Genomic DNA, 458732 nt, shown 5'->3' on the forward strand with positions numbered 1-458732 from the left:
TGCGCCGAGCGGGATGCGCGCCAGGGCCTCGTAGAACAAGCCGTTCATGACGGCAAGGGCCACGCCGAACAGCACCACCGTCATCCAGTCGCCGCGGCTGCGGCCACGCAGCGACGGCCGCGCGATGGCGAGGAGGATGAGGGCGGAGAAGGTGAGCCGCAGCGCGACCATGCCGAGCGCGCCGACGCTGGGGAACAGCAGCACGGCGAACGCCGCGCCCACCTCCTGGCACGCCAGCCCTGCGACGACGAGCCCCGCCGCTCCGACGGGGCCGCCGAGACGGGCACGGCTCATTCGTCGAGAAGGACCTTGCCCGGGTTGAAGTGGCGACCGGGATCGACAGCTCCGAAGAGACCGCGCATGATCTTGACGCCCTCGGTCGAGATGTCCTGCTCCATCCAGGGAGCGTGCTCGAGACCGACGCCGTGGTGGTGCGACAGCGTTCCGCCGGCATCGATGAAGGCCTGCTGGATCGCACCCTTCACGACGTCGTAGTTGGGGATCGCATCGCCCGTGTCGAGGTAGGCGAACGTGAAGTACAGGCAGGCGCCCGACGTGTAGGAGTGCGACAGGTGAGCCATGATCCAGCCCTTGACGCCGATCTCGTCGAACGCGTGGTTGGCGCTGGCGATCACGTTGCGGTAGAGCTCGGGCAGCTTGGCCCAGGGCGCGGCCGTCTCCGAGACGTCGGCCGATCCGCCCCAGTCGAGGAACCAGTCGCGGATGTACGGGGTGTCGAACTTCTTCTGGTCGTAGAGAACGCCGGGGCCCTTGCCCACGGTGATGCCGCCGTGCTTCTTGACGATGCCGGCGATGATCTTCTGGTTCGTCGCCACGAGCTCTTCGCCGCCCTCATTGCCGACGAACGACAGGCACATCTTCTCGGTGTCCCAGCCCTTCGCCTTCAAGACGACGCCGAGGCCCTTGGTGGCGAGCGCAGAGAAGCCCTTGCTCTTCTTCGAGGTGGCGAACGAGAACAGCGTCTCGTTGCCGTCGGAGACGCGGGTGATGGAGGGCGTCGCGTCGCTCTCGGAGATCTCGCGCATGGCGGCGAGTCCGGCGTCCCATGTGGGGTAGAGATAGGCGAGGATCTCGCGCTTGGCCGGGATGCGGTGGATCTGCACGGTGACCTCGGTGATGACGCCGAGGCGGCCCTCGCTGCCGAGGATCATCTCGCGCACGCTGGGCCCGGTCGACGTGCTGGGCAGGGCGCGCAGAACGAGCACGCCGCCGGGGCGAACGACGCGCAGCCCCTTGGCGATGTCGGCGATGTCGCCGAACTTGTCGCTCTGCATGCCCGAGGAGCGCGTCGCCACCCAGCCGCCCACCGTGGAGTGCGTGAAGCTGTCGGGGAAGTGTCCGAGGGTCCAGCCGGCCGCGTTGAGCTCGGCCTCGAGGTCGGGCCCCTGGGCGCCGCCCTGGATGCGGGCGAGGCTCGACTCGGCGTCGACCTCGATGACCCGATTGAGCCGGCCGAGGTCGAGAGAGACGACAGTGCGTTCTTCGTTCGCGAGGGGCTCGAGGCTGCCGGCGATGTTGCTGCCGCCGCCGAACGGGATGAGCACGGCGTCGGCAGCGACGACCGCATCGACGATCAGGCGGACCTCGGCCTCGTTGGCCGGGTAGACGACGACGTCGACAGCGCGCGGGAACGCGCTGGTGCGAACACGGATGAGATCGCGGATGCTCTTGCCGAACGTGTGCACCACTCGGGACATGTCATCGGTTTCGACGTGGTCGTCACCGACGATGCCGGCGAGCAGCAGAACGAACGACTCCGCCGCACGGCTGAACGGAACATCGATGTCCGCGAATGTCGGCGGCTCGCCCTTGGTCTTGGTGAGGTCGAGTCCCAGATTCTTCTTCACGAACGGCGCGAAGCCCGGCTTGTTCTCGTGGTGGAATGCGACGCCGTCGACGCCCCAGCCCCACCATTTCATGTGCTTGACATCGCTCATTGCAGGGCTCCTCTAGATCGTGGGGACTGGCCAAGGATAGTCGCGGAATGCAGCTCGCGCAGGCGCAGGATCTCCTGCTTGGTGCGCTCGGCGAAGTGGCCCGGGGTCTCCCCCGCGATGGGCCGCAGCGGCTCGCCGAAGACGACGCCGACCGGGTAGCGGCCCCGACGGGGCCAGTTCGCGCCGCGCGGGTGGGCGACGTGAGCGCCGATGAGTGCCATCGGAATGGTGGGAACGTCGCACGAGGCCGCGAGCGCAGCGGCTCCCGGCTTGAAGTTGCCGACTTCCCCGTCTTTCGACCGGGTTCCCTCGGGAAAGATCAGGATCGGAATGCCGCGTGACAGCAGCGAGCGGGCACTGATCGACTTCGCCTTCGATTCCATGCGCTTCACGGGGAAGGCGTTGAAGAACAGGGCGGTGAGGCCGCGCCTCCACCACACCGCGAAGAAGTAGTCGGCTGCGGCGCCGGTGGCCAGATATCGTGCGAGCCGGCGGGGAAGGGAGCCGACGATGAGGGGCGCATCGAGGTGACTGGAGTGGTTGGCGACGACCACGAAGCCGCCGGACAGGTCTTTGAGCTTCTCCCTGCCGATCACCGTGACGCGGGTGAGCGACCAGATCAGGGGCTTCAGGAGGCCGCGTTGCACCACGAAACGGGCGGCCGCGACGCCGGGAGAGTTGAAACGATCCCGTGCGCCGGGGGCGACGCTGACCGGCCCTGCTGGGGCGTCTTCTTCTGCAGCCATCTAGGTGACCGGCTTCTTTCGACTCGAGGAAATCGACCCGGAGACTGCGCGTATCGCACTCCTCGGTGCGTGGCGAGCCAACCAGATGAGGGTTCGGTACCGAACAGTCGGTATGGAGATTACCCTGCCCCGGTCGACGTCGCGCAAGCATGCCGTGACAAGTTGTTCGGCGTCGAGCCACAAGAAGTTTGGAATGCTCGACGCCTTGATTCCGGCGCGCTCGTGAAACTCGGTGTGCACCCAGCCCGGGCAGAGCGCCGTCACGCCGATACCCGTGCCGCTCAATTCGACGGCCAGGCCCTCGGTGAACGACGTGACCCACGCCTTCAGCGCCGAGTAGGCGCCCATGGTCACGAAACCCGCGGTGCTCGAGACGTTGACGATCTTGCCCGTGCCGCGCGGCAGCATCCCCCGCGCCGCGGCGCCGGAGAGCACCAGCACGGCGCGACACATGACCTCGAACGCGCGATCGTGCGCCGAGACGTCGGAGTCGATCAACGACGTGTGCACGCCGAATCCGGCGTTGTTCACCAGCATGTCGATCGGTCTCGACGGGTCTTCGAGACGCTCGGCGACGCGTGCCACGTCGGCACGGTCGGCGAGGTCGGCCGGAAAGATCTCGACCGATCGACCCAGCGCGCGGATCTCGTCGGCCATCTCCTCCAGTCTCGGAACGCTTCGAGCGACGAGAACAAGGTCATATCCCTGCGCAGCGAGGGACCGGGAGAACGCAGCACCTATGCCAGACGTTCCTCCCGTAACGAGAGCTACAGCCATGGGGTTAGGTTAGTCTGCTCTTCACGGCGTCGTTTACGCACGCAGGTTTTCGACCAGTCGGCAGGGCTCTCATGACATCCACAGACGCAGCTTCTCGTGCGCGCTTCGACGTGCGGGCTTTCGCCACAACGGCTCGCGGCACTCTGCGCCCCGAGCTCCAGCTCGAGGCCTACGAGGCCTCGCAGCTCTCTCCCGACGCGGTTCATCTGCTCCGCTACCTTGGTCGCCTCGAGAGCGCCACCATGGAGCAGCTGCGCAACCTCCTCGTGACCGCTACGCACAAAGACGCCCGAGTCACCGCCTTTCTCGTCACCTGGGCCTTCGAGAAGTTCTGGATCGCAGACGCGATCGACCAGATCCTCGTGGCGAACGGCAGCGTCGGGGCTCAGGTCGGCGACGAGGGCGCGGCTCGGGCCGATCGCTCCGAGTCCGCCGAGCGCCGCGGGCCGATCCGACGCGCGATCCTCGCCATGGGCCAGGGCGTGCCGCTCACCGGTGTGCACATGACGGCCGGCCTCATCGACGAATGGGTCATGGACACGGCCTACGAACGGCTCGATGCTCTGGCCGCACACCCCACCCTCAGCGTGACGCTCGGCACGATTCGCAGCATCAAGAGCCGGCACGAGTCGTTCTTCGCCGAAGAGGCGCGACGACGTCTCGCAGAGTCGCCCAAGACCGTGAAGCAGGCGACCAGCCAACTCGCTCACGCCGCCTGGCCGATCGGAGCGGTTGATCGCTCCGACACAGATCGAACCTTCTTCGAACAGACCGTCTTCGGCGGTGCCGACGGACTTCAGCGCGCAACCACGATCGGACACAGAGTGGCAGAACTTCCCGGCCTGACCCCGCAGACCGGCGACGCCGTCGCCCGGAAGCTTCGATCGTGAGCGACGCGGTGGACACCACCGTGAACGACGCGCTGTCCTGGACGGCGTCCTCCGATCTCGGCGACGCCCACGTCTTCATCACGGGCGGAACCGGCTTTGTGGGCCAGGCCATCGTCGAACGGCTGCTCTCGTCGCATCCGGCGACCACGATCTCACTGCTCATCCGCACCAAAGGCAGCACCACCGCCGACGACCGTCTGCGCACGCTGCTGCGCAAGCCCGTGTTCGGTCCGTGGCGCGAGCGCGTCGGCGAAGACGAGGTCGAACGCGCGATGCGCGAGCGACTGCGTGTCGTCGAGGGCGACCTCGCCAACGTTCCCCCGCTGCCGGCCGACCTCGACGTCGTCATCCACAGCGCATCGACCGTGTCGTTCGACCCGCCCATCGACCAGGCCTTCGAGACGAACCTCGGCGGCGCGATCGCCCTCTACACGGCTCTGGCCGAATCCGGCGGTGACCCCCACGTCGTGCACGTCTCGACCGCTTATGTGGGCGGCCTGCGCAAGGGCATCGTGCCCGAGGGTCGACTCAAGCACGAGGTCGATTGGCGCGCAGAGCTCACCGCCGCTCGGGATGCCCGGGTGCGGGTGGAGATGGCATCGCGTCAACCCGAGACGCTGCGCACGTTCATGAACGACGCCCGCGCGGTGCACGGCAAGGAAGGCCCGCAGGCGGTTGCCACCGCAGCCGAGACCGGACGCGTGGAGTGGGTGCGCGAGCGGCTCGTCGACTACGGCCGGAGCCGAGCGCAGAGCCTGGGCTGGACCGACGTCTACACACTCACCAAGTCGTTCGCCGAGCGGGCGGCGGAAGAGCTGTGGCGCGAGACCGGTCACCGTCTGTCGGTCGTGCGCCCGGCCATCATCGAGAGCGCTCTGCGACACCCGTATCCCGGTTGGATCGACGGCTTCAAGGTGGCCGATCCCCTGGTTCTCGCCTACGCCCGCGGCAACCTCACCCAGTTCCCCGCCCTGCCAGACACGGTGCTCGACGTGATCCCGGTCGACTACGTGGTCAACGTCATCCTCGCCGTCGCTGCGAACCCGCCTTCGGCAGAGTCCGAGGTCGACGCCGCGTATTATCACGTGAGCTCCGGCGCCCGAAACCCGCTGCCGATCCACCGCATGTTCACGAACATGAACGAGTTCTTCACCGCCACGCCCCTGCCGCACGAGAGCGACGGCCACATCGAGGTTCCGTACTGGACCTTCCCCGGCACCCGCAAGGTCGATCGCGTGCTCCACAACCAGGAGGTCTGGAACGCACGCCTCGAGCGGGCACTCGAGCGCCTGCCCTCGACCGAACGCAGTCGCGTGCACGTGAAGAAGGCTCTCAAGCGTCGTGACGACCTCGAGAACCTCCGCACCTTCGTCGAGCTCTACCGCGCCTATGTGCAGACCGAGATCATCTTCGACGACCGCAATACACGAGCGCTGCACAACGCCCTGCCCGCCGAGCTGCGCGACGACATCGGCTTCGATGTCACGGCCATCGACTGGGAGGACTACCTGCAGAAGGTGCACTTCCCGTCGATCACTGCTCTGACACGCGCCTTCGCGCTGCGCCCGGCGGCATCCGAGCGGGTGGCGAAGGCCCTTCCGACGCGCAGCGATGTCCTCGCCGTGTTCGACTTCGAGGGCACGGTCGTCGACTCCAACATCGTCGAGCAGTACCTCTGGGTGCGCTCGGCGGGCTTCCGCAAGGCCGCGTGGCCCAGCGAGGTCGCGAGCCTGCTCACCTCGCTCCCCGGATATCTGAAGGCCGAACACCGCGACCGCGGCGAGTTCATCCGCGCGTTCCTTCGCCGCTACAGCGGCATGCCCGCGAAGCGCCTCGAGAAGGTCGTGTCGGGCGGCTACCGCGAGACGCTGCTGCGGCACACGATGCCCTCGGCGATCGCGCGTATCGAAGAACACCGCGCCGCCGGCCACCGCACGGTACTGGTCACCGGATCCATCGGCATCCTGGCCTCGCCGCTCGCCGCGCTGTTCGACGACGTCGTAGCGGGATCGATGCATGAGCGCGACGGCATCCTGACCGGCTACCTCGCGCAGCCACCTCTGGTAGACGAGGCGCGCGCAGCGTGGCTGCGTCGCTACGCCGAGACGCACGGCATGGATCTGTCGAAGTCCTACGGCTACGGCGACAGCCACTCCGACCTGGTCTGGCTTCAGCTGCTCGGCAACCCCACAGCCATCAACCCCGACACCAATCTTTCTCGCGAGGCGCTCCGAAGAAGATGGAGCATTCACAACTGGAAACGCGGCACCCGCGGAGCATCCGCACTGCCGCAATTCGCGAAGGGAACCGGAGAGTAAGCTCTCCTCACACCATGGCATTCGACGTAGACAAATACACGGCCACCTCGGTCAGCGTGAACTGGGACGATCTCGACCTCGAGCGCTTCCGTGAACACCCCCTCCCCGAGGGCTCTCTGCGCACCCTCCGTTATATGGCCGATGTGGAATACCACACGGTCTGCTACACCCGCGACCTGCTCACCACGCCCTCTCACAAAGAGGCGGAGATGGGCGCGTTCATGACCATGTGGAACCGCGAGGAGTTCTGGCACGGCGAGGCCCTCGCCACGGTGCTGGGAATCCACGGCATCAACGTCGATTTCGACGAGCTCAAGGCCAAGCGGCTCAAGCTCGGCTGGCGCGACAAGTTCGACCCGATCAAGCAGTCCGTGATCGGCAAGGTCGTCGGAGCCGACTTCGTGGCCGTGCACATGGCCTGGGGCGCCGCCAACGAGTGGTCGGCGATCACCGCGTACAACCGCATGGCCGCGCTAGAGCAAGACCCGGTGCTCGCCGAGCTGCTGAAGCGCATCGCGAAGCAAGAGGCGCGTCACGTGGCCTTCTACACGTCGCAGGCGCGCGAACGACTCGCGAAGAGCACCAAGGCGCAGAAGTTCGCACGCTTCGCCCTGAGCAACTTCTGGGCCCCCGTCGGCTCCAGCATCATGGAGAAGAACGAGGTGAAGCACGTAATGGGCCATCTCATGGGTGGCGTCGAGGGTCGCAAGGCCGCGCGCAAGATCGACACTGCCATCAGCGGACTTCCCGGCCTCGAAGGGCTCACGATCGTCGACGACTCGCTCAACGCGCTCGGCGTCTAGCCCCCTCCCCTGCCGACCTCGGGTCATGGCACTCTGGTTCCATGCTCAGAATCGGAATCCTCGGCGCAGCCGGGATCGCCCCCAACGCCATCATCACCCCGGCACGGCGTCGCGACGATGTCGAGATCGCGGCCGTCGCATCCAGAAGCGCATCGTCGGCGAGCGCATACGCCTCGGCGCATTCGATCCCACGCTCCCACGCAGGATACGAACAGCTGCTCGCCGACCCCGACGTCGACCTCATCTACAACGCCCTGCCTCCGTCTGAACACGCGCGCTGGTCGATCGCCGCCCTTGAGGCCGGCAAAAACGTCCTCTGCGAGAAGCCTTTCGCCATGTCGGCCGAGGAGGCCCGGCTGATGACGACGGCCGCCAGCGATACCGGTCTGCGGCTCATCGAGGCGTTCCACGATCGCTACCACCCGCTCAGCGCGGAGGTCGATCGCATCGTCGCATCCGGGCGGCTCGGCGACATCGTGTCTGCGCACGCCGATTTCAGCGCATCCATTCCCTTCGATCCCGCGTCGATCCGCCACGACCCGGCCGTGGGCGGCGGATCGCTGATGGACCTGGGCTGCTACCCGGTGCACTGGCTGCGGGCGCTGATGGCCGACGAGCCCGAGGTTCTGGATGCGACGGCGACGGTCAATTCGCTCGGCGCCGATCTCAGCATGGACGCCTCGCTGCGCTTAGCCTCGGGCGCCACGGCGCGCATGACCTGCAGCATGGTCGACGGCACGGAGCTGAACTCGTCGCTCGACGTGGTCGGCACCCTCGCGACGCTGCACGTCGACAACATGGTCTTTCCGTCGAAGGGGCACTACGTCAGCGAGACGCGCGACGGCATCGTCCGCAACTGGACCGTCGCCGGTCGAGAGACCTACGATCATCAGCTCGCCGCGATCGTCGACGGCCTGGCCAGCGGCGAGAAGCTGCTCACAGAGGGCGAGGATTCCGTCGCTCAGATGCAGGCCATCGACTCGATCTACGCCGCTGCCGGATTCGAGCGCACGCGATGATCGACGCGCAGCCTGCTGGCACACCGAACTACGTTCTGAGCGAGGGACCGGTGTGGCACGGGCCCACCGACACCCTGGTCTGGGTCGACATCGAGGCCGGGCTCGTGCTGCGCGGCGAGCTCGACGATCGCGGGCGCATCTCCGTGATCCGCCGCACAGAGCTGGGCGAGTACGTGGGCTGCGCCATCCCCCTCGACGACGACCGGATGCTCGTGGCGCTGACCCGACGCCTGGCGATCGTCGACGCCGACGGCTCGGTCGACCGCGGGTCCGAGCTGCTGCCCGCCCACCAGCGTTTCAACGACGGATCGATCGACCCGCAGGGCCGCCTCGTCGTGGGGTCGCTCGCGCTCTCGGGTGACGCGAACGACAACGTTCTGCTTCGCCTCGAGACCACCGGCGAGCTGACGGTTCTCGACGACGACCTCGGACTGAGCAACGGCCTCGGCTGGTCGCCCGACGGCACCGTCTTCTACTCCACCGATACCGACGCGCGCACGATCTACCGCCGCAGCTATGGCGCAGACGTCGTCGGCCAGCGAGAGCCCTTCATCGTGTTCGATGAGGGTGTGAATCCAGACGGTCTCACGATCGATGCCGCGGGCCGGCTCTGGGTCGCCATCTGGGGCGGCCACGGCATTCGCGTCTTCGACGACCGAGGCGACGAGCTCGCAGACCTCGGCGCGAGCATCCCGCCCCCGCACTCGTCGAGCGTCGCGTTCGCCGGGCCGGCGCTCGACCAGCTCGTCATCACGAGCGCGTCTCGCGACCTCGACGAAGCAGAACGGATGCGCTGGCCCGACGCGGGCGGCCTCTTCTCCGCGCATCCGGATGCACGAGGCCTGCCGGCCACGCCGTGGGTCGAGGCGCCCCTGCCCGGTGTCGGCCTCGATCGCGGGGCCATCCAGCGCTGAGAGTCAGTCGAGGGTCAGCACACTCACCCGGTCGGCCAGGTAGCGATCGAGCGTCGAGACTCCCCGCCCCGGGCTCGACCGATCCCAGTGCACGACGACGGCGCCGTCGCGCACCTCCAGGGGGCCGGATCCGGCGGCCAGGCTCTCGTCGTCGAGTGCGAGCGGGGCGTAGCGATGGTTCACGACCTCGCCCTCGGGAAACTTGCCGCGAGCCGCAGCCCGGCGGTCATCGCGCCGCGCCTCGGCTTCGGCCGACCTGTTGGTGACCGCTCGAAGCGGCTCGATGGCTCGCGTCACGTCACCGGTCTCGTAGACGCCGCCCGAGCGGTCGACGAGCAGAACGCCGAGTCTCCACGCCCGGCCCGCGGGAACGATCATCGGCGCGGTCTTGAACACCGAGAAGCCGCGCGGCTCTCGCATCACCCCGAGGGCCTCGTCATGCACGTTCTGCGCCTCGAGCGCCTCGATGCTGCGCGCCACCAGGCGGCGCACCTGCTCGGAGGGGGTCTCGTCCATGCCAGCAGACTACGACGATTCGCAGGCAGGCCGCAGCCCGCCCCTCGCGCGGCTTCTCTAGGCTGGGCACATGCGCATCGAGGTCGTGGTTTCAGGGTGGGAACAGCACTGCTGCGGCAAGGCATACAGGCGGGGCGAGACGACGACGGTCTCGATCGTCGCGCTCGACCCCGCCCAGACCGCACCGGATGCCCCGGCCCGGTTCGCCGAGGAGCACCACGGCCAGACACCGGCCGACGTACCGCAATGGGATGTGACCGGTACGGTCGCTCGCGTTACCGGCGTCAGCTACGAACAGCGCCGCAGACCGGGCCCGCATCCAATCTTCGAAAGAGGAGATGCGATTGCGTCGTCCGCTGAGCTCGACGGTGTCGATGCCCGCGAGACCGGTGGATACGGTGAACTTCTTCTTCTGATCGACCTCGACGACGATACGGCGCTGCCTGCCTATGTCGTGAGCGACGAGAGTCGCGCGGCCGCAGAGCGCGCGGCGCGCGAACAGGAGCGCGCAGCGCAGCAGAGGGCAGATTCTCTCGGTCGTCTGCTCGACACGATCGCCGATGACGCGCTCGCCGCCTACTCGACGGTCGCGACGATCGAACAATCCGAGGAGGGCGCGGCCGTGACGATAGAACCGCTCTCTGCGCAGGGAGCGAGCATCTCGTGGGCACGGTCGACTTATGCCGGCTCCGACCTCATCTCGGTGAAGGTGGGCGAAGGTCAATTCTCACTCGATGCCGATGTGGAGCACGCATTCGAGCTGCGCGAGATGCTCGCGGCCGCGGCGGCGGGCCGGGTTCACGAAAAGGTGCGCCGTGGTGAGGAATCGACCGAGTTCGAGACGGTCGTCGAATCGGCCGACGGTCGAACATGGACGGCCTCGACGACGTACGCGCCCCTTCGAATGGGCAACGGGGTCGTCATGATGCCCGGCGTGATCGGCTCACGAATTCAGGCTGGCGATCACGGCTACGAGGCGTGGGCCTGACACCCCGAACGCTCCCCATCCGCGATATACTTAGGGCACTAATCATTGCAGCACTCAGCACCTGAGGAACCGAGTTGACCAGGCAGGCCCGCACGCCCAATCCCATGAATCCGTTCGACGGCAAACCGGGGTTCATCAACAACCTCAACCGCATCGTCTATACATTCACGGGGCCGGCTCAGGTGGGCATCGGTCGCAAGGAAGACCCGTACGTTCCCCCGGCCGACCCGCACTGCCCACTGTGCGGCATGTCGATGGCACTGCACACCATCGACCGTTCGGGAGAGCGCACGCAGTTGCACTGCCCCGAGCACTGAGGCTTCCTCGCGGACCACGCTCGCTCTTCGCTAGAGCGACTTCTCCATGCAGTAGCTCGTCGGGTCGTCGATGTACGGGCCGAAGGCGGGGATAGCGCGGTAGCCCGACTTCTCATAGAGCGCGATCGCAGCGGTCTGAGGCAGGCCCGTCTCGAGTTGGATCAGAGTGACACCGCGAGCGCGTGCGTGCTCTTCGACTGCAGCCGTCAACGCCCTGCCCACTCCAAGACCGCGCGCCGATGCCGTGACGAACATCCGCTTCAGCTCGGCCGACCCATCGCCTCTGTCGACGATCGCGGCCGTGCCGAGAGCCTCACCGTTCTCTCTCGCGACGTAGAAGCCGACGGACGCTTTCTCGAGGCCGTCGATGTCGAGCCGGTGGTAATTCTCGACGGGGTACAAAGACAAGGCGAAGTCGTCGGCCTGCTGAAGAAGCGTCAGCACGTCGTCGCGACGAGGAGATTCGAGAGAGACGACGGGCACCCGTTCAGTCTACGAAGGAGGATAGGGAGGTGAAGACTCTCATCGTTACCGCCCACCCAGATCCCGAATCGCTGAGCAACGATGTCGCCCGACGACTGGCTCACGTGCTCGACTCCGAGGTCGAGGTCGCCGATCTGGCAGAGGAAGGATTCGATCCCCGGTTCACTCTCGATGACCGCCGCACGTACAGCACCGGCCGTGTCGTCGCATCCGATGTGGCCATCGAACAGCGGCGAATCGATGAGGCCGACCACCTGGTCTTGGTCTTTCCCGTCTATTGGTGGTCGATGCCCGCGTTGCTCAAGGGGTGGATCGACCGCGTCTTCGTCAACGGCTGGGCGTTCGATGTCGACACGGAGCACGGCATGCGTCGTAATCTCGGCCGGCTGATGGTTCATCTCATTCCCATTGCCGGTGACGATGCCGGAGTGTACGAACGTCACGGCTATGAGCAGGCGCTGCGCACTCAGATCGAGCACGGGATCATCGACTACTGCGGCAGCCGCCGCGGGGCAACGGCGTTCGTATACGAGTCCGAACGCGACGATGCCAGCGCGCGCGAGCATGCTGTCACCGATGCGATCGCCGCCGTCGCGCGTACGATCGAGGGCGTGACGTTGCCGGGCGACACCACGCCAGCACAATAGGCTCGTGTCATGGCACAGGTCACCATCTATGCGCGGAGAGAGTGCATAAAGGCACGCCGAAATGCCATCTCCGACGCGATCCACGGGGCAATCATGTCCGCCCTCGCGTACCCCGCCGAGAAACGGTTCCATCGTTTTATCGCTCTCGATGCCGAGGACTTCATCTATCCCGAGGATCGCGGGGAGAACTACACGATCGTCGAGATCTCGATGTTCGAGGGTCGCAGTGAATCGGCGAAACGCGCTCTCATCGAAGAGCTCTTCGCTCGCTTCGACACCGGGGCCGGCATCCCGCCTCAGAGCGTCGAGATCACCATCACAGAGACTCCGCGAGTGAACTGGGGCATCCGAGGCCGGAACGGCGCAGACCTCGCACTCGGTTACAGCGTCGACGTTTGAATGAGGGTCCTCGCCGTCGTTCCGGCCGCAGCGATTGCTGGCATCCTGGCCTGGGCCGAATGGATGCATTGGGGCGCGAGCACTCGCAGGCTGGGTAATCCGCCGTCTGGGCCGGGCAGACAGGCGATCGTGGTGCTCGGATGCCGAAACCGCGGCTCGCGCGCCAACTACCTCAATCGGTATCGCGTGCGCGTGGCGCTGCGATCGGTCGACCCCCGCTCGACCGAGACAGTACTCGTCTTCTGCGGAGGCGGCGTCGCAAGCGATACGCCCGAAGCCGATCTCATGCTCGACTACGCCCGCGCCGGGCGCGGCTACGACGGCGCCTACCTTCTCGACCGACACAGCCGCACAACCTGGGAGAACATCGCGAACGTCGTCGACCTCGTGGCCGAGTTCGACACGGTGAAGATCGCGTCGAACAGCATGCACGCCGAGAAAGCACGCGCCTACCTCTGGAAGCAGCGGCCCGATGTCGCAGAACGCCTGGTGGCGGCGAGAGACTACCGTTTCGGCGAGATCACCCTGGTGAAGCCGATCGCCGCGGTTCGCGGCATCCGGGCTCTGCGGCCGTGGAGAGCTACCCTCTAACCATGGACGCCGACTGGATCGAGCATCGTCGATCGGACGATCGTGAACTCGTGGGGTGGATGAAACCGGTCGGAGAGGGATTCGTCGCCATCGATCTGCTGGGCCGCCACCGAACGGATCCTGTGGACTGGATGGTGGCAGAGGAGACGCTCGACGAACTCGGGCTCGCCTACCTCGCTGACCCGCACGAGTTTCGGCTGGACGACGGTTCCTGGCTGCGTGTCCGGATCGCAGAGGTGTCTCCCTCCGCGATCCGTGTCAAGAAAGACGACTGGGGCGACATGAGCGCCACCCAGGTCTACTACTCGCTCCCCTTTCCGGTCACCGAAGACCAGCTCCGACCGTTGTCCTGACGGATGGCGCCGGCCTCTCTCATGACGAGGCCGTGAGAATCTCGGCGGCACCGTCGGTGATAGCGATCGTGTGCTCCGTGTGCGCCGTTCTGCACCCGGTCGAGCTGCGCAGAGTCCAGCCGTCGTCGTCGGTCACCAAGACATCTGTGTCCTCCATGACCCACGGCTCGAGAGCGAGAAGCAGTCCAGGGCGCAGCGTGAATCCTCGCCCCGGCCGGCCGGCGTTCGCGACATGCGGGTCACCGTGCATCACCGTGCCGATTCCATGCCCACCGAACTCGACGTTGATCGAATACCCGGCATCGAAGAGCACCGTGCCGATGGCGTGGGAGATGTCTCCGATCCGATTGCCCGGGCGAGCCGCATCGATACCGGCTGCGAGAGCCCGCTCCGTGGCATCGATCAACGCGACGGAACCGGCCGGTCTCGATCGCCCGACGATGAAGCTGATGGCCGCGTCGGCCGCCATGCCGTCTTTGATCACGGCGAGGTCGAGAGTGAGCAGGTCGCCGTCGACGAGCGTGTAGTCGTGCGGCATCCCGTGAAGTACGGCGTCGTTGACCGCGGTGCAGATGTAGTGACCGAAGGGTCCGGCGCCGAACGATGGAGCGTAGTCGACGTAGCAGGACCGAGCACCCGATGCGGCGATGAGCTCGCGTGTCCATTCGTCGATGCTGAGCAGATTCACCCCCACCGTCGCTCTGTCTCGAAGCTCGCGAAGGATGCTGCCGACGACAGCGCCCGTCGATCGTGCACGTGCAATGTCTGACGGGGCGAAGATCTCGATCATCTGCCACTCTCTCTCGGTATAAAAATACCAGGATAACTATACCGCTAAGCTGGTGGTCATGATGGTTCGCCTGCCCCATTCGCCCGAAGCGATAGCGCGAGGCCGGCGTCTCGGCGCCTACCTGAGGCAGGCACGCGGTGAACGCCCGGCGGCCAACGTCGCGTCTGCAGCGAACATCTCGCCCGAGACACTGCGAAAGATCGAGACCGGCAGGCTGCTGACCCCCTCTTTCGCAACGGTGGCGGCGGTCGCAGCAGCCCTCGACATCTCGCTGGATACGATCGCGGCCGCTGTCGACGAGGCGGAGAAAGCCGTCTCGGCCTGATCGCCCTCCGCGCCGACGACGCTCGTCAGCGAGAGTTGTCGAGGATCATCAATTTCTCTGGGTTTGGGAAGGGTACGAATCCGACCTGCTCGTACAGCCCATGAGCGTCGAGCGTCGACAGCATCACCCTCGTGAGATCCAACGGCACGAGAGCATTAACCACCGCATCCGCGACGAGTCGACCGACCCCCAGCCCGCGGCGGGCAGGCTCCACGTAGACATCGCACACCCACGCGAACGTGGCCCGGTCGGTCACTACACGCGCGTATGCGCAAAGCTCACCGTCTGGATCGAAGACGCCGAAATTCATCGAGCCTTCTGCGGCCTGCTGCACTGTCTGCCGTGCGCGTCCCCTCGCCCAGAACGTGTCCGTCGACAGCCATCGATGCACGGTGTCGAGGTCGATCCGCGCAAGGTCGGTGCTGACAGTGAAATCCTCGGCCACGTCCATCGCAAGAGTCTACGTAGACCTGGACACGCGGGCCCAATCGGTGATCGCCGCCAGCACAGGCTCGGGCGCGAGGAGCAGGTGCACCTCCGCCGTCGTCCAGCCCGGCAGACGGACTCGTCGGTCATACTCGAGATGATCGACATCGAGCGGGTGGGCGCTCGTGCCGACATCCTCACCCGGCCCGCGCACCGTGACCCAGGTCAGGTGATCGCCAGTCGGTTCGGAGGATCGAAAAACGATCTCGATGGCCATGCGCTCTCGATCGAGGGTTGCGACGGCCTCGTCATGCCGCTCGTTGAGCATCTGCATCCACCGAGTGGCCTCGTCTTCCATTCCTGGCCGGATGCGCGCGCGATGCAGCGACACCGTCAGGCCGTCCGGGATCCCCCGCGCCGCGAGTGTCATCGCGGGAACAGAGTGTCGGCGACGTACTCGAGGTTGGCGATGAGAGAGACTCCCCCTGCCTCGTAGTCGGTCTCATCCGATCCATAGACGCGCCCGTTCTTGACCGCGGGACTGTCGGGAAGAAGCGCCCGCACCTCGTCGATGCCTGCCTGCTCATTGCCGGCGCCGACGTAGTTGACCATGATGACGTCGGGGGTGAGCACGAGCGCCTGTTCTTTGGTGATCTCGGTGAAATTGTGCGGCAGATCGGCAAACACATTGGTCACATTCAGGGCGTTGAGGATACCTGCGGCCGGGTACCCGCCATTGGCATAGATCTTGCCGTCGTAGACCTGCAGGTATGCGACCGAGAGGGGATCGCCGGGGTTCCGTGCGGCGGCCGCCGAGACTCGGTCTTTGAGTGAGGCAACGACCTCGGAGGCTCGCTCGGGCACTCCGAAGATGGTGCCGAGGTCCGTGACGTCGTCGTAGACGCGGGTGATCGACGTGGGCGCGGGAGCATCTGCACAGTACTGACCGAGAACGTAGACGTTGGTGCCCGCTTGAGCGAGATCGTCGTAGCTCACCGTGCCGTCACCGCGAACCTGACCCTCGTCGTTGGCGAGATACAGGTCTGGGGCCGCCGCGATCATCGCCTCTCTGGCCGGCGCGTAGTCGGGTGAGACTTCGACGATCTTCGCCGGATAGTCCGCCGGCAGCGCGTCGTAGCCACCCAGCGTGTAGCCATAGACGCTGTCGTCCACTCCGAGGGCGGCCAGTGTCTCGAGGGTGCGCGGGTACCCCAAGACGACGCGGGACGGTGACTGCGCATACTCGCCCTTCACGCCGCAACTGTCCACGCTCACCGGGTAGCCGGCGGCGGCAGGCGTCGAGGGTGACGCGCTCGTGGGAGATGCGCACCCGCTGAGGATGACTCCTGCGCTGATCGCAAGGGCGACGACGGATGCGGTGCGACGGTGGTGAGGTTTCACTGTTCTGCTTTCGTGATTGTTGAACGGATAGGGGGATCGAGTGTCGGCGGATCTGTTCGTGCAGGAGCGAATGCGATCAGGGGTCTGCCTGTCAGCGGGTGCGTGGAGCAATGCGCGGCGACTCCGTACACGTGGCCGATCATCTCCGGCGTGAGCACGACCGCGGGAGGGCCGTGGGCGATGACGCGTCCCGCCGCCATCACGTAGAGGTCATCGCAATAAGCCGCGGCGAGGTTGAGGTCGTGCAAGGCGGCGACGACGGTCAGCGGCAAAGAAGTGAGCAGCTCGAGGAGCTCGATCTGGGCCGAGATGTCGAGGTGATTGGTCGGCTCGTCGAGCACCATCACGGCTGCGCATTGGGCCAAAGCACGAGCCACGAACACGCGTTGGCGTTCGCCTCCCGACAGGGTGCCCACCAGGCGATCAGAGAGGTGGGCCACGCCCGCCGTCTCCAGCGCGTGGTCGATGGCATCGCCATCGGTCGACGTCTGACGCTCGAAGAGACGCTTGTGGGGCACGCGCCCGGTTTCGACCGTTTCTCTCACGGTGAAGGCGAATTCGGATGCGTCGTCCTGCAACACGACGGATGTGCGGCGGGCACTCTGTTGGGCGCTTAGTTTCCACAGATCGTCTCCGCCGACGGTGATCGACCCCCGCACGGGAAGCAGCGCGCGGTGGATGCTCTTGAGCATCGTCGTCTTGCCGGACCCGTTCGGGCCGATGATGCCGACGAACGATCCGGATGCGACGGCGATCGTCGCGTCGTGAACGATCGGGGTGTTGTCGATGTGCACGCTGACGTGATCGGCGTCGACCCTCATGCACGCGCTCCCGATCGGCCGAGCGCCGCCAGCAGCCAGATGAAGAACGGAGCGCCGACCGCAGCCGTGACGATACCGATCGGGATCTCCGTGGGAGGGAGGAGGACGCGCGCGACGATGTCGGCGAGTGGCAAGAAGATCGCCCCGCCCAGGAGCGAGACGACGAGAACTCGCCGATGGTCGGCGCCGACGAGCAGGCGAGCGAGGTGCGGAATTATCAGTCCGACGAAGCCGATGCCCCCGACGACCGCGACGACCGCGCCCGTCATTAACGCGACCAAAGCCATGAGCTGCAGCTGGAACCGGCCCACGTTGATCCCCAGCGACGAGGCCAGCTCGGCGCCGCCGGCGAGGCCGTTCAGGCGCCGCCCGTTCGCGACCAGCCACACCATTCCCCCGGCGACGACGACCGCCAGAATCGGAAGGTCCTGCCACGTTGCACCGGAAACACTGCCCAGCGTCCAGAACAGCACGCGCTGCAGCTGGCCGGGTGTGGCCACGGTCTGTAAGAAGTACGTGAAGGCCGAGATGAGATAGCCGATGGCCACCCCGGCGAGCACGAGCCTGACAGCGGGCCAACGCCCCTGTTGCCTTCCGAGAGCGAAGGTGGCGACGAACGCCGCCATGGCACCCACGAAGGCAGCCGCCGTGATCGAGAGTCCGCCAACCGCGCCGCTGCCCAAGACGATCACGATCACCGCTCCGAGACCCGCCCCTGGAACGATCCCGATCAGATACGGGTCGCCCAGCGGGTTCCGCACGACCGCCTGGATGACGGCACCCGCGACAGCGAGCGCCGCTCCGACCAGAATCCCGAGCAGAGTGCGCGGCAACCGCACTGACCAGACGATCTGATCTGCGGCCGGAGGCCCGAGCCCGGTCGCACCCGTGAGATGCGCCGCGATCACCGACCACACCGCATCCGGCGCTATCGCGACCGTGCCGACGCTGACCGAAACGGTCGCCACCAAGACCACAGCGGCCAGCAAACCGACGATCAACATCGAGTAGCGCCTCGGCGAAGCGAATGGCGCTCCAGGCCGGGTTCGTTTGAGCCCAAGCCGAGCGGTCGAGGCGGGCGGGGGCGCGGTGGCCGTCACACGGCGATCCATCAAGGTGACCCTTCAGTCTTAATGATAATCATTCTCACATAGAAGACTGGTCGATGACGGGTCGACCTGGAATCGAGTCCGAGCCCGGCGCACGGGAATTACATGGTCACCGCGGCACACAGGGTGTGAGTCGAGGTGGTGTGACTCGAATGAGCGATGGCGCCCCGACTACGCCGATTCCCGCTTCACCCCCCTCGATAGCGCCCGCCCCGACGCGTCGAGGTAGTCCGACCACGAGCGGGTCGGGGCGAATCCGAGCAGGCGCCTCGCCTTGGCGATAGAGATGCCGGATGCGTCGGGCCGGTCGAGCGGGCGCAGCTCGATCTGCCCACCGTAGTACCGCTCGAGCAGCTCGGCGAAGTCGTGCCCGCCCGCGTTGTCGGGAGACGCGATGTAGAACACCTCGTGCCCCGGCAACTCCGACTCGGTCGCCAACACGATCGCGTCAGCCAGGTCGTAGACGTCGATGTAGCTCCACAGGTTGGCGCTGAGGTTCGACGGGTCGCGCACCTGCTTGCCCAGGTTCTCCTCGTAGTTGTCCTCGTTGTGTACGGTGCTCGGCCGCAGAGAAATCGCGCGAATGTCGGAACGCCGCACCGCGGCATCCATCAGTTGCTCACCGAACGCCTTCGACAGCGCGTACGGGTCTTGAGGCAGAAGCGGGTGCTGCTCGTCGACCGGCGCGTACTGCGGCAGAAACGGGCGCTCGGGAAAGAAATTGCCCACGATGCTCTCACTCGAGATGTTGACGAACCGCGTGACGCCGAAGCGCACCGCCGCCTCGATCATATTGAACGTCGACATGAGGTTCGTCTGCAGCACCACGTGTGCCGGGTTGCCGGTTGGCTGTGGGATGGCGGCCACGTGCACCACCGCATCGGCGCCGGCCGTCACGGCGAAAGCCGAGCCCGCATCGGTGAGGTCGGCCATCTGGTAGCGGCCCGGAACAACAACACCCGCGTCGAAGACGGGACGAACGAGATCGACCCCGAGCACGTCGTGCCCCGCATCGACGAGCGCCTGCACGGCAGCCCGTCCGACCTTGCCGCGTGAACCGGTGACGACGACCTTCATTGGTGCTCTTTTCGCTGAGGGGCAAGGTGCCCAGCGTATCCACGTACTGAGCTAGGCGACCCCGAAACTCCGGACGCTGAGCGGGCCTCTCAGTCGGCGAGGCAGATCGTGGTGAACAGCACGTGGGGATCCGGACTGCTCCACGAGTCATAGCCCAACCAGTCGGCCTCGGCTTTGTACTGCTCGTCGGACTTCGCATCTTCTTGTTTTGTCGCTGTGACGCCGCGGCTTGCCCAGTAGGCAATGACACCCGCCATGTCATGCGTCGCCGTAGGAAGCTCCTGAGAACCCTCGGGCACGAGCGGCTGACCAGTGGCATCGACCTGCGACTGGGCCTTGTACCGGTAGTACCACATGGTGCCAGGGTTGGAATTGTCGAGGTAGCACTCCTCACTGAACACGCGATATGTCGCGTCGAAGTTCTCTGTACCCAGTGTCGGGTCTCCGCCCAGAAGCCGGACCGTCTCGTCGCCCAGCTCGAGTACTTCTCTGCGGGGATCACCGCCATTTCGCTCGAAGAACGTCTCGGCCTCGCTCGGCGGCTGCGCCTTTTCTTTGGTTTCGGCCACAAGGCTCGCGACCTGGGAGCCGACGACAATGGTGTTCGTCGGGACCGCGATGACGAGCACCACGACCGCCCCGAGCACGGCAGCGATCGAGTGTCGCGGATTGCGCTTGTGAACGCGCGCCTGCAGGAGGAGCACCGCGATGGGCGACAGGATCGCAATGGCGGCAGCGATCGAGATCCAGACAATGACTGCGCCGTCACTCAGCCTCTTTTCAAAAGGCCCGAAATCCCGCTGCAGGAACGCTGAGAGTTGGATCAACCAGCTCGCTACGAGCAGCACGAACAGGATCGCGACGATGCCCAGTCCTGCCGCCCGGCCCGTGGTCGGCCCCTCCGACTCTGGGAGATTCGGTCCGCGCTGCGGCTCGACGCCCGGGTTCGACTCCTCGCTCACGCGTGCTCCTCCTCCATCCATCAGACGGCCTCGTCCTCACCGAGACGCCTCGACACAAAACCCCTCGATCCTCCCACGGAGCACGTCACGCCTCGTCGAATCAATGCAGCTGTTCTTCGCAATGCTGCGCCGCTTTTCGAACGCAGGCCTTTCTATATCGGCGCGCTATCGGCTTGGCAAGGCCCTCGGCTGGACCGTTCGCATTCGACCTGACGTGGATTCTGTCGAACCGGCGGCGCGTCGATTGACTACGGAGGCACACATGGCGAAGGCATATGCACTCATGCTCGGGATTGTCATCGGGAGCCACGCGCTCCTCGGTTGGTTCATCGAGGGTTCCCTCATGCTGGGACTCTTCAACGTCGATATCGTCAACGACATCGTCTACACGATCTGCGCCGCGGCCCTGCTTCTCGTCGGGGCCACCCCGGCGCCCGTCAAGGCGATCCAGGCCGTGCTGGTGCTCGTCGGACTGGTGTTCGTGTTGCTCGGCGTCGGCAGCATGCTCGACGAGAACCTCGGCGGGGCGCTCCCGTCGGGCACCACGATCCTCGACCATGTGCTGCTTATGGGCACCGGCGCGGGGGCACTGCTGCTCGGCCTTTCACCGTGGGCCCGAAGGCCCCTGATGACGAGCGGCACCGCCCTGAACTGAGGCGCCGCCCTGAACTGAGGCGCGCCCACCTGCGGTATCAGGTCGAGGGAAGAGGGTCGTCCCAGCCCTGCTGGGGCGTGGCGCAGGTTCCTCGGAACATGTATTGAGAGGGCAGCTTGCGCTGGTGACTCGACCAGTCGATCGCGGGCCGTCGTTGTTCTGGGGGCAGATATCCCAGCCGATACACCGCCATGAGCTCGAGCTCATCCGGCACCTCGAGCAGACGTTCGATGCGGTGCCAGTTCTCAGGCACCTCCATCGGAAAAAAGATGAACTGGATGCCCATGCCGAGTTCCACGGTCGTGAGCCAGACATTCTCCATCGCGGCGCCCAGGCTGAACGTGGGGTAGAACGATGACAGTTCGCCGGGTCGATTTTCTGCCCGAGTGAGCATCACGCCGAGCAACAGCGGCGAGCCGGCCACCAACTTCTCGTTCTCAGCGCCGAGGGTAGACGGGACCCGCAGCGCGTTCATCAGCTTCTGTCCGCGTGAGGTGTAGACCTGGCTGGTGAAGGGCCGCAGCGGCGCCGGCAGTTTGTCGAACAGCATGCCGTCCCGGCTACTCTCCATCTCCGCGGCGCTGAAACGGAAGTACGGCTTGTACCGCTCGAAGAATGCGCCGTTCGCCATGATCTTCTTCATGCTCTCGCCGCTGATCCGGGCAATACTGCGGATCGTGTCGGGCTCCTCGATCAGAACGAAGCGCCACGGCTGGCTGTTCAGCTGCGACGGAGCCCTGCCCGCCACCTCCATGAGTAGCCGCTGGCGTTCTTCACTGACAGGATCGGGCAACATGTGCCCGTTGGTCGTGCAGCGGCGGCGGATGGCGTCAAGCAGGTGCACGCTGGCTACTTTCGAGAGTGGATGAAGGCTGCGACGAAGAACGGGGCCGCAGCGAGAGCGACAATCGGATGCCGCGGCATCCGTGGGCCCAGATACGCGAGGGCGGCAAGCGGCCCCGCGGCGGGAAGCAACAGCCACCCGGAGCGACTGGAGCTCCAGAGCAGCGAGCTCGCAGCGACTCCGGCGAGCACGAGCGTGACGAGATACAGCGCGTGATGCGCCCATCGCGCTTTGCGCAGGTCGACGAGGCCACTGGCGACGCCGACACCCAACGTGCAGCTCGCGGCATATCCCACTCCAGCCGCTCCGAACGCCGCACGAACGACAGGTCGCCCCGATTGTGCTCTCACCAACCTGCGAACACCCACCTCACCACGCTAGAAGAATGCTTCCGGTCGAGATTTGCGGGTTGACGCGGCCATCGTGAGATGCAGACGGCCGTCACGGGCGCCGGTCGGAATCGTCGCACTGAGCCGCATGCGCGAGTCAGCCCCGCTCAGACGCTCCCTGTGTTCTCATCGCCTTGTTCTCGCCGTCGCCCACCGCCTGATCAGGGACGAGTGCGTGCCGCGCGGCCCGGAGGATCTCGTCGGATGCGTCGGATCCTCGTGCAGCCCGTGCGATGACGACGGCACCCACGATCGTGGCGGCATCCGTCAGAGCCCGTTCGCGATCGCCGTCAGCCGATGTGAGCAGTCTCACCAATTCCGTGATGGCGACCGAGACGGCGTCGCCCATGGGGGACTCCGGGTCGCGCGTGACGTCCGAGGCAAGAGTCGAGATCACGCAGCCAGAACCGAGATCGTCGACATGCGCGTCAGACAGATACGCGGTGATCAACGTGTCCCGCGTGCTGTTCTGCTCGGGGGTGTTCTTCAATAGTCGGTCGAAGTCCTCGCGACTCCGGTCCACCGCCCAGTTGCTGGCTTCGGAGAGCAGCGCGTCCTTCGAGACGAACTGCTTGTAGAACGCGCCGGCGGTCAGCCCAGCACCCGCCGTGGCGGCCGCAACCGTCACCGCGGCCGGACCGGAGCTCCGGAGCAGGTGAGCCGCGCCTTCCAATACATCCTGGCGATGCAGCGCCATCTGCGCTCGTGAGGATCGAGGCATATCCGTCCCTTCTCGAGCCAGTCGTCGTCGATCAGAATCCTAGGTTCTTCGATCAGACTTTAGCTTATGCTAAACCTCTATTTGAGACCCTCCCTCTGCCGTCCGCGAGGCGCACCGGGATCCCGAGGCCCCGAGGAGGCCCCCGTGAATCTCTACTTCCGACTGCTCCTGCTCCGCCTCCGATCACTGCGCTGGCCCCGCGTCGGGTTGTGGGATCCCGTGACGGTGACGTTCCGAGTCAATGCCGGGGATCTGGATGTGTTTCGGCACATGAACAACGCCCGATACTTGTCCCTGCTCGACCTGGGCCGCCTCGACGCCCTCCAGCGCTCGGGATTTTGGACGATCGTCAAGCAGCGCGGGTGGTATCCGGTCGTCTCCGCGCAGTCGATCACGTACAAGAAATCGCTCACCCTCGGACAGAGATTCGAGCTGACGACCCGGTTCATCGGATTCGACGACCGCGCCACCTACGCGGAGCAGATCTTCCATATCGACGGAAAAGTGCACGCGCACGCCGTGGTGCAGACGCGGTTCCTCCGCCGAAGCGGCGGGATCGTCCCGCAGCCGGAGCTACTCGAGGCAGCGGGCGGGGCCCCAGCCCTCGTGCTTCCCGATGAGGTAGGAGCGTGGGCCCAGGCCGCCCGTACTCTGTCCTCTCGTGCCATCGGGTCGTCTGGGCCGGCGGCGTAGGCAGGCACGGGTCAGCCCGGGCTCCTGCTCGCCTCAGAAAAAGCGAATGGTGGTGCGGTTGAGCCGCCATTTCCTTTCGATCCGCAACAGCACCTGCGGCGCGAAAAGGCCTAGGTGGAGTCATGGCATTCCGCGTATCGTGAATTTTTCACAACCCGGAGGTTATTGAACGTGAGAATCGCACGTGGAATGACTCCCCTGCTCGTTATTGGGCTATTGACAGCTGGCTTGGCCGGCTGCGCGGCAGATTCACCCAAGGCCGTATCGCACGCATGCGGCCTCGTTTCACCCGACTTGGTGAAGCAAGCGATGCCGGACCTGCCGAGCGAACCGTCAACCGGGGTGGGGCTGATCCGTGACGGAGACTCGATCACGATTGATCCTGATGACGCGCAAGGCGCAGAGTGCTCTCAGTCGAGCGCTACTGACAGCGGGAACGCTCTCTCGATCCGCATCACTGCCCCGTCGAAGGATGAACTCGACCGATTGAGAGCCGCATCCTCCGACGCCGACAGCAAGGAAACCTGCGAACCACTCGGGGTGAAAGACGCGATTGGCGCGACCTGCCTCGTCGCCGGGCCCTCGAAGCAGGTGGTTCATGTCTATTCAATCTGGGACTCGTACGTCATCTCCATCGACCTCAGCCGCAGCGACGGTCCGGCTGCAGATGATCGAACGCTAGCGGTCGAGATCGCTCAATCGGTCGAAGAACATCTGGAATAGCACGCACAAAAGACCATCCTTTTATGGTCTTCGCTCAAGGACGTGGGTGCGGGCATGTCATCAAGCGGCAAGCGAGATGTGGCCTGACGCTGGTGCGCGATGGGGAGCCCTCCCCATGGCTCCGTGTCGCGGCCCTCGGATACCTTTGGGCACACGATCCCGTTGACAATCGAGTGTCGGCAAGGGGGTCGGAAGGGGTCGATATGCGCGCACCACGCACAGCACATGGTTCGAGCCGTTCAGGAACGGCCACGACGGCGAGGGGCGGGGTGCTGGCCGTGCTCGCTAGCCGGGGTGCTAGGCCTCGGAGCCTGCGCGACGCCCGAACCGGAATCGACACCCGGTATCGAACTCAGGGGATCCGGCACATCCAGCGCCAGACGCAGTCCCGGTAGCGCTCGGTGACGCCAAAATGTCTTCAGATGAGTCCAATTTGTGCGCGACCGACTCGATCGCGAACGAGAAAACCCCCTGATTCCCTTATAAACAAAAGGGGAGCAGGGGGTTTGATCGTGGCGGTACCGGTGGGATTTGAACTCATTGTCGGGGGGTTGATACAGCCTCAAAATTCCAGAAATCGCCGGAAAATCGGCTCTGTTGGATGACAAGACTGACACCCGAAAACGAGGAATGACCGCGAGTTGGGGGGTTTTTGCGGGGTGCAGCACCCGCAACAACGGTTCACGAACACAATGCCGCCCCGTCGCCTTCTGATACCTGGATGATGTGGTCAAAGGGCGAATGTACGGCTGGATCCGTATCTGATCGATCCAGTAACGTCAGAGTCCGATTGGCCCGCGCTCTGGATCTACAAACACAAAGTACTCAAGCCGTAACGAGCGATCACCCACCCCTTGCGACATGAGTTCAACTATCGGCGATATATCTTGATGAATCGCTGTGTCGATTGAGTGTATTCGGAGGCGGCAACCGCAAAGTTGTAAAGATCACTCAAGGCGCAACCGCGACATTTCATGCGATTAGACGCTGCTTATCGTCATAAAATGACAGAATCGCCCCTATACTCACACTATGCATGTAAGGATGTCGCGATGCTTCTGAAGTTCGCCGTGGCGAACCACCGCTCAATTTTTAGGGAGGTCGAGCTTTCACTGATAGCCGTCGACGAAGATCGGGATGCGGCTCGATCCTTTGAACTCCTAAACGAAAAGGTACTCACGGTTGCCGGTCTCTATGGACCGAACGCATCAGGGAAGTCGAATGTGATCTCCGCGATCTCGTGGTTAAGCAGTGCCGTGAAATCATCTCTTCGTCTTTGGGAAAACGTCATTCCCCGAGAGCCTTTTGCTTTCGAAGATGGGATGACGTCGCAGTCGACCTTTGATCTCGATTCCGTCGTTGACGGCGTACGGTATTCGTACCAGCTCGAGATCGGAACTGAGGGCGTTGAGTATGAAGCTCTCTCTTACTATCCAGAGAAACGCCGTCGCAATATTTTTGAGCGCGAGCAGAACAGCATTAAGTTTGCCCGAGGCATCAAGGGTGCAGCGGGAACTCGGGAATTATTGACCCCATCGACGCTCGCCCTTTCCGCGGCGCGACGGTTTAACGACTCATTCATAGTCGCGTTCGCAGACGATGTAGCCTCCTACACTTTCCTCGGCCAATCACTGCGACGTAGGCGTAGGGGTTTTGGGGGGCCGGGTGCTTTCGTCGTTCCTTCTGCGCGAACCGAGCGCTGGTTCGAGGAGGCCGATCAAGAGCAACTCGAAATGTTCGTCGAGGACGACGTGCTTACAACTAACCGCGCGCGCGCTTTGGCTTTGCTGAAGATGGCTGATTTGGGGATTTCGGATGTCGAGTTCGAGGAACCCGAAGAAAGCACGTTATCCAAGGACAATACGGCGAGCGGGCTTCGTCCGCGAGATCAGGTGCGGATGGTACATCGCACTGATCGCGAGAACGCATCATTTGCATTCTTCGAGGAGTCGGCAGGCACTCAAACATGGTTCAACCTCATCGGGCCAACGCTGACGGCTCTCGGGCGTGGCTCTGTGCTCTTTTTCGATGAAATAGACGCGAGTCTCCACCCAACACTGACTGCACAGCTGATCGCCCTGTTTCAAGATCCGACAACTAATCGAATGGGCGCGCAGCTCATCTTCACAACCCACGACACGACCCTGTTGAACCACCTCAATCGGGACGAAGTATGGCTCACTGAAAAACAGTCGAATGGCATGACGACCTTGCGCGCGTTGTCGGATTTTGCCGGGGATCGAGTTCGAAGATCGCACAACCTTGAGCGCGGCTACCTTCAAGGTCGCTTTGGGGCGCTGCCCGATATTGACAAGTATCAGGTGCTTGTGGCGATGGGCTTTGCTGGGGGAGATCGTCTTGGCGCGGACGCCTAAACCTTCTGGGCTCAAACGCCCCGTCGCGAAGCTGCCGGAACGGCGAACATTCTTGATATTCACTGAAGGCGAGGTCACCGAAGTTGAGTACCTCAACGCGCTCAAGAGCTTGCCCGAAGTCAAGACCGCGAATGCGGTTGACCTCCAGATTGCCAGTCAACGGGGGGTGCCGTTGACGCTAGTCGAACTTGCCGTGGAGGCTCAATCAAAGAACGACGAGATTGACCAAATTTGGTGTGTGTTCGACGTCGAATGGCCAAAGCATCACCCGCATTTGAACGAAGCAAAGTTGTTGGCACAAAACCACGGAATTCAGCTTGCAATCTCCAACCCAAATTTCGAGTTATGGCTAATTTTGCATCACGCAAACACCGAAGGATTTCTAGACAACGATGGCGCACGCCGCTTACGTAGGGATCACGACGGCGTAGCAGACAAGCACCTCGACCACGCCGTGTATCTGCCGCTTCGTGCCGCCGCAACCATGCGCGCGATCGACTTGGATGCAAAACATCGAAACGACGGCACGAAGTTTCCAAGTGATAATCCTTCCTCGGGAATGCATCGCTTGCTGCGCGCGATTGAGCCTGGTCTTCTGGAGGTGTAGCCATGCTGAGCATCCTCATCGGAAGCGATGGACCACCCGGATGGGATCCTCTACATCGCACATCGACGAGGAGTGGATGACCGAGTATGACGCTCAAGCCTGGACGTCAGGGGTCTCTGACACGATATGTCCATGACCGAATTGGCGTACATGACGCGGGAAGACTGGGCGCAGCAAGCCACTGCGATGGTGTCGCAAAGCGCCGCGATCCGCGATTGGCTTGGCGAGGAACCTTATCTCCTCGCCATGACCGAAATGAAAAAATACGGAGGTGACGGCAGCGTCGACCTCGAAGCGGCTCGTTTCATCGCCCCAGACAAGGCCACGCGCATTGTGTTCGACGTCTCGGAGCTCGGTGCTTTCGCGTGCGAGGGAAAGAGCGTCGACCATGCCGTCGTGGTGTTACATCCGCGCGACGAGCGCTCCCTCGAATCAATGCGAACTGCGGTCAAATCCGGAGCGGTGAGCCGAGTCTTCGTGTTGGTCTGGTGGCCGCTCGACATCGTCCGAACCTGGCTCGATGGCCACGGCGCGCTTGACCTGCACGCCGGTGCGGCGAGGGAATTGCCCGACCCTTTGATGGTCGAGGCCTGCACCATGATGATCTCCCACCAATACAACGGCCTCAGTTCAGGGCGGGGGAAGGAAGCGGTCGTGCAGCTGGTTCGTGCCTTCTACGCCGAAGGGTATCCCTACGATGTCAACGAATGGCTCCGCGCGTATTTCGCGGCCGGCGGGGATTTCCACCACGCCGAGTCCATCAAGAAACTTGTCACGGAGATGAAGGCGGGCGTTAGGCACCGCGTCCCCGCCCGTTACCGCGACAACATCTTCGAGATCATCCGCTCGGGTCAGCTCGAGCAGGAACAGTAAGACCGTGCTGGTCCTAGCGCGCGGTATCGAAGACGACCACTACTGGGTGGTCCATGAGATCGACGGCACGCTCGAGGAAACACCGTGTCGCATCGAGCAGGGATCCGATAGGTACCGGCTGAGTCATACCGACGACTCGTTCCAGGCGGACCTGGTCTTCGGACTAGGTGCATTCGCGACCGCCGAGGCGGCGGTCGCTCGACTGCGGGAGTTTCTCTAGGTGGAACACACGAGCACAGACGGACGGTTCAAGACAGCGAAGCCCTCGGTCTATCTCGATCAGTGGGTGTGGATTCGCCTTGCTCGAGCCAACGTGGGTCGGCCCTTCAAGCCGTCCGATGTCGCCCTCCTCGAGTCCCTGAAAACCGCCGCTGAGGCAGGCGTCGCCTTCCCGCTATCGGCAACGCATTACGAAGAGACCATCCGCATCGCTGACCCTGCACAGCGCAAGGAAATCGCGCGCGTCATGGCTCCTATCGCTATGGGGCGGACAATTCGGAAGCAGTCCGACCTGGTGCGCCATCAGCTCCTGACGGCGCTACATGAAACAATCGGACGCCCAACCTTCCGCCCAGCACCGCTTCAGATGCTTGGCCTCGGCGTGCACTGGTCGTTCACTGGCATAGAGGGCTTCATGACCGTCGTCGATCCTGATGGGCGCGTTGTGAAGTCAGTCGATCCGAACTGGACGCGTCAGCTCAACCAATACTGCGAGTTCGCTCTCATGGCCGGCCCCGCTGACGCCGAGATCCCGATTCTTGAAAAGCTCGGCTACGTCGATCCGCGCTATTTCGAGAGCAACGTGGGCAACCGGCTGGATTGGGAGGAGTCGTACGTCGATCAGGCCGTGAAGATCAAGTCCCGTGAAGAACTGCGCGTGGCACTCTTTGCCCGCGAAATCATGCACGAGTACGGCGTTACACTTCAGACGATCCTGAACGAGTACCGCCTGTCTCTCGGCTCTATTGCGACCGGGAGCAAAGCGAACTCCCGCGCCCAGATGATGTCGTTCAGCGACCGTGTACCGACGATGCGGATTGCCGTCGATATGAAGCGGGATCTGTTTCGCAATCCGAGCCGCCCCTGGACATGGAACATGCTGCGCGACATCGACGCACTCAGCGTCGCCGTTCCCCTCTGCGACGTGGTCATCTGTGACCGCGATGCCCTCCACCAGCTGCGCCGTTCCGGAGCACCCGATCGCTACGGCACGACAGTCACCGAGAAAATTGAAGACCTACCCGACCTGCTCACAGACTTGGCGCGACTCTCCCGAGCGGCAGAACCAGATCTTTCGGACTGGGCAAGTATTGGTCCCGGTGACGGTTTCTCGATTGTCGAGCCCGAACCGCCGGGGCGCATCCCAATGGGCTCCAGCATCCAGCTCCTCGACCGCGGCGGTAGGCCGCTTCCTACGCCGCTAGGAGCACGGAGGATGTAGGCAACCGTCGCGTGCTGGACTTCGCAAACCCGTCGCAAGGAGTTACTGAGAGCACGTGAGCTTCCCGCTGCTGCACTCAGCCGCTCCGGACCTGACGCAGCACTCAATAGATACTGCTTCCAGTTCGCCCTCGCAGCTCGAACTCGCCGGTAGATCCTTTCAATCTGCCTATACACAAATCAGAAAGGGCAGCGTCGGCACAGACGCGTAGCGTTAGTCGCACTCGCCCCGAACCAGGAGTTGGCACCGTGGACAACATCAAGACCGATGAGTACAAAGCCTGGGAGGCCCGGCTTGGAAGGATCTCCGAGGCAGCGACCCAGTGGCAGCAATTATTCAAGGGTGCACCGGCCACAATTGACCCTGGAAGCGACCTAACTGGCGACGATGCCACCTTCGAAGCGTTCAGCATCTCGAATCTCGTCGGCTACAGCCTTGCCGCGGCAACCGAGCATCTGGACTTCACGCTGACCGCCATGAGGGAGACAAGCACGCTGTATCCGACGGCCTACCTGACAGTGCTCCGCACGTCACTGTTGGCGGCTTCTCATGCCGCCTGGATATTGACACCTACGGAACGCTCGGAGCGTCAGCTTCGGGCGCTTCAGTTCCTGGCAGACGATGTACGAACCCAGCTGGTCATGGTGCGAGAGGCGTTCGCGCCGACAGACGCCGCGCGCACCGCGAAAGGGCAGATGATCGAACTCCTGCTTAAGCGACAAGCGCAGCTGCAGCCCATCTCTGACGTGCTGAAACCGGGGCTGCAGGTGGATAAGTGCCGGATCAACAACACGAGCATCATTGAGAGCGTCGCCCAAGCAGCGCACGACGACGGTCTCGTACAGGGCGGCGTAAACCACATCTGGCGCAGCGGCAGCGCCGCAGCGCACGGTTCCCGCGGCTTCGCCACCATGCGTCTCGACCAGAACACCATTATCCAACCTCCGACCGGGGGTAAGTACTCGCTGCTGCGTGGCGACCTGGTCAACGACATTGGCCCTGCCGCCGCGGCCGCCACGCTCGCACTCAGCTTCGCACTCAGAATGTTTGATGAACGTCGACTGGATCCGAATCCGGCGTGATCAGACGGCGCCAGATCGCCTGGCGCAAAGCGAGGGCCATGTCGATTGCCGAGGGTGCGCCGGTGAACACGGTGTATAGGCATATTGCACTCGAGTAGTCGTCCATCACGATCGTCAGCCAGGGCCGGTCCGGCTTTCCGCCGACACGGGTGATGAGGACGTCGAGTTCAGTTTGGTTCGCTTGCCAGGTCTGATTCGGACGTTCTGCCCGGCGACGAAACACGAGTTCATGCTTGTTGCGATAGGAGGTCGGTCCCTCCAAAGCGAGGATGACAAGCGCTGGATCCAGCGCCCGGACGTTCTGCCCGGCAGTGGCACAGCTCGGCGCCGAGCACCCCGACCGTTCTGCTTCATCAACAGCGAGGCGGCGCAGCTTCGCAAGGGCAGGGCGAGGCCCGGTCAGTTCGAGCCCTTCAATGAACGTCACATTCTCGGCAGCAGTGGGGCGGGTGCCGGTGTCCGTGCGAGGGTGAGAGTCGCGAGCGGTGCCGCCGCCGTCCCGGTACAGCTGGTGCCACCGCTGCAGTGTTCGCAATTCAACTCCGGAATCGCGGATGAGAACGGCGAGGGGTATCTGGTCTTCGATGGGAAGTCGAAGGATTCGCCATAGCTCGTCGCCGTTCATTTCATCGCTACACGGTGTGGCTCTCGCGGCCGGCCACGGCGTGCTGGTGACGGTAGAGAGTTGCTCGACTCCAGCCGACGAGCCGTGCGGCGTCTTCGGCCGTGCGTCCCTTCGCTCGAGCATCGGCCGCGACCGCGAGTTTGTCGGCGATGACTACGAGGTCAGATAGGGGCCGGCCGAAGCGGGTGCCGCTCTGCCTGGCGGCGGCAATCCCGGCGTTGACTCGCTCGACGATCAGTTCGCGTTCGTACTCGGCGAGCGTGCCCAGCATGTTGAGCATCAGCCGGCCCGTCGACGTCGCCGGATCGATGCCGTCAGATATTGAGCGCACGTGGATACCGCGGCCGCGTAGCAAGTTCACGGTATTCAGAACGTCGATCAGGGAGCGGCCGAGGCGGTCGACTCGCCACACCACAACCGTGTCGCCGGACTCCGCGTGCTCGAGGAGCTTCTTCATCCCTCGACGCTCGATCGCGGTCTTACTCCCGGAGGTGACGTCCGCGAACACATCTCGCTTTTGAACGCCGGCCGCGACGAGAGCATCGAGTTGCAGCTGGGCGTCCTGGCCCGACGTACTAACCCGCGTGTACCCCAGAAGTCTCATAAGGTCATTCTGACTCAGAAACCCCTATCAGTCGCTACGCTGAGACAGTTTGCGGTGAGACGCCTTTCTAAGACAGATCTCGCCGTGGAATGGCGCAACGGGCTAATTGTCGTTCCGGCATTGACACGGTGTTTCGAAAAGCTATTGTTTTTCGAGACTTATTCGAGAGGAATTCTCCCCTCGCGCAGGAGGGTGCTTTTTCGAGTTGCGCTACGCCTTGGGCGTGCGGTTCCAGGACTTGATGTACTTTTCGATGCGCTTAGCCGGTTTGAGTTTGTTGTCCGGCTGATGTGCTCTTGGTGGGCGATGCTCCTGAGAGTTGTGTAGGAGATTGGGCGGGGATTCTGTCGGTGCCCATGTTGTGAGCGACGATTGACCGTAGGTTGGAGGTCGGGATGAGAAGCAATGCTGCGCTCTACCCTGCCCGACAGGTGGGCCCGCTTGTTCTCTTGGTCACGATCCTGGCTCTGATCATCACCACGGCTCTTGTGCACCTCGCGCCGCCGCAGTCGCCGGACGGGGCGCTTCACGTTGCGGGAATAACCAACCCGGTGACGGGGTCGGCCCTCGAGTTGTCGACTGCAGAGGGCGAAAGCCCAGCGGCGCCCCATCACGAACATTTCGAACGCGGTCACGACGGCACCGTACAGCCGCGCGTAACAGAGAACGCGGACAGCGTCGCCGACGTACCCGCGGCAATCGTTGTGCATCTGAGAGAGCCGGCGCAGGATCCCGTCGGTGCGCCGCATACCCGGCGAGATCTTCCTGGGCCATCTCTGGCTGCACTTTCGATCAACCGAACTTAGAACCAGAAGCACCTCGAGCCCTCTCTGTGGGCTCGCTTTGGCGTACCCGCTCGCGCAAAAGACTGTCCGGTCAGTCCCCGGCCCTTTACGGCGTCAGCGCCCGCATCGCTCAGCCGATGCCCTCTTCTGGTTTCTCAAGTCAAGGATTACTCCGTGCTTTTCATCGGCGGCCCCATGCCGCACACAACCTCACCTTCCCCAGCTCCTTCCATAAACACCGCCTCCCGCATCCCCTCGTTAGACGGGCTCCGTGCCCTGGCAGTCCTGATCGTTTTCATCGGGCACGGCCGCACGGACCAGGGCCAGTGGCCTGGATATGCCGGAGTGACGGTGTTCTTCTTTCTCAGTGGCTTTCTCATCACCACGTTGCTGCGCAGGGAGCTCGAAAGGTCGGGAAAAATCGGGTTGTCCCGGTTTTACCTGCGCCAGGCCTTTCGTATCCTGCCGGCCGCCTACTTCGCGATCAGCGTTTCGCTGATTCTCGCGGCTTCCGGGGCTCTTCCGGCCTCAGTCAGCGGATGGGGCGTGTTGTCCGAAGTCTTCAATTTCACGAACTATTACATCGTTGCGGCCGGATACGAGAGCTTGCCTCCTCAGACGAGTCAGATGTGGTCCTTGGCCGTCGAGGAGCAGTACTACCTCGTCGTTCCCGTAGCGCTCCTCGTCGCCTACCGCTGCGGCGCGCGACGATCTTGGATCGGGTGGGCTCTCGTCGGGGTCGCGCTTGTCATCCCGGCATGGCGAATTTATCTCGGGTTACACGGGGCCGATTTCGATCGGCTCTATTTCTCTACTGACACACGCCTCGACAGCATCCTGTGGGGAGCAGCCTTCGCGCTTCTGATCAATCCCGTCATGGGCGACGCCACCCGTCTCGCCTCCCGCATCCGACGCTGGATGTCACAACACCTGGGATGGATCGCCATCGTCGCTGTCCTGATTTTCGCGGCAAGCGCCGCGGTTCCGGCGCTCTCGTTCCGGCTGAGCATCTCCACGACCGTGCAATGCATCACTCTCATCCCGATCTTCTGGTTCGTCATCACTCGCTCAGAGACTCGGATCGGCCGGTTGTTGAATAGTCGACTTTTGGTGCGTATGGGAGTGCTGTCCTTCTCCTTCTATCTCCTGCACAAGCTCGTGCTGGCTCTAATCGGTCCACTACTTGACACCCCGATCGTCACGGATTCGATTTCCTTGCTTGTATCGGTCCTCGTGGCGCAGCTCGTCTTCTGGGTAATCGAAGCTCCCTTCACCCGGCTTCGTAAGCAAATCGAGAACCGTTTCTTGCCACCGCTAGCGCCCTGACCAGACCGGCGTCGTCCGATGGGAGCTCCGCCCACCCCTGAAGAGCGGGAATAGAAACACCGGACGGTCTCTTACATTGACTACCCCTAGGGGGTATCATAGGTTTGGCTAGGAGGCCTCATGGAAAACCATTCCGCACACCAGCACGCAACCACCACGCCGCTGAAAGAGTCGGCGCTACCCGCCGAGCACGACATGCCCGAAGGCCACGGGGGCCATGCTGGACACAGCGGGCACGGTGACCATGTGGGGCAGTTCCGGCGTTTGTTCTGGATCATGCTCATCGTCGCCATTCCGGTGGTGGCGTTTTCACCGATGTTCGCGATGATCCTCGGCTACACCCTGCCGGATGCCGCATGGGTGGGGTGGGTTTCTCCTGTCCTGGGCACGGTGATGTATGTGTGGGGCGGTCGACCATTCCTGACCGGCGCCGTCAGCGAGTTGCGGGCCCTCAAACCGGGAATGATGCTGCTGATCGCGTTAGCGATCACGGTAGCGTTCTTCGCGTCATGGGGAGCCACGCTGGGACTCGTCGATCACGAGTTGGACTTCTGGTGGGAGTTGGCCCTGCTGATCGTAATCATGCTTCTGGGGCACTGGATCGAAATGCGGTCGTTGGCCCAAACGACATCCGCCCTCGATTCTCTTGCAGCATTGTTGCCAGACGAAGCGGAACGTGTCGACGGCGACAGTACCGTCTCGGTGTCTCCCTCGGAGTTGAAGCTCGGGGACGTCGTCATCGTCCGGCCTGGTGGTCGGGTGCCGGCTGACGGCCGCATCGTCTCGGGATCGGCCAGCATGGACGAGTCGATGATCACCGGTGAATCACGCCCCGTCCGCAAAAGTGACGGTGACCTTGTCGTCGCCGGGACGGTCGCAACCGATTCCGGGGTTCGGATCGAGATCAGTGCTGTTGGTGAGGACACCGCATTGGCGGGCATTCAGCGGCTCGTCACCGATGCGCAGAACTCGTCGTCTCGAGCGCAGCGACTCGCTGATACTGCAGCAGGCTGGTTGTTCTGGTTCGCCCTGGGCGCAGGGATCATTACCGCGATTGTGTGGACGGTGATTGGCCAACCCGATGAGGCTGTTGTTCGCACCATCACCGTGTTGGTGATCGCTTGCCCTCACGCACTCGGTCTGGCCATCCCGCTGGTGGTATCGATCGCCACGGAACGCGCCGCCCGCGGCGGCGTACTCATCAAGGACAGGCTCGCGCTGGAAAGCATGCGCACCGTCGACACAGTGCTTTTCGACAAGACGGGGACGCTCACCAAAGGTGAACCGACTGTCACCAGCATCGAAACGACCTCGGGGCGCACAGAAGAAGATGTTCTCGCCCTTGCCGCAGCGGCAGAGGCAGACTCGGAGCATCCCCTCGCCAAAGCCATCATCGCAGCAGCTCAAACCCGGAATCTTCCTACACCCACGGCCACGAGCTTCGCCTCTTCCCCGGCAGTGGGAGTGACCGCGACCATCGAGGGCGCCCGGATCCAAGTAGGAGGCCCGAATCTGCTGGAACAGGAACACCAGGCCGAGCTCAGCATCGCGGATTCGTGGCGGGAAGACGGAGCGATCATCTTGCACGTCCTGTCTGATGGTGCCGTCATCGGCGCACTCAAGCTCGCTGACGAGGTTCGGGAGGAGTCCCGGCAGGCCGTGGATGCGCTCCGAGCCCAGGGTGTGCAGGTGGTGATGATCACCGGGGACGCGGAAGCTGTCGCTCATTCCGTCGCCGCCGAGTTGAGTATCGACCGGTATTTCTCTGGGGTGCGTCCGGAAGACAAGTCGAACAAGGTGAAAGAGTTGCAGGCGGAGAATCGGCGAGTTGCGATGGTCGGGGATGGCGTCAACGACGCTCCCGCGTTGGCTCAGGCTGATGTCGGAATCGCTATAGGCGCCGGCACGGATGTGGCGATCGCGTCGGCCGGGGTCATCCTGGCCAGCGATGATCCCCGCTCAGTGCTCAGCGTCATCGAGTTGTCGCGGGCCAGTTACCGGAAAATGAAGCAGAACCTATGGTGGGCAGCCGGATACAACCTGATATCAGTGCCGTTAGCGGCGGGAGTCCTAGCCCCGATCGGGTTCGTTCTGCCGATGTCGGTGGGGGCAATCTTGATGTCGTTGTCTACGATCGTTGTGGCAGTGAACGCTCAGCTCCTGCGCCGCCTGCAACTGGACCCCGACACGAGCGTTCGTGCAGCTCTGAACCGAACGACACCCACCGCCCGCCTGTCAGACACCGCGTCTTGATGATCGGGATACCAGGAAGAAGCACACGATGACTGACGTCGCCTCCTCGCATCACGGCTACATCTCCGATAAAGAGAAGTATCTTGCGCGGATGAAACGCATCGAGGGCCAGGCTCGAGGTGTCGCTCGAATGGTCGACGAGGAGAAGTACTGCATCGATATTCTGACGCAGATTTCCGCCCTGACATCCGCCTTGGAGAGTGTCGCGCTGGGGTTGCTCGATGACCACCTGAAGCACTGCGTCGTCGACGCAGTGCAGTTGGGCGGCGACGAGGGCCAGGCCAAAATCAAGGAAGCGTCAGACGCGATCGCTCGACTGGTTCGCTCGTAGCGGCCTGACTGATCTGGGCCGCGCGCCGCTATCTTCCTGCGATGGCTCGGATGCGCATGCGCGTACGCATCCAGCGTGGCTGGACGGCGAAGCTGTTTAGAGGGTGGCGAGGAGCTCGGTGCAGGCCTGCTCGCAGCGCCGGCACGCTTCGGCACAGATCCGGCAGTGCTCGTGCATTTCTGCGTGCTTGTCACACTCCTCCGCACAGCTGGCACAGGCGGCGCGGCACGCTTCGATGACAGCCCGAACGGTGGCGTCGTTGGAGCCGGTGTGCCGGGACAGGACAGCGGCGGTGGTTGCGCAGACATCAGCGCAGTCAAGATTGGTTCGAATGCAGGAGGTGAGTTCGCTCACCATGTCTTCGCCGAGGCACGCATCGGCGCAGGCTGTGCACGACTGAGCGCACTCCAGACACGCGGCGATGCAGGCGGCGAGTTGTTCCTTGTTAGCGCCGAGATCGCGGGGATAGGTATTCAGCATTTCTTCGATGACAGACATTGCTTCTCCTTCGACGGGGCTTGATTGGGTTTCTTCCGACGGTACGCCGCACGTGCAATCTGTCTCTATAGACAGGTGTCGAATCTTGATTCACACATCACGGCGACTTCGCGAGCAGAACTGTACTCACACCGAAGTCGCGTGTTGCGAAAACCCCTCGAGAGTCGCTGACGAGCAGCCACGGCTCGGAACCCCCGACGAAAGTCAGGGCCTGCGGATCTCCGACGATGGCGCCGCCTTGCACCCAGCCAGCACCAGTGGTGTGCCACACGGTGCCTGCGACATCTATACCGACGTAGCCTGTGTCGGTGGCGTCGATGAGCACCAATGCCGGTGCGTCGGGCACGGGACTGAAAGTGCGGGCGACGTCATCGCTCACCTGCAGGCCGCTCGCCGTTGTGACATAGGTCCGATCGGGGTTGCTGGGGTCAATCGTCATGTCTCGGAGCTCTACCGCTGCGCCGTCTGACCATGTCGACCCGCCGTCGTCGCTGGTAAGGATTCTGGCGTGGGTTGCGTCATACCCGTAGATCCGCAGAGCACCGGACGGGGTCGGGACGGCGGCGATGTCGTGAAAGTCGACTTCTCCTGCGAGGGATACGGTGGTCCATTCCCTGGCTGCGCTGTCACTCATGATGAGCCCGAGGTTGGCAGGAGCAGTGGCATCGGCCGGGTCCGGATGCCCGGAACCGAGGATGAGGCCGGTGTCGGTGACGAAGAAGCCCATGGTGTCTTGCTGACGGTTCTCGATGAGAACAGGAACGTTACCCGGAGGACTGATCAGGCTTCCTGACCCGAACGAGGAGGGAAGCCGGCTTGTGGGTAGTTCCCAGACGCCTGTGTGGGTGGCGGCGAACACGATTCCCCTGTCAGGGTCGTAGCCGAGTCCATGCGTGTGCTCGAATTCGGTGATCGGGTCAGCCGTGGTGGAGCTCTCGGAAGCGCAGCCGGTCACCAAGACACCGGTTAGGAGGGTGACTGCGACGGCAGCGATGGCGCGGGTTCGGGTTTTCATAGGATGTCCTGTCGTCCGGTCAACACAGGCCCCGCCCTACGTGGAGCTCGAAGCTCTGGATGCCCTGTGGTCCCTGTGTTGTGAGTTGTGGGATGGGTTGGTGAGCGTCGGCGAGCTGGAAAGGGAGAGATGTCAGAAAGAGTGCCATCGCGAGGAAGACGCTGCTAAGTACTGCTTTGAGGATGTGGTTCATTCGAATCTCACTCCGTGACCGGCGAGCGCGAAGTCATAGCAGAACGTGTTCGGTTAGCCAGGCGAAGGGGTCGACGGGAGTTCCGTCGGCGTGAATTTCGAAATGCAGGTGAGCTCCGGTGCTGGTGCCAGTGTTGCCGACTTGTCCGACGATCTGGCCCACGGTGACCGTCTGGCCTTTGCTCAGTTGCAGGGATCCTTCCAGCATGTGTGCGTACACACTGGTGATTTGCTGGCCGTCGATGACGTGCTCGATTTCGACGTAGACCCCCAAGCCTCCGTTGTCGGAGGCCTGAGCGACCGACACGACTCCGTCGGCGACCACCTGGATGGGGGTTCCTTCGCCTGGATTCATATCCAAGCCCTTGTGGTTAGTCGAGCAGCTACCACAGGGCGCTGATCGGTAACCGAATCCGTCGCTGATGGGCACGCCTGTTGTGAACGGCCACTGGATCGGCGATAGAGGGTTGTTGGTGAAGGTGTCGGCCGTCCGTGTGAACGGGTTCGATGCGGCCGGGGCGGTCACGATCACGGGCGGCGGTGGCGGTGGCGGTGGTGGCGGGGTTGTGACGGAGTATCCGTCGCGAGTTGAGACGGCGGCAGTAGCGTCGACGACGAGTGTCTGCGTGGTTGGGGTTTCGCCGGCTACAGGGATGGGGCTGTCGGCCCCAGGCGCCGCTAGCGCGGGAAGTGCCAGAGGAAGTCCCAGCAGAGCGATGAAAGTCATCGCGGCGCCGACCTTAACCTGACGGGCAAAGAGGGGGGCCTTCCGCCGGGGCTTTTCGGTGTGTGTCGGCCGCGCCACTGTGCCTGCCTGGTAGGTCGATCGGCGCTTGACGTTGGTCGTCGGTTTGGCTGCGGGGACCGGAATAGTCGACAGAACGGCAGGGCTTTTGCCTGCACTGGTTGCGCGATGGCGACGTCCGGCTGACGGGTCTGCTGGTGTTGTGCCGCGAAGGTCGCGTCGGCGGGTTTGTGTATCCGAACTGGGTGTCTCAGATGAATTTGGGGACTGTGGTTCTGGGGTGGGCTGTGGTGCGGGTGTCCGAAGGCTTCGGCGGGTGAGGTAGGGCGAGGAGGGAGAGATCGGGTGAGTCAAAGAGCACATTTCGTTGGAGACGTAGAAGAAGCGTCAGCGCCAGAAGCTAGTAGCTAGGAGGCGCACGCGGAGTCCATCCCTGTTCGGGTGGGAGGTGTTCGGGCCGAGAGTTCGGTCCGCGTTCTACGTTCTGCTGATGCCGAGAGCCAGGGGTGGTGGCGTGAACCTCCGCGCACCCGATGCTGCCGTACTGACGATGACCCGGCTGCGCTCGACAAAGCGCTCAAACATCGAGGGGTTGGTCACGAGCTGGAACATGACCCAGGCGAGTAGCAGCAGCACGAGTGCGCTGGACGCCTTGGCCGCGGTGCCGAGCGCGCAGCTGTCACAGTTGGCCAAAAGCCCCAAGTTGTTATCCGGCATTTCCGTCGGAATACCTGCAGCGGCCTCTCCGGTTAGGACGCTGGAGTGCGCGTGAGAGACGTCGTGGCTTCCGTGTGCGTGCGATGTCGCCGAGTGCATGGTGACAAGTCCGAGGCACGCCGCAGCAATGGCCAGGAAGACGATCGCGAATCGGGTCCAAAACGACCGGTGCGGCGAGGTAACGCGGAGCGCGTGTTCCATAGTCACATCCTGTTCGCTGTCGTGTCTGAACGTGCGGGCATACCGCCCTAGGGTAACGCTTTGATTACGGACAACCAAGTGTGAGTGTCCTGGCAGGACTAACTAGGGGCCACCGCGACGATGCGGCATTTGTTGCCGCGGTGACCCCATTTGATTGCTACAGGGACGCGAGCATGGTCTGCATTTCCGCGATTTCAGCGGTCTGGTCGGTCACGATCTTCTTCGCGAGAGCGACGGCGTCCGGGTTTTCTCCGGAGTCGACTTCGGTTTGAGCCATGTCGATGGCGCCCTGGTGGTGCTGGATCATCTGTTCGAGGAACAGCTTGCCGGCGGAAGCTCCGTCGGCTTGCTCGAGTGCGTTCATGTCGTCGTCACTCATCATGCCGTCGCTGCCATGGTCCATTCCGGACATGCTGTCCGTTGATTCGCCCCACGACTCGAGCCAGCCGGTCATGGTCTCGATTTCTGGCTGCTGGGCAGCTTTGATCTTTTCGGCGAACTGGGTGACGTTGTCGTCGACGCCTGTCTTGGCCAGCAGCATGTCGGACATTTCGATCGCCTGCTGGTGGTGGGCGGTCATCATCTGGGCGAACATGACGTCCTGATCGTTGAAATTCCCCGCCTCCGCGTTGGAAGGTGCGGCGGTGCTGCTGGAGCCGTGGTCCATTCCGGACATCGAGCCGGAGCCAGAAGAGCATCCGGCGAGCGTGATTGCGGTGGCGAGGGCGCCGGTGAGCATGAGGGTGGTGCGAATTCGAGACATGGTGATATCCATTCAGTCAAAGGGGAAAGTGAGTCAGGGCGTGCCGCGTTGAGGTCGGCGGCGCGGTGAATCAAGTCCGACTGATGGACAGTTTGAGAAGATCGGGCGGATCGCGGTATGTCACCGAACGCAGCACACGGATGGCATCGAACAGGGGTCGAAGTTGCATCGTGTGCGGATGGGATTGGACGCCGCGGAGAAGGCCGATGAGGAGGAGTGCGCCGCCGATGAGCAAGGCGAGTACACAGACCATCGCCGTCATGTCGTGGCTGGGTGCGCAGTCACCGGCGCACTCGTTTTCCGTCAAGCCTGAGTGCGTTCCTGTTGCGTGGGGATCGGCGGTCACGGCCATCGCTGCAGTGGCCGGATCGCTGTGACCGGTCATGCTGGTCGCGATGGTGTGCATCGCGAGGAGGCCGGCGACGATGGCGACGACGACTCCGAGAAGGAGGACGGTTCGTTGCACGGCAGCTGGGCGCAGAACGGTGGCGCGAAGAGTCATCAGGCTCATTCGTCACCACCTCCTATTCCCTTCACAGTATCTCCCTCTACCGAGATCCTGCTGTGGGGTTGCGTGGGGTGAACTGGCGGAGCCGGAGACTGTTGGACACGACGAACACGGACGAGAAGGCCATCGCAGCTCCCGCGACCAGCGGGTTCAGCAGGCCCAGCATCGCTACCGGAATCGCGGCGACGTTGTACGCGAATGCCCAGAACAGGTTGCCTTTGATGATGCCGAACGTGCGTCGAGCAAGACGCAACGCGTCCGCGGCTGCTCCGAGGTCGTCGCGCATGACGGTGATGTCGGCAGCGGCGATCGCCGCGTCGGTCCCGGATCCCATCGCAATGCCCAGATCAGCGGCCGCGAGGGCTGCGGCGTCGTTGACTCCGTCACCAACCATTGCCACTGTCCGCCCGCTCGCTTGGAGTTCACGAATGACGTCGAGCTTTCCCTGGGGGGTGACCCCGGCGCGGATGTCGCTGATGCCCGAGGCCGCACCAATGAGGTGGGCGGCTCCTGCGTTGTCGCCTGTCAGGAGAATAGGTGTCAGACCGAGCTTTCGGAACTCCGTGATCGCCGCAGCACTGCCGGGCTTGATGGTGTCACCGATGACTGCGATCCCTCGCACGCATCCGTCCCAGGCGACGGCTATCACGGTCTTGCCGTCTGTTTCCGCAGCGTTCTGGGCCGCGACCAGTGTCGGGTCAGCTGTGATACCCCATTCGGTTGCCAGCCAGCTGGGGCGTCCCGCGGTGACGAGGCGTCCGTCGACGATTGCTTGCACGCCGTGGCCGCTGTGGGACTGGAACGACTCGGCTACTCGGGGTGTGTCGACTGCGGCGGTGATGGCGTGGGCGATGGGATGTTCTGATCCGCTCTCAGCGGCGGCTGCTATCTCGCGAATCTCGTCCGGGTTTTCTCCCGGTGCGGCAATGACATCCAGCAGTGCCATGTGGCCGGTGGTGACGGTTCCCGTCTTGTCGAGAACGATGGTGTCGATTCGCCGGGTCTGCTCGAGCACCTGAGGGCCGCGGATCAGGATTCCGAGCTGCGACCCGCGACCCGTGCCGACCAGCAACGCCGTCGGGGTAGCCAAGCCCAAAGCGCAAGGGCACGCGATGATTAGCGTCGCCACCGAAGCGGTGAACGCTGCGTTTACGGAGCCGGTAACGACCAGCCACCCGATGAAGGTGACTGCCGCGAGGCCGATCACGATGGGTACGAAGATCCCCGATACCCGGTCTGCGAGTCGCTGCACCTCCGCTTTGCCGGTCTGGGCGTCCTCAACAAGGCGGCCCATCCGCGCCAATTCGGTATCAGCACCGGTCCGGGTCACCTCGACGACGAGGCGGCCACCAACGTTGACGCTCGCCCCGACCACACGATCCGCAACACTTACCTCAACCGGCATCGATTCGCCGGTCAGCATGCTGAGGTCAACTGCGGACGCACCATCCACGATCAGACCATCAGTCGCGATCTTTTCCCCGGGCCGCACCACGAACACGTCCCCTGGGACGAGCGACGACACGGCGACTCGGGTTTCGTGACCGTCTCGAAGCTGAACGGCTTCCTTTGCGCCGAGCTCGAGCAGGGCTCGCAGTGCCGCGCCGGAGTCGCGTTTTGCGCGGGCTTCGAAATAGCGGCCCGCGAGAATGAAGACTGTCACCGCTGCGGCGACTTCGAGATAGATCTCCTCGCCGTGTCCGGCGCCGAGCAGAGTGAATGCCATTCGCATGCCAGGCTCGCCCGCGTTGCCGAAGAACAAGGCGTAGAGCGACCAGCCGAACGCGGCAAGCACACCGACGCTGATGAGTGTATCCATCGTTGCCGCGCCGTGACGGGCGTTAATCCAGGCTGCCCGATGGAACGGCCAAGCTCCCCAAACGGCCACCGGGGCAGCGAGCATGAGCGCCAACCACTGCCAATTCGTGAACTGCAGCACAGGAATCATCGACAAGACCGCAACCGGCACAGCCAACATCGTCGACACCATCAGCCGACGGCGCAGCTCGTCTGCCTCCGAAGTAGAAACTTCGCTCACATCGATGGTGTTCATCGCTGCCGGAGCGGGGACAGAGGCGTTGTAGCCGGCCGATTCGACGACAGATATCAGTTCGGCAGGAGAGAGTTCCGCAGTCGTCCGAATACGGGCCTTTTCGGTCGCGTAGTTAACCGTGGCCTCAACGCCCGGAACCTTATTGAGCTTGCGCTCGATCCGGTTCGCGCACGAAGCACACGTCATACCGGCGATATCGAGCTCTACATCGGTTGTGCCCATCAGTCTGCAGACACCAAGAGATAGCCAGCTTCCTCGACAGCCGCACGGACCGCATCGGCGGCTATCGGCGCTGTGCTCGAAACCGAGACCCGAGACTCACCCCCAACATGAAGGTCGACCTGAACACCCTCGACGCCATCGATGGCCGAAAGCTCCTCAGTGACACTGGCCACACAGTGCGAACACGTCATACCTGTCACCAGATAATCCGCAGTGACCAAGTCTTCCTGCTCGTCGGCGGCCCGCGTCTCCGCGTGACCGGCTGGAGAGCAACTGCATCCACTGCTCGCGTCCGTGAGACCAAGTTCGTTGCTGGCGTTCATCATGCTCCTCCAAGGAAAATCTCAATACCCCCGTGGGGTACACCGATTATTACCCCATGGGGGTACCAAAGTCAATGCGTCATCGAGAAGCCCCGAGGGCCGAGGTCAGAGGCTGGCAGTCGTGCCGAGCGGCATTCTGGCGGGGATGCCTCGAGTGTGACACCAGCGCTCCGAAGCCTTCAATGAACAGAAGAAGAATCACCACAGGGCGCGTGTTCCGACAGGCGCCACAAAAGCAGATCGATGAACTTACTGGTCTCGATATTGCGCGACTCTACGAATTGAACCTGGTCAACATTGTGCCTAGACACAAAGCGTGTGCGCCAAAAAGCAATCACAAAACGCCGCCATAAAGCACTACCAATCACACAGTAGAGTACAGCAAATGCTGTATAGTCATCGTATGCTGACCATTGCCTCCCATCTTGACGTCATGAACAGGCTCGGCCGCGCGATGGCAGATCCAACTCGGTCCCGAATTCTGTTGAGCCTGCTTGAGGAGCCTGGCTATCCAGCTGCGCTCGCTCGTGAGTTGGATCTGACGCGCTCGAATGTGTCCAACCATCTGACGTGTCTCAGGGGATGTGGAATCGTCGCGGCGGTCCCGGAGGGCCGTCAGACCCGATATGAGATTGCGGACCCACACCTGACCAGGTCCCTGCTCAGTTTGGTGGATGCTGTTCTGGCGGTCGAGGACGGAACGGGGTGCGCGGACGAGAACTGTGACGTGCCGCTGTGTTGTGGAAACGGAAGCGAAGCGTGAGCAAGGAATGCTGCGGGCCGGACGAGCCCACCAATCTGTCCATCGGTGGTCGGACAGCGCTGAGTCTCGGAACACCGCGCACGCCTGGCCAGGCGACGCAGTGCGCACACGAAGGTGATGAGCACGACAGTCACGCCCACGACCACGGCCACGACCACGACCACGACCATGACGAGCATGGTCCTGACGAACATTCGGATGATGAACACGACCATGGCGATGGTGATGAACTGTCGGCGTGGTGGAAGGACCGTAATATTCTCATTCCTCTCGCCGCCGGTGTGCTTCTGGCCGTGGGGTACGTCCTGGAGTGGACTGGCCTCGACCTGGTAAGCACAATCGTGTTAGCCATGAGTCTGATCGCGGGCGGATCGACCTTCGTTCCCGGAGCGGTTCGCAGACTCCTTCACCGCCGTTTGGGAGTGGGGCTGCTGATGACGATCGCGGCGGTCGGCGCGGTACTTCTCGGTCATGTCGGTGAAGCTGCAGCGCTGGCTTTCTTGTTCTCGATCGCAGAGGCGCTCGAAGACCGGGCAATGGATCGGGCGAGGAATGGCCTCCGCGCTTTGCTGTCACTGATTCCTGAATCCGCGACGATCTCGCGTCTGTCGGGACCCGAACAGGTACCCGCGGCGGAGATCCAGGAACTCGACATCCTGATCGTGAAAGCAGGCGAACGAGTCGCGACGGACGGGGTAGTGACGTCGGGACGGAGCAGCATCGACGCATCGGCGATCACCGGCGAGTCCATCCCTATCGAAGTCGGGCCAGGCGATTCCGTGCCCGCGGGTGCGATCAATGGATCCGGCAGCCTCCAGATCGAAGCAACTGCGGATGGCCGCGACAACTCACTGACAACGATCGTGCGACTCGTGGAGCAAGCTCAGGCCCGTAAGGGCGACCGTGCTCGGCTCGCCGACCGGATCGCCCGCCCGCTTGTGCCGATCGTTCTGGTCGTCGCCGGCTTGGTCGCTGTATTCGGGCTGATCGTGGGAGATCCCGCAACCTGGACTGAGCGAGCGCTGGTCGTCCTCGTCGCAGCGTCGCCGTGTGCTCTGGCAATCGCGGTACCTGTGACTGTCATTTCCGCGATTGGGGCGGCGAGCCGCTTCGGAGTGGTCATCAAATCTGGTGAGGCATTCGAGCAGCTCGGCGCCATTCAGCTTGTGGCATTCGACAAGACGGGCACGCTCACGCGGAACCGTCCCGAGGTGGTCACCGTGGAGACGAACGGTGCAGCCGATCCCTCTCAGGTGGTCGACGTGGCGGCCGCACTCGAGGCGCACAGTACACACCCGCTCGCCGCTGCCATCCTCGCAAAGCAACCGCAACCGCCAGTTGCCACGGACATAACGGAGTTCCCGGGTCAGGGTGTTTCCGGCAGGATGGGCGCCTCCCATGTTCGGATCGGGAGCCCCCGCTGGGTGATTCCTGGCCCACTATCGGCCCGCTGCGAGGACTTAGAGGGCGAAGGCATGACGGTCATCGTCGTCGAGGTCGACGGCGAACCGGTCGGGCTCGTCGGTATCCGTGACGAGCTGAAGCCCGAAGCTGCCGCGGCGATCGCTCAGCTCGGTAAACAAGGCATCCGTACGGTGATGCTCACGGGTGACAATGAGCGGACCGCGAAAGCTCTCGCGGGGCAGGCGGGGATCGCCGAGTACCGGGCCGAGCAGATGCCCGTCGACAAGGCCGCGGGGATTGAGGCTTATCGGGCAGACCAGCGGACGGCGATGATCGGGGACGGTATCAACGACGCTCCTGCTCTGGCCGCAGCGGATGTTGGAATCGCTATGGGAGCGACCGGGTCGGCCGCGGCGATCGAATCGGCTGATGTTGCGTTCACCGGCACGGATCTGCGGTTGATCCCACAGGCTCTCGCCCATGCCCGCCGGGGTCGCCGGATCGTGACCGGAAACATTGTGTTGGCTCTGGCAATCATCATCGTGCTGTTCCCGCTCGCCCTATTCGGTGTGCTGGGACTGGCTGGTGTTGTGCTGGTGCACGAGGTCGCGGAGGTAGTCGTTATCGCCAACGGACTCCGGGCAGCACGTGGCCGCGCGGTGCTGCCGTCTCTCGTGAAGTAGGTTGCCGGCCGTCATGTCGATGGTCGAAGACGAGTCTTACGCGACGTTGGTCAGCCCGATAATTCTGGTCCAGCCAGGTTCGGTCAAGAGTGAGATAGACGCCAGACCCTGGTCCGGGTCCGAGGTGGGGATTGCCGAGCCTGGGGAACATCATTCATACCGTGGCCGGTGGAAAGTGGCCCCGGGAGTCTGTTCGATCGAGGCGACGGAGTTAGCTTGGCCTGCTGGTATCGGCTGACCAGCTCAAATGTGACGTCGTCACTGCACAAATTGCTGTGCCGAGTAGCGCGTACATGATGGTTCAGGAGTTTATGTATAGTCGTCGAGTGGCCCACGTGCGATCTACCCTTCCCCGTCGGCGTTTCGTCGGCGCCCTCGTCGCGATACTCATCGTTGCGATCGGTGTGGTTGCCGATCAATTTGTCAAGGAGTGGGCTATCGAAGTCCTCTCGGATAGCCCGCCCATCGAAATCCTTCCAACCTTTAGCCTCGATTTGGCGTTCAATCCGGGTGTCGCTTTCGGCATGGGTGCCGAGTTTGGACCTCTGGTCGGTGTCATTCTCATCGGGATCTTGATGTCGTTGACAGGGTGGCTCGCGGTCCTCGTATGGCGCGGTAATCATCTGGTGGACACGCTTCTCCTCTCGCTCGTTCTGGCAGGCGGCGTCGGGAATGTCATCGACAGGGTGTCGCGCGCTCCGGATAGCGCTCCGCTGACAGGTGAAGTGGTCGACTATCTGGCGGTGTCGTGGTTCGCAATCTTCAATCTTGCCGACGTCTTCGCGGTCGGCGGCGTGCTCGCATGGATCGTTGTGGTCATGGTTCGTTCCCGCCGCCAGAGTGCCGACGAGTGATCGCCTCGCCGGGGAGCCCTGCGGATAGGCAGTCATATCCGTGTCCGCTATCCGTGAGAGCGCCTCGTTCTAGCGCTATGGCGTGTGGCCACGCCACAGAGAACGTTCCCCGAGAACGATGAACACGCGGATCATGGCGCGTCCTCGGGCGCGTCAATTCGCCTGAGTCCTTGGACGGCTACCCCACGATTAGGGCTGGCTCGTGCATCGTTACTGACATCGCCAGTGAGAGCCTCATGTGCAACGTCGGAGCAGATGTCTCACAGTGCTCGATGGGGGCAGCGGGTCGGTTAGCAGACAGCGGTGGCGTCGGATAGGGCTGTTTCGAGTTGCGTATCCAATTCGTCTATTCGGGTTGTATCTGGTGCTTGTCCGGCCTGTATCGCCTGCGCCTGTTCTATGAGCCCGTCGACGGCGGTGCTAGCCGCACTCATAGCGGCGTTGTATTTCGTGTTCGTCGCATCGTCGACGAGTATCTGCATTCCTCCCGCATCAAGAAGGACTTTCGCCGCCTGCAGGTTCTTCTCGGCGGCCGTCGCATCGATGGGAATGTCTGCGACTGCGTTCTGAACATCGGAGGCCACCTGCTTGATCGCCGGGGTAATGATGCTGCACGCGGCGGCCGCCGCTTGGTCTGTGGTGACTTCCGCCACAGAAGAGCATCCGGCCAATAGTGTTCCTAGAAAGAGTGCGCCGCCGAGTGCAACAGCGGGACGGCCCTGTCGGGAAATGAACATTGTTTACTCCTGTTGTTGAGGTGAGTCGAGGAGACCACGGTGCGTCCCCGCGATAATGGGCGTCCTCAAGAGTTGTCCGTCAGGCTCCGTGATGTGTGGGTTGTTCGTGGTTATCCGAAGAGATCCCCAAGCCAGGATTCACGGCCTCGCTTCTTTTGGCCGTCGTGTGAACTGCGGTCGTCACTATGTCCGCGTCGGCTGGCCCGGTCATGGCTCCCGCGGTCGTCTCGGCCATATGTCGGTTCCGTTTGGGTGGAGGTGGAGCGCTCGACGATTTTGTCGAGCTCGCCTCGGTCAAGCCAGACGCCCCGGCATTGGGGGCAGTAGTCGATTTCGATTCCTTCCCTGTTGGACATGACCAGAGTTGATTCGTCGATCGGGCATTTCACGGCAGATTCTCCTTCGGAGCGGGCGAGTTGGTGTCGGCAAGGTGGGGTGAGCTAAGGAGGCGTTCAAGGGCATCCGGGTGGCGAGTGGAGATCAGCCAGTACGGCGTCGGATCGTTCGGGTCGACGATGGATATACGAATGACCGGTTTTACCCACCCTCGGATGCATAACCAGGCCCGAGCATCGAGAGCGGTTCCGCGTTGCACTGTGGCCGCGTCACCCCGATAACTCTGAATGTCACCAACGAATTCTCGGGGAATGGTGGCACGGCCCGCAGTAAGAACGGTCGAGGAAACGCTGATTTTGGGTGCCGTGACCACGAACAAGGCAATGACGCCCAAATACAGAACGAGCCCGACCGTAATGCCGACACCAAGCCCAGTGATTCCGCCCTGCGGCTTAATCGGTATGAATACGACGATGCTGGCCGGGATGACCAGTGCGATGAACACGAACATCGATGGAGCTGGATAAAGCCTCTCTTGATACAAAGTCATGCGAGAGACACCGCCTTCAAACATGGTGTTGAGGTGACACTCATCCTGGCGTCCATGACCACAGGGTAGTTCACATGGTTCAGAATTATCTGTACAGTCATGGGTGTCACCTGAGCGGTGCGCCGCGGGCAGCCATGAACGCCGCTGGGTCGACGCGTGAGCCATCGATGCTCACTTCGTAGTGGAGGTGACAGCCGGTGGAGACGCCTGTAGTGCCGGCCAAGGAGATCAGTTGGCCCGCAACGACCGATTCGCCCGAACCGACGAGAAGTTGGCTGTTGTGGGCGTAGCTGGTTTGTACGCCGGCGCCATGGCTGAGTTGTACCCAGTTGCCGAACCCTCCGAACCAGCCGGCGTAGTTCACGGTGCCAGCAGCTGCCGCGTAGACGGGGGTGCCGCATCCGGCACCGAGGTCGGCACCGTTGTGGAACGTGCTTGCCCCCGCGGTGGGCGCAATTCGGGGGCCGTACCCGTCGGACATTCGGCCGCTGACGGGTCGCGTCCAACCCTGGTCTGAGAGCTGGCCGCTATCGAGCTGCGGGTACCCGCCGTTCGAGGCGGCAGCCGCGGCCGCTGCAGCAGCCGCTTCGGCTGCAGCACGGCGGACCTCTTCTCCGCGCGTGTAGTCAGCTTCGGTGGCTTGCCGATTCTCCGTGAGTACAGCCAGCTGGGCTTTGAGGGTTTCGGAGTTCTGTAGTTGGGCTGCTCGTTGCGCTTCCACTTCTTGGGAGGCGGCGATGGCGGCATCCATAGCCGTTTGCGCATCGTCGGCCAACCGGGCCCGTTCGGATTCGGCAACGACGGCTTGGTCTGTGAGTGCTTGCGCGGTGTTGCTAGCGGTTTCCGCTGCCACGTACATGTCGTTGACGCTTTGCGACAGGCGAGACGCGGTGGCAAGTCGTCCCAGGAAATCTTCCGTGTTATCACCAGACAGCAGTACTTGAGCCGTTAGTTGATCAGCTCCCCCCACTTTGACAAGCGAGGAGACGAGTTGACCAACTGTTGCGCGGGCGCTGTCTGCCTCGCCTTGTGCAGCAGAGGCCTGCTCCCCGAGGTCGCGTGCTTCCGCGCCCGCTTCATCGAGAGCGAGCTGTGCGATCTCCCACTCATCGGTGAGATCAACGGAGAGTTGTTGTGCTTGAGCGAGGTCGGCTTCGATCTGTGCGATCAGGGTCGTAATTTCAGATATCTGACCCTGTTTCGCGGACTCGTCTGAGCGAGCAGCCTCGACCTCGGACCAACTCGGAAAATCCTCTGCCGCGACCGCTGCAGGGGTAGTGGTCAGTCCGATCAGCAAGGTCGTTGCGACGACCAGGGCAGTGACGCTTCGGGGCCGGCGCCGCGGTACTCCGCGACCTGGCCTGGGCATAGATGTTGCCATGTGTGTTCTACTTTCCGCTTCATAAAGGTGTGCCCATCTAGGGCGAAGATTCAGAAAAGTAGAATTTAGATCCGGAGCACTCCCGTGTCGTGAAGAGATAGACGGGTTAACTGGCCGTCCGGATGTGGACCGGTCGGGGCAGTGCCACAGAGAAAGATCAGTGGTGTTCGGCGTGCGCCCCGAGCGTGCGCGAGCCACCAGAGCGTGAGTCCGAGAAGTCCCACGCACGTCACGGCGATACTGAGGCACTCCCGGAGCCCGTTACTGTCGTGCTCCGTCGTATCGCTGGGGTCAGCAGCGTCAAGAAGGGCGGTCGCTGAGGCGACATCGATGTCGTGACTAACGGACGCTGCGTGCAGCCCTATCGCGGACAAGGCGGCCACGCAGATCGTAAAACCAATAAGGACGGCGCGGATCACGTGGCGGCTGCGGGCCAGGACGAGGCTCATACGTGTCGCAGCCTCTCCGACAGGAGGGATCCCGTCGAAGTGATTGTAAACCGTTTCGTGTACTCTCTGGGGCATTCGATTGCCATCACGAAGGGAATGTCGTGCCTCTTTCTTCCTCCGACAGGGAGCCGCGTCGACGGTGGAGCTCCGCCCAGTTCGCATACGTGGCTCTTGGGTTGAACGGAACCTGCCTGCTGGTTCTCTTCGCGAATCTGCTGACCCGAAATGCGTGGTGGGAGGTAGCCGTGTCGATTGCTGTCGTCTGCTTGGCCTTGGGGGCCACCGCGGGGTTTCAGTCAAGGCGGCAACGGATGAAGGAACGACGAACGATCACCGATCGTTAGCTCACGGAACGTTTTGCGGCCATCTCTTTATCGTCTGGGCTGCGTAAGCAGATGCCCACTACGAGGAATGCGGCGGATCCGAGGAATATCAGCAGTTGCCATGTTTGGTCGGTGAAGCTCAGCGGCCACGCCGGGTTCCAGAGGACGGCAAGCGGGAGAACCGGCAGAGCCCACCACCATTTGCGGTACTGGACGCTGATGACGGCGAAGATGAGCGCAAGGACGCTGACGACGTAGCGCACATAGAGGTAGTAGTCGGTCCCAATCAGGGCGAGGGCGACCAGGAGACAGAGAGCGCCCAGGATGGCAGGAGGCAGGCCCGGGCGGATGACGGGGATGCGTTTTTGCTGTGTCCGTTTCATCGGGTTGGTTTTTCGTCTTGGCGGCGACGTCCACGGACGGAAACGACGATCGCGATGGCGACGACGATGAGGACCACAACTATTCCGCCCAGGAGCGCCACGGGGAAGATGCGTGCGTACACGTCATCGCTGTCCAGGGGAACGTCTGCTGGTGCCGCCGTTGACGTTGACGTTGAGGTCGCCGGGGTGGGTGATGGTGTCGATGTTTCCTGCGGTGTTGTTGTGGCCGGGAGGGGCGCGGGTTCGACCGTGTACGTGTAGGCATATTGGCCGGAAATCGGGTGTCCATCGACGGACACTGTTTGCCACAACACCTGGTAACTGCCTGCGGTGGTCGGGGTGATCGATTTGGTCAGAGTGGCACCCTCGACAACGACATTGCCGGTAGAGATATCGGTTCCGGCAGGGTCAAGGACCGCGATGGCGATGCCCGCATCGAAGCCCGCCAAGGGGGCTTCGTTGAAGTTCAGCTGCACCTGGTCGATGGCTGTTGCGACAGTCTCGTCAGCGGCGGGGGTGGATGAGGCTAAGGCGTCGTGCGCTGTCGCGGTCGGGGCCGCGCCGAAGAGCACGGCGACGATCGTGAGGGCGACGAGGGCGGCGCTGTAGCGGATGCTTGTGCGGGTTTTCATGGGGTTTCTTTCGTCGTGCGTGAGCGGGTGGCGCGTTGGTTGAGGTGTGTGAGGTAGTCGTTGTAGGCGTCGAGGTCGGCGTTGCCGTGTCTGTCGTGTCGCCTGTCGGCGGCTGTGGCGCGGGTTGTGTCGTCCCGATGCCACCGGGTTAGGAGAACGAGAACAATGATGAGTGTGGGCAGTTCTCCGTAGGACCAGGCGAGGCCCCCGGCGATGAGCTGGTCTTGAATCGGGTCTATTCCCCAAGACGAGGGCGGGGTGGCGAAGTAGGTGACGAGCGGAATTGTGGCGGTCATAACGATGACTCCGAAGAATGCGTGCAGGGGCATTTCGGCGAACAGGTCGAGGAGTCGACCAAGGTGCGATTGGCGGGCGGGGAGAGGGTCGGCCGAGATGAGGGGAATGGTGAAAAGGATTCCGCTGGCCAGGAATAGCAGTTCTAATCCGACGTGTCCGCTCCAACTCTCAAGCAGCGTGCTGGCAATTCCGCTGAGGTACAAACCGTAGAAGGTGAACAGGAACAGAGGGATCATGACCGCCGGGTGCAGGATCAACCGAGCCCCGCGAGAGCGCAATCCCATAAGCGCGGCACGTTGGATGAGGATGCCAACGCCTCGGTGAGGAATGGTCTTGAGCAGCAGGGTTCCGGGCGATCCGAGGACGAGCAGCGGAGGGATAGCCATCATCAGGGTGAGCTGCTGGAACATGAACACAGAGAACAGGCGGTAGCCGTACCCTTCGAGGCCAGCGCCCATCGTGACTATCAGAATGCTGCAGCCGGAGAGGAAACAGATGGTGCGGGTCACAGACCAGCGTCGGCCCGTCGCCCAGAGTCGAAGGGCCCCGCAGCTGTAGGCAACGAACAGCACTATTCCGATGGCGGGAAGAAGGGGGATCGGTTGCACATTGGGGGCCAGGAACTCACTGAGATCAGGAGCTTGGGTCGGTACCCAGACGGGGCCGCTCGGGTCGCCGGTCATCGCGTTGGTTTGCGGTGTTGGAGGGATTCCAGCATGGCGTTGTATTCGCTCAGATCTTTGTCGCCGGTTCGATCAGCGTTCCGATCCAGGCGTTTGGTTTCGCGGGCGTCGGAACGCGACCACAACGTGACCATGGTGATCGCCAACACGAGGGTGGGGATTTCACCGACACTCCAGGCGACGCCGCCGGCAGCCTGTTGATCGGCGAGGGGGTTGGTTGTCCACCCTTCGGTGATGACGCCGTACCAGGCGGGAAGGAACAGGTCCGTGGACGTGATGATGCTGAGCCCAAAGAACGCGTGGGAGGCCATGACCACGAGGAGCGTGACCAGCCGCAGCGGATAAGGGAACCGGTACGGGAGCGGGTCGGTTCCGATCATTGTCAACGCAAAGAGATACCCGACGATGAGGAAGTGGGCGATCATCCACTGGTGCCCGACCGGGTCCTCGAGTGACCACCCGAACAATGGCGTGAAGTAGAAGATGATCGTCGACCCGACGAACAGCACAGCGACGACCACAGGGTGCGTCAGGACAGCTGTGAGACGAAGACGGGTGAGGTCGAGAAGCCACTCTCGCATGCCTCGGCTGCCATCTTTGCGCGGGTAAATGGCACGCAGGGCCAGCGTCACAGGCGAGCCGAGGACGAGAAAGATCGGCACGATCATGCCGAGGGTCATGTGCTCCAGCATGTGCTGGCTGAACAAGTACGTCCCGTATACGGCTGGGGCACCATTGGTGACGTAAATGAGAATGACGAGGCCGATAATCCACGAGATCGTGCGACTCGCAGGCCATCGGTCTCCGCGTCGACGAAGTCGAGAAACGGCGGCGAGGTAGAGCACGATTCCGAACACGGCACCGATTGCCCAGATCGGGTCGATCGTCCAGGTGTCGAAGAATCGTGCCACGGTGAGCGGTACCGGCAGGGGCTGACCCGTCAGAATTTCGGATCTGCTGACGGCGATCGTTTCACTGATGGGTGGCGGCGTCCTGGCGAGAACCACTGCAGTGCCGGACGCCACACCCATCAGCACCAGTTCCGACATCACCAACCAGGCGAGGGTGCGGAAAATCCGAGGAGCGGTCTCGATACTGCGGATCAGGATCCGCCTATTGACTGCGCCCGCCGCACCCAACGCGAGGAGAACCGCAACCTTGATCAGCAGGATCCTTCCGTAGTCGGTCGTCCACAGTTGCGAGACCTGGTCGAATCGGATGACGGTCGAGATCAGCCCGGATGCGGCGACCAGTACGAAACTGATCAACGCGACACTCGAGTACCGACGGAGCAGGACTACGGCCTCGCTGCGTTGTGTTCTCGCGAGCAGGATGGTCGTCACGACGAGCCCACCCACCCAGGTGGCCGCGGCTGCCGAATGCAGCCAGAGTGCAGAAGACGCGGCGGAGTGGCTGCCGGCGCCGGCAGCATGGCCCTGCAGAGCGAGGGGGATCAGCGAGGCGAACGCGATGATCGTTGCGATAGCGACGAGCCAGGGGGCGCGTGTCGCGAAACAGAGCACAGCCAGGATGGCCCCAGCCAGAGTGGTGCTCAGCCACGCTTGGCCGATCGTGACGGTGGTCAAGAATTGACCGAAACTTGCAGGGAAGATTTCCGCGGACACCGGCCCGGCGAGCGAGAAGTACGCCAGAACCGATGCGGCGAAAGATAGCACGGCCCACACACAGGCGGCGCCTGCAGCGAGGTCCAAGGATGTGTTGTAGGCCGGTTTGCCGATAGGGAGAGCGAAGCAGGCCAGAACCAGGGCGCCGATAACGACCCCGGAGGCCAGGTTGATCAGGCTTTTGACTATGGGCAGTCCGACATCAACGATAGGCCCCGCGTCGATGAGGAGGGCCGGTTGTCGAGACCACGCGGTGATGGCCAGGGTGCTGGCGACAACGAGTGTGCTGACCAGTAGCAACGCGGGAGCGCCGATCAGACGAATACGGCTAGATCGCTGTGGTGTCCCGCTCTTCCCGCTCACGTTAGGTCCCGCTCGCGGGTCGGTCCAGCGGTTGGGTGGAAGAAATCGGCGAAAACGTCGTAAGTATTCGCATGCATGTGGTACTCCGACTCAAGGTGGACCTCAGCCATATTGAGGCTGAGATCATCGACAGGTGGGCGGCAACGAGGTCGCCGAACTTACCCGTCGTGCTCAGATTCGGGCTATACCGAGCTGCGTCAGCTCGAGGACTCGAGCCGTTGAGTCGTCCACACCCCGCAGGGTTCCTACTGCACCCTTCAGCTGCGTCGCGACTCGGGACAAGTCGTCGTTCCGTCGGATGGCGACGAACAAGAAGGCAACGCCCAAGGCGACGATAAGAGCCGCACAGCCCGACAGCAGATCAACAACTTGTTGCACCACCCCATCACCGGATGGATCGTCCGGCACGACATGGACACGGTCGATCTCAGCCGCCTCAGAAACGGCTGAAGCGGCGGGCAGGCTGGAGATGGAATCTGTCAGGTGGCCGAACAAAAGAGCGGCAACCCCGGACAAGACGACCGTTCCCACGATCAGAATCCAACGAATGCGACGCAGGTCACGGGATGCGGTCAGCATGATGGCGACCTCTCAATCCCCGGGCTCGGAAGAATTAGAGTATCAATCCCCACGGTCCCAGGTGGACGGTGATCTCTCGGACTTCCCCATTACGGTCAACGTCCATGCTACCCACCGTCCGTCGACCCTTCCCGCTGCTTGCGGCAGTGCTGAGCGCTGTGCTCGCGGGGCCCCTGATGGATGCGGGCTTCCCAGACCTGAATGTGTGGCCTCTCACACTTGTGGGGGTGGGGGTGTTGCTAGCGGCATTGCAGGGGCAGAGCGTCAGAGGGGGTGCCCTTATCGGCTTTACTGCCGGCATTTCGTTCTACCTGACCCATATCGCGTGGGTGGGGCAATATTTGGGTCCGGTCCCGTGGCTAGCGCTGACGGTCACCGAGTCGCTGTTCTGGGCACTCTTTGGCGGGCTGGCTGCGGCGACGTACCGGCACGTCCCTCGTGCCTGGCCAGGGCGATGGGCGCGACTGGTCCTGGTGCCGACCGTTATTTCGGGCCTCTGGGTAGGTCGAGAAGAAGTCGCCGGATCGTGGCCGTATGGAGGATTCTCGTGGGGTCGGGTCGCCATGTCGCAGTCCGAGGGCCCGTTCGCGGACGTCGTGTCGTGGACCGGAATGGCAGGCCTGTCGTTCCTGCTGGTGTTACTTGTCGCCGGCGCCGTGTCGGGTATTTGCGAACGGGAGCGAGTCGCGCCCGTCGCCACCGTCCTGTTGGCCGCGGCAACGGTTCTTCTTCTTGTTCCGGTGTTCCCTGTCCAGGTTACGGGGTCGTTCCGGATCGCCGCGGTTCAAGGGAATGGGCCCGCCGGATACTTCTCGGAACGCAGTCCAGGTGACCTCCTGAAGGCACAACTGGACGCCAGTTCTGGCCTGGAGGCCGAAGACCTGGATGCGATCGTGTGGCCCGAGAATGCGAGCGAGTTCGATCCGTTCTCGACGGCGGCAGAGAAGAACAGGGTGGCGATGATCGCGAAGCGCCTGGGGGCACCGCTCACCCTCGGAACGATCACTCAGCGAAACGGACGCTACTTCAACTCCACCGTGGCCGTCGACCCCGACCGGGGAATCGTCGACGTCTACGACAAGAAGCATCCCGTCCCGTTCGGCGAGTATGTTCCCGACCGAGAATTCTGGGAAAAGCTGGCACCGGATCTCATCGGCATGATCCAACGCGAGTATGTCCCCGGACAACGCGATGGAATCCTCGATCTAGGTCCCATTGCCGCGGGATCGGCGATCTGTTTCGACATCACTGACGATCGGGTGATGCGCGAGCTGATCGACGACGGGGCAGAACTGATACTGGCTCAGTCCAACAATGCCGACTTTGGCCGCACGGACGAAAGCGTGCAGCAGCTGGCCATCGCGAGGTTGCGCGCCATCGAATACGGGCGCACCGTCGTGAATATTTCGACGGTCGGGACAAGCGCCATCATCAGTCCCACAGGCGCGACGATCGCCGAGCTGAAACCGTTCACTGCCGGCACGATGATCGAGACCGTCCAAACCGCGAACGGCATCACTCCTGCCGCTCAGATCGGACGCGGGCTCGCCGTGGTCCTCACCATCGCGCCTCTGCTCATTCTTGTGACCGCCCGGGCGACAACGGTTAGGCGGTTTTCTCGGTCATAACATGCTCGGGATCCGTGACGAGAACAACTCCGAGCAGATCAGTGAGTGCGTGTGCCAGTTTGGAGTCGGCGAGCTCGTAGCGGACCCGACGCCCCTCGGGAACGACGACGACGAGACCACATCCGCGAAGGCAAGCGAGATGGTTCGACATCCGTTGGCGGGTAACGTCCAGGAGATCTGACAGTTCCGCCGGGTATGCCGGTCCGGTAGAGAGTTCCACCAGAATGCGCGATCGGAGCGGGTCAGAGAGGGCATGGCCGAAGCGGGCCAACGCATCGACGGCGGTGAGAGTCTCCATACCGGAATGATATCCGTTATCAACTATCGCCCAACCGTCTGACGGTTCACTGAAATGTGTACCATCCTCGTATGGGAAACGATCATTCGCACGCACCGGCCGGGGCCGTGCACACACGCCGCATCGCCATCGCCCTCGCCATCACCGCGACGATCTTTGGCGCCGAGGTCTTCGGCGCGATCATCACCGGCAGTCTTGCGCTGCTCATCGACGCAGCACATATGCTGACCGATGTATTCGGGCTCACGATGGCTTTGGTCGCGGCTCGTCTAATGAGCCGACCGACCTCAGCGAAGCGAACGTGGGGGTTTGCGCGGGCGGAGGTCCTCGCTGCCCTGGGCCAGGCAACGGTGTTGCTGGCCGTCGGCTTGTTTGTGTTCGTTGAGGGTATCCAGCGGTTGTTTGCTCCACCCGAGATCGCGTCAGGCGAGCTCATCATCTTCGGCATCATCGGCCTGGTCGCGAACGTTGCATCGATCGCTGTTCTCGCAGGAGGGCGGTCGGCGAACTTCAACCTTCGTGCTGCGTTCCTCGAGGTCGTCAACGACGCTCTGGGATCGGTTGCGGTCATCATCAGCGCCGTCGTCATCAGTCTCACCGGGTTCTATCGAGCCGACTCGATCGTGGCGATGCTGATCGGTGCCCTGATCATTCCACGCACGCTGAAACTACTCAAAGAAACGATCAGTGTCCTGCTGGAGACAACCCCGACGGGTCTCGACCTCGATGATGTCCGGGCACACATTCTGGGCCTTCCGCACGTAGTCGCGGTGCATGATCTTCATGCCAGCCAGGTCGCGACGAACCTTCCCGTGATCAGCGCCCACGTTGTCGTTGATGAGAAGTGTTTCCGTGATGGAACCGCGCCGGCCGTTCTGGACGATCTTCAGAAATGTGTAGCGACGCACTTCCCTGTCTCGATCGAACACTCGACCTTCCAGCTGGAACCGGCCAGCCATGCCGAGCACGAGGATGCCGTCCACACCTGACCGATCAGATGGGGGTGACGTATCCACCAATCCATCCTTGGATTTGGTAGATGAACGCCGTCCAGAGACCGCTCACCATAAGAATTCCGAGCACAACCATGAGGACTCCGCCTGCGACGTTCAAACGTCGTAGGTAGCGTTTGAGCCATTCGGTGGCGCGAAGGGCGAAGCTGAAACCCCACGCTATGAGCAGGAACGGGATTCCGAGACCTAGGCAGTAGGCAAGGCCGAGGACCGCTCCTCGCGTCGCGGAGGCACTCTCCAGGCTGAGCGCTGAAATGGCGACGAGTGTGGGGCCGAAGCAGGGAGTCCACCCCAGCCCGAACACGATTCCGAGAAGTGGTGCGCCGCCGAGCCCGATGGCAGGACGGAAAGAGAGGCGGGCGTTTTTTTGCAGGCCGGGGATGTAGCCGGCGAACACGATTCCCATCAAGATGACCGCGACTCCGAGGATCCGAGTTATGGTGTCCTGCCATTGGACCAGCCATGTTCCGAGAGCTCCGAACAGAGCCCCGTAGGCGATGAAGACGACGGCAAATCCCACGACAAAGAGCGCAGCTCCCACTACGGCACGAGATCGAGAGCGAGCTTCGTCGGCCGACCCGCTGACGTACGCGAGATATCCCGGGACAAGGGGGAGAACGCATGGGGACGCGAACGATACCAGTCCGGCAAGCGCGGCCAGGGGAACGGCGGCTGCGAGCTGGCCGCTGAAGACGAGTTCGGGGATCACGCCTGTTCCTGAAGAACACCGTCGATGAGGGATTCGAGAATCGACACCTCTATGACACGTCCCAGAATGCGTGCGGCGACGCGGCCTTCACGATCAAGGATCAGTGTCGTCGGTACCGCATTCGGTGCAACGTCGCCGGCAAAGCTGAGTTGCGCATCACCATTGATGTCGATGATGGACGGGTAGGACACCCCGAATGTGGCGGAGAACTCCTTGGCTGTTGCTGCTTGGTCGCGCACGTTGACGCCGAGGAACTCGACGCCCTGGTCTTTCACTTTTTGGTACGTGTCTTCGAGGTCTGGTGCTTCCAGCCTGCAGGGCGCACAAGCGGCGTACCAAAAATTTACGACCAAGACATCGCCGGTGTAGCCGGCAGAGGTGATCGGCTCTCCGTTCTCGCCGGTTCCCGAGAACACGATCGGTTCACCTCGTTCGTCTTCTTGTATCTCGAGAACGGACCCGTCGCCCGCGATGTAGCCCTTGTTATCACCCGCTGTGTACTGGTCGGCAAGGGAATCGTTACTGCAGGCGGTCAGCAAACTCAAAGCCAGAACAAGGCCAAGAGTTGCCGAGGCTCTACTTCGCCAACGCGGCATCGAGCTGAGCTTTGAAGTCGTCGATGGACTCAATCGTCATCTGCTCACCGTTGAGGAAAAAGCTCGGGGTCCCTTCCACTCCGAGAGCAACACCATCATTGAAATCGAGTTGCACCCTTTCGGTGGTGGCGGGGTCCGCGATCGCGGCGTCGTACTTCGCCATGTCTAAACCCAACGTTTCGGCATAGCTGCGGAACAGTTCCGTTTTGGGCTCTTGGCTCTCGCCCCACGTCTTCTGGGTTTCGAACATCATGCGGTACATCTCTTCGAACTTTCCCTGCTGCGCGGCAGCTTCGACGGCGATCGCAGCGTTGCGTGAGTTCTGATGCGCCGGGATTGGGAAGTAGCGGGTCACGAAGGTGATTCGACCGTCGTATTCCTCACGAAGCTGCTCCACGTAGGGGTAGAAGGCGCCGCAAGCCTCGCACTCGAAGTCAAGAAACTCGACCAGAGTGACCTTTCCGTCCTCCGCCGTATCCAGAATGTGGCTGTTCTCTCTCACCACCTGGGTCTCCGCGCTTGAGGCGGTGCGCTGGTTGACGGAGGAGGTGACACTGACGGCGATGATGGAGACCAAGGCGGCGACGAGCACAAACACCCCACCCCAGATGGCAATTTTGGTTCGCCCTCGCATCGCACGGTCACGAGGTGGAGTCGGCGGTGATTTCTTCGGGTTCTGTGTCATGGGGATCTTCTCGTTTAGTTTCTGCTGCTGATGAACGCGTACGGATCAACGGGCGTCGACCCGACGTGGATCTCAAGATGCGTGTGAGCGCCCGTGGAGACCCCTGTGTTGCCGACGGATCCGATCTGCTGGCCTGCTACAACAACTTGACCCTCCTCGACGGTGGGTGAACCGGTGAGCATGTGCCCGTACCAGCTGCTGACGTTCTGCCCATCGATGACGTGATCGATAACGACATGAACCCCCAGCCCGCCTTGATCAGTGGCCTGGACAAGTCGAACGACCCCATCGGCGACCGCGCTGATCGGTGCCCCCTCACCCGGGGTGAAGTCGACCCCTTTATGGTCCGTACTTCCAATGCCTCCAGGCGACGAGCGAGGACCGAAGTAATCACTGATCGGCACCCCCACCGGGAAAGGCCACTGCACCGAGGAGCTCGGATTGTTGATGAACGTATCCGCCACGGATATACCCGCAGCGACAGCCTGTTTCTTCGCTTCCGTGACCGTATATCCATCGCGCGTCGCTGAAGGGCCCGTAACAGACGGAGAGGCGGCCATCGCTTGAGAAGACTGGATGGCTTCGAGCGGCGCCGCCACAACAGATGGGCGCGGGATAGTCGTGGCAAGAGACGTACCCACGACAAGAAGAGCTGCTAGCGTCATCGCGACCACTGCGCGACCTCGGCGCATTCGCGCAGGCGGCGATACCTGTCGCGGAACAGATGACGAAGCCGCCCCGTGATCCACCGGGACATCGCGTGCTGGTTTTGACTTTGACGAAGGAGCCGACTTCACATCCTCGGATGAAATCACAGCACTTCCAGGACTCACCTCCTCTGGCACCGCGCCCGAGAGCCGCACAGCGGAACGTTCGAGACTGAGAGCCTCCCGACGGGTTCGGGCGGGAGCGGGAGGCGCCTTGGGCGCTGGAACGAGCATGTCGTCTAAGGGCTGGGCGCCCCCGAGCCGCTCAAAGTGACGGAGTTGACGCCGGGTAAGGCTCGACGGGTGTTCTGTATTTTCCAATTGGTTTGCTTCCACGCGTAACATCCGGCTCGAGAGCCAGAGGCCGACACAGAGACGTCCACAGAGGACGCGCAGAGTAACTGTGACGGGATCCAACAACATGACGGGCGGCATACAGGCCGCTTCCGGGCATGGTCAGACGCGTGAAACGCTCAGCTGATCGAGGGTAAAAGCCACAGGGCGAATCGAGCACGGTCGAGGCAGCCGACCCAACAGCAACGGCCGTATGCGCTGCCCTGCACCGCGAACCACTCGCAAAAACCGCGCGAGTCGGGCGAAAGCGATGGCACCAAGCGCACAGACAAGCCCCATGGCGGCGCACAACAATAGCTCGCCGACTGTGACGGGAGGTTGCTCCGTTGAGGAAATCGTCGCCGAACCCGTGTCGTTCACATCGAACGAGGCAGCTGACATTGCAGCGGCCGGCTGCGGGATCGTCCCCGTTCGTGCATCGAAAGCATGCATAGAGAGGAGCGTCAGAACCAAGGCAAGGCAGCCCACCAGGACCACAAGTAGAGGACGACGCCGGGATCGTGAATGAACCACGCTCCCACCACCTTTCCTTATGCCGCCGTCGCTCTTCCACGACACAAGCTCTCATAGTACAGAATTGCTTGAACCCACGACTGGGAGATGCGTTATAAATTCGACGCGCCAATTATCGATCACAGAACACCGCCGTTTACCGATCAAGTTCACACTCTTCCAACGGACTACCTTCGGCGACGCGGACCCCCAGACCGGTATTGGCAAGGGAAAGCTCCGGGTAGCCCTGAGCTTGTCGCGGAGCCCTTCCTAGCCTCGTTCCGACTCCTGAGGCGCGGCTGGTCGTTGTTCGACCGCCGCTGGGAGGCATCGTAGTTGCTGCTGAGACCCCGGCCGGAACTGGCAGTCAGAAACGGTCGTTTATGGTCTGAGTGCCCTCCTGGTCGTGTGAACTCTGCTCATCTACCCTGGGTTTGTGACTGCGCCCAAGACTCCGTCTTTCAGCCGAACTTTCACCTTCGGCACCCCGTCGTACGACCATGTGAAAGTCCTCGTACGTCAGTTGAAAGACCTCGGCTACTACCCCAGCTCTCTAATCCCGCAAACGATTAACGGCTCGCCTGGGCCCGTTCACGCGATGGCGACCTATGAAGGGATATCTAAGTACAACGACGACCGGTGGAGTCTCGATGTTGCCCTTTGGCCGATGAGGGACCCTCATCCCGATGAACCTTCAGACGAAATCGAGGCCGCCCTGATCCTGGCCAACCGAGCGCCTTCACCCCCATACGAGAGCAGTCTTACTGGCCTTGTGCCTGTAGGAACCAGCTCGATCATTACTTTCGCGAACTTGGTCAATGGCGCCGGGGGTATGTCACGCGGCCTCTTCCTCGATGCTGCGAACAAGGCCATCGTTTTCGTTAGAAGTCAAATAGTTGACCACAAGCACGACGCGCCGTTCTAGTAGGGAACCGAGCGAGTTAGAGTGATCTCTTCGAGTTCGCTCGGAGTCCTTGAAGGACGGTCCTCATGCCCTCCGCTATCGACCACGACACCGCACCGGTCTACGAGGCTTTCGCCCACCGTGACGGCCGGTGGTGGACATTCTCTATCCCTGAACTCAATTGCCCGTCACCAGTCGGAGGAGACGTCCGAATTGAAGCGATGGGTCAGGCGCGCACGTTAGGTGAGCTCCGCGGCGCTGCGAGGGAAGTCGCGGCCCTATGGCTTGACGTCGACGAGACAGCCGTAGAAGTCCGCGTACATCTCCGACGTAAATCGTCCCAACGGTGACGACACGCCGTTCCAGATTGTGGTGTCGGAGGTCCTGACCTAGATTCGAACACACGTTCGAATAATGGCGGTGGTGTGGTGGCGTTGGTGAGTGTAGCGACGACCGGTGACGGCACCCCAGCGTCGCTGGTCTGGGACGGCGAGACATTCGTGGTGATCCGCAAACCCCAGCGGTGGATCGACCGCAACGCCTGGTGGGCGGGGCCAGTTCGCGCACCGCGAGGCTCTTCGGGAGGTTTGCTCGAGCGCCTGGTATATCGGGTTGAAGTGCAGAGTCCAGATGGCGCGATCTTGCTGGTCGACGTCTGCCACGGCGAGGGCGGTTGGGCGCTCGACCAGGTCTCGGGACGGTGACGTTCACGCATCTTCACGTGGCGTCGTCGTTCTCTGTTCACCATGGCACCCGTGGCCCCGCAGAGCTTGTGGAGCGCGCTGCAGAGGCTGGCGCACGGTCTGCGGCAATCACGGATCGGGACGGTCTCTACGGGGCGGTCCGGCACATCCGGCAGTGCATTGAGTCAGCCGTAAACCCGATTGTGGGTGTCGAGCTGCAGCTCGACGACGCGACGACGGACGCCCGCCCGTCGAGCGTCACGGTGCTCGCTCATGGGCACAATGACGGGGCCGGTTGGGCTGGTCTGTCGCGGTTGATCAGTGCCGCTCACTCCCCCAAGCGAGGCCGGCGCGTCCTGTCGGGCACGGCTAATAGGGCAGCCGCGATCCATGCTAGGCGTCTGCCGTCGTTCGTCTTCTCCGACGGACGCCCTGTCGCGACAGTCATGATCGGTGCCGACTCCGACGTCGGACGCGCCGTCGCCGCCCATGACAAGTCCGCGGCGTGGTCGAAACTGCAGGCATGGAAGCGTCTACTCCCGGGCGCTGTCGTCGTGGAGGTGGTGTGCCATTTCACGACGCCTGGGCACCCCCGCAGCGTCGAGCACGCGGCCGCAATGCTCGAGCTCGCCGACGCCGCCCTCGTGCCAGCCGTGCTGACGAACGAAGTTCGTTACGCGGTTCCCGATGACGCGCTCACCGGAGACGTACTCGACGCAGCGGGGCGCTTGCAACCGCTCGGGACCTTCACCCCACAACCGAACGGGCAGGCGTGGCTGAAACCTGAGTCCAAGATGCGCGCGATCGCGAAGGAGATCATCGAGTTCTCCACGCTCGACAGCCATGCCGGCAGAGACCTCCTGACGGCCACCGATGCGCTTGCTGAACGTTGCGTGCTGGATCCGGTGTCGGATGTGGCATGGCAGAAGCCGAAGGTGCCGGAGCTCACGGCGCTCGACATCACCGGGGATCCCGCTGAGGTTCTGTGGAGGAAGTGTCTGGCCGCCATCCCGGAGCGCTACCCGCACGCCCGCGACACCGCCCTCGAGGTGGTGCATGGCCGGTTAGCGGACGAGATGAAGAACATCATCGCGTTCGGGTTCTCGAGCTACTTCCTCACCGTCTCCGACGTGTCGGAGATGATGCGCCGGATGCGGATCCGCAACCAGGCTCGCGGCAGCGGTGCCGGCAGCCTGGTCGTGTATCTGTTGCGGATCTCGAACGTCGACCCGCTCGAGCACGACCTCCTGTTCGAACGGTTCCTCGGCAACAAACGCTCCACCCTGCCCGATATTGATATCGACATCGAATCGGCCCGCCGTCACGACGTGTACCGGGCGATTTTTGACCGGTACGGCGACCACCGCGTCACACTCCTGTCGATGCAGAACACGTACCGCGCTCGAGGGGCAGCGCGCGACGCTGGTCTCGCGCTGGGTCTCGACGAGCAGCAGATCGATTTCGTCGCGAACAACATTTGGCGCTTCGAAGCCCGAGACTTCCGCGCCGTCCTCGACGAGAAACCCGAGCTACAAGAGATCGCCGCGCTCGTCCGGAACGATTCGCGGATGGATCTGCTCGTCGACGTCGTTGGTCGACTCGATCGACTCCCTCGCCACATCTCGCAGCACCCCTGCGGTGTGATCCTCGGCGACAGCAACCTTCTCAGTTACACCCCCACCCAGCCGAGCGGTATCGGCCTGGCCATGAGCCAGTTCGACAAAGACGACATCGACGACGTCGGCTTTCTGAAGCTCGACGTCCTCGGCGTCCGCATGCAATCGACGCTCGCATACGCCGTGCGCGAGATAGAGAGGGTCAACGGGCCAGACGCCGCGGCCGCCGGCGGACTCCCGGTCGACGCGCCCTATGTCAGCCCGGGAGGGATCGTGAAGCTCGACGCGATCCCGCACGACGACGAACCGACGTTCGAAGCGATCCGCACTGCCCACACACTAGGCATGTTCCAGATCGAGAGCCCCGGCCAGCGCGAGCTCATCGGCAAGATGCAGCCCGACTGCTACGAAGACCTCATCGCCGACATCTCCCTGTTCCGGCCCGGGCCGATGAAGGGGAACATGGTCGCCCCGTTCATCGACACCAAACACGGGTTCCAGGATCCCGACTACCTGCACCCCAGCTTCAAACCGTTCCTCAAAGAAACATTCGGCGTCGTGCTCTATCACGAGCACATCCTCCGGATCTTCCACACCTGCATGGGGGTTTCGCTCGCCGAGGCGGACGAGCTGCGCCGGGCCATGGAGAAGCAAGCCGCGGGTATTGAAGAGTACTTCCGGCGGAAGACTCGAGCGAACGTCGACGAGCGTGGTCGGCGCCGCTTCATGGACGCCGACGTCGATCGGATCTGGAAAGTGCTGGCCGGGTTCGCGAGCTACGGCTTCTGCAAAGCCCACGGTGCCGCGTTCGCTCTGCCCACCTATCAGAGCGCCTGGCTGAAAACGCACTACCCAGTCGAGTTCCTCGCCGGCGTCTTCGAGCACGACCCCGGCATGTACGAACGTCGCCTTCTCATGGCCGAGGCGAGGCGCATGGGGGTCTCAATTCTGCAGCTCGACGTGAACGCGTCCACGGACGAATACCTTGTCGAGCGGACACCCGACGGCACAAAAGGAATCCGATACTCCCTAACCGACGTGCACGGCATCACCCAGCCCGAAAAAGACCGCATCCTCGCCGGCCAGCCCTACGAGAGCATCGTCGACTTCTACACCCGTGCGACCCCCTCGAGGCGACTCCTGGTCAGCCTGGCAACCGTCGGGGCGCTCGACAATCTAAGTGGCGGTGCAAGCCGCGGCGACGTGATCGCGTATGCCCGCCAACTCACGGCCAGGCGCAAGCCGAAGGCGGGCGAACACGAGAACCAGCTCGAGCTGTACACCGTCGACGACGTTCAGGTCGGCCACGCGGAGCCGACCGCGCAGGAACGGATCGGCGCGGAGCTCGACATCCTCTCGACCGAACTCAACGAGCACCTCATCGAGAGCTACCGGCCCCTGCTTGACTCACTCGGCGTCACCCCCGCCGCCGACCTGGTGTCACTGCCCAACAAGACCGAGGTCATCGTCGCCGGAGTGCGCGTAGCCACGCAGACCCCACCAATGCGGAGCGGCAAACGTGTGGTTTTTATCAGCCTTGACGACGGAACCGGATGTGCGGACACCACGTTCTTCGATGAGGCCCAACAACGATCGGGACCGCTGCTGTTCGGCACACGGCTTCTCCTAATCCGCGGACGCACTCGGCGTACAGGCGCTCGAGGCGTGAGCCTACAAGCAGAGGAAGCATTTGACTTGAGACAGGCATGGGAGGTGTTTGCGTCTGTGGCTGCCGGAAGTTTCAGAACCATCGGATCGAAAAGCGGCGATGCCGATCAGATGACTTAATCGGATGGGCGAAGCATTTCGGTACAGCTCACGGAGCGCAAACTGACAAAGGCACTCGCCTTCCGAGTCGGTGTCCATTCGGGTGTCACCAAATAAGCACCTGTCTTTGCTGGCCTGTGGGCGGAGTCAGATTTTCGGACCGAGCGAATGTCACCCTCCCCCACGATTACTTCATCGAGGCGCGCTACTAGTCATCGAGTTCCTCCTGGGACTCGCCCGAATCTTCAAAGCCACCCGATAGGTATCGCAGCTTCGCTTGCGAAATTGATCGGGTGAGTTGACTCTTGCCATTCCCTCGTGCCGCGCGGTTCGAAAAATTGTAATGATGCAATCGAACCTCGACCAAAACATCCAGAATCTCCTGGGATTCCATTGCGTTACTCGACTCCAAATAGCGCATGAAGAGCATCATCCACAGGAACTCGCTGAACAACTGAACGCCGACGTTAGCCAGAAAGATAGCCTTGACCGACGCGAGCCAACCTGGATCAGTCGTGGTCAGATAGAACATCGCGGTTGCGGCCATCGACGGTCGATCCGATGAGAACTCGTCGTCATCCACGAGGCGTCCCAGAGTAAGAAGAAGCTTTCGCGATGATAGATTTCCGGCAACGCCTCCGTAGGTGACAGCAGCAGGCATTTCTCTCATCAGATCGGATATGAGGCTGCTCATTATCTCGGGGTCGACCTCGGCGACATTGGAGATCTGCTCCTTGATTGCTTCAGCCATTTCCTGAAACAGGTCTGACTCTTCAAGCATATTGACTAAATTTCCCCAGCCGGAGAGGACGCTTGCAAGGGTCTGCTTCTTTAGGGAAAGGTCCGTTATCTGGTCGCTGTCACGCAGAACCGTGGACACCAAGGAAAGAACCAGCGTGTAGCGCACAAAATCCGGTAGCTCTCTTTCTGACACAAGGGAAAAGGGCTCATTCACCTCTGCGTCAAAGCTGTCTAGTTCGTCGTCTGTTGAAGGCGCCTCTCTGTCCGTACTGGTGTCTTTCGGGGCCGTCTCCAGGACGGGGACATCCGTTTCGAGGACGCTCTTCTCCAACTCTTCTGGCGCATCAATGACCAGAGTGTCTTGATACGCGCGTCCACGGTAACTACGGTTTTCCCACTCGCTGAGGAGAGGCACCAAACTCTCCAGAAGTTGGGCATCACTTCGCGCGAGAGCGGAGTAGTTCTTAAGAATGGGAGAAAAATAAAGTGGTCGTTCCACCATTGTGGTTAGCAACTGAGAATCCTTCAGCCCACTTTTCGCCGCGAAAAGATAGAGATAACTGGCATGCGTAAAACGCACGTTCCCTTCTCGGAGGCTAAGAACCTTCCGGGCCATCAAACTGTCAAGAACCGATCTGGGTGTATCCGGCCAGTCAACTTGCCCCAAGAAGGTCTGAAGTGTGGTCAAGACCTCAGGTTCAGGAAGAGCAGCGCTTTTCATCGAAACGAAACGCGATGCCACGTGGGCCAGAATCGCCTCATATTGGACAGAATCGATCGCGAATCGTGAGTCCTCGTGTTCGCTTCCGCGGCCAAGGAGCAGGCTCACGTACTGGTCCAAAATCGTGGTCGGTGAAGCGTTAGCCACTACCGACTGACCCTGGAACAAGATTTGCATCAAGAGCGCAATTGTGAAGGGCGTCCTTGGGAGCCCCTCAGCTTTCAGTATCGTGATGACGCTCGCCGCAAGAACTTCCGATCGCATAGGGGAAATAAGGCTAGCCAGTTTGACTACCCGGCCTCGGTTGAAGCGGCCCACATAGAGTAGTCGCGTCTCCACTCCGGCGTTCTGGAACCTCTCTCGAAGCTCCTCTTCCTCGCCTTCTTTGCAGCCAATGACAACTCTGCTGTACTGGCCACTCGTGAGATCAGCGACCGCGCGGTCTACCAGTCTGGCCGCAAAAGGAGCGAAATCGTCAATCATTAGCTCGACTGCGGGGATGGGATCGGTGGGTTTAAGGTTAAATCCTTGAGACCTAACCTCTTTCCTTAACGCTCTTTCAACCGGCCGAGAGCCCGCTGTAAGCAAAGGAAATCTCACAGTTACCGGGATTGTGCCACGCCTTTCGCCCCGTTTGAGGATGAACCATTGGAGGGTGGTCGATAGTCCTGAATTCTCCTCCCCTGCGATAATCGTGATTCCCTCTCGATCGAGTTCGACCTCGAGGTCAACGGGCGCCACCCGTTCACTTTCAGGCTTGCTATGCATCACGCGCCACTGATCGTGCCGCAAGGGTATAAGGGCTGGCTCTATGACCAGGTCCGAATACGGACGGGCCGACAAATCGTCGAATTTCTCCCCAATGATCGTGACACGTCGAATCTCTTCCTCAATAGAAGTCCGGGCTTCTTGTGCGACGTTGCGAACGAGGCCGTGGTCAGAAGTAGGAGAATCTGAGTCTGCAGGACGAAGGGACTCCAGGAATCTTGGCAGGTCCGCGTGCTTGTCGCCGTACTCGACTACCTCAATATTGTCATTGGCGTGCAGCCGGGAGAGCACCTCATACTCTTCACTTCGGCACAGCCGAAAGTGTTGAGCAGCCGAATTTGGAAACGTTGCGCGATGCCACTCAAGAAGACTAGAAAAGTTTGGGTCATCCATGCTCGCGCCGAAGCCCACGTATATGAGCGATTGGATCGCAGAGACTGCATGTTGCATTGCCTGAAGGCTGGGGCTGCCGAGGACCCTCTGATAGTCAGCTTCGGAAAGTACGACGCTTTCGGGCTTCGACCAGACGCCGTGGAGATGACCGATCGAGTTCGAATCCCGGTTCAGTAGGGACTGAAGTCCAAATTGCTCTGTCCAATCAACGGAAGTTCTGTCTCCCACGGATTCGATCAGAGTGTCGTAATTAGTCGTGAGCACAGGCGCCCCGAGGTTGAGTATCGCCAAAATGAGATCGTCGTTCACGCACACTAGGGCACCGATCGTCTGTCGTAGCCAGGACGCGTAAGCCTGATCTCCGAGTTTCTTAATTCGGTTCGCCACGAGGCCAGCGGCGCTAATCAGATCATCAGCACTTCCACCCTCCGTGCCCAACTTGATTGCCGAAGCCACGGCCGCTGCCCGCTCATCAACAAAATTTGGATCGTGGATACGAAGGTAGCCGACACCATTCTCGATCAACGAAATCCAGCCGGCCGACTCTGCATTTTCTGTGGAGGATATGGCGACGCCTGCTCCTGCCACGACCACAGCTTTGCCGTCCGAGATTGCGGACTTCAGACGATCAAGCATCATTGCCTATTTCCTTATAAACGTTCAGACGCATTGCGACTGCGAAGCACACAGATTTCTTTGAGGCTACTAGGAGAATTGCTGCTACGTGAAGCATTTACGCGTAGGCGCATAAGACCTCCCATGAGAAATCCCCATGACATTCCGTGGCCGGGCTATGTAGGCAGCAGAGGTCGACGACGCTCCCTTCCTCTCATCCAGTTCAGGTCTCTCTGGCGGGCTTGGCCTCACTGCGACCTCAAACCGGGCCGAGCGTGACAATCCTTCCGGCCCAGTGGTGCAAGACAGGCCCTTTCTCAGACCCGAGACGAAGGCGCAGCCGCCCCTAGCCGGTCGTTTCGTCAAGATTCCAAGGCGCGGCTTTGGTGACAGTAATTTCACGCCTCACGCGGAACCGCCGGACGGTCGCCGGATCTATGTGAAAAAGTGAAGCCTCATGGCCGTGCTCAGTCTTTCGAATGAATGCTTCGAAACGTGAGGACTTCTCCGAGGGCGACTCGAACCACATGCGATCCCCGTAGAACAGGACGATATTCTTGCCACCTTCACTCACCCGCGACGGGTACATGATGCCGTCGAGCGATTGCTCAGGCCAATGCCGGAACGCGTCGGTGATTACCTGCGTTGGGGCGTAGTCAACGGGGTGGTTTCCGTCCAAGATGACCGGGCGTGTTATGCGCTCTCTGTACACGCCGAGCGCGTTAAGACGTTCGTCCGTAGCTGTGTGATCGAACATGCTCCGTGGCTCCGGAACAGTGGTGAGATCGAGCACACGAAGCGGCTTCTGTAAGACGAACTGGCCGACGACAGCCTCGTCATAAGGGCTATGAGAGGCGACCTCAGCGCATGCGGTCTCCTGATCGAGCGCAACATAGAACATCGGCACCCCTTGCGCGTTCATCCGTCCAGCACTGGCACGTTCTCTGGGTGCAGGACCGAGCTGCCGAGCCGGTGATTCTTTTGCGCTCCGCTCGAACTCGTGAGCGTCCCGCTCAGCGCGCGCCCGATACAACTTTGTATCTCTGCGCAGCGTCCGAATGAGGCCTGCGCGCTCCTCAGCGAGGAAAAGCAGCGACTCAATGAATTCGTAGTTTCTCTCGGGCGCGGACTGGGGGCTTTGACCGCGTGGGCGCAGCAGTAGCCGAGACTCGTGCTTCACGCGTTCTTCAAACCTGTCCCATTCGTGCTCGATGCCCTCATCGCGGTCCATGCTGAACGGCACAAACCAGTCAAGATCCTCTTGGATGAGTGGCGCCACAAGACCCACAGCGGAATCAAGCGCTTCAGGTGCAATTGCATCTGCCAAGAGCGCCATCACTACCGCTTCCGTATCGAGCGGCTCCAGTATTTGTATGCCGTCCGACATCCAGCCTTCGTGGTCATAAGAGTCTTGGGCTACCTTCTCCACGACACGAGCCACGCGGTTGATGCTTATGACTTGACCTTCCGGGGCTAGACCGTCCGATCGACAGATCGTGCAGTCGCCCTCCTCGGCGAAGTCCATAACCTGTCTCAGTAAGTGCGTATCGCTAATGTGCGCGAGGCACATAACGTCGTGCGTAGATGAGACCTGGGCTAACTCCATGCAACCATCATGCCCAGCGCCTTGGTTCTGTGCACGCCGTCTAGGGGCTCGCGGCGGAACGTTTTTCCGTCGCGTCTACCCGAAGCGTGTTTGCAATATGCGCGTCTAGACAGCTTGAAGCGATTTGACTCTATGTCGTCCACGAAGCGCTGAATAAGGGCAAAGACGGGGCCAAGTTATTTGCGGATAAACGTCACCGGAGCAAAGGACCGATCAATACGTCAGCTCCGCCAATTCATGGCAGCACCGTCGTTGCGAACCCAGGCTGTCCCTGCCTTGCGAATATGCTTGCGACCTTCCTTGCTCCTGGCAGCACTCAGATGCATTTTGCAAGCGACGATCAGGCAACCGCCCATGAACTGAAGGTTTTTCGATGGAAACCGCTATTCCCGATCCAGGAAATTTGGTTATGACAACGCTGCAAAAGTCGGCCCAAACTCGTGCCGACAGGCTCAAGCTCAGATACCTCAGAGCAAAGAGAACAATCGTAGTCACAACGGTTGTCGTACTTCTGGGGGGCATTGCAATGTCGCTCTTAGCATTGTCCAAGATTTCGGAGGAATCGGACCCGGAGGTCGCCTTCGCCCTTTCGCTTCATTTTCTAAGCACGTTACCCGTAGCGCTTGGACTACTTGCAGCCGTCTATGCCTTCCTCGGTCACGGTGCCGGTTGGCTCGCGCCCTACGCTGCTGGCGTTAATAGCTTGTGGACAACTAATCCGAAGCCTCCGGTTACCAGCCGACTCATAAATATCCTGTTCAGTGATCCCACCAAGGCCCGCTTTACTCCTTTCGCTACCTTGCAAAAAGTGGAGCTCGAAAGACTAGGGATACTCCTAAGATTCCTGTCGGCCTACTTCGGATTATTGGCAGCAATATTTGTCGCGCTTGGCCTTGGCTACCTCCCGCGCTCTCAGTAGGTTCCGGGCGATCTGGCCCCTCCGCCGGTGGCACCAAGTTGAGTCGGTTCTACGCCGAGCTCGAAATAGCTTGGCCAAACGGAGCGCAGGCCTCACGATCATTCTGACTACGTACCGGCACCGGCGAGCCTTGCGACATGTGAGCAGGTCATGGGGGATCAGTGCCGGGGTCAAGTGAGGGCGAAAGATGCCCAATAGTCCACGGGCTAGTTTTCATCTGCGCGGGCGCGCTCGTTCCAAAGTTGGTGCGCTTTTGTAATAAGGGCGTGGGCGGCTTCGAGGTGCTGGAGGATGCTCATGGCGCTCGGCTCGACGTGCGCTATAAGCGCGTTTCGGTGATCAACGCCGATGAGTTTCATGTCGGAGAGAGTGCGCATGTTGCTAGGTTCGCCGTGTGCCAGCGAGCTAGCAGTTGACCAATACCAGTACGTCATCGCCCCTCCGAGCTCGGGCACGTATACGCCGCCCTCCGCGGCGATCGTGGACGGGCTGAGCTTGGCGGCCACCTTCGTAAAATCTAGGCCAGCGTCCACGGTAAGGGTCTTCAGATCGATCACCTGACCGGTTACGTACTTCTCCTGCTCACGGTACTCGTCCCCGTCGAGAGCATGGGAGTAGCGAGCATAGTTCTTCGCAAGGTTTTTCGAATACATGAGTTCGTCGTGGCGGAGCCGAAGGGCGCGTTCGACACGGGTGTCGCTATTGTCCGGTCCAAGGATCCAAAGGGCTGTGGTTGCGGCTTCGATGAGTGCTCGGATAACGACGTATTCGGAGGTCAGATGAAGCTGGAGGCCCGTGCGATCGTCGTCGACCATCATGGCATCAAGCCCCGTCATTAGATTGTGGTAAAGCCCGATCGCGTGGTCTGCCTGCTCTGGAGCGGTGACATGCTCGGGTGGATGATCACGCGTCTGAGAGCTGCGTCGTTCCTTCTCAAGCTTCGGCACTCGCAACTCGTCGACCCGGAGATCGGAGCCGTCATTTCTTGCCATCACCCCGTCGCGGTTCGCCATTGCCTTGCGCCACCCGTTCAGAAGCCCAAGGATCTTGCCTTGGGCCGCATCCTCCGTGTCCTCGTCAGCCTGGCGTTGGATGTACTGACCAACCCGAGCGGCAAGGATCGCGTCCCGAGCCTGCTTGCTGATCTGGCTCATGCGCGTCAGTGTACTGTCGTGGCCGCCTCCCCCAGATCTCCGGACACTACATGTCTCCTTGGCGATCGCGCGAAGCATCCGTTACTAACGGGTCAAGCGCCGCTTGAATTTGAATTCAAGAGGCGATCGATTACTCGGACCGGCTAGGCGACAGCACCGCTCGCAAGCTTTTCGTCGTGGCCGCCCTTCAGGCCTCGGGCCTTCTTACCAGGTCGGAACTCCGGTTGCGCGAACGACTTAAGGCATAGCAGCGAATGTTCGAGCGGTGACGGGCGCGAGTGACAGACAGAAGGAGCAAACGAAAGTGGGTGAGAGGTGGGGGTGGAGGTTAGCGGAGGAGAAAGGAACAAAAGAATAAGAGTGTATGCACGTATGCTCTATCTCCGATAAAGGTAAGCTAACTGCCATGCGAGGCGGGGTGCGGGTGTGGCGTAGAGGCTCTGGGAGCCGCGGTGTGGGGTCCGCCGTCGCCTATGCATTCGAGGGCACCTGTGACGCGTCACAGGCCCATGCGCACACCGCGCACGAGGCTGTGGAGTCTGCTGCGCACTATGCCGGCGACACGGTGACCAGGTGGACGGTCGAGGATGGGCAGATAAGCGGGGACACGCTCACCGCGTCGAAACTGCGTGCCTGGATCGATGGTCGCGACCCGCTCACGGATGAGACGCGTGGTCGGGCCGACATGTCGGAGAAGGCGAATCTGATCTTCGATTCCACGATCAACACTCCGAAGTCGTTCTCGATCGCGGCGATGCTGAACCCGGAGCTGGCACTCGAGTTCAGTCGCCTGCAGGACCGGCTGCGTGACCGTGTTGTCGTGAAGTGGCAGACGGAGCTCAACGCTCGCCGCGGTGCCGGGTCCAAGGTGATGGAGTCGCTGGCGCGGGTCGAGGTCGTCGAGCTGAACCATGAGCGGTCACGTTCTCTGGATCCGCACTCTCATCGGCACCTGTGGCTCAACGCCAAGGTGCAGGGCGCGGACGGCAAATGGTCGAATGTCGACTCTGCCGTGATGATGAAGTTCCAGCCCATCGTGAATGGTGAGGGTGAGCTGGCCGCTCGCACGGATCCCGAGTGGATCGCGGCGCTCAACAAGAACGGTCTGACGCTCAACGCTCAGGGCGAGATCACCGAGCTGGCTCACCTGGTCCGGCCCATGAGCCGCCGGTCAAACCAGATCGAGGCGAACCGCTCAGCACGCGAGGCCGAGTGGCGGGCGCTGAATCCTGACCGTGAGCCGTCCCCGCAGGACGTCGCGGCGTTTGATGCGTGGGCGTGGGCGAAGGATCGCCCAAACAAGCCGGGCGATCTGGACGAGCTCACGTGGGCGCAGCAGGTCAGAGATGAGATCGCCGCTTTAGATCCGCGCCTCGGGAAGCGGCTCAAGGATGGGCGGCTCACGCCCACGATGAGTAAGCGGGTGACTGTGGCCGATCTTGACCGTGACCGTCTTGCCGCTCAGGCGGTCGCCTGGGCGGACGCCCGGTCGGCCCGCTCAAATGACCGGTTCAGCCTGTTCGACCTTCGAGCGGGAGCGGCCTACATGGTCGCCGCGTCCGGTGTGGTCGCTGAGCGCTCAACCCTGGACGAGCTGCTCGAGGATGTGACCGAGCGGGCGGTGGGCGCTCACACGATCAGCTTGTCGGACGCCGAGTATGTGCCCGCTCATGTGAAGTCGCTCCGCTCAACCGCGACCGTGCAGGTCAAGCTCGACCTCGAGGCCGAGCTTGCCGAGTTGGCCGTCGATGGCCCCGAGGTTCCGGTCGACGTGGTGGGAGCGATCGCCGCCCAGGTGAGCGAGAACCCGCTGGACGCCGGTCAGCTCAAAGCCGCGCAGCTCATCGCTGGCCAGGCCGGTCTGGTGACCGTGACCGGTCCTGCAGGTACGGGCAAGACCACCATCCTCCAGGTCGTGAAGCGGTCACTCGACGAGCAGGGCCGGCGACTGCTGGTCGTCGCTCCGTCGAAGAAGGCGGCCAACGTGGCCGGCGAGGCGATCGGTGGTGACTCTTCGAGCGTTCACGCTCTAATCCGTGCGTACGGGTGGCGGTGGGAGACCACGCCCGAGGGCGAGCAGTGGACGAAACTGAACCCGGGCGACACCGAGCCGACCACCGGGTCGATCTACCGCGGTGTCCCGGAGGAGTTCGTGCTGCGCCCGGGCGACCGGATCGTGGTCGACGAGGCCGGGATGATGGATCTCTACACGGCGCGTGCCGTCGCCCAGGTTGCGGCGTCCACGGGTGCCGGTATCGCCATGGTCGGTGACCATCTCCAGCTCAACCCGGTCGGTCACTCGGGCGCGATGGCTCTCGCTCACCGCCTCGCACCGTCGACCGCTGAACTGTCTGCCGTTCACCGGTTCCGGACGGCGGCCGGTAACTCGGATGTGGAGTACGCGGCGCTCTCGCTGCGTCTGCGTGACCCGAAGGATCTCGTCGACGCGACCGCCGTGGTCGACGAGCTCGCCGAGCGCAGCCTCATCGTGCGAGTGGACGATGATCGGGCCGCCCGCGACACTCTGGTCGACCGGTGGTTCACCGCTCACGGTCTCGGGCAATCGATCGCGATCACGACGTCGACCAACGAAGAGGCCCAGGCCATCAACGACGAGATCCAGCGCCTCCGCATAGAGCGAGGCCAGCTCGAGCAAGGTCGGTCGGCGCTTGGCCAGCACGACCAGCGCCTCATGGTCGGTGACCGGATCCAGACCAGGAAGAACGATCGCGAAGCCGGCGTCGCCAACCGCGACGACTGGACGATCATCTCCCTCAAGCGTGACGGATCCGTCCGGGCCATGCGAGAGGGCGAACTGGGCAACGAGGTCGTCACGCTCGACGCCGAGTACCTAGCGGACTCCGCTCACCTTGCATACGCGTCGACCGCTCACGGAATCCAAGGCACCACCGTCGATGTCGCAATCACCGGCCCCGGCGTATCAGGTGCCGGCCTCTACGTCGGTATGACTCGAGGCAAGCGCGCCAACGAGGTCGTCGTCGCCGCCTCGAGCGACGACAAAGCTCGCGTGGAGCTCGCTGAGGCGATCGTCCGTGGGCGCATTGAGAACACACTTGAGGAGTCGAAAGTGGCAGTTGAGCACGAGGTGTCCGTGGCCGCGAAGCCCGCTGACCGCACGGTTGCCGAGTGGACGGATCGTGTCGCTCGACCGTTCGGCCACGAGCGGGACCTGGCGGCGAAGATCACGGTTGCAGAAACGAGCCTGGCCAAGAGTCATCGCGTCGCGGAGCGCACGGCCGGATCCGACGACCCCGAGACCAAGCGCACAAACGAGGCGGCGGTCGCCACAGCGAAAGCGCGCACGGCCACACTCGACCAGCTTCGCCTCGAGGCGGCCCTGCGCGAGCAGCTGCCCGTCGACCAGCTATCAGCCGAGGTTGCACAACGAGATGAGGTCAGACTTCAAAGACGCGCCGAAAGGCGCCCGGCGCACGCTCCGCAACGTGCCTTCATTCCGACCAAAGACAACAACCCGGCCATCGGCAAGGCCTAGCCAGCACACCAGCCCTGGAAGAATACCTACGCGGCGAAGGAAGCCTAGGCGTGCGTGACACGAGAAATTTTCGAAGGAGAAGATCTCATGGCTTTCGTTGTACTACCCGACAGTCGCAACCGCGGCTCGACACACCTCACCTGTCTGCGCGGCTTGGACAGAATCTCGACATCGCCACCTACATGAGGATCAAGGCCCAGACGAGATGCCGGGTTAAACGCGACGTGGTCTTTTGCTGCGATCGTTCAACCACAACACCTCGAGGGTGAAGTTGTCACTGAGACGAGCTGCGTATCCGCCTGATCCTTCAGTCTCACCTCGCCACTGAATGCCTAGATCCCATCGCCCGGCCATCTGCGAAAAGTCCGTTCCGTCGTAGCTGTCGACAATTATAAGGATTTCCACGTCAACGTCTGTGACCGCCGCCACGCTCATCTCGTACACGTCCGAGCCGTACCGCTTCTTGACTTCCGCAGAATCCAAATCAAGATCTACCCGACCCACAATCTTGACCTCGGCATGATCGGGGCCCGGAGGGCTCCACTGCGTTATGTCCATCCCATCAAGGCCGACGGTAATCGCGTCAACGATCTGGGAAATGTCTATGTCCAGGCTTGATAGGTCAAGTTCGATGTCCTCGTACTCGTCTGGAAACTCGACGCCAGCGATCGACCTCGATACAGTCAACTCGGCGCCGGCTTCACGTCGCAGCTCTTCGGCGAGAGCAAGCCGCCGCCTGGAGAACACTCCGTCGTCAGACACCAGGACAAGGTTGTCGAATGGCGTCTCTGCTATCTGTCCCATAGCAGTGAGCCACAGCAATGTGTCTCGATACCCGCCACCATTTTCATCAAATGGAGCAAGGCGGTTCACAGCCCGCTCGGTCACCTCGAGGTGTCCATCTACAGGTACTCCGGGGATTTCGAATCCAATCTCCCGAAGACGGCGGTCCAGGATGGATTCGTACGAAGTGAGTTCGTCTATGTATACCTGAAGCAAGGCTTTCGCTGCGTCCTTTGCTCGGTTCGTCGACTTGCGAACCACGCCCTTGATTTGACGCATTTTTTCTTCGTGGCCGCGACGGTAACCGCCAATAACCTCTAGACGGGCAACCTCGGGCAAGACCAGCCGTAGTCGGCCTGCATCGATTGCAGTCGTCGCTACCTGCCATTTGCGATCCCGGAGGATTGGATCCTTCATAATAATGTTCGCATCAACAACGACAAGCATTTTTCCCCCATGCCGCCTGGCGACCTTACGGCTTTTCGAATTGACATCAATCACATACGCAGCCCGTGCACTTACGACCTCACCGTAGCGGCTCAAGTCAATTCTTGCCCCACCGCCCGAGCAGGTGCCCGTTAGACGACCCCGCGCCAACTACGTCAATTCTGAGTCGGCAATCTTGTGGCGTCGTTTCTGAGCGGCGTGGTCAAATTGGCAAGTGGTGAGTGTCCACGGTCGCCATCGCCACCGGCTTGTGCGACGCCAAGGTAACTTAATGGTTTGACCAGGGATGGGAAATCTTGAGCAGGTCACGTGTTTTTGATGTAGCGAATGTTCTCAAGGTTGATGTCAACACCGTGCTGGCCTATCTAGACAGCCTTGGCGAGTACGGCCTCAGCGCGACCAGCTCGCTCACGCCGAGCGTGGATCGTCGCATTCGAGCTGCGCTTGTGAGCGTTCGAAGCGGCGACCGACCAAGGCCGGCGGCAAAAAGCCCGACAATGCAGTACGGCCGAGGTCATGTTCCCTTCAATCGTGAACAACGTGCAGCTGATATGCGGGGCCTGATTCCGCAGCTTTATCAGTCCCTGCAGACAGCTGGCGTCGCGAAAACCGATTCGCCAATTGTCGTTTTCCACGAGAGCGAACCTCGTTCACACTATGGGGTGCGCACGATCGAGGATCCGAATTGGGGATCGAAAGTCGGCCTCGACACGCGCTCAATAGTAGCGCCGTTGCGAGAGCTGGACAGTTGGTATCACAAGCATGACCGGACGCCGCCGACCGTCTACTTCGCTATCGACGTCCGGAAGGGGCACGCATGGAGCGCGCATTCGATGAAGGCTCTCGAGAGCAACCTCAATGCCGTCCACTTAGACGCACTGTCATTGGAGACGATCCCCGCTCAAGGTACGGGCCTACCTCCACGTCTCTCAACTGCCCCACTTATATCGCCGGAACAAGCGAACGGCCTTGGCCGATCACTGGGTGATGGGCCTGATCGACCGGAGGAGGTATTTTTGCTCAGCCAGGACCTACTGCGACTTGCTGTTGACAGCCTTGACGGAGCCGAGCAGTTAAGTCCACTTCCGGTGCACATTAATGCGCTTTGGGTATTCGAGCGTCCTATTGTTATGCAGCGTCCGGATGGCAGAGATCGACACATCCGCGCCCTTTGGTTTCGTCAGGGTCAGGCTGTATGGCGTTTACGAACATACGCTCTCGCCAAGGGTAAGACTACTGAGCAGTTGGGTGACCAACTCGCGAGCCGAGTTCCGTTCGTGGCGGCATGGGATGAGACCCATCCAGAGCAGCAAGTGATCGTGGCCGTGTGGGCATTGATGTCGCAGGGTGGAGTGACCGAGTCGGAACATGACCGAAGCGCGCGTGTGCAAAGCGAAGCGCGCGCTGCGGACCAGCCGACAGGTCTGATCGTCGTACGCGTCAAAGCCGGCACCGATCACGCACGTGTCTACGGCGCCGACAACCCGGCGCCGGAGCTTCATTCGGCTTCAGCGTGGAGTGTGAGTGGGCATTGGCGGCATCAGCCGTACCGTTCTCTTGGCATCGACGAGAACGGCCGGGTGCTTACTAGGCCTATTTGGATTGCGCAGTATACGAAGGGTGGTACTGCATCCAGGCCGCCCGAGAACAAGGTGATCTCGGTCAGAGCCTGACCCGCGTCTATCCACGGTGAATGAATCTTCACAAAGCGATCACAGAATGGGCCATCGTGACCGAGTCAACATAATGGGGGCGTCCGTGATCGCTCGATCACGCGATTAGAAGCTGGGGCGTCGTGTATCGCATGCGTTCCAAGACTGGCTACGCGGGCTCACGAAAAGAGGGCGGGATGTGGCGGCTCGGAAACGATAAATCTGTTCCATTAGCCTGAAGAGGCAGTGCGCGTTACAGCACCATCCAAAACACAAAGAGGCCTGCGATTCGTGTACACGAATCGCAGGCCTGAATCTGAATCCGAGTGGTGCCTAGCTAAGCCAGAGGTCTGAGACCATCGGAGACATTAGTATCTCACCTTTATGAATTCGGCACCAGTCTGGGAGAATGCAACGGTGCAACTTTCGCAGACGGCAGCAGACCGGTGGCTCGCTCACCCTCGGCTGATGGTATATCTCAACGCGACTTCGGGAAGCCTTCCGGACGCGCTAGACCTGTACAACTGGAACGCCGAGGTCGCCGCATCCTGCCTACGCGATCTAGGCCACTTTGAGGTCTTGATTCGCAACCGCTACTCGGACGTGCTTAACGCGCACTTTCCAGACTGGGCGTCGCCCGGCAGCGCACTCTGGGGGCGGCAAGCAGGCATCCCCTTGACGCGGGAAAAGCAGCGCAAGCTTAATGCCGGGTCGAGCAGCTCGGTGCGGGCAGCTAGGGCTAAGACCACACCTCCAACCGCTGGTCATACGATCGCCAACCTCACTTTTGGGTTCTGGATGATGCTAACCGCCTCGGTCCGCGTCGACACGATCTGGACGCCCATGCTAAGCGGCATCTTTCCCGGTCGGTCTCGCGGTTACGTGCATGACCGAATGCAGAAGCTGAACGACTTTCGAAATAGGCTTGCACACTGGGAACCGGTGTTTAGTACGACAACGGGACTTGCTTTTCGCCTGCAGGAGTTCGATCAATTTTTCTCGGAAGTGGACCCGGACGTCGCAGCCTGGGTGGGAACGCAATCAACAGTCGTTGACGCCGTGAAGCGCTGTCCGGTGTCAAGCTTGAACATCGTTGCCCCAACCTACCTCGGTACGAATCCCTGAGCGCACAGGTCGGTTTGAGATTCAGAGAGCGCGCCGTCATCGTGGTTGGCCTTGGCTGCATCTTTGTGCTTACGGACAGCTAGAGCCAGGGCGATGTCATGAGTCGCGGAAGAGCTGTACGGAAAGGAACCTTTAGAAAGGGTCATCCGCGGACAGGTCGTTTTCCGGCCAAGCGTCAACGTCGTCATCTGACTTTGGAAGCTGAGCTCCAATCACTCCCGTATCGGGCTCGAGCGCGGAGCGTGCGCCCGTCAATAACTCGTCATAGGTGACTACCTGAACGCGAGACAAGTGGCTGTTATATGTCCGCAGGGTTTGCGAGATTTCACCCGCCGATCTTGTATGCATTAGATGCGCTGAGTGACCGATCACCACTGTCGCGTCGGCTCGACGCACATCAAACCCGAAGTCCTGGCTAATTAGCGCCGAGCTCTCGTCAAGAGCCCGCAAGTAGTTCATTGCTTGACTAGTCGCCTCGTGTACTTCTGGACCGACTATCAGATGGTTCCGGTGCGACTTGATGAGCGCAGGAACATGGGCTTTCTTCAGTTCGACAACATGAAGCGACCCGTCCGCCCGGATCAGAGGGAGGTCCAATTGATCGAGAGCATTAAAGGAACGACGCTCGTGTTGCCCAATATAACGCCCCCCGAAAAGCCACCATTGTCGGTCCAGAGACCGCTGCAGGTCGCCTTCCGAGCTCGACGGATCCAAAGCCACCTTCTCAAGGCGATCGAGAGAACGGATCTTCCGAATGCGGTCGACGAGCGCAGTCCCCGCCGTAACAGCATCACTTCCGCTGAGAGCGTCTCTCACTGTCGGAATGGCTAATAGTTCGGAAACCAGTTCCACTGCATCTTCAGCTCCTCCCGTGGTCAATCGGGCGACTACCGCCGCTGGGGAATCGTCCTCAACCACAGTGAAAACTCCGTCGCGGGGCAGCTGCGCTGTCAGCATGTCGCGGATTGCGTTGACCTCTTCATCTTCGCAATACCAGCGATACTGAGCCTTTTCCTCGAACCTGTAACTGCCGTAATCCGTTGCGCGCGTCCATGTCTGTACAACTAAACGCGTGCCAGTAATTTCGCCAGTCGCTCTATTGCCTAGCCGCAATAGTGAGGCCGTTTTCCAGGCGCGTGGTCCCCGTTTTACCTGAACGCTCTGGATGTTTACAACATTGGGGCTACTGAATTCGGATTGAAGCCTGATTCGTAGAGCATCGTCTTCGACCATGTCTGATCATTACAGAAATGCCCCGTCGGATTGACGATTAGCTAGAACAGGTCGTTCGCATACGAACGAAGCCTCCGACTACGAAGTGAACCGACTGTCTTGCAACCCTAGGGATACGAGACGTTTGACTTCGCGAAATTTTCCCTTCTCGGGATTGGCAGAATCTCGCGAGGCGATAAGTCCCATATCTACGTCGCATAACCTCCTGCATAAATGGCGGTATTCGTCGTTCGTTATGAGACACCCGCGAGCACAGCGACGAAAGACGTTCGAATGCTTATCAGCCCGCGGTTCGGCTCAACACCACAGGATCCCATGATGCCGAGATGCTCGTTGACTATTCGCTCCGAGGCTCGCTCTCATAGAGCTTGGCGAGTGTCATCTCCCCGGTGTCAGCGTTGCCGCCAATGACAACCATTCGACCCGAGGCTATGTCTCTCGCTTCGCGCTCTCGCCGCCGGGCGCGTAGAACAGCTCCCTCTCGTCGATAGCCGCGTTCGCGCTCCGCCTTGTCCTCGTCTAGCCATTCTTGAATGTCGCCGAGAGTGGGTTGCCAGAACTGTCGAATATTGCGCTCGAAGCGACGCTCCGCGCGTTCTCGGCGAAGGTCGGCAGCGGCTTTTAGACGATCCACATGATCCACACTTCCTTGACCGGGGGCCTCTTCCGAATCCGCGTTGGAGCTGTATCGGATCACTGTAGGCCTAACTGCAGACGCTCGATGCTAACCGAGTAGTCAACCGCGCGACAGTGACGATCTGTTCTCCGGCGTGATTCCCCTGTCCCCCGGAGCTCGAGGCAGCGGGAGCTCCGCTAGCGCTTTGGCGCGGGGAAAAAGGACGCCGGATCGACTCCGAGCGCCGCTGCAATATCGAAGAGCCGGTCGTACGCGAGAGGCCGCGTGCCGTGCTCGACGTAAATCAGCATGTTGCGGGTCACGCCCGACTCGATCGCAAGGGCTTCTTGAGTCAGCCCCGCCTCAACTCGAGCGAGGCGAATAGCAGCGCCCACGTGACGCCGGCCTTCTTCGCGCCGGGCTAGTTGTTCTGGCGAGGCATTGGCAGGAGAAACGGGCACTGTCCTATCCAGCCCGTAGGATGCACAAAAGTCTGCCCAACTAGTTGTGCATGTGCTCACTAGGTAGCGCCAGCTGGGCGTCGGGCATCGAGAGGAACACCATGAACGAGCTGGGCCTAAGCATTCTGATCGTCATCGCAGTCATCGTGATCGTGACATTCGTGGTCTTGGCAGCCATCGGCGGGGGCCATCCCGAGGAAAGCGAATATGAACGCCACATGCGAATGCATCGCGCCGCGCAGTACACCAAGCGTCGCAGGTAGCCCGTCATGCTCGCGTCCGCCCAGACAGACAGCAGACTGCGAAACGAGTGGGATACGTACGCCAATGAGGGCCCGCCTCCCGAGAAGTTCAGCACGGGAAACCATTCCAAAGCGCACTGGCGCTGCACCGCACACGGCCATGAGTGGAACTCTCGAATCGGTCATCGCGCGAACGGGGTCGGGTGCCCAGTCTGCTGCGGCCACATCATCGCGGTTGGCTTCAATGACCTCGCGTCGAAGAACCCGCAACTTGCATCCGAATGGGACGTCGAAGCCAACGGCGGTCTCACAGCACAGGAAGTGACGGCTGCCTCCCCACGGAACTTCTATTGGCGTTGTCAGAAGTTCGGGCACACATGGCGCGCGTCGACAGGTAACCGGCAAACACGAGGCTGTCCGACCTGCACTGGACGGCGCGTGCTCGCCGGCTTCAATGACCTCGCATCCCAGAATCCTGCCCTCGCCGCCGAATGGGATCCCGAGGGCAACGGAAAGCGTCGTCCCACAACGATGATGCCGGGCTCCAGCTACAGGGCGCAGTGGTTATGTGGCACATGCGGGCACAGGTGGCGTGCCGCGATCTCGGAACGGAAGAAAGGCAGTGGCTGCCCCGCCTGCAGCGGACGCGCCCTCCAGCCCGGCAGCAACGACCTCGCGACGAGACGCCCAGAGCTCGCCGCCGAATGGGACGCCGCGCGAAACGCACCCCTCTCCCCCGCCCAGGTCACGAACGGCTCTGGGATGAAGGTGTGGTGGCTATGTGCCGCCCGCGGACATTCCTGGTGCGGGCCGATCAACACAAGAACCGCAGGTAGCTGCGGGATCTGCTCTGGCACGCACGTCATAGCAGGCCTAAACGACCTCGCGTCTCAACGCCCTGATCTCCTCGAGGAGTGGGATTACAACGCAAATGGCGCAGACACACCTGACCGTGTTTTCGTCAACGGCTCCGCGCGTAGACACTGGAAATGCGCCAAACACGACCACAGATGGATCACGACGGTTGCCATGAGAAATGAAGGCAGCGGATGCCCATACTGCTCGAGCCATCGCGTCCTGGCCGGGTTCAACGACTTCGCATCCGCCCGGCCCTCGCTAGTGAAGGAATGGGACCAGGCAGCCAACGGCGACTTGAAGCCCACACAAGTCACCGCGCGAAGCAACAAGAGGATCTGGTGGAAATGCGCGGCCGGCCACCAGTGGCAGTCCACACCGAGCAACCGATTTATCGGAACGGGATGCACCAGGTGCATAGGCGCTCAAACATCCCTCATCGAGATGTCATTCTTCGCCGCCTTCCAAGAACAGCTGGGGGATCTGCGAAACGGCGCAAGAGTGCTCGTGAAGAAGCGCGGCCAACTTCGTTCTATGTCGCTAGACATCCTCGGAACCTCCCACGGCCAGCGCTTCGCCATTGAATACGACGGCGAGTATTACCACCGCGGCAAGACAGATCACGACTTGGCCAAAACTGCGGCCCTCTTAGATGCCGGCTACGCCGTTGTCCGAATCAGAGAGAAGCCGCTCCCCGCGGTAGCGCTCAGTCACCCGCATCTCCGGCAGATCGACTTCGGATACCCCCGAACGCAAAAGGACTCCGGCATTAAAGCCATGCTCGCGCCAGTGGTAGAGGAGGCCACCGAATGGCTTGAAAAGCTGAACTGAACCGCGCTGCTTGCCGAAACGGGTGAATCGACTAGGGCAAAAATGCTCTGGCGAACAGCTTCCTGGGGGGCACAAACTCTTCAGATGGAGCGTAGCGAATGCGACCACCGATTTCGCCTCTTAGAACTCTGGCCGGGCTACGACGATACATGGATGATCGTCTGCGATCTATGCGGCTGCTACACCGCCGTCGATCGCGGAGACATACCAGGATGACTTTCAAGTTTTGTCGCGCAGTACCGTCTTAACAGCCGGTCGACATTCGTTCCATGTGATCAGTTTTGATGAAGAGATGATTTCTACTGGTTCCTTCTGTTAAGGGGGCGAATCTTTTGCCCTCTCGGCGACAATCATTTGGTCCCCTCAGGGGCGAATAGTTTGCACCCTGAGGGGACCAAATTTTTGTACCCGACGGTCACGGTTACATTCGAAGAAGGCGATGAATATATCGGAGCGGCGAAACGACTCGGACTCGTCCCGTTCTAGTCGAACTGCACCCCTCTATCGGTCTCGTCCACGAGGATGGGCGGACGCGGTTCAGAAGGCATTCATGGTCTCCCATGATTCCCTTCCAGCGTCGCCCTCTATGACTTCCAAAGAGGCGAAGGTTGGCGCCAGCGGACGAATCGATCGGACAGTTGTCTGACGTTCTCGAGGCTTGCTCGGGATGAGGAGTTCATACACAGCATTCTGTCCAGCTCTGCCGTGGCTAACCCGCTTGATTGCGCCCTTGTCCACCAACTCCTTGATGGCGCGTTTCACCGCTCGTCGAGCGCCCTCGGAGGCATTATCCGGTGCACTGAAACCCAGCGCTGTCGCAAGTGAAATAAATCCTCCGAAATACCTGCGGGGCTCAATGGCAGAGTCGTCAGAATCGAGGCATATGTGAGCCATCCAAAGAAACACGACTTTGGCGCGATCACCCAGATTCAGCTCGGCTCCGAGCCTGAAGGCGTGGTTAGTGGCGTGATAACCCATATCCAGTCCCGGTAGGCGGAAGATCACCTTGGTTCCCTCCGAAAAAGGCCCTGACCGTCACCACCTCGGATCTGCCTGATCGGAAACGGACTGCTCAAGAAATTCAGCGACGTCAGTCACCCGATAGAGAATCGTGCGGCCTATCTTGAGAAATCTTGGCCCTGTGCCCCTCGTCCTCATCGCGGCTAAGGCTCCACGTGATTTGTGCATGACTTCTGCCGCGTCGCCAATCGTCAAAAATTCACGCGCCTCTAATTTGAGGCCTTCTTTTGTCATCTCGGACATTTCCTACTTCTTCCCGATGTCCACGAACCCACTCGGTGTGAGTCAACGTGAGCGCGGTATCTCCTTGCGCACCGACATACACGGGGGATCTCGCTGAAAACGCACTCCAGTCCGAAAACTCAAGGAGCGTCGGCGGCAAGACGTATGTTAAATCGGAACCAACCAAGCGAAAGAGGAGCCGTATGGCTGGAAGTGTTAGGCCGATCGACGCTTCATCGGGCAAGAAACGGTACGAGGTCAGATGGAGAGACCCTGAGCGACGGTCACGTGAAAAAGTTTTCGACACCAAGCGTGAGGCTGATCTCTTTTTGGCGAGCGTGCAGATATCAGTGGCGAAAGGTGAGTACATAGACGCCAAGGCGTCTAAGGCACTTATTTCGGACCTGGGCACAAGCTGGCTCGCGGGACAGACTCACCTGAAACCTTCTTCTTTGAAGCCCATTGAGATCGCTTGGCGCCTTCACGTCTCACCCTCGTGGGGCAGGACACCGGTTGGTCTGGTTCAGCACAGCCGGGTCCAGGCCTGGGTTTCCTCCCTGACAACGGAGAAAGGGCTCAGCGCAACATCCGTTCTGCGGGCATATGGCGTTCTCGCGGCCATCCTGGATGTGGCCGTAAAGGATCGGCGGATTCCGTCGAACTCGGCGCGCGGCGTCAACTTGCCCCGGAAGGTCGGAAAACCGCGGGTGTACCTCACGCACAAGCAGGTTGATTCAGTCGCAGGCTTTGCCTCAGACAAAGCGCCCCTAGTCCTGTTTCTGGCCTACACCGGGCTTCGCTGGGGAGAACTGACAGGCCTCCGCGTCGGACATGTCGACCTTGGACGTCGACGATTCAATGTCGAAGAGAACGCGGTGGACGTCGGCGGCACAATTCACGTGGGGACTCCCAAAAGCCACTCAAACCGAAGTGTCCCGTATCCGGCTTTCTTGGACAGCCACGTGCGGCATTGTTTGGCCAACAAGCGCCGCGACGAGCTCGTTTTTGGCGACGGCATCGATCACGTTCGCTCACCGCACGGCGTTCGCGGATGGTTCATCTCCGCAGTCAAAAAAGCACAACACCTGGATCCGGACTTGCCGAGGGTCACCATCCATGATTTACGACATACAGCCGCGTCGTTAGCAATCAGTGCCGGCGCGAACGTCAAGGCAGTTCAGAGAATGCTCGGGCATGCGTCCGCAGCCATGACGCTGGACACGTACGCGGATCTCTTCCCTGACGACCTGGACGGCGTTGCCGAATCGCTCAACTCTGCATGGGAAAAAGCAAATGTGGGGAAATTGCGGGGTACAGCCCCTTTATAGACAAAGACAAAGCCCCCACTTCCCTGTAAATACGGGGAATGCGGGGGCTTTTTCCTGGCGGTACCGGTGGGATTTGAACCCACGGTGCTCTTTCAAGCACACAACTTTTCGAGAGTTGCACCTTCGGCCGCTCGGACACGGTACCGGGGACGAGTGTAATGCAGACCGGGGGTTCGCGCGAATCTACAGCCTGTAGAAATCGAAGCCCGCAATCACGCGGATGCCGCCCTGAGAAGCCACCCGGAGCCGAAATCCGGCGCATCCTAGGTGTTAGCCTTGCCTTAGTTGGGCGCGACAAAACCCGCGTGCCCTCACTCTGAAAGGGTCCTGGTTCTATGAGCTATATCCGCTCCGCAGCATTCGAAGAGACCGGCTATGTGGTTCTCGACCGCTACGACCAGGCGGCGGACCCTCAGGAGTGGCTCGACCTCGAATACGTCGACTGGAAGTCCTCCGGCGTGACGCGCTTCGCCCCTCTCGCCTCGGCCTTCGGCGAGATGGAGTGCAACGGATTCTGGAACCACACGCCCCCGCGCACCGACAAAGACGGCGTCTGGGTTCAGGCCAACGTCGAGCACGCGCCCATCCTCAAGGCCCGCGCCGAAGAGCCCGGAGCCAACATCGGCCGCTGCCGCGTGATCGAGCTGCAGCCGAACAGCTACGCGAACGCGCTCTACAACCTTCACCAGGACGACAACAACCGGCTCAACCCCGACGGCACGGGCTGGATCGTTCGCGGCTTCTTCAACCTCTCTGACGATGCCGAGTCGTTCATGATCCTGCGCGAGAACCGCTTCGACCCCGACACCGAGGTGCGCATCGCGCTGCCCGCGGGCGCGCAGCTCATCGTCGACACGCAGCGCTTCTGGCACGCCGTCTGGCACAAGGGCCCCGAGCCGCGCTACTGCCTCATCACCTCGTGGACCTCGGGCCCCGAGCTCGACGCCTACATCGAGAAGTACCACGGCAACCCGCACAACGTGAACGCGCCGCTCGACCCCAAGATCATCGAAGAGGGCCAGTCCGAGGTGCGCCAGCGGCTCGCCGAGCGCGCCGCCGCTCTCGCCGCCAAGGGCCGCCACGACGACGGATACGGCGAAGACCCCGAGGCCTGATTTTCTGAGAGATCACTGAGGCGACATCGGCTGGGCACCTTCCCAGCCGCATGTCGCTCTCCGTTCACCGCATGTTTGCTGCCGCAGCATCACGCGTGCTTAGCGTTCTCGGCATCCCGCCGACCGTCTGATCACGGTCGGCACACTCCCGAGCCCGAACGGGGATCCTCCGTGAACACCCATGCCCATCGTCTTTCTCTTTCTCTCCGACTGACGGCCGTCGCTCTCTGCGCCACCGCCGCTGTCGGCCTCACCGCCACCAGCGCAAGCGCCGATATCTCAGCTCAGCCTGCTCTGACGTCGCACGATCACGCCATCACCGACGTACCCGGCCTCGTCAATGGTCGTGAACTCAACGCCGTCACGGGGCTGAACGGCCAGACGCTGAACGCGCCCCGACTCATCCGCTCCGAGTCCCTCGACAAGATCACGACGGCTGGTGCGCAGACTCTCGCGAGCGAGTACAAGGTCGACCTCGTCATCGACCTTCGTACGCCCGGTCAGGTCGCGACCAAGCCGGATGTTCCCATCCCCGGTGCGCAGAGCGTCAACATCTCGATGTTCGGCGCTGATGGCGACTACAGCGACGACACGGCGATGTACCACGACCTGGTCGACAAGGGCTACGTCGATGCGGCGACGCCCGGGCCGATGATCAGCGCCTACAGCCAGGTTCTGCACCTCCTCGCGACGCACACCGATGGCACGGTGCTCATCCACTGCTCGCACGGCATGGACCGCACCGGAACGGTCGTCGACATGCTTGGTCACATCCTCGGTGTCTCCGAAGCAGACATCCTGCACGACTATCTGCTCTCGAACACGCAGCTCGGTGTGACCTGGGCCACCCCTGACCTTCTGCAGGGCACCTTCGAGAGCGACGTCGCCACCAAGTACTCCGGCATGGACTCGTACCTCTCGAAGACCATCGGGCTCACGACCCAAGACGTCGCGGCGCTCCGCACCCGGTTCCTGGTCTCGGGCGACGCGAGCGCCTCGTCGATCAGCATCGGCGGCGTCTCCGTTCCGCTCGATTCCGCTGCGACCGACGCCGGAGCATCCATCGCTCTCGCGACCCCAGGCCTCGCGCCCGCCGACGTGCAGGTCGTCACCGAAGACGCGGCCGCCACGTCATCAGTGACCGTCTCGGGCCAGAAGGTCGACGTCACGATCACAGCTCCGGATGGCGCGACCACCAAGCACTACGGCATCACGGTCGCGAAGCCGGTGATCGCGATCGCCCAGGGCGATGCGCTGGCGGCGGGCGCATCCGTGACGGTGACCGGGAACGGATTCACCCCCGGCGCGGTCTACCAGATCATCGTCCATTCCACTCCGACCGTCATCGGGCAGGCAACAGCCGGCGCCGACGGGTCGATCATCGCAAGCGCGATTCTTCCGGTCGATCTCGAGGCGGGCGTGCACACGGTGTTCCTCGCCGACAGCAGCGGGAACGCCGTCAGCGACCCGCTGGCTGTGACCGTCGCCGCGGCAGCGTCCACAACCGGCGCAGCGGCATCCACCACCGGCACCGCCGCATCCCTCGCCGGCCCCTCGGTAGCGACCGGCGGAACGCGTGTCGAACAGCCTTCCGCCTGGCCTGCAGTCGGCCTCGGAGCGCTCGGCCTCGCGATGCTCGCAGCGGTCGCCCTCGGATACCGCCGAACCCGACGCAGCGTGGAACGGTAGATGACTCCGCGGCACGCGCCGCGGTCGACATCGCGCTGGCGGCGACGGAACATCGTCGCCGCCAGCGCCGTCGTCGTCGCGTCGGCCATGATCGTCACCTCGGCCGTCCTTCTCGCACCGCACGCGCAGACGGTCTCCGGCTCGCCTCTCACCGACCTCGCGGGCAACACCGCGCAGTTCGACGGACCGCAACCCGATCCGAGCGCATCCGCGACGCCGACCGGCACCGGCCGCTTCCAGTCGCCGTCCGTCGGCCTCGACGTGCCTCTCGGCTCGCTCGACGTCGTCGACAACGAGCTCGAACCTCCCGGGTTCACCTCGGCCTATTGGGTGAGGAATGTCGGAGTGGCACCGAGCGACAGCGCTGACGGCACGGTGTTCGTTGTGATGCACTCGCTGCGCAACGGCGGCCAAGCTCCGGGCAACGCTCTCATCGATGTCGAGAACGGTCGCGCACGCATCGCGACCGGAGAGGCCATCGTCGTCGACGACGTCGCCTACAAGGTCGTCGATACCGAGACCGTCGACAAGACGCAGATCGCGCACGACCAATCGGTCTGGGCCGACACGCCAGGTCGTCTGGTCGTGATCACCTGCCTTCAGAGACCAGACGGTGCACCGTCGACCGAGAACATGGTCATCGAGGCGACGCGGGGCTGACGTCTACCACTCTGCACAGGCGGTGATCGGATGTCGTCGGTCGCGTCTATCGTGGATGCATGGCCTCGCGAACACCCACCGCTTACCGCTGCACTGAGTGTGGCTGGCAGAGCGTCAAGTGGGTGGGCCGCTGCGGCGAGTGCCAGGCCTGGGGCACCGTGGTGTCGAGCGCCGAGAACGAGGGCATCGCTCGCACGGTGAAGGCGGCGAAGCTCAGCGAGACACGCATCGCGCAGCCCATCACAGAGATCTCCACCGAAGCGGCCAGCCACTGGGCCACAGGTATCGACGAGTTCGACCGCGTTCTCGGGGGCGGTCTCGTTCCGGGCGCCACGATCCTGCTCTCGGGCGAGCCCGGCGTAGGCAAGTCGACGCTTCTGCTCGAGGTGGCGGCCAAGGCGGCCGAAGAGAATCTGCGTGTGCTCTACGTCAGCGCAGAAGAGTCGGTGAGCCAGGTCAAGCTGCGCGCCGAACGCACCCACTCCCTCTCCCCCACCCTCATGCTCGCCGCCGAGACCGACCTGTCGACGGTGCTCGGCCAGATCGACGCCGTGCAGCCTCACCTCGTCATCGTCGACTCCGTGCAGACCGTCGCCAGCAACTCCATCGACAGTGCGGCAGGCAGCCCCACCCAGGTGCGCGAGGTCGCGTCCGCTCTCATCAGGGTCGCCAAAGAGCGTTCCCTTCCCGTCATCCTGGTCGGCCACGTCACCAAAGACGGCTCGATCGCCGGCCCCCGCGTTCTCGAACACCTGGTCGACGTCGTCTGCCAGTTCGAGGGCGATCGTCACACCAGCCTCCGCTTCGTGCGCGCCCTCAAAAATCGCTACGGCCCCACAGACGAGGTCGGCTGCTTCGAGATGACCGCCGAGGGCATCGCCGAGGTGCCCGATCCGAGCGGTCTCTTCCTCAGCCGCAGCGGCGAGGCCGTCAGCGGCACCTGCGTCACGGTCGCGCTCGACGGCCGGCGGGCCATGCCCGTCGAGATCCAGGCCCTCGTCGTCAAGACCACAGCGCCCAATCCTCGACGCGTCACCAATGGCGTCGACGGCTCACGGGTCGCCATGCTTCTCGCGGTGCTCGAGCGCCGCCTCAACATCCCCCTCGGCGACCGCGATGTCTACGTGTCGACGGTCGGCGGCGTGCGCCTCGTCGACCCGTCTGCCGACCTCGCGATCGCCCTGGCCATCGCCTCGGCGAACAGCGACCTCTCGCTGCCGCACACCTTTGCCGCCTTCGGCGAGATCAGCCTGGCCGGCGAGGTCCGCCCGGTCGCATCCTCCGCGCTGCGCGTCACCGAGGCCAGGAGGCTCGGCTTCACCGACATCCTCGGCCCCGACGAGACGCAGATCCGTCGCGCGTTCCGCGTGGCCTTCGACAAGCAGCCCGCCGCCGGTTCTCGAGTCAGCCCGGCACATCCTTCGACGGGCTCGTTTCCCGTGCAGTCGCGAACACCGACGACGAAGCCCCCGCAGAAGAAGACTCCCACGACCCCGCTGCGGCTCGTCGAGACAGACCGCGACCGCGACTAGCTGCACTGTTGGCGCCGGTTAGGTCTATCCGCTCCTAGTCAAACAAGCACAGATAGTCGAACAGGCGCAGATGCGCCGAACGGGCGCGGACATGTCGTCACACGTGCGGCACGAACTCCTGCCAGGCCACCCGCCGTGCGCTCCGCGGGTCGTTCTCCACTCGGTCGATCGTGTCGAAGATCATGGTGGCGCGGGTCTCTTCCTCGTAGGCCGGCCACCCGGCCACCTCGCCGCTGCGGGCGAAGTCGATCCAGTGCCGTCGCATCCGGTCGCCCGTGCGCATGAACGCACGCCGCCCGCCCAACGCGCCCATCGCGCGGCCGAACCAGCCGTTCATGCGGTCGAAGAGGGCGAAGAGTTCGAGCCCGTGGGTGGCGTCGAATCCGAGTTGCCGAACGAGCCGTGGAGCGATGTCGAAGCGATAGAAGTGCACCGGAGCGTAGCGGGAGTGCCGCTCGGCGACCTTCACTGTGGGGTACCAGAACGCGTAGTCGCCGGCGAAGTCAGCGGCAGGGCGTTTGTCGGGGAGGCCCGGATACTCGGCCTTGATCGCCTTTCGAGCCTTCTTCTTGGTGCGCGAGAAGATGGCGCGGATGCGGGGCGGCGTCGTGGCCAGGATGTCGAGGCGCCCCGTGAACAGCGAGCCCTCGCGGTCGTTCGTTCCGATGATCAGGGGGATGCGCGCGGCGCGCCCGTGCTTGAACGCGTCGAGAGGACGCTCGGGAAGGAAGTCGCCATCGATCACGGGGCACAGCGCGATGGTCCCCGGATCGCGATCGGGGGCAAGCAGGGTGAGGGCCACGGCGGCCTCGACCAGGTCGGATGCGTCGGCCCGGGAGAGCAATTCGCCGGCGTCGTCGACAGACGTGGTCTCGACACCGCCCGGCTCGATGCGGTCGGCGAGGAAGGCCACGAACTCGTCGGCCCACCGGTGGGTCTGCTCCGGCGGATAGATGGCGTTCGTCGGCGCGCTCTGAGCTATGGCCTTGGCGAAGAGGCCGTGTGCTGCCGGTGTCGCCATCAGAGTGGTCACGGCATTGCCGCCTGCGGACTCTCCGAACACCGTGACATTGCTCGGGTCGCCCCCGAAAGCCGCGATGTTGTCGCGCACCCACTCGAGCGCCGCCACCTGGTCACGCAGTCCGAGGTTCGAGTCGAAGGGACGCTCGGGGGTCGAGAATCGCGTGAAGTCGAGATAGCCCAGCGCGCTGAGACGGTAGTTGATACTCACGTAGACGATGCCGCCGTCGCGCACGAGAGCCTCGCCGTTGCGCGGGTACTCCGCGCTCGAACCGACCGCATAGGCGCCGCCGTGGATGAAGAGCATCACGGGAAGCAGCGTCTGCGTCTCGGCCGACGAGCGCCCTCGCGCGGGCCGCACCACGTTCAGGGTGAGACAGTCCTCGCTCATGGTCTGCTTCTTCGACGCCCCGACGAAGTGCCCCTGCAACGACTGCCAGGGCACCGGGCCGTACTCCGATGCGTCGCGTACGCCGTTCCACGTCGCGGGCGGCCGCGGAGCCCGAAAGCGGAGTGCGCCCGTCGGCGCCTCGGCGTAGGGAAGATTCCGCCAGGCCTCGACGCCTCGTTCGCGAACGCCGCGCGCGATTCCTTGAGCTACCCGTACATCGAGGTCCTGTGACCCGTTTCGCTCGACCATGCTCCGATGCTAAACGTGCCAGATGAACGCACGAGCTGTTAACCCGCGGTCCCCATCGCCGTAACCCTCGTCGGATTCACTGATCCAGACTCGTGTGCTGGCACGGGCAACGACTTCTCCTGGAGCCTCACCCGATGAACGCACCGTCCCATACGCGCCGCACCCGTCGCATCCGCATCACCATCGCGGCGGCCCTGGCCGCGACCGTCGCCTGCGGCGTCGCCGCACCCGCGCAGGCGGCGCCGAGCGACTCGATCGTCGCGCAGCCGGATGCCTGGGGTCGCTATTTCGTCGACGCCTGGGCCAGCAACACGACGGCCAACAACACGCCTCAGAGCAACGTCGCCATCGGCCTGCTCTCTCCGATGCTCGACTACTGGACGCCCGATGCGAACCCCACCGCGCAGTTCGACGCGAACGGCAAGTTCATCCCCTCCAGCGTGGGCACGATCAAGAACCAGGGCGTGCTCGACGCGAACATCGCGACGGCTGCGGGCATCACCCAGTCGCGCACGGCAGATCAATCCACCCAGGCCTATCTGATCGATCGCCGCAACCAGAACTACACGGCCATCGACGGACTCGGCCCCTTCGCCGACGCTTTCCGCGCGGGCAGCAACGCGGGAACCACTATTCCCGATCAGATTCCGGCCGACGCCACCACCGTGAAGTACGACGACGCGGGCAATTCGAACGGCACCTGGGCCGACTCGGGCACCACCTACGGGCCGATGGTCGACCTCGTCAACCAGTTCCGCAACAGCGCCGCATCGACCAACCCCGCGAAGGGCTTCTACAACTACGCTCGCCCTTTCCGCTGGAGCGACAGCGTCGAGGTGTTGCCCACACTCGTTCCGGCCGAGAAGACGGATGCCGAATGGCAGTCGGATGGTGGCTACCCCAGCGGGCACACCAACGCCGGCTACCTGGCCAGCTACGCCCTCGCCTACGCGGCACCGGAGCGTTTCCAGCAGATCCTCACGAGCGCGTCGGAGATCGGCAACAGCCGCATCGTCGCCGGCATGCACTCCCCCGGTGATGTGATCGGCGGGCGCATCATGTCGACCGCTGTGGCCGCGGCCGCCCTCAACCAGCCGGGCAACGCTGCCCTCAAGCAGAGCGCGCGCGCGAACGCCGCCACGCTGTTCGCCACCACCCCGTCGGGCAGCGACGCATTCGCCGACCGGGGTAGCGACGATACGCTCTACGAGCAGCGCCTCACCTACGGTCTACCCCGGGTCGGCGACACGACCAAGACGGCTGTTGTGCCGAAGGGGGCCGAGGTGCTTCTCGAGACGCGGTTGCCCTACCTCGGCGCAGACCAGCGCCGCTGGGTGCTCCAGTCCACCGCACTGCCTTCCGGCTACGCGCTGCTCGACGATGCAGAGGGGTGGGGCCGGCTGAACCTCTTCGCCGCGGCGGACGGCTACAGCGCCTTCTCCACGGATGTGACGGTCGCCATGGACGCGGCCGCCGGAGGCTTCAGCAGCGCCGACAGCTGGCGCAACGACATCGACGGGGTGGGGTCGCTGACCAAGCAGGGAACGGGTGTCCTGACCCTCACCGGCGACAACTCGTATGTGGGCGGCACGGTCGTCGAAGGAGGCCAGCTCGCGGGCACCTCGCCGACCGCATTCGGAACCGGGCCGATCAGCGTCGCCGGCGGCATCCTGTCGGAGAGCGCCACGGCGCCGGTCTCTGTCGGAGGCACCCTCTCCGTTCTTTCCGGGGGCGAACTCGATCTGAGCATCGACTCGTCGGCCGCCGCCATCTCGGTCGCCGGCGACCTCGCCGTCTCGGGAGTCGTGAAGACCAGCTTTGCAAACGGATTCGTGCCCGCCGACGACCAGGTCATCGCCACCTACTCGGGCTCCGCGACGAACGTCGACCTCGCGTCGTTCGCCTTCGAGGGCCTGCCCGCCGGATACACGCCGAGCGTCGTGGTCCGCGACGGCGCAGTGCACCTGGTGAACAGCACGCCCGCAGCGGGGAACGCCGCGGTCGACCCGGGCGTCTCCGGAGCGAGCAGCTCGCTCGCGGCCACAGGCGTGACGCTGCCTCCCGTCGTTCCCTTCGGAGCACTCGGCATGCTGCTGGCCGGCGGCGCGCTGATCGCGCTGCGATCGCGTGCACGTCGTCGTTCCGCGCGGGCGACAGACACGATCCGACGCGGGTAGCGCCAACCCAACCGAGCAGGCTCGACTAGCCGAGAATGAACTGCTTGCTGACCGTCGACGCGAATCCGCCGATGGAGACGTCGAGGTGGTACGACGCGCCGGCTGCGGGAACCTGGGGCCGATCGGTCGACGAGCACGTGTCGGCGGTCGAACGGGTGCGATCCCAGGCGAACGGCGTCGAGGCCAGAGTGGCGCCGGCATCGATCACGGTGGGCATGTCGGTGGGGCTGGCCTGGCAATCGGTCGACACCCAGTACTGCTCTTCGCCGCTTCGAATGGTGTAGACCTGCTGGGCCGTGCCCACGTTGATCGAGCAGGCCGTGCCACCCGTGTTCGTGAGACTGAGCGACAGCTGCGGGTTGACCCCTGCGGCGTAGGTGTCGGCATCGGTCACCGGAGTCACCTGGATGTTCGCGGCATCGCACGCGGCAGTCTGGCCGTCGGCGGGTGCCGCTGCCTCGACGTTCTGCGGCTCGCCGGCCGCAGCGGGAGGGGAGGTCGTCGCCGGGGCACTCGTCGCCGGGGAGGGCGGAGTGGCCGAGCTTCCGGCGGGGGAAGACGAGCCGGGGCGCACGATGATGAGCACAATGATTGCGATCACGGCGAGAAGACCGGCGAGCACGATCAGGCGTCGGCGCCAGTAGACCTTGCTCGGTTCCGGTCCGACGGGATTCTTGATCGTCGACATGACCCTAGGCTACGAGCTTGATGCTCCCGACACCCGCATTGGCGCGGCTGTAGGGTGAATTACCCCTCCGGCGGAAGGACTTTCGTGGCCAGGCCTCATCGAACGAGTGCACTGCGGCAGGCCGCGCTGCGCATTGCGACCGCGCTCGTCACCACGGCGTACGCCGTTTATCGACTCCACCCGGCGCTCTGGCGCTTCACCGCTCGGCACTATCACCCGTCGATGGAGCGCTTCGCGAGACTGAACGCGTGGATGGTCTGCCAGCAGGCGTACCTCGATGTGCCCGCCTACAGGAAGTATCTCGACGAACAGAGGTTCTCGTTCCGCTGGTGGCAGCTCACGAACTACCGGCCGACGTCGAAGGCCGAGTACGTGAACCGCTACCCCGAGGCCGAGCGCTGCTGGAACGGCGAGATCCTGACTGTGGGCACCGTGGTCGACGAATCGAGTGGGTCGAGCGGCAAGCCCTACAACTGGATGCGCTCGAAGCGCGAACTCGACACCGTGCACAAGAACGTGGCCGGCTACATCACCCTGCTGTTCGGCACCAAGAAACTCTTCTGCATCAACGCCTTCTCGATGGGCGCGTGGGCCACGGGAACGAACACCGGTCTCGCAATGTCGAAGATCGCCATGGTCAAGAACACCGGGCCCGACATCGACAAGATCGTCGACACCCTGAAGCACTTCGGCTCGGGCTATGTCTACCTCATCAGCGCCTACCCGCCCTTCCTCAAACACCTGCGCGATCGGCTCGACTCCGAGGGCTTCGAGTGGGATGCCTACGACCTCAACGGCTTCGTCGGCGGCGAGGCCCTCACCGAGGGACTCCGCGACTACCTCGAAGACCGCTTCACCCGTGTCTATTCCGGCTACGGCGCATCCGACCTCACGATCGGCATGTCTGGCGAGAGCGACCTCTCTGTCTGGCTGCGACGAGCACTGGCGGCCAACGAGCCCCTCAGGCGCGACGTGCTGGGCGAGGGCGAGCAGCGCACGCCGATGATCTTCCAGTACAACCCCCTCGAGACCTACCTCGAGACCACGGATGACAACGAGCTGCTCGTCACGCTCAACTCCATGGCCATCATGAGTCCGAAGCTGCGCTACAACATCGGCGACGAGGCAAAGATCGTGACGTTCCCCGAGATGCAGGCCTACGCCCAGAAGTCTCCGCGCCTCGGCTTCGCCTTCGAACGCGCCTTCTCGACCCAGCGCATGAAGCTGCCTTTCGTGCTGCTCTTCGGCCGCAAGGACTCGACCATCTCGTACATGGGCGCCAACATCTACCCGCTCGACGTCGAGAACGGGCTCTATCTCGACAACCCGCATGCCAACCAGATCGAGTCGTTCAAGCTGAGCCTCGACGACATCGGCAACCTCGAGCAGCGACCGGTCATCCATCTCCAGTTGCGTGAGGGCGTGACGCTCGACGACCATGCCATAGACGATCTGAAGACCCGTTCGGCGGCAGGAGTGCTCGCCCACCTGGCCTCCGTCTCACGCGACATCGCCCAGTCGCTCGAAGAAGATCCGACGGCTAGCGATGTGCGTATCGAGGTGCACGCATTCGGATCCGGGGTCTTCGAGGGCGGCCCACGCAAGATCAAGAACGTCTACCTCGTCGACGAGGCCGACCGGGGCGGCGTGCCCTCCGGCCCGGCGCCGAGATGAGCGGGGCCATCTGATGCGCTCCACCGATTTCTCGCTCGCACCATTACAGGGCCGGGCTCAGGCGATGGTCGTCGTCGAGCGCCGCTTCGACACTGCCGCGGATGCGCGACGGGCCCGCCGCACGCGGCTCGAGCTGGCGGCTCACTTCGCCGACTCCCCCGGCTTTCTCTGGCAGAAGAGCTACCGCAGGTCTCCGCGCACGCTCGGAATCGCCTCGTACTTCTCGACCCGCGACCAGCTGGATCATGCACTCGTGACCGCACCCGCGCGCCTCGAGCCGTGGCTGAGACTCGGCGGCGCGCATTCGACAGGCCGTGTTCTCGAGGCCGAGCCATCCGGATACACGAACGGAATCTGGCGCGCCGAAGACGGCCGTATGGGCCATATCGAGCGTTTCACCCCGACCTCGGTCGAGGCGGCCCGCGAAACCGAGCCGCCCAGGGTCGATGCCGCATCCACCGAGCGCCCGACGGGCCACGGCCCGACGAGGCCGCGACGACCGACACGCGACCCTCACCCCATCGCCGACGCCCGCGCCATGTTCGTGGGAGCCACGAAATACACCGGCCCAGCCGCGCTCATCGCGCTGACGCGCATCTACTACCCGATGATCGCGCGCATGGTCACGATGCGTGGCTACGTGTGGTTCACCACCTACTACGAGTTTCCGTTCACGCTCGGCACGCTCGCCTTCTTCGAGCGGCGCGACGACCTGCTGGCCTTCGCGCGCATGCCAGGACACCGGCACCTCATGCAGTGGATCACGAAGGACACCCGCAACGGCACGGCCGGCTACATCCGCTTGCACGTGGCGCCGGAGACGGCAGCGCCTCTCGGCGAGACCCCGGATGCCGCGGGGTCGGGCTCGTGAGGGTCGAGACGGTCGCCGACGACGCGGCTTTTCGCGAGTTCGTCGCGCTGCCCGGTCGCCTCTGGCCCTCGAACTTAGCCGTGCCGCTGCTCGAATCGACGATCCGCTCCTGGTATCGCGGCACGAGCGCGCATCCCGAGCCGGTGCGGCTCGTCGTGGTGCGCGACGACGCAGGCAGCGTCGTCGGGCGGTCGACCGTGCACACCGACGCGCGGCTCGACGAGAAGTTCGGCGTGACCTCGCAACTGTTCGGGGCGACCGACTTCGCGAGCGCCGAAGCGGCAGACGCGCTGTTCGCGCACCTCGACGAGTCGGCCCGGTCAGCCGGCAAACAGCAGCTTCTCGGCCCCGTCTCGCTGCTGCCGAATCAGTCGGCCGGGGTCATCACCTCGGGATTCGACGAGCGCGGGTTCGTCGACTCGGCCTGGAACCCGGCGTGGGTTCCCGGTGTCTATGAGGCGGCCGGGTTTTCGCGCACTCAGCAGGCGCAGACCTGGAGCGTCGACGTGGGCTCCGTGACGACGACCGCTCCGACCCGCAACGAGTTCGCCGCCGCCGGCATCCGGCTCGAATACGGTGACAGGTCGAAGACCGACACGCTCATTCCCGAGCTGCTGGTCGTGTTGAACGACGCATTCGAGCAGCTGCCGTACTACACACGAATCACTCCGGCCGAGATGACGGCGGCGACCGACGGGCTGTCGTTCCTGCTCGACGAGAAGCTGTTGCTGCTCGCCCGCGACGATGAGTCCGGCGAGGCCGTCGCGTTCATCCTGGTGCTTCCCGACATCTCGCCGTTAGTGCAGAAGACGCGGGGCCGACTCACGGCCCTGCGCCAGCTCGAACTCCTCCTGACCCGCGGACGTTACCGCCGCGAGGCCATCCTGATCATTCAGGGCGTCGAGCCCGATCGACAGGGCCGCGGCATCCTCACCCTGCTCAGCAGGCAACTGCAGGTGAACCTCGCCGAGGGCGGCTACCGGCGACTGCGCACCACCACGGTCGGCCTCGAGAACGCGGGTTCGGCGCGGCAGTTCTCGCGCTTCGGCGGCCGACCGCTGCACGGGTCGACGCTGTACAGACGCCCCACGTCGACCACATCGACCACGTCCTCGACGTCCTCGACGTCCTCGACAGAGACACCCATCGACCGAGACGAAGGAATCGCATGATCGGCGAATCGCCCTCCCCCGAGCTGCTGAGCGATTTGGTCCTGCTCGCCAGCCGCACTCCCTCTCCGCACAACACGCAGCCCTGGTCGCCTCAGATCATCGACGGCACGATCGAGGTCTCCATCGTGCCCGGACGCACGCTGCCCGCTGGCGATCCCACGTTCCGAGACGTGATCATGTCGCTCGGAGCGTGGATCGAGAGCCTCGCGATCGGGGCCGCCGAGGCGGGCTTCGCCACCGACGTCACGGTCCTCCCCGCCCTCTCTGAGTTGGACTCGCTGCCCATCTCGGGGCCCGCCGACGTGACCCGACCCGTGTTCCGCGTCGCCCTCTCACCCGCCGACCACGATGCGACCGAGGGCGCGTCGAACCTGCATCCCTTCACCGCCGCCGAGGTGATGGAGCGACGCGTGTACCGCGGCGCGCTCGTGGGCGAGCCCGAGGTCTTCGCGCACCTCGATTCTCTGCAGCTGCCCCCGTGGCTCAGCCTTCGATCCCTCGACGACCGCGCGATGAAGCAGCTCAGCACGCTGGGCATAGCCTTCACTGCGTCACATGCCACGGTGGCGAACGAGCTGCTGCACTGGCTGCGCCTCGACCCGCGCCACCCCCGCTACCACCGCGACGGCATGACCGACGCGATGCTCGTGATGCCGAGGCCGCTCGCCCGGATCGCGGCACCGTTCACCCGCAGGGCGCGGCTCCGCGACCCGCTCGTGGCCGTGGCCGGTCCCGTCGCCCGCCTCCTCGAAGGGCTCGGACGCGACGCAGCGCTGCCCACCGGTGTGACCGACGAGCGCGGGGCGCCGACCCATCACGTTCTGGTGGCGAACTCGCGGGCGGCCGGCATCGACGACATCCTCAGCGTCACCGAGGCCATGGACAGCCGCATCGGCGTGACAGAACCGCACGCGCTCGAAGCAGGCCGGGTGCTGCAGCGGCTGTGGCTGCACGCACATCGCCAGGGCCTGGCCATCTCACCGCACTCCGAACTCATCGACTCTCCCGCCGCACACGGCGCGCTGCGCAAGCGGCTCGGGCTCTCTCGCAGCGACGTCGCTCTCTCGGTCTTCAGCGCGGGCGTCGCCCAGACAGATCGAGTTCCCCGCTCGCCGCGGTTGACCGACCCGATGCGGTGACGCCTGGCAGCGTGGGCGGCGGCGTCGTCGCCTGCCCGCAGGACGGGCGGAGATTTCGACCATCCGAGCCCCTATGCCGCTCGGACTACCGGAATCCCTGCCCGGGTGAGACCAGATTGAGGGAGCGCAGCGACACACTGCAGCAACACCAGGTTGCCGCGTAGAACGGGAGGAGATTCGTGCATCCGGCGCCGTATTTGGATCGAATGCGATCATCTCCTCCCGTTTCGGGCGCGAAATCCGCAGCTCGAATGCCGGGACGGCAACTCGGGAGGAGATTTCGACCATCCGAGCCCCTATGCCGCTCGGATAGCCGGAATCTCCGCCCGACCGGACTAGCTCCGCGCCTCCACGCCGTACTCCTCGAGCTCGCCGTCGGTCAGGAGCCGCGAGCGGATCATAAAGCGCTTGCCTTCGGGTGCCTCGACAGAGAAGCCGCTGCCCCGCCCATCGACGAGGTCGACCGTGAGATGCGTGTACTTCCAGTACTCGTACTGACTGGCCGACATGTAGAACTCGATGGGATCGAGTCCGTCGATCTCGAGGGTCTGCAGCAGCACGTCCGAGCCGCCGGTGCGGAACATGCCCACCGGGTAGCACATGGGGCTCGAGCCATCGCAGCAGCCGCCCGACTGATGGAACATCAGCGGACCGTACGTGGTGGCGAGGTGCCGCAGCATGTCTGCCGCGGCACCTGTCACCTCGACGCGCGGGCTCATGAGCGCATCGAATACGGCATTAGAAGAACCCCTGCGGTGAATTCGCGTAGCTCACCAGCAGGTTCTTGGTCTGCTGGTAGTGATCGAGCATCATGCGGTGATTCTCGCGACCGATACCCGACTGCTTGTAGCCGCCGAACGCGGCGTGGGCCGGGTACTGGTGATAGGTGTTCGACCACACGCGCCCGGCCTGGATGGCACGGCCCGCGCGATACAGCTGCGTTCCGCTGCGGCTCCAGACTCCGGCGCCCAGGCCGTAGAGCGTGTCGTTCGCGATCTCGATCGCTTCGTCGTAGCCGTTGAACTTGGTCAGCGCGAGCACGGGGCCGAAGATCTCCTCCTGGAAGATGCGCATCGAGTTGTCCCCCTCGAACACGGTCGGCTGCACGTAGTAGCCGCCCGAGAGTTCGCCGCCGAGATCGCTGCGCTCGCCGCCGATCAGCAGCTTCGCGCCCTCCTGCTTGCCGATGTCCATATAGCTAAGGATCTTCTCGAGCTGGTCGTTCGACGCCTGCGCCCCGATCATCGTGTCGGTGTCGAGCGGGTTGCCCTGCTTGACCAGCTTGACCCTCTCGAGGGCGTCGCCGACGAAGCCGTCGTAGATCGAGGCATCCACCAACGCCCGCGACGGACATGTGCAGACCTCGCCCTGGTTCAGCGCGAAGAAGGTGAAGCCCTCGAGGGCCGAGTCGTAGAACGAGTCCTTCTCGTCGGCCACGTCGGCGAAGAACACGTTGGGGCTCTTGCCGCCGAGTTCGAGGGTCACGGGGATCAGGTTCTCGCTGGCGTACTGCATGATCAGTCGGCCGGTGGTCGTCTCGCCCGTGAACGCGATCTTGCGGATGCGCGGGTGCGACGCGAGCGGGGCGCCGGCCTCGATGCCGAACCCGTTGACGATGTTGAGCACACCGGCGGGCAGTAGGTCCTTGATGAGGTCGAGCCAGACGTGGATCGACGCCGGCGTCTGCTCGGCCGGCTTGAGCACGATGCAGTTTCCTGCCGCGAGCGCGGGGGCGAGTTTCCACACGGCCATGAGGATCGGGAAGTTCCAGGGGATGATCTGCCCCACCACGCCGAGAGGCTCGTGGAAGTGATAGGCCACGGTGTCGTTGTTCAGCTCGGAGATGCCGCCCTCCTGCGCGCGGATGGCGCCGGCGAAGTAGCGGAAGTGGTCGATGGCCAGAGGGATGTCGGCGTTCAGCGTCTCGCGCACCGGCTTGCCGTTCTCCCAGGTCTCGGCCACGGCGAGCAGCTCGAGGTTCTCCTCCATGCGGTCGGCGATCTTGTTCAGGATCACCGCGCGCTCGGCCACCGAGGTCTTGCCCCAGGCGTCGAACGCTTTCCAGCCGGCGTCGACCGCCCGGTCGATGTCCTCGGCAGTGCCGCGGGCGATCTCGGTGAAGTTCTGACCGGTCACGGGCGTGGGGTTCTCGAAGTACTGGCCCTTGGCGGGAGCCACGTACTCACCTCCGATGAAGTGGTCGTAGCGCGGCTTGTAGGTGAAGACGGCCCCGTCTGTTCCGGGGTTCGCGTAGACAGTCATGCGTGTGTGCCTTTCGACGTCGTTGTCGGATGCCTGTGGTTCAGACTCCTTCGACGCTACGCTTCGCGACGTTGCAGGCCGTTGCACGGCGGCCGGATGCGACGGCGCGCGTGCCGACGACGACGTGCGCCTGTGAGGTCAAGGCCTAATCCGCGGAGGGCCATCGTGACAGGGTCGGTGATGTTCCCTCATCCCCCTCAGATCATTGGAGATCTCCGTGCCCATTCCCGCCGTCGACTACGCCCACGTGCGCCTCACCGTCGTCGACATCGCCGCCTCACGCGCGTTCTACGACACCGTCTTCGGATTCGACGTGGCCTTCGAGGCACCGCCCGCCGACGCGGACCAGGAGACGAAGGACGAGCTCGCCTTCCTGTTCGGCGGCGTCATCTATTCCTACCCGGGCGGTCTGCTCGGCCTACGCCCGGTCGCCGACGACGCCGACAGCTTCAACGAGAACAGGGTGGGCCTCGACCACCTGAGCTTCGCGGTCGCCGGCCGTGAACAGCTCGATGCCGCCGTGGTCGTGCTCGACGGGCTCGGCATCGCTCACGAAGACGTCAAGGACATCGGCTCGGGCTGCATCCTCGAATTCCGCGACCCCGACAACATCGCGCTGGAACTGTTCGCCCCCGCAGCCTAGGGACGACCTCAGCCCTCGAGCGACTCGAGGTGGGCCACGATGCCGGCCCGCCTCGGGGAGCGCGGGGGCAGCAGACGCAGCAGGGCGCTCCACACCTCGCCGTCGTCGACCGCGTCTGCCGTCTGCGCATACTCGAGCAGCACGTCGACAGAGGCGTCGGTGAGCACTGCCTCCCTCAGGCGCGCTCGCACCTCCGCACGGATGTGCTCGATGCCCGGGGCCGACGAGCCGGGCAGTACGGCGCCCGTGGCCGTGGCGAGAGCGACGCGATGCGCCCCTCGATCGAGCAGCGCCAAAACGTGCTGCGCATCCAGTTCGAGCGGATTCGTGAGTCGGTAGGGCCGCGATTCCACCCCGAGGTCGATGTGCGCGCGCTCGAGCGCCTTGCGCAGCCGCACAATCTCGGCTCTGAGGGTCACGGGCGACTCGCCCTCGTTGTAGAGCAGCGACGCGAGCTGCTCCGCCGAGAGGCCCTGCCTGTGCCAGGCCAGCAGTGTGAGCAGTTCTGTGTGCCGCGCCGACAGCTCCACCCGACCGGCGGGCGACGTGAGCTCCCCTGTGTCGCGGCCCAGCACGCGCAGCAGCGGCCTCGTCGGAGGACCGACGGGGCGCGGCGGCCGGCGGCGCACTCCGATGCGGTCGCGTTGGGCGCGAAGCCTCTGCACCATCAGCTCGGACTCCACGGCCGCCGCCGTCGCCTCCATCAACGGAAGCGTGTGCGGGTCGACCGCCTGCCGCCCTCCGGTGATGTCGATGACCCCCAGGATGCGCCGGGTCTCGGGGTCGTGCACGGGCACGGCGGTGCAGCTCCACTCGTGGGCCAGCCGGTTGAAGTGCTCGCCTCCCGAGATCTGCACGGCGTGATCGAGTTCGAGCGCGGTGCCCGGCGCCGATGTGCCCACGCGGCTCTCCGCCCAGCCCGCTCCCTCGACGAACAACATGCCCTCGGCCCGACGCCTCAGCGCGCGGTCGCCGTCGACCCACAGAAGGCGACCCATCGCATCCCCCACGGCCACGAGCATGCCCGAGTCGTCGTCGGCGTCGCGCACGAGCAGGCGGCGGATGACGGGCAGCACCGAGGCGAGCGGATGCGCGAGCCGGTAGTCGACGAGTTCGTCTTCGGCGACCTCGAGGGCGGCGAGCAGCAGCTCGGGATCGAGATGCCGCTCGAGGGCGCGATTCCAGGAGGCCCTGACCAGGGGTCGGGGAGCTGCCGGCGCGGCCTGGGGCTGCGCGAGCCAGGGGCTCGTCATAGGATGCCAATCAACGCTGATCGAACGGGGAATGCGGGCCGGACCACGAGCATCCGGACGTACTGTCGAGGATACCCGTTTCGGGTGCCTACGCGGCGTCGAACGACGACTCGGACACCGTCTTCAGGTCTTCGCCGAAGGTGAAGCTCGCGTGCACGGTCTCACCGTCGAGCACCTGGGGCAGCCAGTACTTCGCGTCGTCCCACATGCCGTCGAGCGGCAGCTCGGTCACGTCGTACCAGTCGGGCACGAGTTCGTCCGACTCCGCCGGCGTTCCGCTGAACGCGTCGACGACGAAGACGGTCGAATCCTGGCTCCAGTTCTCGCGAAAAGGGAAGGCGTAGCGGATGAAGCCCACCTCGCTCACCGCGGTCGGCTCGACGATCAGGCTCGACTCCTCTTCGATCTCGCGCACGATGGCCTGCAGGGCCGCCTCACCGGGTTCGATCTTGCCGCCGAGGCCCACGATGTTGCCGAGCCCGAGGCCCGTCTTCTTGCGGCCGAGCAGCACCTGGCGCACGCCCTGCTCTGAGCGCCGGGTGATGAAGCAGACGCAGACCTGGTACGGAGACATTGCAGCAGGCTACCCGCCGCAGATGTTCGGCATGTTACGAGGTGAGGTGCTTCAGCATGCGCGTGTTGCCGAGCGTGTTCGGCTTGACGCGGGCGAGGTCGAGGAACTCGGCGACGCCCTCATCGGGAGAGCGCACCAGTTCGGAGTACACGTCGGGATCGACGAGGCCGAGCGGCGAGGCGATGAAGCCGTTGCGCTCGAAGAAGCCCACCTCGAAGGTGAGGCAGAACAGCCGGGTGAGGCCCAACCGGCGAGCCTCGCCCTCGACGGCCTCGAGAAGGGCGTGGCCCACGCCCTTGCCGAGCCAGGCGTCGGCTACGGCCAGAGTACGCACCTCGCCGAGGTCGTCCCAGAACACGTGCAGGGCGCCGCAGCCGATGCGATTGCCCTCATCGTCGATGGCGATGTAGAACTCCTGCACCGCCTCGTAGAACACGACGAGGTCTTTGCCCAGGAGGATTCGTCGCTGAACGAGGGGCTCCACGAGCTCCTTGATCCACGGCACATCACTCGTCTGCGCGCGCCGCACCGTGTAGGTGGGGGCGGGCTTCGTCACTTCGGGCATCGAACCAGCCTATTGCCACTTCGGCCCTGCGGAGTGCACAGCGCGCCCTCGCCGACTCTTCTCGTCGGCGCGCACGGGCGTCGACGTGATCAGGCCTTGGACTCGCGCGCGAGGAGACGACCGAGGAGTTCGAGTTCTCGAGGCGTGACGCGTCGCTCGACATTCGACGCCCGACGGTCGCCCAGCTTTCTGATGATCTTCTTCATGCCCAGCCCTCTGCTGATCCGTCGCGCTATGCCCGCGTGCCGACCGGGCTGTATGCCCTCACCTGAAGAGACACGCACCGGTGCAGATCATGACGCGGGTTCGCGTACCGATCCGTCGCCGGTCACGACTCGGTGTGCACGGTGGGATCAGGAAAACGAGTCTCGATCGTGAGCTTCTCGCCCCGACGGATGCGTGCCCAGACGATGAAGCCCACGATCGTGAAGGCCCCGTAGAACACGTACATGAACGCCGAGGCGTAGTAGCCGGCAGACACGAGCAGCGGAACGCCGACGAGGTCGACGGCCACCCAGATCAACCAGAACTCGACCCAGCCCTTGGCCATGCCGTAGGTGGCGAGAAGCGAGCCCACGAAGATCCATGCGTCGGCCCAGACGGGCTCGTACGACCCGAGCAACTGGAACACCGGCGTCACGATCGCCGTGCCGCCGACCAAGGCCACCACGAGCCAGGTCCTGTTCTTCCAGCCGGCCCACTGCGGGCTCACCGCTGCCCCGCCGTCGTGCTTCGCCTGCTGCCAGCGCACCCAGCCGTAGATCGACACGACGATGAACATCACCTGTCTGCCAGCCTGGCCGAGGAGGTTCACCGGGTTGGGGGTGCCGAACACGGCGCCGAGGAACACGGTGAAGAGAAGGGCGTTGCCCACGATGCCGACCGGCCACGCCCAGACCTTGCGTCGCATCCCGCCCAGCGCGCTGAGCAGCCCGAACACGTTGCCGAGAACCTCACGCCACAGGATCGTCTGGTCGCCGATGTGCAACTGCGCGTTGAACAGCCAGTTCAGAACATCCACGGTGCGCCTTCTCTCTCAGACCGATGGGCCACAGCGACACAACGCCCGAGGCATGCGCGCCATTCCCTCTCGGCGACGCTCAGCCACGCCGCCGCTGTCGCCGCCACGCGCGGAAGCCCTTCGGATTGCAGACCGAATCGGCGGGAAACTCGAAGGCGCTGAGGGGCTCGCCCGCATCCACCAGCTGCCCAACGCCCGCGAAGCCGGCCATGCATTGCTCGACGGCGTCGACGACGTCGCTGTGGGTCTCGAGGCCGCTGACGGCCGAGACGGTGAGCCAGGTCTCGGGATGGTCTGTGTCGGCCTGCTCCGACGGAATCACCTGGGCGACGGCGAAACCGTGCACGACCAGCGCCCTGGCCCGGGGCGGGAGAAGAAACCGGGCAGCGTCGGCCAGGATCGAGCCGCTGAGCCAGAACTCACGGGCCGCCGAGCCGATCTCCAGCTCGATGGTCGACTCGTCGATGGCGGTCGCGGGGTGGAACCCTCGGCCGACGAACACTCCGGCCACTGTGCTGAGAACCTCCGCGGGACGCCCGCGAACCAGGATCCGGCGGGCGGGGTAGTAGCGCAACTGCACAGAGCTCGGCATGCGCCCAGTGTAGGGACTCATCGTGCTGCGTCTTAAACGTGGAATGCCGCGTTCCGATGCCCGAATGGGGAATCGAAACGCGGCATCCGCGTTCGCTGCGGTTATCTCTTAGAGAGAGTCGGTCGGGCCCGTGGATGCGGCAGCGGCCGCCGAGGAGGCCGCGATCTCGCCGGCGGGCGCCAGCTCGTCGTCGACACCGGGGCGGCGGCTCGTTGTGAACACGAACTCGGTGCCGATGAAGTCGACGTGCACGTGGTCGCCCGCGTTGAGCTCGCCGTGCAGGATGCGCTCGGAGAGGCGGTCTTCGACCTCGTTCTGGATCGCGCGACGCAGCGGTCGTGCTCCCAGCGTGGGATCGAAGCCGACCTCGATGAGGCGCTCCTTGGCCGACTGCGTGAGCTCGATCGACAGGTCGCGGTCGAGCAGGCGGTCACGCAGGCGCTTGATGAACAGATCGACGATCTGCAGCAGCTCGCCCTTCGACAGCTGCGGGAACACGATGGTGTCGTCGACGCGGTTGAGGAACTCGGGCTTGAAGTGACGCTTGAGCTCCTCGTTCACCTTCGCCTTCATGCGCTCGTAGGTGGTCTCGACGTTGCTGTCGCTCTGGAAGCCGATCGGAGCGCCTGAGATGCCCTTCGTTCCGAGGTTCGTGGTCATGATGATGACCGTGTTCTTGAAGTCGACGACACGACCCTGACCATCGGTCAGGCGCCCCTCCTCAAGGATCTGGAGGAGCGAGTTGAAGATGTCGGGGTGAGCCTTCTCGATCTCGTCGAACAGCACCACGCTGAACGGCTTGCGGCGCACCTTCTCGGTGAGCTGCCCGCCCTCTTCGAAGCCGACGAATCCGGGAGGAGCACCGAACAGTCGCGAGACCGTGTGCTTCTCGCCGTACTCCGACATGTCGAGGGAGATCAGGGCGTCTTCGTCGTCGAACAGGAACTCGGCGAGCGCCTTGGCGAGCTCGGTCTTACCGACACCGGTGGGGCCAGCGAAGATGAACGAGCCCGAGGGGCGCTTCGGGTCTTTCAGGCCGGCACGGGTGCGGCGGATCGTGCGGGACAGAGCCTCGATGGCCTGCTCCTGGCCGATGACGCGCTGGTGCAACGCCCGCTCCATGAAGACGAGTCGCGAGGACTCCTCTTCGGTGAGCTTGAAGACCGGGATACCGGTCGCCTGGGCCAGGACCTCGGCGATCAGACCCTCATCGACGATGCCGGATGTCTTGACATCGCCCGACTTCCACTGCTTCTCGAGGCGCAGTCGCTCGCCGAGGAGGTTCTTCTCCTCGTCGCGCAGGCTGGCAGCCTTCTCGAAGTCCTGGTCTTCGATCGCGGCCTCTTTCTGGCCCCGGACTCCGGCGATGCGCTCGTCGAACTCGCGCAGCTCCGGCGGCGCCGACAGGATCGACAGACGCAGGCGGGCGCCGGCCTCGTCGATCAGGTCGATCGCCTTGTCGGGCAAAAAGCGGTCGGCGACGTAGCGGTCGGCCAGGTTGGCCGCCGAGACGATGGCACCGTCGGTGATCGAGACCTTGTGGAACGCCTCGTACTTGTCGCGCAGGCCCTTCAGGATGTTGATCGTGTGTGCCAGCGAGGGCTCGGCGACCTGGATCGGCTGGAATCGACGCTCGAGAGCGGCGTCTTTCTCGAAGTGCTTGCGGTACTCGTCGAGCGTGGTCGCGCCGATGGTCTGCAGCTCGCCTCGAGCCAGGAGCGGCTTGAGGATCGACGCTGCGTCGATGGCACCCTCGGCAGCGCCCGCACCAACGAGGGTGTGGATCTCGTCGATGAAGACGATGATGTCGCCGCGGGTGCGGATCTCTTTCGTGACCTTCTTAAGACGCTCTTCGAAGTCTCCGCGGTAGCGGCTACCGGCGATGAGCGAACCGAGGTCGAGCGAGTAGAGCTGCTTGTCTTTCAGCGTCTCGGGAACGTCGCCCTTGACGATGGCCTGGGCGAGGCCTTCGACCACTGCGGTCTTTCCGACGCCGGGCTCACCGATCAGAACAGGGTTGTTCTTCGAGCGGCGCGACAGGATCTGCATGACGCGCTCGATCTCTTTCTCGCGCCCGATCACCGGGTCGAGCTTGTTGTCGCGAGCGGCCTGGGTGAGGTTGCGACCGAACTGGTCGAGAACCTGCGAACCCTTGTCGGGAGTGGCGTCGTTTCCGCCAACGGCGACCTGCTCCTTGCCCTGGTAGCCAGAGAGGAGCTGGATGACCTGCTGGCGCACCCGGTTGAGGTCGGCGCCCAGCTTCACGAGGACCTGGGCTGCGACGCCCTCGCCCTCGCGGATGAGTCCGAGCAGGATGTGCTCGGTGCCGATGTAGTTGTGACCCAGCTGCAGAGCCTCGCGCAGCGAGAGCTCGAGCACCTTCTTGGCACGCGGGGTGAACGGGATGTGGCCGGTGGGCTGCTGCTGGCCCTGGCCGATGATGTCTTGAACCTGCTCGCGAACCGCATCGAGCGAGATGTTGAGCGACTCGAGTGCCTTAGCGGCGACGCCTTCTCCCTCGTGGATGAGGCCGAGCAGGATGTGCTCGGTGCCGATGTAATTGTGGTTGAGCATCTTGGCCTCTTCTTGGGCCAAAACAACGACGCGGCGAGCTCGGTCGGTAAATCTCTCAAACATGTCTGTCTCCTTGAACACCAGGGCAGGGATGGCGCTCGATGTACTGATGCTAATCAGCGTCGAGGGCGAATACTGCTCTGTTCGCCCTAGGCGTGACGGGGATGGTTCTCCGACACGGAAGGATCGGAGGGCTTCGTGTGCGGGAGTGAAACACGCCTGACGCCGACGACGCAACCACCCCGGTCGCCTTACCGGCGGTGCTTAGCCTGGATACATGACTGATCAGTACACACTCCAGGACCCCACGAAGATGTACGCCGACATCGACACGGAAGAGCAGTATCAAGAGGGCGCCGGTCTCGACGCGAAACTCAACGACAAGGCAGACCACGGAGAGAAGACCTACCGCGGCTCGGGTCGCCTCTCCGGGCGCAAGGCACTCGTCACCGGAGGCGACTCCGGCATCGGCGCGGCTGTGGCGATCGCGTACGCCCGCGAGGGTGCCGACGTGGCCATCTCCTACCTTCCCGAAGAGGAGGAGGACGCCCAGCGTATCGTCGGCCTGATCGAGGAGGCCGGCCGCACGGCCATCGCCATCCCCGGCGACATCGTCGACGCAACCTTCTGCCGCGAGCTCGTCGCGACGGCGGTCGAGGGCCTCGGCGGCCTCGACATCCTCGTCAACAACGCGGGCAAGCAGCAGTTCCGCGAGACGCTCGACGAGGTCTCGGACGACCAGTTCGACGAGACGTTCAAGACGAATGTCTACGCCATGTTCTGGATCACCAAGGCTGCTCTGCCCCACCTCAAGCCGGGCTCGGCCATCATCAACACCTCGTCGATCCAGGCGTACTCCCCCAGCGAGATGCTCGTCGACTACGCCACCACGAAGGCGTCGATCAACACGTTCTCGAAGGGCCTGGCCCAGCAGCTGGCTCCGAAGGGAATCCGAGTCAACGTCGTCGCGCCCGGACCGATCTGGACGCCCCTGCAGACCGCGGGCGGGCAGCCGCCCGAGAAACTGCCCAGCGTCGGAGAGCAGACGCCGCTCGGCCGATGGGGTCAGCCGGCAGAGTTGGCCCCGGCCTACGTCTTCCTCGCGTCGAACGAATCCAGCTACGTCGTCGGCGAGACGCTCCACGTGAACGGCGGTATGCCCACGCCGTAGCGTCGGCCGAACCACCCTTCGACAGGCTCAGGAGACGCGTCGTCTTCTGAGCCTGTCGCATGCGACGCACGTTCTGCGCGGCGCAGTCACGCGTAGCTGACGGCGATCATGGTCGTTCCCGCCCCCATCTTGAGAACCCCGTCGATCGCCCAGAACACGCGGAACGGAATCCGCGTACTGCGCAGCCCGACCAGGGCGTTCGCCATGCACACCAGGCCGAGGGTTCCGCAGATCACACCGTGACTCGCGGTCAAGACGAGAAAGTGCGCGCCGACCACGAAGAGCATCCACATCCAGAACGATCGCGAGTCGCGGTCGAGGTTTCTCTCCACGACGAGGTTCACGAGGTATCCCTCGACGAGCACGGCCAGACCGAGCACCGCCCACTGCCACCATTCGGGGTATCCGATGCCCTCGAAGATGATCTTCGTGACCCCTCCGACCGCCATGACGACGACTCCGAGGGCTGCACCGGCGATGAGAGCCACGATGCGGAACCGACGCGATCGGCCGAGAGCTCCGACGAGGATTCCCAGACCGATCGACACGAGAAAGCCGCCGCCTCCTCGAACGAGAGGAAAGAGCTCCGGGCTGTTCGTGAGGAAGTCCATGCCCCATGCTGACAGAGCCGCCCCGAACCGGCCACTGATCGATGCACCCGCATCGACAGGCGCTTAGGCTTCAGACGTGAGCAATCTCGAGAAGCATCCCACCGAGCTCCTCATCGGCGACGACGACGAGGTGCTGGGTTCTGAGCCACTCCTCGTCACGATCCTGGCGCCCCGCGAGGTGCCGCTCGGCGGCCCCCGTGCGATGACCGTGCACCGCACACTTCCGAGCAGGGAACGGAGCATGATCGGCGCCTGGTGCTTCGTCGACCACTACGGCCCCACCGATGTGCGCACGAACGCGGGCATGGTCGTTCCGCCCCACCCGCACACCGGTCTCCAAACGGTGAGCTGGCTGTTCGACGGCGAGATCGAGCATCGCGACAGCGTGGGCAGCCACGCCTTCGTGCGACCGGGCGAGCTGAACCTGATGACGGCAGGGCGGGGCATCAGCCATTCAGAGGTGTCGACCGAGAACACCACTCTTCTGCATGGCGTGCAACTGTGGCTGGCACTGCCCGACGCGTCTCGAGAGGTGGCGCCGTTCTTCGAGAGTCACACCGCCGCCGTCACGACGCTCGGCGACGCGACGATCACTGTGTTCCTCGGCTCCGTCGCCGGAGTCTCGGCCACGGCCACGACGTTCACCCGCGTGCTGGCCGCACAGCTCGACCTTCCGAAGCGCACGCGCATCGATCTCCCGGTCGATCCGCGCGACGAGCACGGCATCCTGGTCGACAGGGGGTCGGTGGCCGTCGACGGCACGCCCGTCGCCCGCACCGAACTCGCGTTCGTCGAGCCCGGCGCATCCACCCTCACGATCGAGACGGGCGACGACGACGCCCGACTGATCCTGATCGGCGGCGAGCCGTTCGGCGAGCAGATCGTGATGTGGTGGAACTTCGTCGGCCGAACCCACGACGAGATCGTCGCGTACCGCACTGCGTGGCAGGCCGAGGCGATCGGCTCGGGCGAGGTGGATGCGCGTGCGCCGCGCTTCATCAGCACGCACGGCGACCCCGGCACGCCAGATGGCCACGGCTACACGGGCTCGCCCCTGCCCGCGCCCGCGTTGCCGACCGTGCGGCTACTGCCTCGTCGGCGCTGAGCTACTGCAGGGCGCTGGTGAGTCTGGCCAGGTTGTCGAGGATGGTGGAGCGCAGGGGCTGGGTGAGCCACTCGTCGAGCGTCAGCTCGCGACTGACCTTTCTGTAGCCGTCTTCGATCTCACGCATCTCCGAGACGAACGAGCGGCCGCGCACCATGAGCGACACCTCCATGTTGAGGCTGAACGATCGCATGTCCATGTTGCTCGACCCGATCACGGCCACGTCGTCGTCGATGGTGAAGTGCTTCGCGTGCAGAATGTAGGGCGCCTGGTACATGTAGATGCGCACTCCCGCGCGCAGCAGGGCCTCGTAGTACGAGCGCTGGGCGTGATAGACCAGCCCCTGATCTCCGATCTCCGACACGAAGAGCTCGACCTGCACGCCGCGCTGCGTGGCGGTCGTGATGGCGTAGAGCATGGCCTCGTCGGGAACGAAGTACGGGCTCGTGACGATGATGCGGTTCTGCGCGTAGTAGAGCAGCGCGAGGAAGAGCCGGAGGTTGTTCTCGCCCTCGAACCCCGGGCCGGACGGCACGACCTGGCAGTCGAGGGAATCGGGCGACTCCTCCACGACCTCGGGAGTGATCGGATCGGTCTCACGCATCAGCAGCTCGTTGGTCTCGCTGTACCAGTCGGTGATGAAGATGGCGTTGAGGCCGGCGACGATGGGGCCGTCGAGGCGCGTCATGAGGTCTTGCCACTGCAGACCGCGCCGGATGTTGCCCCTCTTGTTGTAGCTGCGGTCGATCATGTTCTGCGACCCCATGTAGCCAATCTTGCCGTCGATGATCAGCAGCTTGCGGTGGTTGCGCAGATCGGGGCGCTGGTACTTGCCGCGCAGGGGCTGCACCGGAAGCATGAACGACCACTGCACGCCGAGTTCGGTGAGCTTCTTTGTCGTTCTGCGGTGGTGCGGCGACCTGATGGATGCGATGTGGTCGAGCAGCACGCGCACCGTCACGCCGCGCTTGACGGCGGCTTCCAGGGCCTCGAAGAACGCCTCCGAGGCGGTGTCGTACGACATGATGTAGAACTCGACGTGAACGTAGCGCCGGGCCTTGCCGACGTCTGCCGCCATCGACGCGATCGACCGGGCGTAGTCGCCGATCAGGCTAGCGTTGTTGCCGCCGACGAGGGGCATGGATCCGAGGTTGCGGTTGAGCTCGACCACCGACTCGAGCCACGGCGGCCAGGCGTGGTTCTTCGTGACGAGATCGATGCCCTCGGTCGTCTCGAGAATGAACTGGTTGATCGCCTGCTGCTTGTCACGCCTCTTCTTGGGCAGCTTGTAGCTGCCGATGAGCAGAAAAGTGAGCACGCCGATATAGGGCAAGAAGAAGATGGCCATGAGCCAGGCGACGGCTGTGGCCGGCCGTCGGTTGCGGGGAACCACGATGATCGCCGTGACACGCACGAGGAAATCGATGAGCACGGCGACGATGAGAACCCAGCCCGCGGCATTGATTCCGAACACGCAGGCTCCCCTCGACTACTGCCCCGACGACAACCGTAGCGTGTCCGGACGACCCCGATGGTGCAGTGGACGCGTCGCTCAGAGCCGTGGAGCGGAGGCGTCGACGGGCGCCTCGTCGGAGGCGGCGTTCGACGCCGCCAGCTTGGCGCGCTCTTCTGCCTCGATCTTCGAGAAGGCACGGCGCTCGTGCTTGTCTGCGCGCAGAATGACGAACATCACGAGCCAGAAGACGAGTCCGACGAGCACAGTGGGGGCGAGGGCGCCCAGCCCGGCGAGAATGTCATCCATGATCGCCGAGTTTAGCAGCCGCTGCCGCGCACGAGCCCGGCTCGGCCGGACTGCTCAGCTGCTCTTGGTGATGATTCCGTAGACGCCGGTGCCGATGAGGTAGAGCGCAACCGCGGTGACCACGATCCAGATCAGCAGTCGGGAGTTGCTGACCCGACCATCGTCTTTCTTCTTTCCCTCATCGTCGAGGGGATTCTTGTTTCCACCGAAAAAGCTCATGCTGCCGACCTTACTTCACCAGTGGAAAGAGGATCGTCTCGCGAATACCGAGGCCGGTCAGGGCCATCAGCAGGCGATCGATGCCCATCCCGAGTCCACCCGAGGGGGGCATGCCGAACTCGAGCGCGCGCAAGAACTCCTCGTCGAGACGCATCGCCTCGACATCGCCCGCTGCACCCTGCCGGGCCTGCTCGATGAAACGTTCGCGCTGGATGACGGGATCGACGAGCTCCGAGTAGGCCGTGGCCAGCTCGAACCCACGGATGTAGAGATCCCACTTCTCGACGACGCCGGGAATGGACCGGTGCGCCCGGGTGAGCGGACTGGTCTCGAGCGGGAAGTCCATGACGAACGTCGGCCTCGTGAGCCCGCCCTTGACGAAGTGCTCCCACAGCTCCTCGACCAGCTTGCCGTGGTTGGGCAGGTGCACCTCGACCCCCTCGCGGTCGGCGAGCGCCTGCAGATCCGCGACGGAGGTCTCGGGCGTGATCTCGATTGCGGCTGCGGCAGAGAGCGATCCGTACATGCTGATGCGATCCCATTCGCCGCCGAGGTCGTACTCGGTGCCGTCGGCCCAGGTCACCACGTGCGAACCGGCGACGGCGAGCGCCGCGTTCTGGATCAGCGTCTGCGTGAGTTCGGCCATGGTGTTGTAGTCGCCGTACGCCTCGTACGACTCGAGCATGGCGAACTCCGGAGAGTGGGTGGAGTCTGCGCCCTCGTTGCGGAAGTTGCGGTTGATCTCGAACACCCGGTCGATGCCTCCCACGACGGCGCGCTTGAGGAACAGCTCGGGCGCGATGCGCAAGAAGAGCTCGGTGTCGAATGCGTTGCTGTGCGTAGCGAACGGCCTCGCCGACGCTCCGCCGTGCATGGTCTGCAGCATCGGGGTCTCGACCTCGATGTAGTCGCGGTCGGCGAACGTCTGGCGCAGGGAGGCGACGGCCTTGGCCCTCGTGCGCACGACCTCTCGCGCCTGGTCACGAACGATCAGGTCGAGGTAACGGCTGCGCACGCGGGTCTCTTCGCTGAGCTCGGAGTGCAGGTTGGGCAGGGGTAGCAGGGCCTTCGAGGCGATCTTCCAGTCGGCGACCATGATCGAGAGCTCGCCTCGACGTGACGAGATGACCTCTCCGGAGACGAAGACGTGGTCTCCGAGATCGACCAGTTCCTTCCACTCGGCCAGCGACTCGTCGCCGACCTGAGCGAGCGACACCATGGCCTGGATCCGGCTGCCGTCGCCGGCCTGCAGCGAGGCGAAGCAGAGCTTGCCGGTGTTGCGGGCGAAGACGACGCGGCCCGCGACGCCGACGATGTCGCCGGTCGTGTCATCGGCGACGAGCTCGCCGTACTTCTGGCGCAGCGCGGGGATCGTGGTCGTGACGGGCACCGACACGGGGTAGGCCTCGGCCCCGGATGCGATGAGTCGGTCGCGCTTGGCCAAGCGCACGAGCTTCTGTTCCGCGACCTCGGCCCGCTGCTCGTCGTCGGTCAGCTCGTGGTCGTTGGGTGCGTCACTCATGCGGGCGAATCTCTCCTCGGTTCGCACACGAGTTTACCGGGTGCGTTCGGCGCTCCCCGGCGCTCAGGCCAGGTAGATGGTCTCGTTGTCGATCAGCCTCGTGGAACCGACGCGCGCCGCCACGAGCACGACCGCTCGGCCCCGATAGTCGTCGTCGACCGGCAGGAAGGTGGCCGGATCGACGACGGCGAGGTAGTCGACCTGAACCAGAGGCTCTCCCATGGCGACCGACTGGGCGGCCGCGATGACCGTGTCGATCCCTCTGTCGGCGGCGGATTCGGCTGCCTCGAGCATGTGAGAGAGAACGAGGGAGGCGCGGCGCTCCTTCTCGTCGAGAAAGCGGTTGCGGCTCGACAGCGCCAGACCGTCGTTCTCGCGCACGGTGTCGACGACCTCGAGGGCGGTGGCGAAGTCGAGGTCGGCGATCATGCGCCCCACGAGGAACGCCTGCTGGGCGTCCTTGCGACCGAAGAACACGGCGTCGGGTGCCACGATGTTCAGCAGCTTCGCCACCACGGTGAGTACTCCGTCGAAGTGGCCTGCGCGGCTCTTGCCCTCGAGAGTCGACCCCGACCGACCGGCCGTGACCGTGACCTGGGTGGAGCCGTTCGGATACATCTCGTCGACCGAGGGCGCGAACACGATGATTGGTCGATCACCGTCTCGCGCGGTGCTGTCGAGGGTCGCCCGGTCGGACTCCAGATCGCGCGGGTAGCGTTGCAGATCTTCGGAAGCCGAGAACTGGGTGGGGTTCACGAAGACCGACACCACGACGATGTGCCCCCGCTCGCGAGCCTTCTCGACGAGGGCCAGATGGCCGTCGTGCAACGCCCCCATCGTGGGAACGAGCGACACTGTCGGAGAATCGATTCCCTCGGCTGTCAGCGCCGTCTTGGCCTCGCGGATCAGGGTTCGAACACCCGCGATCGAATCGGCTACGTCGGTCACTGGGACTCCTTAATCGTGGCGATGCGCGCAGGTTCCGCTCGCCGCCATCCTCGATGCTAGTGCCTTGCCGAGACCCGGCACCCCGTCGTTCACCCGCCGATCGAGTCGAAGTGCGCGCCCGTGTCATCGCCGCGAGCACGGTGCAGCGCGTTCTCGACCGTCGACCGCACGAGGGGTCCGAGAACCAGTCCGGGCGCGGGCACGCCGATGGCCGACAGCAGGCTCGTCGCCTGGTCGACGATCGCACTCGAGAAGGTCGTGGCCGTCTCGATGGCTTCCGCGTAGGCCTCGCGATCCTTCTCGGCCACCACCACGGGTTCTCCACCCATCTCGACGACCAGCGCCTGCCCGATGGGAAGAACGGGCCCTGGTGCCGTGACCGCGAACCACGTGCCGACGAGCCGGGCGATGTCGACACTCGATCCCGTGAACTGCATGGCCGGATGCACGGCGAGCGGAATGGCGCCCTGAGCCAGCGCAGGAGCGAGCACGCCCACACCCAGCCCCGGCGCGGTGTGCAGCACCAGCTGGCCCGCCTGCCACGTTCGGGTGTCGGCGAGCCCCTGCACGAGCGTCGCGAGTTCGTGCTGCGGAACAGCGAGGATCACGAGCTCACTGCGTTCGATGAGTTGCGGGATCTCGAGAATCGGCACTCCGGGAAGGATGGCATCGGCCCGCTCGCGACTCTCCTCGGAGATGGCCGCGACGCCCACGAGAGCGTGACCCGCCCCGGCGAGCGCCGCGCCCAGGATCGGGCCGACCCTGCCCGCCCCCACGATGCCGATTCCGAGGCGTCCGCTTCGTTCTGCTGGGTTCATCGTTCGCCCTCCGGAGGTTGTGGGTGAGGATCTGACGAGCCGACGCGACCGCGCGCCGCTGCGTGCGAGCCGCGCGATCCGTCTTCCAATGCGCCGGCTGCCGTCGCCACTTGACTGATCGCATCGAACGCCGTGATCGAGCCCGCTCTGTCGAGCACCGACAGAGTCGCCGAGACGGGCCCGGCCACCGTGTCGAGAGCCAGGGTGCAGAGGTCGAGCGCGCGTGACAAGGGGCCCTGCTCGATGCGCAGGCTCTGGATGCGTGCCGCCGGCACCGCGACGAGTTGTCGCCACACGAGACCCTTGCGCAACAGAACGGCATCCCCCGCGAGGGCATACCCGGTGCGCCGCCACGAGAACGGACGCAGCCATCGGCCGCGCCGAGGAGCGGGAACGAAGTCGACGGCGAAGCCCGGGGTCGGGCCCGACGAGACCATGCCGGCCACAATCAGGTGCCGCGTGTCGGCGCTGGCCAGCCCCGGAAGAAGCAGACCGAGCACCTTGTCGACGTCGGCGCGGGTGCCGACAGGCAGCATCGTCGTCGCCGGTTGGCTGCCCGAGCCGCTGGAGGCGTGGCCCGCCCGGTTGATGCGGATGGCCCACCAGTCGAACGGTCGCCACAGCAGGGGCTGATAGACCTCGATCGCGTGGATCCGGCCGGGTGGGAGCGTGTCGTTCGAGGTGGTCAGCAGTCCATAGCCGACACGGACACCGTCGGGCGTCGCAGCGATCGAGAACCGCAGCGAGCGGGTCACCTTGCGCACGTAGTAGCCGGCACCACCGATGAACGCGGGCACCAACAGGAAGACGAATCCGACCTCCCTGCCCGACGCCGCGATGATGATCAGCACGACCGCGATGACCAGCACGAAGAGCGTTCCTCCGCTTGCGAGCAGCGATCCGGCCAGTCGCACTGGCGAGATGCGCACGACCGACTCGGCCGACGCCTCCTGCGGGTCGAGTTCGGGAGCCAGGAATTCCGTGACCCGACGGCCGATGATCGAATCCGGGCCCACGGCATCCGCTGACCCGGCGACGCCGTTCGGCGTCACGAGCGGCGCGACGCGCTCCTCCGCACGGCGAGCCGACGCGAGCAGCAGGATGTCGTGTCGCAGGCGGTCGACGTCGCTGCCTCGGAGGTAGGCGAGTTGCACCTTCGCGTCCTGCCCCGCGACGCTCAGCTCGAGCCGGGCAGCCCCGAACAGACGGGCGATGAAGGGGCGAGTGATGGCGATGCCCTGGATGCGGTCGAGTCGCGCCTGCCGGTGGGTGCGGAACAGGATGCCGCTGCGCACCTCGACCGCCTCGTCGTTGATGCGGTAGGTGTGCATGCGCCACGAGAGGGAGAAGGCCACGACGCCGAGAACGAGGCCCGCGACCACGATGGCGATCGCCCAGCCGAGGTGGCCACGACGATTGAGCTCGTCGAACAGATCACCGCTGTCAGGGCCGCCGACGAACATCTCGAGGAGGCGCTCGCGCACGTTGGCGAGGACGAAGCCGATCACGGCGATGAGCGCGATGCCGCCCTTGAGCAGCGGAGTCGCCGGATGCAGGCGCAGCCAGTCGCCACCGCCGGGAAGCGGCGGAGTGACAGGCTCGGTCACAGCCCCGCCCGACGCGTCTCGGCGAGCGACACGAGTGTGTCGCGCAGCGAATCCGCATCGGCGTCTTTGAGGCCGGGGATGGTCACGCCTGTTGCGGCCGCAGCGGTGACGAAGCGCAGCTCTGCGAGGCCGAGAAAGCGGGCAACCGGGCCCCTGTTGATGTCGATGAGCTGCATGCGGCCGTACGGAACGGAGACGACGCGGTGGAACATGATGCCGCGGCGGAAGAGCAGATCGTCATCGCGAAGCTGGTAGCCGATGGAGCGCACGCGACGCGGGGCGACCACGAACATGGCCAGCGTCACCACGACGGCGGCGCCGACGAGGATCAACCCGAGCGGCTGCGCGAACCACTCCGTGAGGGCAAAGACGAGAGTGGCGCCGATCGCCACCACCCCGAAGAGGGCCACGCCGACGAGTTCGACTCCGATGTACTTGGGGCTCACCCGTCGCCAGTCGCCGCCTATCTCGACGCGCTTCGTCGAGGGCGCGGAATCGGCAAAATCGTGTGCGTCTCGACCGGAGACGTTCGTGGGGTCGGTCATGTCAGGTCTCCGGAGTGAAGTCGTCGGGCGGCAGCGCGCAGAGCTGTTCGGCGACGAGCCCGGCGACGAGCAGTACGACCCCTCCGGCCGCGCTGGCGATCGACAGCCAGAGCGACGAGACCTCGGGAACGATCGCTCGGGAGAGCACGTAGATCGTGCAGCCGAGCCCGAAACCGGCGACCAGACTGCCCACGAGGCTCGATGCCTTGGCGAGAACGACGACACGCATCGCGCGGAACGGATTGACCTCGCGCCGCACGGGGCCGCGGATCGCGCGGTAGACGGGAATCGCGAAGGTGAGGACGATGGCCCCGGCAGCGGCGAGCGTGATGGGCAGAGTGACCGGCGGAACCAGGATGGGCCTGCCTCCCGAGGCGAGGCCGATCTGCAGGAGGAAACCGACGAGTGCGCCGCCCAGCGCGAGGGCGATGACGGGGAACGGGGTGGTGCGTTTCACATCGACTCCGATCGGGTTCGGCGCGCCGTGTCGTCTGTCGCGGCGAGCAGCAGGTCGACCCGGCCACGACCGGGAATCGTCGCATCCGCATCGAGCTCGAGCCACGGGGCGAGCACGAAGTCGCGCTGCCAGGCCCGCGGATGAGGAAGAGTGAGCGTCTCGTCGTCGAGCTCGAGCGATCCGTAGGTGATGACGTCGATGTCGAGTGTGCGATCGCCCCAGCGCTCTTCGCGCACCCTGCCGTGCCGCAACTCGATCTCGCTGAGCGCGGCGAGCAGCGCGTGCGGCGCCAGCGTGGTCTCGATGATCGCGGCGGCGTTGAGGTAGGCGGGTGCCTCGTGGTCGATGCCGTGCAGCTTCACGGCGACCGTCTCGTACAGACTCGATTCGCCGATCATCACCACCCCCGCCAACGCCCGGATCTCGGCCATGGCGTCGTTGATGGTCTCGCCGCGGTTACCGAGGTTGCTTCCGAACGCGAGCACCGACCGGGTGCCCGCCGGCGCTGGCGCCCTCATGGCGTCTCCCTGACACGGTCGGCGCTCGAGCGACCCCGAGGGCGCACGATCGTGATCGACACGTCGGCGAACGGAACGGGGATGGGGGCGTTGGGCTTGTGCACCGTGACACTCACACGTCTGGCGACCGGATGCGCCAGCACGAGCGTCGCGATGCGCTCCGCGAGCGTCTCGATCAGATCGACGGGTTCGGCCGCCGCGGCCTCGGCCACCTCGACGGCCAGTTCGCCGTAGTGCAGGGTCTGCGCCAGGTCGTCGCCCGCGGCCGCACCGACGGTGTCGAGCCAGACGACGAGGTCGAGCAGAAAGGTCTGCCCGTCGGCGCGTTCGAAGTCGAACACGCCGTGGTGGGCGAACACCTCGAGGCCCGTGAGCGTGAGGGTGTCGAGCTCGTCGACCTGCACGGTGTCGTGGGTCACGATCGGGCTCCCCTTCTCCACGCGTCTGCGACGTCGAGGGCTGCGCGCGTCTCGGCCACGTTGTGCACTCGCACTGCCCAGGCGCCCTGCGATGCGGCGATCGCGGCGACGATGGCCGACGGCGCGTCCCGCGCATCCGGGGCCGCGTCCTCAGCGACCAGCGGCGCGAGGAATCCCTTGCGCGATGCCGCGACGAGCACCGGCAGCCCGAGCGACGCGAGCTCGCCGTAGTGACCCAGGAGAGTCCAGTTGTGCTCGGCGTTCTTCGAGAAGCCGATACCGGGATCGACGATGATCTTGGCCGGGTCGACGCCGCGGACGATGAGCTCGGCGACCCGGTACTCGAGCTCGCGCCGCACATCGGAGACCACGTCGCCGTAGCTCGCCTTCGCCGCCATCTCGGCGCTGTGCCCGCGCCAGTGCATCACGACGAAGGGCAGGCCCGTCTCGATGGCGACGCGGGTCATGTCGGGGTCGGCGAGCCCCCCGGAGACGTCGTTGATCACGGCCGCGCCCGCGTGGGCCGCCGCGAGAGCCGTGGCCGCGTTCATCGTGTCGACGCTCACCGCGATGCCGCCGCGCGCGAGTTCACGCACGAGCGGCAGCACACGACGCTGCTCCTCGGCCACCGGAACGCGGTGCGCGCCCGGTCGTGTGGACTCTCCGCCGATGTCGATCAGGTCTGCGCCCTGCACCGTCAGCTCGGCGGCGTGCTCGAGCGCTGCATCGAGGGTGTTCCACCGCCCGCCGTCGCTGAACGAGTCGGGCGTCACGTTGAGGATTCCCATGATGAGCGTGCGTTCGCCGGCCAGCGGCACGCCGGGCACGGCCGTCGACGACCGGATGCGACGACGAACGGATGCGGATCGGTCGCCGCCCTCCGTGGTGGGCTCGGGTGCACTCACGTGGCTCTTTCTCACGTCGTGGCTCCGATCAGGATCATCAGCTCCGCGCGCTCGGCGGGCTGCGACAGCGTACCGCGACTCGACACCGTGACGGTCGAACTGCGCGTCTGCCTCGGTCCCCGGGTTCTGACGCAGTCGTGTTGCGCGTCGAGGACGACGAGCACTCCGCGCGCCTCGACGCCGTTCTCGATCGCCGATGCTATCTCGTCGCCCAGCCGCTCCTGGAGCTGAGGCCGCGAAGCCAGCGTGTCGACGACCGACGCGATGCGTCCGAGGCCGATCAGTCGGTTCGACGGAACGTACGCGACGTGGGCTACCCCGATGAAGGGAAGCAGGTGGTGTTCGCACACCGAGCGGAACGCGATGTCGCGCACGAGCACGGGCTCGGTAGCCGCACCCTCCGGGAGGGCGAAGGTGTCTCCGAGCGTCGACGCGGCATCGACGCCGAGGCCGGAGAAGAACTCCTCGTAGGCGTCGGCGACTCTGGACGGGGTTCGATCGAGGCCGGCCCGCGACGGATCCTCACCGACAGCGATGAGGATCTCGTGCACGGCCGCCTCGACACGAGCCCGGTCGAATGCTGTCACGCGCTCGGTGAGCTACGCGGTTGCGGGACGGGGCGGAGCCTGCGGTGAACGCTTGGGCTTCTGCTCCGGCTCGGGGTCGGACTGGACTCCCCCGTCGACGGCACCGGCGTCGACCGGCGCCTTCGGGGTCGGGAACGACACCGGAGGAAGCTGCGACACCGGACGCTTGTCGCTCGACAGCCACTGCGGGCGGGGCGTGAGCTTCTTGACGTCTTTGAAGATCACGGCGAGCTGGTCGTGGTCGAGCGTCTCGTGCTCGAGCAGTTCGAGTGCTAGACGGTCGAGGATGTCGCGGTTCTCGTTGAGAACGCTCCAGGCCTCGTCGTGCGCAGCCTCGATGAGGTGCCGCACCTCGTCGTCGACCTTCTCGGCGATGCGATCGGAGTAGTCGCGCTCGTGTCCCATGTTGCGGCCGAGGAACATCTCGCCCGACGCGGCACCCAGCTTGACCGCACCGATATCGGAGGACATTCCGAACTCGGTGACCATCTTGCGTGCCGTCGCGGTGGCCTTCTCGATGTCGTTCGATGCGCCGGTGGTGGGGTCGTGGAACACGACCTCTTCGGCGACGCGCCCACCCATGGCGTAGGCGAGCTGATCGAGCAGCTCGTTGCGCGAGACCGAGTAGCGGTCTTCGAGAGGCAGGACCATCGTGTAGCCCAGCGCGCGGCCACGGGGAAGGATCGTGATCTTCGTCACCGGGTCGGTGTTGTTCATGGCCGTGGCCACCAGAGCGTGACCGCCCTCGTGATAGGCGGTGACCAGCTTCTCGTGGTCGCGCATGATGCGGGTGCGTCGCTGCGGACCGGCGATGACGCGGTCGATGGCCTCGTCGAGAGCGCGGTTGTCGATGAGCTGCGCGTTCGAGCGAGCGGTGAGCAGCGCCGCCTCGTTGAGCACGTTCGCGAGGTCGGCACCCGTGAATCCGGGCGTCTTGCGGGCCACGACCTCGAGGTCGACACCGGCGGCGAGCGGCTTGCCCTTGCCGTGCACCTCGAGGATCTTCTTGCGGCCCTGCAGGTCGGGAGCGTCGACGCCGATCTGGCGATCGAAGCGGCCCGGACGCAGCAGAGCAGGGTCGAGGATGTCGGGACGGTTGGTCGCGGCGATCAGGATGACGTTCGTCTTGACGTCGAAGCCATCCATCTCGACGAGCAGCTGGTTGAGCGTCTGCTCGCGCTCGTCGTGGCCGCCGCCCATGCCGGCGCCGCGGTGACGACCGACAGCGTCGATCTCGTCGATGAAGATGATGGCGGGCGAGTTCTCTTTGGCCTGCTGGAACAGATCGCGCACGCGGCTGGCACCGACACCCACGAACATCTCGACGAAGTCGGAGCCCGAGATGGAGTAGAACGGCACGCCGGCCTCACCCGCAACAGCGCGAGCGAGCAGGGTCTTACCGGTTCCGGGAGGGCCGTAGAGCAGTACGCCCTTCGGAATGCGGGCGCCGACGGCGAGGAACTTCGCCGGCTCCTTCAAGAAGTCTTTGATCTCTTCGAGCTCTTCGAGAGCCTCGTCGCTACCGGCGACGTCGTCGAACGTGACCTTCGGCGACTCCTTCGAGACCAGCTTGGCCTTCGACTTGCCGAACTGCATGACCTTGGAGCCGCCGCCCTGCATACCGGAGAGCATGAGCCAGAAGAAGGCACCGATGAGAAGCACCGGGAGGAGGATGCCGATGAGAGACAGGAACCAGTTGGTCTGCGGGACCTCGTCGTTGTAGCCCTTGGTCGGTGCCGCGTCGTTGACGGCGTCGATGACCTCGGTGCCTCGAGGCGTGACGTAGTAGAACTGCACCTGCGTGCCGTAGTCCTTGTCGGCCTTCGCGAGGGTCAGGTCGACCCGCTGCTCGCCATCGATGATGGTGGCCGAGGAGACCTTGCCGTCTTTCAGCAGCTGCAGGCCCTCTTGCGTGTCGATCTGCTTGAAGCCACCACCCGTGATGAGGCTGAAGCCGATCCAGAGCGCGATGGCGCCGAGCAGGATGTACGGAATGGGAGATCGGACGATCTTTTTAGCGTTCATGTCTCTTCATCGTGTCGAGAGCGAATTCGTGGTAGTCGAAAGGTTAGCTGGGCCGGGCTGCACGCCGTCTGCATGTTCCCCGTGGGCGTAAATAGAGCCCCCGTGGGCGTAAATGGAGCCCCCGTGGGCGTAAAGAGGGGTCGATCAGGAGTACACGTGGGGCGCGAGCACCGCGACGTCGCGCAGGTTGCGATAGCGCTCGGCGTAGTCGAGGCCGTAGCCCACGACGAACTCGTTCGGGATCTCGAAGCCCACGTACCTCACGTCGACCTCGACCTTCGCCGCTTCCGGCTTGCGGAACAGCGCGCAGATCTCGACGCTCTCGGCGCCACGAGTACGCAGGTTTCCGAGCAGCCACGAGAGGGTCAGGCCCGAGTCGATGATGTCTTCGACGATCAGCACCTTGCGGCCGGAGAGATCGCTGTCGAGGTCTTTCAGGATGCGCACGACGCCCGAGGACTGCGTGCCCGCACCGTATGAACTGACCGCCATCCAGTCCATGTTCAACGGAAGCGTCAGCTCACGCGCGAGGTCGGCCATGACCATGACCGCGCCCTTCAGCACACCGACGAGAAGCAGATCCTCGCCCTCGTAGTCGGCTTCGATGCTGCGCGCGAGCTCCGCAATACGCGTGTGGATCTCGGCCTCCGTGTACAGCACGCTGGTGAGGTCGTCGGCGATGTCACTCGAAAGCACAGGGCTCCTTCACATTAGATGTCTGACGCAGCCTGGAACACGAGTTTCCCGGCGACCCTGACAACTCTAATGCCGGGCAGGTCGACACCCTTCTGCCCGTGCCACTCGGTCACGAGAGCGGCGGCGGCAAGGGTCTGCGCTCGACTGAGGCTGACGCCGAACTCGCTCGACACGACGTGCCGGATGATGCGGTTGCGCAGAGCCGCGGGATTCGCCGTCAGGGCTCCGATCGAGATCGCGATCCCCGCCTCGGCGTGCTCGACGATCTCCTCGATCGTCTCCTCGGCCATATGATCGAGCGCGTCCCCGTCTTCGCGCAGCTGGTCCGCCGTGCGGGCCAGGGCCTCGGCCATGCCCGGACCGATCTCGCGCTCGAGCGTGGGCAGCACACTCTGCCGCACCCGGACACGCGAGAACGCGGTGTCGACATTGTGCGGGTCGAGCCACGGTTCGAGACCCGCGTCGGCGCAGGCCGCGAGGGTGCTCGAACGCCGGATGCCGAGAAGGGGTCGCACGAAGGCCCCCGAGACGGGCGCCATGCCGTGCAGGCTGGATGCGCCGGCACCGCGGGCCAGGCCGAGCAGCACGGTCTCGGCCTGGTCGTCGAGAGTGTGGCCGAGCAGAACCGCGACCGACGACGTCTCGCAGCGCACCGCATCCAGGGCCGTGTACCGTGCCGCGCGCGCGGCGGCCTCGGGGCCGCCGGAGCCCGGCTCGACATCCACCTGCACGAGCCGCACCAGCACCGGCTCGAGACCCAGTGCGAGCGCCTGCTCGGCCGCCTTCGCCGCCACCGTGGCCGACTCACGTTGCAGCCCGTGATCGACGATCACCGCGCCAGCCCGCATTCCCCGCCGGGGAGCCTCGAAGGCGGCCGCCGCGGCCAGGGCCAGGGAATCCGGGCCGCCGCTGAGAGCCACCAGCACCAGGGCGTCGTCGGACGCGGGGAACGCCTCGAGCGATTCGCGCACGGCCCTGCGCACATCGGCGATCGCCGGTGTCAGACGGGGGCGACGTTCGGATGGAGTCTCGGGGGGCATCCAGTAACGTTATTGCAGTTCACGACCCACGAAGGAGAACCGCCGGCATGGCTGCTTACGACGCGATCATCGAGATTCCCAAGGGAAGCCACAACAAGTACGAAGTCGACCACGAGACCGGACGGGTCTTCCTCGACCGCGTGCTGTTCACCTCGTTCGTCTACCCCACCGACTACGGCTTCTTCGAGAACACCCTCGGCCTCGACGGTGACCCCGTCGACGTGCTGGTGCTTCTCGAATACCCGCTCTTCCCGGGCGTCGGCGTCTCGGTTCGCCCCGTCGCCGTGTTCAACATGACCGACGACGGCGGATCCGACGCCAAGGTCATCGCGGTTCCTGCGAAGGACCCGCGCTGGGCGCACATCCAGGACATCGACGACATCCCCGAGTCGACCCGCAAGGAGATCGAGCACTTCTTCGAGCACTACAAGGACCTCGAGCCCGGCAAGTGGGTCAAGACCGAGGGCTGGCAGAACGCCGCCGCGGCCGAGCAGATCGTGCTCGACGGCATCGAGAAGCTCAAGGTCGAGGGCCACTAGCCCTTCGACGACACAGGCCCCTCGGCGGGCTCAGGGAACGGTCTTCCGTTCCTCGAGCGTGTCGAGGGGCCTGTGTCGTTGGTGGGACTAGCCGAAGTAGACGCCGCGGTCGGCCATCCATGGGCGGGGGTCGGTCGCGCCGCCGCCGATGCGCACCTCGAAGTGAACGTGGCAGCCGGTGGAGTTGCCCGTCGTGCCGGCGAAGGCGATGATCTCACCCGCGGCCACGTACTGGCCAGAGCCCACGTTGAGGCTGGTGTTGTGGCCGTAGCCCGTGCTCACACCGCCGCCGTGACTGATCTCGACGAAGTTGCCGTACCCACCGTTGTAGCCGGCATAGCTGACTTCACCCGCCGCAGCCGCATAGACGGGGGCACCGCAGGTGCCGCTGTTGTAGTTGAGGTCGAGGCCCGAGTGCATCGTGTAGTTGCCGCTCACCGGGTTGACGCGCATGCCGTATTCGTCGGTGGAGTAGGAGCCGGGGAACGGGCTCGCCCAGCCGCTCGAGACGGGGCCGGGACCGCTGCTGCTGCCACCACCGCCGCCGCCTCCTCCGCCGCCGCCAGAAGCTGCTGCCGCTGCCGCAGCCGCAGCTGCCGCCGCGCGCTCGGCCTCCTTGCGGGCCTCCTCGGCGAGGAGTCGAGCTTCGACTCCCGCGTTGTAGTCGGCTTCTGTCGCCTGCCGGTTCTGCGTGAGGACCGCGAGCTGGGTCTCGAGCTGCACCTCGTAGGTCTGCTGGGCGGCGAGCGACTCCTCGAGGGTCTTCTGTGCGGCGATCGCCTCATTGCGAGCGGCCTCGGCCTCGTCGGCCAATGACTTCAGCGCGTCGCGGGCCACGACGGCCTGGTCGGTCAGCGACTGGGCGGTGTTCTTGTCTTGCTCGGCGGTGGCGTAGAGCTTCGATGCCGATCCCGTGAGCTGGCTCATGGCGCCCAGCTGGTAGAGCAGACCGTCGGCCTCGCTCGATTCGCTGGTGAAGAGGTTGACCGACAGCCCGTTGCCGCCCGACTTGGCCATCAGCGCGGCGAGCTGGCCTGCCTGTTTGATCGATGCATCCGCCGTCGCCTTGGCCGTGGCGGCCTGGGAGTCGAGCTCGTCGGCCTTGAACGCGGCCGTGTCGTACTTGGTCTGAGCCTGCTGGTATTCGGTTCCGCGCTGGATCGAGAGCGATTCGGCCGCCGCGGTCGCATCTCGAAGCGACGCGATGAGGTCTTGGATCTTCTGGATCTCGCTCTGCTTCGTCGATTCATTGGCCTGCGCGGCCTGTACGTCTTCCCACGTGGGGTACTCGTCGGCATAGGCCGGAGCGGCGAGCACAGAGCCCGTGGCGACGAGCGTAAGCGTGACGGCGACCGAGCCGAGGAGGTGGCGGAGTCCCCAGGGGCCGCGGTGTCGACGTCGACTGGTCGTGGCTTTCACAATTCCCCCGGGCGGTGATGACGAGCAAGCTTTTGTCACTCGAGTAACAGTAGTAACAGGCGTCACTCTACCAACAGAGCATTCGGCCTCCCTCAGATCATCGCCTGTCGGCGACAGGATTCCCGGTTCATTCGGCGTCGAGTCGCGTCTCGAACGCCATTCGCGGAGCCGAATTGGCGAGAGCGAGAAGTGTGTGGCATACTCGTTGAGTTGTCACCAACGGCCCTATCGTTTAGAGGCCTAGGACACCGCCCTTTCACGGCGGCAGCACGGGTTCGAATCCCGTTGGGGTCACATTGGTAACAGCACGAAGTACGTTTGATTCACTAGATCGGCCAGCACGAAGAACGCAGCACAACCACGACAACTTAACACGCAGTTCAGATTCACCAGTATGGCCCTGTAGCGCAGTTGGTTAGCGCGCCGCCCTGTCACGGCGGAGGTCGCGGGTTCAAGTCCCGTCAGGGTCGCCAAGGCGACAAGCCCAACCGAGAGGAAGGGCTTTTTGTCTGTGAGCGACTTCGGTCACTCGCCTCTGTAGCTCAGTTGGTAGAGCGTTCGACTGAAAATCGAAAGGTCACCGGATCGACGCCGGTCGGAGGCACTGTCCCATCCCGCGGCTTCTACGCGAGGTGGGACTTTTTTGTGCCCCGACCAGCGTCTGAATCCCGTCGGCTAGTCTCCGTACGCGGTGCGATCGTCGAGTTGTCCGTCCTCATCGCGAACGGCGTGCTCCCGTCGCTGGCGACGAGCCTGCTCACGTCCTTCACCGATCGCGTCAGCCTTCGATCGATACGGGCCGGTAGCTCCCTTCTCACCGTCGACCCGGTTGTACCAGGCACCACCCTCGTGGAATGTCTCGACGTCTCCTGTGGGCATCATTCCTCCTTCGTTTGATCCCTACCTTCGTCTGTCTTGGCCCGAGCGCGCTAGTACGTATGACGAGCGGTGCGCGAAGCACGTCACGCGTGCCGATCGACCACACCAGGCCTTCTGTCTAGTCTGATGACATGGGCACACTGATTCTCGTGCGGCACGGCCGCACCCAGGCGAACGTGGACGGCATCCTCGCGGGGCGCACGGCCGGAGTCGATCTCGACGATCGCGGGCGCGAGCAAGCCGCCGCGACGGCCGAACGGTTGAGGTCGGTGCCCCTCGTCGGCGTGGTCTCGAGCCCTCTTGAACGCTGTCGCCAGACATCCGCTCTGATTCTCGACCGTCAGGAGGGCTCCACCGAGTTCCTCGTCGACGATGACATCACCGAATGCGACTACGGCGACTGGCAGGGCGGGACCCTGAAGGAGCTCAGCACCGAGAAGCTCTGGAAGGTGGTGCAGTCGAGCCCCTCGGCAGCCGTCTTCCCCGGCGGCGAGTCTCTCGCAGCGATGCAGGCCCGAGCGGTGGCCGCCGTGAGGCGCATGGACGCGCACTTCGAAGAGCAGCACGGCCCCGGCGCGGTCTGGGCCGCGGTGAGCCACGGCGACATCATCAAGTCGATACTCGCCGACGCCTACGGCATGCACCTCGACCTCTTCCAGCGCATCAGCGTCGGCCCCGCATCCGTCTCGATCATCCGCTACGGCGCCGGCGCGCCGAGCGTGCACGCCACGAACACCGAATCGGGTGATCTCTCCTGGCTCCGCACGGCGCCGCCGGCGGTGGACGCTCCCGTCGGCGGAGGCGCTGGCCCGGCCTGATCCCGTTCAGCGCTCGTAGACTAGAAGCATGGCTCCCCTCGTCCACGCCTTCGATTGGCCCGACCGGGTGGTGGTCGGCGCGATCGGCCAGCCCGGTTCCCGTTCCTTCTACCTTCAGGCCCGCACGGGCAAGCGCGTCGTCAGCGTCGGCCTCGAGAAACAGCAGTCCGCCGCCCTCGCCGAGAAGATCGAGGAGGTCCTTGACGAGCTCATGAGCCAGGAGGGCAATCCGTCGAGCGTTCCGGCGACGACTCCGGTCGAGCTGGTCGACAACGACCCGCTCGATCCCGTCGAAGAGGAATTCCGCATCGGCACTCTCAGCCTCGGCTGGGATCCCTCGACCGCCCAGGTGGTCATCCAGGCGTTCCCGATCATCGAGATCGAGATCGACGAAGATCAAGATGAACTCGAGCTCGATCTCGCCGATGTGGAACCCGACGAGATGCTCCTCGTGCGCATCCCCGTAGGCTCCGCCAGGGCGTTCGCCAAGCGCACGCTCGAGGTCGTGGGCGCGGGCCGGCCGCTCTGCCCGCTGTGCGGCATGCCGATGGATGCCGATGGGCACGTCTGCGACCCGTCGCCGGACTTGTAGATGGCGATCGACGCGAATGGCCCCGTCGACGCGTTCGACGCCGAGCTCATCATCACGGGGCGCATCACGACCGCGTCGAATGCGACCTTCCTCGCGCAGATCGGAGGCACCGCTGTCGTCTACAAGCCGGTCGCGGGCGAGAATCCCCTGTGGGATTTTCCTGACGGCACGCTGGCTCAGCGCGAGGCGGCGGCATACCTCGTGTCCGAAGCCTTCGGGTGGAACGTCGTTCCCCGCACGTGGCTGAGAAGCGGCCCGATGGGAGTGGGCATGGTGCAGTTGTGGCAGGACATCGACCCCGAACAGGATGCCGTCGACCTGGTCACCGCAGACCGGTTACCCGAATCCGGATGGCGTCGCGTGCTCGACGGCACCGACGAGGAGGACCGCGAGGTCACCCTCATCCACGAGGACACCGACGCGCTCCGGCGCATGGCGATCTTCGATGTCGTGGCGAACAACGCCGATCGAAAAGGTGGCCACATCCTCGCTATGCCCGACGGGCACAGGCACGGGGTCGACCACGGCCTGACATTCCATGCGGAGCACAAACTGCGCACCGTGCTCTGGGGTTTCACGGGAGACGAGCTGCGCCCCGACGAGATCGCCGCCGTCGATCGCGTGCGCACATCGCTCTACGCCGAGCTGGGCGATACCCTGTCCGAGCTCATCACATCAGACGAACTCGACGCTCTGGACGCCCGGTGCGATCGGCTGCTGCGCACGACGAGATTTCCGGCACCGCGGGGTCATATGCCCGCGGTGCCGTGGCCGCTCTTCTGACTTACTCTTCGGACTTCAACGCGAGACCGATCGCGAAGAACGTGGGTGCCCAGTGGCCGATGAAGATGCCCCAGCGGTCGGACTGGGCCTTGTCGTCTGACTTCTTGGCGCGAGATCCCAGCCATGCGAAGAGGGCGAGAACGATGGAAGCGAAGCCCGCCAGATAGGCGTACTCGCTGCGCAGACCCAGGTCATGCGCCGTGCGGATGGGGTTGAATGCGGCCTGCTCGATATCTTTCTTCTTCGCCATGGTGGCGTCCTTCCGTCAGAAGCCCGTTTGGGGCTGAGGCCACTGTGGCACGCGAAAACGCCCAGCCCCATGGGATTGCGCGGGCTGGGCGTTCTCGTAGTATCTTCGGCCGAACCGGCCTGCGTGCTATGCGGCGACAGGCAGCTCCGCGGTGGCCGAGACCACGCTGAGCCGGCCGTCGATGACGTCGACCGAGACTCCGCCGCCATCCAGAACGGCTGAGCTCACCAGCAGCTCGGCGATACGGTCGTCGAGTTCGCGCTGGATCACCCGGCGAAGCGGACGTGCTCCGTACTCGGGCTCGTAGCCGTGCTCGGCGATCCAATCGATCGCCGACTCGCTGATGTCGAGCGAGACGTTCCGTGCAGCCAGACGCGAGCGGGTCGCATCCAGAAGCAGGGACACGATCTGCCGCAGCTGCGGCTGGTCGAGCTTGCGGAACAGCACGATCTCGTCGATGCGGTTGATGAACTCGGGCCGCATCGCCTCACGCAGCTTGCCCATGACCCGATCGCGCAGCGCCTTGTCGTCGCCGAACCCGTCGGCGGCATTCGGGGCCGCGAAGCCGATGGGCCCTCCACGACTGGCGAGGAACTCCGAGCCGATGTTGCTCGTCATGATGACCACCGTGTTGCGGAAGTCGACCGTGCGACCCTGGCCGTCGGTCAGGCGTCCGTCGTCGAGAACCTGCAGAAGCAGGTTGAAGATGTCCGGGTGGGCCTTCTCGATCTCGTCGAACAAGATCACCGAGTACGGGTTGCGCCGCACTCGCTCGGTGAGCTGGCCGGCCTCGTCGTACCCGACGTATCCGGGAGGGGCACCGACGAGACGCGAGACCGTGTGGCGCTCGCCGAACTCGCTCATGTCGAAGCGCACCATGGCCTTGTCGTCGCCGAACAGCGACTCCGCCAGGGCCTTGCCGAGCTCGGTCTTGCCGACACCGGTCGGCCCGAGGAACAGGAAGCTGCCCACGGGGCGATTGGCGTCGCCCATGCCCGTACGGTTGCGTCGCACGGCCTTGGCGACGACCGAGACGGCATCGTGCTGGCCGACGACCCGACCGTGCAGTTCGTCTTCGAGCACCGCGAGGCGCTCACGATCGACCTGCGTCAGACGTGCCGCGGGGATGCCGGTCGCTCGCGAGATCACGGCTGCGATCTCGGCCTCGCCCACGATCGCCTCGGTGACGGATGCCGCAGGCTTGGCCGCCGACAGCTTCTCGTGCACGGCCTCGATACGGTCGCGCAGACGCGACGCCTCCTCGTAGTGCTCGAGCGAGACGGCGGCATTCTTCGACGCCTCGAGTTCGCTCAGCTCTTCGAGCAGGGCGGAGGTGTCGACGCGGGATCCCAGACTGAGGCGCAGTCGGGCGCCGGCCTGGTCGATCAGGTCGATCGCCTTGTCGGGCAGGAACCGGTCGGTGACGTAGCGAGCCGACAGCTCGACGGCGCCACGGATGGCCTCGTCGGTGTAGCGCACGCCGTGGTGCTCTTCGTAGGCCCCGCGCAGACCCGAGAGGATCGCGACGGCGTCTTCGATGGAGGGCTCGCCGACCTGGACGGTCTGGAAGCGCCGCTCGAGGGCCGAGTCCTTCTCGATCGAACGGTACTCCTTGAGCGTGGTCGCGCCGACGACGTGCAGTTCACCACGCGCAAGCCGGGGCTTCAGAATGTTGCCGGCGTCCATGCCGCCTTCTCCGGAGCCGCCCGCGCCCACGACCGTGTGCAGCTCGTCGATGAAGACGATCAGCTCGGTCTTGTGCGCGCTGATCTCGTCCATGAGCGTGGTGAGGCGCTCTTCGAAGTCGCCGCGGTAGCGGGTGCCACCGACCATGGCAGGAAAGTCGAGTGAGACGACGCGCTTGTCACGCAGCTGCTCGGGCACGTCGCCGGATACGATTCGCTGGGCCAGGCCCTCGACGATCGCGGTCTTGCCCACGCCGGCCTCGCCGATCAACACGGGGTTGTTCTTGGTGCGGCGCGAGAGGATCTCGACGGTCTGCTCGATCTCGTCGGCGCGGCCGATCACGGGGTCGAGCCCGCCGTCGCGGGCCGTGGCGGTGAGGTCGGTACCGAACTTGTCGAGCATCGGCGTATCGGATGCCTCGGGGGCGTCGGACTGCACGCTGGTGGCCTGCTCGCCCATCGTCTCGCGCATGCCGGACTGCAACGACTCGGGCGTGATGCCCGCCGCCGACAGCACCTGACCGGCGGGAGAGTCCTGGCTGATCACGAGCGCGAAGAAGAGGTGCTCGGGGTCGATGTACGTCGAACCCGATGCACGGGCGACCTGGTAGGCGTGGAACAGTGCCCGCTGGGCGGACTGGGTGAGCACGGGCGACTCGACCGCATGCGCGGACTGAGCCTGCGGCAGACGCTGCTCGGCCGCGTTCGCGATGTCGGCCGGACGTACACCCAGGCGCGCGATGACCTCGGCGGCCGGGTCGGTCTCGGCGAGCACGCGCAGGATGTGCAGGGCGTCGAGCTCACGGTGGCCGTGCTCGATAGCGAAGCGCCCCGCGGATGCGAGGACCTCGTGGGTGCGCCGACTCATGAGTCGGCTGATGTCGATCGAACGCCCGGCCTGGGCCGCGCGCTCGCCCTGCAGGTAGCGGGCAAGGAATTCGTCGAACGAGTTGCTACCGGATCCGTCGGATTCCGGGGAAGAGTTGGGGTCGAAACGATCGGGCAAAGTAACCTCCTGTGAAACTTGAGTGCCTTCGACTCAACTCAACAATGCAGAGCGGTATCTATTCCCGGCCGTACGCGAATGCGCTCGACGGCGATCTCATCGGCGGTTAGCGTGGACGAATGCGACGAACTGCGGACGAGGTGGGTGTAGTCGACAGACGAACACCCTCTCCGGGGTCACCCCCGGGGCACGACTCTCAGCCTGAACGCACAACCGCAGGCACCGCACCGCGCTTCGCGCGGCCGGGTGCCCGCACCGATCGATTGGTCGCCCGCGGTTCGTCGCATACTCACCGGAGTCGTGTGAGGCAGCACTCGATCGCGGTCGGGCTCTCGCACGCCATGCTCGCCGCCCCCGAGTGGGCGTTCGACCCGCTGGTGGATGCCTGCGGCCGGGCTCTCGGCGTACGACCGGGTTGGCTCTGGCCGCTGGTCGACGGAACTCTCGACGCCTACCGTCGCGCACCCCTGGATGCACACCGCGAACTCGCGCGGTGGATCGAATCGAGTCGCGTGTTCCAGGAGGCCTTCGACGCCGCTCGCGAGTCCGGTCGCGTCATCACTCTCGCGCACATCGAGGCGATCCCCGCCAGCATGGCGCCGACGTCGTTGGCCGTGCCCGCCATCGACGGACTCGGCGAGCTCGCCGATTTTCTCGAGGTCACGCCGGCCCAGCTCGACTGGGTGACCGACACCGCGCACTGGAATCGGCGGACCCCACGCGGACGACTCCACCACTACAGCTACGACTGGCTCGTGCGACCGGGGCGTACGCCTCGACTGCTCGAGGTTCCGACCCCGCGAATGCGCAGAGTGCAACGCCGAGTGCTGACCGACGTCCTCAGCGCGCTGCCGCTGAACGATGCTGCACACGGCTTCGTGCCGGGTCGATCCGCGGCCACCGGCGCCGCGGCGCACGTCGGAGCGCGGACCGTCATCACCCTCGACTTACGCAGCTTCTTCGCCCGGGTGACCGCGCGACGCGTGTTCTCCGTCTTTCGACAGGCCGGATATCCCGAGGCAGTGGCGCACGCGCTCACCGGCGTCTGCACGCACGCTGTGCCGTCCTGGGTCGGGGCCCGGATGCCGGCGGGCGGCTCGAGCGAGGAGCGCGCGGCGCTGAGACAGACGATCTCACGGGCGCATCTGCCCCAGGGCTCGCCGACCTCGCCCGCGCTGTCGAACCTGTCTGTGCGCCGTCTCGACTCGCGGCTGAGCGGCTGGGCAGCGGCATCCGGTGTCGCCTACACCCGCTATGCCGACGATCTCGCGTTCAGCGGCGACGATGTGCAGGGCCGAGCCGCAGCGAGGCTCATCGCCGGCGTGGAGCGGGTCGTGCGCGACGAGGGGCACCTGCTCAACGAGGCCAAGACCAGAATCGCGGGACGAGGAGCTCGGCAGAGCGTGACGGGCCTCGTCGTGAACGATGGCGTCGCGGTCGACCGTGCCTACTTCGACGAGCTGAAGGCCATTCTGCACAACTGCGCCACGAACGGGCCGCACGGGCAGAACAGGGCCGGTCACCCCGACTTCCGAGCTCACCTGCTGGGAAGACTCGCCTGGGTCGAGAGCGTCAGCCTGTCTCGAGGGGCACGCCTGCGCCGCGACTTCGACCGGATCGACTGGTCGTAGCGAGGACTACTTGCCGGCGAGAGCGGTGCACTGCGGGCAGTGCGGGTAGCCGTTCGTTCCGAACTTCTTGTTCTCGACCGGGATCGCCTTGCCCACCTCGCAGTTGCGATCGTCGTGAAAGACGTTTGTATCTTGCGGCTTCTTCGAGTAGTAGGGGTTGACCTTCATGGGCTCAGTCTACGAATCGGATCGTTCCTCGTCGGCCGAACCGGGTCGGAACGCGGCGTCGTCACGAATGTCGATACGCGTCACCCCGTCGTGCGTCGACACGTCGATCCGGGGCTCCGCATCGCGCTCGGTCGATTTCGGAGCACTGGTCAACTGATCGCGACGCTTGTCGTCGGCGGTCGTGTCGGAGTCGGCCATCTACTTGTCCGACGACGAGCCGGCGGGCGCTGCATCAGACGACGATCCGGCGGGCGCGGCATCAGACGACGAGCCGGTGACCTTCTCTTTGGCGGCCTTGGCGACGTCGGCGATCTTCTCCTGCACCACGGGAGCAGCCTCGCGCACGAGGTCACCGGCATTCGACACGGCCTTCTGCACGTGCGGGTCGTGCCAGACGTCATTCGCGCGGGCCTTGATCTCGGTGTACTTGGCGCGTCCTGCCCGGGTGCCGAGAACATAGCCGGCGGCCAGGCCGACGCCGAGTCCGAAGATGAGTCGTGCTGCCATGATGAGCTTCTTTCTACTCGGAGTGTGCGGTACCTCCAGCGTGACACGAACGCCAGACCCACCCACGGGGCTTGCGCTTCAGGCCTCCGGCTCCCATCTCTTCGCGGCGGAGGAGGCGATGATCGCCAGGAGCGCGGACCTGAAGACGTCGGGCTCGTCGACCTCCGGCATCATGTCGCGCTCGAGCGTTCGTGCGGAGTTCCAGACGTCGGTGCCGGCGGGGGTGACCGACACGATGTGCCGGCGACGATCGCTCGGATCGGACACCCGCTCGACGAAGCCCTCTCGTTGCAACCGCTCGAGCGTGCGCGAGATCGTCTGGTTCTCGACGCGCGCCAGCCGGGCGAGATCGGTCTGGCTCCGCGGCGACTCCTGCAGCAGATGCAGAACCACGAGACCCGCATGCGTGAGGCCGATGTCATCGAGCCGTTCGGTCCAGGCGTGTTCGACGAGCCGCGACGCGGTCGCCAGCAGACGACCCGTGGGCCACTCCTGCATATTCGGGCCGGCAGGGGAAGCCGAACGCGCTTCGTTCACCGACTCATCGCTCATTCTGCAAATCTAGGCTACCGTCAATTAGTAAGCTAGCTGACTAATCGAGAGGCACCCGATGTCCACACCCTCCAGCGTCACCACCGCCGACAGAGTTCGACAGATCGTCGTCGCGGTCAGCGCCGTCATCGCCGTCGTCGGCGCCTATATCGGCTCGGGCGCCGCGGGCGGAACGCCCATCCAGAACGCCGCGAACGGCGCGCTCACGGCAGACTCGACTCCGATCGCCCCCGCGGGTCCGGCATTCTCGATCTGGTCGGTCATCTACCTCGGCCTGTTGGCCTATGCCGTGTGGCAGCTGCTGCCGAAGCAGGCGAACGCCCCGCGGCAGCGCCTCGTCGGCTACTGGGTGGCTGCCTCTCTGCTGCTGAACGCGGCCTGGATCCTCAGCGTCCAATTCGACCAGCTCGCCCTGTCCTGCGTCGTCATCGTCGTGCTGCTGGCCGTACTCGCCCGCACGTTCCTCCTGCTCGTCGACGGGCGACCGACGGGTGTCGTCGAGACGATCGTGCTCGACGGAACGATGGGGCTCTATCTCGGCTGGGTGTCGATCGCCACGGCGGCCAACCTGGCGGCCGGGCTGACGGCCGCGGGCTTCGACGGTTTCGGCTGGAGCAGTGACGTCTGGGCTGTCATCGTGCTCGCCGTCGCGGCTGTGGTCGGAGTGCTCATCGCCATCCGCGGCCGCGGCCGCCTCGCACCCGCCGCCTCGCTCACCTGGGGCCTCGCCTGGGTGGCCGTCTCACGCACGACGGGCGAACTCGTGTCGCAGCCCGCGATGATCGCCGCAATCGTGGCCGCGGCCGTCGTCGTCATCGCGACCGTCGGCATCCGTCTCGCCTCTCGTACCTCGCAGCCCGCACGCGCATGACCTCTTCGCCCACGACCTCGTCCCGCACGCGCTGGTACGGCCTCGTCTTCATCAGTGTCGCCGTCGCGCTGATCATCGTCGACTCCACGATCGTCAATGTGGCGATCCCCTCGATCGTGAAAGACCTCGACATCTCGAGCACTCAGGTGCAGTGGGTGCAGGAGTCCTACACGCTCGTCTTCGCGGCCCTGCTGCTGGTCTTCGGCACGCTCGCCGACCGATTCGGGCGCCGCCGGATGCTTCTGCTCGGCGTCGTGATCTTCGCCGCGTCGAGCGTGTTGGCCGCGATGGCACCGACGGGCGACCTCCTCATCGGTGCCCGCGTGCTGCAAGGGGTCGGCGGAGCGATGGTTCTTCCCACGACCCTGTCGATCATCAACGCCACGTTCCGCGGCAAGGATCGCGCCATCGCTTTCGCCATCTGGGGATCGACGATCGGCGGCATGACGGCTGTCGGCCCCCTCCTGGGCGGCTGGCTCACGACGGACTTCTCGTGGCGCTGGGCGTTCGGCATCAACGTGCCCCTCGGAATCGCGATCGTCGTCGGGCTGCTGCTGTTCGTGCGCGAATCGCGCGAGGCGACGGCGGCGGGCCGGGTGGATGCGGTGGGCGCGTTCCTCTCGATCGTCACGAGCGCGACACTCGTCTTCGGGCTCATCGAGGGGCGCAGCCTCGGCTGGTGGCTCGTCGACGAGCGCGTGACGATCGGCTCCTGGCGCTGGCCCGGAGACGTCTCTCCGGTGCCGATCTCGTTCGCGGTGTGCGTCGTCGCCGGTGTGCTGTTCGTTCTGTGGGGCAGACGACGGCAGCGCGCGGGACTGAGCACGATGCTGGCGTTCGCGCTGTTCCGCATCCCGTCGTTCCGCAACGGCAACATCGCCGCCATGATCGTGAGCCTCGGCGAGTTCGGCATCATCCTGTCGCTGCCTATCTGGCTGCAGAACGTGCTGGGTTACGACGCGCTGCAGACCGGGTTCATCCTGTTGGCGCTGGCGATCGGCTCGTTCGTGGCGAGCGGGTTCGCGGGGGCCTTTGGCAACCGCATCGCGCCCGTCGCCATCGTTCGCGTGGGTCTCGCCGCCGAGATCATCGGCGTCGCCGGCATCGCCGTCGTGATCGGGCCCGACACGGGCTGGGGCCTGCTCGTGCCGTTCCTCTTCGTCTACGGATTCGGTGTGGGTCTCGCGACGGCGCAGCTCACAGGCGTCGTACTGAAAGACGTGCCGGTCGAGCAGAGCGGGTCGGGCTCAGGCACCCAGTCGACATCGAGGCAGATCGGATCGGCGCTCGGCATCGCGATTCTCGGCACCGTGCTCTTCACGACGGCCGGGGCAGAGCTCGACACCCGACTGTCCGACGCGGGCGTTCCGGATGCCCAGCGCGAGCAGATCGTGTCGGCCGTCGTCGACAGCTCCGGCGCAGCGATCAGCGGACTCTCGGCAGATCCGTCGACGGCAGCGCAGGCGGAGTCGGCGAAGATCGCATTCTCAGACGGTACGAAGTACGCGGCGTTCTCTGCGGCGGCGTTCTTGTCGCTGGGATTCCTGGCCACCCTGTCGCTCAGCGGCCGGTCCGACGGCATCGATGCTCGGCGACGGCGACCCGACGGCGTGGAGGACGCCGCTCAGGGAAGCCAGCGGTAGAGCAGCTCGGGCTCGTCGTCGGCGCCGCCGGCCGCGTGCCGGCCAGACGACGTGCCCTCTCGCACAAGAGAAAAGCCCACGGTCTCGAGGAATCGGGCCGCCACCGCGTTGCGCCGGAAGACCCAGAGCTGCAGCCCTCGTGGGTTCTCCCGCTTCGCGACCTCGACCAGTCGGTGTCCGACGCCGAACCCCTGTGCCGTGGTGCGCACGAAGAGCTGGCTGAGCCATCCGTCGTGCAGGGCGACGACGCCCACGATGTTGCCGTCGACGGTCGCCACCCAGACGTCTGTCTTGTGCAGCAGAACGTGGGATGCCCACCAGCGGTCTTCGTCGAGGGTATTGCGGCCGGCGAACCACGGCATCGAGTCCGCCGTCGAGTAGTGGATCACCTCGGCCACGGCGTCAGCATCGCTGGCTGTGGCACGGCGCACATCGTCGATGTGCGCCGTGACCCGCTCGCGCTTCATCTCTACAGCTCAGACCCGCTGATCGAGAACGTGTCGCAGCCGGTCGCACCGTTCCTCATTCCGGTCTGAAACCACTTCTCGCGCTGTTCGCTCGATCCGTGAGTCCACGTCTCGGGGTTCACCTGCCCCGAACCCATCTCCTGGATACGGTCGTCGCCGATGACCGACGCGGCGTTTAATGCGTCGGCGATCTGCGCATCCGTCACCGGCTCGATGAATGTGACGCCGTCTTGATCCTCTGTCGTCGACGCCGCGGCGACCCACGCCCCGGCGTAGCAGTCGGCCTGCAGCTCGGTGCGGACAGAGTCGGAGGTCGGGCCGGTGTCCGTGCGATCGGTGCGGTCCATGACACCGAGGAGGTTCTGGATGTGATGGCCGTATTCGTGCGCGACGACGTACAGCTCCGAGAGGGTGCCGCCGGACGCACCGAACTGCGTGCGCAGCTCGTCGAAGAACGAGGTGTCGATGTAGATGGACTGATCGGGTGGGCAGTAGAACGGGCCGGTGGCGCTGGAGGCCTGGCCGCAGCCCGTTCCGATCGAGTCGACGAACAGATTGATGTCGTTCGTGGGGGTGAAGGCCACTCCCAGTGCGGGGGCCTCGTCGGTCCAGTAGTCGTTGAGGGAGTTCTCGGCTCCCACCATCAGGCACTCGACATCGCGATTGGCATCGACTCCTGTCTTGCACTTGTCGAGCGACTCCTCGCTCTGCGTGCCCTGCTGCGCGTCACCCGCGAGCCCCGTGAGGTCGACGCCGAGAACCTGTGAGAGCAGGAAGAGGCCGATGACCACGACCGCGCTGCCGCCGCCCACGGCGATGCCGGTGTTTCGTCCACGTTTGGACACACGACTCGTGTCGAGTTTGGCGTTGTCGTTGAAGGTCATAGCAAGAAGCTAGCGCTTCGGACAGGCCACGGGCAGCCCCCGACGGCCGGGCACGGCATAGTGGTAATGAACGATTTTCACCCACCGCACCCGGCCGGAGCCCATCGTGTCAGACCAGCATTCCCCCACCGTGATCACCTCGGAAGAGGCCGCCCTCGACGCGGCCGAGTCGTTGGCAGAGCTGTTCGCCCGAGACGCGGCCCGCGCGGATGCCGACGGCCGCGCGCCCTTCGAGCAGATCGAGGCGCTGCGCGCATCCGGCCTGCTGCCCGCACTGGTGCCGGCTCGTCTCGGCGGAGGCGGGCTCGACTGGCACACGGTGCTGCGGGCGCTGCGCCCGATCATCCGTGCCGACGCCGGGCTCGGACACGTGATCGCCTACCACTTCGTGAATTCGTGGCGCATACGGTTGAACGAGAATCAACACGTCGTCGACGACCTCTACCGGGGTCTGTCTGCGTCGTCGTGGTTCTGGGGCGGGGCCGGCAATCCTCGGGATGCCGGGCTCGAGTTGACCCCGACGGCCGACGGATTCACCGTGTCGGGCCGCAAGTTCTTCGCCACCGGCGCGCAGCTGGCCGACCGGGTGACAGCGAGCGGCACGCGTGCAGACACAGGAGAGCGCCTGGCCTTCGTGATCGACGCGAAGGCGCCAGGCGTCGTGCACCATGACGACTGGAGCAACATCGGTCAGCGGCTCAGCGCGTCCGGTTCGGTGTCGTTCTCAGACGTGGCCGTTCCGCACGCGCACGTGCTCGGCCCGAACGAGCAGGATGGCGAACTGTACCGACCTTACGGATCGCTCTCGATCCTGGCGTTCCAGCTCGCGATGAACCACATCCACGTGGGGCTCGCGGAGGGCGCGCTCGCCGAAGCCGCCGACTACGCACGCACCACGACGCGGGCGTGGGCGACCTCGGGCGTCGAGAACGCGGTCGACGACCCCTACATCAGGCAAACCATCGGCGAACTCACCGCGCAGACCAGAGCGGCGGATGCACTGACGTGGAGCGCGACCAATCTGTTCGTCGACGCCGCCAACAAGGGCTGGGAGCTCGGCGACGAGGAGCGCGGCCGGGCGGCGGTCGAGATCGCCGCAGCGAAGGTCGTGACGACACGCACGGCGCTGCACGTCGCATCGACCGCGTTCGAACTCATGGGTGCACGCGCCACGAGCGAGTCGGCAGCGATGGACCGGTTCTGGCGAAACGCGCGAACCATCACGCTGCACGACCCCGTGGTCTACAAAGCGCAGGAGGTGGGCGACTTCGCCCTCACGGGCACGTTCCCGACGCCCAGTGCCTACAGCTGAACTAGGCGGAGACGCTCGCGAGTTCGTCGTAGCTCGCGAAGTTCTTGGCGATCTCGCTGCCCGTGAAGTTTCCGACCCAGCCGTCGTCGTCGTGGAAGAACCGCACCGAGACGTACTCGGGGCGCGTGCCCATGTCGAACCAGTGCGTGGTGTTCGCGGGAACGGAGATCACGTCTCCCGCCTCGCAGAACACGGCGTTGACCTTGCCGTCGGCGCGCAGGTAGAAGACCCCGCTGCCCCGAGCGAAGAAGCGGTCCTCGTCGTCGTCGTGGCGGTGCTCGCTCAGGAACTTGCCGCGGGCGGTCGCAGCCTGCTCGAGGTATTCGGGCGAGTTGTCGTCGACGATCGAGACGACGTCGACCAGGGTGTAGCCCTGAGCGGCGTTCACGGCATCGATCTCGGCGCGGTATGCGGAGAGCACTTCTTCCTGCGTCGGCTCGGCCGAGAGCTCCTTGAGCTCCCATCGGCTGAACCGGGCGCCGAGCGTCGAGAGCACATCGGTGATGACCTGCGCGTCGCGGGTCTGGAGTTCGGGGGTGGCGGCGTTGTTCTCGTCCCACACGGTCAGAAGAGTCATAGACCAATCGTAACGATCAGGCCACGCCGGCGGCCACAGGAGTAATACGAGGTCATACGCAGCAAAGGCGGGGGACCCTGCTGGTTGAATCTGATCATCACACTCCGGACTCTTTCGCCGTGTGGCCCGACTCGCTTGCCCTACCCACAGCTTTCAGGAGAAACCATGGCCATCTCGCGCCGCATCCCCCTGCTCGTGCTCGCCGCGACGACAGTGCTCGCCCTGTCGGCCTGTGCCCAGTCGAACGGCAGCACGTCGGAGGCGTCGACCGACGCACCGGTCACCGCCTCCGCAGCACTGCCCGCCCCGTTCGACGGCGCCCCCGTCAAAGTCGCTCTGGTGCGCCAGTCCGGTGCCGGCGACTACTTCGAGGCGTGGGGCGCGGGTGCCGCAAAGCAGGCCAAGGCCGCGAACATCGATCTCACGGTCACGGATGCCCGCAACGACAACGCGAAGCAGGCCAGCGATCTCGAGCAGGCCATCGCGTCCAAGCCCGACGCGATCATCGTCGACCACGGCCAGACCGACACGCTGCAGCCCCTCATCACCCAGGCTGTCACCGCCGGCATCCCGGTGGCCGTCTACGACCTCGCCCTCACCGATGCGACCGGCGTGGTGACGACCTCTCAGTCCGACGAGTCGATGGCCTCGGGCGTTCTCGATCAGCTCATCGACGACGTCGGCGACGGCGCCAAGGTGGGCTACGTCTCGGCGACCGGCTTCGCCGCGCTCGATCGGCGTGCTGTCGTCTGGAACAAGTACGTCGCCGACCACAAGCTCGACGTGGTGTTCTCGACCGGCAAGGTGTCGGAGTCGACCGCGACCGACAACATCCCGCTCGTCGACGCGGCCCTCAAGCAGAACCCCGACGTCAAGGCGATCTTCGCGCCCTACGACGAGATCACCAAGGGCGTCGTGCAGGCCGTGAACCAGAACAATCTCGGATCGAAGGTGAAGGTCTACGGCATCGACATCTCGAACGCCGACATCGAGGTCATCACCGCAGAGGGCAGCCCCTGGGTCGCCACCTCGGCGACCGACCCCTCCGCCGTCGGCGCAGCCGTCGTGCGCTCGCTCGCCCTGAAGCTCGCCGGCCAGCTCGACGAAGACGACGTGCAGTTCCCGGCCAAGACGATTACCCAGTCGTTCCTGAAGGACAACTCGATCGACAACGTCACCTCGCTGCGCGACAAGGAGCCGAGCCTCGACCTCTCCGATCAGGTCACAGCCGACTGGCTTCCCGCCAACTCGTGATCGATTCGTCCGTCCCCGAGGGAGGCGAGCAGGCGACGCTGTCGCCGGTCGTCTCCCTTTCGGGCGTCTCCGTGGCCTACGGCTCGAACGTCGTGCTCACCGACGTCACGCTCGACTTCTTCCCGGGACGCATCACCGCTCTCCTCGGCGCGAACGGCGCGGGCAAGTCCACACTCATCAAGGCGCTCTCCGGCGCCAATCCGAGGTATTCGGGTGACATCGCCGTCGACGGCACGGTGCTGACGCTCTCCTCCCCCGTGCTGGCCAAGGCCCATGGCATCTCGACCGTTCATCAGAAGGTCGCCGACGGTATCGTTCCCGGCCTCTCGATCGCCGAGAACGTGGTGCTCGACGATCTCGCGAACGCCTCGCGTCACCCCCTGCGCAACTCCAAGCAGTCGCTCCTCGATGCCCGCGCGGCGCTCGCCACCCTCGGCCTCGACTGGCCCGATTCCCTGCTCACGCAAGACGCGGCTCGGCTCAGCATCTCGGATGCCCAACTGCTGGTGCTCGCCCGAGCGCTCAGGGGCACGCCGAGACTCCTCATCCTCGACGAGCCCACCTCGGCGCTGACCGCCGCGGAGGCCGAGCGCCTCTTCGCCGTCCTCCGCGCTCTGCGCGACACCGGGCTCTCGATCGTCTACGTCTCGCATCGCTTCGGCGAGATCGAGGCCCTCGCCGACCGCGTCGTCGTGCTGCGCGACGGGCTCGTGCAGCACAGCTCGGAGCGACCGTTCGCGTGGCACGAGATTCTGCACGACATGCTCGGTCGGGCGACCGAGCTCGAACAGACGAGAACGGATGTCCGCCGCGGACGCGACGTCGTGGCCCGCGTGAGCGGCGTCCCCCTCATCGCCGCGGCACCTCCGCTCGAGCTCGAGGTGCGCGCGGGCGAGGTGCTCGGCATCCTCGGGCTCATCGGAGCCGGCAAGACGGAGTTGGCCGAGCTCCTCGCCGGTCTCGCGCGACCGGCATCCGGAACTCTCGAGCTCGACGGCGAACCGTATGCGCCGAAGCGACCCGCCGATGCGCTGCGCCGCGGGGTCGTGCTCGTTCCCGAAGACCGCCAGCGCCAGGCGCTGCTGCCCGGCTGGTCGGTCGCGCACAACATCTCCATCCCCTTCCTCAAGATCTCCTCGGCGCTCGGCACCCTGCGTGAAGCACGCGAGACCTCGCGTGCTCAGCAGGTGATCGAGTCGCTCGGCGTCGTCACCGCAGGGCCGAATGCGTCGATCGACGATCTCTCGGGTGGCAACCAGCAGAAGGTCGTGGTGGGCCGCTGGCTCTCTGCGGGCCCGCGCCTCGCCCTTCTCGACGAGCCGTTCCGCGGCGTCGACATCTCCGCGCGTCGAGAGATCGGCGATCGCCTCAAGGATCTCGTGTCTGACGTTGACGCGGGGGCCGTCGTGCTTTCGAGCGACGTCGACGAGATCCTCGAGGTCGCCGACCGCATCATCGTGCTCGTCGCCGGAGCGATCGAACTCGACGCCTACGCCGATGAGACAGACAGGGCGAGCATCGTCGGGGCGTTCCTCGGCGCGCGCACCCGAGACCATTCCGCCGTTCCGCCCGAAGGACACCCGAAATGACCAGCGCTCCCCTCTCTCCCACGACCGCATCGCTCGGCGAGCGCGGTGCCGCCTTCGTCGTGCGTTGGGGCTTCATCGCCGTGACCGTCGCGCTCATCGCGTACTTCGTGATCACCGAACCCAACTTCCGCACCGTCGACAACGTCTTCGGCATGCTCAAGTTCATCGCCCCGACGGCCATCGCAGGGCTCGGCGTGATGCTCGCCATCACCGTCGGAGGTATCGACCTCTCGGTGGGCGCGTCGGCCGGCTTCGCCGTATCGATCGCAGCCTGGACGATGGTGATCGGAAATCAGGTGGGCGGAGTCGCCATCGCCGTCGTTCTGCTCGGAGGCCTCCTCATCGGCGGTCTCAACGCCTTCCTCATCGTGGTCGCGCGCATCCCCGACCTGCTCGCCACGCTGGCGACCTCGTTCGTCATCGTCGGGCTCAAGCTGCTGATCGTCGACGGCAAGTCGATCTCGTCGCAGATGTCTCTGTCTGACGGCTCGACCGCGCCGGGCAAGTTCACGGCCGACTATCTCTGGCTCGACCGGGGCAGCCTCGGGCCTGTTCCCATTCCCGTCATCATCTTCGTGGTCATCACCGCGCTGCTCTGGTTCATCCTCGAACGCACCCGGTGGGGTCGCGCCCTCTACGCGGTCGGCGCGAACGCAGAAGCCGCCCGTCTTGCCGGCATCCGGGTTCAGCTCTACCGCACCGTCGCCTACATGGGCTGCGGTCTTCTCGCCTCGATCGCCGGCCTGCTGCTCGGCGCGCGGATCGGCCAGGGCGACGTGTCTGCGGGCAACTCGCTGCTGCTGGATGCCGTGGCCGTGGCTCTCGTCGGCGTCTCGGTTCTCGGCATCGGCAGGCCCAACGCCTGGGGAACCGCGCTCGGCGCCATCCTCATCGCCGTGATGGTCACCGGCTTCACCATGGTGGGACTGCCGTACTACGCGCAGGACTTCGGCAAGGGCATCGTGCTGCTGATCGCACTGCTGTTCAGCTTCACGTTCTCGCGCCGCCGCACCGTCGTCACCGCCGGCAGCACCACGTCGTCGTAGAGACTTGTCGTCATGACCGATTTCAGTCAACTCTCCGTCGGCACCGTGGCCGCCTATCTGGCGCAGCGACCCGCCCTCGCCTCGCGCATCCGCACCGATGGGCCTCTCGACGTGGTCGAGGTGGGCGATGGAAACCTCAACCTCGTGTTCATCGTGCACGACGATGCCGGAGCGTCGCTCGTACTCAAGCAGTCACTGCCGCACGTGCGCACCGACCCGAGCTGGCCCATGACCCGCGAGCGCAGCGCCCGAGAGGCCCTGGTACTGCGAACCCACGAGTCGGCCGATGCTCAGCACGTGCCCGCCCTGTACGACTTCGACGACGAGAACTACGTGCTCGCCATCGAGAACCTCAACGACCACGACGTCTGGCGCGGTGAGCTGAACGAGGGTCGGGTGCACGGGTTCGCCGCGGCGGAGATGGGCCGCTACGTCGCCCGCACGGCTTTTCACACCTCGGTGTTCGGGCTCGACCCGATCGAGCAGAAGAAGCTGGCGGCGGCATCGATCAACCCCGAGCTGTGCGAGATCACCGAAGACCTCGTGTTCACCGAGCCCTACATCGAGCACCCGCACAACGCGGTGCTGCCCGCCAACGAGACCGATGTGGCTGCCCTGCGCGCCGATCGTGCGTTGCTGGCAGAGATCGGTATCGCCAAGTACCGCTTCATGACGAGCGCACAGTCGCTGATCCATGGCGATCTGCACACCGGCTCGGTCTTCGTGCGCGAGGCGTCTGATGGAGTGACGTCATCTGTTCGCGCCTTCGACAGCGAGTTCGGCTTCTTCGGACCCACGGGTTTCGACCTCGGCGCGCTCTGGGCGAACTTCGTCATCGCCGCGGCGCGGGCGACGGCGCTGGGGGCACCTGAGCGTGCATCGCAGATTCTCGAGCTGCCCGCTTCGCTGTGGAGCGCCTTCGAGGCCGAGTTCAGGTCGCTGTGGTCCTCGCGTCGCGACGATCGCGTGTGGGGCGACGACGTGCTCGAGACGTTGCTCGCCGAATTCAGGCAGGATGCCGCCGTCTATGCCGGGGCGAAAGCAATCCGGCGCATCGTCGGTTTCGCGAAAGCCAGCGATATCGAGACCCTCGACCCGGTGCTGCGCGAGGGCGCTGCACGGGGAGTGCTGCGGGCGGGTCGGGCGCTCATTCTCGAGCGCCGCGCCCTCGACACCGTCGAAGCGCTCTCTGCGGAAACCGCAGCGATCCTTCGCGCGACGGTCACTCGCTTCGAGTTCTGACCCCGGCGCCGGCACCCCTGTCGAAGGGCTGCACATCGACTCGGCGCACAAGCACCTTCCCCGACCGGTGACTGTGCTTCTGCGCCGAGTGGCTCCCGCGCACGCGATCGACTCGGCGGATACGCATCGAAGGTCGGAATTGAAGGTGCATTCGTGTCGAGTCGATGCGCGGCGGAGCTCTCCGCACACCAAGGGCCCGCACAGTCCCGTCGCCTAGGCTCATCGGGTGGATGCACTGCTCGCGTTCTGGGAGCGCGTGACGTCCCAGCAGCCCGCCCTGACCGCCGCCGAGAGCTGGATCGCCATCGCGGTCGCGGCCGCCATCGTGCTCTTTCCCCCGAGCTGGCGGCTCACGCGCCACGCCGTCACCATCGCGCACGAGGCGGGCCACGCCCTCGTCGCGACCCTCACCGGCCGCAAGCTGTCGGGCATCCGCCTGCACTCCGACACGTCGGGTGTCACGGTCAGCCGCGGCAGACCGCGAGGCCCGGCGATGATCGCCACCCTGCTCGCCGGTTACACGGCGCCGGCTATTCTCGGGCTCGGCGCATCATGGATGCTCGGGGCCGGCTATGCCACCGGCATGCTCTGGGCACTGCTCGCGGCCCTCGTTCTGGTGCTCGTGCAGGTGCGCAACTGGTTCGGCCTGTGGAGCGTCCTCGTCTCCGGCGCCCTCGTCTTCGCCGCGACCTGGTTGCTCGACGAGCGCTGGCGTGCGATCGTAGCCACCGCCGTCGCCGCGTTCATGCTGCTCGGAGCCCTGCGGGCCACGATCGAATTGCAGCGTGTGAGGCGGGGAGGTCGAGCAAGAAACTCTGATGCCGACCAGCTCGCGCGCCTCACCCACATTCCGGGCATCGTCTGGGTCGGGGTTTTCCTCGTCGTGGCCGCGGGGTGCGCCGTGATCGCCGGAGCCTTCCTGGGCCTCACACCCCTGCCGAGCGTCGCGGGCTGACCCGCGTGACTATCGCCGCGCGAGCGCGATCTGCAGCAGAGCCTCGGTGAGCTCGAGGTGCCAGCGGGCCTGGCGCAGATCCCGGCCCCAGGCGTAGATTCCGTGGTCGGCCACGATCAGGGCTGGCACGTCGTTTTCTCCCGAAGCCGGGCGCACGTAGAGTCGCTCGAACGCGTCGCCGAGCACCGCCATGTCTTGTCCATTGGCGATGACGGGAATCGTCACCGTCTCGCCGTGCGCCGAGTGGCCGATGCCCTTCAGCATCTCCAGGTCGCCAAGCACCACTCCATCGGGCCAGTGGTAGCCCGCCGTCACGGCCGCGAGCGCGTGAACGTGGATGACCGCACCCGCACCCGTAACCGCCGCGATGCGCGCGTGCAGCCCGGCCTCGGCCGAGGGCCGCTGCTCCGAGCCGCCTTCTCCGCGCACACCCACGCCTTCGCCGTCGACGATCACGATGTCGGCGGGCGTCAACTCGCCCTTGTCGAGGCCGGATGCCGTGACCGCCAGACGAAGCGGGTCGCGCCCCACGGTCACCGACAGATTGCCGGCCGTTCCGGGCATCCACCCCCGCGCGGCGAAGCGCGCACTCTCGGCGGCCAACTGAGCGCCGGCCCGGCCAAGCGTGTCGGCTGTGACCACACCCTCGTCGAAGACGTTCACGGCGCCGAGACCTCGACGTGCTCGAACGACGAGACCACCGGGGCGGTTCCGAAGTCGGCGCCGAAGAACGGCTCGCCCTCACGAGAGAACGCGACCACCTGCCATCCGGCGTTCTGGGCGGCGCGCACCTCATCGGGGTTGTCGGTGAAGAACACGAGGTCGGCCGGCTCGGCGCCGAGACGGGCCGCGATGGTGTCGTACGACGACGCCACCTTCTTGGGGCCGGCGTTGACCGTGTCGAAGTAGTCGGTGATCAAGGGCGTGAGGTCGCCGTCGGGCGAGTGCCTGAACCACGGCACCTGCGAGGTGACCGAGCCCGACGAGAAGACCGCGATCTCCACGCTGTTCGCGTGCCAGGTGCGCAGACGCGGGATGACATCGTCGAAGAAGTGCGAGTTGATCTCGCCGCGGCGGAATCCCTCGGCCCAGATCTGGCCCTGCAGCGTCTTCAGAGGCGTGGCTTTCACGTCCTGCGCCATCCAGTCGTGCAGAACGCCCACGACCTTCTCCGTGTCGGCGCCCGACGGAAGCCCCGCATCGGCGATCGCCTGCGCGCGGGCCTCGGCGACGGCCGCGTCGTTCGCGTGAGCGTCGAGCCAGCCCTGCAGGCGGGGTCGCGCGTAGTCGTAGAGGTCGCCCAGAATGAACCCGGCGGCGCTCGTGGTGCCCTCGAGGTCGACCACGAGAGTGCGTGCGGTCAGCGAGAGAGATGCGGTGTCGGTCACGGTGTTGCTCCTGGGTGCTCGGGCGAAGTCGGGTCGTCTGTCAGGGTGAGGGGCGCGGCCGTTCCGGTCACGATCCAGTGCCGGGCCGCGTCGAAGACGGCGCGTTGGGCGCGCGCCGCGGCATCGGATGGCAGGCTCTCGAGATCGGCGGCGTGCGACCAGCCGGCCACCCGCCGCATGGCCTCGACGCCGGCGAAGCGCCAGGCATCCGTTCGCACGCTCTCGAAGAAGTCGTCGCTGAAGGTGACCGAGTCGTCGTCGTCCCAGACCTCCACGAAGGCCTGCCAGCTCGCTGCAATCGCGTCTTCGCGGGCGGCAGCCAGACCGTCGTGGCCCGCGGCCCGTGCGGCGATGGATGCGATGACGAGGTTCGACCAGAACAGCCCCAGATCGAGACCGATCGGCCCTACGAAGCTGAACTCGGGGTCGAAGACGGTGACCTTCTGCGGTTGTTCGGCAGCCGAGCCGATCATCACGGATCCCGAGTGCAGGTCTCCGTGCAGCAGGGCCTGGGAGGCGTTCTCGAAGCGGTCGCGCACGCGAGCAACGCCGGCCTGCACCTCGCGGTCGTCGTAGAGCGCAGCGACGCGCGCATCGAGCGATGGATGCCACCAGTTGTGCTCGTGCGCCCGGAACGGCTCGTCGAGCACGACCTCGGTGGTCAGTCGGCACAGCTCGGCGTTGGCCGAATCGGCGACCAGTTCGGCGTGAGCCGAGGCACCCAGGGCCTGCATGCTCGTGGCGAGGCTGAGCTCGCCCACGAACCGGCCCACGACGTCGCCGACCGTGCCGAAGTCGATGTACGACACCGCGCGCCCGGCCGTCGCATCCTGCACCTGGCGCACGAGTTCGTCGCGCAGCACCTCGAGCGCCGAGAGATCCTCCATGACCATCACGAAGCGGTCGAGGTCGACGTGCACGATCGACGGAACCGCATCGGGCACCAGCCGACCCAGCAGTTCGTAGGCGCGAGCCTCTGCTCCGATGCGAGCCGGGTCGATGGGCCACTCGGGGCCGGCGGCCTGCACGAACGGAGGAGCCTGCTTCACCGCGACGCTGCCGAGCGGCCCCGCGGCGATGAACACGCGGTTCATGTTGCCCGCGGTCACCTCGCGCACGGTTACCTCGGCGGGGTCGTCGGCGAGACCGCCGAGCAGGCCGACGAGGGAGAGGTATCCCACGACCTCGTCGCGATTCGTGAGCAGGGCGTAGTCGACGGTCATGGGCGCTCTCCGGCGAAGTAGTCGGCGATGCTGCCGGGGGCGAAGTCGCCGCGGTCGGTCACGATGCGGGTGACGAAGCGAGGCGGCGTCACGTCGAAGGCCGGGTACCAGGCGTCGGTGACGAGACCGGATGCGGTGCGCGTTCCGACCGTCGACAGCACCTCGGCCGGGTCGCGGTCTTCGATCACGATGTCCGCACCCGACGCGAGCGTCGCATCCGGGGTCTGCACCAGCGCGTAGAAGGGAACGTCGAACGCGTTCGCCGCGATCGCCAGCCCGAGAGTGCCGACCTTGTTGGCGATGCTGCCGTCGAGGCTGACCCGGTCGGCGGCGGTGACGAGGGCGTCGATAGGCCCGATCGATGACCCCGGGGCGAGGGCTGCAGCGCCCATGCCGTCGGTGATGAGCGTGACGTTCTGGCCAAGCTCGCGCAGGGTGTGCGCGGTGAGGCGTGCGCCCTGCAGGTACGGGCGAGTCTCGGTGGCCACCCAGTCGTAGCGCTTGCCGGCCTCGTTCGCGGCGCCGACGAGCTCAATCAGATAGGAGTCCATCCAGCAGTGCGTGAGAATCGTCGCCCCGTCGGGCAGCAGATCGACCGCGTGCCGGGCGAGCCTGCGGCTGCGGGCGTGGTACTCGTCGAGCCCCTCGCGCACGGTGCCGATTGCGCGCTCCACGAGCTCGTCGGTGTTCATCGCCGCTTCGATCGCGTGCAGCACCAGATCGACGGCCTCGCGCGGGTGCCCGTTGGTGGGCCGGGCCGTGGCGAGCGCGTGGCCGGCAGCAGCCATGGATGCGCGTGCCGCGTCGAGCGTCAGGCCGCGAGCCTGCAGGGCAGCGAGTTCGAGCCCGGCGTACGCGGCGTAGAGAGGGCCTGAGCTCTGCGTGACCATCGCCCGGATCGCATCGGCGACCTCGAGCGGTGTCTCCGCCCGCACCCACTCGGTGTGCTCGGGAAAGACGCGACGATCGAGGATCAGCACGGCGTGCTCGCCCGAGCGCTCATCGCTGACGAGCCGCACGGAGTCGTCGAGCGTCGCAACAGGTTGCCTCGCCCCGGCGCGCCTCGGCTCATCGGTGTGGGTCACATGCGCTCCTCAGTCTCTCGGGAAAGCCCCCATCGAGGATACCGAGCTTTGGCCCGGCTTCCCTGCGCCTTTGCTTCGGTATGTGGTCCGCGTCTGCTCCTCCACAGGCTCGCTTCCTGCGGGGTTATTCACAGGTAAAACGGCTGATCAGAGTTTGAATGCACGTGCGAGCCCAATGTCGGTGGCTGCTGTTTGACTTCTCGTATGGATCTCCTCGATGCTTCCCTCGGCGACATCGCCGCACGGCTTCGAGAGCTCCTCGATCTCGAGCGCGGCGCGGCTGCCGGCACCTCTGGTGACGCGCTACTCGAGGGTGCCCATGCTTGGGAAGACATCGGTCGCACCGGCGACGCAGCGCGCACCTGGGTCGCAGCGGAGATCGCACACGAGTCCCGCCGCGAACTCGACGCAGCCGGTCTCGCCTACAGGCACGGCTTCCCGTCGGCGAAGAAGCTCCTCGCCGCGACGACGAACATCTCAGAACGCACGGCCGCATCTCGCATTGCCCTCGGTCAACGGGTGCGCTCATCGGTCTCGATCTCGGGTACGCCCAATCCGAGCTTCTTCCCCGTGGTCGAGTCGGCATTCTTCGCCGGTCAGGTCGGGGTCGATGTGGCTGCGACGATCTGCCGCACCCTGTCCGAGGTCGTGAACCGCACGGGCTGGTCAGATGCCACCGACCGGGCAGAACGCCACCTGGTCGCGGCGGCAACCGCGACCGTGAGGCACGATCGTGACTCGCATGCCGACGCGGACATCGAGGCCGACACAGACGCTGAGGCCGACTCAGACACCGAGGCCGGCACGGTGGCGAGGTCTCCGAGGCTCTACACGGTCGAGGAGATCGGCCGGTTGGCCATCCGCATCCGCGAGCACCTCGACCCCGACGGCGCTGAACCTCGTGACTCGACTAAGCAGAGCCTGCGCGGCTTCAGCTACCCGAAGGTCGGGGCCGACGGCATGGCCCGCGGCAGATACGCCCTTCCGCCACTGCAACTGGGTGTTTTCCTGGCGGCGGTCGACTCCATCCTCAGCCCGCGCACGCCCGACCCCGCACCCGCCACCGCCACCGCCACCACCACCACCGCCGCCGGTGCCGAATCTGCTGACGGAGATGTGCAGGCCGAGCCTGCGCAATCGTTCTCGAACGAGCCGGCCGTCGTCGACCCGCGAACTGCAGAGCAGAAGCTCCTCGACGCCGTCATGACCCTCATCGACATGGCTGCAGCGTCCCCCGCGGCATCTCGCCTGAACGGTGCCGCCCCGACCGTGAATGTGCACGTCAGCCTCGATGACCTCACTGCCGGCCGTGGAGTCGGGTGGATCGACGGAAGCACTGAGCCGATTCCCATCAGCGCGGTGAACCAGCTCCAATGCGACGGCGACACCGTTCTCACCGTCTTGGGCCGAGAAGGGCAGGTCCTGAGCCACGGCAAAACACGACGATTGGCGACCCGACGACAACGAAAGGCACTGGCAGCGCGAGATGGCGGCTGCGTCATGCCCGGATGCACGGTTCCACCGTCGCGATGTCAGGCACACCATGTTGTTCCGTGGGTGAGTCACACCTTCCTGCCCGGGCGCACCGACATCGACAATCTGGCGTTGTTGTGTCCATTTCACCACTCCACGATTCACACGTCGGCGTGGCAGCTCGAGATGATTCACGGCAAGCCCCACATCAGGCCACCCATCTGGCTCGACCGGCAGCGAACCCCGCGAGCGGTAGGGCAACAACGCATCGGCAGGCCGTGGTGACTCGACTTTTCGAGAAGGTGGCGGGTTGCTTCCACCTCGAGGGGCAGAGGTACGCCGGTCTAAAGTTTCTCGCATGACAGTTCCCAAGCCGAAAACGGGTCGCTCGACGGTCTCGATCGTTGGGCGGGCCGTCGCGGGCCTGGTCAGCGTCGGCGCGGGCACCGTCTTCGTCTTCTGCGGCTGGCTCGTGATCTCGAGCCGGTTCGGCCTGACGCAGACCGATATGCACGGCTATGGCCTGATCTTCGGCAGCGCATTCGCGACGATCGCCGCGCTCGTTCTCGCCGTCGCGCTTCCCCTCGCATTCAGCCTCCGCCGCCGAGGTCGGGTGTACGCGTACACCATGCCGTTCTTCGTCATCGTGCTCGGCTTGGCGATCGCAGCCCTCGTGACCGCCTGACCTCACCGGCCGCCCTCCTCCGCGGGCCGCCCTACGATGGAACGACCCACCCCGAGCACCGATGGAGAGCCCCGCATGCCCACGAGCAAGAAGCGATCCAGCGCCAAGAAGCGCACCGGAGTCTCCCGCTCCGTCGGCACCTCCCCCACCGCGATCTCCGCACTCACACTCGCCTTCGGGTCGTGGTATCGAACGCACGCGGAGGGGCTCGACGACCACCCCACTCCCGACGCGATGCTCGCCTCGTTCTCGAGGCTCAACACGATCACCGCCGGCCTTCCCGGAAAACGCACCCTCGCGCATCCGGTGCCCGACACTCTCGATGCCCTGCTCGATCACTTCGATGACGCCGACGACGCCGAACTCGACGCTCCCGTCTGGGAGGGCGCATCGGTCGTCGATGTGCTCGACCATCTGCTCGACTTCTTGATCGAGACCGAGCGCTGGAGAGGTACGACGGCCGAGCTCGAGGAGAGCTCGGAGATCATCCACGAGCTCACCGGCGACGAAGGCGGCGCCGCGTCCGGCTTCTTCACCCTGCTGGTCGAGAGCCTCGAGACCGTCGAGGCAGCCCCCGTCGAGGCGCAGCTCGCCTCGCTCGACCGCTGGTCGGTCATCGCCGCGATCCCCGGCTTCCTCGCATGGATCGGCGACGGGAAGACCCTCACTGCGACGGGTGCGCTCCGCACCGCCGACATTCCCGTTGTCGAGGGACTGCTGGGTCTACCGCCGCAGCGGCAGGTTCCCGGGGCAAGCATGTGGGACTCGCAGCCACTCTCGGCCTGGTGGTACGCACTGGCCGAGTCGAAGATCATCGCACTCGACGGCCCCTCGCTTCGCGCGGGCTCTGGCTTCGGCCCCTGGGTCGATGGCGACTCAGCCGAGGCCCTCGAGTTGCGAGTGGCGTTCGTTCGCCACTACCTCACGTGGTGGCTGACCAAAGAGCTGGATGCCGACACCGAGTTGGGCTCGGAGGTCACCATCCGGGTCATCGGCCAACTCTGCGTGGCCCTCTCGCCCGAGCTGCTGCCCGGCGCATCGGTCGACGCGCTCAATCTGGTGTTCGACGACGCGCGGCCCGATCACGATGACCCCGACGACGAGGGGCTGTTCGGCGACGATGACGAAGAGCTCTCGGCCGAGGTGCACCGCCTGTCGAACGAGTACGCGTCCGAGCGCACGGTCGCCGTACTCGGCGAGCTGTCCACCTCGGGTGCGCTGACAGAGACGCCCGTGGCGACCGGAGGCATCCGCTACGTCGTCGAACCCGACCGCGCGCATGCCTTCTCTCGAGCGCTGCAGCTGGCCGTCGGCGGGTTCGTCGACGACGAGCCGCGCGATGACGAGGGCGAAACCGCCTAGCTAGTTCGCGGCGAAGCGGTCGGTCGCCTCGATCAGCGCGTCGAGGATGCCGGGCTCGTCGAACGCGTGACCGGCGTCGGGAATCAGTCGGAACTCCGCCTCGGGCAGGGCCTCATGCAGATCCCAGGCCGTGACGGCGGGAGTGCAGAGGTCGTAGCGACCCTGCACGATCACCGTGGGAATGTCTCGCAGCACCGAGGCATTCGCGATGAGCTGCCCGTCCTCCATCCAGCCCTCGTTCACGAAGTAGTGATTCTCGATGCGCGCGAACGCCAGCGCGTAGACGGGGTCGGCGAACGCCGCGACGAGTTCGGGCCGCGGCAGCAGGGTGATGGCGGATGCCTCCCACGTCGCCCACGCGACGGCCGCCGGCCCGTGCACGGCCGGGTCGGGGTCGTTGAGCAGCCGGTGGTAGGCCTGGATGAGCGCACCGCGCTCGTCGACGGGCACCGGGGCGAGGAATCCGCCCCAGAGGTCGGGCAGCACCTCGTTGGCCCCGGCCCCCTCGTAGAACCAGGCGAGCTCCGAACGGCGCAGGGTGAAGATGCCGCGAAGCACGAGTTCGCTTACGCGGTCGGGATGCGTTTCGGCGTACGCGAGCGCGAGGGTGCTGCCCCACGAACCGCCGAACACCTGCCAGCGGACGACGCCGAGGTGCTCGCGCAGCAGTTCGAGGTCGGCCACGAGATGCCAGGTGGTGTTCGTCGCCAGATCGAAGCCCGGCTCGCTGGCGTGTGGCAGGCTGCGCCCGCAGCCGCGCTGGTCGAGAACGACGATCAGGTAGCGGCTCGGATCGAACAGCCGACGATGCGCGGGACCCGATCCGGCCCCCGGTCCACCGTGCAGGAACACGACGGGCTTGCCATCGGGGTTGCCCGACGTCTCCCAGTAGATCGACTGGCCGTCTCCGACGTCGAGCAGGCCGGAGTCGAAGGGCTCGATGTCAGGGTAGAGAGTGCGCATGACTTAGCTGGCCGCCTCAACAGCGGCTTGGGTGAGTTCCACGAACTCGTCGGGGGTGACGTACTCGCCCATAGTGGACTTGACGCTTGTGACCACTACGACTCCATCGCCTGCGGCTAAGAAGAAGGGAAGGTCGTGCTTTACATAATTGATGGTGACGCTGAGCGTGTACCCGATGACGGCGCCATCAATCCCCGTCGTGGGGAGAGGACTCAGCTCGAACTGGGCCTGCTTCCCTTGGACCGTGGTTTCTTGGGGGTTGCCAAAGCAAGGGGTAACGGCAGCCTCGATGTCTGCGACGACTTCCTGGGGGTTTTCGGCGGGGGCGACGCCCTCGCTGAATTCAGCGTCTCTGCGCTGGAACGTGATTGTGGCGGCGCTGTCTGGATCCAGATTGACCACCGAGCTCAGGTCTCCTGCGCAGACGTTGTCGTCGGTGCTCTTATCCGACGACGTCGCAGGAGACTCGCTCGTGTCTTCTGGCTTGATCGCCCAGCCGCCGGTGGGGATCTCGTCGAGAGTCAGCAGCTTCGCTTCGAGGTCTTTCTTCGAGTCGGCGGTGGCTACGGGCGCGCTCGGCGCGCTCGATTTGCTGGCCCCATCGGTTCCGCCCGAATGGGATGGGCTGCCCGAGCAACCGGCGGCGCTCATAGCGACAATCGCCCCGAGTGTGAGAGTGCTGAGTAACCGTGTTTTCAAAGCGAGCCTCCTTGATTAGCGGAGCCCCAGTATCCCAAAACGACGTCCGCGGCGAACGACGTGCCTGGTACTCAGCGTCCCACGAGCCCCGTGTCGTAGGCGAGGATCACGGCGTGCACGCGGTCGCGCAGCTCGAGCTTCTGCAGAATGCGACCCACGTGGGTCTTCACTGTCGATTCCGACAGCACGAAGCGTGCGGCGATCTCCATGTTCGACAGGCCCTCTCCGATGGCAGTGAGCACCTCGAGTTCGCGCTCCGTGAGCACGGCCAGCCGCGCAGCCGAGGCCGTCTGCGAGGGCCCGCCCGACGCATCCGGAAGGCTGTCGCCGAACATCGTGAGCAGCTCGCGGGTGATGCGCGCCGAGACGGCGGCGTCACCCGACGCGACGGCCCGAATGGCGGTGACCAGCTCGGTCGGTCTCGCGTCTTTGAGCAGGAATCCGCTGGCGCCGGCGCGTAGGCCGGCGAACGCGTACTCGTCGAGGTCGAAGGTGGTGAGGATGATGATGCGACTGGCCGCCTGCTCGCGCACGATCTCGCGCGTCGCCTCGATGCCGTCGAGAACCGGCATGCGCACATCCATGAGGATCACGTCGGGCCGGAGGGCGCGCGCCTGTCGCACCGCGTCTCGGCCGTCGCCCGCCTCGCCGACGACCTCGAAGCCCGGCTCCGACTCGAGCACCATGCGCATGCCCACACGCAGCAGGGCCTGATCGTCGACGAGCAGGATGCGCACGGCCGGGTGTTCGACGGAGCCGGTGGAATCGGGGGCGAGACTCATAGCGGGGTGCTTTCTTATCGGGATGAATGATCTGAAGGGTCGGCTGCCGTGGGAATCGTCGCGTGCACGCGCCATCCCCGGGGCTCGACGGCGCCGGCTTCGACCGTGCCTCCGTAGAGCGCGACGCGCTCGCGCATGCCGATGAGCCCGCGACCCGAGCCGACCGAGACCACGGCCGAGTCCGTCGCGACGCCGAAACCGTCGTCACGCACCGTCACCTCGCTGAGCGCCGGATCCGTGAAGTCGACCGTGACCTCGACTCGCGACGGAGTCCGCGAGTAGCGCAGGGCATTCGTCAGGGCCTCTTGAACCACCCGGAAGACGGTGAGCTGCGTGGCGGAGTCGTCGGGAACGGCGCCCGAGATGGTCAGGGTAATGGGGAGTCCCGCGGCGCGATACGAGTCGATCAGGGGGCGCAGCTCGTCGAACGTGGGCTGCGGCGCGAGAGGAACGGCACCCGTGGCGGTCGGATCGTCGGCGGGGCCGTCGCCGGAGGCTTCGGTCAGCACCCCGAGCACCCGACGCATGTCGGTGAGCGACGTGCGGCCGATCTCCGAGACGTGCGCCATCGCATCCATCGCCCGGCTCGGGTCGCTGGTCGCGGCGCGCGTCGCGCCATCGGCCAGGGCGATCATCACCGTCAGACTGTGGGCGACGATGTCGTGCATCTCGCGGGCGATGCGGGCCCGTTCGGATGCCGTGGCGAGTTGCGCTTGCTGGTCTCGCTCGCGGGCCAGCTGGGCTGCGCGGGCGAACAGCGCATCCATGTACCGCGCCCTGTTGCCGACGCTGATGCCGATGAGCGTCGCGATCACGAAGACCATTCCGTAGCCGAGGAAGGCGACCAGCCCCACCGCCACGTCGAGGAGGCCCGCTGAGAGCGCGCCGAGTGTGGCGGCGGCCGTTCCGATGATCGTCCACAACCAGGCCGATCTTGCCGATCGATAGACCGCGAGCGCGTAGAGCGCGATGACCATCGCGATGATGCCGACCGACGAACCCGTGTTGCCGGGGAAGATCGCCAGCAGAAGCACGCTCGAGATGCCCGCGAGGATGCGCGGAATGAAGCGGCGGAACAGGATGGCCGCTGTCGTGCCGAGAGAGAGGATGCCCGACAGCAGCACGACGGCGATCGGCACGGAGCCGGTCGCCGACGAGATGACCGATCCGAGCGACGCGTAGTAGAACAGGCCCATCAGAACCGAGTCGATGATCCACGGGTTGCGACGGAAGAACGTGCGGATGAATCCGGGAGGCTTCGGCAGGCCGAGTCTCTGAGGGTCGTAGTCTTCGCCCCTCTTGGGGCGCAGAACGCGCGACGATCCAGCCTGGGCCTGGGGCACCGGGGCTGGATCGGTCGACACGAGAGCTACGCGTCCCTTCGCTTCATCAGAACAGCCGCGGCAGTGAGCAGAACGGCGACCCATCCGAGCATAACGAGCAGCGCCTGCCAGGGTTCGAAGATGCCACCCCAGTAGTAGAGGCCCTGCCCTGCGGAGCTGGGTGTCCACTCGGCCATGCTGTTGGCCCACGGCGCGGGGATCACCGAGAGGATCGTGGGTGCCACGAGCAGCAGTCCGAGGCTCGCCGCGATGCCACCCGGGGTGGAGCGCAGCGTGGCCCCGATGCCGAGCGAGATGAGGCCGATCAGCACCAGGAAGCCGGCGGCACCGACGAAGTGCAGCCACAGCGCGCCGTCGAACGGGTCGGCCTGCACTCCCACGCCGCCGAGGATCGGTATCGTCACGAGGTAGCTCGCGACGATGCCCACGAGCGTGACCATGAACGTCGCGATCGAGAAGACGATGGCCTTGGCGGCGAGCACCGGCAGGCGACTCGGCACGGCCATGAACGACGAGCGGATCTGCCCGGTCGCGTACTCACCGCTGATCACCAGCACGCCCAGCACGGCGATCACCAGCTGACCGAAGACGAGACCGACGGTCGAGACGGTGACGGCCGCATCCGTCGCGGCCTCACCGGATACCTGGCCGAAACGACCGTCGGCGGTGAGTGCGAACAGCACCGCCATGCCGACCTGGATGGCGAGGATGATCCCGAACGACCACCAGGTGGAGCGCAGGCTCCGCAACTTGATCCACTCGCTGCGCAGAATGCCGGTGGCGCTGAGGCCCCGGTTCGACGCGTCGATGTGACTCGAACGGGCGAGACTGGGTTGGGCAAGGGTACTCATCGGACAACCTCCGGGGTGACGGACTGCGTGTGATATTCGACTTCGTCTGCGGTCAGACGAAGGTAGGCCTCTTCGAGAGAGCCGGTGACGGTGGTCAGCTCGTGCAAGACCAGACCGTTGGATGCGGCGATGCCGCCGACGGTCGCGGCAGAGACGCCGGCCACGTCGAGCGTCGAGCCGCTCGCACTGGTGATCTGAACATCCGGGGCGGCGAGCAGCCGGGCGAGCTCTGCCGCCTGCGGGCTCGAGACGCGCACCGAGGTGACCGCGCCCTGTCCGACGATGTCGGCCACCGGGGCATCCGCGATGACGCGGCCCCGACCGAACACGATGATGTGATCTGCAGTCATCGCCATCTCGCTCATGAGGTGGCTGGAGAGCAGAATGGTGCGGCCCTCAGACGCAAGGTGCTTGAGGAGCCCGCGCACCCAGAGAACGCCCTCGGGGTCGAGGCCGTTGATGGGCTCGTCGAGGATCAGGGTCTGCGGGTCGCCGAGGAGGGCGGCCGCGATGCCGAGGCGCTGCCCCATACCGAGCGAGAACCCGCCGACGCGCTTGCCGGCCACGGCCTGCAGGCCGGTCAGGTCGATGACCTCGCGCACTCGAGCCGCTCCGATGCCGTGCGTGGCACCGAGGGCAAGGAGGTGGTTGTAGGCCGAACGACCCGAGTGGATGGCCTTCGCGTCGAGCAGGGCTCCGACCTCGTGCAGAGGTGCGGAGTGCTCGGCGTAGAAGTGGCCGTTCACACGGACACTTCCCGCCGTGGGCCGGTCGAGCCCCACGATCATGCGCATCGTGGTGGACTTGCCCGCACCGTTCGGACCCAGCAGGCCCGTGACCTTGCCCGGCCGCACGGTGAAGGTCACGTCGTCTACGGCGACTCGTTGGCCGTAGCGCTTCGTGAGGGACTGTGCTTCGATCATGTCGATCTCCTGTCGATTCACGTCTGTGAAGTTGACGTGGAGGAGGCCGACCCTCCCCCACTTCTTCGACAGTAGAAGTCGGCGAAGACGAGCGAATCGCCCGCCGGGAGGGTCTTGATCGGAGCGCGTCGTACCCGGGTACCACCCGGGGGCTCAGCGGTCTCGGTGCACGGTGCTAGATGCGCTCCTTCTGCTTCTTCGACAGTGCCTTCTCGTCGATGGGAGCTTCGCCCGACGCGCGCTGCTCGGCGTAGTAGTCGCGTGCCTCTTTCTGACGCGTCGCCTCGGCGCCCGTCGCGATCGACGCGCGGATGTGCTCGGGGCCGTAGCCGAAGGCATCCACCAGGTCCTGGGCGTGCGGCCGGAGCCGCGCGATCAGGCGATCGATGTAGGCCGTGACGGCCTGCGCACGCTTCGGTGACAGGCGGCCGTTGATGAGGTACCACGCCAGGTGCTTCTCGACGAGGCCGAGCCCGAACAGGTCGCGCACCCAGGTGAGCACCACGCGGGTGCCCTCGTCGTCGATGTGGTCGAGCGCATCGGTGAACGCCTCCCACTGCAGCAGCTCTGCGTGGGCCCGGGCCGCATCGATGACCGCGCTCTGATTCGCGTTGAAGAGATCAGCGGCGACTTGCTTCGAGGCCTTCGTTCCCGGGCGCAGCCTGCCCGCCACCTCGGCGACCATGGCCTCGACGCGGTCGGTCAGCAGGGCGCGCTGGGCGCCGGTCTCGCGCAGCTGCTCTACGCTTCGAGCAACCGATCCTCGATCCGACAGGTTCTGAGCGAGGGTGCGCAGACCCGTGCCGCTGACGGTGCGATCCGTCGCCTGCTCGACGACGTAGCGGGCGAGCACCCCCACGTCGGCCTTGGCGAAGCGTCGGCTGTAGTCGGTGAGCAGACGCTTGGCCACGAGCTGCAGAAGCACGTGGTTGTCGCCCTCGAATGTGGCGTACACGTCGAGATCGGCTCGCAGTCCCACGAGGCGGTTCTCCGCAAGGAACCCGGCACCGCCGCACGCCTCGCGCGCCTCCTGCAGAGTGTCGAGAGCGTGCCAGGTCGAGAGCGGCTTGAGCGCGGCGGCGAGGGTCTCGAGGTCTTGCCGATCGGCATCGGTGTCTGTGGCACCCGAGAAGACCCCGTCGAACTTGGTGAGCAGCTGCTCGTGCGCGAAGCTCGCCGCATAGGTCGTGGCGATCAGGGGAATCAGTCGGCGCTGGTGCACCTGGTAGTCGAGGATCACCTCTTCGTCGGTATCGCTGCCGGCGGTGAACTGACGACGCTCGTTGCCGTAGCGAACAGCGATCGCGAGGGCCACCTTCGCCGCCGCCACCGAGGCGCCGTCGAGCGAGACCCTGCCCTGCACCAGGGTGCCGAGCATGGTGAAGAAGCGGCGGCCGGGGCTCTGGATGGGCGAGGAATACGTGCCGTCGACGTCGACATTGCCGTAACGGTTGAGCAGGTTCTCGCGCGGGATCCGCACGCCGGAGAAGTGGAGTCGACCGTTGTCGATGCCGTTCAGGCCACCCTTGAGCCCGTCGTCTTCGCCGCCGACACCGGGCAGGAACTGCCCGTCGGAGTCGCGCAGCGGCACGTAGAAGGCGTGCACCCCGTGGTTGATGCCCTCGGTGATCAGCTGGGCGAACAGCACCGCCGCGGTTCCGTGCACGGCGGCGTTGCCGAGGTAGTCCTTCCAGGCACCGCGGAACGGAGTGTCGATCACGAACTCCTGGCTCCCCACGTCGAAGGTCGCGGTCGTGGCGATGGCGGCCACGTCGGAGCCGTGGCCGGTCTCCGTCATCGCGAAGGCGCCGGGAACCTCGAGACTCATGATCGGGGGAAGGAACTTCTCGTGGTGATACTCCGTGCCCAGGTGAAGCACCGCCGCACCGAAGAGGCCCCACTGCACACCGGACTTGATCTGCAGGGAGGGATCGGCCGTGACGAGCTCCTCGAACCCGGCGATGTTGCCGCCGTGATCGTCTTCGCCGCCGAGGCTCTTCGGAAAGGCCTTCAGCACTCCTCCGTGCTCGACGAGCAGCTCGAGCTGGTGGAATACGGTGGCTCGGTGATCCGCGAGTGTCTGTCCGTCGACGCGTTGCATCTCTTTTCGAGCGGTGAGCGCGCGAGCGGCGATGCGCGCGTCGGCCCAGGTGCCCAGCAGGTACTGGCCGAGCGCGGCCGTGTCGATACGAGAATCCGACTTGTCGATCGTCATGCCGCCCGTCGTCTCGTCGAGATTCTCGCTCTCTTCGATCCGGTCTGCGAGCTGTGTCGAGCTGTCGCTGTTCGTCTGGTTCTTCACCGCGTCCACCATCATTGGCCTCTTCCGTGCGCTGTCAGCAAATCTTCATCCACGCTACGAGCGGGTGCGTGACCACGAAAATTCACCGTCCGTGCCCTACAACGAGCCCTCGCCGACCGAGGCGTCGCGTTGATGATGTCTACAGACGAACCCGGAATAGACAGGCGTTCCTCCACAACACCGGGGCGGTGGATCAGGCGAGCGAGGCCTCGACGCGACGGGCCTCGCGTCGCCGCGCCACGGCATCCACCGAGGTCGCGACGATGAGGGCCAGGCAGAGTACGGCGACGCCGGGCGCCACGAGGTCGATGGCGACGTTGAGGCCCGAGGACGTGGCGAGGGCGCCCGCAACGACGGCTGTGATGGCCTGGAGCAGATAGGAGAAGAGGTAGAGCAGCGAGAGGGTTCCGCCACGATGCTCGGGAAGCGCCGTGCGGTTCAGCAGGGTCAGACCGCCGGTGAAGACGAAGGAATACCCCACACCGCCCACGACGCACCACACGACGAAGAGCAGGATCGACCCCTGGGCCGCTGTGAGCTCCATCACGCCGAGGCCGGCGATGCTGATGACGGCACCGACGATGAGCGACACATGTGCCGGAACCCTCTGCAACAGGAGCGCGGTCACTCCGATCACCACCGACGATATGGCGAGCAGAGCGCCGACGATCAAGAGGTTCGTGGTGCCGGTGAGATCTCGCGCCATCGATGCGCCGAGAGACAGGAAGATCGCGCCGACGCTGTAGGCCACGGTGACGCCGAGGGTCGACGCGATGAAGGTGCGCAACAGGGAGCGGGGCACGTGGACGCCCGACGGCTTCCACCGGGCGGGCCGCCCGTCGGAGCCGACTACACGGGCCGGATTGTCGCGCCGCATGAACCACACCACGGCGAACGAGAGGCCGGCGAGAACGAAGAGCACCCAGAAGCTCAACTGGAGGGGCCACGGTGCGTACTGTGCGAGGCCACCGCTCACGAAAAGCACCAGGGTGAGGCCGGTCGATGTTGACACGGTCGTGAGCACCGAGGCGAAGCGCGGGTTGCTTGAGAGGTTGTTCTCGACGAGCGCCGCGCTGGCCGCGCCGAGCGCGAATCCGGTTCCCACGCCCTGCAGCACCCTGCCCGCGAAGAGAAAGCCCACATTCGGCGCGATTGCGAAGACGAACGCGGATGCGACGATCAGCCCGACGCCGACGAGCATCGCTCGGCGCCGACCGATGGTGTCGGAGATGCCGCCCGCGAGAAGCAGCACGAGCAGGAGTGCGACGGGGTAGGTGCCGAAGATCGACGTCGTCACCACGGGAGAGAGATCCCACTCCGCGGCGTAGCTCGGATAGAGGGTCGACGGCGCCCCGCTGGCCCAGAGACAGAGAGCCAGCACGATGGCCGCGGCCCAGAAGCTGCCTTTCTTACCCCACTGTCGACGCGTGCGAGTCTGATCGGTCTCAGCGGGAGTCATGGCGCCACACTAACCTGCCCCGAGACGGCCGTTACTTCTGTTCCTGCCGCGGGAACACGATCTTCTGGATGATGATGATCGTCGACGCCGCGACCGGGATCGCGACGAGCGCACCGAGGATTCCGCCCAGGGTTCCGCCGGCGACCGCGGCGATCACGACCACCGCCCCAGGTACCGAGACGGCTCGGTTCATGATGCGCGGACTCAAGAAGTACGCCTCGACCTGCATGTAGACCAGGTACCAGATGAGGGCGACGAGAGCGGTCAACGGCGAGGCGAAGAGGCACGTCAGAACGATGATGATCGAGCCCGTGAGCGTTCCGACGAGGGGAACGAGCGAGAACAGGAACGCGATGAAGGCGAGGAGCACGAATTGCGGGGCGCCGATGATCCACAGGAAGATCGCGCTCAGCACGCCGTTGACCGCAGCGAGCGACACCTGCCCGACGACGTAGCGGCCGACGGCCGAGGTGATGTCCTCGGACACGTCGATAAAGCCCGCGCGCTTGCTGGACGGAACGAAACGGTAGGTGACGCGCTTGATCGAGCGCAGCGACGCGAGGAAGTACAGCGTGAGGATGAGAACGACGACGGCGCCCGTCACTCCGCTCGCCACGCCCGCACCCACGGCCAGGATGCCGCCGCCCAGGTTCACGAAGTTGTTCGGATCGCTCACGAAATCGGTCACGCTCTTGGCGACCGAGTCGAAATCGACGACGCCGGAGAGCTGCCGTTCCGTCGTCTTCACGAAGTCGCTGTCGACGACGCGGTTGACGATGTCGGGGAAGTTGGCGATGAGATTCGAGATCTGCTCCACGATCACGGGAATGATCGTGAGGAGGAGCCCGGCGAAGGCGAGAATGACGCCGGCGAACACCACCATGATCGCAGCCCAGCGAGGGAGCTTCCTCTCGAGCCATGACACGAGGGGATCGAGGCCCAGCGCCAGGAAGAGCGCGACGCCCACGTAGATCAGAACCGTGGTGAGCTGCCCGATGACGCCGCCGATGAGGATCGAGACGAGCACTCCGAGCCCGCCGACCAGGCCGATGCGGAACGCGTTGATCCGCACAGGCGGAAGCGCCGTGCTTCCGGGAACGACGATGTCGGACTGGGGCTGCTGTACCGCTGCGGTACGGCGTCTCTTGAGGTTGAACATTCGGTTCCCCGTCTTGTCGTTTCGGCGCGCTCACCCCACCTTAGGAGGGTCTGTTGCGCCCGAGTGCGCGCTTGACTTTCTCGATGGCCGACACGGCGGGAACCTCGTTGTATACGCCGGCCGATTCCTGGCCCGACATTCGCTGGATGTCCTCCATCAGCACGTCGGTCAGCTTGCGCCTCGCGCGCGCCGAATTCGCCTGCCCGTACTCCGACGCGTCGATGGGACGACCGAACTCGACCGACACTTTGTGCACCCGGGGAATCTTCGAACCGACAGGCTGCAGCTTCTCGGTACCGATCAGCGCGACAGGCACGATGAGGCTGTCGGAGCTCATGGCGAGCCAGGCAGCGCCGGTTCGGCCCTTGTAGATCCGACCGTCCCGAGAGCGGGTCCCTTCGGGATAGATCGCGAAGGCCTCGTCTCGCTCGAGGATCGCGAGTCCCGCATCCAGAGCGTCTTGTGCGGCCTGGCCGGCACCGCGATCGACCGGCACCGCGCCGATGGCAGAGAAGAACGACCTCGCTAGCCATCCCTTTGCGCCTTCGCCGGTGAAGTAGTCGGATTTGGCGAGGAACGAGACGTTGCGTGGAGCGACCAGGGTCAGAACGACGCTGTCGATGAAGCTGAGGTGGTTGCTCGCGAGTAGGACTCGGCCGGTTCGAGGCACGTTGTCTCGACCGATCACCGTGGGCCGGTACACCGCTCGCGCCACGGGAGCGAGGAAAGCACGGCTGAGGAGGGTGATCATCCGTCCAGTCTCGCAGGGCGCTCATAGCTCCACGGGAATGCTCTGCGATACGACGTGTATCTATGCTCGGATTAGGATATGGCGTCGCTCGCGACGACCTCGAGCAGCGCGGCTCCGTACTTCTGGAGCTTGGCCTCGCCGATTCCGCTGATGGATCCCGCCTGGTCGAGCGTGCTGGGGCGCGCGCTGGCAACGGCCCGCAGCGTGGCGTCGCCGAACACGATGTAGGCCGGAACGCCCTGTTCACGAGCCTCGCCCGCGCGCCAGGCGCGCAGCTTCTCGAACAACTCCTGGTCGGCCGGTGCCAGCTCGGCGGTGGCCGCCTTCGACTTCGACGAACCCGACGAGCGCACGCTTCGAGCGGCCCGTTCGGCTTCTCGACGCATCGACACCGGATGACGGCCCGCGAGCACCTCGCCGCTCGCCTCGGTGATCACCAGGGTTCCATAGCCGTCGTCGTTCACGGCGAGCAGGCCCTGGGCAAGGAGTTGGCGCACCACTCCGCGCCACTGCTGGTCGCTGAGATCCTGTCCGAGACCCCAGGTGGAGAGGCTCTGATGATTCAGTTGCGTGACCCTGTCGGTGACCTTGCCTCGCAAGATGTCGATGAGCTGGCCGGCGCCGAATCGCTGATTGCGTTCGCGCTGCAGGCGCACGACCGTCGAGAGGAGCTTCTGCGCTGCGACAGTGCCGTCCCACGATTCGGGCGGCTCGAGGCACGTGTCACAGTTTCCGCACGGAGTGGACTGCTGCCCGAAGTAGCCCAGCAGGTTGACCCGACGACAGTGCACCGTCTCGCAGAGGGCGAGCATCGCGTCGAGGTGGGCTGACAGCCGTCGGCGGTGGGCGAGATCCCCGGGAGACTCGTCGATCATGCGGCGCTGCTGCACGACGTCTTGGAGCCCATAGGCGAGCCAGGCCGTCGAGGGCAGTCCGTCGCGACCCGCTCGACCCGTCTCTTGGTAGTAGCCCTCGACCGACTTGGGAAGGTCGACGTGGGCGACGAAGCGCACGTCGGGCTTGTCGATACCCATACCGAACGCGATGGTGGCGACGATGATGATGCCGTCTTCTCGCAGGAAGCGTGACTGGGTGGACGCCCGGAGTCGCGAGTCGAGGCCCGCGTGATACGGCAGCGCCTTGAGGCCGTTGTCGGCCAGGAACTGTGCCGTCTTCTCGACGGTGTTGCGCGAGAGCGCATAGACGATGCCCGAGTCGGTGGGGTGCTCGCCCTTGATGAGCGAGAGCAGCTGCTTGCGCACCTCGCCCTTGTTCTCGATGCGGTAGCGGATGTTCGGCCGGTCGAAGCTGGCGACGAAGTGCTTGGCCTGCTGCATTCCGAGGCGCTCGGTGATCTCGGCGTGCGTGGTCTCGGTCGCCGTAGCCGTGAGCGCGATGCGGGGAACGTCGGGCCAGCGCTCGGCCAACTCGGAGAGAGCGAGGTAGTCGGGTCTGAAGTCGTGCCCCCATTGCGACACGCAGTGCGCCTCGTCGATGGCGAAGAGCGCAATCTCCCCCTGGGCGAGAAACCGCTTCGTCGCCTCGTTCGACAGGCGCTCCGGCGCCACGTAGAGCAGGTCGAGCTGCCCGCCCAGGTAAGCGTTCTCGACGCGCGCCCGCTCTGCGGCATCCTGAGTGGAGTTGAGGAAGGCGGCGCGAACGCCGACCGCGGTGAGTGCGTCGACCTGATCCTGCATCAGTGCGATCAGAGGCGAGATGACGACGCCGGTACCCCGACGAACGAGCGAGGGAATCTGGTAGCACAGCGACTTGCCACCGCCGGTCGGCATGAGCACGACAGTGTCGCCGCCATCGATGACGTTCTGGATGATCGCCGCCTGGTCGCCGCGGAACGTCTCGTACCCGAAGACCCGCTGCAGGGCCTCGACCGCCGTCTCCGGAGTGGCGACGGCGACGTCGGCCGCCTCGGTCGCCGTTGCTTGAGCCTGCGTTCCCTGAGCCTGCGTTGCCTGAGCCCGCGTTCCCTGAGCCTGTCGAAGGGCAGGTGCCGGGCCTTCGTCATAGTAGGGATCGTAGGGCGGCTCTTCGTCGAGTGGTGGCGGTTCGGCCTCCGGGTCCCAGGGGATGTCTGCGTTCCACGTCACGCTCCGAAGTTTACCGGGGCTCTCCGACCCCGACCCCGCGAGCGCACTCTGCGACGCGGGTAGGCTCGATGTCCATGCTCGTCACAGCGTTCGGACTGGTCGGCGCGTTCGTCTACGGCGCAGCCGACTTCCTCGGCGGCCTGGCCTCCAAACGCATCTCGCCCTTCGCCGTCACCGGCATCGCGGCGTTCTCGGGGCTCGCCGTGCTGCTCGCCGCCTACCCGCTCGTCGGCGGCGCCTGGTCGGCCGAGGCCGCCCTCTGGGGAGGCATCTCGGGAGTCTCCGGAGCCATCGGCATCTCGTTGCTCTACGCCTGTCTCGCGGTCGGGCCCATGAGCATCCTCTCGCCCCTGACCGCGGTCGTGTCAGCCGTCGTTCCGCTGTCGGTCGGGCTGGCTCGCGGTGATGCGCTCGGGCCCATCGGCTACATGGCGATCGCTCTCGCACTCGTCGCCGTTGTGCTCGTGGGCTTCGTGCCCGAGAAGGGGGCCGTTCGGCCGAGCCTTCGCGGCGTTCTCATGGCCATCGGATCCGGCGCCATGATCGGTGTGTTCCTGATCGCCATCGACGTCGCACCCGCCGACTCCGGACTCGTACCCCTCTTCTTCAACAGAGCCGTGAACGGCGCCATCATGGTCGTGATCGTGCTGACGACCCTGATGGTCGCGCGGCGGCGATCGGATGCGCCGGCTCGGCAGACCGCCGCATCCGACGGGACTCCGCGGGCCGGTGTTCGCACCGCGGTTCTGCTCGCCCTGGCGTGCGGTGTCGCCGATGCGGCCGCCAACGGTCTGATTCTGACCGGGCTCCGACTCGGAGAACTCTCCGTGATGTCCGTGCTCGTCGCGCTCTACCCGGCGGGCACGATCGTGCTGGCCGCGATCGTGCTCAAGGAACGCATAGCTCCCCTGCAGGTCGTCGGGCTCGTTCTGGCGATCACCGCGGCGGGCATGCTGTCGCTCGCCTGAGGCAGGTCCGGATCGCCGGTTAGTTTGGTTACCCTGCCCTAAACTGGCGTGTGGAGGTCTGATGAGAAACGTGAGCACTCGGCTGCTCCTGACGTGCGCCGCTATCGGTGTCGCCGGGGGGCTCGTCTTCGCGATCAACGCGTGGATAGGCGGCACCGTCGCGGCACTCGCTCCTCTGTTCTACGGGTTCACGATCGGCGTCTACTTCCTTCCCGGCGTCGTGGCCCAGTACGTTATCAGGCGCGGCGGAGTCGCCCTTCTCACCGCGGCCGTCGCCGGGCTTGTCACCGCCCCACTTCAGCCGATCGGTTTCTGGGCGACGCTCATCGCCATCGCCATCGGCGCTTTCCAAGAGCTGTCGTTTCTCGTCACGAGGTACCGCCGGTGGAACACCTGGCTCTTCATCGTGGGCGGCATCGTGGCCGGAGTCGTCTGCGCCGCCGGCATGTACCGCACCCTTGCGGAAGACGCCCTCGACGCCTCCTCCGGAGCGATTCTCATGACCGGGTACTTCGTCGCCCCGGTCGTCTTCACGGCGATCGCGGTGCTGCTGGGTGCGGCCCTCGTGCGCACGGGCGTGGCGCGCGGCCTGCGAGCAGAGCGCGCACGCGTTACTCCCGCCGCGTGACCGACGACCGCGTCGGCCACCCGGAGCCGACGACCGACGAGGCGACCGCTCCGATCGTGCGCGTGCAGTCCGTGTCGATCCGGCACGAGGGTCGCGCGGCGGCGACACCGTCGGACGTGACCTTCGATGTCGCGCCGGGAGAGGTCGTGCTTCTGCTCGGGCCCTCGGGCTGCGGCAAGTCGACCCTCGCCCTTGCCCTGAATGGTCTGGTGCCCCACGCGGTTCCCGCCGAGCTCGCGGGCACCGTGACGGTGGGCGGGATGCGCACCGCCGACGAGACGGTCGCGCGTCTCAGCGAGCGGGTCGCGATGGTCTTCCAAGACCCCGACTCGCAGATGGTCACGGGCACGCTGCTCGACGAGGTGGCGTTCGGCCCCGAGAATCTGCTCGTCGACCGCGACGAGGTCCTCGCGCGCGCGGAAGAGAGCCTGCGCCAGGTGGGCCTGTGGGAGCGCAGGGGCGACAACCCCGACCTCCTGTCGGGCGGCGGCCGGCAACGTCTCGCGATCGCGTGCGCTCTCGCCATGAAGACGCCCATTCTCGTTCTCGACGAACCGACGGCCAACCTCGACCCGGCCGGAATCGAGGAGGTCTATGCGGTTCTGCGTCGTCTGGTCGAGACCGGCGAGCACGCGATCGTGCTCGTCGAACACAACCTCGACGCCGCCATCGATCTCGTCGACCGCGTCATCGTGCTCGACGCCCAGGGTCGACTGGCCATGGAGGGCCCGACCAGGCAGATCCTCCTCGACCGGGTCGACGAACTCCTCCGGCTCGGCGTCTGGCTGCCCGTGGCGCTGCTCGCGGCGCTGCGCCTGCGCGATGCCGGAGTGCCGATCGACCCGCTGCCGTTGACGCCGCGCGAGCTGACAGACGCTCTCGATGCCCAGGATGCCCTGCCCACGTTGGCCGCGCCGGTACCGGGTTCTGTGGTCGGCTCGTCGCACCGTGCCGACGACGACGAGCCGGCCGTGCTCGTGACCGCACTCGATCTCGACCGCGGGCGCACCCGCATCCTGAACGGGATCGATCTCAGGATCGAGCGCGGCTCGTTCGTGGCGATCGTTGGCACGAACGGCGCAGGCAAGACCTCGCTGCTGCAGGCGATAGCCGGAGTGATCCGCGCTCCGGCCGGGCGCATCCGCGTTCTCGGAGTCGACCCCGCCAAGGCCGACGCCCGAACGCTCGCACGCACCATCGGCTTCGTCTTCCAGAACCCGGAGCACCAGTTCATCAAGGCGACCGTGGCCGAGGAACTCGCGCACGGACCGCAGCTGCAGGCCGTACCCGCCGCAGACATCGAGACGCGTGTGTCGAATATGCTCGACCGCTTCGGGCTGCAGGAGCTGCGCGACGAGCACCCCTTTCTCTTGTCGGGCGGCCAGAAGAGACGACTCTCGGTGGGCACGGCCCTCATCGACGGTGCACCCCTGCTCGCCCTCGACGAACCCACGTTCGGCCAAGACCGGGCACGGGCGGCAGAACTGCTGGCGCTGCTCGACGCGCTCAACGCGGAGGGCACGACGGTGCTGGTCGTCACCCACGATCTTCAGCTGGTCGCCGAGCACAGTAGCCACATTCTTGTTCTCGACTCGGGCCGGGTCGCGGCTTTCGGACCCACGGCGGCGGTGCTGGCCTCCGACGCGCTCGAGACGGCCGGGTTGCGCACGCCGCCGCTCGCGCGCGCATTCCGCGAGGTCGCGCGTCATCCGGAGTGGCGAGCCGTGACTCGGCTCGGCGACCTGCCCGCCGGGGCGCCGTCGTGACGGCGGCGAGCGCATCCGTGACGCACCAGAAGGCCGATCCCTACGCGGCGCCGCGCGACTACGGGCCCGTGCGCTTTCTGCATCGCCTCAATCCCCTGTCCAAGATCGCGGCGCCCCTGCCCGCAATGGGTCTACTCCTCTTCGCCCGCGACATCGCGACGCCCCTGCTCTTCTGCGTCGTCACCCTGCTGATGCTCCTGATCGGGGCGCATCTGCGGGCTCGAACGGTGCTGCTGCTCGTGGCGGGCATCCCCCTGATCATCGTCGTCATGTCGGTGAGCTTCGGTATCTGGGCGGATCCTTCGCTGGTCAGCGACTCCCCCGTGCTCATCGAGGCCGGGCCGGTGCGCTTCACGATCGGCGCCTGGCTCATCGGCCTGGCCACGGCCCTTCGACTGGCAGCGATCGTGCTGCTCGCGCTTGTCGGCGGATTGACATCGACCGGTCCCGACCTGGTGCGCTCTCTCGTGCAGCAGCTCCGCGTGCCCTATCGTCTCGGCTACACGGCTCTCGCCGCGTTCCGCTTCGTGCCGCGCTTCGGCCACGAGCTCGACGTGATCAGGCAGGCGCATCGGGTTCGGGGTATCTCGGATGGGCGAGGCCCGATCGCGGCGGTCGCCCGAACGGCCGGCTACGTCGTTCCGCTGCTGGCGGGGGCGATCAGGCACGCTGAGCGTGTGGCGTTGGCCATGGACTCGCGAGCGTTCGGCGCGCATCCGACCCGAACGGAGCGCTATACGATCGCGTTCCGCGCGCGAGACTGGATCTTCATCGCCGCATTCTGGGCGCTGACCGCGGTCGTCATCGTGCTGTGACCATGACACTCTTGTGAATTGTTCCAACTAGGAATACCGTTCTCATCGAGCGTCACCGGTGCCTCCTACGATTGACGCACACAGCCTTCGCTCCTGTCGTCATCGTGAGGAACCCCCGTGCAACTCGTCCGCCTGGTCCTCCACCACCTCAAGCCCTACACGGCATGGGTCGTGGCGGTCGTCGTCTTCCAATTCATCTCCACGCTCGCGGCGCTCTATCTGCCCAGCCTCAACGCCCAGATCATCGACAAGGGCGTCTCGACGGGCGACACCGACTTCATCTGGTCGACCGGAATGACCATGATCGTCGCCTGCCTCGTTCAGGTGGTCACCGCCATCGCGGGCATCTACTTCGGCGCGCGAACGGCCATGGCGGTCGGCCGCGATCTGCGGCGCGAGATCTACCGTAAGGTCGATTCCCTCGGAGCCATCGACGTGGCGAAATTCGGCACCGCCACGCTCATCACCCGCGGCACGAACGACGTGCAGCAGGTGCAGATGCTGGTGCTGATGATGCTCAACTTCATGGTCTCGACGCCCATCATGTGCATCGGAGGAATCATCTTCGCGCTGCGCGAAGACGCTGGCCTCTCGTGGCTCGTCTGGGTCTCGGTGCCTCTGCTCTTCATCATCGTCGGGTTCCTCGTCTTCCTCCTCCTCCCCCTGTTCCGTCTGATGCAAGACCGCATCGACGGAATCAACAGCGTGCTGCGCGAGCAGATCATGGGCATCCGTGTGGTGCGGGCCTTCGTGCGCGAGCCGTTCGAGTCCGAGCGCTATCAGCGCGCCAACGAGGCCATCACCGTGGTCTCGATCAAGGTCGGCAACATCTTCGTGCTGATGTTCCCCGTCATCATGATGATCCTGCACCTCGCCACCGCCGCCGTGCTCTGGTTCGGCGGGCAGCGGGTCGACGCAGGCGACATCCAGGTGGGGTCGCTCACCGCGTTCCTCCAATACCTGCTGCAGATTCTCACCGCCGTCATGATGGGTGTCTTCATGGTCATGATGATCCCCCGGGCAGTCGTCTGCGCCGAGCGCATCACCGAAGTCCTCTCCACCGACCCGAGCATGGCTGTGCCTTCTCGGCCGGCGCCGGTCGTTCCCACCGTCGGCCGTGTCGAGTTCAGCGACGTCACGTTCGGGTACCCGGGAGCCGAGCGCCCCGTGCTCGATCGTGTCTCCTTCGTCGCCGAGCCGGGCAAGACCACGGCGATCGTCGGCTCCACGGGAGCCGGCAAGACCACGATGCTCAACCTGATCCCGCGCCTGTACGACGCGCAGTCAGGCAGCATCACCATTGACGGCGTTCGCGTCGCCGACCTCGACCGGCGCCAGATCGCCCGCCTCGTCGGCCTCGTGCCGCAGAAGCCCTACCTGTTCTCGGGCACCATCGCATCCAACCTGCGATTCGGGCGGCCTGACGCGAGCGACGACGAGCTGTGGCAGGCCCTGCGGGTCGCCCAGGGCGAAGACTTCGTGAGAGCGAAAGAGAAGGGTCTCGACGATCCCATCTCGCAGGGCGGCACGAACGTGTCCGGCGGCCAGCGACAACGTCTCTGCATCGCTCGGGCGCTCGTCGCCGATCCGCAGGTCTATCTGTTCGACGACTCGTTCTCGGCGCTCGACGTCGCGACCGACGCACGACTGCGGCAGGCCCTGTTCGAGGCCACGCGGGGAGCGACCGTGATCATCGTCGCGCAGCGCATCTCGACCATCCGATCGGCCGACCAGATCCTCGTCGTGAACGACGGCGTGATCGTGGCCCGTGGTACGCACGACGAGCTGCTCGACGAGAGCGAGACGTACCGCGAGATCGTCGGATCGCAGATGAGTGTCGAGGGGGTGGCCTGATGGCCCGCAACACCAAGAAGAGCTCGGCGCCCGACGAGACGCCCACCGCCATCGACGAACTCGTCGACGACGAGTTCGACAGAGACTTCGTACCGACAGAGGCCGACGGCGACATGTTCGGCGGCGCGCCGGCGAAGAAGGCCCAGCAGTTCTGGCCGTCGGCCAAGCGACTCATGGGCCTGCTCGGGCCAGAACGGGTCAAGATGAGCATCGTCGTCGGACTCGTGGTCATCTCCGTCGTCCTCACGGTCATCGCGCCCAAGATCCTCGGCCAGGCGGTCGACACCATCTTCAACGGCGTCATCGGCTCACAGCTGCCCGCCGGAGTACCGCTCGCCCAGATCGTCGCCGAGACCCGAGCATCGGGCAACAGCGACTTCGCCGATCTGCTCGAGAAGTCCAGCATCGTTCCCGGTCAAGGCATCGACTTCGTTGTTCTGGGGCGCTTGATCATCATCGTTCTATTGATGTACATCGTCGCGTCCGCCCTCAACTGGGCCCAAGGCTACGTGCTCAACGGCCTCGTCATGCGGGTGGTCTTCCGGCTACGCCAAGACATCGAGGTCAAGCTCAACAAACTCCCCCTGAGCTACTTCGACTCCCGGCAGCGCGGCGACACCATGTCGAGGGTGACGAACGACGTCGACAACATCCAGGCGGCACTGCAGCAGGCGTTCTCTCAGCTCGTGCAGTCGGCTCTCACCGTGCTCGGCATCGTCATCGTCATGTTCATCGTGTCGTGGCAGCTGGCGCTGATCGCGTTGATCGCCCTTCCCCTCTCGGCTGTGATCGCGGGCGTCATCGGCGCTCGCTCGCAGAAACTCTTCGCCGCTCAGTGGAAGAACACGGGCGCCTTGAACGGTCATATCGAGGAGTCGTTCTCTGGTCTCGAACTGGTGCGCGTGTTCGGCCGCGACAAAGAGATGGTCAACGAATTCGACGAACGCAACGAGAAGCTCTACAGCGCATCGTTCGGCGCGCAGTTCGTCTCTGGCATGATCATGCCAGCCATGACCTTCGTGTCCTATCTGTCCTACGTTCTCATCGCCGTCGTCGGGGGTCTGCGCGTCGCATCCGGGCAGATGACCCTCGGCGACGCGACCGCCTTCATCCAGTACTCTCGTGAATTCTCGCAGCCTCTGGGGCAGATCGCCGGCATGGCCAACATGTTGCAGTCGGGCGTGGCATCGGCCGAGCGCACCTTCGAGCTCCTCGACGCCGACGAGCAGCAGCCCGACGAGGTCACCGCCGAACTGCCGGCGCGCACCGACGGCCACGTTCGTTTCGACGACGTCTCGTTCAGCTACGACCCCGAGAAGCCGCTCATCGAATCGCTCTCACTCGAGGCCAAACCGGGGCAGACGGTCGCGATCGTCGGCCCGACGGGAGCCGGCAAGACAACCCTGGTCAATCTCGTGATGCGTTTCTACGAGTTGACGGGCGGGCGCGTCCTGCTCGATGGCGTCGACATCACCCAGCTCTCTCGGGGCACTCTGCGCTCGCGCGTGGGAATGGTTCTGCAAGACGCGTGGCTGTTCGAGGGAACGATCCGCGAGAACATCCGCTACGGGCGCCTCGATGCCACAGACGACGAGGTGATCGAGGCGGCCCAGGCAACCATGGTCGACCGGTTCGTACGGCAGCTTCCCCTCGGCTATGACACCGTTCTCGATGCCGACGGAGGCAGCGTCTCTGCGGGCGAGCGGCAGCTCATCACCATCGCGCGTGCGTTCATCGCCAATCCATCGCTACTCATCCTCGATGAGGCCACCTCGTCGGTCGACACGCGCACCGAGCTCCTGGTGCAGCACGCCATGGCGGCCCTGCGAACCGACCGTACCTCGTTCGTCATCGCGCACCGACTGTCGACCATCCGCGACGCCGATACGATCCTCGTGATGAACGGCGGTCGCATCGTCGAGCAGGGCAGCCACGACGAACTGCTCGAGGTGCGTGGCGCGTACTACTCGCTGTACATGACCCAGTTCCGAGGCGAGGACGAACCGACTGGCCAGCCCGCCGTCGATTCTCCACTCGACCCATCATCTGAAAGAGAGTGACCCCTATGGATTGGACCCTCGAAGTCGTCGTTCTCCCTGTCTCTGACATCGAGCGCTCGATCGCTTTCTACCGTGATCGACTGGGTTTCGTGCTCGACCACGATACCCAGACGCCGCAGATGCGTGTCGTCCAGCTCACGCCGCCCGGCTCGGGATGCTCGATCGTTCTCGGCATGTCCCAGATGGAGCCCGGGTCGATGAAGGGCCTGCAGCTCGTCGTGTCCGATGCCAGCGCCGCGAGAGAGCAGCTTCTCGAGAATGGGGTCGAGGTGAGCGAGCTCACGGTCTTCGACGCCGAGCGCGACGGAGGAACGTTCTTCTTCTTCGACGATCCCGACGCGAACTCGTGGGCCGTGCAGCAGATGGCGGTGCGGGCCGCCAAGCCCCTCATCCCGACCGACGCTCGCTGACGCGGCATACCGCCCGACGCTCGCTGACGCGGCATACCGCGTGACGCATCCGCGTCAACGACGAAGCGCCCCCATCCGCAAGGATGAGGGCGCTTCGCGTTGCCGCTGTGGCAGGAATTACGGCGTGTCAGTCACGATGAGTGACTAGACGCTGCGCAGATCGTCGAGCAACTGGTCGCCCGGGCGGGCGTTCACGGTGTTAGCACGGATCTCCGCGCGGCCGAGCAGCTCATCCATACGACGCTGGCGCGAACGGTTGATGAGCGTGATGACCATGCCCTTCTTGCCCGCGCGGCCGGTGCGGCCGGAGCGGTGCAGGTAGGTCTTGTACTCGTCGGGCGCGTCAGCCTGGATGACCAGGTTGATGTCGTCGACGTGAATACCGCGGGCGGCCACATCGGTCGCGACCAGCACGTTGACCCGGCCGCTGGTGAGCAGCTGCAGGTTGCGGGTGCGGCGCGACTGGTTGAGGTCGCCGTGCAGGCTGGTAGCCGGGATGCCGGCGTCGTCGAGCTGGTCGGCCAGCTCCTCGGCGAAGGCACGGGTGCGGGCGAAGACCAGGGTCTTGCCGGGGCCAGACGCGAGCTGCTGGATGATCTCGCGCTTGTCGCGCTGCTCGATGAGCAGCACGCGGTGGTCGATCGTGGAGGAGGCCTGGTCTTCACCGGCGACCTCGTGCACGGCGGGGTTCACGAGGAACTCGTTCACCAGCTGGGCCACGCCCTTGTCGAGCGTCGCCGAGAACAGCAGACGCTGTCCGCCGTCGGCGACCAGGCGAAGGATGCGCTGCACCGGCTCGAGGAAGCCCAGGTCGCACATGTGGTCGGCCTCGTCGAGCACCGTGATGGTGACCTTGGAGAGGTCGAGACGGCCCTGCTCCACGAGGTCCTCGAGACGGCCGGGGGTCGCGATGATGATGTCGGTTCCGCGCTGCAGTGCCGAGACCTGCTTGAACTGCGGTACGCCACCGAACACCGTGGTGGTGTTCAGGCCTACGGCCCGAGCGATGGGCTGCACCGTGCGGTCGATCTGCATGGCGAGCTCGCGGGTCGGGGCCAGGATGAGGGCGCGGGGAAGACGGCCGGGCTTGCGGCCCTTGGCTCCACCGTTCTCCATCAGACGCTCGACGACCGGTGCGCCGAAGGCGATGGTCTTGCCGGAGCCGGTCTTTCCGCGACCGAGCACGTCTTTTCCGGCGAGCACGTCGGGGATGGTCGCAGCCTGGATCGGGAACGGGCTGAGCGCTCCCATCGACTGGAGCTGGCGCTCGATGTTGTCGCCGAGACCCAGGTCCTTGAACGAGACTCCCTCGACCTCGACGGCCGTCGTGGCCTGCGCTTCGAGGCGCTCGAGCACGACGTCGTCTACCGGCGCGTGTCCGGCGGAGGGGCGGTCGTCGCGCTTCGGGTAGAAGTCCGAACCGCGGTCGTTGCTGCGCTGCGGACGGTCACCATACGACGGGCGCTCAGTGCGTGCGGGGCGGTCACCGTACGAAGGGCGCTCGGTGCGAGCCGGGCGGTCACCGTACGAAGGACGCTCGGTGCGGTCTCCATAGGAGGGACGGTCATTGCTGCGCTGCGGGCGGTCACCGTACGAGGGACGCTCTGAACGCTGCGGACGGTCACCGTAGGACGGACGCTCGGTGCGTGCCGGACGGTCACCATAGGAAGGACGGTCGTTGCTGCGCTGCGGACGGTCACCATACGAGGGACGCTCTGAACGCTGAGGACGGTCACCGAAGGAAGGACGCTCGGTGCGGTCTCCATACGAAGGACGGTCATTGCTGCGCTGCGGGCGGTCACCGTACGAGGGACGCTCTGAACGCTGCGGACGGTCACCGTAGGACGGACGCTCGGTGCGAGCCGGACGGTCACCRTACGAMGSACGGTCATTACTGCGCTGCGGACGGTCACCATACGAAGGACGCTCTGAACGCTGCGGACGGTCACCGTAAGAAGGACGCTCGGTGCGAGCCGGACGGACGGTCACCATACGAAGGACGCTCTGAACGCTGCGGACGGTCACCGTAAGAAGGACGCTCGGTGCGAGCCGGACGGTCACCATACGACGGACGGTCATTRCTGCGCTGCGGACGGTCACCGTAGGACGGACGCTCCGAACGCTGCGGGCGGTCGCCGTACGAGGGGCGCTCGGTGTTGCTGTAGGCGGGGCGCTCCGAGGAGCGAGCGGCGCGCTCATCGGCGTTCCAGCGGGCCTTCTTGGGCGCACCGGATGCGGGCGCGGCCTGGTAGCCGCGGTGGCCGGGCGACTTGCTTCCCGACTTCGAACCGTTCGGCACGTAGTTCTTGGCAGGCTTGAATCCGCCGGATTTGTTGGTTTTAGGCATGGTACTTTCCGGGTTTTATTAGATTGCATGGCAAAACGACAACCGGAATTGGTTGTAACTTCGCTAGAACCCGGAATATCTTCAGTCCGGGGCCGTGTCATACGTTGACAATTCCTTGTGAGCAACGGGGATATTCGTATACGACACGAATGACCGCTGGTCAGTGCGTCCATACACTGACAAAGGAAAACCGGCCCACCAGACTTACAAACCCTTCCGCGATAAAATCGCGGTGTCTAGAGCCGACCTGTAAACGTTACACGTCGCGACGCTCTTTGTCACTCGCTTCTCTCGGATCGGCCCCGTGAACGCGAACGTGCGAGGCCCCCGAGGGAGCCTCGCACGTCGTTCGGTGCTGAAAGTCGACTACGCGTCGAAGCGCGCACCCTCGGGCTTGGAGGGCAGGATCGTGAGAATCAGAACGATGATTCCACCCACGATGGGCACCAGGGCCAAAAAGACGAAGAAGCCGGAGAAGTTGGCATCGTGGAGACGGCGGACGAGGACAGCGATCGACGGAACGATCGTGGCGAGAGCCCAGATCAGAGTCAGGATACTGAAGATCACGTAGCCGGCACCGGGGCCCTGATACGTTCCGTCAGCGGCGACGCCGCCTGCACCACCGGTGACCAGGGCGAGCAACTGAAGCACGCCGGTGACGATCAGCGACACCAGGTACCACCACCAGTACTCACTGAGGCTCGCGCGACCCGTGAACGTGGCGTACTTCTTGAAGAAGCGGCGAACGGCGTCGGGAAGCGAGGCTCCGTAGAGCGGAGCCGAAAGGGGGACGGCGCCGGAGTATCCGGCCTGAGGCGTGGTCATCATGTGCTCCTGTGGATTCGACGAGAATTGATCATGATCCTAGGGAACACTCGGGTCATCCGATACAAGATCATCGGTTGTTACGTCGCGCGTCGCTCCCCGTTCAGGACGACCACTGATTACTCGACGACGGCGGGGTCGCTCATCCTCCGCACTCCGGGCGCACCGGCGCCGTCTCCCTCTTCGCGTTCGATGCGGCGCACCTTGCGTCGCTCGAGCCATCCGTAGACCACCGAGTACAGCACTGGGAGCACGAGCAGCGTGAGCACGGTCGACGAGACCAGCCCGCCGATGACCACGAGCGCGAGTGGCTGCGAGATGAAGCCGCCGTGACCGGTGAGCCCCACCGCCATGGGCAGCAGTGCGAAGATCGTGGCGAGCGCCGTCATGAGAATCGGCCGAAGCCTGCGGCTCGCACCGTCGATCAGCGCCTCGCGCACGGTGCGCCCCTTCTCGCGGTACTGGTTCACCAGGTCGATGAGCACGATGGCGTTCGTCACGACGATTCCGATGAGCATCAGCACACCGATGATCGAGGGCACGCCGAGCGGGATTCCCGACACGAGCTGCAGGATGATCGCTCCCGTCGCCGCGAAGGGCACCGACACGAGGAGGAGCACCGGCTGCAGCAGGCTTCGGAACGTCGCCACCATCACGACATAGACGATGAGGATCGCGACCAGCAGGGCGATTCCCAACTGGCTGAAGGCATCGCCCTGGTCGCTGGTCACGCCGCCGAGAGTGGCAGTGGCCCCCGCGGGGAGCTTGGTGTCGTTCACCGCCGCCTGCACCTCCGCGCTTGCGGTGCCGAGGTTGTCACTCGCCGGCGTCGCCGTGATCGTGGCGGTGCGAACTCCCTTGACCGTCGTGATCGAGGCCGGCCCGTCGACGGTCGCGACCGACGCGACCGAATCGAGGCGAACCAGGCCTGCCGCACTGGGAATCTGTAGCGCGGCGAGGTCTGCGACCGTTGCCGGCGAGGTCTGCGACTGGATGTACATCGTGTAGCTGGTGTTGTCGATGAAGATCGTGCCGAGGGTCTGCGGTTGCATCGCCTGCGACACGATGCCACCCACGACGGTCTCGCTGAGCCCGGCCGAAGCAGCCTTGACCCGATCGACGGCCACAGCGATGTAGGGCCTCGAGTTGCTGAGGTTGCTCTCGCTCTGCGTGATCGCATCGAGCTTCGAGACCTTTGCCAGAATGGCATCGGATGCCTTCTGTAGATCTTCCGCACTGGTCGCGGTCACGTCGACAGCGATGTCACTCGACGTTCCGAGCCCGGCCGACGCCGCCACCTGGATGTCGCCGGCGTCGCTCGTCTTCTCGAGCGTCGAGCGCACGGTCTCGGCGAGCGCGTCCTGGTCGGCGCTCTCATCCGTGGTGATCGAGTAGGTGATCGCCCCCGCTCCCCCGCCGACGAAGGCGTCGCGCAGCGCGGAGCCGCTCGAACCGATGCTGAGCTGCACCGTCTCGATTCCCTTGATGCCGAGCAGCGCCTTCTCGACCGTCTGGGCGGCCGTGTTCTGCGCATCCAGGCTCGTGCCGACGGGCACCGTCTGCGTGACGGTCAGGGTGTTCTGGCCACTCGAACCGAGGAAGTTGGTCTTCATGAACGGGGTGAGACCGAGCGTGAGGATGAGCAGCAGCCCAGCCGACACGAGGGTGATGACCGGCCGCTTCAGCGTGGCCTCGAGAATCGGCAGGTAGCGCTTCTGCAGTGCAGACGGCTTCTCCTCCTCCGCGACCACCTGCTCCTGACGGCGGGCACGACGAGACTCGAGCCCTGTGGCCGGATCGACCGGCGCGACAGGGGCGGATGCGACGGCGTGCGCGTGACTCTTCGCCTTGCGTGAGCGAAGGAACCAGTAGGCGAGCACGGGCACGATCGTGAGCGCGACCACGAGGGAGGCGAGCAACGCGATGGTGACGGTGAGCGCGAAGGGCCGGAACAGCTCGCCCGTGGTTCCCTCGACGAAGGAGATCGGAAGGAACACGGCCACCGTCGTGATCGTCGACGCGGTGATGGCGCCGGCCACCTCGCGAACGGCCTCGACGATGATGGCGGCTCGCGCGGCCCCCGCCCGGTCACTGCCGCCCTGCATGCGGGCCACACCCTCGGGTGAGGCCAGATGCCTTCGGATGTTCTCGATCACCACGATGGAGTCGTCGACCACACGGCCGATGGCGATGGTGAGCGCGCCGAGGGTGAGGATGTTCAGCGAGTAGCCCGCGGTCTGCAGGCCGATGAAGGTGATGAGCAGCGAGGTGGGGATGGAGATCGCCGTGACGAGCGTCGACCGGATCGACAGCAGAAACACGAGGATCACCACGACGGCGAAGAAGAGACCGAGCAGCCCCTCCTCGGTGAGCGCCTGGATCGACTGCTGGATGTAGGGCGCCTGGTCGAACACCACCGTGAAGGTGGCGCCGTCGAGAGCGGTCTTGAGCTTCGGAAGCAGGTCTTGAACCGCGTTCGAGACCTCGACCGTGTTCGCGGCCGGCAGCTTCGTGATGGCGATGGTGAGCGCGGGCTTGCCGTCTACCCTCGAGATCGACGTGACCGGGTTGTCGGTCAGCGCCACGGACGCCACGTCGGCGATCGTGTAGACACCGCCTTCCGGCTTCGGCGTCGCCCCGAGCGGCAGGCCCTGGATGTCGGCGACGCTCGTGAGCTTCGCTCCGGCCTGCACAGACAGGGTCTTGTCGTCTTCGGTGAGCGAGCCCGCCGGAATGAGCAGCCCGTTGTTCTTGACGGCATCCCGGATCGCCTGTGTCGACAGGCCGGCCGCGGCCAGCTTCGTCGTGTCGGGCTTGATCGTCACGCGCTGACCGATGTCTCCCACCAGCTGCGCGTCACGCACACCGGCCACGTCGGTGATGTCCGGCAGCGTGTTCGACCGGATCAGTGCCGCGAGCGCCTTCGTGTCTGTGCTGCCATCCGCCGGGGTCACGGCGATCTGCACGACGGGGAAGTCGTCGATGCCGCCGGAGAGAACCTGGGGATCGAGGTCTTCGGGCAGGGTCGCCTTGATGCGGTTGATCGCCTGGTTGATCTTCTGCTCAGCGGTCGCCAGATTGGTGCCGTACGTGAAGGTGGCGCTGATGATCGAGAGATTCGTGCTCGACGTGGCCGTCGTCGTCTCGATGCCAGCGACGCCCTGAATGGCCGTCTCGATCGGAACCGAGACATCGTCGTTGACGACCTCGGGCGACGCTCCGGGGTAGTTCGTCAGCACGGCGAGCTGCGGAAACTCGATCGACGGAATGAGCTCCTGCTTCAGGCTCGTCAGCGCGAGACCGCCGAACACGGCCGCCACAATCGTGACGAGCGCGATCAACGCACGGTTCTTCATGCTGAGAATGGCGAGAAAATGCACAGGGATACCTTCTGTCGAGCGGCGCGGCGACCGTTTCGCGAGCTGTCTCAACTATGACATCCGGCGTCGTTCCAGCCGCACCCGCGAGGCCATGCTTACGGCGAACAGGTCCGCGGCGCAAGGCGTTGTGGCACTGAACGATCCCGGCGAAGATCAGAGCATGAAACGTATCCTCTACAGCGGCGGCGCCGTCGTTACCGGCGACCAAGTGGCGGATGCCATCCTCGAATACGCGAGCGAGCTCGCACGACAGGAATCCAGCGACACCCTCGACGTGCCCAGTATCAACGACGCCGGCACGCTCGTCCACACGCAGTTGCTGCTCGGTCCAGCGAGCCAGTTCATCGTCGAAGAGGTCGACACCGCGACCGAAGACCCGATCGACCTCGGCCTCGTGCAGAAGATCAGCGACAGGACCGCTCATCTGCAGGCACCTCGACCGGTCGCATCGAGCAACACCTCGGACTACCCCGACCTCGACGACCCGACCGAGGTCCCGAATCCGCCGCTGGCCTGAGGCGTCCAGCGTCTGACGCCGCCTGACGCGGCCGACGTCTGAACGTCAGGCCACGTCGCCGAACACCTGGGCCCCGGGAACGGGGTTGCGCATGATCGCCTGCCAGGCCCGGCCCAGCGCATCCATACCCTGTTCGAGTTGCGCCGTCGGGTTGCCGAGCGGGATGCGCAGAAATCGCTCGAGGGCGCCGTCGAGCCCGAATCGTGGGCCGGCCGTGATGAGCAGCCCCTCGGCGCGCGCCGCCAGCGCGAGCTGCGACGAGACGGGCGAGCCGAGCGAGACCCAGCTCGCGATGCCGCCGGCCACCGGGGGTGCGCTCCACGAGGGAAAGCTCTCGTCGACGATCTGCTGCAGTCGGTCGCGGCCTGCTCTGAGCTGTTCGCGGCGGCCCTCGAGAATGGCCGGCATGTCGTCGAGCATGCGTGTGACGATGAGTTGCTCGAGAACAGGGGTGCCCAGATCGCTCGCCGGTCGGGCTGCGGCGAGCGTGCGGATGAGCCCGGGTTCCGCACGAATCCAGCCCACACGCAGGCCGTCCCAGATGGTCTTTCCGACGGATCCGATCGTCACGACGCTGCGCTCGTCGCCCGGTGTCGCGTACGAGGCGAACGGCAGCAGACTGTCCTCGCGGTCGATGTCGAGCTCTCCCGACGTCTCGTCGATGAGGAGAGTCGTTCCCGCTCTCATGGCCTGATCGATCGTGCGCTCGCGCAGCTCGGCAGACATCGACTCGCCCGTGGGGTTGTGGAAGTCGGGCATGAGGTAGCCCAGCGCCGGAGTCGTGCGGCGCATCAGCTGCTCGAGCGCCGACTCGTCCCACCCTTCGCCGGGAGTGACGCTCACCGGCACGAGCCTCGCCCCTGCCAGTGCGAGCGCCTCATAGGCGTGCGGGTAGCTCGGCAGCTCGACGAGGGCGCGGTCGCCGCGACCGAGGAGGACGCGCGACAGCAGGGCGATCGCGGCCTGAGCCCCGGTGGTCACGAGCACCTGGTCCCGCGTGGTGGGCAGGCCGCGCGTCGTGTAGCGGGCGGCCACGGCGTCGCGCAGTTCGGGAATCCCCTCGAAGTTGTAGCCGGGGCCCTGAAGATAACGACCGAAGTCCTCCATCGATTGCTGCGTCGCCAGGGCGATGCCGGGGCTCGCCGGCATCACCGCCTTGGTGAAATCGAGGAAGGCTCCCCCGGCGTCGACGGCGAGGCTCGCCCGGCCGGGCACCCGGGTCACACTGCCAGACCCTCGGACACTCGTGGTGTAACCGCCCTCGCGTAGCTCGCGGTACGCGCTCGTGACCAGCGTTCTGCTCACCTCGAGCGCCTGAGCCAGTTCCCGTTCGGCGGGGAGCCGCGTTCCGGCGGGAATGCGTCCGTCGAGCACGAGAAGCCGGATGCGGTCGAACAGCGCCTGGTACAGGGGTCCGCCGCCGTCTTTCCAGTCGCCGAGGAGGGAGCGCAGTGCACGGGTACCGAGGAGCGCGTCAGACATGCGACCACTTTAGCCAGATTGGCTTCTTGATCTAAAGCCAATTCTGCAATTGGATTCATGAATGACCTTCTCGTTCACCCGCCGCCTTGCTCGCCTCATCTCCGGTCTCGCGTTGTACGCCTTCGCCGACGCCCTGATGATCCGAGCAGCCCTCGGCGTCGATCCGTGGACGGTCTTCGCCCAGGGACTGGTGGTTCAGACCGGCCTGGGGTTCGGCCTGCTCACGAACATCATCGGCGGGCTCGTGCTTCTGCTGTGGATCCCGTTGCGGCAGAGACCCGGACTCGGCACCGTGTTGAACGTTCTTCTCATCGGCCCCTTCATCGAACTGAGCCTGTGGATCCTGCCGGCGATGCCCAACGTTTGGGCTCAGGCCGGCATGTTCACCGCGGGTCTCGTGCTGCTCGCGGTCGCGAGCGGCATCTACATCGGGGCGCAGATGGGCCCGGGGCCGCGCGACGGGCTGATGACCGGCATCCACAATCGCTTCGGATGGCCCATCTGGGTGGGCCGCTTCGGGGTCGAGGCCACCGTGCTGCTTATCGGCTGGCTGCTGGGCGGCAACGTCGGGCTGGGAACGCTGGCGTTCGCGCTCCTGATCGGGCCACTCTGCAACATCACCCTCCCCTTGATGGGCGTGCGCTCTGGCAGACTGGCCGCGGCAGCCAAGCCTGCCCCATCACCGAGGAGCCCCGATGACCAACCCGTACCGGCCAGGTAGCACTCGCACCAATCCCCTGGCGATCGTCTCGCTGATCTCGGCGTTCGTGCTCTCGCTCGTCGCCGTGATCACCGGCCACCTCGCCCTGCGCCAGATCAAGCGCACAGGAGAAGGCGGCCGCGGACTCGCCATCGCCGGCGTGACCATCGGCTACGCCGGGCTCGTCGCCGGCATCGTCGTCATCGCTGTCTTCATCACCGGCGGCATCGCGGCCGTGAACGATCAGCTCGCCGAGCCTGAGCCCTCAGGCGCTTCGACGAGCGAGGTGTACGAACTGCCGTCGCCCTCGCTCGCCGAGGGCCGCGACTGGACGGGAACAATTACGATCAACGGCCAGGACGTCGACGTCACGCTCGACGGAGCGGCCGCTCCCCAGGCCGTCTCGTCGTTTCTCGCCCTCGGCGACGACGGCTTCTTCGACGGCACCTCGTGCCACCGCCTCGTGACTCAGGGAATCTACGTGCTGCAGTGCGGAGACCCTACGGGCACAGGCACGGGCGGCCCCGGCTACTCCTACGGCCCGATCGAGAATGCGCCGAAAGACGACGTCTATCCGGCCGGCACGCTCGCCATGGCCCGCATCGGCGGCGACGGCGAGAGCATGGGCAGCCAGTTCTTCATCGTCTACGACGACTCGACCATCCCGTCGGATGCCGCGGGCGGCTACACCGTGCTCGGCACCATCACGGGTGGACTCGACGTGGTCACGGGGATCGCGGACAAGGGAACGAAGAGCGGCGCCAGCGACGGAGCCCCCGCCGACCCCGCCGTGATCGACGGGGTCAGCTTCGAGTAGTCGCAGCGCCTGCTACTGCTGCTGCGCTACGCCCGCGAGCGCAGCAGCGTGAACGAACCACCCGAGACGATCAGGGTCGTGACTGCGCCTTCGACGACCTGAGCGGGATCGCTGGAAGTCGCCAGCTCCCACTCCGCTCCCGGCGCCTCCGGCACCTGGAACTCGACGCCGTTCTCGGCGGCATTCAGCAGCAGGGCGAACGAGTCCGCCCCCTCGTGGGTGAACACGAGCGTCTCGGTGCGGGCGTTCGGGTTGTCCCAGTCGTGGTCGTCGAAGCTCTCGCCGTCGCTTCGGACGATCTCCACGGCGTCGGCGGCGATCGCATCCGGCACCTCTGACAGCACCTCGGGGGCCTGACGGAACCAGTTCGGGCGGAGGGCCGGGCTCTCGGCACGCAGAGCGATCAGGGCTCGGGTGAACTCGAGCAGCTCCTCGTCGACGTTCGCCCAGTCGAACCACGAGATCTCATCGTCCTGGCAGTAGGCGTTGTTGTTGCCACCCTGGGTGCGCCCGAGCTCGTCGCCACCGAGGATCATGGGCACTCCGGCGGAGAGGAGCAGGGTTGCGAGCAGATTCCGTCGTCTGCGGTCGCGGCGGGTGTTGATGCCCTCGTCCTCGGTCGGGCCCTCGGCCCCTCCATTCGACGACTTGTTGTCGCTCTCGCCGTCTTGGTTGTCTTCGCCGTTCGCCGCGTTGTGCTTCGAGTTGTACGACGTGAGGTCGTGCAGGGTGAATCCGTCGTGCGCGGTGATGAAGTTGACGCTCGACAGCGGCGAGCGCCTCGACGCCTCGTAGACATCGGGCGATCCGAGGATGCGCTGCGAGACCGTGCCCAGCACGGAATCGGTGCCGTTCCAGAAGTCGCGAACATCATCGCGGAACTTGCCGTTCCACTCCGACCAGTCGGCGGGGAAGCCGCCCACCTGATAGCCGGCGGTGTCCCAGGGCTCGGCGATCATCTTCACCGGCGCGAGCACCGGGTCCTGCGAGATCAGCGTGAGGAAGGCGCTGTGGATCTCGGCATCGCCGCCCTGGCGGGTGAGCGTGGTCGCCAGGTCGAAGCGGAAGCCGTCGACGTGCATCTCGGTCACCCAGTAGCGCAGGCTGTCCATGATCAGGCCGAGTGCGGCCGGGTGGCTGACGTTCAGGCTGTTGCCCGTGCCCGTCGTGTCGAAGTAGTGCGCCTCGTCGCCCTCGACCAGACGGTAGTACGCGGCGTTGTCGATGCCCTTGAAGCTGAGCGTCGGACCGAGGTCGTTGCCCTCCGCCGTGTGGTTGTAGACCACATCGAGGATCACCTCGAGACCGGCCGCGTGGATGGCCTTGACCATCTCTTTGAACTCGGTGACCTGCCCGCCTGCCTGGCCCGCGGCATCCGACACGTATTCGTTGTGCGGCGCGAAGAAGCCGATCGAGTTGTAACCCCAGTAGTTGCGGAGACCCTTCTCAGTGAGGTGACTGTCCTGCACGAACTGGTGCACGGGCAGCAGCTCGACAGCGGTGACGCCGAGATCGGTCAGGTGCTTCAGGGCGGCCGGATGCGCGAGGCCCGCGTAGGTGCCGCGGATCTCCTCGGGCACCTCGGGGTGCAGCTTCGTGAAGCCCTTCACGTGGGTCTCGTAGATGACCGACTGCGCGAGGGGCGTGCGCGGGGCCTCGTCATCGGCCCAGTCGAACGACGAGTCGGTGATGACGCAGCGAGGGCTGTGCGGGGCGGAGTCCGAGTCGTTCCGCGTGCTCGGCTCGTTCATGTCGTGACCGAAGAACGACTGGTTGTCGGCCGCCCAGTCGTAGCCGCCCTCGATCGCCGTGGCGTGCGGGTCGAGAAGCAGCTTGTTCACGTTGTGGCGCAGGCCGGCCTCCGGGTTCCATGCGCCGTCGACCCGAACGCCGTAGCGCGTTCCGACGCCGACGCCGTCGACGAAACCGTGGAAGACGTGGCCGGTGCGCTGCGGAAGTTCGACACGGCGCTCTTCTCCGTCGTCGTCGAAGACGCTCACGTAGACGACATCGGCCGTCTCGGAGTAGAGGGCGAAGTTGTAGTGGCCGTCGATGAGGGAGAAGCCGAGGGGATAGGGAAGGGTGCGGGCGGTGGCCATCGGTGATCCTGTCTGAAGTAGTGCGAAACAATCGCCTTCGCAGGATAGAAGCGTGCGGCGGATGGCGCCTCATCAGGGCCGGGGGCTAGCGCTCGAACGATTCTTGTGGTGTAGATCTTCGCCAGATCGCCTCGACGCGTTGCAATCCCCCCTTCGGGCCACACGCCGGATCTCTAGGCTCGGCGGCGATACAGCACACACCGTAGAGGAGATCCCATGTCGTCATACACCTCGCCGCCCGCAACCGGGCGGAGCAGCGAACCGCCCATCGACCAGCCCTACTACGGTGCCCCCATCGGAGCCGCGGTAAAACGTTTCTTCGCGAAGTACGCGACGTTCTCCGGCCGGGCCAGCCGCAGCGAGTACTGGTGGTGGACGCTCGTCGTCATCATCGTCAGCATCGTTCTGAACGTCCTGTCGCTCGCCCTCGGCGGAAGCGGCATCGGCCAGGGCGACACGAGCTCGATGACGGCGGGGGCCACCGTCATCACGGTCATCGCCAGCCTGTGGACTCTCGCCACGATCATCCCCACGCTCGCGCTCGCATGGCGCCGACTGCACGACACGAACCGCAGCGGCGCCTGGTACCTGCTGGTCCTGATCCCGCTCATCGGATCGATCATCCTGATCGTCTGGTTCGCCAGCGCGGCGAAGCCCGAGGGCCAGCGCTTCGACCGTTAGCCTGTTCGGCTCCCGGCGCCTGCGAGCACCGGGAGCCGGACGGCTGTCGACTAGGCGCCGATGAGCCTCTGGGCCAGGTAGCCCTGCAGGCGATCGAGCGACACGCGCTCCTGCGCCATCGAGTCGCGCTCGCGCACGGTCACGGCATTGTCTTCGAGGGATTCGAAGTCGACCGTGATCGCGAACGGCGTGCCGATCTCGTCTTGACGACGGTAGCGGCGACCGATGGCTCCGGCGTCGTCGAAGTCGACGTTCCAGCTCTGGCGCAGATCCTGCGCGACCTTGCGGGCGAGCGGCGAGAGCGCCTCGTTGCGCGACAGCGGAAGCACCGCGGCCTTTACGGGGGCGATGCGCGGGTCGAGCTTGAGCACGGTGCGCTTGTCGACGCCGCCCTTCGAGTTGGGAGCCTCGTCTTCGTGGTACGAGTCGACCAGGAACGCCATGAGCGCCCGGGTCAGGCCGAACGAGGGCTCGATCACGTAGGGGATCCACCGCTCGTTCGACGTCTGGTCGAAGTACGACAGGTCGGTGCCCGACGCCTCGGAGTGCGTCTTGAGGTCGAAGTCGGTGCGGTTGGCGACACCCATGAGCTCGCCCCACTGGCTGCCCGGGAACTGGAAGCGGTACTCGATGTCGACCGTGCGCTTGGAGTAGTGCGACAGCTTCTCTTGGGGGTGCTCGAACTGGCGGATGTTCTCGGGGTTGATGCCGAGTCCGATGAACCACTCCCAGCTCTGGTCGATCCAGTACTGGTGCGCCTCTTCATCGGTGCCGGGCTGAACGAAGTACTCCATCTCCATCTGCTCGAACTCGCGGGTGCGGAAGATGAAGTTTCCGGGGGTGATCTCGTTGCGGAACGCCTTGCCGACCTGGGCGATGCCGAACGGCGGCTTCTGCCTCGAGGTGTTGAGCACCGTGGCGAAGTCCACGAAGATCCCCTGGGCGGTCTCGGGTCGAAGATAGGCCATTCCGGACTCGTCCTCGAGCACCCCGAGCGTGGTCTTCAGCATTCCCGAGAACTTCTTGACCTCGGACCACTGGCCCACGTTGCCGGTGTCGGGGTCGCGCACGTCGGCGAGGCCGTTGACCGGCGGATGTCCGTGCTTGGCCTCGTAGGCCTCGAGCAGGTGGTCGGCGCGGTAGCGCTTGTTGGTCGCGAGCGACTCGACCATCGGGTCGTTGAAGACCTCGACGTGGCCGGAGGCCTCCCAGACCTGGCGGGGAAGGATGACGGCGGAGTCGAGACCCACGACGTTGTCGCGGCTCTGCACCATGAACTTCCACCACTGCCGCTTGATGTTCTCTTTGAGCTCGACACCGAGGGGCCCGTAGTCCCAGGCACTGCGAGTGCCGCCATAGATCTCTCCGGTGGGAAAGACGAATCCTCGGCGCTTGGCGAGGGCAATGACAGAATCAAGAGGAGATGTGGGCATAACGGCTTCCGTAAGTCGCCCACCGGCCGGCTGCCAGCGGGTGGATAAGCCACAATCTTATGGGAGGGGCCATGGGAGACCGCGACACCGAGCATTGGCTCCGCCAGCACGGATTGCCTTACTTCGTGGCGCCGCGCGCTCGATCGCGAGCACTTCTGGCACGCACCGCCCCGTTTCTCGTCTTCGCCCTGTCTTTCGATGTGCTGAGTTCGGTGGTCCTCGAGGTCACCATCGATCTCGACACGGTCTCGGCGAGCGAGCTGACCCTGGCCCTCATCGCGTTGCTGCTCGTCATCGCCGTCCCCGTCGTTCCGGCCCTGCTCGGCCTCTGGACCTCTCGGCTTCTGCGCTCCCGGGCGGGTGCGAAGAGACCGGTCGCCCTCGTTTCGCTGGCGCTCTATCTCGTGGTCGATCCCCTGCTCTTCGGCGCGCTCGGGTTCGACGATCCCGTCGATACCCTCGGTCAGAATGCGGCGGTCGCCGTCGCCGCCCTCGCCCTCACCTGGCTCGGAATCGGGGCACTGCTCGCGTGGGCGCTGCGGGCGGCCCTCCGCCAATTCGGGGCTCTGGGCCAACTGGCGACACGGGCGCTGCCCATCCTGATGCTCGTGGTGGTCTTCGCCTATTTCGCTCGGGCCCTGTGGGAGGTGACGGCGAGCATGACCGTGCCGCGACTCGTCGGCGTCGCCGTCTTCTTCGTCGTTCTCGGCCTCTTGTTCGCCGTTCCCATCATGCGCAAGGAGCTGTCCACCCTCGGTCGGGCCCCCGAGACGGAGGGCCCTCCCTTGACGCCGCTCGAGCGATTCAACCTCGGCGTCGTCATGGTCATGGCACAGGCCTTTCAAGTGGCACTCTTCGCCGCCCTGGTCTGCGTGTTCCTCGTCGTGCTCGGCACACTCGCGTTCAGCGACGAGGTGCTGAACAGCTGGCTCGGCGGCCACGGTGACAACGCGCAGGTGCTGGGTGTCGATCTGCCCGTGCGAACGGCGATGCTGAAGACCGCCGTGTTCCTCAGCTGCGTCTCGTCTCTCAACTTCCTCGTCTCCGTATCGACCGCCCCCGCGTACCGGGCCTCCTTCTACGACCCGCTGCTCGACGGAGCTCGCGAGGCACTCGCCGTTCGCGCGGCCTACAGAGCCGGTCGATGACCTCTCTCCTCGACCTCGACATCCGCACCGGCCCCGGTCTCTGGATCGTCGACGCCCTCGCCCTCGCCACCCTCGGGGCGCTCGTCGTGCGCCGGCCCGCTCGACGGTGGATGCGGGTGGTCGGCATCGGCGCGATCGCGGGCCTCCTCGTCGGCCTGGCCGTCGTCTTGGTCGTGCAAGATCTTCTCGACGTCTTCAACTCACCCATCAGCACCGTCTCTCGAAGCTGGATCTACGCCGCCTCGGCAGCATGCGGCCTCGCCGTCGCGAGCGTGCGCGTGACAAGAGGCTGGCGTCGCGCCGTGGCCATCTTCGCCGTGCCGTGGTTCGTCGTCACCGCCGCCCTCGGGGTGAATGCGGGGTTCGGCCTCGAGCCGACGCTCGGCGACCTGATCGGGGTCGAGACGCAGCCGCCGCTGACGGTGCCACCCCTTGTTCCACGCACCTCGTCGGACGCCGACGACTCGATTCCGCTGGCGGCTCGGTGGACGCCGCGCGGCGATCTGCCAGGTTCCCGAACGGGTCGGGTCTCTATCCCCGCCACATCGTCGGACTTCACCGCACGAGATGCCGTCGTGTGGCTGCCACCGGCTGCTCTCGTCGACGACCCGCCCGACCTCCCCGTGGTCGTGCTCATGATGGGCCAACCCGGCAGCCCCAGCGTCGACATCATCGGAGACGTGCTCGACGAGTTCGCCGCCGATCACTCGGGGCTCGCACCCATCGTCGTCTCCGTCGATCAGCTCGGCGGGGCCGATACGAACAACCCGCTGTGCATCGACGGCTACCAGGGTGACGCGCGGCGGTATCTGTCGGCCGACGTGCCCGCCTTCATCAGATCCACATTCAACGTGCAGGATGCGCGGGAGGCGTGGACAGTGGCCGGCTTCTCGAACGGCGGCATCTGAGCGTGCACGACCGCTGTCCATCCTGGATACGCACCACTTCACCGACACCTGGGCCATCTTCGCAAGCGGGGAATTCGACGAGCCCTACCTCGGGGCATCCAGAACCCTCGCGAGGGCGGCCACGGCCGCGGGAATGACGACGAGTCTCGCGATATCGCCCGGCACATCTCACGGTGGAGCGACCCTCGAATACGGTCTGCGCCACGCCTTCGAGACGCTGTATCCCCGGCTGGGCCTGTCGACGGAGTGAATCATGGCCGCACGCTCACCGCAGCCACATTGACATGGGGTTCGCGCGGAGTAGTGTTCTCACTCGTGACTAACGAAGTCAAGTCGGCAAAACGCTGGTTTATCGGCGAACCGCTCCCGACCGACAAACTCGAAGGGCAGCTTCTTCCGAAGCGGCTCGCGCTGCCCATCTTCGCCAGCGATCCCCTCTCCTCCGTGGCATATGCGCCTCAGGAGCTGCTGATGATCCTGCTCATCGGCGGTCTCGCGTTTCTGAGCTTCGCGCCCTGGGTCGCTGCGGCCGTGGTGCTCCTGCTCGTGGTCGTCGTCGCCTCGTACCGTCAACTCGTCAAGGCATACCCCTCCGGCGGGGGCGACTACGAGGTGGCACACAAGAACCTGGGTGAGAAGGCGGGACTCGTCGTCGCATCCGCGCTGCTGGTCGACTACGTCCTGACGGTGGCCGTGTCGGTCGCCTCCGGAGTCGACAACATCATCTCGGCACTGCCGTTTCTCAACCCCTACCGGGTCGAGATCGCCGTCTTCTTCGTGATCGTGCTCGCCGCCGTGAATCTGCGCGGCGTCGCCGAATCGAGCAAGGCCTTCGCCATTCCGACCTATCTGTTCGTGGGCAGCGTGGCACTGATGATCGTCTCCGGGCTGGCGCAGGCCATACTCGGCAACGCCCCGGTCGCCGAATCGGCCGACTACGGCGTCAAGGCAGAGGGCCTGACGCAGGCCGCGGTCATCCTGCTCCTCCTGCGAGCGTTCTCGAGCGGCTGCAGCGCCCTCACCGGCGTCGAGGCCATCTCCAATGGAGTACCCGCGTTTCGCACCCCCAAGGTGAAGAACGCGCAGCGCACACTCGTTCTGATGGGCAGCATCGCCATCGTCCTCTTCGCCGGTCTCGTGACCCTCGCCCTGATCGCGCGCGTGCACTACGCCGAGAACGCGTGCCACCTCATCGGTTTCCAGAACTGCGAGAGTCAGCCGCAGCGCAGCCTCATCGCGCAGATCGCCTCGGCCGTCTTCGGCAACAACTCCGTACTGTTCTACGTGATCCAGGCCGCCACCGCCGCAGTTCTGCTGCTGGCCGCGAACACGGCCTTCAACGGCTTCCCGCTGCTCGGCTCCGTTCTGGCCAAAGACTCCTATGCTCCGAAATCGCTGCTCACGCGCGGCGACCGTCTCGTCTTCTCCAACGGCGTCCTCATCCTCGGGCTGTTCGCCACGCTCATCATCGTGGTCTACCAGGCCAGCCTCACCCACCTGATCCAGCTCTACATCATCGGCGTCTTCGTATCGTTCACCCTGGGTCAGACCGGCATGGTCAAACACTGGTGGGGCATGCTGAAGGGGGGATGCTCGAACCGCGGGGCCGTGTGGCGAGGCCTAGCGATCAACGCCTTCGGTGCCCTCCTCACCGCCGTGGTCCTCATCGTGGTGACCATCACGAAGTTCACGCACGGCGCCTGGCTGGTCTTCGCCATCATGCCCGTGCTCTACGTTCTGATGCTCGGCGTCAACCGCTACTACCGCGATGTGAGCAAAGAGATCGAGGTCGACGCGACGACGACCTTCGGCGCCGACGGCGACCACGCGATCGTTCTCGTCGGTCGCATGCAGAAGCCCGTTCTCAAGGCTCTCGACTACGCGATCGCGGCCCAGCACGACAGCATCGAGGCCGTGCACCTCTCGATCGACGACGAGTCGACCAATGCCCTCGAGAAGGCGTGGAAAGAGATGAACATCTCTGTGCCTCTCAAGATCATCGTGTCGCCCTACCGAGACGTCGCCGAACCTCTCTGCCAGTACATCGCCAAGCGCCGAACGATCCACGGCTCCGAAGTCGTGACCGTCTACACGCCCATCTACATCGTCGGCCACTGGTGGGAGACCCTCCTGCACAATCACAAGGCTCGTCGCATCCGCAAGCGCCTGATGCTGGTGCACGGAGTCACCATCGCCCTGGTGCCGTGGCTCCTCGACTCCTCCGAGGTCATCTACGGCCGCCGGTCGCGCCCGTTGCCGGGAGCCGAGCGCCGAGGCGAGCCGGTGCGCCCTGTTGCGCGCACGCCCCGCCAGGAACGGCGACACGCAAGGTCGCAGCAACAGTAGGTGCTAAACTGGCGCAAGTTTTGTAAGTTATTCGACTCCCGGGTGGCGTTCTCATCCCCCGGCCCGAGAGGTGAGGGGGTCTCGCATGGGGCGCGGCCGTCAAAAAGCTAAGCACACCAAGGTTGCTCGCGAGCTGAAGTATTTCAGTCCCGACACCAACTACTCCGCGCTCGAGCGCGAATTGAGCCACCCCTCCGACGGTGAGCCCGACTACTCCAAGTGGATCGACGAAGACGAAGACGAGTCCGAACTCGACGGCGTCACGGTTGTGAACCCCGAGTTGCTCGACACCGACGAGCCGCGCCAGAAGCGCGCCTAGTTCGTCGAATCCTCGTCGAGCTGAGCAGAGCCGGTCTCCGTCTCGCCGTCGACACGCTCGCTGGTCGTCATGACGACAGTTCGTGCGCGGCGGGTCGACGCCCGGTCGACGGCCACAGCCACGCCGGCCGACAGCCCGACGAACACGGTCACGAGGATGATTCCGACGAACCCGAAGACCTGAGCCCGAGAGTAGTTCGGCGTCTCGGGAAACACGAAGGTCAGAATCAGCGTGATGAGAATCGCGAGAACGACCCCCACGGCGATGAACCGCACGAAGCGAGGCGATCGCCTCACCACAACATCGTGTGTTGTGTCGGCAGGAACAGAAGAAGTCGAGTCGTCGGGATGAGCCACACCCTATTGTCTCGCACATTGCCGCGTGGTCGCCGTGCCTCGAGAGCATAATCGTGTGATGGAGTTCGAGCGGGCCGTCCTCGCCCTCCGCGCCGCGGGATGCGTCTTCGCCGAAGACGAAGCGCAGCTGCTCGTCGAGGCGACGAGCACGGGTCGTACGATCGATCGCAATGCCCTCGAGGAGCTGATCGCCCGTCGCGTCTCGGGCGTTCCGCTGGAGCACATCCTCGGCTGGGCCGAATTCGCCGGCGTGCGGGTTCTGGTCGACGAGGGGGTGTTCGTTCCGCGTCGCCGAACCGAGTTCCTCGCTAGTCGCGGCGCCGAGCTGGCACGGGAGCACGAGCATCCGGTCGTTCTCGATCTCTGCTGCGGGTCGGGCGCCATCGCCCTCGCGGTGCGAGAGTCGCGGGGTCGTTCACCATGGGCCGCAGAGATCTACGCGGCCGACATCGATCCGCGCGCGGTCGCCACGGCCCGACGCAATCTCCCGCATCCGGCTGTCGTGGTCTGCGGCGATCTGTTCGAGCCGCTCCCTCGCACACTGCGCGGTCGCGTCGACGTGCTCGTCTGCAACACCCCGTATGTGCCGACGGATGCGATCGGCTCGATGCCGCCCGAGGCTCGGCTCTTCGAGGCGACATATGCGCTCGATGGAGGCGGCGACGGACTCGACGTGCAGCGCCGCGTGGCGGCCGAGTGCCGTGCCTGGCTCGCTCCCGGCGGCCACGTTCTGGTCGAGGCGAGTGAGCAGCAGGCGCCGCGATCGGTCGAGCTGTTCGAGCGGGTGGGGCTCAGGAGCCGCATCGAGTACTCCGACGATCACGACACCTCGATCGTGATCTCGACGAATCCGCGCTAGGGCCGACCGAACGGATGCAGTGAGGCACGCGCTCCGCGACGAACGGCATCCGTGACCGAGTCGAGCGTGGCAGATGCGAGATTCCAGCGCTGCCAGAACAGGCGCACTTCGGTGAAGCTGCCGGGCGCCAACTCCACGAGGCGTCCCGCCGCGAGCTCGGCTGCGCACTGCTGCTCGGGAAGCATGGCCCAGCCGAACCCCAACACGACCGAGCGGGCGAAGTCGCTCGAGGTGGGAACGAAGTGCCGAGCCTGCGCTGCCGGATCGGCGTCACCCGCAGCGCGACGCACGAAATCCGCCTGCAACTCGTCTCGCCTGTCGAAGTCCACCCTCGGCGCGCGGATAAGCGACGACGGGTCGCTCGGTTCGATCGCGTTGTCAGCCTGGAACCGGGGCGTGCATACCGCTCGGTAACGCATGGCTCCCAGCGGTTCGACAGAACACCCTTGCACAGGGCCCGACGTCGACGTCACCGCAGCCATCACGGTTCCCGAACGCAGCAGCGAGGTCGTGTGCTCCTGGTCTTCGCGATGGATGTCGAAGACAACACGGCCCGTCACGGCCAGGGGCGCCACGGCCTCGAGGAACCAGGTCGCCAGACTGTCCGCGTTCACTGCGATCGTGAGCGCGACCGCGCCGTCACCCTGGTCTGCGTGCAAGGCCGAGCGAGCATCGGCGTCGAGAAGAGCGACCTGCCGCGCCAGCCGCAAGACGACCGAACCCGCCTCCGTCGGCGCCACGGGTGTCGTGCGCTGCAGCAGGATCTGCCCCGACGACTGTTCGAGGGACTTGACGCGTTGCGAGACCGCCGAGGGCGTCACGCGCAAGCGGCGGGCAGCGGCATCGAAGCTCCCCTCTTCGACCACGGCGAGGACGGTCTGCAGGTGCTCCAGGTGAAACGCTGGCATTAGCTCTCCTAATCCTTCGTAAGAAAGATTAGCTGTACCGCGATTCGAGATTCTCCTACGGTCAGAGCATGACCCTCGAGACCACCCTCCTCCCCGCCCTCTTCGGCCTCGGCACCGGGCTCGCGCTGATCATCGCGATCGGCGCGCAGAACGCCTTCGTGCTGCGGCTCGGGATCGCGGCGCGGGTGCGCATCGTCGCCCTGATCGTCGCCATCTGCGCCGTCTCCGACGCCGTGCTCATCGCCGCCGGAGTCCTGGGAATCGGTGTCGTGATCGAGAAGGCTCCGATCGCGCTGGTGATCATCCGGATCGTCGGATCGGCCTTCCTCATCGGCTACGGGCTGCTGGCCGCCCGACGAGTCTTCCGCCCACAGACGCTCGAACCTTCTACGCAGCACGGTTCGATCTCGGTCAAGACCGCGGCGCTGACGGCGCTGGCTCTGACCTGGCTCAACCCTCACGTGTATCTCGACACCATCGTCTTCCTCGGATCGGTCGCGAACCAGCAGGGCGCGGCGGAGCGCTGGTGGTGGGCCGGCGGAGCGATGCTCGGCAGCATCCTCTGGTTCAGCGCCCTCGGCTTCGGCGCGCGCCTGCTGCGACCGTTCTTCGCACGGCCGAACTCGTGGCGCATCCTGGATGCCCTGATCGCCGTCGTGATGCTGGCCCTCGGCATCCGGATGGCCGTCGGGTTCTGACTCCGCGCTACCCCGCCTGGTTAGGCTGACAGAATGACCGCTGTCACGCTCATCCGCTCGGATTCCCTCGCTCAGTCGGCTCCGTATGCGTACGCCTCGACCGCTCCCGCAGACGCGAGGCTCGTCTTTCTCGCGGGCGCCTGCCCTCTCGGTGCGGACGGCGACGTCGCGGCTCGCGGAGACATCGCCGCCCAGGCGAGGCTGTGCATGCAGAACCTCGAAACGGCCCTTGCGGCGGCGGGCGCGAATCTCGACGACGTTCTGTCGACGCGCGTCCTCGTCGCGACGACTCGACAGCCGGACCTCGTGGTCGCGTGGGATGTCGTACGCGAGGCGTTCGGCGATCACGACGCCCCGAGCACGCTTCTCGGCGTGACCGTGCTGGGCTATCCGCATCAGCTGGTCGAGGTCGAGGCGATCGCCGCGGTGCGCGACTGATCTAGGGGCGCTCGACCGGCACGTAGCCGGTGAGGTCGGCGCGTTGCCCAGACGCATGGATGCGCGCGGCGGCGATGCCGTCGGCCCACGCGAGCCGGCCGGTCGCCAGCTCGAGCCAGGTCGCCGCATCCATCTCGACCACATTGGGCGGAGTGCCGCGGGTGTGGCCGGGGCCCTCGATGCACTGCACCGCGCCGAACGGCGGCACCCGGACCTCGACGGTGTTGCCCTGAGCCGCGTCTGCGAGACACTGCAGAAGATAGCGCGTAGCCGTGGCGGTCGCGTCCCGCGAAGCGGCGTCGCCCTGTGCCGTGGTGGCCGCGATGGCGGCCTCTCCGTCGAGAGTTCGAATGCGTGTCTTTGCCATAGTTCTCAGGGTAAGACGCGCGGTCCGAGAAATTCTTCGAAGCTAAGCTGTGGCTGTGAAGATTCTTGTCCTCGGATCCGGCGCGCGCGAGCATGCCATCATCACCGCGCTCCTCGCCGAGCCCGGTCAGCACGACATCGTTGCGGCACCCGGCAACGCCGGTATCGCACTCGTCGTTCCCGTCGTCGGCATCGATGCCGACGATCCGGATGCCGTGGTCGATTTCGCGCAGGACGGTGACATCGACCTGGTGGTCGTCGGGCCCGAGGCACCTCTGGTGGCCGGAGTGGCCGATGCGCTGCGCAGCCGGGGAATTCCGGTGTTCGGGCCGAGCCGCGAGGCCGCGGCACTCGAGGGCAGCAAGACCTTCGCGAAGCACATCATGGCCGAGGCCGGCGTGCCGACCGGCCGCGCCGAACGCGCCGGCACGATCGCCGATGCCGAGCGGGTGCTCGACGAATTCGGCGCGCCCTACGTGGTCAAGGCCGACGGGCTCGCTGCAGGCAAGGGCGTTCTCGTCACCGAGAGCCGCGATGCCGCCCTGGATCACGCGCGGCACTGGCTGAGCCACGGCGAGATCCTCATCGAAGAGTTCCTCGACGGAGAAGAGGTCTCGCTCTTCCTGCTCAGTGACGGGCACACCGTGCGCCCCTTGTCGCCAGCTCAGGACTACAAACGACTCGCAGACGGCGACGCGGGGCCGAATACCGGAGGCATGGGCGCGTACTCGCCGCTTCCCTGGCTCGACGAGCGCTTCGGCAGCGAAGACGCCTTCGTCGACGAGGTCATCGACACGATCGCTCTTCCCACCATCAGGCAGCTCGCCGCGGAGGAGAAGCCGTTCATCGGTCTGCTCTACTGCGGCCTGATCCTCACCCGCGACGGCATTCGCGTCATCGAATTCAACGCGCGCTTCGGTGATCCCGAGACGCAGGTCGTGCTGCCCCGGCTCGAGACACCGCTGAGCGAGCTTCTCTTCGCGGCGGCGAGCGGCACGCTCGTCGATCAACCCCGACCCGCGTTCTCGACCGATGTGGCGGTCACCGTCGTCGTCGCCAGCGAGAACTACCCGGGCACGCCGGTCACCGGACGTGTGCTCACCGGCCTCTCCGAGGCCGAGACGGTCGCCGGTACGCACATCGCTCACGCCGCTACTGCCGTGAAGAACGGGGAGTTCGTCGCGACGGGAGGACGAGTGCTGAGTGTCGTCTCCACCGCATCCGATTTCGCCGAGGCGAGGCGCCGCGCATACGAGGCCATCGAACTCATCGGACTCGAAGGGTCTCAGCACCGCACCGACATCGCGGCCAAGGTGGCGACGGCATGACGATCGAGATCGAAGGATTCACCGACGTCTACAGCGGCAAGGTGCGCGACCTCTACATTCCCACCGACGCCGTCAGCATCGATGACGCCGACACGCTGCTGGTCGTCGCAAGCGACAGGGTCAGCGCATACGACCACGTGCTCGAGCCCGGCATCCCGGGCAAGGGCGAGCTGCTCACCACGCTGAGCCTGTGGTGGTTCGATCAGCTCACCGGCGTTCCGAACCACCTCGTGGGCAGTCAAGACGACGTTCCGGTCGAGGTCGCCGGCCGAGCGATGCTCGTGAAGCCCCTCGATATGTTCCCGATCGAGTGCGTGGTGCGCGGTTACCTCTCGGGCTCCGGCTGGAAGGAGTACCAGGAGTCGCAGTCGGTCTGCGGCGTCGCCCTGCCGTCAGGTCTTGCGAACGGCGACAGACTACCCGAACCCATCTACACCCCGGCGTTCAAGGCCGAGCTGGGCGATCACGACGAGAACATCACGTTCGAGCGCACGATCGAGCTCGTCGGCCTCGACGTGGCCGAACGCCTGCGTGACCTCTCGCTCGAGATCTACTCACGGGCATCCGCTATTGCCGAAGCCCACGGAATCATCCTCGCCGACACGAAGTTCGAGTTCGGCGCCGACCGCACCACCGGCGAGATCACCCTGGCCGATGAGGTTCTCACGAGCGACTCGAGCAGGTACTGGGACGCCGAGGCCTATGCTGCGGGTGACCGACTCGCCAGCTTCGACAAGCAGATCGTACGCAACTGGCTCTCTGCCAACTGGGACACCACCGATCCGAACGCAGGTCCTCCGCCGGAGCTGCCCCGGCAGATCGTCGAACAGACGGCAGCGCGCTATCGCGAGCTGCTCGCGCGACTCACCGCGTAGCCGCGCGGCGGCACGCCTCGTGTCGGGCGTGATGGATGGTGCCTGTCGACCAGCACCATCCATCACTCCTGAGTCACCGCCGCCTCGCCGATATCAAGGCAGGTCGCGCGACGGGCGCCTCGGTTGGCAGCGCTGTCGCGCCCGCGTCACCGAAGGCGCGGAGGGCGGAGCGTACGAGTGCTCCACTCCACACCTCCGGATGCGGCACGCTCGGGTCGACCAACAGACAGTCGAGCCGGGTGGGGTGCAGAGCGTCGGCCGGCCCCCACCAGATCGCCCGGGCGAGCGGGCGACCGTCGAGGAAGGCGAGCCACGTCCACTCGTCACGGTACGTACCGGCATCCTGGCCGGCGAGGAACTGCAGAGCGTCTACCCACGGATCAGGTCCGGGAGAAGAGAAAGAAAGAACGGCGCCGAGGTCGGAGCCGGTGGTTGAACGAAACACGAGAGTGTCCTCCGAGAGAAGTGGAGGCGCTGCTCGGCTCGGTTCAGTCGATGACAACCGAAGGGAGGAGCGCCTGGATAAGGGTGTGTGCGTAGAAATCGCGTGACGCGATCGCATTGTTCTTGTCCATTGCCATCAACTCCCTTCCTTAGATCGTGGACGCCCGGGTTGGCGTGCTCACCGACAGTAGCGCTTGATCTCCGCCGATCTCAAGCTCTCGTTACAGTTCCGATATATTCTTCTGGTCGCATATGAGACCAGGATGGCCCTCGATTACTCGGCGAAGCGGCCGACGAGTCGCACCGCACCCCCGTCGACACCCTTCGCACCCTGCTCGAATCCGTCGAGGTCACGCTGGCCCAGCGACACGACGCCTGCCTGCCAGGTCGGGATGCCATCGGCCGTCAGGGCGGCGGAGATCGCGTCGGACGCGTCTGCCTTGACGACCGCGAACATGCCGATGCCCAGGTTCCAGGTGCCCTCCGAGCTCTCGAGGGTCGACGCAGCGAGGTCTGAGAGCACGCGGAAGACCGGCGCGGGAGACCAGGTCGACCGCTCCACCTCGACCCACGACCCCCGGGGAAGAACCCGCGCGAGATTCGCGGCGATTCCGCCTCCGGTGACGTGCGACAGCGAGTGAACGGAGCCCGCAAGCGCAGGGTCGCCGAGCACGCGCAGCAGCGGCGAGGTGTAGAGACGGGTGGGCTCGAGAAGGACCTCGCCGACGACGCCGCCGAATTCGGTCGACGAATCGGTGTATCCGATTCCGCGAGACGAGAGGATGTGACGCACGAGGGAGAACCCGTTCGAGTGCAGTCCCGACGACGCGAGGGCGAGCACGACGTCGCCGTCTTCGACGAGGTGCGCGCCGAGCAGGGCGTCGGCCTCGACTGCTCCCACCGCAGCGCCCGCGACGTCGTAGTCGTCGGGGCCGAGCAGGCCAGGGTGCTCCGCCGTCTCGCCACCGACGAGTGCGGTGCCGGTCTCGGAGCAGGCACGCGCGATACCGGCGACGATGTCTGCGATGCGCTGGGGAACGACCTTGCCACAAGCGATGTAGTCCGTCATGAAGAGCGGGGTGGCACCGACGACGATGATGTCGTCGACGACCATGCCCACCAGGTCTTGTCCGATGGTGTCGTGCTTGTCGATGGCCTGCGCGATGGCCACCTTCGTGCCCACGCCATCGGTCGACGTGGCCAGCAGCGGTCGATCGAACTGCTTGAGGGCGGAGACATCGAACAGACCGGCGAAACCGCCGAATCCGCCCACGACCTGGGGGCCGTGCGTGTTCGAGACCGCTGTCTTCATCAGCTCGACGGCGAGGTCTCCGGCGTGGGTGTCGACGCCGGCCTGGGCATAGCTGTTGCTCATGCTCATCATTCTTCCCTATGTGCGCCACCTGCGACTCTCGTAGCAACATCTGTAAACCCCCTGCCGCGCTGTCGGTCGACGGGAGTAGCGTGTTCATCGATGGTGGCCAGACATCCACCGTGGGAGGAGAACCGATGGGTATCAACGACGAGGACATCACATCAGGAACCGACAACGCAGGCGAAGGCCCCGCTGATGGCGGAGCCAACGTAGGCGGACACGACGGTGGCGCGGACGGCGCGGCCTCTGCGGGCGAAGGCCCGGCAGACGGCGGAGCCAACCCCGACGGCCACGACGGCGGAGCCGACGGATCGGCCGACGAGGGAGAGGGCACCGCTGATGGCGGAGCCAACCCCGGCGGTCACGACGGCGGAGCCGACGGATCGGCGTGATGAACCCTAGCCCTCACGAAGCGAGGGCCGAGCGCGGGTCGGGAAACCGGCCCGCGCTTTCTCGCTGCATCAGCATCGGCGCCGACGAGTTCGCCGCCGACTACTGGGGCCAAGGCCCCCTCCTATCTCGGGCAGACAGCCTCGAGCGCGACTTCTCAGACCTCTTCTCGAGCGATGCGGTCGACGAGCTCGTCTCGGAGCGCGGCCTCCGCACGCCCTTCATGCGCATGGCGATAGAAGGCCAGGTGCTCGCGAAAGATCGGTTCACTGCTCCGGGAGGATTCGGCGCCGAGATCGCCGACCAGATCTCGAGCGACAAGGTGCTGACCGAGTTCGCGGCCGGTGCCACGATCGTCTTGCAGGGCCTGCATCGCACATGGCCCCCGATCATCGATTTCACCACGCGCCTGCTGGCCGACCTCGGGCATCCCGTTCAGGTGAACGCCTACGTCACTCCCGCATCGTCTCGAGGCTTCGATCCGCACTACGACGTGCACGATGTGTTCGTTCTGCAGATCGCGGGCGAGAAGCGCTGGCGAATCCACTCCCCCGTGCATCCCGACCCGCTGGCCGATCAGCCCTGGTCCCAGCACGCGAAGGCTGTCGCCGACGAGGCGACGAACGCACCCGTCATCGACGAAGTACTCCAGCCCGGCGACGTTCTGTACCTTCCGCGCGGCTGGATCCACTCGGCAGAAGCGCTCGGTGACACGTCGGTGCATCTCACGATCGGTATGAGCGCCTTCACCCGGGCCGACCTCGTCTCCCAGGTCATCGCGAAGACGCGCGCCGACGCATCCCTTCGCTCGTCGCTGCCCCTCGGCCTCGACCTCGGCGATCCGGATGCCCTCGCGGGCGTTCTCGCCGAAACGCTGGCCGATCTCGTCGCCGCCATCCACGACGACCCGCTCACACCCGACGCTGCGGCCGCATCACTCGCACGCCGATTCACGAACATCACCCGGCCCGAGCCGGTGCGCCCGCTCGCGACCGTCGCGGGCCTCGCGCATCTCGACGTCGCATCCGTGGTTCGCTGGCGTCTCGGGCTCGCAGGTCGCGTCGAGGCGCGAGGAGACACCGTGAGCCTCACGGCCGGCGCCCGTACGCTCTCACTGCCGCTCGTGGCCCACACCGCCCTCGAACGGCTGCTGCTCGGAGAGTCGACGCCGGTAGGCGCGCTGCCCGGACTCGACGACGAAGACGCCATCGTGGTGTGCCGCAGATTGGTACGCGAGGGTGTTCTGGTGCTCGAGGCGTGACCGACCTCAGCGCTCGGCAGGTGCTGCCCGACTGGCGACCGTGCAGCGATCGCTCCCGCGAGCGCGGTGATCCCCTGCCGGGCACGGGTTCTCGAGGAACAGAGTGGTTTCTCGTCGAGATCTCCGGAGCGTGGGGCCAGCACGCCTTTCTCGAATCCACGTTGCCGACGGACGTCGGTCGCGCGCTGGTGAAGAGAGTCGAGTCGCTCGGCATGCGGCCGCTCGCCATTCGCAGAACCGGCAAGCGCGAGCCGCAGGACGGCTACCGCTGGGCCCTCGTCGACTCGCGACCCGGCTCGGAGGGCGTGAAGTGGGGATGGGTCGAGACGGCCGAAGAGCTGCTCGACGTTCCTCTCGACGGCTCGGTGGGAGTCGTCTCGCACAAGCCGATCGTCGCCGTCTGCGCCCATGCGCGGCACGACCAGTGCTGTGCGGTGCGCGGACGCCAGGTCGTGAAGACCCTCGCCGAGTCCTTTCCCGACGAGACGTGGGAGTGCTCCCACCTGGGCGGAGACCGTTTCGCCGGCACCCTGGTGTTGCTGCCGCACGGCCTCTACTACGGTCGAGCAGACGGGGCGGACGCGGTGGGTCTCGTCACCCGCTACCTCGAGGGCCGGGTCGATGAACGCTTCTTCCGCGGCCGCAGCTCCCTGCCGAACGCGGTGCAGGCCGCGCAGCACCACGCTCGGGCCACCCTCGACGATGAGCGCATCGACATCCTCGGCCCGACCTCGGCCCAATTCGCCGACGGAGTCTGGCGCATCGAGCTCGAGTACCCCGCCGCCACCATCAAGGTGATGCTGGCCGAGACGCTGTCAGAGCCTCTGCTGTCGACCTGCTCCGCCACCCGACCGGGCCGCAGCCGCGAATACCGCCTGCTGTCGGTCGAGATCGCCGACGCCCCGTCGCAGTGACCCTGCGAATCGGCACGAGCGGGTGGAGCTATGACCACTGGCAGGACGTGCTGTATCCGCCTGGCCTCGCGACGGCGAAGCGCCTCGCGGTGTACACGGCCGAGTTCGACACCGTAGAACTGAACGCCAGCTTTTACCGCTGGCCCCGCGAGACGACCTTCGCGGGGTGGCACGACAGGCTGCCGCCGGGGTTCGAGCTCGCCGTGAAGGCGCCACGCGGCCTGACGCACGGCCGCCGCCTCTACTCGCCCGAGCCCTGGCCCGAGCGCATCCGCCGCGCCATGCACGCGCTCGGCGACCGTCGGGGACCGCTGCTGGTGCAGCTGCCGCCCAATCTCGAACGCGACGACGCCCGTCTCGACTACTTCCTCGGCACCCTGCCCGACTGGATGCGCGTGGTCGTGGAGCCGCGCCACACCAGTTGGTTCGACGAGAGCGTCTACGAGCTGCTGGAGAGGCACGGCGCCGCGCTCTGCGTGATGAGCGGCGCCGGCCTTCCCTGCATTCTGCGCGCGACCGCGCCGTTCGTGTATGTGCGCCTGCACGGACCCGACACGGGCACGCTCTATGCCGGGTCGTACTCGGATGACGATCTGGCATGGTGGGCCGATCGCATCCGGGAGTGGCAGGCGCAGGGCCGGGATGTCTCGGCCTACTTCAACAACGATGGCGCGGGGCACGCGGTGCGCAACGCCCGCACGCTCCGCGCCATGCTGCTCTAGCCGCGGCTGCTCTACCCGCGAGTGACGCCGGCCCGGCTCGCACGCCGAGCTCCGCCGATGCGGATCCCGATTCCCGCGAGCAGAAGCGCGATCACCGCGGCCACCAGGGGTGCGAGGTCGAATCCGGTCGCCGCCAAAGAGCCGTTGCCGCCGGGAGCCGCCGGAACAGCGCCCGGAGGTGCAGGCTGCGTCGGATCGGGCTCGGTCACGACCGGGTCGACGGCCAGCTCGAACACCCGCACGTAGTCGAAGCTCGTGGTGAAGCCCGCCCCCGCCATCGAGAAGAGCGCGATGCGCGGAGCCGCGGCCTCCTCGAGGGGAGTCGTCCAGGTTCCGGCCTCGTCCCAGCTCAGGCCGTCGAGGCTCGTGAACGCGGTGTAGAGGTTCTCCGTGTCGCTGTGCTCGCGGACGAGACGCAGGAAGGTCTCCTCACCGACCGGGCCGCCCACCGTGTTGCCGTAGGCGGGATTTCCCGGTTCGCTCCGCTTGCCGAACTCGGTCTGCCGGGTCTCCCAGATCGAGGTGACCCCGAGCTTGATGTAGTGCCCGTCGTCGGTGTAGGCCAAGAGGCCGCCCTGCACGAAGTTCTGGCAGCAGCCGTCTTCTGGAACGTCGAGCGACAGCTTCGTGTCGACGACGTAGTCGCCTTCGGGCGCGGCCTCGGTCACGATGCCCGCGGGGTTCTCTCCGAGGTTCAGGTCGGCCTGCTGCGTCTTCCACGAGAAGCGTCCGTCGGCGACGGTGTGGCCGGCGGCGTCGGGCTCGCGGATCCAGCTCCACTGCTCGCCGAGCCCGGTTCCGTCGAACTCGTCGCTGAGGGCCGGAATGGCGGCTCCGGGCTGGGGGACGTCGGCCTGCACCGGTGTGTAGCCGACGGGCTGTCCGGGCTGGGTCACGGGAGCGGGCTGGGGGGAGTCGGATGGGCCTTCGCCGCCTCGGGTCACAGGCCAACCGTCGATCCAGTCCAGCGGATCCATCAGCACGGGACGCTTGGTGTAGCTGCCGTCGAGGAACCACGGGTCGGTGCGGTCGACCGCGTGATAGAAGATCCATTGCTGGCCCGACAGGTCGGTCACGACCGAGTTGTGCCCGGTTCCGATCCAACGATTGCCGTTCTGGTGCAGCACCGGGGTGCCTCCCACACGGCCGTCGAGCAGCGAGGTGCCGGTGCGGTCGAGGAACGGCCCGGCCGGACTCTCGGAGCGGCCCGCGAAGACGGAGTAGGCGGTCAGCGGTCCGTTGCAGCAGTTCGTGGCCGAGGCGAGCAGGTAGTACCAGCCGTCGCGCTTCACGATGTTGACGCCCTCGTAGCGGTTCGAGATCGCGATCTCGGTCTGGCTGGCCGGGTCTGAGGTCAGGCCGTCGGCGGAGAGGGTGCGCACTGAGATTCCGCCGAAGTAGCTGCCGTAGTAGATGTAGGCAGTGTCACCGTCGACGAGCACCTCGGGGTCGAAGGTCCAGCGCGCGCTGGTCGAGGCCGGGTCCGCCGGAGGGGCCTGCGCTTCGACGACGGGGGCGCCGGAGTCGGTCCACGGGCCTGCCAAGCTCGGACTCGTGGCCACGCCGATGGCCGCACGCTTGTGCTCCGGGTCCGTATCCGGGTTGGCAGCGGTGTTCGTCGCCGTGTAGTACAGGTGGTAGCTGCCGTTCAGGAACACCACGTCGGGAGCCCACATGTCGCCGTTGCCGATCCATGCCGGCCTCGTGTTCAGAGCTTCGCCCTGGAACTCCCAGTCGACGAGGTTCGTCGAGCGGTAGCTCGGGATGCTGTAAAAGCGAGGCTCGCCCGACTCGTCGGTCTCTCCGGTGACCAGCGCGTCGCGGGTGCAGAAGAGGTACCAGGCGTCGTCGCCCGGGGTCTCGGAGCGGATCACATCCGGATCGGCGCACTGTTCGGCGCTGACTCCGTTCGGCAGCTGGAGGTTGAGCGGGTTGCTGTATGTGGCAACGGACGGGTCGGGCTCAGGCGCCGCGAATGCGGGGGTCGCACTCGCGACCACGGCGAGCGCCGCGATCAGCGCGCCCGTTCTGAACAGCTTCTTCATGGGTCCTCTTCGTTGAGTCGGTGTGCGGAATGGCAAGAAGATCAGGGTTCGACGACGGGCCTGTCGCCGGGCCACTCGAGCTCCGAGACGGACATGCCTCGGTAGGAGAAGGCGGGATCCCAGGAGTGGTAGACGATCCGGTCGCGTCCATCGGGCGCGACCACGACGTCCTGCCCTCCGGGGCCCAGCGCCCGAGATCCGCTCATCGCGGTCGTGAAGAGCGGCTCGTCGGCCTTCGTGTAGGGCCCGGCGACGGATGGGGCGAGCGCGTAGCCCATGGCGTACTCCTCACCCCCGTAGTCGTTCGCGGAGTAGAACAGCGCGTACTCGTCGCCGTGGCGCACGATCACCGGCGCTTCCACGAGTTGGCCCTCCCACTCCTCGGTCTGCTTGACGAGGTCGACGGGCTCGCCGACCACCGAGAGGCCGTCGGCAGTGAGCGTCGACAGTCGGAGCCAGGTGTCGAGGCCGCAGCAGTTTCCATCGTTCTTCCAGGCGAGGTATCTGCTGCCGTCATCGTCGACGAAGCTGCTCGCGTCGATGGCCCCGCCCTCCTCGAGCGGGCAGATCAGGGGCTCGACCGCATCCGACACGAACGGACCGGTCGGAGCAGACGACACGGCCACGCCGACGCACTGCCGGCCCGATGAGCTCTCCTGCGCGGTGAAGTACAAGGCGAAGCGCCCATCCGGGAGCGGCGTGACGTCGGGCGCCCACGTACGTCCCGTGTCGGCCCAGGCGGGAAGGTCGGGAAAGACGTCGTCACGCGACACGTCCCACGTCTCGAGGTCGGACGACGTCGCGTACTGCACGTTCACAGCCGGAGTATTGGTGGCGTAGGCGTAGTACGTGCCGTCGAACGCGATCACGTCGGGATCCGGGAAGTCCTCGTCGATGACGAAGGCCGCCTGCGGCTCGGCGGAGCCGCCGTCCGATGCGTCCCCATCGCTGCCGCCCGGCGCGCATCCGGTCAGCGCAAGAAGCCCGATCGCGAGGAACGCGAGCGACGGCGCCGTCCGGGGGCATGTCATCCCTTGACCGCCGAGCTCGCCACCGACTCGACGATCTGCTTCTGGGCGATGCCGAAGAGGATGAGCACGGGCACCGAAGCGATCACGGCACCGGCCATCACGATGCTGAAATGGGTGGAATACGCGCCCTGCAACTGCGACAGGCCGGGCTGGAGAGTGAGATTCTCTGGGCTCAGCAGCACGTAGATGGGCCAGAGGAAGTCGTTCCAATTCGCGAGAAAGCTCAGGATGGCGAGGGTCGCCAACGCCGGGCGGGAGAGCGGCAGCACGATCTGCGCGAAGATGCGGAAGTCACCGGCCCCGTCGATACGCGCGGCCTCCTCGATCTCGGAGGGAAGGCCGATGAAAAACTGGCGCAGGAAGAAGATTCCGAACGCGCCCGCCGCCCCCGGCACCGTGATCGCCCAGATCGTGTCGAGCCAGCCCAGGTTCTGAACGATCAGGTAGTTGGGGATGAGGAAGATGACCGGCGGAACGAGGAGCGTTCCGATGATCACGCCGAACACGATCTTCTTGCCGCGGAACTCGAGCCGGGCGAGAGCATAGGCGCCGAGCGACGCCGTGACCAGAATGAGGACGGTCTGCAGCGTGGCGGCGGCGAAGCTGTTCAGCAGCCAGAGGAAGATCGGCTGCTGCCCACCCGCCAACGTGCCGTAGGCCTCCGTGGACACCGGATCGGGCACGATGCCGTAGGGGTTCGAGATCACATCGCCGTCGGTCTTGAACGACGTGATCAGAATCCAGACGAGGGGAAGGATGATGGCCAGGGCCACGAAGACCAGCACGGCATAGAGCCCTGCGGTACGAGCTGCGATGCCGCGCGGCCGGCGTCGTGGCGGCGGCGGGGTCGTGACGCGCTCCGACGACACCGTCGCGGCGGACATTGTTGCGGATGACATCTGCTGTCCTTAATCTGTCTTCTCGCGCTGGAGGCGGAAGTTGATGACACTGATGATGGCGAGGAAGGCGAACAGGATGTAGCTCATCGCAGCAGCCGGAGCCATGTTGTTCTGCGAAAGCCCCTGGTCTGAGATGTACATGATCGCTGTGCGCGTGGTGTTGGCCGGCCCACCCTTGGTGAGGATGTAGGACTGCCCGAACATGTTCGCCGAGGCGAGGATGGTGGTCGTGCTGACGAAGAGCATCACCGGGCGCAGGCCCGGCAAGGTCACGCTCCAGAACTTGCGGAACACACCGGCGCCGTCGAGCGCGGCAGCCTCGTACAGATCGGGATTGATGGCCTTGAGCCCGGCGAGCAGGATCACGGCGTTGAAGCCGAGGGTCCACCACACCGTGACGAGGACCAGCGAGACCCAGGCCCACGGCACGTCGACCGTCCAGGGGATGTCGGTCGGCAGGCCGAAGAGCCCGAGGATGTGGTTCAACATGCCCGACTGGGTGTCGAGCAGGTACTTCCAGATGACCCCGATCACGGCGACGCCGAGAACGTAGGGCGCGAAGAAGATGGCCCGGAAGACCGTGCCGCCACGGATGTTGTTGTTCAACAGGATCGCGATGAGCAACGGGATGATGAGCAGGCAGGGCACGCTCAGCACCGTGAAGATACCGGTCGCGCCCATGCTCTGCCAGAAGTCGCCGAACGTGATCGACCCCGGTGTGAACAGGTCGATGTAGTTCTGCAACCCGATGAAGCTCTGCGTGTCCTTGAACGGACTCCAGTCGGTGACGCTGATCCACAGGCCGAAGATCGACGGGAAGACCACGAAGACGCCGAAGAGCACCAGGAAGGGAAGCAGGAAGAGGTAGGCGGTGCCCGTGTGCAGAGCGACCCCCGTCTTCGAGACGCGCTGGCGCCTCGAAGACGGGAGCGGCCGGATGGCGAGATTAGTCACCGTACTTGGCTGCGTTCTGCTTGAGGATCTCGTTCGCCTGCTTGGCCGCGTCGTCGAGTGCCTCCTTGGGCTCCTTCTTGCCCGTGACCGCCTCGTTCAGGGCCGTCGTGATGAGCGCGTTCGCGGCGGTGATGCCGGGTGCGCTCGTCTCGTAGTGGGCGTAGGGGAGCGATTCGATGAACGGCTTCAGGTTGGGGTACGTCTCGACCAGTGACGGGTCGTTGCGCACCTCGTTCGCGGCGGGAAGCTCACCGGTCTCCGCCCAGCCCGCCGAGTTCTCGTTCATCCACTTGACGAAGGTCGCAGCGGCGGCGGTCTTGTTCTTGTCCTGGCCCTTGTTGTTCAGGAACATCCAGTGAGTCGAGCTCGACCACACGGCCTTCTCTGTGCCGATCTGGGGAACAGGGGCCACGGTCCAGTCGATCTCGTTGAACGATTCGTTCGTGGTCTGCCATACGCCGTTCCAGTTGTACGCCGTCTGCCCGGCCAGGAGGCCCTTGATGTTGCCGTCCTGAGCGACGTTCGGCGGGCTGTATCCCTTGTCGATGAGGTCGACCATGTGGGTCAGCGCCTGCACGCCGGCATCGGAGTTGAACGTGGCCTCGGTCACGTCGTCGTTGTAGAGGTCGCCGCCGAACTGCCAGAGCAGCGACTCGAACTCGAAGGTTCCGGTGAAGACGTAGCCGTCGACCCATTCACCCGCGACCCCGGCCGCCTTGAGGGCCTCGAGAGCCTTCATGTAGGAGTCTTTGTCGGCCGGAACGGTAGCCGGATCGATGCCGGCAGCCCTGAGCACGTCGTTGTTGACGTAGAGGCCCATCGGCGTCACGCTCCACGGGATTCCGTATTGTGCGCCCTTGTAAGCACCGGCATCCATGAGGCCTTCGGGGAAGTCGTCCGCCGAGTAGCCGAGCTCGTCGACGATATCGTCGGCAGGCAGCAGGAGTCCCTGCGCCGCGTACGTGGCGACGTCGTCGCCGTGGGCGACCGCGACATCCGGCCCCTTGCCCGCCTTGACCGCGAGGGGCAGCTTCTTCGAGATGTCTCCCCATTCCTGGGGAACGTTCTTCACCTCGATGTTGTCGTGCTCGGAGTTGAACTTGTCGACCAGCTTCGGAACGAGCACGGGGGCTGCGCCACCGGTCCACCCGTTCCAGAACGTGATCGACACCTTGGGACCGGTGTAGTCCTCACCGGGTACGGCGTTGCCGCCCGCACCCGCGCCACCGCCGGAACAACCTGCCAGTGCGATGCCCACGCCCAGCGCGAGCGTTGCTGCGATCGCCCTGCGTGCGATGCCCTTCTTCATAAGACTCTCCTTCGAGTTTTCATCGCCCGATCGGGCGAGACAAGGGTGTGCAGTCTCGTCAGGTGTGGAGGATCCAGGGATCGGACGAAGACTTCTGGATGAACTTACAGCGCTGGAAGTTTGCGGTCAAGGGGGGTCGTTCGTACAGCGACGCAATCGTGATCGGGTCGTGACCACTACGATCAGAGATCACGGAAGCCGACACCGCAGCAACGTGGATGCCGTTCGATCCGCAGGAGGAACAATGGCTGGAGTCCGACTACAGGACGTCGCCGACCACGCCGGCGTCTCGATGAAGACCGTGTCGAATGTGGTGCACAAGCACCCGCACGTCTCGCATGCCATGCGCGAGCGGGTGCAGCGCGCCATCGACGAGCTCGGATACAGACCGAACGCACTGGGCAGGCAGCTCGCGACCGGGCGCACAGGCCTGCTCGCCCTCGCCTTCGCCGATGTGCGACTCCCCTACTTCTCCGAACTCGCCAACCTCGTATCGCGAGCCGCCGCCGAGACCCGACCCGGCTATCGACTGCTTCTGGAGGAGACGGAGGGAACTCTCGACGGCGAGCGCGCCGTGCTCTCCGCCACAGAGGCGGGCCTCGTCGACGGCATGCTCTTCCAGCCGTCGCAGATCTCGTCACGCGAGATCGCCGAGCGACACGGAGACCTTCCCATGGTGCTTCTCGGCGAGGGTCCTGCGCCGCTCAGCATGGATCGCGTCATGATCGACAACGTCTCGGCCGCGGCCGCAGCCACCCGCCACATCGTCGCTCTCGGGCGCCGCCGCATCGCTTTTCTCGGCCACGAGGCCCAGTCCCTCTCGTCGACATCGCGCCTGCGGATCGTCGGCTATCAAGAGGGTCTGGAGCAATCCGGCCTCGCTGCCGACCCCGAGTTGCTGATCTCCAGCAGCGAGATCACCCCGGCGGCATCGGCAGCCTCGCTCGGCGAAGCCCTCGACCGCGGCCTCGAGATCGACGGCGTCGTCTGCCGCGACGACCTCGCCGCCATGGGTGCCCTCCGAGCATTGCACGAACGGGGCATCCGGGTTCCCGACGACGTCGCGATCATCGGATGGGACAACATCTCGTTCACGGCCACCAGCTTTCCGAGCCTCAGTTCGATCGCCCCCGACCTCGACGAACTCGCCCGAGTCGCGCTCGAGATGCTCGAGGAGCGCATCGCCGGCTTCGACGGGCTCGGGCGGCACAGGGTCGTCGACTTTCGACTCGTAGCGCGAGAGAGTGCTCCGCACCCCTCCAACTGAACCGCGACGGCCGTGCCGTCGCACGACTTCGTGTTCCATATTTACAGCGCAGTAAATTTGGTGTCATGATGAACCCATGAGCAGCGACGCCCCCTCCCCCGCCGAGCCCGATTTCCGTGCGAGCAGGCAGAACGGTGATTACCCACGGCCTCAGCTGGTGCGCTCCGAGTGGCGGGAGCTCGACGGGCCGTGGCGATTCGCCTTCGACGACGACGATCGAGGCCTGGCCGAGCGATGGCATCTGGCCGCGGACTTCGACCGCACCATCATCGTGCCCTTCCCCTTCGAGTCCGACGCGTCGGGCATCGCCGACACCGGTTTCCACCGCGTCGTCTGGTACTCGCGCACGCTGACCGACGCCGATTTGACGGCGGCAGGCTACGGTGGCGCGCAGCGCTCAGCCGATACACGACTCCTCCTCCATCTCGGCGCTGTCGACTACCGGGCGATGGTGTGGCTCGACGGGGTCTTTCTGGGTTCCCACGAGGGCGGGCAGACGCCGTTCTCGTTCGACGTCACGACGGCGATCGACGAGGCGGCGACGGAGCATACGATCGTGGTCCGCGCCGAAGATGATCCCGCCGATGTCGCCCAACCGCGGGGCAAGCAGGATTGGCGGCTCGACCCCCACTCGATCTGGTACCACCGCACCACCGGCATCTGGCAGCCGGTCTGGCTCGAGGCCGCCCCCGCGGCCGGAGTGCGACTCCTGCACTTCACGCCCGACGTCCCCGCCGGCACTGTCTCGGTGCGCGTCGACCTCGGCCGCGAGCCGCAGCCCGGCAGCACGGTCGAGATCCGTCTCGACTACGAGGGAAAGCTCGTCGGCCAGCTCACCCTGCCGGCTTCCGCGAGCACCCGCGGGGTGATCGAGGTGACCCCTCAGCGCAACGGACAGGCATACGAAGAACTCCTCTGGTCGCCCGAGAACCCTCGCCTCATCGATGCCACCGTGATCGTGCGAACGCCGCTCGGCGACGCGGTCGACACCGTGGCCTCCTATCTCGGACTCCGCTCGGCGACATGGGGAGGGGGCCGATTCCTTCTCAACAACCGGCCCTACTACGTGCGGTCCGTGCTCAACCAGGGCTACTGGCCCGAGTCGCACCTGGCGAGCCCCACCCCAGACGCGTTGCGCGCCGACATCGTGCTGACCAAGGAACTCGGGTTCAACGCGACCCGCCTGCACCAGAAGATCGAGGATCCCCGGTTCCTCTATTGGGCCGACCGACTGGGGCTGCTCGTCTGGGCAGAGACCCCCGGCGCCTTCGAGTTCTCGCCCGTCGCGGCCACGCGCCTGCTGGCCGAGTGGACGGCCGTCATCGAGCGCGACCTGTCGCATCCATCGATCGTCACCTGGGTGCCGCTCAATGAGAGCTGGGGCGTGCAGCACATCGAGCACGACCCGGCGATGCGCGCCTTCGCGCGCGCACTCGTGGAGGTCACCCGCACCCTCGACGGTTCGCGACCCGTCATCTCGAACGACGGCTGGGAGCACGTCGACTCCGACATCATCACCGTGCACGACTACGAGTCGTCGGGGGTCGTCCTCGAGAAGCGCTACGCCGACGACGACGCGAAGCGACGGCTGCTCGACGGCTTCGGCCCCGCGGGTCGGCGCATCCTGCTCGACGGCCAGCAGACCGGCGATCGCCCCGTGATGCTCACCGAGTTCGGCGGCATCTCCTTCGCCACCCGCTACGCAGACACGGATGCCTGGGGCTATTCCCACGCGGCCGGTCCCGATGATTTCGTGGCCCGCCTACACGCGGTCGTGGATGCGCTGGCCGACAGCACCTTCCTCGCCGGCTACTGCTACACCCAGCTCGCCGACACCCTGCAGGAGACGAATGGACTGCTCTCGGACGATCGCGTTCCGAAGGCGCCGATAGACGTTCTGCGCGCGATCTTCGCGGGTGGCGACCCCCGGGCCTAGCGAGGGGCACCCGCCTTCGTCGCTCCCGTACAATGGGGGACGGCCTATTTCTCTACAGCGTCTGGAGCCCGCCCGGTATGTGCGGCATCGTCGGTATCGTCTCGTCCGGTCCGGTCAATCAACAGGTGTACGACAGCCTCCTTCTGCTTCAGCACCGCGGACAGGACTCGACCGGCATCGCTACCGCCGACGGGTCGACGTTCCACATCGTCAAGGCCAAGGGGCAGGTGCGAGAAGCGTTCCGCACCCGCGACATGCGGTCGCTGCTCGGCAATGTGGGTCTGGGGCATGTGCGCTACGCCACGAAGGGTGTCGCGGGCAACGAGCAGGAGGCGCAGCCGTTCTACGTGAACGCGCCCTACGGCATCGTGCTCATCCACAACGGCAATCTCACCAATACCCGCGAGCTCAATCAGGAGCTCTTCCACATCGATCGCCGCCACCTGAACACGTCGAGCGACACCGAGCTGCTGCTCAATGTTCTGGCGACCGAGCTGCAGGGTCAGGTGTCGGGCCTCGACCTCGAGCCGGATCAGGTCTTCGATGCCGTCGCCAACGTGCACGAGCGCATCGAGGGCTCCTACGCGGTGATCTCGATCATCGCGGGTCATGGACTGCTGGCCTTCCGCGATCCGTTCGGCATCCGCCCCCTGGTACTCGGCAAGCGCAGCGACGCCAACGCGCTGGCGGGAGTGCAGCGCGACGAATGGGTCGTCGCCAGCGAATCCTTGGTGCTCGAGGCATCCGGCTACGAGGTCGTGCGCGAGGTCGCGCCCGGCGAGGCCATCTTCATCACGCAGAACGGCGAGATGTACTCCCGCCAGTGCGCGAAGAACCCCGTTCTCGTGCCCTGCTCGTTCGAGTACGTCTACCTCGCCCGACCCGACAGCGTCATGAACGGCATCTCGGTCTACGAGGCTCGGCTCCGGCTCGGCAATCGGCTGGCCACGACCATCGCCGATCTCACCCCGATGGGCGACATCGACGTCGTCATGCCTATCCCCGACTCGTCACGCCCTGCCGCGATGCAGGTCGCCCAGAAGCTCGGCGTCGAGTACCGCGAGGGGTTCTACAAGAACCGCTACGTGGGGCGCACCTTCATCATGCCCGGGCAGGCCGAGCGCAAGAAGAGCGTCAGGCAGAAGCTGAACGCCATGTCGACGGAGTTCAAGGGCAAGAACATCCTCATCGTCGACGACTCGATCGTGCGCGGTACGACCTCGAAGGAGATCGTCGAGATGGCCCGGGCAGCCGGCGCCAACAAGGTGACGTTCACCTCGGCCGCTCCCCCGGTGCGCTTCCCGCACGTCTACGGCATCAACATGCCCTCGCGAGAAGAGTTGATCGCCCACGGCCGCAGTTTTCCCGAGATCGCGAGGGAGCTCGGCGCCGACCACCTCATCTACCAGGAGATCTCCGACATGGAGAGCGCCATCCTCGAGGGAAGCGACGTGAAGAACCTCGAGATGAGCTGCTTCACCGGCGAGTACGTCACCGGCACGGTCAGCCCCGAGTACCTCGCCTGGGTCGAAGCGACTCAGCACTCGTAGAACGAGTTCGAGAACGACGAAGGCCCGGGGCGAGAACCCCGGGCCTTCGTCGTGACACCTCTGATCTTACGAAGTCGACCTCGCCGCACGACGGCGGCGCAGCGTCAGCAGCGCGCCCGCCGCGAGCAGGAGGCCCGCCCCGAGAAGCGGCAGCGTCGCATCCATGCCCGTGGCCGCCAAGCCTGTCGGTGATGCACCGGCCGAACCTGCGGGGTCGACGACCGAGACCGTGCCGTCGGCTGCAACGACGATCGTGCGGTAGCCGATCACCGTTCCATCCCGATCCTGGATGACGAGGCGGTGAGTGCCTGTCGGGACGTTGCTGATCGTGACCGAGAACGAACCCGACTCATCGGCCTGGAACCAGCCCAGTCGCACCGGATCGGAGAAGATCGACACGTAGTACCAGTCGCCCGGTGTGAGCCCGGAGACCGTCACCGCCTGTCCGTTCGTCGCGCTGCCCGTGCTCAGACTGAAGGCATCGGTTTCGGTGGCCGGAAGCGACTCGGCCGATGGCAGCGCAGGCTCAGTGGTCGGCTTCGGCAGCGGGGTGGTCATGACGTTCGACGCTTGCGACTCGGCCGACGAACCCACGGCGTTGATCGCCTTGACCGTTGCCGTGTAGTCGGTGTCGGTCTTCAGTCCCGCGAAGCCGACCGAGGTCGTCGCAGCGTCGACCGAGGCGGAGTCCGCCTTCGTGCCGTCGGCGTAGAGAGTCACCTCGTAGCCGGTGACGGGTGTTCCACCATCGACGGCGGGCGGAGCCCATGAGGCCGTCACGGCGGAGAAGCCATCGGCCGCAAGTGTCGGCGCGGCCGGCGCATCCGGAGCCACGAACGGAATCTCACCCGCGGTCGTGACCGGAAGCGACACGGACTTGCCCGTGGTCGGGAGCACGAAGCTCACGACGTGGTCGCCGTTTCGGGTGAGCTTCGGAACCGTGACCTCGACTGTTGCGGTGCCCTGCTCATCGAAGGTGTCGACGATGGCCGGGTTGATCGGCGCCGTGGCGATCTCGACGCCGTCGAACTGCACCGACACCGTCGAGTCCTGAACCGGAGCGCCCGAGAGAACGAGGGAACTGAGGGCGAACGAGAACGTGGTCTCGGGCGCGACCGTTCCGAGGTCGATCGGTGTTCCGGGGGTCGTTGCCGGCGACGTCAGAGTCACGCCGATCGAGCGAGATCCGTAGTCGGGCGTGAGCGGGGAGTTCGCGCCGATGTATTGCTTGAACGCGTCGAGATCGACGCGTCCCGTGTCGGTCTTAGCTGCCCCGAGAGCCAGTTCTTTGAAGTTGTCACCGCCTCCGGCGAGGAAGCTGTTGGTCACGACCTGGAAGGAGTCGGTGTCGCTCACCACGGCGCCGTTGTAACGGATCTCGGTCACATGCGAGCCTGTGGCAGCCGAGGGGTCGTAGGTGTAGCTCAGCGCCTTGTTGATTCCGAGCTTCAAGAACGGTCGAGACTGGCCTGGCTGCCACTGCTGCTCGAGCACGGTCTTGACCTGCGCGCCGGTGAGGGTCTGCGTGAACAGGCTGTTGGCGAACGGTTGAACGGTGGCCGACTCCTCATAGGTGACGACGCCGTCTGGCGCGACCGCGATGTCGGCGCGAAGACCGCCCGGATTCATGAACGCGAGCTGCGTTCCCAGGTCTCGTGTCGCCCAGAGCTGACCATCGGCCACGATGTTACCGAGGGTCGACTCGCCGCCCCGGTTCTCTTTGCCGTCGGTCTGTACCGCACGCTTGAAGTCGGCCGAGATCGATCCCACGGGTTGCAGACCGATGACGCTGGAGCGCTGCTTGGCGTCGGCGACGATAGCCGCGACGGTCGGATCCTGCGCGTAGCTCGCGACCGCCTTGACCACGAGCGGAATCGTCTCCGCCTTCGATGAGGAGATGGCCTTGCTGGTCGGGTTGACCTGGAAGTTAAAGTGGCCCAGGTTCGTTCCGTAACTGGCCGTCTGCAGAACCGGCAGCGTTTTCGAGCCGACCGTCACGTTCTGTGCGTAGAGATTGTGAGTGTGGGCAGACGCGATCGCATCGACGCTCGGTGCTGTGCCGGTCACGATCTTGCCGAAGACGGTGCTCGTGTCGGTCAGATTCGCCGTCGCGGAGGCTGCTCCCTCGTGCAGCAGCAGCACGAGGACATCGGCCTCACCGTTCTCGCCGTCGTCGATGCCGTCTTTCAGTTCGGCCGCAGCAGCGTTGACACTCTCGACGATCCCCGCGACTTTGAGGGTGTTGATGCCGTCGGGGTTCACCAGCGTGGGCAGGTCCTCGGTGACAGCACCGATGAAACCGACCTTGACTCCGTCGAACGTCTGAACGTTGTAGGGCGCGTAAGCATGCTCACCCGTGGCCGTGTCGAAGAGGTTGGCCGAGATGTACGGAAAGTTCGACCTGTCCGAGATCCGACCGTCGACATCGGACCTGCCGTGGTCGAACTCATGGTTGCCGAGCGACGTGACACTCACGCCGATCTGGTTCAGCACGTCGATCGTGGGCTCGTCGTTCAATGCCTGAGAGATGAAGGGCGAGCCGCTGATGTTGTCGCCCGCCGACACGAGGGTCGTGTTGGGGTTGGCGGCCCGGAACGACGCGACGGCCGTGGCGATCGATGCCGCTCCGGCCTCTCCGCTCGAAAGGTTCTGCTCGAGGTGCCCGTGGAAATCGTTGATGGTGTAGACGTCGATCGAGACGTCGCCGGGGGCCGCGGAGGCAGGCAGCGCGCCCAGACCGATCAGGGCCACGGTTGCGGAGGTGAACAGGGCGGCGGCGCGCGCAGCGCGCCTCCGATTGATAGATGACTGCATAGAGGTGACGTACTCCAAGGTGGATTCGGGGACGATTCCCACTCAATCCGAAGCTTGGAACTCCGTCAACCGAATCTCCGCCCGTAACCAGATGTTCACACAGCGCGCGATTACTTGTAGCTACAAGGAATAGATCGCGCGACGGTGGCGTTGTCACCCGCATGAACACACGTGACGATCTGCTGTCAGCCCAGACCGGAATGGGAGCGGTGACCCTGCGCGTCGGCGATCTCGACGCCATGATCGCCTACTACCGCGACGCCGTGACGCTCGAGCTGCAGAGCCAGGAGGGCGATGTGGCCGTGCTCGGCCGCGGCGGTGTACCGGTCGTCATTCTGCAGCACGCGCCCGAGCTGAAGCACGCCGCGCCTCGATCTGCGGGGCTCTACCACACGGCCATCCTGTTCGAGTCGGAACCGGCGCTCGCCGCTGCCCTGTATTCGATGGCGCGCCGCGCTCCCGGATTGTTCACCGGAAGCGCCGATCATCTCGTATCGAAGGCCTTCTACTTCACCGACCCTGAGGGCAACGGCGTCGAGCTCTACTGGGATCGTGCCCGCACCGAGTGGAGCTGGGCGCACGGGCAGATCGAGATGGGCACCGCCTACCTCGACCCGAACGACTTTCTGCAGCAACACGTCACGCCCGAGCTGGTCGAGAATCCCCGGCTCGGTGGCACGACGGTCGGGCACGTGCACCTCTCGGTGGGCGACGTGGCCACGGCCAAGGAGTTCTACGTCGACCGTCTGGGGTTCGAGACCACGACCGCGTTCGGCGACTCCGCCCTCTTCGTCTCGGCAGGTGGCTACCACCACCACATGGCGATGAACGTCTGGGAGTCGAAGGGGGCCGGGCGTCGACCGCTGGCCCTCGGGCTCGGGCTCGTCGAGATCGCGGTACCCACGGCAGACGAAGTCGGGCGGGTCGGTGAGCGGCTCGGGCACTACGGGCTGCAGACCCGCAACGACGGTCGCTCGCTCATGGTCTCCGACCCCTGGGACAACCAGATCAAGATCGTCGCGGCGGGTACGACGCCGGTCGCGTAGCCCTCGAGGACTACGACCCGTGGCGTGCCACGAGTTCTCTCTTCAGCACTTTGCCGCTCGGCCCCATCGGCAGGGCTTCCACCACCGTGACCTCGCGCGGGTACTTGTATGCCGCGACGTGCTCCTCGGCGAACGCCACCAACTCGGCACCCGTCACGCTCGCGCCGGCGACGAGCACAACGGCCGCCACCACCTCCTGGCCGTGAACCTCGTGCGGAACGCCGTAGACCGCGGCCATCGACACCTCCGGATGCCCCGCCAACACCTCTTCGACCTCGCGGGGGTACACGTTGTAGCCGTTGCGCAGGATCATGTCCTTCTTGCGATCGAGAATGCGCAGGTACCCATCGTCGTCCTTCGTTCCGAGGTCGCCCGTACGGAACCAGCCGTCGACGACCGCGCGTGCCGTGTCCTCCTGTCGATGCAGGTATCCCTTCATCAGGTTGTGCCCCCTGATCACGAGTTCGCCGAGCTCGCCTCGAGCGAGCAGCTCGATCGCATCGTCGTTGTCGGCCCGGGCGATCTCGACATCCACACCCCAGATCGGCTTGCCGATCGTGCCCGGCCGCGGCGGCACCCCGCGCTGATTGAAGCTCGCCACGGGCGACGTCTCGGTCAACCCGTAGCCCTCGTGGATGTCGGCGCCGAATAGCTGCGTGAACCTGTCGATGATGGCGACGGGAATCGCGGCGCCTCCGGAGACCCCGTAGCGCAGCTTCGTCTCGACGGGCTCCGTGCCGACGGCGGCCAGGATGACCATGTACATGGTCGGCACGCCGAAGAAGATCGTGCAGCGGTGCCGCTTGATCAGCTCTATCGCCCCCGCTCCGTCGAACTTCGGCATCAGCACGATCGTGGCGCCCGCGCGAAAGCCCGTGTTAAGAACACATGTCTGACCGAAGGTGTGGAACAGAGGCAGACACCCGAGCAGCACATCGTCGCTTGTCATATCGAAGGTGTCGAGCAGCAGTGTGCTCGTCTGCTCCACGAGGGCGAAGTGGCTGCCCTCGGCGCCCTTCGGCGAGCCCGTCGTTCCGCTCGTATACAGAATGGTCGCCGTGTCGCTCGGCGCACAGGCCACGTACGTCTCGAGCGGAACCGCCTGCTCTGCGAGGTCTTCGAGGCGGTCGAAACCCACGGCATCCAGCGGCTCGTCGCCCGAGTGCGGCGGCATCATGAGCGAGACCACGTCGACGCCCGCGAGCGCCGCCCCCTTCGCGCCCTCGGCGAGCAGCGGAGCCGAGCAGACGAGCAGCGTGGCGCCACTGTCGCGCAGCACGAAGGCGATCTCCTCGGCCTTGAGCAGCGCGTGGATGGGAACGACGATGCCGCCGAGCGCCAGGACCGCGTAGTAGACGCGGGGAAAGTCGGGCACGTTCGGGATCAGGATGGCGACGGGGGCGCCCCGCTCGACTCCTCGATCGCGTAGAGCCCCGGCGTAGGCGAGCGTCTCCTCCCACAGAGTGGAGTAGCTGATGCTCTCTTCGCCCACGATCAGGGCGGTCTTATCGGGCCGGCGTGCCGCCGTCTCGGCGAGGATGGCGGCGACCGAGACGGTCGCGTATCCCGTCTGCATGTCGGATGCGGCGGCGTGCGCGGGTGCGTTCATCTCGTTCTCCAGTCGTCATTGACCTCAAGACATCGAGGCTACGGCGGGGCGGGCCTGGAACCAAGACCGGCACGCGGGTGTGAAGCCGATGCCCACCGTTTAGACTGGGGGCGAATCCACCCGTCACTTCTCGAAAAGAGTTCTCCGGTGCCCACAATCGTCGTCGAGGTCATGCCCAAGGCCGAACTTCTCGATCCCCAGGGCAAGGCCGTGCTCGGTGCCCTCACCCGCCTCGGGCAGTCGCAGTTCAGCTCGGTTCGCGTCGGCAAGCGCTTCGAGCTCACCGTCGACGGCGAGGTGACCGACGCGGTTCTCTCCGAGGTCAAGACGCTCGCCGACGAGATGCTGTCGAACTCGGTCATCGAAGACGTCGTCGGCATCCACGTCGTGGACACGCCCGCTGGCCCCGCCTCCGTGATCTCCGCCGCCGGGGCATCCGTCTGATGCGCATCGGCGTCGTCACCTTCCCCGGTTCGCTCGACGACCGCGACGCGCAGCGCGCCGTTCGCATCGCCGGCGCCGAGCCCGTCGCCCTCTGGCACGGCACCCACGACCTCGACGGCGTCGACGCCATCGTGCTTCCCGGGGGCTTCAGCTACGGCGACTACCTGCGCTGCGGTGCCATCGCGAGCCACTCGCCGATCATGGCCGAGGTCATCCAGGCCGCAGAGCGCGGCGTGCCCGTGCTCGGTATCTGCAACGGCTTCCAGATGCTCACCGAGGCGCACCTGCTGCCCGGCGGGCTCATCCGCAACGACCACGGCTCGTTCATCTGCCGTGATCAGCGCCTGCGTGTCGAGAACACGTCGACCGCGTGGAGCAACGGCTTCACCGATCGCCAAGAGATCACGATTCCGCTGAAGAACGGCGAAGGCGGCTTCATCGCGTCGGCCGCCGAGCTCGAGCGACTCGAGGGCGAGAACCACGTGGTCTTCCGCTACCTCGACGTGAACCCCAACGGCTCCCTCAACAACATCGCCGGCATCACGAACGCGCGCGGCAACGTGGTCGGCCTCATGCCGCACCCCGAGCACGCGGTCGAGCCCGGCTTCGGCCCCGATACCCCGGATGCAATGCGCTCGGGAGTAGACGGCCTCACCTTCTTCACGTCGGCGCTCGAGGGCCTGCTCGCCCGCGCGTAGTCCACGCGCGCCAGGTGCGGGCATCCATGTCGCCTTCGTGTCAGGAATCGACTCGGCGCAAAACGACTCACACTCACGCAGATGGGTGCTTATTCGACGAGTCGACGCCAGGGTCGGAATCGAGTCGGCGGAGAAGCACCCAAAGGCGCTCTCTTGGGCGCATTCGCGCCGAGTCAAGTGACCCCAGCTCGCGGAGAGGCTCAGACGCGGGGTCAGGCCGCGGGGCTCTTCGCCATCGCGTCTTCGAGGGCGACCCACGCGAGCATGGCGCACTTGACGCGCGCGATGTAGCGGGAGACTCCGCCCAGCACGACGGCGTCGCCGAGCAGGTCTTCGTCACCCTCGAGCGTGCCCTTCGAGCGCATCAGCTCGCGGAAGGCGTCGATGCGCTCCTGCACAGCGGCCCGGTCGAGATCGACGATCACGTCCGACAGCAGCGAGGCGGACGCCTGCGAGATGGCGCAGCCGTGTCCCTCCCAGCTGAGCGACGTGATGGTGTCACCCTCCGAGTGGATGCGCAGGGTCACCTCGTCGCCGCACGTCGGGTTGAGCTGGTGCGACTCGGCCGACCCGCCGTCGCGCAGCCCGTGATTGTGCGGGGTGCGCGAGTGATCCATGATGACCTCCTGGTAGAGGCTCTCCAACGAACTGCTCACAGCTGACTTCCTTGCGGGTAGATGGTCGGCACGACGCCGAAGAATGCGGTGACGCCGCGCACGCCCTCGAGGAACGCGTCGACCTCGGCCGGAGTGTTGTAGAGGTAGGCGCTCGCGCGCGTCGAGGCGGTGACACCGAAGCGGCGATGCAGCGGCTGGGCGCAGTGATGGCCGACGCGCACCGCGATGCCGAGGTCGTCGAGGTACTGACCGACGTCGTGCGCGTGCACCCCCTCGACCACGAAGCTGGCGAGTCCGGCCCGCTCGATGCCCGGGCCGGGGCCCAACACCGTGATTCCGGGAATCGACTCGAGCCCCTCGACGAGACGCTGACCGAGAGCGGCCTCCCAGTCATGGACCCGCTGCATCCCGATCTCGGAGAGGTAGTCGACGGCTGCTCCCAGCGCGATGGTCTGCGATACACGCTGCGTTCCGGCCTCGAAGCGCTGCGGAGCCGGCAGATACTCGGCCTTCTCCAGCGTGACCGTAGTGATCATCGATCCGCCCGTGAGGAAGGGCGGCATGGCGTCGAGCAACTCGCTGCGGCCGTACAGAACCCCGATGCCGGTGGGGCCGAGCATCTTGTGCGCCGAGAACACCGCGAAATCGACGCCCAATGCACCGAGATCGAGCGGGCGATGCGGGGCCGACTGGCAGGCATCCAGAATGACGAGCGCGCCGACGGCGTGCGCCAAGGCCACGAGCCGCTCGACAGGGTTGATCACCCCTGTGACGTTCGAGACGTGAGTGAAAGCGAGAATGCGCGTCTGTGAGCCGATGATGTCTTCGGCGGCCGCCATCTGCAGCTTACCGTCGTCGTCTATGGGGATGACCCGTAAGGTCGCGCCCGTGCGCGCGGCCAGTTCCTGCCACGGAATGAGGTTGGCGTGGTGCTCCATCTCGGTGGTCACGATCTCGTCGCCGGGGCCGAGCGCGAACCGCGACGAGGCGGGCGCACCACGGCCCAGGCTCGCGTTCGAGAAGGCGTAGGCCACGAGGTTGATGCCCTCGGTCGCGTTCGACGTCCACACGATCTCGTTCTCTCGCGCACCGACGAAATCGGCGACACGGGCCCGAGCGTCTTCGAAGCTCTCCGTCGCCTCGGCGGCGAGCGTGTGCGCCCCGCGATGCACGGCCGAGTTGCGCTGCAGCACGTAGTCGCGTTCGGCATCCAGAACCTGCAGCGGCCGCTGCGACGTCGCGCCCGAGTCGAGATAGGCGAGCGGATGCCCGTTCACCGAACGACCGAGGATCGGGAAGTCGGCGCGCAGCCGCTCGACCTCGGCCAAGGTCAGCGGCGCGGGTTCCGCGCCGGGTGCGAGCGAGGATGCGTCGGTGACGGTCATGAAGGCGAGTCAACTTTCACTGGTTCGGGAGGTGGCGCGGGCGAACCCGACGTCTAACGCTACTTCGTCAGAGCAAACCCCGCCCCGGGCCGCGGCATTCCCGGGGCCGATAGGATTGAGGCGCTCACCGCCTGCCCCACTAAGGAGCCTTTTCCGCGTGTCTGAATCCGCTGCCGTCACCTCCGCCCGCGCCGCCGCCGATACCGTGCAGAATGCGATCGACACTCCAGACCGGGAGCAGCCGTACGCGGCGCTCGGCATGAAGCCCGATGAGTACGCCAAGGTACGCGAGATTCTGGGCCGCCGCCCCACCTCGGGCGAGCTCGCCATGTACTCGGTGATGTGGAGTGAGCACTGCTCGTACAAGAGCTCGAAGATCTACCTGCGCCAGTTCGGCGAGAAGGTCACGCCCAAGATGAAGCAGAACCTCATGGTGGGCATGGGCGAGAACGCCGGCGTGGTCGACGTGGGCGAGGGCTGGGCCGTCACCTTCAAGATCGAGAGCCACAACCACCCCAGCTACATCGAGCCGTTCCAGGGTGCCGCCACCGGCGTCGGCGGCATCGTGCGCGACATCATCTCGATGGGTGCGCGACCCGTGGCCGTGATGGATGCGTTGCGCTTCGGCGACATCTCAGACCCCGACACGGCGCGCGTCGTGCACGGCGTGGTCTCGGGCATCTCGTTCTACGGCAACTGCCTCGGCCTGCCGAACATCGGTGGAGAGACCTGGTTCGACCCGGTATATCAGGGCAACCCGCTCGTGAACGCGCTGAGCGTCGGCGTGCTGCGCCACGAAGACCTGCACCTCGCCAACGCGCGCGGCGTGGGCAACAAGGTCGTGCTCTTCGGGGCCCGCACCGGCGGCGACGGCATCGGCGGAGCATCCATTCTCGCGTCTGACACGTTCTCTGCTGGCGGCCCCACCAAGCGCCCCGCAGTTCAGGTGGGCGACCCCTTCGCAGAGAAGGTGCTCATCGAGTGCTGCCTCGAGCTGTTCCGCGAGAAGCTCGTCGAGGGCATCCAAGACCTGGGCGCCGCGGGAATCTCGTGCGCGACCAGCGAACTCGCCTCCAACGGCGACGGCGGCATGTTCATCGAACTCGAGAAGGTGCTGCTGCGCGACCCCTCGCTCACCGCAGAAGAGATTCTGATGTCCGAGAGCCAGGAGCGCATGATGGCCGTCGTGACCCCCGAGAAGCTCGAGGGCTTCTTGAAGGTCGTCGAGAAGTGGGATGTCGAGACCAGCGTTCTCGGCGAGGTCACCGACACGGGCCGCCTGATCATCAACTGGCACGGCGAGGAGATCGTCAATGTCGAGCCGCGCACCGTGGCCGTCGACGGGCCCGTCTACACGCGTCCTGTCGCCTACCCGAGCTGGATCGACGCTCTGCAGGCCGACACCGCTGCCACGCTCCCCCGCGCCACGACATCGGCCGAGCTGCGCGAGCAGCTGCTGCGCCTGCTGGGGTCGCCGAATCTCGCCGACCCGAGCTGGATCACGAACCAGTACGACCGCTACGTGCTCGGAAACACGGCGCTCAGCTTCCCCGACGACGGCGGCATGATCCGCGTCGACGAGGAGTCGGGGCTCGGTTTCGCGATCGCGACGGATGCCAACGGCCGTTATTGCCAGCTCGACCCGTACCAGGGCGCGCAGCTGGCCCTGGCCGAGGCTTACCGCAACGTTGCCGCGACCGGCGCGACCCCCGTCGCCGTCTCCGACTGCCTCAACTTCGGTTCGCCCGAAGACCCCGAGGTCATGTGGCAGTTCTCGAAGGCCGTCGAGGGCCTGGCCGACGGTTGCCTCGAGCTCGAGATCCCCGTCACCGGTGGCAACGTCTCGTTCTACAACCAGACCGGCACCAAGCCGATCCACCCGACGCCGGTGGTCGCCATTCTCGGCGTGATCGACGACGTGGCCAAGCGCATCCCGAGCGGCTGGCAAGACGAGGGCAACAACATCTACCTGCTCGGCACCACGACCGAGGAGTTCGACGGATCGGCCTGGGCCGGCGTCGTGCACGACCACCTCGGTGGACGCCCGCCCGCGGTCTCGCTCGCGAACGAGGCGACCCTGGCCGGCCTGCTCGCCGCGGGAGCCCAGCAGTCGATCATCGCCTCGGCACACGACCTCTCTGACGGCGGACTCGCCACCGCCCTGGTCGAGAGCGTCATGCGCTTCGGTGTGGGCGCTCGCGTCTTCCTCGACGAGCTGATGCTGCGCGACGGGGTCGACATCACGACCGCACTCTTCTCCGAGACCACGGGCCGCGTGCTCGTCAGCGTTCCGCGCGAAGACGACGTGAAGTTCATCGGCCTGTGCGAGGGTCGCGGTTACCCGGTGATCCGGGTCGGCGTGACCGACTCGACAGAGCCCGGCATCAGCATCCAGGGCCAGTTCGACGTGTCGCTCGACGAGCTTCGCGGCACCCACCGGGCAACGCTGCAGCAGCACTTCGGAGACGTCGTCGGTTACTGAGGCTCCGGCCGCATCGACGGCATGGGGAGTTCTCCCCATCGAAGTCGACCGGCCGCGAAGCTAGCCTGAACCGACAACAACACGCTCGAATTCGGCACGGAGGATCACGATGGCACAAGGGTTCTACGGCGCGGATCCGGAACAGCTGCGGGCCCTGGCGAAGCAGTTCTCGTCGGGCTCGAACCAGATCCGCTCGTCGCTCGAGACGGTGTCGTCTCTCGTGAACTCCACGCAGAGCTGGCAGGGCCCCGACGCGAGCGCATTCCAGCAGCGCTGGAACTCTCAGGTCAAGCAGCTGGGCAACACGGTCGTGCACGCCCTCGAGCTCGGTTCGACGACGCTCATCAAGAACGCCGACGAGCAGACCGCCACGAGCCAGGTCGACGGTGGAGCGGGTGGCAGCGGGCCGAGTGGGGCCGGACATTCCGGTCCGAAGTCCCCGGGTAGCGCCGACAGCCCCTGGGATTCGTTTAAAGACGGTTGGGGCATCTATCAGCTCGCCCAGAACGTCGTGAGGGTGCCTCGCGACGTGTACGGCATGAAGTGGCTGATCGATCATGGCAAAGACATCGCCAGCAAATACGAGTGGTCCAGAATTCCTGGACGAAGCGCTCCCTTCAACCTGCTCGACTCCGCGAACGACTTGGTGAGCCTCGACAACCTCAACAAGTACTTCCCCAAGCTCAACATCGCTGACGACGTTCTCGACGCGAGCACCGGACTCTCCAAGCTCACAAACGGAGCCTTGGACTTCGTGGGAAACGGTGGACTCGGAAAAGGCCTGGGCGTGCTGGGCGTCGGCCTCGACGCATACGACGCTGTCAACAGTGCGGCCAAGGGTGAATACGGCGACGCCGCCTGGTCGACGACCAAGGCCGCCTTGGGGGCCGCTTCGTTCCTCCCCCCTCCCGTCGGCACAGTGGCAGCGGTGGCAAGCATCGGAATCGCCGTCTACGAGATCCCTGCCGTGAAGGAGTTCGTCGACAACGGGGCCAAGGCCGTCGCCGACACGGTGTCTAACGCGGTGAAAGACCCCGGCAAGTTCGCGAACGATGTTGCAAACAATCTGAAGGATGCGGGGGAAGGCGTGAAGAACTTCCTCGGTTTGTAAGCTCTAATTGCCCCGAAAGGACTACCTGATGACTGACCAGACCGTGGAGACGACCGCCGACGCTGTCGGTTTCGGCTACGCCGAGATCGCCTACCTGCTCAAGCGCGTCTCGACCCCCGAAGCCGAGATGAGCGCGCGAGTGCTGCGCCTGACAGAAGAGATGCAATCCGACACTCTTCCTATTGCGGGCGCGTCCTCCCTCCTTGGCCGGGGTTTCGCCACCGTCGTCGACGATGAGATCGAGGTTGAAGACGCGGCGCTGCCAGTCGCGTACGCCCTCGGACGCGCCACACTCTGGACTGAGATCACTCTCATCCACCATGAGATCGCTGACACGGTGGTGCACGTCGAGTCCGATCCCGTCAAGCTGCTGATGCAGCCGCGCACTCTTCTCACCTGGTTCGTCTTTGCTCAAGATCCCGATGTATCCGGCCCCGACGCCGAACTCGAGATCGTGCAAGAGCACGTACGACAGTATCCGGAAGGCACCGCCATGCTGCGTGCCCGCATCAGCGGGGCCGAGTCCCTTCTGCTGGTTCGACCTGACGCTGGAAAATGGGCCGTCGGCACGGTCATCGAGGGCGAATCCGACGTGGTGGAGCGTACCGGCCTCACCGACCGCGAACTGCGTGATGCGATCGCCGAGCTCCGGAACACCCTGGTTGCCATGCCATGACCGACAACCAGCCACGCAGACGAAGGGGCTACTTCGCGCGTCTCTCCGAAGCCGATGCCGCCGCCCGTGGGCTGACTGTCGAGGAGTACGGCGTCTACAAGGGCAGCAGATACAGTCTGGCTGGGACCGTGACCTCTGCGGGTGGACTGCTCGCTCTGTCGATCATCCTCACCGCGGCCGCCGTTGGTGTCGGCGTCCTGTTAGCAATGGTGGCGGCCCAAGACGCCGGTCTCCTACCCAAGCCGGAGAAATCCACGCCCTGGGAGCCCTATATGTGGGTCACCTACATTGGATTCCTGGCATTCCCCATCATCTCGTGGGTCTACTACGCCAAAGAGCGTCGCGCGCAGAAGCTGCGGATAGCGCGTGGGCTACCCCGTACGCTACCGAACAGAGACACCGTGCCTCAGCGAGGCCACTCGTGAGAGAGTATCTCGAGAGAAAGAGACCCACACATGCCCATTGAACTTGCCCAGACCGGACTATCCGTCTCGACCTATATCGTGCTCGGACTCGTGGTGCTTCTCGTCGGAGCAGCACTCTTCATCGTGGCCCGCGCTCTGCGCCGCCACAACAAGAACAATCAGCTCTAGGCTGCGCGAGCCTACTCGCCTTCGCCGGCGATGCGGCGGTGGTGGTGGATGACCTCGGCCACGATGAAGTTCAAGAACTTCTCGGCCAGGTCGGGGTCGAGGTGCGACTCCTCGGCCAGTGCGCGGAGACGCTTGATCTGACGGGCCTCGCGATCGAGGTCGGCCGGTGGCAGACCGTTGGCGGCCTTGAGCTCGCCTACTCCCTGCGTGAACTTGAACCGCTCGGCGAGAAGGTGGATCAGGGCTGCATCGATGTTGTCGATCGACTGCCTGATGGCTTCGAGCTTGCGGAGTGCATCGTCGGGTGCGGTGGCTGTGTCAGACATAACCAGAACTTTAGCGCCCTCAGCAAGTGCGTTCCCTGAGCCTGGCGAAGGGATGCCCTCCGGCAGGCTCAGGGAACGACGGGGATGCTATTCGACGATGTTGAGGACCACGGGGACGTTGCCCGAGATCGCCTTCGAGTAAGGGCAGATGTCGCGGTGAGCGGTCTCGGCGATCGTGCGCGCCTCGTCTGCCGTGACGTTCGGGATGTAGATGTCGAGTTCGGCCGCGATCTCGAATCCGGTGTCGGCGCTCGGGCCGATCGAGACGCTGGCTGAGACGGCCGCATCCTTCGTGTCGAGCTTCATCTCGCGACCCACGGCGTGAACCGCGCCGAGGAAGCAGGCCGAGTAGCCGGCGGCGAAAAGCTGCTCGGGGTTCGTACCCTCGCCGCTTCCGCCCATCTCGACGGGGGGCCGGGTGTCGAAGTCGAGGCGGTCGTCTTCGCTTCGAACGTGGCCATCGCGGCCACCGCCAGATGCGTGGGCAATTGCAGTGTAGAGAGCGTCCATAGACACCAGTCCACCACGAAACGGCGTCGGATGCAGCGTCGAAAGGATGTGTCTTTCCAGGGACTATTCTTCGCTCACGCGCAGCTCTACGGGTCGCCCGCCCTGGGCCTCCAGACGCCGCTCGAGGCCCCGCCTCACGCCCGCCCACTCGTCGCTGAGGATCGAGAAGATGGCGGAGTCGCGCCACGCTCCGTCTGCGCGTCGCATATCGTGGCGGGCTATGCCTTCGAACGTCGCGCCGAGCTTCTGGATGGCCGCACGCGATCGGGCGTTCAACACGTCGGCCTGGATCTTGACGCGCTCGAATCCGTTGTCGAAGGCGGAGCCGAGAATCAGCAGCTTCGCCTCGGCGTTCACGACCGTGCCCCACACCCGCGGGTCGTAGGCCGTCCAGCCGAGGTGCGCATAGCCGAGCGACACATCGAAGTCGCCGAGCGTCGAGGTGCCGACCACGAGGCCGTCGTGCGGCCCGCCCCGTAGCCGAATCGCGTGCACATTGGCGGCATCCCACGCGTAATACGACTCGGCGAACTGCGCGAAGCCCTCGATCGTGTCGCGGTAGGCGGCGGGGCCGCCGCCGTAGCCGCCGGCGAAGATCTGCGGATGCCCGATGGCCGCGAACAGCTCCGGCATGAGTTGCCGGGTCAGCGGCTCGAGCGAGATGAAGCGCCCCTCGACGACGTCACCGAAGGGCGGCCGCGCGCACCGCACCACCGCTACTCGAGCAGGTCGTGGCGCACGACGATCTCGTCGCGACCGGGGCCGACGCCGATGGCGGAGATTCGCGCGTTGCTCATCTTCTCGATGGCCAACACATAGTTCTGCGCGTTGAGCGGCAGATCGGAGAACTCGCGGGCACCCGTGATGTCTTCGCTCCACCCCGGGAACTCTTCGTAGATCGGCACGGCGTGGTGGAAGTCCGACTGCGAGACGGGAACCTCGTCGACGCGCACTCCCTCGACGTCGTAGGCCACGCAGACCGGGATCTTCTCGAGACCCGTGAGCACGTCGAGCTTGGTGAGAACGAAGTCGGTGACACCGTTGATGCGGGCGCTGTAGCGGGCGATCGGCGCGTCGTACCAGCCGCAGCGACGGGGCCGACCGGTGGTGGTGCCGAACTCGAAGCCCTGCGAGCGCAGGAACTCGCCCGACTCGTCGAAGAGCTCGGTGGGGAACGGACCGGCGCCGACGCGGGTCGTGTAGGCCTTCACCACGGCGATCACGCGGTCGATGCGGTTGGGAGCGACGCCCGATCCGGTGGCCGCACCACCCGACGTGGCATTCGAGGAGGTGACGAACGGGTAGGTGCCGTGGTCGACATCCAGCATGGTCGCCTGGCCGCCCTCGAACAGAACGGTCTTGCCCTCGTCGAGTGCACGGTTGAGCACGAGCGACGTGTCGGCGACCATCGGGCGCAGCCGATCGGTGTAGCTCAGCAGGTCGTCGATGACCTCGTCGGCCGTGATGGCGCGACGGTTGTAGACCTTGACGAGGATGTGGTTCTTGAGATCGAGTGCGCCCTCGACCTTCTGGCGCAGGATGCCCTCGTCGAAGAGGTCTTGGATGCGGATGCCGACGCGGTTGATCTTGTCGGCGTAACTGGGACCGATGCCTCGGCCCGTCGTGCCGATCTGCTTCTTGCCGAGAAAGCGCTCGGTGACCTTGTCGAGGGTGCGGTGGTAGGCGGTGATGACGTGGGCGTTGGCCGAGACCAGCAGCTTCGACACATCGACGCCGCGGGCCGCGAGCGCCTCGAGCTCGTGGAAGAGCACCTCGATGTCGACGACGACACCGTTCGAGATGACCGGGGTGACGCCGGGGCTCAGAATGCCTGACGGCAGGAGGTGCAGGGCGTACTTCTTGTCGCCGACGACCACGGTGTGGCCGGCGTTGTTGCCGCCGTTGAATTTGACGACGTAGTCGACCCGGTCGCCCAGGAGGTCGGTGGCCTTGCCCTTGCCCTCGTCGCCCCACTGGGCGCCGATGAGAACGATCGCTGGCATGAATATGTCCTATCGGTCAGAAGCCTCGGTATCGAGGAGTGGCCGGAACCCGCTAACAGATTCCACCCCATAGTAACGGAGGGCGGATGCCTGGGACTTCGCCGACAAGGGCAACCCCCAATCTGGTCTGCTACGAATCGATGTCATGAGCAGAAGACTTGTGGGAGCGGTGCGCCTTCTGGCGGGCATCGGGCTGTTGGTGACCATCGTCATTCAGATCAATGACAGGGTCGTGAACAACGCTTTCGACCCGTGGGAGTACTTCAGCTACTTCACCATCGAGACGTCGTTGATGAACATCGTCGTCTTCATCGTCGGGGGCATCCTCGCGTTCCGTCTGTCGCGCGACACAGAACTCTTCACCACCGTGCGGATGGCGACGCTCACCTACGCGATCATCACCGCGGGCGTCTACAACCTGCTCTTGAGAAACGTGCCCTACAACGGATTCCAAGGACTCAGCTGGCCGAACGAGGTCATCCACGTCTGGATTCCGATTCTCATCGTGCTCGACTGGCTCATCTCACCCGGTCGACCCGCCCTCAGCTGGAAAGCCCTCCGGGTCGTCATGATCTACCCGCTGCTCTGGCTCGCCTACTCCCTGGTGCGCGGAGCCGTGTCGAACGGCATCTACCCGTACCCGTTCCTCGATCCGGCGACCGCGGGCTGGGGCAGCGTGATCGCCTACATCGTGGCACTCAGTCTCGTGCTGCTGGGACTGGCCGCGCTCGCGATCGTCTACAGCAGGCGCGTGGGCAGAGAAGCGATTCGGCGTCAGTCCTGACCGCGGATGATGATGGCCTCGGTCACCGGCTGATCGTTGACGGGCCGGATCGTCGCCTCGATGGCGTCGATCGCCCTGGGATCTGACATCTGCAGGAAGTCTCCGAGTCGCTTGACCTCGTCGACCTCGCCGAACGCCTCGGCGGCGCGTCGCAGCGTGTAGAGCGAGAGAAGCACTCCACGGTTGGGCTCGTGCGACCAGGGAACCGGGCCCTGCCCGCGCCAGCCACCCTTGCGCAGTGCGTCGAGGCCGCGGTGGTATCCGACCCGGGCATAGGCGTACGACGGCAGCACCGCCCCGACTGCCCACAGCTCTTCGGCCAGCAGCGCCCACAGCAGCGACGAGGTGGGGAACTGCTTGACCAGCTCGCCGAGATCTGCCGCCGTCGCGGGAGAACGCTGCGCGAGCGCCTCCATAACAGCCGTGTCTTCAGGAAGGAGTGTCTCGGGCAGGCCGAGGAGGTTGTCGCCGCTCATACGTCGATGGTACGCCAGCGGCGTCGGGAATCCCGGGGCCCCGATCGCGTTGCACTACGTATGCCGCTCTCCGTTCACCTCTACAGTTCGAGCTTCTGCGGCGCGTGCACGCTGACCCGGAGCGTTCTCGAGCAGGTGCAGCCCTTCGTGCGTGACCGTGTCGAGTTCAGCGAATCGAACGTGGCCTCGAACCCGGATGACGCGGAGCGGGCGAACATCGTGGCGACGCCGACCGTCGTGGTTCGCGATGAATCAGGCGCGGAACTCGCCCGGGCCTCCGGCGTTCCGACCGCTGATCAGGTGCTCAGCCTTCTCGCCCGCCACCTCGGCTGACCATCGCCTGAGGGCCGACCTAAATAAGTTGCACACGAATGTGCAAGTTAATAGAATCGACGGGTGACCGACACCAGCACCTCCTCGCGCCGAATCCCCCGGCCGACCCGCGCGCCCCGACGCGACGCAGCAGAGAACCGGGTCGCCATTCTCGACGCCGCGATCTCCGAACTCAATCATGATCCGGATGCCTCGCTCGAGACGATCGCATCGGCCGCCGGGCTGTCGCGTCGCTCGATCTACGGCCACTTCAGCACACGCGACGAGCTCGTCGCCGAGCTCAACGACCGCGGTATCGCGCGGGTCACCGCCGCACTCGCGCCCATCCGCCACCCCGATGCCCGCGTCGCGCTGGCACTCGTCGGCGCCCGCCTCTGGAGCGAGGTCGAAGACGTGCGCGTGACCGCCCAGTTGGCCATCCGCGGCCCCCGTCGCGACATCGTCGCCGAGGGCCTCGAGCCCATTCGCCAGGGAGTGCTGGAAATCGTTCTGCAGGGCGTCGCCGCAGGTCATCTGCGCACCGACATCGAACCACGCACCCTGGCTCGCCTCATCGAAGGCGCTGCCCTTTCGGTACTCGACGAGGCCGTTCGCGACGACATCTCTCACGCCGAGGGTCACAGGCTCGTCATGCTCGTGGCGCTCAGCACCGCAGGGCTGTCGTGGCGCGAGGCAGCAGGGCTCATCGATACCTCGCCCGAACTCGCCCTCGAGGCCCAGCCCGAGGCATCCCCCCGTCTGTCAGAACAATCAACAGGAGCCACAGCATGAGAATCGACCTCGTCGATGTGACCGCGGGCGAAGGCGCGGATGCGCTGCCCCCCACGACGGTCGGCTTCGAGAGCGGCTCCGTCACCCTCGTGGCGACGGAGACGGCTCAGCGGCCGACGCTGCTCGCGCTGATCGCGAGCGGGCGCATGATTCCGGCGCACGGGTCGGTGACCCGCGAGCCCGAGATGAGCGGCGACGAGCTGCGCGCATCCGTGGCCATCGTCGACGCACCCGACATCTCGGAGCCGGCCAGCGGCCTGCGTCTCGATGGCATCGTGCAGGAGGAGTTGATGTTCGCCGACATGCCCTCGTCGTCGAAGGCCGTGCTCGAGACGCTCGACACCCTCGGCGCCCGGGAGTTCGCCCGTACGCCCATCGAACATGTGCCCGCCACCGTGCGGCTGCACGTGCTCGCCGAGTTGGCAGCCATGCGCGACAGCGTCGAGGCCCTTGTCCTCACGTCTCCGGATCGGCACGGCGGCGATCCGCTCGAGTGGTATCCGATCGCCGAAGGACTGGCAGAACGCGGCTACGGGGTGCTGGTGATCGCCGGCGCGGCCTCCGTGGCGCTGCTCGACGCGGCGCTCGCCGAGCCCGAAGCCACGGTGGCTCCCAAGCACGTGCTGCCCGAGGTCGTCGAGGAACCCGAAGTCGTAGAAGAACCCGTCGTCGAAGAAGAACCCGCGGTCGCCGAAGAACCCGACAGCTCAGAAGAACCCCAAGTCGTAGAAGAACCCGAAGTCGTAGAAGAAGAAGACACGAAATGACCATCGTCACGCTCGTCCGCGCGGAACTGCGCCGACTCACCTCATCGAAGATGGGCATCCTGGCGCTCATCGCGCTCATGTGCGTGCCCATCATCTACGCCGGGCTCTACCTCTGGGGCAACAACGACCCCTACGGCAACCTCAAGGACGTGCCCGTGGGGCTCGTCGTCGAAGACGCGGGCGCCACGCAGACCGACGCCGACGGAACCGCCTCGACCGTGAACTACGGAGACGAGGTGCGCGACGAATTGCTGAAAGACAACAGCGTCAAGTGGATCGAGGCCACCTCGGCCGAGGCGAAGACGGGAGTCAGCGACGGAACGTTCGACTTCGTGCTCACCCTCGGAAAGGACTTCTCGACCGATCTCACGTCGCCCGTCACCACGACCCCGAAGCAGGCGTCGGTCGAGCTGACGACCAACGACACGAACAGCTTTCTCGCCACCACGATTGCGGGGAACGTCGCCGAGAAGGTGCGCTCCTCGATCGCGGAGAAGGTCGGAAAAGAGGCTGCGCTGAAGTTCCTCGACGGCTTCGCCGACGTGGGCACGAGCCTCGAGACCGCCATCGACGGCGCGAACCAGCTCGCCGACGGCACGACGACAGCCGCCAACGGCTCGGCCCAGCTCGCGGCTGGCGCCGCGTCCGCCAACGACGGCGCGCAGCAGCTCGCGACCGGCGCGGCACAGGCGAACACCGGCGCCTCCGACCTCAGCTCCGGTTTGCAGCAGCTCGCCAACGCGACGTCGTCGCTTCCCGCGGACACGGCGGCGCTGAATACCGGCGCCCAGCAGGTAGCGGCCGGTAACGCCGAGCTCGCAACCACCGGAGCGACCTACGCAGCCCAGGCGAACACCATCGCAACGGACCTGCCCCAGACGAAGGCCAAGCTCACCGACCAGGTGGCGCAGCTCGTCACAGACAAGGTCATCACCCAGCAACAGGCAGACCAGCTCCTCGCGGCACTGGACCCGATCGGTCAGCAGGTCACCGACGCCAACGCGAAGATCCAAGATCTGAACGGCAAGCTCGCCGCCCTCGCCTCGGGAAGCCAGCAGGTAGCCGACGGCACCGCGACCCTCGCGGCCTCAGCCCCGACGCTGGCCGGCGGCATCTCGGATGCCTCGGCCGGCGCATCCACCCTGGCCGCGGGCACCCAGCAGCTCGCCGACGGCAGCGCCACCCTCGCGGCCGGCACCCCGGCTCTCGCCACAGGCGCAACCGATCTGCAGACCGGCATCCTGAAGCTCGACGACGGAGCGCACAAGCTGTCGACCGGCCTCACCGAGGGGCTCGGCAAGCTGCCCATCGAGACAGCCGCGCAGCGGGAGAAGAGCGCCTCGGTCATCTCCGACCCGGCTGCGATCGACACGAGCGCGGTCACCAAGGCCAGCACCTACGGCGCCGGGATGGCCCCGTTCTTCATCAGCCTTGCAGCGTGGATCGGCATCTACGCCCTGTTCCTGATCATCAAGCCTCTGTCGAAGCGCGCTCTCACTGCCCTCCGCAAGCCCGGTCGGGTGGCCCTGTCCGGGCTGATGACCCCCGCCATCCTCGGCGCCGTGCAGATGATCGCCGTGTTCGGCATCGTGACCCTCGCCCTCGGCTACCAGGTGGCGAATCCGCTGGGCATGCTCGGATTCATGATCGTGACCTCGGTGACATACGCCGCGATCATCCTGGCGCTGAATGTGTGGCTCGGCAGCGTCGGGCAGTTCCTCGGGCTCGTGCTGATGGTGCTGCAGCTCGTCACGGCCGGCGGCACGTTCCCGTGGCAGACGCTGCCTGGCCCGCTCGCCGCGCTGCACCACGCGCTGCCGATGGGATACGCGGTCGACGGTATCCGGCAACTCATGTACGGCGGCAACCTGGCGCTGGCGTGGGCCGACGTGGCCGTGCTGCTCGCATTCCTGCTCGGAGCGCTCGCCCTGTCGTGGATCGGCGCCCGTCGCATGACGAGAACGCGGACTCTGCGCGACCTGCGACCCTCGCTGATCGGCTGATCCCGCCCGCGCGTCAGCCCGCGTCGACCGACGCGCGAGCCTCGGCGGCCTCGGCGTGGCGACCCAGCTGCTCGAGCACGTCGCCGAGCTCGAGGGTCGCAGCGACCCGCGCCTGCGGAACGTCGCCCAAGCGCTCGACCGCGCCCCGGTAGATCGTGACGGCCGCCTCGGCGTTCTGCTGGGCGACGAGCATGCGCGCTGCAAGCAATTCGGCGAGCCCCGCGGCCACGTCGTCGCCGCATGCCGCGTAGCCGTCGGACGCCGAGAGCGCCACGGGCACGGCCTCGGCCAGGCGATCCAATTGCTGCAGTGCCCGCGCCTTCGAGTCGGTGACATCGGCGACGAGCCACTCCGCCTCCTCGGCCCGCGCAATGGCGAGAACCTCGTCGAGCTCGTCGAGACCTGCATCGTCTCCGAAGCGGCACCGGGCGCGACCCAGGGAGTGCAGAGCCTCGACCAGGAGCTGCAGCTCGTCGGCACCCCGCGCCGTGGCCAGAGCGTCTTCCAACACCGAGATGCACTGCTCGTCGTCGTACGACAGCAGGAGACCGCCGAGCGCGATGCCCGCCTGCGTCGCCCCGATCGGGTCTCCGGCTTCGGTGTAGAGCTCGACGGCGGCGCTCCAGGCGCCGTAGGCAGCAGACCCGTCGCCGGACTGCCTGTGCGCCTGCCCGAGCCAGAACAGCGTCTCGGCTCGCGCGCCCGGAGTCGCCTCCGACGAGACCTCCGAGGAGTAGACATCGTCGAGAACCTCCGCCGCCGCCTCGGGCTGACCTGCCTGCACGAGTAGGCGACCCAGGCCGTAACGCAACCCGTCGACATCCGGCCTCTCTGCAAGCTCTGCCTCGCGAACGGCCAGACGCCATCGGGTCACGGCCTCGTCGAGCCGACCGGCGTCGCGCAGCAGCGACGCGCTGAGCACGGCGGAGTCGACCATGCCGGAGCGATGGCCGAGGCGTGTCCACAGCGCCAGGGCGGCATCAGCAGCTGCCAGGCCCGGTTCGACCTCGCCCTCGGCGCCGGCGAGCTGCGCCAGCAGATGATGAGCCGTGGCCCGGAACGCGCGATCGAGGTCGAGCTCGAGCAGACGGTCGAGAGTCACGACCGCCTCGGCGAGCTCGTCGGTTCTCGCGAGCGCGTGCGCCAAGAACATGAGAGCCGAGATCCGCATGGGGCTGTCGGGCGCCTCGTCGAGCAGATCGCCCGCCCGACGGAACAGAACGAGAGCTTGTTCGGCGCGCCCCTCCTGCAGGTGCAGGGACCCGAGCGTGAGGGCGAGATCGGCCCGGGTCTCGCTATCGGCTCCCCGCGCATCCGCCGCCTGCAGCGTCATCTCGAGAACGTGCACGTCGTCGTCGACGGCCGTGCCGAGCATGATGAGTCCGAGCACGACCTCGACATCAGCCTGGTCGTCGCACCCCATGTCGCGCAACACCGCGATGCGATCGATCTGGCGGGCGGCGGCCTCGTCGAGATCTCCCGCAGCGATCAGGGCCTGAATGAGCACGGCGTAGAGCAACGACTGGATGCGCCCGGCCGGGCTCCGGTCGAGAGGAACGCTCTCGAGTCGCGCGGCCTCGAGACCTTGTCGGGCGGCCGCCACGGAATCACCGTAGGCGCCCGTTCCCATCAGCTCTCGGGCGCGAACGAGCCAGCCGTCGGCATCCGTCGGGTCGGCCTCTGTCGCCGACGGGATGCTGGGGAGGAAGCCCTCACCCTGCAGCGGCAGCTCGTAGCGCTCGTCGGCGAGCGCGCGAGACCGCTCGACGAGCCTGCTGTGCCGATCGTTGCCGTTGCGTTCGTCGAAGGCGCTGGCCACGCGTTCGGCGGCGAGCCAGGATGCGGCGGCGAGGTCTTCCGCGCTCCAGTCACCGTCGTGCGAGCCGAAGAACGGCTCGAGCGCGGCAGCGCCCGAGCCACGGACGGCAGCATCACCGTGGCCGCTTCGAACGACCGCGTCGAGCAGAACGCCGAATGCGCGAAGCGCGGCGAAATGTGCTCGGGCGTTGAGCGAGTCGTGGGCGAGCCAGCCGATGTGACGCTCGAGCAGGGTCAGCCCGCGAGCCTCATTGCCCGTCACGGCGCAGAAGACGAGGTGGTTCGCGATGATCCCGATGTTGTCCGAGCTCGAGCGTGCCAGGCGGTAGCTGCGCAGGTGGGCTGCCTTCGCCGTGTCGAGTTCGCCGGCGCGAAGCCACGAGAGCAGCCCGCGGCCGAGGGCCGTCTCCGGCTCCTCGCCACAGCTCAGGTTCTGTTCGACGATCTCGTCGAATCGTTCGAGTGCCTCGGCCTCGCGCCCCACAGACGCGAGATAGGCGGCGTCTTCGCTTCGCACGCACGCCTCGCAGTGGCTGTACTCGTCGCGAGGCTCGCGACGGAGAGCCGCCCGGGCGCTCTCGGCCTCCGCGTCGCTCAGGTTGTCGACCGCATCGTCGAAGCGCGCTTGGAGCACGCCGCTCAGACCGACCCCGGCCCTCCGATACCGCGTCTCCATCTCGTCGAGCACGGCCTCGATCTCGGCGCGCGGAAAGACGGGTGACGCGCCGAGGGTGCCCGCCATCCACTTGAACTGCCACAGCAGATCGAGCTCGCCCACCTTCAGCGGGAAGCGGGCGGGGTCGCTGTCGTGCTTGCCGAGGCACCAACCGAACGACGCCAGCATGGCGTCGGTGTCGCCCGTCATCTTGGCGGATGCGGTGAGCCGGAGCCGAGCCTCGTAGCCGAGGACGTCTTCGCCCGTCTCGTCGGCAAGCGCGATCGCCTGGTCGATGAGCGACCGCTCGGCGGCACCGAAGGGCAGGGCGTCGATCTGCGTGAACAACTCCAGGATCGTGCTGCGTGACATCTACGACTCGTCGCTTTCTCGAGAGGAATAACCAGGCAGGCCGACGCTGAGATGAACGAGGTCGGAGAGAGCCGAGGTGAGCATCCGGCGATCGGCGGCCTGCAGGGGCCTGTGGCCCGCGAGCAGGGCCTGAACGTAGACAAGCTGGATGCTCCGGCTGAAGACGGCGTCGTCGTCGGTCGTCGCGAGGGTGCGCACCAGCGGATTGTTCCAGTTGAGGCAGAGTCTGAGGCGGGCCGACGTCTGCCCACCACGCTGCGCTGCAGCCGCCTTGTCGACGCGACCGAGAACGGAGCCCCACAGCGGGGGCGCCGTCTCCTGCGATGCAGCGCGGCCGATCGATCGCAGGGCATCAGGGTCTGCGACCGCGAGCGCAGGCAGGTCGGCCGGCTCGAAGCCCCGCACATCGACGTCGCACGAGACCTGACGCAGGGCCTCTGTGGCGCGCTGCTCAAGGGTATGGGCCACGGGCCGGTCTGCCATCGGGGGCGAGTCGAGGTTGTCGAGTTCTCCGAGCACGGTGACGCGCTCGACGGTCACGCCGGCCACGATGTCGGGCAGCCGACGCACGATCTCGGCGTCGTAGATGTACCCGCCGTTCACGATCGGCGACGATCGATCGGCGAAGGCCGCGACCTGCCTGAACTCGTCGACCGTCTCGGCGTAGCGCACGTGCGCCGAGCGTTGCATGACCGCGTCGAGGGTCATCGGGCCCGCCGATGTCTCGACAGACAGCCAGCGCGCCAGAACGCCGGCGAGTTCGTCGTCGTGCACCACGAGAGACTTGAGCGCCACGTGATGGATGGCGACGAACTCGGCGAGCCGGTGCGGCTCGGCCAGCGCCTTCTGCAGAATCCACCGTCGAAGCGCGGCCCCGAGCTCGGAGCGGGTGTACTCGAGCGACTCGTTCTCGACCAGCTGCTCGCGCGATGCGGTGGGCTGCAGGCCCTCGGTATCGATGACGGCGCGAACGAAGAACGCCCAGTCGGGAAGCAACTCGTCGATGCGCTCGCCGAGCAGCATCCGGCCGAGGTAGACACGGGTCGACTGGCGGGAGCCTGGAGGGGGCGCGTAGGGAAGCACGAAGGCCGTACCCCTCGTCGCAGTTCCGGGAACGACGAGAGGGATGGCGTCGAAGGGGGTCGCTCCGAGAAGCTCTGCACCGTACGCGATGAGTTCTGCCGGTGGCTCCACGTTGGCCTGCAGAAAGACCGCGTCGCGATTGATGATCTCTTCGCCTCCGCGCGGCAGCGTGACGCGCACGGGCAGGTCGAGGAACTCGCCGAACCGCGTCGCGAGGGCCACGATCGATGCACTCGACAGGGTCTCCAACATGCCGGCGAGCGGCGCCAGTCGCACCTCGGTGCCGATTGCCAGAGCCGCTGTCTCGTGCTTGTCGAGTTCTCGGGCCGTGTAGGTTCCGTCGGTCGCCCCGATCCACTCGACGCCCGGGCCTCCGGCCGCCGGTCGCGAGTGGATCACGATGCGGTCCGCCACCATGAAGCAGCTGAGCAGTCCGATTCCGAACTGCCCCAGATAGTCGGTTCGCGGAAGGTCGAACAGATCCCGCTTCGACGACCGGCCCACCGTGGCGAGCAACTCCCCCACATCGGCGAGTGTCAGCCCGATGCCGTCATCGCGGAAGACGAATTCTCCGCCCTCGGCGTCGGCGGGCGTGATCCAGATTCCGCCGCCTCCGGCGATCGGTTCCGCCAGCTGCTGGCGTCGGGCTATGACCGCGTCGCGCCCGTTCTGCAGCAGCTCGCGGAGAAAGACCTGCGGGCTCGAGTAGATGTGCCTCGAGAGAAGATCGACCACGCCGCGCAGGTCGACCTGAAAAGGCCTCGGCGCCCCGGGCGCGACGCCATCTGTTCGAGACACACTGCTCTCCCTCACGATCTATCCCGTCGTTCACAGTACCTGCCGGGCGCACACCCCGCGGTACGCGCGGGGTCAGCCCTCGACGGTGACTCGGGTCGTGTGCCATCCGGTCGCGCCGCTCGGAGCGGGAGGCGCCTGCCTGTCTGTCTGCGTGTACCCCGACTTGTCGGTCGCCCGCACGTCGATCGTGTGGGCGCCCTCCGATGCCTGCCACTGCAGTACCCACTGCACCCAGGTGTCGTCAGAGATGCCGGGCGCGAGGGTCGCCTTCTGCCAGGCGCCACCGTCGATGCGCACCTCGACTCCGGCTATTCCCGTGTGCGGCGCCCACGCGACGCCCGCTATGGCGACGGTTCCGGATGCGACGGTCTGGCCCGACAGCGGAACGTCGATGCGCGACTGCGTCACGACAGGTCCGAGAGCGTCCCATCCTCGCGGGGTCCAGTACCCCTCGGCGTCGGCGAATCGCGTGACCTTCATCTCGGTGACCCACTTGGTGGCCGAGACGTAACCGAACAGGCCGGGCACGATCATGCGCGCGGGAAAACCGTGCTCCGTGGGCAGCGGCTCGCCATTCATTCCGACGGCCAGCAGAGCTTCCCGACCAGGATCGGTGAGCGTCTCGAGGGGCGTGCCGGCGCTGAAACCGTCGGGCCCCGATGACAGCACCATGTCGGCATCGGACTGCACGCCGGCGCGGGCGAGCAGCTCACGGATCGGGTAGCCGAGCCACGTCGCCGTTCCTATCAGCCCGCCGCCGACCTCGTTCGATACGCACGCGATCGTGGTCACATGCTCGGTGAGCGGAAGGGCGAGCAGTTCGGCGTAGCCGATCGTGACCTCTGTGTCGACGAGCCCGGTGATCTTCAGCTGCCAGTCGTCTGGATTGATCTGTGGAACCTGGAGGGCGACGTCGATGCGGTAGAACTGCTCGTTCGGCGTGATCAGCGTGCTGATGCCCTCGACGTCGAGGCTGGTGGCCGGGTCGATGGCCGGTGCGGCCGTGGCCGGAGCGGGCAACGCGATCGCCTGCCGGATCGCAGTGACGGCCGCCGTGCTGGCGTTCATCGCTCGGGCGCCGATGGCGACGATCAGAGCCGTCGCGCCCGTGACGCCGGCAAAGGTCAGGAACTGCCTGCGCTGCATACCGGTGCGCGCGGCCTCGGGCACCTCGAGCCACGCGTCCAGGCGCCGGATGCCCGTGCGCAGCACGAGCACGCCGGCGATCATTCCCAACACGGTCGGGAAGGCCCACAGGGCGCTCGCCTCGGGACGGGTCTGAACGGCGACGACGGCGACCGCCGAGAACACGATGAGGATCGCGACGCCGAGTGGCGGTCGACGCCGTTCGAGCACACCGGCGAGGGCCGCGAAAGCCACGACGACGACCCCGAGAATGACGAACAACGCGATCTTGTCCCCCGTGCCGAACAGGGCGATCATCGACTGCTTGAGCCAGGCCGGCGCGAGGTCGATGGCGAGCTGGCCGACGGCGAAGAACGGCGACGAAGAACTCGAGATGAAGATGGCGACGACCTCGGCCGTCGCGAGCACCACGAGAGCCGACAGCAGTCCGACCAGTGCCGACATCCCATGTGTTCGCATGAGCACGACCCTACGCGCTGCTTCCGTGAGAGGGGCTGGGTATTCCGTGCCACGAAGCGGTTGCTACGCTACGACAGTGGTAGCTGTGTCGGGGGACAGTAGGGCGGTCGTCCGTTCTGCCGTCGAGCGCAGCGTGTTCCTTTCGCAGTTGCTGTTGGCGGGCGCCACGCTGGTGCTCGCGACGATCTCGTTTCTCATCGATCCGCTCGCGCTCGCTTCTCCGATGTTCTTCTCCGGGGTGGTCGCGATCTTCGCCATCACCGGGCTCTCGGCAGCCGTTCCGTGGAGCCGCATCGCCAAGGGGTGGATCGCCGTTCTCCCCGTGCTCGACATCATCGCGATCTCGCTCATCCGACAGGATCAGCCACAGCTCGGCGCCACCCTGCTGTTCGTGTTTCCGGCCATCTGGATGTCGATGCACTTCGGGCTCTGGGGTGCCGCCGTCTCGGTGGTGCTTCCCGCCGTCCTCACCTGGGGAGGCGAGTTCCTGCGGCATAGCTCGGAGTCCATCGACCCGGCGATCCTTCCTCGGCTCGGTGTCGTTCCCATCGTGCTCGCCTTCGTCGCCACCACCGTGTATTCGACGACCCGGCGGGCCGCCGCCCAACGCTCGCTGCTTCAGCAGCAGGCCGATCTCTTCGAGCAGGCGCTGCAGAGCTCGAGGCGCCAGAAGCAGACTCTCGACGAACTGTTCGACGCCGTGGACTTCGGCGTGATCGGATTCGACGGTTCCGGCCGCGTCAACCTGATCAACCGGGCACAGCGCCAGATGGTGGCCCCCTACGCCCTCGGCCAGGATGCGATCGTTCCCGCGGTCATCTACCGCGAAGACCGCACCACGCCGTACGAGGAGCACGAGAGGCCGTTCCAGCGGGCGTTGCAGGGCGAGTCCATCGACCGCGAGACGGTCTGGTTCGGCGACCCCGGAGAGGCTCAGGCCGCCATCCTCACCTCGTCGCGCCCCGTGATCGACGAGCGTGGTCGCTACGACGGCGGCGTCATTGTGTTCCGCGACATCACCGCCGAGCTCAAGGCGGTGAAGGCCCGCGACGACCTCGTCGCATCGGTGTCGCACGAGCTCCGCACGCCCCTCACGTCGATCGTCGGCTATACGGAGCTGGCCCTCGACGAGGACATCTCCGACTCCACTCGCGCGATGCTCGAGATCACGTCGCGCAACGCCGACCGGATGCTCGGCATTGTGGCCGATCTGCTCACGGCGGCGAGCGAGTCCACGCAGACCCTTCTGATGGTCTTCGCGCCCTGCGACCTCGCCCAGCTCGTGCGAGACGGTATCGAGTCGATCACGCCCGTCGCGTCGATCAACCACATCACGTTCAGCACTCCCGAGCTCGAAACTCTGGTGTTCGACGCGGATGCGTTCCGGCTCCGCCAGGTCATCGACAACGTCCTCTCCAACGCGGTGAAGTACAACGTGGCCTATGGCCGCATCGACGTCTCGCTCAGAGCCGCAACGGGCGGCGTGGCCGAGCTGCGGGTCCACGACACGGGGCGAGGCATGACGGATTCCGAGCAGGCGCACCTGTTCGACCGCTTTTACCGCGCCGATTCCGTGCGCAACTCCGCCGTGCACGGTTCCGGCCTCGGACTGAGCATCAGTCGAGATATCGTGAATCAGCACGGGGGCGACCTCCGTCTCGAGTCCGAACGAGGCAAGGGCACGACCGCGATCATGACCGTTCCTATGAAAGACCGCGAGCCCGCCGGGGATTCATCGCCCGAATCGAAGGCCGCCCTATGAACCTCGACATCTTCACGCTGATGGCCATGTCGAGCCTGGCCGTCGTACTCTGCGGCATCTCGTTCATTCTCAACACCTCGTTCACCCGTAACGACTCCACCGGTCGCATCTGGAGCCTGGGCTTCATCAGCGGCATCATCGTGGCTGCAGGTTACGGCGTCGAGGCCGCGGTCCCGGATGCCTGGTGGGGCCTTCTCGTCGGCAACGCGGCGTACATCGCCGCCGTCGGCGCCCTCTGGAGCGGCGCTCGCCTGCACAACGGTCGGTCGCCCCGACTATGGATCGTCGCAGTGGTCGCTCTGGTCGTGGTGGTCGCCACCGCCCTGCAGGCTGCCGACGCGGGCACCTGGGCCGGCGCCCCCGTGCTGTGGCTCGGGCTCACGGCCCTCAGCGCGCTCGGCGCGATCGAGTTGCAGCGAGGTCGGCTGCGCCGCAACATCAACGGTCGCGCGCTCAGCATCGTGCTGTGGGTCGTCGCGGTCTTTATGCTCGCCCGTACGATCGCGTTCCTGGTCTCCGGCCCCGAGGGCAGGCCCTTCAGCACCTACTTCAACTCCGGCATAGCGGCCGTGGTGACCATGGCCCTGATCATCAGCGCGGCGATCGCGGTATCGGTGCTGCGCGTCGAACGTGGTGCGGACAGCGCAGTGGGCGACCTCAGCGACGGCATCTTCTCTCGGGCCGGCGTTCTGTCGGCTGAGTCCTTCGTGCAGACCGCCGAAGATCACCTCGAGAGAGCAGAAGCCGCCCGGGGAGGAATCGCCCTGATCGGTGCCGACGTCGATCGACTGCCCGAAGTGAACATCGCCTTCGGGCGCGGGGCCGGCGACGAGGCCATCTCGACGTTCGCGCAGACCTTGCGCATGACCGTCCCCGTCATGGCGGCCATCGGGCATCCGTCGGCCGGCCGATTCTTCGTCCTCGCATCTGTCGCCAGCGAGACCGAGGCGCTCGCGTTGGCCGAGCGCATCCAGATAGCCCTCGTCGACACGCCCCTGCCCGACCGACAGAAGATCAGACTCACGGCGAGCCTCGGAATCGCCACGTCGTTCGATCACGGCTACGCTCTGACCGCCCTGACCGCCGCGGTCGTGAGCTCGGTGGAACAGGTCAAGTCCGCCGGCGGCAACCACATCGTGGTCGGCACGAGCGACTGAGCTACTCCGCGATCGCGATCGTGATCTGGTCGCTGGCCGTCTGCTTCGCGTAGGCCCCGGAGGTCGGGGTGGTCTGGATGAGCAGCTCATAGGTGAACGACAGCGTGACGCTCGTGGCGGCAGGGTCGACGGCCGGCAGGATGAACGTCTGGCTGTAGCTGTAGGGCGACTTGATGTCGTAGCCGGGCGCCACGGTCGACTGGTCGCTCAGCGGCGCGGGCGACTCCAACGATCCCTTGGGCCCGGATACGGCGACCACCAGGCTGACCCGCGACAGGTACACGCCCTGCCCCTCATCGGTTCCGAGGGCTCCGATCAGCGAGAAGCTGATGGGCTTGTTGGCGTCGGCCTTCCACTGATCCATACTCAGCGTCGACCAGTAGTTGGCCGTCAGAGCCGCATCTCCGGCCTGCAGCTGATGCTGGGCAGACCCCGTGGCGAGCTCGTTGACGATCGAGGTGATCGTGGCCTTGGGCGTGGGAGTCGAGGTCTTGGTCGATGTGGCTGCGGATGTCGTGCCGACGGCCCAAGGAGCCGTGCCGCATCCGCTCATCGTCAGAACGAGGGCTGCCCCCAGAGCAGCGGTCGCGACCGCCTTCTTCCCGCTGACCCGAAACATGCGCCACTCCCCCGTGCCATCATCTGCCTCACCCCAGACCTGGAATGCGCGAATCTTGAGCATATCTTGTGGAGACCTTGTCTTTGACTTGCCGAAAGCCTGATTTGGGTGCGACAGAGTTGCACTCATGACCGACACGAACCGTTACGTGAAGCCCCAGCCGGACGTCGACCCCGCCCTCGCCGCCTATGCGACCGAGTTCATCGACATCGTCGACGCCCTGCCGAGCTACCGCCCGATGGTCGGCTGCATCGTTCCGGCCTATAACGAGGCGGACTCCATCGCCCAGGTGCTCGAATCGCTCCTGGCGCAGACCCGCCTTCCCGACGTCATCCACGTGGTCGTCAACAACTCCACCGACAAGACGGTCGAGATCGCCAGCGAGTTCGCCGGCCCCCACAGCCGCACCGACAATGGTGTGACTCAGGAGACCGAGATCTTCATCCACGACATCGGCGAAAACCCCGACAAGAAGGTCGGCGCTCTCAACTACGGGTTCTCGCTCGTCGAGGGCTGTGACTACCTGCTCGGTGTCGACGGTGACACCACGGCCGACGTCACCGCCGTCGAGTCGCTCGAGGCGGAGATCGCATCCGATACCCGCATCGGCGGCATCTCCGCGATCTACTCGATCGACGAGGCGCCCATCAAGGGCACGATGGCCAAGTTCCTCATCTCGGGCCAGCGCGCACAGTTCGCCGCGTTCAACATGCAGAACATGCTCCGCGGCCGCAACATGGCCGTTCTCGGCGGCCAATTCTCGATCTTCTCGATCAAGGCGCTGCGCGAGGTCATGGTCGACAGCCACCAGGCGACGCCGTGGGTCAAGGACTCCGAGGTCGAGGACTCCCTGCTCTCGCTGCAGATCAAGAGCGCCGGCTACCTCACCAAGATCTCGGCCCGCGCCCGCGCCAACGTCGGCGGCATGACCACCCTGCGCGGCCTCGACGCCCAGCAGGTCAAGTGGAACTTCGGCGCCATCGAGCTCATGTGGCCCGGACAGCGTGGTGACACCAAGGGGCAGCCCCTCCACCCGAACCTGCGTCTGCGCTGGCTCGAGAACTTCTCGATGGTCGCGAACATCGTGACCCGAGGGCTCTTCTTCCTGCTGCTCATCGCGTCGCTCTCGATCGGCGCATTCGTGTTCAGCCCGGTCTGGCTCGTTCCGCCGCTGGTCGCCATCCTGCTGAACTGGCGCACCGCCGCCTCCATGAAGAACCGCTCCTGGAGAGACACGTTCTTCGCCATGGCGATGTTCCCCGCCGAGCTCTACATGTGGGTTCGTATCGGCCACTTCGTTCGGGCCTGGTCGAAGTTCGCCAGCAACAAGCAGGTCGACAACTGGGCCGAGCAGGCCAAGGCCGAGCGAGGCTCGGGCAACGCCTACCTCACGCCGCTTCTCGTCGCCGCGGGCATCGTCGTGGCGATGGTGGTCATCTGGATGCAGCTGCCCATCGTCGCCCAGTCGACCATTCTCTGGATCGGCTGGCCCGTGCTCGGTGTCATCACCGTGCTCCAGACGCTCACCATGTTCGCCAAGCTCGTCAAGCGTCAGCACGGCTACAAGGTATGAGTCGTCTACTCGACGAGGACGCCCTCCACGATCTGCTTTCAGCGGTGGGTCGGGACGAGGGAGCGCGTTCCCGTTTCGCCCGTGATTTCGTCAGCCTCTGGGAGACCCGTGTCCGGAGGCTGACGAACGCCCTCGAGATCCGAGACGCTGAGGAGGCACACGTCGTGCTCCTCAGCATCCGGTCATCGAGCAAGATGATCGGCGCTCAGATCATCGAGGCAACAGCGACGCTGATGCACAGCTCGCTCGATCGTCAAGACCTCGAGGGATGCGCGCGTCACATCGGTCGACTCGACCAGGTAGGACAGGAGACCTGCGTCGAGCTCGACGCACGGTTCGGTCTCAGCTCGAGCGTCTGACGGCTACTCGTCTGCTGCAGCGAGCCTGTAGCCCACGCCGCGCACGGTCTCGAGCCAGCGCGGCGCGGTGAGGCTGTCGCCGAGCTTCTTGCGCAGATTGCCCATGTGCACCTCGACGGCCCGCTTGTCGGCCTCGGTCACGTAGTAGGCGGTCACGTAGCTCTCGCCGCGCAGCAGCAGCGCGAGGTCGGCCTTGGTTCGAACCCGCCGCCGCGATTCCACGACCGCGACGAGCAGATCGAACTCGGTGCGAGTGAGATCGAGGTCTCTACCATCGAGCGAGGCCAGTCGCATCTCTCGATTGAGACGCAGACCGTTGTGGCCGATCCATCCCTCGCCGCCGTCTTCCGACGTCTCGCGCCCGACCGGGGCAGCCGCTTCCGGCGCGGCATCGGGAACACCCGGGGCCGCGTGTGCGCCGGTGCGTGTGCTCGGCTCGCCGACCGGCGCGGGGGCGACGGCAACCGGCGCCTCGGCGACCAGGGCTGCCGCAGGAGCGGGTGCTGCTGTGGGAGCGGGCGCTGCCGCAGGAGCAGCAGGTACGGCCGCTGCGGGCTCCTCGGTCGTCGCCATGCGCGGACGACGCAGCATCGCGTCGATGCGGGCGCGCAGCTCCCGCGGGCGGAACGGTTTGGTCAGATAGTCGTCGGCACCGGCCTCGAGGCCCTGCAGGGTGTCGATCTCCTCGTCGCGGGCCGTGAGCATGACGATGTAGGTCTGGCTGAACGTGCGCAGACGCTTCGCCACCTCGAAGCCGTCCATGCCAGGCATGCTCACGTCGAGGGTGGTGACGATCGGCTCGTAGGCACGCACCGCCTGGATGCCGTCGTGGCCGTTGCTCGTGGCGATCACGTCGAACCCCGCCTGCGTCAGAACGCTCTCGAGCAGGTGCCGGATGTCGGCATCGTCCTCGATGATGACGGCCATTCGTCTCTCTTGCGCGTCAAAGCTCACAGTGATCCCCAATCCTTCGACGTACGGTGCACGATATCAAAGCGTGCGGTTACCAGCCGGCATTGGCGGCCAGTTCGCTCACGCTCTGCGGCCACCAGGTTCCCGCCGCCGGTCCGCCGTTGCAGGCACCATCGCTCTCGCCCGGCGGCTTGATCCACAGCTGCGCGTCGAGGTGTCCGGCGTTCGTGATGACGCTCGACTCCACTCCCAGCGCGCGCCCCGAGGGATTGCACCATTCGCCGTTCGAACCGTTGCCGTTTCGGCCCGTGTCGATGACGTAGTGCGAGTCACCCGTGAGGGCAGAGAGCTTCTCGCCGTAGGCGCGCTCCTTCACGGTGGCGTTGTAATTCGAGACGTTCGTTGCGAAGCCACGGGTCTGCGCGATGCCGGCGCGCGTCAGCAGATCGGCCATCTGAGTGGCGGGAAGCCAGGTCGAGTGCCCGCCGTCGAGGTAGACGGTGGCCTTGGTCGTGGCGAAGGTCTCGACTGCACCCTTCACCTGGGCGACGCGCTCGTCGACGTTGCCGCACTGCGTCGCCAGGGCGAGAGCATCCGGTTCGAGAACGACGATGGCTGAGCGCTGGGCGATCGCACCGGCGATCTCGGCCGTCCACAGGGGGTACTCGGCTGCCGTGAGGCCACCAGCCGACTGGTTGCCACAGTCGCGGTTCGGCACTCCGTAGACGACGAAGATCGGAGTGGCTCCTTGAGACTCTGCAGAGTCGAGGATCTGAGTCACCGTCGCCGCGATCGTGGCGGTCGGGTTGCGCTCGGGCACCAGCCAGATCGCCGTGGGCACGGCGGCGAGTTTGTCGAGAACCTCGGTGCCGGCCGACGGAGCGACGGGCTGATCCGCGACACCGGCATCGGCGGCAGCGGATGCGGCCGCGGCCTTCGCCGCAAGGGAGTCGGGATCGACATAGAAGGTGTCGCCCTGCAACGGGTTGTCGATGACGACCTCACCATTCGAATCGGTGCCGGGTGCCGACTCGGACGACGCCATGGGCGCCGTGACCAACCCCGTGAAGACGACGCCGAGAGCGACGATGGGCAGGGTCAGCGCCACGATGGCGATCGCTACCCCGATGCGCGAGCCTTTAGACGTCACTGGGTAAGTGTATCCGGGGCGGCGCCGGCGAATGCGACGTGCTGCAGGATCCAGGCGTGCATTGCGACCGCTGCCGCCGCCGAGGCGTTGATCGAGCGGGTCGACCCGAATTGGCTGATCTCGACGATCGCATCGGCCGCCTCGAGTGCGGGCGAGGAGAGCCCGGGGCCCTCCTGCCCGAAGAGCAGCACGCACGAGGCCGGCAGCGAGAAGGTCTCGATGATGACGCTGCCGGGCACGTTGTCGATCGCGATGACCGGCAGACCCGCATCCGCCGCCCACGCCACGAACGTCTCGACGTCGGGATGATGGAGAACGTGTTGGTAGCGATCGGTCACCATGGCTCCGCGCTTGTTCCAACGCCGGCGCCCGATGATATGCACGGTGTCGGCACCGAACGCGTTGGCGCTGCGCACGATCGACCCGATATTGAGGTCGTGCTGCCAATTCTCGATCGCCACGTGGAACGGGTGACGGGTCAGATCGAGATCGGCGACGATCGCGTCCATGCGCCAGTAGCGATAGCGGTCGATCACGTTGCGGGAGTCGCCGGATGCCAGCAGCTCGGCGTCATAGAAATCATCGTCGGGCCATTCGCCCTGCCACGGGCCGACGCCGTTGGTAGTCAGTTCGACAGACGGATTCTGCGGGGCGGGAATCGGTTCATCGGACATGCTCTCAGGCTACCGGCCTCCATTCCCGGGCCCGGTTCCAGCGACGAGTCGTCACAGGTTCCTGAGATTCACTTTTAGGCGCGCCTAAATATTCGCTACAGTGGCCACATGCTCCGAGCCTCTTCACCCGTGACGAAGCCGACAACGCCGCGCGGTTCACACCTGGTGTGGCTGCTCGGCCCAGCCCTCGTCGCGGGCGTCGCCTATCTCGACCCGGGCAATGTCGCCAGCAACATGACCGCTGGCGCGACGTTCGGCTTCCTGCTCGTGTGGATCGTGGTGCTGGGCAACGTCATGGCGTGGCTCATCCAGTACCTGTCGGCGAAGCTCGGCATCGTGACCGGCAAGAGCCTGCCCGAGCTGCTCGGCGAGCGCATCGGTTCACTCTGGGGTCGTCGACTGTTCTGGGTGCAGGCCGAGCTCGTCGCCATGGCGACGGATCTCGCCGAGATCATCGGAGGGGCCATCGCCCTCTCTCTGCTCTTCGATCTGCCGCTGCTGCTCGGCGGCGTGATCACCGGCACCGTCTCGATGCTGGTCCTCGTCCTTCAAGGCTCGGGTCGGCAGAAGACATTCGAGCGCGTCATCATCTCGATGCTCGTGATCATCGCGGTGGGTTTCGCGGCCGGCGTGGTCATCAACCCGCCCGACGGGGCTTCCGTCGTCGGCGGTCTCGTGCCTCGCTTCGAGGGCCCGTCTTCGGTGCTGCTCGCGGCATCCATTCTCGGCGCCACGATCATGCCGCACGCCATCTACGCGCATTCGGCCCTGACGCGCGACCGCTTCGTCGTTCGGGCCGCCGACCACACCACGAAGCGCCTCATCACGGCCACCCGCTGGGACGTCACGATCGCACTCGTCATCGCGGGAACCGTGAATCTCGCCATCCTGCTCCTCGCGGCAACCTCTCTGCAGGGCGTCGCGGGCACCGAGACTCTCGAGGGTGCGCACGCCGCCATCGGGCAGGCCATGGGCGGCGTCGTCGCGACGCTGTTCGCCGTGGGGCTGCTCGCATCCGGTCTCGCGTCGACCTCGGTCGGAGCCTACGCGGGGGCCGAGATCATGCAGGGCCTCCTGCGGTTGCGCGTGCCGATCGTCTGGCGCCGCCTCGTCACCCTGCTTCCGGCGCTCGTCATTCTGGGGATCGGGATCGATCCCACCTGGGCTCTCGTCGTCAGCCAGGTCGTGCTCTCGTTCGGCATTCCGTTCGCTCTCATCCCGTTGGTCTGGCTGACCTCGAGGCGTTCATTGCTCGGGGAGTTCACCAACCGCTGGCACACCACCGTCGCCGGAGTCATTGCGTCGGTGCTGCTCGTGACTCTCAATGTGACCCTGCTCGTGCTCATCTTCACGGGGGCGTGAGCCTAGGCTGGGGTCATCATGAGCATCCCCGAGCCGGTCGCGCGTCGCACCCAGCCGAACGCCGACTCCGCCGCGGAGGACTACCTCAAGACGATCTACCACCACACCGAGTGGCAGTCCGCTCCCGTCACACCGTCGGTACTGGCCGCGACCATGGGCGTCGCTCCGTCGTCGGTCACCGAGATGGCGAAGAAGCTCAGCGCCGCAGGGCTCGTGAACTACGAACCATACAAACCGCTGACGCTCACGAAGGCGGGCACGGCTCGGGCCCGGGGCGTCATCCGTCGGCACCGTCTCATCGAGACCTGGCTGGTCGACGAGATGGGCTACGACTGGCACGAGGTGCACGACGAGGCCGAAGTACTCGAGCATTCCATCAGCGATCGGCTCCTCGACGCCATCGACGCGCGCCTCGGGCATCCCACTCGAGACCCGCACGGCGACCCCATTCCCTCGGCCGACGGCACGGTGGACTCGTCGCCCGCGCTCCTTCTGTCGGAGGCGGCCGTCGGATCGACCGGCATGGTGGTGCGCATCAGCGACAGAGACCCGTCACTTCTCCTCTCGCTCGCCGCGGCAGGCATCCGGCCCTCGACGACCGTGTCGGTGGTGTCTCGGGATGCCTCGACCGGCTTCATCGTGCGCGTCGCCGGGGCCAGCGATACGGATGCCGATGCCGGCCCGCTCGTGCCCGTCTCGGCATCCGGCGGCTCGTCGATCTGGATCTCGACACCAGCCTGAGCCCTGCGTGGCTACCGCCGCTAGGCTGGGCGAAGCAGGCTATGAAAGGACTCTCCCATGGCTCGACGCGATGAGATCGAATGCTGGCTGACCGATATGGACGGCGTTCTCGTGCACGAGAACAGGGCGCTTCCAGGGGCTGCCGAGCTGCTGCAGCAATGGCGCGACGAGGGCAAGCCCTATCTGGTGCTCACCAACAACTCCATCTACACGCCGCGCGACCTCAGCGCCCGGCTGCGGGCATCCGGTCTCGAGGTGCCCGAGGAGGCCATCTGGACATCGGCGCTCGCCACGGCGAGCTTTCTGAAGTCGCAGATGCCCGGCGGCAGCGCCTTCGTGATCGGCGAGGCCGGCATCACGACCGCCCTGCATGAGGCGGGCTTCATCATGACCGACACCAACCCCGACTACGTGGTCGTCGGCGAGACCCGCAATTACTCGTTCGAGGCGATCACACGCGCGATCAGGCTGATCTCGGCCGGTGCGCGGTTCATCGTCACGAATCCGGATGCGACGGGGCCGAGTGCCGAGGGCCCGATGCCGGCCACCGGCGCGGTCGCCGCGCTCATCACCAAGGCCACGGGCATGGAGCCCTATGTCGTGGGCAAGCCCAACCCCATGATGTTCCGTTCCGCGCTCAACCGCATCGGCGCTCACTCCGAGAACACGGGCATGATCGGCGACCGCATGGACACCGACGTGGTGGCCGGTATCGAGGCGGGGCTGCACACGATCCTGGTGCTCACCGGTATCAGCGACCAGGCCGAGATCGAGAAGTACCCGTTCCGCCCAGACGAGATCCTCGCGGGAGTGCAGGACCTGCTTCGCACGGAACCCTTCGAATCAGACGAGATCTGACCGCAGCCGCGTCCGCGCTTAGAGCTTCGCCCAGCGGGCTCTGGCCGCGCAGAACAGTCCGTAGGCGATGAGACCGACGCCCACGAGCACGAGGATCACCTTTCCGAACGGCAAGTCGATGAGGGCCTTGAGCGCGCCGTCGAGACCGGATGCCTTCTCCGGATCCGCGGTCACGGCGGCCACCACGAAGAGCACTCCGACGACGAAGAGCGCGACGCCCTTGGCGACATAGCCCGCGATTCCTAGCCCGCGCACGACCTTGCCGGTCGTACCGGCAGGGATCACCAGGTGCTTCTCGAACTTCTTGAGCACCCCCTGCACCACGAAGGCGACGCCGATGCCGGCGACCACCAGCCCCACGATCACGAGCAGGATGACGCCTCCTGGGCTCGCGAGCAGCTTGGCGCTGAGGCTCTGGCTGGAGTCGGACGAGCTCGACGACCCGCCGAGCGCGAAAGTCAGGGCAGTGGCACCGACGGCTCCGTAGGCGATTCCCTTGCCGAGCTCGGAGACACGTCTGCCCCACTTCTTCTTGGGGTCGGGCTCGTCGAGCAGGAAGACCTGTGCGACCTGCCACAGCGTCAGGGCGAACAGACCGATCGCCACGATCCAGATCACCACGATTCCGCCGGGCTTCGACGACAACTCCTGAAGGGCGCCCGACTGATCGGCCGAGTCTCCCGAGCCGCCGACGAGGCCGATGGCGATGGCGCCGATGAGAATGTGCAGGAGGCCGAGAACGGCGTATCCGGTGCGTGCGAGGATCTCGAGCGCCCGACTGTTCTTGGCCGTTCGGGCAGCGGTCTTCGCAGAATTGGTCATTACTCGAGGCTAACGAGAGCGGACTGAGCCTGGCTAGGGGTGGACACGACGAGGCATGGGCAGAGCTATACGCCGCCCACTCCCCCGCCGCCACCGCCGCCGCCCGAGAATCCGCCGCCACCCGATCCACCGCTCGATGACGACGACGTGCTCGCGGTGCTGCCCGAATAGCTGGCAGCCGTCGTCGCCGCGAACGACCCCACGCTGGCGGCGAAGTAGGCGGCGTTGAAGCCGGTGGCTCCGCCGTACCAGTGAGGTTGCGTCTGCGTCTGCTCGTAATAGGTGCCGAGCACCTTCGCCCACTCGTCTTCGACGCCCCACAGAACGGCGAAGGGCAACAGCTTCTCGTAGATCTTCACGATCTGGCCGCCATCCGGGGTGGAGGCCTGGGTCTTGAGCGCGCCCTCGGGGCTCTGAAGCATGCGGAATCGTTCTTCCTCCGCCACGGTCAGATAGAGCTGAACGCCCTTCAAATAGTCCCGCAGCTCGGCGCCCGCGGTCGTGAGCGGAGTACGGAACAGGATGATCCAGGAGAGTGCGATGCACAGCACACCGAGAGCCACCGGAATGAAGGGCAGAGCCCCGCCTCGGGAATCCGCGCCGAGGAAAGCTCCGAAGATGATCGTGGCGATTCCGGAGACGAAGACGGTGACCGCCAGAAGAAGGCTCCGACCGGCGGTGCCCTTCGTGAAGTAGCCGTCCTTGACGGCCCTCGCGCGCACCGTCTTGATGAACTTCTGCACGTCGGTCGCGAGGTCTGTGTCGTTCTTCTTGAGCTCGCGCCTGTTGTCGGGCGTTCCGTCGAAGATCAGTCGATAGAACTCGAGCTCCTGCGGCGACAGTCCGTCGCTGTGCACGGCATGCAGCCAGTACTCGGGCTTCTTCGACCACATCGAGTCGCTGGGCTTCTCGACGATCTGCAGGTTTCCGCGTACCGCCAGCGCGACGAATCCGGATGCCGCGGCGCGGCTCGTGCGCTTCAGGATCGCCGCCGAGGTGAAGACATCGGCGGCCGGGGGCGTGTACTCGGCGACGATGGTCGGCCGACCCCGCGCATCCCGGAGCCCCGTGGTGCGCCAGACGACCGAGAGAACCGCACCGGCGACCGCAATCAGGGCGGCGAGCAACTGCGCCCATCCCTGCCACGCGCCGAGGTAGGAATCGTCGCGGGGTACGAACGTCGCGGCCTCGAAGCCGACGGCCACGGTCACGTTCTCGTGTGCGCCGAGAGAAACGCCCCCGGCCGTGAACACCGTCTCGCCGTCTGCCTCCTCGCTGACGATGGGGCACGTCGCGGTCGAGCCGTAGGGGCCCGCGTAGCAGCTCGCCTTGCCCGTCAGCGCGCCGGCGAGCCGCTCGGGCACGTGCAGTCGCGCCGTCGCCGACCCGAAACTCTGCAGCGAGTCGAATCCGACCGAGTCCCAGTAGAACTCGTCGACATCGGTCGCCTCGTCGTGCCTCGTGACGTTGTGCTGCGTGTAGGTGAACGTGTAGGTCTGCGCCCCGTGAACGAAGTCGTCTGAACGCACCGTGACGACGAGGAAGTCGCCGTCGTCGTTCTTCTCGGCCTCGAATGAGCGCGGGTCTCCGTTCTCGTCGACCACGCTCTCGACGTCGACGTCGGTGGGGTGACCGTCGTACGCGAGCGGGATGGCGCGACGGATTCCGCGGTTCTGGTCGGAGTCCGGAAATTGCGCCACGAAGGTCTCGACCGTCTTCAGGGTCGACCGGCCGTCGGCATCGGTGTCGAGATAGAAGTCGGCGCCGTACGACGAGAACGAGAAGTCATCGACGCCCGCTGCGACACCGGATGCGACGGGTACGGCCTCGACGACCGTCCCGGTCGCGGGGGCGGCCGCAACCAGCCCCGTCGTCCCCAGACCAGCAACGACAAGGACGGTCAGGAGGATCTTGCGCATGCTGCTCACTCTACGGAAACCGGGCGGGAACGACGAAGGGCCGAGACGCATGTCTCGGCCCTTCGGGTGCCGATCAGATCGGCGGGTGGATCAGTTACGCAGCGGCGTTCTGGCGACGACGGGCGACCATGAGGGCAGCACCGACGAGCAGCAGCAGAGCGGAGCCACCGACGAGGATGCCCGCGTCAGAGGAACCGGTGTTGGCCAGCTGCGGAGCAGCAGGAACGACCTCGGCGGGAGCAACGGGAGCGACGGGAACGTCGCAGTTGCCGATGGTGACGAGACCCGCGGTGGTCACCGAACCGGTGAACGTGATCGTGTAGACGCCGTCAGCGATCGGGCCGGAGGGCACGCCGTCGATGGTGGTCTGCAGGGTCAGGGTTCCGGCGACGGATCCCGTCTCGTCGATTCCGACGGGCTCCGCAGCACCGATCTGGGCACCGTTGGAGTCGGTCAGCGTGTAGACGACGCCCTCTTCGAACTGGCCGAAGCCGGTAGCGGAGACGTTGACACCGGTGGTCTGAGCGTCGACGCCCGAGAGGCAGATCGGGTCGATGACGACGGTCTGGGCGGCGGGAACGAATGCGGCGATCTGGAGCTCGACGATGTTGGAGCCGACGAACTCTCCGGTCTCGGCGTCCTCGTAGGATGCACCCACGGAAGCGGTCGAGCCTTCGGGCACGTCGTACGGGCCGAACTCGGGGACGAACGTGGTGGAGAACTCTCCGGCCTCGTCGGTGGTGACGGTCGTCGTGCCCCAGGTGTCTCCGGACTGTCCGTTGCCGACGCCAGCGCTGATGGTGACCTCGGTCGCGGCCGGGAAGGAGGTTCCGGCGATCTGGAGGCCTTCGCCCCAGCCGGCGCCCGACTGGAACTGGGTGTTGGCGACCGTGATGGTCTCGCCGGCGGCGGAAGCCGGGCCAGCGACGAGGAGTGAGCCGCCGGCAACGAGAGCCGTTGCGACGAGGCCCGCGCCGAGGCGGGAAAGGAATGAGCGGGACATTGTTCTCCTGGAATAAGCGATCAGGGGGATCATCGTCGGCGTTTCTTCCGACGAAAGAGGTGATGCTGCGAAAATGCTGCGTCCTGTTGAGGCTATAGGCACTTTCTCAGAAACGCCAAGGCCCCCAAGCGGGTCACCCCCGGAACCCCTCCAAAAGGTTACATATCCTCCGATTTATCAGTTGCCATAAAACAACTGGTCAACCGCTTTTTTCGACGTCACAGTACCGAGCTCTACGGGGCCCGGGAGGAGAAAAAAGATTTTTGAGATTGTTTCGTTGCCCACTAAAACCAAGCGGGAACGAACTCAGGAAGGGCCGTTCATCCCGCCGCGACGACCTGAACGGAGCCGGTAAGTGGTTCGCCCGATGACCGGCTGATGAAGCACGAATAGTCGCGCTGCCCCTCGGCCCATTGCGCGTCGGAGACCGGATAGCTCGCCTGCCACTGCACATCGGGGTATGCCGCAGCCGCCGCGAAATCGAGCACGGTCGGAGCCGTGCACGCCAGATTGAGCTGCGATGTGATGGCGGCCTCGCCGGGATACGCCGCAGCAGGGTCGGGGTTGAGCGACACCCGCGCGATCAGCTGAGCCGCGTGCGGCGACGCGCAGTCCACGACGGTGAAGGTCTCGTCCCAGGGTGACCCGAACGGATTCAGACACTCGCCTCCCCTCAGCGCGGTCCACGGGTGAACACCGACGGCCAGAGGCCCCGTCGCCGCGGCCGGATCGGGCGTCGGAGTCGGCGTGGGCTGAGCGGTTGCGGTCGGCGTCGATGTCACCGACGCCGTCGGCGTGGATGTCGGCACCACGTCAGCCGAATCATCGAACCAGGGCAGGTGCCGACCGAGCACGAAGAACAGCACCACGACGAACACCGCCGCGAGCGAGGCGACGACCACGACGAGCCATCTCGGCGTCGGTCGCCGGGCGCGCGACGGGCCCGCGGCATCCATCGGCTCTGTCATCGTCTGCCTGCGATCGCCGTCTACTCGAGACCGAGGTCCGCCAGGCCGATCGCGTAGTAGTAGGGGTAGCCGGCCTTCTCGATACGCTCGCGCGCATCGGTGTTGCGGTCGACGACGACGGCGACGCCGACGACGATGGCTCCGACCTTCTCGAGCGCCTCGATGGCCTTGAGCGGCGATCCGCCTGTGGTCGAGGTGTCTTCGAGCACGATCACGCGCTTGCCCTCGAGCTCGGGCCCTTCGACCTGCTTGCCGCGGCCGTGGTCCTTCGGCTCCTTGCGCACGACGAACGCGTCGTATGCGAGGCCCTGCGCCGCACCCTGGTGCAGAATCGCGGATGCCACGGGGTCGGCTCCCATGGTGAGCCCACCGACGGCGAACACATCGGGAATGTCCTTGATGACGTCGATCATGACCTGGCCGATGAGCGGCGCGACGCGGTGGTCGAGGCTCACCTTGCGCAGGTCGACGTAGTAGCTCGCCTTCTTGCCGCTCGTGAGCGTGAAGTCGCCGTGGAAGACGGCTTCGGCGGAAATGTAGTCGATGAGTTGCTGGCGCGCGTTCGTCACCGCCCCAGTTTAGAGGAGCCAATAAACTGGGGCGCATGCGCATTGCGACCTGGAACGTGAACTCCATCAGGGCCCGGGTCGACCGGGTCGTCGATTGGCTCGTACGCGAGGACGCCGACGTTCTCGCCATGCAGGAGATCAAGTGCAAAGAGAACCAGTTTCCGTTCGAGCAGTTCACCGCCGCGGGCTATGAGGTCGAGCTGCACGGGCTCAGCCAGTGGAACGGCGTCGCCTTCGCGTCGAGGCTGCCGATGACCGAGGTCACCAAGGACTTCGAGAACATGCCCGGCTTCGGGGTCGCAGCCGACGACGGGAGCCTGCCCCTCGAGGCGCGCGCCCTCGGCGTGACCGTGAACGACGTTCGCTTGTGGAGCCTCTACGTTCCCAACGGCCGCGAGCTCGAGCACGCGCACTACGACTACAAGCTGCGGTGGCTTGCTGCGCTCTCCGCCGATACCCGCGCCTGGATCGCAGCGAACCCGCAGCAGCCGCTCGCCCTGATGGGCGACTGGAACGTGGCGCCGCTCGACACCGACGTCTGGGACATCCAGGCCTTCGAGGGTTCCACTCACGTGTCGGCTCCCGAGCGGGCCGCCTTCAACGACTTCATGGATGCCGGGCTCACCGACGTGGTTCGGCCGCGCATCCCCACCGGCTACACCTACTGGGACTACAAGCAGCTGCGCTTTCCCCGCAACGAGGGCATGCGCATCGACTTCATCCTGGGCTCGCAGCCGTTCTCCGACAAGGTGACCGATGCCGGCATCGATCGAAACGAGCGCAAGGGCGACGCCCCGAGCGACCACGTTCCGGTCTGGGTCGATCTCGACATCGAGACCGAGGAAGACGACGACCGCCCGATGTTCTGGTGATCGAGGCTACGGCGCGAGCAGCGCGGCCGCGACGACCAGAACGGGCACCGACGCGATCGTGGTGATCAGCACGGTGTCGCGCGCGATAACCACCCCTCGTTCGTAGCGCGACGCGAAGTTGAACACGTTCTGCGCCGTCGGCAGGGCGGCGAGGACGACCACCCCAAAGAGATGCGCCGCATCGAGGTCGAAGACGAAGCGGCCGAGCAGATAGGCGACGATCGGCATCACGACGCTCTTGAGCAGGGCGGCCATCAGAACGTCGCGACGTCCGGTTCCCGGAGCCAGCGGTCTCTGACCAGCCAGCGACATGCCGAACGTCATCAGCACGAGCGGGATCGTCGCGCCCCCGATGAGATCGAACGGGGCCATGACCTCATCGGGCAGCGTCACCCCGAAGATGCTCAGCAGCAGGCCGATCAGCGACGCGATGATCATGGGGTTGCGCACGGGCTGGGTGAGAAAAGAGCCGATGGATGCCCTGCCGCGCGTCACCGTGTCGAGAACAGTGAGCGTCACCGGTGCCATCACGATCAGTTGCAGCATCAGCAGCGGAGCGATGAACTGCGGGTCTCCCAGAACATAGATGGCTACGGGCAGGCCGATGTTGTTGGCATTCGAGTACGACGAGGCCACCGCGCCGATCGTGGTCTCGGCAGCGGCCCGGCGAAAGAAGAGGCGGGAGGCCACCACGTAGAGCGTGATCGACGTGGCCACGGTGATGACGGTCACCACGAGGAACGACGAGAAGATGACGCTGACGTCGGCCCGCGCGAGCACCGTGAACAGCAGCGCCGGGCTGGTCACGAAGAAGGCGATGCGGTTCAGCGGCTTCTGCGCGTCGACCTGCAGGATGTTCGTGCGACCCACCACGTAGCCGACCGCGATGACGAAGCCGATGATCGCGAATCCGGTGAGCACCCCGGCCATGTCTGCCTCAGCGCGTGGTCGATCGAGCGAGAGCGGCGTCGATGGCGCTCTCGATGAAGGGGGCGAGGGTGAAGGCGAAGGTGCGCGTCAGATGATCCTGGTCGCGGTAGACGTTCGCTCCGCCGATGACCGGGAAGCAGTCCTCGGCGTCGCAGTACATGTCGGAGAAGTCGAGCAGCGTCACATCGGAGCCGCCGTCCTTCAGCTGCCGGGCGGCCGACGCGAGGGGATCGACCTCGCCGAGCCCGTCTTTTCGAGGCTCCGTACAACTGGCCGCATCGGAAATGCGCAGGCACTTGTTCGGGTCCGTCTCCCACGACGGGTTATCGACGAGGGTCACGACCGGAACGCCCTGCGTGAGCTGAGGGGTCCAGGCCTCCACGAATCCCGCGGTCTCGGCGGCGGCGGCCGAGCCATCGGCATCCAGCGTGTGATCGGCGAGGGCGGCCGTGAAGATCGCGTCGTAGGGCTGCACCGACGCGAGTTCGCTGTCGAGGTTGGCCCGCCAGTCGGCGCATGACGCGGAGAAGGCGTCGCCGCCCGCGATCGGAGTCGTGCTCCACGGGCAGGCGCCCTTGAGATAGGTGGTGAGGTGCCAGCCCTTGGTCTCGGCGAGCTGGATCAGCGGGTCGAGCAGCGAGTACGCGTGGCTGTCGCCGATGATCGCGACCCGCGGAGCCGCATCCGACGTCGTGTCGCCGAACTCGCAGCTGGTGAGCGTCGAGTCGTTGAGGGTGACCAGGCAGTCGGCGTGCTGCGGGCGGTCGGCATTGCCGAAACCGGGGCTCGGAATGATCTGGTCGGCGAGAGCCGGGTTCGAGCACGCCTCGATGGGCGCAAGGCCGTCGGTGCCACCGGATGCCGCACCGAAGCAGTCGGGCAGCGTCTCGAGGGTGCTGCGCAACTCGGCCGCTGCCGCGTCGTACTTGGGCTGTTGGATGACGCTGGTGACGCCCACGACGAGACTCACGACGGCCATGCCGGCCACCATGACCGCGAAGGTCGCCCGGGGCTTGCGCCGCACCAGCGGCGTGAACGACCGGGTCGGGTCTTCGATGAACTTCTTGGTGAGCCACGCGATCACGAAGCAGAGCACGAACAGCACCAGACGGTTGATCGTCGAGAGCCCCCAGCCCGGAACGAACGGCGCGATGATGATGAGCGGCCAGTGCCACAGGTAAAGCGAGTAGGAGATGTCTCCGATGAAGCTCACGGGCCGGAAACTCAGCACACGGCCCGCGTCGTACCAGTGCGCGCGGTGCGACGCGAGGATGATCGCCATCGTTCCGAGCACGGGCAGCACAGCCGCGTAGCCGGGGAACGGGGTGGCCTTGTCGTAGAAATAGCCACAACCGAGCACGACCGCGATGCCGCCGTAGCCCAGCAGATTCGACAGCCAGGCCTTCGTGGGCCGCAAGCGCGGCAGCAGCGCGAGAATCGCGCCCGCGCCGAACTCCCACATGCGGGTGAAGGTCACGAAGTAGGCCTGCGCCGCGTTCGTCTGCGTGTAGATGATCGAAAACGCCAGAGACAGGATGCTGACGGTCACGACGAGCGCGAGCAGGGCGTTCCAGCGCTTTCCGCTCCAGTACTTCACGCCCAACCACGAGGCGCCGAGCAGCAGCAGCGGCCAGATCAGGTAGAACTGCTCCTCGAGCGACAGCGACCAGTAGTGCTGAACCAGGGTCGCCTCGTTGGCGGCGGCGAGGTAGTCGACGGAGTTGGCCGCGAGCGCCCAGTTCTCGACGTAGAAGGTCGACGCGAGGATCTCGCGCAGGTTCTCGCCCAAACTCGACAGCGGCAGAATGAAGAGGGTCGCGAGGGCCGAGAAGATGAGAACGGTCACTGCTGCCGGCAGAAGCCGTCGCACGCGCTTCGCGTAGAAGCCGGGCAGTCCTATGCGGCCCGATCGCTCCAGCTCGCGCGCCAGCTGACCCGTGATGAGGAAGCCCGAGATCACGAAGAAGACGTCGACACCGATGTAGCCGCCCTGCAGGCGCCCTGGCCAGAAGTGGTAGACCACGACGAGGAGCACCGCGATCGCGCGCAGCCCCTGCAGGTGAGGCAGGAAGTGGGTCGGTGCGGGCGTGGCTCCGGCTGCAGCGCGCACATCGCCCGACGCGGGGTCGCTCGCCGCCTGGCTTCGCCGAAGGGACCGTCGGGAGGGCGGCGGGGTCATATCCATATCGCGTCCCATGGTAGCCGTCAGGCCTGGGCCGTTAAGGTTGCTTACATGCCTACGACCGTGACCTGGGACTACATCGATGAGTCCAGCTTCAAAGCCGACGACCCCGAGAAGGCGCTCGCCGTCGCCGAGGAGTTCCTCGCCGCAGCCCGCGACCCCGAGACCTTCTACGACGACGACGTGACGCCCGCCGCTCTCTTCATCGCGGCATCCGAGAGTTTCTACGACGCACTCCTGCCGCTACGCGCCTACGAGGCGGCCCGCGAGGCGCAGGATGCGCCGGGAGACGCGGCCCCCGACAAGCGCGTCTACCTGATCGAGGGTCTGCTGCGCACCGGCCAGGAGGCCGAGGCCAACGAGCTCGCCAAGGCGCTGCGCGCCGAGAAGCCCGAAGACCCGATGGTCTATTCGTTCCTGGGAGACAGCTACGACGCGGCCGGTGACGCTCACAACGCAGAGCGCTGGTTCGACATGGGCATCGAGATGGTCACGAAGGTCATCAACGACGCCGACGATCTCGACCGCGACGAGCTGGCGGATGCCATGGAGACGCGCGAGTTGCTCATCCTCGGTCGTCACGCCGTGCGCCACGCGGCTGGCCATCAGCCCGACGATCTCGACGAAGAGGCTCTCGAGATTCTCGAAGAGTACGACGAGGCCGACGAAGACGACGACGAGAAGTAGCGCCCGGCCCGTTCGTCGAGCCTGTCGAGACGCCCTTCGACAGGCTCAGGGAACGGGTTAATGCGCGCGTAACATCGGCGGCGGATACTGGAGACCATGTCTCCAGAAGAGTCGGAGAACGTGCTCGGGCAGCCACAAGCATCGCCCGCCGTTCCCATCACCGTGTCCATCACCCGTGCCGTCGATCCCGAGCGGATCCCCGATGTCACCCGCTGGGTGCAGGCGGGCGTGAATCTCGCGAATCGCTATCCGGGCTTTCTCGGTTCGGGTTGGGTGAGGCAGGGGGCCGATTCCGTCCACTGGCACATGCTCTACCGCTTCGCCGATGCTGCGCTGCTCGAGCAGTGGGAGTCGTCGGAGGACCGCCGACGCTGGCTCGAAGGAGGCCGCGAACTCGTGCGCGAGTCGAGGGTCGAGAGGCGCACGGGCATCGAGGGCTGGTTCGACGAGCCGCAGTCGCCCCAGGCACCGGATGCGCTCGGCCCGGCCGAGACGCCGGCCGCGCCGCCGAGATGGAAACAGGCGACGAGCATCTGGCTCGGATTCTTTCCCGTGAACCTGGCATTCACGCTGCTCGTGACGACGCTTCTTCCCGGCTGGAACGACCTGGCGACGGCGCTGAAAGTGCTCGTCACGACGCTCGTTCTGACTCCGATCATGGCCTACTGGGTGCTGCCGGGGGTCACTCGACTGCTGCGGCGAGTGCGTTTTCTCTAGTGCGCTTTGGACACCCCCGGCAATAGTTGCAACAAATCAATTTGTTTTGCGCGGCTTGCGGGTGAAAGATATCAACGTGACCCACGATCTGATGTCTCCCGAGAAGAACGTCCAACGCATCATGTGGACAGGGACCATCTGGTTCGTCGCGGCGGTCGGGGCATCGGCGATCTCGCTCGGCCTGCTGCTCTCGAGCGGATGGCGACCCGCGCTGCTGGTCAAAGGCCTGGCGCTGCTGTGGTGGATCGGTGCGGGGCTCGTCGCGGTGAGCATCGGACTCATCGGATGGTCGGGATGCCCGATCCTCGAGGTCGATGTTCCCACGGCAGACCGCAACAAGACGCGCACCATGCAGCTCGGAACGATGCTGTTCATCGTGGGTGGCACCGCCGCGATGCTCGCCGTGATGCTCGGGCCGGCGGCTTAGCGTAGGTCTGCGCCCTCGCCGATCAGTCAGGCGCGTGTGAGCCGACAGAAGCGGCGACCGCCAGCGACGATCGCCCGCTCGACCGTGTAGCCGGATGCCCGGGCGACGTCGGCCAGGCGAGTGGCCCCGATCTCTGCCCACGGGAACACGCCGCTCTGCGCCCCCTCGTCGTCGACGAGCGTGGCACTGTAGGCGTGATCGCGATCGTCGTCGGTGTGCACCTCGACGATCAGAACGCCCGACGGGGCGAGGATGTCGCGGCAGCGCACGAGGAGAGCCGCGACGTCTCCGCCGATACCGACATTGCCGTCGATGAGCAGCGCCGTGCCCCACAGCCCCTCCGCGGGAACGCGCTCGAAGACGGAACCGAGGGCCACGGCCACCCCGCCGCGGCGAGCCATCGCCACGACCTCGGGCGAGACATCCAGACCGAGCGCGACGAGGCCGAGCCGGCCCGCGGCTCGCACCATGCGCCCCGGCCCGCATCCGATGTCGAGAATCGGCCCGCGAGCGTTCCGCAGAAGCGAATGGTCGATGTCGTCGGCATCGTCGGACCACTTGTCGAAGTCGAGCTCGAGTCGAGCGCCCGCAGTAGAGGAGATCGGTCCGGCCTCGCGTAGAGCGAGTCCGCCCTGCGCCTCGTGGCGGATGGCACGAGCGTAGGGCTCGTCTCCCCCGCGGCCGAACGTGGCGTCGGTGGGGTTCTGCTGCAGGAGGCTCATGGAGGTTATTCGTCGCCGACGAGAGCAGCGGATTGTGCTGCTCGAGCACGACCGGCTCGCCCGACCCCGCCGTCGGTCTCGGCGTCGATCGTCGGATCAGTAGACAGTGATGGCAGCCTTCGTCACGGCGGTGTCGTAGACCGACTCGAGGTCGCCGCCCTTGTCGCACGTCACGTCGACGTAGAGGCCGCTGCCGAGTTCGCCGAACGCCCGTCCCGCCAGCTTCCAATTCGAACCGTCGTCGTCGGTGCCCTGCATGAGCAGGGTGTCCACGGAGCCGGAACCCTCGAAGTTGTACGAGATGGTGTCATCGACGGCCTTGCCGGCGATCGTCGATGCGTCGGTGCTGAGAACGACGGCCAAGAACCCCGCGGTGGTGGCGCGGTCGTCGCCGTCAGCCACGGTCACCTCGGTTCCGAGGGATCCCTGGTGGAACGACACCGTGCAGAGGCCGGACGGATCGAGGTACGACCAGTTGCCTTTGCCGTCGTCGGGGCTCGCCACGGTCCACTCCGAGTCGGTGATGAAGGGATCAGAGAATTGGGCGAGCGAACCGGAATCGAGATCGCTTCCGGCGTCGAACGTGAGGTCTCCGCCCGCCGCACCGGGGGCAGCCGTCGAGGTGAAGGGCTCTGAGGTGTAGCTGTAGTCGTCGGGGTCGTACTGGCTCGCGATGGTCGCGAACAGACCGATGCCCGCGACGGCCATCACCACGAGAGCGACGATCGCGATGATGCCGCTGACGATGCCGACGTACCCGACGATGAGCCCCGCGAGCGCGAGTCCTCGACCCTTCTCACCCGTGCGCTTGATCTGGCCCAGCGCCATGTGGCCCGTGATGACCGCGACCAGCGAGACGAAGAAGGCCGAGACCAGTGAGACGATCGCCAAGACGTTGTATCGCGGTTCCTGAACTGGCGAATAGCCTCCCCCCTGCGGTCCGCCGTACTGAGGGGTGGGGTTCGAGTAGCCGTCGCTGGGCGGCAAAGGGGGCTGGTTGGGCGGCGTCTGGCTCATGCCGTTCATCATAAAGGGGGCACGCATCCCACCAACAGCGGGAGAGACCTGCGCGGCTTGCAGGATTCGTGCTCGCCAGGCGGGTGCTGCTGCAGCAAATCGATGCGACGAACACGAAACCGCTACGGAATCGCCCGTAGCCTCGAAGCACGGCGCACATCGCGCCTGCCAGCACAGTCCTTTGGATCGGAGGTTCCCCATGCCCACTACAACGACCACTCAGTACGTCGTTCCCGCGATCGGCGATGAACCCGAGGTTGTCGAAGACGCGTCGCTGGCAGAGACGTCCGCCGCATGGCTGGGCCTCAAGCAGGCAGCCGTCGAGCTGCAGGCACTCCAGATCAAAGACGGGTCGGTGCCCGATGCGGCAGCCCACCCGCGTGCGGCCGAACTCGTGGCCGTGATCTCGGCATCCATCGCGGCCCTCTCGCCCGCGTTCCCGCACGACGCCGACTACCATGAGGCCCTGCGCCGCGACTTCGACCGCTGGGTGTCCGACGGCTTCGGCGTTCCCGACTTCCTCGACTCGCTCGTGGTCTTCCGGCCCGAGAAGAACCGCGTGAACGGCATCCGCCACCTCGTCGTCTTCCCGATGACCACGCAGAACGGCTCGTCATCTCGCCTGGTCGAGGCCGTGCTCATCGAGGTCATCTGGCCCGAGTTCGTGGCCGAACTCGAGGCGGGCGACTACTCGAACGCACTGTTCGTGCCCATCAGGTTCGTCGACTTCACGCCCGGCTACGACACCAACTCGGCCGTCCTCTTCCCCGAGACCGTGGCGACCCGCAGCATCCCGACCTTCACCTGGGGTGCGATCTTCGCCGACCGTGAGGCAGCGCGCTTCAGAACCGTTGTGCGTGCGGCCGCCGACACCACGAGGCTCGAGCTGCCCGAAGACGCAGCACGCCTGCTCACCGACCAGGCACTGGCCGAGCGCACCTTCGTGATGTGGGATCTCATCCACGACCGCACGCACATGCGCGGCGACCTGCCCTTCGACCCGTTCATGATCAAACAGCGCATGCCGTTCTTCCTCTATTCGCTCGAGGAGCTGCGCTGCGATCTCACCGCCTTCCGCGAGTCGGTGCGCATCCAGCGCCGCCTCGAGGCGCTGGGCGAGAACGAGCTGTCGGATGCCGATGCGCACCTTCTCGAGCACGCCCGGCTCGTGCAGTACGCGGTGCTGTTCGATCGCATCTTCCGCTTCGCGCTCACCGGATCGCGCGTGCGCAACTACGACGGCCTCGGCGGCCAGCTGCTGTTCGCGTGGCTGCACCAGCACCACGTTCTGCACTGGACCGACACCAAGCTCACCATCGACTGGCCCGAGGTCGCCGACAGCGTGCTCGCACTGGGCCAGCAGATCGACGATCTCTACTGGCGCTCGATCGACCGGCCCAAGGTCGCGCACTGGCTGGCCGCCTACGAACTGGTCACCGAGACGGTCACGCCGCACCCGGCATCCGTCTGGGCTCGCGGCCCGCAGGCCCTGCCTCTCGACGGCCCGCCCCGCGCCCTGACCGACGCGATTCTCGACGACGAGTTCCCCCTCTCGATGTTCTACGAGGCGCTCTCGAAGAAGATCGGCGACGTGATCCTGTCGACCGAGGGCATCACGGGGTCGTCGGCGAGCTAGTCGTCGCCGCTGCGGACAGTATGTACCGGCATGCCGGGGCATACTGTCCGCAGGGTTAGCTACAGAAGGGTCGGTCATGAGCGTTGACGGTCGGGTTGTTGTTGTCGCGGGGGCCACGAGTTCATCGGGGGTCGCCGCGTCGCGGGCGTTGATCGCGGCCGGTGCCCGAGTCGTGGCCGTCGGGTCGAATGTCGAGAGGCTGCGCGCCTTCGAGCGATCAGTTGATGGTGCCGCGACCCGGGTATGCGACCTGTCGAAGCTGGCCGCGGTCACGGAGCTCGCCTCCTCGGTATCGCGGGAGTTCGGAGCCGTCGACGGACTGATCCACCTCGTGGGTGGATGGCGCGGAGCTGCAGGAATCACCGCTCAGAGCGACGACGATTGGGCCGCGATGGAGTCGGGCTTCACCACTCTGCGCAACACCTCGCGGGCCTTCTTCGACTCGTTGGCCGCGAGCGAGGCCGGCAGACTGGCGATCGTGTCGTCGGACTCGGTCGAGCGCCCGACCGCCGGAGGCGCCAGCTACACGGCCGCGAAGGCCGCCGCCGAGAGCTGGGTTCGCTCCGTGGCAGACGGCTTCCGTCGCGCGCAGTCAGGCAACAAGACCGCGCCGATGCCCCAGCGTGCGGCCGCGGTGCGCTTCTCGATCATGGCTTTGGTCGACGACGACATGCAGCGAGACAACCCCGAGAAGAGCTACGCCGGCTTCACCCACGTGGATGCGCTCGGCCAGGCCGTGGTCGGTTTGTGGCAGGGCGACGCGGCAGAGCTGAACGACAGTCGGATTCCTCTGAGCTGACGCCACACCCGCGCTCATCACGCTCGGCATGCAGCAGGCCAGGCTGTCCCTGGCAAGGGGTGGTTGCCATGAATGTGCCCCCGTAGCGTGGAACGCATGACCCATGAGAAGCGCACCCACGGATTGTCGCCAGAAGAAGACCTCGAGAAGGACACCTCGTACAGCCCGTCGAGTGAGCGCGACGACGACGTGCTCGAGAACGAGTCGGTCACCGACAGCGACGGCGTCGACTCCGACATGGACTCCTCGGAGATCCTCGTGCTGCCCGGTACCGGAGGCCCCGACGACGTAGGCGACATCGAGGTCGATCCCTCGGAGTTCAATCTGAGCGGCGACTCGATCCCGGGCCACCCGAAGCCCGCGTCACACCCGCACTAGGCGGCGACGCGCATCCGCGCCCGTTCGGCGCATCCGCTACCGGTCGTCCGGGGGCGGATGAACCGAACTGGCGCGGATACCCAGTACTCAGGCGTCAGGCCGGCGACACCAGGCGGATGAACGCGCTCAGCTGGGCGAGCGTCTGCTCGGTTCTCGGCAGGGCGTCGGTGAGGGTCGGTGAGTAGACCAGGTATGCCGCCCACTGCGCTCGGGAGATGGCGACGTTGAGCCGGTTGGCCATGAGCAGGAACTCGAGGCCCCTCGGCACATCATCGGCCGACGAGGCCGCGAGAGACACGATGGCCACCGCCGCCTCTCGACCCTGGAACTTGTCGACCGTTCCCACGGGAACGCTCTCGTAACCGGCCTCGGCGAGCCGCAGCCTGAGCAGCTCGACCTGCGCGTTGTAGGGCGCCACCACGATCACGTCGCGCTCCTCGAGCGGGCGAGCGACGCCGCCCGACCACCATTCGCGGCCGAGCACGGAGGCGACGATGTCGACCACGGCGTCGGCTTCCTCGGGAGACGAGGTCGACCGCTCGACGTGCCGGACCGCGACCGGATGCAGCCCCGGCTCGACTGCCTCGAGGCGCCTGTCTGATGCGTGCGAGACCAGCCTTCCCTCGTACGAGAGCTCGGACACCGGCGCGCAGACCGCGGGGTGCATGCGCCAGGAGGTGGCGAGGAAGTAGCCGAACTCGGGCGGCAGAACGTCATGGCCGGCGGACAGCCACCCGAGGGCCGACTCGTCGACGGGCTCGGGGTGCGTGCCCTGGCTCACCTGCGGCAGCTGCTGCGGATCGCCGAGCAACAGCAGTCGTGTGGCCGAGACCGCGGAGGCGATCGTCGACGCCAATGAGAATTGGCCGGCCTCGTCGACGACGAGCAGGTCGAGCGACTGCCGAGGGATGCGAGAGGCGTTGCTGAAATCCCAGGCCGTTCCGCCGACGACGTAGCCGCCCTCTCGGCCAGTGAATCCGGAGAAGGCCGTGGGAGAGAGCACGGTGAACTCGGGCTGCTCGTCGGCCGCCGAACCGGAGCCCGACGCGGAGGCCTTCTTGCCGACCAGTGCTCGGTCGACGCCCGCTCCGACGACGGCCCGCAGCATGTTCTCGACCGCCGCATGAGACTGGGCGACGACGCCGATCTTCCACCCGTGCTCGTGCACCAGCCGCGCGATCACATGCGACCCCGTGTAGGTCTTGCCCGTTCCCGGAGGGCCCTGCACCGCGAGGTACGAACGATCGAGCGTGAGCAGCGACGCGACGAGGGCCGAGATCACGTCGCCCACACCGTCGCGTCCTGCCACCACGGGTGCGAGCGCGGCCCGCGGCGGCCTGCGACGCAGAACGTCGTAGGCCGGGTCTGCGAGAGGTTCGGGATGCGCGTCGAGAATTGCTCGGCCCCACTCGGCGATGGCGTCGACCTGAGTGCCGGGCGGCGGCGGCGTGCCCGGTGTAAGCGCGACGGGCAGTTCGTCGTAGTGCGACGCCTCTTTCTCGAGCACCTCGTCGACGACGATGGTGCCGTCGTCGAGCGTCTCGACCACCGTCACCCGACTGTGGGCGGTTCGGGCACCGGGCTCGCGCCCCCTCAGTATCGGCGGATACGGGGCGTCGTAGAGAATGAACGGATTCTGCCCGGGCTTGATCGAGCTGCCCGGCGCGAGGACGCCTCGCAGACCCAGCCGCCGTCTGTCGCTGCGCTGCCTGCCCTCGCGGAACCAGTCGCGCAGCACAACGGCCTCGGTCACGACGAGCACGTCGCGGGTGTCGGCCCACTCGTCTATCGGAGCGGTGAGCCGGGAGAAGTGCTGCCACCAGAACGACTTCTGCTCGCGCCGGTGGTAATCGATGGCGGCGGATGCGAGGGCCAGCGCCGTGTCGTCGGCGGTGCGTTCCGCGAGCGGTACCGCCGCAGACAGTGCCGCCAGCTCGAGGTAGACGGGGTCGGGCTCGCGCACCGGCAGATCGAAGTCGAGCCGGCCGCCGGCATCCGGAATCACGCCGGGCGGAAGGGAATCGCGCGGCACGGACGCCAAGCACGCGAGAAGCCAGTCGCGCAGGCGCAGCGTGCTGACGCAGTCGTAGGTGTTGTAGCGGGCGATGTCGTCTTGCACCTGTGCCGAGGCGACCGGGTCGCCCGCGGCGAGAAGCTCACGCGAGCGCACGTACTCGGTGATGGAGTCTGCGGCGTTCGCCACCCCCGCCCGCTCGGCATCGCCCATGTAGAGCGGCTCGAGCTTTTTGAGCGAGTAGCTGCGCGTGCCGATGCGCATGCCCTGACGCACGATGGGATACAGGTCGACCAGCACGTTCTGACGCAGCAGGTCGTCGACCGCTTCTTCTCCGACTCCGTGCCGGGCCGCCAGCGTGAGCAGGTGGGTGCGTTCGTACGAGGCGTAGTGGTAGATGTGCATGAGCGGGTGTCGGGCGCGACGCTCGGCGACGTACTCGAGAAAGTCGATGAGCGCCTGCCGCTCCTCGGCCAGATCGTGCGCCCAGAACGCCACGAACGTCTCGTCGGGTTCGACGAGACCGAAGAGATAGTCGAGACCCCAGGCAGACCCCTCCTGATAGAGCGGGTCGCCCTCGAAGTCGAAGAAGATGTCTCCGGTATCGGGTGCCGGAATCGCGGCCAACGGGGCCGGGTCGGCGATCTGCCAGCTCAGCGCTTGCCCCGGAGCGGGCGGCTCGATCTGCATGCGTGCCTGGCCAGCGAGCGATTCGAGCGTGGCCTGCGCGAGGCCGGGAACGGGGCCTTCGGCCACCGCAAGCTGATCGATGCTCTGGATGCTTGCGGCCCGCAGGCGCGCCCGTTGCGTGAGCCGCATGCCGGCCACCTGCAGAACGTCGCGGGTGCGCTCGACCTGCTCGGCGCAGGCGGCGCAACGACCGCACGCGGTGTAGCGCGGATCGCCCCACTCCGTGGGCGCGGTGTCGGCCACGCGCTCGTCGATGAGCTGTTGCAGCCGGGCGCGGCGCCGACGGTAGACGGGCAGGATGTCGCGCAGTCGGTGCGAGGTCGTCTTGCCCGTGCCCAGAATGAGATGCACCGTCTCGCTCGTGGGGATGCCGTTCTGCTGCAGCTGATCGGCATAGGCGGCGAGCTGCAGCAGCGCGGTGATCTTGGCCTTGCGGGCGAGCTTGGTGTCGTAGACCGCGTAGGCGGGGCCAGCACCGACCGCGTAGGCGGGGCCAGCACCGACCGCGTAGGCGGGGTCAGCACCGACCGCGTACGCGGGCTCCCCACCGACAGAATCGTCGCGCACGAGAAAGTCTGAGTACCCGAGGAAGCGCCCATCGAAGAAGGCCCCCTGGAACACCACGGCGGCTCCGGAGCGCAGCGCCTCGAGCGTCTCGGCGGCGGCCACCTCGACCTGGTCGATCGCGGGCCGCTCGATCTCGACGACCCCTCCCGCCTCGCGCAACTGCTCGAGCGTCGCGAGCTCGTGCAGGTCTCCCAGGGTTGCGGTGCGACGCAACATGTCGTCTTCGGCCTCGACCACGGCATCGATGCGGCCGAGCTTGGCGTCGAGCTTGCGCATCAGAGCCCACTCGCACGCCGCCGCCGCAGTGAGATCGCTGGCCGAGTAGACCACCGTGTCATCGAGCAGGAACATGGGAACTCAGCTCTCTCGTCTGTCAGCCCTGACGTCGTCGACCCTCGCGTCGGCAGCCGCTGTGTCGTTCACGCTAGCGGGTGCCGCCGACACCGACGCGGGCATGCGGAACGAGTAGAGCGACGCCACCACGAAGAACACCGCACCCACACCGAACGCCACCGGGAACGAGAAGGCGTCGACGAGCGCGCCGGCCGCGAGCGGCCCCACGATGGCCCCGATGTCGGAGCTCATCGAGAAGATCGCGATGCCGCGCCCGCCGCGGCGTCCGACGACATCGCCGACGGATGCCGCGGGTGCGATCCCGAGGAACGCCGAGACCACCCCGTAGAGGCTGAGAAGAACGGTGAGCGTGATGATGTCGCCCGTGAACGAGATGGCGACGGTGAGCACCGCAGCCGCCGCGAGGGACAGGATCAGCGCGGGCTTCCGGCCTGCTCGGTCGATGAACCGCGCCGCGGGGCCCAGCGCCAGCGTCTGGGCCACCGCCGCGATGGCGAACGCGATTCCCGTGAACGAGCTCGGACCCTTGATGACCTCGACGACGATCACGGGGATGAGCGCGCTGCGCACTCCGAAGGAGTTCCAGCCCTGGGCGAAGTTGGCCAGACACGCTGCGCGGAAACGGGCGTCGCGCAGCACGTCGCGAAGCGGAACCAACGGGTTCTCCGAACCCGCGGCATCCGCAACGCCCTCAGTCGCCTGGCCGTCGACGACCTTCGCGCGCGGTCGCAGCAGCACGAGCCCGACGATGCCCGCGACGGCGAGCGTGCCCGCGTAGAAGAAGAAGGGAGCGGTGAGCGAGATCGTGGCGAGGAGGCCGCCGATCGCGGGGCCGGTCATGCCGCCGATGAGGAAGCCGCCCTGGTAGAAGCCGACGGCGCGGGCGCGATGCGCCGCGCTCGTCGTTCCGAGCAGAAGAGTCATGGCCGCGACGGTGAACATGGCGGAGCCGATTCCGCCGACCCCGCGAAGAAGGAGGAGGTGCGGGTAGTCGGCGGCGATGCCCACGAGCCCGCTCGAGACCGCGACGATACCGATGCCGATAGCGAGCACGACCCGCTCGCCCATCAGATCGATGAGCTTGCCCACGAAGGGGCTGGCGACGAGGCGCATCAGGGCGAAGGCCGAGACGACGGCGCCGACCTCTGCGTAGCCCACGCCGAAGCTGCGCACGAAGACGGGCAGCACCGGCACGACCACGCCGAACCCGACCATCACGAAGAAGGCGATGAGTCCGAGAACGTAGACGTCGCGGGAGAGGCGCTCGCGAGGGGCGGCTGCAGCGCCCGATCGACGGCGAAAGAGAGCGAGGGGGCGTGGCACTCGTCAAGGCTACGGGCGTTTAGGCGCGGCCGGCCCCGTTCCGTGAGCCTGCCGAAGGGAACCGTCTCGCCAGGCTCGACGAACGGGCTCCTAGAGGGATTCGCCCACCGTGATCGCTTCAGCCTCGACAAGAGGGCTCTCGTCGTGACCGTTGTCGACTCGGCTTAGAGCCTTTCGGCCGAGGAATGCCAGCAGCACGGCGGCGAAGACCGATGCAGCACCCGCGTACATCGGAGCGCTGGGCGAGATCGCCGCGGCCAGCGCAGCCGCGCCGGGAGGGGCGAAGGCGCCACCCAGGAAGCGCACGGCGGAGTACGACGACGACGCCACCGAGCGCGGCAGATCGCTCGCCTCCATCACGCTCTCGGTCAGCACCGTGTTCACGATTCCGAGCATGAGACCGCCGATGACGATGCACACGATGAGGCCTGTCTGCGAGTCGATGACCACGCCTCCCGCGATCAAGTCGAGCGCCAGAACCGTGAGCACGAGCTTGAGCACGCTGGTGCGCTTCATGCGCTTCGTGAGCAGCGGCGCCACGAACACCGAGGTAAAGGCCACCGAGAGACCCCACGCGAAGAAGGTGTAGCCGAGGCCCATCTCATCGAGGCCGAGCGGGTACGGGGTGTAGGCCAGCAGCACGAAGAAGCCGATGTTGTAGAACAGTGCGATGCCGGCGAGGTAACGGATGCCGGGCACCTTCATCGCGGTGAACGGCGCCGAGAGCTTCGTGGGTGTGCGCACGGCGGTCTTGTCCTCGCGCAGCAGCGTCACGATAGCGATGAAGCCGACCGCCATCAGCACGGCCGTACCGAAGAAGGGGCCTCGCCAGCTGATCGTGCCGAGCGTTCCGCCGAGCAGAGGGCCGACCGCAATGCCCACACCGAGTGCGGCCTCGTACAGGGTGATCGCCGCCCCGCTTCCTCCACTTGCCGCGCCGACGATCGTCGACAGGGCGGTCGAGATGAAGAGTGCGTTTCCGAGCCCCCATCCGGCGCGGAACCCGATGACGCCCTCGACGCTGCCGGCCAGGCCCGCGAGCGCAGCGAACACGACGATGAGGGCGAGCCCGATGAGCAGTGTCTTCTTCGCACCGATGCGACTCGAGATCCAGCTCGTGATGAGCATGGCGAGTCCGGTGACCATGAGGTAGCTCGTGAACAGCAGCGAGGTCTCGGTGGGGCTGGCCTTCAGACTCTTCGCGATGGCGGGCAGGATCGGGTCGACGAGACCGATGCCCATGAACGCGATGACGCTGGCGAAGGCCACTGCCCAGACGGCGAGCGGCTGCTTGAGGATGGATCCGGTGTGGGGCGATGTAGAAGTTGGCACTGATCAACTATATAGCCAAGGCATATAGTTAGGTCCCGTTCTGCGAAACGTGGCTGGAACCTAGCCCGGGTACCCTGGAACGACCATGGAACTCGGCGTCTACGCAGTATTCGGCATCGCGGTCATCGTCGCGGTCGCGTACTTCTCGAAGCGCCTCGGAGTGGCTGCACCGATCATCCTGGTGATCGTCGGAGTCGCCATCTCCTTCCTGCCGGGCTTCCCCGAGCTGCACATCGAGGGCGAGCTCGTGCTCGACGTGGTGCTGCCACCGATCCTCTACGCGGCGGCGATCAGCGTTCCCGTCGTCGATTTCAGACGCAACTTCAGCACCATCACGAGCCTCTCTGTGGTGCTGGTGATCGTCACCGCCTTCGGCACCGGCTTTCTGCTCTTCACGATGCTGCCCGACCTCAACCTCGCAGCGGCCATCGCGCTGGGCGCCATCATCAGCCCGCCCGACGCGGTCGCCGCGACATCCATCGGCCGTCGTCTCGGGTTGCCGCCGCGCATCCTGACCGTGCTCGAGGGCGAAGGGCTCGTGAACGACGCCACCGCCCTCGTGCTTCTGCGCTCGGCCACGGCCGCGGCCGCGGGCGGGCTCCTCTCGCCGTGGGAGACGGTGGGCGACTTCCTGTTCGCCGTCTTCGTCGCCATCGTGATCGGGCTGCTCGCGGGCCTCATCTCGGTGTTCGTACGCACGAAGCTGAACGACCCGGTTCTCGACACCGCGATCTCGATCGCCGTGCCGTTCCTAGCGTTCCTGCCCACCCAGGCGCTCGGCGCATCCGGTGTTCTCGCGGTGGTCGTGGCCGGCCTCTACACAGGGCATCACGCGCCATCGGCCTTCTCGGCGCAGGCGCGCATCAGTGACCGCATCAACTGGCGCACGATCCAGTTCTTGCTCGAGAACGGCGTGTTCCTGCTGATCGGGCTCGAGATCCGCACGCTCATCAACGACGTCGAGAACCCCGAGGTCTTGAGCGTGATGGATGCCGTCGGACTCGGCCTCATCGCCGTCGTCGCCCTGACGCTGCTGCGCTTCCTCTGGATCGGCCCGCTCGTCTACATGCTGAAGAAGCGCGCTGAGCACGCCGAGAAGCTCACCTACAAGAATCTGCTCGCGCTCTACCACTATCGAAAGACCCCGCACCGAGGAGTCTGGACGGGTCGGCGGCGGCTGCGAGAGGAGCGGCTCTATCAGCGTCGACGCTCCGACCTCGAGCAGTTGCGTCGCGAGAGCATCGACTGGCGCGGCGGCATCGTGCTCAGCTGGTCGGGGATGCGCGGCGTCGTCACCCTGGCCGCCGCGCAGTCGCTGCCCGCCGACATCCCCTATCGCTCGCAGCTGATCCTCATCGCGTTTACCGTCGCCGTCGTGACGTTGATCGTGCAGGGCGGCACCCTGCCCTGGCTGATCCGCCTGCTCGGAATCCAGGGCGTCGACGAGGCCGAAGACCGCCGCGAGCTCGCCACCCTGCTCGACGAGATCAGCTTCGCCGGCCTCGCCGTGCTCGACGACCCGGCGGGTGCCATCGACGGGGCGAACGATGTCGACCCCGACGTGGTGGAACGCGTACGCCAGTCGTCGTTCCTCAGGGCCGAGGCGGCGTGGGAACGCTCGCACGAGGCGTCGCCCGCCTCGACGAGCGCCGACGAGACCCCGCACCGCGTGTACCGTCAGCTGCGGTTGGCCGTCGTGCTCGCCGAACGCGAACGGCTTCTGGATGCCCGCCGCCGGGGAGCCTACCCGTCACGGATTCTCGCGCAGGCCCAGGGCATGCTCGACATCGAGGAGACCCGGCTGCGACCGCGCACCGGCGATCACTGATCGCCGACGCGGCCGTCACTCACCCCTCGAAGTCGGCCAGCACCGCCGCCGCGTCGTCGAAGACCCGCAGCGCACCGGCATCCATCAGCTCGCCCGACGAGATGCCGCCGGTGCGCACGCCGATCGAACTCAGGCTCGCCCGCGACGCCGCCTTCACGTCCCACACGGCGTCACCCACGAACAGCGCTTCGGATGCGTCGACGCCGGCCCGCTCGAGCGCCACGTTCACGATGTCGGGCTCGGGCTTCGCTGTGTCGACGTCGTCTGACGAGGTGGTCGCGTGCAGCGCATCGTTCACGTCGAGAACGTCGAGCAAAATCTCGAGCTCTTCCTTCGGCGCACTGGTCGCCAGCACCACCCGGATGCCCGCGCCGCTGAGCGCGCGGAGCAGCTCGACGGCGCCGGGGAGCGGGCGCAATCTATCTGTCGACGCTTGGTAGAGCCCAGAGTGCAGGTCTTTCGCGCGGTCACCGAGCTCGTCGACGGCGTCGCCGAGTAGCGTCTTGAGCAACTCGTCGCTGTCGAGACCGATCGAGCGGTGGATTCGCCAGGTGTCGACCGGGTGGCCGACCTTCTCGAAGGCCCGGGACCACGCATCCACGTGCAGGTAATTGCTGTCGACGAGAGTGCCGTCGATGTCGAAGAGCACGGCCTTGGGCGCGGGCGACCAGAGCTGCGCCCCGGGATCAGTCGGAGCCATACAGCACCGTCAGGGCGTGCTCGATCGTGCCGAAGAGGCCGAGGTCGTTGTCGGCCGAGTCGTGCAGGCGCAGGCCCGTTCCCTCCGGGGTGAGGTGCCCCGCGATGTTGGGAGTGCCTGCGAAGGCCACCTCCCAGGGTGCGTCGTCGTGCTTGGTCACATCGAAGTGCTCGCTGAGCGCCATTCGTGTCCTCTCGTCTCGGTAGCAGTCGTCGTCTGCGGGGTGTACGTCGTCATGCTCGCCCCGGTCGAGTTGGCCACGATAGTCCTGTCGCCGACGCAGCTTCCACCCCCTTGCGCCCGTCGGCCAGGCCACGCACGGTCGACGTGCGGCAAAGTCACCTTCGATGGTCAAACGAACGGCGATTTCTCACACCTGTTCTTCGTCGCCCAGTTTCATGTGCGGCACATCGCCGTTTCGATGCTCAACGAACGGCGTTTTGCCGCACCTCACGCGCCTGTGGATAGTTTCCGCCCCCGAACCGCTTCACACGGCATGGTGGACCCGTGACCCGAAGAAAGCCGCTGCCCGATGCCGTCGTCGGCCGCGCCTTCTCGACACGAGAAGCTCTGATGCTGGGAGCGACCGCGAAGCAATTGATGTCATCCGACCTCCACAGACCGTTTCATGGGGCGCGATTGCCGGCGGGCGCCGACACACTTCGAGAACGCTGCCTTGCATTGCAGTCCGTCACGAACGCTACGAGCTTCATCAGCCATTCGACCGCGGCTCGACTCTATGGAGTCCCGCTCCCCTGGCGACTGCAGAGAGAAAGCACCGTTCATGTCACCGTCGAGAGACCCAACCGCTCTCCGCAGCGCCCCGGCGTCGTCGGGCACTCCTGGAAACCGGGCGAGGGCGCGCCCCCATGGCTGAGCTCCCGGGGCCTGCGCATCTCCCGTGCAGCACGCGTCTGGCTCGATCTCGCGAGCCAGCTCGACCTGGTCGACCTCGTGATCGCTGGCGACTACCTGCTGCGCGGCTTCCGTGAGCGCAACGGCAGCCATCGCCCCTTCGCTACCATCCCGCAGCTCCGCGCGGCCGCGGCAGAACACGCTCACCGTCGGCACGCAGCGTTGATCGCTGCGGCCCTCGAGCTTCTCCGCGAGCGCGTCGACTCCCCCTACGAGACACGGCTTCGGCTGATCGTGCAGAGCGCCGGGTTCCCGATCCGATCGTGAACGAGCCGATTCTGGATGCCATGGGAGAGATCATCGCGCAGCCAGATCTACGGATCCCCGGCTACAACGTGGGGATCGAGTACCAGGGCGACGGCCACCGCACCGACAGGTCGCAGTGGCAGCGCGACGTAGTGCGCCGCCGCGAACTCGACCTCATCGACTGGAAGTCGATCGAGGCTGTGCTCCCCGACATCCGCAACCCCGGACACTTCCTGAACACCCTCCAACACGAACTCCGGCGGCGAGGGTGGACCGGCACCAGCACTTGGCCCACCCTCGGCATCGGCGGCTGACGCCCGCAACCGGCGACCAGCATCCGATGGCACACCAGCGATAGCAACAAAGAAGCGCCGAACGCAACGCCCGTGCGCGACGCGTGCGCAAGACTGGATTCGTGACCCTTTCGACAGACACCTCCTCTTCCCTGCGCCTGCACGACACCGACTACCGCGGATTCGCGAGCGACAACTACGCCGGCGTTCACCCCGAGGTACTCGCCGCCGTCGCCGCCGCGAATGGCGGCCACCAGATCGCCTACGGAGAAGACCTCTACACGGCCCGCCTGCAGCACGTGATGGCCGAGCACTTCGGCGACGGAGTCGAGGCGTTCCCGGTGTTCAACGGCACCGGCGCGAACGTGCTGAGCCTGCAGTCGATGCTTCCCCGCTGGGGAGCGGTGATCTGCACGCAGACGGCGCACATCCACACCGACGAGAACGCGGCGCCCGAGCGAGTCGCGGGCCTGAAGCTGCTCACCGTGCCTACACCGGATGGCAAGCTCACCCCCGAGCTCATCGACCGCGAGGCCTGGGGCTGGGGAGACGAGCACCGCGCACAGCCGCTGGCCGTCTCGATCACGCAGACCACCGAACTCGGCACGGCGTACACCCCCGACGAGGTGCGCGCCATCGCCGAGCACGCGCACGCCCGCGGAATGACCCTGCACATGGACGGCGCCCGCATCTCCAACGCCGCCGCCTACCTCGGCGTGCCGCTGCGGGCCTTCACCTCCGACGCCGGGGTCGACATCGTGTCGTTCGGCGGAACCAAGAACGGGCTCATGTTCGGCGAGGCGGTCGTGGTGCTCAACCCCGCAGCATCCGAGGGCCTGACGTATCTGCGCAAACTCAACATGCAGCTCTCGAGCAAGATGCGCTTCGTCTCGGCGCAGTTGATCGCGCTCCTCAGCGACGGGCTCTGGATGCGCTCGGCCTCGCAGGCCAACGCGATGGCCCAGCGGCTGCGCCAGGCCGTCGAGGGGCTGGATGGCGTGACGATCACTCAGCCCACGCAGTCGAACGCGGTCTTCGCGATCGTGGCTCCCGAGGTCGCAGACCGGCTGCGCGAGAGCTTCCGCTTCTACGACTGGGATCCGTCGACGGGCGAGGTGCGCTGGATGTGCGCCTTCGATACGACCGAGGCCGATGTCGACGCGTTCGCTGCCCGTCTGCGCGAGCTGCTCGCCGAGGTCTGAGCACACCGGCCCTCGAGGGCGCCGTCTCAACACGCTCGATGACCGGGAATACCTGCCGCCTCTATGCGTTTGCATAGCTGGGCAATGGATGCCCGGCCCACGCATCCGCCCTGAGGGCGATGCGACGACCACACCCGAAGGAAGACCCGCAATGACCCTCACCACGACTACCGCCGTGACCCGCGCCGACGAGACCAGCGCCCCGATTCTCGAGGTGCTCGCCGCTCGCTGGAGCCCGCGCTCCTACGACCCGACCGCCGTGATCGACGAGCAGGCACTCGCCTCCGTGCTCGAGGCAGGCCGCTGGTCGCCGTCGATGGCGAACACCCAGCCGTGGCGCTTCATCGTGGCCCGCCGCGGAACCGAGGCCTTCGACAAGATCGTGTCGAACCTCATGGGGTTCAACCAGGCGTGGACGCCGAACGCCTCCGTTCTCATCGTGAACGTCGCCGAGACCACCGACCCCGATGGCAAGCCGCGCGCCCTGGCCAACTACGACCTCGGACAGGCCGTCGCCCACATGTCGGTGCAGGCGCACCACGAGGGCCTGCACGTTCACCAGATGAGCGGCATCATCGCCGAGGGACTGCGTGACGCGTTCTCGATCCCGGAGAACCTCACCGCGATCACCGTCACCGCGCTCGGAACGGTCGACGCCCCCGAGGCGCTCGGCGAAGAGGGCGCGATCGCCCGCGAGAAGGCTCCCCGCGAGCGCCTGGCCCTCGACGAGCTCGTTCTCGTCAACGAGTAGTCGATACCGTTCCCTGAGCCTGTCGAAGGCACCCTTCGACAGGCTCAGGGAACGGACGAGTTACTTCCTGGCGTTGCGCCCATCTCCAGGGCGCTCTGCCACGACAGGGAATGCCCCGGTGTAGCCCTCGCGGGCGGCGGCGATCGCCTTGATGCGGTCACGGCTGGCGTACCAGCCGATGACGAGTAGCGGAATGATGAGCACGAGCGACGAGATCGTGATCGTTCCCACCGGAAAGTCGATGGCCATCAGCACGAGCACGGTGGCCAAGAACGCGAGCGTGAGCCACGAGGTGAACGGCGCACCGAACAGCCTGAAGGCCGGCCGCTCGAGCTTGCCCTCTTTGGCCCACTTCTGCAGTCGCATCTGACAGAGGATGATCGTGCCCCAGCCGCTGATGATTCCGAGCGCCGACACGTTGAGCACGATCTCGAAGGCCTGCTCGGGCACGATGGCGTTGAGTCCCACTCCCAGCAGGGTGATGCCCGCGGTCAACAGGATTCCGCCGTACGGTACGCCGGATTTGTTCATGCGCCCGGTGAACTTGGGCGCCGCCCCGGCTTCGGACATCGAACGCAGGATGCGACCGGTCGAGTAGAGGCCGGCGTTCAGGCTCGACAGGGCCGCCGTGAGAACGACGAAGTTCATGATGTTTCCGGCGATAGCCCCGACTTCCGGACTGCCGATGCTCGAGAAGAACGTGACGAACGGGCTCTCGTCGGCCTTGTACGCGGTGTAGGGAAGGAGAAGCGACAGCAGCAGCACCGACCCCACGTAGAAGACGGCGATGCGGATGACGACGGTGTTGACGGCCTTCGGCATGATCTTCTTGGGGTCGGCAGTTTCGCCGGCCGCGGTCCCCACCAACTCGATGGCCGCATACGCGAAGACGACACCTTGGATGACGAGCACTGCCGGCAGGAGGCCCTGGGGGAAGAACCCGCCGTTGTCTGCGAGCAGAGCGAACCCGGTCTGGCCGTTGCCGACGTCGGTGGGAAAGTTGAACGCCAGGAAGACGACGCCGATGATCAGGAACGCCACCAGGGCGACGACCTTGATGATCGCGAACCAGAACTCCATCTCGCCGAAGACCTTCACCGACACGAGATTCAGGCTCAGAACGATGGCGAGCGCGATGAGCGCGAGCAGCCACTGCGGAACGTCGGTGAACGCCGACCAGAACTTCACATACAGCGCCACAGCGGTGACGTCGACGATGGCGGTCATCGCCCAGTTCAGGAAGTACATCCAGCCGGCGACGTACGCCATCTTCTCGCCGAAGAACTCACGCGCGTACGAGATGAACGAGCCGGATGACGGCCGGTGCAGCACGAGCTCTCCGAGGGCCCGCAAGATGAGAAACGCGAAGAATCCGCAGATCGCGTAGACGATCACGAGCGAGGGCCCCGCTGACGCGAGCCGCCCGCCGGCGCCCAGGAAGAGACCGGTTCCGATGGCGCCGCCGATGGCGATCATCTGCAGCTGCCTGGGCTTCAAAGTCTTGTGATAGCCCTCTTGCTCATGCGAGAAGTCCTGCTTCTGGGGAGAGTCCTCGATCGGGTGCGAATCTCCCTGGGGAGAATCTGGTGTGGACATCGTCTGCCTCGTTTCAACTATCGCTTCACTGGTGTCCTAGCGAAGCGATACTAGCCCCGAAGAGGGGGCAGCCCCCGAAAGGGCGGCCCCCCATCTCGGGAAGCGAGAACGGGAGACGACCCCCGACTAAGCGTTGTTACCCTCCGGCGTCACCGTCAGCGCCTCGCCGACGTCGTCGAGGTCGACCCGAACCGTGTCTCCGTCACGGACCGTTCCCCGCAGGATCTCGGTCGCGAGGCGGTCATCGATCTCGTGCTGCATGAGGCGACGCAGCGGACGCGCGCCGTAGATCGGGTCGTAGCCCTTCTCGGAGAGCCAGGCACGGGCATCCGGTGTGACGGCCAGCTCGAGCCGGCGGTCGCCGATGCGGCGGGCCAGGCGATCGACGTAGAGCGAGACGATCTGCGCGAGGTCTTCGCGGGTGAGCGCCTGGAACACGACGATGTCGTCGAGCCTGTTCACGAACTCGGGCTTGAAGGCCTGGCGAACCAGAGCCTGCACGGCGTCCTCCTTTTGCTCCGTGCTCAGCGACGCGTCGACGAGGTACTGCGAACCCAGGTTCGACGTGAGGATGAGAATGGTGTTCCGGAAATCGACCGTGCGGCCCTGACCGTCGGTGAGTCGGCCGTCGTCGAGCACCTGCAGCAGCACGTCGAAGACCTCGGGGTGAGCCTTCTCGACCTCGTCGAGCAGCACGACCGAATAGGGCCTCCGGCGCACGGCCTCGGTGAGTTGGCCGCCCTGCTCGTAGCCGATGTACCCGGGAGGGGCACCGAGCAGACGCGCCACGGAGTGCTTCTCTCCGTACTCAGACATGTCGATGCGGATGAGCGCCTTCTCGTCGTCGAACAGGAAGTCGGCGAGCGCCTTGGCGAGCTCGGTCTTTCCGACGCCGGTCGGGCCGAGGAACATGAACGAGCCGGTGGGCCGGTCGGGATCGGCGATGCCCGCCCGCGAGCGCCGGATCGACTCCGACACCGCCACGACGGCGCGCTTCTGCCCGATGAGCCGCTTGCCGAGTTCACCCTCGAGGCCGAGCAGTCGCTCGGTCTGACCCTGGGTGAGCCGATCGACGGGGATCCCGGTCCAGGCAGCGATCACCGACGCGATGTCGTCGCTGGTCACCTGGTCGTTGACCATCAACGGGCCGTCCTGTTCGACGGCCTCCGCCTCGGCCAGCTGGCGCTCGAGAACAGGTATCTCGGCGTAGAGCAGCTTCGAGGCCTGCTCGAGCTTGCCCTCGCGCTGGGCGCGCTCCGCCTTCATACGCGCAGCGTCGAGCTTCTCCTTGAGCTCACCGACGCGGTTCAGACTCGCGCGCTCCCGCTCCCACCGGTCTTGCAGCTCTTTCAGGGCCGCGCCGCGGGTCTTGAGGTCGTCGCGCAGCTTCTCGAGGCGCTCCTTCGAGGCCTCGTCCTTCTCCTTCTTGAGCGCGAGCTCTTCAAGCTTCAGCCGGTCGACGCTGCGCCGCAGCTCGTCGATCTCGACCGGGGCCGAGTCGATCTCCATGCGCAGTCGCGACGCGGCCTCATCGATCAGGTCGATGGCCTTGTCGGGCAGCTGGCGTCCCGGAATGTAGCGGTTCGACAGCGCAGCCGCCGCGACCAGAGCGGAATCGGCGATCGACACCTTGTGGTGCGCCTCGTAGCGCTCCTTCAGCCCACGCAGGATCGCGATGGTGTCTTCGACGCTGGGCTCGCCCACCAGTACCTGCTGGAAGCGGCGCTCCATCGCCTTGTCCTTCTCGATGTACTCGCGGTACTCGTCGAGGGTGGTGGCGCCGATCATGCGCAGCTCGCCTCGGGCGAGCATGGGCTTCAGCATGTTGGATGCAGCGACACTGCCCTCTCCGGCGCCCGCACCCATGAGCGTGTGCAGTTCGTCGATGAAGGTGATGATCTGGCCGTCGGCGTCGTTGATCTCCTTGAGCACCGCCTTCAGGCGCTCCTCGAACTCACCGCGATACTTCGCGCCGGCCACCAGGGCGGCCAGATCGAGCGAGATGAGCTGCTTGCCCTTCAGCGAGTCGGCGACGTCGCCCGCGACGATGCGCTGAGCGAGCCCCTCGACGACGGCGGTCTTGCCGACGCCGGGCTCGCCGATGAGCACGGGGTTGTTCTTGGTACGCCGGGTCAGCACCTGGCTGACACGACGGATCTCGGCGTCGCGCCCGATTACCGGGTCGAGCTTGCCGCTCGCGGCGATCTCGGTGAGGTTGACGCCATACAGTTCGAGGGCGCTCTTGGCGTCCTCCTGAGCGGGGGCCTGCCCTGCCTGCATATGCCTGTCCTTCTTCTTCTCGTGGGGCGAGTCCGACGAGACGCCCTCAAAAACTTGAGCCTTGCTGACTCAACTTTATCCTCAACGCCGGGATGGCGCTACAGCATTCCCGTTCGATTCACCGGCGGTCGTGTCGGCCGTGCGTGGGAGCATGGATGCATGCCCGAGTCGATCTTTCCGCTCGTCGATGCGACGGAGATCAGCCGACTGGTCGGTCGCAGCGCCTTCGAACGGGGCCAGGCCTACTTCCGTCAGGGCGCGGTCGTCGATGTCGCGTGGAACCCCGCTACCCGTGTGGTCAGCGCCTTCGTGCAGGGAGGCGCACCCGAGCCCTATGCCTGCTCGATCACCCTCGGCACGACAGGTCGCGGATTCCGTCCGATCTTCAGCATGTGCGACTGCCCCGTCGGCATCGACTGCAAGCACGTCGCCGCCGCACTCATCGACACCAACGCGCGTGCCATGAAACCGTTGGTCGCGTCGTCGGGCCGACCCGAGGCATCCATCGCCACCGACTGGAAAAGCCTGCTCGGCTCTGCGGTCGACGTCACCGCAGACCGAGCGGCGGCCAACACAGAAGCGGCAGGAACCGTGCCCATGGCGCTGCAGTTCGAGCTGCGCGAGCGAGCCGCGCGCACGCACGACCGCTGGCGCGGCCCCACATCCACATCGGCATCGCCGCGTTCGTCGGCCGCCGTGGCCGCGACCCGCCGTCTCGGCGTGCGACCCGTGGTGCGCAGCTCATCGACCGGCGCCTGGGTGCGCAACAACCTCACCTGGGGCACCGTCGTGCATCAGGCCAATCGCATGAATCTCGACGCCGAGCAGCACCGGTGGTTCGCCGAGTTCGCCGCCGTGCAGCGTGCGAGCCGCGCCACCTACACGGGGCAAGACCTCGACTGGATCTACCTCGACGAATTCGCGAGCCCCCTGCTCTGGCATCTGCTCGACGAAGCCGCACGCCTCGGCATCGCGCTGGTGGGCGTCAAGAAAAACGCCACCGTGGGGGTCGCTCGGCGAGCGAGCGTGGGGCTGGATGCGTCGGCCGACGAATCGGGCGGCCTCGCGTTGGCCACCACGGTCGCGTTCGACGACGCCGAGGTCGATGTCGACTCGATCGGACCGGTCGGCGCGCACGGCCTCTATTCCTATTCACTGAGCTCGACGTTCGGCGTGACTCTCGCTCCCCTCGACGCCCCTCTCACCGACGAGCAGCGCCGGCTCGTCTTCGAAACGCCGTCGCACGTGATCCAGGTGCCCCGCGGCGAGAAGTCCGAGTTCTTCGACGACTACTACCCGCGCCTCCGTCGCATACTGCCGATCACGAGCGCCGACGAGTCGGTGAACCTGCCCGAGCAGGCGACGGCCACACTGGTGCTCACGGCGATGTTCGAACCCAAGGGTCGACTGCGCATCTCGTGGGGCTGGCGTTACGGCAGCTCAGCGCTTCTTCCCCTGAGCGCGACCGCTGCCGACAGTGCTCTGCGCGACGAGGCAGACGAAGATCGCATCCTCTCTCTGCTCTCGCACACGCTCACGGCGCGCGGCTGGGGTGGCGCCGATCCGAGTGTCGCTTTCGCCAGCCGAAACGTGTTCGACGGCGTCGATGCCGCCCAGTTCGTGGTCGAGGTCATCGATCAGATCGACGGCCGCGACGACGTGGTGGTCGAGACGGTGGGCACGCGTCCCGACTATGTGGAGCTGACCGAGGCCCCTGAGCTCACCGTCACCACCGTCGAGACCGACAAGCGCGACTGGTTCGACCTCGGCATCATGGTCACGGTCGAGGGGCGAACCATTCCGTTCGGCCCCCTGTTCACCGCGCTGTCGAAGGGCAAGAAGAAGCTCAAGCTCGTCGACAACAGCTACCTCTCTCTCGAACAGCCGGTCTTCGAACGACTCCTCGAACTCATCAACGAGGGCCGCAGCATGGCCGAGTGGGAGATCGACACCCCACGCATCAGCCGGTATCAGGCGAGCCTCTGGGCCGACTTCGAAGACCTGGCCGAAGAGACCGTCGAGGCGACGAGCTGGCGGGCCGCCGTATCCGGGCTCAACGCGATCGGCGCCGTCGACACGATCGCCGTGCCCTCGAGCGTCAAGGCCGAACTGCGGCCCTATCAGGTCGATGGATTCTCGTGGCTCGCTTTTCTCCACGCGCACTCGCTCGGCGGCATCCTGGCCGACGACATGGGGCTCGGCAAGACCCTGCAGACACTCGCTCTCGTGGCCCATGCGCGCGAGCAACCCGTCGCAGCCGACGAGACCCGCGTCCCCTTCCTCGTGGTCGCACCGACCTCGGTGGTGTCGAACTGGGTGGCCGAGGCGCAACGGTTCACCCCGCACCTCGTCGTGCGCTCGATCACCGCAACCGAGGCCAAGAGCAAGAAGAAGGTCGCGGCGATCTGCGCCGGCGCCGACCTCGTGATCACCTCGTACGCGCTGTTCCGACTCGACTTCTCGGCCTACAACGGCGTCGACTGGGCCGGACTCATCCTCGACGAGGCCCAGTTCGCCAAGAACCTCACGTCGCGCATTCACCAGTGCGCCCGCGACCTGAAGGCACCGTTCAAGCTCGCGATCACGGGCACCCCGATGGAGAACAACCTCCTCGAGCTCTGGTCTCTCTTCGCCATCACCGCCCCCGGGCTCTTCCCGTCGTCGCGCCGGTTCACCGAAGACTACGTGCGGCCCATCGATCGCGGCGAGAACCCCGAGCTGATCGCGCGGCTGCGCCGCCGCATCCGGCCTCTGATGATGAGGCGCACCAAACAGCTCGTCGCCCCCGAGCTGCCCGACAAGCAGGAGCAGGAGCTGCAGATCGAACTCGCTCCCAGCCACCGCAAGCTCTACGACGTGGTACTGCAGCGCGAGCGGCAGAAGCTGCTGGGCCTCATCGACGACCTCGACAAGAACCGCTTCATCGTGTTCCGGTCGATCACACTGCTGCGCATGCTGAGTCTGGATGCCTCGCTGATCGACGAGAAATACGCGAACATCCCCTCGTCGAAGCTCGATTCGCTCATGGAGCAGCTCGACGATGTGGTCGCGGAAGGTCATCGCGCGCTCGTCTTCAGCCAGTTCACGACGTTCCTGCACAAGGCCGCGGCCCGGCTCGACGCGCTCGGAGTGCCCTACGAATACCTCGACGGGTCGTCGCGCAAGCGAAAAGACATCATCGATCGCTTCAAACAGGGCGAGGCTCCCGTGTTCCTGATCAGTCTGAAGGCGGGCGGATTCGGCCTCAACCTCACCGAGGCCGACTACGTCTTTCTGCTCGACCCGTGGTGGAACCCCGCATCCGAGACGCAGGCGATCGACCGCACCCACCGCATCGGCCAGACCAAGAACGTCATGGTCTACCGCCTCGTGGCGGAGGGCACGATCGAAGAGAAGGTCATGGCACTGAAAGCCAAGAAAGCCGAGCTCACAGACGCCGTGCTCGACGACGAGGCCGCGTTCAGCCAGGCGCTCACGGCAGACGACATCCGCGGCCTGCTCGAGAGCTGACGGCACCCCTGCATGAGCAGGCCTCACCTCTGCCAGGTTGCACTCAGGACGCCCCTGTACCGTCGCCCGGGTTGGAAAAGCACCCCGCCGGTCGCCTCGTCGACCTGAGTCATGGCGGCTGCGCCCACACGGGGGGAACCCGATTACCTGCCCGATGCTCTACAGATCCTTGAGGTACTAACGCATGAGTGCACGACGCTCGGCACGATCCGCCGCCCTTCTACCCACGGGGCAGCGCACGAGTTTCCAGGCCCCGACGAGAGCCGCTCTCGCTGAGGCGACCCGGCAATCGCGCGCCCGCCCGTCGAGCTCGTCGCCGTTGCGAGGCCGCGGCATGCGCAACATCGCGCGGGTCGGCGTGTTCATCGTCGCAGCCGGTATGGCCAGCGTCACGGCCCTTCCCGCCTACGCGATGATGCCCACCGGCACCAACCCGGTCGCGAGCACGGTCAACGCGGGTCAGACCTTCGTCGACACCTCGGCTCCGGCCACTCAGACTCTCGATGTCGACGCCGAGGCGCAGGTCTCGGCCCTCTCGGCAACCCGCGACTCCTACAACTCGACCGACGCATCCGTTCTTCAGGCGCAGCGCGACGCCGAGGCAGCGGCTGCGCAGGCCGCCGCCGACGCCGTCACCGCAGCGGCGAGAGCCGTCGAGACGGCCGCGACTCCGTCGTCAGGCCCCAAGACCTTCGCACCGCCGCAGGGCGGTTACAGCGGCGAGGCCGTTGTCGCCTACGCAGAGCAGTTCGTGGGCGTCGTGCCCTACGGCTGGGGCGCAGACCCCAACGACAGCTTCGGATGCGATGGGTTGACCCAGTACGTGTACGGCCAGTTCGGCATCGCCCTGCCTCGCGGCGTCGACCACCAGGCGGCACTCGCAACGCAGATCACGCAGGACGAAGCAGTCGCCGGCGACCTCGTCGTCTGGCCCGGCGAGCACATCGGCATCTACGACGGAGCCGGCGGAGTCGTGCACTCCCCCGACTTCGGGCGCTACGTCGAGCACGCGCACAGCCTCTGGGGCAGCCCGGTCTTCTACCGCCTGTAGGTACAACGCTCTCCTGACGCGCCACGTCCGGACCGTCCGCCACCGAGGTGGCATACTCGCATCCGTGCCCTCGTACCGCTTCTCTGCTGCCATCGGGGCGTTGCGACCGGGGGTCGCCGCGGCCCGCCTGTTGCCCGAATTGACCGATGACGCACGCACCCTCGCCATCGTCGAGGCCTCGAGCATCGCGGTGGTGCGCGGCGAGGCCCGCATCGTCATCCGGTTCGCGGGCGACGACGACCAGGATGCGCGGAACATCGCGCTCGGCATCTTCGGTTTTGCGCGTGAACTCGCCGAGTTGACCGCTCCGGAGCTGACCTGCCGAGTGAAGAGCAGATGGATCGCCGTCTCTGACGAGTGACGCCCGTCGGGTGATAACATTCGGAATCGAATCTTTAACGATTCGATCGCCGCAGCGACGCGGGGGATGCCAGACTTGCCCCAGCCGCCCGGTTGTTCCGCCACTCGACGCAGAGGATGAGATCCGTGTCCACGCCCACGCTTCAGAACTTCATCAACGGCCAGTTCGTTCAGCCGCAGGGCACAGAGTTGCTCGACATCGTGAATCCGGCAACCGGCGAGACCGTCGCTCAGGCACCGGTGTCGTCGGCCGACGACGTCGATGCCGCCATGAGGGCCGCCAAGGCCGCCTTCAAGCCCTGGGCACGACTCACGCCAGGGGCACGGCAGCTCGCGCTTCTGAAGCTCGCCGATGCGATCGAAGCCAACGCCGATGCTCTCGTCGAGGCGCAGCATCGCAACACCGGACAGCCCCGCGACACGATCCGCACCGACGAGATCGAGGCGGGAGCAGACCAGATCCGCTTCTTCGCCGGGGCGGCACGCCTGCTCGAGGGCAAGAGCGCCGGCGAATACATCGAGGGAACGACGTCGTACGTGCGCCGAGAGCCGATCGGAGTGGTCGGCCAGGTCACCCCCTGGAACTTCCCGTTCCTCATGGCCATCTGGAAGATCGGCCCCGCCCTCGCGACCGGCAACACGATCGTGCTGAAGCCGAGCGACACCACGCCCGAGTCCACCCTCGAACTCGCCCGGATCAGCCAGGGGATCCTGCCCGACGGCGTGCTCAACATCGTTCTCGGCAACGGCGGCACCGGCGCCGCCATCGTCGAACACCCCACTCCCGGCCTCGTGTCGATCACCGGCTCCGTGCGCGCGGGTATGGCCGTGGCATCCGGGGCGGCGAAGACCCTCAAGCGTGCCCACCTCGAGCTCGGCGGCAAAGCCCCCGCCGTGGTGTTCGGCGACGTCGATGTGGCGAAGACAGCCGCCGCCATCGCCGACTTCTCGTTCTACAACGCCGGCCAGGACTGCACCGCGATCACCCGCGTGCTCGTGCACGACTCGATCCACGACGAGCTCGTCGAGGCGCTGTCGATCGAGGCGAAAGAGCGCAAGACCGGCAACGCCGACGACAGCGAGAACTACTTCGGCCCGCTCAACAACATCAATCACTTCACCGACGTCGTCACCAAGGTCGAGTCGCTTCCCGAGCACGCCGTCATCGCGACCGGTGGCCACCGCGTCGGCACCACGGGCTACTTCTTCGAGCCCACGGTCATCACGAACGTGCTGCAGAGTGACGACATCGTTCAAGACGAGACATTCGGCCCGGTCATCACTGTGCAGAAGTTCAGCACGGAGGAGGAGGCCGTGGAGCTCGCGAACGACGTGCGCTACGCCCTCGCCTCCAGCGTCTGGACCACCGACCACGCCACCGCGATGCGCGTCTCACGCGACCTCGACTTCGGCGCCGTCTGGATCAACACCCACATCCTCCTCACCGCCGAGATGCCGCACGGCGGATTCAAGTACTCGGGCTACGGCAAAGACCTGTCGATGTACGGCGTCGAGGACTACACGCGCATCAAGCACGTGATGTCGTCGCTCGAATAGGAGGCTCTCATGACCATCACGCACCGGTTGCCGCAGGAGCGGCGCATCACAGGGACCTTCCCCGGGCCGAAGTCGGCCGCCCTCATGGAGCGCCGCCGCAAGGCCGTCTCGGCGGGCGTCTCGTCTCTCGTTCCCGTCTATGCAGCGGATGCCGATGGCGGGGTCGTCGTCGATGTCGACGGCAACTCGTTCATCGACCTGGGCGCCGGCATCGCGGTCACCAGCGTGGGAGCATCCAACCCGGCCGTCGCGGCGGCGGTCACCGAGCAGTCGACGCACTTCGCGCACACCTGCTTCACGATCACGCCGTACGAGGGCTACGTCGAGGTCGCCGAACTCCTCGCAGAACTGACTCCCGGCGACCACGAGAAGCGTTCGGCTCTCTTCAACTCCGGCGCCGAGGCGGTCGAGAACGCCATCAAGGTGGCCCGCCTCGCCACCGGTCGAGACGCGGTCGTCGCCTTCGACCACGCGTATCACGGCCGAACCAACCTCACGATGGCGCTCACCGCCAAGGCCATGCCCTACAAGACCAACTTCGGACCGTTCGCGCCCGAGGTCTACCGCATGCCCATGTCGTACCCGTTCCGCGACGAGGCCGGCCTCTCGGGCGTCGAGGCCGCGAACCGGGCCATCCTGGCCATCGAGAAGCAGCTCGGCGGCGACCAGGTCGCCGCACTCATCATCGAGCCCATCCAGGGCGAGGGCGGCTTCATCGTTCCCGCCCCCGGATTCCTGCCCACTCTCAGCGCCTGGGCCACCGCCAACGGAGTCGTCTTCATCGCCGACGAGGTGCAGACGGGCTTCGCCCGCACGGGCTCCTGGTTCGCCAGCGACGACGAGGGCATCGTTCCCGACATCCTCACGCTCGCCAAGGGCATCGCGGGCGGGCTTCCGCTGGCGGCCGTCGTCGGCCGGGCCGAGCTGATGGATGCCGTGCATCCCGGCGGCCTCGGAGGCACCTACGGCGGCAACCCAATAGCGTGTGCCGCGGCAGTCGCATCCATCGCCCAGATGCGCGAGCACGACCTGGCCGGGCGCGCCCGCCACATCGAGGAGATCGTGCTGCCCCGGCTGCACGCCCTCGCCGACGCCACCGGGGTGATCGGCGACGTGCGCGGCCGAGGCGCCATGCTCGCCATCGAGTTCGTGCGGCCGGGCACCACAGAACCGGATGCCGACATCACGAAACGCGTCGCCGCTGCGGCTCTCGAGGCCGGCGTCATCATCCTCACCTGCGGAACCTACGGCAACGTGATCCGCCTGCTCCCCTCGCTCGTCATCGACGACGCCCTGCTTCTCGAGGGGATCAGCGTGCTCGAAGACGCTGTCCGCTCGGCCACCCGATAAAAGGACTTCTCCATGACGTTTCACCCCCTCGACCCGCTGAACGCCGACGAGTTCCGCGCAGCATCCGGCATCCTCACACGCGACAAGGGCGTCGGCCCCGGGTGGCGCTTCGCCTCGATCGAGATGGTCGAACCGTCGAAGGCCGCCGTGAAGCAGTTCGAAGCAGACGGCACCGTTCCCGACCGTCGCGCCCGCCTCGTGGTACTCAACCGCGCCGAGAACGCGACCTACATCGCGGTCGTGTCGCTCGCATCCGATGCCCTTCTCGAGTACACGCATGTGCCCGACGTGCAGGCCAACTTCACCGTCGACGAGTGGGAAGAGGCCGACGCCATGCTGCGCGGCAATCCCGACGTGGTCGCCGCACTCGCGAAGCGCGGCATCACCGATCTCGACCTCGTCTTCATGGACACCTGGACCTACGGCGCCGCCGTGATCCCGGAGAAGTACAAGGGCCGACGCCTCGGCTGGAGCGACACCTGGGTCAAGTCGCAGCCCGGCGCCAACCCGTATGCCGGCCCGGTCAACGGCTTCCACTGCGTGATCGACGTCAACAGCATGGAGTTGCTCGAGATCGAAGACAGCTTCACGGTCGAGAAGCCCGAGATCATGGGCGAGTACGTTCCGCACCTGATCCCCGAGCGCATCCGTGAGCACTACAAGCGACCGCCGCTGAAGCCGCTCGACATCGTGCAGCCAGAGGGCACGAGTGTCGAGGTCGACGGCAACCTCATCGAGTGGCAGAACTGGTCGCTGCGGGTGGGCTTCAACTACCGCGAGGGCATGACCCTGCACTCCATCTCCTATAAAGACGGCGACGAGGTGCGCTCCATCGCGAACCGCCTCTCGTTCTCAGAGATGGTGGTGCCCTACCGCGATCCGAGCGTCGACCACTTCCGCCGCACCGCCTTCGACATCGGCGAGTGGGGCCTCGGCTTCATGACCACCTCGCTGGAGCTCGGCTGCGACTGCCTGGGCGAGATCCGCTACATCGACGCCGTGATGCACGACTCGAAGGGCGAGCCGTACGCGATTCCGAACGCGTTCTGCGTCCACGAGGAAGACAACGCCGTGCTCTGGAAGCACGTCGATCACGACGCCGGCGCAGAGGTACGACGGATGCGCAGGCTGGTCGTCTCCTTCCACGTGACGGTCGCGAACTACGAGTACCTCGTCTACTGGCGCTTCTATCAAGACGGCAACATCGAGTGCGAGGTGCGCGCCACCGGAATCATGGTCGTCACGCACATCGACGAGGGCCAGGCGCATCCTCACGGAACGCTCGTCGACAACCGCACCTACGCGCCGTTCCACCAGCACTTCATCGTCGCGCGCATGGACCTCGACATCGACGGCACCGAGAACACGGTCGTGCGCAGCGAGACCCAGATCGTTCCGATCTCCGACGAGAACCCCCATGGTCTCGCGCTGGTTCAGGCGAACACGCCCATCGAGGTCGAGGGTCACGACGACTTCGACTGGAACACGCAGCGGGCGTGGAAGATCGTGAACGAGAACAAGCGCAACACGATCGGCAACCAGGTCGCGTACAAGCTGGTTCCGGGAGGAGCGATCCCCTCGTTCTTCGCTCCCGGCTCCGCCGTGCTGGAGCGCGCACAGGTGATCGGCCACACCGTCTGGGTCACACCCAACGACGAGAACGAGCGCTGGCCGTCGGGCGAGTTCGTGAACCAGAGTTCCATCGACCACGGGCTGCCCGAGTGGATCCAGGCCGAGCGCCCGGTACGTAACACCGACCTGGTGCTCTGGTACGTCTTCGGCATCCACCACATCACCCGCCAGGAGGACTGGCCGATCATGCCGAGCGACACCGTGTCGTTCTGGATGAAGCCGGTCTCGTTCTTCGACCGCAACCCGTCGATCGACGTGGAACCGAGTCCGGGCGCACACTGCGCACCCGGTCACGACCACGGCGACCACGCGAGTCATTCGGGTCACGACCACCACGCCCCCAGTACCGACGGCGGCCTGACTCACAACCACTGATAGATCCGACCCTGAGCCTGACGAGCGACCACCGCCTCGTCAGGCCCAGGCAACGAGCGAAGGAGCTCCCCCGTGACCCGCACAGCGAACTACGTCGTCGCCTACGAGGCGACCGAGCGCGGGCGGGAGGCCGTCGAGCTGGGCATTGCGCTCGCCCGACTCACCGACTCCGAGCTCCGCATCTGCCTCGTCCTGCCGCAGAGCACCGGGGTCCCCGCAAAGGTACCGGCATCCGCCGCCGACTACGAGGGCATCATCGCCCAGCAGGCGCAGCTCTGGCTGGATGAGGCCATCCAGAAGGTTCCGACGGATGTGACAGCCACGAGCCATGTGCTGTGGGCCGAGTCCACCTCGGAGGGCCTCATCGAGGCTGCCCAGGCCTTCGGCTCCGATCGCATCGTCGTCGGGGCCGCCCGCACGGGAATCCTGCAGCGCTTCTCGATCGGCAGCGTGGCGAACTCCCTCCTGCACGCATCCCCCGTGCCCGTCGCCCTCGCCCCGCGCGGCTACCGCGCACCCGAGCGCATCAGCCGCATCACCTGCGCCATCGGAACTCGACCGGGCTGGCAGGCCCTGCTCGACTCGATGGTGTCGATCTCGGAGGGACTCGACGTCGAGCTGCGCTTCGTGACCCTCGTCGAGGTCGGAGCGGGCGACTCCCGCCCGGTGACCAGCGACGAGCACCTTCTAACCGTGCTCGACTACTTCTCCGAGCGCGAGAAGACCGAGGGCATCCTCTCGACCGAGGTCGCGGAGGGCCCGAGTGTCGAGGCCGCCGTGGAGGCCCTCGGCTGGCGAGACGACGAGATCGCCTTCGTCGGATCGAGCCGGCTCGCATCCCCGAGCCGCATCTTCCTCGGCGCTACCGCCAACCGCATGCTGCACTCTCTTCCCGTGCCCCTCATCGTCGTTCCCAATCACGCCGCGTAGCGCCTCACAGTAGAAGGATCGACATCATGGCACGCAAGAACACAGCCTCCTCGTCAGCTTCCGGCACCGACGCCGGCGTCGACTTCATCGACGCGGCGGACGCGAAGACGGGTCTCTCGTCGAAAGGCCTCTCGGCCGGCTCGATCGGCCTGCTCGGGGCCACCGTCATCGGTATCTCGTGCATCGCGCCGGCGTACACGCTGACGGCGTCGCTCGGCCCGACGGCCGCCGCCGTCGGAACGCAGATGCCTGGGATCTTCCTCGTGGGCTTCCTGCCCATGCTGCTCGTGGCGCTCGGCTACCGTGAATTGAACAACGCGATGCCCGACAGCGGCACGTCGTTCACCTGGGCGACCAGAGCATTCGGGCCGTGGCTCGGATGGCTCGGGGGCTGGGGACTCATCGTCGCGACGGTGGTGGTGCTCTCGAATCTCGCGGGTGTCGCCGTCGACTTCTTATATCTGGCGATCGGCCAGGCGCTGGAGACCTTCGGCGTCGAGAACACCGTCGCCGATCTCGCCGGCAACGTGCCCATCAACATCCTCACCTGTCTGGTCTTCATGGTCGGCGCCTGCTACGTGTCGTATCGCGGTGTCGAGACGACGAAGTCGATCCAGTACTGGCTCGTCGGGTTCCAGCTCGTGGTGCTCGTCTGGTTCGCCATCGCGGCCATCGTTCACTTTGCCGACGGATCGGCCTTCGACGCCACCCCGTTCAGCCTCGAGTGGTTCAACCCGTTCGCCGTGCCCACCTTCTCGGCCTTCGCCGCTGGCGTCTCGCTCTCGATCTTCATCTTCTGGGGCTGGGATGTGACGCTCACCATGAACGAGGAGACCAAGAACCCGAAGACCACGCCCGGTCGAGCCGCCACGCTGACCGTCGGCATCATCTTCGTGCTCTACATCCTGGTGGCCGTCGCCAGCCTGATGTTCTCGGGAATCGGCACCGGCGAGCTCGGACTCGGGAACGAGGACATCTCGGGCAACGTCTTCGCGGCGCTGGCAGGCCCGATCATGGGGCCCTTCGCCATCCTGCTGTCTCTCGCCGTTCTATCGAGCTCGGCAGCCTCGCTGCAGTCGACCTTCGTGGGCCCGGCCCGCACGATGCTGGCGATGGGTCACTACCAGGCGTTCCCTAAGCGCTTCGCGTCGATCAGCCCGCGCTTCAAGTCGCCCGGTTTCGCCACGATCATCGCGGGCGTCGTCGCCTGGGGCTTCTACGCGGTGATGCGCGTGGTGTCGAACGACGTGCTCACCGACACGATCCTCACGCTGGGCATGATGATCTGCTTCTACTACGGGGTCACCGCACTCGCGTGCGTCTGGTACTTCCGTAAAGAGGCTTTCTCCGGAGCCCGGTCGTTCCTCTTCAAGTTCCTCGCGCCGCTGCTGGGCGGGGTGATTCTCGCGGTGATCTTCGTGACCACCCTGATCGACTCGATGAACCCCGACTACGGCAGCGGCTCGAACATCGGCGGGCTCGGCCTCGTCTTCATCCTGGGCGCGTTCCTTCTGCTCGCGGGCGTCGCGCTCATGTTCGTGATGCGCGCCGTGAATCCCGCGTTCTTCACCGGCAAGACGCTGAAACGCGGAACGTCGACCGACTGAGTCGTGCGCTGAGGTGCAGCTGCGAGGCCCCTCAGTGCTGAACGAGGGCGAGCGGCAGCGCGCCGCAGGGCACGCGCTCGCCGCCGCCGTGCAGCAGTGTTCCCGCCGCGATCGACGGATCCGTCGAGAGCACGACCCGCGACTGCGCGTTCACGAGAGTGACGCGTTCGCCGAGCCGGCCCAGCGCGGGCAGGAACCGGGCCTCGAGGGCCGACACCGTCACATCCACGCCTGCCACGCCGGGCTGCCCGCCCGACGCATCGAACACCGGCATGGTGAGGGTGAGAATGAACTCGTCGGTGCACAGGTAGTCCACGTACGGGCCCGTGATGTGGCTCGACTCGCCCGACGCTACGCCTCGCCACCACTCGAGCCGCGTGTAGTCGCGGAAGAACTCCGATTCGGGGTCTTCGACGACGGCGAGCTGCCGAGGCGGCAGCCGCTGCACAAGAGGATCCCCGGCCTGACGCACCCACCACGCGAGGTGCCACGCCGCGTCGTCGACGAATCCGGGAGTGGCCACGAACCCCGCCCCGATGACCAGCTGAGCGCCGTCGGCCAGTTCTGCCTCGGCGAGGGCTCGCACGCTGCCGTCGAGTGCCGCCTTGGTGATCGGATGCGCCAGGCCCGCGAGCGTGGTCGCGAACGCATCGCGCGCCCGACCCAGCGTGGAGAAGACGGTGTCGAAGGTGTCGACGACGAGGGCGACGCAGTGGTCGAGCGTGGTGGGCGCGCCCACCGTCGCCTCGTCGGCGCCGGCCCGGGTCTGATCCGCGAACGAGATGGCCCCGGCCGTCAGCACCGACAGCTGCTCGTCGACGATCATCCGCGCGCTCGCGCCGTCGCGTTCACCCAGGGCCTCGATCAGGGCGAGCTGCGAACGGAGCACCGCGTGACGCAGGGCCTGGTCGCGCATGCCGAACCAGAGCAGTGGCCCGTACTCCGCCTGCAGACGCAGCTCCTCGGCGACGAGCCGCGGCGATTGGGCGGCCGCGGCCACTTCCACGCGGAACAGCGCCTCTCCGCGGCGAGCCGAGACCTCGTTGTCGACATCGATCGACTGGGTGATCGACCGCAGATTCTCGATGTCGCTTACGCTGGCCCGAACCGCGGCCGTCGCGGCGACGGTGCCGCTGATCGCTCCGAGTTGCAGCGCGAGGTCGTGCAGCTGCGCCCGCGAGAACCGCGAGAGGCGCGCGGCGAGCAGTTCTCGCTGGCCCTCTTCGCTCGAGGTGATGAAGCTGCCTCCGTCACGTCCGCGGGTGGTACGCACGAGGCCCTGACCGCGCAGCGCGTCGAGCGCTTCGCGCACCGTCGACACGGCCACACCGAACTGCCGCGCCAATTCTGTCTCTCGGGGCAGGCGTTCGCCGTGCCCGACCAGGCCGAGCACGATGGCCTCGCGCATCCGCTGTTCGACCTGTTCACTGCGACCCGGGCCGGCCAGCGGCGCGAAGACCGCCGAACGAGCCTCTGCGGTGAGGCCGAGCGAACGCGACATCTGATCTCCCTGGGCTGCGGTTCGACGCTATCACCCGAAGGGCGCGTCAGCGCTTGGTGCTGCGCGTGACCGTGAACTTCGTGTTCTGACCGAGCACCTCGGTCGGCCCCACGATCTTTCGCAGCGTCGTGGCGTGCGAGAGCGAGCTGTTGAAGACGGTCCAGAGCTCGCCGCCCGACCGCAGCACGCGCGACGCATCGCGGAACAGCCCGAGAGCCGCGTCGGCGTGCACGGCCGCGCCCACGTGGAACGGAGGGTTGCAGAGAATCAGCCCGACCGACGCATCCGGCTGCGAGCGCAGCGCGTCGTCGCGCACCACGTCGACGCGGCTCTCGAGGCCGTTCAGCCTCATCGTCTCGCGGGCGGATGCGACGGCCGACGACGACTGGTCGCTCGCGATCACCCGCGCATCGGGCCGGGCCCGGGCGATCTCTGCCGCGAGAACGCCGGTGCCGCATCCGAGGTCGATGGCCACGCTGGGATGCGCCTGCATCTGCGGAATGAACGACAGCAGAAAACGGGTGCCGATATCGAGCTTCGTGCCCGCGAACGCGGCGCCCTGTGCCGCGACCCACAGCTGCAGATCGTCGTGGAACTCGCTGCGAACGGCCTCGGGGCCCGTGTCGTCCGCGGCCGATCCGGTCGGCCCGGAGGCGACGAGCACCCTCGACTTCTGCCGTGCCAGGCTGACGCGCAGCTCGGAGAAGTGCTTCGCGAGCACCTCGTTCATGCTGATCGAGAGGTGCTTGATGCGCCCACCCGCGAAGACGACGACCGACGGATGCGCGTGGCGCGCGATGAGCGCCGCCGCCTGCTCGAGTGCGGCGAGGGTGCGCGGAAGCTGCATGAGCACCACCGTCGCCCCCTCGACCAGCGAGGCGTCCAGGGCCATCGACTCGAACGATCCGGCGAGCTGCGTGCGGTCGCCGTTGCGGGCCAGGGCCCGTTCGCCGGTGAGCGCGTCTTGTTGAACCCGGATGCGCGTGGCCCCGTGCAGCCCCGCTGCGCCGAGCGTCAGCGCCCCGTATCGATCACCGATCACGACCACCTCGCCAGGGCCGGCCGCAGCAAGGGCATCCGCTGCCTCATCGAGGATCAGCCTGTCGCTTGCGTCGACGGCGAAGAGATTGGGGGCCTCGACGTCAGGAAAGCGGCGGAGGTCGTCGAACGAGAAATCAGGCATCCCCCCATCCTGACAGGGATGCGCGTGGGCTGTTATTCTGGTCGGCTCGCCAGACGGCGGCAGAGAGAAGCCGACCATGACCGACTACGTCAACGCGAACCGCGACAACTGGAACGACCGCGCATCCGCGCACGCCGTGCGCACGGGGGTGGGCTACCAGGTGCAGAGGTACATCGACGACAGGCAGCTCATCTCTGATGTCGTCAGGTTCGACCGCGAGCGACTCGGCCCCATCGAGGGGCTACGAACCGTTCATCTGCAGTGCCACATCGGCACCGACACCCTCTCGCTCGCCCGGCTCGGCGCCCACGTGACGGGGCTCGACTTCTCGCCGGTCGCCCTCGATGAGGCTCGAGCGCTGGTCTCCGAGACGGGCGACGCCGTCGATTTCGTCGAGTCCGACGTCTACTCGGCGATCGACGCGCTCGGCGAGGGCGGTTTCGACCTCGTCTACACCGGCATCGGGGCGCTCTGCTGGCTGCCCTCCGTCGACCGGTGGGCTGCGGTGGTCGCGGGCCTGCTGAAACCGGGTGGCCGTCTCTTCATCCGCGAGGGTCATCCGATTCTCTGGACCATGGATGAGCGGCTGAGCGACGATCTGCATCTGCGGTTTCCGTACTTCGAGCAGCCAGACCCGCTCGAGTGGGACGACGACGCGAGCTACGTCGAGACGGACAAGCCGATCACGGCCACGAAGACCTACGAATGGAACCACGGCATCGGCGAGATCGTGACGGCGCTCCTCGACGCTGGCCTCACACTCACCATGCTCGTCGAGCACGACAGCGTGCCGTGGCGGGCCCTGCCAGGGCAGATGCTGATGCGTCCGGGTGGCGAGTTCGCCCTCGACCAGCGAGCCGGCGTCGCACCTCTCAGCTACACGATCCAGGCGGTCAAGCTGGCGTCGTGAGCCGAGAGAGCCCCGTGTTCGCACGCTTCCGAACGGGTGTCCGGCAAGCGACGGTCAGGTAACCACAAGGTAAATCCCTGCTCGTTAGCAGCCGTTCGACACTACGGTCACTAGAGTGGCGACAACTGAAATGACTGCACCGGGCATCGCCCGACCGACTCTGTACGACCGATTCATTCGACCGGTCATCCCCGAGTCCGAGGTCTTCGAGAAGCCGCGCACCCTGGTGTGGGGCTTCGTGGGTCTGCACATCGTCTACTTTCTCGGCCTGCTGCCGAACATCATCGCCGGAACCGTCGAGGGCGACCTGCCCCTCTACCGGCGCTGGGCCGTGGCCGCAGAGACCTTCGGCCAGTGGCCGGGCATCCACTTCGAGTGGGTGTACCCGATCGGCGCGATTCTGCCGATCTCGATCTCCAACATCGCCGGCCCGCAGTTCTATCAACTGCTCTGGTTCGTGCTCATCGCCGCGCTCAACGCTGTGTCCATCATCGTGCTGTCCAACCGCGGTCGCTCGCGCCGCGGCATCCTGGCGTCGTGGTGGTGGCTCGGAATCCTCACGCTCCTGAGCCCCGTCGCCCTGCTCCGCCTCGAGGGCATCACCGCTCCCCTGGTGATCATCGCCCTCGTTCTGATCGCCCGTCGGCCGATCGTCGCATCCGCTCTTCTGGCGCTCGCCACCTGGATCAAGGTCTGGCCCGCCGCGATCTTCCTCGCGATCCTCGGGGCGTTCCCGCGTCGCCGCATTGCCATCGCCACCGGCGCCGTCTTCTCGGTCGGGGTCGCCGCGATCGTGTGGGCGCTGGGCGGCCTGCAGTACCTCCTCGGCTTCGCACAGATGCAGACCTCGCGCGGTCTACAGCTCGAGGCGCCCGTCACCACACCCTGGCTCTGGCTCGCGATCCTCGACCGCCCCGGCAGCCGCATCGTCAACAACACCGCGATCGCCACGCGCGAGGTCGTCGGCCCCTACGACCACGTGGCCATCGCGCTGATGACGCCGGCTCTCGCCCTCGCCGTCGTCGGCGTGCTCGCCCTCGTGGTGTGGGCGAAGCACCGCGGCGCCGACACCCAGAAGCTGCTGCTCGTCGCATCGTTGGCGCTGGCCACCACACTGGTCGTCTTCAACAAGGTGGGTTCGCCTCAGTACATGCTGTGGCTCGCCCCGATCATCGCCGTGGGCATCACGCAGGGGTGGCGCGCTTGGCGCACCCCCGCGCTGCTGATGGTCGCGATCTCGGTGCTCACCACCTTCGTGTTCCCCATCTTGTACATGCCCCTCATCGCCGGCGACCCGGGCGTCGCCATGCTGCTCACGGGTCGCAACATGCTGCTCGTGGTTCTTCTCGGATGGGCGGTGCGCGAGTTGATCTACCTCGGCGCCCGCGCCGCCGGCGCAGAACCACGCTTCGAGCGCCGCGCCCGCCAGCGCGAAGAGCGTCGAGCGCGCGTCGCCGTCTAGGGCAGGGGTAGCCTTTTCACCCATGCCCCCGCAGTCGTCTCCCCTCGCTCCCACCACCGTCGTCGGGGCGGAGAACTACCCGGCCGAGCTGGTCGCCGCGGTCGTCCGCGCGACCGAGGCCGCGGCATCCGCCTGCCAGCCCCTCGTGGGCTCGGGCGACAAGAACGCGGCCGACGAGCTCGCCGTCGCGGCGATGCGGGATGCGCTCGGTCGGGCCCCGTTCGACGGCACCGTCGTGATCGGTGAGGGAGAGAAGGACGAGGCGCCCATGCTCGCCAACGGCGAGCGCCTCGGCACGGGCGAGGGTCCGGAATGCGACGTCGCGGTCGACCCCCTCGACGGAACCAGGCTGGCTGCAGAGAATCTGCCGGGCGCCGTCGCCGTGATCGCGCTCGCCCCGCGGGCAAGCATGTTCGATCCGCGCGACGTGTTCTACATGCAGAAGCTCATCGCCGGTTCAGCGGGCATCGACGTGCTCGATGTGCGCAACTCGCCCGCGCATAACGCCGCGAGGCTGGCCGGTGCGCTGGGAAAGCCGCTCAGCGAGTTGGTCGTCGGCGTTCTCGACAAGCCGCGGCACGCATCCCTCGTCGCCGAGCTGCGCGAGGTGGGGGCGCGCGTTCATCTGGTCGGAGAGGGCGACGTCTCGATCGCGATCGCCGCCGCCACGCCCGGGTCGGGCATCGATGCGGTGATGGGCACGGGCGGCACCCCCGAAGGGATCATCGCGGCGTGCGCCGTGCGATCACTCGGCGGCTTCATGCAGGGCCGCATGGCGCCGCAGTCGGAGGAAGAGCGCACGGCTGCCGTCGCAGCGGGCCACGATCTGGATCGTGTGTTCACGCTCGACGAGTTGGTCGCGAGCGACCGAGTGCTCTTCGTCTCGACGCCCGTCACCTGAGCAGCGAGCTAGACCAGCACCCCTCGGGTCAGTCGAGTTCTGCCTGCGTGGGCCGCCAGATCACGATCTCGGTGCGCCGAGCGGTACGCGTTCCATGCTTCAGCGACACCACGTCGCCCTGCACATCGGCCGCGAAGACGCGACGGTTCGGCCGGTTGAGCAGTTCGTCGGCGAGTGCGCTCTCGAGCTCGCGAACGCGGCCGGTGAGGGCGGACACCTGATTCTCGAGCGTGAGGATGCGGGCGATGCCCTCGAGGCTGACGCCCTCCGCAGAGAGCCGGGCGATCTCGCGCAGCTGCACCACGTTGCGCATGGAGTAGCGCCTCGACTTGCCCGCCGTGCGCGTCGGGCTGACGAGCCCGAGGCGATCGTATTGGCGCAACGTCTGCGGATGCATGCCGGCCAGTTCGGCGGCCATGGCGATCGCGAACATCGGTGAGTTCTCGTCCATGGCCTGCCTTCCTGACTGGTTGTTGCGGGGTGTGAATCGCTCGGCTTACTCGTGCGCCTTCGAGAGCAACTCGAGGCGCGGGTTCTCTTGGGGCTCGACCGCGTGGAAAGCCTCGAGGGCCTCGCGCGCCTCTGCACTCAGATGCGCGGGAACGGCGACCTGGACGACGGCGAGCAGATCGCCGGTGCCCTTCGACGTCTCCACTCCGCGGCCCTTGACGCGCAGCACCCGCCCGGAGGGGGTGCCGGGGGCGACCTTCAGCTTGACGGGGTCGCCGCCGAGCGTCGGAACCTCGATCGTCGCGCCGAGGGTCGCCTCGACGAAGGTCACGGGAACGTTCACGCGCAGGTTCAACCCGTCGCGTTCGAATACGGGGTGTTTGCGCACGGTCACGGTCAAGACGATATCGCCTGCCTCGCCGCCATCAGGACTCGCTTCGCCCTTACCGCGCAATTTGATCTTCTGACCATCGGAGACGCCGGCCGGGATCTTGACCGTGATCGGTCGCCCGTCGGCCGTCTGCAGCTTGATGGTGTCGCCCTTGGTGGCGGTGAGGAAGTCGATCGTGGCACGCGCCGTCACGTCGCGACCACGGGTCGGTCCGCCGAAACCGCGGAATCCTCCCGACGATCCGCCGAAGAGTCCGCCGAGCAGGTCGTCGTACTGGCTTCCGGCTCCGGGCTGCGTGTAGGTGTACTGCTGTCCTCCGCGCCCGCCGCCGCCTCCGCCGAACATACCGCCGAAGACGTCTTCGAAGCCGCCGCCCTGCTGGCCGGGAGCCTGGAACCGCGCTCCGGAACCCATGGCGCGGATCTGGTCGTACTCTTTGCGCTGTTCAGGGTCGGAGAGCACCGAGTTGGCCTCGGAGATCTCCTTGAACTTCGCCTCGGCCTTGGGATCGCCGGGGTTGGAGTCGGGGTGGTACTGGCGGGCGAGCTTGCGATACGTCTTCTTGAGCTCGGCCTCCGAGATGTCCTTCGAGACACCGAGCACCTTGTAGAAGTCTTTGTCGAACCAATCCTGGCTGGCCATTCGTGTCCTTGTTCGTGTTCAGCCCTGCGACGAGCTCAGGGAACGAGGAGTTCCCTGAGCTCGTCGAAGGGGCTCTACCAGGTTGTGTGTTACGCGCTGACGGGCGTCGAGACGACCACCTTGGCCGCACGCAGAAGCGTGGAACCGAGGTAATAGCCCGTCTCGACGACGTCTGCGATCGTCTCGATCTCGACCTCGGCCGACGGCTGCTGGAAGATCGCCTCGTGCAGCTGCGGGTCGAAGGCCTCGCCCGCGGCGCCGAACGGCTTCAAGCCCAGGCGCTCGGTGCCGCCGCGCAGCTTCTGCGCGATGGATGCGAACGGGCCGTCTCCGAGATCGCCGTGCTTCTCGGCGCGGTCGAGATCGTCGAGAACCGGAAGCAGGACCTTCACGACCTCGCCGACCGTGCGTTCCCGCTCGATCTCACGGTTCGCCTCGGTGCGCTTGCGATAGTTGGCGTACTCGGCCGTGACGCGCTGCAGGTCGGCGAGCCGCTCTGCAGCCAGCACCTCGTCTGAGGCGGTCGACGACGACGCGGTCGAGGCGTCTTCGAGGAAGCTCAGGTCGGCGTCGGTCAACGAGGTCTCGACATCGGGGCCCTCGGCCTCGACGAACTCACCCTCGACGATCGGCTCGTCGGCTGGAGAAGCGCTCCCCGAGCCCGTCGCCGGGGTCTGAGCCGAATCCGGCTCGTTCCCTTCGGCGGGCTCAGGGAACGTGTTCTGGTCTGCCACGGTTACTTGTCCTTCTTGGGCTCGTCGTCTTCAACGACCTCGGCGTCGACCACGTCTTCGTCAGACGCGGCGTCCTGGGGAGCGTCGGTCGGTGCGTCGCTCGCAGCGGCTGCATCGGCCTGGCTCGAGGCGTAGATAGCCTCGCCCAGCTTGCCCTGGCTCTCGTTGAGCTTGTCGAACGCGACCTTCACGGCCTCGTCGTTGTCTTCGCCGGCAAGCGCCGTCTTGAGCTCGTCGACATCGGCCTGAACACTCGTCTTGACGTCTTCGGGCAGCTTGTCTTCGTTCTCTTTGATGAGCTTGTCGATCGAGTAGGCGAGCTGCTCGGCGTTGTTGCGCACCTCGGCGGCCTCGCGGCGCTTCTTGTCTTCGGCGGCGTGCTCTTCACCCTCGCGAACCATGCGGGCGATGTCGTCCTTCGACAGGCTGGAACCGCCCGTGATCGTCATCGACTGCTCCTTGCCGGTGCCCTTGTCCTTGGCGGACACGTGCACGATGCCGTTGGCGTCGATGTCGAAGGTGACCTCGACCTGCGGGATGCCGCGCGGAGCCGGCGCGATGCCGGTCAGCTCGAACGTTCCGAGGTTCTTGTTGTCGCGGGTGAACTGGCGCTCGCCCTGGAAGACCTGGATCGCGACGGACGGCTGGTTGTCGTCTGCGGTGGTGAAGGTCTCACTGCGCTTGGTGGGGATGGCCGTGTTGCGCTCGATGAGCGTGGTCATCATGCCACCCTTGGTCTCGATACCGAGGCTCAGCGGGGTGACGTCGATGAGCAGAACGTCCTTGCGCTCACCCTTCAGCACACCGGCCTGCAGAGCGGCGCCGACGGCGACGACCTCATCGGGGTTGACGCCCTTGTTGGGCTCCTTGCCGCCCGTGAGCTTCTTGACCAGCTCGACGACGGCGGGCATACGGGTCGATCCACCGACGAGCACCACGTGTGCGATGTCGTTGACCGAGACGCCGGCCTCGCGGATGACGTCTTCGAACGGCTTCTTGGTGCGGTCGAGCAGGTCGCTCGTGAGCTCCTCGAACTTGGCGCGGCTGAGCGTCTCGTCGAGGTTGGCAGGGCCGTTCTCGGTGAGCGACAGGTACGGAAGCTGGATGCTGGTCGAGGTCGACGAAGACAGTTCCTTCTTCGCCTGCTCCGCGGCCTCCTTGAGGCGCTGCTTGGCGATCTTGTCACCGGACACGTCGACGCCGGTGGCGTCTTTGAAGCGCTTGATCAGGTAGTCGACGACGCGCTGGTCCCAGTCGTCTCCACCGAGACGGTTGTCACCCGAGGTCGAGCGCACCTGGATCGTGGAGAAGTCGTCGTCCTTACCGACTTCGAGCAGCGACACGTCGAACGTTCCGCCACCGAGGTCGAAGACCAGGATGAGCTCGTCTTCCTTGCCCTTGTCGAGGCCGTAGGCCAGAGCGGCCGCCGTGGGCTCGTTGATGATGCGCAGCACGTTGAGGCCCGCAATCTCACCGGCCTCCTTCGTGGCCTGGCGCTCGGCGTCGTTGAAATACGCCGGAACGGTGATGACCGCGTCGGTGACCGTGTCACCGAGGTAGCTCTCGGCGTCGCGCTTGAGCTTGGCGAGGATACGGGCCGACAGCTCCTGCGGGGTGTAGGGCTTGCCGTCGATGTCGACGGTCCAGTTGGTGCCCACGTGACGCTTCACCGAAGAGATGGTGCGGTCGACGTTGGTCACGGCCTGGCGCTTCGCGGTCTCACCGACGAGCACCTCGCCGTCCTTGGTGAAAGCGACCACCGAGGGAGTCGTGCGGAAGCCTTCCGCGTTGGCGATGACGGTGGGTTCTCCACCTTCGAGGACCGCGACCACCGAGTTGGTGGTACCGAGGTCGATTCCTACTGCACGAGCCATGTGAGTGATTTCTCCTTGTTTGCTGGCGGGACCGAAAAGATAAGTTCGCACAAGGGTTGAGCCTTGTTGACTCAAGCTTGCCAGCGGGCGAAATCGATGTCAAGTCCTCACAGCTAAAGTTGAGCTAGGTCGACTCAACTTCGTCGCGGATGCGAGAAGGCTGCGCGAGGCGCGCATCTCGCGCGGCGAACACCGCCCCGTCGACGACCCGCGACGGATGCGAGGCGAGGGCGATCACCTCGACGGATCCGTCGACGACGGGGGGCACGAGCGAACCGAGCACGCCGAGGTAGCCGTCGAGCACAACCACCTCGGCTCCGACGGTCGCGGCCGACGCGTCGATTGCGCGAGCGAGCGCATCCATCGTCGTTTGCAGCGTCTCTGCGACTCCCTCCTGCCCGTCCGCGAGCGCCCTGAGAAAAGCCGACAGGGCTTCTCTCGGGTAGCGGTCGACGAGCTGCGCGGCGTCGTCCTCAGCCAGCACCCCCGCTCTCGTCAGGAGACTCGACAGCGCACTGACCTCGCCGAGCGTCTGCATCTCTCCCTCGGAGCCCGGTACGGGTATACGAGCGACATCCGCCTCACCCGGCGACCCGGAGTTCAGTGGCTCGCCTCCGACGAGGATCGCGCCGACGACGCGGCGTTCTCCGCCGAAGTAGAGCAGGGTGCGCTCGCCGACGCGGTCGCGCAGTTCGCCTCGAGCGAGCCCCAGGGCGGCCGCGGTGCTGTCACGCGCGAGCTCGACCATGGCTCCACCGCATGCGCCGGACTGCAGCTGCTCGCGCGCGCACGTCGCCAGATCGACATCGTTCCACTCGAGCGACTCCGACCGGGCCACGGACGTACCGCACGGTGAGATGACCCCGGGAACCGCGATGGTGATCGCCGTCAGGGTGCGGTGCGGGTCTGTCGACTCGACGATCCACTCGATCGCGGCCCGCAGCATCCGCATTGCCGTCGCCGTATCGCCGCCGCGCAGATCGGCCCTGTCGGCGTAGCTGCCCAGGTGATCACCGCCCACCGTGGCCGTCTTCGCCTGCACGCCGTCGACATCCACTCGCAGCCCTGCTACCACCCAGGCATCACCCGATAGCGACAACGAGTGGGTGGGCCGACCGAGACGCGACTGTGTTCCGGCAAGACCCTCGGTCACCAGATCGAGCGCCTTCAACTCGCCGATCATGCCGGTGAGAGTCGACAGCCCGAGCAGCGACGACGCCGCGATCTGTGCACGCGACGACGGTCCGTGATCGCGCAGATAGCGCAGGACGAGGGCGAGATTGTGCTCGCGAAGATCTGCCGTGTCTCCCCCGCGCCCCCGGTCGAAGAGGCCCCCCCGGTGCCGATTCATGCCCATAACCTTAGCCCCGAAGGTGTCGGCCCCGACATGATTCACCGAGCGTGCACGCGTTGTCTCCTGCCTCGACGCCTCGCGCGGCTACTGTGTGATCATGACTCAGAATTCCGGCGGCGCAGCCGGTGGCTCCGCCGACAATGCAACCGATTCCGGCGACGCGTCGGCACCACCCCGCATGCCTGTGGCCGCCAACACCGGCGCCGCTCTGGCGGTGGGACTGGATCTGCAAGTCACGCCCGTTCCGGCGAGGCAGGTGCGCTCGTGGGCGCTCTGGGACTGGGCGACCCAGCCGTACAACTCGGTCATCCTGACGTTCATCTTCACGGCTCTCTACCTGACGACCGACGTCTTCCTCCCTGCCGACGTCGCGTCGCTTCCCGACGACGCGCCCGCCAAGGTCGCGGGCCTCGCCGACCTCGCCAGCGGGTTCGGCTTCGCCATCTTCCTCGCGGGACTCGTCATTCTCGTTCTGGCCCCTGTTCTCGGCCAGCGCGCCGATCGCGCCGGAAGCCGCAAGGCGGGTCTGCTGCTCTACACGATTCTTCTCGTCGCGAGTATGGGCGCTCTCTTCTTCGTGCAGGGGCAACCGAGCTACTTCGTGCTCGGAGCCGCCCTCGTGGCGATCGGCAGCGTCTTCAGCGAACTCGCCGGCGTGAACTACAACGCCATGCTCGTGCAGGTGTCGACGAAGAAGACGATCGGCCGGGTCAGCGGACTCGGCTGGGGACTCGGCTACATCGGCGGAATCGTGGCGCTCGTGCTCGTCGTCGTCGCGTACAGCGCCGACTGGTTCGGGCTCCCCCAGGAAGACGGACTCCCGTTCCGCATCGTCGCGGTCGGCTGCGCCATCTGGACGATCATCTTCGCCATCCCGATCTTCGTGTTCGTGCCAGAGCTGCCGGCGGTGCGGTCGGTCGGCCCCAAGGTCGGCTTCTTCGCCAGCTACGCCGTTCTGGTGAAGGACATCGCCCAGCTCTATCGAGAGAGCCGGCACACCTTCTGGTTCCTGGTGGCCAGCGCCGTGTACCGCGATGGTCTCGCGGGCGTCTTCGCTTTCGGTGCCATCATCGCCTCGGGTACCTTCGGCTTCAAGTTCCTCGAGGTCGTCGCGTTCGGAATCGCCGCCAACCTCGTCGCGGGCGTGAGCACGATCATCTCGGGCCGCTTCGACGACCGCTTCGGACCGCGCGCCGTCATCCTGTTCTCGCTCGTCGGCCTCGTCGTGGCCGGAACGGGTGTGTTCGCGCTGCACGACGCCGGCAAGATCGTGTTCTGGATCGGTGGCCTGGCGCTCTGTCTGTTCGTGGGCCCAGCTCAGACCGCGTCACGCTCGCTGCTCGCCCGGGTGTCTCCGGCAGGCCGCGAGGGCGAGATCTTCGGCCTCTACGCCACGACGGGCCGAGCGGCGAGCTTCATCTCGCCCGGGCTCTGGTCGCTGTTCATCGCGATCGCGGGAGCGCAGTACTGGGGCATCCTGGGCATCGTGCTCGTCGTCGCGGTCGGCCTCGTGCTGATGCTCTTCGTGAAGCTGCCCGACCTGCGCGCCGGGGCCGTCGCGGAGTAGCCGGCCCGGGGCATCCGCGCCCGTACGGGCCATCTGCGCCCGGTCGACGGGCAGGCCCGCCTGAAATGTCGCAGATGGCGACACGGGGGCCGCTCGCACTGGCCACATGCGTCATCTCACCTCGCTCCTCCCGGGTGGCTGTGATGTGAGGTGACGCGAATGGCGAGGCGCCGTCACGCCAAGGCCGCCATTCACGTCACTTCACACGGCCAGCTCGCGGCCCCGTGCCTGTGGAGAACGGTCGACGCCGTGAGACGTCTTGGACGAAGCTAAGCGGATGCCGAACGCCTCACCCCTGCCTGATGAACTTCGCGGTGGCCCCTTCTCGGTCAGCGATGCGCGGATTCGGGGCGTGACCCGGAGCAGACTCCGCGCATCCGACCTCTACGCCCCCTTTCACGGCGTTCGGCTGCCATCAACATCGATGAGCCTGCGGCAACGATGCATGGCGTGGCAGTCCATCGCTCCGGCCGACTCATACGTCAGTCACTCCACCGCCGCGCTCCTGTTCGGATGCCCCTTGCCGCGGCGACTCGAGACAGCTGAAGTCATTCACGTGACCGTGGTGCGGCCCCGCCGCCCGCCCCGAGCGCGCGGCGTTGTCGGCCACTCCATCGGCCCGGACAACGGCACGCAAATCGACTCCCGCGGGCTCCGGATGTCCACCGCGGAGCAGACCTGGCTCGGTCTCGCGACGCAACTGGACTTCCTCGACCTCGTGGCGGCGGGAGACTACCTTCTGCGCGGATTTCGTCAGCCCGACGGCACACGACGTCCTTTCACGACGGTCCAACGCCTGCGCGATGCAGCAGCAGCTCACCCAGGACGCCGTCACCGCGCGACCATCGATCAAGCCCTCGACGCCATCCGCGAGAGGGTCGACTCACCCAAGGAAACAGAACTGCGACTGCTTCTGCAGAAGGCGGGGTTTCCCGAGCTGGTCGTCAATGAACCCGTTCGAGACGACACGGGTCGGGTTCTCGCATGCCCCGATCTGCGCGTTTGCGGCTACAACCTCGGCATCGAGTACAAGGGGTTCGTGCACGCGACGAACCAGGATGCGTGGGAGAACGACATCCGGCGACAACGCAGACTCGACGACATCGACTGGAAGACGATCGACGTCATGCGCTCGGATCTGAGGCAGCCGCACCACATCATTCTCGTGATCGAACGCGAACTGCAGAAGCGAGGCTGGACGGGCAGCTCGACGTGGCCCGGCCTGCACTACGAGCGAGAGCCCTAGGGAACCAGCACCCACAGCCAGATCAGCAGCATCGTCACCACGAAGCCGCATACGAAGTTGAACGTCAGGAATCGGCGCCAGCCAGTGTTCGCGCGCTCCGCGTCCTCGTCGGCGATCGACCAGTACGGCAGAACGCTCAGCGCGTAGGGCAGAACCAGCACGCTGCCCAACGGGCCGGGCCACGTGGTGAAGAGCATCAGCACACCGCCGAGGAGATACGCCACGAAGGCGATGCGCACCGTGGCTGCACCGCCGATGACGGTGGCGATCGACGAGATGCCGCCCTCTCTGTCGGCGACGATGTCCTGCACCGCTCCGAACGCATGGCTGGCCACGCCCCACAGAAAGAAGGCTGCCAACACGGCCCAGAGGGCGGGCGTGAGCGCGGCCCCGGCCAGCACGAGACCGTAGACGGCCGGGCTCACGAAGTGCGTGCTCGAGGTGAGCGAGTCCACGAACGGGCGCTCCTTGAACCGCAGCTTCGGAGCGCTGTAGGCGAGCACCGCGAAGAGGCTCACGGCCAACACCAGCCACGACAGCGGCGAGCCCACCGCGACGAGGAACACGACGAACGGCACATTCGTGATCACGACCGCCCACAGCGTGATGCGATGCAGCGACTTGTCGAGCACGGCGCCCTCGACACCGCCCTTGCGCGGATTGCGCATGTCGGACTCGTAATCGAAGACGTCGTTGATGCCGTACATCGCCAGGTTGTAGGGAATCAGGAAGTACAGCGTGCCCAGCACGAATACGAGATCGACCTCGCGCGTGACCAGCAGATAGCCGGCGGCGAACGGGAACGCCGTGTTGACCCAGGACAGGGGCCTCGATGAGAGCAGCAGCTGGCGGATCATGCGCGGCTCTCGCGTTCTCGGGCGGGCAGCAGCATCCAGAGCGACGGCAGGAGGATCGCGGCAGCCACCGCATACGCGAAGTCTTCGAGTGGCGCGATGCCGATGAATGCGCCCGAGATGAGCGAGGGCTCGTATCCGACGAGCCCCACGCCGATCATCACGTTGTCGAAGACCGCGGTCATCACGAGCAGAACGCCGAGGGTGATCGCGATCGCGACCCAGGGCCTCGTGCTCCGGATGCGCACGGCTGCGCCGATCGCGACAAGCGCGACGACCGCGAGGAAGATCGCGTTGAGGGTCCAGTAATTCACGAGCGCACCGCCGCGCTGCGCGTGGAATCGGCGGTCACGCGCTCCCGCGTCAGGAAACCGAACAGATTCATGGCGAGGTAGCAGAGCAGGGTCAGAAAGAACAGTTCCTCGACCGGCAGCTCGGGGGCCAGCTGCAGACCCGTCATGAACGAGGTCTCACCGCGGAAGAAGATGCCGAAGCCGATGCCCGCCAGATCCCATGCGATGAAGAACACCAGACCCGCAGCCAGAACGATGGATGCCCGTCGCGCGTCACGAAAGAAGAAGAGCGTGAAGCGTCGGTCGAGCACCACCATGCCCGTGATCGAAACGAGGAGCGCGAGCAGGTAGAGCAGGCCCATCAGTCGCCGGGCTCCGCCACAACGGCGGTGTCGGTCGACGCCTCGGCCGACGTGTCGATCGGATATGGCAGCGGGGCGATGTCTGCTGTCCCGCCTGCGGGCTCCGCCAGGGCGCCCGTCGACGTGTCGCCGCGCAACCGCTTGATCACGAGCTCCGCGCTGATCAGACACATGGGCAGCCCGATTCCGGGGATCGTGGAGCCACCGGCGTAGACCAGGCCATCGACCTTCTTCGACACGTTGCCGGCGCGGAAGAACGCGCTCTGTCCGAGCGTGTGCGCCGGGCCCAGGGCCGTGCCCTTCCACGAGTTGAGGTCGTCGACGAAGTCGGCGGGGCCCATGGTGCGTCGCACCACGATGCGCTCGGCGAGGTCGGAGACACCGGCCCACTCGGCCACCTGTGCGATCGCGGCGTCGGCGATCTTCTCGACCCTCGCATCCCCCTGGCCATCTTCGCCACCGTGGCCTATGCCGGGGTCGGCGGGGATCGGAACGAGGATGAAGATGTTCTCGTGCCCCTCGGGAGCGACACCGCTGTCGGTAGCGCTCGGTCGGCATACGTAGATCGACGCGGGCTCGGGAACCGAGGTCGGGCCCTTCGGACCGAACCGGCCGAACTTGCTCGCGCCGAAGATCTTGCCGAAGTCGCCCTTCCAGTCTTTCGTGAAGAACAGCGAGTGGTGCGCCAGCTCGGGAAGCTCACCGGTGACGCCGAGATAAACGAGCACGGCGCTGGGGCCGGCGGTCTTCTTCTGCCAGTACGACTCGGGGTAGGTCTGCAACTCGGGCAGCAGCATGGTGGTCTCGACGTGGCGAAGGTCGGCCGTGGCCACGACGAGGTCCGCCTCGAGCTCGTGCGCCCGGCCCTCTTCGTCGAGGTAGTGCACGCCGCCTACACGGCTGCGATCGGATGCGCGTGGCGCGGCCGCGGGTGCCTTCGCGTCGGCGCTGGCCGTCGGCGTACCGGAGCCGCTCGATGCCGCTGCCGCACCGTTGCCGTGCGCATCCACCTCGCCCGCGAGAACGCGACGCAACTCGTCGCGGTCGATCACATTCGTGTCGAACTCGGTCGTCTCATAGTCGTAGACGCTCTTCTCCGGCTCCGGCGCGCGGAGGGAGGGATCGAGCTCGAGCACGATGCGGGTGACGGTCGCTCCGGTGTGGATCTCTACGCCCGCCTCTCGGGCGATATTCGCGATGCTCGCGATCACCTGGCCGAACCCGCCCTGGGGGTACAGCACGCCGTCGTTCATGTCGAGGTGGCTCATCAGGTGGTACATGCTCGGAGCGGCATACGGTGACGATCCGAGGAAGACGGCGGGGTAGCCGAGAATCTGCTGCAGCTTCGGGTCGCGCACCGCGCGCCCGGCGAAGCTGGCCAGCGTCTCGGTGAGGAGGCGCACGAGCCGCGGCGTGCGGGAGACCACGGGGCCCACAGCGAGGGGCTTCAGATCTTCGAAGGTGGAGTAGAGGAAGTACTTCTTGGCGAGTTCGTAGGTCTCGGCGGCGGAGTCGAGGTAGCCGGCCATCTTCACACCGGCGCCGGGCTCGATCGACTCGAACAATTCGAGGTTGGCGTCGAGATCGCTGCGGATGTCGACCGTGGTCTCCTCGCCCTCGAAAAAGACCCGGTAGCCGGGGTCGAGGCGGGTGAGATCGAGCTGCTCGGCCGCCGAGGTGCCCATGAGCTTGTAGAAGTGGTCGAAGACCTCGGGCATCAGATACCACGATGGGCCCGTATCGAACGTGAAGCCGTCCTTCTTCCAGACCCCCGCTCGGCCTCCGACGGAGGGCTGCTTCTCGAGCACGGTGACCGAGTAGCCCTCGCGAGCGAGAAGCGCGGCACTCGCCAGTCCGCTGATCCCGGCGCCGATCACGATGGCGCGTCCGGGTGCGCCCGGCGTATCAGTACTTCCACCGGCGGCGTTCAAGGCAGTCACACGTGCTCCTTCGGTAGACGACCCGCTGCTGCAAGGGCCGCGATTCGCATCTTAACGGGGTTGGGCACGCGGATGCGGGTGGTCACCAGCACGGAGGCCGGAGTTTCGCGGAGGCGGCCGGTGAGTTCGGCGAAGAGTCCCTGCGCGAGCACGACCGCGCGGCGGGACGACGACGGCAGGAGCGTGAGCGTGCTGCACGCGATGTCGAGATCGTTCTGGATGTCGTCGATGATGGCGCTCTTCTGCGCCTCGGTGAACGAGTCGACGTCGACACCGGGAAAGTAGCTGCGACCGAGCGCGGTGAAGTCGGCGGCGAGGTCACGCAGGAAGTTGATCTTCTGGAAGGCGGCCCCGAGATGGCGGGCGCCGTCGACGAGCCGCTCGTCGTCTGCCGCGGAGTAGCGGTGGCCGACGAGGAAGGCCTTGAGGCACATCAGCCCCACCACTTCGGCCGAGCCGTAGACGTAGCGCTCGAACGACTCCGGGGTGTGCGCGGTCTGGCTCAGATCGGCGCGCATCGAGGCGTAGAACGGCGCGGTCAACTCCTCGCCGAATCCCGTCTCCCGGGCGGTCATCGCGAAGGCGTGCACCACCAGGTTGGTACTGAACCCGCAGCGCATCGCCTCGTTGGTCTCGGCCTCGAGCGTGTCGAGTTGAGACCGGATGGCATCCGCCTCGAGACAGGCCTCGGCGGCGACGCCATCGACCACTTCGTCGGCGAGCCGCACAAGGGCGTAGATGTTCTCGACGTGCTGACGCACGGGCGGCGACAGGAGCTTGGAGGCGAGACCGAACGAGGTGGAGTATCGCCGGATGACGACTGCCGATGCCTCCATGGCGACGCGGTCGTACAACGAGCGTTCCTTGCTCATTTGACCCGTTCCAGCACGGTCGACACGAAGCCGCGGAACTCGGCACGAACGGAGTCGGGGAGAGATGAAGAGGCCAGGTGCTCCCACGCTCGATTGGCGAAGTCGCTGGCCAGAGCCTCGGCGTAGCGTCGAGCGCCGCTGGATTCGAGCAGAGCCCTGATGCGCTCCGCCCCCTGCTCGTCGAGGTCGGGGTCGCCGAAGACCGGCTCGATCTCGGACCACTGCTCGGTGGTCGCGGCGTAGGCGATCAGAACGGTGCGCTTGCCCTCGCGGAGGTCTCCGAGTGTGGACTTTCCGGTGTCGCCCTCGTCTCCGAAGACGCCGAGGAGATCGTCGACGATCTGATAGGCGATGCCGAGATTGCGGCCGAACGAGCCGAGCGCCTCGACGGCGGCATCGTCTGCTCCTGCCAACACCGCCCCGGCCTGCAGCGGAGTCTCGAAAGAGTAGACCGCCGTCTTGAGCCGCTCCATGTCGACGATGTCATCGACGGACGGCGGCTCGGGATGAAGGGAGAAATCGACGTCGAGCAGTTCGCCCGCGGCTGAGGCGAACATGGCCTCGTCGAGGATCTCGTGCAGGCGCTCACGAAGCTCGCCGCCGACGCCGCTGCGGTCGAGCAGGCGGAACGCGTTGAAGAGAGCGAGGTCGCCGGCGATGACGGCCACCGAGAGCCCACGGTGTTCCGCGGTGGGAATGGGGATTCCTGCGGTCTGGGCGAGATCCCGGTAGCTGCCCGAGACGTTGGGACCACCTCGTCGGATGAAGTCGCGGTCGATCACGTCGTCGTGCACGATGAGTGCGGTGTGCAGCAGCTCGAAGGCCGCTCCCACGTAAGCGGCTGTCTCGGAGTCGGTTCCTCCGAACGATTCGTACGCCGCCAGCACCATCGACGGCCGGAACCTCTTGCCACCGGCGGAGTTCTTCTCGAGCGTCTCCCAGAGGGTGACGTAGCGGGGGCCGATACCTGAAGCGCGCGACTTTGCGAGCCCGAAGAAACGGTCGAGAACCGCGTCGACATGCTGCCGTCGCCGCTGGGTCACCACCACGAGATCATGCGTATCCACAGTCCGAGGCTAACTCACGAGACTGTCTAAGTAATCCGCCGCGACCGGGGGATTGCAGAATGATCGGCTGCCTGCTCGAAGAATCCGCGCCAAATCAGTCAGTCGGCTGACTATTCTCTCGTTCTGGCAGAATGAGGCCATGTCTTCTCGCGAACAGGTGGTTCTCCTTTCTGAGGAGGGAACACCGATCGGAACGGCCGACAAGGCCACGGTGCACACAACAGACACGGCGCTGCACCTGGCGTTCTCGTGTCATGTCTTCGACGCGCGAGGACGCATTCTCGTGACGCGACGCTCGCTCGCCAAGGTGGCGTGGCCCGGCGTCTGGACCAACTCTTTCTGCGGCCATCCCGCTCCCGCAGAGGAGATGACCGACGCCGTCGCACGCCGGGCGGAACGCGAGCTCGGTATCACTCTCGACAGTGTGAGCCTGGTGTTGCCCGACTTCCGCTACCGGGCGACCGACGCATCCGGCATCGTCGAATACGAGATCTGCCCGGTCTTCACGGCCACGACGAGCGACGAGGTCGCCGGCAGCCCCGACGAGGTCGCCGAGTGGAACTGGGTCGACCCCGAGTCACTGCGCTCGGCCGTGTCGAGCACCCCGTGGGCGTTCAGCCCGTGGCTCACACTGCAGCTGCCTCTGCTCAGCGAAAGCAAGACGGCCGCTTCAGCGCGGTGACAATCTCCGAAAACTTATGCCGTTCGGGGCATTCATCTCGCTCGCGCCGGTAGACTGGAGCTCCACACGGCCGCTTGCGACCGGGCGCGAACCGTTCCCCGGCTTGAACCTCTGAGGGAGCCGCAATGATCACCTCTCTCGTCGGCTTCGCCCTCGCCGGGCTGCTTCTGCCCATCCTCACCACCCGCTTCGGCCCGCGGATGTTCGTGGTCGCGGCCGCCGTTCCCGCCGCAGTCTTCGTCTGGCTGCTCTTCCAGGTCCCCGCGGTGACGCGAGGCGAGACCCCGACCGAACTGCACCCCTGGGTTCCGCAACTCGATCTCGCCTTCGCCTTCCGACTCGACGCTCTCTCGCTCACGATGGCTCTCATCGTCACCGGTGTCGGTGCGCTCGTCGTGCTCTACTGCGCCCGCTACTTCCGCCGCGGCGAAGACGGTCTCGGCCGGTTCAGCGGAGTGCTGCTCGCCTTCGCCGGCGCCATGTTCGGTCTCGTCGTCAGCGACGACATCTACGTGCTCTTCATGTTCTGGGAGGCGACCACCGTCTTCTCCTATCTGCTCATCGGGCAGTACACGGCGAAGCGCAAGAGCCGCGGCGCCGCGCTCCAGGCGCTGCTGGTGACCACGGCCGGTGGGCTCGCCATGCTGGTGGGCGTCGTCATCCTGGCCGTCGAGTCGGGCACCACCCGGGTGTCGCAGATCGTCGCCGACCCGCCCCAGGCATCCGGTCTCGTCACGGTCGCCGTTCTTCTCGTGCTCCTCGGCGCTCTCTCCAAGTCGGCTCAGGTGCCCCTGCACTTCTGGCTGCCCTCGGCTATGGCCGCGCCGACACCGGTCAGCGCGTATCTGCACGCGGCGGCGATGGTGAAGGCCGGCATCTTCCTCATCGCACTGCTCGTTCCCGCGTTCGGCGACACCCCCGGCTGGAGGCCGGTCCTCGTGGCAGTCGGCGTCCTGACCATGCTGGTCGGCGGCTGGCGCGCGCTCCGTCAGCACGACCTCAAGCTTTTGCTCGCCTACGGAACGGTCAGCCAGCTCGGCTTCCTCACCGTGGTCGTGGGCTACGGCACCCGCAACGCGGCCCTGGCCGGCATCACGCTCATCACGGGCCACGCGCTCTTCAAGGCCACGCTGTTCCTCGTCGTGGGCATCATCGACAACCGCCTCGGCACGCGCGACCTGCGCAAGATCAGCGGACTCGGTCGACAGGCACCCCTCCTGGCCGTCGTCGCCACTCTGGCCGCGGCATCGATGGCCGGGCTGCCGCCCCTGCTCGGTTTCGTCGCCAAAGAAGCGGTCTTCACCGCTCTGCTCGAAGACGCAGAGCACGGTGCCCCGCTCGGGTTCGTCGCCCTGATCGGTGTCGCCCTCGGATCCGTGCTCACCGTCGCCTACACAGCCCGTTTCATCTGGGGCGCGTTCGCGCGAAAGCCCGGCGTCGAGCCGGCGGAGTTCGTGCACGAGCACGTCGACTTCCTCGTCTCGCCGGCCATCCTGGCCCTGGTCAGCCTGGCTCTCGGCATCGCGTCGCCCCTGCTCGATCCCCTGTTCGGCCGTTACGCCGACTCCGTCGCCCCGCTCAGCGGTGAGGCGCTCGCCGCCAGCAGGGCGGCGACGACCGCCGGCGACACGGTCGCGATTCCGGATGCGGCCCACCTGGCCTTGTGGCACGGTGTCGAGCCGGCTCTCGGCATCTCGGCCGTCACCCTCGTGCTGGGGCTCGCGCTCTTCGCGGCACGCACGCGCGTCTCCGCTGTGCAGAGCCGCGTACCCTCGTGGATCGACTCCGCCCGCGGCTACAGCCGGGTCGTGCACCTCGTCGACCGGGCCGCCGTGCGACTGACCCGACTGACCCAGACCGGGTCGCTCCCCATCTACGTCGCGACGATCCTCGTCGTGCTGGTGGCCGCGGTGGGAACCGCGCTCGCGCTCGTCGGCGAGCTGCCCGGGTCGTTCAGGCCGTGGGACTCCCCCGCGCAACTGCCCATCGCGATCGTCATGGGCGTCGCCACGATCGCTGCCGCTCGTGCCCACAAGCGCTTCATGGCCGTGGTCCTGGTGGGCGTCACCGGCTATGGCATGGCCGCTCTCTTCGCACTGCAGGGTGCGGCAGACCTCGCCCTCACCCAGGCTCTGGTCGAGACCGTCACGCTGGTGACCTTCGTTCTCGTACTGCGCCGACTGCCCTCGGCCATCGGCCAGGATCACGGTCGCCGGCATCGCATCGTGCGTGCCGTCATCGGGGTAGGCGTCGGCATCGTGATGTCCGTCGTCGCCGTCGTCGCTCTCGGCTCGCGCATCGCCGAACCCATCTCGCTGCAATTCCCCGAGCTCGCCTACGAGGGCGGGCACGGCCGCAATGTCGTGAACGTGCTGCTCGTCGACATCCGCGGATGGGACACCCTCGGCGAGATGAGCGTGCTCGTCGTGGCCGCCACCGGTGTGGCCAGTCTCGTGTTCCTGTCTCGCCGCAGCAGCGACATGCCGAGGCTCGGCCCCGAGACCGAGCGACCGCGCTGGTTCGCTCGCCGCACACGCATGGCCGAGGCGCCGATCGAGGCGACCGCGAGCGCCGGCGCCACCCCCGACGGAGCCGCCCCGTCGCAGGAGAAGGGCAACCAGCGCACCCCCTGGCTGCTCGCGGGTAAGACGCTCGCGCCCGAGAACAGGTCGATCATTCTCGAGGTCGTCGTGCGGTTGCTGTTCCACTCGGCCATCGTCGTGTCGGTCTACCTGCTGTTCGCCGGCCACAACATCCCCGGCGGCGGTTTCGCGGGAGGCCTCGTCGCGGGGCTCGCCTTCGTCGCCCGTTACCTTGCAGCCGGGCGCTTCGAACTCGGCGAGGCCGCGCCCATCGATGCCGGAAAGCTGCTCGGCTTCGGTGTACTCTTCGCGGGCGGCACCGCACTCGTGCCGATCTTCTTCGGCGTCGACGCGCTCACCTCGACGTGGTTCGAGGCCGAGCTGCCGGTGATCGGCCACATCGAGTTCGTCACCTCGACACTGTTCGACATCGGCGTCTACCTCGTCGTCGTCGGTCTCGCACTCGACATCCTCCGCAGCCTCGGTGCCGAGATCGACAGGCAGCAAGAAGAAGACCACGGCGACGAGAGCTCGCCCGACGATGGCATTCCCGGTGCCCACGAGGTGAACACTCTGAGCCACACGCCCCACGAGCCCACCCCCGATACGCCGGCCGCCACCGAAACCGATGCCGAGAACGCCACCGAGAGGAGCCCCCGATGAGCGCCTCCCTGGTTCTGATCCTGCTCATGGCCGTGCTGTACGCCGGCGGGGTCTATCTGCTGCTCGGGCGCAGCATGACCCGCATGCTGCTCGGCTTCCTGTTGGTGGGCAACGCGACCAATCTGCTCATCCTGATCATCGCGGGGCCGGCGGGCGTCGCCCCGATCGTGGCCGACGGAGTCGAGCCATCCGAGATGCACGACCCTCTGCCAGAAGCACTCATCCTGACCGCGATCGTCATCACCTTCGGTGTCTCCGCCTTCTTGCTCGCCCTCATCTACCGCTCGTGGCGCATCGCGCGGGCCGACGTCATCACGAGTGACGAGGCCGACGTGGCCGTGGGCGGCGCCGACAGTTCGATGGATGACGAGGAAAGCAACGAGGCCGAAGACGGCTCGGGCGAAGACACCGAATTCGAAGGGCGAGCGGAGGCGAAGACCTCGTGAGTGCTCTGATGAATTCGCTCATTCCGCTCGTCGTCCTGCTTCCCCTCATCGGAGCCGCCGGCGCGCTCGTCGCGGGACGCCGGCCGAGACTGCAGGTCACGTTCTCGATCACCGTGCTGTCACTCGTCGTGCTCACGAGCGCCGCGCTCGTCTATCTCACCGATCAGACCGGCGGCCACGCGGTCGAGGTGGGCGGCTGGTCGGCTCCCTTCGGAATCGTGCTGGTGGTCGACAGGCTCTCGGCCCTCATGCTGCTGATCTCATCGATCGTGCTGCTCTGCGTTCTCGTGTTCTCGGTGGGCCAGGGCATGGCCGACGGCGACCGCGAGACTCCCGTGTCGATCTATCACCCGAGCTATCTGATCCTGGCGGCGGGCGTCTTCAACGCCTTCATCGCGGGCGACCTGTTCAACCTCTACGTCAGCTTCGAGATCCTGCTCGTGGCGAGCTACGTGCTCCTCACGCTGGGTGGAACGCAGGCGCGCATCAAGGCCGGCATCACGTACATCATCGTGAGTCTCGTGTCGTCGATGCTGTTCCTCGCCTCGATCGCAATGATCTACGGCGCGACCGGAACCGTGAACATCGCCCAGCTGTCGGTGCGCCTCGGCGAGCTGCCCGCCGACATCCAGCTGGTGCTTCAGATCATGCTGCTCGTGGCCTTCGGCATCAAGGCGGCCGTCTTCCCCCTGTCGTTCTGGCTGCCCGACTCGTATCCCACCGCCCCTGCTCCGGTCACCGCCGTGTTCGCGGGCCTGCTCACCAAGGTCGGCGTCTACGCGATCATCCGCACGGAGACGATCCTGTTTCCCGGCAACACGCTTCAGACGGTGCTGCTCGTCGTCGCGCTGCTGACACTGGTGATCGGCATCCTGGGCGCCGTCGCGCAATCAGACATCAAGCGGATGCTGTCGTTCACGCTGGTCAGCCACATCGGTTACATGATCTTCGGCATCGCGATCGGAACCGTCGCCGGCATGGGCGCGACGATCTACTACGTGATCCACCACATCACCGTGCAGACCACCCTCTTCCTGGCAACGGGACTCGTCGAGCGGCAGGGCGGAACAACGGCACTCAACCGACTCGGAGGCCTGCTCAAGGCATCGCCGGTCATCGCCGTGCTGTTCTTCATTCCGGCCCTCAACCTCGGCGGCATTCCGCCCTTCTCGGGCTTCATCGGCAAGCTGGGATTGTTCGAGGCGGGAGCGCAAGCACCGTCGCCGCTCATCTGGGTGCTGATCGGTGCGGGGGCACTCACCTCGCTGCTGACCCTCTACGCGCTCATGCGAGCGTGGAGCCTGGCGTTCTGGCGACCGAAGCGCGAGGCACACGAAGAGGAGTCGCCGGCGCTCGATCGCATCGAGGAGGCGCCGGAGGAGACTTCGGACGTGCAGGAGACGAAGGCGTCGCCGCGCATCATGATCGGGGCGACCGTGGCCATGGTCACGGTGAGCGTCGCCCTCACCGTATTCGCGGGGCCCCTGTACTCGATGGCGACTCGCGCGGCCGAGAATCTCGAGCAGCCCACCGACTACATCTCACTGGTCTTCCCCGAGGGAGGCGTGTCGTGAGCGGCGTTCGTGGATCGATCTGGCGGCAGGTCCCGCTGCTGATCTGGCTCGTGGTGCTCTGGCTCTTCCTATGGGACCAGGTGTCGGTGCTCAGCATCGTCACGGGCCTCGTGCTCGCCCTGCTCATCACTCGTGTGTTCTACCTGCCGCCCGTCGAACTGCCCGACAGGATCCACCCCCTGGGACTCGTCGTCTTCATCGGGCACTTCGTCTTCGACCTGGTGCGCGCATCGTTCCAGGTGGCGTGGCTGGCCGTCGATCCGCGCCGTGTGCCCACGAGTTCCATCGTCGCTGTGCAGCTGTCGACCAAGTCCGACCTGAGCCTCACGCTCACCGCGCTGGCCGTCTCGCTCGTGCCCGGTTCGCTGATCGTCGAGGCCGACCGGCAGGACGACATCCTGTATCTGCACGTTCTCGGCACAGAGACAGCAGACGACGTGGAGAAGGCCCGAGCCAACGTGATCGCAGTGGAAGAGCGCATCGTGCGGGCGATCGGCTCTCGCGACGACGTACGCCGCGTCAACATGTCGCGGGCCGAACGGTCGCTCGGGCCGATCGTGTCAGGACGACGCCAGCGAGCGTGGGAAGAGCGGCACCCGGTCATTCCGGTCGAGCAGTACCCGAGCGAGGGAGGCTATCCAGAATGAACATCATCGTCTACATCGCCGGCGCCCTGTTCGCCGTAGCGGCCCTGTTCGCTGTTGTGCGCATCTGGCGCGGACCCTCGATCCTCGACCGCATGGTCGCCGCCGACATGCTGCTCTCGACGCTCATCTGCGTGCTGGGAGCAGAGATGGTCTACAACCACCACACGCGAACGCTGCCCGTCGCCCTGGTTCTGGCGATGTTCGCCTTCGTCGGTTCGGTGAGCGTCGCCCGCTTCGCGACGAAGCAGAAAGACGCCGAGACGAACAAGACCAACGAGGGAACATCGCCCTTGGATCCCTCGCTCGACGAGCTGGCGGGAGGCGAGAAATGACCGTCGACGAGTGGTTCGAATTGGCCGCCTCGGTGTGCCTGCTCATCGGAGCGCTGCTGAGCCTCGCGGCCGGCGTCGGGCTCCTGCGGTTTCCCGACGCGCTCTCTCGCATGCACGCGGCCACCAAGCCGCAGATCGCGGGCCTGGCGTTCATCCTGCTCGCCGTGGGCCTGGATCAGCGAAACTGGGCCACCGTCTCGACCCTGTTCCTGGTGATGCTGTTCCAGATGCTCACGGCCCCCGTGGCCGCGCACATGATCGGTCGGGCCGTCTACCGCACCCGCCACCTTCGACGCGAGCTGCTGCTCACCGACGAGCTGGCCGACGTGGTCGACCGGGCCAGCCACGACCTGGCGACCGACCCGGCGAACCGACCCGAGTAGCCGCCTCGAGTAGCCGCCTCGTCGAACGACCCGCCGCCGCGTCAGAAGTCGGTGTGCCCCAGCTGCGGCGAGGCGACGAAGCGCGCCACGTTGCGGGCCGCGCCGTGCAGTTCGAACAGCACGAGCTCGTTGCGACCCTCGCGAACGAGGGCGCCGGGAACGTAGAGAGTGGTCCCCGGCCCGCGGCTCCAGTAGCGGCCCAGGTTGAAGCCGTTCACGAACGCCTGCCCCTTGCCCCACCCCTCGGTGCTCAGGAACAGGTCACGGCCGGCCGGCGCAGCGAAGCCGCCACGCACGAACGAGGGTCCGGCCACCGCCTCTGCCGACTCAAAAGGCGCGTAGAGGTCCGTCGCTCCCGACACCACGGTGTCGAAGCCGAGCTCGAGCACGCTCCAGCCTCTGACCTCCTCGCCGCTGATCGATACTCCCCCGATGAGGCCCTTGTGCTCGCCGATGCGGGGGCCGTAGTTCACTCGACCCTGGTCCTCGACGAGGATCGAGAGCGAAGCCGCGCCTGAAGAGGCGGGCAGGCTGAGGCTGACGTCATGGTGGTCTCGCTGCAGCACACCCACCGGGTCGCGGTCGATGAACACCTGCGCCCTGTCACGCACCTCGCCGACCGTGAGCACCCGACCCGCCGACGACTCGGCAGCCGCGACCGCGTCGAGCTCGGCGGTGTACAGTGCGAAACCCCTGAACTGCGCCCGCTCGTCCATGGTGGGCAGGGCGTCGACCGCCACTGTCTCGCCGAGTCGGCCGGCGGCATCCCACAGCGACACCCGCTCGTCGAGCACGACCTCGATCTCGGCGGCAGGCCCGCCTACCTCGGGAACCTCGTCGGGAACAGGGGCGTAGCGAGAGATGACCTCGCGGAACGCCCAGAACTTGGCTCCGGGATCCCCGGACTCCGTGAGCGGAGCGTCGTAGTCGTAGCTCGTGACCGTGGGCTGGAAGACGCCCTTGTCATTCGCGCCGTTCGTGAAGCCGAAGTTGGTGCCGCCATGGAACATGTAGATGTTCACCGACGCGCCGGCCGCCAGCAGAGCGTCGAGCTCGCGCGCCGAATCCTGGGCGTCGGTCACGTGGTGGTGCGCGCCCCAGTGGTCGAACCACCCGTCCCAGAACTCGGCGCACATCAACGGGCCGGTCTTCTGGTGCGAGCGCAGGGTGGCGAGTCGCTCGGCCGCGCGAGAACCGAAAGACCCCGTCTTGTGCAGTTCGGGCAGGCTGCCGTCGGCGAGCATCTGGTCGGTGGGCTGATCGATGGTGGTGAACGGCACGGTGATGCCGCCCGCCCGCGTCAGATCGACCAGCTTTCTGAGGTAGCTCTTGTCATCGCCGTACGCGCCGTATTCGTTCTCGATCTGCATGAGGATCACGGGCCCGCCCCGATCGATCTGGCGTGAGGCCACGATCGGCAGCAGCTCGGCGAAGTACTCGGAGACCGCAGCCATGTACAGCGGCTCGTCGCGGCGCACGCCCACGGCGGGGTCGCTGAACAGCCAGCCGGGGAATCCGCCGTTGTCCCACTCGGCACAGATGAACGGGCCGGGACGAACGATCGCGTACATGCCCTCGGCCGCCACGAGGTCGAGGAAACGGCCCAGGTCGAGTCCGCCGCTCGTGTCGAACGTGCCCCGGGTCGGCGAGTGTTCGTTCCACGCCACGTAGGTCTCGATCGTGTTGAGGCCCATGAGCTTGGCCTTGTGGATGCGATCGGCCCAGTAGTCGGGGTGCACTCGGAAGTAATGCAGCGCGCCCGCGAGGACGCGGAACGGCTCACCGTCGAGAAGAAAGTCGGCGTCGCCGATGCGGAAGTCAGGCATTGTCGTTCCCCCAGGTCGAGGTCGTCAGCGAAGGTCGAGCAGTGGCGAACCGCACGATCGACCACGACAGTGCGGGCAGAATCGCCTTCGCCCTGCCGTCGTCGACCGTCACGATGCCGAGGTCGAGCGCGAGCACGGCATCCGGGTCGGCCTGCGTATTGCTCGCGTGCCGGTCGCGGCCTGTCGGCACGCCGAGCGTGCGCTCGTACAGAACGGATGCGATGGGCGCGCCCTCGACGTCGATCGACACCTCGAGGGGGTCGGTCGTCGAGCGGTTCACGAGAAGCAGGGTCATCTCGTCTGCCTCGGTCAGCGCGATCACGTCGAGTAGCGAGACGTCTCCGTACTTCGACGTGTGCTGCCGATCCGAATGCACCCGTGTGCTCACCACGTCGCCGGTCGCGAAGCGTGCTGTCAGAGCGAACGGATGGAAGGTGGTCTGTCGCCAGGCGGGCCCGTTCGGCTCCGATCGGATGGGGGCGATTACGTTCACGAGCTGGGCGAGATTGGCCATGCTCACCACGTCGGAGTTGCGCAACAACGACATGAGCAGGCTGCCCACCACGACGGCATCGGTCACGGTGTACTCGTCTTCGATGATGCGCGGGTGATTCTTCCAGTCGCCGGCGAAGAGCGGCGGCTTGTCCACCTCGTTGAAGCGTGTCTGGTTCCAAACATTCCACTCGTCGACGCTGATGCCGATCGTGCGCTCGGAGCCGTGCGCGTCGAGGGTGTCGCGGATGATGTCGGCCACCGTGCGGATGTAGCGATCGAGTCCGACGCCCGATGCCAAGAAACTCTCGAGATCGCCGTTCTCCTCGTAATAGGCGTGCAGCGAGATATGGTCGAAGACGTCGATGCCGTGCTCGAGCACCGTCTTCTCCCACGTGCCGAAAGTGGGCATGTCGGCGTTCGAGCTCCCCGCGGCGACGAGCTCGATCGTCGGGTCGATCCACTTCATGACCCGGCCGGTCTCGGCGGCGAGCCGGCCGTACTCATCCGCCGTCTTGTGGCCGATCTGCCACGGCCCGTCCATCTCGTTGCCGAGGCACCAGAGCGTGATGCCGAAAGGCTCGTCGCGACCGTTGCCACGGCGCTGTTCGGCGAGCGTCGTGCCGGAGGGGTGGTTGCTGTATTCGAGAAGCGAGGCTGCCTCTTCTATGCCGCGGGTACCGAGGTTGACCGCATTCATGACCTCCACGCCGGCCGTCTCGGCCCACTCGGCGAACTCGTGCAGGCCCACCTGGTTGCTTTCGACGCTGTGCCAGGCCACCTCGAGCCGCGTGGGTCGTTCTGAGACCGGCCCCACGCTGTCTTCCCAACGGAACCCCGAGACGAAGTTGCCCCCGGGGTACCGGATGACGGTGGCCCCGAGTTCGCGCACCAACTCGAGCACGTCGCCTCGGAACCCCTGCTCGTTCGCCGTGGGATGACCCGGCTCGTAGATTCCGGTGTAGACGGCGCGGCCCATGTGCTCGACGAAGGAGCCGAACAGGCGGGGCGACACCGGGGCGATGATGTCGGACGGGGTGACGGTGACGCGGGCGTGGGCCACGGAGGATTCTCTTTCGGGTGTGCGTGAAGACGGCCCCCGCCAGCGCACTGACGGGGGCCGCAGGACGAGGAGCTAGTTACCGGTCTTGACGGTGAAGCCCTGTTCGTTTCCGTAGTCGGCCGTGGCCTTCTGCCACGCCTCGAGTCCGGTGTTCAGGTCGGACTTGTCGGCGTAGGACTTGCCGACGGTGTCGTTGAAGATGCTGTTCGAGTAGACCTGGAAGGGCAGGTACTGCCATCCCTTCACGACGTCTTTCGACGACTGCACCAGAACCTGGTTGATCTTCTGACCACCGAAGTAGGGGCTCTCGTAGTTCAGGAACGAGTCGTTGTTGAGGTCGGCGACGGTAGAGGGGAAGCCGCCCTTGGCGATCGACGTCTGCGTTCCGTCGCCCTCGTTCATGTACTGCAGGAACCCGGCTGCGGCGAGCTTGTTCTTGCTCTGCTTCAGGATCGCGTCGCCGCCTCCGCCGTTCTCGGCGCTGGCTGCCTGTCCCTTCTCCCACGTGGGCATGGGGGCTACGCGCCAGTCGCCGGAGGCCTGTGCGACGCCCGACTCGAGGTTTCCGGGCATCCAGGCACCGATGGTGAGGGTCGCGATGCTGCCATCGCCGAGTCCCTTGTACCACTCGTCGCTCCACGAGGTGATGGGCGAGACGAGTCCGCCCTCGACGAGCTGGCTCCAGGTGTCGGCGAACTTCTTCGAGCCCTCATCCTGCAGGTTGATCGAGACATCGGTCGACTTCTCGGTCTTGTACGGCTGGCCGCCCGCCTGCCAGATCATGCTCGTGGTGAAGCCCGCGTCGCCGGTGTCGTTGGTGATGTACTTCGTAGGGTCTGCGGCGTGCAGCTGCTTGGCCGCGGCGACGTACTCATCCCACGTGGTCGGCACGGCGATGCCGTACTGGTCGAAGACGGCCTTGTTGTAGAACAGCGCCATAGGGCCGGAGTCCTGCGGGAGGGCGTAGACGCCGTCGTTCAGGCTGACCGAGTTCCAGGTGCTGTCGGTGTATTTGTCGGCGAAGGAGTCGAATCCGAAGCCCTTCAGATCGACGAGCGAGTCGCTGAGTGCGAACTGGGGCAGGGCGTAGTACTCGATCTGGGCGACGTCGGGCGCACCCGATCCGGCCTTGATCGCGTTCTGCAGCTTCACGTACTGGTCGTTGCCGGTTCCGGCGTTGACGACCTTGACCGTGATCTTCGGGTGTTCCTTCTCGAAGTCCTTGGCGATCTGCTCGACGGCCGGGGCCCAGGCCCAGACGGTGATCGTCGTCTCGGTGTCGAGAGCCTTGGCGATGTCGTCGGCGTTGCCGGTCTCGGCGCTGCCGCCAGCCGAAGAGCAGGCCGAGAGGGCGAGGCCCAGGGCGAGGACGCCCGTGAGGGCGGCGGCGCCCCTACGGAGGCGTCGTGTGCTGCGAATCTTCATGATGTGCCTTTCACTTCCTTGTGTGTTGAACAGGTGATGCGGGGGATGGGACGAGTAGGTGGATCACGCCTTGACGCTTCCGGCGGTGAGACCCGACTGCCAGTACTTCTGCAGGAACAGGAACGCCACGATGATCGGAACGATCGTGAGCAGCGATCCCGTGACGACCAGGTTGTAGATGGCGTCACCGCCGACCGTCTGCGACTGCTGGTTCCACTGGTTCAGCCCGACCGTGAGCGGGTACCAGGTGGGCTCGGACAGCATGATCAGGGGCAGGAAGTAGTTGTTCCACGTCGCCACCACGGTGAACAGCAGAACCGTGACGATGCCCGGGGTCAGTAGGCGCAGTGAGATGGTGAAGAACGTGCGCATCTCGCCGGCCCCATCCATGCGCGCCGCCTCGAGCACCTCGGTCGGCACCGCGTCGAGGGCGTAGGTCCAGATCAGGTAGAGGCCGAACGGGCTGATCAGCGAGGGCAGGATGATCGACCACGGCGTGTTGGTCAGGCCCAGCTGGCTGAACATCAGGAAGGTCGGAACCGCCAGGGCCGTGCCCGGGATGGCGACGGCGCCGAGGACGACGGCGAAGACGAGCTTCTTGCCGGGGAAGTTGAACTTGGCGAGCCCGTAGCCGCCGAGAGCGGCGAGCAGGGTGGCTCCGCCGGCGCCCACCACCACGTACAGCAGTGTGTTGCCGAACCAGCGCACGAACTCGCCGTTGCCGTAGGTGAGGGTCTGCGAGATGTTGTCGAACAGCGAGAAGTCTCCGCTGAACCAGAGACCGAACGAGCTGAGCAGCTCGGACTGGGTCTTGGTCGAGCTGACGAACAGCCAGAACAGCGGGAAGAGCGCGTACACGACCATGACGGCCATGACGATGGTGAGCAGGATAGACCGGCGCTGGTGAACGCCTCGGCCCTTGAGCGAACGCGTGTGCCTCGTCGCTCGCGACGACGTTCGTTTGCCCGGTCGGGAGTCTGCTGACGGGACGGAGATCGTGGCCTGGGTCATCTCAGACCTCCTTTCGCGAGCCGCGGTTTTGCACGACGAGTGCGATCACGGCGGTGGCGACGCCCATGACGATGGCGATGGTGGCCGCGTAGTTGTACTGCTGGCCCGAGAACGACAGGTTGTAGGCGTACATGTTGGGCGTGAACGAGGTGACGATGGTGTTCTTCGCCAGAGGCTTCAGGATGTTCGGCTCGTTGAAGAGCTGGAAGCTGCCGATGATCGAGAAGATGGTTCCGATCACGATGGCTGGCCTGAGGGCGGGCAGCTTGATGTTGCGGATGATGCGCAGGTGGTTGGCGCCGTCGAGCTCCGCCGCCTCGTAGAGATCGGTCGGGATGACTCGGAGAGCCGCATAGAAGAGCAGCATGTTGTAGCCGACGAACTCCCACGTGACGATGTTGCCGATCGAGGCCAGCACCCATTCGTTCGAGAGCGGGTCGGGCAGCGAGATCCCGAAGAAGTCGTTGATGTTGGCGACGAGACCGAAGCGGATCCCGTACATGAATCCCCACATGAGCGTCGCCACGACGGCAGGCACCGCGTAGGGCAGGAAGATGCCGATGCGGAAGAACGCCGGGAAGTGCAGACGCGCACTGTCGATCGCGAGGGCGGCGAACAACGCGAGCAGCAGCATGATGGGAACCTGCACCACGAGGAAGATCGACACCCGACCGAGCGACTCCCAGAACTTGGAGTCGCCGAGCACCTGGATGTAGTTCGCGAACCCCACGAAGGAGTTGCCGCCGACGAGCTGGTCTTTGAAGAAGCTCAGGTAGATCGAGTAGACGACCGGGGCTACCAGCACGAACGCGAAGATGAGCATGAACGGGCCGATGAACTTCCAGCCTGTCCAATCGCGCTTCGCCTTCTGCGAGGCCGAGCCTCGGCCCAGCCGGGGCGCGACCGCCCGGGGCGGATCCTGTGACACCGTCGTCATTTCACATTCTCATTCTTCTCTTGAGTCTCGCGTCGGGGGGTGAGCGCTCATCCGCTAGGTCAGATGTTTACGCAAACACGATTCGATCACGCTAGCATGTTTACGTAAACAAATAGCACGCGCGGCTGTGATTTATCGCGTGCAGATTTCGGGGAACAGTGAACTCTCGGTCAGACAATGTGGTCTTCGATGCGCAGCAGCGCCGCACGCGCGGACCATCGATGGCCGACGTCGCGGCCATCGCAGGAGTCTCCGCCCAGACCGTCTCACGGGTGGCGAACGGCATGACCAACGTAGACCCGTCGACCAAAGACAGAGTCGTGGCAGCGATGAACGAGATCGGCTACCGACCCAACAGCGCGGCTCGTGCTCTGAAGACCGGGCGCTTCAAGTCGATCGGCGTGATCATGTTCACCCTGTCGACCTTCGGCAACATGCGCACCCTCGACGCGATCGCGACCGCCGCGGCACAGGCGGGCTACTCCATCACCCTCATCCCCATCGCCCTGCCGACGCAGGTGGAGTTGCTCGGTGCATTCAGCCGCCTCGGTGAACACGCCGTCGACGGGGTGATCGTGATCGTCGAATCCCACATCCTCGACCGATCGGATGTCTCGCTGCCCACCGGCCTGCCCGTGGTGATCGTCGACTCCGACGCGGGCGACAAGTACAGCGTCGTCGACACCGATCAGGCGTCGGGCGCTCGCGACGCGACCCAGCACCTTCTCGAGCTCGGCCACCAGACCGTCTGGCATGTCTCCGGGCCGAAGGATTCGTTCAGCGCATCGCGCCGTCGCGAGTCGTGGCAGGCGACGCTGATCGCGGCGGGCGCCGAGGTGCCCGAGGTGCTGATCGGCGATTGGACCGCGAACTCCGGCTACCTCTGCGGTCTCGAACTGGCGAAACGAGACGACGTCACCGCCGTCTTCGCTGCGAACGATCAGATGGCACTCGGCCTGATGCGCGCCTTCCACGAGAACGACATCGACGTTCCCGACCGCATCAGCGTCGTCGGTTTCGACGACATGCAGGAGGCCAGCTCGTTCTGGCCGCCCCTCACGACCGTGCACCAGGACTTCAGCGCGGTGGGCCGCCTGTGCCTCGAGAAGCTCCTCGATCAGATCGACGGATCCGGCACCTCGCGCGGCGTCGCCGTCATCCCGACGAGCCTGATCGAGCGCCAGAGCACGGCTGCGCCCGCCTCGCGAACCTAGCCCGCGGCATCCGCGCCCCATGGGCGCACCCGCGCCCGGTCGGCCAGCAGCGGATGCGCCTAACAGGCGCGCACGCGCCTCGCCCTAGTCGCGCGAGACGTCGGTGCGGTGAAAGTTCAGGTGCGAGCGCGAGGCTGTCGGGCCACGCTGACCCTGGTAGCGCGAGCCGTACTCCGTCGATCCGTAGGGCTTCTCCGCAGAGCTCGACAGGCGGAAGAAACAGAGCTGGCCGATCTTCATTCCGGGCCAGAGCTTGATCGGCAGCGTCGCTACATTCGACAGCTCGAGGGTCACATGACCCGAGAATCCGGGGTCGATGAATCCCGCGGTCGAGTGCGTGAGCAGTCCGAGGCGACCGAGCGAGCTCTTTCCTTCGAGCCGCGCTGCCACGTCGTCGGGCAGCGTGACGAGCTCGAAGGTGGAGCCCAGCACGAACTCGCCCGGGTGCAGGATGAACGGCTCGTCTGCCTTGGCCTCGATCAGCCGCGTGAGTTCGGGCTGATCCTCGGCCGGGTCGATGAAGGGGTACTTGTGGTTGTCGAACAGCCTGAAGAAGCGGTCGAGGCGCACGTCGATGCTCGACGGCTGGATCAGCTCGGGCTGGTAGGGGTCGAGGCCGATGCGGCCCGCGTCGAGTTCGGCCTTGATGTCACGATCGGATAGCAGCACGGCCATAGCCTAGCCAGTGCACACCCCTGCCAGGCTGATGAGCGCTCGCACTATGGTGGTCGCATGGATGCCGCCGACCAGTTCTCCCGGGCGCTCTCGGCCCCATCGACGCTTCCTTCCGAACTCTCGGGGCTCGACTCCGATCCGCTCTGGGCGGCCCTTCTCACGAGCGTGCAGAATGTGGTGCTCCGTGAGATCCGTGCGGGGCGGCATCCCGAACTCGCCGACGAGTCACGGCGCGAGGCATGGCCGGCAGCCCTCGATCGACTCGGCGACGATGCGCGCGTGCGCATCGGCCGCGAGATCGTCGACAAGCTGAGCGTGAGCACGGTCGACGAGCTCTGGAGCACTTGCATGCGCGTGCTCGGCACCTCCACGGGCGCGAGCGACGTCGACCGTGCGGCCGAATCGGATGCGCGGGGCACGTCGATCGCCGTGGCGAGCGGCAACCCGGTGGCGCAGGAGCACCTCGTCGATCTGCTCGAACTGCTCGGCGAGGTCGTCGACACACAACTCGCCGACCGCTTCGGAGTTCGCGCAGACGATCCGCGCCCCGAGCCGATCGAGTTCTCGCTCTCCGACGCCGGACCGGCACCCGAGCCCGTGACGGAACCCCGCGCCGCGTCCGTCACCTCGGGATTCACCGCGCCGGTTCCCGTGGCCATGGCCGACGCGGGCCTCGTCGTGTCGATGCCGCCCGCCCTGACGGAGCCGCCGGCCCAGCCCGCGGCCGTGCCGGTGTTCGACTGGGCGGCCGACCCGTCGCATCCGGTGTCGACGCCAACGGAGGCGCAAAACGGACCGCCGGGCGATCCGGGATGGCGCCCCGTTCCGACGAAACCGACGACGCGTACGCCGGCGCCCCTCGGTCGTCGCGCGGGGGCGTTTCTCATCGACAGGGCCGTCACGATTCTCATCACCGCCGCGGCGTATCTGCTCTTCGTATGGCCCGCGACCGCTGCGGCCTCGTCGAGCCCGGAGACAGGTGTGCTCGTCGTCGCCCTGGCCCTCGTCGGAGTCGTCGTTGTGAGTCTCGCCTGGTTCGTGGTCGTGGCGTGGATGGTCGGCACCCGCGGTGCATCTCCCGGAAAGCGCCTCATGCGCATCGAGGTCACGGGATACTCATCCCCCGGCCCTATCGGATTCGGCCGGGCGCTGCTGCGCGAGCTGATTCTCGCGGCCTTCGCGATCGGAACCGCGCTCACCGCGTGGCTGCCCTACGCATCCGTCTTCTGGGACTCGTCGAAGCTGCTGCGCGGCTGGCACGACAAGGCGGTCGACGACATCGTGGTCGAGGTCGCACGGCTCTGAAGGGTCGTGCTGCGCCGCGGATCGTCGGTTAGGCTATGGATGCCTGCGGCTCGAAAGCAGGCCACGCGGATGTAGTTCAATGGTAGAACTTCAGCTTCCCAAGCTGATAGCGCGGGTTCGATTCCCGTCATCCGCTCTCACGAGAAACGCCCGTCAGAACTTCGAGTTCCGGCGGGCGTTTCTGTTGCTACTGGGCCTACTAGCGGCGGGCAGCACCACGGCCGCGCACCTGGATCCAGATGATCAGCACGATGATCGCGCCGATGATCGATCCGATGATGCCGGCAGGCTGGAAGAACCCCTCCTGCGCGTCGGCACCGAAGATCAGGAAGCCGAGGAATCCGCCGACGAACGAGCCGACGACGCCGAGCACGATCGTCATTCCGATCGACAGGTTCTGCTTGCCGGGAACGACGAGACGGGCGACGGCGCCGGCGATGATGCCGACGACGAGAATGCTGATGATGAGTCCGAGCATGATGATGACCTCTTCAGGTGAAGTGCGTTGTGAATGCACGGTGTCGCCGCCCGGTGCCGAGCGGTGATCCCAATCAACCAGCAAAAGGGGCGGCCAAACACACCCCTAGGGGTGTAAGTTCTACCCATGACATCGACGAGTACTCGACCCCTCACGGTCGCGCTCGTCGACGACTACGACGTGGTCCTCGTCGGTCTCGCGCACATGTTCGACTCGTACTCCGAGCGCGTGGTCGTCGCGGAGATCGACGCCACCACGGGCCTCAGCGACACCGTCGACATCGTGATGTACGACTCGTTCGCCCAACCCGAGTCCGACCACGACGAGATCAGCGCCCTCGTCGGCAACCCCCGCGCGGGCAAGGTGGTGATGTACACCTGGAATTTCCATCCCGATCTCGTCGCAGGCGCACAGCAGCAGGGAGTCCACGGCTACCTCTCGAAGACACTGCCCGCCCGCGAGCTCGTGGCGTCGCTCGAGCGTATTCACGCCGGTGAAACAGTGATCAGCGAGCCGCCTCGGCGGGCGAGTCCGGCGTCCGGTCTCGACTGGCCCGGTCGCAGCGAGGGCATCGCCGACCGCGAATCAGAGATCCTCGCCCTGATCACTCAGGGCAAGAGCAATGCCGAGGTGGCGCGACTCACCTACCTCAGCCCCAACACCGTCAAGAGCTACATCCGCAGCATCTACCGCAAGATCGGGGCGACGAGTCGAACCCAGGCGGTTCTCTGGGGCGTCGCCCACGGGTTCACACCCGACAACCACCGCATCGACCACTGGCGCGGCGGCCCCTGACGTCAGGAATCCGCTAATGCCCCCGAGGCGAGCGGTTCTCCGTGTTGCGCACCTGGTCGTCGAGGTCGGCAGGATCGAGGTCTGCCTCTTTGAACGATGTACTGAGCGGCAGCCGCAGTTGCAGATCGCTGCCCTTGCAGATGTCTACGCGCCCGTGCTCGAGTACGAAGTCGAGCACGTGCCCGCCCGTCGAGAGTTCATCGTCGATGAAGTGCACGTGCCCTCCGGGAACGCCGATCCCGCGCTCGTACAGCGGAGTGCGGAACCCCGCGACCGTGCCCGTGATCGATTCGAACGACACGATCGCCTCGTCTTTCACCGCCTCGCGCATGGGCGGATACGGCTTCTGCTGGCGCCTGACCGTGCGCGTCGTCACCGACTCGAAGCGGCCCGTCACCCGAACGGCGAACAGATAGTTCTGCGAGTCCTCGAGCTCGATGATGCGGGCCACCACATCCGTTCGCGACATCCGACTGGTGACATCGAATCCGATCACCGGCTCGAACGGCATCACCACGGCGAACGGCGTGAGGTCGTCGGCGGATGCCCGTTCCACCGAGCCGTCGGCGCGCAGCCGATGGCATACGCCGTCGAGCACCAGCATCTCGCCGTCGAGCGCATTGAACGTTCCGAGTCCGAAGTCGCCGTGCTCGAGCAGCTCGACCACCGTCAGATCGCCGTCGTAGACGCCGTCGAGCAGGGCGCTCATGAGGCTGGTCTGGAACACTGTCCGTCGCTGATCGTCCACCCGCCCAGTATGCCCGTCGGGCATCCACATGCACCTGACGTAGCCTGTGGATCATGAGCACATCAGCCGACCTGACCGCCGAGGGACAGCAGTTCGTCACCGAGAGGCATCTGGCCATCCTGTCGACCATCTCTCCCAGTGGCAGCATCCACTCCGTGCCCGTGGGATTCACCTACGCCGACGGCGTGCTGCGCATCATCACCGGCGACGGCACCCAGAAGGTGCGCAACATCGAGCGCGCCGGCCACGCAACCGTCAGCCAGGTCGACGGCATCCGTTGGCTGACCCTGTCTGGGCCGGCTCGCATCGAGCGCGATCCCGAGGCCGTCGCGGATGCCGTCGCCCGGTACGCGGTCCGGTACCGGCAACCCCGGGTCAATCCGGCGCGTGTCGTCATCCGGGTGGATGTCGACGGCCTCCTGGGTTCCAGCGGGCTGCGCGCGAGCCAGACGCCGCGCGAGGACTGATCAGCGCGGAGGTACGACCGTGTGGTTGATCTCCCAGCCCGAATCCCACTCGTCGGAGAAGAATCCCGACATCTCTTCGGTTCCGTAAGGCAGCGCCTTCGAGTTCATCGACCGACGTGCCCGCGCAGGCGAGGGCGGGTTCTCGTCGTGCTCCTCGGCGTCGTCCATGTGATTACTCCAGTTGCTCGGTGACCTGCATAGGGTACGTCGCGGAGCGCCCGGTGCAACAGGTCTAGTGGGCGACTTCGCAGAGAGAGACAATCCGTCTATACATAGCCACGCGGCTTCCATGTCGGCGGAACACCGGGCTCCTCGGTGTAGACGAGGCCCTGTCCGCTGTTCGCGGAGGCAGACAGCAGGTCGAGCCACTCGCGGTTGATCGGACCGAGGTTCGAGTCGAGGAAGCGAAAGTAGAGAGGAAGCGCGGGCGTCAGCCAGATGCTCGATCGGCCGCTTCCCACGGACACGTCTTCCTTCCACGAGAAGAAGAAACTTTCGCCCCTTCGGAGCTTGGCCCCAATGACGAGTTGAAGGTGCAGCAGCGCCCGGTCGGCGATGTCGATCTCGAGTTCGGATCGAGCGTAGATCAGTTTTCCCATTGCTCTTTTCTTCGTGCGGGCGCCCCGCAGGGCGGGCCCGCATAACTGTAGAGAAAATTCTGAGGCCGCTTTCTGGGACTTGACAAAGCTCGTTTCCATGGGAAATAAACGCGCCTTTGGCGTGTCGCAAACGGGTGCGTATGCTCGTCATTACTCGAACATATATTCGAAGGAGTGGAGCGGATGAGCATCTCGTATACGGCCGAAGCGGTCACCCTGTGGGTCGACGACGACGTGCCCTCGCGCATGGTCTGGAATGGCCGGCGCTGGCGCGTCTCCGACATGCCCACCCCTCTCGAAGATCTGGCCTGGTCTCGGGTCACGCACCCGCCCATGATCCGCGGGTGGCGATTCCAGGCCACCAATGAGCTCGGCGTGAGCTTCGTCTTCGACGTCATCTGGTCGGTGTCAGATCGGGAGTGGTCGCTGGTTCGGGTCTACGACTGAGCAGACCCGGCCTGGCCCGATGGCCCCCGAGTAGGGCATGCTAGAAGGGCTACGACACGAAAGGTGCCGCATGCTTCCGTTTCTCATCGTCGGCGCGATCGGCTTGCTCCTCCTGCTCACGAGCATCATCATCGGCGATCTGCTCGATCTCGTAGGTATAGGCGATGGCCTGGTCTCGGGAATCGCGATCGGAGCTGCGCTGTCGATCTTCGGGGTCGCCGGGGTCATCACGGTGTCGAATGATCTGCCCACCTGGCTCACCTACGTCATCGCGGTAGCCCTCGCCCTCGTCGCACTCGTCGCCATCCAGCTGTTCGTCAGCCACATCGCCAAGCAAGAGAGCGGTGGCCACTACTCCCCCGTCGGCCTCGTCGGATTCACGACGGTGAACACCGGGCCCGCCGGCGGAGAAGTAAATCTCGATGACGTGCGCGAGCTCGAGCGGCGATCCGCCATCAGCGACGCGACCATCGCTGCGCAGACGCGCATCCGGGTCGTCGAAGAAGACGGCTATCGGGTCAAGGTCGTGGCCGTCGTCGAAGACAGCGCCGCCTCCTAGAGCCACAGACCCCTACAGAGAGGAAGCCCAGTACATGGACTTCATCAGCAGCAACACGTCCATCGTCGCGGTGGTCGTCGTCATCGTCATCATCGTGGCGTTGCTCGGCTTCATCGCCAGCCGCATTCGCCGCGTTCCGCCGAACCAGGCGCTCATCGTCGTCGGCCGCGGCGCCGCGAAGGATGCGGCCTCCGGCATCACCTCGCCCCAGAAGGTCATCATCGGTGGCCGCACGTTCATCTGGCCGATCTTCCAGGAGGGCTTCAAGCTCTCGCTCGAGCAGTACCAGACCTCGGTCGATGTGACGGCGATCGACAGCAACTTCATTCGCACCTCGGTGAAGGCCACGGTCAACTTCAAGGTCACCGGCAGCGAAGACGGCGTGCGTCGCGCCGCCCAGCGCTACCTGCTGCAGCAGGCGAAGCTGCCCGAGATCGTGCAGCAGTCGCTCGAAGGTTCGCTGCGTGGACTCATCGGTGGCCGGGCCGTCGACGAGCTCGTCAAGAGCTTCGCGCAGCTGGCCCAAGATGCGGTAACCGAGACCAAGGGCGAGCTCGCCGAGCTGGGCCTGCAGATCGAGACCCTGAACATCCGCGAGATCGAGACCCCGGGCTCGACCTACCTCGCCGACCGCGGTCGCGCCGAGGCCGCCCAGGCTCGCCAGATCGCCGAGGTGCGCGAGGCAGAGACCGTGCGCGCCGCGGCCCTGTCGCGCATCGAGAACGAGCAGCTCACGGCAGAGCGCCAGCGCGAGCTCGACATCCGCGTCGCGTCGATCAAGGCCGACACCGAGCGCGCCAACGCCGAGGCAAACGCAGCCGGTGAACTCGCCCGCGCCGAGCAGGCCACCTTCGTGGCCGGCAAGGAGCGCGAGGCCGTGGTCGAGCAGGCCAAGGTCGCCGAGCAGCGACTCAACATCGAGGTTCGCCAGCCCGCCGAGGCCGCGGCCTATGCCGCTGTACAGAAGGCACAGGCCGATCGCGACACCGAGAAGGCGTCCGTCGACGTCGAGGTGTACCGCCGCCAGCAGACGGCAGAGGCAGCACGCACCGCGGCCGTCAACGAGGCCGAATCGATCACCGCCCTCGGTAACGCCAACGCGGCCGCCACCCGGGCCAAGGGAGAGGCCGAGGCCGCCGCGGTCAAGGCACTCGCCGAGGCGCAGAACCTGCTGAGTCGCGAGGCGCTGGCCTCGCGGGCGATCGACGCGATGCCCGAGGTCGCCCGCCGCATGGCCGAGCCGCTGTCGAACGTCGACAACATCTCGATCATCTCGACCGAGGGCGCGAGTGCGCTCACGAAGTCGGTGGCGCAGAACATGACCGAGCTGCCCGAGGTCATCAAGCAGGCCACGGGCCTCGACCTCAGCGCATTGCTCGCCGGCATCGGAGGAGGCCTCGCGGCCAAGTCGACCGGCAGCGGCACCGGCGCCGGAGCGAGCGTCGCCGGCACCGGCCGCACGGCAACCGCCACGTCGCCCGCGACCGACGCGGAGTCGCCGGTCATCTAGAGCAGCACCCCGCCGAGCGCGGGAGTTCTCGCCTGCTGCGGTGGCCCAACCACTGCGGCGGGCTCGAGCTCCCGCGCTCGTCTGTCACTGCGATGTCGAGATCCCGCTAGAGCCAGTGCCCATCTGCCAATACGGTGAACCCATGAGCACCACGCACCGCACCGCCGAGGGCACGACGAACCTCTCGGCCGGCATCCAGTTCGCCGCGATGGGGATCGTGTGGGGTGCGAGCTTTCTCTTCATGAAGGTGGCCCTCGAAGGCACATCGTTCGGGCAGGTCGCGTGGAGCCGTCTCGTGCTGGGCGGCCTGGCTCTCGGCATCGTGATGCTGATCACCCGCAGCTCGCTGCCTCGTTCGCCGAAGGTCTGGGCGCACTTCGTGGTGGTCGCCATCTCGGGATCGGTGCTGCCCTATCTACTCTTCGCTTGGGCGGAGCAGTACGTGTCGAGCGGCCTGGCCAGCATCTACAACGCGGTGACGCCGATCACCACCGCGCTCATGGCCACACTGGTGTTCCGCGTCGAGAAGCTCAGCCGGGCGCAGATCCTGGGGGTCGCGGTCGGCATCGTCGGGGTGGTCGTGATCATCGGCCCGTGGCGCTTCGTGCCCACGGCCGCCGCCACCGGCTCTCCGGTGACCGAACTCGCAGGTCAGCTCGCCTGCCTCGGATCGGCGGTCTGCTACGGATTCACCTTCAGCTATCTGCGACGCTTCATCACGGGCCGAGGCGTATCGGGAGTGACCACGGCCTTTCTGCAGATCGGCCTCGGCGGCGCCATCATGCTGGTCTTGACGCCGGTCGTGGCCATCGGTGCGGTGCACCTGACGCCCGCGATCGTCGCGAGCCTTCTCGTTCTGGGAATCATGGGCACCGGCATCGCCTACCTCTGGAACATCAACGTCCTCCTCGCCTGGGGTCCGACCGCGACCTCGACCGTCACCTACCTGACGCCGATCGTGGGAGTCTCCCTCGGCATCCTGGTTCTCGGCGAGACGCTCTCGTGGAACGAGCCGCTCGGCGCAGTGCTCGTCTTCGTCGGGATCCTTCTCGCCCAGCGTCGACTCCGCCTCCCGCGTCGGCTCACAGGCGGTCGCGCTCCGCGCTGACGCGGGGCACCAGTGCGATAGCGGCGGCAGGGAACAGCGCCACGGCCACGAAGGCGAGCGGATACCCGACGAGACCGATCAGCGCTCCGACCGCCGGGCCCACGATCGAGGCCGCCACATACTGCCCCGTGTTCTGCACTCCGAGGGCCCGGCCACTCCAGGCTGGCCCCGCGGTCTCGGCTACCGAAGTGAAGGCGAGCCCGTTGTCGGCGACGACAACGACGGTGGCGACCACGAAGACCACGGCTGCGACGCCCCACGACGCCGCGTCAGAGAGAGCGAGCAGCAGCATCACGGCGCCAGCTGACAGCGCGACCCAGCGCAGCGGGCGCACGCGACTGCCGAGGCGGTCGCTCCACACGCCCACGAGAATGCGCCCGAGGGCGCCGACGAACTGCGCCGCGCCGACGAGCACGCCCGCGGCGAGCGGCTCCCAGCCGAGTTCGGTGACCAGCCACACGAGCCCGAACGTCGACACCGTGAACTGGGGAACCACCAGCAGAACCGACACCACGTGGATGCGCCACAGAAATGCGCTGCCCCGGTAGGGATTCGCGACGCGCGCTTCGGGCGCTCCGGATGCCGCTGGCACGTCGGCCTCGTCGCCAACGGATGCCGACGGCACCGCCGGGCGCGTCACGGTGGCTCCCGGAGGCGCGGTGCGAATGCCCAGCCCACAGACCAGTGCAAAGACCGCCGCGATCAGACCGGGAACGAGCAGCGCCGACGGAACACCGCCGCTCTCCGCGGCGACGGGAACAGAGACGGCCGCGATCGTGACTCCGAGCGGAACGGCCATCTGCCGGATGCCCATGGCGAGTCCGCGACGGTTGCTCGGAAACCAGCGCACCACCAGCGAGCCACTCGCCGAATTGGTGCTGGCCGCGGCCATGCCGCCGACGAGCAGGAAGGCTCCGATGGCGACGTAGCCATCGACCGCCATGGCCCCGAACGCCGCCAGCGCTGTGACGGCGAGGCCGACCGTGATGACCCAGCGCTCTCCGATACGGTCGACGAGCGCGCCCCAGGCGAAGAGAGTCAGCACCATTCCCACCGTCGGCGTCGCCGCCAGCAGTCCGGCCTCGGCGAGCGTGAGTCCACGCTGGGTGTGCAGCAGCAGAATGAGGAACGCGGGGGTGTTGATGAAGACGGTACCGGCAGCCTGGGCGCCCACGCCGAGCGCGAGGTTCACCCACGCACTCGGGCGGATGCCGGCAATCGCGGCTGCGCGGGTCGTCTCGGTCGACGTCATGGGAGGCTCCTTCGTGCGGCTTCTCGAGCTCGCACGTTTATTGGTATACCATTGCGGTATACCAAGCAAGTCGGACTTCCTCCTCCTCTTTCCTCAGACGGGCGCAGACATGACAGACGGCACCGAGCGGGCGACGCAGACGTCGCAGCTCTATGAACGCCTCCGCACCTCGATCCTGACCCTCGAGCTGCTGCCCGGCCAGAGCCTGGCCGAGCGGGGCCTCGAGTCGCGGTTCGAGGCATCCAGAACCCCCGTGCGGGCCGCCCTCGTTCGCCTCGAAGCCGAGGGTCTGGTGCGCCGCGACGGCCGCAGCTACACCGTCGCGCCGATCGACCTGGCCGAGATCGCCCAGCTCGCGGAGTACCGCGAGGCCGTCGAGACCGCGGCGGTGCGGCTGACGATTCAGCGCGCGTCAGACGCGCAGCTCGATGCCTTGGCCGACGAGCTCACCTCGATGGCAGATGCCGGGGCAGCCGGAGAGAGCGTGCAGGCGGGTGGCGATTTCCACTCTCGCCTGGCCGACCTCTCCGACAATCCGTTCTTCACCTCCGGTGTGACGACGTCGCTGCGTCGCCTGGAACGCACCCGCTGGCTCGAGGCCCGCTCTGCCGGTTCACGCGATCACGCGCACGACGAGCACCTCCGCATCCTCGCCGCCGTTCGTGCGCGCGATGCCGACGGTGCCGCGGCGCTCATCGCGGAGCACATCCGCGGCACGCACGAGCGCCTGCGCGAGTCTCTCCGCTCCGACGAGTGGCGTCGAGCCCACGCTCTGCCGTGACCTATTCAGGAGGAGCGCGTCGCCGACGCCACTATCCACACGGCTGAGCTCTCCTCCTGAATTGGCTACAAGGCTCTCCGCCTATGCTGGCCGGATGGTCACCGAACACCGCTTCTCGGGTCGCATCGCCGGCTTCGGCACTTCATCTGGCACGCGCATCGTCATCGGAATCTGGGCCGAGTCGCCGCTCGGCGAGTTCGCCGATGTGATGCTCGAGGACTCCTCTGGCCATCGCACACTGCTCGCCCCCAGCGACGAGATCGCCGAGTTCGTCTCGTCGACCTACTCGTTCGACGAGGTGCGCGTGGTGCCGGTCACGACGAGGCGCGTCGACGGCGGTCTGGCCGTGACGGCGGGCGACCTGTCGGTGCGGATGCGCGTGGGCGGCCTCTCGACGCTCGGCCGGCTGCTGCGGGTGGTGCCGTCGTTGGTGGCGACGCACCCTGCCTGGCTGCGGGTCATCGATCCCGTGGCGAGTCGTCTCGTCGCCGGCGTTCACACGGCTGGAACCGCGGGCAATGGCCGGCAGGAGTTCTACGGAGTGACGCTCATCCGGGCACTCGACGACGTCGTCGTGACCCGCGGAGGCGAGAGCCTGGGCGCGATGGCTCCTCTTGATCCGCCGGTGACGTTCGGCTTCGGATCGGCTCCGCCCGCCCCCTCCATCGTCGACGTGGTCACGACGATCCGCGAGTAGCCCTTGTCACTGTCGCCAGCGGTACTCCACCTCGGGGCGCCCTGGCGTACCGTAGCGCGGCGCCCGGTCGGCCCGCCCCGAGTCGGCGAGGTATTCCAGGTAGCGCCGAGCAGTCACGCGCGATGCGTGGATCTCCTCGGCCAGCTCACGCGCCGACACTCCCCCGCCCGACTCCGCGAGCAGGGTCGACACCGCGTTGAGCGTCTCGGGACTCAGTCCCTTGCCGAGGCCGGGGTCGTTCGACGTTCGCAGCGCGGCGAACGCACCGTCGACATCCCTCTGGCTCGCGACGGTCGGCGACTGCGCGAACAGGCTGCGGAAATCGCGGTAGCTCGTGAGCTTGTCGGTGAACACCCCGAAGGTGAACGGCTTGATCAGGTACTGCACGATGCCGGCCGCGATGGATGCGCGCACCACCTCGGCCGAGCGCACCGCGGTGATCGCGATCACGTCGACGTCGACGCCGCCGGCCCGGATGCGACGACACAGTTCGAGACCATCGATGTCGGGCAGATTCATGTCGAGCAGGATCAGGTCGATGCGCTCGGCCGCCTGGCCCAGTGATGCCTTCAACAGCCGCACGGCCTCGGCCCCCGTGTGCGCGACGCCGGCGACCTCGAAGCCGTCGAGCCGGCCCACGTAGAGGGCGTGCGCCTCGGCCGTGATCACCTCGTCTTCGACGATCAGCACCCTGATCACAGGCAGCATCCGCTCACGAGTCGACCCGCGCGGTCATGGGCAGCGTCACGGTGAACACCGCGCCCACGTGCTCGCTGAGCTCGATGGTTCCACCGAGGCGGGCGACCGTCTGCCGAACGAGCGCCAGCCCGATGCCGCGGCCCAAGGCATCCGTCTCTTTGGTCGAGTACCCGCGGCCGAAGACCCGGTCGCGCGCGTCGTGGTCGATGCCCGGCCCCGAGTCGGAGACCTGCACGACGAGGTCGTCTTCGCCGTCGCCGAGGCCGAGATAGACCTCGACCCACGGCTCGGTTCCCGGCGCGGTTCCGGATGCGGCGGCGTCGAGCGCGTTGTCGACGAGATTGCCGAGAATCGTCACGACGTCGGCGGGCTCGAAGCCCTGTGTTCCCGGGTCGAGATGCGTCTCGAGCTTGAGGGCCACGCCTCGCTCGCGCGCCTGCGCCGCCTTGCCCAGCATGAGCGCGGCGATCACGGGTTCGTCGATCGACACGAGCACCCGGTCGGCCAGGCGCTGGCTCAGGTTGAGCTCGTCGGCGGCGAAGCGCAGCGCCTCGTCGCTGCGTCCGAGCTCGAGCAGCGACGCGATGGTGTGCAACCTGTTCGCGAACTCGTGGGTCTGCGAGCGCAGTGCATCCGACATCGTTCGCATCGATTCGAGCTCGCCCGTGACCCGCAGGAGCTCGGTGCGGTCACGCAGCGTCGTGACCGTTCCGAGCGACCGGATGCGGCCCGTTCCGCGCTGCGCCTCGGCGGGCAGGGCCGGCTGATGGTTCACGACGAGAACGTGGTCGCGGGTCACGAACACCTCGTCGCGAGCCTCGCCCTCCTGCAGCAGCAGCGCCTTGAGCGAGGCGGGAATATCGAGCTCGTCGACCGGGCGCTCCGGACCGCCCGGCATGAGGCCCAGCAGATCGGCGGCGTGATCGTTGTAGAGCACCAGGACCCCGTGGGCATCGACGAGCACGAGGCCCTCCCGCACCGAGTGCAGCACCGACTCGTAGTAGGCGAACACCTGGCCGAGTTCCTCGGCGCCGCGACCGGCGGTGACCCGGCGCAGATACCGACTGAACAGCCACGAGACGAGGGCTCCCACCGCGATCATCACGGCGGCCGCGCCGAGCAGCAGGTGCACCCTCGGCCAGAACGCGGCGTCGACCTGGCTCAGGGTGATGCCCGCCGAGACCAGCGCGGTGACGCGGCCGTCGTCGCCCAGGATGGGCGCGACCGCGCGCACCGACGGCCCCAGGGTGCCGGTGTAGGTCTCGGTGAACGACTTCCCCGCGAGCGCCGGGGCGATCGTGCCCAGGAACGGCTTGCCGATCTCCTCGGGATCGCGATGCGTGTAGCGCGTGCGGTCGGGGGCCATCACCGTGATGAAGTCGACGTCGGTGTCGTCCATGAGCGTCACGGCGTAGGGCTGCAGCACGCTCGATGGGTCGGGCTTCTGCACGGCCTCGATCACGAACGGATTGTGCGCGACGGCCTGAGCGGTGACCATACTGCGGGCCGACGCGTCTGCGGTGGCCCGGCCCCGGGCATCCAGTGCGAGAAGGGCGACGGCGAGGCCGACGGCCACGATCACGAAGACCGCCTGCACGGCGAACAGCCGCGCCGCGATGCTGACCCGTCGTCGTCGACCGTTCATCGATTGCTCCCTTGCGCCCTGCCGACATACGCTACGCGCCTCACGCGTCGAGGGCGAATGCTCCTCGGGTTCGATGCGAACAGTATGAACACAAGCGTGGGTTGCCCGCCCGCCCGCCGCAGGATTGCGGCAGTAGTTCAGGCAGAGTCGCCACGGTGTTGTGGCGGCCCCTCACGAAGGCAGGCATTCCATGAGCACCTCATCTGCACGATCATCCGCATCGGCACGGTCGGGCCGCAAGGCCCGCAAGAAGCTCGATAAGAACCACTATCTCTACATCGCGGTGATCGTCGCGGTCGTGGCGGGCATCATCGTGGGACTCGTCGTTCCCGAGTTCGCGAAGACCCTGGCCCCCATCGGTACCGCGTTCGTGGGGCTCATCAAGATGATGATCGCCCCCATCATCTTCTGCACGATCGTCATCGGCGTCGGTTCGATCGCGAAGGCCGCAACGGTCGGCAAGGTCGGCGGGCTCGCCCTCGGCTACTTCATCGTGATGTCGACGTTCGCGCTGGCGATCGGCCTCGTCGTGGGAAATCTGCTGCACCCGGGCGAGGGACTCGACATCTCGGCGGCGAGCTACGACACGAGCACGCTCAAGGCCGAGTCGACGCAGGACTTCTTCCTCGGCATCATCCCGGTGTCGCTGTTCTCGTCCCTCGTCGACGGCAGCATCCTGCAGACCCTGTTCGTGGCTCTGCTGGTGGGCTTCGCGCTGCAGAAGATGGGCGACAAGGGCGCCCCGATCCTTGGAGCGATCAAGTCGCTGCAGGCGCTGATCTTCCGCATTCTGTCGATGGTTCTCTGGGTCGCACCGCTGGGCGCGTTCGGCGCAATCGCGGGCGTGGTCGGCTCGACCGGATGGGGTGCCGTCGTGGCACTCGCCACGCTGATGATCGGCTTCTATGTGACCTGCGCCATCTTTGTGATCGTCGTGCTCGGAACGCTGCTGAAGCTCGTGACCGGAGTGAACATCTTCTCGCTCATGAAGTACCTGGCCCGCGAGTACCTGCTCATCGTCGGAACCTCGTCGTCGGAGGCCGCGCTGCCGCGCCTCATCGCCAAGATGGAGCACCTGGGCGTCTCGAAGCCGGTCGTGGGCATCACGGTTCCCACCGGATACTCGTTCAACCTCGACGGCACCGCCATCTACCTCACGATGGCGTCGCTCTTCATCGCCAGCGCCATGGGCACCCCGATGACGATCGGCGAGCAGATCGGGCTGCTGCTGTTCATGATGATCGCCTCGAAGGGCGCCGCCGGCGTCACCGGCGCCGGACTCGCGACCCTCGCCGGCGGACTCCAGTCGTTCCGACCCGACCTCGTCGACGGTGTCGGAGTGATCGTGGGCATCGACCGCTTTATGTCGGAGGCCCGCGCCGTGACCAACTTCACCGGCAACGCCGTGGCCACCCTGCTGGTCGGAACGTGGACCGGCGAGGTCGACAAGGGCCAGGTGCGCAACGTGCTCGGCGGCAACGACCCGTTCGACGAGAAGAGCATGAACCCGGATGCGCACACGACGGACGCCCCGGCCGAGGCATCGACGGCGTCGAACGTCGACCCCACGGTTCCGTCGACCGCGTCGCTGCACGCCCTCACGGGAGTCGAGCCCACGAAGACGGCGCCCCGCCCCTAAGGCTCGGGCCGCGCATCCACTCGGCGCAGAAGCACCTTCCCCGCTGCGGCAAGGTGCTTCTGCGCCGAGTCGATTGAACCTGGCTGATCGAGTCGGCGCACATGCATCCACCCGCACGCTTTTGGGTGCTTCTGCGCCGAGTCGCCTCGCGCAGGGCAAGGCGGGGTGGGTCTCACCACCGCGGTGCGCGCGAACACCCGCGTTCGATACGCTCCGAGGCCCTCAGGTCAGTCGGCGCGATTCGATCGGCTCTGTACAGTCGAATGCATGAGCTCCGACGACAACGACCGCGAACCGCTTGACGATCCCGCCGCGGCTCCGAGGAAAGAAGCTCCTTACGAGGCCCTCTTCCCCAACCTCGACAAGGTCTCGTCGTCGACGTTCGAGAAAGGCACCCTCAGCCGACGCCGAGTCATGATCGCCTTGGGCATCCTCGCCGCCGTCGCCATCGCCATCGTTGTACTGATCGTCGTATCCGACGCGCTGTTCGGCCCCTCGTAATGCGGACCCGGGCGCTCAGCCCGGCAGGATCCCCAGGCCGTCGACCTTCGGAATCGCCGACAGCAGCTGCTGCGTGTACGGCTGCTGGGGGTTCGACCACACCTCGTTCACGTCGCCGCGCTCCACGATCTTGCCGCGACTCATCACGGCCACGTCGTCGGCGATGACCCGCACCACCGAGAGATCGTGGCTGATGAACAGCAGCGAGGCGCCGGTCTCGAGTGCGAGGTTGCGCATGAGCCCGGCGACCCGCGCCTGCAGAGAGGCATCGAGGGATGCGATGGGCTCGTCGCCGACGAGCAGGTCCGGCCCCGAGGCGATCGCGCGGGCAATCGCGATGCGCTGACGCTGCCCACCCGAGAACTGGTGCGGAAAGCGCGTGCGGGCCGACGCATCCAATTCGACGTGCGCGAGCAGATCGGGAACCGTCCAGGCCGAGCTGTCGGGGTTGACCTTGAGGCCGTCTTCGATCTGCTTGCCGATCGTGCGTCGTGGGTTCAACGACGCGTACGGGTTCTGAAAAACCATCTGGATGCGCAGCAGCTTGCGGTCGCGGGTACGCATGCCGAGGCGGGTCACGGGGGTTCCGTCGAACGTGATCGATCCGCTGTCGAGGCCTTCGAGCCCGCAGATGGCTCGCGCCAGCGTGGACTTGCCGCAGCCCGACTCGCCGACGAGTCCCAGCACCTGCCGGGTGCCGAGCGAGAGACTCACGTCATCCACGGCCACGAGTCGAGGCTTGCCTGCGACGCGATAGCTCACCTTCACACTGTCGAGTTCGAGCAACGACGTCATGATGCGTCTCCTGTCGAGGTCGAGCCTGGCGCGGTCGGCGCGGAGCCGTCGTGCGGCAGCGCATCGATGAGCGCCTTCGTGTAGGGATCGCGAGGAGCCGTGATGACCTGGAAACGATCTCCGTGTTCGACGATCTCGCCCTCGCGCATAACGGCGATAGTGTCGGCGAGCGCGCTCATCACACCGAGATCGTGGGTCACCAGGAGGATCGCCAGACCGAGGTCGTCGCACAGTTCGCGCAGCAGGCGCAGAATTCCGGCCTGCACCGTGACGTCGAGCGCGGTCGTGGGCTCGTCGGCGATGAGCACGCTCGGGCTGCACATGATCGCCGAGGCGATGGCCACGCGCTGCAGCTGCCCGCCCGAGAACTGGTGCGGATACTTCTTCAGCGCCCCGGCCGGGTCGGGCACCTTGACCTGCTCGAGCACCACGCGGGCACGTTCCAGAGCCTCGCGCTTCGACATGCCGGTGTGCTGACGCACGTGATCTGTGAGCTGAGAGCCGATCGACAGCATGGGGTGCAGGCTCGACGTGGGGTCTTGGAACACCATGGCGATGTCGTTGCCCCGCAGGGTGTTGAGTTTCTTCGTGGGCAGCTCGAGCAGATTGCGTCCGTCGAACTCGATGACGCCGCCGACCGTGGCCTGGGCCGGCTGCAGCCCGAGAACGGTCATGCCCGTCATGGTCTTGCCCGACCCCGACTCGCCCGCGAGGCCGGTGATCCGGCCCGCGGGGATGTCGAGCGAGATGCCGCGCAGAATGCGCTTGGCCTTGTCGCCGCGACCGATCGAGAGGGTGAGGTCGCGAATGCTCAGACCGCCGGATGCCGCGGGCTGGCTCGCGGGGATCGTGCTCACAGGGCTCGTCCTTTCACTGCGTCGGCCGTGCGCGGATCGAGACCGTCTCGCAGCGCATCGCCGAGGAAGTTGAACGCCAGAACGACGGTGAGGATGGCGAGACCCGGGAACACCGAGATCCACCACGACGAGAAGTTCTGCACACCGTCGGAGACCATCGCACCCCAGTCGGGAGTCGGCGGAACGGCGCCGAGGCCCAGGAAGGACAGACCCGCGAGCAGCAGGATGGCGGTGCCGACGTCGAGGGTGGCGAGCACGACGACCGGCGCGATGATGTTGGGCAGGATGTCTTTGCCGAGCGAGGTGAAGGGGCTGTTGCCGAGCAGACGGCCCGCCACGACATACTCCGAACGCGAGGCCACGACCACGAGCGAACGGGTGACGCGCGCATAGGCCGGCCACGACACGATGAGCATGGCGATCACGGCGTTGGTGAGGCTCGGGCCGAGCGACGCGGCGATGACCATGGCGAGGATGATCGTGGGGAACGCGAAGACCAGGTCGGCGATGCGCATGATCACCTCGTCGGCCACCTTGCCGAAGTATCCGGCGATCGAGCCCGCGACGGTTCCGACCAGCAGCGACGAGACCACGAGAAGCAGGGGCAGGATGATCGACACGCGTGCGCCGTCGAGAACGCGCGCGAGCACGTCCCGGCCGAGCTGGTCGGTCCCGAACCAGTGCGCCGCGCTCGGCGGCTGCAGCCGGTCGAAGTCCTGGGCCAGGGGGTCTGCGGGGCTGATCATGGGCGCGAGCAGAGCCAGCAGCAACCAGATGACGATGATCGCCGTGCCAGTGACCGCGAGCGGATTGCGCAGGGCCGCCGGGAACCGCATCCGGCGTCGGGCGGCGACGGCCAGAACATCCGGTTGGGTGCGCGACGTGGGCGCTGTGGTCTGGCTCATGCGGCCCTCACTCTCGGATCGATGAAGCCGTAGGCGATGTCGACGATGAAGTTCAGGCCGATGTAGACGATTCCCACCACGAGGCCGACGCCCATGATCGCGGGCAGGTCGAGCTTGGTGGCCGACGAGAACGCGTACTCGCCGAGCCCGTGCCAGGAATAGACCTTCTCGACGAGCACGGTTCCACTGAGCAGCGAGCCGAATGCGATACCGAGCACGGTGATGATGGGAACGAGGGCGCCGCGCAGCACGTACTTGAACACCACGGTGCGGCCGGTGAGACCCTTGGCCCGGGCGCCGCGCACGTAGTCGGCATCGAGAACCTCGAGGATCGCGGAGCGCGAGAAGCGCGTGAGCAGGCCGATCGTGTAGAGGGCCAGCACGGATGCGGGCAGCACGAGGTGGTAGACCGCGTCGCCGAACGTCGCCCACTGCCCGGCCAGCACTGAGTCGACCGTGTAGAGCCCGGTCACATGCGGCGGGGCGATGGCTGCGGGATCGAGCCGACCGGAGCCCGGGAAGAGCTTGAGCTGGAAGAAGAAGATGAAGTACACGAGCAGGGCCATCCAGAATGCGGGAACCGAGAGCCCGATGAGACTCACGACGCGGATGACCTGGTCGACGAAGGTGCGCTGACGAAGAGCCGCCCAGAGGCCGAGGCCGATTCCGATGATGGCGGAGATCAGGATGGCGCCGACCGCGAGCTCGATGGTGGCGGGAAACGCCTTGCCCAGCTCGGTCGCTACAGAGGTGCGGGTCTGAGTGGAGGTACCGAGGTCGCCCTGGAAGAGGTGACCGAGGTAGGTGAAGTACTGCACCGGCAGGGGCTTGTCGAGGCCCGCGTTCTCGCGGAACTGCGCCACGATCTCGGGGTTCGCCGCCGCCTGCTCGCCGAGCGCCGCCTGCACGGGGTCGGCGGGCACCAGATTGGTGAGGATGAAGGTGACGAGGGTGACGCCCAGCATGAGCAGGGCCGTCACCCCCAGACGGATGGCGAGGTAGCGCGCCAGCGGGGGGATGCCCGCCGGCGCGCTGCGCTTCTCTGTCTTCACAGCGATGCTGTTACTTGATTCCGGCAAGATCGATCGTCCAGACCGGGTTCAGGCTGACCGCGGTGATGCTCTTCGAGGTGACCACGTTCTGAGCCGGCTGCAGCAGCGGAACGAACGGGCCGGAGGCGTTCTGCGCCTTCTGCAGGGCCGCGTAGGCGCTCTGGCGCTCGTCGGTCGAGACGGCAGCCTTGGCTGCGGTGGCCAGATCGGTCACCGTCTGGTCTGCGCCAGCAGCCCAACCGGCGCGCAGGCCGACGAGCTCGCCGGGCGTGAACGCGAGGTAGTTCGACGGGTCGGGGAAGTCGGGGCCCCAGTACCAGAGACCCACGGTCTCCTTGCCGTTGCGGTAGGCGTCGAGCTCGGTGGCGACCGGCGCGGGAGCCAGCACGATGTTGATGCCGACCTCCTTCAGCTGGGCCTGCACGGACTCAGCGACGCTCTGCAGCGACAGGCCCTGAACGGTGATGTCGTTCGGGAAGTTGAGCGTGACATCCTCGCCCTTGTATCCCGAGGAGGCGAGCGCCGCCTTGGCTGCGGCGGCATCGTGCTGGTTGCCGTCGGATGCGTCGATCGCGCCCACGAAGAGCGACGGGATGAATCCACCGGGCTGAACGGATCCGTCACCGGCGAGGTCGACGATCTTGTTGTAGTCGATACCGGCCTTGACCGCTTTCAGGAAGTCGGGGTTGCTGGTGATCGCAGAGACGGACGGATCCTGGTTCAGGAGAAGGAAGATCATGTAACGCGAGGGGCTCGAGAGCACGGTCACGTCGGAACTGCCGACCTCCGCGACCTGGTCGGGGTTCAGGTCGAGGGCGACCTGCGACTCACCGGCCTGGATGTTGAGCTTCTGTGTCGGGCCCTGCACATTGCGCAGAACCACGCGGTCGTAGGCCGGGGCATCGCCCGTGTACTTCGGGTTCTTGGTGAAGACCACCTGCGAGGCCACGTCGAACGATTCGAGCATGTACGGGCCGGAGCCGGCGGATGCGCCGTTCAGGTAGGCCTCGGCACCGTCGGCGTCGGTTGCGGTTCCGCCGTTGGATTCGACGACCTTCTTGTTCACGACGCTGAGCGCAGGGTTCGGAAGGATGTACGGAAGCGCCGGGTTCGGCGTGGCCGCGGTGAGCGTGAGCGTGGTGTCGCTCGTCTTCGCGACAGTGATTCCCTCGAGCAGGAACGAGGGATTGCCCTTGATTCCCTGCACGCGCTGCAACGAGAAGACGGCGTCGTCGACGGTCACGGGGGTGCCGTCGGAGAAGACATGGCCATCTGCCATCGTGAGAGTCATCACCGTGTTGTCGGCGTTCATCTCGTAGCTCGCGAGTCCGTCGACAGGCTTCGTCACGTCGTCACCCTTGAAGGTGAGGAGCGTCTCGTAGAGAGCCTTGGCGACGATCGATCCCGTCGTCTCGTACTCGCGGTTGGGGTCGGCCGTCTTCAGGTCGAACGACGAGTCGACGACGACGGACTTGCCGCCGGACGCGCTCGAGTCGCTCGAGCCCGCGCTGCAAGCGGTGATGCCGAGCGTAGCGACGACGGCGATGCCGACGATGCCGACGACGCGGCGGAATGGTGACAACACGAGGGTGGTCTCCTATCGGGTGATGAAGGTGCTTATCGGGTGAGGGAGGATGCTGGGCGAGTCTGTTACTGCGGTCGGTCAGTGAATTCTGCACTAACCAGATGTGGAATGTTGTCTTGAAATTACTTCTCACACAGATCAAGTGTCAATCTGACGGTTCGATATCAGGACAAAGTGGTGACAGCGTGCGGTATAGCGACATAACATCTCTAAATGAGAGATTCTGCAGCCGCAGACACGGACAAAACAGGGGGTCGACTTTGGATCTTGATGAGACGCACGTGCGCATGCTGGAGATCCTGAGAGACAACGGGCGCATCTCGATCGCCACACTCTCTGAAGAACTGGGCATCTCGCGCTCCAACGCATACACGCGCTACGAGTCCCTGGTGCGTAACGGAGTGATCCGCGGGGTGCATGCCGACATCGATCCGACCGCCGTCGGCCTGAATGTCGCCGCCATGGTGTTCGTCACCGTCAGGCAGAGCCAGTGGTCCGATTTCCGCAGCAGACTCTCCACCCTCGACGAGCTCGAATCGTTCACGGTGATGACCGGCGAGCACGACGCCATGCTGCTGGTTCGGGGCTCGGGCGTCGCGGCCATCCACGATCTCGTTGCCACCCGGCTCGCGCAATGGCCGTCGGTCAAGGCCACCGTGACCGTCTTCATCATGGACGAGATGTCGTCGAACGTCTCGCTGCGCATGGGAGCCTCGGCAAGCGACACCCTGCAGCAATCCGGCGAGCGCTACGGCATGACGCGGTTCGTGCGAACGAGTGACGAGCGCGCGAAGAGCGCCGAGAACGCGCAGAACGCTAGGCGCGCACCTCGCGGCACACGCTGACGTGGTCGGCCCCGTCGGGGCCCACGAAGTCTTCGGTCAGCTCAAGAACGCCATCGGCCGTGCGGCTGACCACGGAGGTGGCGGAGCCGGCGGTCGTGGAACCGTCGACGCCGAGGTGCACGAACGACACGTGCAGCACGTCGCGGTCACGGTAGCCACTGAAGCGACCCACCGTCACGGTGTCCCCCGTGTACTCGCCCCAGATGACGCCACGATCCTCGCGATAGTGAAAACGCGACGGCGCCGTCGTCGACACCGCACTGGCCGTCGACGAGACCATGTCGAACACCGTGTCGTCGATCGATTCGTCGAAGGTGTCAAAGGCTGCGGCAGAGGATGCGTCGGAGGAGGTGCTCATGATCGCCCACTGTTGCGGAACGCGGTTCCGCTCGTCAATTCGCGGGCAGAAAGTCCATCGGCAGATGTCAGCTACATGACATTCGTGGACGAATCGACGCCGTTATCGACGCACTCAGGACAAAATGCCGACCAGGTCGTAACGAGCTTGAAACGTGATCGACGAAAGGACTAATTTGCAGACATGACTACTCTTTCGCCGGCGCCGCGAGACCCCCGGATGCCTCGGCTGCCCACCTCCGAGACGTTCCGCGACTTCATGGCGGGCGGCTGGGCGCAGCCCGATCGCACCGCTCGCGTCACGCCCGGCGCAGCCGAGGCCGCTGCCGCTCATCGAGCACGACTCTCGGGTCGTTTCCCCGCAGCGACCCTGGTCGTCGCGAGCGGACGCAGCGCCGTTCGTTCCAACGACACCGAGTTCGGCTTCCGGCCGCACAGCGACTTCGCCTGGCTCACCGGATGCGTCGCCGAGGCGGCTGTCGTCGTGATGCGGCCCACGGCATCCGGCCACGACGCCGTGCTCTACCTGACCGAACCCGCCTACGCGGGCGAGGAGGCCTTCTACGCCGATGCGATGCGCGGCGAGCTGTGGGTCGGAGCCGCTCCCGGCCTCGACGACTGGGCGAGCGCGCTGCAGGTCGAGGTGCGTTCACTGGCCGTGCTCGCCGATGATCTTCGCGTAATCCACGGCGCTGTCTCCGGCGACGTGCTCTCTGCGGGGGCGGTCGAACCCGCGTTGGTCGAGAGCGGCATCGACGTGGCGTCGCCCGAACTCGAGCGGGTCCTCTCAGACCTCAAGCTCGTCAAAGACGAGTGGGAGATCGGCCAGCTGCGCGCTGCGGTCGACGCCACGGTCGACGGCTTCGCTGCCGTCGTCGCAGAGCTGCCGGCCGCGATCTCCGGCCGAGGCGAGCGCTGGCTGCAGGCCACCTTCGAGCGCCACTCCCGCCAGGGCGCGAACGGTGTCGGCTACACCACAGTCATGGGCTCGGGGCCGAACGCGGCCACTCTGCACTGGACGCGCTGCGACGGCCCGGTGAGCGCCGATCACCTCGTACTTCTCGATGCCGGAGTCGAGGTCGACACCCTCTATACGGCGGATGTCACGCGCGCCTTCCCGGCATCCGGCACCTTCTCGCCCGCCCAGCGCCGGGTGTACGAACTCGTGCTCGAGGCGCGGGCGGCCGCGCTCTCGACGCTGCGACCGGGCGCCCTGTTCTCCGACTTCCAGGAGGCGGCGCACGACGTGATCGCGCGCGGTCTGTACAGCTGGGGCATCCTGCCCGGAACGCTCGAGGAGGCGCTCAGCCCCGAAGGGCAGTACCACCGCCGCTATGCGATCTGCGGAAACGGGCACCATCTCGGCCTCGACGTGCACGACTGCGCCAAGACCAGCGAGGAACTCTATCTGCGCACGCCGCTCGTCGCCGGGATGGTGCTCACGGTCGAGCCGGGGATCTACTTCCATGCCAATGACCTCACGCTTCCCGAGGAGTTGCGCGGCATCGGAGCGCGCATCGAAGACGATCTGCTGATCACCGACTCGGGGTACGAGAATCTCTCGGGGGCGCTGCCGGTAGAGGTCGACGACGTCGAGGCGTGGGTGCGTACGCTGACGCAGTAGCCGCCCGCGCGCTCACAAAGGTCGAGTCGACGCGGCAGAAGCAGCTGTCGGCCGAGAAGCGCGCCGTGCCCGGGCGAGCGCGCCGTGCGCGGATGCGCGTTCGCCCGCCAACAGCGCGCTCGGCGGTTGCGCGGCCTCGGGTCACCCCGTCTCGCCTCCGTGCGACGATAAGTCATGCCCGAATCAGCGCTCACGGATGCCGAACTGCGGCTTCTCGAGGCGCAGTTGCGCGAGCGTCGGTTCGACATCGACAGAGAACTCGGCGGGCTGGCGCAGACGCTCGTCGAGGTGCGCGAGGCGCGCGGCGCGGAGTCGGTCGACGACGAGCACGACCCCGAGGGCCCGACACTCTCGAGCGAGTGGTCACGCATCCACGGGGTGCACGGCGAGCTGGCGAGCGCGTCGGAGGCGGTCGACGCGGCCCTCGAGCGCCTTGCCGCGGGTACGTACGGCACCTGCACCCGATGCAGCCTGCCAATCGGGTTCGCGCGCCTCGAAGCGCGGCCCGAGGCCACGCTCTGCATCGCGTGCGCCCGTGCCACGGAGCGCTGAGCCCGCCGGAGGCCGATGACTATGCTGGCCGCATGGTCGCCAACTCGGAATCCCTGGTCTTCGCTACGTTCTTCGCCTATGCCATCGGTCTCGCGATCGGCGCCCTCGTTCTCTACATGGTGATTCGAGCGGCGGTCGTGTCGGCGCTCTACAAGCACCAGCTCTGGCTCGAGGAGTACCGCCCGGCCACGAACCCCGGACCGCAGCCCCCGGCCGCGCCACCCGCCGCCCCACCCGTTCCCTGAGCCCTGCGCCTGGCGCCGAAGCCCGAGCCCGCCACCGAGATGACAGTTCGCGTCGCGTCAGGGCCCCGAGATCGCGGTTCGATGCAGCGGAAGTGTCATCTCGGCATCCAGAAGAGGCGTCACGCCGCGATCTCCTCGAGCACCTCTCTGAACGCCACCGTCGCGGGGTGATGCGCCCCGCTGTCGCGCACCGAGGTGAAGATCGACCGGCGCGCATCCCCCGCCAGCTCGATGAGTCGGCAACTCGTCTCGCGTCCCGCCCACACGAGTTCGGGCATCAGCGCCACGGCGTTGCCCGATTCGATCAGGCGGATCTGAGCCTGCAGGTCTGCCGTCTCGTAGCGCACATCGGGCTCGAATCCGGCGATGCGGCAGCGCTGCAGTGCCCAGTGCCGAGAGGCGGCGCCCGCCGGCTCCATCACCCAGGGCAGGTCGTGCGCATCCTCGATCGACTCGACGCCGTGGATCTGCCGACCGGCGGGAGGAACGGCGAGAGAGACCGCGTCAGACGTGAGCCACTTCTTGTCGAGCTCCGGATGCCGCGGCGCCGCGTGCGCCGGGTACTCCTCGGCGACCACCATGTCGAAGTCGCGGGCCCAGGTTTCGTAGAGTGCCGTCTCGGGTTCGCGCTGCACCATCTCGACCCGCACCTCGGGATAGCGGGAGCGCATGAGGCTCAGCGCATCCGGCATCAGTGCCAGCGCGGCCGACTGGAACACGGCGACCCGCACACTGCCGGTGACGGCGGTCAGCGAGGCCGCGAGCGTGGCTTCGGCGCTCTCGAGGATCTCGAGCATCGCGGCGGTCTGAGCCACCAGAATCTCGGCCTGCGGGGTGAGTTGTACGCGCCGCCCTACCTTGCGCAACAGCTCGACGCCCGTCTCTTTCTCGAGCAGCGCGAGCTGCTGAGACACCGATGACGGGCTGAAATTCATGGCCGACGCGACCTCGGCCAGGGTGCCACGAATCTTGAGTTCACGCAGGATGCGCAAGCGCCGGGCATCGAGCATCGTGGCTCCTTCGATTCATCGGCTGAGCCGATGTTTATTGGTTATGAAAGGTCACTTTATCTAAAGTAAGCGGCATCCCATACTGAACCCATGACCGACATTGCCTCTAACCCGGAAGCGACAATCGAGGCCCTCGACGCCGCGACCCGTTCACGCACCGTTTCCTCGCCCGCCGACCTGCCCACCCCCGAGGCGGTCACCGCCCTCGTGCGTCGCTGGCTGACCGAAGCGGCCGCCATTCCCGCCGATGCATCTGCCCAGCGCCTGGCCGGTGTTCTCAAAGACCCGAAGGGGCTCGACTTCACCGTCGGCTTCGTCGACGGCGTCGTGCGCCCCGAAGACCTCGGCGTGGCCGCGCGCAATCTGCGCGCCCTCGCTCCGGATGTGCCCGCCTTCCTGCCCTGGTATCTGAAGAGCGCGGTGCGCCTTGGCGGCCTGGCCGCCCCCATCGCACCGGCCGTCGCCATCCCCATCGCGCGCAAGGTGCTGCGCGGCATGGTCGGCCACCTCATCATCGACGCCACCGACGCCCGACTCGGGTCGGCCATCGCGAAGCTGCGCAGCCACGGCGAGGGCACGAAGCTCAACGTCAACCTGCTCGGGGAGGCCGTGCTCGGCGAGGCCGAGGCTGCCCGCCGCCTCGAAGGCACGCATCGCCTGCTCGCACGCGACGACGTCGACTACGTGTCGATCAAGGTCTCCTCCACCGTCGCGCCGCACTCGGCCTGGGCCTTCGACGAAGCCGTCGCCCACATCGTCGAGCGCCTCACTCCGCTGTTCGAGCGGGCCGCCAAGGCGACGCCGGCGAAGTTCATCAACCTCGACATGGAGGAGTACAAAGACCTCGACCTCACCATGGCGGTCTTCATGCGCATCCTCGACGACCCCCGCTTCCACGAGCTCGAGGCCGGCATCGTGCTGCAGGCCTACCTGCCCGACGCCCTCTCGGCGATGATCCGCCTGCAGGACTGGGCATCCGCTCGCCGCGCTGCGGGCGGCGCCGGGGTGAAGGTGCGCATCGTCAAGGGCGCGAACCTGCCCATGGAGGAGGTCGAGGCGAGCCTGCACGGCTGGCCGCTGGCGACCTGGTCGACCAAGCAGCAGAGCGACACGAACTACAAGCGCGTCGTGAACTATTCGCTGCACCCCGACCGTATCGACAACGTGCGCATCGGAGTCGCGGGCCACAACCTCTTCGACATCGCCTTCGCGTGGCTGCTCGCCCAGAAGCGCGGCGTGACCGACGGTCTCGAGTTCGAGATGCTGCTCGGCATGGCCCAGGGGCAGGCCGAGGCCGTGCGCCGCGAGGTCGGCTCGCTGCTGCTGTACACGCCCGTCGTGCACCCGCAGGAGTTCGACGTGGCGATCGCGTACCTCATCCGCCGTCTCGAAGAAGGCGCCAGCCAGCAGAACTTCATGTCTGCGGTCTTCGAGCTCAGCGAGAACGAGGCGCTGTTCACCCGTGAGCGCGAGCGCTTCGAGGCGTCGCTGGCCGAGCTCGACGACGCCGTGCCGCAGCCGAACCGCACTCAGAACCGCGGCGCGTCCGAGGCGAAGGCAGCGCGCTCGGGTTTCGACAACACCGCCGACACCGACCCCGCATTGCCGCAGAACCGTGCGTGGGGTCTCGAGATCCTGCGCCGCGTTCCGTCGTCGCTGCTCGGCGACGACACGATCGCCGCATCGATGGTGCACGACGAGAACGAATTGGATGCGGTCATCCAGACTGCGGCGACCGCCGGTTCCGCGTGGGGCCAGCTCTCGGGCGCCGAGCGCGCCGAGGTGCTGCACCGGGCGGGCGACGAACTCGCCCTGGCGCGCGCCGATCTGATGGAGGTCATGGCATCGGAGACCGGCAAGACCCTCGACCAGAGCGATCCTGAGGTCTCCGAGGCGATCGACTTCGCCCACTTCTACGCCGAGCGGGCACGCGAGCTCGACAGCATCGACGGCGCCACCTTCGTGCCGTCGACTCTGACGGTCGTCGCTCCCCCGTGGAACTTCCCCGTCGCCATTCCCGCGGGCTCGACCCTCGCCGCCCTCGCCGCCGGTTCGGCCGTCGTCATCAAGCCGGCCCGCCAGGCCCGCCGCTCCGGAGCTGTCATGGTCGAGGCGCTGTGGCGCGCCGGTGTCCCCCGCGAGGCCCTGCGCCTCGTGCAGCTCGCCGACCAGTCGCTGGGTCGCACGCTCATCGCGCACGACGCCGTCGACCGGGTGATCCTCACGGGCGGATACGAGACGGCCGAGCTGTTCCGTTCGTTCCGCCCCGACGTTCCCCTGCTCGCCGAGACCAGTGGCAAGAACGCCATCATCGTGACGCCCTCCGCCGACCTCGACCTCGCCGTGAAAGACGTCGTCGCCTCGGCGTTCGGGCACGCCGGGCAGAAGTGCTCGGCCGCGTCGCTCGTGATTCTCGTCGGCTCGGTCGCGACCTCGCGCCGGTTCCGCACTCAATTGGTCGACGCGGTGTCGTCGCTCACGGTCGGCTACCCGGCCGATCCGAGCACCCAGATGGGGCCGATCATCGAGAAAGCCAAGGGCAAGCTCCTCTCCGGCCTCACGACTCTGGGCGAGGGTGAGAAATGGCTCGTCGCGCCCAAGAGCCTCGATGACAGCGGCGCCCTCTGGAGCCCCGGGGTGCGCGCCGGCGTGCGCCGCGGTTCCGAGTACCACCTCACCGAATACTTCGGACCGATCCTCGGCATCATGACCGCAGCGACCCTCGAGGAGGCCATCGAGATCCAGAACGAGATCGACTACGGGCTCACCGCCGGGCTGCACTCGCTGAACTCGTCAGAACTCGGCGTGTGGCTGTCGCGCATCCAGGCCGGAAATCTCTACGTCAACCGCGGAACGACCGGCGCGATCGTGCGTCGGCAGCCCTTCGGCGGCTGGAAGAAGTCGGTCGTCGGCCCCGGCTCGAAGGCGGGCGGACCGAACTACCTCCTCGGTCTCGGCTCGTGGACGACGGCGGTCAGTCACGCCGACGCCCCCGTGGCCAACGCGTCTGTTCGACGACTGATCGACGCCGCCGCGACCGAGCTGAGCGCCGACGACTTCGGGAGTCTGCGCCGCGCGGCCGCGAGCGACGCCGCAGCCTGGGCCTCGGAGTTCGGCCTCGCCCGTGATGTCACCGGCCTGAGTGCCGAGCGCAACGTGTTCCGTTACATGCCGCGCCCCGTGACCGTGAGATTCGGCAGCGACGCGACCGACGCATCCGCCGTTCGTGTGCTGGCGGCCGCCTTCGTCTCGGGCGCGCCGATCGACGTGTCGGCAGCCGTCGCGCTGCCCGCGCAGCTGCGCGCAGCCGTCTCCGAGTGCGGCCTGTCGATGCGTATCGAGAGCGACGAGGCCTGGCTCGCTCGGGCGAACACGATGACGGATGCGACGGTGCGGCTGGTCGGCGCATCTGCCGGTGAGCTTGCGATCGCCACCGGCGGCCGCCCGGATCTCGCCGTCTACGCCGGCGAGGTCACGGAGTCGGGTCGCATCGAGCTGCTGCCGTTCCTGCACGAGCAGGCGGTGTCGATCACGGCGCACCGCTTCGGAACGCCGAACCACCTGAGCGACAACCTGATCTAGCTCACCGTTCCCTGAGCTTGTCGAAGGGCTCCTTCGACAAGCTCAGGCAACGACCTTCACCACTCGACCGACCGCTACGCTGAGGCGGTGGACGCCCTGGTCACCATCCTCCTTGTGGTGCTCGTCTGCGTCGCCACGCTTCCACTTTTGGCGCTCGCCGTCTACGCGCTCGCCAGTGCCCTCGGGCTGAGCATCGCCGACCGCATCCTCGAAACGACGATGTCGCTTCTGAAGGCGCAATGGACCCTCGGCGGTGTCGTCAACATGCTCGTCGGTGCGGGCCTCATCGGGCTCGGGCTCTGGTGCGCGCTGACCCTCCACCTTTTGGTGCTGAAAGCGCTCTGCCTCATACTCCTGCCCTTCGGAGTCTGGCGACTCGTTCGCGGGGTCGCTATCGTGCGCGCCGCCACCCGGAGCGGGGACCGCAATTGAGGACAAAGTTCCCCCGGGGCGGACGAATGCCCCGGATACAAAGCCCTGCAGCGATATTGTCCTCAGTTGACGCGAGTCTCGGTCGAGTAGTCGCGTGAGGAGCGAGCTCGACGTATCGAGACCACGCGCCCGCTACGCTCCCGCGAAGAACGCGCCGATCGCCGCCGAGAGCGCCACGGGGTCGTTCACGTGGCACAGCTCGCGTGCCGAGTGCATCGACAGCAGCGGGACTCCCACGTCGACCGTGCGGATTCCCAGCCTCGTCGCGGTCAGCGGTCCGATCGTCGACCCGCACGGAACCGCGTTGTTCGACACGAACTCCTGGTAACTGACGCCGGCGCGCTCACAGGCGCGCGCCCACAGGGCCGCACCGAACGCATCCGTCGCATAGCGCTGATTCGCGTTGATCTTGAGCAGCGGTCCCCCGCCCGCGATCGGGGTGTTCACGGGGTCGTGCCGCTCGGGATAGTTCGGGTGGACCGCGTGTCCGGCATCGGCCGAGAGACACCAGGATGCGGCGTACGCCTGCAGCCGCTCGCTCGAGGTGGCACCGAGACCGGCCCCGATGCGACTGAGAACGTCGTCGAGCAGGGGCCCTGATGCGCCCGAGCGCGACTCGCTGCCCAGTTCCTCGTGGTCGAACGCGGCGAGCACGCTGATGTGCTGCTGCTCGGCCGGCGACCTCTCAGCGGCCGCGATCAGCGCCACGAGTCCCGCATAGACCGATGACAGGTTGTCCATGCGACCGGCCGCGAAGAGTTCGCCGTCTTTGCCGAAGCGAGCGGGCGCCTGGGTGTCCGCCGTCAGCAGGTCGTAGCCGGCGACATCCCACGCCGGCACACCCGCGAGATGCGCCAGATGGGCCAGCAGGTCGCCCGCGTGACCCACGCCGAACACCGGGGTCATGTGCCGCTGCTTGTCGAGCACGAGCCCCAAGTTCACCTCTCGATCGAGGTGGATCGCGAGCTGCGGGATGCGCAGATACGGTCCGGTGCGCACGAGATGTTCGCGACCGTCGTGGGTGACGAGTCGGCCGGCGAGTTCGAGTTCGCGGTCGAGCCACGAGTTGAGCAGCGGGCCGCCGTAGACCTCGACACCGGCCTGCAGCCATCCGCGGTTCGCGATCGTGGGCTTCGGCTTGAGCTTGAAGCCGGGCGAGTCGGTGTGCGAGCCGAGAACGCGGAACGGCGTCGTCTTCGTGGCGCCGGCGGGCGTCAGCCACGCGATGATCGCGCCGTCGCGCACGACGTAGTTCCGGGCGGATGCGGCGGGCTCGGACGCCGCCTGATCGCCGTCGCCGGCCGCCGGCCACTCGCTCGTCTCGTCGAGCCTCGAGAATCCGGCCTCGTCGAGCCGCCGGGCGGCCTCGGCCACCGCGTGATACGAGCTGGGAGAGGCTTTGATGAAACGGGCGAAGTCGTCGATGTACGCGTCGGTGATGTGGGCATCCATAGAGTCAATCCAACCACTGCAACCGGGCAGCGCAGGTCTTCTGCTCAGCGGGTGGCGAGTGACCTTGCCAGCGCTGCCTCGATGAGTTCGAGGTCGATGTGCACGTGCTCCGACGCGATGCGGCCGGCGTCGTCGGCCCGGCCCTCCACGATGGCCGTGACGAGCCTGTCGTGATCGCCTAACGCGCGCAGCTCCATGTCGCGCATGCCCTCGGGAGAGCCCCACAGGTGAGCCGGGGCCGAGATACTGACGCGCGACTCGAGGTCGAGCAGAAGAGACTGAAGGGTCGCGTTGTGGGTGGCCCGGCCGATGGCGAGGTGCAACTGCTCGTCGGCCTTCTGGGAGGCCCGACCCGATTCGGCGGATCGGTACCCTGCGAGGCACTCCCGGAGCCGCGCGATGTCGTCGGGCGTGCGGCGGCTCGCCGCGGCTCGGGCGATCGTGCCGTGCAGCCAGCCGACTGCTTCGAGGGTGTCGCGCAGGTCGTCGAGCCGGGCCGACAGGGTGCGCTGCACCGGGGCATCCGATTCGGGACCCCACTGCTCGCGCACGAACGAGCCGCCACCGCGCCCGCGCTGGGTCTCGAGAAGCCCTTTCTCGACCAGCACGGCGAGAGCCTGCCGCACCGCCATCCGCCCCACTTTGAGCGAAGCGGCCAGCGTTCGTTCGGGGGGCAGTTTGGAGCCGGGAAGGTACTCTCCGACGGCGATCGCGGTGATCAGCCGATCCGTGATCTCGTCCGACCTCGACGAACTCACGATCGGGGTTGCGAGATGGGAGGCGACGGGCGTCTGGTCCGCGGTCATCGGATCCTCCGTTCGCGTGTCATCGGGCGGCCGAATGTAACGCTCATGTTAATGGAGCCAAATGGTCTTCTGTTGAGACCTTTTCTTGTGCACAATGTCCTTCATGTCTTCTGTGACCACCCGTCTCATCCCGTTCGGCGAGTACTCCACGTGGGTTCGAGCCGAGACCCCCGATGCACCCCGCGAGGGCGCACTCCCCCTCGTGGTGTTGCATGGCGGACCGGGCATGGCCCATAACTACGTGCGGAACATCGGCCTCCTCGCCGACGAGACGGGCCGCACGGTCATCCACTACGACCAGCTCGGCTGCGGCAACAGCACGCACCTGCCCGACGCGCCCGCCGACTTCTGGACACCCCAACTGTTCGTCGACGAGTTCGAGAACCTGCTCGAGACGCTCGACCTCGACCGCGTGCACCTGCTCGGTCAGTCATGGGGAGGCATGCTCGCCGCGGAGATCGCCGTGCGCCGCAACCCCGCCCTGGCCAGCGTCAGCATCTGCAACTCCCCCGCGTCGATGCCGCTCTGGTCGCAGGCCGCGAGCGCCCTCCGCGACGAGCTGCCGACCGAGATGCAGGGCGCGCTCGACCGGCATGAGGCCGCCGGAACGCTGGACGACCCCGAGTACGTGGCGGCATCCGCCGTCTTCTACGAGCGGCACGTGTGCCGCGTCACCCCGACACCCCCCGATTTTCAGGAGAGCGTCGACCAGATGGAAGCGGAGCCCACGGTGTACCACACCATGAACGGGCCGAACGAGTTCCATGTCGTCGGCACCCTGGGTTCCTGGACCGTCGTCGATCGCCTCGATCGCATCGACACCCCCACACTCGTCGTCGCCGGCGAGTTCGACGAAGCAACGCCCGCCACCTGGGAACCCTTCGCCACCCGCATCGCCGGAGCCACCACCCATGTCTTCGCCGGAGCCAGTCACTGCGTCCACCTCGAGCAGCCCGAGATCTTCCGGGCCGAGATCGCGCACTTCTTGAGCAAGCATGACCTCAGCACGCACGACTACAGCACCTCCGACAGAAGAGACCTCACATCATGACCCAGTCCGGCCCCGCCCTGAGCGCCCAGCAGGAACTCGAATCGCTCGGCTACAAGCAGCAACTCAAGAGAAGCGTGTCGACCGTCGATCTGCTGATCTACGGTCTCGTCTTCATGGTGCCCATCGCGCCGTGGGCGATCTTCGGCGTCGTGTACAACGCGGCCGGCGGCATGGTTCCGCTGGTCTATCTCATCGGCCTCATCGCCATGATCTTCACCGCCCTCGCCTACCAGCAGATGGCCAAGTCGATCCCGCTGGCGGGCAGCGTCTTCTCGTACGTGGGCCGCGGCATCCACCCCACGGCCGGCTTCTTCGCGGGGTGGGCCATTCTGCTCGACTACCTGCTGGTGCCGACCCTCCTCTACGTCTTCGCCGCCGAGTCGATGGTGGGCATCTTCCCCGATACCCCGCGCTGGGTCTGGGCGCTCGTCTTCGTGGCCATCAACACCGTCGTCAATCTGCTGGGCATCGGTTCGCTCAAGCTGATGAACCGCATCTTCCTCGCCATCGAGCTGATCTTCGTGGTGATCTTCATCGTCATCGCGGTCACCGCCCTCTCGGGCAACACCGTGCCTGATGCGGCGTTCACGATCGACCCCCTGTGGGACGCCAGCAAGGTGACCGGGCCGCTCATCGCATCCGCCCTGTCGATCGCCGTGCTCAGCTTCTTGGGCTTCGACGGCATCTCGACCATGGCCGAAGAGGCCACCGGCGGGCGCAACTCCGCCGGGCGCGCCATGATCCTCGCGTTGATCATCGTCGCCGTGCTCTTCATCGTGCAGACCTGGCTGGCGAGCGCGCTGGCCGGCGGACGCGAGTCGTTCAGCGACGACGAGGTCGGCAACGCCTTCTTCACCATCGTGCAGGCCGCCTCGAACAGCGGCTGGATGACGGCCTTCCTGGTGGTGAACGTACTCGCCGTGGGCATTGCCAACGCCATGGCCGCGCAGGCCGCGACCAGCCGACTGCTCTTCTCGATGAGCCGCGATCGCCAGCTGCCCCGCTTCCTTAGCGTCATCAACAAGCGCCAGGTTCCCCAGAACGCCATCCTGCTCGTGTCGGCCCTCTCGGCCGTGCTTGTGCTGTTCTTCGTCGGGCAGATCGACCTGATCTCGGCACTCGTCAACTTCGGGGCGCTCTTCGGATTCATGCTGTTGCACGTCGCCGTGATCGTCTTCTACATCGTGAAGAAGAAGTCGAAGAACTACCTGCTGCACCTGGTGGTGCCCGTCATCGGGTTCCTGATCATCGGCTACGTGCTGCTGAACGCGGCCGTGGAAGCCAAGGTGGGCGGGCTCGTCTGGCTGGTCATCGGAGCGGCAGTCTTCGCCTATTACAAGATCACCGGTCGTAAGACCGAGCTGACAGAGGAGGATGCTCACGTATGAGTGACAGAGACCACGGCAACACCACCTGGATCGTCGACCCGGCCGGAATCGATCACCTGCTGGGCAAGGAGAACGGCCGCTTCGGCTTCGAGGCATCCGACCCCGCCCTGAGGATCGCCGCCGGAACCGGTGAGCGCATCGGCTTCGAAACGAGCGACGAGGTGTATCGCCAACTGCACGAGCACAAAGACATGCAGAAGCTGACGGCAGGCATCAACCCCGTCACCGGCCCGGTCTTCGTCGAGGGCGCCGCGCCGGGCGACACGCTCGCCGTGACGATCCACGAGATCAGGCTCAAGGACTGCGGTTGGTCCGTGAGCCTGCCCGGCACCGGAGCGCTGTCGGAGGTCATGGGACCGGAGCTCTTCAGCCGGCGCGTGCCACTCGACGCGGAGGGCGCCCACGTCACCGACCGGCACACGTTCCCCGTGCGTCCGATGATCGGATGCATCGGCACGGCTCCCGCGGAGGGCTCGAATTCCACGATCATGCCGGCCTATGCAGAGGGCGGCAACATGGACCTCACCGAGTGCCGCCCCGGATCGGTGGTCTACCTCCCCGTCATGGTCGAGGGCGCGTACCTCTCGATCGGCGACATCCACGCGCTGATGGCCGAAGGCGAGTCGTCGTTCGTCGCGATCGAGGCCGAGGGCGTCGCGGTGGTGAGCATCGACCTGATCCCCGGCAAGCGCATCCGGGCGCCTCGCGTCGAGACCGACGACGAGTGGATCTTCGTGGGGCTGGGCGACCCCGTGCAGCAGAGCATCACGCGCGGCTACGAAGACCTCTTCGAGTTCTTGACCGTCGATAACGGCTGGACCAAGGGCGACGCCTACGCCGTGATGAGCGCGGTGTGCCATTCGAAGCTCGGTGGTCCGACCGGGTCGGAGGATCCCGATCCGCTGCACCCGATGGCGCCCGTCGGAGCGGTGACCCTGCACATCTTGCCGAAGAGCGTGCTGCTCTAGGCGGGAGGCGCCTCGTCGGGGAACACTCGCTTGTACGTGCGCCCATCCGACAGCGTGATGGTCTCGGCGCGCAGCTGCCCGCGGCTGACCCGCAGGTACACCGCCTGAGCACTCACCCCGAGTTTCACGGCGGCCTCTGAAACCGACATTCCGGGCAGGTCGGTGGGCACGCTGCTGGGCCTCGCGGAGCGCTTACGGCCCGCCTCGTGCCGCTCGAGGATCTCCGCGTCGGTGCCGTGCCAGCGCCACTTCGCGGCCGCAGCCCCGAGGCCCGCGGCGTTCGCTATCTCTTCCCAGGTGATTCCGGATGCGCGGGCCTCGCGCACCGCGTGCAGGGTCGCGGCGTCTTTCTCCAGCTCGGCGGCGAGCATGCGCACGGCGCGGATGCGGTCGAGCGCCGGAGGGGGCGATTGGGGCGATGCGGCAGCGGCGGCATCGAGCTCGGCCACGCGGGCGAGCCAGAGGCGACTTTCGTCAGACAGGAAGGACACGCGGTCATGTTAGCCCCCCATTTCTCTGCCTGACTGGGGAGTCGCCGTCAGAGGCTCTCTGCCCGCCGATCGAGGCGTTTGAGCGCCTTCGGAGACTCGTCGAGCGCGGCCGCTCCCCGGTGCTGCGCCCGAACAGACATGGCGCCGTAGACGAAGGTGTTCTCACCCGCCGCGTGGGCGCGGTTCGAGTTCACGAGCAGGTGCTCCACGAACAGGGTGTTGTCGCGGTGATCGCCGAGCGCATCCTGCACCCTCTCGGCCTCGCGCGAGATGTGCCGGTACTTCTTTCCGAGCACGGCGGTGCCGCCCTTCGACACTGCGTCGGCCGCGAAGCGCAGCCGACGGGCGGCCTTACGCGCGCTGTGCAGAGCACGATCGCCGCGGGCGTCGATGTCGCCGCCCGATCCGGATGCCCCGGCGAAGGCGGCCGCGCCGGCGCGCTTTCGCAGACGCGCCAGTTCGCTCGCGATCACCTTGGCGGCGACGACCTTGATCGGTGTGCGCTTCTCGCCGAGCGCCGACAGCGGAGGATTCGCCACGAAGTCGTCGAGGTCGTCGAACAGCCGGTAGTAGCTCGCGCTCGAGAGCATGCGCAACGCCGCGGCGTGCGCCTGACGGTATTCCTCGAGCGAACCCTCGACGAGGCGGCGATGCGACGCGTCGCTCGTGCGGTGCCCCAGTTCGGCGAGCTCGTCGTCGGCGAGCTGCGCGCGCACCTCGGCATCTCGAGCCGTGCCGACCACGCCTCCCAGGGCGCGCAGCCGATCGCGCAGCGACGACACCCGCTCCTCGTCGAACAGCCGGCGGTATGCGGCGAGCACGCTGCGCAGGCGTCGAACGACGGAACGCATCTGGTGCACGGAGTCGGGCTGATCGGCTCGCGCCTGGGGATCGAGCTGCTCGAGCTGCTCGACCAACTGGCGAAGCGCCTCGACGATCACATCGGCGGCGGGGCTCTTCGCAGTCAGGTCAGAGGCGGGAACCGCTCGCGTACCCGCGCTCCGGCGGCGCGCCTCGACGGTGCCGGACTCGACCGTGCCGGACTCGTGGGCGCCGTTCAGCGCATCGCTCAGGGAATCGTGACCGAGCGCCCGCGCGATCTTGGCGGGCGACGTCGACACGGTGGCCGCCTCGGCGAGCACAGCGACCTCGATGGCGTCGAGGAGCGCTGTCCGCTCCTCCTCGCTGTCTGGCGCGCCGGGCAGAAGCTCCACCTCCCACTCGCGCCAGGCCCGCACGGCGCCACCACGGACATCCGATGCCGTGACCTGATCGTCGGCGAATTCGGCGACGGCCTCGCCACCGGCGCCGATGAGATGCGTCGCGGTGCGCCGGGTCGAGATGCGGGCGAGCGGGGTCAGGATGCGATCGCGCACGATGGCGCGCACGGGCTCGAGAACCGAGTCGGGCACCCCGTCTGATGAGGCGTCGCCCTCGGCGGAGCCATCCGCCGAGTCGACATCGAGCGGCCAGTGCAATTCGGTGCGGCCCTCACCCGCCGGGCGCTTGATGTGCCAGCCCTCGTCGCCTCCGCCCTCGCGGCGGCGCACGATGTGGCGCTTCGTGAGAAGGTCGAGCGCTTCGGTGTCGTAGTACACGGCCTCGAGCTGCACGGCATCGTCGACAGACACGCTCTCGATGCCGTCGACGCTGGTGAATGTAGGAACGAGCGCGTTCTCATCGACGTCGTACTTGCGCTCGATCTCGACCTGGCTGGTGTGCTTCATGGGTCCTCCGTCGGGGCTGACTGCGAGCGGCGCAGCTGGGCCATGACCGACACCCGGCAAGGCAGTCCGCACCGGTATCCATTCTTGCCGACAGAGGTCAGCGCTGCACGCGCAACCCGTGCTCAGGATCGAGCTTCGCCAGAATCTTGCTCATGATGCGATGCAGGTCTTCCACGTCACGCTCGTCGAGCGGGTCGATCACGTAGTCGCGCACCGTGCCGACGTGGCCGGGCGCGGTCGCGCCCACTTTCTCCCACCCCGCCTTCGTGAGCTGGGCGTTCGTCGCCCGACGGTCGTCCGAGCTCTGTGTGCGCTCGATGAAGCCGCGCTTCTCGAGGCGCGAGACCACATGCGAGAGGCGAGGAAGGGTCGCGTTCGTGACGAGGGCCAGCTCCGTCATGCGGAGGGTGCGGTTCGGTGCCTCGGAGAGCATGGCGAGCGTGAAGTAATCGAAGTGCGTGAGATCGGCATCGTGCTGCAGCTGGCTGTCGAGCACCCCCGGAAGCCGCTCGACCACGGAGATGAACCGCACCCAGGCACGCTGCTGCTCGTCGGTCAGCCAGACATCGTCACTCATGCTGACTATTCTACCGAGATGGTTAACGCTACAACTAAGTAAACGTGGATATTGTGCAACAAGTTCAGATCTGCGAGAGTCGTCCGACCACCGTGGTCGTGAGCCTCTCCGTCCACGGCACCGGATCGACATACCGGGGCGGTACGGTGCCGACGAGCGTGATGCCCGCTTCGGAATAGCGCTCCATGTCTGCGAGGAAGGCATCCGTGTCGCCCGTCGGATCGCCCTGGTACAGCATCGTCTTCTCGATCGCGTCGTAGTCGGTTCCCAGGGCGTCGCAGTGGCCGCGCAGCACGTCGAGCTTGTGCTTCACCGTGGCGAGCGCCGCATCGCCCGGAGCGCCGAAGAGGTTGCAGGCCTGCGCGTACTCGGCCACCATCCTCAGCGTCTTGCGCTCACCCCCGCCGCCGATGAGCACGGGAACCGAGCCGTGCACCGGCTGCGGAAGACTGATCGTCTCGGCGAGCGAATAGTGCTCGCCCTCGAACGAACCGTTGTTCGGCGACCACATCTGTCGACAGATCTGCAGCGTCTCCTCGAGGCGTTCGAAGCGCTCCTTCGTCGAGGGGAACGGCACTCCGAGCGCCGCGTGCTCGCGCTCGTACCAGGCCGCGCCGAGGCCGAGCACCGCGCGGCCCTTCGAGAGAACGTCGAGGGTCGTCACCGTCTTGGCGAGCAGGCCCGGATGCCGGTAGGTCACGCCGGTGACCAGCAGGCCCAACCGCATCCGGTTCGTGATGCCGGCGAGGTAGCCGAGCGAGGTGTAGCCCTCGAGCATGGGCTCGAACGGCCCGCCGGCGTCGAGCATCTGGAACCAGTGATCCATGAACGAGAAGAGGGCCACACCGCCCTCGTCGGCGATCCGCGCCGTCTCTGTGAGGCGATCGGTGAGAGTGGTCTCCCACTCGGGGGCGGTGAACGTGTAGAAGTGCAGGCCGAGGTCCATGGCCTCACACTAACCCCGCAGCGCAGCGTCTCGGCAGCAGTAATCTCGAACCATGCGCTACACCCGCCTCGGAAACACCGGAATGCAGATCAGCGAAGTCGTGCTCGGATGCATGAGCTTCGGTACTCCCGATCGGGGCGGCCATGCGTGGACGCTGGACGAGGAGACGAGCCGCCCCCTCATCCGCAGGGCGCTCGAGAAGGGCATCACTACCTTCGACACGGCCGACGTGTATTCCGACGGATCGAGCGAGGAGATCGTGGGCCGCGCCCTGGCCGACTTCGCCCATCGCGACGACGTGGTGATCGCCACGAAGGTGCACGGCCGCATGGGCAGCACACCCAACCGCGGCGGGCTGTCGCGAGCGCACATCATGTCGGCCATCGACGACAGCCTTCGCCGCCTCGGCGTCGACCACGTCGACCTCTACCAGATCCACCGTTGGGATCCGGAGACCCCGATCGAGGAGACCATGATCGCGCTCCACGACCTCGTGAAATCGGGCAAGGTGCGCTACATCGGCGCCTCGTCGATGTGGGCGTGGCAGTTCGCGAAGGCCCAACGGGTGGCCGAGGCGAACGGCCTCACCCCGTTCGTCTCGATGCAGGACCAGTACAACCTGCTGCAGCGCGAGGAGGAGCGCGAGATGCACCCGCTCTGCCTCGACGAGAAGGTCGGCGTGCTGCCCTGGTCGCCGCTGGCGCGCGGCCGGGTCACCCGCGACTGGGATGCCCAGACCGAGCGCACGGGCAAAGATCTCTTCGGGGCCCGGCTCTATACATCCGACGACGCATCGAATCGCGCGATCGTGGATGCCGTGGCCGGCATCGCCGCCGAGCGCGGCGTCTCGCGCGCGCAGGTCGCCCTCGCCTGGGTGCGCCAGCAGTCGGCGGTGACCGCGCCCATCGTCGGCGCGACGAAAGAGAGCCACATCGACGACGCCGTCGCCTCGCTCGAGATCGAGTTGAGCGAGCCCGAACTCGAGCGCCTCACGGCCCCGTACACGCCGCGCAACCCCGAGGGTTTCTGATCTGAGCCCGAACGCACTGAGGTGCGGAGACTGGCCGCATCCCCATCGGTCGAAGCGGCCGTTCTCCGCACCTCAGTGCACTCTGCAGCGCTTATTCGGCGTCGAGGTCGGTCTCGAGCAGGCCCGCGAGCTCCTCGAGTGCGGCCTCGGCGCCGTCACCCTCGGCCGCGAGCGTGACGATGTCGCCGTTCGCGGCACCGAGGCTCATGATCGAGAGGATGCTCGCGGCGTCGAGCGGGGTGCTGCCGCCCTTCGAGATGGTCACCTTCATGGGCTGGCGCTTGACCGCCTCGATGAAGACGGAGGCGGGGCGGGCGTGAAGTCCGACGCGGCTGGCGATGGTTGCGTTGCGTTCTGGCATGGGTTTCTCGTTTCGTTTCAGTGATTGCGTGAGTGAGTGATTGTGACGGGGTGGATGCGGGGCCGGCTCAGCGAGCGGCTGCCGGCACCGCGGTCGGGGCGGCGGATCCCGCGACGACCGAATCGGATGCGGCTGCGCCCTCGGCACCCTCGACCGGGCGACGACGAACCCACTTCTTGAGAGCGACGACGAGCAGACCCGACACGATCGTTCCGGCGAGGATCGCCACGATGAACATGGCGAGGTTGCCGATCGCGAAGAACACGAAGATGCCTCCGTGGGGAGCCTGCGAGGTGACTCCCGTGCCCATCACGATCGCGCCGGTCAGGGCGCTGCCGACGATGCTGGCGGGGATGACGCGCAGCGGGTCGACGGCGGCGAACGGAATCGCGCCCTCGGAGATGAAGGCGGCACCGAGCAGCCACGCGGCTTTGCCGTTCTCACGCTCAGCCTGGCTGAACAGCTTCTTGTCGATCACGGTGGCGAGGGCCAGGGCGAGCGGCGGAACCATTCCCGCGGCCATGACGGCCGCCATGATCTGCCAGGGGGCCTGGTTCGCGATCGTTCCGGCAGAGAGGCCCGCGACGGCGAACGAGTAGGCGACCTTGTTGATCGGTCCACCGAGGTCGGCGGCCATCATGATTCCGAGGATGAGCCCGAGCACGACGGCCGAGGCACCGGTCAGCGACGACAGCCAGTCGTTCAGGCCGCTCATCAGGAGGGCGATCGGTCCACCGAGCACGAGGACCATGAGCCCCGACGCGAAGATCGACCCCACCAGAGGGATGATCACGACGGGCATCAGTCCGCGCAGCCAGCGAGGAACCTGCAGCCGGCCGATGGCCCAGGCGATGAATCCGGCGAGCAGACCTCCGACGAGGCCACCGAGGAATCCGGCGTTCATCAGCAGGGCTACGGCGCCGGCGGTGAAGCCCACCGCGATACCCGGACGGTCGGCGATGGCGTAGGCGATGTAGCCCGCGAGCACCGGAACGAGGAAGCCGATCGATGCGTTGCCGATGGCGAACGCGACGGCACCGAGGTATGTTCCGAGCCCGCCATCCGGCAGGTTGACGAGGCTGTTCTGAAGGATGATGTCCTTCGCGTTGTCGCTGATCTGGTATCCGCCGAGCAAGAAGCCGAGGGCCATCAGCAGACCGCCACCCGCGACGAACGGGATCATGTAGCTGACACCGGTGAGCAGCCAACGCTTGATCTTCTGGCCGACGTGCTCATTGGCAGCGGTGCTGGTGGATGCCGCAGCGCCGTCACCTGAGACGCGTCGCGCCTGCGGGTCGTCGGCCGCGGCGAGGGCTTCGGCGACCATCTTGTCGGGCTCGTCGATGCCGCGCTTGACGGGAGCCTGGATGACGGGCTTGCCCGCGAACCGTCCCTTGTCGCGCACGTCGACGTCGACCGCGAAGATCACGGCGACCGCGTTGGCGATCAGCGCCGGATCGAGGGGCGTCACGCTCGACGATCCCTGCGTCTCGACGTGCAGTTCCGCGCCGGCGCGCTTGGCTGCGGCCACGAGGGAGTCGGCGGCCATGTACGTGTGCGCGATGCCGGTCGGGCAGGCGGTGACGGCGACCAGAATGGGCCGGGTCGCGGCGCTCGAAGAGTCGTCGGCCGATGCGGATGCGGAGGGCGTCGAGTCCGTGACGGGCGCGGCGGCCGGGGCGGGGTCATCCGACAGCGCCTCGTCGACGAGGTCGACGATCGCCTGGGCACTGGAGGCCTCTCGCAGGGCGGTCACGAACTCGGGCTTGATGAGCGATCGGGCCAGCTTCGACAGCAGCACGAGGTGCGCCTGGTCGGCACCGTCGGGAGCCGCGATGAAGAAGATGATGTCTGCGGGGCCGTCGGATGCGCCGAAGTCGACCGCGGGCGCGGGGCGCGCCATTGCCAGGGTCGGCTCGAGCACCGCGGTCGATCGGCAGTGAGGAATGGCGATTCCGCCCGGGATTCCGGTGTCGGTCTTGCTTTCGCGCGCCCAGGCGTCGGCGAACAGCGCCTCGGTGTCGCTGGCGCGACCGGATGCCGTGACCAGCTCGGCGAGGCGCCTGATCACGCCGGCGCGGTCGGCTCCGAGATCCTCGTCGAGGATCACCAGCCCTGGTGTGATGAGTGAAGACATCCTTGTTCTCCTTTGTTTAGATCTGCCCCGCGGCGACGCGCGGAATCGTGGTGACGACGATGTCGCCTGGATGTGTCTGTTCGAGTGTCGGCACGGTCGTGCCGGGGAGTGAGGCGGCGGCGGCGCCGTGGGCCACCGCCTGGGCGAGGCGCGCGCCGGGGAGGTCGCCGCGCTGGTCTGCGAGCACGTAGCCCGCGAGCGAGCAGTCGCCCGCCCCTACGGTGCTGCGGGCCACGATCCGCGGAGCCGGGGCGCGCCAGGCTTCCTCGGCTTCGACCAGCACCGCGCCATGCGATCCGAGCGTCACGAGCACCGCCCCGAGGGAGGGCGACAGAAGAGACTGCGCCAGCGAGACCGCGAGCGCGGGGTCGGCCTCGAGCTGCTCGTGCGTGGCACCGCCCGTGTCGAGACCCTGCGACTCGGCGAGCTGCAGCAGCTCTTCGGCGTTCGGCTTGATGAGGTCGACCCGTTCTCTCGACGCGACGAGCGCCGCGAGGGGCGCACCCGAGCTGTCGACGGCGATCCGCGGAGCCGTGGGCGAGAGCCGCACTGCGCGAACGAGGTCGGCATAGAAGGTCTCGACGACGCCGGGTGGCACGGAACCCGCCAGCACGAGCCACGACGCAGACGCGGACTGCGCCACGACCACGTCGATCAGCTCGGCGACGACGGCCTGCGACAGGTGCACGCCAGGGTCATTGAGCTTCGTGGTCGTTCCATCGGGCTCTGCCAGGGTGATGTTCGAGCGGATAGGCGACTCGATCTCGACCGTGGCCGTCGGGATGCCCGACACCTCGAGCGCGACGACCAACGGGTCTGTCGACGCGCCGGGCAGGATCGCGAGGGTGTCGCATCCGGCCGCGTGAAGAGCGCGCGAGACGTTCACGCCTTTTCCGCCGGGCTCCTGCCCGGTGACGACGGCGCGCTGCACCTGTCCGCGAGCGAGAGGGGCGGCGAGCTCGACGGTTCGGTCGAACGAGGGGTTCATGGTGAGGGTGACGATCACGGCACGATCACCTCCACGCCCTCTGCGTCGAGGGCGGCGGAGAGCGTTCCGGCCGGGTCGACGTCGGAGACGAGGGTGTCGAGGTCGCGTAGCTCGGCGAAGCGGTAGAGCGCCTCTTCGTCGAGCTTGCTCGAGTCGGCGAGCACGACCGAGCGGCGTGAGCGACGGATCATCGCGGCCTTGACCGCCGCCTCTCTCTCTTCGGGAGTGCTGAGGCCGAATGCGGCGCTCACGCCATTGGTTCCGATGAACGCGATGTCGGGGCGCAGTCGGTCGAGCTGCTCGATGGTCGATGCTCCGACGGCGGCGCTCGTGATGCCCCGCACGCTGCCTCCGAGAAGATGCAGCTCGATGGCGGGGTTGAGGTGCAGCACGGCCGCAATGGGCACGGAGTTGGTGATGATGGTCAGTGGATGCCCGCCGGACACACCGCCCACGGGGCTCCAGTCGGCCAACAGCTGGGCCAGCGCTCCGGTCGTCGTGCCCGCGTCGATGAGGATCGAGCCGCGGAACGACTCTCCGATCATTCCGAGGGCCGCCCGGGCGATCACGAGCTTGGAGTCGCGCGCCTTGTCGGAGCGCACGGCGACGGTCGACTCGGCGAGGCTGATCTTCGATCCGGCGACTGCACCGCCGTGCACGCGCTGCAGCACACCCTGCCGCTCGAGCAGATCGAGGTCTCGACGAACGGTCTCGGGAGTGACGTTGAATCGCTCGGAGAGGTCGGCGACTGTGACTCGGCCCTGGGCGCCGATCTCCTCACCGATCTTCTGGTGACGCTCTATCGCGTACATGTCGTCGTTGACCTCGTCTTTCGATTCATCCGTGAACCCGCGTCTGGCTGTGGTGTGATGTGACTTTATGTCTGTTTATCTGCGAAAGCAAGACAAACACAGATTCTGGGAGGGAATGTCAGCCAACAAAGAGGGTTCTCGCTTAACGTGAGGTGATGACCGACACCCTCACCCGAGAGATCGAGATCGGCGAGAGCCCGCAGCATCCCGTTCGACGCGTGCTGCGCCGCGCACGTGCCTGGGTCGAGCGGCACCCGCGCATCCGATTCGCCTATCGATTCGCGGTCGCGCTTCTCGGAGCCACCGTGGCCATCGTCGGGCTGATCCTGGTGCCGCTGCCGGGGCCGGGTTGGCTGATCGTGTTCCTCGGCATCGCGATTCTGGGCACCGAGTTCCCCGCCGCCCACCGCCTCGGTCAGTGGCTGAAACGTGTGCTCGCGAAGGCCCTGGCGCGCTGGAAGTCGTGGCGCGCATCCCGTGCGGCCCGTGAGTCAAGCACCTCCCGAACGGACACTCCGCGCGCCTAGGATGAGCAGCACTTCACCCGTGCAGTGCAGAGGAGACGTTCCATGACCGGTTCCGCATCCCCCCGCTCGTCCACCGTCGATGGGCTCCAGTCCCCCGTCATTCCGCGCGACGCGCACAACCCCTGGTACCAGCGGGCGGCCGAACCGCTCGAGGGCGAAGCCCTGCTGCAGGTGGATGCATGGTGGCGTGCTGCGAACTACTTGTCTGTCGGGCAGATCTATCTGCTCGACAACCCTCTGCTCGAGCAGCCGCTCAGCCGAGACGATGTGAAGCCGCGCCTGCTGGGCCACTGGGGAACCACGCCCGGGCTCAACTTCGTCTACGCGCACCTGAACCGCATGATCCGGCAGCGCTCTCTGCCGACCCTCTACATCGCCGGCCCCGGCCACGGTGGGCCGGGCATGGTGGCCAACGCGTGGCTCGACGGCACCTACTCAGAGATCTACTCGAAGATCGATCAGTCGACCGACGGTATGCGCGCACTGTTCCGGCAATTCAGCTTCCCCGGCGGCATCCCGAGCCACGCGGCGCCCGAGACGCCCGGCTCGATCAACGAGGGAGGCGAACTCGGCTACTCGCTCTCGCACGCCTACGGGGCGGCCTTCGACAACCCGAACCTGCTGGTCGCCGCGGTCATCGGCGACGGCGAGGCCGAGACCGGGCCGCTCGCCACGGCCTGGCACTCGAACAAGTTCATCGACCCGATGCAAGACGGCGTCGTGCTGCCGATCCTGCACCTCAACGGCTACAAGATCGCCAATCCCAGCGTGCTCGCGCGCATCCCCGAAGAAGACCTTCTCGCGCTGATGCGCGGCTACGGCCACAACCCGCACATCGTGTCGGGCGGCTTCGACGGTGAAGACCCGCTGCTGGTGCACGCCCGCATGGCCGAGACGCTCGACGCCGTGCTCAACGAGATCGCCGCCATCAAGCAGGATGCCGCCGACGGCACCCTCGAGGGCACACCCCGCTGGCCCATGATCATTCTGCGCACCCCCAAGGGCTGGACCTGCCCCGTCGAGATCGACGGCCTGCCCGTCGAGAACACCTGGCGCGCCCATCAGGTTCCGCTGGCCAGCGCGCGCGATACCGAGGCGCACACCCGGCTGCTCGAATCGTGGATGAAGAAGTACAAGCCGGAGGAGCTGTTTGACCCCTCGGGCGCACCCACCCCCTTCGTCACGGGCCTCGCCCCCGAGGGCTACCTGCGTATGAGCGCGACGCCCTACTCGAACGGCGGGCTGCTGCGCCGAGAGCTCCGGATGCCGGACTTCCGCGAGTACGGGGTCGACGTCACGGCGCCCGGCCACGAGACGGCCGAGGCGACGAAGGTCCTCGGCGGCTGGCTCGCCGATGTCATCCGCCTGAACCCCGACAACTTCCGCATCTTCGGGCCCGATGAGACGGCATCCAACCGCCTGCAGGAGGTATACGAGGCGACCGACAAGCAGTGGAACGCCGAGATCCTGCCCGTCGACCTGAACCTCGCCCGGGCGGGCCGCGTCATGGAGATGCTCTCGGAGCACCAGTGCCAGGGCTGGCTCGAGGGGTACCTCCTCACCGGTCGGCACGGGCTGTTCAACTGCTACGAGGCGTTCATCCACATCGTCGACTCGATGTTCAACCAGCACGCCAAGTGGCTGCAGGTCGCCCGCTCGATTCCGTGGCGCCGCTCCGTCTCGAGCCTCAACTACCTGCTCTCGAGCCACGTCTGGAGGCAGGACCACAACGGCTTCAGCCACCAGGACCCGGGATTCATCGACCACGTCGTGAACAAGAAGGCCGACGTCGTGCGGGTCTACCTGCCCGTCGATGCGAACACCCTGCTCTCGACCTACGACCACTGCCTGCGCAGCGTCGACTACATCAACGTGGTGGTCGCCGGAAAACAGCCCGGCCCGCAGTGGCTGAGCATGCCCGAGGCCGTGGCGCACTGCACCCGTGGGCTCGGAATCTGGGACTGGGCCGGCACCGAGCGACCGAGCGACGAGCCCGACATCGTGCTGGCGTGCGCCGGCGACATTCCGACCATCGAGACGCTCGCTGCCGCATCCCTGCTGCGCAAGCATTTGCCCGAGCTGCGCGTTCGCGTCGTGAATGTGATCGACCTGATGCGTCTGCAAGACGACACCGAGCATCCGCACGGCCTGTCGAACCGCGACTTCGACACCATCTTCACGACCGACAAGCCCATCGTGTTCGCGTATCACGGCTACCCGTGGCTCATCCACCGGCTGACCTACAGGCGCGCCGCGAACGCCAACCTGCACGTGCGCGGATTCATCGAGAACGGCACGACGACCACGCCGTTCGACATGCTCATGCTCAACAACCTCGACCGCTACCACCTGGTGATCGACGCGATCGACCGGGTGCCCGGGCTGGGTTCGAAGGCCGCCGCGTTGCGACAAGAGATGCAGGATGCGCGCATGCGCGCCCGGCAGTACACCCGCGAGCACGGCGAGGACATTCCCGAGGTCGCACAGTGGCTGTGGTCGGGCGAAGACGGAGTCGGCTTCGACCGACAGAACTACTCGGCGCGCGACGAGGTGGGAGCCGACCAGACCGGCGGCGACAACACCTAAGCGGGCACGCCTGCGCGGGCGCCAGGCCCCCTGATGAGGGTGTCGCGGTCGGTGACTCCTCTGCCACACTCGGAGCATGCCAGACACACAGCCTCCTGCTCCGGGCACGCCGCGGTTCCCCGCATCGCCGCCCGTCAGCGACTACGGAACGCCTCCGCCGCAGGCGCCCCCGGCAAACCCGTCGCCTGCTTACTACGCATCCAGCCAGTACCCCGCCGCGCCCTACGCACCCGGCACGATTCGGCCGAAGACGGGGCCGGGAGGGCTCGCTCTCTTGTCATTGATCATCGGCGGTATGGCGCTGCTCGGATCGTTCATACCCTTTCTGAACTACATCACCGGCTTCTTCGCGTTCATAGCCCTGGTTCTGGGTGTCATCGCGATCTTCCTCAAAGGACGCAAGAAGACCCTCGCGATCGTCGCAAGCAGCGTGTCGTTGCTCGCGCTCATCCTCTCGATCGTTCTGGCTCTCGTGTACACGGGACTCTTCGTCGACGGCGTCGACGACAGCTACGGCTCGGACTACCCCTCGAGCCTCGACGGCACGAAGTTCTCCTTCGCCGCCAAGTAGACGCGACAACGCGACAGCCGCAGTCCTATGGTGGTGACCACAGTGTTCTTTCCGTTCGATCGAAAGGAAGCCGCTCATGCCGTCACCGCAGCCGGTCGTCTTCATCCATGGTCTGTGGGTGCACGCATCCAGCTGGCAGCCCTGGATCGATCTGTTCGAACACGAGGGCTACACCGCTGTCGCCCCGCTCTGGCCGGGTGAACACGACAGCGTCGAAGCCTCGCGAGCGCACGCCCACGATGCTGCAGACAAGACGATCGACGACGTCGTCTCGCACTTTCAGACCATCGCCGACTCGTTCGATGTGCAGCCCATCCTCATCGGACACTCGTTCGGCGGCCTGATCGTCGAGAAGCTGTTGGGGCAGGGCTACGGGGCCGCCGGAGTGGCCATCGATCCGGCCCAGATCAAGGGCGTGCTCCCGTTGCCGCTGAATCAACTCCGGTCGTCATTGCCCGTGCTGAGCAATCCCGGCAATCTTCACAAGGCCGTCTCCCTCACCGAGGAGCAGTGGCGGTTCAGCTTCGGCAACGCGCTGAGCGCCGACGAATCGTCGGCGCTCTGGAACGCGTGGAACATCCCCTCGCCCGCGAGGCCTCTCTTCCAGGCCGCCGTGGCGAACTTCGCTCTGCACTCGGAGGCCGAGGTCGCTACCGGCAACGACGATCGCGCTCCCCTGCTGCTGATCGCCGGAGGCCGCGACCACACCGTTCCCGAGACCGTCGTCGATGCGACCCTCAGGCAGTATCGCGACTCGAACGCGGTGACCGAGCTCATCACCTTCACCGACCGCGGTCACTCGCTCACCATCGATCACGGCTGGAACCAGCTCGCCACCGAGATCCTCATCTGGCTCCGTCAGCAGTCGCTCGCACAGTAGTTCTGCGGCGGGCGACACGACGACGACGTCAGCGAGTGCGTTTGCGCCGCAGCCCCAGCGCCGCGACCATACCCAGCCCCAGCAGGGTGGCCGCGATCGAACCGATCACGACGGGCTCGGCATCCAGCCCGGTCGCCGCGAGCGACGACGACGTCGACGATCCGGATGCGACAGCCGCGGCACCCGGGTCCGTCGCGTTCGGCGCCACCACGGGCAGAACGGCGGCCTGGCCGCCGACCGACGCGACCGTCACGGATCCGTCGGCGTTCAGCTGCACCGTGGCACTCGTCGCCGCGGCCAGATTCAGCCGCTGCCACGATCCCGCGGCCGAACCGCTGAGATCGAGCGGATCGCCCGACGAGATCTGAGTCTGAGCCAGAACGGAGGCGCGCTGAGCGTCGCTCAGGCTCGGGAAGGTGCTGAGGAGGAGGTTCTCCGCGCCCGCGGGCACCGACGGGGCCTGGTTAGCCGAACCGGTCTTTACGAATCCGTAGTCGAGTCGCTCGCCATAGACGGCGACCGCGCTGGCGCGATCGGTCACGATCTGCGAGGTGCCGCCCGGGATCGCCTGGCCACCGTAGGGGTTCGACTGATACGCCGAACCTCGGGCCAGGCACGCGTCGAGGGTTCCACCGCACTGCTGCTGCAGGTAGTCGGTCAGCTCTTTCTGCGCGGGCTCGAGCACCTCGGTGCGGTACTTCGTGTCAGACCAGCGGGCTGCGAGCGCCGCCTCGCCGGCGATGCGTCCGCCCATGATGTCGAGCGGGTAGTGAACGCCGAGAACGATGCGGTCGTTGCCGGCTTCGGATGCGCGGGCCAGGATCTCGGGGGCGAGGCTCGGCAGCAGCGTGGCGAGAGTGATGCCCGCCTGGTAGGCGGTCGTCGTGTGGCCGCTGGGGAAGGCGCCGCCGGTGCAGATTCCGGTGGCGTTGTACGAGGCACTGAGGCTCACGTCGTTGGTCGAGAACTGGTGCGTCGTGTCGACGACCGCGGGAACGCGCGTGATCAGCAGGTTTCCCTGCGACGAGGCGTAGGGCGTGCCGACACGGTTCGCCGTCAGCGACGAGGCGTTCACGACCGTCGGCGCGCATGCCGCATCGTCGCCGGCCACCGCTGGTGTCGTCGGGTCGGTCGGCAGATACGGGCGGGGGTAGCTGAAAGCGGCCTTCGATGCACCCGTGCTCACGTAGGCACCGCTGGTTCCGTTCGAGCTGTTGATCAGGGCAGTGGTCAGTGGCAGCGATCCGTTCTGTCGTCCGGCCACGTAGATCGGGGCGAGCACAGAGCCGAGCGCGGTCGAGATCGTGATCGACTGGTCGTAGCTCGTGTTTCCGGTCGTCTGGTATTCGGCATCCTGCAAGGCCAGGAACTGCTGCGCCGGCGTCGCATGACCGTTGATCCACACCGCGAGCTCGTCGTTGCGGGCGAGCGTGGGGCCGTCGACGACGGTTCCGTGCAGGTCGTTCACGCCACTCGTCTGCCACAGCGAGGTGAAGCCGCTCAGCAGTGACGGCAGATCGGGCTTGGCCGTGTCGCTCGGGTAAGGAGCGGCAGCCGTCGCTGCGAGGGGAGCGCTCAGCGCGAGGAGAGCGACGGTGACGAGAGGGATCGTCACCGTTCCGGAGAGACGAAGGAATCGGGTTCGTTGGTTCACGGAGTAACGCTAGATCGATCGAGGTCGAGGGTGGGTGAACTCTGCGTGAACGGCCCCGCGGCCTCAACATCATGCACACCCGATACCGTTCGCCCCGAACAGGGGGCACCGTCCTGCCCCACCGAGAGACCTATCGATGTCATGATTAATTCCCGTGAGTGCCTCCCAGCTATCCGACCCCGCATCCTCTTCTGGAGCGAGCGCGGAGCTCGATCGCATCATCGAGGGCGGCCTCGTACGCACCCGTTTCCAGCCCATTTTCGACCTCGACTCCATGTCGGTGGTGGCCTACGGAACGAGCACACGAGGGCCGAAGGACTCCCCTCTGGAATCGCAGGACGTGCTCCTCACCGCGGCCCGGGACTCCGGCAGAATCGTCGACTTCGACACCGTGAGCCGCGCCGGTGCGATCCTCACCTCGGAGCGTTCCGGCCTCTCGGCGCCCCGAAGCCTGTTCTTCAGTGCAGCCCCCTCGACGGTGGCCAGACTCGCCGACGACGAGACGGCGCTGGCGCATCCGATGGTTCTCGAGATCGCGGGTCACACTCTGATCGATACCGATCTCGCTCCTCTCCTTCGGGCCATCGTGCGCATCAGAGACCAGGGCTGGGCGATCGCGATCACCGAGGTGGGCGTCGACCCGCACACCCTGGCTCTGCTGCCCGCCGTCGCGCCGGATGTGATCTGCCTCGACCTGCAGATCGTCAGCGACCTGCCCGACCAGCGACTCGCATCCGTTCTCAGCGGCGTCTCGGCGTACGCCGAAGCGACCGGATGCCTCGTGCTGGCGCACGGGGTCGAGACCGAACAGCAGCTCGTCACCGCCAGGGCGCTCGGAGCGACGCTGGCCCAGGGGCCGCTCTTCGGCGGTGCCGCGGAGCTGCCGACGACGCTTCCCTATCTCTCCGGCGTACGACCCGCACCGTCGGGACGCCTCGCCGGGCTTCGGCAAGACACTCCCTTCTCCGTCGCAGCGGAACGGCGCGAGGCACGCGTCTCGAACAGCGGACTCCTGCTGCAGATCAGCCTGTTCCTCGAGGCCCATGCCGCCCTCGAAGGCGATTCCGCCCTCGTGTTCGGCACATTCCAGCACCGAGAGAACTTCGACGACCGGGCCGTGGAACGGTACTACCCCCTGGGCCTCACGGCGGCTTTCGTCGGCGTGTTCGGCCACGGATTCGACCAGCTCGACCTCGACGACTCCGTGTGCGGCGTCGAACTCGACGTCGCCGATCCACTTGTCGCCGAGTGGAACGTCGTGGTGATCTCGCCGAACTTCGCTGCGACCCTCACGGCGCGTCAGCTCGGCGACCCCTCGCCGACGAACGACACCTACGAGTTCATCCTCACCCACGACCGCCGACTCACGATCGAGGCGGCTCGCACGCTGGTGGCACGGCTCTAGGAGCGGCGGCCGGTTCAGGCGCCGGTGTTGCTCATCAGCCGTGGGAGATCGGCGAGAACGGTTCGCGCGTTCTCCTCCGCCGTCAGATCCCGCGCCACGGCGAAGAGCCGCACGGCGTCTTCTATCCGGGAGCGGGCCTCGAGTCGCTGACCGTCTTTGATGGCGTGCCCGGCGAGCAGCAGAGCGGCGCGACCCCCGTAGCGCGCGTCGTCGGTCGCCTCGGCCAGCTGATGGAGCAGGAGCGAGAGCTGCGCGCTGGCCGTGCGGTCAGCTCGATCGACTTCGGCCGTGGCGCGCATGTAGACGGCGAACATCAGTGCGTCGAGAAGAACCTCGAGGGGAGAATCGACTGCGCCAAGCACCGGCATGCTGCGCCCCTTCGCGGTCTCGAGTTGCAGATGCCACTCGCCGTCGACGACCTGCAGCACGGCGGAATGCGGCGAATCGGCACCGAGATCGAAGCTGCCAGCGTGCCGGCGAGACAGCCGTCGCCACCCGATCGCGGTCGCGTTCCGGCTCATCCAGTCATCGACGGCCCGTGCGGCGTCGTTTCCCGATTCCATCGATCATGCCCCTTCCGCGACCGCCTCTAATCTCGCATGTGACGCGCATACATCAGAGTCCACTATGAGACTCGGAGTCTCATGATGGTCGACCTCGCGCGCCCGAGAGCCGACATGCCGCGTGAGAGGCTGATGGACACCGATGTATCCTCGGCGTCACACTGCGACATTCTTCTTTCTGCAATAGTCGATGGGGTACTGAACGAAGGAGTGGGCGTGGGCGTGGTTCGAAAATGGGTCTTCCCAGTAGTGCGCATTCTGCTGGTCGCGGCTATCGCCGTGGCACTGGGCAAGCTCGCGTTCTTCCCCGACAAGACCGACGAGGTGTCTGCGGTTCCCACCGGAGAGATCGTCGAACCTGTGATCCCCGTCGCCCTAGGAACGATCGTGAACGATGTCGTGGTCCAGTCCACGGTCACGGCAGATCCGGCCGCGCCGCTCAAGTCGACCGCTGCCGGTACCGTCGACGAGATCTTCTTCCCCCAGGGGTCGGTCGTCGCCGCCGGCGACACCGTCTTCGACGTCAAGGTCGAGATCGTGCGCTCACCCGAGGACAGCATCGATGACGAGGGCAAGACGAAGCCCAAGATCTACCGCTACGAGCAGGTCGTCGCCCCTGCCGCCGGCGTGCTCAGCTCGCTCGGTGTGATCTCAGGGCAAGACGTGACGATCGGCATGGTCGCCGGGCAGATCGCTCCGCCCACCTTCTCTGTCTCGGGCTCGCTGAAGCCTGAGCAGCGCTACCGTCTGGTCGACCAGCCGACAGACGCGTCGATCTCCATCACCGGCGGTCCCGCCGCATTCACCTGCACAGGGCTGCGCATCACGACCCCGCTGTCTGGCAGCGAGGGTGGCGGTACCGGTGGCGATACGACAGGCGGCGAAACAACTGGCGGAACAAGCGCGGGAACGGGCGGCGGTTCGAACACCACCGTCAGCTGCCCGATTCCCAGTGAGGTCACCGTCTTCTCCGGCCTCGCCGCCGAGATGACCATCTCCGGCGGAAAAGCCGAGAACGTTCTCGTCGTGCCGACGACGGCCGTGCGCGGGGCTGCGCTGAGCGGCACGGTCTGGGTATCTCGTGTCGACGGCGGCACAGAGGAGCGTGCCGTGGGCCTCGGCCTGAACGACGGAAGCCAGGTCGAGATCACCGGAGGGCTGGTCGAAGGCGATCAGATCCTGCAATTCGCGCCCGGCGCGCTGGCCGATCCGTCGGGGTGCCCGCCCGGTGCGACGGACTGCGGTGGGGTCATCGTCAGGTGAGCCTGCTCGAGCTGCGCGACGTCACGCGTACGGTGATTCCGCCTGACCAACCGGCCCTGACGATCCTCAACGGCGTCGACCTCACTGTCGAGCCGGGTGACCGTATCTCGATCGTGGGGCGCTCGGGTTCGGGCAAATCCACGCTGCTCAACCTGCTCGGTCTGCTCGACATGCCCACCAGCGGGCTGCTGACGTTCGACGACCGGCCGGTCGCGTCGTATTCCGGTGCCGCTCGCGACCGCGTGCGCGGAGCGCAGATCGGCTTCGTCTTCCAGCAGTTCAACCTGCTGCCGGGTCGCACGGCCCTCGAGAACGTGGCGATGCCCCTGCTCTACGCCGAGGGCAGATCTTTCTGGCGACGCAAGAAGCTCGCCGCCGAGATGCTCGAAGAAGTCGGCCTCGGCAACCGCATGGAGAGCATGCCCGACCGCCTCTCGGGTGGCGAGCAGCAGCGCGTCGCCATCGCCCGATCGCTGGTTCGCGGGCCGCGACTGATTCTCGCCGACGAACCCACCGGCGCCCTCGACCTCGACACCGGCAGTTCGGTGATGCAGCTCATCGACGACGTCGCGACGCGCACGGGGGCGGCGCTCGTGACGATCACGCACGATCCGGCCATCGCGGCCCGGGCCCGCGACCACTTCCGACTCGACCGCGGCGTCTTGACGCGGGCCGAGAGCGCCGAGCTGGCAGCGGCATCCGAGGCCGTCTCGTGAAGCGCGCGTTCACGAGCCTCGTCGGGGCGGTCATCGAGGCCTGGCAAGAACTTCGTGTGCATCGCACTCGAGTGCTGCTCTCGTTGATCGGCGTCGCCGTCGCCGTGTGCTCTCTCACCACGGTCGTGGCGCTCGGCGGCATCGTGCAGCAGGCGAACGAGGAGCTCAGCGAGCGGCAGAGCGGTCGGCCCGCCAGCCTGTTCGTCTCGGCTTACAGCACTGGGGGCACTGCCATCGATTCGGCGACAATGGATGCGACGTGGGCCGAAACACTGGCGCGTTACGACATCAGCTATGGCAGCCGGGTGATGCAGACGGCCCAGGCCGTGCCGTTCACCACCGGCGTCGTCGATGTGCAGACACAGGCCGTCGACCAGCCGTATGGAGAGATGCATCGAGTGCGCCTCACCGAGGGCGAGTGGTTCACCGCCGACGATGCGGCCGGGCTCGCTCCCGCCCTCGTGGTGAACCAGATCTTCTGGGAGCGCCTCGGCAGCCCCGAGCTGCGGACGCATCCGACCGTCGAACTCGGCGCCCAGGGTGGCAGACCCGGCACGACTGCGGTGATCGTGGGCGTCTATCCCGTGGCGAGTTACGAGACCGATCCGGCGATGTTCATGCTCGCCGACCAGCTCTCGGCGATGACGGCGGCCAGGCCGTCGGCCGCCGTTCAGGATCCGTACGGCGGAGGGGGCGGCGGTTCCACCCAATACGAGATGTGGGTGCCTCCCGCCATCTCCGACCAGCTCATGGAGGTCGTGAGGCGCGATTTCACCTCGGCGCTGGCGAATCCCGGGGGCGGAACCGGCGACGTGCAGGTCGATGTCTATCGCCAGGACTACGCCCAGTACGGCGACGACCCCTTCCTTGTCACCAAACTCGTGGTCGGTGGAATCGCCGTGCTCGTCCTGTTGCTCGGGGCCCTCGGACTGGTGAACATCGCTCTCGTGACCGTGAAGCAGCGCGTGCGCGAGATCGGTATCCGTCGCAGCTTCGGCGCCACTGCCGGGCGCGTGTTCTTCTCGGTGATGATGGAGAGCGTCGTGGCCACGATCGCGGCCGGTGCCGCGGGAGTGGTCGCGTCGGTTCTCCTCGTGCAGAATCCGTGGACCATGAATCTCATCGGTCAGGGCCTGGTGAGCGACTTCCCGCCGTTCCCCGCCGAGGCGGCGCTCATCGGACTCGTCGCGGCGACGGCGGTGGGAGCGCTGGCCGGTCTGTTGCCCGCGCTCGTGGCCGTACGCGTGAAGGTGATCGACGCCATCCGGTACTGACCGTCGTCGCTAGCTGTCTTTCTTCGCCGAGAGCGACCAGTGGTCGGCGATGAGCTGCAACCCCTGCGCGAACACGTACGACCAGGTCGTCGAGTCGTGAGCGCTGCCCGGTGCCTCGATGTACGTGGCATCCATACCGGCGGCTTTGGCAGCGGCGTAGATGGTCTTGACCTGCGGCAGGAACGCCGCATCGTTCGACCCCACGCCGAAGACGGCGAACGTGTCGGCATACGTGCCGTGCTGCTGCATGATGTTCGTCGGGTACGCCGCCTCGTAGCGGGTAAGGCTGCCACCGAACGCGGCATCGGCGGTCTTCTGCGGGTCGCCGATGCGCGGATACTGCTCCCCCGAGGCGTCGAGGATCACTCCGAACAGATTCGGGAATGCGGCGCCCAGCTGAATCGAGCAGGTGCCGCCCTGAGACAGCCCTCCGACGGCCCAGTAGTGCGGGTCGTCGATGACGTTGAGGTTGGCCTTGATCCAGTTCGGCACGTCGACCGTGAGGTAGGTCTGCGACTTGCCGAGCGGCGAGTCCACGCACATGGGGTTCGCGGTGGGATCACCGAGCTGATCGGGCGCCACGACGATCGGGGCGAGCCCGTCGTGCGCCGCGGCATAGGTATCGAGGCTCTGCTGCAGCTTGTCCGTGATGAACGGATCCTGCGGGGTGCCAGGCTGACCGGACATCATGACCATCACGGGCAGCTTCGGGGGGTTCGCCGTGAGGGCCGCGGGCGGCAGATACACGACGCCCGGCCTGGCCGGGAACTTCGATTCGGATGCCGGAATCGCGACGGTCGTCAGCGTTCCGACTTTCGGCATGGTTGAAGGAGCGACCCAGTCGGCGATCGTCGGCACCGACGCAGCCTCGACCTCGGGGAGGGGCTGCTCGGCCGCATCGACGATCGCACTGATTCCCAGGGCGCTGCGCACCGTGGGGTACTGTCCGAAGTCGATGTTGATGGCCATCGCCGTGGTGAGCACGAACAAGACGAGCGCGAGGGCCGAGCCGACCACGCGCATCCAGGATGCGCGACGCATCGACACGATCGCGACGCCGAAGGCGGCGCAGCCGACCGCGACCCAGACCCTGACCACGGCCGTGAGGTCTGCACCGAACAGGTCGAGCTGGTCTGAGAGCAGCCAGGTCAGCCCCACGCCCACGAGGGCTCCGACTGCGGCGGAGACAGCGACCTCGGTGAGCCAACGCCGTCGTGTCCACTTCGTGCTCGGACGGCGGAGGACGAGCAGCACGACCACCGCGAAGCCGACGGCATACGTGGCGTAGACGACAGGCCCCGCGGTGATGGTCAGGTCAAGCAGTAGGTTCACGCTGTGCCTCCTGTGTCGCCTTCGGCCTCAGATCGCGCAGCAGCCCGCTCAGCTGGATCACCGACAGTCGAGGCAGGTAGCAGCGGCCGATCGCCGCGCCCACCGCGGGGAGGTCCGTGGTGTCAGGGTAGAGCAGCCACAGAGGAACGAACGCGGGCTGGAACTTCTTCTTGAAGTTCAGCAGCGACCGGAATCCGTACGCGGGCTCGAGCGAGCGACCGACGTAGTCGAGGATCTGCGCCACGACGCTGCCTCGCACGTCGAGAGTCGACGATTCGGGGGCGGCGTTCGCGAGCGGAGCGCCCGAGAGGCTCAGGATCTCCAACCCGTCGCTCTTGGCCTGTTCGACCGCGGCTGCGATGACGAACTCCATCGTGCCGTTGGCCGCGTCGGTCCGACGTCTCATGAAGTCGAGGGTGTAGCCGATGACGTGCGGCTTCACCGCGTCGTCCGCGCCGTAGAGAGGAAGCCAACTGGTGACGGCCACGATCGTTCCCTCGGCGTCGACGGCGAGCATCAGGCGCACCGACGGATCGACGAGCTCGTCGAGTCCTCCGAGGGTGAATCCCATCTCGGGCAGGTTCTTCTCGGCGACCCATGCCTCCGAGATGGCCTGGATCTGCGAGCGCTGCAGCAGCGACAGCTCGCGCCACGACGTCCACTGCGCCACCACCCCGGCGCGGCCGGCCTTGTTCACGGCCGTGCGGATGTCCTGCCACTTCTTGCCGGTCGGGTTCCAGTCGCGGGGCCGCAGAACGGCCTCCTCTGCGACTTTGAGGCGCTGCCAATGCAGGCCCTCGAAGGTCTCGATCGTGGCATCGTCGACCCCGTAGAAGGTCGGTGTCCACCCGTGATCGCCGCAGAACCGCACGAAACGCTCGACGACAGTCGGGTCGGCGAACGCGGGTCCGAAGGGCCCTCCGACCGCCACGGCCACGAAACCCTGCACACGATACGCCACGGCGGCATCGGCGACCTCGTCGAACCAGAAGGAGTTGCCGGGCCAGGTCGACATGAACGACAGCGTGTGTCCGCCGCCCCTCTCGAGAATCGCTCGGGCGCGCACACGGTCGTCGTCGTCGACCACGGCGGTGCGGCCGAGAACGAGAAGACAGGATGCGGTGAGCACCGCGCCCCAGAAGAGGCCCGCCGGCAGCGACCACAGCTTGTGGGCCCAGTGCGTCGTCGGAACGAACGCGAGCCCGTCGGAGATCACGAACGTCGGCGGGACGAGACGCAGCGGCAGGGCCTGCAGTATGTCCAGCATCGTCGGCACGGGCCGGAACTGGTCGCTGATGGCGAGGATCCCCACGAACGAGATGAGCGCCGTTCCGGCGAGCGCACTCAGTGTGATCACGAAGAACCGCTTGGCGCTCGCGCGCGAGGGGCGAACGTCGACATGCTTGCGCAGCAGAATGAGCAGCGCCGCGCTGGCCAACGGAAGGATCGCGCACAGGGCACTGCCCGTCAACGTCTGCCAGATGTACGGGTCGACCTCTTCGTTGGCCTGCTCGGCGATAGCGGTCATGGTCTCCGGCTGAATCACGACGAAGACGCCCAGCATCACGGCCGACATCATCACCTGGATGCAGACGGCCAGCCAGAGGGCGGCGCGTCGACCGCGCAGAATGCCCCACGCCGCGACGACGCCCACCGCGACGGGCAGAAGACCGATCAGTGCCACTCGCGGATGATCGACATCGACCGCGAGGAGACCGTAGATCGACAGGAGACCGCTGCCCGATCCAATGAGAGCGGCGACGACGGGGCCGATCGAACCGAGGGCGACGACGGCGGCCAGCAGCGTTCGGATCTCGTGATGAGAACTGCGGATCAGGCGGAATCTCGACCTCGACCCGCCCAGCGCGAACCCGAGGACGAGCCCGACAGGCACCGCGACGAGGGAGTAGAAGTCGCCCGCGCCACCCGAGTAGAGGAAGAGCGTGACAGCGATGAACGAGGCGCCGAGTCGGATGCGACGTCGCCACAGGGCGGAGGCGAACGAGCTCGCTGCCATGGCGGCGCAGATCACGCCGGTCGCCGGCGACAGAGCCTCGATCGAGGGGGCGTTGAGCGGCAGGAATCCGAGGTACGTGCTCTCGACCCAGCTGAGGCCGAATCCGATGAGACCGGATGCGGCGCTGCCGCCGACGTAGGCGATCGCGGTGCGCCAGCTGCCCATGAGTTGCTCGGCCGCTCCGACGACCAGCACGATGAAGGGCACGACGAAGATCAGTGCGCCGCCACCGTCGACCGCGAGAAACGCCGTGATGAGACCCCACCAGCGGTGATGCTGGAAGACATCATCCTGACCCGTGGCCAAGACCTGCCAGCCCCAGTCGTAGGTGCTCGAAGCGAAGCCGACGATACTCAGCACAATGACGACGGCGCTGCACACCACGGTGAACGGGTGGCGGAGAATCCAGCGAAGGAACGGCACGACTTACCTCAGATCATCAGAACTGATGAAGCGTATCCCTGTGGAATGAGAAATTCTCTCTGAGGCTGGGCGGACGAGGAACACTCAGCCAAGGCCCAGCCCGCGTGCAGGAAGTGCTCCCGCTACTTGTTCTTGCCGTTCCCCGGATTGCCGTTGCCGGAGTTCCCGTTTCCGTTACCGGAGTTGCCGTTGCCGTTGCCATTGCCGTTACCGGAGTTGCCGTTGCCGTTGCCATTGCCGTTACCGGAGTTGCCGTCGCCCTGCTCGGTCTCGGGCGCGACAGATTCGGGTACGGGTGCGGGCTCCGCGGTCGAGGGCGCCTCGCCAGACGGAACGGGTTCCGGCTCCGGGCCCACCGGCGTGCTCGTGGTCGCCGGGTTGGTCGTCGAGGCGGGCGATGAACTCGGCATCGACAACAGCGCCCAGGTGAGAACGACTGCGAGAACTCCCGCGGCCGCCAGAGCGGCGATGAGCAAGGCCCGACGGCGCCGCTTCGGGGGCTCGACCGCGGCCCCGGTCATGACCTTCGTCGGCGCCTCGCCCATGGCTTCCGTCGGCGCCTCGCCCATGGCTTCGGTCGGGGCCTGGCCCATGGCCTCCGTCGGCGCCTCGGTCACGAGTGCCGGCGAGCCCACCGCGGCCGAGCGGGCAGCCGGCACCGGCGCCGACTCGGATCGGAGCTCGCGGGCGAGATGCACGACCTCGAGGGCAGTGGGTCGCTGCCCGGGATCGCGGGCGGTCATCGCCGTGAGCAGGGACTTCCAGCCGTAGCCCAGTTCCCCGGGAACCTCGGGATCGTTCGTGAGCCGAGCGAGGGCCGCCTCGTGCACGACCGGCTGACCGAACACGCGCTCGCCCGTCAGTGATTCGAGCAGAACCAGACCGAGCGCGTAGATATCGGAGGACGGAGCGGGTTCGGAGCCCCGCACCTGCTCCGGGCTGAGATACGCGGCCGTGCCGAGCAGCGTGCCGGGCGTGGTCAGCCGCGACGAACCGACGAGGTGGGCGATACCGAAGTCGGCCAGCGTCGCCGTGAATTCCTCGCCCACGACCGGCGATCGGCGAAGCAGCACATTCGCGGGCTTGATGTCGCGGTGCACGATGCCGGCCTGATGCACCACGTGCAGCGCCTCGCCCAACTCGCGGGCCATGCGTGCCGCATCGACGGGCGCCACCGGGCCATCCGAGATTCTGCTGCGCAGTGTGGGACCGTCGACGAACTCCATCACGAGATACGCCTCGCCGTCGCCGTCGATGAGGGCGTCGTACAAGGTCACCAGAGACGGGTGATTCAGAGACGCGAGGAGCCGGGTCTCCGAGGTCTTTCGTTGCAGGTCTGCCGCCTCGGAGTCGCGGAAGAGCTTGATCGCGACCGTGCGGCCGAGTTTCTCGTCGGTCGCGCGATACACGACCCCCATGCCACCCGCGCCGACGCGCGACTCGAGTCGATACCGTGCGCCGAGCAGTGAGCCTTCTGCCACGGCGCTGTTCTCAGACGAGCGGGTCGCTGTCGCGAGTGCTGCGGGTGACCCGCTCGCCGCTCGCGGGATCGACGGCCGACCGGGTCGTCGACGTGCTCTGTCGACGACGCAGCGTGAGGACGAGGCTGATGAGGAACACGACGACGCCAGCACCCATCAGGATGTATCCGATCAGGGGAAGGTTCACGACCCCGCCGAGGTCGATGTTCACGGCGAATGCAAGCACGGCGCCGATGACGAACAGTGCGATTCCGCTTCCGATACCCATGGGGTTTCCCTTCGATCTACGCCGGTGCGAGAGGTTCGCGCCAGCGGACGGCGCGAGGCGTGGTCCACAGCGGACCGAGGGCGTCGAACCGAGTCGCCCATGTCTAGCACGCGAGAACCACGCTCGTTCGGGGCTTGAACCGAGCGCACCGGGGGTAGTAGGCGAAGAATGTTCAGCGAGTCTGCCCGAGCACCGCGGCCAGCGCCGCGTCGAGGAGGGCGGCCGCCGCCAGTCGGTCGACACGCACGATAGCCATCGCCGCGAAGACGAGCCCCGTGCACGTCGTCGTGACCAGTTCGCGGCCTTCCGGTGACAGATCCACGCGACGGGCGGCGACACCGGATGCGACAGCGTCGCGCAGGTCGGTCGTGTAGGCGGTGACGACCGCCGCGAGGCCGGCCTCGTGCCCCAGCGACGATCCCGTGGCGTTGAGCAGCAGGCATCCGTTCTTCGCCAGAGCCGTGTCTTCATCGACCATGGCGTGACGAAGCCCCCGCAGATACACCTCGAGCGCCCCAGGATCGACCTCGTCGGCGCGCAAGGGCTCGAGCCGAGGGCGCACGACGTCGTCGAGGTACGACTCGACGGCGGCGTCGAAGAGCCCGCGCTTGCTGCCGAAGGAGTGATAGATGCTCGACCGATTCAGCCCAGTCGCCGCCTCGAGGTCGGGCAGCGATGTCTCTTCGTAGCCGCGATTCCAGAAGACTCCACGGGCCGCGCGCACGACATCGACTTCGGCAAACGCACGCGTTCTTCCCATGGTGTTCTCCTTTCGGTACTGGCAGGTGCCGGCCGAATGAGTCTATAGTGAAACGGTCGGTTCAAAAAAGGAGATTCTCATGGTCATCGCATCCGTCGTGATTGCTGCACTCGCCGCCTTGCTGCACGTCTACATCTTCTGGATGGAGTCGCTGGCATGGGACGGCCCCGCCGCTCGCAAGACGTTCGGCCCGGCATCCACCGCGGAGGTCGAGACCACGAGGCCCTTCGCTTACAACCAGGGCTTCTACAATCTCTTCCTGGCCATCGCCACGATCATCGGAATCGTGTTCGTGCTCGTGAGCACCTCCGCCGTCGGCCCTGCTCTCATCCTGGTCGGCACCGGCTCGATGCTCGCGGCCGCCCTCGTGCTGTTCGCGTCATCGCCGGATAAGCGCGCGGCAGCGATCAAGCAGGGCACCTTGCCCCTGCTGGCCGTGATCGCCACGATCATCTCCCTGAACGTCTAACCGACTCCATCACCACCGCTCCGCAGAACAACAGAAACGAGAACGCCATGCGCGCCATCATCCACAACGAATTCGGAGACCCGGCAGAGGTTCTTTCCGTCGAGAACGTGCCCACTCCTGAGCCGGGAGCGGGAGAGGTGCGTGTTCGCACCCTCCTCAGCCCCATCCACAACCACGACCTGTGGACGATCCGTGGAACCTATGGATTCAAGCCCGAACTTCCCGCTCAGGCAGGCACCGAGGCCGTCGGCGTCGTCGACGCACTCGGCGAGGGCGTCACCGCACTGCAGGTCGGTCAGCGCGTCGCCACCGGAGGCACCTTCGGTGTCTGGGCCGAGTACTTCATCGCGAAGGCCGCGGCGCTCATCCCCGTCGGCGACGCGCTCTCCGACGAGGTCGCTTCGCAGCTCGTCTCGATGCCGTTCAGCGCCATCAGCCTGCTCGACACCCTCGACCTCGCCGAGGGCGACTGGCTCGTGCAGAACGCGGCCAACGGAGCGGTCGGCCGCCTCGTGGCCCAGCTCGCCGCGGCCCGCGGCATCAACGTGCTCGGCCTCGTGCGCCGCGCCGCCGGCGTCGACGAGCTGAAGGCCCAGGGCATCGGCAACGTCGTCGCCACCGACAGCGACGGATGGCGCGACACCGTCGCCGAGATCACCTCGGGAGCGCCCATCGGCGTCGGCGTCGATTCGGTCGGCGGATCCGCGGCCGGCGACATCGTCTCGCTGCTCGCTGAGAACGGACGCCTCGTGGTCTTCGGAGCGATGAACTCCCCCGTCATGGAGATCCCCTCCGGTCCCGTCATCTTCAAGAGCATCTCGGTCTCGGGATTCTGGGGCTCGAAGGTCATGGGCGGCATGGACGGCGCAAAGCGCGCCGCACTGCTCGGCGAACTGATCACCCGCATCAGCGAGGGCTCGCTCACTCTGCCCGTCGAGGAGATCTACTCGTTCGACGACGCCCGTCAGGCGAGTGCCGCGAACTTCGTCGCCGGTCGCGGGGGCAAGGTCCTCCTGCGCCCGTAACGCTCAACGGTCAGACGCTCCGTACTGATGCTGCGGTGAGAACGCGCGTGCCGGCAGCCTTGTCTTGCCAGCCGCGTCGGTCTCCCCGCAGCATCGGAACGAGCATCACGATCCACAGCACCGGAACGATGATGAACCCCACTCCGAGAGTCGGTTCGGCGCCATCGGCCACCGCCAAGAGGAAGCGGATCATCACCGCGACCGCAAGGGCCGAGAACACTCCCGGCACGAACAGGATCGCGGAGCGTCCGAGAAGCGATCCGACGCCCGGACGCCCGTGGTTGCGCGCATCCACGACGCGGATGCGAACGAGGAATTTTCCGATCGAGTATTGCCGCGAGTGCGCGAGGACCACGTTCACGATCACCGAGCCGAGCGGAATTCCAAAGATCGCCAAGAACCCCGCGACGACGAAGAATCCATTCCCGCCCCTGCCGCCCCCGTCGTACCCCTCGAAGCCGAGCGCGACGCACCACCAGACGACCGCCACGGTCAATGCGATGGTGCCGCCGAAGTCGATCACGAACGCGATCGCTCGGCGAATCACGGGAGCGGGAACCGGCTTGATCGAGAACGAGTGCACCGTGGGCACGCCGGGCTGGCTCGCGTTCGCAGCGAACACGGGCAGTTCAGGCTGTGTCATGGGCTCACACTATCGGCAGCCCTGTCGCTGCCGAGCGGCATATGCACTCACGACCCCTCCGGGCGATGCTCGAGAACCGTCGTCGGGGTGAAATGCAATTCGGAGATGCGGCGCCGGTCCATGGCGGCCACCTGAAGAACCCCGCCGTCGACGTCGATGCGGTCCCCCACGACGGCCAGACGACCGAGCCGCTCGACGACGAATCCGGCCACGGTGTCTGAGGCGGCGGCCGGCAGGGTCACCCCCGTGGCCTCTTCGAAGTCCTGAAAGTTCAGCCTGCCATCGACCGAGCCGCCCTGCTCCATCATCTCGGCGAATGCCGTCTCGGTGTCGTACTCGTCGAAGATCTCCCCGACGACCTCCTCGACCAGATCCTCCAGGGTGACGATGCCGTCTGTTCCGCCGTATTCGTCGAAGACCACGGCGATGTGGTCTCCGGATGCGCGCAGGTTCGTGAGCGTCGGCAGAATCCGGGCGGTCGACGGAATGAAGGGAATCGGTCGAACGACCTGCCGAACCTCGAGCGTGCGGTCGGGCAGTTCGAAGAGATCACGCACGTGCACGAATCCCACGATGTCGTCGATCGACTGGTCGACGACCGGAAAGCGCGAGTACGGCGAGGAACGAACGGCCTCGAGGGCGTCGGAGATCGAGTCGTCGACAGTGATCGCGACGACCTCCGGGCGCGGTCGCATGATCTCGCTCACCTGTCGATCGCGCAAAGAGAGCACGTCGTCGAGCATGCGTCGCTCGTCGTCGGGCAGCCCTTCGTGACTGGTCACGATCTCGCGCAGTTCCTCGTCTGAGAGCTTGTCGCCGGTCTTGTTCGGGTCGCCTCCCAGCAACCGCACGACGGCGTTGGTCGACACCGAGAGGAACCAGATGACCGGACGCATGAGCGTGGCGAAGCCGCCAAGCACCGGAGCGACGGCATACGAGAACCGGGCGTTGTGCTGGATGGCGAGGCGCTTCGGCGCGAGCTCGCCCAGCACCAGCGACAGGTAGGCGATGACGAGGGTGAGCCCGATCGTCGCCGTGGTCGAGGCCGCGGCAACCGAGAGCCCCAGGCCTTCGAGAAGCGGTGTCACAGACGGGGCGATCGAGGATGCTCCGTACGCGGCCGACGCGAAGCCCGCGACGGTCACGCCGATCTGCACGGCGGAGAGGAACGTGTTCGGGTTGCGCGCCAGCCCGGCGACGGTCTGACCCCGTCGGCCCCGCTGCGCGATCGCATTGATCTGGCTCTCGCGCAGGGTCACCAACGCCATCTCGGTGGCGGCGAAAACGCCGCCGACGAGCACGAAGACGATGACGAGCACGATGCTGACGACGAGATCGCCGCTCATCGGAGGAACTCCGTCGAACCAGGGTGCGCGCCCGGGGTCACCCGGGCGCTGGGATGGTGATGGTCGGAACTGCTCGCAGACGATGTCATGCTCCGAGCATAGGGAACAACCCTCGGAGAATCCCCTGGCCGCATTGAGAAGCAGCGGGCGTCAATTCGATCGGGGTTCCCTGTTGGACAGGCGAGGTCGCCAGGCGCAGGCTGAAAGCATGGAATACACACACCTCGGACGAACGGGCCTGCGCGTCTCGCGCGTCGTGCTCGGCACGATGAACTTCGGCCCCCAGACCAGCGAGCCCGACTCGCACGCGATCATGGACGCCGCGCACGCCCAGGGCGTGAACTTCTTCGACACGGCGAACGTCTACGGCCAGGATCTGGGCCGCGGAGCCACCGAGCAGATCGTCGGACGATTCTTCGCCCAGGGCGGCGGTCGGCGCGAGAAGACGGTGCTCGCCACGAAGCTCTACGGCGACATGACCGATTACCCCAACGACGGCAAGCTCTCGGCACTGAACATCCGGCGCGCACTCGACGCCAGCCTCACCCGGCTGCAGACCGACTACATCGACCTCTACCAGTTCCATCACATCGACCGGGCGACGCCGTGGGAGGAGATCTGGCAGGCGATCGAGGTGGCCGTGCAGCAGGGAAAGATCCTCTACGCGGGCTCGAGCAACTTCGCCGGCTGGCACATCGCACAGGCGCAGGAGGCCGCGAAGGCTCGCCACTTCACCGGCCTGGTGAGCGAGCAGTCGATCTACAACCTCATCGTTCGCGACGTGGAGCGCGAGGTGCTTCCAGCCGCGCAGGCCTATGGGCTGGGCGTCATCCCATGGTCTCCCCTGCAGGGAGGGCTGCTCGCCGGGGTGCTCGACAAGGAAGCCGACGGGTCGCGTCGTCGCGACGGCCGTGCCGCCGAGGCGCTCGAGAAGCTCCGCCCTCAGCTCGAGCAGTACGAGGCGTTCGCGGCCGAGCTCGGCCACTCGCCCGCCGAACTCGCTCTGGCCTGGCTGCTGCACCAGCCCGCGGTCACCGCGCCGATCACGGGCCCGCGCACCATGAATCAGCTCGACACCGCCATCGCCTCGGTCGACATCACGCTCGACACGGAGGCGCTGGGCCGACTCGACGAGATCTTCCCCGGCCACAAGACGGCCCCCGAGGACTACGCCTGGTAAGGCGAGAAAAGAGAGAAGAAAAGACTATGAAGCAACGCACTATCGGTGACATCTCCGTCAGCGCCATCGGTCTGGGCGGCATGCCCATGTCGATCGAAGGCCGGCCCGACGAGGAGCGCTCCATCTCCACGATCCACGCCGCCCTCGACGCCGGTGTCACCCTCATCGACACGGCCGACGCGTATCACCTGGCCGCCGAAGACGAGGTCGGTCACAATGAACTACTCATCGCCAAGGCACTGAAGAGCTACGGGGGCGACACCTCCTCCGTGCTCGTGGCGACCAAGGGCGGCCACCTGCGGCCCGAGCCAGGCCCCTGGGCCAAGAACGGGCATCCGGACTACCTCAAGCAGGCGGCCGAGGCCTCGGCCCGACGCCTGGGCGTCGACGCGATCGGCCTCTACCAGTACCACCGCCCCGACCCGGAGGTTCCGTACGCCGATTCGATCGGCGCGCTGCGCGAGCTTCTGGATGCGGGGACGATCCGCATGGCCGGCATCTCGAACGCCGATCCCGATCAGATCCGCGAGGCTCACGAGATTCTGGGCGGCCGGCTGGTCTCGGTGCAGAACCAGTTCTCGCCGAAGTTCCGCTCGAGCGAGAAGGAGCTGGCCCTCGCAGACGAGCTCGGCATCGCCTTCCTGCCGTGGAGCCCGCTCGGAGGCATCTCGGGAGCCGCATCGCTGGGCGAGAGCTACGAGGCCTTCGGCCGCATCGCCGCAGACCGCGGCGTCACGCCCCAGATCGTGTGCCTCGCCTGGGAGCTCGCGAAGTCGCCGTTCGTCATTCCGATTCCCGGTGCGTCGCGCCCCGAGTCGATCACGAACTCGGCGCTCGCCGCCGACTTCGAGCTGAGCGCGGAAGAGTTCGCCGCCCTCGACGCGTAGTCGTCTCGAGCCCGGATCAGGCCGCGGGCTTCAACGCCGGCTGCCGCAGACGCCCCACGAGGGCTGCGGCGGCCGGCGCGGCCTGACGGGGAACGGCAATGGCGGTCGTCCACACCAGTGCGTCGTGCGTCACGGGAACAGCACTGAGCAGCTCCGGTCGCTTGTCGGCGAAGTGCGCCGGAACCACCGCGACACCGAGCCCGTAGCCCACCAGATCGAGCAGTGACCCGACGTCGCCCACCTCGAGTTCGACCGAGTGCGCGAGCCCCTCCTCGGCGAATGCCCGGTCGGCCAGCACGCGAGCAGCCCAGCCGTCAGCGAATCCGACGAACGTCTCGTCGGCGAGGTCACCGATCTCGACACGCCCTCGGCCGGCGAGGGGGTGATCGGGATGGCACAGCACGACGAAACCCTCAGACGCGATGGGCAGGAGTTCGACGGTCGCCGGCACGGCTCCACAGTCGGCGACGAGGGCGAGGTCGAGCAAACCTGTCGCCACCTGGTCGAGCAGCGTCGTCGATCCGGCGAAGCCGAGCCGCACCGACACGGCCGGGTGCGAGCGACGGAAGTCGGCGAGTTCCTGCGGCAGGTGCACTCCCCCGAGGCACTGCTCGGTTCCGATGCGCAGGGCGCCGCGCAGGACTCCTCGCACGGCCAGCACCGCATCGCGAGCGGCGGTCGCGCTGGCGACGGCCCGTTGGGATTCCTCCAGCATCGCGGTTCCCGCAGGAGTGAGCTGCACGCGTCGTGTGCTGCGAGTGAACAGAGTGGTGCCGAGCTCGGCCTCGAGCGCCCGGATCGAGGCCGACAGCCCCGACTGCGAGATCTGCAGAGACTCGGCGGCTCGGGTGAAGTGCTGATGCTCGGCGACGGCGACGAAATGCTCGAGTTGGCGGAGTTCCATGAGGATTCAAGAGTACTGCCCGCCTCACGGACCGTCCCTAGAATCGACACCATGGCCCGATCCAGCGAACATGCCCTGTCCTTCGGCCGCGCGGTCGGCGACTACGACCGCGGTCGCCCGAGTTACCCGGCCGAGGCCGTCGAGTGGATCCTCGAACAGATCGACCCGGCGCATCCGGCCCCGACGCGGGTCGTCGACCTGGGCGCGGGAACAGGCAAGTTCACGGCCGCACTCGTCGACCGCGGACTCACGGTAGTCGCCGTCGAGCCCGACGCATTGATGCGCGAGCGGCTCACGCAGAACCTGCCGACCGTCTCGGCGCTGGAGGGAAGCGGCGAGAAGCTCCCGCTCGACGACGCGAGCGTCGCGCTCATCACGGTGGCGCAGGCGTGGCACTGGGTCGATGTTGCCGCGACGTCGCTCGAAGTCGCACGGGTGCTCGAGCAGGGAGGCGCCCTCGCCCTCGTCTGGAACATCCGGGACTCCGAGGTCGACTGGGTCGCCCGGCTCGGCGAGGTGATCGGCGCATCCGAGGCCGAGAAGTACGGCAGCCAGGCCCCGCCCGTGGACCCGCCTCTCGAACGTCAGGCGTATCGCGAGTTCCGTTGGGTAGCCGAGATGAGTCGCGAGCAGGTCTTCGCCATGGTCACCTCGCGCAGCTACGTGATCACGATGGCCGAGGCCGAACGCGACGTGATGCTCACCCGTCTCGGGAAGCTGCTCGACGAGCATTCCGATCTCGCCGGTCGAACGAGCTACCCGGTTCCGTACGTCACCAGGGTCACGATCGCTCGGATCGCTGCGTGAGCTCGGCCCTCCACGAGGTCGAGTATCTCGAGAGCTTCGCTCGGGGCGCGTCACTAATTCAGGAGGACAGGCACTCCGTGTGGATAGTGTCCTCGGACACGCGCCCCTCCTGAATTGAGTACGGAACCTAGCCCTTGGCGGCCCGCTCGGCCTCACGGCGCAGCTCGCGCTGAGCGTCGGCCTCTGCCGCCTCGGCGACGGTCGGCGCCGTTCCGCCGAGCGACCGGGGCTGCCACCACTGGCCCGTGCCGTCGACCGGGTACGACGACTGCAGCGAGTCGACCATGGTCTGCATCGTCGCACGAAGGGTCTCGGTCACCTGGGTGATGTCGTCGTTCTCGCCGACGACGATCGGCTGACCGAAGGAGAAGTGCACGGGCACCCCGAGACGCTGCGTCAGGGGAATCCTGCGATTCTTCGTGATGAGTCGCTGCCCGCCCCATACCGCGACAGGGATGATGGGCACCCCGGCATCGCGCGCCAGGCGGGCTGCGCCGGACTTCAGCTCCCGGACCGTGAATGACGAGCTGACGCCGGCCTCGGGGAAGACGCCCACGAGCTCGCCCGACTGCAGAGCCGACACCGCGTTCTCGAATGCTGCCGCCCCCGCCTTCATGTCGACGGAGATGTGATGCATGCCCCGGAGCAGCCAGCCGACACCGGGCTTGTCGAAGGCGCGCTTCGTCGCCATGAAGCGGATGCGACGTCTGTTGTGCAGCCACGTCTGCCACTCGACCAGGGCGAACTCGAGGTAGCCGAAATGCGTCATGGCGAACACGGCGCCACCCTGCTGAGGGATGTTCTCGAGACCTGTCGCGGAGCGTTTCGTGCGGAGCCCCGCGAAGAGCACACGCCCGACGCCGATGGCCGTGGAGTAGATGGGTTCGCTGGGACGCCGCGTCATGGCCAACAGGGTACGGGAGTCACCTGTCAGAAGTCGGGGTTCGGGGCGACCCTTGACAGGCTCCCGCCTGACAGGCTCCTGTCGAGGCTCTGCTCGACGGTGCCGTTTCGGGGTGCCGCCGTCAGACCTGGCGGTCGGCCTGGGTGATGCCGTTGTGCGGATCGGGGCGCGGGTAGTCGCGGGACGCCGGCTCGTGGTCTTCGACGGCGAGCGTGTCGCTCTCGACGTGACCGTAGGCATCCGGATCGGGCGGCGTCGCCGCGTCGTCTGTCGTGACCGTTCCGTCGATGTCGCTCGTCGTGTTCTCACCCTCGGCGCGCTCGGCGATCCAGTCCGCCGCGGCCTGCCGGTCGCGCACCTCGTCTCGCGGATCGCTCGGTCGTGGAGTCTCGTCGTGGCTCATGCGATCAGCCTACGACCGTGTTCTCCCACCCGTCGTGGGGGTTGCCACAGACGCGTACCTTTCGCCTCGATCCGTGCGAAAATAAGAGGTCGAGTTCACACGATGGTCGAAACCCGAGGAGACCACACCACCCATGGCCAATGCCGGATCCAAATGCCCCGCCTGCTCACGTACCGTCGCCGTAGGGATCGTCTCGCAGACGCTCGTGCAACACGAAGACAAGACCGGATTCCGCTGCGCGGGATCGGGAACCAGCCCGGGTGCTGCTCGGCCTGCCGCAGCACCGCGCAAGGCCTCCGCATCCGCCACCGCCCGCACCAGCACCCCCGCCGCGAAGCGCACGAGCCCGCCCACGAAGGGTGGCGTCACCGTTCGCCGCGTCGAGGTCAATCAAGAAGAGCTCGCCCGCCGGCAGGAGAAGCAGGAGCGCATCCGAGAGGAGCGCGCCGCCGCCGCTCGTGAGCGCAACGACGCGAACATCTCGTACTTCGACGAACTCAGGTAGCTCGCGCGACGGAGGTGCAGGGCCAAGGTAGTCCGCTCGGGGGATGCGTCCTCTGAAAGCTCCGGCAAGACTGGAGACATGACGACGACCCGCGCTCTCGCCTCCACGTTCAACACCACTTCTCGCACGAACAGGGTCGGCCGCTCGGCTTCACTCCGACGACGCTCCATGATCGCCGCTCTCGCGACGGCTGTCGCTCTCGCCGTGTCGGCCTGCTCGTCCGGCAGTCCCGACGCATCCGCGGCGCCGACCGCGGTCGCTCTGCCCGACTCGGCGGTGGGCGAGAAGGCGCAGTGGGTGCTCGATTCGATCAACTCCGACGACGCGACGACCGAGGACGAGATCGCCGAGAACATCGCGCCCGAGATGCTCGAGCAGGTTCCCGCGAGTCAGATGGTCGCCGTCTTCGGCCAGATGGGCGATGCGAAGCCGTGGATCGCGACGAGCGTGACCGAGGCGACCGCCGGCCTCACCGTTCTGCTGCACAGCTCCTCCGCCGAACTGCAGATGCAGATCTCGGTCGACGAGCAGCCGCTCGTCAACGGTCTGCTCTTTCAGGAGCCGCCGGCCGACCGCACGCCTGCGGCGTCGTGGAAGGAACTCGAAGACAACGTCGCCGCGCTCGACGCCGACACCAGCATGACTGTCACGCGGGTCGCTGCCGATTCGACGGATGACGCCGGCTCCGGCGAGCGCATCGTCGACATCGCGGGCGACGAGACCAAGCCGCTCGGCTCGGTCTTCAAGCTCTACGTTCTCGGCGCCGTGGCCGATGCAGTGGCGGCCGGAACCCTCTCGTGGGACGACAACCTGATCATCTCCGATGACACGCGCAGCCTTCCGTCGGGCGAGCTGCAGGATCTGCCGAGCGGAACCCTCGTGAGCGTGCGCGATGCGGCCACCAAGATGATCGAGATCAGCGACAACACCGCTACGGATCTGCTGATCGACAGGGTCGGCCGCGAGGCTGTCGAGGCGCAGTTGGCGGTCATGGGCCACCATGAGCCGGCCCTCAACACCCCCTTCGTGAAGACCAGGGAGTTCTTCCAGATCGGATGGGGAGCCGCGTTCGGCGATGCCCGCGCCGCGTGGGCAGACTCCGGTGTCGACGACCGTCGAGCGGTGCTCGACTCCCTGCCCGGCGGTGTTCTCGAGCTGTCGTCGTTCGACCTCTCGACGAGCGCCTGGCAGCAGGGGGTCGACTGGTTCGCGAACCCCGCCGACCTCGTTGCGGCCCACCTGGCCCTGCAGACGAAGGCCGCGACGCCGGCCGGCGAGCCTATGCGCGGCATCCTGTCGGCCAACCCCGGGCTGCAGTTCGACTCCGAGGAGTTTCCCTACGTCGCATTCAAGGGCGGCAGCGCTCCCGGCGTTCTCGCGGGCAGCTGGCTGCTGGAGCGTGCCGACGGCGAGCGTTTCGTGATCACGATGCAGTCGTCGTCGCTCGATCCGGCCGACGTCACCGACACGGCGCTCGTCTTCGGCAACGTCACCGACGCGGCGAAGCTGCTGGCTGAGGAATAGGGTCCGCGCTCCCCCGTACCCCTCGCCCGTCGCTCAGCGACGCGGACGCCGGCGCTGAATGGCTCCGTGCGCTCGCATGAGCTGCGGTACGACGAGGTAGACGGCCAGGGGCACGACCACAAGAGTCAGAACCAGAGCGCGCAGCACCGGATGCCAGTCCCCGGAGAACGGGGCGATCGCAAGGAAGCCGAGGCTCACGAGCGGAAAGATGGCGATCCAGGTGATGACGGCGCGCACGTGAATGGATGGCGGCTGCACGGGCACGGGAGTGGGCCCGGTCCACGGCTGAGGTGTGCTGTCGGACATAAAAGTCTCCTTGGGGGTGGGGGGCGGAAGTGATCTCACGATGACACCGCCTCCGTGCGGCCGATGCCATTTGTTGCTGAAACTGGGACGGCCTGATTCGATGGGCGCATGAGTGTCTCGCAGAACATCGCACGAGAGCTCGAACAGGTCGCGCCGCGCCTTCGTCGAGCCCGACAGAAGAAGAGCATGACGCTCGATGAATTGTCGAGGGCGACGGGAATCTCGCGGAGCACACTCTCGAGGCTCGAGTCCGGGCAGCGCAAGCCGAGCCTTGAGTTGCTCCTCCCCGTTGTGGCAGCGCTCTCCGTGTCGCTCGACGAGATCGTGAGGTCGCCTCGAACCGAAGAAACGCGCGTCTCGCCGAAGCCGGGGCACGCCGTGGGCCGCGTGCTCACGCCTCTGTCGCAGCATCCGGGAGAACTGCAGGCGTATAAGATCACCATCCCGTCGACCGAGCGCGTCGTCGAGTTGCACACTCACTCGGGACACGAGTGGCTCTACGTGCTCTCGGGTCGACTCCGCGTCGTCCTGGGCGAGCATGATCTTATTCTCGACGAGGGAGAAGCCGCCGAGTTCGACACCCTCCACCCGCACTGGTTCGGTTCGGCCGGCGCAGGCCCCGTCGAGATCCTCAGCATGTTCGGCAAGCAGGGCCAGCGCATGCATCTTCGTGCGAAGAGCGCTCAGAAAGCACGTGCCTGAGCGCTCACGCGATCGGCGTGGCCGTTCCCGTCACCACGATGCCGCCCGTCTCGGGGATGCGCACCGAGAGCCTGCTGGGTCGACCGATGTGCGAACCCTGGGTGATCTCGATCTCGGCCGGCGTTTCGACCAGCCCGAGCGCGCGCAGGTATCCGCCGAACGCGGCCGCCGCAGAGCCCGTCGCCGGGTCTTCGGTGATCGTTCCCACGGGAAAGAGATTGCGGCTGTCGTACTCGCTCGCACCCGAAGGGAAGATCGTCGTCACGGTGCCGGTCCACCCCTGCTCGGCCATCAGCGCCCTCATCGCCTCGGGGTCGAACGAGAATGAGTCGAATTCGGCTCGGGCGGCGAAGACGATGATCGGATGCCTGTTGCCGGCGAACGAGACACGCGGCGGGTAGGCGGGGTCGAGACGATCGAGCGACGTCGAGAGAAGGCCGAGCAGCGTGTCGAGGACCCCCTCGTCGAACGGCTCGATCGACGGCTCGACACTCGTGAACGCTGCCGTGATCGCCCCGTCGGCCGATGCTGTGGTGATCGTGACAGGTCCGACGGGCGTCTCGAAGACAACGTCGCCCACCCCGTCTCGATGCGCGAGTGCAACCGCTGCGGCCACGGTCGCGTGGCCGCAGAACGGAACCTCGGCGAGGGGCGAGAAGTAGCGCACGCGTAGACGTCGATCGTCGCCCGCCACGCTCTGCTCGGTGATGAAGGCGGTCTCGGCGAACCCGATCTCGGCTGCGATGCGCTGCATCTCGGCGTCACCGAGCTGCAACGCGTCGAGCACGATCCCGGCCGGATTTCCTCCGCCGGGTGCGTCGGCGAATGCCGTGTACTTCAGTGCGGTCGTGGCGTCGGTCATGCGTTCATCGTGGCAGGCCCGCACGCGGGGTTCAGCGCGGAACGGCCAGTCTGTTCGCTCGTCGTCACGAGCGCTGATCGATCTCGGAGAAGCCCTGCGGGGTGACGGTGATGCGCAGTCGCGATGGGATCTGCTCCTTCATGGCTTCGACGTGGCTGATGAGACCGATGGTGCGGCCACCCGAGCGCAGGCTGTCGAGGGTCGACATCGCGATGGCGAGCGTGTCGGCGTCCAGCGAGCCGAAGCCCTCGTCGATGAACAGGGTGTCGAGGGTGATGCCCCCCGCCTGATTCGACACGACCTCGGCGAGACCGAGGGCGAGGGCGAGCGACGCCAAGAACGTCTCTCCTCCCGACAGCGAATGAGTTGCTCTGGCCCGCCCCGTGTGCTGATCGAGAATGGCGATGCCGAGGCCGGAGCGTGTATTGCGGTACTGCACGGAGTCGTCGTGCTCGAGCGAGTAACGGCCACCCGTCATCACGGCGAGTCGGGCGTTCGCGGCCCTGATGATCTCTTCGAGCTGGGCCGCGAGCACATACGACTCGAGTCGCATGCGCATGGTGTTCGGCTCGGCTCCCTCGACCGTATTCGCGAGCGAGCGCATGGTCTCGTACTCGGCGAGCAGTTCTTCGGACGCGTCGAGCCGCTGCAGTGCTTCGGCGACGAGGGTGCGAAGACGGCCCAGTCGATCGGCCACAGACCCCGCCGCCACTCGGGCGTCGTCTCGATCGGAGCCCGCCATGGTTCGAGCCTCGGCCGCAGCTTCCAGCTCGACCGGCTCGTCTACGAGCCCCTGCAGCTCGGCTTCGGCGAGCACGGCGAGCACCGCGGCGTGCGCCATGTCGTGAGTACCGATTCGCGAGGCCGTGTCGGCACGTTCGGCTGTGGTCAGCCTCAGCTCGGCGACCTCGGCCTTGTCTGCAAAACCCTGCTCGTCGAGGTGCTGCCGCAGCGTCTGCCGAGCGGCGTCGAGCGCGAGCTGCTTGTCGTTGTGATCGAGCAGCGCCACCTCGAATTCGCGGGTCACGGCGAAGAGATGCTGCAGTTCGAGCGCGCGCTCGGCCACCGTGGAATGGTCGCCTCGGTGCTGCTCGACGAGCTCGACGATCTGCGATCGCTGCGACACCAGGGATGCTCGGGCATCTCGGGTGGACTGCACCGCCTCGGTCAGCTCGGCCGCCGTCGACGCGATCGATTCGAGCTCGGCGCGCAGTGTGGCGATCTGAGCGTCGAGCGCGCGGGTGGATGATTCGGCCGCGAGCGCCGCGGCCAGGGCCTGCTGCGCCACCTCGAGTTGCTCGTCGATCTCGGCCGGAGCCTGCGCCCCGCCGGATGCCTCGGCTGCCGCGTGCCGCGCAACGAGATCGCGCACCACCAGCCCGGCTTCGACGAGGGCCTCTCCCGCGTGTGCGAGACGCGTGCGTTGAGCATCGATCTGCTCGTCGGAGACGGGCTCGCCGAGATCGGCCGTCCAGGCGGTGGGATTCGGGTGCTCGGTCGCGCCGCAGACCGCGCACGGCTCGCCGTCGACGAGTCTCGAAGCAAGCTCCGCCGCGTGGCCGTCGAGTCGGCGCGTGAGCAAACGGTCGTAGAGCGTGGCCGCCTCTGCGTTCTCGCTGCTCCTGACCTTCTCGACGACACGGGACTCGTCGAGTTCGGACTTCAGGGAGGCGGCGAGCACCGCGGACTGCCGTGCGATGCGCAGTCGCGCCACGCGTTCGTCGGCCTCTGTGCGAGCCGATGCCTCGAGAAGAGCGGCGTTTCTCTTCTCGAGCGCCTCATCGATTGTGGAGGGAAGCACCCGCGCACGCTCCGAGGCTTCGGCCAGTTCAGCCTGCCGTGCAGCCTCGGTCTCGTCGTACTCTGCGATGCGCTTCGCGAGCTGGGGAATGCGCTTCTCGTCGGACAGCACGACGTCGAGCCCGCCCAGCAGACGATTGATGTCTGCGGCTGTGGCAGCGAGGGCGTGCGGCGTGACGGGGCTCGAACCGCCTGTCGATCGACCGAGTGATTTTTCGGCGAGACTCGAGAGAGCGACAGACTCCTCGTAGGCGGTGCGGGCAGCCTTCTCGTCGACAGCTGCTCGGTCGAGCGCCTGCTCTGCTGCACTCTCGGCAGTGACGTGCGCCCAGACGATCTCAGCCCTGCCGGCCGCCTCGAGTCGACGCCTCTCGTCTGCGATCGCCTCGTCGTTCTGCCGGAGTTCGACGAGCCGTTGCGCTGCCTCGTCGCGGCGCCTCTGAAGACGGCGGGTGTTCTCGCGCTCGCGCAACTCGGCCTCGGCTGCAGCGAATCGCGCGTCTGCTTCGGCCACCCGATGCTGCGCCGCGTCGAGCTGCTCGACGAGTTCTGCGAGCGCCGATTGGAAATACCCGCGATCGGCTACAGGAGGCGCTGCAGCGATGACGACTTCATCGTCTGTATCAGCTTCATCATCAGTACCGCCATCGTCGGCGGAGTCGGTGTCGTCGCGGCTCGCAGCACCCGCACCGGCACCCGCACCCGCACCCGCACCCGCACCCGCACCGGCACCGGCACCGGCACCGACGATGGCCTCGACCTGGCTGCCGAGCTGAGCGATGTGCTCCGCGGATTCGCGCTGGAGCACCTCGAGAGCCTTGCGCCGTTCGACGAGCGCGCGTTCGATGTCGGCAAAGCGCCGTGTGCCGAAGAGACTCTGAAGCACTGCTTGACGCTCGTCGTTCTTGGAATGCAGAAACTTCTGGAAGCGATTCTGGGCGAGCAGGATCACCTGCAGGAATTGGTCTTTGCTGAGGCCGAGAATGCCGTCGAGCGCGATGCCGACCTCGCGGGGAATCGCGGCGACTCCCTGCCAGTCGGACTCGTCGATGAGCTCACCGCCCGATGCCTCGGCTACACGGATGAAGAGTTCGGCCGCCGCGGGCTTCTTGGTGGTTCCCGTGCCACGTTTCTTCGGCTGCTCGTAGTCGGGCGAACGCCGCACGCGGTAGTTCTGCCCGCCCGTGCTGAACCAGAGCTCGACGTAGGTGGGATCGCCAGGCTCGCAATGATCGCTGCGCAGCTGCTGCTGCGTTCCCTCGTACCGCGGAACGCTGGCGTAGAGCGCGAAGCAGATCGCGTCGAGAATGCTCGACTTGCCGGCGCCCGTGTTGCCGGTGATCAAGAAGATGCCGTCGTCGGCGAAGGCATCGAAGTCGATGTGCTGAGCCGTCTTGTAGGGGCCGAATCCGGCGATCGTGAGGCGGTTGATTCTCACGCGGTCGACTCCTGGGCGGCCTGCTCGGCGATGACTTCGACGATCAGCTCGCTCTCGGCGTTGGTGGGCCCCGCCCCGTTGCGCACGAACTCGAGAAAACCGGCGACGACCTCGCTGTCGGAGCGGGCGTGCAGTCGTTCGCTGTAGCTGGCCGCCGGCAGCTCGGCCACGATGGAGGGCTGGTGGGTGAGAGCGACGGCGTGGGGGAAGCGCGTCTGGATGCGCCGCATGCCGTCGATGGGGCGCACCTGATCGGTCAGCACGACAGAGACGAAGTGACCTTCGGCAGAGGCGTAGGCCGGGTCAGCGAGCAGCTCGGCGAGCTCGCCCGTGAGCACGGTGAGAGGCCGAGGCACAGGAAGATCGACCCATTCGACGGTATCGAGTCCACCCGCGTCGAGCTCGACGAGCCATGCGCCGCGCGGCTTGGTGGCCTCGCCGAACGAGTAGTGCAGCGGCGCCCCCGAATAGCGGATGGCGGGGGTCAGCGTCGATCGGCCATGGATATGCCCCAGCGCCACGTAGTCGGGGCCGTCGAACACATCGACGGAGACCAGGTCGAGGCCGCCGGCCGTGATGTCGCGCTCGACATCGCTGGCCTCGCTCGACGCCGCGGCACTCGCGTTCGGAACAGTGACATTCGAAGCGCTGGCACTCGGAACATTGACCACGAACGCGTGCGACAGAACCACCGAACGGGCTCCGTCTCGTCGAGCGATGTCGTCGCGGATGCGCTGCATGGCATACCCGAGCACCTGGGCGTGGCGTCTCATCTCGACGCCCGGGTAGAGGTGGCGCACCAGTGCGGGCTCGAGGTAGGGGATGCCATAGAACAGCACCGGGCCGTAGGCGTCGTCGATGACGACGGGCTCGTCGAACTGCTCGGGTCGCGTGATGACGTGGATGCCCGCCAGGCCGGCCCATTCGCTTTGGAAGCCGAGTCTCGTGGCCGAATCGTGGTTGCCGCTGGTGATGACGACGTAGGCGCCCGCCTCGCGGATCTGCCGAATGGCCCCGCTGAGCACGTCGAAGGCCTCGCGCGCGGGTGTGGCGGAGTCGAAGACGTCACCCGCCACCACGACCACATCGACCGCTTTCTCGCGCACGACCGCGGCCAGCGCATCGAGCACTGTGCCGAGGTTCTCGAGGGTCGAGTGCCCGTGGAACGTTCGCCCGATGTGCCAGTCGGAGGTGTGCAGGATGCGCATGCATCAACGCTATAGCGGCCCGCCGACATCGATCGCCGCGATCCGGCTCGGGCCACCGCCCGCCTTGCTCAGACCAGTAGTTCCGCGATGTCGTGACCCACGGCATCCAGAGCGGCGGCGACGCCGGCGTTGTAGACGCGCCCCTCGTGGGTGTTGAGGCCCCTCGCGAGGGCGGGGTCGTCGGCCAGCGCGCGAGCCCAGCCCTTGTCGGCGAGGGCCACGACGTAGGGCAGGGTCGCGTTGGTGAGGGCCCGGGTGGATGTCTCGGGCACGGCCCCGGGCATGTTCGCCACGCAGTAATAGACGGTGTCGTGCACCGCGAACACGGGGTCGTCGTGGGTGGTGGGATGGGATCCCTCGAAGCATCCGCCCTGGTCGATGGCGATGTCGACCAGAACGCTGCCCGGCTTCATGGTCGCGACCATCGCATCCGTGACGAGCTTCGGAGCCTGTGCCCCCGGAATGAGCACGGAGCCGATCACGAGGTCAGCCTCTTTCACCTGGGCGGCGATCTCGTAGGCCGACGAGGTGCGCGTCTGCACAGCTCCCCCGAAGCGGATCTCGAGCTCGCGCAGCCGCGGAATCGAGAGGTCGATGATCGTGACGTCCGCTCCCATACCGACAGCGTTGGCCGCCGCGTGCTCACCCGCGACGCCGCCGCCGATCACCACGACCTTCGCCTTCGGGGTTCCGGGTACGCCGCCGAGCAGCATTCCGCGGCCGCCCGCCGCGCTCATCAGGTGATAGGCGCCGACCTGGGTCGACAGCCGACCAGCGACCTCGCTCATCGGCTGCAGCAGTGGCAGCGAGCGGTCGGCGAGCTGCACGGTCTCGTAGGCGATGCCGGTCGTTCCGGCGGCGAGCAGCGCGTCGGCGCAGGCCCTGGATGCGGCCAGGTGCAGATAGGTGAAGAGCGTCTGGCCGGCACGCATCCGCCCGAATTCCTCGGCCACCGGCTCCTTGACCTTGAGTACCAGTTCGGCGCCCGCCCAGACCTCGTCGGCCGTGTCGGCGATCGTGGCACCGGCCTCGATGTAGTGCTCGTCACTGATGCGCGAGCCGAGCCCGGCGCCGCGCTGCACGACGACCGTGTGCCCGCGCCGCACGAGCTCGAACACTCCCGCCGGCGTCGCCGCGACCCTGTTCTCGTTGTTCTTGACCTCTGCGGGCACTCCGATGTGCATGGCTTCTCCGTTCGTCGGCGGCATCGACTGCAGCGCTCGCAGTGACTGCCGAAAGTCCTGGCCCTATACTCACCAAAGTTCGACGAGCTCGACGAGAAACCGCAGAATCATCGGTGCATGTGCGTCAATTCATGAAATAGTTCACCTGTGGCCGATTCAGAGAACCCATCGTCGAACGATCGACGCGCCGCACCGCCGCCCGCCGAACTCGACGAGATCGATCGTGAGATCCTGCGCATCCTGAGGGCGAACGCCCGCATGCCCAACAACCGACTGGCCGAGCTCGCGGGCATCGCCGCCTCGACCTGCGTGGCCCGGGTCAAGTCGCTCGTCGCACGCGGGGTGATCACCGGGTTCACCGCGAACGTCGATCCCTCCTCTGTCGGTCTGAGTCTGCAGGCGTTGATCAGCGTCACCATCAGGGCCGGCGCCCGCAACCTCATGATGGAACTCGGCCAGGAGATCAGGCAGTTTCCCGAGGTCGTGCAGCTGTACTTCCTCGGAGGAGCAGAGGACTTCATCATCCACGTCGCCGTTCGCGACAGCGCCGCCGTGCGCGACTTCGTGCTCGACAATCTGTCGGCGCATCCGGCCGTGGCATCGACCAGAACGAGCCTTGTCTTCGACCACCATTTCAGCGGATTGACGATCGCGCCGTGAACGCACGACCCCGCTTCGAGAGAGAAGTCAACCGGCCTGACGGACCCTCCCGCGCGGAGTAGCGTCGCCTTCATGAGCAACGACGCCGAACCCTGCGAGCAGATCTGATGGACTACACCTGGCTCGAAGCCATCTACCTCGGCCTGCTGGGCCTGGCCGGAATCGCCATCGCGGCGATCTCGGTGATCGTGCTGTTGCGTCTGTTCCGCGGTCAGCGCTGACGCGTTCCGCCCGCCGCGCCCGCTAGACCTGCTGCTTCGGCTCGTCGGGATACTCGGCGAACGTCGCGAGCTCTTCGTGCCCGGTGAGGAAGCCGCCGAGGAGGGCCGCCATCACCTCTGGGCGCACGCTGTGGTGTGCCGCGTCGATCTCGACGGCGCGCGCGTTCGGCAGCGATTCGGCCAGGGCCGCGGCAACGGGAGGGAAGATCGGCTGTGTCTCTTCGCCCACCATCGCCAGCACGGGCTGGGTGACGGATGCCCATTGCTCGGCCCACGCGGAATGGTTCGCCTTGTCGAGGACGGCCACGTCATAGGCGAGGGTATGCGCGATGGCGAGCATGTCGGACCAGGCGGCAGACGACTTGGCACCCTCGAGCCACTGCGGCGGCATGTTCCGCATGAAGTACTCGACGACGGCGCCGCGGTCTCCCGCTTCGACGAGATCGTTTATCGTCCGCAGCTCGCCTCCGTCGTCGCCCTCCCCCTCGAGAGTCAGCGGCACCTCGAAGAGCGCGAGGCCCGTGATGCGTTCGCCGACTCCGGGCGTCGCCGCCGCCCACAGCGCGAGCGCCCCACCCGACGAGTTGCCGTAGAGCATCGCGGGGCCGTCGAGTACGTCGAGCAGGGCGGCGATGTCGTCGACCTCGCGCTCCACCGAGTAGGGAAGAGTGTCTCCACTCTCGCCGCGCCCGCGCCTGTCGTAGTTGATGACAGAGAAGCCCTGATCGGCCAGCAGCGTCGCGATGTGCGCCGACGTGGGGTCGAAGGCCCGATAGTTCATCGCACTGCCGACCAGGATGACGGCGAGCGCCCCGCTTCCGAGTCGGTCGTATGCGATGGAGGTGCCGTCTGCCGATGTCACGAACTCAGTCATGCTCGAAGCCTAGCCACAGGGTCCGGCCTCCTCCGGGGGCTATCGACGCACCTCCCCGTCGTCGTATCGTCGGGGCATGACACTCACATGGGAACAGGTTGTGATCGACTGCGAAGACTTCGCCGCGCTGGGGCACTGGTGGGCCGACGCCCTGAGCTGGGAGATCATCGGCGAGGACGATGACGACATGGAGATCCGCAATCCGAGCGGTGCCGGACCGACGCTGCTGTTTCTGAATGTGCCCGAGAAGAAGTCGATGAAGAATCGTCTTCACCTCGACTTCGTGCCCGACGATCAGAACGCCGAGGTGGAGCGCCTTCTCGCGCTGGGCGCCACCCGGGCCGACGTCGGGCAGAACGACGAGTCGTGGGTCGTGCTCGCCGACCCCGAGGGAAACGAGTTCTGCATTCTCTCTGCGAGATGACGCTTCGGGCGTCGTGACGAGCTCGTGTTGCCGGTTCGGTCGACCCGAACCGGCAACACGCGCAGCATCAGCCCGTGACCACCGCGATCTCGTTGGGTGTTCCGGGCAGTTCAGCATTCGCGATGACCTCGCCCGTCTTCACATCGACAGCGAAGATCTTCTTCGTCGCCGGCTCGGTGACGTAGGCAGTGTCACCCTGAACGACGAGTGCCGGATGCGCGTCCTGCCACTCGGCCGGACCCTCCCAGGCGCCGATCACCGGGTAGCTCTTGCCGAACTCGCCGGTCTCGGGGTCGAGCACGTGCAAGGCGCCGTCGGAGCCGAGGATGATCGCCTCGTCGCTCGGCCCGCGAGCGACGTCGCGCCAGGTGTAGCCCGCTCCGTCGGGCAGCGTGACGATCTTCATCGTCTTGGCAGCGGTGTCGACCAGGGTCAGCTGCTCGAGCAGAACGCCCTCGCGGTCGGGATCGGAGTTGTAGTCGCCGACGGCGATCGAGGAGGTCTCCGTGACGTACTGGTTACCGGTGCGGCCGTAGCTATCCGGTGCCTGGATCTTGGTGAACTCTCCACCCTCGTAGACCAGCACGCCATCGGAGCATCCGAAGACCGCGGTCTCGTTCTCGACCGTGCCCTCGCCGTGCACCGAGGGGCACTCCTCGTTGCGAGCGATCTCGGTGCGAGACTCGTCGAGCACCCGCACTCCGCTGCGGCCCTCCGCCGTGCCGATCGTGGTCAGCAGAGTTCCGTCTTCCAACTCGATCGACACACCGTGGTGGGCGGCGGGCGCCGGAATGACCTCGGTCTTGGGCAGCCCGTCATCGCCCGCGGTCAGCAGCGCCGCCGTGTCGAAGATCGTGGTGTCGCCCGTGCCGTCGGAGAAGAGGATCGTCTTGTCTCCGTGCCGCACGACGTGGCCGGGCGTCGGGGCGTCGAACGTCAGATCGGTGAGCTCGGGCTCGGCCGTCTGCGAGGCTCCATCGGCCGTCCACGTTCCCGTGTCGAGAACCCTGAACCCGTCTGTCGTCGACACGAGTACGTGGCGTCCGTCTCCGGCCGAGTTGAGGCGGTTGAAACCGTCGAGAGGCAGGTCGGCCTCGAGGTCGAGGCTCGTGCCGTCGAGCACGAGGACTCCGCCATCGTAGGTGAGCGAGACGCGCGGGGTGGGCGCAGATGTGGATGCGGCTGCGCCGTCGGTCTGGGCGGGAGCGGTGTCGGTCGCGCAGGCGGTGAGGAGCAGGGCCGATGCGGCGACCGCGACCAGGGCAATGCGCCCGGGATGGAGCTGGTTCTTCATTGTTTCCTTTTCTTGGGTGGGGGTGGGCTGCTCGTTACGGAGACAGCCCCGTTGCGATGAGCTCGGTGTTCGAGCGCATCATCTGCAGGTAGGTGTCGGCGCCCTCGCCGGGCTCGCCGAGAGACTCTGTGAAGAGCGCGACGACGTCGACGTCGATCGACGCCTCGTCGGCCAGAACCTGAACGAGACGGTCGGGCTGCGACGAGTCGGCGAAGATCGTCGAGACTCCGGCCTTCTCGATGGCCGAGACGAGATCGTCGAGGTCGGACGCGCTCGGGGCCGCCAGCGTCGAGCCGCCGGGAATCACAGCCCCGATCACGGTGAAGTCGTACCGCTCGGCCAGGTAGCCGAACACGTGGTGGTTCGTCACGAGCTGGCGGCGATCGCCGGGAATCGCCGCGAAGGCGGCGGTCATCTCGGCGTCGAGGTCGTCGAGCTGCGTGGTGTACTCGGCCGCGTTCGCCGCGATGGCCGACGCGTCGATGCCGTCTGTCTTCTCGAGTTCCTCCGCGATTCCGGCGACGACCTCCACCATGCGCGCGGGGTCTGTCCAGAAGTGCGGGTCGGGCGCTCCGGCCGCGTCGCCCGACGAGTACTCGAGTGGCTCGATGAGCTCGCCGGCCGTGATCGAGCGAACCCCGGCGTCGGTGGCCGTATCCAGATTCTTCTGCAGCCCCTCTTCGAGCCCCAGACCGTTCGACACGATGAGGTCCGCATCCTGGATGCGCGCGGCCTCCTTCGCCGAGATCTCGAAGGAGTGCGGGTCTGCGTTGCGCTGCATCAGCACGAGCACCTCGGCCTCGTCTCCGACGATCTCGTCGACGACGTCTCCGAGGATGTTCGTCGAGACGACGACGAGAGGGCGATCCCCCGCCCCGTCACCGGATGCCTGCGCGCAGCCCGTAATGGCGAGGAGCGTCGCCGAGAGCGCGAGACCGACGGCGAGCTGCGCCGCACGCATCGCCCTCATCGTCCGGTCTCCGCGAGGAAGGCCGGCTCGGAGCCGACGGTGAGCGTGCGGGCGACACGGAGCCCGTCGCCGTAGTCGAGCTCGTAGACCACGCCGTCGGCCGGCGCGTTGAGATAGGCCCTGTCGGCGTCGAGCTGCAGAGTGACCCCCGGCGCAAGCGCGGGATCGGCCAAGCTCGTCGCTGCGAGCGGTGCGGTGGCCGCGAGCGTGGCACCGGTCACGGGGTCGAGCAGCAGCACTCGCCCGTCGCGGGCCAGTGCCACGATGTGGTCGTCGTTGTCGGATGCCGCCACGACCTCGGCGAGCGGAACCTCGCTCGGCAGGAACGCCCACTCCCGGGCGCGAGTGTCGAGCAGCCAGGCTCCGCGATCGCCGGAGACAGCCGCTGCGTCGGGGCGTCCGCGTCGGTTGTCGAAATCGACCGCACGGTCGCTCGGGGCGACGGCCTCGGGATAGGGGATCTTCTCGAAGTCGATGCCGGACTCGATGCCGCCGTCGCCAGAACTCGTCGCGAGCAGCGCGCCGTCGGCGCATCCGAAGACCACACCCACGTTCGTGGTGATCGACCCGGCGAGCTGCGCGCACTCGGCCTCGACATCGTCGACCGCATCGCCCCGACCGTCGATCGCACGAACGCCGGATGCGACGCCGTCGCTGCCCGCGACCGTCGCCAGCGCGCCGTCGGCGAAGGGAACGACAATGCCCTTGTGCGGGGCTGACTCGAGACGGGCGGTCTCGACGACCTCGCCGCGACCCAGCGCCTCCGAGTCGAGCAGCAGAGCCACCCCGCTGCCGCCGAACCAGACGCCCGTCAGCGACGGGCCTCCCGCGACCACGGCCTCGCCCTTTTCGGTGACCGTGCCTGCGACTCGGGGCTTCGCGGAGTAGTAGTGCACGTGGTCCTGGTGGTCGACCGTCCAGGCGCCCGAGTCGAGCACGGTGAGCGTTCCCGTCTCGGCCGACGAGGCGAAGACGAATCGGCCGTCGGTCGAGACCGAGGAGGGCGCGTCGACCGATCCGAGCGAGACACTCGTCTCATCGAGCAGGTCGACGAGGGTGGCGGCGCCCGTGCGGTCGATTCCGGTGAGGTGCAGTTGCGCCTCGGGCATCTCGTCTGCTCCCTCGACGTAGCCGTGCGGGCGCTCGGTCGATTCCTCGCCGACCGGCGCTTCTTCGGTCGCCGCGCAGCCTGGCAGGGCCAGTGCGGTGACGAGGGCGGCGGCGAGGAGGAGGGCAGGGCGATAGCTGGATGGTGCGGACACGCGGGCCTTTCTTAGGCGGTGATCGGTGATTCGGTCGGGTGCGAAACGGAAGTACGTCGCGAGGACGCTGTCGCGCCGAGCCGCGCGACAAGAGCGCGGATGCCCGCGGAGACCGCGGCGAGAACGATGGAGGTGAGGGCGATGGAGGCCCCGGCCGCCGTGGATGCGTGCCACGAGACGAGCAGGCCGACGAGCACCGCGAGCGACCCGAATGCCGCAGCGAGCATCATGGTCGCGGGAATCCTGCGCATCCATTGGCCGGCGGCCACCGCGGGGGCGAGCAGCAGACCGACGACCAGCAGCGTGCCGACCGCGCTGTACGACGCGACGACTGCGAGGGTCACGAGACCGGTGAGCACGGTCTGCGCGAGACGCGGACGCAGTCCGAGGGTGCGGGCGATGCGTGGATCGAAGGCCAGCGCGACGAACGGGCGGTGGAAGAGCGCCGCGACCGCGACGGTCACGAGGAGGGCGACGGCGAGCAGCAGCACGTCGCTCCACCCGATGGCGAGCACGTCGCCGAAGAGGATGGCCGTCAGGTCGACGGCGAACGAGCGGGAACGCGACACGATGATCACGCCGAGCGCCAACATGCCCACGAAGAGCAGGCCGATCGTGGTGTCGTTCGAGAGGCGGCCCCGACGCGACACGAAGCCGACGCCGGCGCTCATCACGAGCGCGCTCACGGCCGCACCGAACACGACGGGAAGCCCGAGCAGAGTGGCGATGGCAACGCCCGGCAGCATGCCGTGCGCCATCGCCTCGCCGAGAAAAGCCATGCCGCGAATGACGACCCAGGTTCCGACGATCGCGCTCATCGTCGCGACGAGAACGCCGCCGACGAGTGCGCGCAGCATGAACTCCGACGACAGGGGATCGAGGAGGAAGGACACAGCAATCGACCCTACATGAGAACGATTGTCATTACCGATAGGCTGGAATCATGACGGCCATCCTCGACATCTCTTCCCTCGCGGCGCACGAAATCTATGTCTCGTACGACGGCGCCGCCGCACTCTCGGGAGTGTCGGCCTCGTTCAGCCCGGCAACCGTCACCGCCATCAGCGGAGGAAACGGGTCGGGAAAGTCGACCCTGCTCGGGGTGCTGGCGGGCACGATCTCCCCGCAGTCTGGGCGGGTGCATCGGGCGACGACGACAGGGCTGCCAGCCCTGGTCGTTCAACGCAGTGCGGCCGGCGACACCCTTCCGCTCACCGTCGGCGAGGTCGTGAGCATGGGGCGCTGGGCCGATCGCGGAATGTGGCGTCGGCTTTCGGCCGCCGACCGCGACGCGGTGGGATCCTGCCTGCGGACCATGGGCATCCTGCATCTGGCGGATCGGCCGCTCGGATCACTCTCGGGCGGCCAGCGACAGCGAGCCCTCGTCGCTCAGGGGCTGGCCAGACGCGCAGACGTGCTGCTGCTCGACGAGGCGACAGCCGGGGTGGATGCCGAGGCGCTCGACCTCATCGTGACGGCATTGCGGGCCGAAGCCGAGCGTGGGGCCACGGTGGTGCATACCTCGCACGAGAAGGCGGTCCTGTCCGAGGCCGATTCGGTGTTGCGCCTCGAGCGGGGACGCGTGGTCACGCCTTCGTGAGCGCCGACTCTTTGTGGGCCGCTTGCTTGCCCGACTTCTCGCTCTCGACCAGGTAAGCCGGCTCATCGCTCGACGCGGTGAACTTCTGTCCGTCGAACGAGAAGTCCTTCGTCTTCTTCTCGACGATCGTGCCGCGGGTCTCGCCCTGCGGGGTGTTCCAGCGGACCGTGTCGCCCTTGGAGAATGTCATCTCGTGCGCCTTACTTCTTGAGGGGGTCGTGACCCCAGTTCATCAGCGAGTATCGCCACGGGGTTTCGCTCACGTCGCCGCTCGGGCGCTGCGCGGAGTGCCTCTTGATATAGCCCAGCACCGTGCGCATGTGCTCGTAGTCGGCTTCGGTCAGTTCGGACTTCTTCTTCTCGAGGATCGAGAGGATGTGTCGGCCACTGCGGTGACCGATGGCCTCGCCCCCCGCCTTCTGCCCCACGCTGCGCGACTCGTCTGTCGAGAGCCACTTCTCGAGCGATTTAGGGGTGAGGTTCACCGAGTGGGTGAAGTCCGTCCAGACGTCGGCATTGTCGTCATCTTTGTCGCTCATCCCCTCAGTATCCGCCCTCCGAGCACATTCGTCGCAGGGGACTGAAAAACGGCGTCATTTATGCGAGCATGCCTCTTCGGTCGAAACGGCAGACGGTTGATTGGTACCCCCCAGGGGTATATGGTCGAGGCATGAGCAACACGCACGACCACCACACGCACGACCACTCCGGCCACATGGATCACGAGGCGATGCAGCACTCGGACCACGATCATTCGGGGCACGCGGCACACGAGCACACAGGGCACGAAGGCCACTCAGACCACGCGGGCCACGCGGGCCACGCGGGCCACGACCACTCCGCCCACGGGGGCCACGGCGGTCACGCCGCGCACTTCCGCCGCCTGTTCTGGATCATGCTGGTCGTCGCCCTCCCCGTGGTCGCGTTCTCGCCGATGTTCGCGTCGCTTCTGGGATACGAGGTACCCGACGCCCTGCCGTTGGACGCGATCTCGCCCGTGCTGGGAACGGTCATGTTCGTCTGGGGCGGCGCCCCCTTCCTCACGGGCGGCCTCGCCGAGATCAAGGCACGCCAGCCGGGAATGATGCTGCTGATCGCACTCGCCATCAGCGTGGCCTTCGTCTCGAGCTGGGGCGCGACGCTCGGCCTGCTCGATCATCAACTCGACTTCTGGTGGGAGCTCGCGCTGCTGATCGTCATCATGCTGCTCGGGCACTGGATCGAGATGCGATCCCTGGCACAGGCGTCCAGCGCCCTCGACAGTCTGGCCGCCCTCCTGCCCGATCAGGCCGAGCGGGTGGAGGCCGACGGCTCCGTCGAGATCGTCAGCCCGGCAGAGCTGCGTCGCGGCGACGTCGTGATCGTTCGCCCCGGCTCGCGCCTGCCCGCCGATGGCGTGGTCGTCGAGGGCACGGCCGATGTCGACGAGTCGATGATCACGGGCGAGTCCGTTCCGGTCTCGCGAGGTATCGACAGCGCGGTCGTCGCCGGAACGGTCGCGACCGACTCGGCCCTGCGCATCCGGGTCACCGCCACCGGCGACGACACCGCACTCGCGGGCATCCAGAAGCTCGTCACCGATGCCCAGAACTCGTCGAGCCGCGCACAGCGCATCGCCGACCGCGCCGCGGCCTGGCTGTTCTGGTTCGCCCTGGGCGCCGCAGTCATCACCGCGATCGTGTGGTCGCTCGTGGGCAGCCCGAACGATGCGATCATCCGCACGATCACCGTGCTCGTCATCGCCTGCCCGCACGCGCTCGGCCTGGCGATTCCGCTCGTCGTGTCGATCGCCACCGAACGCGCAGCGAAGGCCGGCGTTCTCGTGAAAGACCGCCTGGCGCTCGAGAGCATGCGCACCGTCGACACCGTTCTCTTCGACAAGACGGGAACGCTCACCATGGGCTCCCCTCTCGTGACCCACGTGTTCTCGGCGCCTGACGGGCACGATGACGACCGGCTGCTGGCCCTCGCCGCGTCTGCGGAAGCCGACTCCGAGCATCCGGTGGCCCGGGCGATCGTCACCGCAGCCAGCGAGCGAGACCTCGTTGTGCCCCGCGCCACGAACTTCCGCGCGTCTACAGCGGTGGGCGTCGAGGCCACCGTCGACGGCCGGGTCATCAGCGTGGGCGGGCCCCGCCTGCTCGAACGGGCGAAGGCCACGGCGCTGGATGCGACGCGCGACTGGTCGAGGGACGGAGCGATCGTGCTGCACGTGCTCGCCGACGGCGTTCCGATCGGCGCGCTCGCTCTCGCCGACGCCGTGCGACCCGAATCGAAACAGGCCGTGGCAGAGCTCGCCGCCCGGGGCATCCAGGTCGTGATGATCACGGGCGACGCCGAGGCCGTGGCCCAGTCGGTGGCGGCAGAACTCAAAATCGAGCGCGTCTATGCGGGCGTGCGACCCGAGGACAAGTCGGAGACCGTGCGCGAGCTGCAGCAGGAGGGGCGGCGGGTCGCGATGGTCGGCGACGGCGTGAACGACGCGCCCGCCCTGGCTCAGGCGGATGTGGGCATCGCGATCGGCGCCGGAACCGACGTGGCCGTCGCAGCCGCCGGCGTGATCCTGGCCGGCGACGATCCCCGCTCCGTGGTCTCGGTGATCGATCTGTCGAAGGCCAGCTACCGCAAGATGACGCAGAACCTGTGGTGGGCGGCGGGGTACAACCTGATCTCCGTGCCGCTGGCGGCCGGGGTGCTCGCCCCCATCGGATTCGTGCTCCCGATGGAGGTCGGAGCCCTGCTGATGTCGCTGTCGACCATCGTGGTGGCACTCAACGCGCAGCTGCTACGCCGCATCGACCTGCGCCCGGGGCGCTGACGCACGAGGCGGGGGGCCGCTGAGCGACCGCTCGCACGATGGCCCGAGCGGCGGGCGCAATCCCCATTGGCAACACAGGCGGGCCGTGCTTGTCTTGACGCATGCCCGAGATCCCCATGTTCCCCCTCGGCACGGTTCTCTTCCCTTATATGCCGGTGTCGCTGCGTCTCTTCGAGGAGCGCTATCTCGTGATGCTCGCTCACATGCTCGAGGCTGAGCAGCCGCAGTTCGGTGTCGTTTTGATCGAGCGCGGCCAGGAAGTGGGCGGCGGCGAGCATCGCTTCCAGCTCGGAACCCTGGCGCTCATCAGCGAGATGGCGGGCGGCGAGGGGTTCGTGGCGGTGAACGCGGAGGGCGGCTCCCGGTTCGAGGTGACCGGCTGGCTCGACGACGATCCGTATCCGCGCGCCCAGATCCGCTTCCTCGAACCGCTGGTGTGGGACGAGTCGCTGCGAGCACTGCGCGACGACACGGAGCAGGCCGTGCGCCGTGCCCTCGCCGTGGCGAGCGAGTTCACCGAGCAGCGCTGGGCATCCGTCGTCGAACTCTCGGCCGACCCGCTCGAGGCATGCTGGCAGCTCGCCGGAATCGCGCCCGTCGGCGAACTCGACCAGCTGTCGTTCCTCGGCGCGATCTCGATGGAGGAGCTTCTCACCACCGTTCTCGAGCGGGCGACGGATGCGGCGGAGTCGTTCGCCTCGGCGTGGTCGACCGCCCCCGGTCCGAACGAATCGGACGGCCCGGCGGACGAGGACTTCGAGGAGAAGCTGTGAGCGCATCGAGAGCATCCGGCACCGATGCGCCGGCACCCTCGAGCACCCTGTGGTTCAACGGCGCGGTTGCTTTCGTGCTGGCGGGCATCGTCGCGATCTCCATCCACGAGCTCGCCCGATTCGTGACCGCGGTGGCGCTGCAGTCGCCGGCCACGCTCTATCCGAGTTATCTCGAGTTCGACATCACGCAGACGCGAACGCTCATTCTCACCTCGACCGTCGCCGCCATCACCAGCCTCGTGACAGGTCTCGCACTCATCTTCGCGGCGCGCATCTGGGGAGCCGGCATCATCCGGCTGTTCGTCACCTGGCTCGGCTTCATCAGCGTGCAGCTCGTCTTCACCTCGCTTCTTCTCGCGCCCCTCACGGGCGCCGGCGACGCGGCCACTCTGCTCTTCTGGTTCGGCGCGCCCGCGTGGCTCTACTGGACAGGATTCGCGGTCGGCGTTGCCGGCACCATCCTTCTCGCGCGCCTGTTCGCTACCCGGGTGACGGCCTATGCCGACGGCTCCGTCAGCTCGATGCGCTCCCTCGGGATCGGCTCGTGGGCCGCCGGCACCGCCGTGCTCGTGTTCGTCTACGCGCTCACCTTCACGTTCACGACCCGAAGCCACGCCATCGAGATGGTGAGCGACACGCTCCTCGGCGTCGCGGCATCGGGGCTCTTCGCGCCTCTGTTCTACCCGTTCAAGGGAAAAGTACGCATCGTCAACGAGTTCCTGCACTTTCGCAAGCCGACGGTCGCTCTGCTCTGCATCGTCGCCGTGGGACTCGTACTCGTGTTCATTGTGAACAACGGCGTGGAGTTCAGCCCGAGCGTCGCCTGAGCAGCCGCCGGTCCAGCTGCAGCGAGCTCAGCGCGCCGAGCGGTCGGCGACCGCGGTCGCCAATTCCTCTTCGATGATCGCGAGCGTGTCGAGCCCGGCCAGGCCGTGGGCGAAGCGCTCTGCCCGGGCACGGTAGCGCTCGTCGGCCAGCACGGCCCGCACGGCCGAACCCACGGCATCCGCAGATGGGGTGCCCGTACGCAGATCGACACCCGCGCCCGACCAGCTGACGCGCGCCGCGACCTCGGGCTTGTCTTCGGTGCTCCCCGCGACCACCAGGGGCGAGCCGGCCGCCAGCGCGGCCTGCACTTCGCCGAATTCGCCGTTCGTCACGACGACGTCGGTGAGGGGCAGCAGCCTGCCGGTGGGCAGATCTTCAGCGACGCGCACATTCGGGGCGACCGCGCCGAGACTCTCGACCGCGCGGCCCCCGGTCGACACCACGACGAGCACGTCGTCGTTCGCCAGCGCTGTGATCGTGGGCCTGACGAGCCGGTCGAAGTCGTGATTGTCGATCGTTCCCTGGGTCACGTACACGACGCGACGCGAACCATCGAGTTCGTTCCACCACGAAGGGAGACCGCCGCCGCCTTCGCTGGGTAAGGAGCCGATGAAACGCACATTCGGCGAGAGGTCGGTGCGCGGATACTCGAGTGTGGCCGGGCCGAGTTGGAGAAAGCGGTCGAAGGCGGCCGAGATGTCCATCACGAACAGAGACGACCTGCGCGCCCCGATCTCGGCGAACGCCTCCTGCGCGGCGCGTTGGGTGTCGCGAAAGAACACCGTGCGCGCGAGAGCGTTGAGCGTGCGGTTGCGAAGGCGGCCCAGCGTGCTCGACGAGGGCGCCATGGCGAGGCCGACGGGTGCGGTGTCACGGCTGAGCTGGGTCAGCGTGATCACGCCGATCGCCAGGATCGGCGGCCTTGGCGCGTTGGAGAGGAGCGCCGGCGAGATGCCTCCGAAGGCGCCGTCGACCAGCACGGCGTCGATCCGCTCGCGCTGCAGGATGGCGCGGGCCGAGCGGAACTGCGCGGGCATGGTCTTGACGAAGATGTTCTGCACGTCGTACTGCGTCTGGGCCATACCTCGGTAGCGGTCGCGATAGGGCAGGTAGCTCGGAACATCTCGGTCGTCGAAGTCGGCGCGACCCTCGAAGGCGACGAACTCCATACCCGCTCGCTCGATCTCTTGGGCGAACCGCGAGCCGGTGAGCATGATCACCCGATGGCCCCGAGACGCGAGATGGGTGCCGATCGCGATCATGGGCGTGGCGTGGTGATGCACCGGCGTACTGCAGATCAGGTAGTTCGCCATGCGCTTGCCCCCGATGTCGCGACCAATGGCTCTGTGCACATTTTAGTGAGGTGAGGTCGCCTCATCACACTGTCGGGCTCAGTTGTGCCGGCGCCTACGCAGCGAGGTCAGGGCGATGTACGCACTCAGGGCACCGCTGGCGCCCAGGCCGATGCCCATGAGCGGGCCGCTCCAGTGACCGAAGCGCTTGCTGTCGCTCACGGCCAGTTCGCCGATACCCCGGATGAACGCGGCCGCGATCACCCCGGCGACCACACGGTTGCCCACCTTCTCGACGCGCGCCACCAGCGGGTCGAGTTCGGTGGCACGCAGATGGACCTCGATGCCGTTGCGGTCGATCACGTCGAAGACCTTGCGGATCTTGTCGGGCAGTTCGATGCCGAGCTCCGCCGCCTCGAGCCCGGCTGCCGCGAGTCGTTTCGCTATGGCCGCGGGCGAGAACTTCGACAGCGCGAGTTTCGTCGCGTACGGCCTGAGCGCATCCCCCAGGCTGAAAGACGGATCGAGCAGCACCCCCATTCCCTCGACCATGAGCAGCATGCGCAGCAGCATCACGATCGAGGGCTGCAGCTGCAGCCGATTGTGCCGCAGAACGGCGAGCAGCTTGTTGATGAGCGCGGCCATGTCGACCTCGCCGAGGCCCTTGCCCCGGTAGATGTCGATGAAACCCACGAGGTCCGCCCGCAACGACTCCTGATCGATCGATGCCTTCGAACTCGACAGCGCGATGAGCGCTGAGGCCATGCGATCGGGGTCGTGCCTGCTCAGCGCCATGAACAGGTCGGCGAGCTGTCCGCGCAGCGTCTCGTCGATCTGGCCGACCATGCCGAAGTCGATCAGCCCGATGCGGGCGTTCGGCTCGACGAACAGGTTGCCCGGGTGCGGGTCGGCGTGGAACACACCGTCGACGAAGACCATCTGCGCGATGGCGTCAACGGCGTTGGTGACGATGGTCGCGCGGTCGATTCCGGCAGCATCGAGGGCGGCGAGGTCGTCGACCTTGATGCCGGTGATGCGCTCGAGGGTCAGCACCCGGGTGGTGCTCGTATCCCAGAAAACGCGGGGAATATGGATCGTCTCGTCGCCGGCGAAGTTGGCGGCGAAGGTCTCGGCGTTGCGGCCCTCGTGCGTGTAGTCGAGCTCCTCGCGCAGCGTTCGGGCGAACTCGTCCGTGATCCCGGTGATGTTGTAGTCGGCGGCGAGCTTCCACTGCCGAGACGCCCGCACGGCGAGCGTGTGCAGGATCTCGAGATCGATGGCGATGTTCGTGGCGATGTCGGGGCGCTGCACCTTGACGACGACCTCGGTTCCGTCGTGCAGCGTAGCCAGATGCGCTTGACCGATCGACGCGCTGGCGAGTGGCTTGAGTTGGAAACTCGCGAACACCTTGTCCGGCTGGTCTCCGAGCTCCTCGACGATGAGGCGCTTGATCACGGCGGCGGGAACGACCGGCGCCCTGTCCTGCAGCTTCGCCAGCTCGGTGAGATAGGCGGGCGGAAGGATGTCGGAGCGCGTCGACAGCACCTGACCGAGCTTCACGAACGTCGGGCCGAGTTCCTCGAGCGCGCGTCTGAGATTCTCAGGATTGCTCGCTCGCGCCTGCTCCTGAGCGGCCGGCTCGAAGCGGTCGAGCCCGGTCGCCCCGATGATGAAGCTGAGCCCGTGCCGACTCAGCACGCTTGCGATCTCCCGGTAGCGTTCGAGCCGCGTTCCGACGGCTGCGGCGATCGGATTAGCCACGAGTAACCCCCTGTGCCTCGGTCATGCGCCCATCCTCCCACGCGCGTCGTGACCAATTCAGGAGGACAGGTCGGCCGACGCCACTATCCACACGATGACCGGCTCCTCCTGAAACAGTCGCGCACCACTACTCTCGGAGAAGCCCAGTGCAGGGCATGGAACGACCGGCGCGCAGCCGGGCAAGGGGAACGAACGAGATGACACAACTCTGGACACTTCACGGCGACGGCAAGAACGTCGAAGCGGATGCCGTGGTCAAGCCCGGTGAGCGACTCACCTGGCCCCGCATGATCGGTCTGGGCGGCCAGCACGTGGTGGCCATGTTCGGCGCGACGTTCCTCGTGCCGGTGCTCACCGGATTCCCGCCCGCGACGACTCTGCTCTTCTCCGGTATCGGCACCCTCCTGTTCCTCCTCATCACCAAGAACCGGCTTCCGAGCTATCTCGGTTCGTCGTTCGCCTTCATCGCGCCGATCACCGCCGCCGTCGCCAGCACGGGAATGGGCGGGGCCCTCTTCGGAATCCTCGCGGTCGGCGCCCTGCTCGCCCTCGTCGGCGTGGTCGTTCTGATCACCGGCATCGGCTGGATCAACGCCCTCATGCCGCCCGTCGTCTCGGGCGCCATCGTCGCTCTGATCGGCTTCAACCTGGCCCCCGCGGCCAAGAACAACTTCCAGATCGCGCCGCTGACGGCACTCATCACCCTGGCCGCGGTCATCTTCTCGACCGTGCTGTTCAAGGGCATGCTCGCCCGACTCTCGATCTTCATCGGTGTCGTCGTGGGCTACATCGCCGCGGTCATCGCTGGCGAGGTCGACTTCTCGAAGGTCGCCGACGCCGCCTGGGTCGGACTCCCCCAGTTCTCGCTGCCCGGCAATCCCTTCGCCGATTCCGCCCTCTGGGGCGTGCTCCCCGCCTTCCTGCCCGTCGTCCTGGTGCTGGTCGCTGAGAACGTGGGCCACATCCGCGGCGTCGCCCAGATGACCGAGTCACCCGAGGTGAACAAGCTCACGGGTCGCGCGCTGCTGGCCGACGGCCTCGCCACCGTGCTCGCCGGCTTCGGCGGAGGCTCGGGAACCACGACCTACGGCGAGAACATCGGTGTCATGGCCGCGACGCGCATCTACTCCACCGCCGCGTACTGGATCGCCGGCGCCGTCGCCATTCTGCTCGGGCTCTCGCCCAAGGTCGGCGCCATTATCAACACGATCCCCGCCGGTGTGCTGGGAGGCGTGACCACCGCGCTCTACGGCCTGATCGGCATCATCGGTGTGAAGATCTGGCTCGACAACAAGGTCGACTTCTCGAAGCCCGTCAACCAGTTCACCGCGGCGACCGCGCTGATCATCGGTATCGCGGACTTCACGATGAACGCGGGCTCGGTCACCTTCAACGGAATCGCTCTCGGCACGGTCGCCGCCATCGTCATCTACCACGCGATGACCGCGGTCGCACGTCTCCGCGGCACGGATGGCGGCAGGCGCGACGCCTGACGACCCGAGGGCCGGCCGGCTCACGCCGCGCCGATCACACCCAGGGAAGCGGAACGAACTCCACCTCGTCGCCCACCTCCGCGCCGCCGTCCGCGCAGAGCAGCACGCCGGATGCGTCGGCCAGACCGCGCAGCATCGCCGAGCCGGTGAAGCCGCTCGGCTGTGCACGACCGTCGACCAGTCGAAAGGGAACGAGCCGGGTCTCGCCGCGCCCGGCGGCTATCGGCGCGCCGAGCCGGATGCGCGACAGCTCGGGCATGCCTCGGCCTCCGAGTGCGGCCAGCGCCGGTGCCGCGAGCGTGAGCAGGCCCATCATCGCCGCGAGCGGATTGCCCGGCAGCCCGATCAGCAGCCGCCCATCGTCGAGTCGTGCCAGCAGACTCGGCCCGCCCGGCCGCATCGCCACTCCGTCGATCAGGATGCCGGCGCCGAGTCGATCGAGCGCCCCGCGCAGATGATCGGCAGACGAATCGCCCGTACCGCCCGTCGTGATGACGACGTCGCTCGTCGAGGCGTCAGCTAGCAGCGCGCCCACGAGTGCGTCCTGGTCGTCGCCGATTCTCGCCTGAGCGGCGACCTCACCTCCCAGCAGTTCGACGAACGCGGGCAGCTGGGGCCCGAAGCTGTCGCGCACCGTGCCCGGTGCGGGGATGCCGTGGGTCACCACTTCGTCGCCCGTGAACACGAGAGACACCCGCCCCCGCGCCAGCACCTCGACCTCGTCGACGCCGCACGCGGCAGCCACGGCGATGTGCGCAGGATTCAGGCGAGCCCCCGCTTCGATACCTACTTCCCCGCGGGCGAACTCCTCGCCCCGCGGCCGGATGTGTTGGCCCGCCCAGGGCGCGAGGGTCGACCGAAGCACAGGCCCTCCGGCATCCCCGCCGTCAGCCGCGACCTCTCCGACCTCGCTGCGCAGAACGGCCTCGGCGCCCGAGGGGATGAGCCCACCCGTCACGATCTCTCGCGCCTCGTTCGGCTCGAGAGCCGAGGCATCTCGCGCGGCCCCGCGCAGCACCCAGGGTCCGGGCCCGCGCACGGCCCAGCCATCCATCGCCGACGACGCGTAATGCGGCACGTCGCACAGGGCGAGCACCGGTTCGGCGAGCACGCGCCCGACCGCGTCACGAAGCGCCACCCTGGTCGCGGGCCGCGGATCTGCGGCACCGAAGGCCGCCTCGCGGGCCCGCGCCCACGGCATCCGGGGCGCGCCCGACGCAGCACTCATGCCGTAGGGCGCCGCGCGAGCTGCGAGGCCGCGTCGAACGCGCGCGCGGTGGCCTCGGCCTCATTCGCCCCGTCGAGGGCCGCGGCACGACCCGCCGCGTAGCCCACCAGATAGGTGGTCAGCGGAGCGGCCGGCCGCAGCACGGCATGTGCGGCGACACCGGCGAGAGCGAGCACCCTATCGATGTCGACGTCGAGTCCGGCGAGGTCGAGCTCGGCAGAGAGTGAGGCGGTCCAGCGTTCGAGCACCTCGAGCATCTCCGCCTTCTCTGCGTCCGACCTCGCGGGCTTCGCCGACGCCTCGGGCTGTGCGGTCGTGTCGTCACTCATGATCTACTCCTTGTCGCGAGGTGGGGCGGTGTCTCTGACGTCGGCAGGGCGTCGTCGGGCCGCTCGATTCCGAAGGCGGCGGCGTCGTTCCAGGTGTCGACGTCGCGGGTCGACTCGATCTCGTCGGGCAGCTCGATCAGGTCGAGCGACGAGATCAGCGCCCGCATAGACGCGCCGTCGAGGGTCGAGGATGCGCGCGCGGCGTCGACCGCCCCGGCCAGCGCAGAGCGGGTGTACATCGCCGCGAGCGGCTGCCGCATTCCCGCGGCGTCGACCACGACGGCGCCGTCGACGCCGTCGACGCCGTCGACGCCGTCGACGCCGTCGACGCCGTCGCCACCGCCGAGCAGATGCCCCGCGCCGACGAGCCGCGACACCGCGTCGGCGACCCGCGGCATATCGCAGGCGAACACCAGCACCTGATCACCGCGCGGATCGTCGAAATGTTCGAGCGCGTGCATTCCTGCCGCGACGGCGGCGGCAGGCCCCCCGAACGGCGGATCCTCGCGCGCCATCAGGACCCGAGCATCCGACACCGGCGCATCCGGGCCGACGACGACCACGCGGCGCGTCCCGGCCTTGAGAACCGCATCGACCGTGTTCTGCAGCAGCGTCGAGCCTCGCCACTCCAACCGCGCTTTGGGCACGCCGAAGAGACGGGAGGACTTTCCGCCCGCGAGGACGATCGCGTCGAGCAGCATGCAGCCAGCCTACGACCGGGCATCGACCCGACGATCCTCTGCCAGGCCCCGGCCAGCCCTGTCGGCAGCGGAGAATCGGTGATAAGCCTGACTGTATGGGCAGAATCACCGTACGTCGTCGCGTCACCCGCCTCACGGTCGGGGGCAGCAAGAGGGTGCGTGAAGACGTGCTCGCCGCCGAGGAGCCGCTCGAGATCAGGGTGGGCGGCCAGTCGCTCGCGATCACGATGCGCACCCCGGGCAACGACATCGACCTGGCGGCGGGCTTTCTCGTCTCCGAGGGCGTGATCTCGAGTGGAGAGCACTTCGCCGCCGCCCGCTACTGCGCGGGCACAGACGACGACGGCATGAACACCTACAACGTGCTCGACGTCACGCTCGCGCCGGGCGTCGCCCCGCCCGATCCGAGTCTGCAGCGCAACTTCTTCACCACGAGTTCGTGCGGGCTCTGCGGCAAGGCGTCGATCGACGCCGTGCGCACGACCTCGGCGTACACGAGCGAGTCGGATGCCCTCCGCATCGAGGCATCGTTGCTCACGACGTTCCCCGATCGGCTTCGCGAGCAGCAGGACGTGTTCGACAAGACCGGCGGACTGCACGCCGCAGCGCTCTTCGACGGCACGACCGGCGAGCTGCTCGTGCTGCGCGAAGACGTGGGTCGACACAACGCGGTCGACAAGGTGATCGGCTGGGCGACGCGCGAGAACCTCCTGCCGTTGCGCGGAACCGTGCTCATGGTCTCCGGCCGCGCGAGCTTCGAGCTGATGCAGAAGGCCTCCATGGCCGGCATCCCGATGCTCGCCGCGGTCTCGGCACCGTCGTCTCTCGCCGCGGAACTCGCGAGCGAACTCGGCATCACGCTCGTCGGCTTCCTCCGCGGCGATTCCATGGTCATCTACTCCCGCGCCGAGCGCATCCTCGAATCCGACCTCCCCCCTGTCGAGAACGTCCCCAGTGAAAGCATCGGTGTCGCATGACCACCATCCCGCCCCGCGAAGACGACAGCCAGCTCGAGGTCGGAGAACGCGAGACGTGGGCCGTCGGAGTGCCCGGCATCGTGCACTCGATGGTGCCCGCGATCGAGGGCATGGGCGTGGCCCGCACGGCGAAGCTGATGCTCGGCCTCAACCAGAAAGACGGCTACGACTGCCCGAGTTGCGCCTGGCCAGACCCCGACCGCCGAAAGGCTGCCGAGTTCTGCGAGAACGGCGCCAAGGCGGTCACGTGGGAGGCCACTCCCATCGCGGTTCCGCGCAGTTTCTGGGGGCAGCACTCCATCGACGACCTGCTGACCCGCAGCGAGCACTGGCTCGGAATGCAGGGGCGACTCGTCGAGCCCGTCTACAAGCCGGCGGGCAAGAACCACTACGAGCCGGTGAGCTGGGAGAAGGCGTTCGCGATCATCGCCGAGCGTCTGAACGAGCTGGACTCCCCCGACGAGGCGGCCTTCTACACGAGCGGCCGCACCGCCAATGAGACGGCCTTCGCCTATCAGCTCTTCGTGCGTGCGTTCGGCACGAACAACCTGCCCGACTGCTCCAACATGTGCCACGAGTCCACCGGTACCGCCATGGGCGAGACCCTCGGCGTGGGCAAGTCCACAATCGCCTACGACGATTTCGAAGACACCGACCTGATCATCGTGATGGGCCAGAACCCGGGCACGAACCACCCGCGCATGCTCACTGCTCTCGAAGACGCCAAGCGCAAGGGCGCCAAGATCGTCGCGATCAATCCGCTGCCCGAGGCGGGACTCATGCGTTACAAGAACCCGCAGCGGCCGCGCGGCATCGTCGGTCACGGCACGAAGATCGCCGACCAGTTCGTGCACATCCGGCTCGGCGGCGACATGGCGCTGATGCAGGCCCTCTCGAAGCGGGTTCTGGATGCCGAACGCAAGGCACCGGGAACGGTTCTGGACCACGAATTCCTGGCGGAGCACTGCTCCGGTCTCGAGGAGTTCATGGCGCACATCGAGAACCTCGACGAGGCCGAGGTCCTCGAGGCGACCGGCCTCACGGCATCAGACATCGACGAACTGGCCGAGCGCTACATCAAAGCCGACCGCGTGATCATCACGTGGGCCATGGGCATCACACAGCAGAAGAAGGCCGTCGGCACGATCAAAGAGATCGTGAACCTGCTGCTGCTTCGCGGCAACATGGGCAAGCCGGGTGCGGGGGCGTCGCCCATCCGGGGTCACAGCAACGTGCAGGGTGACCGCACGATGGGCATCTGGGAGAAGATGCCGGATGCGTTCATGAACGCGCTGCAGGCGGAGTTCGGCTTCGACCCGCCCCGCAAGCACGGCCTCGACGCGGTCAATTCCATGAAGGCGATGGCCCGTGGCGACATCAAGGTGTGGTTTGCGATGGGCGGCAACCTCGTGGCCGCCATCTCAGACAGCCAGGTAGCCGAGAAAGCGATGCGGGGTACCCGGCTCACGGTTCAGGTCTCGACCAAGCTCAACCGTTCGCACGCGGTGATCGGCGAGGAGGCTCTCATCCTTCCCACGAAGGGGCGCACCGAGCTCGATCGGCAGGCGTCGGGTCTGCAGTTCGTGAGCGTCGAAGACACGGTCTGCGCCGTGCACGCGTCGAACGGCAAGGTCGATCCGATCTCGAACCACGTCTTGTCTGAGATCGCGATCGTGACCCGACTCGCGCGTGCCGTTCTCGGAGAAGACTCGCCCATCGACTGGGCCGGTTTCGAGGCGAACTACGATCTGATCCGCGACCACATCGCCAACGTCGTTCCCGGCTTCGAGAACTTCAACGAGCGCATCCGCAATATCAACGGGTTCGTGCTGCCGAATGGGCCGCGAGACAGCCGCACCTTCGACACGCTCACGGGCAGGGCGATGATCACGGTGAACCATCTCGAACCGGTCGTGCGACCGGAGGGCACTCTGCTGTTGCAGACGCTGCGCGCCCACGACCAGTACAACACCACGATCTACAGCCTCAACGATCGCTACCGCGGAATCAAGAAGGGCCGCAGCGTGGTGTTCGTGAACCCGCTCGACCTCGACGAGCTCGGCCTGGAAGACGGACAGCTCGTCGACGTGTTCAGCGACTGGAACGACGGCATCGAGCGCGTTCTGCGCTCGTATCGGGTCGTGTCGTATCCGAGCGCCAGAGGATGCGCGGCGGCGTACTACCCCGAGGCCAACGTGCTGGTGCCGCTCGACTCGGTGACCGACGAGAGCAACACCCCGGTCTCGAAGGCCGTCGTGGTGCGCCTCGTTCCAGCGGCCCAGCCCGCGCTGGTCGAGTGAACCGGACCGTTCCCTGAGCTTGTCGAAGGGGCTGCCCTTCGACAAGCTCAGGGAACGGCGACGTCTTACAGGCCGAAGGCCGCGCCCGCCTTGGCGAGCGGCTTCGTGCCGCCCTCAGCCGTGAGGCCGGTCCACACGTCTTCGCCGTCGACGTGGGTGGATGCGACGGCGCCCTTCGCGAGGGCCGCGGCGACGCGCTCGGCGTGGCTCGGCGGGTTGCTCGGAACGTGCGCCGGACGGGCCGCCTCGTTGATGGTGCGGAGCGCGGGAACGATGTCCTCGGCGAGGATGTCGATCTGCTCGAGCACCGTCTTCAGCGGCAGGCCGGCGTGGTCGATGAGGAACAGCTGGCGCTGGTAGTCGCCCACGTGCTCGCGCATCGTGGCGTAGCGGTCGATGACCTCCTGCGGCGATCCCACGGTGAGCGGGGTCTGCGCGGTGAAGTCCTCCATCGACGGGCCGTGTCCGTAGACGGGCGCGTTGTCGAAGTACGGGCGGAACTCGTCTTTCGCGGCCTGCGAGTTCTTGCGGGCGAAGAACTGCCCGCCGAGACCGACGATCGCCTGGTCGGCGCGGCCGTGGCCGTAGTTCTCGTAACGGCTGCGGTAGAGCTTGACCATCTGCTCGGTGTGCTGGATCGGCCAGAAGATGTTGTTGTGGAAGAAGCCGTCGCCGTAATACGCGGCCTGCTCGGCGATCTGCGGCGTGCGGATCGATCCGTGCCAGACGAACGGGGCGACTCCGTCGAGGGGGCGAGGCGTCGAGGTGAAGCCCTGCAGCGGCGTGCGGAAGTTGCCCGCCCAGTCGACCACGTCTTCCTCCCAGAGGCGGCGAAGCAGCGCGTAGTTCTCTGTCGCGAGCTCGAGGCCCTTGCGGATGTCCTTGCCGAACCAGGGGTAGACCGGGCCGGTGTTGCCACGGCCCATCATGAGGTCCATACGGCCGTCGCTGATGACCTGGAGCATCGCATAGTCTTCGGCGATCTTCACGGGGTCGTTTGTGGTGATGAGCGTGGTCGCCGTGGAGAGCACGATGTTCTTTGTGGTGCCGGCCAGATAGCCGAGCATCGTCGTGGGCGACGATGTCATGAACGGCGGATTGTGGTGCTCACCGGCGGCGAAGACGTCGAGCCCGGCCTGGTCGGCATGCTCGGCGATGGCGATCATGGCCTTGGTGCGCTCGGTGTCGCTGGGGGTCTTCCCGGTGGTCGGGTCCGTCGTGACGTCTCCGACGCTGAAGATTCCGAACTGCATGTTCACTCACTCCTAAACTTTTCTATGCGTTTGCATATATGTGAGTGAGAACGTGGGGTGGGGCGGGGTTATTCCCGCCCCACCTCAGCTACGCCGCGTCGAGGTAGCCGTTCGGGTTGAGCACGTACTTCGTGGCCGCCCCCGCGTCGAACTCCGCGTAGCCGCGCGGCGCGTCGTCGAGCGTGATCGCCTTGGCGTTGACGTTCTTGGCGATGTGCACGCGGTCGTGCAGGATCGCCTGCATGAGGCCGTAGTTGTACTTCATCACGGGGCACTGACCCGTGGTGAACGACAGCGACTTGGCCCATCCGGTGCCGAGGCTCAGGCTGAGCGAGCCCTTCTGCGCCGCCTCGTCGACCCCGCCCGGGTCACCCGTGACGTAGAGCCCCGGAATACCCAGCGCACCTCCGGCCGCGGTCACATCCATCAGCGAGTTCAGCACCGTCGCAGGAGCCTCACCGCCGCCGTGCCCTCTGGCCTCGAAGCCAACGGCGTCGACGCCGCAGTCGACCTCGGGAACGCCGAGGATCTGCTCGATCTGGTCGACGAGCTCGCCGGCACCCAGGTTGACCGTCTCGCATCCGAAGCTGCGCGCCTGCGCCAGGCGATCGTCGTTGAAGTCGCCCACGATCACCGCCGCCGCCCCGAGAAGCAGCGCACTCGTCGCCGCCGCGAGGCCGACGGGGCCGGCCCCGGCGACGTACACGGTCGAGCCCACTCCGACGCCGGCCGTGACCGCGCCGTGGAATCCGGTCGGGAAGATATCGGACAGCATCGTCAGATCCATGATCTTCTCGAGGGCCTGGTCGCGATCGGGGAACTTCAGCAGGTTCCAGTCGGCGTACGGAACGAGGACGAACTCGGCCTGGCCGCCGACCCATCCGCCCATGTCGACGTAGCCGTAGGCGCTGCCGGGTCGATCGGGATTCACATTGAGGCAGATGCCCGTCTTGCGCTCCTTGCAGTTGCGACAGCGACCGCAGGCGATGTTGAAGGGAACGCTCACGATGTCGCCGACCTTGATGAACTCGACCCCGGGGCCGACCTCGACGACCTCGCCGGTGATCTCGTGGCCGAGAACGAGATTCACGGGAGCGGTCGTGCGGCCTCGAACCATGTGCTGATCGGAGCCGCAGATGTTGGTGGCGATCGTTCTGATGATCGCCCCGTGCGGCACCTTGCGTCCGACGTTCGCGGGGTTCACCCCGGGGCCGTCCTTCAGCTCGAAGACGGGATAGTCGATGTCGATGACCTCGACTTCGCCCGGTCCTTTGTATGCGACTGCTCTGTTTGATGCCATGCGGATCTCCTTTGATCGTGTGCCCCGAAACGAGGGACATCGCTAGTGTGAGTCTATGTCGCACACATGGAATTCAGCAGGAAACTCCTCGATTCGGATCCTCCTCATACGGCACGCCGAGTCCACTGCGAACGAGTCGGGCATCCTGTCGACGACGCAGCCCGGCCCCGACCTCACCGCCCGCGGCCGCGAGCAGGCCGAAGCGCTGCCCGACGCCCTGCGCGACGTGCGTCTCGACGGCCTCTACGCATCCACCCTGCGTCGAACCCAACTCACGGCGGAGCCCCTCTCTCGCGCGACGGGCCTGCCCGTCTCGGTGATCGAGGGCATCCACGAGATCGAAGCGGGCGACCTCGAAGACCGCGCCGACCTCGAGGCGATGTCTGCTTACGCGCAGCCGTTCCGGGTCTGGGCGCAGGGCGACTTCACGGCGGCCGTTCCCGGCGGCTTCAGTGGCGACCACTTCTTCGAGCGCTTCGACCGTGGCATCGCCGAGATCTGGCAGGCGCACCAGACCCCGTCGAGCGATCGGCCGGATGGCGACACGGTCGCGATCGTCGACCACGACGCCGCCATCCGCGTGTGGGTGGCCGGCCGGGCCGACAACCTCGGGCCGGACTTCACCTCGACGCACGGCCTGGACAATACGGGGATCGTGGTGCTGACCGGCAGCCCCGCCGCCGGATGGCACGTCGAGACCTGGCAGGGCGAGCCGGTCGCGTAGCCCCGGTCAGTAGCCCAGGCCGGCCAGGGTAGCCTCGGCCGCGCGGGAGATCAGAGCGTTGTCGTAGTCGGCGTCTTCGGTGGGACGGTTCGACATCACCACGAGCACGATCGGTGAACCGCTCGGAGGCCACAGGACCGCGATGTCGTTGCGCGTGCCGTACGCCCCGGCACCCGACTTGTCGGCGACCGCCCACCCGGCGTCGAGACCCGCGGTGATCAACTCGGCACCGGTGGCATTGCCGGTCATCCAATCGATGAGCTGCGCCTGCTGGGCCGCACCCAACGCATCGGTGGTGAGCAGCGTCGCGAGATCGAGCGCGAACGCGCGCGGGGTGGTCGTGTCCCGCAGATCTCCCGGAATGGCGCTGTTGAGCTCCGTCTCGACGCGGTCGGAGCTGGTGGTGGTATCGCCGAGCTCGCGCAGAGCCTGGGTGAACCCCTCCGGCCCGCCCAGACGCTCGAGCATGATGTTGCCCGCGGTGTTATCACTGAACCGCACGGCGGCCTCGGCCACCGCGCGCAGCGTCATGCCGTCGGCGACGTTCTCTTCGGTGACAGGAGAATTGGGCAGCAGCTCGCTCGAGTCATAGCTGACGATCTCGTCGAGCTCGTCGTCGGGCACCGTCTTCAGCAGGATGCCGGCCGCGAGCGCCTTGAATGTCGACGCATACGCGAACCTCTCGTCGGCCCGGTACGCGACCTCGGCTCGGGTCTGCGGGTCGAGTGCGTAGACGCCGATGCGGGCATCGAACTCCTGCTCGAGCTGCGCGAAAGCGGGGGCAGGGTCACTCGGAATCGTCGGAGTCGGGGAGGCCGCGGGCGCCGACGTCGCCTGCGGGGCGGCCGGAACCTGCGGCGCCGCACACCCGCCCAGGAGAACGAGAACGGTCGCCCCAGCCGCGACGACAAGGCCACCCGATCGGATGCGACGCGCAAGGCGAGAGCTCATTCTCATTCATCGAGTGTGCCAGCCCTGCCGCGAGCTGTCACATGGGGCTTGCGCCCGGCACCTACCGAGGCGTCAGCCTGAACGCCGGAATGAGGCGCGACCCCGCCTTCACCTGATAGTCGGCGAACCCCGGAGCGGCGGCTACGACCTGAGCCCACGCGGCGTCACGGTCGTCGCCGCGCAGCTCGCGAGCCGTGACCTCGACCACGCCCTGCGGGGTCTCGATCGTGAGGTCGGGATCGTGGACCAGATTGAAGTACCACGCCGGATTGTCGGGCGCCCCGGCCTTCGAGGCGTAGATGAGCCAGGAGTCCTCGTCGCGGAGTGCCATCGTCGGCACCACTCTCTCCTCGCCGGTACGCGCACCCCGCGTGTGCAGCAAGATCAGCTTGTCGCCGAACCCGGCGGTCTCGACGTGGCCGCCGTTGGCGCGGAACTCCTCGATGATCTGGTCGTTGAAGCTGCTCATGCTCCTATTCTGCGACAGAGAGCGACGGTGGCAGAAGCACCTCGACGCCGTTCTCGCGAAGCGCCTCGCCGAGCCCCGCCGGCGGGGCGGCGTCTGTGACCAGATAGTCGACGCTGGCCAGATCGGCCACCTGCGCGAAGAGTCGACGATCGAACTTCGTGGAGTCGGCGAGGATGGCGACCTTCGTGGCGCGGGAGATCATCTCGCTCATCATGAGAGCCTCGGCCAGATTGCTCGTGGAGAACCCGCTCTCGGCAGACACCGCGCCCACCGAGATGAGGGCGAGATCGCAGTGAAGGTCGAGGTCGTTCCCCGAATCCGAGAACTGGAACCCGATCGGGCCGATCGTGGCCTGCCCGCTCAGCCTCACGGCTCCGCCGAACACATAGAGGTCTCGGCACACCTTGGGAGAGATCTCGGTCGGAATACGCAGATTGTTGGTCGCGATCGTCAGCTCGCGGTGGTCTTCGAGATGCCTCACCACCGAGAGCGTCGTCGTTCCGGCGTTGATCATGACGACCGAGCCGTTCTCGACGAGGCCGGCAGCCACGGCTCCGATCTTCTCCTTCGCCGACCGTTGCAGCCGAAGCCGCACATCGAGCTTCTTCTCGGTCGACGGCATCACCGCGATACTCACGGCCCCGCCGTGCGTTCGCACGAGAAATCCGTCAGCGTCGAGCTGATCGAGATCTCTCCGGATCGTATCGGCCGAGACGCCGAATCGGGAGGCCAACGCAGACACCGTGACCTCGCCCACCTCGGTGACGTACGCGGCGAGATCCGCCTTGCGTCCGGCCGGCAGCCGAAGAGGTTGATCGTCGCCGTCTGGGGAATAGGAGGAGTCGGCCACGTCTGATTTGTAGCAGAACACCGCAGAAATCTGCAAGCCGCTGCCCGACGGCGAGACATTTGTGCTTAGCGCTATCAGAATCCCGCACAAGAACGCAATCAAATGCGGTTACTTGCGTTAAACCCAGCATAGGACTACTGTCACAACGATAAGGCGCACAAAAGCGCACTCAACAGCACGATCCCGCATCTCATAGGAGAGACATGAGCAAAGAAGCTCGTTTTAGAAGAGGCGTCACCACAGCCGTGGCCGCCGCCGCGGCCCTCACCCTCATCACCGGCTGCTCGTCCGGCGCCGGAAGCGACGCCTCCACCTCCGGCGGCGATGTCACCATCGAGCTCGCCCAGTGGTGGGAACCCGAGCTGCCCGACGGCGCGCTGCGCACGCTGATGGACACCTTCGAGTCGGAGAACCCTGGCATCAAGGTCAAGCTCCTCAGCGGCCCCTATGCCTCGACGAAAGAACAGCTCTTCGCCGGTGCGGCGGCGGGCACGATGTCCGACGTCGTCGGCCTCGACGGCGCATGGGTCAGCGACTTCGCCAAGCAGGGCGCACTCGCCGACCTCAGCACCCTGATGAAAGACGCCAAGTACGACGACAGCGAACTCGCCAGCACCATCAAGGTCGACGGCAAGACCCAGATGATCCCGGTGGTCAACTTCGTCTACCCGCTCTTCACGAACGACGATCTGCTGGCGAAGGCCGGCATCACCACGCCACCGTCGACCCGCACCGAATTCGAGACCGCGGCGAAAGCCGTGACGGCGCTCGGCGACAACACGAGCGGATGGGTCTTGCCGCTCTCGAGCGAGGCGCCCAACGGCATCCAGAACGACGTCATGTCGTGGGTCTGGTCGTCGGGCGGAACCATGCTGGACGACGGCAAGCCCGACGTGACCAACAAAGACGTCACCGGAGCCGTGAAGTACATCAAGGATCTGAACGACGCCGGAGTCATCGCACCCGGATCGGCCACGATGAAGGAACAGGACAAGGTCGAGGAGTTCACCAACGGTCGCGTCGGCATGATGATCGACTCTCTGTCGCACATCGACCTGATCCGCACGTCGAACCCCGACCTCAAGTTCAGCATCTCCGCCATTCCCGCGAAAGACGGCTTCACCGGCGAACGCGGCATCCCCTACGCGTCGTGGGGTGTGGGCGTGTCCGCCAGCAGCAAGCACCCGGCGGAGTCGTGGAAGCTCGTGCAGTTCCTCATGAACGAGAAGACGAACTCCGAGCTGTCGACCCTCGCGAACGCCTTCCCCGGCAACACGAAGAGCGTGCCCGACTTCACGTCGAGCGACCCGCTGTTCAAGCAGGCCTTCGACATCTACTCCGAGGGCAAGCCCGCCAACGAGTTCGTCGGACTGCCCGTCGCGGAGCAGCTGATGCGTCTCTTCGACGAGCAGCTGCAGGCGATTCTGCAGGGAGACGAGTCGGTCGACGACGGCCTCAAGAAGGCTCAGGATGCGTGGGTCGGGGAGTTCTAGCCTCCCCGCTTCACAACCACCCGTCGATTGACGGCCGCGCCGCGGACCCCTCTTAGAGGGAGACCCCGCGGCGCGGCCACCCCTCACAGAAAGGCTTCTGCAGTGGCCTCGACCAACACCGTCGTCAGACCTGGCAGCACGAAGAGCCGCACCTCCGGGTGGGCCCCCACCGCACGCAAGCTGACCCCCTACGCATTCCTCTCGCCGACCGTCATCGTGATGCTCGTGCTCATGCTCATTCCGGTGATCATGGTCATCGGGTACTCGTTCATGGACAACGTGATCACGAACAAGAACCCAGTGTTCGTCGGTATCGACAACTACGTCGAGGTGCTGAGCGACCCTGTCTTCCGCACCGCGACCGGCAACACCCTCTTCTTCACGCTGGTCAGCGTCGCAGCGCACCTGCTGCTGGGTCTCGGCTTCGCCATGCTGCTGAACTCGCCGCTCGTCGGCAACGTCACCAAGGCGCTCTTCCGAGTCGTCTACATCTTGCCGTGGCTGTTCACGGTGGCCATCATCGCGGTGCTCTGGCGCCTGATGCTGAACCCGAATGGGGTCGTCAACTACATCCTCATCTCCCTCGGCCTGACCGACAAGGGCATCGAGTGGCTGTCGTCTCCCGACACAGCGCTGCTCGCCGTGACGTTCATCAACATCTGGGCCGGCTACTCGTTCTACATGGTCACCCTGCTGGCCGGCCTGCAGGGCGTGCCCGCAGATCTGTACGAGGCGGCCCGGGTCGACGGCGCATCCGCATTTCAGCGTTTCTGGAACGTGACCCTGCCGCAGCTCAAACCGATCATCATCAGCATGAGCGTGCTCGACATCATCTGGACCTCGCAGCAGTTCGCCCTCATCTGGATGACCACCGGCGGAGGCCCCGTGAACGTCACGGAGATGCTCAGCACCTACACCTACAAGCTCGCCTTCAGCCGCTACGAGTTCTCCGTCGCCTCCGCGAGCGCCGTGCTCATCCTTCTCCTCACCATGGTGCTCGCGTTCTTCTACGTGCGTCACCAGAAAGCGCGTGACTGACATGACGACATTCGCCCAGAAACAGAGCCCCGCCGTTCGAACGACACCGGATGGCGCACGACGCTCGCCCGCGCAGAAGCCGCGGCGCCGGCCGAAGGATCGACTCGCGAAAGTCGTCATCATCCTGCTGCTGCTGACCGGCGCGGCGTTCGCCGCCTTCCCGATCATCTGGATGGCCTCGAGCTCGTTCAAGCCGAACACCGAGATCTTCGCCTACCCGCCGCAGCTGATCACCTCGAACTTCTCGTTCGACGCGTACATCACGATCCTCACCGATCCCACGAAGGTGCGCTTCTTCATCAACAGCTACGTCGTGTCGCTGGCCGTCACGGCACTCACCCTGCTCGTGGCCATCCTCGCCTCGTACGCATTCAGCCGATACGAGTTCAAGGGCAAGCGCCCGATCAACATGATCATCGTGAGCATCCAGGCCGTTCCGCCCATCACGCTGCTGATCCCGTTCTTCGGCCTCATGGTGGTGCTCGGTCTCTACAACACCTATCAGGGCCTGATCCTCACCTATCTGGTGTTCACGCTTCCCTACGCGATCATCATGATGACCGGCTACTTCAACACTCTGCCGAAGGAGCTCGACGAGGCGGCCCGCATGGACGGGGCCGGACCGCTCACCGTGCTCTGGCGCATCCTCGTGCCGATCTCGATTCCCGGCATCGTCTCTGTCGGTGTCTACACGTTCATGATCGCGTGGAACGAGTATCTGTTCGCCCTCACTCTGACCCGCACCGAGGACATGCGCACGGTGCCCATCGGCATCCAGCTGCTCATGGGCCAGAACTCCTACGAGTGGAACGAAATGATGGCGATGAGCATCCTCGGCTGCATCCCCGTGCTCATTCTCTTCCTCTTCTTCCAGCGCTACTTCATCGGCGGCATGACCGCCGGCGCCGTCAAGAGTTGACCCCCTTCTTTCCGACCTTCCGCACCACAACACAAGGAGAAAACCCATAATGCTCGTTTCCGGAAAAGACCTTCTCGACGTCGCCAACGCGAACAACTTCGCGGTGCCGGCCTTCAACGTCAGCGACTACGCCATGATGAACGGCCTCTTCGAGATCAGCGAAGAGAAGCAGTCGCCGCTGCTCATCGCCATCCACCCCGACGAGTTGAGCCACATCGGCACCGACGTGCTGCACGCGATCATCGCTCGGGCGAACCGCTCGAGCGTTCCGGTGACCATCCACCTCGACCACGGCGCGAGCTACGAGCAGGTGCTGCTCGCGATCCAGAGCGGCTTCACCTCGGTGATGATCGACGGCTCGATGCTGCCGTTCGACGAGAACATCGCCATCACGAAGCGGGTCGTCGACACCGCACACGCCGTGGGGGTCTCGGTCGAGGGAGAACTCGGCACCATCGGCAAGACAGACAACGAGGCCGAAGACGGGGCCGCATCCATCATCTACACCGAGCCCGACGAGGCCGTGACGTTCGTCGAGGCCACCGGAGTCGACAGCCTGGCCATCGCCATCGGCACCAGCCACGGCATCTACCCGGCGAGCATGAAGCCCGAACTCAAGCTCGAGCTGCTCAAGCGCATCAAGGCGAAGGTCAACATCCCCCTCGTTCTGCACGGCGGATCGAACAACCCCGACAACGAGATCGGCGAGTCCGTGAAGCTCGGAGTCAACAAGATCAACATCTCATCCGACATCAAGGCGAGTTACCACAACAAGATGCGCGAGGTGCTGGCCGACGCGAGCGTGCGCGAGCCGAACACCATTCAGCCCCCGTCGATCGCCGCCATGAAAGAGACCGCCGCCCAGAAGATCGATCTGTTCGGCGCGGCCGGAAAGGCCACACTGTACTGATCGACGACCCCACCCGTCAGCCAAGGAATGCGACGACACGATGAATGAGAAGCTCGTACTGGGCCTCGGCGGAACCGTGGACTACGAGATCGTCTGGGACTCTCGGGTGATCGACGACCTGGTCATCGAGTACGCCATCCAGCCCTCCGAGCTCTCTCGCCTCATCGCGATCCGCAGCGAACGCGATCTGGTGATCGCCCTGCTGGCATTCGTGAAAGACGGTGCGGGAGGAGAGAGATTCGTCTCCTACTCCCGCATCGTCGAGCAGTTCGCCGCCCGTTTCGACAAACGCATCACCCTCGGCGGAACGGGCGTGCGGGCGGCCTACGCGATGGAGGCCGTGGGAGTCACGTGCACGCTGCACCTCGTCAGCATCGACGACAACGTGCGCAGACTCCTCCCCCGCGGTTCGGCATACATCTCGAGCGCCGAGCGCGACACGCTCGACCCCCACCTCATCGTGCAGTTCGTCGAGGGCAGCCGCGTGCGCATCGGCGAGCTCGAACTCCGCTCACCCCACGCGAACCGCGTGATCTTCGCCAACGATCCTCCGAATGCCGAGCTCGTGCTCAGCGCCGATCTCGGGGCGAGCCTCGAACGGGCCGAGCTGTTCATGATCTCGGGGTTCAACAGCATGCAGAGCGAGGAGTCGCTGGTGCGGCGGCTCGACGACATGCGTCGACACTTGACCCGGCTGCCGGCCGACGCGCTGGTGTTCTACGAAGACTCCGGCTTCCACGTGCCCGCGCTCAGTCGTCATGTGCGCGAGGCCCTGCTCGATCGCATCGACGTCTACAGCATGAACGAAGACGAGATGCAGGCCTATGTCGGCAGGCCTCTCGACCTGCTCGACGTCGACGTGATGGCTGCGGCGCTCGGCGAACTCCACGAGCTCATTCCCGCCGCTGTGCTGGTCGTGCACACGAAGTTCTGGTCGCTCGCGCTGGGCGAGCGCGCCGCCGACTACGAGGATGCGCTTCGCGGTGCGATCCAGATGGCCAGCACACGCTATGTGCGCGGCGACGGCTTCACCGAGCGCAACTACGAGCAGACGGGACTCCTGCCGGTCAATCCGTTGGGCGCCGACTTCGCCCTCGGCATCCAGGCACGGCTCGGAGCCGAGGTCTGCTGTGTGCCCGCTTTTCTGCTCACGGTCGCGCGGCCCACCACCATCGGCCTGGGCGACACGTTCGTCGGCGGCTTCATCGCGGCGATCGCCCGCCGCGCCCAGCCCCCCAGCACCTAGCCGCGCAGCGCCTCGAGCACCTTCACGCGCGCACCTGTACGCAGCAGCGAGTTGGCGTAGATCTTCGATCCGAAGAGCACGACCAGCACGGTCGTCGCGAGAATGACCACGAGCGACAGCAGCGGCTCCCACCACTCGGCCGTTCCCAGATAGATGCGCATAGGCATGCCGATCGGGGCCGAGAACGGCACGTACGACATGATCGTGAGCACCAGATCGTTGTCCCACGCGAACACGATCAAGAAGTACGGGATCATCACGAGCATCATCACCGGCGTGGTCACCGATCCGATGTCCTCCTGACGCGAGACCAGCGCCGCGGCCGACGCGAACATCGCGGCCAGCAGCACGAAGCCCACGGCGAAGAACACCACGAACCAGACGATCGCCGACCCCAGGTCGCCGAGCAGCGCATCCTGCCCGGTGACCATCAGCCCCACGATGGCCGCCGCGGCGATCAGCACGATCTGACCGAACGCGAGGATCGTGTTGCCGATCACTTTGCCCGCCAGCAGCGCGCGAGCCGAGATGGCCGACATCAGGATCTCGACCACCCGGGTCGACTTCTCTTCGACGACGCTCTGCGCGATGGTCGTTCCGAACAGGGTCGCGGCCATGAAGAACACGATTCCGAAGCCGAGCCCCACGAGGTAGGCGAGCCCGGAGTTCTGGTCGGCAGGCTCGAGCAGCGTGACCTCGGGGCTGGCGCTGAGCAGTTGAACGAGGTCGCCGGGCGCCTCGTCGAGGGCCAGAACCCGGATGCCCGTGGGCCCGTCGCCCGGAACGATCGCGGCGGCGACATCCCCGTCGCGCACGAGCTGCTCGGCGTCGGCGACGCTGCCAGCCTCCGTGATCTCGAGCGACGGCACCTGCGCGAACGGTCGGGAGTCGCCGACCACGGCCACGCGGGTCGTCTCGTTCGAGGCCGATGCGCCGACGATGCTGCCGGCGACGATCGAGGCGATGACCGCGAGCAGCAGGATCACGGACGAGATGATGAAGGCCTTGCTGCGCAGGCGCATCCGCACCTCGCGGTCGGCGACGAGCGCGGCGCTCTGAGCGAAGGTGTTGGCTCTCGTGTCGGCGATGATCATTTCACGACCTCCGTGAAGATCTCGGTGAGCGATCGATGTCTCGGCGCGAAGCTCGCGACCGGACCCAGCTGCAGCGCCCGCCGCAGCACTCCCTGCGCGACCTCGTCATCGTCGGCCTCGAAGAGCGCATAGCCGCCGTCGAAGTCGAGAACGGTGACACCCGGCATCTCCCGCACCCACGCGGCGTCGGATGCGACGAGCAGCTCGAACTGACGCACCGCGTTGTCGTCGTGCAGCTTCTGCTTCGATCCACTCGCCCTGATGCGGCCGTTCGCGATCACGACGACGTCGTCGCAGAGCCGCTCGACGACGTCGAGCTGGTGAGACGAGAACAGCACGGGCGCGCCCTGCTTCGCGACGTCGTGCAGCACGCCGAGCACCGTCTCGACGGCCATCGGGTCGAGACCGGAGAAGGGCTCGTCGAGGATGAGCACCTCGGGCGAGTGCACGAGCGCGGCGGCGATCTGCGCGCGCTGCTGGTTTCCGAGCGACAGGCTCTCGACGGTGTCGTCGCGGCGCTCGGCCAGTTCGAGCCGTTCGAGCAGATCGGTGGTGCTCGCCTCGGCGTCGCGCCGAGAGACACCGTGCAGGCGGGCCAGGTAGACGAGCTGTTCGGCGACCTTCATCTTGGCGTAGAGCCCGCGCTCCTCGGGCATGTATCCGAAACGGCGGCGATCGGCCGGCCCCAGAACCGAGCCGCCCAGGCGCACGACTCCCGAGTCGGCGCTGAGCACGCCCAGGATGATGCGCATGGTCGTGGTCTTGCCGGCCCCGTTGCCGCCCACGAAACCGGTGAGCCGGCCGTCGCCGACCTCGAAGCTCACCTCGTCGAGGGCGGTGCGGTCGCCGTATCGCTTGGTGACACCGTCGATCTGCAGCATGGAGGATCCTTCCGTCGCCTCAACGCTATGCACGCGTCCACGAGGCCACATCCCCCGCGAGGCGGGCGCGTGTGCTCGCGCCTCCGACCCGTTCTCCTCCCCGAGGTGGAGAGGAGAGTCGCCGCCGCTGTGCCTACTGGCGGGGCACCGCGATGCCGTGCTCGTAGGCGAACACCACGGCCTGGATGCGATCTCGTACGCCGAGCTTCTGCAGCACCTTCGACACGTGGGTCTTCACCGTGGCCTCGCCCAGGAACAGCGCCGCCGCGATCTCGGCGTTGCTCATCCCGCGCGCGACGAAGTCCAGAACGTCGCGCTCCCGTGCGGTGAGCTCGGCGACCATCGCGGCCGCGCTGTGTGCCGCCTCCGCGTCGGCCGCACCCGCCGCATCTGAATTCGTCGACGCGGCGACCGGTCCGCCGTCGCGCTGTGCGAAGCGCTCGATGACGCGTCGCGTCACATCCGGGCTCAGCAGGGCGTCGCCGCGCGCGACGATCTGAACCGCGTCGACGAGCTGTTCCGGCGTGCTGTTCTTGAGCAGGAAGCCGCTGGCTCCGCCCTCGAGCGCCGCGAAGAGATAGTCGTCGCGGTCGAAGGTGGTGAGGACGAGTACGGCGGGGGGATTCTCAAGGGCCGTGATCAGGCGCGTCGCGGTGAGGCCGTCCATGCCGGGCATCTGCACGTCGAGGCAGACGACGTCGGGAGAGAGCTGCTTGATGCGCTCGAGGGCGCCGTGGCCGTCGCGGGCCTCGCCCACCACCACGATGCCCGGCTCGCTCTCGAGAATGATGCGGATGCCGCTGCGCAGCAGGTCCTGGTCGTCGACGAGCAACACCCTGATCTCTTCATCGTCGCGACGATCGGATCGCTCGATCGTGACTGTCATCGTGCCCCGCTCTCGGTGAGTGTCGTCGTGGCCGTCGCGGGCGCGGCCCCGGCGGGGATGTCGGCGCGCACCAGGTACCCGCCGCGCGTGCGAGGTCCGGCCTCGAGCGTGCCGCCCACGGCCGAGAGGCGCTCGCGCATGCCCACGATGCCGAGCCCCGAGCCCTGACCGGCGCCGCGCTTCGGCGTGCCCCCGGAGTCGGTGACCTCCACCTCGACAGACAGGTCACGGTAACGCAGCCTCACGTCGATGGCGGCCGACGTGCCCGCGTGCTTGATGGCATTCGTGATCGCCTCCTGCACCACGCGATACAGGGTGATCGAGACCAGCGCCGACAGTGGTCGAGGCTCGCCGACCACGGTCAGCTGAGCCGCGAGTCCCGCCGATCGCGCGTCGTCGAGCAGGTCGTGGAGCTGCTCGACCCCGTGCGTACTCGGCTCGTCTGCGGGCCCGGACGCATCGCCGCTCGGGCTGCTGTCGTCGCGCAGCGTGGTGAGCATTCGATGCAACTCGTCGACGGCCTCGCGCGCGCTCGACTCGATGGCCGAGAGCGACTCGGCGGCCTGCTGCGGGTCGCGCTGGAGCACCCGGCGGGCGGCGCCCGCTTGGACTCCCATGACCGACACGTGGTGCGCGACGACGTCGTGGAGCTCGCGGGCGATGCGCAGGCGCTCGAGCGACACGGCCTGCGCGGCGGTGCGTTCGCGCTCCTCGGCGAGCTGGTCGGTGCGGTCTTGCAGCGCCGCCCTCTCGCGGGCCGCCGTCCACGCGCGGTTTCCGAAGTAGTAGGCGCCCCCGAAGTAGAGAAGATTCTGCACAACCGTCACGAGGCCGATCGCGAGCGCCGGAGTGACCGAACCGACGACATCCATATCGGCGACGGCCTGCGCGAACGCCGTGCCGAGCAGTGCCGAGAACAGCCAGACGAACATGGCGACGATCACGATGACCCGGGAGACCATCGCGCGACGCCGGTGGCCGCTCCACGCCCCCACCGTGTACATCGCGATGAAGAAGGCGATATTGCTGAAGAGCACCTCGGGCACCTGCAGAATCTGCACGCCCATGAAGACGACCGCGCTGACAATGAGTACCCAGACCGGAAAGCGGCGTCGCCACGCGAGGCATCCGCTCTGCAGGAAGACCATGATGACGCCGAGCCAGGGCGGAGCCGGGTCGGGGTAGAACCCTGCCGAGTCGTAGAGCTCGAGGCTGCCGAGGCTGAGCGCGAAGATGACGATCGCCAGAATGACGTCGGCGCGATACTCACGCCGCGACGGTCGAGGGCGCAGCCATCCGTCGTCGAGCGCATCCACCCTGCTGTTGGTCACGGCACCCACGCTAGCGAATGCCGCGCCGCGGCACCTCCGTCTGCGGAGGGAGGTGCCGCCGCTGCGACTACTTCTTCTCGGAGTTGTATCCCGCGTTGTGCAGCAGGTGACGCAGGTCGAGCACCATCTGCTCGTCGACGTCTTTGTGCTTGGGCTTCGTCAGGACGATGCGCCCCTCCCCCAGCTTGACGACGAACTTTCCATCGTGCTCCTCGCGCACGTCGGCGATCTCGTCGAGGAGGCCGATCACGTCGTTCCACTCGAGGTTGTGCGTGGTGGGGTGGCGCTCGATGTGCTCGAGCGTCGTGCGGTGATGCTGGCTCACGTGCAGGGGTTCGGTGGCGTCGGTCATGGTGGTGCTGCTTTCTCTCGAGGGTCTTCGGATGCGTGCGGCCGGACGGCCGCCCGATCACACGGGGTCGCTGGGGTTGCTCTTGGCCACGAGCAGCGGGTCTGTGGGCGTGAACGGGAACGCCGGCAGCGTGGCCTCGTCGACGCTGAACGTGGCGGCGAGCACCGGTCGCGAGAACGCCGACACCGACGCCCGATAGCCGATATCGCCCGGGGTGGGCTGGTCGAAGAAGATCAGAAAATGGATCTCCTCGTCGCCGATGACCTCGATCTGGTGCGGATAGGCCTTGGGGATGAAGTACACATCGCCGGGCCCGAGCAGATAGGTGTCGACCGTGCCGTCGGGGTCGAGGATCGACATGCGCGCGTTGCCCTTGTGCACGTAGCCCATCTCGGCGGTCTTGGGGTGCCAGTGCGGCTCCCGCATGCCGGTGTCCTCGATGGTCAGCGAGTACATCGAGAGGTGCTCGAGCGCCGGCCAGAACTGGCTGCGAGCAAGCTTCACGAACGCGTACGGGTGCTGCAGCGGCGGATTCTGCGCTTCGACGTCGAACTTGTGCGGGTTGTTGAAGCCCGCCGTGTCGGGAACGACCGCCG

431 protein-coding genes, 5 tRNA genes and 1 pseudogene (2 of these 437 cut by a window edge) are annotated in these 458732 nt (G+C 66.1%); 203 read left to right on the forward strand and 234 right to left on the reverse strand.

Going from position 1 to position 458732, the window contains the following annotated elements:
• The 4 genes in view from ASE64_RS07360 to ASE64_RS07375 are tightly spaced (each overlapping or abutting the next) and all read right to left on the reverse strand, a layout consistent with a single transcriptional unit that may run on beyond the window.
• A protein-coding gene (locus ASE64_RS07360) for an EamA family transporter (protein ID WP_055778230.1) crosses the window boundary here: on the reverse strand, positions 1–294 show its start. 591 nt of this gene lie to the left of the window's left edge; 294 of the gene's 885 nt are visible here — the first part of the coding sequence; it begins with the start codon at positions 292–294; its stop codon lies off the left edge, out of view.
• Complete coding sequence (locus ASE64_RS07365) at positions 291–1958, reverse strand: FAD-binding oxidoreductase (protein ID WP_055778233.1); 1668 nt, start codon at positions 1956–1958, stop codon at positions 291–293. Before ASE64_RS07365 ends, ASE64_RS07360 begins: the two co-directional genes overlap by 4 nt.
• Positions 1955–2704 carry a lysophospholipid acyltransferase family protein gene (locus ASE64_RS07370; RefSeq protein WP_055778236.1) on the reverse strand — a complete coding sequence of 250 codons (750 nt, stop codon included), beginning with the start codon at positions 2702–2704 and terminating at the stop codon, positions 1955–1957. The genes ASE64_RS07365 and ASE64_RS07370 overlap by 4 nt, the downstream gene beginning before the upstream one ends.
• A complete protein-coding gene (locus ASE64_RS07375) occupies positions 2705–3481 on the reverse strand; it encodes an SDR family NAD(P)-dependent oxidoreductase (RefSeq protein WP_055778240.1) in 777 nt (258 codons plus the stop codon). It abuts the gene before it with no gap.
• A gap of 71 nt (positions 3482–3552) precedes the next feature.
• Here ASE64_RS07375 and ASE64_RS07380 point away from each other — a divergent pair, with 71 nt between their 5' ends.
• The 5 genes from ASE64_RS07380 to ASE64_RS07400 are packed head-to-tail and all read left to right on the forward strand — an operon-like array spanning position 3553 to position 9425.
• Positions 3553–4371, forward strand: a complete 819-nt coding sequence (locus ASE64_RS07380) for a hypothetical protein (protein WP_055778242.1) — start codon at positions 3553–3555, stop codon at positions 4369–4371.
• Positions 4368–6689: an SDR family oxidoreductase gene (locus tag ASE64_RS07385; protein ID WP_235480530.1), complete on the forward strand. Its 2322-nt coding sequence runs from the start codon at positions 4368–4370 to the stop codon at positions 6687–6689. Before ASE64_RS07380 ends, ASE64_RS07385 begins: the two co-directional genes overlap by 4 nt.
• Positions 6690–6703: 14 nt before the next feature.
• A complete protein-coding gene (locus ASE64_RS07390; RefSeq protein WP_055778245.1) occupies positions 6704–7492 on the forward strand; it encodes a hypothetical protein in 789 nt (262 codons plus the stop codon).
• Positions 7493–7533: 41 nt separating this feature from the next.
• A complete protein-coding gene (locus tag ASE64_RS07395) occupies positions 7534–8511 on the forward strand; it encodes a Gfo/Idh/MocA family protein (protein ID WP_055778248.1) in 978 nt (325 codons plus the stop codon).
• Positions 8508–9425, forward strand: a complete 918-nt coding sequence (locus ASE64_RS07400; RefSeq protein WP_055778251.1) for an SMP-30/gluconolactonase/LRE family protein — start codon at positions 8508–8510, stop codon at positions 9423–9425. The genes ASE64_RS07395 and ASE64_RS07400 overlap by 4 nt, the downstream gene beginning before the upstream one ends.
• A 3-nt stretch (positions 9426–9428) precedes the next feature.
• On the opposite strand, the gene ASE64_RS07405 is transcribed toward ASE64_RS07400, so the two are convergent.
• On the reverse strand, positions 9429–9941 hold the full coding sequence (locus ASE64_RS07405) for a hypothetical protein (RefSeq protein ID WP_055778255.1): 513 nt from the start codon (positions 9939–9941) through the stop codon (positions 9429–9431).
• 70 nt (positions 9942–10011) lie between these two features.
• Between ASE64_RS07405 and ASE64_RS07410 the strand changes: the two genes are divergently transcribed.
• Together ASE64_RS07410 and ASE64_RS07415 are read left to right on the forward strand one after the other, a co-directional pair.
• Positions 10012–10929 carry a DUF6578 domain-containing protein gene (locus tag ASE64_RS07410; RefSeq protein WP_055778257.1) on the forward strand — a complete coding sequence of 306 codons (918 nt, stop codon included), beginning with the start codon at positions 10012–10014 and terminating at the stop codon, positions 10927–10929.
• A 74-nt stretch (positions 10930–11003) separates the two neighbouring features.
• Entirely contained in the window at positions 11004–11246 is a 243-nt protein-coding gene (locus tag ASE64_RS07415) for a hypothetical protein (RefSeq protein ID WP_235480531.1), read from the forward strand.
• 30 nt (positions 11247–11276) lie between these two features.
• On the opposite strand, the gene ASE64_RS07420 is transcribed toward ASE64_RS07415, so the two are convergent.
• On the reverse strand, positions 11277–11729 hold the full coding sequence (locus ASE64_RS07420; protein ID WP_055778263.1) for a GNAT family N-acetyltransferase: 453 nt from the start codon (positions 11727–11729) through the stop codon (positions 11277–11279).
• A 29-nt stretch (positions 11730–11758) separates the two neighbouring features.
• Here ASE64_RS07420 and ASE64_RS07425 point away from each other — a divergent pair, with 29 nt between their 5' ends.
• Genes ASE64_RS07425 through ASE64_RS07440 form a run of 4 tightly spaced genes read left to right on the forward strand, consistent with a single transcriptional unit; the run spans position 11759 to position 13719 of the window.
• Positions 11759–12376, forward strand: a complete 618-nt coding sequence (locus ASE64_RS07425; protein ID WP_055778266.1) for an NAD(P)H-dependent oxidoreductase — start codon at positions 11759–11761, stop codon at positions 12374–12376.
• A gap of 9 nt (positions 12377–12385) precedes the next feature.
• Entirely contained in the window at positions 12386–12775 is a 390-nt protein-coding gene (locus tag ASE64_RS07430; protein WP_055778269.1) for a tautomerase family protein, read from the forward strand.
• Entirely contained in the window at positions 12776–13366 is a 591-nt protein-coding gene (locus ASE64_RS07435) for a YdcF family protein (protein ID WP_200920150.1), read from the forward strand.
• Positions 13367–13368: 2 nt separating this feature from the next.
• Positions 13369–13719 (forward strand): hypothetical protein, encoded by a 351-nt coding sequence (locus ASE64_RS07440; RefSeq protein ID WP_055778272.1) that lies wholly within the window; start codon positions 13369–13371, stop codon positions 13717–13719.
• A 19-nt stretch (positions 13720–13738) separates the two neighbouring features.
• Here the strand turns inward: ASE64_RS07440 and map are convergent, their stop codons facing one another.
• The gene (map, locus tag ASE64_RS07445; protein WP_055778275.1) at positions 13739–14509 is read right to left on the reverse strand and encodes a type I methionyl aminopeptidase; all 771 of its coding nucleotides are present in this window, start codon (positions 14507–14509) and stop codon (positions 13739–13741) included.
• Between the two features lie 58 nt (positions 14510–14567).
• Here map and ASE64_RS07450 point away from each other — a divergent pair, with 58 nt between their 5' ends.
• Positions 14568–14834, forward strand: a complete 267-nt coding sequence (locus ASE64_RS07450; protein WP_326939272.1) for a helix-turn-helix domain-containing protein — start codon at positions 14568–14570, stop codon at positions 14832–14834.
• 25 nt (positions 14835–14859) lie between these two features.
• Here ASE64_RS07450 and ASE64_RS07455 read toward each other — a convergent pair whose 3' ends face one another.
• The 7 genes from ASE64_RS07455 to ASE64_RS07485 all read right to left on the reverse strand — a co-directional run bounded on the left by ASE64_RS07455 (position 14860) and on the right by ASE64_RS07485 (position 20630).
• The gene (locus ASE64_RS07455; protein ID WP_055778277.1) at positions 14860–15285 is read right to left on the reverse strand and encodes a GNAT family N-acetyltransferase; all 426 of its coding nucleotides are present in this window, start codon (positions 15283–15285) and stop codon (positions 14860–14862) included.
• A gap of 9 nt (positions 15286–15294) precedes the next feature.
• On the reverse strand, positions 15295–15690 hold the full coding sequence (locus ASE64_RS07460; RefSeq protein ID WP_055778278.1) for a DUF6176 family protein: 396 nt from the start codon (positions 15688–15690) through the stop codon (positions 15295–15297).
• The gene (locus tag ASE64_RS07465; protein WP_055778281.1) at positions 15687–16661 is read right to left on the reverse strand and encodes an ABC transporter substrate-binding protein; all 975 of its coding nucleotides are present in this window, start codon (positions 16659–16661) and stop codon (positions 15687–15689) included. The genes ASE64_RS07460 and ASE64_RS07465 overlap by 4 nt, the downstream gene beginning before the upstream one ends.
• Positions 16658–17482 (reverse strand): ABC transporter ATP-binding protein, encoded by an 825-nt coding sequence (locus tag ASE64_RS07470; RefSeq protein ID WP_055778283.1) that lies wholly within the window; start codon positions 17480–17482, stop codon positions 16658–16660. The genes ASE64_RS07465 and ASE64_RS07470 overlap by 4 nt, the downstream gene beginning before the upstream one ends.
• Positions 17479–18486, reverse strand: coding sequence for a FecCD family ABC transporter permease (locus ASE64_RS07475; protein WP_055778284.1), 1008 nt, complete (start codon positions 18484–18486; stop codon positions 17479–17481). Before ASE64_RS07475 ends, ASE64_RS07470 begins: the two co-directional genes overlap by 4 nt.
• A 276-nt stretch (positions 18487–18762) precedes the next feature.
• Positions 18763–19668, reverse strand: coding sequence for an NAD-dependent epimerase/dehydratase family protein (locus tag ASE64_RS07480; protein WP_055778289.1), 906 nt, complete (start codon positions 19666–19668; stop codon positions 18763–18765).
• A gap of 89 nt (positions 19669–19757) precedes the next feature.
• A complete protein-coding gene (locus tag ASE64_RS07485) occupies positions 19758–20630 on the reverse strand; it encodes a hypothetical protein (protein ID WP_156351694.1) in 873 nt (290 codons plus the stop codon).
• 262 nt (positions 20631–20892) lie between these two features.
• Here ASE64_RS07485 and ASE64_RS07490 point away from each other — a divergent pair, with 262 nt between their 5' ends.
• The gene (locus ASE64_RS07490; RefSeq protein ID WP_055778293.1) at positions 20893–21285 is read left to right on the forward strand and encodes a hypothetical protein; all 393 of its coding nucleotides are present in this window, start codon (positions 20893–20895) and stop codon (positions 21283–21285) included.
• 37 nt (positions 21286–21322) lie between these two features.
• Here the strand turns inward: ASE64_RS07490 and ASE64_RS07495 are convergent, their stop codons facing one another.
• The 3 genes from ASE64_RS07495 to ASE64_RS07505 form a co-directional block, all read right to left on the reverse strand.
• Positions 21323–22129 (reverse strand): nitroreductase family protein, encoded by an 807-nt coding sequence (locus ASE64_RS07495; protein WP_082465980.1) that lies wholly within the window; start codon positions 22127–22129, stop codon positions 21323–21325.
• 5 nt (positions 22130–22134) lie between these two features.
• Positions 22135–22425, reverse strand: coding sequence for a hypothetical protein (locus ASE64_RS07500; RefSeq protein ID WP_156351695.1), 291 nt, complete (start codon positions 22423–22425; stop codon positions 22135–22137).
• A 190-nt stretch (positions 22426–22615) separates the two neighbouring features.
• Positions 22616–23239, reverse strand: coding sequence for a TetR family transcriptional regulator (locus tag ASE64_RS07505; protein ID WP_082465981.1), 624 nt, complete (start codon positions 23237–23239; stop codon positions 22616–22618).
• A 144-nt stretch (positions 23240–23383) separates the two neighbouring features.
• Between ASE64_RS07505 and ASE64_RS07510 the strand changes: the two genes are divergently transcribed.
• From ASE64_RS07510 to ASE64_RS07545, 8 genes are all read left to right on the forward strand, one after another.
• Positions 23384–23932 carry a thioesterase family protein gene (locus ASE64_RS07510; RefSeq protein ID WP_055778299.1) on the forward strand — a complete coding sequence of 183 codons (549 nt, stop codon included), beginning with the start codon at positions 23384–23386 and terminating at the stop codon, positions 23930–23932.
• Positions 23933–24121: 189 nt separating this feature from the next.
• Positions 24122–24655 carry a hypothetical protein gene (locus ASE64_RS07515; protein ID WP_156351696.1) on the forward strand — a complete coding sequence of 178 codons (534 nt, stop codon included), beginning with the start codon at positions 24122–24124 and terminating at the stop codon, positions 24653–24655.
• 1052 nt (positions 24656–25707) lie between these two features.
• The gene (locus tag ASE64_RS07520) at positions 25708–27030 is read left to right on the forward strand and encodes an AAA family ATPase (RefSeq protein WP_055778305.1); all 1323 of its coding nucleotides are present in this window, start codon (positions 25708–25710) and stop codon (positions 27028–27030) included.
• On the forward strand, positions 27014–27637 hold the full coding sequence (locus ASE64_RS07525; protein ID WP_055779765.1) for an RloB family protein: 624 nt from the start codon (positions 27014–27016) through the stop codon (positions 27635–27637). Before ASE64_RS07520 ends, ASE64_RS07525 begins: the two co-directional genes overlap by 17 nt.
• Before the next feature lie 132 nt (positions 27638–27769).
• The gene (locus ASE64_RS07530; protein ID WP_055779767.1) at positions 27770–28510 is read left to right on the forward strand and encodes a hypothetical protein; all 741 of its coding nucleotides are present in this window, start codon (positions 27770–27772) and stop codon (positions 28508–28510) included.
• A 4-nt stretch (positions 28511–28514) separates the two neighbouring features.
• Positions 28515–28730: a hypothetical protein gene (locus tag ASE64_RS07535; RefSeq protein ID WP_055778308.1), complete on the forward strand. Its 216-nt coding sequence runs from the start codon at positions 28515–28517 to the stop codon at positions 28728–28730.
• Positions 28731–29951, forward strand: a complete 1221-nt coding sequence (locus ASE64_RS07540; RefSeq protein ID WP_055778311.1) for a hypothetical protein — start codon at positions 28731–28733, stop codon at positions 29949–29951. It abuts the gene before it with no gap.
• Between the two features lie 248 nt (positions 29952–30199).
• Complete coding sequence (locus ASE64_RS07545) at positions 30200–31033, forward strand: hypothetical protein (protein ID WP_055778314.1); 834 nt, start codon at positions 30200–30202, stop codon at positions 31031–31033.
• On the opposite strand, the gene ASE64_RS17365 is transcribed toward ASE64_RS07545, so the two are convergent.
• Positions 30990–31658 (reverse strand): hypothetical protein, encoded by a 669-nt coding sequence (locus ASE64_RS17365; RefSeq protein WP_156351697.1) that lies wholly within the window; start codon positions 31656–31658, stop codon positions 30990–30992. The two genes, ASE64_RS07545 and ASE64_RS17365, sit on opposite strands and share 44 nt — an antisense overlap.
• Positions 31659–31665: 7 nt before the next feature.
• Positions 31666–32262 (reverse strand): recombinase family protein, encoded by a 597-nt coding sequence (locus ASE64_RS07555; RefSeq protein WP_055778319.1) that lies wholly within the window; start codon positions 32260–32262, stop codon positions 31666–31668.
• Positions 32263–33221: 959 nt separating this feature from the next.
• Between ASE64_RS07555 and ASE64_RS07560 the strand changes: the two genes are divergently transcribed.
• The 3 genes from ASE64_RS07560 to ASE64_RS07570 all read left to right on the forward strand — a co-directional run bounded on the left by ASE64_RS07560 (position 33222) and on the right by ASE64_RS07570 (position 36957).
• Positions 33222–34373 (forward strand): acyltransferase family protein, encoded by a 1152-nt coding sequence (locus ASE64_RS07560; protein WP_055778323.1) that lies wholly within the window; start codon positions 33222–33224, stop codon positions 34371–34373.
• A gap of 120 nt (positions 34374–34493) precedes the next feature.
• Positions 34494–36626: a heavy metal translocating P-type ATPase gene (locus ASE64_RS07565; RefSeq protein ID WP_055778326.1), complete on the forward strand. Its 2133-nt coding sequence runs from the start codon at positions 34494–34496 to the stop codon at positions 36624–36626.
• A gap of 28 nt (positions 36627–36654) precedes the next feature.
• Positions 36655–36957, forward strand: coding sequence for a metal-sensitive transcriptional regulator (locus ASE64_RS07570; protein ID WP_055778327.1), 303 nt, complete (start codon positions 36655–36657; stop codon positions 36955–36957).
• A gap of 96 nt (positions 36958–37053) precedes the next feature.
• Here the strand turns inward: ASE64_RS07570 and ASE64_RS07575 are convergent, their stop codons facing one another.
• The 8 genes from ASE64_RS07575 to ASE64_RS07610 all read right to left on the reverse strand — a co-directional run bounded on the left by ASE64_RS07575 (position 37054) and on the right by ASE64_RS07610 (position 44197).
• On the reverse strand, positions 37054–37455 hold the full coding sequence (locus tag ASE64_RS07575; RefSeq protein WP_055778330.1) for a four-helix bundle copper-binding protein: 402 nt from the start codon (positions 37453–37455) through the stop codon (positions 37054–37056).
• A 97-nt stretch (positions 37456–37552) separates the two neighbouring features.
• Entirely contained in the window at positions 37553–38470 is a 918-nt protein-coding gene (locus ASE64_RS07580) for a hypothetical protein (protein WP_055778333.1), read from the reverse strand.
• A gap of 226 nt (positions 38471–38696) precedes the next feature.
• Entirely contained in the window at positions 38697–39194 is a 498-nt protein-coding gene (locus ASE64_RS17370; protein ID WP_156351698.1) for a M23 family metallopeptidase, read from the reverse strand.
• Positions 39195–39884: 690 nt separating this feature from the next.
• Positions 39885–40325 carry a hypothetical protein gene (locus ASE64_RS07590; RefSeq protein ID WP_055778339.1) on the reverse strand — a complete coding sequence of 147 codons (441 nt, stop codon included), beginning with the start codon at positions 40323–40325 and terminating at the stop codon, positions 39885–39887.
• Between the two features lie 157 nt (positions 40326–40482).
• The gene (locus ASE64_RS07595; RefSeq protein WP_055778343.1) at positions 40483–41088 is read right to left on the reverse strand and encodes a DUF305 domain-containing protein; all 606 of its coding nucleotides are present in this window, start codon (positions 41086–41088) and stop codon (positions 40483–40485) included.
• 70 nt (positions 41089–41158) lie between these two features.
• Positions 41159–41599, reverse strand: coding sequence for a DUF6153 family protein (locus ASE64_RS07600; RefSeq protein ID WP_156351699.1), 441 nt, complete (start codon positions 41597–41599; stop codon positions 41159–41161).
• Between the two features lie 37 nt (positions 41600–41636).
• Positions 41637–43871, reverse strand: a complete 2235-nt coding sequence (locus ASE64_RS07605) for a heavy metal translocating P-type ATPase (RefSeq protein ID WP_055778351.1) — start codon at positions 43869–43871, stop codon at positions 41637–41639.
• Positions 43871–44197, reverse strand: coding sequence for a heavy-metal-associated domain-containing protein (locus ASE64_RS07610; protein ID WP_326939286.1), 327 nt, complete (start codon positions 44195–44197; stop codon positions 43871–43873). Before ASE64_RS07610 ends, ASE64_RS07605 begins: the two co-directional genes overlap by 1 nt.
• A 400-nt stretch (positions 44198–44597) precedes the next feature.
• Here ASE64_RS07610 and cmtR point away from each other — a divergent pair, with 400 nt between their 5' ends.
• From cmtR to ASE64_RS07625, 3 genes are all read left to right on the forward strand, one after another.
• The gene (gene cmtR / locus ASE64_RS07615; protein WP_055778354.1) at positions 44598–44957 is read left to right on the forward strand and encodes a Cd(II)/Pb(II)-sensing metalloregulatory transcriptional regulator CmtR; all 360 of its coding nucleotides are present in this window, start codon (positions 44598–44600) and stop codon (positions 44955–44957) included.
• 230 nt (positions 44958–45187) lie between these two features.
• Complete coding sequence (locus ASE64_RS07620) at positions 45188–47044, forward strand: heavy metal translocating P-type ATPase (protein ID WP_055779773.1); 1857 nt, start codon at positions 45188–45190, stop codon at positions 47042–47044.
• Positions 47045–47370: 326 nt separating this feature from the next.
• Complete coding sequence (locus ASE64_RS07625) at positions 47371–47898, forward strand: signal peptidase II (RefSeq protein ID WP_162234552.1); 528 nt, start codon at positions 47371–47373, stop codon at positions 47896–47898.
• Between the two features lie 290 nt (positions 47899–48188).
• Here the strand turns inward: ASE64_RS07625 and ASE64_RS07630 are convergent, their stop codons facing one another.
• The 9 genes from ASE64_RS07630 to ASE64_RS07670 all read right to left on the reverse strand — a co-directional run bounded on the left by ASE64_RS07630 (position 48189) and on the right by ASE64_RS07670 (position 56236).
• Complete coding sequence (locus ASE64_RS07630; protein ID WP_156351700.1) at positions 48189–48635, reverse strand: hypothetical protein; 447 nt, start codon at positions 48633–48635, stop codon at positions 48189–48191.
• A gap of 110 nt (positions 48636–48745) precedes the next feature.
• The gene (locus ASE64_RS17120; protein WP_442853830.1) at positions 48746–48991 is read right to left on the reverse strand and encodes a zf-TFIIB domain-containing protein; all 246 of its coding nucleotides are present in this window, start codon (positions 48989–48991) and stop codon (positions 48746–48748) included.
• Between the two features lie 29 nt (positions 48992–49020).
• The gene (locus ASE64_RS07635) at positions 49021–49521 is read right to left on the reverse strand and encodes a DUF3093 domain-containing protein (protein WP_082466118.1); all 501 of its coding nucleotides are present in this window, start codon (positions 49519–49521) and stop codon (positions 49021–49023) included.
• A 106-nt stretch (positions 49522–49627) separates the two neighbouring features.
• On the reverse strand, positions 49628–50818 hold the full coding sequence (locus ASE64_RS07640) for a peptidoglycan DD-metalloendopeptidase family protein (RefSeq protein WP_055778366.1): 1191 nt from the start codon (positions 50816–50818) through the stop codon (positions 49628–49630).
• A gap of 873 nt (positions 50819–51691) precedes the next feature.
• A complete protein-coding gene (locus ASE64_RS07650; protein WP_055778372.1) occupies positions 51692–52057 on the reverse strand; it encodes a DUF6804 family protein in 366 nt (121 codons plus the stop codon).
• Positions 52054–52689 carry a copper resistance CopC family protein gene (locus ASE64_RS07655; protein WP_055778375.1) on the reverse strand — a complete coding sequence of 212 codons (636 nt, stop codon included), beginning with the start codon at positions 52687–52689 and terminating at the stop codon, positions 52054–52056. The genes ASE64_RS07650 and ASE64_RS07655 overlap by 4 nt, the downstream gene beginning before the upstream one ends.
• Positions 52686–53669: a cytochrome c oxidase assembly protein gene (locus tag ASE64_RS07660; RefSeq protein ID WP_055778379.1), complete on the reverse strand. Its 984-nt coding sequence runs from the start codon at positions 53667–53669 to the stop codon at positions 52686–52688. The genes ASE64_RS07655 and ASE64_RS07660 overlap by 4 nt, the downstream gene beginning before the upstream one ends.
• A complete protein-coding gene (locus ASE64_RS07665) occupies positions 53666–55381 on the reverse strand; it encodes a cytochrome c oxidase assembly protein (RefSeq protein WP_235480532.1) in 1716 nt (571 codons plus the stop codon). Before ASE64_RS07665 ends, ASE64_RS07660 begins: the two co-directional genes overlap by 4 nt.
• Positions 55382–55828: 447 nt before the next feature.
• Entirely contained in the window at positions 55829–56236 is a 408-nt protein-coding gene (locus ASE64_RS07670) for a hypothetical protein (RefSeq protein ID WP_055778381.1), read from the reverse strand.
• 176 nt (positions 56237–56412) lie between these two features.
• Between ASE64_RS07670 and lnt the strand changes: the two genes are divergently transcribed.
• The gene (gene lnt / locus ASE64_RS07675) at positions 56413–57864 is read left to right on the forward strand and encodes an apolipoprotein N-acyltransferase (protein WP_235480533.1); all 1452 of its coding nucleotides are present in this window, start codon (positions 56413–56415) and stop codon (positions 57862–57864) included.
• Here the strand turns inward: lnt and ASE64_RS17125 are convergent.
• A complete protein-coding gene (locus ASE64_RS17125; RefSeq protein ID WP_082465987.1) occupies positions 57842–58162 on the reverse strand; it encodes an ArsR/SmtB family transcription factor in 321 nt (106 codons plus the stop codon). The two genes, lnt and ASE64_RS17125, sit on opposite strands and share 23 nt — an antisense overlap.
• 71 nt (positions 58163–58233) lie before the next feature.
• Between ASE64_RS17125 and ASE64_RS07685 the strand changes: the two genes are divergently transcribed.
• Positions 58234–59151, forward strand: coding sequence for a cation diffusion facilitator family transporter (locus ASE64_RS07685; protein ID WP_055778391.1), 918 nt, complete (start codon positions 58234–58236; stop codon positions 59149–59151).
• 4 nt (positions 59152–59155) lie between these two features.
• Here ASE64_RS07685 and ASE64_RS07690 read toward each other — a convergent pair whose 3' ends face one another.
• From ASE64_RS07690 to ASE64_RS17575, 4 genes are read right to left on the reverse strand one after another with little or no spacing between them, the layout of a single operon-like run.
• Positions 59156–59881 carry a cytochrome c biogenesis CcdA family protein gene (locus ASE64_RS07690; protein ID WP_055779779.1) on the reverse strand — a complete coding sequence of 242 codons (726 nt, stop codon included), beginning with the start codon at positions 59879–59881 and terminating at the stop codon, positions 59156–59158.
• Positions 59881–60429, reverse strand: a complete 549-nt coding sequence (locus ASE64_RS07695) for a TlpA disulfide reductase family protein (RefSeq protein WP_235480534.1) — start codon at positions 60427–60429, stop codon at positions 59881–59883. The genes ASE64_RS07690 and ASE64_RS07695 overlap by 1 nt, the downstream gene beginning before the upstream one ends.
• A 31-nt stretch (positions 60430–60460) precedes the next feature.
• Positions 60461–61165 carry a DsbA family protein gene (locus ASE64_RS07700; protein WP_156351701.1) on the reverse strand — a complete coding sequence of 235 codons (705 nt, stop codon included), beginning with the start codon at positions 61163–61165 and terminating at the stop codon, positions 60461–60463.
• A gap of 14 nt (positions 61166–61179) precedes the next feature.
• Positions 61180–61830 (reverse strand): M23 family metallopeptidase, encoded by a 651-nt coding sequence (locus ASE64_RS17575; protein WP_235480575.1) that lies wholly within the window; start codon positions 61828–61830, stop codon positions 61180–61182.
• 1324 nt (positions 61831–63154) lie between these two features.
• On the opposite strand from ASE64_RS17575, the gene ASE64_RS07710 reads away from it, so the two are divergent.
• From ASE64_RS07710 to ASE64_RS07720, 3 genes are all read left to right on the forward strand, one after another.
• A complete protein-coding gene (locus ASE64_RS07710) occupies positions 63155–63643 on the forward strand; it encodes a hypothetical protein (RefSeq protein ID WP_156351702.1) in 489 nt (162 codons plus the stop codon).
• 416 nt (positions 63644–64059) lie between these two features.
• Positions 64060–64326 (forward strand): DUF6504 family protein, encoded by a 267-nt coding sequence (locus ASE64_RS17940; RefSeq protein ID WP_442853829.1) that lies wholly within the window; start codon positions 64060–64062, stop codon positions 64324–64326.
• Positions 64323–67709: a DNA polymerase III subunit alpha gene (locus ASE64_RS07720; protein WP_055778404.1), complete on the forward strand. Its 3387-nt coding sequence runs from the start codon at positions 64323–64325 to the stop codon at positions 67707–67709. Before ASE64_RS17940 ends, ASE64_RS07720 begins: the two co-directional genes overlap by 4 nt.
• A 187-nt stretch (positions 67710–67896) precedes the next feature.
• Here ASE64_RS07720 and ASE64_RS07725 read toward each other — a convergent pair whose 3' ends face one another.
• Both ASE64_RS07725 and ASE64_RS07730 read right to left on the reverse strand, forming a co-directional pair.
• Positions 67897–70950, reverse strand: coding sequence for an SIR2 family NAD-dependent protein deacylase (locus ASE64_RS07725; RefSeq protein WP_055778407.1), 3054 nt, complete (start codon positions 70948–70950; stop codon positions 67897–67899).
• A gap of 322 nt (positions 70951–71272) precedes the next feature.
• Positions 71273–72367 (reverse strand): RES family NAD+ phosphorylase, encoded by a 1095-nt coding sequence (locus ASE64_RS07730; RefSeq protein ID WP_162234554.1) that lies wholly within the window; start codon positions 72365–72367, stop codon positions 71273–71275.
• A gap of 538 nt (positions 72368–72905) precedes the next feature.
• On the opposite strand from ASE64_RS07730, the gene ASE64_RS07735 reads away from it, so the two are divergent.
• A complete protein-coding gene (locus ASE64_RS07735) occupies positions 72906–73451 on the forward strand; it encodes a hypothetical protein (protein WP_156351703.1) in 546 nt (181 codons plus the stop codon).
• 206 nt (positions 73452–73657) lie between these two features.
• On the opposite strand, the gene ASE64_RS07740 is transcribed toward ASE64_RS07735, so the two are convergent.
• Entirely contained in the window at positions 73658–74605 is a 948-nt protein-coding gene (locus ASE64_RS07740; protein ID WP_055778416.1) for a hypothetical protein, read from the reverse strand.
• A gap of 454 nt (positions 74606–75059) precedes the next feature.
• Here ASE64_RS07740 and ASE64_RS07745 point away from each other — a divergent pair, with 454 nt between their 5' ends.
• Complete coding sequence (locus ASE64_RS07745; protein WP_055778419.1) at positions 75060–78119, forward strand: AAA family ATPase; 3060 nt, start codon at positions 75060–75062, stop codon at positions 78117–78119.
• A 213-nt stretch (positions 78120–78332) separates the two neighbouring features.
• Here the strand turns inward: ASE64_RS07745 and ASE64_RS07750 are convergent, their stop codons facing one another.
• Positions 78333–79349 (reverse strand): PIN domain-containing protein, encoded by a 1017-nt coding sequence (locus ASE64_RS07750; protein WP_055778424.1) that lies wholly within the window; start codon positions 79347–79349, stop codon positions 78333–78335.
• Positions 79350–79645: 296 nt separating this feature from the next.
• Between ASE64_RS07750 and ASE64_RS17375 the strand changes: the two genes are divergently transcribed.
• Entirely contained in the window at positions 79646–81022 is a 1377-nt protein-coding gene (locus ASE64_RS17375) for a hypothetical protein (RefSeq protein WP_156351705.1), read from the forward strand.
• A 447-nt stretch (positions 81023–81469) separates the two neighbouring features.
• The gene (locus ASE64_RS07760; protein ID WP_055778429.1) at positions 81470–82126 is read left to right on the forward strand and encodes a hypothetical protein; all 657 of its coding nucleotides are present in this window, start codon (positions 81470–81472) and stop codon (positions 82124–82126) included.
• 132 nt (positions 82127–82258) lie between these two features.
• Here the strand turns inward: ASE64_RS07760 and ASE64_RS17135 are convergent, their stop codons facing one another.
• Positions 82259–83359: a Shedu anti-phage system protein SduA domain-containing protein gene (locus ASE64_RS17135; protein ID WP_082465990.1), complete on the reverse strand. Its 1101-nt coding sequence runs from the start codon at positions 83357–83359 to the stop codon at positions 82259–82261.
• 813 nt (positions 83360–84172) lie between these two features.
• Positions 84173–84436: a helix-turn-helix domain-containing protein gene (locus ASE64_RS07775; RefSeq protein WP_055778437.1), complete on the reverse strand. Its 264-nt coding sequence runs from the start codon at positions 84434–84436 to the stop codon at positions 84173–84175.
• Positions 84437–84537: 101 nt separating this feature from the next.
• Between ASE64_RS07775 and ASE64_RS17380 the strand changes: the two genes are divergently transcribed.
• Both ASE64_RS17380 and ASE64_RS17140 read left to right on the forward strand, forming a co-directional pair.
• The gene (locus tag ASE64_RS17380) at positions 84538–84699 is read left to right on the forward strand and encodes a hypothetical protein (RefSeq protein ID WP_156351706.1); all 162 of its coding nucleotides are present in this window, start codon (positions 84538–84540) and stop codon (positions 84697–84699) included.
• Between the two features lie 6 nt (positions 84700–84705).
• Complete coding sequence (locus ASE64_RS17140) at positions 84706–86364, forward strand: zinc-ribbon domain-containing protein (protein WP_082465991.1); 1659 nt, start codon at positions 84706–84708, stop codon at positions 86362–86364.
• Between the two features lie 537 nt (positions 86365–86901).
• Here the strand turns inward: ASE64_RS17140 and ASE64_RS17385 are convergent.
• The gene (locus ASE64_RS17385) at positions 86902–87369 is read right to left on the reverse strand and encodes a hypothetical protein (protein WP_156351707.1); all 468 of its coding nucleotides are present in this window, start codon (positions 87367–87369) and stop codon (positions 86902–86904) included.
• Positions 87370–87399: 30 nt separating this feature from the next.
• The gene (locus tag ASE64_RS17390; protein WP_200920152.1) at positions 87400–87627 is read right to left on the reverse strand and encodes a helix-turn-helix transcriptional regulator; all 228 of its coding nucleotides are present in this window, start codon (positions 87625–87627) and stop codon (positions 87400–87402) included.
• 182 nt (positions 87628–87809) lie between these two features.
• On the opposite strand from ASE64_RS17390, the gene ASE64_RS07790 reads away from it, so the two are divergent.
• Entirely contained in the window at positions 87810–88934 is a 1125-nt protein-coding gene (locus ASE64_RS07790; protein ID WP_055778444.1) for a tyrosine-type recombinase/integrase, read from the forward strand.
• Positions 88935–88989: 55 nt separating this feature from the next.
• Here the strand turns inward: ASE64_RS07790 and ASE64_RS07795 are convergent.
• Positions 88990–89079: transfer RNA gene (locus ASE64_RS07795), tRNA-Ser, on the reverse strand.
• Positions 89080–89269: 190 nt separating this feature from the next.
• Here ASE64_RS07795 and ASE64_RS07800 point away from each other — a divergent pair.
• From ASE64_RS07800 to radA, 4 genes are all read left to right on the forward strand, one after another.
• Entirely contained in the window at positions 89270–90049 is a 780-nt protein-coding gene (locus tag ASE64_RS07800; protein ID WP_055778447.1) for a hypothetical protein, read from the forward strand.
• A gap of 171 nt (positions 90050–90220) precedes the next feature.
• Positions 90221–91738: a tyrosine-protein phosphatase gene (locus ASE64_RS07805; protein WP_055778450.1), complete on the forward strand. Its 1518-nt coding sequence runs from the start codon at positions 90221–90223 to the stop codon at positions 91736–91738.
• Complete coding sequence (locus tag ASE64_RS07810) at positions 91739–92398, forward strand: class F sortase (protein ID WP_055778453.1); 660 nt, start codon at positions 91739–91741, stop codon at positions 92396–92398. It abuts the gene before it with no gap.
• A gap of 59 nt (positions 92399–92457) precedes the next feature.
• Positions 92458–93930, forward strand: coding sequence for a DNA repair protein RadA (gene radA / locus ASE64_RS07815; protein WP_082465992.1), 1473 nt, complete (start codon positions 92458–92460; stop codon positions 93928–93930).
• Between the two features lie 97 nt (positions 93931–94027).
• Here radA and ASE64_RS07820 read toward each other — a convergent pair whose 3' ends face one another.
• On the reverse strand, positions 94028–95590 hold the full coding sequence (locus ASE64_RS07820; RefSeq protein ID WP_055778456.1) for a carboxylesterase/lipase family protein: 1563 nt from the start codon (positions 95588–95590) through the stop codon (positions 94028–94030).
• 134 nt (positions 95591–95724) lie between these two features.
• On the opposite strand from ASE64_RS07820, the gene ASE64_RS07825 reads away from it, so the two are divergent.
• Positions 95725–97767 (forward strand): phosphatase PAP2 family protein, encoded by a 2043-nt coding sequence (locus ASE64_RS07825; RefSeq protein ID WP_055778459.1) that lies wholly within the window; start codon positions 95725–95727, stop codon positions 97765–97767.
• Between the two features lie 25 nt (positions 97768–97792).
• Here the strand turns inward: ASE64_RS07825 and ASE64_RS07830 are convergent, their stop codons facing one another.
• Positions 97793–98455, reverse strand: coding sequence for a hypothetical protein (locus tag ASE64_RS07830; RefSeq protein ID WP_055778462.1), 663 nt, complete (start codon positions 98453–98455; stop codon positions 97793–97795).
• 84 nt (positions 98456–98539) lie between these two features.
• On the opposite strand from ASE64_RS07830, the gene ASE64_RS07835 reads away from it, so the two are divergent.
• From ASE64_RS07835 to ASE64_RS07850, 4 genes are read left to right on the forward strand one after another with little or no spacing between them, the layout of a single operon-like run.
• Entirely contained in the window at positions 98540–100129 is a 1590-nt protein-coding gene (locus tag ASE64_RS07835; protein ID WP_156351708.1) for a phenylacetate--CoA ligase family protein, read from the forward strand.
• A gap of 13 nt (positions 100130–100142) precedes the next feature.
• On the forward strand, positions 100143–101000 hold the full coding sequence (locus ASE64_RS07840; RefSeq protein ID WP_055778469.1) for a hypothetical protein: 858 nt from the start codon (positions 100143–100145) through the stop codon (positions 100998–101000).
• Positions 100997–102172: a hypothetical protein gene (locus tag ASE64_RS07845; RefSeq protein WP_200920154.1), complete on the forward strand. Its 1176-nt coding sequence runs from the start codon at positions 100997–100999 to the stop codon at positions 102170–102172. Before ASE64_RS07840 ends, ASE64_RS07845 begins: the two co-directional genes overlap by 4 nt.
• On the forward strand, positions 102169–103311 hold the full coding sequence (locus tag ASE64_RS07850; protein ID WP_055778472.1) for a hypothetical protein: 1143 nt from the start codon (positions 102169–102171) through the stop codon (positions 103309–103311). Before ASE64_RS07845 ends, ASE64_RS07850 begins: the two co-directional genes overlap by 4 nt.
• A 335-nt stretch (positions 103312–103646) precedes the next feature.
• Here the strand turns inward: ASE64_RS07850 and ASE64_RS07855 are convergent, their stop codons facing one another.
• Positions 103647–104030 carry a DUF779 domain-containing protein gene (locus ASE64_RS07855; RefSeq protein WP_055778475.1) on the reverse strand — a complete coding sequence of 128 codons (384 nt, stop codon included), beginning with the start codon at positions 104028–104030 and terminating at the stop codon, positions 103647–103649.
• A 19-nt stretch (positions 104031–104049) separates the two neighbouring features.
• Positions 104050–105573: an acetaldehyde dehydrogenase ExaC gene (gene exaC, locus ASE64_RS07860; protein ID WP_055778478.1), complete on the reverse strand. Its 1524-nt coding sequence runs from the start codon at positions 105571–105573 to the stop codon at positions 104050–104052.
• 217 nt (positions 105574–105790) lie between these two features.
• Between exaC and ASE64_RS07865 the strand changes: the two genes are divergently transcribed.
• Entirely contained in the window at positions 105791–106216 is a 426-nt protein-coding gene (locus ASE64_RS07865) for a VOC family protein (RefSeq protein WP_055778481.1), read from the forward strand.
• An 8-nt stretch (positions 106217–106224) separates the two neighbouring features.
• Here the strand turns inward: ASE64_RS07865 and ASE64_RS07870 are convergent, their stop codons facing one another.
• The 6 genes from ASE64_RS07870 to ASE64_RS07895 all read right to left on the reverse strand — a co-directional run bounded on the left by ASE64_RS07870 (position 106225) and on the right by ASE64_RS07895 (position 112858).
• A complete protein-coding gene (locus tag ASE64_RS07870) occupies positions 106225–107469 on the reverse strand; it encodes a helix-turn-helix domain-containing protein (protein ID WP_055778484.1) in 1245 nt (414 codons plus the stop codon).
• Between the two features lie 88 nt (positions 107470–107557).
• Positions 107558–108043, reverse strand: a complete 486-nt coding sequence (locus ASE64_RS07875; RefSeq protein WP_055778487.1) for an 8-oxo-dGTP diphosphatase — start codon at positions 108041–108043, stop codon at positions 107558–107560.
• 34 nt (positions 108044–108077) lie between these two features.
• Positions 108078–108608: an amino-acid N-acetyltransferase gene (locus ASE64_RS07880; RefSeq protein WP_055778490.1), complete on the reverse strand. Its 531-nt coding sequence runs from the start codon at positions 108606–108608 to the stop codon at positions 108078–108080.
• A 328-nt stretch (positions 108609–108936) separates the two neighbouring features.
• The gene (gene pnuC / locus ASE64_RS07885; RefSeq protein ID WP_055778492.1) at positions 108937–109629 is read right to left on the reverse strand and encodes a nicotinamide riboside transporter PnuC; all 693 of its coding nucleotides are present in this window, start codon (positions 109627–109629) and stop codon (positions 108937–108939) included.
• Positions 109630–109708: 79 nt separating this feature from the next.
• On the reverse strand, positions 109709–110221 hold the full coding sequence (locus ASE64_RS07890; RefSeq protein WP_055778495.1) for a hypothetical protein: 513 nt from the start codon (positions 110219–110221) through the stop codon (positions 109709–109711).
• A gap of 108 nt (positions 110222–110329) precedes the next feature.
• Positions 110330–112858, reverse strand: coding sequence for an ATP-dependent Clp protease ATP-binding subunit (locus tag ASE64_RS07895; RefSeq protein WP_055779780.1), 2529 nt, complete (start codon positions 112856–112858; stop codon positions 110330–110332).
• Positions 112859–113072: 214 nt separating this feature from the next.
• Between ASE64_RS07895 and ASE64_RS07900 the strand changes: the two genes are divergently transcribed.
• Positions 113073–113966, forward strand: coding sequence for a glucose 1-dehydrogenase (locus tag ASE64_RS07900; RefSeq protein WP_055778499.1), 894 nt, complete (start codon positions 113073–113075; stop codon positions 113964–113966).
• An 86-nt stretch (positions 113967–114052) separates the two neighbouring features.
• Here ASE64_RS07900 and ASE64_RS07905 read toward each other — a convergent pair whose 3' ends face one another.
• Positions 114053–114577: a DUF6609 family protein gene (locus ASE64_RS07905; protein WP_055778503.1), complete on the reverse strand. Its 525-nt coding sequence runs from the start codon at positions 114575–114577 to the stop codon at positions 114053–114055.
• Positions 114578–114653: 76 nt separating this feature from the next.
• On the opposite strand from ASE64_RS07905, the gene ASE64_RS07910 reads away from it, so the two are divergent.
• Positions 114654–115682, forward strand: coding sequence for a pirin family protein (locus ASE64_RS07910; RefSeq protein ID WP_055778505.1), 1029 nt, complete (start codon positions 114654–114656; stop codon positions 115680–115682).
• A gap of 1 nt (position 115683) precedes the next feature.
• Here ASE64_RS07910 and cls read toward each other — a convergent pair whose 3' ends face one another.
• From cls to tilS, 16 genes are all read right to left on the reverse strand, one after another.
• Positions 115684–117147: a cardiolipin synthase gene (cls, locus tag ASE64_RS07915; protein WP_055779783.1), complete on the reverse strand. Its 1464-nt coding sequence runs from the start codon at positions 117145–117147 to the stop codon at positions 115684–115686.
• A gap of 87 nt (positions 117148–117234) precedes the next feature.
• On the reverse strand, positions 117235–117444 hold the full coding sequence (locus ASE64_RS07920) for a hypothetical protein (protein ID WP_055778510.1): 210 nt from the start codon (positions 117442–117444) through the stop codon (positions 117235–117237).
• Positions 117445–117498: 54 nt separating this feature from the next.
• Positions 117499–117663, reverse strand: a complete 165-nt coding sequence (locus tag ASE64_RS17395) for a hypothetical protein (RefSeq protein WP_156351712.1) — start codon at positions 117661–117663, stop codon at positions 117499–117501.
• A 10-nt stretch (positions 117664–117673) separates the two neighbouring features.
• Entirely contained in the window at positions 117674–119185 is a 1512-nt protein-coding gene (gene lysS, locus ASE64_RS07925) for a lysine--tRNA ligase (RefSeq protein WP_055779786.1), read from the reverse strand.
• A 63-nt stretch (positions 119186–119248) separates the two neighbouring features.
• On the reverse strand, positions 119249–120133 hold the full coding sequence (gene panC / locus ASE64_RS07930; RefSeq protein ID WP_055778513.1) for a pantoate--beta-alanine ligase: 885 nt from the start codon (positions 120131–120133) through the stop codon (positions 119249–119251).
• A gap of 89 nt (positions 120134–120222) precedes the next feature.
• Positions 120223–120951: a Rossmann-like and DUF2520 domain-containing protein gene (locus ASE64_RS07935; RefSeq protein WP_055778516.1), complete on the reverse strand. Its 729-nt coding sequence runs from the start codon at positions 120949–120951 to the stop codon at positions 120223–120225.
• Positions 120948–122558 carry a PH domain-containing protein gene (locus tag ASE64_RS07940; protein ID WP_055778519.1) on the reverse strand — a complete coding sequence of 537 codons (1611 nt, stop codon included), beginning with the start codon at positions 122556–122558 and terminating at the stop codon, positions 120948–120950. Before ASE64_RS07940 ends, ASE64_RS07935 begins: the two co-directional genes overlap by 4 nt.
• Positions 122555–123103, reverse strand: coding sequence for a PH domain-containing protein (locus ASE64_RS07945; protein ID WP_082465993.1), 549 nt, complete (start codon positions 123101–123103; stop codon positions 122555–122557). Before ASE64_RS07945 ends, ASE64_RS07940 begins: the two co-directional genes overlap by 4 nt.
• Before the next feature lies 1 nt (position 123104).
• On the reverse strand, positions 123105–123560 hold the full coding sequence (locus ASE64_RS07950; RefSeq protein ID WP_055778522.1) for a DUF3180 domain-containing protein: 456 nt from the start codon (positions 123558–123560) through the stop codon (positions 123105–123107).
• Complete coding sequence (gene folK / locus ASE64_RS07955; protein WP_055778524.1) at positions 123557–124078, reverse strand: 2-amino-4-hydroxy-6-hydroxymethyldihydropteridine diphosphokinase; 522 nt, start codon at positions 124076–124078, stop codon at positions 123557–123559. The genes ASE64_RS07950 and folK overlap by 4 nt, the downstream gene beginning before the upstream one ends.
• Positions 124075–124497: a dihydroneopterin aldolase gene (gene folB / locus ASE64_RS07960; protein WP_055779792.1), complete on the reverse strand. Its 423-nt coding sequence runs from the start codon at positions 124495–124497 to the stop codon at positions 124075–124077. The genes folK and folB overlap by 4 nt, the downstream gene beginning before the upstream one ends.
• The gene (folP, locus tag ASE64_RS07965; RefSeq protein ID WP_055779795.1) at positions 124494–125285 is read right to left on the reverse strand and encodes a dihydropteroate synthase; all 792 of its coding nucleotides are present in this window, start codon (positions 125283–125285) and stop codon (positions 124494–124496) included. The genes folB and folP overlap by 4 nt, the downstream gene beginning before the upstream one ends.
• A 128-nt stretch (positions 125286–125413) precedes the next feature.
• Positions 125414–125989: a GTP cyclohydrolase I gene (gene folE, locus ASE64_RS07970; protein ID WP_055778527.1), complete on the reverse strand. Its 576-nt coding sequence runs from the start codon at positions 125987–125989 to the stop codon at positions 125414–125416.
• Between the two features lie 12 nt (positions 125990–126001).
• A complete protein-coding gene (ftsH, locus tag ASE64_RS07975) occupies positions 126002–128014 on the reverse strand; it encodes an ATP-dependent zinc metalloprotease FtsH (RefSeq protein ID WP_055778530.1) in 2013 nt (670 codons plus the stop codon).
• 144 nt (positions 128015–128158) lie between these two features.
• A complete protein-coding gene (hpt, locus tag ASE64_RS07980) occupies positions 128159–128710 on the reverse strand; it encodes a hypoxanthine phosphoribosyltransferase (protein ID WP_055778533.1) in 552 nt (183 codons plus the stop codon).
• A gap of 14 nt (positions 128711–128724) precedes the next feature.
• Positions 128725–129750, reverse strand: a complete 1026-nt coding sequence (gene tilS / locus ASE64_RS07985) for a tRNA lysidine(34) synthetase TilS (RefSeq protein WP_055778536.1) — start codon at positions 129748–129750, stop codon at positions 128725–128727.
• 47 nt (positions 129751–129797) lie between these two features.
• Between tilS and ppa the strand changes: the two genes are divergently transcribed.
• Positions 129798–130289: an inorganic diphosphatase gene (ppa, locus tag ASE64_RS07990; RefSeq protein WP_055778539.1), complete on the forward strand. Its 492-nt coding sequence runs from the start codon at positions 129798–129800 to the stop codon at positions 130287–130289.
• A gap of 87 nt (positions 130290–130376) precedes the next feature.
• Here ppa and ASE64_RS07995 read toward each other — a convergent pair whose 3' ends face one another.
• Positions 130377–131708, reverse strand: a complete 1332-nt coding sequence (locus ASE64_RS07995; RefSeq protein WP_055778543.1) for a M23 family metallopeptidase — start codon at positions 131706–131708, stop codon at positions 130377–130379.
• A gap of 221 nt (positions 131709–131929) precedes the next feature.
• Between ASE64_RS07995 and ASE64_RS08000 the strand changes: the two genes are divergently transcribed.
• From ASE64_RS08000 to ASE64_RS08010, 3 genes are all read left to right on the forward strand, one after another.
• A tRNA-Glu gene (locus ASE64_RS08000) sits at positions 131930–132002 on the forward strand.
• Positions 132003–132104: 102 nt separating this feature from the next.
• Positions 132105–132181, forward strand: a tRNA-Asp gene (locus tag ASE64_RS08005).
• Positions 132182–132239: 58 nt separating this feature from the next.
• Positions 132240–132312 (forward strand) — tRNA-Phe (locus tag ASE64_RS08010).
• A gap of 71 nt (positions 132313–132383) precedes the next feature.
• Here ASE64_RS08010 and ASE64_RS08015 read toward each other — a convergent pair.
• Positions 132384–132587, reverse strand: coding sequence for a DUF2188 domain-containing protein (locus ASE64_RS08015; RefSeq protein ID WP_055779798.1), 204 nt, complete (start codon positions 132585–132587; stop codon positions 132384–132386).
• Positions 132588–132718: 131 nt separating this feature from the next.
• Here ASE64_RS08015 and ASE64_RS08020 point away from each other — a divergent pair, with 131 nt between their 5' ends.
• From ASE64_RS08020 to ASE64_RS08030, 3 genes are read left to right on the forward strand one after another with little or no spacing between them, the layout of a single operon-like run.
• Positions 132719–133405: an MSMEG_4193 family putative phosphomutase gene (locus ASE64_RS08020; RefSeq protein WP_055778545.1), complete on the forward strand. Its 687-nt coding sequence runs from the start codon at positions 132719–132721 to the stop codon at positions 133403–133405.
• A 28-nt stretch (positions 133406–133433) separates the two neighbouring features.
• Positions 133434–133997, forward strand: coding sequence for a DUF3090 domain-containing protein (locus tag ASE64_RS08025; RefSeq protein WP_055778548.1), 564 nt, complete (start codon positions 133434–133436; stop codon positions 133995–133997).
• The gene (locus tag ASE64_RS08030) at positions 133998–134780 is read left to right on the forward strand and encodes an SCO1664 family protein (protein ID WP_055778551.1); all 783 of its coding nucleotides are present in this window, start codon (positions 133998–134000) and stop codon (positions 134778–134780) included.
• Position 134781: 1 nt separating this feature from the next.
• Here ASE64_RS08030 and ASE64_RS08035 read toward each other — a convergent pair whose 3' ends face one another.
• Entirely contained in the window at positions 134782–135030 is a 249-nt protein-coding gene (locus ASE64_RS08035; RefSeq protein ID WP_055778554.1) for a hypothetical protein, read from the reverse strand.
• A gap of 126 nt (positions 135031–135156) precedes the next feature.
• Positions 135157–137721 carry an ATP-dependent Clp protease ATP-binding subunit gene (locus tag ASE64_RS08040; RefSeq protein ID WP_055778557.1) on the reverse strand — a complete coding sequence of 855 codons (2565 nt, stop codon included), beginning with the start codon at positions 137719–137721 and terminating at the stop codon, positions 135157–135159.
• A 302-nt stretch (positions 137722–138023) separates the two neighbouring features.
• On the opposite strand from ASE64_RS08040, the gene ASE64_RS08045 reads away from it, so the two are divergent.
• The gene (locus tag ASE64_RS08045) at positions 138024–139352 is read left to right on the forward strand and encodes a reverse transcriptase family protein (protein ID WP_200920156.1); all 1329 of its coding nucleotides are present in this window, start codon (positions 138024–138026) and stop codon (positions 139350–139352) included.
• A gap of 6 nt (positions 139353–139358) precedes the next feature.
• Here ASE64_RS08045 and ASE64_RS17400 read toward each other — a convergent pair whose 3' ends face one another.
• From ASE64_RS17400 to ASE64_RS08060, 4 genes are all read right to left on the reverse strand, one after another.
• On the reverse strand, positions 139359–139520 hold the full coding sequence (locus tag ASE64_RS17400) for a hypothetical protein (protein ID WP_156351714.1): 162 nt from the start codon (positions 139518–139520) through the stop codon (positions 139359–139361).
• 9 nt (positions 139521–139529) lie between these two features.
• On the reverse strand, positions 139530–139718 hold the full coding sequence (locus ASE64_RS08050; RefSeq protein ID WP_055778560.1) for a hypothetical protein: 189 nt from the start codon (positions 139716–139718) through the stop codon (positions 139530–139532).
• Complete coding sequence (locus tag ASE64_RS08055) at positions 139719–140027, reverse strand: hypothetical protein (RefSeq protein WP_055778563.1); 309 nt, start codon at positions 140025–140027, stop codon at positions 139719–139721. It lies immediately after the preceding gene.
• Between the two features lie 78 nt (positions 140028–140105).
• On the reverse strand, positions 140106–140579 hold the full coding sequence (locus ASE64_RS08060; RefSeq protein ID WP_235480535.1) for a MarR family winged helix-turn-helix transcriptional regulator: 474 nt from the start codon (positions 140577–140579) through the stop codon (positions 140106–140108).
• Positions 140580–140637: 58 nt separating this feature from the next.
• Here ASE64_RS08060 and ASE64_RS08065 point away from each other — a divergent pair, with 58 nt between their 5' ends.
• Positions 140638–141450, forward strand: a complete 813-nt coding sequence (locus ASE64_RS08065) for a tryptophan-rich sensory protein (RefSeq protein ID WP_055778569.1) — start codon at positions 140638–140640, stop codon at positions 141448–141450.
• Positions 141447–143093: a DHA2 family efflux MFS transporter permease subunit gene (locus ASE64_RS08070; protein WP_055778572.1), complete on the forward strand. Its 1647-nt coding sequence runs from the start codon at positions 141447–141449 to the stop codon at positions 143091–143093. The genes ASE64_RS08065 and ASE64_RS08070 overlap by 4 nt, the downstream gene beginning before the upstream one ends.
• Here the strand turns inward: ASE64_RS08070 and ASE64_RS08075 are convergent.
• Together ASE64_RS08075 and ypfJ are read right to left on the reverse strand one after the other, a co-directional pair.
• Entirely contained in the window at positions 143075–143560 is a 486-nt protein-coding gene (locus ASE64_RS08075) for a GNAT family N-acetyltransferase (protein WP_055778575.1), read from the reverse strand. The genes ASE64_RS08070 and ASE64_RS08075 overlap by 19 nt on opposite strands.
• A gap of 2 nt (positions 143561–143562) precedes the next feature.
• Positions 143563–144444: a KPN_02809 family neutral zinc metallopeptidase gene (gene ypfJ / locus ASE64_RS08080; RefSeq protein WP_055778578.1), complete on the reverse strand. Its 882-nt coding sequence runs from the start codon at positions 144442–144444 to the stop codon at positions 143563–143565.
• 106 nt (positions 144445–144550) lie between these two features.
• On the opposite strand from ypfJ, the gene ASE64_RS08085 reads away from it, so the two are divergent.
• Positions 144551–145756 (forward strand): acyl-CoA dehydrogenase family protein, encoded by a 1206-nt coding sequence (locus ASE64_RS08085; RefSeq protein WP_055778581.1) that lies wholly within the window; start codon positions 144551–144553, stop codon positions 145754–145756.
• Between the two features lies 1 nt (position 145757).
• Here the strand turns inward: ASE64_RS08085 and ASE64_RS08090 are convergent, their stop codons facing one another.
• On the reverse strand, positions 145758–146333 hold the full coding sequence (locus ASE64_RS08090) for a 1,2-dihydroxy-3-keto-5-methylthiopentene dioxygenase (protein ID WP_055778583.1): 576 nt from the start codon (positions 146331–146333) through the stop codon (positions 145758–145760).
• A 165-nt stretch (positions 146334–146498) separates the two neighbouring features.
• Between ASE64_RS08090 and ASE64_RS08095 the strand changes: the two genes are divergently transcribed.
• From ASE64_RS08095 to ASE64_RS08115, 5 genes are all read left to right on the forward strand, one after another.
• Positions 146499–147587, forward strand: a complete 1089-nt coding sequence (locus ASE64_RS08095) for a substrate-binding domain-containing protein (RefSeq protein WP_200920158.1) — start codon at positions 146499–146501, stop codon at positions 147585–147587.
• Entirely contained in the window at positions 147584–149176 is a 1593-nt protein-coding gene (locus tag ASE64_RS08100; RefSeq protein WP_235480536.1) for a sugar ABC transporter ATP-binding protein, read from the forward strand. The genes ASE64_RS08095 and ASE64_RS08100 overlap by 4 nt, the downstream gene beginning before the upstream one ends.
• Entirely contained in the window at positions 149173–150222 is a 1050-nt protein-coding gene (locus ASE64_RS08105) for an ABC transporter permease (protein ID WP_055778586.1), read from the forward strand. The genes ASE64_RS08100 and ASE64_RS08105 overlap by 4 nt, the downstream gene beginning before the upstream one ends.
• A gap of 12 nt (positions 150223–150234) precedes the next feature.
• Entirely contained in the window at positions 150235–151464 is a 1230-nt protein-coding gene (gene mtnK, locus ASE64_RS08110; protein ID WP_055778589.1) for an S-methyl-5-thioribose kinase, read from the forward strand.
• A gap of 226 nt (positions 151465–151690) precedes the next feature.
• Complete coding sequence (locus tag ASE64_RS08115; RefSeq protein ID WP_055778591.1) at positions 151691–152419, forward strand: M50 family metallopeptidase; 729 nt, start codon at positions 151691–151693, stop codon at positions 152417–152419.
• Positions 152420–152428: 9 nt separating this feature from the next.
• On the opposite strand, the gene mtnB is transcribed toward ASE64_RS08115, so the two are convergent.
• From mtnB to ASE64_RS08135, 4 genes are read right to left on the reverse strand one after another with little or no spacing between them, the layout of a single operon-like run.
• Positions 152429–153082, reverse strand: a complete 654-nt coding sequence (mtnB, locus tag ASE64_RS08120) for a methylthioribulose 1-phosphate dehydratase (RefSeq protein ID WP_235480537.1) — start codon at positions 153080–153082, stop codon at positions 152429–152431.
• Entirely contained in the window at positions 153079–153807 is a 729-nt protein-coding gene (gene mtnC / locus ASE64_RS08125) for an acireductone synthase (protein WP_055778594.1), read from the reverse strand. The genes mtnB and mtnC overlap by 4 nt, the downstream gene beginning before the upstream one ends.
• Positions 153804–155030, reverse strand: a complete 1227-nt coding sequence (locus tag ASE64_RS08130; protein WP_055778597.1) for a phosphotransferase — start codon at positions 155028–155030, stop codon at positions 153804–153806. Before ASE64_RS08130 ends, mtnC begins: the two co-directional genes overlap by 4 nt.
• Positions 155027–156115, reverse strand: coding sequence for a hypothetical protein (locus ASE64_RS08135; RefSeq protein ID WP_055778599.1), 1089 nt, complete (start codon positions 156113–156115; stop codon positions 155027–155029). The genes ASE64_RS08130 and ASE64_RS08135 overlap by 4 nt, the downstream gene beginning before the upstream one ends.
• A gap of 204 nt (positions 156116–156319) precedes the next feature.
• Between ASE64_RS08135 and ASE64_RS08140 the strand changes: the two genes are divergently transcribed.
• The 3 genes from ASE64_RS08140 (at position 156320) to ASE64_RS08150 (ending at position 159635) form a co-directional block, all read left to right on the forward strand.
• Positions 156320–157873: an HNH endonuclease signature motif containing protein gene (locus ASE64_RS08140; protein ID WP_055778601.1), complete on the forward strand. Its 1554-nt coding sequence runs from the start codon at positions 156320–156322 to the stop codon at positions 157871–157873.
• A gap of 73 nt (positions 157874–157946) precedes the next feature.
• Entirely contained in the window at positions 157947–158273 is a 327-nt protein-coding gene (locus ASE64_RS08145; RefSeq protein WP_055778604.1) for a hypothetical protein, read from the forward strand.
• A gap of 75 nt (positions 158274–158348) precedes the next feature.
• On the forward strand, positions 158349–159635 hold the full coding sequence (locus tag ASE64_RS08150; RefSeq protein ID WP_055778607.1) for a hypothetical protein: 1287 nt from the start codon (positions 158349–158351) through the stop codon (positions 159633–159635).
• Here ASE64_RS08150 and pip read toward each other — a convergent pair whose 3' ends face one another.
• The 11 genes from pip to recQ all read right to left on the reverse strand — a co-directional run bounded on the left by pip (position 159636) and on the right by recQ (position 172972).
• A complete protein-coding gene (gene pip / locus ASE64_RS08155) occupies positions 159636–160598 on the reverse strand; it encodes a prolyl aminopeptidase (RefSeq protein WP_055778610.1) in 963 nt (320 codons plus the stop codon).
• A gap of 3 nt (positions 160599–160601) precedes the next feature.
• Positions 160602–161249: a hypothetical protein gene (locus ASE64_RS08160; protein ID WP_156351716.1), complete on the reverse strand. Its 648-nt coding sequence runs from the start codon at positions 161247–161249 to the stop codon at positions 160602–160604.
• A gap of 119 nt (positions 161250–161368) precedes the next feature.
• Positions 161369–162079 carry a response regulator gene (locus ASE64_RS08165; RefSeq protein ID WP_055778618.1) on the reverse strand — a complete coding sequence of 237 codons (711 nt, stop codon included), beginning with the start codon at positions 162077–162079 and terminating at the stop codon, positions 161369–161371.
• Between the two features lie 14 nt (positions 162080–162093).
• Positions 162094–163443 (reverse strand): sensor histidine kinase, encoded by a 1350-nt coding sequence (locus tag ASE64_RS08170; protein WP_055778621.1) that lies wholly within the window; start codon positions 163441–163443, stop codon positions 162094–162096.
• A 5-nt stretch (positions 163444–163448) separates the two neighbouring features.
• Positions 163449–164273: an ABC transporter permease subunit gene (locus ASE64_RS08175; RefSeq protein ID WP_055778623.1), complete on the reverse strand. Its 825-nt coding sequence runs from the start codon at positions 164271–164273 to the stop codon at positions 163449–163451.
• Entirely contained in the window at positions 164270–165196 is a 927-nt protein-coding gene (locus ASE64_RS08180) for an ABC transporter ATP-binding protein (protein WP_055778626.1), read from the reverse strand. The genes ASE64_RS08175 and ASE64_RS08180 overlap by 4 nt, the downstream gene beginning before the upstream one ends.
• A 175-nt stretch (positions 165197–165371) precedes the next feature.
• Positions 165372–167411 (reverse strand): acyl-CoA dehydrogenase family protein, encoded by a 2040-nt coding sequence (locus ASE64_RS08185; protein WP_055779811.1) that lies wholly within the window; start codon positions 167409–167411, stop codon positions 165372–165374.
• A 280-nt stretch (positions 167412–167691) separates the two neighbouring features.
• Positions 167692–168957, reverse strand: coding sequence for an MFS transporter (locus ASE64_RS08190; RefSeq protein ID WP_235480538.1), 1266 nt, complete (start codon positions 168955–168957; stop codon positions 167692–167694).
• Positions 168958–168988: 31 nt separating this feature from the next.
• Entirely contained in the window at positions 168989–170116 is a 1128-nt protein-coding gene (locus ASE64_RS08195) for an AI-2E family transporter (protein WP_082465998.1), read from the reverse strand.
• 40 nt (positions 170117–170156) lie between these two features.
• A complete protein-coding gene (locus ASE64_RS08200) occupies positions 170157–170867 on the reverse strand; it encodes a lysophospholipid acyltransferase family protein (RefSeq protein ID WP_055778628.1) in 711 nt (236 codons plus the stop codon).
• Positions 170868–170938: 71 nt separating this feature from the next.
• Positions 170939–172972 carry a DNA helicase RecQ gene (gene recQ / locus ASE64_RS08205; RefSeq protein WP_200920160.1) on the reverse strand — a complete coding sequence of 678 codons (2034 nt, stop codon included), beginning with the start codon at positions 172970–172972 and terminating at the stop codon, positions 170939–170941.
• A 74-nt stretch (positions 172973–173046) separates the two neighbouring features.
• On the opposite strand from recQ, the gene ASE64_RS08210 reads away from it, so the two are divergent.
• The 7 genes from ASE64_RS08210 (at position 173047) to ASE64_RS08240 (ending at position 181473) form a co-directional block, all read left to right on the forward strand.
• Complete coding sequence (locus ASE64_RS08210) at positions 173047–173940, forward strand: EamA family transporter (protein ID WP_055778630.1); 894 nt, start codon at positions 173047–173049, stop codon at positions 173938–173940.
• Between the two features lie 61 nt (positions 173941–174001).
• Positions 174002–174568 (forward strand): ECF transporter S component, encoded by a 567-nt coding sequence (locus ASE64_RS08215; RefSeq protein WP_055778633.1) that lies wholly within the window; start codon positions 174002–174004, stop codon positions 174566–174568.
• Positions 174565–176334 carry an ABC transporter ATP-binding protein gene (locus tag ASE64_RS08220; protein WP_055778636.1) on the forward strand — a complete coding sequence of 590 codons (1770 nt, stop codon included), beginning with the start codon at positions 174565–174567 and terminating at the stop codon, positions 176332–176334. The genes ASE64_RS08215 and ASE64_RS08220 overlap by 4 nt, the downstream gene beginning before the upstream one ends.
• Entirely contained in the window at positions 176331–177149 is an 819-nt protein-coding gene (locus ASE64_RS08225) for an energy-coupling factor transporter transmembrane component T (protein WP_082466000.1), read from the forward strand. The genes ASE64_RS08220 and ASE64_RS08225 overlap by 4 nt, the downstream gene beginning before the upstream one ends.
• A gap of 117 nt (positions 177150–177266) precedes the next feature.
• On the forward strand, positions 177267–179003 hold the full coding sequence (locus ASE64_RS08230; RefSeq protein ID WP_055778639.1) for an ABC transporter ATP-binding protein: 1737 nt from the start codon (positions 177267–177269) through the stop codon (positions 179001–179003).
• Entirely contained in the window at positions 179003–181063 is a 2061-nt protein-coding gene (locus ASE64_RS08235) for an ABC transporter ATP-binding protein (protein ID WP_055778642.1), read from the forward strand. The genes ASE64_RS08230 and ASE64_RS08235 overlap by 1 nt, the downstream gene beginning before the upstream one ends.
• Positions 181064–181068: 5 nt before the next feature.
• Entirely contained in the window at positions 181069–181473 is a 405-nt protein-coding gene (locus ASE64_RS08240; RefSeq protein ID WP_055778645.1) for a VOC family protein, read from the forward strand.
• Between the two features lie 144 nt (positions 181474–181617).
• On the opposite strand, the pseudogene ASE64_RS08245 reads toward ASE64_RS08240, so the two are convergent.
• The 3 genes and pseudogenes from ASE64_RS08245 to ASE64_RS08255 all read right to left on the reverse strand — a co-directional run bounded on the left by ASE64_RS08245 (position 181618) and on the right by ASE64_RS08255 (position 188025).
• Positions 181618–183820: pseudogene (locus tag ASE64_RS08245) on the reverse strand (DEAD/DEAH box helicase).
• A gap of 366 nt (positions 183821–184186) precedes the next feature.
• The gene (locus tag ASE64_RS08250; protein WP_055779827.1) at positions 184187–184645 is read right to left on the reverse strand and encodes a DUF805 domain-containing protein; all 459 of its coding nucleotides are present in this window, start codon (positions 184643–184645) and stop codon (positions 184187–184189) included.
• A 119-nt stretch (positions 184646–184764) separates the two neighbouring features.
• Positions 184765–188025 carry an efflux RND transporter permease subunit gene (locus tag ASE64_RS08255; RefSeq protein ID WP_055778648.1) on the reverse strand — a complete coding sequence of 1087 codons (3261 nt, stop codon included), beginning with the start codon at positions 188023–188025 and terminating at the stop codon, positions 184765–184767.
• Between the two features lie 160 nt (positions 188026–188185).
• Here ASE64_RS08255 and ASE64_RS08260 point away from each other — a divergent pair, with 160 nt between their 5' ends.
• Positions 188186–188542, forward strand: coding sequence for a hypothetical protein (locus ASE64_RS08260; protein ID WP_156351718.1), 357 nt, complete (start codon positions 188186–188188; stop codon positions 188540–188542).
• A 45-nt stretch (positions 188543–188587) separates the two neighbouring features.
• On the opposite strand, the gene yczR is transcribed toward ASE64_RS08260, so the two are convergent.
• Positions 188588–190024: a MocR-like transcription factor YczR gene (gene yczR / locus ASE64_RS08265; RefSeq protein WP_055778653.1), complete on the reverse strand. Its 1437-nt coding sequence runs from the start codon at positions 190022–190024 to the stop codon at positions 188588–188590.
• A gap of 61 nt (positions 190025–190085) precedes the next feature.
• Here yczR and yczE point away from each other — a divergent pair, with 61 nt between their 5' ends.
• On the forward strand, positions 190086–190745 hold the full coding sequence (yczE, locus tag ASE64_RS08270) for a membrane protein YczE (RefSeq protein ID WP_055778656.1): 660 nt from the start codon (positions 190086–190088) through the stop codon (positions 190743–190745).
• Complete coding sequence (locus ASE64_RS17890) at positions 190720–191541, forward strand: peptidylprolyl isomerase (RefSeq protein WP_082466002.1); 822 nt, start codon at positions 190720–190722, stop codon at positions 191539–191541. Before yczE ends, ASE64_RS17890 begins: the two co-directional genes overlap by 26 nt.
• A gap of 26 nt (positions 191542–191567) precedes the next feature.
• Here ASE64_RS17890 and glgX read toward each other — a convergent pair whose 3' ends face one another.
• Positions 191568–193640, reverse strand: coding sequence for a glycogen debranching protein GlgX (gene glgX, locus ASE64_RS08280; RefSeq protein ID WP_055778658.1), 2073 nt, complete (start codon positions 193638–193640; stop codon positions 191568–191570).
• 216 nt (positions 193641–193856) lie between these two features.
• Here glgX and ASE64_RS08285 point away from each other — a divergent pair, with 216 nt between their 5' ends.
• Positions 193857–194321, forward strand: coding sequence for a DUF805 domain-containing protein (locus ASE64_RS08285; RefSeq protein ID WP_055778661.1), 465 nt, complete (start codon positions 193857–193859; stop codon positions 194319–194321).
• A gap of 50 nt (positions 194322–194371) precedes the next feature.
• Here the strand turns inward: ASE64_RS08285 and ASE64_RS08290 are convergent, their stop codons facing one another.
• Positions 194372–195754 carry a glycine--tRNA ligase gene (locus tag ASE64_RS08290; RefSeq protein WP_055778663.1) on the reverse strand — a complete coding sequence of 461 codons (1383 nt, stop codon included), beginning with the start codon at positions 195752–195754 and terminating at the stop codon, positions 194372–194374.
• 71 nt (positions 195755–195825) lie between these two features.
• Between ASE64_RS08290 and ASE64_RS08295 the strand changes: the two genes are divergently transcribed.
• The 4 genes from ASE64_RS08295 to ASE64_RS08310 all read left to right on the forward strand — a co-directional run bounded on the left by ASE64_RS08295 (position 195826) and on the right by ASE64_RS08310 (position 200475).
• Positions 195826–196902 (forward strand): hypothetical protein, encoded by a 1077-nt coding sequence (locus ASE64_RS08295; RefSeq protein ID WP_055778666.1) that lies wholly within the window; start codon positions 195826–195828, stop codon positions 196900–196902.
• A complete protein-coding gene (locus tag ASE64_RS08300; protein WP_055778669.1) occupies positions 196899–197810 on the forward strand; it encodes a hypothetical protein in 912 nt (303 codons plus the stop codon). The genes ASE64_RS08295 and ASE64_RS08300 overlap by 4 nt, the downstream gene beginning before the upstream one ends.
• A gap of 315 nt (positions 197811–198125) precedes the next feature.
• Positions 198126–200156 (forward strand): APC family permease, encoded by a 2031-nt coding sequence (locus ASE64_RS08305; protein WP_235480539.1) that lies wholly within the window; start codon positions 198126–198128, stop codon positions 200154–200156.
• Positions 200157–200241: 85 nt separating this feature from the next.
• Entirely contained in the window at positions 200242–200475 is a 234-nt protein-coding gene (locus ASE64_RS08310; RefSeq protein ID WP_055778674.1) for a DUF3073 domain-containing protein, read from the forward strand.
• Here the strand turns inward: ASE64_RS08310 and ASE64_RS08315 are convergent.
• Positions 200472–200771, reverse strand: a complete 300-nt coding sequence (locus ASE64_RS08315) for a hypothetical protein (protein WP_235480540.1) — start codon at positions 200769–200771, stop codon at positions 200472–200474. The genes ASE64_RS08310 and ASE64_RS08315 overlap by 4 nt on opposite strands.
• 118 nt (positions 200772–200889) lie before the next feature.
• On the opposite strand from ASE64_RS08315, the gene ASE64_RS08320 reads away from it, so the two are divergent.
• Positions 200890–201690, forward strand: a complete 801-nt coding sequence (locus tag ASE64_RS08320) for a putative protein N(5)-glutamine methyltransferase (RefSeq protein ID WP_055778678.1) — start codon at positions 200890–200892, stop codon at positions 201688–201690.
• Here the strand turns inward: ASE64_RS08320 and ASE64_RS08325 are convergent.
• Positions 201687–202598 carry a LysR family transcriptional regulator ArgP gene (locus tag ASE64_RS08325; protein ID WP_055778681.1) on the reverse strand — a complete coding sequence of 304 codons (912 nt, stop codon included), beginning with the start codon at positions 202596–202598 and terminating at the stop codon, positions 201687–201689. The two genes, ASE64_RS08320 and ASE64_RS08325, sit on opposite strands and share 4 nt — an antisense overlap.
• 68 nt (positions 202599–202666) lie before the next feature.
• On the opposite strand from ASE64_RS08325, the gene ASE64_RS08330 reads away from it, so the two are divergent.
• Positions 202667–203296, forward strand: coding sequence for a LysE/ArgO family amino acid transporter (locus ASE64_RS08330; RefSeq protein WP_055778684.1), 630 nt, complete (start codon positions 202667–202669; stop codon positions 203294–203296).
• 33 nt (positions 203297–203329) lie between these two features.
• On the forward strand, positions 203330–203734 hold the full coding sequence (locus tag ASE64_RS08335; protein ID WP_055778687.1) for a RidA family protein: 405 nt from the start codon (positions 203330–203332) through the stop codon (positions 203732–203734).
• Position 203735: 1 nt separating this feature from the next.
• Here the strand turns inward: ASE64_RS08335 and ASE64_RS08340 are convergent, their stop codons facing one another.
• Positions 203736–204101, reverse strand: coding sequence for a sterol carrier family protein (locus ASE64_RS08340; protein WP_055778690.1), 366 nt, complete (start codon positions 204099–204101; stop codon positions 203736–203738).
• A 55-nt stretch (positions 204102–204156) separates the two neighbouring features.
• On the opposite strand from ASE64_RS08340, the gene purD reads away from it, so the two are divergent.
• Together purD and ASE64_RS08350 are read left to right on the forward strand one after the other, a co-directional pair.
• Positions 204157–205428, forward strand: a complete 1272-nt coding sequence (gene purD / locus ASE64_RS08345; RefSeq protein WP_055779830.1) for a phosphoribosylamine--glycine ligase — start codon at positions 204157–204159, stop codon at positions 205426–205428.
• The gene (locus ASE64_RS08350; protein ID WP_055778694.1) at positions 205425–206303 is read left to right on the forward strand and encodes a phosphoribosylaminoimidazolesuccinocarboxamide synthase; all 879 of its coding nucleotides are present in this window, start codon (positions 205425–205427) and stop codon (positions 206301–206303) included. Before purD ends, ASE64_RS08350 begins: the two co-directional genes overlap by 4 nt.
• A 73-nt stretch (positions 206304–206376) precedes the next feature.
• Here the strand turns inward: ASE64_RS08350 and ASE64_RS08355 are convergent, their stop codons facing one another.
• Both ASE64_RS08355 and purM read right to left on the reverse strand, forming a co-directional pair.
• Positions 206377–206748 (reverse strand): hypothetical protein, encoded by a 372-nt coding sequence (locus tag ASE64_RS08355; RefSeq protein ID WP_055778697.1) that lies wholly within the window; start codon positions 206746–206748, stop codon positions 206377–206379.
• A gap of 273 nt (positions 206749–207021) precedes the next feature.
• Positions 207022–208128, reverse strand: a complete 1107-nt coding sequence (gene purM / locus ASE64_RS08360; RefSeq protein ID WP_055779833.1) for a phosphoribosylformylglycinamidine cyclo-ligase — start codon at positions 208126–208128, stop codon at positions 207022–207024.
• 128 nt (positions 208129–208256) lie between these two features.
• Here purM and ASE64_RS08365 point away from each other — a divergent pair, with 128 nt between their 5' ends.
• From ASE64_RS08365 to ASE64_RS08380, 4 genes are read left to right on the forward strand one after another with little or no spacing between them, the layout of a single operon-like run.
• Entirely contained in the window at positions 208257–208514 is a 258-nt protein-coding gene (locus ASE64_RS08365; protein ID WP_055779836.1) for a hypothetical protein, read from the forward strand.
• A complete protein-coding gene (locus ASE64_RS08370; RefSeq protein WP_055778699.1) occupies positions 208514–209773 on the forward strand; it encodes a cupin domain-containing protein in 1260 nt (419 codons plus the stop codon). The genes ASE64_RS08365 and ASE64_RS08370 overlap by 1 nt, the downstream gene beginning before the upstream one ends.
• Positions 209770–210687 carry a sucrase ferredoxin gene (locus ASE64_RS08375; protein WP_235480541.1) on the forward strand — a complete coding sequence of 306 codons (918 nt, stop codon included), beginning with the start codon at positions 209770–209772 and terminating at the stop codon, positions 210685–210687. The genes ASE64_RS08370 and ASE64_RS08375 overlap by 4 nt, the downstream gene beginning before the upstream one ends.
• Positions 210684–211409 carry a DUF72 domain-containing protein gene (locus tag ASE64_RS08380; protein ID WP_055778702.1) on the forward strand — a complete coding sequence of 242 codons (726 nt, stop codon included), beginning with the start codon at positions 210684–210686 and terminating at the stop codon, positions 211407–211409. The genes ASE64_RS08375 and ASE64_RS08380 overlap by 4 nt, the downstream gene beginning before the upstream one ends.
• Positions 211410–211420: 11 nt before the next feature.
• Here ASE64_RS08380 and ASE64_RS08385 read toward each other — a convergent pair whose 3' ends face one another.
• Genes ASE64_RS08385 through ASE64_RS08405 form a run of 5 tightly spaced genes read right to left on the reverse strand, consistent with a single transcriptional unit; the run spans position 211421 to position 217647 of the window.
• The gene (locus tag ASE64_RS08385; protein WP_055778704.1) at positions 211421–213454 is read right to left on the reverse strand and encodes a family 43 glycosylhydrolase; all 2034 of its coding nucleotides are present in this window, start codon (positions 213452–213454) and stop codon (positions 211421–211423) included.
• A gap of 41 nt (positions 213455–213495) precedes the next feature.
• Positions 213496–214485, reverse strand: coding sequence for a glycoside hydrolase family 43 protein (locus tag ASE64_RS08390; protein ID WP_055778706.1), 990 nt, complete (start codon positions 214483–214485; stop codon positions 213496–213498).
• The gene (locus ASE64_RS08395) at positions 214482–215384 is read right to left on the reverse strand and encodes a carbohydrate ABC transporter permease (protein WP_181035714.1); all 903 of its coding nucleotides are present in this window, start codon (positions 215382–215384) and stop codon (positions 214482–214484) included. Before ASE64_RS08395 ends, ASE64_RS08390 begins: the two co-directional genes overlap by 4 nt.
• A 9-nt stretch (positions 215385–215393) precedes the next feature.
• Positions 215394–216338, reverse strand: a complete 945-nt coding sequence (locus ASE64_RS08400; RefSeq protein ID WP_055778710.1) for a carbohydrate ABC transporter permease — start codon at positions 216336–216338, stop codon at positions 215394–215396.
• The gene (locus ASE64_RS08405; protein ID WP_055778712.1) at positions 216331–217647 is read right to left on the reverse strand and encodes an ABC transporter substrate-binding protein; all 1317 of its coding nucleotides are present in this window, start codon (positions 217645–217647) and stop codon (positions 216331–216333) included. Before ASE64_RS08405 ends, ASE64_RS08400 begins: the two co-directional genes overlap by 8 nt.
• Positions 217648–217891: 244 nt before the next feature.
• On the opposite strand from ASE64_RS08405, the gene ASE64_RS08410 reads away from it, so the two are divergent.
• From ASE64_RS08410 to purF, 3 genes are all read left to right on the forward strand, one after another.
• A complete protein-coding gene (locus ASE64_RS08410; RefSeq protein WP_082466007.1) occupies positions 217892–218914 on the forward strand; it encodes a LacI family DNA-binding transcriptional regulator in 1023 nt (340 codons plus the stop codon).
• 76 nt (positions 218915–218990) lie between these two features.
• Complete coding sequence (locus tag ASE64_RS08415; protein ID WP_055778715.1) at positions 218991–220850, forward strand: glycoside hydrolase family 2 protein; 1860 nt, start codon at positions 218991–218993, stop codon at positions 220848–220850.
• Positions 220851–220927: 77 nt separating this feature from the next.
• Entirely contained in the window at positions 220928–222400 is a 1473-nt protein-coding gene (purF, locus tag ASE64_RS08420; protein WP_055778718.1) for an amidophosphoribosyltransferase, read from the forward strand.
• Positions 222401–222466: 66 nt separating this feature from the next.
• Here purF and ASE64_RS08425 read toward each other — a convergent pair whose 3' ends face one another.
• Positions 222467–225214, reverse strand: coding sequence for a 5'-nucleotidase C-terminal domain-containing protein (locus ASE64_RS08425; protein WP_055778721.1), 2748 nt, complete (start codon positions 225212–225214; stop codon positions 222467–222469).
• Positions 225215–225375: 161 nt separating this feature from the next.
• Here ASE64_RS08425 and ASE64_RS08430 point away from each other — a divergent pair, with 161 nt between their 5' ends.
• Positions 225376–226260 (forward strand): VOC family protein, encoded by an 885-nt coding sequence (locus tag ASE64_RS08430; protein ID WP_055778724.1) that lies wholly within the window; start codon positions 225376–225378, stop codon positions 226258–226260.
• Between the two features lie 10 nt (positions 226261–226270).
• Here the strand turns inward: ASE64_RS08430 and ASE64_RS08435 are convergent, their stop codons facing one another.
• Positions 226271–227869: a long-chain-fatty-acid--CoA ligase gene (locus ASE64_RS08435; RefSeq protein ID WP_235480542.1), complete on the reverse strand. Its 1599-nt coding sequence runs from the start codon at positions 227867–227869 to the stop codon at positions 226271–226273.
• Between the two features lie 147 nt (positions 227870–228016).
• On the opposite strand from ASE64_RS08435, the gene purS reads away from it, so the two are divergent.
• Together purS and purQ are read left to right on the forward strand one after the other, a co-directional pair.
• Positions 228017–228313 (forward strand): phosphoribosylformylglycinamidine synthase subunit PurS, encoded by a 297-nt coding sequence (gene purS, locus ASE64_RS08440; RefSeq protein WP_055778726.1) that lies wholly within the window; start codon positions 228017–228019, stop codon positions 228311–228313.
• The gene (gene purQ, locus ASE64_RS08445; protein ID WP_055778730.1) at positions 228313–229011 is read left to right on the forward strand and encodes a phosphoribosylformylglycinamidine synthase subunit PurQ; all 699 of its coding nucleotides are present in this window, start codon (positions 228313–228315) and stop codon (positions 229009–229011) included. The genes purS and purQ overlap by 1 nt, the downstream gene beginning before the upstream one ends.
• Before the next feature lie 212 nt (positions 229012–229223).
• Here the strand turns inward: purQ and sufU are convergent, their stop codons facing one another.
• Entirely contained in the window at positions 229224–229667 is a 444-nt protein-coding gene (gene sufU / locus ASE64_RS08450) for a Fe-S cluster assembly sulfur transfer protein SufU (protein ID WP_200920166.1), read from the reverse strand.
• Complete coding sequence (locus ASE64_RS08455) at positions 229664–231013, reverse strand: cysteine desulfurase (RefSeq protein WP_055778733.1); 1350 nt, start codon at positions 231011–231013, stop codon at positions 229664–229666. The genes sufU and ASE64_RS08455 overlap by 4 nt, the downstream gene beginning before the upstream one ends.
• Before the next feature lie 157 nt (positions 231014–231170).
• Here ASE64_RS08455 and purL point away from each other — a divergent pair, with 157 nt between their 5' ends.
• From purL to ASE64_RS17405, 5 genes are all read left to right on the forward strand, one after another.
• On the forward strand, positions 231171–233495 hold the full coding sequence (gene purL, locus ASE64_RS08460) for a phosphoribosylformylglycinamidine synthase subunit PurL (protein WP_055778735.1): 2325 nt from the start codon (positions 231171–231173) through the stop codon (positions 233493–233495).
• A gap of 109 nt (positions 233496–233604) precedes the next feature.
• Entirely contained in the window at positions 233605–234606 is a 1002-nt protein-coding gene (locus tag ASE64_RS08465; protein WP_055778738.1) for a WXG100 family type VII secretion target, read from the forward strand.
• 28 nt (positions 234607–234634) lie between these two features.
• A complete protein-coding gene (locus tag ASE64_RS08470; RefSeq protein ID WP_055778741.1) occupies positions 234635–235282 on the forward strand; it encodes a hypothetical protein in 648 nt (215 codons plus the stop codon).
• Positions 235279–235707 carry a hypothetical protein gene (locus ASE64_RS08475; RefSeq protein WP_055778745.1) on the forward strand — a complete coding sequence of 143 codons (429 nt, stop codon included), beginning with the start codon at positions 235279–235281 and terminating at the stop codon, positions 235705–235707. The genes ASE64_RS08470 and ASE64_RS08475 overlap by 4 nt, the downstream gene beginning before the upstream one ends.
• A gap of 30 nt (positions 235708–235737) precedes the next feature.
• On the forward strand, positions 235738–235875 hold the full coding sequence (locus tag ASE64_RS17405) for an LPXTG cell wall anchor domain-containing protein (RefSeq protein ID WP_146077694.1): 138 nt from the start codon (positions 235738–235740) through the stop codon (positions 235873–235875).
• 11 nt (positions 235876–235886) lie between these two features.
• Here the strand turns inward: ASE64_RS17405 and ASE64_RS08480 are convergent, their stop codons facing one another.
• The 4 genes from ASE64_RS08480 to ASE64_RS08495 all read right to left on the reverse strand — a co-directional run bounded on the left by ASE64_RS08480 (position 235887) and on the right by ASE64_RS08495 (position 238714).
• The gene (locus ASE64_RS08480; protein WP_055778748.1) at positions 235887–236201 is read right to left on the reverse strand and encodes a chorismate mutase; all 315 of its coding nucleotides are present in this window, start codon (positions 236199–236201) and stop codon (positions 235887–235889) included.
• Between the two features lie 87 nt (positions 236202–236288).
• On the reverse strand, positions 236289–236711 hold the full coding sequence (locus ASE64_RS08485; protein WP_055778751.1) for an organic hydroperoxide resistance protein: 423 nt from the start codon (positions 236709–236711) through the stop codon (positions 236289–236291).
• A 63-nt stretch (positions 236712–236774) separates the two neighbouring features.
• Positions 236775–237422, reverse strand: a complete 648-nt coding sequence (locus ASE64_RS08490; protein WP_055779854.1) for a GNAT family N-acetyltransferase — start codon at positions 237420–237422, stop codon at positions 236775–236777.
• Positions 237423–237427: 5 nt separating this feature from the next.
• Positions 237428–238714, reverse strand: coding sequence for an adenylosuccinate synthase (locus ASE64_RS08495; RefSeq protein ID WP_055778754.1), 1287 nt, complete (start codon positions 238712–238714; stop codon positions 237428–237430).
• A gap of 145 nt (positions 238715–238859) precedes the next feature.
• Here ASE64_RS08495 and ASE64_RS08500 point away from each other — a divergent pair, with 145 nt between their 5' ends.
• Positions 238860–239498 carry a Pr6Pr family membrane protein gene (locus tag ASE64_RS08500; RefSeq protein WP_156351720.1) on the forward strand — a complete coding sequence of 213 codons (639 nt, stop codon included), beginning with the start codon at positions 238860–238862 and terminating at the stop codon, positions 239496–239498.
• Here the strand turns inward: ASE64_RS08500 and ASE64_RS08505 are convergent.
• A complete protein-coding gene (locus ASE64_RS08505) occupies positions 239489–239974 on the reverse strand; it encodes a DUF3151 domain-containing protein (protein ID WP_055778762.1) in 486 nt (161 codons plus the stop codon). The genes ASE64_RS08500 and ASE64_RS08505 overlap by 10 nt on opposite strands.
• A 60-nt stretch (positions 239975–240034) precedes the next feature.
• On the opposite strand from ASE64_RS08505, the gene ASE64_RS08510 reads away from it, so the two are divergent.
• From ASE64_RS08510 to ASE64_RS08525, 4 genes are all read left to right on the forward strand, one after another.
• Complete coding sequence (locus tag ASE64_RS08510; protein WP_055778765.1) at positions 240035–240307, forward strand: thioredoxin family protein; 273 nt, start codon at positions 240035–240037, stop codon at positions 240305–240307.
• Positions 240308–240370: 63 nt separating this feature from the next.
• Positions 240371–241078, forward strand: coding sequence for a TetR/AcrR family transcriptional regulator (locus ASE64_RS08515; protein ID WP_235480543.1), 708 nt, complete (start codon positions 240371–240373; stop codon positions 241076–241078).
• A complete protein-coding gene (locus ASE64_RS08520) occupies positions 241075–241845 on the forward strand; it encodes a hypothetical protein (RefSeq protein WP_055778767.1) in 771 nt (256 codons plus the stop codon). The genes ASE64_RS08515 and ASE64_RS08520 overlap by 4 nt, the downstream gene beginning before the upstream one ends.
• Positions 241842–243848, forward strand: a complete 2007-nt coding sequence (locus ASE64_RS08525; RefSeq protein WP_055778770.1) for a YhgE/Pip family protein — start codon at positions 241842–241844, stop codon at positions 243846–243848. Before ASE64_RS08520 ends, ASE64_RS08525 begins: the two co-directional genes overlap by 4 nt.
• A gap of 13 nt (positions 243849–243861) precedes the next feature.
• On the opposite strand, the gene ASE64_RS08530 is transcribed toward ASE64_RS08525, so the two are convergent.
• The 3 genes from ASE64_RS08530 to ASE64_RS08540 form a co-directional block, all read right to left on the reverse strand.
• Positions 243862–246693 (reverse strand): hypothetical protein, encoded by a 2832-nt coding sequence (locus ASE64_RS08530; RefSeq protein WP_055778773.1) that lies wholly within the window; start codon positions 246691–246693, stop codon positions 243862–243864.
• A complete protein-coding gene (locus tag ASE64_RS08535) occupies positions 246694–248574 on the reverse strand; it encodes an HSP90 family protein (protein ID WP_055778776.1) in 1881 nt (626 codons plus the stop codon).
• 72 nt (positions 248575–248646) lie between these two features.
• Positions 248647–250179: a molybdopterin-dependent oxidoreductase gene (locus tag ASE64_RS08540; RefSeq protein ID WP_055779859.1), complete on the reverse strand. Its 1533-nt coding sequence runs from the start codon at positions 250177–250179 to the stop codon at positions 248647–248649.
• A 76-nt stretch (positions 250180–250255) separates the two neighbouring features.
• Between ASE64_RS08540 and ASE64_RS08545 the strand changes: the two genes are divergently transcribed.
• The gene (locus tag ASE64_RS08545; RefSeq protein ID WP_235480544.1) at positions 250256–251941 is read left to right on the forward strand and encodes an ATP-binding protein; all 1686 of its coding nucleotides are present in this window, start codon (positions 250256–250258) and stop codon (positions 251939–251941) included.
• The gene (locus ASE64_RS08550; protein WP_055778780.1) at positions 251938–253098 is read left to right on the forward strand and encodes a GGDEF domain-containing protein; all 1161 of its coding nucleotides are present in this window, start codon (positions 251938–251940) and stop codon (positions 253096–253098) included. Before ASE64_RS08545 ends, ASE64_RS08550 begins: the two co-directional genes overlap by 4 nt.
• 1 nt (position 253099) lies before the next feature.
• Here the strand turns inward: ASE64_RS08550 and ASE64_RS08555 are convergent, their stop codons facing one another.
• Positions 253100–253780 (reverse strand): hypothetical protein, encoded by a 681-nt coding sequence (locus ASE64_RS08555; RefSeq protein WP_235480545.1) that lies wholly within the window; start codon positions 253778–253780, stop codon positions 253100–253102.
• Between the two features lie 64 nt (positions 253781–253844).
• Between ASE64_RS08555 and ASE64_RS08560 the strand changes: the two genes are divergently transcribed.
• Positions 253845–255290 (forward strand): glycosyltransferase, encoded by a 1446-nt coding sequence (locus tag ASE64_RS08560; protein WP_055778784.1) that lies wholly within the window; start codon positions 253845–253847, stop codon positions 255288–255290.
• Positions 255287–255649 carry a hypothetical protein gene (locus ASE64_RS08565; RefSeq protein WP_146077691.1) on the forward strand — a complete coding sequence of 121 codons (363 nt, stop codon included), beginning with the start codon at positions 255287–255289 and terminating at the stop codon, positions 255647–255649. The genes ASE64_RS08560 and ASE64_RS08565 overlap by 4 nt, the downstream gene beginning before the upstream one ends.
• A 3-nt stretch (positions 255650–255652) precedes the next feature.
• Here the strand turns inward: ASE64_RS08565 and ASE64_RS08570 are convergent, their stop codons facing one another.
• The 3 genes from ASE64_RS08570 to ASE64_RS08580 form a co-directional block, all read right to left on the reverse strand.
• Positions 255653–256576, reverse strand: a complete 924-nt coding sequence (locus ASE64_RS08570) for a response regulator transcription factor (protein ID WP_055778789.1) — start codon at positions 256574–256576, stop codon at positions 255653–255655.
• 76 nt (positions 256577–256652) lie between these two features.
• On the reverse strand, positions 256653–257711 hold the full coding sequence (locus ASE64_RS08575) for a glycoside hydrolase family 6 protein (RefSeq protein WP_055778791.1): 1059 nt from the start codon (positions 257709–257711) through the stop codon (positions 256653–256655).
• Positions 257708–258385: a TrmH family RNA methyltransferase gene (locus ASE64_RS08580; protein WP_055778793.1), complete on the reverse strand. Its 678-nt coding sequence runs from the start codon at positions 258383–258385 to the stop codon at positions 257708–257710. Before ASE64_RS08580 ends, ASE64_RS08575 begins: the two co-directional genes overlap by 4 nt.
• Positions 258386–258493: 108 nt before the next feature.
• Here ASE64_RS08580 and ASE64_RS08585 point away from each other — a divergent pair, with 108 nt between their 5' ends.
• The 3 genes from ASE64_RS08585 to ASE64_RS08595 are packed head-to-tail and all read left to right on the forward strand — an operon-like array spanning position 258494 to position 261346.
• Positions 258494–259747 (forward strand): Nramp family divalent metal transporter, encoded by a 1254-nt coding sequence (locus ASE64_RS08585; RefSeq protein ID WP_055778796.1) that lies wholly within the window; start codon positions 258494–258496, stop codon positions 259745–259747.
• Between the two features lie 18 nt (positions 259748–259765).
• Positions 259766–260488 (forward strand): metal-dependent transcriptional regulator, encoded by a 723-nt coding sequence (locus ASE64_RS08590; RefSeq protein WP_055778797.1) that lies wholly within the window; start codon positions 259766–259768, stop codon positions 260486–260488.
• Positions 260489–260545: 57 nt separating this feature from the next.
• Entirely contained in the window at positions 260546–261346 is an 801-nt protein-coding gene (locus tag ASE64_RS08595) for an HAD-IIA family hydrolase (protein WP_055778800.1), read from the forward strand.
• A gap of 18 nt (positions 261347–261364) precedes the next feature.
• Here ASE64_RS08595 and ASE64_RS08600 read toward each other — a convergent pair whose 3' ends face one another.
• The 5 genes from ASE64_RS08600 to pyrE form a co-directional block, all read right to left on the reverse strand.
• A complete protein-coding gene (locus ASE64_RS08600; RefSeq protein WP_055778802.1) occupies positions 261365–262168 on the reverse strand; it encodes a DUF1206 domain-containing protein in 804 nt (267 codons plus the stop codon).
• Between the two features lie 65 nt (positions 262169–262233).
• Complete coding sequence (locus tag ASE64_RS08605; protein ID WP_055778806.1) at positions 262234–264087, reverse strand: DUF2207 domain-containing protein; 1854 nt, start codon at positions 264085–264087, stop codon at positions 262234–262236.
• A 94-nt stretch (positions 264088–264181) separates the two neighbouring features.
• Entirely contained in the window at positions 264182–265090 is a 909-nt protein-coding gene (locus ASE64_RS08610; protein ID WP_055778809.1) for an LPXTG cell wall anchor domain-containing protein, read from the reverse strand.
• 320 nt (positions 265091–265410) lie between these two features.
• Positions 265411–266058 (reverse strand): septum formation family protein, encoded by a 648-nt coding sequence (locus tag ASE64_RS08615; RefSeq protein WP_082466013.1) that lies wholly within the window; start codon positions 266056–266058, stop codon positions 265411–265413.
• 20 nt (positions 266059–266078) lie between these two features.
• The gene (gene pyrE / locus ASE64_RS08620; RefSeq protein WP_044439696.1) at positions 266079–266627 is read right to left on the reverse strand and encodes an orotate phosphoribosyltransferase; all 549 of its coding nucleotides are present in this window, start codon (positions 266625–266627) and stop codon (positions 266079–266081) included.
• A gap of 35 nt (positions 266628–266662) precedes the next feature.
• Between pyrE and ASE64_RS08625 the strand changes: the two genes are divergently transcribed.
• Complete coding sequence (locus ASE64_RS08625) at positions 266663–267499, forward strand: exodeoxyribonuclease III (RefSeq protein ID WP_055778814.1); 837 nt, start codon at positions 266663–266665, stop codon at positions 267497–267499.
• 6 nt (positions 267500–267505) lie between these two features.
• Here ASE64_RS08625 and ASE64_RS08630 read toward each other — a convergent pair whose 3' ends face one another.
• On the reverse strand, positions 267506–268429 hold the full coding sequence (locus ASE64_RS08630; RefSeq protein WP_055778816.1) for an AEC family transporter: 924 nt from the start codon (positions 268427–268429) through the stop codon (positions 267506–267508).
• A gap of 7 nt (positions 268430–268436) precedes the next feature.
• Entirely contained in the window at positions 268437–270614 is a 2178-nt protein-coding gene (locus ASE64_RS08635; RefSeq protein ID WP_235480546.1) for an acyltransferase family protein, read from the reverse strand.
• Positions 270615–270662: 48 nt separating this feature from the next.
• Here ASE64_RS08635 and ASE64_RS08640 point away from each other — a divergent pair, with 48 nt between their 5' ends.
• The 3 genes from ASE64_RS08640 (at position 270663) to ASE64_RS08650 (ending at position 272442) form a co-directional block, all read left to right on the forward strand.
• Complete coding sequence (locus ASE64_RS08640) at positions 270663–271298, forward strand: hypothetical protein (RefSeq protein WP_156351726.1); 636 nt, start codon at positions 270663–270665, stop codon at positions 271296–271298.
• Between the two features lie 96 nt (positions 271299–271394).
• Positions 271395–272015, forward strand: a complete 621-nt coding sequence (locus ASE64_RS08645) for an antibiotic biosynthesis monooxygenase (protein WP_055778822.1) — start codon at positions 271395–271397, stop codon at positions 272013–272015.
• Between the two features lie 76 nt (positions 272016–272091).
• The gene (locus tag ASE64_RS08650; RefSeq protein ID WP_104280286.1) at positions 272092–272442 is read left to right on the forward strand and encodes a hypothetical protein; all 351 of its coding nucleotides are present in this window, start codon (positions 272092–272094) and stop codon (positions 272440–272442) included.
• A gap of 26 nt (positions 272443–272468) precedes the next feature.
• Here the strand turns inward: ASE64_RS08650 and ASE64_RS08655 are convergent, their stop codons facing one another.
• Together ASE64_RS08655 and ASE64_RS08660 are read right to left on the reverse strand one after the other, a co-directional pair.
• Positions 272469–273164, reverse strand: coding sequence for a class I SAM-dependent methyltransferase (locus ASE64_RS08655; protein WP_055778826.1), 696 nt, complete (start codon positions 273162–273164; stop codon positions 272469–272471).
• Between the two features lie 96 nt (positions 273165–273260).
• The gene (locus tag ASE64_RS08660) at positions 273261–274181 is read right to left on the reverse strand and encodes a DUF4190 domain-containing protein (protein ID WP_156351728.1); all 921 of its coding nucleotides are present in this window, start codon (positions 274179–274181) and stop codon (positions 273261–273263) included.
• A gap of 199 nt (positions 274182–274380) precedes the next feature.
• On the opposite strand from ASE64_RS08660, the gene ASE64_RS08665 reads away from it, so the two are divergent.
• The 3 genes from ASE64_RS08665 (at position 274381) to ASE64_RS08675 (ending at position 276994) form a co-directional block, all read left to right on the forward strand.
• A complete protein-coding gene (locus ASE64_RS08665) occupies positions 274381–275817 on the forward strand; it encodes a DUF6421 family protein (RefSeq protein ID WP_055778832.1) in 1437 nt (478 codons plus the stop codon).
• 76 nt (positions 275818–275893) lie between these two features.
• Positions 275894–276616 (forward strand): SDR family oxidoreductase, encoded by a 723-nt coding sequence (locus tag ASE64_RS08670; RefSeq protein WP_055778834.1) that lies wholly within the window; start codon positions 275894–275896, stop codon positions 276614–276616.
• 96 nt (positions 276617–276712) lie between these two features.
• Positions 276713–276994 carry a hypothetical protein gene (locus tag ASE64_RS08675; RefSeq protein WP_055778837.1) on the forward strand — a complete coding sequence of 94 codons (282 nt, stop codon included), beginning with the start codon at positions 276713–276715 and terminating at the stop codon, positions 276992–276994.
• Positions 276995–277088: 94 nt separating this feature from the next.
• Here ASE64_RS08675 and ASE64_RS08680 read toward each other — a convergent pair whose 3' ends face one another.
• The 3 genes from ASE64_RS08680 to ASE64_RS08690 form a co-directional block, all read right to left on the reverse strand.
• Positions 277089–280616, reverse strand: a complete 3528-nt coding sequence (locus ASE64_RS08680; RefSeq protein ID WP_055778839.1) for a TM0106 family RecB-like putative nuclease — start codon at positions 280614–280616, stop codon at positions 277089–277091.
• Positions 280617–280622: 6 nt separating this feature from the next.
• Entirely contained in the window at positions 280623–281942 is a 1320-nt protein-coding gene (locus ASE64_RS08685; protein WP_235480547.1) for an MFS transporter, read from the reverse strand.
• Positions 281943–282032: 90 nt separating this feature from the next.
• A complete protein-coding gene (locus ASE64_RS08690) occupies positions 282033–283274 on the reverse strand; it encodes an MFS transporter (RefSeq protein WP_055778842.1) in 1242 nt (413 codons plus the stop codon).
• An 85-nt stretch (positions 283275–283359) separates the two neighbouring features.
• Here ASE64_RS08690 and ASE64_RS08695 point away from each other — a divergent pair, with 85 nt between their 5' ends.
• Positions 283360–285102: a cation:proton antiporter gene (locus ASE64_RS08695; protein WP_055778844.1), complete on the forward strand. Its 1743-nt coding sequence runs from the start codon at positions 283360–283362 to the stop codon at positions 285100–285102.
• Between the two features lie 19 nt (positions 285103–285121).
• Here ASE64_RS08695 and ASE64_RS08700 read toward each other — a convergent pair whose 3' ends face one another.
• Positions 285122–285802 (reverse strand): HAD family hydrolase, encoded by a 681-nt coding sequence (locus ASE64_RS08700; RefSeq protein WP_055778847.1) that lies wholly within the window; start codon positions 285800–285802, stop codon positions 285122–285124.
• A complete protein-coding gene (locus ASE64_RS17580) occupies positions 285789–285986 on the reverse strand; it encodes a hypothetical protein (protein ID WP_055778849.1) in 198 nt (65 codons plus the stop codon). Before ASE64_RS17580 ends, ASE64_RS08700 begins: the two co-directional genes overlap by 14 nt.
• Positions 285987–286309: 323 nt before the next feature.
• Here ASE64_RS17580 and ASE64_RS08710 point away from each other — a divergent pair, with 323 nt between their 5' ends.
• The 4 genes from ASE64_RS08710 (at position 286310) to ASE64_RS08725 (ending at position 289209) form a co-directional block, all read left to right on the forward strand.
• Positions 286310–286984, forward strand: coding sequence for a hypothetical protein (locus ASE64_RS08710; protein ID WP_055778852.1), 675 nt, complete (start codon positions 286310–286312; stop codon positions 286982–286984).
• The gene (locus ASE64_RS08715) at positions 286981–287277 is read left to right on the forward strand and encodes a hypothetical protein (protein WP_055778855.1); all 297 of its coding nucleotides are present in this window, start codon (positions 286981–286983) and stop codon (positions 287275–287277) included. Before ASE64_RS08710 ends, ASE64_RS08715 begins: the two co-directional genes overlap by 4 nt.
• 101 nt (positions 287278–287378) lie before the next feature.
• Positions 287379–288458, forward strand: coding sequence for a threonine aldolase family protein (locus ASE64_RS08720; protein ID WP_055779866.1), 1080 nt, complete (start codon positions 287379–287381; stop codon positions 288456–288458).
• 151 nt (positions 288459–288609) lie between these two features.
• A complete protein-coding gene (locus ASE64_RS08725) occupies positions 288610–289209 on the forward strand; it encodes a nitroreductase family protein (protein ID WP_055778858.1) in 600 nt (199 codons plus the stop codon).
• A gap of 60 nt (positions 289210–289269) precedes the next feature.
• Here ASE64_RS08725 and ASE64_RS08730 read toward each other — a convergent pair whose 3' ends face one another.
• Positions 289270–290805 (reverse strand): amino acid permease, encoded by a 1536-nt coding sequence (locus ASE64_RS08730; RefSeq protein WP_055778861.1) that lies wholly within the window; start codon positions 290803–290805, stop codon positions 289270–289272.
• Between the two features lie 126 nt (positions 290806–290931).
• Positions 290932–293085 carry an ATP-dependent Clp protease ATP-binding subunit gene (locus tag ASE64_RS08735; protein WP_082466019.1) on the reverse strand — a complete coding sequence of 718 codons (2154 nt, stop codon included), beginning with the start codon at positions 293083–293085 and terminating at the stop codon, positions 290932–290934.
• A 159-nt stretch (positions 293086–293244) separates the two neighbouring features.
• Here ASE64_RS08735 and ASE64_RS08740 point away from each other — a divergent pair, with 159 nt between their 5' ends.
• The 8 genes from ASE64_RS08740 (at position 293245) to ASE64_RS08775 (ending at position 305457) form a co-directional block, all read left to right on the forward strand.
• Positions 293245–296595: a DEAD/DEAH box helicase gene (locus ASE64_RS08740; RefSeq protein WP_055778864.1), complete on the forward strand. Its 3351-nt coding sequence runs from the start codon at positions 293245–293247 to the stop codon at positions 296593–296595.
• Positions 296596–296779: 184 nt separating this feature from the next.
• Entirely contained in the window at positions 296780–297646 is an 867-nt protein-coding gene (locus tag ASE64_RS08745; RefSeq protein ID WP_082466023.1) for a C40 family peptidase, read from the forward strand.
• Positions 297647–297710: 64 nt separating this feature from the next.
• Positions 297711–298007, forward strand: coding sequence for a hypothetical protein (locus ASE64_RS08750; RefSeq protein ID WP_055778871.1), 297 nt, complete (start codon positions 297711–297713; stop codon positions 298005–298007).
• Between the two features lie 116 nt (positions 298008–298123).
• Positions 298124–299563 carry a gamma-aminobutyraldehyde dehydrogenase gene (locus ASE64_RS08755; protein ID WP_055778874.1) on the forward strand — a complete coding sequence of 480 codons (1440 nt, stop codon included), beginning with the start codon at positions 298124–298126 and terminating at the stop codon, positions 299561–299563.
• 9 nt (positions 299564–299572) lie between these two features.
• Positions 299573–300913 carry a 4-aminobutyrate--2-oxoglutarate transaminase gene (gabT, locus tag ASE64_RS08760; protein WP_055778878.1) on the forward strand — a complete coding sequence of 447 codons (1341 nt, stop codon included), beginning with the start codon at positions 299573–299575 and terminating at the stop codon, positions 300911–300913.
• Between the two features lie 12 nt (positions 300914–300925).
• Positions 300926–302920 (forward strand): primary-amine oxidase, encoded by a 1995-nt coding sequence (locus ASE64_RS08765; RefSeq protein ID WP_082466024.1) that lies wholly within the window; start codon positions 300926–300928, stop codon positions 302918–302920.
• Between the two features lie 72 nt (positions 302921–302992).
• Positions 302993–303850 carry a universal stress protein gene (locus ASE64_RS08770; RefSeq protein ID WP_055778881.1) on the forward strand — a complete coding sequence of 286 codons (858 nt, stop codon included), beginning with the start codon at positions 302993–302995 and terminating at the stop codon, positions 303848–303850.
• A gap of 26 nt (positions 303851–303876) precedes the next feature.
• The gene (locus ASE64_RS08775) at positions 303877–305457 is read left to right on the forward strand and encodes an APC family permease (RefSeq protein WP_082466025.1); all 1581 of its coding nucleotides are present in this window, start codon (positions 303877–303879) and stop codon (positions 305455–305457) included.
• A 31-nt stretch (positions 305458–305488) separates the two neighbouring features.
• On the opposite strand, the gene ASE64_RS08780 is transcribed toward ASE64_RS08775, so the two are convergent.
• Both ASE64_RS08780 and ASE64_RS08785 read right to left on the reverse strand, forming a co-directional pair.
• Positions 305489–306958, reverse strand: coding sequence for a GntR family transcriptional regulator (locus ASE64_RS08780; RefSeq protein WP_055778883.1), 1470 nt, complete (start codon positions 306956–306958; stop codon positions 305489–305491).
• Between the two features lie 46 nt (positions 306959–307004).
• Positions 307005–308141 carry a class I SAM-dependent methyltransferase gene (locus ASE64_RS08785; RefSeq protein WP_055778886.1) on the reverse strand — a complete coding sequence of 379 codons (1137 nt, stop codon included), beginning with the start codon at positions 308139–308141 and terminating at the stop codon, positions 307005–307007.
• Positions 308142–308217: 76 nt separating this feature from the next.
• Here ASE64_RS08785 and ASE64_RS08790 point away from each other — a divergent pair, with 76 nt between their 5' ends.
• The 3 genes from ASE64_RS08790 (at position 308218) to glpX (ending at position 311414) form a co-directional block, all read left to right on the forward strand.
• The gene (locus ASE64_RS08790) at positions 308218–309051 is read left to right on the forward strand and encodes a class I SAM-dependent methyltransferase (RefSeq protein WP_055778889.1); all 834 of its coding nucleotides are present in this window, start codon (positions 308218–308220) and stop codon (positions 309049–309051) included.
• A gap of 115 nt (positions 309052–309166) precedes the next feature.
• A complete protein-coding gene (locus tag ASE64_RS08795) occupies positions 309167–310513 on the forward strand; it encodes a glycosyltransferase family 87 protein (RefSeq protein ID WP_156351734.1) in 1347 nt (448 codons plus the stop codon).
• Between the two features lie 22 nt (positions 310514–310535).
• A complete protein-coding gene (gene glpX, locus ASE64_RS08800; protein WP_055778894.1) occupies positions 310536–311414 on the forward strand; it encodes a class II fructose-bisphosphatase in 879 nt (292 codons plus the stop codon).
• 28 nt (positions 311415–311442) lie between these two features.
• Here the strand turns inward: glpX and ASE64_RS08805 are convergent, their stop codons facing one another.
• From ASE64_RS08805 to ASE64_RS08825, 5 genes are all read right to left on the reverse strand, one after another.
• Positions 311443–311865, reverse strand: a complete 423-nt coding sequence (locus tag ASE64_RS08805; protein ID WP_055778896.1) for a heat shock protein transcriptional repressor HspR — start codon at positions 311863–311865, stop codon at positions 311443–311445.
• A 45-nt stretch (positions 311866–311910) separates the two neighbouring features.
• Entirely contained in the window at positions 311911–312897 is a 987-nt protein-coding gene (locus tag ASE64_RS08810) for a DnaJ C-terminal domain-containing protein (RefSeq protein ID WP_055778899.1), read from the reverse strand.
• A gap of 89 nt (positions 312898–312986) precedes the next feature.
• A complete protein-coding gene (locus ASE64_RS08815) occupies positions 312987–313631 on the reverse strand; it encodes a nucleotide exchange factor GrpE (RefSeq protein WP_055778902.1) in 645 nt (214 codons plus the stop codon).
• A 2-nt stretch (positions 313632–313633) separates the two neighbouring features.
• Positions 313634–315505, reverse strand: a complete 1872-nt coding sequence (dnaK, locus tag ASE64_RS08820; RefSeq protein ID WP_055778905.1) for a molecular chaperone DnaK — start codon at positions 315503–315505, stop codon at positions 313634–313636.
• A gap of 124 nt (positions 315506–315629) precedes the next feature.
• On the reverse strand, positions 315630–316856 hold the full coding sequence (locus ASE64_RS08825; RefSeq protein WP_156351735.1) for an ROK family protein: 1227 nt from the start codon (positions 316854–316856) through the stop codon (positions 315630–315632).
• A gap of 100 nt (positions 316857–316956) precedes the next feature.
• Between ASE64_RS08825 and ASE64_RS08830 the strand changes: the two genes are divergently transcribed.
• Together ASE64_RS08830 and ASE64_RS08835 are read left to right on the forward strand one after the other, a co-directional pair.
• Positions 316957–318426: an MFS transporter gene (locus ASE64_RS08830; protein WP_326939398.1), complete on the forward strand. Its 1470-nt coding sequence runs from the start codon at positions 316957–316959 to the stop codon at positions 318424–318426.
• 445 nt (positions 318427–318871) lie between these two features.
• Complete coding sequence (locus tag ASE64_RS08835; protein WP_055778911.1) at positions 318872–319672, forward strand: hypothetical protein; 801 nt, start codon at positions 318872–318874, stop codon at positions 319670–319672.
• On the opposite strand, the gene ASE64_RS08840 is transcribed toward ASE64_RS08835, so the two are convergent.
• The 6 genes from ASE64_RS08840 to ASE64_RS08865 are packed head-to-tail and all read right to left on the reverse strand — an operon-like array spanning position 319669 to position 325060.
• Positions 319669–320529: a prenyltransferase gene (locus tag ASE64_RS08840; protein ID WP_055778914.1), complete on the reverse strand. Its 861-nt coding sequence runs from the start codon at positions 320527–320529 to the stop codon at positions 319669–319671. The genes ASE64_RS08835 and ASE64_RS08840 overlap by 4 nt on opposite strands.
• Entirely contained in the window at positions 320526–320840 is a 315-nt protein-coding gene (locus ASE64_RS08845; RefSeq protein WP_055778917.1) for a lycopene cyclase domain-containing protein, read from the reverse strand. Before ASE64_RS08845 ends, ASE64_RS08840 begins: the two co-directional genes overlap by 4 nt.
• Positions 320837–321181, reverse strand: a complete 345-nt coding sequence (locus tag ASE64_RS08850; protein WP_055778919.1) for a lycopene cyclase domain-containing protein — start codon at positions 321179–321181, stop codon at positions 320837–320839. The genes ASE64_RS08845 and ASE64_RS08850 overlap by 4 nt, the downstream gene beginning before the upstream one ends.
• Positions 321181–323121 (reverse strand): phytoene desaturase family protein, encoded by a 1941-nt coding sequence (gene crtI, locus ASE64_RS17415; RefSeq protein ID WP_162234556.1) that lies wholly within the window; start codon positions 323119–323121, stop codon positions 321181–321183. The genes ASE64_RS08850 and crtI overlap by 1 nt, the downstream gene beginning before the upstream one ends.
• Positions 323118–323993, reverse strand: a complete 876-nt coding sequence (locus ASE64_RS17420) for a phytoene/squalene synthase family protein (RefSeq protein WP_055778924.1) — start codon at positions 323991–323993, stop codon at positions 323118–323120. The genes crtI and ASE64_RS17420 overlap by 4 nt, the downstream gene beginning before the upstream one ends.
• Complete coding sequence (locus ASE64_RS08865) at positions 323990–325060, reverse strand: polyprenyl synthetase family protein (RefSeq protein ID WP_082466027.1); 1071 nt, start codon at positions 325058–325060, stop codon at positions 323990–323992. Before ASE64_RS08865 ends, ASE64_RS17420 begins: the two co-directional genes overlap by 4 nt.
• Before the next feature lie 139 nt (positions 325061–325199).
• Between ASE64_RS08865 and idi the strand changes: the two genes are divergently transcribed.
• The 7 genes from idi to mnhG all read left to right on the forward strand — a co-directional run bounded on the left by idi (position 325200) and on the right by mnhG (position 332369).
• Positions 325200–325742 carry an isopentenyl-diphosphate Delta-isomerase gene (idi, locus tag ASE64_RS08870; RefSeq protein WP_055778927.1) on the forward strand — a complete coding sequence of 181 codons (543 nt, stop codon included), beginning with the start codon at positions 325200–325202 and terminating at the stop codon, positions 325740–325742.
• Between the two features lie 125 nt (positions 325743–325867).
• A complete protein-coding gene (locus ASE64_RS08875) occupies positions 325868–328987 on the forward strand; it encodes a Na+/H+ antiporter subunit A (protein ID WP_082466029.1) in 3120 nt (1039 codons plus the stop codon).
• Positions 328984–329433, forward strand: a complete 450-nt coding sequence (locus ASE64_RS08880; protein ID WP_055778930.1) for a Na(+)/H(+) antiporter subunit C — start codon at positions 328984–328986, stop codon at positions 329431–329433. The genes ASE64_RS08875 and ASE64_RS08880 overlap by 4 nt, the downstream gene beginning before the upstream one ends.
• 8 nt (positions 329434–329441) lie before the next feature.
• Positions 329442–331007: a Na+/H+ antiporter subunit D gene (locus ASE64_RS08885; RefSeq protein WP_055779877.1), complete on the forward strand. Its 1566-nt coding sequence runs from the start codon at positions 329442–329444 to the stop codon at positions 331005–331007.
• Positions 331004–331654, forward strand: coding sequence for a Na+/H+ antiporter subunit E (locus ASE64_RS08890; RefSeq protein WP_162234557.1), 651 nt, complete (start codon positions 331004–331006; stop codon positions 331652–331654). The genes ASE64_RS08885 and ASE64_RS08890 overlap by 4 nt, the downstream gene beginning before the upstream one ends.
• Positions 331651–331986, forward strand: coding sequence for a monovalent cation/H+ antiporter complex subunit F (locus ASE64_RS08895; RefSeq protein WP_082466031.1), 336 nt, complete (start codon positions 331651–331653; stop codon positions 331984–331986). Before ASE64_RS08890 ends, ASE64_RS08895 begins: the two co-directional genes overlap by 4 nt.
• Positions 331983–332369, forward strand: a complete 387-nt coding sequence (mnhG, locus tag ASE64_RS08900) for a monovalent cation/H(+) antiporter subunit G (RefSeq protein ID WP_055778942.1) — start codon at positions 331983–331985, stop codon at positions 332367–332369. The genes ASE64_RS08895 and mnhG overlap by 4 nt, the downstream gene beginning before the upstream one ends.
• 41 nt (positions 332370–332410) lie before the next feature.
• On the opposite strand, the gene ASE64_RS08905 is transcribed toward mnhG, so the two are convergent.
• The 5 genes from ASE64_RS08905 to ASE64_RS08925 all read right to left on the reverse strand — a co-directional run bounded on the left by ASE64_RS08905 (position 332411) and on the right by ASE64_RS08925 (position 339123).
• Entirely contained in the window at positions 332411–334195 is a 1785-nt protein-coding gene (locus ASE64_RS08905) for a glycoside hydrolase family 35 protein (protein WP_055778945.1), read from the reverse strand.
• On the reverse strand, positions 334188–335750 hold the full coding sequence (gene arfA / locus ASE64_RS08910; RefSeq protein ID WP_055778947.1) for an arabinosylfuranosidase ArfA: 1563 nt from the start codon (positions 335748–335750) through the stop codon (positions 334188–334190). The genes ASE64_RS08905 and arfA overlap by 8 nt, the downstream gene beginning before the upstream one ends.
• Positions 335751–335822: 72 nt before the next feature.
• Positions 335823–337175 carry an ABC transporter substrate-binding protein gene (locus ASE64_RS08915; protein WP_104280390.1) on the reverse strand — a complete coding sequence of 451 codons (1353 nt, stop codon included), beginning with the start codon at positions 337173–337175 and terminating at the stop codon, positions 335823–335825.
• Between the two features lie 63 nt (positions 337176–337238).
• Positions 337239–338186, reverse strand: a complete 948-nt coding sequence (locus tag ASE64_RS08920) for a carbohydrate ABC transporter permease (RefSeq protein WP_055778950.1) — start codon at positions 338184–338186, stop codon at positions 337239–337241.
• A gap of 1 nt (position 338187) precedes the next feature.
• Positions 338188–339123: a carbohydrate ABC transporter permease gene (locus ASE64_RS08925; RefSeq protein WP_055778953.1), complete on the reverse strand. Its 936-nt coding sequence runs from the start codon at positions 339121–339123 to the stop codon at positions 338188–338190.
• Positions 339124–339344: 221 nt separating this feature from the next.
• Here ASE64_RS08925 and ASE64_RS08930 point away from each other — a divergent pair, with 221 nt between their 5' ends.
• A complete protein-coding gene (locus ASE64_RS08930; RefSeq protein ID WP_082466138.1) occupies positions 339345–340337 on the forward strand; it encodes a LacI family DNA-binding transcriptional regulator in 993 nt (330 codons plus the stop codon).
• Between the two features lie 84 nt (positions 340338–340421).
• Here ASE64_RS08930 and dcd read toward each other — a convergent pair whose 3' ends face one another.
• A complete protein-coding gene (gene dcd, locus ASE64_RS08935) occupies positions 340422–341006 on the reverse strand; it encodes a dCTP deaminase (RefSeq protein ID WP_055779882.1) in 585 nt (194 codons plus the stop codon).
• 63 nt (positions 341007–341069) lie between these two features.
• On the opposite strand from dcd, the gene ASE64_RS08940 reads away from it, so the two are divergent.
• Positions 341070–342317 (forward strand): RDD family protein, encoded by a 1248-nt coding sequence (locus tag ASE64_RS08940; RefSeq protein ID WP_055778959.1) that lies wholly within the window; start codon positions 341070–341072, stop codon positions 342315–342317.
• A 65-nt stretch (positions 342318–342382) separates the two neighbouring features.
• Positions 342383–342453: transfer RNA gene (locus tag ASE64_RS08945), tRNA-Gly, on the forward strand.
• A 63-nt stretch (positions 342454–342516) separates the two neighbouring features.
• Here the strand turns inward: ASE64_RS08945 and ASE64_RS08950 are convergent.
• Positions 342517–342795: a GlsB/YeaQ/YmgE family stress response membrane protein gene (locus tag ASE64_RS08950; RefSeq protein WP_055778962.1), complete on the reverse strand. Its 279-nt coding sequence runs from the start codon at positions 342793–342795 to the stop codon at positions 342517–342519.
• 126 nt (positions 342796–342921) lie between these two features.
• Between ASE64_RS08950 and ASE64_RS08955 the strand changes: the two genes are divergently transcribed.
• Positions 342922–343590 carry a response regulator transcription factor gene (locus ASE64_RS08955; RefSeq protein ID WP_055778965.1) on the forward strand — a complete coding sequence of 223 codons (669 nt, stop codon included), beginning with the start codon at positions 342922–342924 and terminating at the stop codon, positions 343588–343590.
• 13 nt (positions 343591–343603) lie between these two features.
• On the opposite strand, the gene budA is transcribed toward ASE64_RS08955, so the two are convergent.
• Positions 343604–344338, reverse strand: a complete 735-nt coding sequence (gene budA, locus ASE64_RS08960) for an acetolactate decarboxylase (RefSeq protein WP_235480548.1) — start codon at positions 344336–344338, stop codon at positions 343604–343606.
• A gap of 53 nt (positions 344339–344391) precedes the next feature.
• Here budA and ASE64_RS08965 point away from each other — a divergent pair, with 53 nt between their 5' ends.
• Positions 344392–344805: a PPOX class F420-dependent oxidoreductase gene (locus ASE64_RS08965; RefSeq protein WP_055778968.1), complete on the forward strand. Its 414-nt coding sequence runs from the start codon at positions 344392–344394 to the stop codon at positions 344803–344805.
• Here ASE64_RS08965 and ASE64_RS17425 read toward each other — a convergent pair whose 3' ends face one another.
• Positions 344806–344973, reverse strand: a complete 168-nt coding sequence (locus ASE64_RS17425; RefSeq protein ID WP_156351738.1) for a hypothetical protein — start codon at positions 344971–344973, stop codon at positions 344806–344808.
• 98 nt (positions 344974–345071) lie between these two features.
• Positions 345072–345404, reverse strand: a complete 333-nt coding sequence (locus ASE64_RS08970; RefSeq protein ID WP_055778971.1) for a DUF7882 family protein — start codon at positions 345402–345404, stop codon at positions 345072–345074.
• A gap of 183 nt (positions 345405–345587) precedes the next feature.
• On the opposite strand from ASE64_RS08970, the gene ASE64_RS08975 reads away from it, so the two are divergent.
• The 4 genes from ASE64_RS08975 (at position 345588) to ASE64_RS08990 (ending at position 349028) form a co-directional block, all read left to right on the forward strand.
• Positions 345588–345851: a hypothetical protein gene (locus tag ASE64_RS08975; RefSeq protein ID WP_055778974.1), complete on the forward strand. Its 264-nt coding sequence runs from the start codon at positions 345588–345590 to the stop codon at positions 345849–345851.
• A 70-nt stretch (positions 345852–345921) separates the two neighbouring features.
• Positions 345922–346410, forward strand: a complete 489-nt coding sequence (locus tag ASE64_RS08980; protein WP_055778977.1) for a hypothetical protein — start codon at positions 345922–345924, stop codon at positions 346408–346410.
• A gap of 34 nt (positions 346411–346444) precedes the next feature.
• Complete coding sequence (locus ASE64_RS08985; RefSeq protein ID WP_055778980.1) at positions 346445–347920, forward strand: SPFH domain-containing protein; 1476 nt, start codon at positions 346445–346447, stop codon at positions 347918–347920.
• Between the two features lie 142 nt (positions 347921–348062).
• A complete protein-coding gene (locus ASE64_RS08990; RefSeq protein WP_235480549.1) occupies positions 348063–349028 on the forward strand; it encodes a DMT family transporter in 966 nt (321 codons plus the stop codon).
• Here ASE64_RS08990 and ASE64_RS08995 read toward each other — a convergent pair.
• Positions 349003–350280 (reverse strand): MFS transporter, encoded by a 1278-nt coding sequence (locus ASE64_RS08995; protein ID WP_055778983.1) that lies wholly within the window; start codon positions 350278–350280, stop codon positions 349003–349005. The two genes, ASE64_RS08990 and ASE64_RS08995, sit on opposite strands and share 26 nt — an antisense overlap.
• Positions 350281–350389: 109 nt before the next feature.
• On the opposite strand from ASE64_RS08995, the gene ASE64_RS09000 reads away from it, so the two are divergent.
• Positions 350390–351061 (forward strand): GntR family transcriptional regulator, encoded by a 672-nt coding sequence (locus ASE64_RS09000; protein WP_055778985.1) that lies wholly within the window; start codon positions 350390–350392, stop codon positions 351059–351061.
• A 94-nt stretch (positions 351062–351155) separates the two neighbouring features.
• Complete coding sequence (locus ASE64_RS09005) at positions 351156–351758, forward strand: hypothetical protein (protein WP_055778988.1); 603 nt, start codon at positions 351156–351158, stop codon at positions 351756–351758.
• Between the two features lie 6 nt (positions 351759–351764).
• Here the strand turns inward: ASE64_RS09005 and ASE64_RS09010 are convergent, their stop codons facing one another.
• Both ASE64_RS09010 and ASE64_RS09015 read right to left on the reverse strand, forming a co-directional pair.
• Positions 351765–352463: a response regulator gene (locus ASE64_RS09010; RefSeq protein ID WP_156351795.1), complete on the reverse strand. Its 699-nt coding sequence runs from the start codon at positions 352461–352463 to the stop codon at positions 351765–351767.
• Positions 352464–352470: 7 nt separating this feature from the next.
• The gene (locus ASE64_RS09015; protein WP_055778994.1) at positions 352471–354102 is read right to left on the reverse strand and encodes a sensor histidine kinase; all 1632 of its coding nucleotides are present in this window, start codon (positions 354100–354102) and stop codon (positions 352471–352473) included.
• A gap of 190 nt (positions 354103–354292) precedes the next feature.
• Between ASE64_RS09015 and ASE64_RS09020 the strand changes: the two genes are divergently transcribed.
• Together ASE64_RS09020 and ASE64_RS09025 are read left to right on the forward strand one after the other, a co-directional pair.
• A complete protein-coding gene (locus ASE64_RS09020) occupies positions 354293–355741 on the forward strand; it encodes a cation:dicarboxylate symporter family transporter (protein WP_055778997.1) in 1449 nt (482 codons plus the stop codon).
• 267 nt (positions 355742–356008) lie between these two features.
• Positions 356009–356242 carry a hypothetical protein gene (locus ASE64_RS09025; protein ID WP_055778999.1) on the forward strand — a complete coding sequence of 78 codons (234 nt, stop codon included), beginning with the start codon at positions 356009–356011 and terminating at the stop codon, positions 356240–356242.
• Positions 356243–356257: 15 nt separating this feature from the next.
• On the opposite strand, the gene ASE64_RS09030 is transcribed toward ASE64_RS09025, so the two are convergent.
• Genes ASE64_RS09030 through ASE64_RS09050 form a run of 5 tightly spaced genes read right to left on the reverse strand, consistent with a single transcriptional unit; the run spans position 356258 to position 361436 of the window.
• Complete coding sequence (locus ASE64_RS09030; protein ID WP_055779002.1) at positions 356258–357037, reverse strand: ABC transporter ATP-binding protein; 780 nt, start codon at positions 357035–357037, stop codon at positions 356258–356260.
• On the reverse strand, positions 357034–357894 hold the full coding sequence (locus ASE64_RS09035; RefSeq protein WP_235480550.1) for an ABC transporter ATP-binding protein: 861 nt from the start codon (positions 357892–357894) through the stop codon (positions 357034–357036). Before ASE64_RS09035 ends, ASE64_RS09030 begins: the two co-directional genes overlap by 4 nt.
• Positions 357891–358799, reverse strand: coding sequence for an ABC transporter permease (locus ASE64_RS09040; RefSeq protein ID WP_200920170.1), 909 nt, complete (start codon positions 358797–358799; stop codon positions 357891–357893). Before ASE64_RS09040 ends, ASE64_RS09035 begins: the two co-directional genes overlap by 4 nt.
• On the reverse strand, positions 358796–359851 hold the full coding sequence (locus ASE64_RS09045; protein ID WP_235480551.1) for an ABC transporter permease: 1056 nt from the start codon (positions 359849–359851) through the stop codon (positions 358796–358798). The genes ASE64_RS09040 and ASE64_RS09045 overlap by 4 nt, the downstream gene beginning before the upstream one ends.
• A 10-nt stretch (positions 359852–359861) precedes the next feature.
• On the reverse strand, positions 359862–361436 hold the full coding sequence (locus ASE64_RS09050) for an ABC transporter substrate-binding protein (protein WP_055779005.1): 1575 nt from the start codon (positions 361434–361436) through the stop codon (positions 359862–359864).
• Between the two features lie 260 nt (positions 361437–361696).
• Here ASE64_RS09050 and ASE64_RS09055 point away from each other — a divergent pair, with 260 nt between their 5' ends.
• Complete coding sequence (locus ASE64_RS09055; protein ID WP_146077550.1) at positions 361697–362281, forward strand: Lrp/AsnC family transcriptional regulator; 585 nt, start codon at positions 361697–361699, stop codon at positions 362279–362281.
• Here the strand turns inward: ASE64_RS09055 and ASE64_RS09060 are convergent.
• Positions 362253–362639: a hypothetical protein gene (locus ASE64_RS09060; RefSeq protein WP_055779012.1), complete on the reverse strand. Its 387-nt coding sequence runs from the start codon at positions 362637–362639 to the stop codon at positions 362253–362255. The genes ASE64_RS09055 and ASE64_RS09060 overlap by 29 nt on opposite strands.
• 183 nt (positions 362640–362822) lie before the next feature.
• Between ASE64_RS09060 and ASE64_RS09065 the strand changes: the two genes are divergently transcribed.
• From ASE64_RS09065 to ASE64_RS09075, 3 genes are all read left to right on the forward strand, one after another.
• Positions 362823–364262 (forward strand): aminopeptidase P family protein, encoded by a 1440-nt coding sequence (locus tag ASE64_RS09065; protein ID WP_055779015.1) that lies wholly within the window; start codon positions 362823–362825, stop codon positions 364260–364262.
• Between the two features lie 174 nt (positions 364263–364436).
• Positions 364437–364814, forward strand: a complete 378-nt coding sequence (locus ASE64_RS09070; RefSeq protein ID WP_055779017.1) for a TraR/DksA family transcriptional regulator — start codon at positions 364437–364439, stop codon at positions 364812–364814.
• Positions 364815–364846: 32 nt separating this feature from the next.
• On the forward strand, positions 364847–365059 hold the full coding sequence (locus ASE64_RS09075) for a hypothetical protein (protein WP_055779020.1): 213 nt from the start codon (positions 364847–364849) through the stop codon (positions 365057–365059).
• Between the two features lie 119 nt (positions 365060–365178).
• Here ASE64_RS09075 and ASE64_RS09080 read toward each other — a convergent pair whose 3' ends face one another.
• Positions 365179–366069, reverse strand: coding sequence for a LysR substrate-binding domain-containing protein (locus ASE64_RS09080; RefSeq protein ID WP_055779022.1), 891 nt, complete (start codon positions 366067–366069; stop codon positions 365179–365181).
• A 90-nt stretch (positions 366070–366159) separates the two neighbouring features.
• Between ASE64_RS09080 and ASE64_RS09085 the strand changes: the two genes are divergently transcribed.
• A complete protein-coding gene (locus ASE64_RS09085; protein WP_055779025.1) occupies positions 366160–369651 on the forward strand; it encodes a bifunctional proline dehydrogenase/L-glutamate gamma-semialdehyde dehydrogenase in 3492 nt (1163 codons plus the stop codon).
• A gap of 87 nt (positions 369652–369738) precedes the next feature.
• Entirely contained in the window at positions 369739–370083 is a 345-nt protein-coding gene (locus tag ASE64_RS09090) for a hypothetical protein (RefSeq protein ID WP_055779028.1), read from the forward strand.
• Positions 370084–370215: 132 nt separating this feature from the next.
• On the opposite strand, the gene ASE64_RS09095 is transcribed toward ASE64_RS09090, so the two are convergent.
• Both ASE64_RS09095 and ASE64_RS09100 read right to left on the reverse strand, forming a co-directional pair.
• Positions 370216–371535, reverse strand: coding sequence for a M18 family aminopeptidase (locus tag ASE64_RS09095; RefSeq protein WP_055779032.1), 1320 nt, complete (start codon positions 371533–371535; stop codon positions 370216–370218).
• Between the two features lie 44 nt (positions 371536–371579).
• Positions 371580–372341: a FadR/GntR family transcriptional regulator gene (locus ASE64_RS09100; protein WP_055779034.1), complete on the reverse strand. Its 762-nt coding sequence runs from the start codon at positions 372339–372341 to the stop codon at positions 371580–371582.
• Between the two features lie 103 nt (positions 372342–372444).
• On the opposite strand from ASE64_RS09100, the gene ASE64_RS09105 reads away from it, so the two are divergent.
• The 3 genes from ASE64_RS09105 to ASE64_RS09115 are packed head-to-tail and all read left to right on the forward strand — an operon-like array spanning position 372445 to position 375748.
• The gene (locus ASE64_RS09105) at positions 372445–373392 is read left to right on the forward strand and encodes a proline iminopeptidase-family hydrolase (RefSeq protein WP_156351740.1); all 948 of its coding nucleotides are present in this window, start codon (positions 372445–372447) and stop codon (positions 373390–373392) included.
• Positions 373389–374780 carry an APC family permease gene (locus ASE64_RS09110; protein ID WP_055779041.1) on the forward strand — a complete coding sequence of 464 codons (1392 nt, stop codon included), beginning with the start codon at positions 373389–373391 and terminating at the stop codon, positions 374778–374780. Before ASE64_RS09105 ends, ASE64_RS09110 begins: the two co-directional genes overlap by 4 nt.
• Positions 374777–375748 (forward strand): acetamidase/formamidase family protein, encoded by a 972-nt coding sequence (locus ASE64_RS09115; RefSeq protein WP_082466035.1) that lies wholly within the window; start codon positions 374777–374779, stop codon positions 375746–375748. Before ASE64_RS09110 ends, ASE64_RS09115 begins: the two co-directional genes overlap by 4 nt.
• Here ASE64_RS09115 and ASE64_RS09120 read toward each other — a convergent pair.
• The 4 genes from ASE64_RS09120 to ASE64_RS09135 all read right to left on the reverse strand — a co-directional run bounded on the left by ASE64_RS09120 (position 375745) and on the right by ASE64_RS09135 (position 379489).
• Complete coding sequence (locus tag ASE64_RS09120) at positions 375745–376239, reverse strand: hypothetical protein (protein ID WP_146077552.1); 495 nt, start codon at positions 376237–376239, stop codon at positions 375745–375747. The two genes, ASE64_RS09115 and ASE64_RS09120, sit on opposite strands and share 4 nt — an antisense overlap.
• A gap of 47 nt (positions 376240–376286) precedes the next feature.
• Positions 376287–377966 carry a CYTH and CHAD domain-containing protein gene (locus ASE64_RS09125; RefSeq protein ID WP_055779048.1) on the reverse strand — a complete coding sequence of 560 codons (1680 nt, stop codon included), beginning with the start codon at positions 377964–377966 and terminating at the stop codon, positions 376287–376289.
• Positions 377967–378063: 97 nt separating this feature from the next.
• Positions 378064–378543, reverse strand: coding sequence for a MarR family winged helix-turn-helix transcriptional regulator (locus tag ASE64_RS09130; RefSeq protein WP_055779051.1), 480 nt, complete (start codon positions 378541–378543; stop codon positions 378064–378066).
• A gap of 64 nt (positions 378544–378607) precedes the next feature.
• Positions 378608–379489, reverse strand: a complete 882-nt coding sequence (locus tag ASE64_RS09135) for an LLM class F420-dependent oxidoreductase (RefSeq protein WP_055779054.1) — start codon at positions 379487–379489, stop codon at positions 378608–378610.
• 52 nt (positions 379490–379541) lie between these two features.
• Between ASE64_RS09135 and ASE64_RS09140 the strand changes: the two genes are divergently transcribed.
• A complete protein-coding gene (locus ASE64_RS09140; RefSeq protein ID WP_055779057.1) occupies positions 379542–380519 on the forward strand; it encodes an aldo/keto reductase in 978 nt (325 codons plus the stop codon).
• Between the two features lie 91 nt (positions 380520–380610).
• Here ASE64_RS09140 and ASE64_RS09145 read toward each other — a convergent pair whose 3' ends face one another.
• From ASE64_RS09145 to ASE64_RS09160, 4 genes are all read right to left on the reverse strand, one after another.
• Positions 380611–380880: an HPr family phosphocarrier protein gene (locus ASE64_RS09145; RefSeq protein ID WP_055779059.1), complete on the reverse strand. Its 270-nt coding sequence runs from the start codon at positions 380878–380880 to the stop codon at positions 380611–380613.
• Between the two features lie 67 nt (positions 380881–380947).
• Entirely contained in the window at positions 380948–383017 is a 2070-nt protein-coding gene (locus tag ASE64_RS09150; protein WP_055779062.1) for a PTS fructose transporter subunit IIABC, read from the reverse strand.
• A gap of 16 nt (positions 383018–383033) precedes the next feature.
• Positions 383034–384023, reverse strand: coding sequence for a 1-phosphofructokinase family hexose kinase (locus ASE64_RS09155; protein ID WP_055779065.1), 990 nt, complete (start codon positions 384021–384023; stop codon positions 383034–383036).
• On the reverse strand, positions 384020–384817 hold the full coding sequence (locus tag ASE64_RS09160) for a DeoR/GlpR family DNA-binding transcription regulator (protein WP_055779068.1): 798 nt from the start codon (positions 384815–384817) through the stop codon (positions 384020–384022). Before ASE64_RS09160 ends, ASE64_RS09155 begins: the two co-directional genes overlap by 4 nt.
• A 155-nt stretch (positions 384818–384972) precedes the next feature.
• Here ASE64_RS09160 and ASE64_RS09165 point away from each other — a divergent pair, with 155 nt between their 5' ends.
• The 4 genes from ASE64_RS09165 (at position 384973) to ASE64_RS09180 (ending at position 389381) form a co-directional block, all read left to right on the forward strand.
• Entirely contained in the window at positions 384973–385344 is a 372-nt protein-coding gene (locus ASE64_RS09165) for a TIGR02611 family protein (protein WP_055779071.1), read from the forward strand.
• Positions 385345–385386: 42 nt separating this feature from the next.
• Positions 385387–387930 (forward strand): phosphoketolase family protein, encoded by a 2544-nt coding sequence (locus tag ASE64_RS09170; RefSeq protein WP_082466037.1) that lies wholly within the window; start codon positions 385387–385389, stop codon positions 387928–387930.
• A 76-nt stretch (positions 387931–388006) separates the two neighbouring features.
• Positions 388007–388501 carry a hypothetical protein gene (locus tag ASE64_RS17430; RefSeq protein WP_156351742.1) on the forward strand — a complete coding sequence of 165 codons (495 nt, stop codon included), beginning with the start codon at positions 388007–388009 and terminating at the stop codon, positions 388499–388501.
• 76 nt (positions 388502–388577) lie between these two features.
• The gene (locus tag ASE64_RS09180; RefSeq protein WP_055779077.1) at positions 388578–389381 is read left to right on the forward strand and encodes an alpha/beta hydrolase; all 804 of its coding nucleotides are present in this window, start codon (positions 388578–388580) and stop codon (positions 389379–389381) included.
• Between the two features lie 28 nt (positions 389382–389409).
• On the opposite strand, the gene ASE64_RS09185 is transcribed toward ASE64_RS09180, so the two are convergent.
• Positions 389410–391035 carry a phosphatase PAP2 family protein gene (locus tag ASE64_RS09185; protein ID WP_082466039.1) on the reverse strand — a complete coding sequence of 542 codons (1626 nt, stop codon included), beginning with the start codon at positions 391033–391035 and terminating at the stop codon, positions 389410–389412.
• 154 nt (positions 391036–391189) lie between these two features.
• On the opposite strand from ASE64_RS09185, the gene ASE64_RS09190 reads away from it, so the two are divergent.
• Positions 391190–392440, forward strand: coding sequence for an EAL domain-containing protein (locus ASE64_RS09190; RefSeq protein ID WP_055779079.1), 1251 nt, complete (start codon positions 391190–391192; stop codon positions 392438–392440).
• Positions 392441–392454: 14 nt separating this feature from the next.
• On the opposite strand, the gene ASE64_RS09195 is transcribed toward ASE64_RS09190, so the two are convergent.
• Complete coding sequence (locus ASE64_RS09195) at positions 392455–393003, reverse strand: hypothetical protein (RefSeq protein ID WP_055779082.1); 549 nt, start codon at positions 393001–393003, stop codon at positions 392455–392457.
• Positions 393004–393219: 216 nt separating this feature from the next.
• On the opposite strand from ASE64_RS09195, the gene ASE64_RS09200 reads away from it, so the two are divergent.
• Genes ASE64_RS09200 through ASE64_RS09210 form a run of 3 tightly spaced genes read left to right on the forward strand, consistent with a single transcriptional unit; the run spans position 393220 to position 396256 of the window.
• A complete protein-coding gene (locus ASE64_RS09200) occupies positions 393220–394266 on the forward strand; it encodes an efflux RND transporter periplasmic adaptor subunit (RefSeq protein ID WP_156351744.1) in 1047 nt (348 codons plus the stop codon).
• Positions 394263–394982, forward strand: a complete 720-nt coding sequence (locus ASE64_RS09205) for an ABC transporter ATP-binding protein (protein WP_055779087.1) — start codon at positions 394263–394265, stop codon at positions 394980–394982. The genes ASE64_RS09200 and ASE64_RS09205 overlap by 4 nt, the downstream gene beginning before the upstream one ends.
• Positions 394979–396256, forward strand: coding sequence for an ABC transporter permease (locus tag ASE64_RS09210; protein ID WP_156351746.1), 1278 nt, complete (start codon positions 394979–394981; stop codon positions 396254–396256). Before ASE64_RS09205 ends, ASE64_RS09210 begins: the two co-directional genes overlap by 4 nt.
• A gap of 9 nt (positions 396257–396265) precedes the next feature.
• Here ASE64_RS09210 and ASE64_RS09215 read toward each other — a convergent pair whose 3' ends face one another.
• The 5 genes from ASE64_RS09215 to ASE64_RS09235 form a co-directional block, all read right to left on the reverse strand.
• On the reverse strand, positions 396266–397588 hold the full coding sequence (locus ASE64_RS09215) for an alpha/beta hydrolase (protein WP_055779094.1): 1323 nt from the start codon (positions 397586–397588) through the stop codon (positions 396266–396268).
• On the reverse strand, positions 397572–400028 hold the full coding sequence (locus tag ASE64_RS09220; protein ID WP_055779097.1) for a bifunctional lysylphosphatidylglycerol flippase/synthetase MprF: 2457 nt from the start codon (positions 400026–400028) through the stop codon (positions 397572–397574). Before ASE64_RS09220 ends, ASE64_RS09215 begins: the two co-directional genes overlap by 17 nt.
• 122 nt (positions 400029–400150) lie before the next feature.
• Positions 400151–401509, reverse strand: a complete 1359-nt coding sequence (locus ASE64_RS09225; protein WP_156351748.1) for a serine/threonine-protein kinase — start codon at positions 401507–401509, stop codon at positions 400151–400153.
• Positions 401510–401519: 10 nt separating this feature from the next.
• Entirely contained in the window at positions 401520–401777 is a 258-nt protein-coding gene (locus ASE64_RS09230) for a DUF6458 family protein (protein ID WP_055779101.1), read from the reverse strand.
• Positions 401778–401949: 172 nt separating this feature from the next.
• Positions 401950–402537, reverse strand: a complete 588-nt coding sequence (locus ASE64_RS09235) for a TetR/AcrR family transcriptional regulator (RefSeq protein WP_055779104.1) — start codon at positions 402535–402537, stop codon at positions 401950–401952.
• Positions 402538–402616: 79 nt separating this feature from the next.
• Here ASE64_RS09235 and ASE64_RS09240 point away from each other — a divergent pair, with 79 nt between their 5' ends.
• Positions 402617–403006 (forward strand): DUF1304 domain-containing protein, encoded by a 390-nt coding sequence (locus ASE64_RS09240; protein WP_055779107.1) that lies wholly within the window; start codon positions 402617–402619, stop codon positions 403004–403006.
• A 47-nt stretch (positions 403007–403053) separates the two neighbouring features.
• Positions 403054–404031 carry a zinc-binding dehydrogenase gene (locus ASE64_RS09245; protein WP_055779110.1) on the forward strand — a complete coding sequence of 326 codons (978 nt, stop codon included), beginning with the start codon at positions 403054–403056 and terminating at the stop codon, positions 404029–404031.
• 10 nt (positions 404032–404041) lie between these two features.
• Here the strand turns inward: ASE64_RS09245 and ASE64_RS09250 are convergent, their stop codons facing one another.
• Positions 404042–404674, reverse strand: coding sequence for an RDD family protein (locus ASE64_RS09250; RefSeq protein WP_055779112.1), 633 nt, complete (start codon positions 404672–404674; stop codon positions 404042–404044).
• 47 nt (positions 404675–404721) lie between these two features.
• Positions 404722–406020, reverse strand: coding sequence for a hemolysin family protein (locus ASE64_RS09255; RefSeq protein ID WP_055779115.1), 1299 nt, complete (start codon positions 406018–406020; stop codon positions 404722–404724).
• Between the two features lie 208 nt (positions 406021–406228).
• Here ASE64_RS09255 and ASE64_RS09260 point away from each other — a divergent pair, with 208 nt between their 5' ends.
• Both ASE64_RS09260 and ASE64_RS09265 read left to right on the forward strand, forming a co-directional pair.
• A complete protein-coding gene (locus ASE64_RS09260; protein WP_055779118.1) occupies positions 406229–407200 on the forward strand; it encodes an aldo/keto reductase in 972 nt (323 codons plus the stop codon).
• Positions 407201–407226: 26 nt separating this feature from the next.
• Positions 407227–408087: an aldo/keto reductase gene (locus ASE64_RS09265; protein WP_055779120.1), complete on the forward strand. Its 861-nt coding sequence runs from the start codon at positions 407227–407229 to the stop codon at positions 408085–408087.
• Between the two features lie 16 nt (positions 408088–408103).
• Here ASE64_RS09265 and ASE64_RS09270 read toward each other — a convergent pair whose 3' ends face one another.
• A complete protein-coding gene (locus ASE64_RS09270) occupies positions 408104–408991 on the reverse strand; it encodes a LysR family transcriptional regulator (RefSeq protein ID WP_055779123.1) in 888 nt (295 codons plus the stop codon).
• A 51-nt stretch (positions 408992–409042) separates the two neighbouring features.
• Between ASE64_RS09270 and ASE64_RS09275 the strand changes: the two genes are divergently transcribed.
• Complete coding sequence (locus tag ASE64_RS09275) at positions 409043–409798, forward strand: class I SAM-dependent methyltransferase (protein ID WP_055779125.1); 756 nt, start codon at positions 409043–409045, stop codon at positions 409796–409798.
• A gap of 127 nt (positions 409799–409925) precedes the next feature.
• Here the strand turns inward: ASE64_RS09275 and ASE64_RS09280 are convergent, their stop codons facing one another.
• Together ASE64_RS09280 and ASE64_RS09285 are read right to left on the reverse strand one after the other, a co-directional pair.
• Positions 409926–410702: a lysophospholipid acyltransferase family protein gene (locus ASE64_RS09280; RefSeq protein WP_055779128.1), complete on the reverse strand. Its 777-nt coding sequence runs from the start codon at positions 410700–410702 to the stop codon at positions 409926–409928.
• Positions 410703–410823: 121 nt separating this feature from the next.
• Entirely contained in the window at positions 410824–411105 is a 282-nt protein-coding gene (locus tag ASE64_RS09285) for a hypothetical protein (RefSeq protein ID WP_055779131.1), read from the reverse strand.
• A gap of 133 nt (positions 411106–411238) precedes the next feature.
• Here ASE64_RS09285 and ASE64_RS09290 point away from each other — a divergent pair, with 133 nt between their 5' ends.
• Together ASE64_RS09290 and ASE64_RS09295 are read left to right on the forward strand one after the other, a co-directional pair.
• Complete coding sequence (locus ASE64_RS09290; RefSeq protein WP_055779133.1) at positions 411239–411610, forward strand: hypothetical protein; 372 nt, start codon at positions 411239–411241, stop codon at positions 411608–411610.
• A gap of 78 nt (positions 411611–411688) precedes the next feature.
• Positions 411689–413134, forward strand: coding sequence for a serine hydrolase (locus tag ASE64_RS09295; RefSeq protein WP_055779137.1), 1446 nt, complete (start codon positions 411689–411691; stop codon positions 413132–413134).
• A 33-nt stretch (positions 413135–413167) separates the two neighbouring features.
• Here the strand turns inward: ASE64_RS09295 and ASE64_RS09300 are convergent, their stop codons facing one another.
• The gene (locus tag ASE64_RS09300) at positions 413168–413440 is read right to left on the reverse strand and encodes a hypothetical protein (protein ID WP_055779140.1); all 273 of its coding nucleotides are present in this window, start codon (positions 413438–413440) and stop codon (positions 413168–413170) included.
• Between the two features lie 108 nt (positions 413441–413548).
• Here ASE64_RS09300 and ASE64_RS09305 point away from each other — a divergent pair, with 108 nt between their 5' ends.
• Positions 413549–414142: a helix-turn-helix domain-containing protein gene (locus ASE64_RS09305; RefSeq protein WP_055779142.1), complete on the forward strand. Its 594-nt coding sequence runs from the start codon at positions 413549–413551 to the stop codon at positions 414140–414142.
• A gap of 4 nt (positions 414143–414146) precedes the next feature.
• On the opposite strand, the gene ASE64_RS09310 is transcribed toward ASE64_RS09305, so the two are convergent.
• The 4 genes from ASE64_RS09310 to ald form a co-directional block, all read right to left on the reverse strand.
• Complete coding sequence (locus ASE64_RS09310; protein WP_055779145.1) at positions 414147–415004, reverse strand: PhzF family phenazine biosynthesis protein; 858 nt, start codon at positions 415002–415004, stop codon at positions 414147–414149.
• Positions 415005–415068: 64 nt separating this feature from the next.
• The gene (locus ASE64_RS09315; protein WP_055779148.1) at positions 415069–418242 is read right to left on the reverse strand and encodes an AAA family ATPase; all 3174 of its coding nucleotides are present in this window, start codon (positions 418240–418242) and stop codon (positions 415069–415071) included.
• A complete protein-coding gene (locus tag ASE64_RS09320) occupies positions 418239–419450 on the reverse strand; it encodes an exonuclease SbcCD subunit D (RefSeq protein WP_055779150.1) in 1212 nt (403 codons plus the stop codon). The genes ASE64_RS09315 and ASE64_RS09320 overlap by 4 nt, the downstream gene beginning before the upstream one ends.
• A gap of 68 nt (positions 419451–419518) precedes the next feature.
• Positions 419519–420634, reverse strand: coding sequence for an alanine dehydrogenase (gene ald / locus ASE64_RS09325; protein ID WP_055779902.1), 1116 nt, complete (start codon positions 420632–420634; stop codon positions 419519–419521).
• Positions 420635–420781: 147 nt separating this feature from the next.
• On the opposite strand from ald, the gene ASE64_RS09330 reads away from it, so the two are divergent.
• Positions 420782–421294, forward strand: coding sequence for an Lrp/AsnC family transcriptional regulator (locus ASE64_RS09330; protein ID WP_055779153.1), 513 nt, complete (start codon positions 420782–420784; stop codon positions 421292–421294).
• A 243-nt stretch (positions 421295–421537) separates the two neighbouring features.
• Here ASE64_RS09330 and ASE64_RS09335 read toward each other — a convergent pair whose 3' ends face one another.
• Complete coding sequence (locus ASE64_RS09335; RefSeq protein ID WP_055779155.1) at positions 421538–422389, reverse strand: alpha/beta fold hydrolase; 852 nt, start codon at positions 422387–422389, stop codon at positions 421538–421540.
• 76 nt (positions 422390–422465) lie between these two features.
• Between ASE64_RS09335 and ASE64_RS09340 the strand changes: the two genes are divergently transcribed.
• Positions 422466–422813, forward strand: a complete 348-nt coding sequence (locus ASE64_RS09340) for a VOC family protein (protein WP_055779157.1) — start codon at positions 422466–422468, stop codon at positions 422811–422813.
• Between the two features lie 67 nt (positions 422814–422880).
• Here the strand turns inward: ASE64_RS09340 and aztD are convergent, their stop codons facing one another.
• The 4 genes from aztD to aztB are packed head-to-tail and all read right to left on the reverse strand — an operon-like array spanning position 422881 to position 427232.
• Positions 422881–424107: a zinc metallochaperone AztD gene (aztD, locus tag ASE64_RS09345; RefSeq protein ID WP_055779160.1), complete on the reverse strand. Its 1227-nt coding sequence runs from the start codon at positions 424105–424107 to the stop codon at positions 422881–422883.
• A gap of 34 nt (positions 424108–424141) precedes the next feature.
• A complete protein-coding gene (gene aztC / locus ASE64_RS09350) occupies positions 424142–425077 on the reverse strand; it encodes a zinc ABC transporter substrate-binding protein AztC (protein WP_082466043.1) in 936 nt (311 codons plus the stop codon).
• The gene (locus tag ASE64_RS09355) at positions 425074–426339 is read right to left on the reverse strand and encodes a hypothetical protein (protein WP_055779166.1); all 1266 of its coding nucleotides are present in this window, start codon (positions 426337–426339) and stop codon (positions 425074–425076) included. The genes aztC and ASE64_RS09355 overlap by 4 nt, the downstream gene beginning before the upstream one ends.
• 11 nt (positions 426340–426350) lie before the next feature.
• The gene (gene aztB / locus ASE64_RS09360; protein WP_055779169.1) at positions 426351–427232 is read right to left on the reverse strand and encodes a zinc ABC transporter permease AztB; all 882 of its coding nucleotides are present in this window, start codon (positions 427230–427232) and stop codon (positions 426351–426353) included.
• Positions 427233–427282: 50 nt separating this feature from the next.
• Between aztB and aztA the strand changes: the two genes are divergently transcribed.
• A complete protein-coding gene (gene aztA, locus ASE64_RS09365; RefSeq protein ID WP_055779171.1) occupies positions 427283–427939 on the forward strand; it encodes a zinc ABC transporter ATP-binding protein AztA in 657 nt (218 codons plus the stop codon).
• On the opposite strand, the gene ASE64_RS09370 is transcribed toward aztA, so the two are convergent.
• Entirely contained in the window at positions 427926–428129 is a 204-nt protein-coding gene (locus ASE64_RS09370) for a DUF2945 domain-containing protein (protein WP_055779176.1), read from the reverse strand. The two genes, aztA and ASE64_RS09370, sit on opposite strands and share 14 nt — an antisense overlap.
• Before the next feature lie 10 nt (positions 428130–428139).
• Positions 428140–428478: a DUF3140 domain-containing protein gene (locus ASE64_RS09375; RefSeq protein WP_055779179.1), complete on the reverse strand. Its 339-nt coding sequence runs from the start codon at positions 428476–428478 to the stop codon at positions 428140–428142.
• A gap of 131 nt (positions 428479–428609) precedes the next feature.
• Here ASE64_RS09375 and ASE64_RS09380 point away from each other — a divergent pair, with 131 nt between their 5' ends.
• The 3 genes from ASE64_RS09380 to ASE64_RS09390 all read left to right on the forward strand — a co-directional run bounded on the left by ASE64_RS09380 (position 428610) and on the right by ASE64_RS09390 (position 432357).
• Entirely contained in the window at positions 428610–430757 is a 2148-nt protein-coding gene (locus ASE64_RS09380; RefSeq protein ID WP_055779182.1) for a heavy metal translocating P-type ATPase, read from the forward strand.
• A gap of 101 nt (positions 430758–430858) precedes the next feature.
• The gene (locus ASE64_RS09385) at positions 430859–431530 is read left to right on the forward strand and encodes an LON peptidase substrate-binding domain-containing protein (RefSeq protein WP_082466045.1); all 672 of its coding nucleotides are present in this window, start codon (positions 430859–430861) and stop codon (positions 431528–431530) included.
• Positions 431527–432357 carry a hypothetical protein gene (locus ASE64_RS09390; RefSeq protein WP_055779185.1) on the forward strand — a complete coding sequence of 277 codons (831 nt, stop codon included), beginning with the start codon at positions 431527–431529 and terminating at the stop codon, positions 432355–432357. Before ASE64_RS09385 ends, ASE64_RS09390 begins: the two co-directional genes overlap by 4 nt.
• Before the next feature lie 27 nt (positions 432358–432384).
• Here the strand turns inward: ASE64_RS09390 and ASE64_RS09395 are convergent, their stop codons facing one another.
• Together ASE64_RS09395 and ASE64_RS09400 are read right to left on the reverse strand one after the other, a co-directional pair.
• On the reverse strand, positions 432385–433710 hold the full coding sequence (locus ASE64_RS09395; RefSeq protein ID WP_156351750.1) for a glycosyltransferase: 1326 nt from the start codon (positions 433708–433710) through the stop codon (positions 432385–432387).
• Between the two features lie 39 nt (positions 433711–433749).
• Positions 433750–435411, reverse strand: coding sequence for an ABC1 kinase family protein (locus tag ASE64_RS09400; protein ID WP_235480552.1), 1662 nt, complete (start codon positions 435409–435411; stop codon positions 433750–433752).
• Between the two features lie 197 nt (positions 435412–435608).
• Between ASE64_RS09400 and ASE64_RS09405 the strand changes: the two genes are divergently transcribed.
• Positions 435609–436904, forward strand: coding sequence for a uracil-xanthine permease family protein (locus ASE64_RS09405; protein ID WP_055779189.1), 1296 nt, complete (start codon positions 435609–435611; stop codon positions 436902–436904).
• Between the two features lie 34 nt (positions 436905–436938).
• Here the strand turns inward: ASE64_RS09405 and ASE64_RS09410 are convergent, their stop codons facing one another.
• Genes ASE64_RS09410 through mobA form a run of 3 tightly spaced genes read right to left on the reverse strand, consistent with a single transcriptional unit; the run spans position 436939 to position 439162 of the window.
• Entirely contained in the window at positions 436939–438132 is a 1194-nt protein-coding gene (locus ASE64_RS09410; protein WP_082466047.1) for a molybdopterin molybdotransferase MoeA, read from the reverse strand.
• Positions 438129–438461: a DUF6457 domain-containing protein gene (locus ASE64_RS09415; protein ID WP_235480553.1), complete on the reverse strand. Its 333-nt coding sequence runs from the start codon at positions 438459–438461 to the stop codon at positions 438129–438131. Before ASE64_RS09415 ends, ASE64_RS09410 begins: the two co-directional genes overlap by 4 nt.
• Entirely contained in the window at positions 438458–439162 is a 705-nt protein-coding gene (gene mobA / locus ASE64_RS09420) for a molybdenum cofactor guanylyltransferase (RefSeq protein WP_055779195.1), read from the reverse strand. The genes ASE64_RS09415 and mobA overlap by 4 nt, the downstream gene beginning before the upstream one ends.
• A gap of 95 nt (positions 439163–439257) precedes the next feature.
• On the opposite strand from mobA, the gene fdhD reads away from it, so the two are divergent.
• Positions 439258–440139 (forward strand): formate dehydrogenase accessory sulfurtransferase FdhD, encoded by an 882-nt coding sequence (fdhD, locus tag ASE64_RS09425; RefSeq protein ID WP_055779198.1) that lies wholly within the window; start codon positions 439258–439260, stop codon positions 440137–440139.
• Positions 440136–442439 (forward strand): FdhF/YdeP family oxidoreductase, encoded by a 2304-nt coding sequence (locus tag ASE64_RS09430; RefSeq protein WP_055779200.1) that lies wholly within the window; start codon positions 440136–440138, stop codon positions 442437–442439. The genes fdhD and ASE64_RS09430 overlap by 4 nt, the downstream gene beginning before the upstream one ends.
• Positions 442440–442504: 65 nt before the next feature.
• On the opposite strand, the gene ASE64_RS09435 is transcribed toward ASE64_RS09430, so the two are convergent.
• Both ASE64_RS09435 and fdhA read right to left on the reverse strand, forming a co-directional pair.
• On the reverse strand, positions 442505–443692 hold the full coding sequence (locus ASE64_RS09435; RefSeq protein ID WP_055779909.1) for an LLM class flavin-dependent oxidoreductase: 1188 nt from the start codon (positions 443690–443692) through the stop codon (positions 442505–442507).
• Positions 443693–443780: 88 nt separating this feature from the next.
• The gene (gene fdhA, locus ASE64_RS09440; protein ID WP_055779203.1) at positions 443781–444992 is read right to left on the reverse strand and encodes a formaldehyde dehydrogenase, glutathione-independent; all 1212 of its coding nucleotides are present in this window, start codon (positions 444990–444992) and stop codon (positions 443781–443783) included.
• Positions 444993–445047: 55 nt separating this feature from the next.
• Between fdhA and ASE64_RS09445 the strand changes: the two genes are divergently transcribed.
• Positions 445048–445716 (forward strand): histidine phosphatase family protein, encoded by a 669-nt coding sequence (locus ASE64_RS09445; protein WP_235480554.1) that lies wholly within the window; start codon positions 445048–445050, stop codon positions 445714–445716.
• 6 nt (positions 445717–445722) lie between these two features.
• Here ASE64_RS09445 and bla read toward each other — a convergent pair whose 3' ends face one another.
• The 3 genes from bla to ASE64_RS09460 all read right to left on the reverse strand — a co-directional run bounded on the left by bla (position 445723) and on the right by ASE64_RS09460 (position 447986).
• Positions 445723–446667 (reverse strand): class A beta-lactamase, encoded by a 945-nt coding sequence (bla, locus tag ASE64_RS09450; protein ID WP_200920172.1) that lies wholly within the window; start codon positions 446665–446667, stop codon positions 445723–445725.
• 61 nt (positions 446668–446728) lie between these two features.
• Positions 446729–447136: a nitroreductase/quinone reductase family protein gene (locus ASE64_RS09455; RefSeq protein WP_055779209.1), complete on the reverse strand. Its 408-nt coding sequence runs from the start codon at positions 447134–447136 to the stop codon at positions 446729–446731.
• Positions 447137–447140: 4 nt separating this feature from the next.
• Positions 447141–447986: a DeoR/GlpR family DNA-binding transcription regulator gene (locus tag ASE64_RS09460; RefSeq protein ID WP_055779914.1), complete on the reverse strand. Its 846-nt coding sequence runs from the start codon at positions 447984–447986 to the stop codon at positions 447141–447143.
• A gap of 203 nt (positions 447987–448189) precedes the next feature.
• Here ASE64_RS09460 and ASE64_RS09465 point away from each other — a divergent pair, with 203 nt between their 5' ends.
• The 5 genes from ASE64_RS09465 to ASE64_RS09485 all read left to right on the forward strand — a co-directional run bounded on the left by ASE64_RS09465 (position 448190) and on the right by ASE64_RS09485 (position 453592).
• Positions 448190–449479 carry an ABC transporter substrate-binding protein gene (locus tag ASE64_RS09465; RefSeq protein ID WP_055779211.1) on the forward strand — a complete coding sequence of 430 codons (1290 nt, stop codon included), beginning with the start codon at positions 448190–448192 and terminating at the stop codon, positions 449477–449479.
• Positions 449480–449581: 102 nt separating this feature from the next.
• A complete protein-coding gene (locus ASE64_RS09470) occupies positions 449582–450517 on the forward strand; it encodes a carbohydrate ABC transporter permease (RefSeq protein ID WP_235480555.1) in 936 nt (311 codons plus the stop codon).
• A gap of 1 nt (position 450518) precedes the next feature.
• Positions 450519–451436, forward strand: coding sequence for a carbohydrate ABC transporter permease (locus tag ASE64_RS09475; protein WP_082466049.1), 918 nt, complete (start codon positions 450519–450521; stop codon positions 451434–451436).
• A 49-nt stretch (positions 451437–451485) separates the two neighbouring features.
• Positions 451486–452346, forward strand: coding sequence for a ketose-bisphosphate aldolase (locus tag ASE64_RS09480; protein WP_055779214.1), 861 nt, complete (start codon positions 451486–451488; stop codon positions 452344–452346).
• A 40-nt stretch (positions 452347–452386) separates the two neighbouring features.
• Complete coding sequence (locus ASE64_RS09485) at positions 452387–453592, forward strand: ADP-dependent glucokinase/phosphofructokinase (protein WP_055779217.1); 1206 nt, start codon at positions 452387–452389, stop codon at positions 453590–453592.
• Here the strand turns inward: ASE64_RS09485 and ASE64_RS09490 are convergent.
• From ASE64_RS09490 to ASE64_RS09515, 6 genes are all read right to left on the reverse strand, one after another.
• Entirely contained in the window at positions 453589–454686 is a 1098-nt protein-coding gene (locus ASE64_RS09490) for an ABC transporter permease (RefSeq protein WP_055779220.1), read from the reverse strand. The genes ASE64_RS09485 and ASE64_RS09490 overlap by 4 nt on opposite strands.
• On the reverse strand, positions 454683–455567 hold the full coding sequence (locus tag ASE64_RS09495) for an ABC transporter ATP-binding protein (RefSeq protein ID WP_055779222.1): 885 nt from the start codon (positions 455565–455567) through the stop codon (positions 454683–454685). The genes ASE64_RS09490 and ASE64_RS09495 overlap by 4 nt, the downstream gene beginning before the upstream one ends.
• A gap of 133 nt (positions 455568–455700) precedes the next feature.
• Positions 455701–456453 carry a response regulator gene (locus ASE64_RS09500; RefSeq protein ID WP_055779225.1) on the reverse strand — a complete coding sequence of 251 codons (753 nt, stop codon included), beginning with the start codon at positions 456451–456453 and terminating at the stop codon, positions 455701–455703.
• Complete coding sequence (locus tag ASE64_RS09505; RefSeq protein ID WP_235480556.1) at positions 456450–457784, reverse strand: sensor histidine kinase; 1335 nt, start codon at positions 457782–457784, stop codon at positions 456450–456452. The genes ASE64_RS09500 and ASE64_RS09505 overlap by 4 nt, the downstream gene beginning before the upstream one ends.
• 67 nt (positions 457785–457851) lie before the next feature.
• The gene (locus tag ASE64_RS09510) at positions 457852–458136 is read right to left on the reverse strand and encodes a hypothetical protein (protein ID WP_055779228.1); all 285 of its coding nucleotides are present in this window, start codon (positions 458134–458136) and stop codon (positions 457852–457854) included.
• A 57-nt stretch (positions 458137–458193) separates the two neighbouring features.
• On the reverse strand, positions 458194–458732 hold the 3' portion of the coding sequence (locus ASE64_RS09515; protein WP_055779231.1) for a cupin domain-containing protein. The gene runs 508 nt beyond the window's last position; the window shows 539 of its 1047 coding nt (coding positions 509–1047); its start codon lies off the right edge, out of view — the gene reads right to left on this strand; it ends in the stop codon at positions 458194–458196.

The organism is Agreia sp. Leaf210 (genome assembly GCF_001421485.1).
Classification (GTDB): Bacteria; Actinomycetota; Actinomycetes; order Actinomycetales; family Microbacteriaceae; genus Agreia.

Bases quoted from the DNA above. Each gene is read 5' to 3' on its own strand.
- ASE64_RS08190 (WP_235480538.1), bottom strand. From the start codon at position 168,957: ATGACTCCCGCTGAGACCGATCAGACTCGCACGCGTCGACAGTGGGGT.
- ASE64_RS09085 (WP_055779025.1), top strand. From the start codon at position 366,160: ATGACCGACATTGCCTCTAACCCGGAAGCGACAATCGAGGCCCTCGAC.
- ASE64_RS09375 (WP_055779179.1), bottom strand. From the start codon at position 428,478: ATGAGCGACAAAGATGACGACAATGCCGACGTCTGGACGGACTTCACC.
- ASE64_RS07740 (WP_055778416.1), bottom strand. From the start codon at position 74,605: ATGAGCCAGATCAGCAAGCAGGCTCGGGACGCGATCCTTGCCGCTCGG.
- ASE64_RS08985 (WP_055778980.1), top strand. From the start codon at position 346,445: ATGGACTTCATCAGCAGCAACACGTCCATCGTCGCGGTGGTCGTCGTC.
- ASE64_RS09320 (WP_055779150.1), bottom strand. From the start codon at position 419,450: ATGCGCATCCTGCACACCTCCGACTGGCACATCGGGCGAACGTTCCAC.
- ASE64_RS09025 (WP_055778999.1), top strand. From the start codon at position 356,009: ATGAGCTCCGACGACAACGACCGCGAACCGCTTGACGATCCCGCCGCG.
- ASE64_RS17430 (WP_156351742.1), top strand. From the start codon at position 388,007: ATGCCAGACACACAGCCTCCTGCTCCGGGCACGCCGCGGTTCCCCGCA.
- ASE64_RS08570 (WP_055778789.1), bottom strand. From the start codon at position 256,576: ATGGCCGTCATCATCGAGGACGATGCCGACATCCGGCACCTGCTCGAG.
- ASE64_RS17395 (WP_156351712.1), bottom strand. From the start codon at position 117,663: ATGAGCTTTTTCGGTGGAAACAAGAATCCCCTCGACGATGAGGGAAAG.
- ASE64_RS09475 (WP_082466049.1), top strand. From the start codon at position 450,519: ATGACGACATTCGCCCAGAAACAGAGCCCCGCCGTTCGAACGACACCG.
- ASE64_RS08955 (WP_055778965.1), top strand. From the start codon at position 342,922: ATGACATCGACGAGTACTCGACCCCTCACGGTCGCGCTCGTCGACGAC.
- ASE64_RS08020 (WP_055778545.1), top strand. From the start codon at position 132,719: ATGGGCACACTGATTCTCGTGCGGCACGGCCGCACCCAGGCGAACGTG.
- ASE64_RS07850 (WP_055778472.1), top strand. From the start codon at position 102,169: ATGATCGGCGAATCGCCCTCCCCCGAGCTGCTGAGCGATTTGGTCCTG.
- ASE64_RS09265 (WP_055779120.1), top strand. From the start codon at position 407,227: ATGAAGCAACGCACTATCGGTGACATCTCCGTCAGCGCCATCGGTCTG.
- ASE64_RS08175 (WP_055778623.1), bottom strand. From the start codon at position 164,273: ATGAGTACCCTTGCCCAACCCAGTCTCGCCCGTTCGAGTCACATCGAC.
- folK (WP_055778524.1), bottom strand. From the start codon at position 124,078: ATGAGGGCGCCAGCGCCGGCGGGCACCCGGTCGGTGCTCGCGTTCGGA.
- ASE64_RS08740 (WP_055778864.1), top strand. From the start codon at position 293,245: ATGCCCGAGTCGATCTTTCCGCTCGTCGATGCGACGGAGATCAGCCGA.
- ASE64_RS08585 (WP_055778796.1), top strand. From the start codon at position 258,494: ATGCTCCGAGCCTCTTCACCCGTGACGAAGCCGACAACGCCGCGCGGT.
- ASE64_RS07410 (WP_055778257.1), top strand. From the start codon at position 10,012: ATGCGCATCGAGGTCGTGGTTTCAGGGTGGGAACAGCACTGCTGCGGC.
- ASE64_RS08385 (WP_055778704.1), bottom strand. From the start codon at position 213,454: ATGAAGAAGCTGTTCAGAACGGGCGCGCTGATCGCGGCGCTCGCCGTG.
- ASE64_RS08680 (WP_055778839.1), bottom strand. From the start codon at position 280,616: ATGTTCCTGCTCGATGACACGGTGGTCTACTCGGCCAGCGATCTCACT.
- ASE64_RS09170 (WP_082466037.1), top strand. From the start codon at position 385,387: ATGACCGGTTCCGCATCCCCCCGCTCGTCCACCGTCGATGGGCTCCAG.
- ASE64_RS08565 (WP_146077691.1), top strand. From the start codon at position 255,287: ATGAGTCGTCTACTCGACGAGGACGCCCTCCACGATCTGCTTTCAGCG.
- ASE64_RS09370 (WP_055779176.1), bottom strand. From the start codon at position 428,129: ATGACATTCTCCAAGGGCGACACGGTCCGCTGGAACACCCCGCAGGGC.
- ASE64_RS08940 (WP_055778959.1), top strand. From the start codon at position 341,070: ATGGATGCCGCCGACCAGTTCTCCCGGGCGCTCTCGGCCCCATCGACG.
- ASE64_RS09235 (WP_055779104.1), bottom strand. From the start codon at position 402,537: ATGGGAAGAACGCGTGCGTTTGCCGAAGTCGATGTCGTGCGCGCGGCC.
- ASE64_RS09110 (WP_055779041.1), top strand. From the start codon at position 373,389: ATGACCCAGTCCGGCCCCGCCCTGAGCGCCCAGCAGGAACTCGAATCG.
- ASE64_RS09435 (WP_055779909.1), bottom strand. From the start codon at position 443,692: ATGCAGTTCGGAATCTTCAGCGTCGGAGACGTCACGACGGACCCGACC.
- ASE64_RS09030 (WP_055779002.1), bottom strand. From the start codon at position 357,037: ATGACGTCGTTGCTCGAACTCGACAGTGTGAAGGTGAGCTATCGCGTC.
- ASE64_RS08790 (WP_055778889.1), top strand. From the start codon at position 308,218: ATGACCGACTACGTCAACGCGAACCGCGACAACTGGAACGACCGCGCA.
- tilS (WP_055778536.1), bottom strand. From the start codon at position 129,750: ATGCCCCCCGAGACTCCATCCGAACGTCGCCCCCGTCTGACACCGGCG.
- ASE64_RS08350 (WP_055778694.1), top strand. From the start codon at position 205,425: ATGACGATCGAGATCGAAGGATTCACCGACGTCTACAGCGGCAAGGTG.
- ASE64_RS07575 (WP_055778330.1), bottom strand. From the start codon at position 37,455: ATGTCTGTCATCGAAGAAATGCTGAATACCTATCCCCGCGATCTCGGC.
- ASE64_RS09305 (WP_055779142.1), top strand. From the start codon at position 413,549: ATGAGTGTCTCGCAGAACATCGCACGAGAGCTCGAACAGGTCGCGCCG.
- yczE (WP_055778656.1), top strand. From the start codon at position 190,086: ATGACCTTCTCGTTCACCCGCCGCCTTGCTCGCCTCATCTCCGGTCTC.
- ASE64_RS17400 (WP_156351714.1), bottom strand. From the start codon at position 139,520: ATGAAGGTCAACCCCTACTACTCGAAGAAGCCGCAAGATACAAACGTC.
- ASE64_RS07455 (WP_055778277.1), bottom strand. From the start codon at position 15,285: ATGGACGTGGCCGAGGATTTCACTGTCAGCACCGACCTTGCGCGGATC.
- ASE64_RS08215 (WP_055778633.1), top strand. From the start codon at position 174,002: ATGAGAAACGTGAGCACTCGGCTGCTCCTGACGTGCGCCGCTATCGGT.
- ASE64_RS08370 (WP_055778699.1), top strand. From the start codon at position 208,514: ATGAACCCTAGCCCTCACGAAGCGAGGGCCGAGCGCGGGTCGGGAAAC.
- ASE64_RS08455 (WP_055778733.1), bottom strand. From the start codon at position 231,013: ATGACCGTCACCGACGCATCCTCGCTCGCACCCGGCGCGGAACCCGCG.
- ASE64_RS17120 (WP_442853830.1), bottom strand. From the start codon at position 48,991: ATGTCCAACAGGGAAGGAATCGAAATCGACTACTGCCCCCAATGCCGG.
- ASE64_RS08195 (WP_082465998.1), bottom strand. From the start codon at position 170,116: ATGTTCAACCTCAAGAGACGCCGTACCGCAGCGGTACAGCAGCCCCAG.
- cmtR (WP_055778354.1), top strand. From the start codon at position 44,598: ATGCTGACCATTGCCTCCCATCTTGACGTCATGAACAGGCTCGGCCGC.
- ASE64_RS07580 (WP_055778333.1), bottom strand. From the start codon at position 38,470: ATGAAAACCCGAACCCGCGCCATCGCTGCCGTCGCAGTCACCCTCCTA.
- ASE64_RS09300 (WP_055779140.1), bottom strand. From the start codon at position 413,440: ATGTCCGACAGCACACCTCAGCCGTGGACCGGGCCCACTCCCGTGCCC.
- ASE64_RS09140 (WP_055779057.1), top strand. From the start codon at position 379,542: ATGCGCTACACCCGCCTCGGAAACACCGGAATGCAGATCAGCGAAGTC.
- ASE64_RS09275 (WP_055779125.1), top strand. From the start codon at position 409,043: ATGGCCCGATCCAGCGAACATGCCCTGTCCTTCGGCCGCGCGGTCGGC.
- ASE64_RS09260 (WP_055779118.1), top strand. From the start codon at position 406,229: ATGGAATACACACACCTCGGACGAACGGGCCTGCGCGTCTCGCGCGTC.
- ASE64_RS09250 (WP_055779112.1), bottom strand. From the start codon at position 404,674: ATGACACAGCCTGAACTGCCCGTGTTCGCTGCGAACGCGAGCCAGCCC.
- ASE64_RS08510 (WP_055778765.1), top strand. From the start codon at position 240,035: ATGCCGCTCTCCGTTCACCTCTACAGTTCGAGCTTCTGCGGCGCGTGC.
- ASE64_RS09125 (WP_055779048.1), bottom strand. From the start codon at position 377,966: ATGAAGCACACCAGCCAGGTCGAGATCGAGCGCAAGTACGACGTCGAT.
- ASE64_RS08765 (WP_082466024.1), top strand. From the start codon at position 300,926: ATGACGTTTCACCCCCTCGACCCGCTGAACGCCGACGAGTTCCGCGCA.
- ASE64_RS09230 (WP_055779101.1), bottom strand. From the start codon at position 401,777: ATGGGTATCGGAAGCGGAATCGCACTGTTCGTCATCGGCGCCGTGCTT.
- ASE64_RS08530 (WP_055778773.1), bottom strand. From the start codon at position 246,693: ATGTCACGCAGCACGATCCTGGAGTTGTTCACGCAGATCGACGCCCTG.
- ASE64_RS08055 (WP_055778563.1), bottom strand. From the start codon at position 140,027: ATGGCAGCACGACTCATCTTCGGACTCGGCGTCGGCCTGGCCGCCGGC.
- ASE64_RS09020 (WP_055778997.1), top strand. From the start codon at position 354,293: ATGAGCACCTCATCTGCACGATCATCCGCATCGGCACGGTCGGGCCGC.
- yczR (WP_055778653.1), bottom strand. From the start codon at position 190,024: ATGTCTGACGCGCTCCTCGGTACCCGTGCACTGCGCTCCCTCCTCGGC.
- ASE64_RS08675 (WP_055778837.1), top strand. From the start codon at position 276,713: ATGACCCATGAGAAGCGCACCCACGGATTGTCGCCAGAAGAAGACCTC.
- purM (WP_055779833.1), bottom strand. From the start codon at position 208,128: ATGAGCATGAGCAACAGCTATGCCCAGGCCGGCGTCGACACCCACGCC.
- ASE64_RS08595 (WP_055778800.1), top strand. From the start codon at position 260,546: ATGGCTCGACGCGATGAGATCGAATGCTGGCTGACCGATATGGACGGC.
- ASE64_RS08470 (WP_055778741.1), top strand. From the start codon at position 234,635: ATGACTGACCAGACCGTGGAGACGACCGCCGACGCTGTCGGTTTCGGC.
- ASE64_RS09135 (WP_055779054.1), bottom strand. From the start codon at position 379,489: ATGGACCTCGGCCTGCACTTCTACACGTTCACCGCCCCCGAGTGGGAG.
- ASE64_RS08435 (WP_235480542.1), bottom strand. From the start codon at position 227,869: ATGAACGCACCCGCGCACGCCGCCGCATCCGACATGCAGACGGGATAC.
- ASE64_RS08735 (WP_082466019.1), bottom strand. From the start codon at position 293,085: ATGCAGGCAGGGCAGGCCCCCGCTCAGGAGGACGCCAAGAGCGCCCTC.
- ASE64_RS08695 (WP_055778844.1), top strand. From the start codon at position 283,360: ATGGAACTCGGCGTCTACGCAGTATTCGGCATCGCGGTCATCGTCGCG.
- ASE64_RS07555 (WP_055778319.1), bottom strand. From the start codon at position 32,262: ATGAGACTTCTGGGGTACACGCGGGTTAGTACGTCGGGCCAGGACGCC.
- ASE64_RS08880 (WP_055778930.1), top strand. From the start codon at position 328,984: ATGAGCGCCTCCCTGGTTCTGATCCTGCTCATGGCCGTGCTGTACGCC.
- ASE64_RS17365 (WP_156351697.1), bottom strand. From the start codon at position 31,658: ATGAACGGCGACGAGCTATGGCGAATCCTTCGACTTCCCATCGAAGAC.
- ASE64_RS08605 (WP_055778806.1), bottom strand. From the start codon at position 264,087: ATGCGCAAGATCCTCCTGACCGTCCTTGTCGTTGCTGGTCTGGGGACG.
- glgX (WP_055778658.1), bottom strand. From the start codon at position 193,640: ATGGCCACCGCCCGCACCCTTCCCTATCCCCTCGGCTTCTCCCTCATC.
- ASE64_RS08030 (WP_055778551.1), top strand. From the start codon at position 133,998: ATGGCGATCGACGCGAATGGCCCCGTCGACGCGTTCGACGCCGAGCTC.
- ASE64_RS07820 (WP_055778456.1), bottom strand. From the start codon at position 95,590: ATGGTCGAGCGAAACGGGTCACAGGACCTCGATGTACGGGTAGCTCAA.
- pip (WP_055778610.1), bottom strand. From the start codon at position 160,598: ATGCGCACTCTCTACCCTGACATCGAGCCCTTCGACTCCGGCCTGCTC.
- ASE64_RS08730 (WP_055778861.1), bottom strand. From the start codon at position 290,805: ATGTCCACACCAGATTCTCCCCAGGGAGATTCGCACCCGATCGAGGAC.
- ASE64_RS09100 (WP_055779034.1), bottom strand. From the start codon at position 372,341: ATGACCGCGGACCAGACGCCCGTCGCCTCCCATCTCGCAACCCCGATC.
- ASE64_RS08025 (WP_055778548.1), top strand. From the start codon at position 133,434: ATGGCTCCCCTCGTCCACGCCTTCGATTGGCCCGACCGGGTGGTGGTC.
- ASE64_RS08640 (WP_156351726.1), top strand. From the start codon at position 270,663: ATGCCTACGACCGTGACCTGGGACTACATCGATGAGTCCAGCTTCAAA.
- idi (WP_055778927.1), top strand. From the start codon at position 325,200: ATGTCTTCTCGCGAACAGGTGGTTCTCCTTTCTGAGGAGGGAACACCG.
- ASE64_RS09015 (WP_055778994.1), bottom strand. From the start codon at position 354,102: ATGAACGGTCGACGACGACGGGTCAGCATCGCGGCGCGGCTGTTCGCC.
- mtnK (WP_055778589.1), top strand. From the start codon at position 150,235: ATGACCGATTTCAGTCAACTCTCCGTCGGCACCGTGGCCGCCTATCTG.
- ASE64_RS07870 (WP_055778484.1), bottom strand. From the start codon at position 107,469: ATGACGAGCCCCTGGCTCGCGCAGCCCCAGGCCGCGCCGGCAGCTCCC.
- ASE64_RS08745 (WP_082466023.1), top strand. From the start codon at position 296,780: ATGAGTGCACGACGCTCGGCACGATCCGCCGCCCTTCTACCCACGGGG.
- ASE64_RS09245 (WP_055779110.1), top strand. From the start codon at position 403,054: ATGCGCGCCATCATCCACAACGAATTCGGAGACCCGGCAGAGGTTCTT.
- ASE64_RS09290 (WP_055779133.1), top strand. From the start codon at position 411,239: ATGGCCAATGCCGGATCCAAATGCCCCGCCTGCTCACGTACCGTCGCC.
- ASE64_RS07945 (WP_082465993.1), bottom strand. From the start codon at position 123,103: ATGACCGACCCCACGAACGTCTCCGGTCGAGACGCACACGATTTTGCC.
- ASE64_RS08485 (WP_055778751.1), bottom strand. From the start codon at position 236,711: ATGGACGCTCTCTACACTGCAATTGCCCACGCATCTGGCGGTGGCCGC.
- ASE64_RS07400 (WP_055778251.1), top strand. From the start codon at position 8,508: ATGATCGACGCGCAGCCTGCTGGCACACCGAACTACGTTCTGAGCGAG.
- ASE64_RS08150 (WP_055778607.1), top strand. From the start codon at position 158,349: ATGCCCACGAGCAAGAAGCGATCCAGCGCCAAGAAGCGCACCGGAGTC.
- ASE64_RS08140 (WP_055778601.1), top strand. From the start codon at position 156,320: ATGGATCTCCTCGATGCTTCCCTCGGCGACATCGCCGCACGGCTTCGA.
- ASE64_RS08830 (WP_326939398.1), top strand. From the start codon at position 316,957: ATGACTCAGAATTCCGGCGGCGCAGCCGGTGGCTCCGCCGACAATGCA.
- ASE64_RS09310 (WP_055779145.1), bottom strand. From the start codon at position 415,004: ATGACCGACGCCACGACCGCACTGAAGTACACGGCATTCGCCGACGCA.
- ASE64_RS08875 (WP_082466029.1), top strand. From the start codon at position 325,868: ATGATCACCTCTCTCGTCGGCTTCGCCCTCGCCGGGCTGCTTCTGCCC.
- ASE64_RS08065 (WP_055778569.1), top strand. From the start codon at position 140,638: ATGTCCACACCCTCCAGCGTCACCACCGCCGACAGAGTTCGACAGATC.
- ASE64_RS07480 (WP_055778289.1), bottom strand. From the start codon at position 19,668: ATGAAGGTCGTCGTCACCGGTTCACGCGGCAAGGTCGGACGGGCTGCC.
- ASE64_RS07430 (WP_055778269.1), top strand. From the start codon at position 12,386: ATGGCACAGGTCACCATCTATGCGCGGAGAGAGTGCATAAAGGCACGC.
- ASE64_RS08785 (WP_055778886.1), bottom strand. From the start codon at position 308,141: ATGCCTGATTTCTCGTTCGACGACCTCCGCCGCTTTCCTGACGTCGAG.
- ASE64_RS07905 (WP_055778503.1), bottom strand. From the start codon at position 114,577: ATGGACTTCCTCACGAACAGCCCGGAGCTCTTTCCTCTCGTTCGAGGA.
- ASE64_RS08050 (WP_055778560.1), bottom strand. From the start codon at position 139,718: ATGGCCGACTCCGACACGACCGCCGACGACAAGCGTCGCGATCAGTTG.
- ASE64_RS08580 (WP_055778793.1), bottom strand. From the start codon at position 258,385: ATGTCCGATGAACCGATTCCCGCCCCGCAGAATCCGTCTGTCGAACTG.
- ASE64_RS08905 (WP_055778945.1), bottom strand. From the start codon at position 334,195: ATGCCTGACTTCCGCATCGGCGACGCCGACTTTCTTCTCGACGGTGAG.
- ASE64_RS08395 (WP_181035714.1), bottom strand. From the start codon at position 215,384: ATGTCATCCGCAACAATGTCCGCCGCGACGGTGTCGTCGGAGCGCGTC.
- ASE64_RS17380 (WP_156351706.1), top strand. From the start codon at position 84,538: ATGAACGAGCTGGGCCTAAGCATTCTGATCGTCATCGCAGTCATCGTG.
- ypfJ (WP_055778578.1), bottom strand. From the start codon at position 144,444: ATGACCTTCAACGACAACGCCAAACTCGACACGAGTCGTGTGTCCAAA.
- ASE64_RS07490 (WP_055778293.1), top strand. From the start codon at position 20,893: ATGGCGAAGGCATATGCACTCATGCTCGGGATTGTCATCGGGAGCCAC.
- ASE64_RS08260 (WP_156351718.1), top strand. From the start codon at position 188,186: ATGAAACGTATCCTCTACAGCGGCGGCGCCGTCGTTACCGGCGACCAA.
- ASE64_RS08555 (WP_235480545.1), bottom strand. From the start codon at position 253,780: ATGCTCAAGATTCGCGCATTCCAGGTCTGGGGTGAGGCAGATGATGGC.
- ASE64_RS08300 (WP_055778669.1), top strand. From the start codon at position 196,899: ATGACCTCTCTCCTCGACCTCGACATCCGCACCGGCCCCGGTCTCTGG.
- ASE64_RS07825 (WP_055778459.1), top strand. From the start codon at position 95,725: ATGAACGCACCGTCCCATACGCGCCGCACCCGTCGCATCCGCATCACC.
- ASE64_RS09455 (WP_055779209.1), bottom strand. From the start codon at position 447,136: ATGAGCAGCTTCAACGACCAGATCATCGAGGAGTTCCGCGCCAACGGC.
- ASE64_RS08095 (WP_200920158.1), top strand. From the start codon at position 146,499: ATGGCCATCTCGCGCCGCATCCCCCTGCTCGTGCTCGCCGCGACGACA.
- ASE64_RS09240 (WP_055779107.1), top strand. From the start codon at position 402,617: ATGGTCATCGCATCCGTCGTGATTGCTGCACTCGCCGCCTTGCTGCAC.
- ASE64_RS07800 (WP_055778447.1), top strand. From the start codon at position 89,270: ATGAGCTATATCCGCTCCGCAGCATTCGAAGAGACCGGCTATGTGGTT.
- ASE64_RS08390 (WP_055778706.1), bottom strand. From the start codon at position 214,485: ATGACATGCCCCCGGACGGCGCCGTCGCTCGCGTTCCTCGCGATCGGG.
- exaC (WP_055778478.1), bottom strand. From the start codon at position 105,573: ATGACTGTCTACGCGAACCCCGGAACAGACGGGGCCGTCTTCACCTAC.
- ASE64_RS09445 (WP_235480554.1), top strand. From the start codon at position 445,048: ATGTCGCACACATGGAATTCAGCAGGAAACTCCTCGATTCGGATCCTC.
- ASE64_RS08825 (WP_156351735.1), bottom strand. From the start codon at position 316,856: ATGAATCGGCACCGGGGGGGCCTCTTCGACCGGGGGCGCGGGGGAGAC.
- ASE64_RS09075 (WP_055779020.1), top strand. From the start codon at position 364,847: ATGGTCGCCAACTCGGAATCCCTGGTCTTCGCTACGTTCTTCGCCTAT.
- ASE64_RS08060 (WP_235480535.1), bottom strand. From the start codon at position 140,579: ATGAGCGATGAGTCGGTGAACGAAGCGCGTTCGGCTTCCCCTGCCGGC.
- ASE64_RS07475 (WP_055778284.1), bottom strand. From the start codon at position 18,486: ATGTTGATCGTCGGTTTGCTGGCCGCTGTGGTCTTGGTGGCGACCGTT.
- ASE64_RS08425 (WP_055778721.1), bottom strand. From the start codon at position 225,214: ATGCAGTCATCTATCAATCGGAGGCGCGCTGCGCGCGCCGCCGCCCTG.
- ASE64_RS07760 (WP_055778429.1), top strand. From the start codon at position 81,470: ATGGTATATCTCAACGCGACTTCGGGAAGCCTTCCGGACGCGCTAGAC.
- ASE64_RS08560 (WP_055778784.1), top strand. From the start codon at position 253,845: ATGACCGACACGAACCGTTACGTGAAGCCCCAGCCGGACGTCGACCCC.
- ASE64_RS09465 (WP_055779211.1), top strand. From the start codon at position 448,190: ATGAGCAAAGAAGCTCGTTTTAGAAGAGGCGTCACCACAGCCGTGGCC.
- ASE64_RS07700 (WP_156351701.1), bottom strand. From the start codon at position 61,165: ATGACACAGAACCCGAAGAAATCACCGCCGACTCCACCTCGTGACCGT.
- ASE64_RS08970 (WP_055778971.1), bottom strand. From the start codon at position 345,404: ATGGGAAAACTGATCTACGCTCGATCCGAACTCGAGATCGACATCGCC.
- ASE64_RS08185 (WP_055779811.1), bottom strand. From the start codon at position 167,411: ATGACGATCGACAAGTCGGATTCTCGTATCGACACGGCCGCGCTCGGC.
- ASE64_RS07365 (WP_055778233.1), bottom strand. From the start codon at position 1,958: ATGAGCGATGTCAAGCACATGAAATGGTGGGGCTGGGGCGTCGACGGC.
- ASE64_RS08665 (WP_055778832.1), top strand. From the start codon at position 274,381: ATGCCCACTACAACGACCACTCAGTACGTCGTTCCCGCGATCGGCGAT.
- ASE64_RS07920 (WP_055778510.1), bottom strand. From the start codon at position 117,444: ATGGATGACATTCTCGCCGGGCTGGGCGCCCTCGCCCCCACTGTGCTC.
- ASE64_RS17405 (WP_146077694.1), top strand. From the start codon at position 235,738: ATGCCCATTGAACTTGCCCAGACCGGACTATCCGTCTCGACCTATATC.
- ASE64_RS07685 (WP_055778391.1), top strand. From the start codon at position 58,234: ATGGGAAACGATCATTCGCACGCACCGGCCGGGGCCGTGCACACACGC.
- ASE64_RS07520 (WP_055778305.1), top strand. From the start codon at position 25,708: ATGCTTCTGAAGTTCGCCGTGGCGAACCACCGCTCAATTTTTAGGGAG.
- ASE64_RS08475 (WP_055778745.1), top strand. From the start codon at position 235,279: ATGACCGACAACCAGCCACGCAGACGAAGGGGCTACTTCGCGCGTCTC.
- ASE64_RS08835 (WP_055778911.1), top strand. From the start codon at position 318,872: ATGGCGTGGCAGTCCATCGCTCCGGCCGACTCATACGTCAGTCACTCC.
- ASE64_RS08180 (WP_055778626.1), bottom strand. From the start codon at position 165,196: ATGATCGAAGCACAGTCCCTCACGAAGCGCTACGGCCAACGAGTCGCC.
- ASE64_RS09410 (WP_082466047.1), bottom strand. From the start codon at position 438,132: ATGAGTGCTGCGTCGGGCGCGCCCCGGATGCCGTGGGCGCGGGCCCGC.
- ASE64_RS08775 (WP_082466025.1), top strand. From the start codon at position 303,877: ATGGCACGCAAGAACACAGCCTCCTCGTCAGCTTCCGGCACCGACGCC.
- purF (WP_055778718.1), top strand. From the start codon at position 220,928: ATGTGCGGCATCGTCGGTATCGTCTCGTCCGGTCCGGTCAATCAACAG.
- ASE64_RS08310 (WP_055778674.1), top strand. From the start codon at position 200,242: ATGGGGCGCGGCCGTCAAAAAGCTAAGCACACCAAGGTTGCTCGCGAG.
- ASE64_RS08610 (WP_055778809.1), bottom strand. From the start codon at position 265,090: ATGTCCCGCTCATTCCTTTCCCGCCTCGGCGCGGGCCTCGTCGCAACG.
- ASE64_RS09145 (WP_055779059.1), bottom strand. From the start codon at position 380,880: ATGCCAGAACGCAACGCAACCATCGCCAGCCGCGTCGGACTTCACGCC.
- mnhG (WP_055778942.1), top strand. From the start codon at position 331,983: ATGACCGTCGACGAGTGGTTCGAATTGGCCGCCTCGGTGTGCCTGCTC.
- ASE64_RS07875 (WP_055778487.1), bottom strand. From the start codon at position 108,043: ATGTCTCCGTACCAGGTCTGCGTCTGCTTCATCACCCGGCGCTCAGAG.
- ASE64_RS08295 (WP_055778666.1), top strand. From the start codon at position 195,826: ATGGGAGACCGCGACACCGAGCATTGGCTCCGCCAGCACGGATTGCCT.
- ASE64_RS07605 (WP_055778351.1), bottom strand. From the start codon at position 43,871: ATGGGCACAACCGATGTAGAGCTCGATATCGCCGGTATGACGTGTGCT.
- ASE64_RS08930 (WP_082466138.1), top strand. From the start codon at position 339,345: ATGGCCGACGTCGCGGCCATCGCAGGAGTCTCCGCCCAGACCGTCTCA.
- ASE64_RS17125 (WP_082465987.1), bottom strand. From the start codon at position 58,162: ATGGAGACTCTCACCGCCGTCGATGCGTTGGCCCGCTTCGGCCATGCC.
- ASE64_RS09495 (WP_055779222.1), bottom strand. From the start codon at position 455,567: ATGCTGCAGATCGACGGTGTCACCAAGCGATACGGCGACCGCACCGCC.
- ASE64_RS08410 (WP_082466007.1), top strand. From the start codon at position 217,892: ATGGCTGGAGTCCGACTACAGGACGTCGCCGACCACGCCGGCGTCTCG.
- ASE64_RS08500 (WP_156351720.1), top strand. From the start codon at position 238,860: ATGAGCAGAAGACTTGTGGGAGCGGTGCGCCTTCTGGCGGGCATCGGG.
- ASE64_RS07505 (WP_082465981.1), bottom strand. From the start codon at position 23,239: ATGCCTCGATCCTCACGAGCGCAGATGGCGCTGCATCGCCAGGATGTA.
- ASE64_RS09060 (WP_055779012.1), bottom strand. From the start codon at position 362,639: ATGAGCACCTCCTCCGACGCATCCTCTGCCGCAGCCTTTGACACCTTC.
- ASE64_RS07610 (WP_326939286.1), bottom strand. From the start codon at position 44,197: ATGATGAACGCCAGCAACGAACTTGGTCTCACGGACGCGAGCAGTGGA.
- radA (WP_082465992.1), top strand. From the start codon at position 92,458: ATGGCCTCGCGAACACCCACCGCTTACCGCTGCACTGAGTGTGGCTGG.
- ASE64_RS07460 (WP_055778278.1), bottom strand. From the start codon at position 15,690: ATGACACTCGCGGCGCGGGGGATCCCGGACGGCCTGACGGTGTCGCTG.
- ASE64_RS07435 (WP_200920150.1), top strand. From the start codon at position 12,776: ATGAGGGTCCTCGCCGTCGTTCCGGCCGCAGCGATTGCTGGCATCCTG.
- ASE64_RS08130 (WP_055778597.1), bottom strand. From the start codon at position 155,030: ATGACCGTCGACTACGCCCTGCTCACGAATCGCGACGAGGTCGTGGGA.
- ASE64_RS08200 (WP_055778628.1), bottom strand. From the start codon at position 170,867: ATGATCACCCTCCTCAGCCGTGCTTTCCTCGCTCCCGTGGCGCGAGCG.
- ASE64_RS08840 (WP_055778914.1), bottom strand. From the start codon at position 320,529: ATGATCCGCCAGCTGCTGCTCTCATCGAGGCCCCTGTCCTGGGTCAAC.
- ASE64_RS07530 (WP_055779767.1), top strand. From the start codon at position 27,770: ATGACCGAATTGGCGTACATGACGCGGGAAGACTGGGCGCAGCAAGCC.
- ASE64_RS09080 (WP_055779022.1), bottom strand. From the start codon at position 366,069: ATGCTCGATGCCCGGCGCTTGCGCATCCTGCGTGAACTCAAGATTCGT.
- ppa (WP_055778539.1), top strand. From the start codon at position 129,798: ATGGCTGCTTACGACGCGATCATCGAGATTCCCAAGGGAAGCCACAAC.
- ASE64_RS08920 (WP_055778950.1), bottom strand. From the start codon at position 338,186: ATGACCCAGGCCACGATCTCCGTCCCGTCAGCAGACTCCCGACCGGGC.
- ASE64_RS08995 (WP_055778983.1), bottom strand. From the start codon at position 350,280: ATGACGTCGACCGAGACGACCCGCGCAGCCGCGATTGCCGGCATCCGC.
- ASE64_RS09430 (WP_055779200.1), top strand. From the start codon at position 440,136: ATGACCACCATCCCGCCCCGCGAAGACGACAGCCAGCTCGAGGTCGGA.
- ASE64_RS07390 (WP_055778245.1), top strand. From the start codon at position 6,704: ATGGCATTCGACGTAGACAAATACACGGCCACCTCGGTCAGCGTGAAC.
- ASE64_RS08725 (WP_055778858.1), top strand. From the start codon at position 288,610: ATGACCCTCACCACGACTACCGCCGTGACCCGCGCCGACGAGACCAGC.
- ASE64_RS09005 (WP_055778988.1), top strand. From the start codon at position 351,156: ATGGTCACCGAACACCGCTTCTCGGGTCGCATCGCCGGCTTCGGCACT.
- ASE64_RS07440 (WP_055778272.1), top strand. From the start codon at position 13,369: ATGGACGCCGACTGGATCGAGCATCGTCGATCGGACGATCGTGAACTC.
- ASE64_RS07395 (WP_055778248.1), top strand. From the start codon at position 7,534: ATGCTCAGAATCGGAATCCTCGGCGCAGCCGGGATCGCCCCCAACGCC.
- ASE64_RS08630 (WP_055778816.1), bottom strand. From the start codon at position 268,429: ATGGCCGGGGTGCTCACCGGATTCGCGATCATCGGCTTCGTCATCGCG.
- ASE64_RS08660 (WP_156351728.1), bottom strand. From the start codon at position 274,181: ATGAGCCAGACGCCGCCCAACCAGCCCCCTTTGCCGCCCAGCGACGGC.
- ASE64_RS07655 (WP_055778375.1), bottom strand. From the start codon at position 52,689: ATGAAAACCCGCACAAGCATCCGCTACAGCGCCGCCCTCGTCGCCCTC.
- glpX (WP_055778894.1), top strand. From the start codon at position 310,536: ATGCCCCCGCAGTCGTCTCCCCTCGCTCCCACCACCGTCGTCGGGGCG.
- ASE64_RS07725 (WP_055778407.1), bottom strand. From the start codon at position 70,950: ATGATGCTTGATCGTCTGAAGTCCGCAATCTCGGACGGCAAAGCTGTG.
- fdhD (WP_055779198.1), top strand. From the start codon at position 439,258: ATGGGCAGAATCACCGTACGTCGTCGCGTCACCCGCCTCACGGTCGGG.
- ASE64_RS08480 (WP_055778748.1), bottom strand. From the start codon at position 236,201: ATGTCTGACACAGCCACCGCACCCGACGATGCACTCCGCAAGCTCGAA.
- ASE64_RS09480 (WP_055779214.1), top strand. From the start codon at position 451,486: ATGCTCGTTTCCGGAAAAGACCTTCTCGACGTCGCCAACGCGAACAAC.
- ASE64_RS08465 (WP_055778738.1), top strand. From the start codon at position 233,605: ATGGCACAAGGGTTCTACGGCGCGGATCCGGAACAGCTGCGGGCCCTG.
- ASE64_RS08540 (WP_055779859.1), bottom strand. From the start codon at position 250,179: ATGCGAACACATGGGATGTCGGCACTGGTCGGACTGCTGTCGGCTCTC.
- ASE64_RS08950 (WP_055778962.1), bottom strand. From the start codon at position 342,795: ATGCTCGGACTCATCATCAGCATTCTCGTCGTCGGCATCATCGCCGGC.
- ASE64_RS07830 (WP_055778462.1), bottom strand. From the start codon at position 98,455: ATGTCGACGATCAAGAATCCCGTCGGACCGGAACCGAGCAAGGTCTAC.
- mobA (WP_055779195.1), bottom strand. From the start codon at position 439,162: ATGCTGCTCGACGCGATCGTCCTCGCGGGCGGAAAGTCCTCCCGTCTC.
- ASE64_RS08250 (WP_055779827.1), bottom strand. From the start codon at position 184,645: ATGACCACGCCTCAGGCCGGATACTCCGGCGCCGTCCCCCTTTCGGCT.
- ASE64_RS08645 (WP_055778822.1), top strand. From the start codon at position 271,395: ATGTCTCCAGAAGAGTCGGAGAACGTGCTCGGGCAGCCACAAGCATCG.
- ASE64_RS08070 (WP_055778572.1), top strand. From the start codon at position 141,447: ATGACCTCTTCGCCCACGACCTCGTCCCGCACGCGCTGGTACGGCCTC.
- ASE64_RS09150 (WP_055779062.1), bottom strand. From the start codon at position 383,017: ATGTCTTCACTCATCACACCAGGGCTGGTGATCCTCGACGAGGATCTC.
- ASE64_RS08925 (WP_055778953.1), bottom strand. From the start codon at position 339,123: ATGACGACGGTGTCACAGGATCCGCCCCGGGCGGTCGCGCCCCGGCTG.
- ASE64_RS07750 (WP_055778424.1), bottom strand. From the start codon at position 79,349: ATGCTTGTCGTTGTTGATGCGAACATTATTATGAAGGATCCAATCCTC.
- ASE64_RS08505 (WP_055778762.1), bottom strand. From the start codon at position 239,974: ATGAGCGGCGACAACCTCCTCGGCCTGCCCGAGACACTCCTTCCTGAA.
- ASE64_RS08810 (WP_055778899.1), bottom strand. From the start codon at position 312,897: ATGGCCAGCCAGGATTGGTTCGACAAAGACTTCTACAAGGTGCTCGGT.
- ASE64_RS17420 (WP_055778924.1), bottom strand. From the start codon at position 323,993: ATGAGCAAGGAACGCTCGTTGTACGACCGCGTCGCCATGGAGGCATCG.
- ASE64_RS08980 (WP_055778977.1), top strand. From the start codon at position 345,922: ATGCTTCCGTTTCTCATCGTCGGCGCGATCGGCTTGCTCCTCCTGCTC.
- ASE64_RS09115 (WP_082466035.1), top strand. From the start codon at position 374,777: ATGAGTGACAGAGACCACGGCAACACCACCTGGATCGTCGACCCGGCC.
- ASE64_RS08335 (WP_055778687.1), top strand. From the start codon at position 203,330: ATGACCGCTGTCACGCTCATCCGCTCGGATTCCCTCGCTCAGTCGGCT.
- ASE64_RS08240 (WP_055778645.1), top strand. From the start codon at position 181,069: ATGGATTGGACCCTCGAAGTCGTCGTTCTCCCTGTCTCTGACATCGAG.
- ASE64_RS09195 (WP_055779082.1), bottom strand. From the start codon at position 393,003: ATGGAATCGGGAAACGACGCCGCACGGGCCGTCGATGACTGGATGAGC.
- ASE64_RS08525 (WP_055778770.1), top strand. From the start codon at position 241,842: ATGACCATCGTCACGCTCGTCCGCGCGGAACTGCGCCGACTCACCTCA.
- ASE64_RS08320 (WP_055778678.1), top strand. From the start codon at position 200,890: ATGGAGTTCGAGCGGGCCGTCCTCGCCCTCCGCGCCGCGGGATGCGTC.
- ASE64_RS09180 (WP_055779077.1), top strand. From the start codon at position 388,578: ATGCCGTCACCGCAGCCGGTCGTCTTCATCCATGGTCTGTGGGTGCAC.
- ASE64_RS09070 (WP_055779017.1), top strand. From the start codon at position 364,437: ATGCCCGAATCAGCGCTCACGGATGCCGAACTGCGGCTTCTCGAGGCG.
- ASE64_RS07670 (WP_055778381.1), bottom strand. From the start codon at position 56,236: ATGCTGACCGCATCCCGTGACCTGCGTCGCATTCGTTGGATTCTGATC.
- ASE64_RS08365 (WP_055779836.1), top strand. From the start codon at position 208,257: ATGGGTATCAACGACGAGGACATCACATCAGGAACCGACAACGCAGGC.
- ASE64_RS09510 (WP_055779228.1), bottom strand. From the start codon at position 458,136: ATGACCGACGCCACCGAACCCCTGCACGTGAGCCAGCATCACCGCACG.
- ASE64_RS07840 (WP_055778469.1), top strand. From the start codon at position 100,143: ATGCGCTCCACCGATTTCTCGCTCGCACCATTACAGGGCCGGGCTCAG.
- ASE64_RS07810 (WP_055778453.1), top strand. From the start codon at position 91,739: ATGACTCCGCGGCACGCGCCGCGGTCGACATCGCGCTGGCGGCGACGG.
- ASE64_RS08330 (WP_055778684.1), top strand. From the start codon at position 202,667: ATGACCCTCGAGACCACCCTCCTCCCCGCCCTCTTCGGCCTCGGCACC.
- ASE64_RS09490 (WP_055779220.1), bottom strand. From the start codon at position 454,686: ATGATCATCGCCGACACGAGAGCCAACACCTTCGCTCAGAGCGCCGCG.
- ASE64_RS09415 (WP_235480553.1), bottom strand. From the start codon at position 438,461: ATGAGTGACGACACGACCGCACAGCCCGAGGCGTCGGCGAAGCCCGCG.
- ASE64_RS09165 (WP_055779071.1), top strand. From the start codon at position 384,973: ATGACCGACACCCTCACCCGAGAGATCGAGATCGGCGAGAGCCCGCAG.
- ASE64_RS17580 (WP_055778849.1), bottom strand. From the start codon at position 285,986: ATGGCGCTCAGCGAGCACTTCGATGTGACCAAGCACGACGACGCACCC.
- ASE64_RS07900 (WP_055778499.1), top strand. From the start codon at position 113,073: ATGACTGATCAGTACACACTCCAGGACCCCACGAAGATGTACGCCGAC.
- ASE64_RS09270 (WP_055779123.1), bottom strand. From the start codon at position 408,991: ATGGAACTCCGCCAACTCGAGCATTTCGTCGCCGTCGCCGAGCATCAG.
- ASE64_RS08495 (WP_055778754.1), bottom strand. From the start codon at position 238,714: ATGCCAGCGATCGTTCTCATCGGCGCCCAGTGGGGCGACGAGGGCAAG.
- ASE64_RS08210 (WP_055778630.1), top strand. From the start codon at position 173,047: ATGCTCGTCACAGCGTTCGGACTGGTCGGCGCGTTCGTCTACGGCGCA.
- ASE64_RS09335 (WP_055779155.1), bottom strand. From the start codon at position 422,389: ATGACTGAGTTCGTGACATCGGCAGACGGCACCTCCATCGCATACGAC.
- ASE64_RS09105 (WP_156351740.1), top strand. From the start codon at position 372,445: ATGTCTTCTGTGACCACCCGTCTCATCCCGTTCGGCGAGTACTCCACG.
- ASE64_RS08160 (WP_156351716.1), bottom strand. From the start codon at position 161,249: ATGAGCGCCGCCGGTTGCTCGGGCAGCCCATCCCATTCGGGCGGAACC.
- gabT (WP_055778878.1), top strand. From the start codon at position 299,573: ATGACCATCACGCACCGGTTGCCGCAGGAGCGGCGCATCACAGGGACC.
- ASE64_RS07600 (WP_156351699.1), bottom strand. From the start codon at position 41,599: ATGAGCCTGATGACTCTTCGCGCCACCGTTCTGCGCCCAGCTGCCGTG.
- ASE64_RS08850 (WP_055778919.1), bottom strand. From the start codon at position 321,181: ATGGGCCTGCTCTACCTGCTCGCGCTCCTCGTTTCGATCACGGGCATG.
- fdhA (WP_055779203.1), bottom strand. From the start codon at position 444,992: ATGGCATCAAACAGAGCAGTCGCATACAAAGGACCGGGCGAAGTCGAG.
- ASE64_RS17890 (WP_082466002.1), top strand. From the start codon at position 190,720: ATGACCAACCCGTACCGGCCAGGTAGCACTCGCACCAATCCCCTGGCG.
- lnt (WP_235480533.1), top strand. From the start codon at position 56,413: ATGGATGCGGGCTTCCCAGACCTGAATGTGTGGCCTCTCACACTTGTG.
- ASE64_RS08990 (WP_235480549.1), top strand. From the start codon at position 348,063: ATGAGCACCACGCACCGCACCGCCGAGGGCACGACGAACCTCTCGGCC.
- ftsH (WP_055778530.1), bottom strand. From the start codon at position 128,014: ATGAACGCTAAAAAGATCGTCCGATCTCCCATTCCGTACATCCTGCTC.
- ASE64_RS08755 (WP_055778874.1), top strand. From the start codon at position 298,124: ATGAGATCCGTGTCCACGCCCACGCTTCAGAACTTCATCAACGGCCAG.
- ald (WP_055779902.1), bottom strand. From the start codon at position 420,634: ATGCACATCGGAGTGCCCGCAGAGGTCAAGAACAACGAGAACAGGGTC.
- ASE64_RS07895 (WP_055779780.1), bottom strand. From the start codon at position 112,858: ATGTTTGAGAGATTTACCGACCGAGCTCGCCGCGTCGTTGTTTTGGCC.
- ASE64_RS08145 (WP_055778604.1), top strand. From the start codon at position 157,947: ATGACAGTTCCCAAGCCGAAAACGGGTCGCTCGACGGTCTCGATCGTT.
- ASE64_RS07735 (WP_156351703.1), top strand. From the start codon at position 72,906: ATGGAAACCGCTATTCCCGATCCAGGAAATTTGGTTATGACAACGCTG.
- bla (WP_200920172.1), bottom strand. From the start codon at position 446,667: ATGAGCTCTCGCCTTGCGCGTCGCATCCGATCGGGTGGCCTTGTCGTC.
- ASE64_RS08885 (WP_055779877.1), top strand. From the start codon at position 329,442: ATGAATTCGCTCATTCCGCTCGTCGTCCTGCTTCCCCTCATCGGAGCC.
- ASE64_RS08405 (WP_055778712.1), bottom strand. From the start codon at position 217,647: ATGAAGAAGGGCATCGCACGCAGGGCGATCGCAGCAACGCTCGCGCTG.
- ASE64_RS07650 (WP_055778372.1), bottom strand. From the start codon at position 52,057: ATGAAACGGACACAGCAAAAACGCATCCCCGTCATCCGCCCGGGCCTG.
- ASE64_RS08285 (WP_055778661.1), top strand. From the start codon at position 193,857: ATGTCGTCATACACCTCGCCGCCCGCAACCGGGCGGAGCAGCGAACCG.
- ASE64_RS09095 (WP_055779032.1), bottom strand. From the start codon at position 371,535: ATGGATGCCCACATCACCGACGCGTACATCGACGACTTCGCCCGTTTC.
- ASE64_RS09500 (WP_055779225.1), bottom strand. From the start codon at position 456,453: ATGACAGTCACGATCGAGCGATCCGATCGTCGCGACGATGAAGAGATC.
- ASE64_RS08655 (WP_055778826.1), bottom strand. From the start codon at position 273,164: ATGAGCCTCCTGCAGCAGAACCCCACCGACGCCACGTTCGGCCGCGGG.
- aztD (WP_055779160.1), bottom strand. From the start codon at position 424,107: ATGAAGAACCAGCTCCATCCCGGGCGCATTGCCCTGGTCGCGGTCGCC.
- ASE64_RS17575 (WP_235480575.1), bottom strand. From the start codon at position 61,830: ATGACGCTAGCAGCTCTTCTTGTCGTGGGTACGTCTCTTGCCACGACT.
- ASE64_RS08015 (WP_055779798.1), bottom strand. From the start codon at position 132,587: ATGCCCACAGGAGACGTCGAGACATTCCACGAGGGTGGTGCCTGGTAC.
- ASE64_RS07890 (WP_055778495.1), bottom strand. From the start codon at position 110,221: ATGCCGAGCTCTGTGCAGTTGCGCTACTACCCCGCCCGCCGGATCCTG.
- ASE64_RS07855 (WP_055778475.1), bottom strand. From the start codon at position 104,030: ATGAGCCCGCGCGTCGAGGTGACAGGTGCCGCGGCAGACATGCTGCGG.
- ASE64_RS07450 (WP_326939272.1), top strand. From the start codon at position 14,568: ATGATGGTTCGCCTGCCCCATTCGCCCGAAGCGATAGCGCGAGGCCGG.
- ASE64_RS08105 (WP_055778586.1), top strand. From the start codon at position 149,173: ATGACCAGCGCTCCCCTCTCTCCCACGACCGCATCGCTCGGCGAGCGC.
- ASE64_RS07370 (WP_055778236.1), bottom strand. From the start codon at position 2,704: ATGGCTGCAGAAGAAGACGCCCCAGCAGGGCCGGTCAGCGTCGCCCCC.
- ASE64_RS08340 (WP_055778690.1), bottom strand. From the start codon at position 204,101: ATGGCAAAGACACGCATTCGAACTCTCGACGGAGAGGCCGCCATCGCG.
- ASE64_RS08635 (WP_235480546.1), bottom strand. From the start codon at position 270,614: ATGGATATGACCCCGCCGCCCTCCCGACGGTCCCTTCGGCGAAGCCAG.
- ASE64_RS08165 (WP_055778618.1), bottom strand. From the start codon at position 162,079: ATGAGTCTCGCCCCCGATTCCACCGGCTCCGTCGAACACCCGGCCGTG.
- ASE64_RS07595 (WP_055778343.1), bottom strand. From the start codon at position 41,088: ATGTCTCGAATTCGCACCACCCTCATGCTCACCGGCGCCCTCGCCACC.
- ASE64_RS07790 (WP_055778444.1), top strand. From the start codon at position 87,810: ATGGCTGGAAGTGTTAGGCCGATCGACGCTTCATCGGGCAAGAAACGG.
- ASE64_RS07405 (WP_055778255.1), bottom strand. From the start codon at position 9,941: ATGGACGAGACCCCCTCCGAGCAGGTGCGCCGCCTGGTGGCGCGCAGC.
- ASE64_RS08700 (WP_055778847.1), bottom strand. From the start codon at position 285,802: ATGGCTCCGACTGATCCCGGGGCGCAGCTCTGGTCGCCCGCGCCCAAG.
- ASE64_RS08780 (WP_055778883.1), bottom strand. From the start codon at position 306,958: ATGTCGCGTTCGCTCGGCCTCACCGCAGAGGCTCGTTCGGCGGTCTTC.
- ASE64_RS08415 (WP_055778715.1), top strand. From the start codon at position 218,991: ATGAGCAGCGACGCCCCCTCCCCCGCCGAGCCCGATTTCCGTGCGAGC.
- ASE64_RS07590 (WP_055778339.1), bottom strand. From the start codon at position 40,325: ATGGAACACGCGCTCCGCGTTACCTCGCCGCACCGGTCGTTTTGGACC.
- ASE64_RS07935 (WP_055778516.1), bottom strand. From the start codon at position 120,951: ATGAACCCAGCAGAACGAAGCGGACGCCTCGGAATCGGCATCGTGGGG.
- ASE64_RS17425 (WP_156351738.1), bottom strand. From the start codon at position 344,973: ATGGACGACGCCGAGGAGCACGACGAGAACCCGCCCTCGCCTGCGCGG.
- ASE64_RS08430 (WP_055778724.1), top strand. From the start codon at position 225,376: ATGAACACACGTGACGATCTGCTGTCAGCCCAGACCGGAATGGGAGCG.
- ASE64_RS09485 (WP_055779217.1), top strand. From the start codon at position 452,387: ATGAATGAGAAGCTCGTACTGGGCCTCGGCGGAACCGTGGACTACGAG.
- ASE64_RS09340 (WP_055779157.1), top strand. From the start codon at position 422,466: ATGACACTCACATGGGAACAGGTTGTGATCGACTGCGAAGACTTCGCC.
- ASE64_RS07375 (WP_055778240.1), bottom strand. From the start codon at position 3,481: ATGGCTGTAGCTCTCGTTACGGGAGGAACGTCTGGCATAGGTGCTGCG.
- ASE64_RS07380 (WP_055778242.1), top strand. From the start codon at position 3,553: ATGACATCCACAGACGCAGCTTCTCGTGCGCGCTTCGACGTGCGGGCT.
- ASE64_RS08520 (WP_055778767.1), top strand. From the start codon at position 241,075: ATGAGAATCGACCTCGTCGATGTGACCGCGGGCGAAGGCGCGGATGCG.
- ASE64_RS08600 (WP_055778802.1), bottom strand. From the start codon at position 262,168: ATGACCAATTCTGCGAAGACCGCTGCCCGAACGGCCAAGAACAGTCGG.
- ASE64_RS09040 (WP_200920170.1), bottom strand. From the start codon at position 358,799: ATGAGCCAGACCACAGCGCCCACGTCGCGCACCCAACCGGATGTTCTG.
- aztC (WP_082466043.1), bottom strand. From the start codon at position 425,077: ATGAGGGCGATGCGTGCGGCGCAGCTCGCCGTCGGTCTCGCGCTCTCG.
- ASE64_RS08625 (WP_055778814.1), top strand. From the start codon at position 266,663: ATGCGCATTGCGACCTGGAACGTGAACTCCATCAGGGCCCGGGTCGAC.
- ASE64_RS17140 (WP_082465991.1), top strand. From the start codon at position 84,706: ATGCTCGCGTCCGCCCAGACAGACAGCAGACTGCGAAACGAGTGGGAT.
- ASE64_RS07515 (WP_156351696.1), top strand. From the start codon at position 24,122: ATGACTCCCCTGCTCGTTATTGGGCTATTGACAGCTGGCTTGGCCGGC.
- ASE64_RS08805 (WP_055778896.1), bottom strand. From the start codon at position 311,865: ATGGACGAGAACTCACCGATGTTCGCGATCGCCATGGCCGCCGAACTG.
- ASE64_RS08670 (WP_055778834.1), top strand. From the start codon at position 275,894: ATGAGCGTTGACGGTCGGGTTGTTGTTGTCGCGGGGGCCACGAGTTCA.
- ASE64_RS09255 (WP_055779115.1), bottom strand. From the start codon at position 406,020: ATGAGCGGCGATCTCGTCGTCAGCATCGTGCTCGTCATCGTCTTCGTG.
- ASE64_RS08090 (WP_055778583.1), bottom strand. From the start codon at position 146,333: ATGACTCTTCTGACCGTGTGGGACGAGAACAACGCCGCCACCCCCGAA.
- ASE64_RS08035 (WP_055778554.1), bottom strand. From the start codon at position 135,030: ATGGCGAAGAAGAAAGATATCGAGCAGGCCGCATTCAACCCCATCCGC.
- ASE64_RS08325 (WP_055778681.1), bottom strand. From the start codon at position 202,598: ATGCCAGCGTTTCACCTGGAGCACCTGCAGACCGTCCTCGCCGTGGTC.
- ASE64_RS07635 (WP_082466118.1), bottom strand. From the start codon at position 49,521: ATGACTTTGTATCAAGAGAGGCTTTATCCAGCTCCATCGATGTTCGTG.
- ASE64_RS17135 (WP_082465990.1), bottom strand. From the start codon at position 83,359: ATGGTCGAAGACGATGCTCTACGAATCAGGCTTCAATCCGAATTCAGT.
- folP (WP_055779795.1), bottom strand. From the start codon at position 125,285: ATGGGAATCCTCAACGTGACGCCCGACTCGTTCAGCGACGGCGGGCGG.
- ASE64_RS09160 (WP_055779068.1), bottom strand. From the start codon at position 384,817: ATGTACGCGATAGAGCGTCACCAGAAGATCGGTGAGGAGATCGGCGCC.
- ASE64_RS08615 (WP_082466013.1), bottom strand. From the start codon at position 266,058: ATGACAGAGCCGATGGATGCCGCGGGCCCGTCGCGCGCCCGGCGACCG.
- dnaK (WP_055778905.1), bottom strand. From the start codon at position 315,505: ATGGCTCGTGCAGTAGGAATCGACCTCGGTACCACCAACTCGGTGGTC.
- ASE64_RS08915 (WP_104280390.1), bottom strand. From the start codon at position 337,175: ATGAAGATTCGCAGCACACGACGCCTCCGTAGGGGCGCCGCCGCCCTC.
- aztA (WP_055779171.1), top strand. From the start codon at position 427,283: ATGACGGCCATCCTCGACATCTCTTCCCTCGCGGCGCACGAAATCTAT.
- ASE64_RS08975 (WP_055778974.1), top strand. From the start codon at position 345,588: ATGAGCATCTCGTATACGGCCGAAGCGGTCACCCTGTGGGTCGACGAC.
- ASE64_RS09380 (WP_055779182.1), top strand. From the start codon at position 428,610: ATGAGCAACACGCACGACCACCACACGCACGACCACTCCGGCCACATG.
- ASE64_RS08235 (WP_055778642.1), top strand. From the start codon at position 179,003: ATGGCCCGCAACACCAAGAAGAGCTCGGCGCCCGACGAGACGCCCACC.
- lysS (WP_055779786.1), bottom strand. From the start codon at position 119,185: ATGAGTGACGCACCCAACGACCACGAGCTGACCGACGACGAGCAGCGG.
- ASE64_RS08290 (WP_055778663.1), bottom strand. From the start codon at position 195,754: ATGCCCACATCTCCTCTTGATTCTGTCATTGCCCTCGCCAAGCGCCGA.
- ASE64_RS09130 (WP_055779051.1), bottom strand. From the start codon at position 378,543: ATGAGTGACGATGTCTGGCTGACCGACGAGCAGCAGCGTGCCTGGGTG.
- ASE64_RS07880 (WP_055778490.1), bottom strand. From the start codon at position 108,608: ATGCCCGAAGTGACGAAGCCCGCCCCCACCTACACGGTGCGGCGCGCG.
- ASE64_RS09280 (WP_055779128.1), bottom strand. From the start codon at position 410,702: ATGACGCGGCGTCCCAGCGAACCCATCTACTCCACGGCCATCGGCGTC.
- ASE64_RS09000 (WP_055778985.1), top strand. From the start codon at position 350,390: ATGACAGACGGCACCGAGCGGGCGACGCAGACGTCGCAGCTCTATGAA.
- ASE64_RS08965 (WP_055778968.1), top strand. From the start codon at position 344,392: ATGAGCACATCAGCCGACCTGACCGCCGAGGGACAGCAGTTCGTCACC.
- ASE64_RS09285 (WP_055779131.1), bottom strand. From the start codon at position 411,105: ATGAGCCACGACGAGACTCCACGACCGAGCGATCCGCGAGACGAGGTG.
- ASE64_RS09385 (WP_082466045.1), top strand. From the start codon at position 430,859: ATGCCCGAGATCCCCATGTTCCCCCTCGGCACGGTTCTCTTCCCTTAT.
- ASE64_RS07570 (WP_055778327.1), top strand. From the start codon at position 36,655: ATGACTGACGTCGCCTCCTCGCATCACGGCTACATCTCCGATAAAGAG.
- ASE64_RS09065 (WP_055779015.1), top strand. From the start codon at position 362,823: ATGACTACTCTTTCGCCGGCGCCGCGAGACCCCCGGATGCCTCGGCTG.
- ASE64_RS07660 (WP_055778379.1), bottom strand. From the start codon at position 53,669: ATGACCGGCGACCCGAGCGGCCCCGTCTGGGTACCGACCCAAGCTCCT.
- ASE64_RS17390 (WP_200920152.1), bottom strand. From the start codon at position 87,627: ATGTCCGAGATGACAAAAGAAGGCCTCAAATTAGAGGCGCGTGAATTT.
- ASE64_RS07470 (WP_055778283.1), bottom strand. From the start codon at position 17,482: ATGAGGGTCGACGCCGATCACGTCAGCGTGCACATCGACAACACCCCG.
- map (WP_055778275.1), bottom strand. From the start codon at position 14,509: ATGATCGAGATCTTCGCCCCGTCAGACATTGCACGTGCACGATCGACG.
- ASE64_RS07630 (WP_156351700.1), bottom strand. From the start codon at position 48,635: ATGTTCATTTCCCGACAGGGCCGTCCCGCTGTTGCACTCGGCGGCGCA.
- ASE64_RS08550 (WP_055778780.1), top strand. From the start codon at position 251,938: ATGAACCTCGACATCTTCACGCTGATGGCCATGTCGAGCCTGGCCGTC.
- ASE64_RS08895 (WP_082466031.1), top strand. From the start codon at position 331,651: ATGAACATCATCGTCTACATCGCCGGCGCCCTGTTCGCCGTAGCGGCC.
- ASE64_RS07565 (WP_055778326.1), top strand. From the start codon at position 34,494: ATGGAAAACCATTCCGCACACCAGCACGCAACCACCACGCCGCTGAAA.
- ASE64_RS09295 (WP_055779137.1), top strand. From the start codon at position 411,689: ATGACGACGACCCGCGCTCTCGCCTCCACGTTCAACACCACTTCTCGC.
- ASE64_RS08075 (WP_055778575.1), bottom strand. From the start codon at position 143,560: ATGAAGCGCGAGCGGGTCACGGCGCACATCGACGATGTGCGCCGTGCC.
- ASE64_RS08590 (WP_055778797.1), top strand. From the start codon at position 259,766: ATGAGCATCCCCGAGCCGGTCGCGCGTCGCACCCAGCCGAACGCCGAC.
- ASE64_RS09405 (WP_055779189.1), top strand. From the start codon at position 435,609: ATGACACAACTCTGGACACTTCACGGCGACGGCAAGAACGTCGAAGCG.
- purQ (WP_055778730.1), top strand. From the start codon at position 228,313: ATGCGCATCGGCGTCGTCACCTTCCCCGGTTCGCTCGACGACCGCGAC.